Origin of the sequence: Paenibacillus sp. FSL P4-0081 (genome assembly GCF_000758565.1) — a bacterium.
In the GTDB taxonomy this organism is placed as follows: domain Bacteria; phylum Bacillota; class Bacilli; order Paenibacillales; family Paenibacillaceae; genus Paenibacillus_AQ; species Paenibacillus_AQ phytohabitans.
The window spans coordinates 1-461,373 of sequence record NZ_CP009280.1; the positions used below are offsets into that span (position 1 = coordinate 1).

Below are 461,373 nucleotides of genomic sequence, written 5' to 3' on the forward strand. Positions count from 1 at the left end.
GATAAGATTCAGCAACAACCCATTTTCTTCGACATTTCCACTTCATGGCTGATGCCACATTTGGAAGATTTAAAGGAGTGACAGTCTGTGGACAGCCATACTTCCGAATTATGGCAGCAAATTTTATCGATTATTCAAACCAAACTAAGCAAGCCGAGCTTTGATACCTGGTTTAAGGCTACCAAGGCCTTAACGTTTAGCCCCCAGGCTCTTATTATCTCGGCGCCTACAACTTTTGCCGTAGAATGGCTGGAAAGTCGCTACACCAAATTGGTAGGAGCAACGGTTTATGAGGTCACCGGACAACAGGTTGACGTCAAATTTGTAATTGAAGAGAACAAACCCTCTGAGCCAATAGTTCAACAAATGGCGCCCACTCCCGCAGTTTCACGCGAAGAAGCACAGACGCATTTGCTCAATCCCAAATACACTTTTGATACGTTCGTGATCGGTTCGGGCAACCGTTTTGCGCATGCAGCCTCGCTGGCTGTAGCCGAAGCGCCTGCCAAAGCTTACAATCCTTTGTTTTTGTACGGAGGCGTGGGTCTCGGGAAAACCCACTTGATGCATGCCATCGGGCACTACGTGCTGGAGCATAACCCCAACAATAAGGTTATCTACATCTCGTCCGAGAAATTTACGAATGAATTCATCAACTCCATCCGTGACAACCGCGGCGAAAGCTTCCGTAACAAATACCGCAACGTTGACATTTTGCTGATTGACGATATTCAATTCCTGGCCGGCAAAGAGTCTACGCAGGAGGAATTTTTCCATACGTTCAATGCTCTTCATGAAGAACGCAAGCAAATTATCATCTCAAGCGACCGGCCGCCCAAGGAGATTCCCACACTGGAAGAACGGCTGCGTTCCCGGTTTGAATGGGGACTAATCACCGATATTCAGCCTCCGGATCTGGAGACACGTATCGCGATTCTCCGTAAGAAAGCCAAGGCGGAGAACCTGGATATCCCGAATGAAGCGATGATGTACATTGCCAATCAGATCGACACGAATATCCGCGAGCTTGAAGGTGCGCTGATCCGCGTTGTGGCCTATTCATCATTGACTAACCAGGATGTGACAACGCATCTGGCAGCTGAAGCGCTGAAGGATATCATCCCCTCCAGCCGGCCGAAGATGATTACCATCAACGATATTCAGCAAAAAGTCGGCGAATACTACAATTTGCGCATGGAGGATTTCAAAGCACGGAAACGTACGAAGGCTGTTGCTTTTCCAAGGCAGATTGCTATGTATCTCTCCCGCGAATTAACGGATTATTCGCTTCCCAAGATCGGTGAAGCCTTCGGAGGGCGCGATCATACGACAGTTATCCATGCCCATGAGAAGATTACGCAGCAATTAAAGGTAGACCAGGAGTTGTACAAAGTGGTAAATAATCTTGCGGAGAAAATTAAAAATCCTTCCTAAGAGGAACAAAGAGCCTATACACAATCTATACACATGTGGGTAGGCTTAATTTTATGCTGTTTAGCGACTTATCCACATAAACGGAGCCCCTACTACTAATACTATTAAATAACTATAATAATTCATCTTCTAAGAGCAGGTTTCAAAGAGGTCAAACGTACACCCATTTCCCAATTTTTCAGCTAGGAGTGAAATCATGAAAATCAGCATTCTCAAAAATGAACTCAACGAATCTATAGGCCATGTCTCCAAGGCGATCTCGAGCAGAACAACCATCCCTATTTTGACCGGAATAAAGCTTGAGGTTAGCCACCAGGGAGTAACATTGACGGCAAGCGACACGGATATCTCAATCCAATCCTTCATCCCTGCCGAGAATGACAGCCATACGATCGTAAAAGTGGAACAGCCCGGCAGCGTAGTGCTTCCAGCCAAGTTCTTTGTCGAGATCATCAAGAAGCTTCCCTCCAAAGAAATTCACATGGAAGTCAAAGAGGGCTTTCAAACCTATATCTCTTCCGGATCTACGGAGATTCAGATTGTTGGCCTGGACCCTGAAGAATTCCCTGTTCTGCCAAGCATTGAGGAGAATGAAACCATCTCAATGCCAGGCGATTTGCTGAAGAATATGATTAAACAAACCGCGTTCTCCATCTCTACCCAAGAGACAACACCAATTCTGACAGGTATTCTCTGGAATCTTGCCGATAACGAGTTCAAGTTCACGGCTACCGACCGCCACCGTCTGGCAACAAGAGCAGCACATCTGGAAGGTACAGAGAATGTTCAGTTTGCGAATATTGTTATTGCCGGCAAAACGCTGAACGAGCTCAGCAAAATTATCCCGGATCAGAATATGCTGGTGGATATTGTCGTTGCGGATAACCAGGTCCTCTTCAAAATCGACAAAGTGCTGTTCTATTCGCGGATCCTGGACGGAATTTATCCGGATACTTCTAGAATTATTCCAACCACCTACAAAACAGAACTAACTCTTGATACAAAAAAACTCAGCGAATCGATTGACCGCGCTTATTTGCTGTCCCGTGAAGAAAAAACGAACATCGTCCGGATGCAGACTCTTGAGAATGGCGACGTAGAGATTTCTTCCAGCTCATCAGAGCTGGGGAAAGTCCGGGAAGAACTTGAAGTAATTGATTTCAAAGGTGAGCCTTTGCGGATCTCCTTCAACTCCAAATATATGCTCGATGTGCTGAAGGTTGTGGAGAGTGAGCAGCTCGTGATTGCCTTTACCGGCATGATGAGTCCGATTATCCTCAGACCGCTCGACGAGAGTCGCAGCCTGTACGTCATTCTGCCTTACCGCACAACCAATTAATGCCCTGTCCATGGCCTGTGGATAAGTGGTGGAAAGGACAAAAAAAGATGAAAAAAATAGTTATCCACAGTGGATATATCAAGCTGGACCAGTTTTTGAAACTGGCGGATTGTGTATCCACAGGCGGCATGGCCAAAGCGCTGCTGCAGGAAGGGCACGTACAAGTGAATGGGGAGAAAGAAGAACGGCGTGGCAGAAAGCTCTACCCGGGTGATAAGATAGAGGTACAGGATAACGGCGTATTCGAGGTTGAAGGCGGCGGAGTCAAAGAGTAGTACACCCAAGGAGGCACAGGGTCTTGTTTGTCAAAAATATCGGTCTGCAGTATTACCGCAACTATGGGCTGCTGCGTCTGGAGAGTCTGGGTGATGTGAACCTCATTCTCGGTCAGAACGCCCAAGGCAAAACAAATCTCATGGAGGCTTTGTTCGTCCTGGCGATGACCAAAAGCCACCGTACCTCCAAGGACAAGGAACTCATATCCTTCGATGCTCCTGCAGGTTCCGCACAGATTGTGGCCGAAGTGGAGCGCAAATACGGTGATCTTAAGCTGGAGCTTACCCTGTCACCCCAAGGCAAAAAAGCCAGAATTAACGGACTGGAGCAGCGCCGGCTTAGTGAATTCGTAGGTTCACTGAATGTGGTGATGTTTGCTCCGGAGGATCTCGAGATTGTCAAAGGCACCCCGGGCATCAGGCGCCGGTTCCTTGACATGGAGATTGGCCAGGTCCAGCCCAGCTACCTGTTTCACCTGCAGCAATACCAGAAGGTGCTGCTCCAAAGAGGGAATCTGCTGAAGCAGCTATGGGGAAAAGAAGCTGCCGGCAAGGAACTTCTGGAGATATGGGATGCGCAACTTATAGAGCATGGTGTTAAAATCGTCAAAAAAAGGAAACAATTCATAAAGAAGCTGCAGATATGGGCAGAAAGCATCCATCGCGGCATTACAAACGGCGGAGAAGAGCTCAAACTGCTCTATGTCCCCTCTTTCGGTGAGCGCGAAGAGGAAGATGAAGCTGTCTTATTGGACAAATTTATGTTAAAGTTATCACAAACAAGAGATCAGGAAATCAGGCGCGGCATGACGCTGACGGGTCCCCATAGGGATGACCTGTCCTTTTTTATCAACGGAAGAGAAGCTCAGGTCTACGGTTCCCAGGGACAGCAACGTACGGCAGCTTTATCGCTCAAGCTGGCGGAAATTGAACTGATCCATGAGGAGATCGGAGAGTATCCTGTGCTGCTTCTTGATGATGTTTTGTCCGAACTTGATCCCTATCGTCAGACCCAGCTTATCGAAACATTTCAAAGCAAGGTACAGACCTTCATCACCGCCACCGGTGTAGAGGGACTGAATGCCGATAAATTAAAAGGCGCAAGCCTGTATCATGTGCACGGCGGCACAGTGGAGCTATAAAGAGCGGAGGAAGACCATGTATATTCATTTGGGCGGAGAGAAAATTATTCGATCCTCAGAGTTGATTGCTATATTTGATATATCGATTGAGAAGTCCTCCAAGGTGTCGAAGCAATTTATGACTCATTCCCAGCAGGATAAGAAGCTGGAGCGCATTGGTGAAGAGGAAGCGAAGTCTATTGTCGTCACCAAGAATACTGTCTACTACTCCCCTATCTCCTCCTCCACTCTCAAAAAAAGAGCCAAAATCTTGTTAGAAATATAATGTTTCGGTAGTTACAGGAGATAATCTGAAAGAAGTAGGTGAAGGCATGTCAATGAATCAACCGACATATGATGAGAGCCAGATTCAGGTACTGGAAGGGCTGGAAGCGGTTCGGAAACGTCCCGGCATGTACATTGGCTCCACTAGCGCCAAAGGTCTGCATCATTTGGTCTGGGAGGTTGTCGATAATAGTATCGATGAGGCGCTGGCAGGTTTTTGCGACCGGATTCAAGTGAAAATTCATGAAGATAACAGTGTGACTGTTATTGATAACGGCCGGGGAATACCTGTCGGCGAGAACGTAAAGCTGAAGAAATCCACGCTTGAAGTCGTAATGACTGTCCTGCATGCAGGCGGTAAATTTGGCGGCGGGGGTTACAAGGTTTCCGGCGGTCTTCACGGTGTGGGGATCTCGGTAGTTAACGCACTGTCCGAGAAAGTAGTTGTAACGGTCAAACGTGACGGACATGTCTACCAGCAGGAATACAGACGCGGTGCGCCGCAATATGATATCAAGGTAATTGGCGATACCGAGGAGACAGGGACGACAACAACCTTCCATCCGGATCCGGAGATCTTTACCGAGACTACTGTGTTTGAATATTCCACTCTGCTTACCCGCATCCGCGAGCTTGCCTTCCTGAACAAGGGCATTGAGCTGTCTCTGCTGGATGAACGGACCGGAGTGTCCAATACGTTCAAGTATGACGGCGGTATTGTGGAGTATGTGAAGTATCTCAACGAGAAAAAAGAAGCCCTGCATGATGATCCGATCTACGTGGAAGGCTCGCGGGATATGATCGCCGTTGAAGTGGCTCTCCAATATAACGATTCTTATACAGAGAACATCTATTCCTTCGCCAACAATATCAACACCCATGAGGGCGGAACGCATGAATCCGGCTTCAAGAGTGCTTTGACGCGGATTATCAATGATTATGCCCGCAAGGCAGGTGTAATCAAGGATAGCAGCCAGAATCTTACCGGAGATGATGTCCGTGAAGGTCTGACGGCGATTATTTCCGTCAAAATTCCTGAGCCGCAGTTCGAAGGCCAAACCAAGACCAAGCTGGGGAACAGTGAAGTCCGCGGGATCGTCGAATCTCTGTTCGGCGAGAAGCTGCAGGAGTTCCTGGAAGAGAATCCTGCTGTCTCACGCAAGGTGCTGGAGAAGTCGCTGCAGGCTTCCCGTGCCCGTGAAGCGGCCCGCAAGGCCCGTGAGCTGACCCGCCGTAAGAGTGCGCTTGAAGTCAGCGCCCTTCCGGGTAAGCTGGCTGACTGCTCCTCCAAGGATGCGTCGATCAGTGAGCTGTACATCGTCGAAGGTGACTCTGCGGGCGGATCGGCCAAGCAAGGCCGTGACCGTCATTTCCAGGCGATCCTGCCGCTGCGCGGTAAGATCCTGAACGTAGAGAAAGCCCGGCTCGACCGGATCTTGTCCAATGCGGAAATCCGGGCGATTATTACCGCTCTCGGGACTAGCATCAGCGATGATTTTGATCTGTCGAAGGCACGTTACCACAAGGTTGTAATTATGACCGATGCGGACGTCGACGGTGCCCACATCAGAACCTTGCTGCTGACGTTCTTCTACCGATACATGCGGAAGATTGTCGATGCCGGATATATCTATATCGCCCAGCCGCCGCTGTTCAAGATCGAACGCAACAAAGTCATCCGCTATGCGCAGACCGAGAAGGAACGCGATGAGATCATTGCCGGCTTTGGTGAGAACGTCAAAGTAAACGTTCAGCGCTACAAAGGTCTGGGTGAGATGAATGCCGCGCAGCTTTGGGATACTACAATGGATCCTGAGAGCCGCACGATGCTGCAGGTAACGATTGAGGATGCGATGCTGGCCGACAGCATTTTCGATACACTGATGGGTGATAACGTAGAGCCGCGCCGTGAATTCATTCAGGAGCATGCCCAATCCGTCAAAAATCTCGATATTTAAGCGCAAGCTGTATAACGAACCTCCGGTTTCCTCCCTTATAGGGGGGACCGGAGGTTTTTTAATGCAGGCAGAGAGTTTTTTGGCGTGATTTTAATGCTTGACTGTTCGTCTGCGGCGGTAGGTTGGCGACGGGCGGGTGCGCTTCAAACGTCCATAGGCAACAGCATAGCGGTGGATTCTGCGGTAAATGGCTTTGTTCGGAAACATTTTGAAAACAATGATCGAAGGCAGTGTGTTCACTTCAAGCAGCCATAAATCATGATGCTGATCCATCGCCACATCCAGTCCAATTTCTTTGAGACCCGGATAGGCAGTTTCCAGCTGGGACCCGATTCTGACTCCCAGCGATTTCAGCTGCTGGATGGTTGCCGTCCTTTCTTCGGGCGTCATATGTTCTTTGAACAGAGCATCCACCGAAAAAATGCTGCCTCCGTTGTGATAGTTGGTGACCACCTTTTGCGGCGCAGCCACCCGCCCGAGCATGCCTGTAGTCTCCCAGGACCCCTGAAGATTCTTCTGGGTCAGTACCCGCAGGTCAAACGGCCGGTCCTGATGCTGAAGCAAATCAATGCCTTGCTGAACGAGATAGGAACGCCCCTTAATCCGCGGCAATAGGGCAGCATGAAGCTCTTCCGGTGTATTGAAAATTTCTGCATCCTTGGCGTATCTCAGAATATACATCAGCTTGGGTTCTGCCGGAGCTTCTGTTTCACATGTCAAAGGTTCTGTTTCCGGTTGGCTGAAGTCCGGCTGCTGCTCGCTTGGGCTTAAATGTACCACCCGCTGTTCAGCTCTCATGACTCCGCTGCCGTAGGTGCCGCGGTCAGGTTTGATATATACCGTTCCGTACAGACCCAGCAGCTCTTTCAAATCTTCCAGGGCGTATTTACGTGTTTCCGGAATGAAGACCGAGAGCAGGCGGTTCTGAAGAATGACTTTCGTTTTTGCCCACTTGCTGGACACGCGCTGAATCCTCATTTTCTGCCTCCTTGGGTAGTTGTGCGGTTGCCGGTTTTGCCACAGATGAACGTATATCCGTTTGTTCATGTGTGGCGAATTTTCAGGACAATCTAACTAAACAATGTTATAATATAAGGATATGGGGTTATGCTTTTTTGGACGAAATCAGGGTCATAAAGCCATTCTTCTTGTCTTTACAGTCTATGTACTGAAGACACCAGCGGAAAGGGCGTATATCCTTATCCGTACTAAAAGAAAATCAATATAGAAGATAAAAGGCTATCATGTTTAATTGTGCTGCTTTTGTGAAAGTAATATAATAAAGGGTAGCGGTTTTTAACTGAAGGAGGTCCACCAACTCATGGCTGAACAAAATAACCCGCAAATCAGGGATCGGGACATTGGCGTGGAAATGCGCGAATCCTTTATGGATTACGCAATGAGCATCATTGTAAGCCGGGCTTTGCCGGATGTGCGGGACGGACTTAAGCCTGTTCACCGACGCATTTTGTTTGCGATGTCGGAACTTGGAATGTCCTCGGATAAACCTCACAAGAAATCAGCGAGAATCGTCGGTGAGGTTATCGGTAAGTATCACCCTCACGGTGACTCGGCGGTTTATGAAACAATGGTACGTATGGCACAGGATTTCTCCATGCGCTATATGCTCGTAGACGGCCACGGAAACTTCGGCTCTATTGACGGAGATATGGCAGCTGCGATGCGTTATACCGAAGCGAGGCTGTCCAAAATTGCCGGAGAAATGCTCCGCGATCTGAACAAAGAAACGGTTGACTTCGCTCCCAACTATGACGGTGAAGAGAATGAGCCTGTAGTATTGCCGGCGCGTTACCCTAACCTGCTTGTGAACGGGGTTTCGGGGATTGCGGTCGGTATGGCTACCAATATTCCTCCGCACAATCTGGGCGAGGTCATTGATGGTGTACAGGCAATGATCAAGAATCCTGACATTACGCCTATGGAGCTTATGGAATATATTCAGGGCCCGGATTTCCCGACGGCCGGTTATATTTTGGGCCGTGAAGGTATCCGTCAGGCTTACCGCACTGGACGCGGATCGGTTACTATGCGTGCCAAAGCGACGATTGAAGAGAATAACGGTAAAGCGCGGATTATTGTGCATGAGCTTCCTTACCAGGTCAACAAAGCCAGACTGGTTGAGAAGATTGCTGAATTGGTGCGTGAGAAACGTATCGAGGGCATTACGGATCTGCGTGATGAATCTGACCGTAACGGAATGCGTGTAGTCGTTGAAATGAGACGTGATGTGAATCCTAGCGTCGTGCTCAACAACCTCTACAAACATACCTCAATGCAGTCTACTTTCGGGATTAACATGCTGGCTATCGTCAATAATGAACCGAAGATTCTGAACCTGCGTGATGTGCTGTATCATTATTTGCAGCATCAGATCGAAGTTATCCGCCGCCGGACCGTATTTGACCTGAAGAAGGCGGAAGCCCGGGCGCATATTCTGGAAGGCCTGCGTGTTGCCCTCGATCATCTGGATGAGGTTATTGCTCTTATTCGTGCTTCACGGACAACAGATATTGCCCGTGAAGGCTTGATGGAGACCTTCAGTCTAAGCCTGGAGCAGGCTCAGGCGATCCTCGATATGCGGATGCAGCGCCTGACCGGTCTGGAACGTGAGAAGATCGAGAATGAATATAACGAATTGCTCGCCAAAATCACTGAATACAAGGAGATTCTGGCTAACGAGCATCTCGTACTGGAGATTATCAGCAATGAGCTGCAGGAGATTCGTGATAAGTACTCTGATGACCGCCGTACGGAAATTACGGTTGGGGAAGAGAGTATTCTCGATGAGGATCTGATTCCGCGTGAAGAGGTTGTAATCACGATTACACATACCGGTTACATCAAACGTCTTCCGGTCAGCACTTACCGCAGTCAGAAGCGCGGCGGCCGCGGGGTAATCGGGATGGACACCAAGGACCAGGACTTTGTGGAGCATCTCTTCGTGAGTAACTCCCACAACTACCTGATGTTCTTCACCGACAAGGGTAAGGTGTACCGGATTAAGGCTTATGAGATTCCGGAGCTTGGCCGCACCGCCCGGGGAACGCCGATCATCAACCTGATTCAAATTGAGCAGGGCGAGAAGATTAGTGCGGTAATCCAGGTGGAGGAAGCGGACAGCGACAAATACCTGTTCTTCGCTACCCGTGAGGGAATCGTGAAGAAGACACCTCTGGAAGACTACAACAACATCCGCAAGGGCGGTCTGATAGCGATCAATCTTCGCGAGGAAGATTCACTGATCGAAGTGAAGCTGACAGATGGAGAGCAGAATCTGATTATCGGTACGGCACGCGGAATGTCGATTACTTTCTCGGAGAGCGATGTCCGTTCCATGGGCCGCAGTGCTACAGGGGTTAAGGGTATCACGCTTGACGACAATGACCATGTCATTGGTATGGACTGTGTGGACAAGGGGCTTGAAGTGCTGATCGTAACAACCAAGGGTTATGGTAAACGGACGCCTGCCGGCGATTATCGTTCCCAGACCCGTGGCGGTAAAGGCATCAAGACCATTAACCTTACAGATAAGAACGGACCGGTTGTGGGGCTGAAGGTTGTCAAGAATGACGAGGACCTGATGATTATTACAACGAGTGGAACACTGATCCGGACCAGCATGGATGGAATTTCTACCATGGGCCGTTATGCGCAGGGTGTTAAGCTGATTAATATCCGTGAGGATGACGCAGTTGCAACGCTGAGCAGAGTAGATAAAGAGGAAGATGACCAGTCCGAGCAAGAGGATGGCGAAGAAATTCAAGGTACAGTAGTGGAAGGCAATGGCGAAGTCAGCGAGCCTGAAGCGGAAACTGATACCGGGAACGAAGACGATAGCGTCGAATAATCCTTTGCAGCAAAAGCATGAGTTTCTGATTATAGAAGCTCATGCTTTTTTATTTATGGGCGTGCCCAGAGGCACGCATTATCTAATTGGTGAAAGTCCAATCAAAGGAGGGGCCAAGCCACCTTTGTAGCTAGGATGCTTGCGCATGGCGAAATCTGTGTGTAAAAGCGCATCGACAAAAGTACGGGTCAGAGACCGGGCGAGCAACAACCCAGGCCGCAACATCAAGTGAATCCTGCCGCGTCGTCAAAAAGGCCCTGCGAAGGGGAAGAGAGGATGCCGAGTCTCGCTATACTGGACGAAGGCCAAGGAAACTGTACAGAACTTGGATCAGCAGTGAAGAATCCTCCGGCGTATAGGGAACGGCATGGGTTGAAAGATAATGCAGTGAACTGGGGAGACCCTCCCCCACACGGGATTTTTTTTTTAGGAACCCGTAAAGAGGCGCTCTATAAGTCCAGAAGACGAAATGAACCGTCTGTGGGAAGGGAGTCCGAGGGGCTCATAGTACCGAAGAACCTAAGGACAACATAACCTTAGGGAGGGAAGGAGCCCTGCTTTGTTTATGCTTTTGGAGGAGGTACGAGTGAGTGAATGCCAAACGGCTAACGACACCCAAGGAAAAAGTTCAAGAACTCCAAGAAAAGCTAGGTCAGGCGGCCAAGGAGAACAGTAAGCGTAAATTCCATGCGTTGTACGACAAAGTCTATCGGTGGGATGTGCTGTGCGAAGCCTGGAAACGGGTGAAAGCAAATAAGGGAGCGGCCGGAGTAGATGAGGTGACGCTTGCAGATATTGTGGAACAAGGAGAAACAAGGTTCCTCAAGGAATGCGAGCGAGCATTGAAAGAAGGCAATTACCATCCGCAGCCCGTACGACGGCACTATATCCCGAAGAAAGACGGGAAGCCAAGACCGCTGGGCATACCCACCGTGCGCGACCGAGTAGTGCAGATGGCAACGAAACTCGTGATTGAACCCATCTTCGAAGCAGACTTCGAAGATGTATCCTTCGGATTTCGCCCGAAACGAAGTGCAAAAGGAGCGCTAGATCGAATCCGGAAAGCCTGCAACCGCAAAGGGAATTGGGTAGTCGACGTCGATATCCAAGGCTACTTCGACAATATTAATCAGGAGAAGCTTATGAAATTGGTACAAATGCGTATTAATGACAGGCGGATCCTAAAGGTAATACGGAAGTGGTTACAGGCGGGAGTCATGGAAGAAGGAAACGTAAGGCGATCCGATTTAGGTACACCGCAAGGTGGCGTCATTTCACCGCTTCTGGCGAACATCTACTTGAACTATTTTGACCGACTGTGGGAGAAACACGGAAGTGGATTGGGAGAACTGACAAGGTATGCAGACGACTTTGTTGTGGTCTGTAAATCCAAAAAGGACGCCGAGCATGCCTATGAGCTCATAGGCAGAATCATGGAACGTCTGGAACTGACCTTACATCCAACCAAAACCCGTATTGTAGGCCTATGGACAGGAGACGAAGGGTTCGACTTCTTAGGGATGCACCACCGAAAAACGAAAGCAGAGACTTCTCAAGGGAAGGTGTACTACACCACGCAGCAGTGGCTAACAAAGAAGGCAGAGGAACGTATTCGAGGAGTGGTCAAAGAAAGATTAGCACCGCCGAGTATGCGCTCAAGATCATTCGTGGAGCATGTGGAATGGCTCAATCCAAAGATTCAAGGATGGAGAAATTACTATTACACGAACTACAGCCAGAAGAGGTTAGCCAAGCTTGACTGGTATATCTTGCAGAGATTCACACGGTGGTATGCGAAGAAGAGACAACGCGGGAGATGGATGAGTTCAGTTTCTGAAGTTAAGTATAGTGCCAAGCAATATGGACTAAAAACGCTGTTGTAATCTGCATGCCCATGAATGACAAACATCGGAAAGCCGTATGAGGGAAAACCTCACGTACGGTTTGATGAGGAGGGGCTGGTTTAAATCCAGCCCTTTACTCTAGAATGGAAGTCCTCTCTCTAGCCGCTTGCCGGGTTACATACTATAATTAGAGAATTACAGGTGTCACAGAAATAAAGGGGCTGAATTTATGCCAAACATATCCGTTGGAGAGATCAAGGCGGGATCAAAGATTATTAAGGATGTAATTACTCCTTTGGGAGGAGTGTTATTCGGTAAAGGCAAGATCATACTTCCGCGGGATATTGAGATTCTCCAAGCTTTTTTGATAGGACAAGTTGAAATTGAGGGAGTTCAGGGAGAGGACAAAGCCCCAGAGGTGTCCAAACCGCCAGCGAAGCAGCAGACCGCCAAAGCAGGTGCGCTGATCAATGAGTCCGTACTAGCCAAAAGTAATTCTCCGCTTCATGATGAGTATGAGAAAATGCTGGTGCTTATCAAGCAGAGCTATCGTGCAGCAACCGCAGCGGTACTTCCGATTTTTGAATTGCGGAGCCAACTGGAGCTGCTGATCAGCCATTTGAAGGATTATCATGTCCTGAAGTTTGCACCGCGTGTTCTGTTTGACCAGGATTATAATTATCATAACGCTGTATTATCTGCCCTAACTTCATATAAAATTGCCCAGTGGTGCGGATATCCGCAAAAGGATTGGATGCAGGCTGCCTTTGCCGGCTTGCTTCATGATATAGGTAACATTAAGGTAGATGAGACTTTGCTGCACAAACCGACTCCCCTGACGGGCGCGGAGATAGAAGAAGTACGCAGGCACACCACTTATGGATACCAGCTGCTGCGTAATGTTACAGCAATCAACGAAGGCGTCAGACTAGCCGCCCTGCAGCATCATGAGAAGGTCGACGGTTCCGGTTATCCGCTTAAGCTGGAAGGCACCCAGATTCACTTCTACGCCAAGATTGTTGCAGTAGCCGATATCTTTCATGCCATGACGCTTGAAAAAGCCTACAGAAAGGCTCAGTCGCCTTATCTGGTACTGGAGCAGCTTCAGAAGGAGAGCTTCGGGAAGCTTGACCCGGTTATTGTACAAACCTTCATTCAAAAAACAACGGATCTGTATAATGGCACACGGATACGGCTCAGCGACGGGCGTCACGGAGAAATCATCTTCACGGATCGCACTAATCCCACAAGACCAATGGTGCAGGTAGAGGGCAGGATTGTGAATCTGGTCAATGAACGCGAGCTGCATATTCAGGAGATTATTGCTTAAGGGTAAGCGGGTATGATGAACAGAAGCTATGTCATCTGAGGCTGGCCATGTCGGGGCGGTTATTAGGGGCATAGCTTTTATAATTGATTTCAAAATAATGCTTGCAATCAGAATCCATACATGATATATTCTATTTCTGGCCGCGAAACATCAACGCCGAGCTCGAAAAAGAAGTTGAAAAAAGAGCTTGCATTAATCGGCTGGATGTGATATATTATAAGAGTTGCTGGTGACGCGGTAAGCGGCGCTGACAACGAACTTGATCTTTGAAAACTGAACAACGAGTGAGTGGGGATTCACGAAAGTGACTTCCAAAAAAGAGAATGAAAATTCTCGTCAGATGTTTCAAAATGAGCAATCGCTCTTTCTAAATACAATTTGGAGAGTTTGATCCTGGCTCAGGACGAACGCTGGCGGCATGCCTAATACATGCAAGTCGAGCGGAGTTATGAAGGAGCTTGCTCTGGATTAACTTAGCGGCGGACGGGTGAGTAACACGTAGGCAACCTGCCCTCAAGACTGGGATAACTACCGGAAACGGTAGCTAATACCGGATAATTTCTTTCCTCTCCTGAAGAGAGAATGAAAGGCGGAGCAATCTGCCACTTGGGGATGGGCCTGCGGCGCATTAGCTAGTTGGTGGGGTAACGGCCCACCAAGGCGACGATGCGTAGCCGACCTGAGAGGGTGAACGGCCACACTGGGACTGAGACACGGCCCAGACTCCTACGGGAGGCAGCAGTAGGGAATCTTCCGCAATGGGCGAAAGCCTGACGGAGCAATGCCGCGTGAGTGATGAAGGTTTTCGGATCGTAAAGCTCTGTTGCCAGGGAAGAACGTCCGGTAGAGTAACTGCTACCGGAGTGACGGTACCTGAGAAGAAAGCCCCGGCTAACTACGTGCCAGCAGCCGCGGTAATACGTAGGGGGCAAGCGTTGTCCGGAATTATTGGGCGTAAAGCGCGCGCAGGCGGTCATTTAAGTCTGGTGTTTAAACCTTGGGCTCAACCTGGGGTCGCACTGGAAACTGGGTGACTTGAGTACAGAAGAGGAAAGTGGAATTCCACGTGTAGCGGTGAAATGCGTAGATATGTGGAGGAACACCAGTGGCGAAGGCGACTTTCTGGGCTGTAACTGACGCTGAGGCGCGAAAGCGTGGGGAGCAAACAGGATTAGATACCCTGGTAGTCCACGCCGTAAACGATGAGTGCTAGGTGTTAGGGGTTTCGATACCCTTGGTGCCGAAGTTAACACAGTAAGCACTCCGCCTGGGGAGTACGGTCGCAAGACTGAAACTCAAAGGAATTGACGGGGACCCGCACAAGCAGTGGAGTATGTGGTTTAATTCGAAGCAACGCGAAGAACCTTACCAGGTCTTGACATCCCGATGAAAGCATTAGAGATAGTGCCCCTCTTCGGAGCATCGGAGACAGGTGGTGCATGGTTGTCGTCAGCTCGTGTCGTGAGATGTTGGGTTAAGTCCCGCAACGAGCGCAACCCTTGACTTTAGTTGCCAGCAGGTAGTGCTGGGCACTCTAGAGTGACTGCCGGTGACAAACCGGAGGAAGGTGGGGATGACGTCAAATCATCATGCCCCTTATGACCTGGGCTACACACGTACTACAATGGCCGGTACAACGGGAAGCGAAACCGCGAGGTGGAGCCAATCCCAGCAAAGCCGGTCTCAGTTCGGATTGCAGGCTGCAACTCGCCTGCATGAAGTCGGAATTGCTAGTAATCGCGGATCAGCATGCCGCGGTGAATACGTTCCCGGGTCTTGTACACACCGCCCGTCACACCACGAGAGTTTACAACACCCGAAGTCGGTGGGGTAACCCGCAAGGGAGCCAGCCGCCGAAGGTGGGGTAGATGATTGGGGTGAAGTCGTAACAAGGTAGCCGTATCGGAAGGTGCGGCTGGATCACCTCCTTTCTATGGAGAATCGTCACCTGCAACGGTGACATTCAAATCGGAAGTATTACTTCCAAAACTCAGGTCTAGGCCTGTTACTCACTCGTTGGTCAGTTTTGAGAGTTTAAGCTCTCATCTTTACCTTGATCCTTGAAAACTGGATACCGAAACGAATTTGCGTTTTAGAACATCTTTTAGCTGAAACTTGTGTAAGCAAGTTGAAATAGTTATTAGTTGATACGAGATTGTCCGTGAAGGAAATGAAGATCATTTATGGTCCGATATTTCTCCTCCGGAGAAAATCGAGGTTAAGCTAATAAGAGCACACGGAGGATGCCTAGGCGCCAGGAGCCGACGAAGGACGTGGCGAACAACGAAACTGCCTCGGGGAGCTGTAAGCAAGCTTTGATCCGGGGGTGTCCGAATGGGGAAACCCAGCTGTGGTAATTCGCAGTTACTCGTATCTGAATACATAGGATACGCAGAGGCAGACCAGGGGAACTGAAACATCTAAGTACCCTGAGGAAGAGAAAACAATAGTGATTCCGTCAGTAGCGGCGAGCGAACGCGGAACAGCCTAAACCAAGGGGCTTGCCTCTTGGGGTTGTGGGACGTCTCACATGGAGTTACAAAGGAATATGGTAGGCGAAGAGGTCTGGAAAGGCCCGCGATAGAGGTAAAAGCCCTGTAGCCTAAACTGTGTTCTCTCCGAGACGGATCCCGAGTAGTGCGGGGCACGTGAAACCCCGTATGAATCCAGCAGGACCATCTGCTAAGGCTAAATACTACCTGGCGACCGATAGTGAAACAGTACCGTGAGGGAAAGGTGAAAAGCACCCCGGAAGGGGAGTGAAATAGAACCTGAAACCGTGTGCTTACAAAAAGTCAGAGCCCGATCTATGGGTGATGGCGTGCCTTTTGTAGAATGAACCGGCGAGTTACGTTTAACATGCAAGGTTAAGGTGAGAAGCCGGAGCCGCAGCGAAAGCGAGTCTGAATAGGGCGACTAAGTATGTGGACGTAGACCCGAAACCGTGTGATCTACCCCTGTCCAGGGTGAAGGTGCGGTAACACGCACTGGAGGCCCGAACCCACGCATGTTGAAAAATGCGGGGATGAGGTGGGGGTAGCGGAGAAATTCCAATCGAACTCGGAGATAGCTGGTTCTCCCCGAAATAGCTTTAGGGCTAGCCTCGGTGAATGGAGTGGTGGAGGTAGAGCACTGATTGGGTGCGGGGCCCGCAAGGGTTACCAAGCTCAGTCAAACTCCGAATGCCATTAACTTCTTGCCGGGAGTCAGACAGTGAGTGCTAAGATCCATTGTCAAAAGGGAAACAGCCCAGACCATCAGCTAAGGTCCCCAAGTGTGTGTTAAGTGGGAAAGGATGTGGAGTTGCACAGACAACCAGGATGTTGGCTTAGAAGCAGCCACCATTGAAAGAGTGCGTAATAGCTCACTGGTCGAGTGACTCTGCGCCGAAAATGTAACGGGGCTAAACACACCACCGAAGCTATGGCTAGATGCTTTGCATCTGGGGTAGGGGAGCGTTGTATGCAGGTTGAAGGTGTACCGTAAGGAGCGCTGGACAGCATACAAGTGAGAATGCCGGTATGAGTAACGAAAAGATCAGTGAGAATCTGATCCGCCGAAAGCCCAAGGTTTCCTGAGGAAGGCTCGTCCGCTCAGGGTAAGTCGGGACCTAAGGCGAGGCCGAAAGGCGTAGTCGAAGGACAACAGTTTGAAATTACTGTACCACCGTAATCCGCTATGAGCGATGGGGTGACGCAGGAGGGTAGTGACGCGGACTGATGGATATGTCCGTCTAAGCAGTGAGGCTGATGTGTAGGCAAATCCGCACATCACTAAGGCTGGGCTGTGATGGGGAGCGAAAATTATAGTAGCGAAGGTCATGATCTCACACTGCCAAGAAAAGCCTCTAGCCAGGAGAAGGTGCCCGTACCGCAAACCGACACAGGTAGGCGAGAAGAGAATTCTAAGGCGCGCGGAAGAACTCTCGTTAAGGAACTCGGCAAAATGACCTCGTAACTTCGGGAGAAGAGGTGCCTCGGTAGGGTGAATAGCCCGAGGGGGCCGCAGTGAAAAGGCCCAAGCGACTGTTTAGCAAAAACACAGGTCTGTGCGAAGCCGCAAGGCGAAGTATACGGGCTGACGCCTGCCCGGTGCTGGAAGGTTAAGGGGAGTGGTTAGGGGTTAAACCCGAAGCTGTGAACCGAAGCCCCAGTAAACGGCGGCCGTAACTATAACGGTCCTAAGGTAGCGAAATTCCTTGTCAGGTAAATTCTGACCCGCACGAATGGCGTAACGACTTGGGCGCTGTCTCAACGAGAGATCCGGTGAAATTTTAATACCTGTGAAGATGCAGGTTACCCGCGACAAGACGGAAAGACCCCATGGAGCTTTACTGCAGCTTGATATTGAATTTGGGTACGATCTGTACAGGATAGGTGGGAGCCGGTGAGGCAGGAGCGCAAGCTTCTGCGGAGGCGCCGTTGGGATACCACCCTGATCGTATCTAGGTTCTAACCTAGTGCCCTAATCGGGTACGGGGACCGTGTCAGGCGGGCAGTTTGACTGGGGCGGTCGCCTCCTAAAGAGTAACGGAGGCGTTCAAAGGTTCCCTCAGAATGGTTGGAAATCATTCGCAGAGTGCAAAGGCATAAGGGAGCTTGACTGCGAGACCTACAAGTCGAGCAGGGACGAAAGTCGGACTTAGTGATCCGGTGGTACCGCATGGAAGGGCCATCGCTCAACGGATAAAAGCTACCCTGGGGATAACAGGCTTATCTCCCCCAAGAGTCCACATCGACGGGGAGGTTTGGCACCTCGATGTCGGCTCATCGCATCCTGGGGCTGAAGTAGGTCCCAAGGGTTGGGCTGTTCGCCCATTAAAGCGGTACGCGAGCTGGGTTCAGAACGTCGTGAGACAGTTCGGTCCCTATCTGTCGTGGGCGCAGGAAATTTGAGAGGAGCTGTCCTTAGTACGAGAGGACCGGGATGGACGTACCGCTGGTGCATCAGTTGTTCCGCCAGGAGCATGGCTGAGTAGCTACGTACGGACGGGATAAGCGCTGAAAGCATCTAAGCGTGAAGCCCCCCTCAAGATGAGATTTCCCAATTAGTAAGACCCCTTGAAGACGACGAGGTAGATAGGTTGGAGGTGGAAGTGCAGCAATGCATGGAGCTGACCAATACTAATCGGTCGAGGGCTTATCCAAATTTTTAATACGCAGATTCGTTTCGGATTCAGTTTTCAGGTGATCAAGCCTGTACGCCATGAAATTCATTCACACATCCGTGATGAACCGAATTTCAAGCGGCAGCGTCTGTTTCACAGACGCATGTTTGGTGGCGATAGCGGAGGGGTTCCACGCGTACCCATCCCGAACACGACCGTTAAGCCCTCCAGCGCCGATGGTACTTGGACCGAAGGGTCCTGGGAGAGTAGGACGTTGCCAAGCACATGAAGCCATTGTTGAGCAATCGACAATGGCTTTTTTGTTTATATAGTGAGAAATAGAGGGCAAATAAGCAGAAACAATAAATGAAACGCTTACAAACGAGTGACATTTTTGTTACCGACGTGTCGATAGTTCCAAGTATAATAGAAAAGTGCAAATATTAAGCAGAGGCCTTAATACGAATGAACTACAGATAAATTCTAACTTTGAATTTTCTTGCGTCTTTAGATGCATGGTAGAGGTAAGGAGGATTTAAGGTATGAAGCGAACCCAACCTTTATGGATATTAGTTATTCTTTGTATAGTTGGAGTTATGCTGGCCGGCTGCGGAACGAAGGAGCCGGCCTGGGAGACTTTTGACGGTGCGCTCAATGAGAAAAGCTTTCCCGTTCCTAAAGAAGCCAGTTCCCCCGACAGGACCACTACGAACGTGGCCATGGATTATGTAAGGTACTCTTTGCCAGGGCTGAAAGAGAAGAAGGGTGTACCTGAGCCTTATCTGGAGGAGATAAAGGCATGGGGATGGGAAGAGCAGAGTAATGAGGATTCAGGAAGCTCACGCGTTTTTCAGAAGGAAGGACTTATTGTACACTTAACCGTGCATGATGGCTACTTCATTGTAATGATCCCGAAGGAAAAGAAAGTCACCACCAAAGGATTAAAAAGCAAATAAAAAAATCGCCGTCCGTATAGGGATGGCGATTTTTTTGTGTGGGATGCAAGTTGAATATGCGCCCGTATGTATGATTGCTTAAGATTATTGGGCGTAATAGGAGGCATCCGCCGGATTAAATTTCAGCATGCCGTCTTTCCCTTCGCTGCGCAGCCGCAGAAGAGTATACAGGCGGGGCAGCAGCAGCCAAAGATGGCATATTACTAAAGATGCGGTAAATGCAGGCGGTGCCCAGACGATAAAGAGCGCTGTAATACAGAGACCGATCCACAGGTTATGCATCTGTACTTTGCGGAAAATGCCATAGTTAATATATTGATCAGGCATATAACCGGGCCAGGGCAGGTGCAGGGACATTTTCCACCGTTTTACGATAGGGTGACCGGAGATCAGCAGAACTGAACGTGAAATAACATATTGAATCCACAGCATTACGGGTCCGGCAATAATCATGAACAGAATGCTTAGCCAGGACAGGAAAACTGTCTCCAGCACAAGGAACACAAAAGGAAGCGCAATATAGACCCGCAGCAGGGATGCGGAAATATTAATTTTTTTGATAAGCTTGTATTGATAGAATGTAGCAGCGCCTTTGGTGTTTGGTTCCATAAAGAAAATTCAGACCTCCTCACAAGTTCTCATGTTATTAATATCGGCCTAACCGTGTGTTTTATTAAACCCGGGTAAACCCGGGATCCGATACACCGAATGGGCATTAGGCGAATATATATATTTCAGGCTATGAAGGATTAGGAAAAAACTATGAAAAGGTTTAAAATGATAGAAGGTGTACCATACTGATCTTAAAAGAGTCAAGGTGGGATGAATATGGAACAGCAAACCGCACAGGCCTGCATCATCTGCGGGCAAGAAAAGGAAGAGGGCATTGTGATTGTCTCGCATTTCATCTGTGAAGATTGTGAGAGTGAGATGGTGCGCACAGAGGCTGAAGATGCCAAGTACCGTTTTTTTATTGGCCGGATGAAGAAAATCAATCTGCAGAAGAATGCTTAACCCGAGAACAGCAGCAACGATTTACAAGTAAGTATATAAAGAGCGGGCGGTGGATGTGTGTCGCGTTGGCTGCAAATAAAAGAGTTCCTCTAACGGTTTCTCCGCCAGGGTCTGGTGTGGGAAGCCGTTTTGTTGTTTCGGGAAGACTTTGTGCATAATAATAGGCGTTTGGGTATATTTGCGTTAAAATAGAAGGTAACCCCCAGGGAAGGAAGAACAAATGAACAATTTACAGCCTGGCAGGGCACCTGTATACGAAATGCTGGAACAATATAGACTTAAGGGCAATATATCTTATCATGTGCCGGGGCACAAGAATGGCGAAGCTTACCTGAATACCGGCGGTGCAGGGTATCTGGCTGACGTGATGCGCTATGATGCGACCGAGATTACCGGAACGGATGATCTTCATCATCCTGAAGGGGTAATTCAGGAGGCACAGGAGCTGGCGGCGGATTGTTTCGGCGCAGAGGAGAGCTTCTTCCTGGTTGGCGGCAGCACAGCGGGGAACCTTGCACTTATCCTGACCGTTTGCTATGAGCCGGGAATGCTGCTTATTCTGCAGCGTAATGTCCACAAATCTGTAATCCACGGACTAATGCTGGCCGGGGCACATGCCGTGTTCCTGGAGCCGCAGATGGATCCTGGCAGCGGGCTTGCGGTGGCACCGGCGGCAGAAACGGTGCAGGCTGCACTGGCGGCATATCCGCAGGCTGCCGCCGTACTGGTTACCATGCCGAATTACTACGGCATGGGCAGCGATCTTGCGCCCCTCGCGCAGGCCTGTCACGACAGCGGGATTCCGCTGCTGGTGGATGAGGCGCACGGGGCGCATTACGGCCAGCACCCGGCGCTTCCAGCCGGGGCCCTTGCCTGTGGCGCGGACGGCGTGGTGCAGTCCACGCATAAGATGCTGACGGCGCTGACGATGGGCGCCATGCTGCATGTGCAAGGGCCATGGCTCGACCGCGCGCTGCTTCGCCAGCGCCTCGCCATGGTGCAGAGCTCCAGCCCATCATACCCCGTGATGGCTTCGCTCGATCTGGCCCGGCGGCTGATGCACAGCCAGCGCGCCGGTGCCTTCACGGCGGGACTCGCCGCCGTGGACGTCCTGCGGCGCGGCCTGGCTTCGCTGCCGCGCTTCCAGCTGCTGCAGCCCGCCGGGCCGCTGCAGCGCACCTGCGGCGATGCTGACGCCGCAGAGACAGATACGCCGCCGCCGCGCGGGGCGGCGTACGGGACACAGGACCCCTTTAAGGCCGTCATTTATGACGCCGCCGGGGTCCTGGGGGGCTTCGAGCTGCAGCGCAGGCTCGAAGAAAGAGGGATCGTGCCGGAGATGAGCGACGACCGGCACGTAATACTGGCCTTCAGCCTCGGCTCGAAGGCAGAGGATGCAGCGGTGCTGCTGGAGGCGCTGCGGGATATCGCGGCGCAGACAGCCTGCGGGGTGCCGCAGACGGAAGGCACAGAAGCAGCCTATGACTCCGGGGCCAAGTATGCTGCTGGTTCCGGCTCTGCTCTTGATGAGGCAGCAGGCGCTGGCCTTGTCGCTGCCTCTAGCCCTATCGCAGAATCTCAATCGGATCGCAGCTCCATGACCATACTGGCGTCTGCATCATACAATAATGGGGAAGAGGATATGTCAGCCTTTTCCAGATCGAATTCCACGTGGAACAATTTCAGCGCATCGCTGATCTCAGCTCCGGTCCGGTTCTCCACGAAGCCGGTTGCCGCTGGGGAGACAGAGAGTATATCGCTTGAAGCAAGTGCGGGCAGGGTGGCGGCCGAAATGGTTATCCCCTATCCGCCCGGAATACCGCTGCTTTATCCCGGAGAGATCATAACAGAGTCCATATGCGGCAGGCTGGGCAGCCTCCGCGATGGCGGGGCTAAATTCCAGGCCTGTGCCGATCCCGCCTTACAGCATATTAAGGTATACAACATTCAGAAGGGCGGAGAAGTATAAGTGAAGCGAGAAGGTTTCTTCATTACTCTGGAGGGAGGCGACGGCTCCGGTAAAACAACCGTACTCGGCAGAGTAGCGGCTTATCTGCAGAATCATTCCATGCCCTACTTAATCACCCGCGAACCGGGCGGAATTGAAATCGCCGAGAAGATCCGCTCCATTATTCTGGACCCGGCCCATACGGCTATGGATGCCCGGACAGAAGCGCTGTTATACGCGGCAGCAAGAAGCCAGCATCTGGCGGAAGTAGTCGAGCCTGCACTGCAGGAGGGGATTACTGTGCTCTGCGACCGTTTTGTTGACAGCAGCCTGGTCTATCAAGGCTATGCAAGAGGACTTGGTATCGAGGAAGTGTGGGGAATTAACCGGTTCGCGACCGGCGGCAGGATGCCTGACCTTACCTTCTATCTTGATGTTGATCCTGAGGTGGGATTGTCTCGGATAGCAGCCAATCAGAACCGGGAAGTCAATCGTCTGGATCTGGAAAGCCTTGAATTTCACCAGAAGGTTAAGGCCGGTTATCAGCTCGTGGTGGATTCCGATCCGCAGCGGATTGTTGTACTAGATGCCAACCGCCCGATCCATATGGTGGAGCAGGACATTGTACAGACACTGAAAGACCGGATATTAAAGGATTTCTAAGAGGTTTTGTCAAATAAACAATAGAGGTATAATGATTACACACAGACCTGCAGCGGGCTGGCTGCTGCTGCGAGAAATTCTGTGATTACACAACATGCAGGAGGGGAAACGAAGATGAATTTGATCATTGCAATTATCCAGGACAAGGACAGCAACCGGCTATCCAGTGAACTAGTCAAAGCGAATTTCCGTGCAACCAAGCTGGCCAGTACAGGCGGATTTCTGCGGGCGGGCAACACCACTTTTCTGATTGGGGTAGATGATATTCAGGTTGATGCAGTACTGAGTGTAATCCGCAACAGCTGTAAAGTACGTGAACAATTGGTCACACCTGTAACACCGATGAGTGGTACGACAGATTCATATTTGCCTCTTCCCGTGGAAGTTCAGGTAGGTGGAGCTACAGTATTCGTCCTTCCGGTTGATCGTTTCGAGCATTACTAACGCATAATATAGCAATAAACCATAAGGGCGGTAGATACCTTTGAAGATCAACCCGGGCTACAGGCCCTTAAAAAGTGAATTGTCGACCACGGAAGCTGACCGGCGGCCTGTTCAGCAAAAGAACTTTACCGATGTATTTCAACAGCAAAGTGAGCAAAAAACAATAGATGAACTGAACCGCCAGATTAAAGATATCCAGCAGCAAGGCGACCGGCTATCCAAATCCATGACCGTCCGTGAACTGGCTATCTACCGGAACATGATCAAACGGTTCCTGGAGGAGACCGCCCGCCGCGGAGTGATCCTGAAGGAGACCAAGGGCTGGGACCGGCGCGGCCGGGGCAAACGCTACAAGCTGCTGGATGAAATTGATGCCGCTCTGCTGAATATGGCAGATGATCTGCTGGACAGTGAGCAGGGCCGGATTGATCTGCTCGGACGGGTCGGAGAGATCCGCGGGCTGCTGATTAACCTTTCGTTCTGACAAACTTGGAGGAATATATGTCTTTTCATGATCTATTAGGCCAGGAGGATGCCAAGCGGCTGCTTCAAAATGCCTTGCGCAAGGACGCTGTAAGCCATGCTTATCTGTTCACCGGCCCGCCAGGAAGCGGTCAGGTCAGAATGGCTATGACGTTCGCCCAAGCGATATTCTGCACGAAGTGCAAGGATGATGCCTGCGGGGAATGTCTGGAGTGCCGTAAGGTGGAGCATGGCAACCATCCCGATTTATCATTGCTGCGGCCCGACGGGGCGAGTATTAAGATTGACCAGATCCGTGAACTTCAGCGTGTTTTTTCCTACCGCTCGGAAGGAATTAACCCGAAGGTTTATATTATAGAAGGAGCGGACAAAATGACGGTGCAAGCCGCCAACAGTCTGCTGAAATTTCTGGAGGAGCCTCCTGCTCCTGCGGTAGGAATTCTTATCTCCGATAACAGCAGTTCCCTGCTGCCGACGATCCAGTCCAGAACCCAGCGCATTCCCTTTAGCCCGCTGCATCCGGATATTATGCTTCAGGCGCTGTCCAGTGAAGGGGTTCCGGTGCCGCTGGCACGGTGCGCGGTATCACTGACTGCAGGTCTTGACGGCTGCAGGGAACTTTTGGCACAGAATTGGTTTGCAGAAATGAGAAATCTAGTGTTACAATTAGCAAAGGAGTCTTTGGGCAAAGGCAGCTCCGCAGTAGCAACTGCAGGGCAGAAGGTGTTCAAGACCGGGCTTGGTGAACATTTGGATATTCTATTCAGCATGTTTCACTTATGGTTCAAAGATATGCTCTACTTCCTGTACCGAAAGCACGAAAGTATCGTTTTCATAGATCAGTTAGACTTCATTTCCAAGGCTGCCCGTCAGCGGAGTACGGAACAATGGGTGGCTTACATGGAATTTGCGGTGGAGAGCAAGCGCAGGCTCCGCTCCAATACCAATACCCAGTTGTGTTTGGAGCAGTTCTTAATCCGGTTAGAAAGTTAACAGGCCGGGTTATTTATGATAAATCCTCCGGATAAACGCTTCAGCACCTGGAAGTACGGGTTTAACGGATGAGGAAGGACAAGCATGAATCATCTGGGAAGCAGGCTTGCTTAAGGATTCCTTTTACCGGCAAACAAGGGGGTTAATTTTTGTACAGCGTAGTAGGTGTCCGCTTCAAAAAAGCGGGTAAAATATATTATTTTGATCCACTTGATTTCCCGATTGAGCGCGATCAATGCGTTATTGTTGAGACAGCAAGAGGGGTCGAATACGGTAAGGTTGTCGTTGGCAAAAAAGAGGTGCAGGAAGCAGACGTTGTACTGCCGCTCAAGAAGGTCATGCGTATTGCCGGTGAAACCGACGCCCGTGTGGTCGAAGAGAACAAAGGTGCTGCAAAGGACGCTTTTACCACCTGTTTAAATAAAATCCGCGATCATGGCCTCAAAATGAAGCTCGTGGATGTGGAATTTACGTTTGACCGTAATAAGATCATTTTTTATTTCACTGCCGAGGGCCGCGTGGATTTCCGCGAACTGGTTAAGGACCTGGCAAGTATTTTCCGAACCCGCATCGAGCTCCGGCAAATTGGTGTGCGTGATGAAGCCAAGATGCTTGGCGGACTTGGACCTTGCGGACGGGTGCTCTGCTGCTCCTCCTGGCTGGGTGATTTCGAGCCGGTGTCCATCAAGATGGCCAAGGACCAGAATCTCTCGCTGAACCCGACCAAAATCTCGGGATTATGCGGACGGCTGATGTGTTGTCTGAAGTTTGAGCATGATAATTATGAGAGCACGAAGGAAGAAATGCCGGCGGTAGGCAAAATCGTCGTAACCTCACTGGGTGATGGCAAAGTAGTAGGTATCAATGCCGGAAGCCGCACGGTTCATGTGCAGTTGTTTGAAGTGGGCAAAGTTAAAGAACTTCCAATGGATGATGTTGTCGTCAAGTAAACCATTATAAGGTTACTTTCGGGGTGGAAACTTGGAGAAGAAAAATATATTTGCACACATGCAGGAGATGGAAGCGCAGATGGATGAAATGCGCGCCACTCTAGGAGATTGGAAACAGACGGTTAAAGAGCTGATGGAAGCAAATCAGAAGCTTAGTCTGGAGAATGAGCAGCTACGTATCATATTGAAAAGGGAAGCCCCTCTGGATAAGGCTGCGCTTTCTGCTGAGGCGGAGGCTATACTGGCTGCCGAAGGCAAAGAAGAGGTTGTCGGAGAAGGTTACGATAACCTGGCCAGACTGTACCATGAAGGTTTCCACATCTGCAATGTCTATTTCGGGCATTTGCGGACGGAAGGCGATTGTCTGTTCTGCCTTTCTTTTCTTAATAAATGAGGATATCCAGCCGTAGGAGATTTTCGCCTACGGTTTTTTTTGAATTTGGAGGAATGTACAATGACCAATTCGTTTAACGATACCCCGGTGCCCTTGCATAGTGCAGAGCGGATCGATGACTTGCTAACCCATGATCTGCGGATTATCCAGAGTGACGAAGTATTCAGCTTCTCGATGGATGCTGTGCTGCTGGCCCGGTTCGCCAGTATACCGCCGCGCGGAAGAGTACTTGATCTATGCACCGGCAACGGGGTTATCCCTATGCTGCTGACCACGCGTACCAAAGCTTCTATTGAAGGGATAGAAATTCAGCCCCGTCTTGCCGACATGGCCCGGCGCAGTGTAGCCTTGAACAGGCTGGAGGAGCGGGTGCTGATCCATGAAGGTGATTTGCGGGAGCTGCATAATACCGCAGGGTATGGTGTATATGATGCAATAACGGTTAATCCCCCTTATATGCCGCTTAACGGGAGCGACCTGAAGCTGAATTCACATCAGGCCATGGCCCGTCATGAAATTGGCTGTACGCTGGAGGAGGTCATTCAGGCCTGTGTCCGGCTGGTCCGCACTGGAGGCAAAGTCAGTATGGTACATAAGCCGCAGCGTCTGGTGGATATCATCAGTCTAATGCGTAAGCACCGGCTGGAGCCGAAGCTGATCCGCTTTGTACATCCCCGTGCGCATCTGGAGGCGAATATGGTACTGATTGAAGCGGCGCGCGACGGGAAGCCGGAGGTGCGTTTACAACCGCCTTTAATCGTATATAATGAGGACAATCAATACTGCCCTGAGATAATGGATATTTATTATGGGAACAAAGAGGATAACAGCCAATGACGATAACCTGCCAAAGCAGCTTTCAAAATAACAATGACGGAGCAAAGCCCGAAGGATGCGGCTGTCTGTATCTGGTGGCTACTCCGATCGGCAATCTGGAAGATATGACGTACCGCGCGGTGCGCACGCTGAAGGAATGCGATATTATTGCCGCAGAGGATACAAGACAGACGCGTAAATTACTGAGCCATTTTGAAATTACACCCTCCATGCTGTTCAGTTACCATGAGCACAATAAGGCGGCAAGCGGACCTGAATTGATACGCTATATAATAGAAGGTAAAAATTTAGCCCTTGTCAGCGATGCCGGCCTGCCGGCGATTTCAGACCCTGGAGCGGACCTGGTAGCACTGGCTGTAAGTCATCAAATTCCGGTCATTCCGATTCCCGGAGCTAACGCGGCGCTGTCAGCTTTGATTGCTTCCGGATTACCTACCGCCAGCTTCACATTTATCGGTTTTCTGCCCAGAGAGCGCAAGGATATCCGGGCCGTTCTGGCACCTCTCCGTGCTGCTCAAGGCACACTGCTCTTCTATGAGTCACCACATCGTGTCGCTAAGACGCTGGTCCATTTGCAGGAAGCCTTCGGCAACCGCCGGGTTACACTGGCCCGTGAACTGACCAAACGGTATGAGGAGTTTCTGCGCGGTACGATTGAAGAGTGTTGTGCCTGGCTGGAGGAGCATCCTCCGCTTGGTGAGTACGTAATTGTGCTTGAGGGAGAGAGCAAAGAAGAGGCGGAGCTCGCCGAGTCCTCCTGGTGGCGGGAGCTGAGCATCGAAGCTCATGTTGCCCATTATGAAACATCAGGCTTGACGCGCAAAGACGCGATGAAAAAAGCTGCCTCTGACCGTGGCTTGGCCAAGCGCGATATTTATAATGCGCTGCTGGAGCGGGAATAAGGGGATAGCGTAACTGATCACATTATTGCGAGTTAAGCATCTGTTAGATAAACTCGGAAATAGCTCAGATGATTAGAATGCTTGATGAAATAATTGTATTCTGTACACTTATTTGGATATAATTATTCCTTATATTAGATATAAGTGTAGTTTGTACATTTATATTTATGGAAAAAGGATGATTTAGAGGATATGTATGGATATAATTGTATGAAATGCAACTAAATTAATCATCCACTCACTTTGGTATTAAATAACTGTACAGAATGCAGCTATCCATTTTTTCCAAGACCGATTATCCAATATTACACCTATGCTATCTGCCCGAACGAAAGTCATTTGGCCGCGCTGACATAGCGAATCCTCAGGGAGAGCGTGCTGAAGCACGAAGGTAACACGGAGGAAAATAACCATAGTACGCGCCAAAGTCACTAATTGGCTCGGCTGTAAAGCGATTCCCGCAGGGAGAGCGGTTCCACGAGCTAGCGTCACCTAAGAGCGTAACCGCACATCCGACGCTAGAGCGAAGCGTGTGGCGAAACTCTGTGCACTGCGCATGGCAAAGCCCTGAGGACGCACCTTCAGGGAGTCCGAAAAGGGCTGGTCCACCGTCGAACAAGCCTTCCTTCCGCACCCTACACAGAGTTAACCAAGCTTCCGGGTGTCCAGAGGGCTGGGGCCCTTGGGGCCCTCCCTATAGGGAGGGTTTGGGAGGGTAAGAAGAATTTAATGCTCATGATTTAATGGTTATAATTTTAGGGTTATGAATTTAATAGTTAATGTTTAAATAGGGTAAAGGGGTATCCGGGGAAAGTCCCCGAAAAAAGTGCAAAAAAATACCTCCCGCGCTAACGGGAGGCCAAGGAGATATAAAAAGGTTAGAATTAACAATTTGATTAGTTCCTATTATAACCTATTTGGTTTAGTTTGTCACAGGGGTAGGGATAGCAGAAATACATTCATGACAAACAATTTTACCTTTGAAATAGGTTACATTCTCAGCATTACCGCAGAAAATGCAGGCAGGCTCATATTTCTTAAGCATGATCCGCTCACCGTCCACGTAAATTTCGAGCGCATCTTTTTCTCCAATACCCAGTGTGCGGCGCAATTCAATTGGAATAACGACCCGTCCAAGCTCATCTACCTTACGTACAATTCCTGTTGATTTCATCATTACAATCGTTGCTCCTCTCAATTATCAAAAGCGTCAATATTCGACATTGTTCACTGTTTTATGATATTTATAATACCAACCATTCCCAAAACAGTCAACCTTTTTTGAGGCGAATTTTAAGGAAACTTTGAAGGAAACATTCATACCGCCATTGGTTAGGCATATATCCCAAAAAGAACCTCGAAAATATTTGTCGATTTGTAAATTGCTAAATTGTCATAATTCGACAAAGTACGACAATATTTATTATTATAACTGTAATTCCCCCCTATTTCTATGGATATTATTCAAAGGAGTTGATCTCATGAAGCAACCGCTGACAGAAGAGAAGGTATTTAAAGATCCGGTTCATAACTACATTCACGTCCAGGACACCATTATCTGGCGTCTGATTAACACCAAGGAGTTCCAGCGTCTGCGGCGCATCCGCCAGCTCGGTACCTCTTATCTGACTTTCCATGGCGCAGAACACAGCCGGTTTTCCCATTCGCTTGGTGTTTATGAAATTACCCGGCGGATTATATCGCAGTTTGAACGGAGCGGATATAAGGATTGGATGCCTGAGGAGAGTCTGCTTACCCTGTGTGCGGCGCTGCTGCATGATTTGGGACATGGCCCGTTTTCCCATTCTATAGAAGAAGCTTTTGAAATGGATCATGAGGACTGGACCTGCCGGATCATTCTGGAGGATACGGAAATCACCGCTATTCTGCGTGATGTAGCTGAGGATTTCCCCAATAAAGTAGCCTCTGTGATCTCCAAAACGTATGAGCATGAAATTGTTGTCAATTTGGTGTCGGGGCCGCTGGATGCGGACCGGATGGATTATCTTTTGCGTGATGCCTATTATACAGGGGTAAATTACGGAACCATTGATATTGACCGGATTCTGCGGATGCTGCGCCCCTATGACGGCCGGGTAGTTGTTAAAGAATCCGGGATGCATGCGATTGAGGATTACCTGATGTCACGTTATCAGATGTACTGGCAGGTCTATTTCCATCCGGTAACACGCAGCTCGGAAATTATTCTGCGCCAGATTCTCCGCAGAGCCAAGGAGCTGGTACAGGAGGATTATGGTTTCCGGTTCATGATTGAGCCGCTAAGTGATTTGTTCCGCGGGGATGTAACGGTGGAGCAGTACCTGCTGCTGGATGAGGCATTGATGCAGACAGCCTTCATGCAGTGGACGCTGGAGAAAGATGAAATTTTAAGCGACTTGTGCAGCCGGTTTATTCATCGTAAACTGTATAAATATGTGGAGATGGAGCATCTGGATACAGAGACAATTGACGAAATCCGCCGCAGCTTTGCCGGTGCCGGACTGCGTGCTGATTATGATCTGGAAATTGATTTTCCGACAGATCTTCCTTATGATGTATTCCGTCCGGGGGATGCTTTTGACAGCAAGCAGATTCTGCTTCTGGACCGTCATGATAAGCTGCGGGAGATCTCAGAGGTATCGGATATTGTACGCTCAATCAGCGGGATTCACCGAGGCAGATACCATCTCTATTTCCCGCAGGACAGGCTGCAGAAAGCCCTTCCACAGTTGCCGCCCTCCATCGCAGATATTTTTGCAAAATAACCTAAAATACTTGTAATTCATCATAGAAATCAAGGCGGAAAGGATGAAATATAATGCAGTTATTCGACACACATACCCATCTGGATGCTCCGCAATTCGACGAGGACCGCGAGGAGGTAATCGCCCGGGCGCTGGAGTCCGGAGTCAGTAAAATGATCAATATCGGTTTCAACCGGGAAACGATTCCGACAACGATGGAGCTCGCAGAGAAATATGATTATATTTATGCAGCGGTGGGCTGGCATCCACAGGATGCATTCAGTATGAAGGAGGGCGACCTCGAATGGATCGCATCGCTTTGCAGTCATCCCAAGGTAGTGGCCATCGGTGAGATCGGACTTGACTATTATTGGGACACCTCTCCTAAGGATGTGCAGCATGAGGTATTCCGCAAGCAAATTGGCCTGGCTCGTGAACTGAAGATGCCAATCTGTATCCATAACCGCGATGCCCACGAGGATGTAATCCGGATTCTGCGGGAGGAAAAAGCGGGTGAGGTTGGAGGGGTGATGCATTCGTTCTCCGGCAGCTGGGAAAGCGCCAAAATGTGTCTGGATCTCGGCTTCCATTTGTCCTTCGGCGGACCGATTACGTTTAAGAATGCCAGGGTGCCCAAAGAGGTGCTCGCCCAGACTCCTCTGGACCGGCTGCTGATCGAAACGGACTCCCCATATTTGACTCCGCACCCCTTCCGCGGCAAGCGGAATGAGACCGCACATGTAAGACTGGTAGCGGAGGCAGCTGCGGCAATAAAAGGGATTGATTTACAGGAATTGGCGGAAATTACGTATGCGAACGCACTGGAACGATTTGGGATTGTCTGAAAACGGGAGAAAAAGCGGTGAAAAATGAAGTATAGCCGATATATTAAACTTTTATAGTCTAAAAACGGCTGAATATTACAATATTTTAATCATTTTTTTACGTAAACGTGGTTGAATCGTCCTTTACAACATGCATCAAAACAGGATATCATCTTTTCAGTGCAGTGAGCTGTTGTTACTGTGACAGTCACTATTTCATGGATCGTCTCGCTGAGTCTCCGTATGGAGAACGGGGGAACCAATAAATGCCCTGCCGCATGCCCGTACATAGAGTACAACACAGAATTGCCGCAGACTTTATTTGATTTCTTCACGTGGTCTTTGGGGTGAATTTGAGGGCAACCGCCGTGAGCGGGTGACCTGAGATAGGGCGTCTCTCTTATGCCCGAACCCGACAGCTAACCCCGTAAGCGCAAGTAAGAGAGGAAACCTCGTGCATAAACATTCCCGCGTATTCGACACCGGAGAAGCCACGAAAGAGTCCTCTGTGAACTCTTTTTTGGGCTTTTTTTTGTTTTGAATAATGCGGATGTTCCCGGCATACTGTTATATAACAGATATCCGGAGTAGCTATGCCGAGCAGGCGATCCATGAGCAGGAAACGCTGGAGCAATGCGGGCGTATCCTGTTGCAATCTCAAACCTAGTTTCGTCAGAAATGATGCAGTCACCTTGATATAACTTGGACGACGGGGCTATGTAAGGAGGATGGAGAGAGTGGGCGTATTCCAACCAGAGGTATCCCATGATTCGCAATCATCCAGCAGGTCTTTCGCATTACGGTTGAAGCAAGTGAATCCTCGCGTACTTTCACTTGCAGGTGTGATATCGATTGTTATCGCACTGTTAATTCTGCTGTACGTACACGGTCAGAGTAATAAAGAAATTATTTTAGTTATAGACGGACAGGTACAGACACTGGAGACGCGGGAAGCGCTGCTCAGTGATGTGCTGGCAAAGGAACAAATTTCGCTGCAGCCGTATGATGAGCTATCTATTGGCCTTAGTGATGAAATACAAGACGGCGACCGTGTCGTAATCACCCGTGCGCAGAAGCTTGTGCTTACTGCAGACGGTGCAACCAAGACCATATACACCACCGAGGATTCGCTCGGAGATGCCATTACCAAGCTGGGTTACAGCCTGGAGGGCAATGACAAGATTTTCCCTTCGCTTGATACCGCAGTCACACCCGACATGGAAGTCAAGATTGTCCGTATTACCAAGCAGACCGTACAGCGGACAGTAAACTTGCCTTTTAAGGTCATCAAAACCGCAGACCCCTCTCTGTATAAGGGAGACGTAAGAGTTGCACAGGCAGGCAAGCCGGGCGCGATCATCCAGCATATCGAGAAGATATATCAGGATGGGGAGCTAGTCTCCATGAATATGGTCGGCAAGGAAGTTCAGACGGTAACCAAAGATAAGGTTATTGCTGTCGGTACCAAAGCGGTTCCGAAGCCTGTTGTAGCTGCTGCAACTACATCCAAAGCAACAACAACCTCCAAATCATCCAAAGTCAGTGCGAAGAGCAACAACGTCACGAGCAAGGCAGGCGTAGATTTTGAATACAAAAAAATGATCAAAAACGTATCCATGACGGCTTATTCCTCGGAAGAACCGGGAATTGGAACACGCACCGCCTCCGGCACACGCGTAACGGAAGGCCGCACTATTGCAGTGGATCCGAATGTAATACCAATTGGCTGGTGGGTGTACATTGAGGGATTAGGGTTTCGCCGAGCAGAGGATACCGGCGGTGCCATTAAAGGCAACAAGGTGGATGTTTACTACGATTCACTGAGCCATGCCCGTAATTTCGGCCGGAAGTCGCGGACCATCTATGTGATTGGACCTGTGAAGCCGGAGCTTAACTAAGCGGCAAGTCTTTTGCAAATTAGCGGTTTATAAGATATAGTGGGGGTAGCACTTACGGAATTTAGAGAGCTGCCGCTCATCACTTATACATTCTTTAGCCAAAAAGAAGGGGAGCGAATCCTCTTCTTTTTGCGTTTTAGAGTAAGGGAGTAAATTATTTATGATTAAAGAATTAATTGTCGTCGAAGGTAAAAGCGATACCGTGGCCGTTAAGCGGGCCGTAGAAGCGGATACGATTGAAACAGGCGGTTCCGCAGTGGACCGCAAGGTCATTGCGAAGATTACATTAGCCATGGAACGCAGAGGGGTTATCATCCTCACGGATCCCGATCATGCCGGAGAGCGAATTCGCAAAATTGTCTCCTCCAAGGTACCCGGATGCAAGCACGCATTCATTCCGGAGAAGGATGCTACCCGCAAAGGGGATATAGGTGTGGAGAATGCCTCGCCTGAGGCCATCCGCCATGCGCTGGAGCATGTCCACACTTCTTTTGAAGGGGCACCGGCTGTAATCGGGCTGGATGATCTTATGGCCGCAGGTATGATGGTACACGCACAGGCAGCAGAGAGAAGAATGCAGCTTGGCAATCTGCTGGGTATCGGTTATTGCAACGGCAAGCAGCTGTACAAGCGTCTGGCGATGTTCGGTATTACACGCGAAGAGTTCGCGCGCGCTCTCGCCCAAATTGATCAGGGAGGCATTACTTCATGAGCGACACTCTGAATATCTCATCCCCAACTAGAACCAAAGCAATCATACAGCGGTACGGGTTTTCGTTCAAAAAAAGCCTGGGCCAGAACTTTTTGATCGACCAGAATATTCTGGACAAAATTGTCGATGCCGCAGGTCTGGATTCTGCAGCAGGCGCACTGGAGATTGGCCCGGGTATCGGAGCCCTGACGGAAAGGCTGGCGATGACAGCAGGAGCGGTCACAGCGGTGGAGATTGACCGCAGACTGATCCCGATCCTCAGGGATGTCCTGTCACCCTATCCCCATGTAAAGATCCGCAATGATGATGTACTGAAGGTCAACATGCAGGAGCTGTTTGCCGAAGATTTTGCCGGTGTGGACCGGGTCAGCGTAGTGGCCAACCTCCCGTATTATGTGACGACCCCGATTCTCATGAAGCTGCTGGAAGAGAAGCTGCCGCTTGATAACATCGTCGTTATGATCCAGAAGGAAGTTGCCGAACGTATGGCTGCTTCTCCTGGGGGCAAAGAGTACGGAAGTCTTAGTATTGCCGTCCAGTATTACAGTGAGCCCGAGCTGGTCTGCATGGTACCCCGGACAGTGTTCATTCCGCAGCCGAATGTAGAATCAGCCGTCATCCGTCTGAAGGTCAGAGAGCGTCCTCCGGTTGAAGTTGCCGACGAGAAGCATTTCTTCGATGTTGTCCAGGCATCCTTCACCCAGCGGCGCAAGACGATCGCCAATAACCTGAAGGCCCGCTACTTCGCTGAAGAGGGGCGTGAGCGTCTGGAGGCCCTGCTGGCTGAAGCAGGGATAGAGCCGTCCCGCCGCGGAGAGACACTTAGCCTGGAGGAATATGCGCGGCTAAGCGCTGTCCTGCTGGCTGCAGGAATCGTATAATCAGCAGAAAACACTCCGGGTGATGAACCAACCGGGACCTTTGCCCATAACATGGGGTAGAGGTGGTGTTGTAATGAATTTAGGAGACTTGGTCATACGTAAATCTTATGGCGGCGATGTGACTTTCCGGGTAGAGAATATAGTGCAGAATAAAGCCGTCATCAAGGGGACGGAATTCCGGTTGCTGGCGGACTCTCCGCTGGATGATCTGGTGCAGGTGCCTCCTACCCGGATTACAGAGCGGGGGCAGCAGGCGCAGATCAAAGCCATAGAATCCCTGAGCTGGCTGCGTAAAGACCGTCAGGAGCAGAGCCAGCGCAGCGGAGAGAGTGTATCCGGGACCTGGACCCAATCTCCCAAGGAAGCTGCTTACTTTGAAGTGCCGGGTAAGGTGCTGCATTTGGATGGCGATGCGCTTTACCTGAAGAAAAGCCTGAGTCTGTATGAGCAGTTGCGCATACCCGCCGAAGGGCATCATATTCATGAGTCCAAAATGGCGGAGACCTTATACCGGCTGCTGCCCCGTGTGCGTCCGGATATCGTGGTGATTACCGGTCATGACGGAGTACTTAAGCAACAGCAGGGTTATGATCTCTACAGCTTGAGCAGCTACAAAAATTCACAGAATTTTGTTGCGGCTATCCAGGTTGCCCGGGAGTATGAGCGGAATTTCGACGCCCTGACGATTGTTGCAGGGGCCTGCCAGTCGCATTTCGAGGCGCTGCTGGGCACAGGGGCGAATTTCGCCAGCTCACCGGGAAGAATACTCATTCATGCCCTGGACCCCGTCTATATTGCGGCCAAGGCTTCATTCACATCGATCCGCGATACGGTCAATTTGAGCGATGTATTGAACCATACCATCAGCGGCAACCAGGGAATGGGTGGAATTGAGACCCGCGGGAGCTTCCGTATCGGGATGCCCCGGCTGCAGAATCTTGCTACCCTGAAGGTGGCGCCTTCGGTGCTGTAGCGGCGGATATAGAGAAGGAAGGATAAGCGATCCGGCTTATCCTTCCTTTTTTCATGGGCAGATTTGCGTTCAGCATTACCGATAACAAGGCGCTTAAGCCGGGACTACTTGCTTCTAAAAAAATTCCGTTGACAACTATTTTAGCATCATCTATAATTATTTATTTGCTTTGACAATGATTGTGAAAAGTTGTATAATGGACAAGGAAAGAGGTGGTCGTCAGGCAATGGCTAATAACGCGCTGTTGGAAATCAAACGCAGTCTCGAAGCTCACGTCGGTCATAAGATCACGTTGCGGGCTAACGGTGGTCGTCGCAAGACCGTTGAACGTACCGGTGTCCTGGAAGAAACGTACCCTTCTGTATTTATTGTCAAACTGGATCAGGAGCAGCAAACCTTCAAGCGAGTCTCCTATAGCTATGCCGATATCCTTACTGAATCTGTGGAAATCACAGTTACCGAAGACGATGGGCAGATGCGGATTATGTATATTAAAGCTTAGCGTCACGGACAGTCTCCCTGAAGGGGGGCTGTTTTTTGTTTTTCCGCTGCATGACCTGTGCCCCTTGGCCGCATACTACATAAGCAGTAGCTCATCATCCAATAGCATACAGGGAGGAATCCGTAATGAGCCGCAGAAGACGGGGCATGATGTCGGAGGAACTGAAGACAGAGCTGGCCAAGGAGCTTGGATTTTATGAAACGGTAGAGCAGGAAGGCTGGGGCGGAATCCGGGCAGTTGACGCCGGGAACATGGTCAAGAGAGCGATTCAGCTGGCTGAACAGGCTGCACGGAAATCGTAACGCCGTAAAGCTGGGGTCTGCAGTTGTAACCTGGGTATCGCCTGCTGGCGGTACCTTTTTCCAAATACGGGGGTCCGGAGAAGCTTACTCAACTTTTGTTAATGGACTTCACTGCCAGTTTCTCATATAATATGTTAAGTTGTTTTTACGGGAAAAGCTGAGGGTGGGTGAACGCCTTGAAAATGTATGAGAAAGCGCCGGCCAAGATTAATTTGATGCTGGATGTGCTGCATAAGCGCGCTGACGGATTTCATGAAGTGGAAATGATTATGACTATGGTCGATCTGGCCGACCGTCTGGAGCTCTCCGAGCTGAAGCGTGATTCCATTATTATCTCTAGCCAGGCCGGGTATATTCCGCTGGACGAGAAGAATCTGGCCTTCCAGGCCGCAAGACTGATTAAAGACCGCTATAACGTGAGAAGCGGTGTACATATTCACTTGGACAAAAGAATTCCGGTCGCTGCCGGCCTTGCCGGCGGCAGCAGTGACGCCGCGGCTACGCTGCGCGGCCTGAACCGGCTCTGGCGCCTCGGGATCCCGGCGCAGGAGCTGCAGGAACTGGGCGCCGAGCTGGGCTCGGACGTCCCGTTCTGCGTCACAGGAGGCACTGCCCTGGCTACGGGCAGGGGAGAACGGCTGACGCAAATAGCGAGTCCGCCGCAATGCTGGGTCGTCCTGGCCAAGCCGCCGATTAATGTATCGACGGCTGAGGTGTACGGACGCGTACGCGCGAATAACATCGCGGTTCATCCGTCCGCACTCCGGATGCAGCAGGCGATTGAAGCCGGCGATTTCTCGGCGGTCTGCGCGGGCCTGGGCAATGTGCTGGAGGATGTGACCTTGAAGCTGCACCCGGAGGTACAGCAGCTCAAGGAAGCGATGATGAAGCTGGGGGCAGATGGGGTGCTGATGTCCGGCAGCGGACCGACAGTATTCGGCCTGGTATCGAAGCAGTCCAAGGTAGCAAGAATCTATAACGGGCTCCGCGGATTCTGCAAGGAAGTCTATGCCGTGCGTTCGCTGAGCTGAGCCGAAGGCACACAGAAACGGTTAGCGCTGCTCCAGTCAGCTTAACCGTTTCTTCTTGAGCGAAGCACAAGTCAACTCCAAAAGGACGGTATAACCGTTTTCGCTTGTGTAAATCCGTACAAAAATGATATTATTCATAATAATATTCGGTTTTGGCGAGGAGCATTCCGTGAAGAAACTTAAACGAAGCCAGCGATTGGTTGATATGACCCAATTTTTACTTGAGAAGCCGCATGATCTGCTGCCGCTCTCGACCTTCGCAGAGCGGTACGGTGCAGCGAAGTCATCGGTCAGTGAAGATCTGGCTATTATAAAAGAGGTATTTGAAGGTGAGGGCATGGGCGAACTGCAAACCCTGGCGGGTGCTGCAGGCGGAGTCAGGTATATTCCGCGGATGCCGATGGACATGGCCCTTGCTTTCGTGAACCGTCTGTGCGGGCAGCTGGAGCAGAGTGACCGGATTCTGCCCGGCGGGTATTTGTACATGTCCGATCTGCTGGGACTGCCGTCCCTGATGGAGCAGGCCGGTAAGATTATTGCTACGGCTTTTTACGGAGTAGAGATTGATGTTGTGATGACGGTGGAGACCAAGGGGATTCCGCTGGCTTATGCGACGGCTGCGCAGCTTGGGCTGCCTGTAGTACTGGTGCGCCGCGACCATCAGGTGACCGAGGGTTCGGCGGTAAGCATTAACTATGTCTCGGGTTCGCACAAGAGCATACATACGATGTCGCTGTCCAGACGGGCACTGCGTGAGAAATCCCGGGTGCTGATCGTGGATGACTTCATGAAGGCGGGCGGTACCGTACGCGGGATGGTTGATCTGCTGGGTGAGTTCAATGCTGAGGTCGCCGGTGTAGGCGTACTTGTAGAATCTGGAGCGGTGGAGAAGGAAGAACGCCTGCTGCATGATTACGTATCGCTCGTAAAGCTTACTGAGGTAGATTCCAAGGTGCGGCGCATTTCCGCGTATCCCGGCAACTATTTCCCCTCCTGAGGGAGCTGGATTTCCAAGATTAAAAACCCGTGCATAATGTCGAAACCGTGAGGAATCTTAAGATAACAGCACGAAATGTGTCGAAATCAATGGTTCTGCAAAAATAATCTTCTTTATCAGGTATTTTATGGAATGAAAAAGAAGGAATTCGCTTTGCTGTGTGGAATTATACACCAAGTCTCTGATGGAAAAAGGTGGTGAACACACACATGCAAATTACGGATGTCAGACTCCGCCGCGTCAACTCTGAGGGGAGAATGAAAGCAATCGCATCCATTACAATCGATAACGAGTTTGTTGTTCATGACATACGCGTCATCGATGGTAATAACGGGATGTTCGTTGCAATGCCCAGCAAGCGTACACCTGACGGTGAATTCCGCGATATCGCTCACCCGATTTCTTCGGGAACGCGCGAAAAGATTCAATCTGCGGTTCTGGCCGAGTACGAACGCGCCGCTACGGAAGAAGAAGAAGTCATTGAAGAGGGAGCTTAAGCTGTGAAGCGCTGACTCTCAAGGATTGCTGCCCTCCCGGGCGGCGTAAAGCCATGCCGTTTTTTTAAGATAAGACTTTTTATGTTTTGGGGCCCCCGCAAAGTACCTGGGTCAGCCTCGAAGCCAAAGCCCCACTTTGTGGGGGGATTTTATTGGGGTTCGAAGAAAAGGGAACCATGCCTTCATGGTTCTCTTTTCTTTTTGCCCGGAATGAGATATATTCAGTAGTGAGTTCAAGAAGTAGGAGGTTGGCATTCTTGAAAAGAATGGCTGTTGTACTTGCTGCAGGCCAAGGCAAGCGCATGAAATCTAAATTATACAAAGTGCTGCACCCCGTCTGCGGCAAACCGATGGTAGGGCACGTGCTTGATACAGTAAAGGCGACCGGATGCGAGCGTACAGTCGTCGTCGTAGGTCACGGCGCTGAGAAAGTTAAAGCTTATGTAGGCGACAGTGCCGAATATGTGCTGCAGGATATCCAGCTTGGAACCGGGCATGCCGTCAAACAAGCCAAAGATCTGCTTGGCGGCGAAGAAGGAACTACGATCGTAATCTGCGGGGATACTCCGCTGGTAATGACCGAGACGCTGGAAGGGCTGATGGCGCTGCATGAAGCGCAGAAAGCTGCCGCAACCGTCCTCACCGCTGTTATGGAGCAGCCTGCCGGATATGGACGGATTATCCGTGGCGAAGACGGCGGAGTGCAGAGGATTGTAGAACAGAAGGACTGCACAGAGAGCGAAGCCGCTGTCAGCGAAATCAATACAGGAACTTATTGTTTTGATAACGTTAAGCTATTTGCCGCTCTGGAGAAGGTAACCAATACCAATAACCAGCAGGAATATTATTTGACTGATGTTATCGGTATACTCCGGGCACAGGGAGATATCGTTCTTGGATATCAGGCCCATGATGCTGCAGAGTCTATTGGTGTGAATGACCGCCTGGCATTGTCCGAAGCGGAAGGCTATATGCGTGAGCGTATCAACCGCGGGCATATGCTGAACGGCGTAACTTTAATCGATCCTGCCTCTACCTATATTGGAGCGGATGTTGTCATTGGAGCAGACACTGTGCTGTATCCGGGCACTGTGCTCAAAGGCAAGACGGTAATCGGCGAAGATTGTGTGATCGGACCTGCGAGCGAAATTGAAGACTGCGTGATTATGGACGGTGCTGTAGTGAAGCACTCCGTACTGAGTCAGGCTGAGGTCGGCGCACGGGCTTCCGTTGGGCCTTTTGCGTATTTGCGTCCGGGTGCCGTGCTTGGCGAAGAGGTCAAGATCGGCGATTTCGTGGAGATCAAGAATGCTACAATCGGTGACGGCTCCAAAGTGTCCCATTTAAGCTATGTCGGTGATGCCGAGGTCGGTAAGAATGTGAATATCGGCTGTGGTGCCATCACTGTTAACTATGATGGCTACAATAAGTCGAGAACAGAAATCGGGGATGATGCCTTTATCGGCAGCAATGTGAACCTTGTAGCTCCGGTAACTGTGGGCAAAGGCGCATTCGTTGTAGCGGGGTCAACCATCACTCGTTCTGTTCCGGAGAATGATCTGGCTGTTGCCAGAGTAAGGCAGGAGAATAAGCCGGGTTATGCGGATAAGATCCGCTCCCGTGCCAAAGCGAAGAAAGACCAGTCGAGTCCATCGTAAAGCGCCCAAGGCCAAAGCGCCGGACGGACTCTGCAAATCCGCGCCGGTGCTACTTGGAAGTTAAATTCCGTCACGGAGGGTTTATATTTTATGACTTATTGCGATTCCAAACTAAAGATTTTCACCTGCAACTCCAATCCTAAGCTGGCCAGTCAGATTGCCGATTATATCGGTATTCCGATGGGCGAGTCCCACACTACCAGCTTCAGCGACGGAGAGATTCAGGTTAAGCTGTCGGAAAGCGTCCGGGGCTGTCATGTATATATTGTGCAGTCCACCTGTGGACCGGTTAACGACAATCTGATGGAGCTTCTGGTTATGGTAGATGCGCTTAAGCGTGCGTCTGCGAAGAGCATCAATGTCGTCATTCCTTACTACGGTTATGCGCGCCAAGACCGTAAGGCCCGTTCACGCGATCCGATTACGGCCAAGCTGGTAGCGAACCTGATTGAAAAAGCGGGTGCACATCGCGTCATTACCATGGACCTTCATGCGATGCAAATTCAAGGCTTCTTCGATATTCCTGTGGATCATCTGCTGGGTGTTCCGATTCTGGCCCAATACTTCCGTTCCAAGCAAATTCAGAACCCGGTTGTCGTATCTCCGGACCATGGCGGTGTTGTGCGGGCAAGAAAGCTTGCTGATTTCCTCAACGCTCCACTGGCGATCATCGACAAGCGCCGTCCTGAGCCGAATGTTAGTGAGGTTATGAACATTATCGGTAACATTGAAGGTAAAACAGCGATTCTGATCGATGATATCATCGATACGGCAGGAACGATCGTGCTGGGGGCCAATGCTCTGATGGAAGGCGGCGTGAAGGAAGTCTACGCCTGCTGTACACATCCTGTATTGTCCGGGCCTGCGCATGAACGTCTGGAAAACTCTCCAATCAAAGAAATTATCGTGACGGATACCATTCCAATTCGCAGCAGTAATCCGACAAGCAAGCTCAAAGTACTGTCCGTAGCTCCGCTTATGGGCGAAGCTATTATTCGTGTGCATGAAGAGCTGTCGATCAGTAAACTGTTCGAGATCGAATAAGCTGCTTATATTAGAAAAAGGGTTACACCTCCGTGAAGCGGAAGATGTAACCCTTGTCGGCGTGATGCGGGAAACGGAGCGGCTGGTACGTTTCAGTATCCCGGGCGGGAGATGAAGGTGAACAGGCTGCGGTTGTATAGCGTCCCCTGGAGCTCCACAAAGCCTTCATCCACCGCTGTAATCACACCGATGTCTACATGAGCGCTACCCCTAAATACTTCAACAGGCACAGCATATTGAATATGGTACTGGAAATGGCGCGGTAATGTTAAAATATCGCCCTGATGTGGCATTGTTCATCACCTGTCTTCGGAGTATAAACTTATTGTACCAAAAACGGAACTCTTCTGCTGGGAGTACCGGGCGGAAAGGATAGACCTTAGTTATGAAATGGATTGTTGGACTTGGAAATCCCGGAACGCAATACGCGAAGACCAAGCATAATGTTGGCTTCATGGCGCTGGATGAGCTTGCGTCCAGACACGGAATTGCCTTTAACCAGAATAAATGCAAAGCGGTGATCGGCGAAGGTGTCATTGGCGGAGTTAAGACCGTACTGATTAAACCGATGACTTTCATGAACCTGTCCGGTGAGGCGGTCCGCGCTTATATGGATTATTACAAGGTCCAGCTGGAAGATATGATTGTTGTCTATGATGATCTGGATACGGAGCTGGGCAAAATCCGGCTGCGCTATCAAGGCAGTGCCGGCGGACATAACGGAATCAAGTCGATCATCCAGCACACAGGCACCCAGAGCTTCAACCGGGTGCGGATGGGGATCTCACGTCCTGAGCCGGGATTTGCAATTGTCGATTATGTGCTGTCTACGTTCTCCAAGAAAGATGGACCCAAGCTGGAAACGATGATTATGGATACTTGTGATGCAGTGGAATTTGGCCTGCAGCATACATTTGAGCAGACCATGGCCAAGTTCAATGGCTGATTACAAGGTATAGGGTGCAGTAATTTAAGGCTAAAGCTATCCGGGGCGGGGCATACTGGAGGTATATACTACCTTCAGGAGGCATATAGATGGCAATAAACTATGTATGCAGGCACTGCCGGACATTCTTAGGAAGCATCGGCAGAAGTGATATCACAGAGATGCAGCTGGGCCTACATTCCTTGACCCCTGCGGAACGCAGAGATATAATAGCGTATGATTCAGAAGGTGAGATTACGGTGAAGGTTACCTGCGGTTACTGCAAGCAGGCCCTGGATAACAATCCGGAACTCAGCCTGCTGGCCAGTCCGCTTCAGTAGGTGGAAGCGCCTGTCTCTATCGTCATCCGCAAGCCTTGGCCTTATCCGCTGAGGCTTGTTTTCGATTCTAATTATAATAGGTGGCAGCGGCAATGCTGCTGTCAGCCTGTTTAGTAAGAGAGGTGCACCTGTTGTTACAAGGTCTTATAGAAGCTTTTTCGAAGGATCCCGATTTTCAGTCCGTCACCAGCGGTATCGCTGCAGGTATGAAGGAGCAGCTTATCTCCGGCTTATCCGGCTCGGCCAGACAAATTATGCTGGCTGCGCTGCATGAAGAGACGGAGCGTCCGCTGCTGGTAGTCACTCATAATATGTTCTCGGCCCAGAAGATGGCCGAGGATTTGCAGGAAGCGCTTTCTCCGGACCGTGTGCTGCTGTATCCGGCTAATGAGCTGGTAGCTGCTGAAGCTGCAGTCTCGAGCCCCGAGACACTCGCTCAGCGTATTGATGTGCTTACGAAATGTGCCAAGGGCTTCCGTGGAGTTGTAGTTGTTCCGTACTCCGGCGTCCGGCGGCTGCTCCCCGCCCCTCATGTGATGGCCGGAGCCCAGCTGACCGTTTCGCAGGACGGTACCCTTTCGCTGGATGAATTCCTCATGTCCATGATTGAAATGGGCTATGAGCGTGTCGAGCGGGTGGAGAACCGCGGTGAACTCAGCGTGCGCGGCGGTATTATTGATTTCTATCCTATGACTTCTCCACTGGCTTACCGGGTGGAGCTGTTTGATGATGAAGTAGATTCCATTCGTACCTTTGATCCCATAGACCAGCGGTCTATTGATAAGGTCCGCAGTGTGAAGATTACTCCGGCCAAGGAGATTATTGCCGATCAGCTGCGCCAGGATGCGGCCTCTACAGCTGCGTCAGCGCTGCTGGAGCGGCAGCTCGAGAAAATGAGCGACCGTCAGGCCAAGCTGCGTCTGCGTGAGGAAATGGGCCGGGAGCTGGAAATGCTGCGCGAAGGCACTTATTTTCCGGAAATCTATAAATATATCAGTCTCTTATATCCTGAACGCTCTCATCTGTATGATTACATGGCACAGGATACGTTGCTTGTGCTGGATGAACCGGCCCGATTGCTGGAAACTGCGAAGCAGCTGGAGCGCGATGAGTCGGAATGGAACCTGCATCTGCTGCAGAACGGTAAAACGCTGCCTGACCTGCATCTTTCTGTCGAGAGCGATGTGATTATGTATCACCGCCCGTTCCAGAGCTTGTTCATGTCGATTTTCCTGCGTCAGGTTCCGCATATTCAGCCGCAGAATATCCTCGGCTTCATCAGCCGGGGAATGCAGGATTTCCATGGGCAGATGAATGTGCTGAAATCCGAGATGGAACGCTGGCATAAGTCCGGCGTGAAGGTTATTATGCTGGCCAATGGCGAGGAGCGGATGGAGCGTGTCCGCCGGGTGCTGGACGACTACGGGATTGAAGCGCCGACCATCCTTCAGGGCAACCTGGGCTCCGGTTTTGAGCTGCCTTCCATTCATTTGGCTGTCATCACTGAAGGTGAGATGTTCTCGCAGAAGCAACGCAAGGCGCGGAAGGTCTCCAAGGGAATTGACAATGCCGAACGGATCAAGAGTTATACGGAGCTGAAGATTGGTGATTATGTGGTTCACCAGAACCACGGGATCGGCAAGTACATGGGCATCGGCACGCTCGAGGTCAGCGGGATTCACCGCGACTATATGCATATTCTCTATGCGGGCGGCGACAAGCTCTCGGTTCCGATTGAACAGATCGATCTCATTCAGAAGTATGTCGGTTCAGAAGACAAGGAGCCGAAGGTATATAAGCTTGGCGGCAACGAGTGGACGAGGGTTACCAGCAAAGTACGGAGCTCGGTCCAGGATATCGCCGATGATCTGATCAAGCTCTACGCCGAACGCCAGAGCGCGCTCGGTTATGGCTTCGAGAAGGATACGCAGGAACAGCGTGAATTCGAAGAGATGTTCCCGTATGAGGAGACCCGTGACCAGCTTCGCGCGATCGAAGAGATCAAGAAGGATATGGAGCAGAACCGTCCGATGGACCGCCTGCTCTGCGGAGATGTGGGCTACGGCAAGACTGAAGTGGCGATCCGGGCTGCTTTTAAATCAGCGATTGAGGGCAAGCAGGTGGCAGTACTCGTGCCAACGACGATTCTGGCGCAGCAGCACTATGAAACCTTCCGTGAGCGCTTCGCCAACTATCCGCTGAACATTCAGGTGCTGAGCCGTTTCCGCAGCCGCAAGGAGCAGAATGACACCATTAAGGGAGTAAGACAGGGTACCGTGGATGTGGTTATAGGCACACACCGTCTGCTGTCGCAGGATCTGGTGTTCAAAGATCTGGGTCTTCTGATTGTCGATGAAGAGCAGCGTTTCGGCGTGACCCACAAAGAGAAGCTGAAGAAGCTGAAGACCAATGTCGACGTGCTGACCCTGACGGCAACGCCGATTCCCCGCACTCTGCATATGTCGATGCTTGGTGTGCGGGACTTGTCAGTTATTGAGACGCCACCAGAGAACCGCTTTCCCGTACAGACGTATGTTGTTGAGCATAGCCAGACCCTTACCCGTGAAGCGGTAGAGCGGGAGCTTGCCCGTGGCGGCCAGGTCTATTACCTCTATAACCGCGTCCAGGGGATTCAGGAAATGGCTGCACAAATCTCCATGCTGGTGCCGGAGGCAAGAGTAGGCATCGGCCATGGGCAGATGTCGGAGTCGGAGCTGGAGAAGACCATTCTCGACTTCCTCGATGGAGAATACGATGTGCTGGTCAGCACAAGTATTATAGAGACTGGCGTGGATATTCCAAACGTCAATACGCTGATTGTGCATGATGCCGACAAAATGGGACTTTCCCAGCTCTATCAACTGCGCGGCCGTGTGGGCCGTTCTAACCGGATAGCTTATGCTTACTTCACGTACCAGCGGGATAAAGTACTGACAGAAGTGGCTGAGAAACGCCTGCAGTCGATCAAGGAATTCACGGAGCTTGGTTCAGGCTTCAAAATTGCCATGCGCGATCTCTCCATCCGCGGAGCAGGTAATCTGCTCGGTGCGGAGCAGCACGGATTCATCGCTTCTGTTGGTTTCGATCTGTATTCGCAGATGCTGGCGGAGGAAATCCGCAAGCGTAAAGTCAGCGTGCTTGGTGAAGAGGATACTTCGCTGAAACAGGGCAATACCGTGATTGATTTGTCGATTGACGCGTACCTTCCATCCGAGTATATTTACGACAGCATCCAAAAAATTGAAATCTATAAAAAAGTCGCTGCGGTGGCTACTTTTGAGGATGCTTCGGAGCTTGAGGATGAGCTGCTTGACCGGTTCGGCGAATTGCCGGAGGCCGTCATCAATCTGCTCTCTGTGGCCCGGCTGAAGGTATACGGCAAGCTGTACGGTATGGAATCCATGGTCCGGCGGGGCGATGAGGTCTCACTCAATTTCCATGAAGGAAGTATCGGCGCGTTTGATACGGCGAAGCTCGCCAAAGTTGGAAATAGCTTCGAAAGACGTGTACAATTTGATAAGGATGCGAAAGCAACGATCCGCATCAAGTCCAAAGACTTGGGCGACAAAGAGCTGCTTGATCTGCTGGAGCAATTCCTCGCGGCAGCCAAACAGTCTTTAAAATCGAAGGGAGAATTACACAATGTCGTTAAATAAAAAACCATGGAAAGTGCTGCTGGTCTCACTGGTTGCAGCAGTTTCCTTCTCAATGCTTGCTGCCTGCAGCAACGACAGCAGCGATGATACAGCCGTGGCAACTTATAATGGCGGAACGATTACTGCGAAGGAATTTGATCTGGATACCCGCGTAATGAAATTCCTGTCTCCGCAGCAGGCGCAGTATCTGGAGATTGATATGTTCAAGGAGTCTATCCTGAAGCAGGAGGTCGCGTTTGAGTATCTGGCCGGCCAGGCAACGGATGAGGCGAAGAAGGCAGCAGAGAAAGAAGTCGATACACAGATTGAGACGATCAAGAGTAGTCTGGGCGACTCCTATAAAAGCTCTCTGAAGGAGCAGGATCTTAGCGAATCGGACCTGCGTTCTTATATGCAGCGGGTGCTTACCGTTTATCAGGACATGCTGCTCAAAGTAACGGACGAGCAGGTGAAGACAGAGTACGAAGCGATTAAAGCTGACTTCACCGTAGCTACACTGCGTCATGTGCTGGTTGGCTTGACGGATGGTGACGGCAAGGAGCGTACGGATGCAGATGCGCTGAAGCGTGCCAATGAAGCCAAAGCGAAGCTGGACGGCGGTGCAGACTTTGCGGCCGTTGCCAAGGAATATTCGGACGATACCAGTACGAAGGATACCGGGGGCTTATATAAGGATACGCTTCTGTCCAAATACGTAGAAGAGTTCAAAGCCGCAGCCCAGACGCTGCCGCTTAATACAATTAGTGATCCGGTGAAGAGCAGCTACGGATATCACGTCATTAAAGTTGAAGCCCGCAAGGAGACAACCTTCGACAAGCTGACGGCAGAGCAGCTGGAGACCGTTAAGAGCTCAGCAGCTTCCGCCAGCCTGGAGTCGTTCCTCGAAAAGGATCTGGATAGCCTGAAGATTGAGATCAACCTGCCGAAAAGCACCGCCGCAGCCGATGAACCGGGAACAGCAGCTACTCCAGCCCCGGCTGATGCCACAGCAGCTCCGGCCGCTACAGAAGCAGCCAAATAATTTTAAAGGTGGACAAGCCGTCTGATGCGCCAAGCATCAGGCGGCTTTTTTGAACAGACTGGAGCAGGTATAGAATGGTGAATTTAAGAACATAACTGGAATGATGCGCCTGTTGTGTTTGTGATTTTGCATGAACTATTTTAAACAGGCGGCTTGAATGTATAAGGAACTGGGAAGAGATGAATACTATGGTCAGATATTACGATAAATCACTGGGATTAACCATTCCCATAATGGACAGTAGTTGGACCATACTTCTTAAGAAAGCGGGGCAACATGTGAAATGAAAGCTACTGGAATTGTACGCCGTATTGATGACCTCGGACGAGTTGTTATCCCTAAAGAGATTAGACGCACCTTGCGGATTCGGGAAGGAGACCCTCTGGAAATCTTCGTCGACCGTGATGGTGAAGTTATATTGAAAAAATATTCTCCGATTGGCGAGCTGGGTGATTTCGCTAAAGAATACGCGGAGTCACTGTTTGAGGGAACAGGGCATATTACCATGATTACGGACCGGGACACCTTCATCGCACTCGCCGGCGGCTCCAAGAAGGATTATTTGGAGAAGCAGGTTGGCGTGCTGCTGGAGAAGGTAATGGAAAGCCGTAAAACGGTGCTTGAGACTAATGGGGGCAGCTACGACATCAGCAAAGACCACACGGAGTTGCTATCCAGCTATGTGGCAGCACCCATTATCTCCGGCGGAGATCCAATCGGCTGTGTAGTACTGCTGAATAAGGATGACACGGTAAAAATGGCGCAGATGGAAGTGAAGATGGCTGAAACAGCCGCAGCCTTCCTGGGCAAGCAAATGGAGCAGTAAGAGATTGGCCTATAGAACCCCGCTTATCCTCTGGGTATGAATCCACAGGAAATGGCGGGGTTTTGTTGTATCAGTGAAGCCATTTCCACTTACAGGCATACTTAAGCTATAATATAGAAATTCATTCTAATATGATGAACTTAAGAATGGGGACTTTCTTGTAACATGCTTAAGTTCACGTTCAATAATATGGCAGTCACGCTGTAGAAGCAGGTATATCATGAAATCAGACACACAGGGCTCTAAGCTGCTGCAAGGTGCATTTATTCTTAGCGCGGCAGCTATTTTCTCGAAACTGATCGGCACCCTGCAGAAGATTCCGCTGCAGAACCTGGGTGGTGACGCAGCATTCGGTATCTACAATACGGTCTATCCGCTATATACGATTCTGGTCACGGTGGCCATGCTGGGGTTGCCTGCAGCTATCTCACGGTTCGTAGCAGAGACATCTGCTGCGCAGGATGATCAGGAAGGACGGCGGGTGCTGCGCCTGTCAGCGGGCATTACAGCAGTCTCCGGACTGATTCTCGGGGTTCTGGTCTATACCGGAGCTCCGGTTATTGCTATGTGGGTCGGCAACTCCCATATTACCCCTGCTCTGCGCAGCAGCGCCTGGGGACTGGCAGTAGTACCGCTGATGGCTGCTCTGCGCGGTTACTTCCAGGGGCTGCATAATATGATGCCGACTGCGGTGTCACAGGTCGTAGAGCAGTCGGTACGTGTGGCAGTCATGATCGCACTGCTGCTCTATCTGACAGCGGCCGGTGCCGATGCGGCAGGTATTGCCGCCGGTGCATTGCTCGGTCCTGCGGGCGGGGGATTGGCAGGTCTGGCTGTTATGCTCCTCTACTGGCGCAGTTACCGCCGCCGCGGGCTGCAGGACGTCATGCCTCAGGTTCCGGCCAGAGGGAAACCAGCCGCAGCCGCAGTTGAAGTCCGCCCAGAGCATGGCGCGAATGCCCGTAAGCTGCTGGCTTACGGACTGCCGGTGATGCTGGGCGCTCTGGCAGTGCCGCTGATCGGCCTGGTGGATGTGTTCACGGTTCCCCGTCTGCTGACGGGAAGCGGCAGCAGTGAGACGGCTGCTATGGCCCAGTTCGGCATCTATAACCGCGGACTGCCGCTCGTCCAGATCGTAACCATGCTGGCCACCTCGTTGTCGGTAGTATTCATTCCGGCCCTGGCGGAAGCGAAATTCCAGAGGAATGAGGACCTTATCCGTACGCGCGTCACGTTGTCGCTGCGCTGGTTCTGGCTCCTCGGGCTGGCCGCGTCCGTAGGCCTGGCCGTTCTTGCAGAGCCGGTTAACACGGCTCTGTACGGGGACGCTGCCGGCAGCAGTGCGATGACCTGGCTGGCCTTCACCGCCGCCGGCGGTACGGTCAGCATCATCTCCGCCGCGCTGCTGCAGGGCCTTGGCGCCGTGCGTGCGCCGGCGCTGCACCTTCTGGCCGCCGCTGCGCTTAAGGCGGCCCTGAACCTGCTGCTGGTCCCGCAGCAGGGCATTACCGGTGCGGCCATCGCCGGCGTGGCCGCACATCTCTTCGCAGCAGCGCTGAACGTGCTGCTGCTGCACCGCCAGGGCTATCTGCGGCTGCGCTTCGCAGATGCCCTGCTGAAGCCCGCAGCGCTGCTCGCGGGCCTGGGGCTGGTTGCCGCGGCCGTGAGCCTCGCCGCGGGCAGAGCGGCGGACGCGGCCGGCTTCGGCGGCGGGCGGACCGCTGCGCTGGCGCAGAGCCTGCTCGGCGTGCTCGCAGGCTGCGCCGTCTTCGCACTCGGCGCAGTGGCGCTGCGGCTGCTCAGCGAGAACGAACTGCGCCAGCTTCCGGGCTTCGGCCCCCGGCTGGCGGACAAGCTGAAGAAGCTGCGCCTGTTCCCTTAAGGCTTACTAATAATTTACATAGGGCCACCGGCTGCACGAGCAGCAGGCAGATGCCCTCAAAGGAGTAGACAGGCATGAGCGCAATACTAACGGTAGTCGGTCTTGGCTCCGGCAATCCGGACCGGCTGACACTGGGCATTATCAAGAAGCTCAAGGCGGCATCCGCCGTTTACGTGCGGACCGCAGAGCATCCCGCTATGGCTGCACTGGCTGAGCTTGAGATTTCTTCGGAGTCTTTCGACGGGCTGTATGAATCGTTATCCTCCTTCCCTGAGGTCTACGAAGCCATTACGGCCACCCTGATTGAGAAGGCAGCGGCGGCTCCGCAAGGCACAGAAATCGTCTATGCCGTGCCGGGACATCCTATGGTTGCTGAATCCGCTGTATCCCTGCTGCGCCAGCGCTGCCCGGAGGCCGGCATTGAGCTGAATATCCTCGGCGGCGAGAGCTTCCTCGATGAGGCATTCGTCCGTCTGGGCTTTGATCCGATTGAAGGATTTCAGCTGCTGGATGCTTCGGGCATCCGCAGCTCCCAGCTCCACCCGGAGCTGCACACGCTGATCGGACAGGTCTATGACAGCTTCACTGCATCAGAAACCAAGCTCTGCCTGATGGAACTGTATCCGCCGGAGTATGAAGTAATTGTCGGACATGCTCTCGGTGTAGAGGGCGAGGAGCAGATTCTCCGTGTGCCGCTGTATGAGCTGGACCGGCTGGACGGATACGGCAACCTCTCGCTGGTGTACGTTCCGATCAACCGTGCAGAGGATGCGCGAAAGCGTACGTTTGCCCGGCTGCATGAAATTGTCGATATTTTGCGGAGTCCCGAAGGCTGCCCCTGGGACCGTGAGCAGACGCATGAGTCTCTGCGCAAGAACCTGATCGAAGAGACTTATGAGGTGCTGGAAACGATTGACGAGGATGACCCGGACCATATGAAGGAAGAGCTGGGCGACCTGCTGCTCCAGATTATGCTTCATGCTCAGATGGAAGAGGAGCTCGGCACATTTAGCGTCTATGATGTAATAGAGGGGCTGAATGATAAGCTGATCTTCCGCCATCCGCATGTATTCGGTGACCAGGTTGCCGGCAATGCCGAGGAGGCGCTGCAGAACTGGGATGGCATGAAGGCCGAAGAGAAGCGGCGCAAAGGCGTGAAGCCTGAAGCGTTATCCGCGCTCAGCGGGGTTCCCCGTGACCTGCCTGCACTGATGAAGGCTTACAAGCTGCAGAAGAAGGCCTCCAAGGTGGGATTCGATTGGGATAATACCGGGGATGTACTGGCCAAAATCCGTGAAGAGGTCGACGAACTGCAGGAAGCGATTGAAACGGGGCTGTCTGCCGAGGAGCAAATGCTGGAGCTTGGTGATCTGCTGTTCGCGGCAACCAATGTAGCCCGCTTCATCGATGCCGATCCGGAAGAAGCGCTGACCCGCACAAACCGCAAGTTTATCTCCCGGTTCCAGTACATTGAGCAGCGACTGCTTGATAGAGGTACTAGTGTTCAAGACAGTAGTCTCGAAGAGATGGAAGCCCTCTGGCAGGAAGCCAAGACGGAAGAGCGGAGCCAGTAGGGTATACAGTGCCGGAGAAACGGTAATGCTGTGAACAGGACCTTAAATCTCTGATTTGAAATGCAAAGAGAGGTTTATAATGTTATAGTGCTATAAGCCCCGGTTCTCCCGCCAGATGTTACATTTTTAAAAAAAACGGCGGATCATGGCAGGAATTGAGGGTAGAATCAAGAATATCATAAAGACGAAATGACGTTTTGCGGCAACTTCTGCCAGCAAACTGATTTTCATTTATTTTTTGTATCCTAGGAGGAACTTCAAATTATGAACAAGACAGATCTGGTAAACAACATTTCCGAAAAAAGCGGATTGGCCAAAAAAGATGTAGAAGCAGTACTCAACGGGGTTCTGGGCGAAATTACAGAAGCTCTGGCAAGCGGAGATAAAGTGCAGCTGATCGGATTCGGTACTTTTGAAACCCGCAAACGTTCCGGCCGTACGGGCCGTAACCCGCAATCGGGCACACCTATTGAAATCCCTGAATCGACTGTACCGGCCTTCAAGGCAGGTAACAAGCTTAAAGAAGCCGTTAACTAATGCGTCTGGACAAGTTCCTGAAAGTTTCCCGTCTGATCAAGCGCCGCACCGTGGCCAAGGATGTGTCCGAACAGGGCCGGGTACTGATCAATGGACGGGAATCCAAACCGAGCAGCACTGTGAAGATCGGTGACGAGATTACCGTGCAGTTCGGCCAAAAGCTTGTGACGGTCAAAGTCGAAAAGCTGGTGGAGACCACCCGCAAGGACGAGGCCGCCGGAATGTATACCCTGCTCCGTGAAGAGCCTGTGGCCAAAAGCACCGGACTCGACTGGTAAGGCAGATATTCAAAGGCAGTAACCGAAAGCGTAACTTTACTCTATGTGAAGTTGCGCTTTTTTACGATGCATGGCACGCCTTCATGTTCTATACCCTGTCCTTCCGTCATAGATTAGAACCAAGAAGGAGGGGTACATGCTATGATCGAGCCAGCCAAAGTCAATAAACAACATGATCTGCACATGCACAGCCGTAAACAGGTCGAACTTACGGGCGTGCAGAATGTAGAGAGCTTTGACAGCGAGGAGTTTCTGCTGCGTACGGAACTCGGCCATCTCACCATTCGGGGAAGTCATTTACATATCAAAAATTTAAGTCTGGAGAATGGATTGTTGTCACTTGAAGGCAATGTTCATTCCCTGATTTATCTGGATCCCGGTACGCAGGGCAAAAATAAAGGGATTCTCCGTAAGCTGTTCAAATGAATCCCGCGGTCCAATGGATCACCCTGTTCTACATGGTACTGGCCGGCACAGCCATGGGACTGGCCTATGACAGCTACCGGGTGCTGTCGCTGAAGCTGAGCTTTCCCAAATGGCTGAATGCGCTGCTGGATCTGCTGTACTGGATAGCGGCTGCCCTGTTCGTCTTTCGCATGCTTTATGCCGGAAATCAGGGACAATTGAGGTTTTATGTCTTTCTCGGACTCTTTCTAGGTGTATGGATCTATTTTTTGATCTTCAGTGTTACGGTACGGCGTTTTGTGTTAATGTTAATTCAGTCGGTTCAGTATACGTGCAGGATGCTATGGAGATGTATTGAGATCGTGATCGGATGGCCGCTTCTCTGGCTGTGGCGCCTTGTGAAGGGAACGCTGCTGCTGCTCGGCCGGATCCTGCTCTATATTTTGAAGTTGCTGCTGCGTCTAACCAAGCCAATCTGGGTACTTCCTGTAAGGTGGGTCTCTCCGTATCTTGCCCGGTTCTATCACAGTGCCAGGATGGCGAGGATCACTAAATGGATATCGGAATGGCGGAAACGCTGATCTTGAACTGGGGGTACGCTGTATGAACAGATTCTCTGCGGAAGAGAAGAATAATAACAATAAGGCTTCGGCCGCAGGCGCGAAGAGAAGAAAGTTTATATGGATTTTTGTAGTAGCGGTATTCTTCGGCTGGGCCGGGTTTACTTTCTTTGCCCAAAGTTCAGCTATTGCCGACAAGACTGAACAGCTTGCGAAGAAGCAGCAGAGCAATGAAAGTGTCACAGCTTCGCTTAACCAACTGAAATATGAAGTCTCGCGGCTGAATGATGATGAGTATATCGGACAATTAGCGCGTAAATGGTATAATATGTATCCAGAAGGTGAATCACCTATCCGCACAGAGCAATCTGAGTAATAAAAGCAGGCTAAAAGGGGCTTTCGCTCTGTTGCCTTGCTTTGTTCTTTACTGTATAATCAAATCACCGCAGACAGGATGAACTTAATATTCGTCTGTATATTTTTAAGGGAGGATCATTTTATTCTATGGCAATTGAAGTGGGCACCAAGTTAGAGGGCAAGGTGACAGGCATCACGCATTTCGGAGCATTTGTGGATCTGTCAGGAGGTGTCACAGGTCTCGTTCACATCTCGGAGATCGCCGATAACTACGTCAAGGATGTTAACGATCATTTGAAGATTGCGGATGTAGTAACCGTCAAGGTGATCAATGTTGACAAGGACGGCAAGATCGGACTTTCCATTAAGCAGGCCGTTGATAAGCCGGCGTCAGAAGTACGTCCCCCCAGAGCTCCAAGACCAGAACGTCCAAGCGGTGGAGACCGTTTCGGCGGTGGTGGCGGCAGTGGCGGAGGCGGCGGTGGTGGATTCAATCGTGAACGGGGTGGGCGTCCATTCAAGCCTGCAGCCGGTAAACCTTCATTCGAGGATAAAATGTCACGCTTCCTGAAAGACAGCGAAGAACGGATATCTTCGATCAAGAAGAACACAGAAGGAAAGCGCGGCGGCCGTGGAGCCAAGCGCGTATAATCTGAGTCTTGCACATCATAAATAACCGCTGGGGCTTCATGCCCTTCGCGGTTTTTTTGTTTGTCCTGGTAATTGTTCAATTCCTGGCATTTGCCCGCTGGTCGCAGTAAGCTCTGCATTAACTTCAGTGTAGGATTCGCAGCCGGGCTGTTTTTTGTCGGCCACAAACAAATTGCCGACAGCATCCAAGCCATTCTCACATAACTCTAGGGCAATCGCTGACGAATGTATGCGCGGGCACCGGCAACGTCCGCCGTCATGGCCAGCCCCGGCAAGGGCTAACCTTTTGCTCCGTAAGGGTTAGAAAGGTTTTTCCATAAAATGTCGGCAGAGGCTTTTTTGTCGGAATATTTTTACAGCCTGCTCTCTGTTTCTGACAAACTTTCATAAGACCCCCGCTATATAATGAGAACCATAAATTCTTATACGGGTGGTGCAGGGGAATGAGTAAAAGCAATGTGGTGAATTTGCCGGAGTGGACAAGAGCAGGAAGCAAAGACAAGATTCAGAAGGAAGCTTGGAGTACACGTCTGAAGGCGTGGAGTATGAAACAGCCGGTCCTCCAGTTCATCGCGGTCAAGAAGTGGGCAATGCTGCTGAGTCTGATGGGCTTTTTACTGGGCCGTGCCATGATTTTGGACGAGCTGACTCCCTTTGCTGCCGCTTATTTCGCCGTCATTGTATTTATGCGCAGGGACTCTACGCTGCCTGTGGCTGCGGCTATTCTGCTCGGAAGTCTCTTTACCCCGTTTCCCGGTGCTATAGTGGTTGCCGCAGAGCTGATTATCTTTTATCTAATTTATAAAGGAATGGAGAACTTCCAGCGGGTGGATCTGTCCTATGCGCCGCTGATGGTATTCGTGGCTTCTTTTATGGTGGGACTGTTCCGGGTGGTGATCGGGCCGACGCTGGCCTGGTATCCGCTGATGATGGCAACGATTGATGCCTTGCTTGGGTTTGTGCTGACGCTCGTATTCCTGCAGGCGCTTCCGGTGTTCACTTATAAGCAAAAAAGCAGGGCGCTTCGCAATGAAGAGGTCCTCTGCCTGATTATTCTGCTGGCCTCCGTGATGACAGGCCTGGTCGGGTGGACGGTAAACGGCCTTTCTCTGGAGCATATTTTATCGCGCTTCCTCATTCTGCTCTTTGCCCTTGCCGGTGGAGCCCCGCTCGGGGCAGCCGTCGGTGTCGTCACCGGACTGATTCTCAGTCTGGCTGATGTAAGTGCCATTTATCAGATGAGTCTGCTGGCCTTCTCCGGCATGCTGGCGGGAATGATGCAGTCCGGACGCAAAGGGGCCGTCTCAATCGGGATGCTGCTGGGTTCAACCATATTGTCGGTATATTTCATGGGACCGGGCGATGTGATGAATTCCACCTGGGAGACCTGCGCGGCCGTAGTGTTGTTTCTTCTGACACCTAAAGGCATTATTTCTGCCATTGCCAAATATGTACCGGGGACTGCTGATCATAGCCGCTCTCAACATGAATATGCCCGCAGAGTGCGGGATATTACAGCAGACCGGGTTACCCAGTTCTCGCAGGTATTCCGTCAGCTCTCCAGCAGCTTTGGTCAAATTCCCCGGGCCACGGAAGCAGGTAAAAGCGACCGTGAAATGGAGGATTTTATGAAAACGGTAACGGAAGGGGCCTGCGCCGGCTGCATCCGGCGTACCCACTGCTGGGATGCCAAGTTCTATCAGACATACAGATATATGACCGATATGATGACTACTGTGGAGGAATGCCCCGACATTACAGCGGCCCAGCTGCCTCCGGAATGGAACCGGATCTGCGGCAAGACGGGCGAAGTACTGGAAGTAATGAAGGGCCAATATGAACTCTATCAGCATGATATGCGCTGGAAGCGGCAAATATACGACAGCCGCCAATTTGTTGCCGAGCAATTATCCGGGGTCTCTCAGGTTATGGAGGATCTGGCGAAGGAGATCAAGCGGGAGGGCCAGGCGATGTACCGCCAGGAGGGACAGATTCGCGAGGCACTGGAGAAGCTGGGCCTGTCAATTCACACTATAGAAATTCTAAGCCTTGATCCCGGCCGGGTAGAGATTGAAGTAGTGCATGCTTATACCCGGGGCTTTGACGAATGCCGCAAAATGATTGCCCCGCTGCTCTCCGATATCCTGGAGGAGAATATTGCGGTGGTAAGTGAAACAGCTGTGCACCCGCGCGAAGGCTTATCCATGGTGACTTTTGGTTCGGCCAAAGCTTATGAAATCAATACCGGCGTAGCCGGGGCTGCCAAAGGAGGCGACATAATGTCCGGCGACAGCTTCAGTACGGTGGAGCTCGGAAATGGCACCTTTGCTGTGTCGATCAGCGATGGAATGGGCAACGGCGAGCGGGCCCGGATGGAGAGCAGCGCTGCGCTATCCATGCTGGAGAAGCTGCTGCAATCCGGGATGGATGAGAAGCTGGCGGTCAAGTCCGTCAATTCGATTCTTCTGCTGCGTTCCCCGGATGAATTCTATGCGACCGTGGATATGGCGCTGATCGATCAATATTCGGCGCAGACCATCTTCATGAAGATAGCATCAGCACCAAGCTTTATCCGGCGGGGCAGCGAGGTTATTCCGGTGACAGCCAGCAATCTGCCGATTGGAATTATTAAAGATATCGAAGTGGACCTGGTCACCATGCAGCTGCGTCCCGGGGATATTCTCATTATGATGACCGATGGTATTTATGATGCGCCCGGATATGCCGTTAATAAAGAGATATGGATGAAACGCCTGATTCAGGAGCTGGAAGGCGATGATCCTCAGGATATGGCCGACAGCCTGCTGGATAAGGTAATCCGTTACCAGGGCAATGAAATCCATGATGATATGACGATTGTCGTCAGCCGTGTCGATCATTTCCATCCGGAGTGGTCCAGCCTGCATATGCCGGGCGTGGGCCGGATGGAGAGACCGCGTACAGTTAGTTAGGTAACCTATCATTCAGCTGACATTGTTCTTTCATTATTATCTATAGAGGCAGAACTTAAAATTGTGGCCAGCCGATAAAACGCCCCCCTGCAGAGTAGGGTTTCGTTCATGCAGTAAGTGGGATTCTTAAGTTCCCTCTATTTTCTGTCCGTCACGCTGCCATGGGAATAAAAGACACTATGTAGTGTAGTCCTGGCTCCTCACTGCGTAGGCATGAAATGTTGTACTGAGTGCAGCATTGATTTGAAGATACCCGGTTGTTTGGGAGGATTGTTGTATGAATTACAACAATTGCTCCGCTAAATGGCTTGGAAGCTGAGAAATCCTGCATTTCGTACAACAATATCCGCTTAGGGATGATTTTGTGAGGGAAATGTTGTATTTGGTGCAGGATTTTAAGACACAGACTGGAGGAGCGATAGTGGGGCGCTTAATAGTTATCTGCAGGAAACTTATCAATTCAGCTGCAGCAATCACCATATTTCACCACCAGCTAAGTGGTTAGCCAAGTTAAGCACCACCGGAGCTTCCATATATTCCGCTGGCCGAGGCCTGTGGTGTCAATCTTGTGTTAACGGGCGGGTGCATTCCATCCACTCGCCCGTTTCTGCCCCGCCCCGTTTCAACCGCCGCTGACTCAGCGGCGATTGCTTCAGATTGTTGGTCTTATCGTGAGGTTAAGGAACGGAGAGGAATTTTGGAGCCGCAGAAGCGGCAGCATTCGCCTGAAAGCTTTCCGCAGGAAAGCTCGCTTCGGAAGCATATGCAGTCCTCTGATTTCAACCGCAAACTGCGGTACTCAAATCAGGAAATCAGAGGACAACAGCGATCGGAGGCCCAAAACTTTCTCGCATTGACCCTTATTTCATGAAGCTATTCGATTCAAGTTTTTCCCGCTAAGCGGCGTTTGAAATCTCTCTACCTTGGATATGCTAGAACTAGATACAAGGCAAAGGGGAGTGAACGGTCATGAAGCAGATTCTGCTCATTACTGACGGTTGTTCAAATGTGGGGGAAAGTCCGGTACTTGCGGCAGCGCATGCCCGGCAGGAAGGCATTACGGTCAATGTCGTAGGTGTCGTGGACTATGGAACGATCGGTGAACTCGGAAGCCGGGAGATCGCTGATATTGCCAAAGCGGGAGGCGGACTCAGCCGGATTGCCTCAACGTCGCAGCTGGCGCAGACCATTCAGATGATGACCCGCAAGACCGTGGTTCAGACAATCCAGCAGGCGGTTAATAAAGAGGTAAAAAAAATTCTCGGCGAGGGTTCCCTTGAAGAACTGCCTCCACAGCAGCGGTCGCAGGTGGTTACGGTTGTCGATGAGCTGACTGAGACTTCTCCGCTGCGTATTGCCCTATTAATTGATGCAAGTGCGAGCATGAAGCCCAAGCTGGGTGCTGTGGAGGATGCCATCCGTGATTTGGCTCTCAGTCTGGAGGCACGGGAAGGGCGGAGCGAGCTTGCCGTGTTCCATTTCCCCGGACACTCCAGCAGTGAAGATGCCGTGCTGGATATGGACTGGACGCGGAATGTATCGGAAGTCCGCTCACTGTTCTCCAGGCTGAAGATGCGGGGGGCTACTCCGACAGGACCGGCTATTTTCAAGGTGCTCGAACATTACCGTTATGATAAACTGGATGAACCTCGTGACTATCTTGTGAATGGGGATGACGAGGCAAGAGAAGGGATGATTGGTGGGTATGTCGTCTAATCCACCCTTTCCGGCAGGCACTGTAATTACCGGCAAATGGCGGGGGAACCGTTATGTTGTGGAGCGGATGCTGGGGAAAGGGGCAAACGGAACCGTATATCTTGTGCAGCGGGAAGGCCGGCGGGAGCGGTATGCGCTCAAAATCGGATACGATACGCTGGAGCTGCAGTCAGAGATCAATGTACTGACCTCTCTGCAATCCTGCCGTAAACGCAGCGAGCACCGGGCGCGCAAGGAGTCACCGTTGTCCTCTTACCTGCTGGAATCGGATGATTTCAAGGATAGGGACCATACTCCTTTCTACGTGATGCGTTATGTGGAGGGCAGACCGCTGCATCATTTTTTGTCCAGGAACGGGGCGTCCTGGCTGGGGCTTGTCGGCATGAAGCTTCTGGAGAAGCTGCAGACCCTGCATGAGTGCGGCTTTGTGTTCGGAGACCTTAAGCCGGAGAATGTCATGGTATCCAGTTACGGGGAAGCCGAGCTGATTGACTACGGTGGCGCGAGTCCCCTGGGACGCAGCGTGAAGCAGTTTACCGAATGGCATGACCGCGGATTCTGGAACGCCGGCAGCCGGACGGGAGACGAGAACTATGATCTGTTTGCTTTTGCCGTACTGTGCCTGCGCCTGCTTAATGAAGAAGGTCTGAAGTCGGCAGCCCAGCAGCTGCCGCAGACCCGGAGTGTGGATGAACTGCTGAAGCTGGCCAGAAATCTGCCTGACAAGAAGCTGGCCTCATGGCTGTGTCTGGCGCTCAAAGGCGGTTTTCCCGGATCCGCACAAGCTGCGGAGATTTGGAGAAGTCAGATATACAGAGCACGGAAGACGGGAAAGGATACGATGGCAACTCCCCGCTGGCTCAAAAATGCGTTTGCGCTGTCTTTATTTCTGCTGGCCTTTACGATTTACTGGGTATTCCGTTTTTGAAATTATACATAATACCAGGGTACTGGAATTCCGGAGCAAGACAGGCAAGTGATCTGCAAGAAAGGATGCCGCATATGGAACAAATGAAAGAACTGGTGGAATCCGTACTGGAAGCTGCGGCTGAGCATGAACTGTGGCAGCCCCATGACACCATTGTAGTCGCAGTTTCCGGAGGGCCGGACTCTGTGGCTCTTTTGCGTATTTTGCACGAGATAGCCGTAAACCGGATGCCATTAACTCTGGTCTGTGCCCATGTGAATCATGGCTTCAGAGCCGAATCAGCGGAAGAGGCGGAGTTTGTCAGGAATTTGGCTGCTGAGCTGGGAATCCCTTTTGAGCTCGCGGAGTTTGATATTCCATCCATGGTCAAGGAAATAGGACTGGGTCCCGAAGGAGCGGCAAGGGAGAAACGCTATCAATTTCTGATTGAAACCGCGCACCGTTACCATGCACGTTCTGTCGCACTGGCCCATCATGCCGATGATCAGGCCGAGACCGTGCTGATGCGGCTGCTGCGGGGGAGTGGTCCTTCGGGGCTTGCAGGCATGCGCTGGAAACGGACTGAAAAAAAGGTGGAACTCATCCGACCCTTCCTGCGTATTAACAAAACAGCTCTTGTCGGCTTATGCCGGGAAGAGGGGTTTGCTTACGCGGAGGATGCCAGCAATCTGCTTATGAAGTATAAGCGGAACGCGGTCAGGCTGGAAGTATTGCCCCTGCTTGAACAGCATAATCCGAGAGTGAGACAATCACTGCTGCAGCTGTCTGAAATTGCCGGTGCGGAAGATGAATATATGGAGGCGAATGCGGCAAAATGCTTCGAAGAGCTTGTTTTTATCGAGCATGGAAAATACACCTTGAAGAGAGCTTCATTTGCGGCCCTACCCTCCGCTTTACAACGGCGTTTGATTAAACTAATATTAAATTATCTGTCAGCGGATTCATCTGCGATGGATTTCCCCAAGATTGAAGCTGTGCGCCGGGGAACGCTGCAGGAGTACCCCACCGTATGGACTTTGGATTTGGGCGGGGGTTTCGTCTGTATGCGGCAATATGACACCCTTTTGTTCTCGTCCAAGCCCTTGCTTCGGCAGGTGAGCTATACATACCCTCTGTCTTTGCCTCATCCCCGGATCAACCTGAAGGAGATAGGAAAAGTTATGACGATGAAGGTGCTGGAGAGAGAAGATTTTTTTGCACAGGAGGAGGACTCTGGGAAGATGTCGGCTTGGTTTGACGGCGATGAGCTCGTCTTACCACTCACCATCCGTTCCCGATTGCCTGGAGATACCATAAGGGTTATGGGATTAAACGGAAGCAAAAAGGTAAAAGATATTTACATTGATGATAAAATACCTTCTTCCGAACGCTCTGCGATTCCCCTCGTTTGTGATGGTTTGGGCAATATCGTCTGGATTCCGGGCGTAAGACGCTCGATGCATGCCACAGTAGGGCGGCACACGGCCTCGGTGCTTCTCCTGTCCATGGAAGACATGGAACAGGGCGAAGAAACGTAATGGTCGAAGTAAGTCTTTCATAGTATAACTTAGGAGGTTCGCAAGTTGCAGAATGATATTCAAGAAATCTTGATCAGCGAAGAAGAAATCCAACAAAGAATCAGGGAGCTTGGCGCCCAGCTGAGCAAGGAATATGCAGGCCGCACACCTTTAGTCATCTGTGTACTCAAAGGTGCGTTTATCTTTATGGCGGATCTGGTTAAAGTGATTACAGTACCCGTTGAGATGGACTTCATGGCAGTATCCAGCTACGGCGGTACGACCAAATCATCCGGTGTAGTCAAAATCATCAAGGATCTGGACACATCGGTTGAAGGCCGTGATGTTCTGATTGTCGAGGACATTATCGACAGTGGTCTTACCCTCAGCTATCTGATTGAGATGCTGCAGGGCCGGAATGCTGCTTCCGTCAACGTAGTCACCCTGTTCGATAAACCTTCAGGCCGTGCAGTTAATCTTGAAGCCGAATATACCGGCTTTGTGATTCCTGATGCTTTCCTGGTAGGCTATGGACTCGACTATGCCGAACTGTATCGGAACCTCCCATACGTAGGTGTACTGAAGCCTGAAATTTATTCCAAATGAACCAATCGACAGCCTTAGATTCAAGGATCACTTTTCTGGATTTCCTGACAATTTGAGGAGTCTGGTCAGGCTATGGTACAATAACTTGAGCGTTGTGAGAGGAGGTAGGGGATGAATCGGTTCATCCGGAATTCTGGTTTTTATTTGATTTTATTTTTAGTCGTGGTGGGCATTGTCCAGTTTGTAAGCAATGGAAATGAATCCGCCGATTTCCCTAGATATGATGAGTTAAGACAGGAGATCAAGGACAACAATGTGAAGAGCCTGACGGTTCAGTTTGAGGGTAACGCATTTTTGGTTACAGGCGAATACAAAGAATTGCCACCTGAGACTAAATCGAAGAATTTCTCCACTTATGTTCCTCCTACAGATCGGGCCCTTGATGAACTTATAGCTGCCAGCGAAGTTAATGGCGTGGAGCTGACTCAGAAGAAAATGGAAGGCGACAGCATCTGGCTGACATTCCTTTCTTCCATCATTCCATTAGTTATCATGTTCATCCTGTTCTTCTTCCTGTTTAACAATGCACAGGGCGGCGGCGGCAAGGTCATGAATTTCGGCAAGAGCAAAGCCCGGTTATATAATGAAGAGAAGAAGAAAATCAGCTTCGAGGATGTTGCAGGAGCTGATGAAGAGAAGCAAGAGCTTGTGGAGGTCGTGGAATTCCTCAAGGATCCGCGTAAATTCGCAGCTGTAGGTGCACGTATTCCTAAAGGGGTACTCCTTGTGGGACCTCCGGGAACAGGTAAAACCTTGCTGGCCCGTGCGGTAGCAGGTGAAGCCGGTGTTCCATTCTTCAGCATCTCCGGTTCCGACTTTGTGGAAATGTTCGTCGGTGTCGGCGCATCCCGGGTACGTGATTTGTTCGAGAATGCGAAGAAGAATGCTCCTTGTATCATCTTTATCGACGAAATCGATGCTGTGGGACGTCAGCGCGGCGCAGGACTTGGCGGCGGACATGACGAACGCGAACAGACCCTTAACCAATTGCTCGTTGAAATGGACGGCTTTGGCGGCAACGAAGGCATTATCATTGTCGCGGCTACCAACCGCGCCGACATACTGGATCCGGCATTGCTCCGTCCAGGCCGGTTTGACCGTCAGATTACGGTTGACCGTCCAGACGTGAAGGGCCGTGAAGCTGTACTGAAGGTTCACTCCCGCAACAAACCGCTTACCAAGGATGTTCGGCTTGACGTAATTGCCAAGCGTACAACCGGATTTACCGGTGCGGATCTGGAGAACCTGCTTAACGAAGCGGCACTGCTTGCTGCACGCCGCAACCGTAAGGACATTACCATGCGTGAAGTGGATGAAGCGATTGACCGTGTAATTGTCGGCACAGAGAAACGCAGCCGCGTAATCAGCGACCGCGAGAAACGGATTGTAGCTTACCACGAAGCAGGCCATACCATTGCCGGCTACTTCCTCGAGCATGCCGATGTGGTGCATAAGGTTACCATTATCCCGCGCGGCCGCGCAGGCGGATATGTCATTATGCTTCCTAAGGAAGACCGGATGATCGTTACCAAGCAGGAACTCTTGGATAAGGTTACCGGATTGCTTGGCGGACGTGTTGCTGAAGAATTGTTCATTGGTGAAATCGGCACAGGCGCTTATAGTGACTTCCAGCAGGCTACGCGCATTGTGCGTGCGATGATTATGGAATATGGAATGAGCGATAAGCTTGGGCCATTGCAGTTCGGCACATCCCAAGGCCAAGTCTTCCTTGGCCGTGATATCGGACATGAGCAGAACTACAGTGACTCCATTGCTTACGAGATTGACCAGGAAATGCAGAACCTTATCCGCAGCAGCTATGAGCGCTGCAGAGAGCTGCTGACCAAGCATTCCAAAGAAATGCACCTGATTGCGAACACCCTTCTGGAGAAGGAAACGCTGGAACTTGATCAGATCACAGAATTGATTGAGCAAGGCTACCTGACGGAGGATGGCAAACCGGAAGAAACAGAGGCAGTAACGCATGAAGCGGGCGAGCCAGTAATTGATTCTATCGGTGATGTACGTGTACGCATTCAAGGCAAATCCGACGAAGAACCGCCATTCCTTGGCGATCTGTCTAAGGATATTCCGAATAAACCGGATCCTGAAGAAGGAAACGGTTCGGATGATGGCAACAAAGGCGACGGAAGTCTGGTTTAATCGCTGAATAAAACATCGTAATTTTATCCGGAGAACCTTAGGTTCTCCGGATTTTTCTGTCTATAGGTACATCAGGACATAGAGCTACACCCGGCTTGCCTGCATTGACAGGGGGTGGAACGTTGTGTACATTAGTGATTAAATATTAAATAAATTAACTTAATAGAATGTACTGGCTATATGCCATGAAGACATAAGGGGGAGAATGACCGTGGAAGCTCTGGCGCTTGAGCGCAAGCAGGAACAGAATCGTGAACTTCGTGTGCGCCTCGAACAGCTTAAGAAAGAACGGAATGCAATAATTCTGGCTCATTATTATCAGCGTGATGAAATTCAGGAAGTAGCGGATTTCCGTGGAGACTCTTTTTTACTGGCTCAGAAGGCTGCGGAGACAGAGGCAGATGTGATTGTATTCTGCGGGGTTCACTTTATGGGGGAAAGCGCCAAGATTCTTGCGCCGAACAAAACTGTTATAATTCCTGACGAACGCGCCGGCTGTCCTATGGCGGATATGGTCAACGTGGACGGACTCCGGAAGCTGAAGGCGCAGCATCCTAATGCCAAAGTAGTAACCTATATCAACTCCTCCGCTGAGATCAAAGCGGAAACTGATATTTGCTGTACCTCTGCCAATGCGGTGAAGGTGATTGAATCGCTTGATGCGGAAGAAATTATCTGGGTACCCGATAAGAACCTGGGCCAATATGTTCAGGATAAGACCGGCAAGAAGCTGATTATATGGGAAGGCTACTGTAATACTCATGATATGCTTACCGTCAAGGATGTAGTGGAGATGAGAGCCAAATATCCTGAAGCGGAATTTGTGGTACATCCGGAATGCCGTCCTGAAGTGGTGGCCATGGGTGATTATGTGGGCAGCACAACCTCGATTATAGAGTATTGCCGGAAATCGGACCGCCGGCAGTTTATCGTGGGAACTGAGGATGGAACCGGATATCAGCTGCGGTTGGACAGTCCGGATAAAGAATTCCATTTTGCCACCAAATTCCTGGTTTGTCCCAATATGAAGGTTAACAATTTAAAGAAACTGGTAAAATGCCTGGAGACGATGAAGCCGCAGATTTATGTACCGCCCGCTGTCGCCGACAAAGCCAGAACTTCCCTAGAGCGCATGCTACAAGTCCGGTAGCATGCGCTACTCTTTCGTTGAAACAGGTGAAAAGCGGTCATGATTCCACAATATTTGGTTGATTTCGATCTTCAGGGGCTTCCTGTAATTAAGACAGATTGTATTGTGATTGGTTCAGGCATTGCCGGTTTGTTCACAGCGATCAAAGCCAGTGAAGACCGGAAGGTCATTATGATTACGAAGAAGACAGTCATGGAGAGCAATACACGGTATGCCCAAGGGGGGATTGCCGCTGTGTTCTCAGACGACGATTCTCCGGTATATCATCGTCAGGATACCCTGATGGCCGGTGCAGGGCTAAACTCCTCTGCGGCTGTTGATGTACTGGTGAATGAAGGTCCGGAAGGCGTCCGCGAACTCATCCGGCTCGGGACGAAGTTCGACAAGGAGAATGGCGAGCTTGCGTTAACGCAAGAGGCGGCACATAGCCACCGCCGTATTCTGCATGCGAATGGGGATGCTACAGGCTATGAAATTGTCCGCGCCTTGGCTGAGCAGGCAGAGCAGCATAAGAATATCGAGGTATGGGATGACCATTATGTCATTGATCTGATTACCGTAGACGGGGAATGCGTGGGGGCACTGGTACAGCGTCCGGGAGGCGGACGTTTGTTCCTGCAGGCCGATGCAACCATTCTATGCTCAGGCGGAGCAGGGCAATTATACCGGTATACGACCAATCCCGAAGTGGCAACCGGTGACGGTGTAGCCATTGCTTACCGGGCTGGAGCCCATGTACGGGATATGGAATTCATCCAGTTCCACCCGACAGCGCTCAGTTATCCGGGAGCCCCGCGCTTCCTGATCTCGGAAGCAGTGCGCGGTGAAGGCGCTGTGCTGCGCAATATCAACGGAGACCGGTTTATGGAAAGGTACCATGAGCTGCTGGAACTGGCCCCGCGCGATATTGTGGCCCGGGCGATTGTGAGCGAGATGGAGCTGACCAAATCCACCTTTGTCTACCTTGATATTACACATGAATCAGCGGATATGGTCAAACACCGCTTCCCGACGATCTATGAGACCTGTATGAGTTATGGACTGGATATTACAAGTGACTGGATTCCAGTGGCTCCTGCTGCGCATTATATGATGGGGGGCGTCAAGACCGATCTGAACGGGGAGAGCACCGTTTCCCGCCTGTTTGCCTGTGGCGAGGTTTCGTCTACAGGGGTACAGGGAGCCAACCGGCTGGCCAGTAATTCCTTGTCGGAAGCGATTGTCTTTGGCCGCCGGATCGTAGAGCGCATCCGTCAGCTCCCGCCGCTTGGGCGGGATACAGTATCGGCAGGCTGTGACCAAGGCCGGGTGGAGTCGCCTACCCAGGCTATTGTGGAGCGGCGTCTGAAGCTGCAAAAGGTTATGGTACGCTACGCCGGACTGCGGCGGAACCAGGAAATGCTGATTAAAGGACTGGATGAATTAAAGCGTCAGCTGCCGATTTTTAATGCGGCACTTACCAAACGTGAAGAATACGAGTTCGCTAATATGCTTACGTGCTGCCTGCTGATTACCGAATCAGCGCTGGCACGGGAGGAGAGCCGCGGCGCTCATTATCGCGAGGATTATCCGCTGCGGAATGATGCAGAGTGGCAGAAGCATCTGCTCCAGATTCGCGAACTGGGAATAGTGGAGGAATTAAGTGATGATGTTTAATGGCTATAATGAAGAACTGCTCCAGTCTATTAAGGGGTGGCTGCAGGAGGATGTCGGATCAGGGGATATCACAACACGTACCACTATACCCCAGGGACATGAATCCAAGGGGATTATCCATGCCAAAGAGGACGGAGTAATCTGCGGAATTCCCGTGGCTGAACTGGTTTTTGAGGTAGTAGACCCGACACTCGTATTTACGGCATTGGTACAAGAAGGCCAGCCGGTGTCCAAGGGCACGGTCATCGCTGAAGTCGTGGGCAGCACGCATGCCATTCTTACAGGCGAACGGCTCGCCCTTAATCTGATGCAACGGCTCTCCGGTGTGGCCTCGCGGACGGCGTCATTCGTGCAAGAGCTTCAAGGTCTGCCAACCCGGCTGGTGGATACCCGCAAGACAACACCAGGTCACCGGATGCTGGAGAAGTATGCTGTCCGCATAGGCGGAGGAGCCAATCACCGCTTCGGCTTGTATGACGCGGTAATGATTAAGGATAATCATATCAAGGGCGCCGGAGGCATTCGTCAGGCGGTAGGGCGCGCCCGGGCCAATATCCCCCACACCATGACGATCGAAGTGGAAACGGAAAGCCTGGAGCAGGTAGAGGAAGCACTCGCTGCGGGGGCGGACATTATCATGCTTGATAATATGTCACCTGAGCTGATGGCGGAAGCAGTAAGAAGAATCAGAACCAAAGCGCGGCATGTCAAAATCGAGGCTTCAGGCAATGTATCTCTGGAAACGGTACGCGGGATTGCAGAATCGGGTGTAGATGTTATTTCTGTAGGCCGGCTTACCTATTCCTTCGCCAGTCTTGATATCAGTCTGGATCTGAATGGCAAGAAAGGCGGAAATCTCTAATGATACTTGTCGTTGATATCGGGAATACGAACATCGTGCTTGGAGTCTACCGGGGGCCTGAGCTGCTTCATCATTTCCGGCTTAGCACAGCGCGTCAATCGACTGTGGATGAATATGGTGTCCTGATTCATAATCTGTTCCACATGTCGAATATATCGTTTAAAGATGTAGAGGGTGTCATCATCTCCTCGGTTGTTCCGCCGCTGGTTCAGGTTATCGTGGAAATGTGCGTAAAATATATCGGCAAAGACCCGCTGCTCGTAGGCCCCGGAATCAAAACCGGGCTTAATCTGCGTTATGAGAATCCGCGCGAAGTGGGCGCAGACCGGATTGTAAATGCCGTTGCGGCGATTGAGCAGTATAAATGCCCGCTCGTGGTCGTTGACTTTGGTACGGCAACTACGTTTGACTGTATTGATGCCGGAGCGAACTATCTTGGCGGGGCAATCGTGCCGGGTCTGGGGATCTCTACAGAGGCCTTATATCAGCGGGCATCCAAGCTGCCGCGGATTGAGCTGGAGAAGCCCAAGAAGGTTATCGGGCGCAATACTGTCCACGCGATGCAGGCAGGAATTATTTTTGGCTATGCCGGCCAGGTAGAGGGAATTGTAAGACGCATTAAGCTGGAGATGAATGCGCCCGTTCTCAAGGTTATTGCTACAGGGGGGCTTGCTCCGCTGATTGCAGGCGAGACAGATTGCATTGATGAGGTTAACCCGATGCTGACGCTGGAAGGATTACGTATTATTTACAACCGTAACAAATAATCATGAAATGAAACCTTATACAGACAGATAGGAGGAGTATGCACCCAATGGAAAAAAAGAAGGATCGGCTTATCCGGGGAACTGCCATGAACGGGAAGGTCAGAGCGTTCGCAGTCCGGACAACAGAACTTGTCGACGAATTGCGGCGCAGACATGATACCTATCCGACAGCTACAGCTGCGCTTGGCCGTACTGTAACCGCCGCAGCCATCATGGGCGCTATGCTCAAGGGTCAGGAGAAGCTGGCGATTATGGTCAAAGGGAATGGACCGCTCGGACAGATTACGGCCGAATCCAATGCCCTGGGCGAGGTTCGCGGTTATGTGAGTAATCCGCATGTTCATCTGCCGAGCAATAGCCTTGGCAAGCTGGATGTCGCAGGTGCTGTGGGTACGGAAGGATTCATTGATATCAGCAAGGATCTGGGGATGAAAGAGCCGTATCGCGGCAGTGTGCCCATTGTCTCAGGAGAACTGGGCGAGGATTTCACTTATTATTTTGCCATTTCGGAACAAACGCCTGCTGCTGTAGGGCTGGGTGTATTGGTGGAGACAGATAATTCGGTAAGAGTTGCCGGAGGATTCATCATTCAACTGCTGCCCGGACTGACAGATGAAGAGATCACCGAGATTGAGCATGCCGTCGGAGCGATGCCTTCAGTGACGGCGATCCTGGACCAGGGCCTTGAGCCTGAAGAGATGCTTCGCCTGCTGCTGCCGGATGCTGTAGTCCTTGATGAACTCGAGATCTCTTTTGTCTGTCAATGCTCGCGTGAGCGGATAGAAGAGACACTGGTCAGTCTAGGCCAGCACGAACTGGAGCAGCTGATCGAAGAAGATGATCAGGTTGAAGTTATATGTCATTACTGTAATGAAGCTTATGTGTTTAACAAGGATGAACTGCAGGTAATCCTCGATCAAGCGAAATCGTAGGGCTATAAGATGATGACAAGACAGGAGCGCGCGCTGCGCAATACCGTTATATTACTCGCCGTCGCGACCTTAATGCTTGGAGGTCTTTTATTCTGGAGCCTGCGTGCAATGGCCCTGCTTAAGGGAGAGGCTGCAGACGGGGAGGCTTCGGATATTGCTGCCGCCGGAGGCCAGCCGGTCACGGACCGGGAATGGATAGATGAACTCAAAAAAAAGCATGGAGATGAAGTGCTGCTGGGCATGCTTAATCATATCGTTGTTGGCAAGGAAGCCAAAGCTCTCGGTATTACGGTGACCGATGAGGAGATTGAGCAGGAATTGAAGCGCGGCATGTCCGGCTACGGCTCGGAGGAGCAGTATTATGACCAGATGCAGTCTGAGCTTGGTCTTTCCCGCCAGGAGCTGCACGAGGAAACCGCGTACCGGCTGACGCTTCAGGCGGTAGCCACCACCGGTATTACGGTCAGTGAAACTGAAATTGATGATTATTTGGCCCAAAACGCCGAGAGATTCACTCCCAGGAAGCAAATGCAGCTCTCTATGATTAAGCAGGCAACCTATAACGGGGCTAATCAGGTTATGGACCGCCTGGAGCAGGGAGAGGATTTCGCCGGCCTGGCCAGAGAGGTATCCACAGATGAGGAGAGCCGCCAGCATGGCGGTAATATCGGAACAGTGGAGGAGAATGATCCGTTCTGGCCGGAGGAGCTGCTGAAGACAGCAGCGGGCCTTGAGACTGGAGACATCGCAGGGCCGCTTCAGGTCGAAGGCGGTTATGCTGTGATCCGGCTGGAGAAGCTTATTGATCCCGGGAAGCCGGATCAGGATGAGCTCCGAGGGCTGATCCGCCAGGAGCTGGCGCTGGAACAGGCGGCGCCCCTGCAGCAGGTGGAAAGCGATTTGCGTGCCAAATACGCTACAGCAATATATATTGACAACAGCCTGCAAGATTGATAATATGAGATTAAATGTAAAACCTACTGATTTAGTCGGAAATAATAGGCGGCACAACATATGCTGATCATAACTGTCACAGGTTCCGCACCCAATTCATCTATCATCCCAAGGAGGTTTTTGCTCATGGCTAAAGTCGTCAACAGTGTAACAGATTTGATCGGTGGTACACCGCTCGTTCGTCTGGGTCGGATTGTTCCGGAAGGTTCCGCAGAAATTTACTTGAAGCTGGAATATCAAAATCCGGGTTCGAGTGTGAAAGACCGCATCGCTATCAGCATTGTGGAAGAAGCTGAGAAAGACGGTTCCCTGAAACCTGGAGGCACCATTGTAGAAGCGACCAGCGGTAATACAGGGATTGGCCTGGCGCTTGTTGCTGCTGCCAAAGGCTACAAGGCGATTATTGTTATGCCTGAAACGATGAGCCTTGAGCGCCGCAACCTGCTGCGTGCTTATGGTGCTGAGCTGGTATTGACTCCAGGATCTGAAGGGATGAACGGGGCAGTTAAGAAAGCTGAGCAAATCCTCAGTGAGAATCCGGATTACTTCCTTGCAGAGCAGTTTAAGAACAAAGCCAACGTGAAGATTCACCGCGAGACCACTGGACCGGAGATCGTGGAAGCAATCGAATCCATTGGCGGACCCCTGGATGCGTTCATCGCAGGTGTCGGTACAGGCGGAACGATTAGTGGTGCAGGTGAAGTGTTGAAGAGCCAGTATCCTGATGTGAAGATCTATGCTGTAGAACCTGCAGCTTCTCCAATTCTGGCCGGAGGCAAACCGGGTCCCCACAAAATCCAGGGGATCGGTGCCAACTTCGTTCCTGAAATCCTGAACCAGGATATCTATGATGAAATCATTCATGTAGAGAATGACGAAGCTTTCGAAACGGCCCGCCGTGTAGCCAAAGAGGAAGGCGTTCTGTCCGGTATTTCTTCCGGCGCTGCTGTATTCGCTGCCCTCAAAGTAGCTAAGGAACTGGGCGCAGGTAAAAAGATCGTTGTTATTATCCCAAGTAACGGCGAACGTTATCTGAGCACACCGCTGTATAACTTTGAAGTATAATTGCTGAGAACCAGCAATTCAGAAGAGCCTGCGATCCGCTTCCATAGGGATATCGCAGGCTTTTTTTCTGAATAATAAGCATTTATCAGGTTTACGGGCTTTTCAAAGTAACCGGATGTACAGTATACTGACAGGCAATAAACTATCGTAGAAGCCAGCGTATGCTTTCGAGGCTATGCTTCACAAAACTTTAGGGGGATAAATGTGGAGATCTTAACGGCTTGGCAGGAGTGGGAACAATGGGCGGACGAAGCCTGGAGCGTTCTTCCGCTGGTCCTTCATTCACGGCAGGAGAAAGGGGGATTGCCGGGCAGCTGGCAGAGAGCCTGGGAGATGGCTTCACCATATTCCGTGGTCCTGGAGAGCGGTAAGGGCGGACGTTATACATATCTGGGCTTGCGTCCGGTTTCAGTCATAAAGGGCATTGGAGATACCGCAGAGCTCTTCAGTCTGTCTGATGCGGCTGTGGGACAGGCACAAGCTGAACCTGAAGCTACGGAGCTGTTTCAAGGGCAACCGCTGAAAGTGCTGCAGGAGTGGATGAAGGATTATGTCTCACCCCGCGTACCGTTCGACGGGCAGCCGCCCTTCACCGGAGGTTGTATCGGATTTCTCGGCTATGATGTAGTCCGCTCTCTGGAGAAGCTGCCGTCCTGTGCCAAGAGGGATCCCGATTTCCCGGATTATCTGTTCATGAGGCTGGAAGAGCTGTGGATCTATGACCATCACGAGGATATTGTGTATTGTGCAGTACATGTACCTGTTCAGGCTGTGATATCCGCTAACAGGGCTGAGCTGCATGCCATGTATCTTGATGCTGTGAGCCGTGCGGAGCGAATGCTGGAGGAGTGGCAGCGTATCATGGTACCTGCTTCTTCTGAAGCAGCTGCTGCCGCCCAGTATGCTGACATTGCCTGCCTGATTGATACTGAAGCTAGTGTCACCGGAGAATGGCCAGGCATGAGCTCGGATTTCTCGCCGGAGCAATTCCAGCAGGCCGTGCTGAATGTTCAGGAATACATCCGTGCCGGTGATGTCTTCCAGGTGAACCTATCGCTGCGCCAGCAGGCGCAGCTGCAGTCCTCGCCGGAGGATGTCTACGAGTGGCTGCGCAGACTCAACCCGTCCCCGTACATGGGGCTGCTCCGCACGCCCGGCTTCGCCCTCTCCAGCGCTTCGCCGGAGCTGCTCGTGAAGCTGCACGGGGACAAGGTCAGCGCCCGCCCCATAGCCGGTACCCGGCGCCGGGGCCACACTCCCGCGGAGGACGCCGCCATGGAGGCGGAGCTGCGCGGGAGCGAGAAGGAGATCGCCGAGCATATTATGCTTGTCGATCTCGAGCGCAACGACATCGGGCGTGTCGCTGCGTACGGGACGGTCAGCGTGCCGGAGCTGCTGACCGTGGAGCGATACTCACATGTGATGCATCTCGTCTCGCAGGTGGAGGGCATCGCCGCACCCGGCAAGGATGCTTACGATGTCATTGCCGCCTTATTCCCCGGCGGCACGATCACCGGCGCGCCCAAGGTGCGCACCATGGAAATTATTGAAGAGCTGGAGCCGGTCCGCCGGGGTCCATATACTGGATCCATGGGCTGGATTGACTATAATGGCAATATGGAATTAAATATAATTATACGTACACTGGCCGTGAAGGACGGAATCGGCTACATTCAGACAGGAGCGGGTATTGTGATCGATTCGGATCCGTACCGGGAGTACCGGGAATGCCACAACAAAGCCAAAGCGGTAGTGAAGGCGATTCTCTGCAGTGAACGCGAGCAGGAATTGCGGACTACCTCCGGCACCGAAGGAGGAAGCGCAGTATGATCTTGGTCATCGATAATTATGATTCCTTTACGTATAACCTGGTGCAATATCTGGGTGAGCTGGGGGAGGACGTTAAGGTATCCCGTAACGATGAGATCAGTATTCAGGAGATTGAGGCCCTGGCACCCGATCATATTTTGATCTCTCCGGGACCATGTACACCGAATGAGGCAGGCATCAGCCTTGAGCTGCTGCAGCATTTCAAAGGAGTCATCCCGATCTTTGGCGTATGCCTCGGTCATCAGGCCATCGGACAAGCCTTCGGCGGTAATGTGATCCGGGCAGAACGCCTGATGCACGGCAAAACCTCGCCGATTCACCATAATGGCACCTCTGTCTTCGAAGGACTGGAGTCCCCGTTTACGGCAACACGGTATCATTCCTTGATTGTAGAACGTGAGAGTCTGCCGGATTGCCTGGAGATTACAGCAGAAACGGCCGAAGGCGAGATTATGGCCTTGCGCCATAAGGAATACCCGATCGAAGGCGTGCAGTTCCATCCCGAGTCGATCATTACCGATCATGGACATACGATGCTGCGCAACTTCCTGAAACGGAGAGCCGGAGAACCGGCATGAAATATATAGGACTTAACAACAAAGCAGTCGACGCCAAAGACGCCGTGGTCTCCGCCCTGGATCACGGCTTTTTGTACGGAATGGGTCTGTTTGAGACCTTCCGCACCTACTGGGGTGAGCCCTTTCTGCTGCAGAGGCATCTTGACCGGATGGCAGAGGGCTGCAGGCAGCTGGGTATTCCCTTTGCACCAGATGTGCAGCAGCTTCGGGAATGGATTCAGCTTGTAATGGACAAGAATGAGCTTAACGAGGCTTATGTCCGCTATACAGTCACAGCCGGTGAGGATATCCTTGGGCTGCCGGCAGGAGATTACAAGCAGCCTAATCAGCTGCTGTATATCAAAGCGCTGCCGGCACTGCAGGACAGCCTGTATAGCGAAGGCAAAGAACTGCAGCTGCTGTATCACCGGCGGAATACCCCGGAAGGGCCTGTGCGACTGAAGTCGCTGCATTATATGAACAACATTCTGGCTAAGCGTGAGCTGGCCGGACACCCGTCTGCGTCTAGAGGAGCAGAGGGGTTGATGCTGACGGCAGCGGGTGACATATCCGAGGGAATTGTGAGCAACATCTTTTTCGTCGCAGATAACCGGCTCTATACCCCCGATATAGCTACAGGCATTCTCCCGGGAATTACCCGGGAAATGGTGCTGGAGCTGGCAGCATCCGCAGGCCTCTATCCAGAACAAGGCTTTTACCGCTGGGAGCAGCTTGAGGCGGCTGACGAAATTTTCCTCACCAATTCGGTGCAGGAGATTGTGCCGGTAACGGCGCTCTGGAACGGGGACCGGCGGATAACGATAGGCAGCGGGCGCTGCGGAGAACGGACAGATGCAATCCTGAAGCTTTACAGAGAAAGGGCGGGGAGGCTGGAATGAAGCCGGTAATATATAAGCGGAGCTACCGCTGCGGAAGCGGCAGGCTGATTCTAGGCGAACGGACCCTGATCATGGGTATCCTCAATGTGACGCCGGACTCTTTTTCCGATGGGGGATTATGGACAGATCCGGATAGAGCGGTAGAGCATGCACTGCGAATGGCAGCCGAGGGTGCCGATATTATTGATATAGGCGGAGAGTCAACGCGTCCGGGTCATCAGCCGGTAGGAGTAGAGGATGAGTTGGAACGCGTACTGCCCGTTATCGAGAGCATCCACCGTGCCGCGCCTCATCTGCCGCTATCTATAGACACCTACAAAGCGGAAGTAGCGCGCCGTGCGGTTCAGGCCGGTGCCCATATCATCAACGATGTCTGGGGGGCCAAGGCAGATCCGCAGATGGCGGCAGTTGCCGCGCAGGCGGGTTGTCCGATTATCCTGATGCATAACCGCCATAACCGCAATTATCAGGATTTGATCAGCGATATGACAGAGGATTTAACCGCGAGCATTAACCTTGCCCTGACAGCCGGAGTAGAGCCGCAGAATATCATTCTCGATCCCGGGATCGGTTTTGCCAAGGATTATACGGAGAATCTTCAGGCGATGATGGGCTTGGATGTACTGGGGGAGCTTGGGTATCCGCTTCTGCTGGCCACTTCGCGCAAAAAATTCATCCGTACCGCACTCGATCTGCCGGCGGATGATGTTGTGGAAGGGACTGCTGCTACAGTCGCTTTCGGAATTGCCCAGGGCTGCCAGATCGTGCGGGTGCATGATGTCTCTTTAATCAAACGTACAGTAGATATGTGCGATGCCATGTTATATGCTGCAGCACCTGCGGTGCGTGAATAGACTATTTTCAAGAGAAGGCAGGTACCCTTAATGGATAAAATGAAGCTGCACCGCATGGAATACTACGGATATCACGGTGTGTTTGAAGAGGAGCGCAAGCTGGGCCAGCGCTATTATGTGGATTTGGAGCTGGAGCTTGATTTGCAGGGAGCGGGTCTCTCTGATGATCTGGAGCAAACCGTGAACTATGCCGAAGTACATTTCCTGGTCAAAAAAATTGTCGAAACAAAGTCCTTCAAGCTGATCGAGGCTTTGGCAGAATATATTGCATCCGCAGTACTGGACACTTATACTGTTATCAATGCAGTAACCGTCAAGGTGACGAAACCGCATCCGCCATTCGATATTCATTTTCAGGGAGTAACCGTAGAACTGCGCCGGACGAGAAAGTGAGACAGAGTCATGAATATACATTCTACCTCTGAGGCATCAGAGGCTTATATTGCTTTAGGGGCTAATTTGGGCGACCGTGAAGGAACGCTGAGAGAAGCTTTGAACCAGCTGGACCGGCATGAAGAGATTGAAGTTCTACGCACCTCATCGGTATACGAGACCGAGCCGGTGGGTTATCTGGATCAGCCCCAGTTTCTTAATATGGCTGCGGCTCTGCGTACTACGCTTGCTCCGGAGGCTCTGCTTCATGTCATGCTGGAGACAGAAACCCGGTTAGGCCGTGTACGTGATATCCGCTATGGGCCGAGAACGGTGGATTTGGATTTGCTTTGGGTAGAGGGGTTGAGCCTGGATACACCAGACTTAACGCTGCCGCATCCCCGGATGCTGGAGCGTGCGTTTGTGCTCTTACCGCTTAGTGATATCGTTTCGCAGAATGAAGAGTCTTCCGGATTCCGCGGCTTAATTACAACAGCGCTTCAAGACATAGACGGAAAGGAAGGAATTCGCTTGTGGACAACAAACGTATGGGACGGCGGGTTAGAGCGTTCCGAAAGCTGAAGGGTTACACTCAGCAGGAGTTGGCGGATTCTGTCGGAATATCCTTGGCCGTGCTTGGTACGGTCGAGCGGGGTAATAGACGTTTAGAAGATCAAATTTTAAATAAAATTGCGGATGTCCTGGGAGTTACGGTCGATGAATTAGCCAACCCGGCTACATGAGCTCCTCAAGCTGATCCGCAATATAAGGAAGTGATTCGAATGTTGAAGATTGGCGATATTGAGATGAAGAACCAGGTGGTGTTGGCCCCTATGGCCGGCGTGTGTAATCCTGCATTTCGTCTGATTGCCAAGGAATTCGGGACGGGTCTAGTCTGTGCCGAAATGGTGAGCGGCAAAGCTATTGTGCATGGCAATGCGCGTACCCGCGAGATGCTGTTTGTGGATGAGCGTGAGAAACCGCTGAGTCTGCAGATTTTTGGCGGAGACCGCGAGTCGCTGGTTGATGCAGCCAAAATAGTGGATAAAGAAACGAACGCCGATATCATTGACATTAATATGGGCTGTCCGGTGCCGAAGGTGACGAAATGTGATGCCGGAGCGCGCTGGCTGCTGAATCCGGACAAGATTTATGAGATGGTATCTGCCGTTGTGGATGCCGTGGATAAACCTGTGACGGTGAAGATGCGGATCGGCTGGGACAGCGAGCATATCTTTATCGAAGAGAATGCGCGTGCAGTTGAGCGTGCCGGAGGCAAGGCAGTCAGTGTTCATGGCCGTACCCGCGAGCAGCTCTATACAGGGCATGCCGACTGGAAGTATATCCGGATGGCCAAAGAAGCTGTATCCATTCCGGTCATCGGCAATGGTGATGTGAATACACCTGAAGATGCGCGGGCGATGCTGGATCAGACCGGCTGTGACGGCGTAATGATCGGGCGGGGGGCGCTGGGCAACCCTTGGATGCTGTACCGGACCATTCAGTATCTGAGTACCGGAGAGCTGATGCCTGAACCGGACGCTGAAGAGAAGATCAAGGTGGCCATTCTTCACATGGACCGTCTGATCGCCCTTAAGGGTGAAGCGGTGGCGGTCCGCGAAATGCGCAAGCATCTGGCCTGGTATTTGAAGGGGCTTAAGTCAGCCGCCCGGGTGAAGGACGTTATTATGGAAGAAACGAAACGTGACGAGATGGTGCGGATTTTGAGTGATTTTGTCGTTCAGCTTAAGGATGAAGAAGCGCAGGAAGGCGCGGATAGCGCTCTTTCGGCCGTTTAATTCCCTGATTTGCCGCATTGTCAGACCCGTCCCTGCCTGCATCATTGAATATCGCTAAACATTATATGGGGCGTCATTGACATTTTGTAGCGGTTCCAATATAATTTCACAGTATAAAATCGCCGTTACAGCAGGAGCAATGGAGAAGGAGGGTTCTGTTCCCTCCGGATTCGCATATAGTATGGTGTTTTCAATAAATGTATACGACAGGAGAATCGGTTGAGATGAGCGATAAAGAAGTCATCCTTACACCGGACGGACTTAAGCGTCTGGAAGAAGAACTGGAGACCCTCAAATCCGTAAAACGCCGCGAGGTAGCGGAACGTATTAAAGTGGCCATCGGCTACGGAGATATCAGTGAAAACTCGGAATATGAAGACGCAAAGAATGAGCAGGCCTTTATCGAAGGACGTGTTCTGACTTTGGAGAAGATGCTGCGCAACGCGCGTATCATTAATAGTGATGAGATCGTGACAGATGTGGTAAGCATCGGAGTAACAGTGAACGTTGAGGATATGGAGTACGGAGACGTTATGGAGTATACAATCGTCGGAACCGCCGAATCCGATCCGCTGAATAATAAAATCTCCAATGAGAGCCCGGTAGGCAGAGCCATCATCGGTAAGAAGATTGGTACCATTGTGGATGTAAGTGTCCCTGCAGGCGTCATTCAATATAAAATTCTTGATATCAAAATGAAGTAAGATGGATCCGAAAGCTTCCTTAGGGGAGCTTTTTTCAAAAGAAAAGAATTTATAGGCTTCGCGCAACGTATAACAACCGAAAAATATGGGTGAACACATACAGCTTATATTTTGTACTGGAACGGACTGTCCCCTTGGTATGAGGGCGGAGCCGTTTCTTCTTTTGTATACCGTGAGTAAGAGAGGATGAAGAACATGTCGGAAGAAATCAACAACGTGGAAACTACAGAGAGTGAACTAAGTGAGCTGCTGCAGATCCGCCGGGGTAAGCTGGACGAGCTCCGCGCGCTGGGAATCGACCCGTTCGGCAAGAAATATGAGCGTACCGCAGCAGCTGGCGATCTTCTGGCCAAGTATGACGGACTAACCCATGAGGAACTGGACGAGCTGGCGCTTGAGGTTAGTGTGGCAGGACGTATTATGGCTAAGCGGGTAATGGGTAAAGCGAGCTTCTCGCACATCCAGGATCTCAGCGGCAAAATTCAGATTTATGTCCGCCAGGACAGCATTTCTGAATCCCAGTACGCAGCTTTCACCATTCTGGACCTGGGCGATATTATCGGAATCCGCGGTACCCTGTTCAAGACCAAGACCGGCGAAACCTCTATTAAAGTGCATAACCTTGAGGTGCTGTCCAAATCCCTGCTTCCGCTTCCAGAGAAATATCACGGACTGAAGGATGTAGAGCTCCGTTACCGCCAGCGTTATGTTGACCTGATTATTAATCCGGAAGTACAGCAGACATTTATTGCGCGTTCACGGATTATCCAATCGATGCGCCGTTATCTGGACTCGCTGGGCTATCTGGAAGTAGAGACTCCAACACTGCATACCATTGCCGGTGGAGCCGCCGCCCGTCCGTTTATTACACACCACAACACGCTGGACATGCAGCTGTATATGCGTATCGCAATCGAGCTTCACCTGAAACGTCTGATCGTAGGCGGTTTGGAAAAAGTATATGAAATCGGCCGTGTATACCGTAACGAAGGGATCTCCACACGCCATAATCCGGAATTCACGATGATTGAGCTGTACGAAGCATATGCGGACTACAAGGATATCATGCAGCTTACAGAGAATATGATTGCTCATATCGCCCAGGAGGTTCTTGGCAATCAGGTGATTAACTACCAGGGGCAAGAAGTTGACCTGTCTCCAGGCTGGCGCCGTGTGACCATGGTGGACGCTGTCAAAGAAGTAACCGGCGTAGACTTCGGGGTCCATATGACGAATGAAGAAGCACAGGCTCTGGCTAAGGAGCATCGTGTGCCGGTTGAGAAGCATATGACCTTCGGACATATTCTTAACGCATTCTTTGAGCAGTTTGTAGAGGAAACGCTGATTCAGCCGACGTTCGTAATGGGACATCCAGTAGAAATATCACCGCTGGCCAAAAAGAATGATCAGGATCCGCGCTTTACGGACCGCTTCGAGCTGTTTATTGTGGCCCGTGAGCATGCGAATGCGTTCAGTGAGCTGAACGACCCGATTGACCAGCGTCAGCGCTTCGAGGCGCAGATTCACGAGAAAGAGCAGGGGAATGACGAAGCGCATGAGATGGATGATGATTTCATCCGTGCACTGGAATACGGCATGCCGCCTACAGGCGGACTGGGAATCGGCGTAGACCGTCTTATCATGCTGCTTACGAATGCCGCGTCTATCCGCGATGTACTGCTGTTCCCTCATATGCGCAACAAAGACTGAATAATTATCTGATCTGTAACCATAATATCCAAGGGAGCTGCAAAAGCGGTTTCCTTGGAACAATGGTTAGCGGTTAGTTGAAAATAATGCTTGCAATAAGACTTTATACATGATATATTCTATTTCTGGCCGCGAAACATCAACGCCGAGCTCGAAAAGAAGTTAAAAAAAGAGCTTGCATTGAACGGTTGGATGTGATATATTATAAGAGTTGCTGGTGACGCGGTAAGCGGCGCTGACAACGAGCTTGATCTTTGAAAACTGAACAACGAGTGAGTGGGAAATCACGAAAGTGACTTCCAAAATAGAGAATGAAAATTCTCGTCAGATGTTTCAAAATGAGCAATCGCTCTTTCTAAATACAATTTGGAGAGTTTGATCCTGGCTCAGGACGAACGCTGGCGGCATGCCTAATACATGCAAGTCGAGCGGAGTTTGAATGGAAGCTTGCTTCCATTCTTACTTAGCGGCGGACGGGTGAGTAACACGTAGGCAACCTGCCCTCAAGACTGGGATAACTACCGGAAACGGTAGCTAATACCGGATAATTTCTTTCCTCTCCTGAAGAGAGAATGAAAGGCGGAGTAATCTGCCGCTTGGGGATGGGCCTGCGGCGCATTAGCTAGTTGGTGGGGTAATGGCTCACCAAGGCGACGATGCGTAGCCGACCTGAGAGGGTGAACGGCCACACTGGGACTGAGACACGGCCCAGACTCCTACGGGAGGCAGCAGTAGGGAATCTTCCGCAATGGGCGAAAGCCTGACGGAGCAATGCCGCGTGAGTGATGAAGGTTTTCGGATCGTAAAGCTCTGTTGCCAGGGAAGAACGTCCGGTAGAGTAACTGCTACCGGAGTGACGGTACCTGAGAAGAAAGCCCCGGCTAACTACGTGCCAGCAGCCGCGGTAATACGTAGGGGGCAAGCGTTGTCCGGAATTATTGGGCGTAAAGCGCGCGCAGGCGGTCATTTAAGTCTGGTGTTTAAACCTTGGGCTCAACCTGGGGTCGCACTGGAAACTGGGTGACTTGAGTACAGAAGAGGAAAGTGGAATTCCACGTGTAGCGGTGAAATGCGTAGATATGTGGAGGAACACCAGTGGCGAAGGCGACTTTCTGGGCTGTAACTGACGCTGAGGCGCGAAAGCGTGGGGAGCAAACAGGATTAGATACCCTGGTAGTCCACGCCGTAAACGATGAGTGCTAGGTGTTAGGGGTTTCGATACCCTTGGTGCCGAAGTTAACACAGTAAGCACTCCGCCTGGGGAGTACGGTCGCAAGACTGAAACTCAAAGGAATTGACGGGGACCCGCACAAGCAGTGGAGTATGTGGTTTAATTCGAAGCAACGCGAAGAACCTTACCAGGTCTTGACATCCCGATGAAAGCATTAGAGATAGTGCCCCTCTTCGGAGCATCGGAGACAGGTGGTGCATGGTTGTCGTCAGCTCGTGTCGTGAGATGTTGGGTTAAGTCCCGCAACGAGCGCAACCCTTGACTTTAGTTGCCAGCAGGTAAGGCTGGGCACTCTAGAGTGACTGCCGGTGACAAACCGGAGGAAGGTGGGGATGACGTCAAATCATCATGCCCCTTATGACCTGGGCTACACACGTACTACAATGGCCGGTACAACGGGAAGCGAAGCCGCGAGGCGGAGCCAATCCCAGCAAAGCCGGTCTCAGTTCGGATTGCAGGCTGCAACTCGCCTGCATGAAGTCGGAATTGCTAGTAATCGCGGATCAGCATGCCGCGGTGAATACGTTCCCGGGTCTTGTACACACCGCCCGTCACACCACGAGAGTTTACAACACCCGAAGTCGGTGGGGTAACCCGCAAGGGAGCCAGCCGCCGAAGGTGGGGTAGATGATTGGGGTGAAGTCGTAACAAGGTAGCCGTATCGGAAGGTGCGGCTGGATCACCTCCTTTCTATGGAGAATCGTCACCTGCAACGGTGACATTCAAATCGGAAGTATTACTTCCAAAACGAACCTTAGGGTTCAAACACTCACTCGTTGGTCAGTTTTGAGAGTTTAAGCTCTCATCTTTAAACTGTCTGAATTTTCGAACATCACAGTCGTGATTGTCCCGAAATTTCAGCACCTTGATCCTTGAAAACTGGATACCGAAACGAATTTGCGTTTTAGAGCATCTTTTAGCTGAAACTTGTGTAAGCAAGTTGAAATAGTTATTAGTTGCTACAGCGATTTTCCTAACGGAAAACGCATTGGTTAAGCTAATAAGAGCACACGGAGGATGCCTAGGCGCCAGGAGCCGACGAAGGACGTGGCGAACAACGAAACTGCCTCGGGGAGCTGTAAGCAAGCTTTGATCCGGGGGTGTCCGAATGGGGAAACCCAGCTGTGGTAATTCGCAGTTACTCATTTCTGAATACATAGGAAATGTAGAGGCAGACCAGGGGAACTGAAACATCTAAGTACCCTGAGGAAGAGAAAACAATAGTGATTCCGTCAGTAGCGGCGAGCGAACGCGGAACAGCCTAAACCAAGGGGCTTGCCCCTTGGGGTTGTGGGACGTCTCACATGGAGTTACAAAGGAATATGGTAGGCGAAGAGGTCTGGAAAGGCCCGCGATAGAGGTAAAAGCCCTGTAGCCTAAACTGTGTTCTCTCCGAGACGGATCCCGAGTAGTGCGGGGCACGTGAAACCCCGTATGAATCCAGCAGGACCATCTGCTAAGGCTAAATACTACCTGGCGACCGATAGTGAAACAGTACCGTGAGGGAAAGGTGAAAAGCACCCCGGAAGGGGAGTGAAATAGAACCTGAAACCGTGTGCTTACAAAAAGTCAGAGCCCGATCTATGGGTGATGGCGTGCCTTTTGTAGAATGAACCGGCGAGTTACGTTTAACATGCAAGGTTAAGGTGAGAAGCCGGAGCCGCAGCGAAAGCGAGTCTGAATAGGGCGATTTAGTATGTGGACGTAGACCCGAAACCGTGTGATCTACCCCTGTCCAGGGTGAAGGTGCGGTAACACGCACTGGAGGCCCGAACCCACGCATGTTGAAAAATGCGGGGATGAGGTGGGGGTAGCGGAGAAATTCCAATCGAACTCGGAGATAGCTGGTTCTCCCCGAAATAGCTTTAGGGCTAGCCTCGGTGAATGGAGTGGTGGAGGTAGAGCACTGATTGGGTGCGGGGCCCGCAAGGGTTACCAAGCTCAGTCAAACTCCGAATGCCATTAACTTCTTGCCGGGAGTCAGACAGTGAGTGCTAAGATCCATTGTCAAAAGGGAAACAGCCCAGACCATCAGCTAAGGTCCCCAAGTGTGTGTTAAGTGGGAAAGGATGTGGAGTTGCACAGACAACCAGGATGTTGGCTTAGAAGCAGCCACCATTGAAAGAGTGCGTAATAGCTCACTGGTCGAGTGACTCTGCGCCGAAAATGTAACGGGGCTAAACACACCACCGAAGCTATGGCTAGATGCTTTGCATCTGGGGTAGGGGAGCGTTGTATGCAGGTTGAAGGTGTACCGTAAGGAGCGCTGGACAGCATACAAGTGAGAATGCCGGTATGAGTAACGAAAAGATCAGTGAGAATCTGATCCGCCGAAAGCCCAAGGTTTCCTGAGGAAGGCTCGTCCGCTCAGGGTAAGTCGGGACCTAAGGCGAGGCCGAAAGGCGTAGTCGAAGGACAACAGTTTGAAATTACTGTACCACCGTAATCCGCTATGAGCGATGGGGTGACGCAGGAGGGTAGTGACGCGGACTGATGGATGTGTCCGTCTAAGCAGTGAGGCTGATGTGTAGGCAAATCCGCACATCACTAAGGCTGGGCTGTGATGGGGAGCGAAAATTGTAGTAGCGAAGGTCATGATCTCACACTGCCAAGAAAAGCCTCTAGCCAGGAGAAGGTGCCCGTACCGCAAACCGACACAGGTAGGCGAGAAGAGAATTCTAAGGCGCGCGGAAGAACTCTCGTTAAGGAACTCGGCAAAATGACCTCGTAACTTCGGGAGAAGAGGTGCCTCGGTAGGGTGAATAGCCCGAGGGGGCCGCAGTGAAAAGGCCCAAGCGACTGTTTAGCAAAAACACAGGTCTGTGCGAAGCCGCAAGGCGAAGTATACGGGCTGACGCCTGCCCGGTGCTGGAAGGTTAAGGGGAGTGGTTAGGGGTTAAACCCGAAGCTGTGAACCGAAGCCCCAGTAAACGGCGGCCGTAACTATAACGGTCCTAAGGTAGCGAAATTCCTTGTCAGGTAAATTCTGACCCGCACGAATGGCGTAACGACTTGGGCGCTGTCTCAACGAGAGATCCGGTGAAATTTTAATACCTGTGAAGATGCAGGTTACCCGCGACAAGACGGAAAGACCCCATGGAGCTTTACTGCAGCTTGATATTGAATTTGGGTACGATCTGTACAGGATAGGTGGGAGCCGGTGAGGCAGGAGCGCAAGCTTCTGCGGAGGCGCCGTTGGGATACCACCCTGATCGTATCTAGGTTCTAACCTAGTACCCTAATCGGGTACGGGGACCGTGTCAGGCGGGCAGTTTGACTGGGGCGGTCGCCTCCTAAAGAGTAACGGAGGCGTTCAAAGGTTCCCTCAGAATGGTTGGAAATCATTCGCAGAGTGCAAAGGCATAAGGGAGCTTGACTGCGAGACCTACAAGTCGAGCAGGGACGAAAGTCGGACTTAGTGATCCGGTGGTACCGCATGGAAGGGCCATCGCTCAACGGATAAAAGCTACCCTGGGGATAACAGGCTTATCTCCCCCAAGAGTCCACATCGACGGGGAGGTTTGGCACCTCGATGTCGGCTCATCGCATCCTGGGGCTGAAGTAGGTCCCAAGGGTTGGGCTGTTCGCCCATTAAAGCGGTACGCGAGCTGGGTTCAGAACGTCGTGAGACAGTTCGGTCCCTATCTGTCGTGGGCGCAGGAAATTTGAGAGGAGCTGTCCTTAGTACGAGAGGACCGGGATGGACGTACCGCTGGTGCATCAGTTGTTCCGCCAGGAGCATGGCTGAGTAGCTACGTACGGACGGGATAAGCGCTGAAAGCATCTAAGCGTGAAGCCCCCCTCAAGATGAGATTTCCCAATTAGTAAGACCCCTTGAAGACGACGAGGTAGATAGGTTGGAGGTGGAAGTGCAGCAATGCATGGAGCTGACCAATACTAATCGGTCGAGGGCTTATCCAAATTTCGAAGAACGCAGATTCGTTTCGGATTCAGTTTTCAGGAATCAATTCCTGAACGCAACGAAATTCATTCACACATCCGTGATGAACCGAATTTCAAGCGGCAGCGTCTGTTTCACAGACGCATGTTTGGTGGCGATAGCGGAGGGGTTCCACGCGTACCCATCCCGAACACGACCGTTAAGCCCTCCAGCGCCGATGGTACTTGGACCGAAGGGTCCTGGGAGAGTAGGACGTTGCCAAGCACATGAAGCCATTGTTGAGCAATCGACAATGGCTTTTTTGTATACTGTTATACATGGACAATGCATAGACGTTAAAGTGTTAAATTATGGATTATTATATAATCTGTCCACTGCACACGGACTTTAGTCCAAGAATTCGCTTACCCGGAGCAAGATTTCTTAATACCTTATCAGAAGATGTAATATTCTTGACAGGCCAAAAGCCCTTTGCTAAGATAGCTCTAATATATTTTTGGACAAGCATCTCAAACCTTAACTGAAGACACTATTATGTATAACTCCCAAGCCTTTACCGCTGTCTATCAGGTATGGACTTGAAGCAGGAGTTTTTTTATTCATAAGTTGGCAGGCAGGTGGAGAAAAGAATATTTCGAGGAGGAATGACCCAGGTGTGGGAAGATAAGTTTGGTAAAGAAGGATTCACTTTTGATGATGTGCTGCTGGTTCCGCGTAAATCCGAGGTACTGCCTAAGGAAGTGGATTTAACCACTGTACTTAGCAAGAATGTGAAGCTGAACATCCCTTTGATGAGTGCAGGTATGGATACAGTCACGGAAGCAGCTATGGCGATTGCTATTGCCCGCGAGGGCGGGATCGGCATCATTCATAAGAATATGTCCGTGGAGCAGCAGGCGGAAGAGGTGGACCGTGTGAAGCGCTCCGAGAGCGGCGTTATTACCAATCCATTCTCACTTACGCCAGACCACTGGGTATCCGATGCTGAAGTTCTGATGGGTAAATACCGCATTTCAGGTGTACCTATCGTAGATGAAGGCGGTAAGCTTGTTGGTATTCTGACTAACCGTGATTTGCGTTTTATCCACGATTTCAATATTCAGATCAAAGAAGTTATGACTCATGAGAATCTGGTTACCGCTGCTGTAGGTACAACCCTTCAGGAAGCGAAAGGCATCCTTCAACGTCACAAGATCGAGAAGCTGCCGCTGGTGGATGAGCACAATATTCTTAAAGGTCTCATTACTATTAAAGATATAGAGAAAGCTATCCAGTTCCCTAACGGGGCCAAGGATGCTCAAGGCCGTCTGCTTGTTGGAGCTGCAATCGGTATTTCTAAGGATACATTTGAACGTACAGAGGCATTGGTAAAAGCTGGTGTTGACCTTATCACAGTGGATTCGGCACACGGACACCATATTAATATTATCGACGCGGTCCGCCAGCTGCGCGAATTGTATCCTGATCTTACTATTGTGGCCGGTAATGTAGCTACAGGTGAAGCTACCCGTGAATTGATTGAAGCCGGAGCATCCGTGGTCAAGGTCGGTATTGGACCCGGATCGATTTGTACAACCCGCGTAATTGCAGGTATCGGCGTTCCGCAGGTTACAGCAATCTATGATTGTGCAACGGTTGCCCGCGAATACGGGATTCCAGTTATAGCTGACGGGGGAATTAAGTACTCCGGAGAGATCACCAAGGCAATTGCTGCCGGAGCCGCTGCAGTGATGATGGGCAGCTTGTTCGCCGGTACGGAAGAGAGCCCTGGGGAATCGGAAATTTATCAGGGACGTAAATACAAGGTATACCGCGGAATGGGCAGCATGAGCGCCATGAAGCAGGGCAGTAAAGACCGTTACTTCCAGGATGATGATAAGAAGCTCGTTCCTGAAGGGATTGAGGGCCGGGTTGCATTTAAAGGGCCGTTGTCCGATACTGTTCATCAACTGATCGGCGGATTGCGTTCTGGAATGGGTTACTGCGGTACGAAAACATTAGAGGAACTGCGCAACGACACCTCATTTATCCGGATCACAGGTGCGGGACTTCGTGAAAGTCACCCGCATGATGTGCAGATTACCAAAGAAGCGCCGAACTATTCCCTGTAAACCGGGAAGAATCGCATATTTTTGCGGACAGGCAGGACTAAATTCGTCCTGCCTGTCTTTTTTTGCAGATACCCCTGTGTTAGAATAGAACAAGCACTGATCTGAGGATTAAAGGAGAGTTAATCATTGAAGTACAAGCGGAAACTAAGTAGTAAGCAACTTGTGATGAAGACAGCGACAGTAGGTCTGCTTTTAAATATGCTAGCATTCCCGGCAGCGTCTGCGATGGCAGAGGCGGTAGGCACACCGGCTGCAACAGAGGCTGCGGCTCCATCGACAGCGGCAACACCTGCCAAAACGGCAGTAACCAAGATTCCAAGCGTGGAGTCACTGGGACTGAATGTAAAATCTGCAGTATTGATTGAGCCTACTACAGGCGAGGTCCTGATGTCGCTCAATGCCGATCAGCCTATGCCTCCAGCGAGTATGACCAAGATGATGACAGAATATCTGGTTACCGAAGCCGTAAATAGCGGCCAGCTATCCTGGGACGAGAAGGTTATTGTACAGGAGAATGCATCTAAGCAGACCGGATCGCGGATTTATCTGGCTGCAGGTGATGAACATACGGTTAAAGAACTGTACATAGCGATGGCGGTAGGTTCTGCTAATGATGCCACAGTAGCTTTGGCGGAGCTGGTCTCGGGTTCGGAGCAGCAATTCGTAACACTTATGAACGAGACTGCCCAGAAGATGGGCATGAAGACCGCTTTCTTCATTAACTCCACCGGACTTGACCGAGCGGACATGCCGGAGAAATTCCGTCCGCAGGCAGAAGGCGAAACGGTCATGTCTGCAATGGATGCAGCCATTCTTGCCAAAAATATTGTAACGGATCATCCAGACTTCACTGAATTTACAACGATCCAATCCTATAAATTCCGTGAGCGTGACACCAAACCGATGATTAACTATAACTGGATGCTGGAAGCCAACAAGGATATTGCTAACTTCAAAGCCTATGCTTATCCGGGTCTCGACGGATTGAAGACTGGACACACCTCCAAAGCCGGCAACTGCTTCACAGGTACTGCTGTGCGTGACGGCATGCGTCTAATCAGCGTAGTTATGGGAGCGGACTCTGAAGCACACCGTTTCACGGAAACGAAGAAGGTGCTTGATTTCGGCTTCAACAATTTCGAGATTAAGCAGGTGGTAGCGCCTAAGGCTGTCATCGCCGGTACTGAAACGGTGCCTGTACTCAAAGGCAAGAATAAGGATGTACCTGTTGTGACGGATGCGGGAGTTACGTTCATGGTACCAAAGGGTACGGTTTCTCCACAGATCAAAACTACAGTGGTGACGAACGACCCGGCAACCTTGATCGCGCCGATTGCCGGAGCCAGCAAAGTAGGTAAGGTCACATATACCTACCAGATCGAAGGAATGTCTCAGGTTCAGGAGAAGACGGTTAACCTGATTACTGCCGAGGAAGCAGAGAAGGCTGGCTGGTTCAAACTGCTAATGAGAGCAATCGGAGAATTTTTTGGCGACCTGTTTACAGGAATTAAGAACTTGTTCTAACCGCACGGCAGTCTAATGCCAGCATTACGACAAAATCCCAGTAAATAGGTTGTATATATCACCACCTTGCGGTAGAATTACAAGTTAGATTAGGTTAGATCATTCGGGAGGCTTAGACATGGAAACAGGAACATCGCGAGTTAAAAGAGGCATGGCAGAAATGCAAAAGGGTGGCGTCATTATGGACGTCATGAATGCAGAGCAGGCAAAAATTGCCGAGGCAGCGGGCGCAGTAGCCGTTATGGCTCTGGAACGTGTACCTTCCGATATCCGCGCAGCGGGTGGTGTAGCACGTATGGCCGATCCTACTATTGTAGAAGAGGTTATCAAGGTAGTGAGCATTCCTGTTATGGCTAAAGCCCGTATTGGCCATTATGTAGAAGCCAAGGTTCTTGAATCCCTCGGTGTTGACTATCTGGATGAGAGCGAAGTGCTCACGCCGGCAGATGAAGTGTTCCATATCAATAAACGTGAATTCACCGTTCCTTTTGTATGCGGAGCCAAGGACCTTGGGGAAGCCCTGCGCCGGATTAACGAAGGAGCTTCGATGATCCGTACCAAGGGTGAGCCGGGAACCGGCAACATCGTTGAAGCCGTCCGCCACATGCGCTACATAAACAGTCAAATTCGCAAAGTGACTAACCTCTCGCTTGATGAGCTCTATAATGAAGCTAAGATACTTGGCGTTTCTTATGAGCTGCTGCTGGAAGTTCATCAGCTTGGCAAATTACCTGTCGTTAACTTCGCTGCCGGCGGTGTAGCTACGCCTGCGGATGCCGCACTCATGATGCATCTTGGTGCTGACGGCGTGTTCGTTGGCTCGGGGATCTTCAAGTCCGACAACCCTGAGAAATTCGCCCGTGCCATTGTAGAGGCGACCACCCACTTTACAGACTACAAGCTGATTGCTGAAGTGTCGAAGAACCTTGGCGCCCCGATGAAGGGGATTGATATTGCCACTTTGACTCCGGCTGAACGTATGTCGGAACGCGGCCGTTAATAGAGAGAAGGCTTCCGGATGAGAATAGGAGTGTTGGCGCTGCAGGGCGCTGTAACAGAGCATATTGTCAGTATTGAGAAGACAGGTGCGCAGGGTCTGCCTATCAAGCGTGTAGAGCAGCTGGAAGAGATAGAGGGACTGATTATTCCCGGCGGCGAGAGCACGACCATCGGCAAACTGATGCGCAAATATGGCTTTATAGAAGCTATACGTGAGTTTGCGGGTCAAGGCAAGCCGATTTTTGGTACCTGCGCCGGCATGATTGTCCTGGCCAAGCACATTGCCGGAGGCGAACCCGGTCATCTGGAGCTGATGGATATTACCGTTGCCCGGAATGCCTTTGGCCGCCAGCGGGAAAGCTTTGAATGTGATCTGGAGGTTAAAGGGATTGCTGAGCCGGTACGTGCGGTGTTTATCCGTGCTCCGCTCATTAACGAGGTGGGTCCGGATGTCGATGTGCTTACCATCTATAAGGATGAGATTGTAACTGCACGTCAGGGCAACCTGCTGGTATCCTCTTTTCACCCGGAACTGACTGATGATTACAGGCTGCATCAATATTTTGCCGACATGGTAGAGGACAGTAGCGCAGCCAATCAATAGAACTGCATATAAAACATCCTGACTCTTTCAAAGCTGTAAACAAATCAGCATTTTGAAAGAGTTTGGGCTGTTTTCAGGAGGGAAACTTTGTGTTAGATGTTAAAGTGTTGCGTAGTGATTATGCAAGAGTAGAAGAGGCCCTTACCAAAAGAGGAAAGTCGCTCGATTTGATTGCCGGCTTCCCGCAGCTTGATCTGCGCCGCCGTGAGCTGCTTCAGGAAACAGAGGGACTTAAGAACCGCCGGAACACCGTATCCGGAGATGTAGCGAAGAAGAAGAAAAATGGAGAACCGGCCGATGATTTGATCGCAGAAATGCGTACGGTTTCCGACCGGATCAAAGAGCTGGACGATGAAGTACGCGAGCTCGAAGTTAAGATTGATGAATTGACCATGAGCATTCCGAACATTCCGCATGAATCGGTGCCGGTTGGCAAGTCCGAGGAGGACAATGTTGAAGTACGCCGCTGGTCGGAGCCCAGAGAGTTCGGATTCACTCCGAAATCACACTGGGAGCTGGCGCAGCAGCTGGATATCATTGATTTTGAAGCGGCAGCCAAGGTTACGGGTTCCCGGTTCGCCTTCTACAAAGGGCTGGGAGCAAGACTGGAGCGCGCTCTAATCAACTTCATGATGGATCTGCACAGCGGAGAGCATAACTATGAAGAGATGCTGCCGCCGTACATTGTCAACAAGGATAGCCTGTATGGAACAGGACAGCTGCCGAAGTTCGAAGAGGATCTGTTCAAGCTGCGTGATACAGAATATTATCTGATCCCTACAGCAGAAGTGCCTGTAACGAACTACTACCGTGAAGAGATTCTGACAGCTGGTGATCTGCCGAAGTACCATGTAGCCTACAGCTCTTGCTTCCGTTCGGAGGCCGGATCTGCGGGGCGTGATACCCGCGGTCTGATCCGCCAGCATCAGTTCAATAAGGTGGAGCTTGTGAAGCTTGCCAGTCCGGAGACCTCCTATGAGGAGCTGGAGAAGATGACAGCCGATGCTGAACGCGTCCTACAGCTCCTTGGACTGCCTTACCGCGTCCTGCTGCTGTGTACGGCAGATATGGGCTTCACATCGGCGAAGACGTATGACCTGGAGGTGTGGCTGCCGGAGAGCGGAATGTACCGCGAAATTTCCTCCTGTTCCAACACCGAGGATTTCCAGGCCCGCCGGGCCAATATCCGCTTCCGCAAAGAGCCCAAGTCCAAGCCGGAATTCGTGCATACGCTGAATGGTTCTGCGCTGGCCGTAGGCCGTACAGTAGCGGCTATTCTGGAGAATTACCAGCAGGAAGACGGCAGTGTTCTGATTCCGGAATGCCTGCAGCCGTATATGCGTAATGTGAAATCCATAAGCGCACAAACTGCTCAATAATTATAGTTGCATATTATTTGGTGGGTGTGATATAATTCCTAATGCATGTGAAATTTAGATGCATTGGAGAGGTACCGAAGCGGTCATAACGGGGCGGTCTTGAAAACCGTTAGGGTGCAAGCCCACATGGGTTCGAATCCCATCCTCTCCGCCATTCCTTTACACTCAAAGATTTGCAGATAGAAGCCGTTCTCCTTATGGGGGACGGTTTTTTTGTTGTACTCGGAGGATTCTTTTGGATGGAACATGTTCCAAAGAGAATAAAAAGCTCTCTTTCTCGGCAATGTATTAGAGAAGGAGGATGATCATAAAGATGGACCGACAATTACAAGTAGATCAGCAGAGTCTGGTGTCTGCCTGGCAGGAACGCCTGCCTGCACTGATGGAGGATGGGGACAGCTTCAGCGTGCAGGGGGATGCGGCGGACCAGAACAGTCTGCTCATTCATTTCAATGCAGCCGGGCGCCAAGGGTATTCCCTCGACTTCCGCTGTACTTATGTGGATAGCCGTGAGGTTGCTGTGAACCTGCTCGACGCGGAGCAGGACGGGCGCGTTGCGGATGAGCGTAGGGATGCCGTACAGCTTTTGGCGCAGCAGTATACAAGGCAGATTCATGAATGCGCGCAGGCGCTTCAGGGCTTAACCAATCCATAGGAGGCGAACAAGATGAGCAAACCAAAAAGCATGCCGGTACCCGGTGTACAGCAGGATAATCAGGGGCCGCGCAAGGAACATCATTCATCAGGTCCTGAGCCGTTGTCCGGTTCAAAAAAGGTAAAACAGGCTAACCACGTTGACCATAATAATCCTCAGGGCTGACCCTAGCCGGAGATGAAAATGGAGAGAAATGTTTCTCATATTTGCCAAATGGTTTATCATTAGGGAGGGGAAAGAATTTTTCACATGGGAGAGGAGAACAATAATGAATAAAAAATGGGGGTTATCCGCTGCTGCATTGCTGCTCACCGCCGCAGTAATTCTGCCGGGGTGTGCAAAAAAAGAGGCACCGAAAGAGGCACTGTCCGCTGCTGCAAATAAAGTTGCGGCGATGACATCGTATGAAATGAAGACGAAGCTTACCGTTAATGACCTGACGATCGACACAGGTACAAGCGAAGCTGATGCTACAACGGGTCAAATTCTCAGCATGCTAAAGAATGCTGAGCTTACAGTTGATGGAGTCTACCAGGCAGAGCCGATGCAGACAGAGCTTACAATGGTTCTGAATCTGAAGGGGGATATGGCGATGTCCTTCACGGTTCCGATGGTAATGACAGCAGAGAAGCTGTATGTCAAAGTGCCGTCCATTCCGTTCCTGCCGCTTCCCGAGACAATCGTAGGTAAATTTGTTGAAGTGGATCTGAAGGAACTGGCCGAGCAGGAGGGGGCTGAATTCAACCCTTCGGCTATGGACACGCAGAAAGTGCAGAAGCTGTCTAATGAAGTGATGAACACATTACTGGGTGAGTACGACGAAGAGAAGTATTTTAACGAAATCAAACCTAAGGAAGCCGGCCTGCCTGAAGGGGTTGAAGCCAAACAGGTTGTCCAGTTCCAGGTAACGAATGATAATGTCAAAGAGGCGCTCACCATCCTGGTGAACAATGCGCTGCCTAAGATCATCGATATTCTCGGCAAGGATGAATACAAGGAATTGCTGAAGATCGATGCTGCCGACTTGGCTAAAGCGAAGGAAGAGCTGCAGTCCAGTGAAGCACGCGCTGAATTCGATAAGGATCTGGCTGAGCTGAACACGCATCTGACGATTAACCAGTTCCATCTTAACACGGCGATCAATGACGATAACTTCCCGGTGTATCAGGATATGCTTATGGATATCAAAGTGAATGATCCTGAACAAGGTGAGAATGTTGCTCTGTCTATGACCGCTAGCAATCAATACAGCAAGATCAATGAGAAACAAACCTTCCAGATCGGAATTCCGCAAGGCGAAGATGTGATTACCCTGGAAGAGCTGCAGCAGCAGTTCGGAGCCACAGGTACTTATTAATAAATACTGCAGTAACACAGAAATCCCGTATAAGCGAACCTCCGCTCATACGGGATTTTTGTGCTGCTTGCCGGCGGCTCCGGCAGATCAGGCTATTGCTCATGTGGAAGAAAATCTTCAGCCAGAATGGCGTAAGTGCGGTGGTCCTGCCATTCTCCGTTGATTTTGATGAAGCGGCGGGCAAGCCCTTCAGCCTGAAAGCCGTTCTTCTCCAGGACTCTGCGGGAGCCGTCATTATGAGGCAGGATAGCCGCTTGCAGCCTGTGAAGGCTGAGGGAGCGGAAGGCATAGCCCAGGATCAGATGCACCGCTGCGCTGGTATACCCTTTACCCTGCATTTCATAATCAATAAAATATCCGATATCGGCAAATTGTCCGACACCCCGTACCACGTTAGAAATGGTAATCTGGCCAATCAGCTCGCCGCTGAGCAGATAGTTGCCGAACATATAAGCACTATCCTGCCGGGCGTCCAGGATGCGCTGGTTAATCAGCTGCCGCTGGCTCTCCAGAGTGAAGTAGTCATTGTCACGGAGGGGTTCGAACTGCTGATGCTCCTTGCGGTTGCGGTGACGGAGGTTAAGCAGCGCTTCGGCATCCGTGAGCTTCAATAAAGAGATATAGATTCCCTTCGGGGTATTGTACAGCTTAAAAGACATGGATCGTCCTCCTGGTCACAATAGAATGGTATAGCTGATCCGTTTCATTAGAGCTTGGCGGGTCTTTGCCGCAGCCGGCGGAAGAACGAAGTCAGCAGCTCTGCGCATTCTTCCTGCAGCACACCCTGGATGACCTCTGTACGGTGGTTAAAACGCGATTCCTCCAGCAGGTTCATCAGAGTCCCTGCACAGCCGGCTTTGGGATCAGGAGTACCATAGACAGTAAGCGGGACTCTGGCCTGCACCATGGCTCCTGCACACATGGGACAGGGCTCCAGGGTCACGTAGAGCTGGCAGTCGAGCAGACGCCAGGAATTAAGGGCTGTACTCGCTTCACGGATGGCAACCATCTCCGCATGGGCAGTGGAATCGAGCGTGGTCTCACGCAGATTGTAGCCGCGCCCGATAATTGTACCTTCACGGACAACCACTGCCCCGATCGGCACTTCACCCAGTGCTTCTGCTTTGCGGGCTTCGCCTATTGCCTCGTTCATCCAATATTCATGAATTGCCCGCTCGTCTGGCGGCAACTCTTCAAGTTGTGTATTCAAGTTCATCTTCCCTTCTAAAATAGCTCCTTGTACAACGAACAAATATTCGTTCTTAACAAATTGTGGACAACTCTGTGGATAAAGCCCGACTTATGCACAAAATTGTACACATCGCGATTTAGCAAAATGTTTATATGTGCATAACCTGTGGATGGTTTCCTACTTATTGTAGAGAATGTGTCTGAAGAATTCAATATGTTCCCCAGGTTATCCCTGTTTGAAATGTCTTTTCAAATGGAGAGGCAAAAGGTATGATAATTATGAATGCTCCGCTAGGATTTACCAGCGGTAAGAGGTGAACAATACGCTTGTCTATAAAAACGAAATTATCGGCTATTATTTTCGGCTCGGTACTCTTAATCCTGACGCTGAATCTTACACTTAATCTATATGCCGTCCGGAATAATCTGCGTAATGAAAGTCTGAGTAATATGAAGATAACTGCCATGCAGATCGCTGTTTCGGTTGAGCAGAGCAGTTATAGTTCCAACTATGTGCAGCATAAAATTGCCCAGAACCTGAGGATGACCTCTATTCTGGCTTCGCTTGAGCTTGACCCGGATATCAAGAATGTGGACAATAGGGAGCTGCAGGCCTTGGCCATCAAGCTGGGCGTGTCTAATATCTCGCTTCTGGTCAAGACTGATAATGATATTGTTGTAGCCAAGTCATCAGATCCCACAGAGATCGGACTCTCGACCAAAGGCATGGGGTACTGGTATGTGGCTTTTTTGGAGTTGTTTGCAGGCCAGCGGGTATCCGTTGACCAGGGGCAGACAATGGATAATTTCTGGTCCGGCCCTTTCGAATATTCAACCTCAAATCCGGAGTACATTGATAAATGGGGTTACTATTATGATGGTACCAGCAACTATATCATAGATCCATATATCCGCAGTACTGCCGTAAGCGATTACGTCAAGATTATGGGACCTGACGAAATTATTCAGGACTCCAAAGCCGTGAACCCCGGCATCCTGGAGATCACAGGCTTTAATCCCAAAACGTTCGGATCGCCCAGCATGCTGCCCGATGGCAGCGACCCGATTAATGTGAAGCTGCGCAACCGTCCTATTCATTACGGTACGTATACGTACGGCAACGTTGCACAGGATAAAGCTGCAATACGGGAAGCGATCAACGGGGGTGAGCCGGTAACGCTGGATACGGAGGTTCTGGGCAAAAGAGTGCTCAAAAGCTTTATTCCAATCAAACAGCCGGGAGCCGACGATTATGTAATTACTGTGGTTATGGATTACTCGCTGATCTCATCCGTAATTAAAGAGCAGCTGTTCAATAATATCACCACGTCCGTGCTGCTGCTTATTATCTTTTTCCTGGCCAGCTATATTCTGGCCGGCTTCGTCACACGGCCGATTCAGGATATACTGGCTAAGGTGAATGATGTGGCCAAGGGCAAATTCGAGCCTCCATTAAATGTTGAGAGCCGGGACGAGCTCGGACAGCTGGCCCACCGGATCAACGCGATGACCTCCCACCTGCTGCAGCACACGAACCGGCTGGGTCAGACGCTGGAAGAGAACCGGGCGGTTAAAGAGCATCTGGAGTCGGTAATTAACGGCACCTCGGATGCGATCCACACTGTGGATATGGATGGCAGGATTATAAGTACGAACAGAGCCTTTGAAGAGCTCTATGGATGGAGTGCAGCGGAAGCGCTGGTCAAGACGCCTTATCTGGTGCCGGCTACAGTACAGGAGCAGGAAGATATCCGTTTGCGGCAGCTCAAGAACGGAATGTCTCTGCCTCCGGTAGAGACCGTACGACTGAAACGTGACGGCTCTATCGTAGAAGTCAGTGTGAGCACCTCGGTGATCCGGGATGAGGAAGGGCAGCCGCAGTCTTTTGTACATGTATCCCGTGATATGACTGAGCGCAACCGGATTGAAGAGCTGCTCCGACGCTCCGAGAAGCTGACTACGGTCGGCCAGCTGGCAGCCGGAGTTGCCCATGAGATCCGCAATCCCCTGACCACCTTGAGAGGGTTCCTGCAGCTGCAGCAGGAGAAGAAGGTTCTGGTCCCGCTGCATATTGATCTTATGCTCTCGGAGCTGGACCGGATCAATCTGATTGTAAGTGAGTTTCTGATCCTGGCCAAGCCGCAGGCCGTTCATTTTCAGTTGAGGGATCTGCGGCATATTGTCGGCGACGTGATCTCTCTGCTGGATAGCCAAGCCCATCTTTTTGGCATAGAGTTTGTAACGTATTTCTCGGATATGCCGGCTATGGTGCACTGTGAGGAGAACCAGCTGAAGCAGGTATTCATTAATGTAATCAAAAATGCGATTGAGGCTATGCCTGACGGAGGGACGATTACCCTGGAGGAGCAGCAGCAGAATAATTCTGTGGTTATTGTTGTTTCTGATGAGGGCGGAGGGGTTCCGGAGGATATGCTTCCTAAGCTGGGCGAGCCGTTCTTCACGAATAAAGAGTCAGGGACCGGGCTTGGACTCATGGTCAGCCAGCGTATTATACAAGCCCATAAGGGCAGTCTCGAGATCCGCAGTGAGTACGGACGGGGTGCGCAGGTGACCATTAAGCTGCCTGAAGCCGGGGAGAATAACCTTCCGTCAGGCATGTATATAGAACGGAGTGAATGACAGACATGAGAATTAATAAGTTCATCAGTGAGACAGGGTACTGTTCGCGCCGTGAAGCAGACAAGCTGGTGGAAGGGGGAAGAGTCACCATCAACGGTGAGACCGCTCTGCTGGGCAGTCAGGCAGAAGCTGGAGATACGGTGCTGATCGACGGCAAACGCCTGGAGACAGGCAGCAGGATCGTTTACATCGCACTTAATAAGCCGGTAGGCATCACATCTACTACAGAAGGCCATATTCAGGGGAATATAGTTGATTTCATCGGACATGAAGAACGTATTTTCCCTATCGGACGGCTCGACAAGGATTCTGAGGGATTAATTCTGCTGACGAATGACGGGGACATTGTGAACAAAATATTGCGTGCTGAAGGCAGACATGAGAAGGAGTATGTAGTTACCGTGGACAGGCCAGTCACGCAATCTTTCCTTACGGGCATGGCCACCGGGGTGAAGATTCTGGGCAGCAGAACGCTCCCTTGTGAGGTAACACGGATCAGCGAGCGGGTATTCCGGATTATTCTTACCGAGGGCAAGAACCGGCAGATCCGCCGCATGTGCAGCGCATTTGGCTATGAAGTGCGGCGTCTGCAGCGCATCCGGGTAATGAATATCCGGCTGGGCGCCCTGCAGACCGGGGAATGGCGTGATCTGTCACCGCAGGAGAAGCAGGAGCTTGGAGCTATGCTGAACTATGAGCTGCAATAAGCTTTAAATAATAAGCAATCAAACAAAGAGCTGTTCCTGAAGGCCGAATAATGGCCCGGGAACAGCTCTTATTACTTAACAAGCTATAATATATTCGCATTATTTACCGGGAGCGGCAACATCAGTAGTTTCTGTTGTTGCATCTTTGTATTTGCGGAGAACGGAGACTTCTACACGACGGTTCTTGGCGCGTCCGGCGGCAGTCGTATTCTCAGCGATGGGATGATATTCCCCGTATCCGATCGGACTGAACTTGACCGGGTCCAGATTGGGGTTAAGCAGCAGGATTTTCATGAATTGAAGGGCACGGGCCACGCTAAGATCCCAGTTGGAGGAGTAGCTGCTATTGGAGATAGGAATATTATCCGTATGTCCCTGCACTAATATATCATAATCGGGAAACTGCTGCAGCATCGTCGAGATTGACTTGGCCAGCTGGCGGGAGTCATCCTTGACCATAGCCTGTCCCGAAGCAAATAAGGCGTTGTCGCTGATCGTAATCATTAACTGGGACTGATTCAGCTTCGTACTGAGCAGATCAGTCATTCCGTTATTCTTGATGTACTGATCGAATTGCTCCTTAAGCTTCTCCAGATCCTCCTGTTCTTTGGCACGAAGTTTGGAGATCTCGGCGGTTCCTGTATTTTTATCTATAACACTATTCATTTTATCCTTATTGCCTTGGTCAAGTTGAGTACTCGTAGGTGAATCCGAGCGGAATTCCAGTACGCCGCCACCGCCGCTGAGCGCTGAATTGAACGCCTGGGCCATTTGCTCAAACTTCTGGGCGTCCGTAGCACTCATGGCATACATAACCAGGAATAGTGCAACCAGCAGGGTCATCAGATCGGAATAGGGCAGTAGCCAGGATTCATCGGCATGCTCTTCGTGCTCCTCATGCCTAGTCTTTTTGCTCATTCGAGGTGCCCTCCTTCTCACTCAGCTTGGCCCGTTCGGACGGAGTAAGGAAGACGGAAAGCTTCTGATTGATAGCAATGGTGGAGACCCCCGACTGGATAGACAACAGACCTTCTACCATCATCAGGCGGACTTCAATCTCGCGTTTGGAAATTCGTTTTAACTTGTTGGCCATAGGGTGCCACATTACATAACCGGTGAATATCCCCAGCAGAGTAGCGATGAAGGCTCCGGCAATCGCGTGGGCCAGGACATCCATATTGCTCATATCCCCCAAGGCGGCAATCAGCCCGATAACAGCCCCGAGTACCCCCAGTGTAGGTGCGTACATCCCGGCCTGGGAGAAGATTAAGGCGCCGGCTTTATGTCTATCTTCTGTAGCGTGAATATCTTCCATTAATACATCGCGGACAAATTCCTGGTCATTGCCGTCGATAATCATCCGCATACCGTTTCTAAGGAAATTATCTTCGATTTCATCGACATTGGATTCCAATGCAAGCAGTCCTTCACGGCGGGTGATGGATGCCCATTCCATAAACATTGTAATCAGTTCGGGCTTGCCGACCATCTTTTTCTTCACAAATAGGATCTTCAGCAGCTTAGGGAAATTCTTGACTTCCGACATGGGAAAGGCCATGAAGATTGAGGCGGCCGTACCAAGAAAGATAATTACATAGGCGGCGGGATTGTTCAAGCTTTCAAGCGGAGCATGCTTGAGTACCATCCCCCAGACTACTGCGATCAGACCAAAAACCAGTCCTAGTATTGTTGAAATTTCCATTTATGCACCTCGTCCATGAGAATTAAGAAGTGATCCGACTATACCGCGTTTATCATCCTTGAACCGCGGGAGGACACTCTGCACGTAACCAAATCACGTATATTCTTATTTATCGACAGCATTCCCTTTTTTGTGAAGTGATTTTTTCGGCTATAATGGATAAGGTAAGTTATTATTCATCAGCGAAGAAAACGGAGTGATTGACGTGGGAGTTAAGCATGGCAGAGATTACAGTGAAATTCTGGTTGAACTGACAGGCGCAGTCGGACGGATTTCCGACGGGTATATTTTTTTCGAAATGGAGCCTGAGGAGTGGGAGAACCTGCCGGAGGAGTCGAAGCTGGAGGTCTGGGAGGCGCTTGCGGAGGATCTGTTCTACGCACTGGGCAATGAGCCGGTGATTAAGGTCGGAAGCGGGGTTGTAATGTACGATAAAGAAACGCACCGCATCAATATTCTGCTCGGCGACGAGGATTTGGCATCGGTGGTTCTGGTGTAGACCGGAAGCAGCTGCGGAGCCGGAGTTTGTCCCAGGCATCAGCCCATGTTAAAATTGGGATGAGAAGTACTATTCGCCGGGATTTAAGAATACATTAAATCGAAAAAAATCTTTGGCCCGGCACATCCCTTGGACTTTAAGAAGCTGAGGGATGTTTTATTTGAAAGACAGGACTGCTGTGATATAGCTAATTAAGCAAGGGAGGAAACAAATTGCCATTTACAGAGGAAGAACTGCGGGAGCAGATCGGCAAGCTGGAAGGCTGGAAACTGGAAGAGGATATTATGGTGCGCAAATATATGTTCAATGAATATATGAAGGGAATTGCTTTTGTGGATGAGGTTGCTGCGATTTCGGAAGCGTTCGACCATCACCCGCATATCACCATTGACTACAAGACCGTTATCCTGCGTCTGCCTGCAGATGTGGAGAAGCTGGATATACGCCAGGCTAATGAAATTAACGAGGCTTTTGAGAAAAACCGTTAGAGGACAGGATCCTTATGGAAATGACAGTACCGCCTGATCCATAAAAATGCCCGTGCAGGGATACCAGGGTATCCTTTGCAGCGGGCATTTTGCTTTGGGCATGTTATTATTTCTTCTCGGCCAGCCATAACGCGACATTCGCAATTTCCTCAGGGGCTAGTTTGTCTTTGAAGGAAGGCATCTGCCCGCGGCCTTTGGTCACAATGCTGTAAATCTGCGCCGCGTCATGCTGTGCGCCCTCCTGCTGCAGGTTCGGCCCTACACCGCCCTGAAGCTGATCCCCGTGGCAGGTGATGCAGTTGGCTTTCACCAGGGCCTCCGCGCCGGCTGCGTCCAGCACAACCTCAGGCATTGTAGGTTTGTTCTCTTCAGCCACCTCGGCTTTGCCGGGCAGGGTAAACATTAAGACCACGGCAAAGGCACAGGCGGCAAAAAACAAACCGCTCATGATCCATTTCTGCATCTGCATCCGTCCCTCCATGTAAGCTGCTTCCTTCATTATACCGGATGGTGAAGCGTTATCATAGTATTTGTGTCAAAAAAATGAACGAAACTCCTGGGAAAATTGCAAACATACAGAAGTGGAATGCTATTTCTCATAGACCATACAATAAAATGGCTTATCGCCAGTTGGGGTTCTGCGTTCATAAGTATCCGTTATGGTAAATCCGCATTTCTGGTAAGCACGGATGGCCCGCTGATTCCAGGTCAGTACCTCCAAATCGATCTCCCGTTCCGGATAACGCTGCAAAGCCGCCTGAACGATGGCCTTCATGAACAGATGTCCCATGCCATGACCGCACAGATCGGGCCGCATGCCGATTCCAAGCCGGACTACACCCTCCATAGGGAACAGCTGGGCGAAGCCGCACAGGATTCCCTGTCCATTCACAACGGAAACGTATTGCTCGCTGCGCAGCTGCGGATCACCGAATTCAACACCGAGCGCCTGCATCTGCTCCCAGGGCATCCAGCCGTAAATATTATACGGGGGCCTGTAGTTCCACTCACAGATCTCAGCAGCATGCCGCGACTCCATAGGAACAACATAAAAAGTTACCGGGGAACTTATCATAAGCGGAGGCCTCCTTTCAATGGAACATTACTTCATTCTATAAATATTATATACAAAACGAGCCGGATTCGACGCAAAAACCTTGCAGAAAGACCGGAACTTGACAAACGCCAATAAATATTTTATGAAAGAGCGAAATTGGTGTTTTACAAATATAGAGCGGGGTAAGTAATTTTATAGACAAAAAAATAAGCCCTCCTCCAAGATTTCGGCAAAAATCCTGGAAAAGCGCTTATATTTAGGACAAATTATTGCACATCGTCATTCTCTTCGGAATCCGCAGCCACAGTCTTGTAAGCATCTGTACTCATAATCCGTTTGGCGCCAACGTAGCGGTTGACGTAGTAGCTGTCACTCAGCGAACTGATGGTTACACCACGCGAGGAAGAAGCATGTGCGAACTCACCGTCACCAACATAAATACCGACATGAGAAATGCCTTTGCCGCTTGTATTGAAGAATACAAGATCGCCCGGTCTCATTTCATCGCGGGATACAGCAGTGCCCATCTCATATTGGGAGCCGGATTGGTGGGGCAGGTTAATTCCGATCTTATCAAAAACATACATTGTAAATCCGGAGCAATCAAAACCGTTCGTGGATACACCGCCGGATACGTATTTGGTCCCGATGGCTTTGTCGATAACTTTATCCATTTTGGAATCCGCGAAAGCGCTTCCTGCTCCAATGGTGAAGATGATGGAAAAGCTTAGTACTGCGGCTGCTAGCTTCTTCTTCAAAAGTAAATACCCCTTCCAAATGCCTACGAGGTTAGCTTAAGGGTTCGGTTGAAGGTCCCCTATGACCCCTCTTAGAATAGGAGGTCAATTCACCCAAAGTTGGTTCCCCCGTTTCCCTAAATCTTTAGGGAACTCGGCACGACTGTTGATTAGGATTAGCTGTTATTCAATACATGACAAAACCTTTGTTAAAAGCGATTCAATAATTACAAAAATGTTACTAAAAGCTCACTGCGATAATTGTAGCAAAGACTAGGGCGCTTGGCAATCACTTATAACATATTAATGCATTTTTTTTGCGTTTTTTAGAGTTATAGCTGCATAGAAAGACTCATATTTACGCAGCAGGTGAGCTATTGATGGATTTTTCTTTGGATTTGGGATAAAAAGGTGTTTCAGGGCCTGCAGATGAGTGTAAAAGGTAGAATAAGGAAAAGGAAAAACCCGGAAATGATTACGGCAATAATCAAAACCGGGCTCGTATAAGTTACATTTAGTTGTTAGAGGTACGAATATTCGAGGAAATGTTCAAGGGTTCAATCGTAAGCGACAGCTTGGTAGGCTGTTGTGCTCATCACTCTTTTAGCGCCAACGTAGCGGTTGGCCCAGTATGCCTGACTCAGCGAACTGATGGTTACACCACGCGAAGTGGAGGATTGTGCGAATTTGCCATTGCCGACATAAATACCGACATGGGAAACTCCGTTGCCCAGGGTATTGAAGAATACCAAATCACCGGAACGCAAATTACTCTTGGATACGGCTGTTCCAACGCTGTACTGTGCCTTAGAGGTGCGCGGCAGGGTAAGGCCGATACTCTTGAATACGTATTTGGTGAATCCGGAACAATCAAAGCCGCTGGTGCTGGTGCCCCCGGTTTTATATGACGTTCCAATGGTTTTTGAGATCACAGTATCCATTTTGGAATCTGCGAAAGCGCTGCCTGCTCCAAGTGTGAATACCATCACAAGACCCAGCGCTGCTGCGGTGCATTTCTTCTTAAAATTCTGACTTCTCAAAAGATGTACTCCTTCCAAGGCCTGCGAGGTTAGCTTAAGGATTCGGTAGAAGGTTCCCCTATGACCCCTCTAAAGCGAGATCAATTCACCCAAAATATGGTTCCCCCACTCCCCGGTGCAGGGAATTCGGCGTTTTGTGCACCAGAATAGTGACATATCGACATAAGGTTAAAGGCTTCGGTTACATAGCTGCTTCATTCCATTTGAAAGATTACAAATTTGTTACTAGTAGTACAGGCATCATTGTACCAAAGGATTTACAGTTTTGCAAATGCACTTGTCGCAGCTGTAAACAAAAAAGAGTCATGCACCTCACCAGAGGGGCGATGACTCTTTTAGTATGCCGTTTTGGCGGCCGATTATTGTGGGAATGATTTACTGGACCAGAGATGATACTGCGCGGCTATGCCCCACATTTTGAATAGGGTGGACGGCAGTGGAGCTGCCTGGCGCAGGAACAGGGCCGGGAGGCCGGGGCAGAAGAGCGCTGCAGCGCTGCAGAGGATCAGCGTCAGCAGACTTCCTGCGCCTATAATGACGGATATCCCGATGGAGTGGAGAAGCACCTTCAGACAGACCAGCAGCGAAGTGAACATGCCCGTGCCGGCGGTATAACCGAACTGCATATACAGCAGCAGCTTGCGGATAAGGAAGAGGTAGACGAGCCAGCCCAGCACATAAGGCACGAGCGTCAGCAGCAGCGGATAATCGAGAATGCCGTTCAGAAGCAGACGGTACATCTTCGGCAGCAGCCAATAGAGCGGCAGAAGGGCCAGCGCCCATTCAACGAGACTGAACAGCAGTACAGGCAGACCATAACGCTTCATCCCGGGAAAAAAGAACAGTCCGCGCTCCCCGGCACGTTCCTGGTGAAGCTCGTGCAGCAGGCCCGCCCGGATAAAGGGGGAGAGCAGCAGCCGCAACAGAGTCAGTGCCAGGAGCAGCCATAGCCATTGCCGGACGTCCGGGTCCGTGTGCAGCGCAGCCTGCCCCTCAATATAATACAGCAGCCTGCCTATGCTACTGCCGCCGGCATTCGCATCCGGATAGCGCAGCAGTACCGGAACGACGGCGCTTTTAATGAACTTGTACATGAAGTAGCCCCAGAACAGCCGGTAGATAAATAGCAGAATCAGGATATAAAATTGCTCTTTCATGCTGTGCCAACCGCGGGTTATCGAAATTTTCACAATCCTTCACCTCACCAGACAAGAGTTCCGAGCAGGGTTTCAAGCAGTGTCGTCGCACTGAGCGTCCAGCGGGAAAGAGTATTGTGCTCAAGCTCCGCCATTCTGAAATTATTGAGATGCTTGCTCTCCAGCAGTATGGAATGTCCCGGATCAATCTCGGCGGAGACCAGAGGTGCTTTATACGATAATTCAAACGATGTTGTCTTCCCTTCGCCGTTCCAGTATTGCTGAACCGAGTACCCGTCCGAGAAAATAAATTTTACAGGGACATCCCCGTAATGGCTGCCCTTGTTACTTACCTCAACTACAGCATCATATTGAATCCCCGCTCCGTTGCCGCCGTCCCGTTTAGCCGTGAGCCTGATGTCGTCTACTGCAAAATCAGGGGCTCCGCCGCTGTAGACATACTGGTCAAAATAAGTCTGCCAGGATTGCTTGGTTACTTTCTCCACAATCTTCTGGAAGTCAGCGGTTGAGGGATGCTTGAAGCGGTATTTACGGGCATAAGCAGCGAGAATGGCATCCATGTTCTTGGCTCCTGCTAACCGTTCGATGTCACGGAGCACCAGCTTGCCCCGGATATAGACATTGCGTGTGTAGGCATCATCTCCGGTGTATTTCCACGTCTCCAGATTGAGCGGCTGCGAGGAGGAGACCAGACTGGACTGCAGCGGGAGGCTTGAGGCAACGCCATATTCCTGCTCCATCAGCCGGTCTTCGGCATATGAGGTGAAGCTCTCGTCCAGCCACGCCTCCTCGAATTCATTGCTGGCGACCATGCCATAGAAATACTGGTGACCGATCTCATGGATCACGGTCCGTTCAAGCGAAGTGCCGGGCGATGCCTCGGCAGCACCGAAGGCAGTGATCAGCGTCGGATATTCCATCCCCCCGGCCCCATTGCCAGATTCAGGCGGGACTACAATGGATAAGGTGGAGTAAGGATACGGGCCATACCACTTGCTGAAGGCGGTCAGGGCAGCCTCTGCGGCCTGGAAGTAGCGCTCCTGAAGATCCTTATGCAGCGGGTCCAGATAGAGCTTGATCTTTACTCCGGGCACCTGCGGCGCGGAGAAGGCCTTCTCGGCAACCACAAAATCCGGCGATGCCGCCCAGGCGAAGTCATGAACATCATCTGCGTAGAACTGATAGATTTTGCGGTCCTGTACCAGCCGCGCGTTCTTCACCGGAAATCCGGTGGCGGCAACCTTGTAATCGGACGGGACGGAGATGGTTACATTGTAAATACCGAAGTCACTGTAGAACTCAGATGTGCCATGGTACTGATGCAGATTCCAGCCTTCCTCCTGTACTCCCCTTGTGCCAGCAGGCTCGTAGACGCTGAGCTTGGGAAACCACTGGCCGGCCATGACGAAGTTGCCGGCGGTTCCCATACGGGCGAATATTTTCGGCAGCTTGACCTCAAACTGGAGTTTGAGTGTTACGCTCTCACCACCGTTTACCGGCTGGGGCAGGTGGACCTTAAGCAGGGTCTTGTCATTCACATTGCCGTCGTCAGGCTGCACATACTGGGTGCGCTGCATTAGCGAAATCCCCTCGGAGGTCCGCAGATCCGTCAGCGTCAGGCTGCCGTATCCGCCCGCAGGCATGGAGTCGCCCCGGAGCGTTCCTCCGGATTCCTTCATAAAGGTTGTATTGCCGGAAGCGAATGCATTGGGGTAAAGGTGAAAATAGAGCTCTTGGACCGGTTTTTTGCCCGGATGGATCCAGGTCACCGTTTCGGAAGCTGCTAAGGTTCCCGTATCGGCCAGCAGCTGAACATCCATGTGGTATTCCACCACACGCTGGCTTAAAACCTCCGACACCGGAGGCGGAGTAATCTCCGGAAGAGTGGACTGCACAATTTGCTGCTGCGGCAGGACGGCGGGGGACTTGGCCTCTTTTGGGGCAGAGGCAGTCCATACGGCAGGGCTGTGCCCTGAAAGAAACCATATTCCGCCTCCAAGCAAGGTGAGAACAGCCAGAGCTGCGAAGATGAGGGTATACCTTAATGAATGTGGCTTCATACTGTGATTCCTCCCGTGACAAGCATCTACGGGATGTATATGTTTGCAATCGGCGCATTATTAGCTAAAATTAAATAATTAGTGAATGGAAAGGATGTGCACTTGTGGATAACGTACAACCAGAGGGCAAAAAGCAGATTGCCTTGAATATTGTGAATGCCAAGAGTAAGCATAAAGGCTTCGGGGCAGGCTCCATTGATCTGGGTAATGTATCGCCTGTTATTATTGATCAAGGTATCGCCGTTATCGATATCGGTGCCATGCATGCCAAGAGCAAAGTGGAGAAGGGGATTAAGTTCTCCGTGAACCGTGAGGATGTACCGGAAGGAAGACAGGTCTGGGTGGTCTGGGTTGCTGTGGACCGTACACCGGAGGGCCAGTTCTACGGCGGAATTACCGCCTGTGAGATGTGGATTGATTCCGAAGCCCGCCGGGGCTGGAAGATTCTTGCCGATCATGTCAATAAGCTGGATGCAGCCCTGAAACGGAAGATTATTGTGGAGGGACTTGGGTCTACGGAGCGGAATGCGCTGAAATCATTGCTGATCGCCCATAATGAAGAGTGGTGGGCCGCTTCGCCTGACGAGCTGAAAGCGGCATTGTCGGAGTAGTAAGCTGAACGAACATGCATATCAAAAAACAAGGCTTGGCTCTCTGTTAGCAGAGGGCCAAGCCTTATGTATAAGATGATGGGATATGCGCTGCTACGGAGTCACTCTGCCGGCAGTATTTAGCTTGCGCTTCAACTGGCTTACTCTGGCCTGGCTGATTCCGAGCACCTCGGCAAGCTCCTTCTGGTTGGCATAGGGGTGGTCCTCCATCGCTTTCTCCAGACGCTGGCTCATTTCCTCCGTCTTCGTTCTCCGTCCACTGCGGACAGGTTCGGCGTTCTCCTCTGCAGGGCCCGGAGAGATTGTGATCTCTTCAGATCCGCGCCCGGGGTCGCTCAGCTCTTTGAGGCAGGTATTGCAAATGAATTGATCTTTATAGTAGGTTACATGATCAAGGCTTCTGCAAAATGTGCATTCTGTGGAGGTGTACTTTCTGAGGACGATAATTTCCTCATTCAGAATAAAAAACTCGATGGGATCCCCAATGTCAATATTTCGTGTCATGCGGATTTCTACGGGAACCACAATTCTACCAAGACTGTCTAAACTCCGGATCATGCCTGTATCTTTCATCCCATGTCCCTCATTTACATCTTTATATTTTTTGTGGATATCTCTGATTATAGCAGTAATTGTAAGTTTAGAGAACGGGGAAAGCGCATACAAATTATGTTGTTTCTTGTCGCTTATACGGGAAATAGCCCGTTTTACGGCGCAGGAGAGGGTACGGGGCCGAAAAAATATAAAACCTCTCCCTTCGGGTAATCCCAAGGGAGAGGTTTATTAGGGTTCTCTATTTTTTACCCAAATTAGCACAGCCGAAACAGCGGAATGAAACTATCTTCAGGTGAGGATAACCGGCTGCGCATCCGTGCTGCTGACCGAGACATAGGGATTGCCCCGGAGATAGAAACGCCAAGGCTTCAGTGCGTATTCTTCTGCATAGGGAATATTGATGCGCGGAGCCTGGACAATATCCAGAGATTCCGGGGCTTCACCTTGCTCCAGCCATATTGGCCCCCCGCGGAGATCAAGCCTGGCCATGTTGAGGCTTTTGTCTATCCTCAGTGCCCGGCACAGCTTGCCCGGGCCGCCGGACAGATTCGAAGGCTTCCGGACAGCAATTCCCCGGTATGCAGCCATAAGCTCCGCGTCCCTGGCGGTAAGCGGCTCCACTGCACGGATCAGGACCGCATGCGGTTCGTCTTCAGCAGCGGTAACCACATTGAAGCAATAGTGCATCCCGTAGATCAGGTATACATACGTAGCGCCTCCGGCACTGAACATTACTTCTGTACGGGTTGTCCGCCGCCCTCCGTAGGCATGACTCCCTTTGTCTTCAGCGCCGCCGTAGCCTTCAGTCTCAACAATACGGCAGCGGATATCACCGTCTTCGGTGCGCCGGACGAGATGCTGGCCCAGGAGGCGCGGAGCTGCCTCTACTGCCGCAAGCGCATAGAGTTCAGGCGGAAGCAGCCGCTGCGGGGCGCAATGGTCCGGTTCGCCTGAAGAATTCAGCTTCATGAATGGTTGACACCTTCCTGCGGCGGACTAACGCTTAAGAGAGCGCCTTGCCGGGCTCATCCCATCGTAACGCAAGTCTCCGGCGGCAGCAATGCCGGATCAGTTCATCCACCAGCGTTTGATGTCATTCCATAGCGAATGGTCCTCCTTGACAGGCTCGGCAATCTCAGGGTTGCTCCCACCCGGGGGAGCATCGGTGCCGGAGGCGGCATGCTGGTCGCAGTACTCAGTAGGCTCAGTGCCGCTGATGAAGGTCGTAAGCTCCTTCTCCGGACAGGCTGCTGTAGCCAGCTTGCCGGACTGCGGATTGATATATACGCTGACCACGCCATCGGGAATCGGGAAAATCTTCGGCGGTACATTCTCCAGCGCTTTTTCCGTAAACTGCGCAAAGATAGGCGCTGCACGTCTTCCATCAGCGGTGGCAATATCCCGGCCCTTGTCGTAACCTACCCAGACCGCAGTGGAGAGCTCAGGAGTGAAGCCCACCATCCAGCCGTCTGTGTCGGTAGTGCCTGTTTTGCCGGCGACCGGGCGTTTGATCATCGAGGCTACGCGGTTACCCGTCCCTCCGCTCTCAAATACGCCTTCCATCAGCCGGGTCAGCACATAAGCGGCGGCCGGTTCTACCACAGACTGCCCTTGAGGCTGCGGAGCTTCATATAGAAGGTGTCCGCCCGCATCTGTAATTTTCAGAATTGCGGTAACAGGCTGCTTAACTCCGCCATTGCCGATAACTGCGAAGGCGGAAGCCATCTCCAGCGGACTGACAGGGGAAGTGCCGAGCGCCAGAGACGGGACACTTTGCAGCGGACTGTTGATTCCCATAGCAGCAGCCATAGCGGCCACCTTGTCCGCGCCAATCTTCATAATTGTATTTACGGCATAAATATTGTCGGAAGCGGCAATCGCCTGCTTCATGTTGATCTCACCGAGATACTTATCGCCGAAGTTGCGGGGCTGATAGGTTTTGCGGTTGTTGTCATAGTGGAACAGTGTCGGCTGGCTGTTGAAGACAGACAACCCTGTCATCTCCTTGGAAGACAGCGCGGATAAATACATAATCGGTTTAAAAGAAGAACCGGGCTGGCGTGTGGTAGCCAGGGCATGATTATACGCGCTCGAACGGTAATTGGTCCCTCCAATCATGGCCTTCACATAGCCGGTACGGGGGTCAATGGACACCAGGGCGGTTTCCAGCTCGCTGCTATGGTCCATTCCCTGATCCACGGCCTCTTCCGCAGCCCGCTGCATATCCGGATCAAGTGTCGTGTAGACATTCAGCCCGCCCTGATCCAGTTCGTCACTGCTGATATGCAGACTGTCTATAACGAGGCTGCGCACGTAATCGCGGAAATAAGGAGCGGCTACAGTGGTATCCTTCTGCCCCTGCGGCTTGAAGGTCAGCTTCTCCCTGGCGGCGGCCTCCGCCTGCGATTCCGTGATATCCCCTACATCGACCATGGCTGCCAGAATGATACCCTGCCGCTTAACAGCACTATCCAGGTGCGTGTAGGGCGAGTAATAGGTGGGGCCTTTGGGAACTCCGGCCAGCAGTGCGCTCTCCGCCAGATCCAGGTCAGCGGCTGGTTTGCCGAAGTACATTTGGGCAGCGGCTTCAATACCATAGGCGCCGTGACCATAATAGATTTCATTTAGATACATGTTCAGAATCTCGTCTTTGCTGTATTTCATCTCCAGCTGGAGGGTGTAGAGAGCCTCCTTGCTCTTGCGGGTCCAAGTTTTCTCATGGGTCAGGTACAAATTACGCGCAAGCTGCTGGGTTAGTGTACTGGCCCCTTGCGTACGCCCTCCTGCCTGCAGGTTGGCGAGCACCGCTCTGCCCATTCCTTTGAGGTCAAAGCCGGCATGACTATAGAACTTACGGTCCTCTACAGCCAGAGTGGCCTTGATGAGCAGCGGAGAGATTTGTTTAAGTTCCACAGGATCACGGCTGCGTCCGTCAGTAGTGAAGGTAGTCAGTACATTGCCCCTGAAGTCAAGCAGTCTGGAGCGGATATCATCCCCTAGAGGAGGTAGCGGTTTCTGATATAGGAACCCAAGCAGGACTCCGGCGCCCGCCAGGAACAGCAGGACAGAGAAGAGCATCAGCCGGAAGAGCCGGCGGAGGCGGCGTTTCGGGACTTTGGGTGCAGTAGAATCGCGCGGCATAACATCAGGCTCCTTCTATTTCATGCAGAAACGGCCGGGTTACCACTTAATAAGTGGGCGGAGGCGTCTCTGCTGGTATTCTCCATTATGGGGAAGGAATAGAGGAGATATTCATGCGGCGGCACGCAGCATCTCCATCCTGTGTGATTTTGTGATCTGTTATGGTAAAATTTTAGTTACTTTATGAATGCACGCCATATCACGTATAGGAGGATTGCCGCCATGGCTATTCGCGTATCCGCTGTACAATATCATTTGCATACCATTTCCTCCTTCGCGGAGTTTGCCGCCCGGTGCGAGCACTATATAAGGACTGCCGGGGAGTACGGAGCTGAATTCATCCTGTTCCCTGAATTTCTGACGACACAGCTGATGTCCATAGGCAATGAACAGGGAGAAGCGCTCGGTATAGAGGATCTGCCGCAGTTCACAGAACGTTACCGGGAGATGTTCTCCGGCTATGCCAGGAAATATGCTGTACATATTATCGGGGGCACCCATGTGCTGCGCCGGAACGATAAGCTCTATAATGTAGCTCACCTGTTTTACCCGGACGGAAGAATTGCCGAGCAGGCCAAGCTTCATATCACACCGGCTGAAGTTGAGGGCTGGAATATGGGCGCTGGTGAAGGACTGGAGGTATTCCAGACAGACAAAGGGACCATTGCCATGCTAACCTGCTATGATATCGAATTTCCGGAGATTGTACGCATGGCCCGGGCCAAGGGTGCGGATGTGATCTTCTGCCCTTCCTGTACAGATGACCGTCATGGCTTCCACCGGGTGAGGTATACGAGCCATGCCCGTGCCATTGAGAATCAGGTATACGTTGTACTGACAGGCACTGTGGGCTCGCTGCCTACCGTGGATCTGATGCGCGCCAATTTTGGGCAAGCGGCAGTCATTACGCCTAATGATATTCCCTTCCCTCCGCAGGGCCTGCTGGCCGAGGGGGAAATAGGCGGGGATATGATCATCACTGCCGATCTGGATCTGGAGCTGCTGTACCGCGTCCGTGAGCACGGATCTGTAACTACGTGGCGCGACCGCCGGACAGATCTGTACACGGACTGGACCTAAGGGGGAAGAAAGGGAATGTATTACAAGAGCTTCTACGCTTTTGAAGGTAAAACCCCGGTGCCTGCGGTAATCCGCAGCTATACGGAGGCCGATTTCGCGGAACTGGTCACGATTCAGTCCGAAGCCTTTCCGCCGCCCTATCCTGCAGAGCTGTGGTGGAACCGGGAACAGCTGCTGAATCATGTAACGCTTTTCCCGGAAGGGGCACTGTGTGCAGAGGTGGACGGAGAACTGGCCGGCTCGGTAACGGGACTCAAAATCCATTATGATCCGGAGACACCGGACCTTCATCATACCTGGTCGGAAGTTACGGATGACGGGTATCTCACTACACATCAGCAAAATGGGAATACGCTGTATATTGCCGATCTGTGTGTCCGCCCCAAATACCGCAAGCTTGGACTGGGCAAGGAGCTGGTACAGGCGTTGTATCATGCTGTAGTGGAGCAGAAGCTGGAACGGCTGCTGGGAGCCGGGCGGATGCCGGGCTATCATCTAATGGCCGCCCGGATGCCGGCGGAAGCGTATCTGGCCGGAGTAGTGGCCGGTAGCTGGTCTGATCCGGTCATTACTTTTCTGCTGCGCTGCGGGCGTGTACCGGTCGGCGTTGTAGCGGATTATCTGGAAGATGAGGAATCGGGAAATTACGCAGCGCTTATGGAATGGCGGAATCCTTTTCTATAAGTTTCTCTAAAAGTTTCTATAATAGTAACTACAACCGGTATTGGAGGAGAGCCCTTACTATGGAATATAGAAGGATTACAAATGTAGCCGATCCTTTGTTCAGACAAGTACATCAGCTGCTGTCCGAAGTATTTCCACCCGAGGAAGTGCTGGAATACAGCTTATGGAAGGAACCCTTGGAGGATCCCGGCATTCGTGTGTTCACCGCAGTGCATGAAGGTACAGTTGCCGGCACCACGGAATACCGTTACTATGCGGACTGGAATGTGGCGATGACCGATTTCACTATAATTGGCCGGGAGGGGCTGGGCGTAGGCCGCTTTCTGGCACAGCACCGGCTGAAGGATCTGCAGAAGCTGGCGGCTGACAATGGCAGGGAGCTGTTCGGAATGTTCGCCGAGATTTATGATCCTTACCGGGTAGAGCATGACTTCGGGGGGATTAAGCCGATGGACCCGTTTGTGCGCCGCGAAGTGCTGTCGCATCTGGGGTATAAGCGGATCGATTTTCCGTATGTCCATCCTTCCTGGCAGGGTGACGGGGAGGCGGTATCCGGTCTGGATCTATGCTTTATGCCCGGAAATGAAGAGCTGGAGGAGATCGGGGCGCCGCTCGTTGCTGATTTTCTGACCCGTTATTACGCAGTGCTGGAAGATAAGCCGGAGTCGTGGACCTCCATGGTGGAGCAGCTTAGAAGCAGAGAGCACTTGGCGCTGCTGCCGCTGTAATTATTTTTGCCGGAGAAATAGCCATTGAACTACTCTTCCGGATCAGGATATAGTGTACAATGGGAAAGCGAATATGACCTTAATGAATATTAGTATGAATAAGTGAGGAACGTGCAATGACTGAAGGACAGCAAGGCAAATATGCCGTTAGCGTAACGCTGGAAAGCGTGCAGGGCGGTGAGCGGAGTGTGGTGCAAAGCGCAGGGGAAGCCATTATGAAAGGGCAATTCCTGTATATCCGCTATGAAGAAACGCAGCCAGGCCCTCAGGGCGGTGAAGTTTCTGTGCGCAACACCCTGAAGATTTCGGACAGTGGAATCAAGCTAATCCGCCATGGCGGTGTCCAGTCGGAGCAATCCTTTGAGCCGGGCCAGCGTCTGCCGGGGTTCTACCGCTCGCCTTATACACAGTTTAATCTCATCACCGATACCCGGAAGCTCAACATCATACGCGCCGGAAGGAAGCTTGCGGTTACATGGGAGTACGACTTGTACGTTTATGATGAGTTATCAGGACAGTTCGCTATAAGTTTGAATATACAGGAGGAACCACAATCATGACACAAAGTTTAAATCCGCTTCAGCTAGCCAATGAACGGGTGAAAGAGGCTATTGCCGAGGCTATCGTAGCTGCCGGCCTGGTATCCCGGGAAGAGCTTCCGGCTATCGTGCTGGAAGTACCCAAAGACAAGGCGCATGGAGATATGGCTACGAATGCCGCTATGCAGCTTACCAAAATTGCCAAACGCAATCCGCGGCAAATCGCTGAGGCCATTATCGAGCACCTGGATACCGGCAGCGCTTCTATTGAGAAGGCGGAAATTGCCGGTCCGGGGTTTATCAACTTCACGTTATCCAAAAGCTATCTGTATCCTGTTATTGCCCTCGTTGCCGAGCAGGGTGACGATTATGGCCGCGTAGAGATCGGTAAAGGGCAGAAGGTGGAAGTGGAATTCGTCAGCGCGAATCCTACAGGCAGCCTGCACTTGGGCCATGCCCGCGGAGCAGCTGTCGGGGATGCGCTCTGCAACGTGCTGGATTACGCCGGTTACAAGGTAACGCGCGAGTACTATATTAACGACGCCGGTAACCAGGTCGCCAATCTGTGCAAATCGATCGAGACCCGTTACCTGCAGGAGCTGGGCCAGCCGGCTGAGATGCCGGAGGACGGCTATCACGGGGAAGATATCAAAGGCTTCGCCAAAGAGCTTGTCGCTGAGAAGGGTGACTCCCTGCTTGCAATGACCCCGGGCGACCGCGCTGCGTTCTTCCGCACCTATGGTCTTGCCAAGGAACTGGACAAAATCAAACGCGACCTCAGCCGTTTCCGGGTCAACTTCGATATCTGGTTCAGCGAAACCTCCCTGTACGAGAACGGTGAAGTGCTGCGTTCGCTTGACGAGCTCCGGGAACGCGGTGAAGTATATGAAGAAGAAGGCGCCACCTGGCTGCAGACCACCAAATACGGCGACGACAAAGACCGCGTGCTGATCAAGAATGACGGTACATACACGTACCTCACACCGGATATTGCCTACCATAGCGACAAATACGGCCGCGGCTACGACAAAATGATCAACATCTGGGGAGCTGACCACCACGGCTACATTCCGCGGATGAAGGCCGCCATGTCGGCGCTGGGCAATGATCCCGAGAAGCTGGTCGTGCTGATTGCCCAAATGGTCAGCCTGTTCCAGAATGGCGAGAAGGTCAAAATGTCCAAGCGTACCGGCAAGGCCGTTACGATGGAAGACCTGATGGAAGAAGTTGGCCTTGACGCCATCCGTTACTTCTTTACGATGCGCAGTATGGATTCTCATCTGGACTTTGACATGGATCTGGCGATTTCGACATCTAATGAGAACCCCGTATTTTATGTCCAGTACGCTCATGCGCGCATTTGCAGCATTTTCCGCCAGGCGGAAGAGCAGGGCATTGTGCTGCCGGATACTGGCGACATTGACTACAGCAAGCTGACCGCTGTTCATGAATACGACCTGCTCCGCAAAATCGGTGAGCTGCCGGCGGAAATTACGATTGCTGCTGAAGGTTATGCACCGCACCGCCTGATCCGTTACGTGTATGATCTGGCTTCGCTGTTCCACAGCTACTACAAGGCAGAGCGCGTAATCACCGAGGACGCTGCTCAGACCGTAGCCCGTCTTGCCCTGCTGGGCGCAGCGCGGACGACGATTGCCAACGTCCTGCGTCTGGTTGGCGTTACCGCACCGGACCGGATGTAACCATAGCATGATGCAAAGCGCCGCCCCCGGTAACAGGGGCGGCGCTTTGCATCATGGGCTTGCTGGCTGAGGCGGCAGCACCGCCGCATGCTAAGCCTTCGCCGCTGCTGCGGCTTTGGCGGTGCTGCTGCTGCCGCTGCTGCGCCGTGCCCGGGCGCCTGCGCGCAGCAGGCGCAGCGCATCGGCCGCGCCGCCGCCCAGGGAGGCGCGGCGCTGGCCCTTGCGCAGCCGCACCGGCGAGGCTGTGCGGCGCAGGAGCAGCTTCAGCTCGCGGGGCGACAGCCCCGGCCGCAGCGCGAGCAGAAGGGCCGCGGCACCGGTGACATGCGATGTCGCCATAGAGGTGCCGCTCATTTCTTTATACCCCTCCCGCAGCCAGCAGGAGGGGATGCCCTCGCCCGGACCGTATACGTCGATATACGGTCCGCGGTTGCTGAAGGCGGCGACGCGCTGCCTTCTGTCCAGGGCGCCTACGGCAATAGTCTCCGGATAGCGCGCGGGGTAATCCCCGCCGCGCTTGCCGTCGTTGCCGCTGGAGGCGATGATGGCAATCCCGGCCCGGTAGGCCTTGATCACCACATCATGCAGGGCTTTGCTTCTGTTTTTCATCCCGAAGCTCATGTTAATGATATCGATCTTGTTCTGCACGCACCAATCGATGCCCAGGACAATATCAGACACATAGGCAGAGCCGCTGTGGTCAAAAGCCTTGACCGGATAGATCAGCGCCCTGGGGGCTACGCCCATCATGCCGCGCGTCCCTCCGGCTGCAGCCAGGGTGCCGGCAATATGTGTGCCGTGGCCATTGTCATCGAGCGGCATCATACCGCGGTTCAGCAGATTGACCCCGGAAGCGAGGGAATGCTTCAGATCGGGATGGCGGAAGTCCACGCCCGTATCGATGACGCCGATCTTCACATGAACTCCCGTAGATTTGGACCAGGCCTGCGGGGCGTGAATCGACTTGACCCCCCAGGGCATCATGGCAGAACCGCTTTTATCCGGTGCCACGGAGTGAACCTGAATCCGGTGATCTTCTTCTATACATAGGGAATCAGCATAACGGTCCATCAGCTTTCCTGCTCCGGCGGCGGGCACGAAGAAGGCCCGGATCAGCGTAGATACCTGAACCTGCCGCAGCCCCGGCGTTTTGGTCTTAAGTGATTTCCACTGGGATAGCGCTCCGGCATACATGCGGGGATCGTTGAAGGTCACAATACGCCGCTGGGCATTTGTGGGGGCAGCCTTAATCTCTTCAAGCAGCATCTGCCAAAATCCGTAATAATCCATAAGTTACGCCGTCCCCTCCTCGGTGCCGTGCTGCCATATAGTATGAAAAGAGGCAGACGTCCGAATGGGAACTTGCCCTTTTTTAGCGAAATGGGCTGCCCATCGTGTCAAAAGGCGGAGGATTACATAAAATGAACAGAAGGGAACCGCAAGGCCCCTTTGCAACATCCCGTAAGGAGCCGATCCTTGGCGTGGATACAGTCATGTGCGGAGGGTTTCCCTCCGCCTTTTTGAATTTAGGGGAATCATTTGGGTTACATAGAGGTTACGGATAATCAGCCCTCCTGCGTTTTCCCGCAGAAGCGGGTGTATTAGACTTGCAATTTGCACGCAAATAGGTTTTACTTAGGTTTGTTAATGGATATCATGAATTAAGCATGATTTGTAATGTGAACAATGCGTGAGAGGAAGTGTCCTTTAGTGAGTACGCCACTCAATTTAAAGCTGGACCCTGAGAAAGTTAAAGAAATACCGATGGTCGACCTGGCTTTCCTGGTGCTTAAGGCAGCCAATACGCCTTACTACTACCGTGATCTGATGGTCGAGGTAGCCAAGCTGCGCGGGATGACCGATCAAGAGAGCCAAGATACTATTGCACAGTTATATACCGAGATTAACATTGACGGGCGGTTTGCCTGTGTCGGAACCAACCTTTGGGGCCTGAAACGCTGGTACCCGCTGGAACGCTCCGATGATCCTGTCGGCAACACCAAACGCGTACGTATCATCAACGATGAGGACGACGATTTGGAAGATGACGACTTTGCCGAAGAAGAAGAGAATTACGCTGCGGAGGAAGAGGATTTCGATGCGATTGATGAAGATCGCGACGACCTCTATTCTGACGACGACAGCGAAGAGGAAGTTGACGAAGATGTTGTCATTGATGAAGATGACATTGACGAAGACGAAGCGGATGAGGAAGATTCCGAAGACGGCGAAGAAGACGAAGCCGATGATGAGGAAGAGGACGAGAAATTTTAGAATAGTCTTTCCGGCGGTGTAATTCGTCCCTTGACAGGGGCAGGACCGTCAGAGTAAACTATTGCATGGGCTTATAATGAAAGTTAATATGTTTTCTAAAATAAAAAGTGCCCCGGGTCTACGGGTGTCACTTTTTTGTTTTTTTAAAAGATAAGAATTAATATGCTTCGCGCAATCAATGTTCCTTATCTTTCTCGCTGAAACGGTGCCGTCCTTTAAAGGACGGCAAAGCCGTTTCTACTTGAATGCCAAAAAACTGCGGTTTTCCGTAATTCTGGGGACTCTGGTCTTAAGTTTTGGCGGTTCTGAAGCAACTTTTGGGTTCCCCGGTTTGATGATGGAAAAAAGGGTTACGATAAACAACAAGCGTCCCCTGAATTTCTGGACTTTATTTAGGAGGGTTTTACAGTGACAAAGTATATTTTTGTAACGGGTGGCGTTGTGTCGTCCCTTGGCAAAGGCATCACCGCCGCTTCGCTGGGCAGGCTGCTCAAGAACAGAGGTCTGAAAGTAACGATCCAGAAATTCGATCCTTACATCAACGTAGACCCTGGAACTATGAGTCCTTATCAGCACGGGGAAGTGTTTGTAACCGATGATGGTGCGGAGACTGACCTGGACCTTGGGCATTATGAACGGTTTATTGATATCAATTTGTCGAAGAACAGCAACGTAACCACAGGTAAAATTTATTCCTCCGTTATCAGCAAAGAGCGCCGCGGGGAATATTTGGGCGGCACCGTTCAGGTTATCCCGCATATTACGAATGAAATCAAGGAACGGGTATTCCGCGCAGGCCGTGAGACCGGTTCGGATGTGGTCATTACGGAGATTGGCGGTACTGTAGGGGACATCGAGAGCTTGCCGTTCATGGAAGCGATCCGTCAGATCAAGAGTGACATCGGCCGTGAGAATGTCATGTACATTCATGTTACGCTGATTCCTTACATCAAGGCTGCAGGCGAAGTGAAGACGAAGCCGACACAGCACAGTGTAAAAGAGCTGCGCAGCATCGGAATTCAGCCGAATGTGATCGTGTGCCGTACGGAGTATCCTTTGACCGATGATATGAAGGCCAAGCTTGCTTTGTTCTGCGATATTGATAAGAATGCCGTTGTGGAATGCCGCGACGCTTCAACACTGTATGAAGTTCCGCTTAACCTGCGCGACGAAGGCTTGGACGAGATTGTAGTCAACCACCTGAAGCTGACTACTCCTGCGCCGGATATGCGTGAATGGGAGAGCATGCTGGAACGGATTCAGAAGCTGGAACGTACCGTTGAGATCGCTATTGTCGGTAAATATGTAGCGCTTCATGATGCTTATTTAAGCGTTGTAGAGTCACTGTCGCATGCCGGATTTGCCTCCAATGCCGAAGTGAAACTCCGGTGGGTGGATGCAGAGCTGGTTACGGATGAGAATGTGGACGAGCTGCTGGGCGGCATCGGCGGCATTCTGGTTCCGGGCGGCTTCGGCGACCGCGGGATCGAAGGCAAGATTTCGGCTATCCGCTATGCGCGTGAGCAGTCTATTCCGTTCTTCGGGATCTGCCTGGGTATGCAGGTGTCTGTGATTGAGTACGGCCGTTCCGTGCTCGGAATGACCGGTGCGAACAGCTCCGAGATCGATCCGGCTACCGCGTATCCGCTGATTGACCTCTTGCCTGAACAGAAGGATATTGAGGATATGGGCGGCACCATGCGCCTCGGACTGTATCCTTGCAAGCTTTCCCCTGGTTCATTGGCGATGTCCTGCTATGATGATGAACTGGTCTATGAACGCCACCGTCACCGGTATGAGTTCAATAACGCTTACCGCGATGAGATGGAGAAGGCAGGTCTGGTCTTCTCCGGAACCTCCCCTGACGGCCGTCTGGTTGAGATTGTTGAGCTGCCGGGTCACCCTTGGTTCCTGTCCGTGCAATTCCATCCGGAATTCACTTCACGTCCGAACCGCCCTCAGCCGCTGTTCCGTGAATTTGTCAAAGCATCGCTTACCCATTCCGAACAGCTGTAATAAATATCTTCAGGGCCTGCCGGTCCTGCGGGAGCCTCCTTACGGGGGCTTTCTTTTTTGGAGATGAAGGAAATATACATTTTACACTAAACTTTATTCTTCTATTTTCTCTTGTTATAGATCTCATTTATGATATCTCCCGAATTACAAGGGGACTGTACTACCGCTTTTTAACTGGAAATACACCTTTATATGGCATAGATTTACGCATTTTAACCAATTAGCAGGATTTTGGCTACAAAGCACGAATAATAGGTTTCGTATAGACTAAGTTGAAGCGGGGCCGTTAGCTGTGAGAGGGCGCGGTATAGACAATCTGCCTTAAATTCTGGGAGGGTATCGTATGGAAAAAAAGAAAGTATTAATTGTCGATGATCAGAATGGAATCCGGATTCTCCTCATGGAAGTGTTTAATAGTGAAGGTTATGCCACCTTTCAGGCAGCTAACGGAAAATTGGCACTCGAGATCGTCAAGAACGAATCGCCGGATATGGTTCTGCTCGATATGAAAATCCCGGGGATGGACGGACTGGAGATCCTCAAGCATTTGAAGGAGCTGAACCCGGCGATTAAAGTGATTATGATGACGGCTTACGGGGAACTGGACATGATCAAAGAAGCGACCAAGCTGGGAGCCCTGATGCATTTCACCAAGCCGTTTGATATCGATGAGATGCGGGTTGCCGTTAATATGCATCTGCACAATAAGTCGGTTGATCAATGCAGCTAGCTTAGAAATGAACAGTTTGGGTAAGTCCTGTTATGGATACGCTAAAGAGGGAAAGTCCCGCAGGAATATGGGCTGGCTGAATATCGTCCCACCGGGACATTTTTTTGTGTATCCTATTTAGTATTTGACACAGGATGTGCTATAATAGGCCTGTATGTGATGTCGGCTTATATAAGCAACTCAAACATTTTAGGAGGATTGAAACCATGCCATTAGTATCTATGACAGACATGTTAACCAAAGCACTTGAAGGAAAATATGCAGTTGGCCAGTTCAACATCAATAACCTGGAGTGGACTCAAGCGATTCTTGGTGCAGCAGAAGAAGAGAAATCACCAGTAATCCTTGGCGTATCCGAAGGTGCAGCTCGTCACATGGGCGGCTTCTACACTGTAGTTAAGATGGTTGAAGGTCTTATTCATGACATGAAAATTACCGTTCCTGTAGCAATCCACTTGGACCACGGTTCAAGCTTTGACAAATGTAAGGATGCAATCGATGCCGGATTTACTTCCGTAATGATCGACGGCTCCCACCACCCAATCGACGAGAACATTGAAATGACCAAGAAGGTCGTTGAATATGCTCATGCTAAAGGTGTTTCTGTAGAAGCTGAAGTTGGTACTGTAGGCGGACAGGAAGATGACGTTATCGGCGGCATCCAATACGCTGACCTTAACGAATGCGTACGCATCGTTAAAGAAACCGGCATCGACACATTGGCTCCGGCACTGGGTTCCGTACATGGTCCTTACCTGGGCGAACCGAACCTTGGATTCAAGGAAATGGAAGAAATTCGTGATGCAGTTAACCTTCCGCTCGTACTTCACGGCGGTACTGGTATTCCTGTACATGACATTCAGAAGTCCATCTCCCTGGGTACTTCCAAGATCAACGTAAACACAGAGAACCAAATCGCGTTTGCCAAAGTAGTCCGCGAAGTTCTGGCTGCTAAACCGGATGCTTACGATCCGCGTACATTCATCGCACCAGGCCGCGAAGCCATCAAACAAACCGTTATTGGCAAAATCCGTGAATTCGGATCCAGCAACAAAGCGTAATTTTAACTCTGCCGCGTAACGGGACAGGTTATTTCCTGCTGTCCCGCCTGCATATCTTTATCAGAAGAGTGCACCGCATAGCCGGTGTCTTTCCGGTAAAGTCATTTCAGATTTCCTCAGAAACGGGTGCCGTCCTTAAGTTAGGGCGGCGCAGCCGTTTCTTCTTCTAATGACCATGTCACCACAAGCCACAGCTGGTATTGCCAGAACAAGCCGCAATACACGTAGGGGGAACCAGATAAATTTATGGAAAAATTAATGATTGGCGGCGGACGTCCGCTAGAGGGCGTTGTAACCATCAGCGGAGCAAAGAACAGCGCAATTGCGCTTATTCCAGCGGCGATTTTGGCGGAATCTGAAGTTGTGCTGGATAACCTGCCTGCTCTTAGTGATGTGGCCGTTTACTCCGAAATTCTGGAGGAGCTTGGCGCGAGTGTATCGTGGACCGGCAGCCAGATGAGAATTAATCCCTCCCGTATCGTATCCATTCCCATGCCTAACGGACCGGTCAAGAAACTCCGGGCTTCTTATTATATGATGGGTGCGCTTCTCGGCAGATTCAAAGAGGCGACGATTGGTCTTCCCGGCGGCTGTAATTTTGAGCCGCGTCCGATTGACCAGCATATCAAAGGCTTTGAGGCGCTTGGTGCGACTGTAACCAACGATCATGGCTCTATTCACTTGTATGCCAAAGAACTGCGTGGTGCCAAGATTTATCTGGATGTATCCAGCGTTGGAGCCACAATAAATATTATGCTGGCGGCCTCACGTGCCAAAGGCTCTACAATTATTGAAAATGCGGCTAAAGAGCCTGAGATTATAGATGTAGCTACCCTATTAAACTCTATGGGCGCTGTTATTAAAGGCGCCGGTACAGAAACGATCCGGATTGAAGGCGTAACTGAAATGCATGGTTGCCGCCATTCCATCATTCCTGACCGAATTCAAGCGGGAACATATATGATTGCCGCTGCGGCAACGCGTGGCAATGTGCTGATAGATAACGTGATTCCCAAGCATCTGGAGGCGCTGACTGCCAAGCTGCTGGAAATGGGAGTAGATATAGAAGAGCTGGATGAGAGTATCCGGGTCATCGGCAGAGCCAAGTACCAGCATGCTGATGTCAAAGCATTGATATACCCCGGCTTCGCCACCGATTTGCAATCTCCGATGACAAGTATGCTAACTCAAGCGGAAGGCGTTAGCGTCTTGAGCGATTTCGTATACAGCAACCGGTTCAAGCATGTCCCTGAATTAGTCCGTATGGGCGCCAAGATTCGCGTCGAAGGGCGTTCTGCAATTATTGAGGGCGGCAAGCTCAATGCCGCGAAGGTGAAGGCTGCCGATTTACGGGCAGGTGCGGCTCTGGTCATTGCCGGACTCACCGTTGAGGAAGGGATTACCGAAGTGACAGGCGTGGAGTATATAGACCGCGGTTATGATAACCTCGTAAGCAACCTGCGCAATTTAGGTGCCGAAGTCTGGCGCGAGAACGAATAAGTATGTACCCGGAACGATTGGAAGGAGCATAATTTGCCTTTAAACTGCATATCTCCTTCCAATTCGGGTAATCCTATCCTAATAAGCATTTTCATAGACTCATATTTTGCCCGGCAAAGAACGCCGGAAGAACTCATTATAAAAATTGAATAGGTGGTTATCACACATGGATCTTCAAATTTCCGATCTGGAAGAAATGAAGCTGACCGATCTGTATAAGCTGGCTAAGAAATACCAGATCCCTTATTACGGAACGCTCAAGAAGCGGGAGCTGATCTTCGCGATTCTCCGGGCGCAGGCTGAGCAGAGCGGTCTTATGTTTATGGAAGGCGTGCTTGAGATCCTGCCGGAAGGCTACGGTTTCCTTAGACCGATTAACTACTTGCCGAGTGCGGAGGATATTTATATCTCGGCTTCGCAGATCCGCAAGTTTGATCTTAGAAGCGGCGACCTTGTATCCGGGAAATGCCGTACACCCAAAGAGAATGAACGTTATTTCGGATTGCTTCAAGTCAATGCCGTCAATGGTGAGAATCCGGCCAGTGCAGCTGAACGATTACATTTCCCGGCTCTTACACCTCTTTATCCGCAAGACAAGCTGCCGCTTGAAACTTCCTCTGCCCATTTATCTACCCGTATAATGGATTTGCTTGCTCCTGTAGGTTTAGGACAGCGCGGTTTGATTGTAGCACCTCCCAAAGCAGGAAAGACGCTCCTCCTAAAAGAAATTGCCAACAGTATCTCCACTAACAATCCTGAGATCGCATTGTTTGTACTGCTGATTGATGAACGTCCCGAGGAAGTAACGGATATGCAGCGTTCTGTTAAGGGCGAGGTAGTAGCTTCAACGTTCGACGAGCTTCCGGAGAACCATATCAAAGTGGCTGAGCTTGTGCTTCAACGGGCACTGCGTCTGGTCGAGCACAAGAAAGATGTCGTTATTCTGCTGGACAGTATTACCCGGCTGGCCCGTGCTTACAATCTCGTAGTTCCGCCATCCGGCCGGACACTGAGCGGAGGGATTGATCCTGCGGCCTTCCATCGTCCTAAGCGTTTCTTCGGTTCCGCGCGGAACGTAGAAGAAGGCGGAAGCCTGACCATACTTGCAACAGCGCTGATTGATACCGGATCACGCATGGACGATATTATTTACGAAGAATTCAAAGGCACAGGGAACATGGAGCTTCACCTGGACCGCAAGCTGGCAGAACGCCGTATCTTCCCGGCCATCGATATCCGCCGTTCGGGTACACGCCGCGAGGAAGTATTGCTTAGCAAGGAAGAACTGGATACCATCTGGTCAATCCGTAAAAATATGAATGAATCCTACGACTTTGTAGAAGGATTCCTGAAGAAACTGCGTGACACCAAGACGAATGCTGAGTTCCTGGCCTCTTTTGATGTGGCGGGCAACAAGGATTCTTCGTCAGCAAACAGTACCGCCAGCAAAGGCGGAACATCGAACAGCGGCTCATCGGCCCGCCGAACCACGCGGCCCAAGACACCTTCTGTACCTACAACCTGAGAATTGATAACAAGAGGAGACTAACATGTATTTGGTATATGCCGACGGGCAAGGAAACGTATATGATCATCCCGAGCTGTACGGGCTGGCCCGCAGCGGGGATATGATTGTTGAGATACTGGAGGAAGAATTGATCCCGCTGCCTGAAGGCGCTACTCTGGTGGGGCTGCCTAATACGCGGGCAATCGGGATGGATCCCGGGACAGGTGAAATGCTGCCGTTGCCTTTAGGCTCACAGGCTGTTGGAGCGCTGTTGCCGCAGGGCTTTACCCGTCTGTGCCTTCCCGGCTATGTCAAGACAGACAAGACGTATAAGCTTCCGCTCTTCGGTTATTCCGCTGTAGTATGGAAGGATGGCGGATTCTACGTAGCGGCGGATCCTACAGATGATACGGAGCAGTGGAATCCTTTGAATTGTGACCGCGGGGATGTAGAGATTGGCGTCAGTGATTTGACCGCCAAGTACCCGGAGAACCGTCTCTATAATCATCTGTCCAACTGCGCACTGGAATACGAATGCCTGACCTCGTCCAATACCTTCTTGGGCCGCTGGGAAGGTGCTGTTCCGGTCTCCTACTCGTGCAATGCCGGCTGCTTCGGCTGTATCTCGGAACAGCCCGATGACAGCGGGTTTGTGTCGCCGCAGACGCGGATGAACTTCCGTCCTACAGTGAGCGAAGTTTCACAAGTCATGCTGGAGCACCTGAAGACGCCGGAGTCGATTGTAAGCTTTGGACAGGGCTGTGAAGGCGAACCTTCTACCCAGGCGAAGATAATCATTGAGTCCATCCGTGAAGTACGCTCTATTACAGATATGGGTTATATCAATATCAATACGAACGCAGGATTAAGCGATCATATCCGCGGCATTGTGGATGCTGGTCTTGACCTTATGCGGGTCAGTACAATCAGTGCGCTGGATGATCACTATAATGCATACTACAAGCCGCGCGGCTATACTTTGGCTAATGTAGAGAAGTCCCTGAAATATGCAGCTTCACAGGGTGTATATACTTCCATTAACTATTTGATCTTCCCGGGTGTCACGGACCGCGAGGAAGAGATTGAGGCGATGGTTGAGTTCGTCAGACGTACAGATATCAAGCTGATTCAGATGCGGAATCTTAATATTGACCCGGAGAGCTATCTGGAGCTGATTCCTCCCGCTCAAGGTGAGATTCTCGGAATGAAGACGATGCTGGAGATCTTCCGCGAGGAGCTTCCGGATGTTGTGATCGGTTCCTTCACTCATGTTCCGCCTGCAGAACTAGCCCGTGCCAAGCAGCGCAGAGTGCACCAGTAACCGCTGAGTTGAGTCTTGCCAAACCTATTGCAGCCCCCTCAGCTTCCATGCTAAAATGTAGCTTGCGTAATCATATAACTCTAAGCCCGCATGAGGCTTAGGGCGTGAGAGGTGAATATTCAAATGCAAACAGCAATTCAACCCAAGTACAATGTAACTAAGGTGACCTGCGCCTGCGGCAACTCCTTTGAAGCTGGCTCTGCCAAGGAAGAGCTGCGCGTCGAAATTTGCTCCAGCTGCCATCCGTTCTTCACCGGCAAGCAGAAGTTCCTGGATGCCGGCGGCCGAGTTGATAAGTTCAAGAAGAAATACGGCATTTAATTGTTCTTCCATTTTATTGTTAGTTGATTTTTGTCCGGCCGTAGGCTATACTTATCTTCGCCGTGCTAGACGGGGAGGTAGCGGTGCCCTGTAACTCGCAATCCGCTGTAGCGAGGTTGAATTCCTGTTAGAGGTGCTGTCGATGTGAGGCCTTGGTTCCTATGGGCTGTGTTGACGGTTGGGTCCTCCGCAATGAGTGCTTGTGAACCTGGTCAGGTCCGGAAGGAAGCAGCCATAAGTGAGTTTACTCTTGTGCCGGAGGGTGGCCTAGCCCGAGCAGTTTTGTAGGGTTGCCGCTTGGATCGCAGTCATCAATAACGGGTGCACGGTTTAAATACTATTATGATAGCGTCTTTGCCACAAGCGAAGATGCTTTTTGTTTTTGAAAGATAAGAAAGTATATGCTTCATCCTACTTTATCCAAATACTCCCGCTGATACGGATGCCTGAAAGTGATATGAGGTATCGCTGCATCGGAAGCATAGGCCTCGTTAGAGGACGGCGAAAGCGCTTCTGCTTGGTCAAAGACTGGGGAATATAGTATAATAAATTAGCGACAAATGCCGGAAAGCGGCAGCCTGAGAGAGGGTAATGCATAGTGGAACATATCGCGCTGTACCGTGCTTGGCGGCCGCAGTCGTTTCAGGATATGGTAGGGCAGCAGCATATTATCCAGACGCTGCAGAATGCGATCCGTGAACAGCGGGTTTCGCATGCGTATCTGTTCAGCGGCCCGCGGGGGACCGGTAAGACGAGTGCGGCCAAGGTACTGGCCAAAGCGGTCAATTGCGAGCGGGGTCCGGGTCCGGAGCCGTGCAATGAATGTCCGTCTTGTCTGCGGATCACAGCGGGCAACGTAATGGATGTCCAGGAGATTGACGCGGCCTCCAACCGGGGTGTTGAAGAGATTCGCGATCTGCGGGATAAGGTGAAATATGCACCTACCGAAGTACGCCGTAAAGTGTATATTATTGATGAAGTGCATATGCTGACAACAGAAGCATTCAATGCCCTGCTTAAGACGCTGGAAGAACCGCCGCCGCATGTCATGTTTATTCTGGCTACGACAGAGCCGCATAAACTGCCGGCTACGATCATCTCACGCTGCCAGCGGTTTGACTTCCGCCGGGTTTCCCTGGAGGAGCAGACCGGACGGCTGAGAGAGATATGCCAGAAGGAAGGCATTACGGCAGATGCGGACGCACTGCAGTACATCGCCCGTCTGTCCGACGGAGGGATGCGGGATGCGCTGAGCATACTTGATCAGATCTCGTCTTTCACAGACGGGAATGTGACGTATCAGCAGGTGCTGGGCATGACTGGAGGAATTCCATCCGAACAGTTCGCCCGTCTGGCTACAGCCATTTTGGAGAGTGATATGGGGCTGCTGCTGGAGCTTGTCGAGCAGTTGATGCACGAGGGCAAGAGTGCCGACAAATGTCTGGAGAATCTTTTGTATTATTTCCGTGATTTACTTATGATCAAGATGGTACCGGGGGCAGACCAGTTAACCGACCGTGTACTGAATCCGGCGGAATTCCGTGATATGGCAGCAGCCTTTACCCGTGACCGGCTGTTCCTGATTGTGGAGACGCTGAGCCGCTATCTGGGTGAGATGAAATATGCCACTCACCCGCAGACTTTATTTGAAGTAGCGCTGATGAAGCTGTGCAGTACCCAGCAGGATGCGGCTCCTTCAGCGGGCGCTCCGTCTTTGAGTGCTGTAGCACCGGAAGCGGGAAGAAGTTCTTCCCCGGCGGATTCGGGGGAACTGGATGCACTCAAACGGCAGATTGCTGCGCTGGAGAAGAAGCTTGAGCAGGCAATCCAATCCGGAGGTGTGGCCGGCGGGCGAGAGCAGGCTGCGCCGCAGAGAGCGGCCGCCCCGCCAAGCGCTCCAAGAGTATCATCTGCAGGCAAGCTTCCGCCGCAGCTCGATAAGTTCATTGCGGGTAAAGACAGCGCTGACTTTGGCAATGTGTATAAGCAGTGGAGCCAGGTTCTGCAGGGCGTGAAGGAAGAGAAAGTAACTGTGCATGCGTGGTTTGTAGATGGAGAACCGGTTGCAGTCATGGAAGATGCAGTGCTGGTCGCCTTCAAGAATACAATTCACCGGGATACGACTGAGAAGCCGGCCAACCGGCAGGTCATCGAGAACGTGATGTCTGCTAAGCTGGGTAAGCCATACCGGCTGGTGACGATGATGCTGCGTGACTGGAATGAGGCTGCGACCAAGTCAGCTTCCAAGGCCAGCACAGAAGAACTGCATCTGGAGCATGAGCACGAGACTATAGAAGCTAAACCCGAACCATGGATTGACGAGGCGATCCAGCTCTTTGGAGAAGACCTTGTTGTCATAAAGGAATAGAGCCTCAAGCATACTAGCGCAGATAACGCGCATCCCAAAGGAGAGACGATGTATGAATAATATGAACCAAATGATGAAGCAGGTTAAAAAAATGCAGGAGCAGATGCTCAAAGCCCAGGAAGAACTAGGCGGTAAGACCATTGAAGGCTCATCCGGCGGCGGCGTGGTTACCGTTCAGGTGAACGGCCACAAAAAATTGCTCTCCATTCAGATTAAACCGGAGGTTGTTGATCCGGAAGATATCGAAATGCTGCAGGATCTGGTGATCACTGCTGTTAATGATGCTCTTACCCAGGCTGAAGAGTTGGCTAACAACGATATGGGTAAATTCACCGGCGGAATGAAGATCCCTGGCTTATTCTAGGCGTACTCCACTCCCGACCAAAGGAGAACCATTACTTTGTATTATCCAGAACCGCTAGCCAAGCTGATAGAAGCTTTTACACGTTTACCAGGGATTGGTCCGAAGACAGCAGCCCGGCTGGCCTTTCATGTGCTTAACATGAAGGAGGATGAGGTGATTGATTTCGCCAAAGCCCTGGTCAGTGTTAAACGGAATCTTCATTATTGCTCGGTCTGCTGTAATATTACCGATACTGACCCGTGCCGGATCTGTCAGGACAAAACCCGCGATGCTTCGATAATCTGTGTGGTTCAGGACTCCAAGGATCTGGTAGCCATAGAGAGAACCAAAGAGTTTGACGGCTACTATCATGTGCTGCAGGGGGCCATCTCCCCGATGGAGGGCATCGGACCTGATGATATACGGCTGAAGGAGCTGCTGACCAGACTCAGTGATGAGCGGGTCAAGGAGCTGATTATGGCGACCAATCCCAACATTGAGGGCGAGGCCACGGCCATGTATATCTCCCGTCTAGTCCGTCCGTTCGAGATCAAGATCACGAGAATCGCCCATGGCTTGCCTGTAGGCGGCGATCTTGAGTATGCGGATGAGGTAACCCTGTCGAAGGCGCTGGAAGGCCGTCGTGAGCTGTTCTGAGTGTTCTGACAATGAATTGTACTTGAAGAGGCCCTTGGGGCCTCTTTTTTTATTAGATATAGACTCCAGGGGCAGCCAGCATTCAACAAAAGAGCAGACGAGCACTGACTCATGGTTCTAAGTTTGTCCCTATTCCGATATGTATGAGATTAACGGGTGTGCGGCACCGGCTGCGCCAGTAGTCATTCATAGGAGGGGATTGCAATGGGATGGTGGAACACGAAATGGCTGGGCAGAGATGCAGAAGGAGCGAATAATGCCCATACGGAAGAAGAGTGGGGTACAGTGTACCATGAGGTCCGCAAAGCGCAGTCGGAGTGGGAACGGGCATATCTGATGTTTGATGAGGCGATGGGGCAGGACCAGATTGATTATGCCATCTATATACTCGAGGCGGCCGAGCGTAAATACCAGATCCATCTTAAGCATGCCAAGAGACTGGGGCTGAACCGGAGCCGGCTGCCGATGTAACCGGAATAAATATTGAAGGGGGGATCGCAATGCTAAGAACTGTTGCAATGGGTGTACTGATTCTGTCGGGGCTCCTGTTAATTCTAATTGTATTCAGAAAAAAACTGGGGTGGGCATGGATAAGTGTATTTGGAACTCATCTTATTCTGGCTGCAATCGGAATTTATATCGTTAACTTCTCCGGTATTCTAACGGATGTACACATCCCGCTGAATCCCACAACCATAGGCGCAGTAACGATTCTTGGGCTGCCCGGGGTACTAATGCTGCTGGGTTTAAAATTAACTTTGTTTTAATGGTTGACGAGGGTTGTAGATTTATGATACATTAAGTCTCGGCCCTTTGAGCAAGATGTTCTCGGATAACTTGCTGAAAGCTAAAGCGAAAAAAGAAATTAAAAAAAAGCTTGACTGAAACAAAGGTGCTGTGATATATTATAAAGGTCGCTGCTGAAACAAATAACGGCGATAAACGATGAGACTTTGATCTTTGAAAACTGAACAACGAGTGAGTGGGAAATCACGAAAGTGACTTCCAAAAAAGAGAATGAAAATTCTCGTCAGATGTTTCAAAATGAGCAATCGCTCTTTCTAAATACAATTTGGAGAGTTTGATCCTGGCTCAGGACGAACGCTGGCGGCATGCCTAATACATGCAAGTCGAGCGGAGTAAGAATGGAAGCTTGCTTCCATTCTTACTTAGCGGCGGACGGGTGAGTAACACGTAGGCAACCTGCCCTCAAGACTGGGATAACTACCGGAAACGGTAGCTAATACCGGATAATTTCTTTCCTCTCCTGAAGAGAGAATGAAAGGCGGAGCAATCTGCCACTTGGGGATGGGCCTGCGGCGCATTAGCTAGTTGGTGGGGTAACGGCTCACCAAGGCGACGATGCGTAGCCGACCTGAGAGGGTGAACGGCCACACTGGGACTGAGACACGGCCCAGACTCCTACGGGAGGCAGCAGTAGGGAATCTTCCGCAATGGGCGAAAGCCTGACGGAGCAATGCCGCGTGAGTGATGAAGGTTTTCGGATCGTAAAGCTCTGTTGCCAGGGAAGAACGTCCGGTAGAGTAACTGCTACCGGAGTGACGGTACCTGAGAAGAAAGCCCCGGCTAACTACGTGCCAGCAGCCGCGGTAATACGTAGGGGGCAAGCGTTGTCCGGAATTATTGGGCGTAAAGCGCGCGCAGGCGGTCATTTAAGTCTGGTGTTTAAACCTTGGGCTCAACCTGGGGTCGCACTGGAAACTGGGTGACTTGAGTACAGAAGAGGAAAGTGGAATTCCACGTGTAGCGGTGAAATGCGTAGATATGTGGAGGAACACCAGTGGCGAAGGCGACTTTCTGGGCTGTAACTGACGCTGAGGCGCGAAAGCGTGGGGAGCAAACAGGATTAGATACCCTGGTAGTCCACGCCGTAAACGATGAGTGCTAGGTGTTAGGGGTTTCGATACCCTTGGTGCCGAAGTTAACACAGTAAGCACTCCGCCTGGGGAGTACGGTCGCAAGACTGAAACTCAAAGGAATTGACGGGGACCCGCACAAGCAGTGGAGTATGTGGTTTAATTCGAAGCAACGCGAAGAACCTTACCAGGTCTTGACATCCCGATGAAAGCATTAGAGATAGTGCCCCTCTTCGGAGCATCGGAGACAGGTGGTGCATGGTTGTCGTCAGCTCGTGTCGTGAGATGTTGGGTTAAGTCCCGCAACGAGCGCAACCCTTGACTTTAGTTGCCAGCAGGTAAGGCTGGGCACTCTAGAGTGACTGCCGGTGACAAACCGGAGGAAGGTGGGGATGACGTCAAATCATCATGCCCCTTATGACCTGGGCTACACACGTACTACAATGGCCGGTACAACGGGAAGCGAAGCCGCGAGGTGGAGCCAATCCCAGCAAAGCCGGTCTCAGTTCGGATTGCAGGCTGCAACTCGCCTGCATGAAGTCGGAATTGCTAGTAATCGCGGATCAGCATGCCGCGGTGAATACGTTCCCGGGTCTTGTACACACCGCCCGTCACACCACGAGAGTTTACAACACCCGAAGTCGGTGGGGTAACCCGCAAGGGAGCCAGCCGCCGAAGGTGGGGTAGATGATTGGGGTGAAGTCGTAACAAGGTAGCCGTATCGGAAGGTGCGGCTGGATCACCTCCTTTCTATGGAGAATCGTCACCTGCAACGGTGACATTCAAATCGGAAGCTAGGCTTCCACAATAGAACCTCCGGGTTCGGACACTCACTCGTGTTCAGTTTTGAAAGAGCAAGTCTCTTTCGTATGCGTTTGGTGGCGATAGCGGAGGGGTTCCACACGTACCCATCCCGAACACGACCGTTAAGCCCTCCAGCGCCGATGGTACTTGGACCGAAGGGTCCTGGGAGAGTAGGACGCCGCCAAGCGAACAATCAATTTATTGGTTGATTCACAATGTTATCTGTTATATGGGCTTTTAGCTCAGTTGGTTAGAGCGCACCTCTGATAAGGGTGAGGTCGGTGGTTCGAGTCCACCAAGGCCCACCATATAACATTTTAGAATTGAATACCTCTATGGGGCCATAGCTCAGCTGGGAGAGCGCCTGCCTTGCAAGCAGGAGGTCAGCGGTTCGATCCCGCTTGGCTCCACCAATACTTCTTTACAAGATTATATGCAAGAACTTGATCCTTGAAAACTGGATACCGAAACGAATTTGCGTTTTAGAACATCTTTTAGCTGAAACTTGTGTAAGCAAGTTGAAATAGTTATTAGTTGCTACAGCGATTTTCCTAACGGAAAACGCATTGGTTAAGCTAATAAGAGCACACGGAGGATGCCTAGGCGCCAGGAGCCGACGAAGGACGTGGCGAACAACGAAACTGCCTCGGGGAGCTGTAAGCAAGCTTTGATCCGGGGGTGTCCGAATGGGGAAACCCAGCTGTGGTAATTCGCAGTTACTCGTATCTGAATACATAGGATACGCAGAGGCAGACCAGGGGAACTGAAACATCTAAGTACCCTGAGGAAGAGAAAACAATAGTGATTCCGTCAGTAGCGGCGAGCGAACGCGGAACAGCCTAAACCAAGGGGCTTGCCCCTTGGGGTTGTGGGACGTCTCACATGGAGTTACAAAGGAATATGGTAGGCGAAGAGGTCTGGAAAGGCCCGCGATAGAGGTAAAAGCCCTGTAGCCTAAACTGTGTTCTCTCCGAGACGGATCCCGAGTAGTGCGGGGCACGTGAAACCCCGTATGAATCCAGCAGGACCATCTGCTAAGGCTAAATACTACCTGGCGACCGATAGTGAAACAGTACCGTGAGGGAAAGGTGAAAAGCACCCCGGAAGGGGAGTGAAATAGAACCTGAAACCGTGTGCTTACAAAAAGTCAGAGCCCGATCTATGGGTGATGGCGTGCCTTTTGTAGAATGAACCGGCGAGTTACGTTTAACATGCAAGGTTAAGGTGAGAAGCCGGAGCCGCAGCGAAAGCGAGTCTGAATAGGGCGATTTAGTATGTGGACGTAGACCCGAAACCGTGTGATCTACCCCTGTCCAGGGTGAAGGTGCGGTAACACGCACTGGAGGCCCGAACCCACGCATGTTGAAAAATGCGGGGATGAGGTGGGGGTAGCGGAGAAATTCCAATCGAACTCGGAGATAGCTGGTTCTCCCCGAAATAGCTTTAGGGCTAGCCTCGGTGAATGGAGTGGTGGAGGTAGAGCACTGATTGGGTGCGGGGCCCGCAAGGGTTACCAAGCTCAGTCAAACTCCGAATGCCATTAACTTCTTGCCGGGAGTCAGACAGTGAGTGCTAAGATCCATTGTCAAAAGGGAAACAGCCCAGACCATCAGCTAAGGTCCCCAAGTGTGTGTTAAGTGGGAAAGGATGTGGAGTTGCACAGACAACCAGGATGTTGGCTTAGAAGCAGCCACCATTGAAAGAGTGCGTAATAGCTCACTGGTCGAGTGACTCTGCGCCGAAAATGTAACGGGGCTAAACACACCACCGAAGCTATGGCTAGATGCTTTGCATCTGGGGTAGGGGAGCGTTGTATGCAGGTTGAAGGTGTACCGTAAGGAGCGCTGGACAGCATACAAGTGAGAATGCCGGTATGAGTAACGAAAAGATCAGTGAGAATCTGATCCGCCGAAAGCCCAAGGTTTCCTGAGGAAGGCTCGTCCGCTCAGGGTAAGTCGGGACCTAAGGCGAGGCCGAAAGGCGTAGTCGAAGGACAACAGTTTGAAATTACTGTACCACCGTAATCCGCTATGAGCGATGGGGTGACGCAGGAGGGTAGTGACGCGGACTGATGGATGTGTCCGTCTAAGCAGTGAGGCTGATGTGTAGGCAAATCCGCACATCACTAAGGCTGGGCTGTGATGGGGAGCGAAAATTGTAGTAGCGAAGGTCATGATCTCACACTGCCAAGAAAAGCCTCTAGCCAGGAGAAGGTGCCCGTACCGCAAACCGACACAGGTAGGCGAGAAGAGAATTCTAAGGCGCGCGGAAGAACTCTCGTTAAGGAACTCGGCAAAATGACCTCGTAACTTCGGGAGAAGAGGTGCCTCGGTAGGGTGAATAGCCCGAGGGGGCCGCAGTGAAAAGGCCCAAGCGACTGTTTAGCAAAAACACAGGTCTGTGCGAAGCCGCAAGGCGAAGTATACGGGCTGACGCCTGCCCGGTGCTGGAAGGTTAAGGGGAGTGGTTAGGGGTTAAACCCGAAGCTGTGAACCGAAGCCCCAGTAAACGGCGGCCGTAACTATAACGGTCCTAAGGTAGCGAAATTCCTTGTCAGGTAAATTCTGACCCGCACGAATGGCGTAACGACTTGGGCGCTGTCTCAACGAGAGATCCGGTGAAATTTTAATACCTGTGAAGATGCAGGTTACCCGCGACAAGACGGAAAGACCCCATGGAGCTTTACTGCAGCTTGATATTGAATTTGGGTACGATCTGTACAGGATAGGTGGGAGCCGGTGAGGCAGGAGCGCAAGCTTCTGCGGAGGCGCCGTTGGGATACCACCCTGATCGTATCTAGGTTCTAACCTGGTGCCCTAATCGGGTACGGGGACCGTGTCAGGCGGGCAGTTTGACTGGGGCGGTCGCCTCCTAAAGAGTAACGGAGGCGTTCAAAGGTTCCCTCAGAATGGTTGGAAATCATTCGCAGAGTGCAAAGGCATAAGGGAGCTTGACTGCGAGACCTACAAGTCGAGCAGGGACGAAAGTCGGACTTAGTGATCCGGTGGTACCGCATGGAAGGGCCATCGCTCAACGGATAAAAGCTACCCTGGGGATAACAGGCTTATCTCCCCCAAGAGTCCACATCGACGGGGAGGTTTGGCACCTCGATGTCGGCTCATCGCATCCTGGGGCTGAAGTAGGTCCCAAGGGTTGGGCTGTTCGCCCATTAAAGCGGTACGCGAGCTGGGTTCAGAACGTCGTGAGACAGTTCGGTCCCTATCTGTCGTGGGCGCAGGAAATTTGAGAGGAGCTGTCCTTAGTACGAGAGGACCGGGATGGACGTACCGCTGGTGCATCAGTTGTTCCGCCAGGAGCATGGCTGAGTAGCTACGTACGGACGGGATAAGCGCTGAAAGCATCTAAGCGTGAAGCCCCCCTCAAGATGAGATTTCCCAACTAGTAAGACCCCTTGAAGACGACGAGGTAGATAGGTTGGAGGTGGAAGTGCAGCAATGCATGGAGCTGACCAATACTAATCGGTCGAGGGCTTATCCAAATTTCTTAGAGCGCAGATTCGTTTCGGATTCAGTTTTCAGGAATTAATTTCCTGTGCGGATTTACATGGCTACCATTTATTTGGAGAGATACCCAAGTGGCTATAAGGGGACCCTCTGCTAAGGGGTTAGACTGCGTAAGCGGTGCGAGGGTTCGAATCCCTCTCTCTCCGCCATTATAAATCCAATACTTGTAGTGTGGCGGCGTAGCTCAGCTGGCTAGAGCGTACGGTTCATACCCGTGAGGTCGGGGGTTCGATCCCCTCTGCCGCTACCATACATACCCGGAGGCTTAGCTCAGCTGGGAGAGCATCTGCCTTACAAGCAGAGGGTCGGGGGTTCGAACCCCTCAGCCTCCACCATTTTTAAATCTAAGATCCACCTTACACCGTGCCGGTGTAGCTCAACTGGTAGAGCAACTGACTTGTAATCAGTAGGTTGGGGGTTCAAGTCCTCTCGCCGGCACCATTTTTTACATTAAATTGTGGAACCGTGGTGTAGTTGGCCTAACATGCCTGCCTGTCACGCAGGAGATCGCGGGTTCGAATCCCGTCGGTTCCGCCATTTTTTTTGTTTTAAGGCTTGTTTTTATGGCTCGGTAGCTCAGTCGGTAGAGCAAAGGACTGAAAATCCTTGTGTCGGGGGTTCGATTCCCTCCCGCGCCACCATTATGGAGGCTTAGCGAAGTGGCCAAACGCATCAGACTGTAAATCTGCTCACGTACGTGTTCGGTGGTTCGAATCCATCAGCCTCCATCCCTTTTTATGAGCCATTAGCTCAGTTGGTAGAGCACCTGACTTTTAATCAGGGTGTCGAAGGTTCGAGTCCTTCATGGCTCATCCCAATCAAGTCATCACGTTCATGTGATGGCTTTTTTATGTTTTCTGGAGGTCTGAATATTAAAAAGTATATAAATTACCCGGATTTCGTTTAAAATAGTTCCCCTCGTTTAATTATAAGTCTATAATGCTGTAGAAATGAGGGAATGACAATTGATCTATGATGCGATTATAGTGGGCGGCGGTTTTGCGGGGCTTCAGGCGGCTATTCAATTGGGACGTTACTCGGTCCATCAGGTGCTTGTAATTGATGCAGGAGGCGGAAGATCAAGCATATGCCGGAATTATCATAATATATTGGGCTGGCCTGACGGTGTGCCGGGTGAGGAACTGCGGGCCAGGGGGAGACTTCAGGCCGAAAGGGCAGGTGTAGCGTTTCAGAAGGATAGAATAGTTAAGGCTGAGAAGCCGGACGAATTATTCATACTTCACGGAACCGGGGGGCGGCAATATGCAGGCCGGACTCTGCTGCTTGCTACAGGAGTAATGGACCGGTTTCCTGAGCTGTCGGGCTTACGGCCTGCTCTTGGCATGACGATCTATGTTTGCCCGGACTGTGATGGCTTTGAAATTCAGAACAGGCAGACCGTATTGATGGGCTCCGGTGATGTGGGTGCTAATATGGCTTTTGTTTTAAGGGAACGCACAGGTGACTTGACCTACATTAATCATGAATGTACACCCGTCTCGGCGGAAAATCGTAACCGGCTGCGGGATGAGGATATACAGTATATCGAAGAACCGGTTGCCCGCATTGAGGAAGAGAACGGAAGAATTAAGGCGGTAGCCTTGGAGAACGGTGAGGTTCTGCCGGCAGAGCGCGGATTTATTGCTTTTGGCCGGAATCCGGTACATTCTGAGCTAGCTGCACAGCTGGGAGTAACGCTTCATAAGAACAAGCATGTGGAGGCGAATAAACGTTCATTAATGACTAATATTGAGCATGTATGGGTGGCAGGAGATGTTGCAGTGCATGCGGAGCAGGCGACGGTCGCTATGGGCGAAGGAGCCATTGCCGGGATCTGGATGCATAAGACTTTGAAAAAGATGAATCCGGTAAGTCTGCCTCCAGCCAAGAAGCATTATGCAGCAAAATAGACTTTTGATTCACAACTGATCAAATGTCACTCAGGGTTCAGGAGAGCTATTCCGCAATTTGCAGCAAAATATGATAAAATAGGCGAAAAGAGCAAAAGTGGTGGAGAATGGTGACGATGGATAGTGAGGTTTTGCGTCAAAAATTGGAGCAACTCACCGGAAAGAGAACCGGAATCAAGCAGCTCGGGAGGCAGCATTCAGCTTCTCTTTTTGGCATGGGCACGGAGAAGGATCAAGAGCAGGCGGTCTTTCATGAGGGATATTTGTGGATTCCCCTATATGAGAATGACGGGCGTATAACCGCGGTGTGGGTGGAGACAGAAGGGCTGTCGCCTCTGGAACTGCAGCTGGTCAATTATGCGGGCCGTAATTTCGCGGTAGCCCTCAAGGCTACCGGGCTTAAGGAAGAAGGAGAGATGGAGGCCCGTCAGCTTAGCGGCTGGTTGAACTCGCAGCTTGAGCAAGAAAAGGATGATGCAGAGATTCCGGATGATATTACGCTGAAAGGCCGGCTGTTCGGGGATATGATTCCTTTTTTGCTGGTTAGTGAGAATGTCCATAATCCGCAGATGACATACCGTTCGTTAATGAAGCTGCTGCGCAGTTATTTCGAGAACGAAGTTCTGCTAATTCCCCTGTTGGATAAGGAATGGTTAATTTTAGCCCGTAAGGAACTGCTCACCGGCGGAGATGATAAGGAAGATGAGGAAGAAAGTGCTGAGGATCTGCTGTCTCAGACCTCTATGGGACTGCATGAACTGATCGCCAGTGAATGGGTTGGCGTCTTCCATCTGGCGGTTTCTCCGGCCATCATTCCGGTTAAAGGCCTGACAGGCTCCGTTGCTCTGCTGCGCGAGACGATTATTCTGGGCCGGATTTTCCAGGTAGGCGATTATATCCATCTGCCGTGGGAGCTTCATATGGAGCGTCTGGTGAACAGTATCCCCGATGACCGCCGCAGACAGCTGCTGGGTCAGATCGGTGATTATACGGCTGTGCTGGCGGATAAGGAAATGCTGTTGACGCTGGAGACTTTTTTTGAAATGGACTGCAATGTCAGCGAAACCGCGAAGAAGCTGTATATCCACCGGAATACACTCCTGTACAGACTCGACAAGATCAAACAGGAAACGGGAGCCGATGTCCGCAGTTTCGGGGATGCGGCGATTGTGAAGTTAGCCATGTTATTGTATAAAGTGACGAAAAGAAAATAGGATTTTTGTGAACCTTACAAATAGCCAGGAGGCCTGGTCTGGGGTAAGATAAGTGTACAAGAAAGCGTTTGATTTTCTAATCCAATAATTGACTCGAGGGGGAAATACAATGGCAGGCGTACGTTTAGAGCATATTTTCAAAAAATACCCGGGTTCTGATAAAGCAACAGTAATCGATATCAATCTTGATATTAAAGATAAGGAATTTCTCGTACTGGTTGGTCCTTCCGGTTGCGGTAAATCCACAACACTGCGTATGATCGCAGGTCTTGAAGAAATCTCTGAAGGTAAAATGTACATTGGTGACCGTGTAGTGAATGACGTGGCTCCTAAAGACCGCGATATCGCGATGGTATTCCAATCCTACGCCCTGTACCCGCATATGAGCGTGTATCAGAACATGGCTTTCGGTCTGAAACTGCGTAAAGTGAAGAAAGAAGAAATCGACAAGAAAGTGCGCGAAGCAGCAAGAATCCTCGATATCGAGCATTTGCTGGAACGCAAACCTAAGGCACTGTCCGGTGGTCAACGCCAACGTGTCGCTCTGGGCCGCGCTATTGTCCGTGATCCGCAAGTCTTCCTGATGGATGAGCCTCTTTCCAACTTGGATGCTAAACTTCGTGGTCAAATGCGTGCTGAAATCACTAAGCTGGTTAAACGTCTTGAAACCACTTGTATCTATGTAACGCATGACCAGACAGAAGCTATGACAATGGGTGACCGTATCGTAGTTATGTACGATGGTATCATTCAACAAGCAGCTTCCCCTGAAGAATTGTACAATGAGCCTACAAACCTGTTCGTTGCAGGATTCATCGGATCCCCAACAATGAACTTTATCAATGGTACACTCTCCGATGTTGGCGGCGCTGTCCGCTTCCGCGCAGATAACCTTGATGTTGAAGTTCCAGGCGGCAAAGCTACAATCCTGCGCAACAAAGGTTATATCGGCAAAGATGTAATCATGGGCGTTCGTCCAGAAGATATTCATGAAGAGCCAGTGTTCCTGGAAGCTTCCCCTAACACAATCTTCACTTCGCTGGTTGATGTTACTGAAAACCTTGGTCATGAAATGCTCCTCTACTTGAGCGGCCTTGGCGCTAACACTGTAATTGCCCGTGTAGATGGACGTTCCACTACCCGTGAAGGCAGCAAGCCTAGATTGGCAATCGACATGAACAAAATTCACCTCTTCGATAAAGAGTCCGAACTGAACATTCTGCTGGGATAAGACAAAGCACAGCGGGATATAGGTTATAATAGAAGAAAGCCGCCCTCACAGGCGGCTTTTTCTTGTATTGGGCATGTAGAGCCGGAGATAAAACGTAATGGTCCAAGGACCCGGAAAGCAGGGGATTCCGTCAGGACTGGCTTAGCAATACCGTAGGTAATAAGATTGCATTCATAGGCGTTATCAATTAAGATAGCAGGAGAATTACCTGTAGCTGGAATGGGAAAAGTTGTGAACCCGGGTGCAGGAAACGGGCACAACCGCAGGTGACGAAAGGACGGACATACATGGCTAAGAAGGTAAAGGTATCAGAACTGGTACAGCATTTTCAATTAGAGGTTGTTTCCGGACAAGAGGGTCTGAAAAGACCGATTACAGTGGATGATTTGAATCGTCCGGGACTGGAAATGGCCGGTTATTTCGAATATTATCCGGAAGAACGTGTTCAGCTGCTGGGCAAAACAGAGCTGGCCTTTTTCTCAATGCTTCCTGAGGAAGAACGCAAAAGCCGGATTCGCGGGATTTGTAACGATAATACCCCTTGTATTGTAATTACCCGTGCGCTGGACGTTCCGCAGGAGCTTATTGAGATCAGTAATGAAAAGGGATTACCTGTGCTGCGCAGCTCAATGGCGACCACTATTTTCTCGAGCAGACTGACAAGCTTCCTGGAAGGCAGACTGGCACCTACGGCAACAATCCACGGTGTTCTCTGTGATGTATATGGTGTAGGTATGCTGATTACAGGCAGCAGCGGTATCGGTAAAAGTGAAACGGCGCTCGAACTGGTTAAACGCGGGCACCGCCTGATCGCCGATGATGCCGTAGAGATCCGTCAGACCTCGGATAACCAGCTGCATGGTACAGCTCCGGAGCTCATTCGTCATTTGCTCGAAATCCGTGGGGTAGGGATTATTAATGTAATGACTCTCTTCGGTGCCGGGGCCATCCGTAATCATAAGCGGATCACACTGGTCGTTAGACTCGAGGCCTGGCAGCAGGATAAACAATATGACCGGCTCGGACTGGACGAGGAGACTACACGGATCATTGACACTGATGTGCCGCTTGTTACGATCCCCGTACGTCCGGGACGTAACCTTGCGGTAATTATCGAGGTTGCAGCGATGAACTACCGGTTGAAACAAATGGGCTTTAACGCGGCTCTACAATTTACGAATAAACTTACAGCCACCATCTCAGAAGACATGGATGATCTGGACTAGGAGTGTGAGAGCATGTTTTTTTCATTAGCGATTAATCCGATTGTCTTCTCCATCGGTTCGCTGCCTGTTCACTGGTATGGTTTGATACTGGGTCTTGGTGCATTAGCCGGATTATTCCTTGCTATTCAAGAAGGCAAACGCTACAACATTCCGCAGGAGTTCTTCATGGACATGCTGCTGCTCGGAGTTCCTTCAGCGATCATTGGCGCGCGGATTTATTTTGTAGCGTTCAAGTGGGAAGATTATAAGGACAACTTGTTGGATATATTCAAAGTCTGGAATGGCGGTATTGCTATTTATGGCGCGCTGATCGGGGCGATCATCTGCGGAATTATTTATTTCCGTTACAAGGGATATCCGTTCTGGCGTATCGTGGACATATGTGCACCTGGACTGCTCGCCGGTCAGATGATTGGCCGTTGGGGTAATTTCATCAATCAGGAAGCCTACGGCGGCGTTGTAGAGGAATCTTTCCTGCGTGACAAGCTGCATCTGCCGGACTTTATTGTGAATCAAATGTACATAGGGGATGCGTTTCACCATCCGACCTTCCTGTATGAATCGCTCTGGAGCCTGCTGGGCATTCTGCTCCTCATGGTGCTGCGCCGCCAGAAATTTGTCCGTGCCGGCGAAATCTTCATGTCCTATTTCATCTGGTATTCGATCGGCCGCTTCTTTATTGAAGCTTTACGTACGGACAGCCTAGGATTTAACGGCAGCAGCGGTTTGGCATCGTTCATTAACGGTCTATGGAGTCCGATGAAATGGCTGGGATTTGAGCAGGGGTATTTCGATCCGGCATACGGGAATGTCCGTATCTCACAGCTGCTGGCACTACTGATCATTCTCGTTGCAGTTGTATTGATCATTGTACGGCGTGTCAGCGGTCAGCCGAAGGATCATTATTCTGATCCGATTGTCAGCACTAAACCGGCAGCGGCAGATGCTGTAGTTCCCGAGAGTGCAGTGAATACACCGCAGAAGGCTCCTCAGCCTATCCAGCCGGTGAAGGACTCATCTGAAGATAAGGAAACAAAGGAGTAGTAGAACTAATGATAGAATGCGTGTTATTTGACTTGGACGGAACGATTGTGAATACTAATGAGCTGATCATCAGCTCGTTCATGCATGCGCTGAAGGAGAATAACCTCCCGGCTCTAACCCGGGAAGAGATTATTCCCCATATGGGAACTACGCTCCAGCAGCAGATGAGCGTGTTCTCCGGTCTGCAGGACACAAGCGTGCTGGAGCTTTCTTACCGTTCATATAATTATGCGCATCATGATGAGCTAATCCGTTCTTTTCCTCATGTGAATGAGACTATGGAAGGGCTGTTAAGCCGGGGAATAAAGCTCGGGATTGTGACAACGAAGATTCGTCCAACTACACTCAAAGCGCTGGAAATGTTCGATCTGCTGAAGTATATGGAGACGATTGTGACGGTCAATGATGTCAGTCAGGTGAAGCCGCATCCGGAGCCTGTCCTAACTGCGGTTGCTAATCTGGGTGTTGATCCGGCCAGAACCCTGATGGTAGGTGACAGTGCGGTCGATATTCAGTCTGCCAAGGCAGCGGGTGTGCGTGTAGCTGCGGTCGCCTGGTCACTCAAAGGTGAGGAAATGCTGCGGAAGTACAACCCGGATTACATCATCCACGACATGAAAGACTTGTATACTATAGTGGAGCAGGAGACGAAGCAGCCGTGAGAAAGTTAACCCGCTATCCGGTGGAGGGCCATAATTCACTCTGGTATATTTACCGTACGGTGAGCCCGTGGAAGGGCGTACGCAATTTTATTTTTATCCAGATTGCCCGCTACTGTCCGGTCTTGCCGCTCAAGAACTGGATTTACCGCAGGGTACTCGGGATGAAGGTGGGCAAGCATACTGCGTTTGGGCTAATGGCGATGGTGGATGTGTTTTTTCCGGAGAAAATTTCGGTCGGTGAGAACTCGGTCATCGGCTATAACACGACCATTCTTGCCCATGAATACCTCATCAAAGAGTACAGGCTGGGTGAAGTCATTATCGGGGAGAACGTCCTGATTGGAGCCAACACAACGATATTGCCCGGCGTTACGATTGGAGATTGGGCGGTTGTCGCTGCGGGTTCTGTCGTGCACAAGGATGTAGCTGCGGGCTCGTTCGTCGGGGGCAATCCGCTGCGTGAGCTGCGTCCGCCGGGATCAGCGGAGAAGGCTGTAGAAGAATAATCACCAGGTAACCTCTTACCCTGCAGTTTCATATTGCGTGTATCTGCGCAGGAGCTGCAGGGTTTCTTGTGTAAACTTCGCAGCCTGAGGCAATTAAGCAATCTTAAGCAACCTTTAAGTGTTCGGCGAGTATATATTGGCGATATACTTGTAAGTGCAGGAGCGGATCCTTCCGCATACGGACGCGCAGCACATATCAGAATGAAATAATCAGCAGGGGCAGACTTCCTGATAGGTATCACTTCCGCTTGGCGTCTATGAACAGCCATCATAGCAGAGAAGAGGAATCTTAAAGTGAATGCAGCAAAACAGGAACGTCTGCCCCAGCTGGATATTTACCGTGCTCTGGCGATATTGGGCGTATTGCATGTCCACTCATCATCTTTTGCGGCCGGAGAATTGGCACTCCAGTCACCCTATTATTATTGGTTAAACTGGATCAACATCTTCTTTAAATTCGGTACACCGTCGTTTATTTTTCTAAGCAGCTTTGTGCTGTTCTATAATTATTACGGGCGGCCCGTGACGGGGAGCCTGATCGGAAGCTTTTACCGCCGCAGGCTGAAGTACATTCTGCTTCCCTATATGCTGGTATCCATCGGCTATTACGGATTGACCCTGTACGTGAATGGGAAGCTGACACAGCCTCTGGCAGAGAGCATCTCCGGCTTCCTGGGTGCCTTATTTACGGGTTCGGCGTATGCGCATTTGTATTTCGTATTCATCAGCATCCAGTTCTACCTGCTGTTTCCGTTGCTGCTTAAGCTGCTGCAGAGCTCACGGCTGTGGGTGCGCTGGGCTTTTCCGATTGGACTTGCGCTGCAGTGGGTATTCATTATCTGGAACAAGTATCAGCTGCATATTGTGGAAAAAGGAAGCTTGTCGATCTCGTATCTGGCATACTATATGCTGGGCGCCTATATCGCCATTAATTTCGAAGCGATCAAGCTGTGGCTGATGAAGCCTTGGCGTGAACTGGCTGCCAGGTATAAAGTGCTTATCCTGCTGCTTGTTACATTGTGGCTCGGAGCAGCCTTCACGCATGTACAATTATGGTATAGAGCCCGCCACTTCGGGATATGGACGGACTCGCTCTGGTACGAGCTGCTCTGGAATGTACATACGATGCTGTCAGCGCTGGTGCTGCTGTATGCCACCTTTCTTATCTACCGCAGGGCACCGAAGGTGATCGTTGCTATTTTGACCCGGCTGGGTGAGGTTTCATTTGCGGTGTATCTGATCCATCCTCTGCTGCTTGCAGTGTATAGAAGATTCGGAACGGGAATTCCTACAGATTCATTAACCTATGTATTCTATATTTACGGGGGATTGGCTGCGGCGCTGGCAGGAAGCTGGATGCTTGTGCAGTTTGCGTTCCGCCGCATCCGCCTGTCCTGGGTGGCATTCGGGAGTGTACCGCGTTCACTTGCCCCTACGGTGAAGGACAAGCCTGTGCACGGGAGCACCAATAGAGTGCTCGAAGGTAAAGATATCAGTAAATCATGAGAGTTCAACAGACCCCAACCCAGGCATCAGGGATGAGGGTCTAGGCAGGAGGGAAGATAATGGCTCAAAAGGAAAGAATACCGCAGCTTGATGTATTCCGGGCGATAGCGATTATTGCGGTCATAGCAATTCACGCCACTTCGCGGACACTGGCGGAAACACTGGATACCTCTTTGTTTCATCCGTTTCTGTTCATAAACAAGTTCAGCCAGTTCGCTGTACCTTCGTTTGTATTCCTAAGCGGGTTCGTGCTGTTCTACAATTATATTGACCGTCCGCTTGGCGGGAAGACTCTCGCGAAATTCTATAGCCGAAGGCTGATTTATATTATTGTGCCTTATCTTGTTTTCTCGGTGCTGTACTTTATATTGAAAATGACTGCCGGGCATACATGGGGCATGCCTCTTAATGAGCAGGCGGCCAAATTCGGCAAATATCTGTGGACCGGTACGGCGTATACCCATCTGTACTATATTATTATCATAATTCAGTTCTATGTACTGTTCCCGCTCATGCTCTGGTGTCTGCAGAAGGTCCGCCGTCTGGCGGTGTGGGCACCGCTCATCGGACTGGCCTTACAGTGGGGATTCGTGCTGCTGAACAAATATATGGCTAATCACGGATACTGGCAGCTGTCCAAGGGCAGTCTTGCAATTACGTACTTCTCTTATTTCCTGCTCGGTGCAGCGATTGCGGTATATTACAGCTCTTTGAAAAAGTGGCTGATTCCTACACGCGAAGGGTGGCGCTCCGGTAAGGGGGCAAGCTGGATTGTGCTGTGGTTCATATGGGCCACTGCAGGAATCGTTCATGTGGAGCTGTGGTTCAACAATTATACGAAGAAGACGGTCATCAACAGTCTATGGTATGAAGGCTTCTCCAATCTTCATGCGCTGCTCTCTTGTCTTGTGCTGTTCCAGCTGTCCTTCCTGCTGTACGGAGCGGGGCGAAGCCTGCTGGCAAGATTGCTGATCTCTGCCGGCGCCTGTTCCTTCGGGATATATCTGCTGCATCCGGCGCTGCTCTTCTTCTATAGAAAGCTGCCGCTGCACGGCGGATCACTTGCCTACACGGCTGCCATTGCCGGGGGCTGGCTGGTAGCCTTCGCCGGCTCCTGGCTGGTCGTCGCCCTCGTCTTCCGTTATGTGAAGCCGGCATGGGTACTCTTTGGCTCTGGGCCGCAGAAGGTTAAGCGGGCGCCTAAAGCAACAGTGTAGCTGGGTGCCTTGAAATGCAGTAATGAAGGGGACTTCAAATCCAGAATGATAAAAGCGCCGACTGGCCGCAGATGCGGGCCAGTTGGCGCTTTTATTCATATATTGGCAGGATTGCAGACTACTCTCCGGCCTGTTCGCGCTGGAAATCGGCAATCGCCTGATATTGGCCTTCGAGGCTGCGGTATACGGAGATATAGATGGGCAGCAGCTGCTTATAGACTTTGGCATGTGCCTGGTCGGGTTCATGGCGGTGGGTCGAGCCAATCATGCCGAATACGGAATCGAAGGAATCGATCCGGCCGATGGCGTACAGCCCGAGGACAACGGCGCCAAGACAGGAGCTCTCGAAGCTCTCAGGGACTACCACCTCCTGATCAAATATGTCCGCCATCATCTGCCGCCATAGAGCGGAGCGGGCGAAGCCGCCGGTAGCCAGGATTCTGCCCGGCTGGCCGATAATTTCCTCCATAGCGAGCAGGACGGTATACATATTGAAGATGACACCCTCCAGCACAGAGCGGATCATATGCTCTTTGCGGTGATTCATGCTCAGTCCGAAGAAGGAGCCGCGCGCATCGGGGTTCCACAGCGGGGCACGCTCACCGGTCAGATAGGGATGAAAGAGCAGGCCATTGCTGCCTGGCGGTACCTGCTCGGCGATCCGGGTTAGAACCTCATAAGGATCAATACCGAGGCGCTTCGCGGTCTCTACCTCAGAGGCGGCGAACTCATCACGCACCCAGCGGAACAGCATGCCGCCATTATTCACGGGTCCGCCAATAACCCAGTGCTTGTCCGTTAGTGCATAGCAGAAGGTCCGCCCTTTCGGGTCGGTCAGCGGCCGGTCGACCACGGTGCGGATGGCACCGCTGGTTCCTATAGTCGCGGCAATAACCCCCGGCTCTATGGCACCGACCCCCAGATTGGACAGGACACCATCACTGGCGCCTACGACAAACGGTGTGGCGGCCAGAAGTCCAAGCTCTTCCGGAAGTCCCGGAAGCAGCCCCTGCAGGATCTGCGTGGTGGGCACCGGTCTTGATAGACGTTCTGGAGTAATTCCGGCGATACGGAGCGCCTCAGCGTCCCAGTCAAGCTTCTCCAGATTGAACATACCTGTAGAAGAGGCAATGGAGTGATCAATTACATATTTGCCGAACAGCTTGAAGAAGATATATTCTTTAATGGAGATGAATTTATGGGTCTGGCTGAACAGCTCCGGATGCTCCTCACCGAGCCACATCAGCTTGGTAATTGGAGACATCGGATGGACGGGTGTTCCTGTCCGCATATACAGCTCATGCCCGTGCAGTTCATTCTTCAGCCGCCGGGCAGCTGCACTGCTCCGGTTATCGGCCCAGGTGATGCAGGCGGTAAGCGGTTTGCCGGAAGAATCTACAGCAATCACGCTGTGCATGGCCGAGCTGAAGGAGACAAGCAGAACCTGTCCAGGAGGGACGTGGCTGTCCTGCATGACTGAAGAGATAGTGTGCAGGACAGCCTGCAGAATCTGACCAGGGTCCTGTTCTGCTACAGAAGGGGAAGGCTGATGCAGCGGATAGCCCTGGTTGCTCTGTGTGACGATTGTTCCGTTCTCCTCGAAGAGGACAGCCTTGGTGCTGGTGGTTCCAATATCAACGCCGATCATATAGGATGTACTCAAGCCGTCAGTCCTTCTTTCTGCTCTGAAATAGATACCGGGAATACTTAATGCAGGAAATAAAGTACAATTATATTATATATTTCGTATGAAACATTCTGAAGTTCATGTTCTACAGCTTATTATATTCGCAGGTAATCACGGTGGCAAAGAGAGGATGGATAGGCGCTGCTTAACATATATAGTCCAAGCTTCCGAAACCGGCGGGTATAGAAGGAGATTGTTGACGCAAAAGGATAGTCCGTGATACGATATTACCACTGCTTTAGTTTACTACCACTTTACCATATTAAAGCGATTTAAGATGCTTCTTATGATATCTGATGAGGTGAAAAGTGAAGATGTCCAAACCAAAGGGATTCGAAAAGCCTGCCGGCGTACGGGATTATCTCCCGCGTGCGGTAACGAAGCTGCGCAAGATTGAGAACGATGTGCTGCACTGCATGAGCCGCTGGGGCTACCGCCAGATGATTACCCCCACCCTTGAATATTACGATACGGTCGGTGTGGCCAGTTCCACGTCAGACCAGAAGTTGTATAAATTACTGAATAACCGCGGTCAGGCACTCGTGCTGCGTTCAGAAATGACAGCGCCCGTTGCCCGCGTAGTCTCCTCCTTATTGAAGGACGAACCGCTGCCGCTGCGCCTGTCCTATCATGCCAATGTCTTCCGTGCTATCGAAGAGGAGGCCGGCCGGGAAGCAGAATTCTTCCAGACCGGAGTGGAGCTTGTCGGAGATGATTCACCAGAGGCGGATGCTGAGGTCGTTGCACTGGCAATTGCCTCGCTGGAGGCCGCGGGAGTGAAATCTTTTAAAATTGCGATAGGGCATGTAGGCTTCCTCGACGGTCTGTTCCAGGAAGCGGTATCCGGCCTCCCGCAGGCCCAGGAAGAGCTGAAGAGTCATCTGCTGGGCCGTGATTATGTCGCTTTCCGGGAGACGCTGCGCCGCCTGGAACTGCCGGAAGCCCAGAAGAAGGAACTGGACGGACTGCTGCGGCTGCGGGGAGGCAAGGAAATCTGCGGACAGGCGCTGGAGCTCAGCAGCCATCCGCTGGCACGCGCTTCCATTGAGCATTTATGCAAGGTATGGGAGGTGCTTGTCGCATACGGCGTCTCTCAGCATGTGCTGATTGATCTGACGATGATCGGTGATTTCTCCTATTATACGGGCATGACGTTTGAAGGTTATGCTTCGGAGCTGGGCTTCCCGGTGTGCAGCGGCGGAAGGTACGACAATCTGCTTCAGCAGTTTGGACGCCCGATTCCGTCGACAGGCTTCTCACTGAAGACCAACCGCATTCTGGATGGTGTATCCGGAGTGACCGAAGAGGAAGAACTGCCGGTACTGGTCCAGTACGATGCCCTGCGGCGTCAGGAAGGTCTTGCTGAGGCGGCCCGGCTGCGGAATGAGGGCCACGCTGTGGTAACCCGGCTGGCGGCAGGCCCGGAAGAGCTGAAGGTTGTGAAGCGCCTGGATACGGATACCGTAGAGGCAGAGGGTGAACGTTACGGAGAGATTTATACGTTTGTGTCTTTTATCAGCGAGCATGGCTGAGCTCATAAATGTGGAATGAAGCAATAGGTGACAATACGTGAAATGAAGGAACATGTGAACTCAAGTAATCCCTGCAAGTATGTAGCGGAAATTGAAATGGAGGCGGGTATGAATGGCACAGATTCTTAAGGTAGCCATGCCGAAAGGCCGGATTTACAACAAAGCCGCAGAGCTGTTCCGCAAGGCGGGACTGCCGATTCCTCCGGACGGGGAAGAATCACGCAAGCTGGTGATTTCACTGCCGGAAGCCGGAATGGAGTTTATTCTTGCCAAGCCGGTAGATGTGCCTACATATGTAGAGTATGGTGTAGCGGATATCGGTATTGTCGGCAAAGATGTACTGCTGGAAGAAAACCGTGATGTGTACGAACTGCTTGATCTGGGAATCGCCCGCTGCCGGATGTCGATTATCGGACTCCCGAACTGGCAGCCGGGCATCCAGCAGCGGGTAGCGACCAAATATCCGAACGTGGCCTCACGGTACTTCCGTGAGCAGGGCCAGCAGGTCGAGGTTGTGAAGCTGAACGGCTCGATTGAGCTGGCGCCGCTGATTGGACTGGCTGACCGGATCGTGGATATGGTGGAGACCGGCCAGACCCTGAAGGATAACGGGCTGGTGGAAATGACCAGTATCTTCGAAATTACCAGCCGCCTGGTGGCCAACCGGGTAAGCTACCGGATGAAGAATGAGGAAATCCAGCAGCTGTGTGACCGCCTGCAGGCCGTGATTGCAGGCCCGGAGCTGCAGATTAAATAAGCTATACAGATTAAACTTTAAGAGATGAAAAAAGGATAGAAGTGACGAAGGGGAAGTTTGGAACTGTAGGAGCGGAAGTCCAAACATTATCCGTAGTTACGGCTGAGCCTAGCTAGTAAATAGAAAGTTCAGGGGGGAAGCAGCGGTGAAGGTCCAGTCCAGTAAGGAGTTTAAGCTGCAGCGTGAAGTGGAATACGGCACGCCGGAGCAGAACAAGGCGGTACGTGAAATCGTGGCCGGTATCAAACAGGAAGGTGATGCGGCATTGCTCCGGTATACGGAGCGCTTCGACGGCGCAGTGCTGACGCCTGCGCAGCTGCGGGTAACGCAGGAGGAGCTAGAGGCCGCCTATGGCCGGGTAGAGGAGTCCTTCGTGACGGCAATCCGGGCGGCAGCTGTCAATATCCGTGCGTTCCATGCGCGGCAGAAGCGCAATTCCTGGATGGATCTGCAGCCGGACGGCACGATCCTCGGACAGATCATCCGCCCGCTGAAGCGGGTGGGCGTCTATGTTCCCGGGGGCAAGGCAGCGTATCCTTCCTCGGTGCTGATGAACGTTATTCCGGCACAGATCGCTGGCGTGCCGGAGATCGTGATGGTTACACCGCCTTCGACGGGCGGCTTCGAAGGCATCGATCCCTATATTCTCGTTGCCGCCGCTGAGGCAGGCGTAAACGAGATATACCGCGTAGGCGGCGCGCAGGCGATCGCCGCCCTGGCCTTCGGCACGGAATCGATCGTGCCGGTCGATAAGATCTGCGGGCCAGGGAACATCTACGTGGCCCTGGCCAAACGCGAGGTCTACGGCGCTGTCGATATCGACAGCATCGCCGGACCGAGCGAGATCGTCGTGCTTGCCGACGATACCGCCGAGGCCGCCTACGTCGCGGCCGACCTGCTCTCGCAGGCCGAGCACGACGAGATGGCCTCGGCGATCCTTGTGACGCCGTCGCAGCGTCTCGCGGAGGCCGTTGCTGCCGAAGTAGAACGGCAGCTGCAGACGTTGCCGCGCGAAGCTATCGCGCGGGCCTCGGTAGAGAACTACGGCGCGATTATCGTCGTGGAATCGCTCGAGGAGGGCATCTCCATTGTGAACCGGCTGGCGCCGGAGCATCTGGAGATTGTAGTGGCCGACCCGATGGCATTGACCGGCGCGATTGAGAACGCCGGGGCAATCTTCCTGGGTCCGTACAGCTCGGAGCCGGTCGGCGATTACTTCGCCGGACCGAACCATATTATACCGACCAACGGCACAGCAAGGTTCTCCTCGCCTGTGGACGTGGATGATTTCATTAAGAAATCCAGCCTGATCTATTACAGCAAGGAAGCACTGCTGCGGGACGGGGCGGCGATTATGGAGCTCGCCCGGCGTGAGGGCCTGGAAGGCCATGCCCGCGCAATAGAAATCCGGCTGGAGAACGAAGCGAAAGGTGGAGACGGAAATGGAGAACAATAATAATGAAGTGGCGCTGCGCAAGGCCGGACTTAGCCGTACAACCAACGAAACGGACATCGCGTTGACCTTTGCTGTGGACGGCAGCGGAGTTTCCGAGCTGGAGACCGATGTGCCTTTTCTGAATCATATGCTGGATCTATTCACCAAGCATGGACAGTTTGATCTGAGCGTACAGGCGCGGGGCGACATCGATATCGATGACCACCACACGGTTGAGGATATCGGTATCTGTCTGGGACAGGCGCTGCGGGAAGCGCTTGGCGACAAAAAAGGCATCAAGCGTTATGCGAGTGTCTTCATCCCCATGGATGAGGCACTGGCTCAGGTAGTGATTGATATCAGCAACCGGCCGCATTTTGAATACCGGGCAACGTATCCTTCGCAGCAGGTAGGCAGCTTCTCTACGGAGCTGGTTCACGAATTCCTCTGGAAATTTGCGCTGGAAGCGAGAATTACGCTGCATGTCATTGTGCATTACGGCTCCAACACCCATCACATGATTGAAGCGGTCTTCAAGGCACTGGGACGGGCGCTGGATGAAGCGACACAAGTGGACCCCCGGGTGAAGGGTGTGCCTTCAACGAAGGGAGTGCTGTAGCATGACCGTTGCAATCGTCGATTACGGCATGGGCAACCTGCACAGTGTCAGCAAGGCGGTGGAACGCCTGGGGTATACGAGTCTGGTGACGGCAGATGCCGGTGAGATTCTGGCGGCAGACAGCGTGATCCTGCCGGGTGTCGGTGCATTCGGCGATGCGATGGAGCATCTGCGGGCGAGCGGAATGGATGTTGTAGTTAAGGCTGCAGCTGAAGCGGGACAGCCGCTGCTGGGTATATGCCTTGGTATGCAGCTGCTGTTCAGCAGCAGCGAGGAGCATGGCGAGCATAAGGGGCTGGATCTTCTGCCGGGCTCGGTGGTACGCTTCGCACCCCGTGACGGCTACAAGGTGCCGCATATGGGGTGGAACAGGCTGGGCTTCCTCCAGCCGGAGAGTCCGCTTCTGACCGGCCTTGAAGAAGGGCATGTCTACTTCGTCCATTCCTATCATGTGCTTGCAGGTAGCGACAGCGACCTGCTGGCGGTCACGGATTATGGACATCCGGTAACGGCTATAGTCGGGCGGAACCATGTGTACGGCATGCAGTTTCACCCGGAGAAGAGCGGTGAGCTTGGCATCAAGCTGCTGGGGAATTTCCTGCGGCTTCGAAGAGAGCAGGCGTGAATCCTGAATAACTATATTTGCAAATTGTAATGAAAGCGGGGAGCGCTACATGTCTTCTTTTATCGTATATCCGGCGATTGATATCCGTGACGGCAAATGTGTCCGGTTGCAGCAGGGGGATTACAGCCAGGAAACCATTTATAACGACAGTCCGGTTCAGGTGGCCAAGTCTTGGGAAGAGCAGGGCGGACAGTTTATCCATCTGGTCGATCTGGACGGCGCTAAGGCCGGGCATCCCGTTAATGATGCCATCATCGGAGCCATTGCCAGGAATGCCAATGTTCCGGTTCAGGTCGGCGGCGGTCTCCGCACGCTTGCGGATGTGGAGAAGCTGCTGGGTCTTGGCATCAGCCGGGTCATTATTGGAACGGCGGCGATCAATGATTATGCTTTTACAGAGGCGGTTCTCGCGAAGTATGGCGATAAGGTAGCGATCGGTATTGACGCCCGTAACGGCTATGTGGCTACGCATGGGTGGCTGAATACCTCCGAGGTGCGCGCCGAGGATCTGGCCAAGGAGCTGGCAGCCAAAGGTGCAGAGACCTTCATCTACACAGACATCTCCCGTGACGGGATGATGCAGGGACCGAACGTGGAGGGGATTCTGTCCATGGCCGGGGCGAGCGGCAAAACCGTAATTGCCTCCGGCGGTGTTACCAGCCTGGACGATCTGCTGCGTCTGAGCGTACATAGCGGCAGCGGGATCGGTGGAGCGATTGTCGGCAAGGCGCTCTACACCGGCAATATTGATCTGGCTGAAGCCCTGCAGGCGCTGGGTAAGGCGTAGGGGTTACGGGCTTAGTAATTACTTTTGTTAGCCTGTGAAGGAGGGGTCTTGGATGTTAGCCAAACGGATTATCCCCTGTCTGGATGTGAAGGACGGGCGGGTGGTAAAAGGCGTTAATTTCGTAAATCTGCGCGATGCCGGAGATCCGGTGGAGCTGGCGGCTTTATATGATAGCGAAGGTGCAGATGAGCTGGTATTTCTGGATATCTCCGCTTCAGTGGAAGGGCGGGCGACTATGGTTGAGGTCGTGCGGCAGACTGCCGGGGAGATTGCTATTCCATTCACGGTGGGCGGCGGGATTTCTACACCCGAGGACATGAAGCGGATCCTGCGCGCCGGTGCGGACAAGATCGGCATTAATACGGCAGCTGTCAATAATCCGCAGCTGATTCTTGAAGGCGCCCGCCACTTCGGCTCCCAGTGCATTGTGGTGGCGATGGATGCCAAATATAATGAAGCTTGGGGCGAGTGGGAAGTGTACACTCACGGCGGACGTACGCCTACCGGTATCCGGGCGCTTACCTGGGCCAAGGAAGCTGAGCGGCTGGGAGCGGGCGAAATCCTGCTTACGAGCATGGACGCGGACGGCACGAAGGACGGCTTCGATCTGAAGCTGACGGCAGCAGTCTGCGATCTGCTGAGCATTCCCGTAATTGCTTCCGGCGGTGCGGGAAGAATTGATCATTTCTATGATGTATTTACCGCAGGCAAGGCAGATGCCGGGCTTGCGGCAACTATTTTTCACTATAAAGAGATTGCCATTCATGATTTGAAGGCTGATCTGAAGCAAAGAGGGGTAGAGATCCGATGAGCGAGGACAAGAAAGATATAGCGCAGATCCAGCAGGAGGCATTGTCAGGCATCCGCTGGAATGAAGCCGGCCTGCTGCCGGCAGTGGTGCAGGATGCCCGTACCCTGGAAGTATTAATGTTCGCCTATATGAATCCGGAGTCACTACGGCTGTCTCTTGAGAGCGGCCAGACCTGGTTCTGGAGCCGTTCGCGTAGCGAGCTCTGGCATAAGGGCGGAACCTCCGGCAATACCCAGGCCATCACCTCCATCCATTACGATTGTGACAGCGATACGCTACTGGTGAAAGTTGTGCCGGAAGGACCGGCCTGCCATACGGGTGAGAACAGCTGCTTCTTCCGCGAGATTCCCCTCGATTCACCGGCAACAGCTGAAGCAGCTGGAGGTACAGTTAACTCGGCAGCAGCAGGCCATGACCGCTTTGCTGTACTGGGTGAGCTGGAGCGCGTAATTGCCGAGCGGGAAGTGAACCGTCCGGAAGGGGCGTATACTACTTATCTGTTTGATAAGGGCGTCGACAAGATTCTCAAGAAGGTCGGCGAAGAAGCCTCCGAAACTATTATCGCCGCCAAAAATAAAGATAATGCCGAGCTTCGCCTTGAAGTCAGCGATCTGATCTATCATTTACTGGTCCTGCTGCAGGAGCGGAAGCTTCCGCTGGATGAGATTATGGAAGAGCTGAGTGCCCGCCATGAACGGCCTCGCCGGGACTAGGAGGAAGGTTCAGCATGCGTATTGATTACCATACCCACCATGAGCGCTGCGGCCATGCCGTAGGGACGCTTGAAGAGTATGTGCAGCGCGGCATCGCGCTCGGACTGCAGCAGCTTGGACTGTCCGATCATCTGCCGCTTATCCATGTAGATCCGGAGCACTATTATCCCGAGATGGCTATGCCGCTTGCGGAGCTTCCGCGTTATGTGGAGGAATGTCTTACGCTGAAGGAGCGCTACCGCGGAACGATTGAGCTGCGGGTGGGGCTTGAAGCGGATTATATCGAGGGATATGAAGAGCAGATCCGCGAGCTTTTAGCACCCTATCCGTGGGACTATCTGATCGGGTCGGTGCATTTTCTCGGAGAATGGGATATTACGGACCACCGGCAGACCCATGGCTGGGAAGGCCAGGAAGTGATGAGCGTCTACCGCCGATATTATGATGCAGTGCAGAAGTCGGCGTTATCGGGATTATATGATATTATAGGACATATGGATGTCATCAAAAGGTTCGGTTACGGGCCGCAGACTCCGGAAGGAAGAGCCGAGGCCAGAGCACTGGAGCTGGAGACGCTCAAGGTTATATCCGGCAGCGGAATCGCGATGGAGCTGAATGCTTCGGGACTCACTAAGCCTTGCGCCGAGATGTTCCCGGCTGAGCATGTGCTTCAGCAGGCGTATGCCCTGGGCATTCCGCTCACCGTGGGCTCAGACGCCCATGACCCTCTGAAGCTGGGAGACGGCTTACAGGAGGCGCGGGAAATGCTGTGGCGCACGGGCTTCCGTGAACTGGCTGTGTTCGAAGGACGCCGCCGCACATCCGTCCAAATATAAGAATGTATAGGCTTCGCGCTATATATTATCCTTCTATTTCTCGCTGAAACGGTACCGTCCATACAAGGACGGCAAAGCCGTTTCCACTTGCGTTCGAAGTTTAAATTATAATCCCAGGAGGGTACTATGCATCATCAATTACGTATTTTTTCCGGTTCGTCGAATCCGAAGCTGGCCGCTGATATTGCGGAGCGCCTTGGCGCACCGCTGGGCCTGATTAAGCTGACACGTTTCAAGAGCGGCGAGATTTATGTGCATTATGAAGAGAGCATCCGGAACTGCGACGTATTTTTGGTGCAATCCCTGGCTCATCCGATTAACGAGCTGTTTGTAGAATTGCTGGTCATGATCGACGCTGCCAAACGCGCATCGGCAAGAACAGTGAATATTATCGTTCCTTATTACGGGTATGCCCGGCAGGAGCGCAAATCTGCGCCGCGTGAGCCGATCTCGGCCAAAATGGTTGCCGATGTGCTGACCACTGCAGGAGCTACCCGCGTGATAACTATTGACCTGCATGCAGCGGCTATCCAGGGATTCTTCAACATTCCGGTGGATCATCTGACTGCGCTTGATCTGATCAGCGGCTATTTGAAGATCAAAGGCCTCTCCGATCTGGTAGTCGTATCACCCGATGCAGGCCGCGCCTCCATGGCTGAGAAGCTGGCCAGCCGGCTGGACTCTCCGTTTGCCATCATGATCAAGAAACGTCCGGCTCATAACGAATCGGTGATTACCCATGTCATCGGAGACGTTGAGGGAAGAACGCCGATTATTATTGAGGACCTTATTGATACGGGGACCACGATCGTCAATGTGGTAGAAGGGCTGAAGGAGCGCGGGGCCCGGAACAGCATCGTCTGTGCTACGCACGGGCTGTTCTCCGGAGATGCGCTGGAGCGGATGGATCATCCCAATATCGACGAAATTGTCGTCACGGATTCTATTGCGCTGCCGGATGAGCATTCCAGCAGATTCTCGGTGCTCTCTGTTGCACCTATGCTGGCAGAAGCCACACGTATTATCATCGAAGGCGGTTCCATAGACAAGCTATTTAGAGACGCGGGGATATAGTCCCTGCGTTTCTTTTTTACAGTTATGCTGCAGCAGCAACTTTTCAAGCGTTTACCTCCCCTTAACTCTCCTCCCAGGTGAGAATCTCACTACCACATGTGGTATACTGTGTGAAGAAGACAGCCAAGTCCATAAATGGAAACGAAAAGAACACTTAAGACAGGGAGTATGGGTATATATTTGATGCCGCTCTCCTATTTTTCGTTAGGCTAGGGAAGCTTACAAAGGGAGGTGCCTTGCTTCCATGATTGAGAAAACTTCAGAGAATGATACGGACAGCGGTAATGTGATTCCGGTCACTCTGGATGCCAATTTTTTCTTTGAAAGAGCCGTACGGTCGCTTGACCGCTTTCAATATGATAAGGCATTAAAGAATTTTCGCAAAGCTGTTGAATATGAGCCGGATAATCCGGTGAATCATTGCAACATGGCGGGTATATTATCTGAGATGGGTAATTACACAGCATCTAATGAGATTCTGACCCATGTACTGGAGAAGATTGATCCCGCAATGACCGAATGTCATTTCTATATGGCTAATAATTACGCCAATATGGAAAGCTTTGAAGAGGCGGAGCGTTCGCTGGTCACGTATCTGGAAGAGGATGCCAGCGGCGAGTTCATGGCCGAATCCGAAGAGCTGATGGAGCTGCTGCAATATGAGCTGAACCGTCCTGCTCCGCTTGTGCGGATCCGCAGCCGTGAGGGTGTGGTCGAGCATGACCGGGCCCGCAGTCTGCTGGAGGAGGGCAAGTTTCCCCAGGCCGTAGAGCTGCTGGAAGAGATCATTGCGACCTCGCCGGACTTTCTGGCTGCGCATAATAACCTGGCCCTCGCTTATTTCTATATGGGCCGGTTTGCCAAAGCGAAGGAATGCCTGAACGAGGTGCTGAAGCAGGACCCCGGTAATCTGCATGCGCTCTGCAATATGGCGATCTTCCTGCAGTATGCAGGTGACAAGGAGCAGTTGGATTCTCTGCTGGGCATGCTTGAAGCCACTGTGCCTTTTCATCAGGAGCATGTATTCAAAATGGCCACGACGATGGGCATCCTGGGCAGACATACTGCAGCATACAGCCACTTCCGGCGTCTGCTGAAGGATGAAGAGGTCGCCGGAGACGCCGGCCTGTATCATTACTGCGCAGCAGCGGCCAGCAACAGCGGCCTCTACACTGAAGCCCTGCGCTGCTGGAGACAGGCTGCGAAGCTGGACCCTGAGTCGGCCGTGCCGGCATTCTTCCTGTCCCAGCTCCAGCAAGCCCGGGGAGAAGACAGACCTATGCCTGCTGTCAGCTATAATTACCAATTGCCTTTCCAGGAGCAGCTTAAGCAGTGGAAGGGGAATACAGGCAAGTTCACCGAAGAAGTACGGAACAATCCGCTGCTGCGCGCCTCGTTCTTCTGGGCGCTGCGCTACGGCGATTCCTCCACGAAGCTCCAGGTGACCGAAGCCCTGCGCTGGATTGAGGATGAGGAGATGTCCGAGGTACTGCGCGGAGTTCTGGAGCATCAGCCGCTCCAGGAGGACCGGCTGCAGGAGGCGGCGCTGTTCAGCCTGCAGCGGCTGATTGGAGAGAATCTGGAAGAAGCTGCAGCTCCTGAGGAAGAGCCGTTGCAAGCGGCTTCCAGCCCCAAGGGCCCGGCTGAATGGAAGGAAGACTGGCAGCGGATTATCGATCATACGGTGGCCATGATGGACCGGAGATATGATGCTGTGCAGAAGAAGGATGCAGAGTTTATCTGGAAGCAGTTCATCGGCAGCCTGTATCCGGATGTACCGTTATTCCGCAATGACGGCGGCTGGTGTGCGGCACTGGAGTATCTGACTGCCAGGCTGCACGGGCGTCCGGTCACCTTCCGCGAGGCGGCACAGCGTTACGGCGTCTCGGTCTCCATGGTAAGCCGCTATGCACGGCGGATCGACAGTGAATGCGATACCCAGGGCATGCTGCCGGGAACGGACGGCTTGTCGCCGTCCACCAACAATATTTGAACCCTTTTTTCAAATATAAGAATCTATACGTTTCTCACGATAACTTATCCTTATATTTCTCGCTGAAACGGTACCGTCTTAATAAAAGGACGATAAAGCCGTTTCCACTTGTAAATACAAACCTACTTGTAAGGAGGCCAATGTAATGTACAAAACGATTGTAATCGGAACAGGCCCGGCCGGGCTGACTGCCGCGATTTATCTGGCGCGCGCGAACCTGAGCCCGCTCGTAATTGAAGGCTTGCAGCCGGGAGGACAGCTGACAACGACGACAGAAGTGGAGAACTTTCCAGGCTTCCCTGAAGGAATTCTGGGTCCTGATCTGATGGACAACATGCGTAAGCAGGCCGAACGCTTCGGCGCTGAATTCAAGAATGGCTGGGTGGAGTCGGTTGACTTCTCACAGCGTCCGTTCAAGGTGACTGTAGACGGAATGGGTGTACTGGAAGCGGAGTCGGTCATTATTTCGACCGGCGCCTCCGCCAGATACCTGGGTATCCCGGGCGAGCAGGAGAATGTAGGACGCGGGGTCAGCACCTGTGCGACCTGTGACGGATTCTTTTTCCGTAACAAAAAAATTGTCGTGGTCGGCGGCGGCGATTCCGCGATGGAGGAAGCCAGCTTCCTGACCCGCTTTGCTTCCAGCGTAACGCTGGTGCACCGCCGTCCGGAGCTGCGTGCTTCGAAGATCATGCAGGACCGCGCACGCGACAACAGCAAGGTGTCATGGGCACTGAACCGCACGCCGCTTGAGGTAACCGTCGGCGATACCGGAGTTAAGGGCATCACCGTCCTTAACAATGAGACGGGACTTACCGAGCTGGTGGAAGCGGATGGTGTATTTGTCGCTATCGGACATACACCGAATACCGCTTTCTTAGGCGGGCAGATTAACACCGATGCCAATGGCTATATAGTGGTTAACCCGGGCACCACAGAGACGAATATTCCCGGCGTATTCGCTTGCGGCGACGTGCAGGATACGCGTTACCGTCAAGCCATATCGGCAGCCGGAACCGGCTGTATGGCCGCCATGGATGCCGAGAAGTTCCTGGAAGGCACGATGGTGCATGACTGGAGCGAATCGCTCGATAAATAACCGGAGAAGGTTCTTGTTATTTACGGGTTTACAAAAAAATCCTATACCAGTAGAATGTATTTAATTAGATAAGATACCCACTAGGGGAGCCTGAATAGGCTGAGACGGGAAAAGTGAATTTCCGGACCCTTGAACCTGATCTGGATCATACCAGCGTAGGAAAGTGGAGTCGGACCTTTTTTTGAATACAGTCTTATTGGGCTGTTCCTTTGATAAAGCCGCTCCAGGTGGAGCGGCTTTTTGACTTGCAAGAATTCAGATGCCTTGTGCTATACATGATTCTTCGGCTCAGTCTGCTGCGTGAAATCTTATCTGATTGGCTCATAGAGCGAAGAGGAGGAGATTAGAATGCCAGAAATGATGAAGAACGAAGAGGTGGACCTTTCCCGATTTCCTGCAAGCCGCAAAGTGTATGTAGAGGGCTCGCGCCCGGATATTCAGGTTCCGATGCGGGAGATCAGCCTCAGCAGAACCGAGGGCGTTGCCGGGGAAGAGGAGAACGAACCGCTGCGTGTCTATGACACAAGCGGAATTTACACCGATGCTGCGCAAGAGGCTGACATTCGGAGGGGGCTGCCGCCGCACCGTTTATGCTGGATTGCGGAGCGTGGCGATTCGGAGGAATACACCGGAAGAGCTGTGCAGCCGCAGGATAATGGAATCCGCAGGGGCGGGCCGCCCGCAGAGGCTTATCCAGGGCTGCAGCGGAGTCCCCTGCGGGCACATGCGGGCAACAATGTTACCCAGCTGCATTATGCGCGGCAAGGGATCATTACTTCGGAAATGGAGTATATCGCGATCCGCGAGAATACCCGGCCGGAATTCGTAAGGGATGAGGTGGCCGCCGGACGGGCCATTATTCCGGCAAACATCAATCATCCCGAGAGCGAGCCGATGATTATTGGCCGTAACTTCCTGGTTAAGATCAATGCGAACATCGGAAATTCTGCGGTGTCTTCTTCTATTGAAGAGGAAGTGGAGAAGATGCGGTGGGCAACCCGCTGGGGGGCCGACACCATCATGGACCTCTCCACCGGCTCCAAGATTCATACCACCCGTGAATGGATTATACGCAATTCTCCTGTGCCTGTCGGCACGGTGCCCTTATACCAGGCGCTCGAAAAGGTGAACGGCATAGCCGAGGATTTAACCTGGGAGCTCTATCGCGACACGCTGATTGAGCAGGCGGAGCAGGGGGTCGATTACTTTACCATTCATGCCGGGGTGCTACAGCGCTATATTCCGCTGACTGCCGGAAGAATGACGGGAATCGTATCACGGGGCGGCTCGATTATGGCCGCTTGGTGCCTTGCCCATCAGCAGGAGAACTTTCTGTACACACACTTCGAAGCTATATGTGAGATTATGAAGACGTATGATGTGGCCTTCTCTCTGGGGGACGGACTTCGTCCGGGTTCTATTGCAGATGCCAATGACGAAGCTCAATTCGCTGAGCTGGAGACACTGGGAGAGCTGACAGCGCTGGCCTGGAAGCACGATGTTCAGGTAATGGTTGAGGGCCCGGGGCATGTGCCGATGCACAAGATTAAGGAGAATATGGACAAGCAGCTCGAGATTTGCCGGGAAGCCCCTTTTTACACCCTGGGTCCGCTCACTACCGATATTGCACCCGGTTATGATCATATCACTTCAGCCATCGGGGCGGCGATGATCGGCTGGCTCGGGACGGCTATGCTGTGTTACGTTACACCCAAGGAGCATTTAGGTCTGCCTAACAAGAATGACGTGCGCGAGGGAGTCATTACCTACAAGATCGCTGCACATGCCGCAGACCTCGCCAAGGGGCATCCGGGTGCACAGGACAGGGATAATGCGCTGTCCAAGGCACGGTTCGAGTTTCGCTGGCGAGACCAGTTCCATCTCTCTCTGGACCCGGAAAGGGCGCTGGAGTATCATGATGAGACGCTTCCTGCGGAGGGGGCGAAGCAAGCTCATTTCTGCTCTATGTGCGGTCCTAAATTCTGCAGCATGCGGATTTCGCATGATATCCGTAATTCCTACAGATTGAGCAGGTCGCTGTAAAAAGGCAAGTCTCCTATAGCTATTTCCCTGCTGTCCCATGCTGTAAAAGGCGTGAGGGCAGCTTTTCTTATGCGCGAATAGCACAAGATTCTTCTCCCTATTATGTGAAACCATGCACAACCGTTGGCGTAAATAGCATTATCCAAGTATAGGGAGTGAATCGAATGAGGAACAAAGACTGGCTCAAGGAAAGCGAACGTTTCAATGAAGCGGCTGAATACTATGATAGGTATAGACCCAGTTATCCATTCGCCCTGATTGAGCAGATTGTACAAGAAGCCTCTCTGACTAAGGAGTCCAGAATTCTTGAGATCGGTGCCGGGAGCGGTAAAGCCTCCGAATTATTCCTGGACCGCGGGTATGAGCTGCTATGTATTGAACCGGGCCCACAACTGGCGGAATTGGGAAGACAGAAGCATAGGGATAAAAACGTGCGATTTGTAACCTCCAGGTTTGAGCACTGGTCTGGGCCGGAGACGGATTTCGACCTGATCTTCTCCGCTCAAGCCTTTCATTGGGTGCCGCAGCCGGAAGGTTACAAGAAATGTGGGCGGCTGCTGAAGCCGGGAGGGCGGCTCGCGCTCTTTTGGAATTTTTATCTGCAGGGAGACAGTGAGATGGAGCAAGAGATTGCCGAGGTCTGTGCGGAGTATGAGGTATTCTGGTTTAATAAGCGGGATGTAATTGAACAGAGAGTGGAGCGAACTGTAGCAGAGCTGTCCGGCAGCGGAAATTTCAGAGCCCCGGAGGTCTACCGGTATCCTTGGGACAGCAGGGATGACGCGGATAGCTTCATTAACTTCCTGCGGACCTGCAACGGGTTCATCGGGCTGAAGGAAGCGGAGCAGATTGAATTAAGCGCCAGGTTACATAAGCTGATCGGCCGGAATGGCGGCACCCTGCAAAGGAATTTTATATGTACGCTTTTCATAGCCGAAGCCTTGAATTCTGTGAATTCTTAACATACATAGCTGTCCCTATGCTGTAACAGGCGTACGGGCAGCTTTTTCCTTAAAAGCTAATATGTTGTGGGGTAATTTTATACTTAGTGACTGCAATCACAATTTACCCCCCTGCCCTATGCTAAGCTGTTGCTGAGAAGAATTCTCAATTGTGAGGTGTGCAGATCTTGAGCAAAGTGTTGAAGCTAGATGAGTCTATATTGGAGCTGGTAACCAGGCACCCGGAAGCCGTAGATATTATGGCCGATCTGGGTTTCCATGATATAACGAAGCCTGGAATGCTGCAGACGGCAGGCAGGTTCATGACATTATCCAAGGGCATGAAATTAAAGAGAATAGAGCTGGAAACCGTTCGGCTGGCCTTTGAGCAGCACGGCTTCGAGATTATTGAATAGAAGGAGAGAATATAATGAGCGAACTGATTAATAACCGTGAAGTGGATGTACCGGAGCAGACACGCCGCCAGGCTATGCTGAAGGAGATCATCAAGGAGCTGCATGCGGGTAAAAGTGTAGAGGAAGTTAAGGCGCGTTTTGCCGAAGCGGTAGGCGATGTGACTGTAGCTGAGATATCTGCCATGGAGCATTCCCTGATGACGGAGGAGGGCATTCCGGTAGAGGAAGTACAGCGCCTTTGCTCCGTTCATACGGCCATCTTCAAAGGCTCAATTGAGCAAATTCACCGTTCCTCGAAGGCCGAAGAGCAGCCGGGGCATCCTGTGCATACCTTCAAGCTGGAGAACCGTGAGATTGAACGGCTGGTTAACTTCCGGCTGGAGCTGCACACAGACAAGTTCAAGAAGAACGCCAGCGAAGAGATCATCTTCAAGCTGCTGGAGGATCTGAGCCTACTGCTCGACCTCGACAAGCATTACAGCCGCAAGGAGAATCTGCTGTTTCCTTACTTAGAGAAGTACGGCATTTATGGTCCAACCAAGGTAATGTGGGGCGTGGATGACGGGATCCGCAATATGATTAAGGAAGCCAAGAAAGCACTCAGCGCGTATAGCGGGGAGTCTGAGCAGATTGCAGTTTCACTGGAGGAGATCATTAAAGAAGTCAACGAGATGATCTTCAAAGAAGAGAATATTCTGCTGCCGATGGCACTCGATAAGCTGACTGAAGATGAATGGGTCAAAATCGCCCGCGAAAGTGACGAAATCGGCTTCTGCCTGACCGCGCCGGAGCAGGAATGGATTCCGGAGCGTGCCGCTGAACCGGAGGGTGCCCAGAGCCAGCAAGAAGGAGAAGCTGCATCACCGCAGGGCTTCATCCGTTTTGAGACCGGGCTGCTGTCGCTTCATCAGCTCGAGACGATGATGAATCATCTGCCGGTGGATTTGACCTTTATCGATGAGAACGATGTGGTCCGCTACTTCTCGCATGGCAAGGAACGGATCTTCGCCCGGACCAAGGCGGTTATCGGCCGTACGGTGCAGAACTGTCATCCTCCGCAAAGCGTGCATGTGGTGGAGAAGCTGCTGGCAGATTTCAAGGCAGGCGTTAAGGATGCTGAGGATTTCTGGATTGCCATCAAAGATAAATTCATCTATATCCGCTACTTCGCAGTACGTGATGAGACCGGCCGCTATATGGGGACGCTGGAGTTCACACAGAATATTGCTCCGATCCGTGCCTTAGAGGGGCAAAAGCGTATTTTGTCGGAATAATGGCAGATTTACAGGGACCAGGGCAATAGAAGATTACTTTCAGACTTTCTTGCCTGCCGGGTGAGAAGGTCTTTTTGTTAGGCGGGTTGTCCGCAGACGGAGCATGTCAAAACATCCCATACCGCTTCCTGAAGAACATTGCCCCGGGTGTATCGCCTTTCCTTGACCGCAGGGGAGGCTTCTATTATAGTGGGTACGTAGGATTAACTATTTTAGCATAGAAAAAGGTGGCTTGTAACATGTCTGAAAATATCTACGTTGGCGTGGATTTAGGTGGAACCACGATTAAGGTTGGAATCTGCAATGCCGAGGGAAGCCTGCTGCACACTTACGAAGGTCCAACGGGGACCGCAGACGGCGTCGATGCCGTTATCGATAATATCGAGAAGTATGTGCGCCTGATTGTGGAGGACTCTCCGTATTCCTGGGAACAGCTTGCCGGTGTGGGAGCCGGGCTTGCCGGGTTTACGAATATTCGTGAAGGAATCATCATCCTTGCGCCTAACATAGGATTTAGAGATGTGCCGATCCGTTCCATTCTGGAAGGTCGTTTGAACAAGCCTGTCAAAATAGACAATGACGCCAATGTGGCTGCGCTGGGCGAGGCTTGGAGCGGTGCAGGACGCGGCATTGAGAATTGCGTCTGCTATACGCTGGGTACAGGGGTAGGCGGCGGAATTATTATCAATGGCAAGGTGTATCAGGGCTTTGCCGGTCTGGCCGGAGAGCTTGGCCATATCACAGTAGTTCCCGATCTGGAAGCTATCCAGTGCGGCTGCGGGAACATGGGTTGTTTGGAAACCGTTTCCTCTGCGACTGGCATTATCCGCATGGCGAATGATGCAGTGGCCCGCGGGGACCGCACCACTCTGTCCACGGTGGAGAAGATTGCGGCCAAGGAAGTCTTTGACGCTGCCAAGGCAGGCGATGAAGTCGCTCTGCGTATTGTGAACCGTGCAGCATTCTACCTGGGCAAATCGATGGCTGCGGTGGCTGCGGTACTGAATCCGGAAGTGTTTATCGTAGGCGGCGGCGTATCCAAAGCCGGCGATATCCTGTTTGATGAAGTCCGCCGTGTATTCGCCAAGCTAACACCTGCACCTCTGCAGACTGGTGTTACCATCGTGCCTGCGGAGCTTGGCAATGATGCCGGTATTATTGGTGCGGCAGGTCTTTTGCTGCGTTCTTAAGGAGCAGGAATTATTCATATACTAACCTTAGGGAGGGGACGCTCTAATGACCGAATTCGAGCAAATATCGCCCGGTCGTGCCACCCTGATCATCATTACCGGCATGTCGGGAGCAGGCAAGACGATTGCAGTGCAGAGCCTGGAGGATCTCGGCTTCTTCTGCGTCGATAATCTTCCGCCAGTGCTGATCCCGAAGTTCGCCGAATTGATTGAGCAGTCCAAAGGCAAAATCGCCAAAGTGGCGCTCGTGATCGACCTCAGGGGACGGGAATTCTTCACCGCTCTGTCGGAGTCTCTGGCCTATATCAAGGACGAGTCGACCATAGGCTTTGAGATTCTTTTCCTGGATGCAACAGATTCAGTGCTTGTGCAACGCTACAAAGAGAGCCGGCGTCACCACCCGCTTGCTCCCAAGGGCATGCCGCTTGACGGTATCCGGATGGAGCGCCAAATGCTGGAGGAGCTCAAGAATTCAGCTACCCTGTGTCTGGATACCAGCAGCATGAAGCCGGCACAGCTAAAAGAAAAAATTGTGTCACGGTTCTCCCATCTCGGGAAAAGCACCCTCTCCGTTAACATTACTTCGTTTGGGTTCAAGTATGGTATTCCGATTGATGCTGACCTGGTGTTCGATGTCCGCTTCCTGCCTAATCCGCATTATGTGGATCAGCTGCGGCCCAAGACAGGCCAAGACAACGATGTGTATGACTATGTGATGAAATGGCCTGAAACGCAGACGTTCCTGACCAAGCTGCTTGACATGCTTCAATTTCTTATTCCGCAATACCGCAAGGAAGGCAAATCCCAGATTATTATCGGCATCGGCTGTACAGGCGGCAAACACCGTTCCGTAGCCATTGCAGAGTATCTGGGCAAAATGCTGGGGGTAAGCGAGACGGAATCGGTAGCAATCAGCCATCGGGATTCCGAACGTGATCGGCATTGACGAGAGAAGGGATGAGTAGTGACTGAAGAACAAGGGCAGCGTCCGAAGATCGTCGTCATGGGCGGCGGTACCGGGCTGTCTGTTATGCTTCGGGGATTGAAGGAGAAGCCGCTGGATATTACGGCTATCGTAACCGTGGCAGATGACGGGGGGAGCTCCGGGATTCTGCGCAGTGAGCTGCAAATGCCGCCTCCGGGGGATATCCGTAACGTACTGACGGCTATGGCCGATGTGGAGCCTCTGATGGCGCAGATCATGCGCTACCGTTTCAGTACCGGAGAGGGCCTCGCCGGACACAGCCTGGGCAATCTCATTCTGGCAGCGCTGACAGACATCTCCGGGGATTTCGTTACGGCAGTCAGAGAGCTTAGCCGCCTTTTCGCCGTCCGCGGCCGGGTGCTGCCCGCTGCAGGCGAAGCGGTGGTCCTGCACGCCGAGATGTCGGATGGTACCCTGATTACCGGCGAATCCAAAATACCGGAGGCCGGCGGTATAATCAAACGTGTGTTCCTGGAGCCTGCCGATGTGGAGCCTCTGCCGGAGGCGCTGGAAGCGATCCGGAATGCGGATGCCATTCTGCTCGGTCCGGGCAGTCTGTATACAAGCATTCTGCCGAATCTGCTGGTGCCGAAGCTGGCTGAAGCTGTCGTGGCCTCGGATGCGATCAAAATATTTGTATGCAATGTAATGACCCAGCCCGGTGAAACGGATAATTATACAGTCAGTGATCATCTTCAGGCGGTATACGACCATATCGGACTGCATCTGTTCGATTATGTAATTGTGAACGACGGAGAGATCCCGGAGCAGGTACAGATCAAATATGCCGAGAAAGGCGCACGTCCGGTGCAGCTTGACCGCGATGTCGTTGACGGCAACGGATATAAGGTGATTGCCGACAAACTGGTATTATTTAAAACCTATTTGCGGCATGATACAGATAAGCTTAGCCACCATATTTTCCAGCTGGTTCAGGATTGGATTGACAGAAAGAGTTAACATGAAAGAGGTGAGCCCCTTGTCTTTTGCGGCCCTTACCAAAAAAGAGCTGACGATGGTCGAGAGCCAGCCCTGCTGTGAGAAAGCGGAAATGTCAGCGCTGATCCGGATGAATGGTTCGGTGCAGCTTTCGAGCAAAAAGGTTGTTCTCGACATTTCGACGGAGAACGCCGCGATTGCAAGGCGGGTATATTCTTTACTTAAGAAATATTACCAGGTCCATATCGAGCTGCTCGTGCGTAAAAAAATGCGTTTGAAGAAGAATAACGTCTATATCGTAAGAATCCCAAACCGGGTTCAGGAGATCCTGAAGGATCTGCGGATTGTCTCGGAAGGCTTCATCTTCACCGATGGGATCGATGATGAAATCGTCGGCAAGAACTGCTGCAAGCGTGCTTACCTGCGCGGGGCCTTCATGGCTGGCGGCTCAGTGAATAATCCGGAGGGTTCCTCGTATCACCTGGAAATCGCTTCGATGTATGAGGAGCACTGCAAGGCGCTCGTGGAGCTGGCTGGTGAATTTCACCTGAATGCCCGCTGCATAGAACGCAAGAAAGGCTTCATCCTATACATCAAGGAAGGCGAGAAGATTATTGAATTCTTAAGTTTGATCGGAGCCCATCAGGCACTGTTCAAATTCGAGGACGTACGGATCATGCGCGATATGCGTAACTCCGTTAACCGGATCGTCAACTGCGAAACGGCCAATCTTAACAAAACGATCAGCGCCGCGGTACGCCAGATTGAGAATATCAAGCTGCTGCAGCGTGAGGTGGGACTGGAAAGCTTGCCGGATAAGCTGCGTGAGGTTGCGGAAATCAGACTTGCACACCCGGATATCAACCTGAAGGAAGTTGGCGATATGCTGGGCGGCACCGTCAGTAAATCAGGCGTAAACCACCGTTTGCGCAAAATTGATGAGCTGGCTGACAAGGTGCGGGGCAGTTGATTATTTTTTTTCTAGTGCGGTAGAGGTTATAATGATATAATATTATAAAATTAATGTGAAATTTTTGGGCAGATCTCAAATAGGGGGTAAGCGTTTCATGACAAAGCACCCGGTAGTTGTTCGGTTGAAGACGGGGCTCCATGCTCGGCCGGCAGCATTGTTTGTGCAAGAAGCTAATAAGTTTTCGTCGGAGATTTTCGTGGAAAAAGACGATAAAAAAGTTAACGCCAAAAGTATCATGGGCATTATGAGCCTTGCGATCAGTTCCGGTACGGAGATTTATATCAGCGCAGATGGCGCAGATGCGGAACAAGCTGTAACCGCTTTGACAAGTCTTGTAAGTAAGGAAGAACTCGAGAATCAATAAATGGTACACGTCTTACCGAAAGCCCTTAGGGGCTTTTTTTCATATTATTTATGTATAAGGGGAGATACACAGATGCAGATCCAAGGCAGTGAGGTAACATTAGTGGAGCCTACAGAAGCTCTCAGAGAGCCCTATCTGGCATTTTATGAAGAGTGGAAGACCAGCGGAGAATCATTCGTTCCCTGGGTAGTCGAGATCGATCCTGCTGACTTTGCCGGGATGCTTCAGTCTCTGCGTGAGCATGCCGGCGGTGTGAATATCAAAGACGGATGGGTGAGCAGTTCAACCTTCTGGCTGGTGACAACGGATCAGCGGGTGGTGGCTGCCGTGAACATCAGACACCGGTTGACGGAAGCGTTACTCCGTACAGGCGGGCATATCGGCTATGGCGTGGTCCCTTCGGAGCGCAAACAGGGGTATGCCAGTGAACTTCTGAAGCAGGCCCTCGTGAAAGCTGCTGAACTGGGTATAGAGAAGGCACTCGTGGTCTGCGACGCCGTCAATACAGCATCGGAACGGACGATCCGCAAGAATGGCGGAGTAGAGGATAGCGAATATATTGAGGAGGACGGAAATGTCATCCGGCGTTTCTGGATAGAGACGGAATAAATTATTAAATAACGTACATAGGATATGCAACTTTTGCCATGCTGGTCCGTCTAGAGGGTACCAACAACTTAAAGAAACGAAAGGGGATGGCAAGCATGATGAAATTTGGCAAATCAATCGGAGCAGTGCTGCTGGCAGGAAGCTTGATTATAGGAGGAATGGGGCTGAGCGGGGTGCTAAAAGGTCCTGAAAAGGCTTACGCTGCCGATGAGGTGCAGAAGAATATTGTGAACGTAGTCGGTAAAGGTGAACTTGCGATCAAACCGGATATCGTCTATCTCTCCATCGGGGTAACTACCACGGCTGATACTGCACAAGAGGCGCAGAAGGGTACCGCGGCAAAGATTGCGAAGCTGACTGCATTATTCAAAACAACCTGGGGAATTGCGGACAAGGATATTCAGAGCACGCAGTTCTATGTACAGCCTAATTACGTCTATAGCGAAAAGGAAGGCCAGCAGGTTAAAGGCTATAATGCCCAGCATACGCTGAAGATTTCCTACCGTGATCTGACTAAGGTCGGACAATTGCTGGATGCAGCATCGACGGCAGGCGCGAACAATATCGGCAATGCAAGCTTTGCGATCGAAGATCCATCAGCCTTTGAAGCACAGGTTATCGAAAAAGCAATGCAGAATGCAGATGTAAAAGCGGCAGCGATTGCTAAAGCGGCGAAACGCGGACTCGGGCAGGTGGTAACGGTCATTCAGAACGACGACGGGAATAACCCGGTTGTCTTCGTTGAACAGGCCGCCATGTCCAAAGCAGCGAATGATTCAGCTGCCGGAAGCTCCGTTGAACCCGGAGAAGTTAAAGTAACCACTCAGCTGAGCGTAACCTATGAATTGAAATAAAGTGACCGCGAAGAGGCGCTTGCTCTGCTGTTTATGGCAGGGCGGCGCCTTTTTTAGGAGAAATTTTCGTTGAAATCTCTCAAATTGTTTAAATAAATGTAATAAGGTTGATAGAAAGACTCTTCAATCCTTAAGAAACTGTAAAGCGCATTGTAACATCCGCCGACCTTCTTATCCCTATAATAGGAAGAGTGAAGCTGAGGGAACACATCACGTCATAATACATCGCACCAGCGGAAGGGGAAGAACAACAATGAAAATGAATGATACTTCGAAGAAATACGCCCGTAAATGGGGCGCAGGAATGATTGCAGCGGGAATGCTGCTCGGTGGAGCCGCAATACCGGCAGGTATAACTCAGGCAGCTCCAGCAGCTGCTCAGGTGAAGGCTGCATCCTCCCCGGTAGTACTGAAGGTAAACGGCAAGATTGCAGCGCAGAAGGGGCTTTTCCAGGACGGAAAGGTATGGATTCCGGTAACGTTTATGCGCGATGCGCTGGGGATGCCGCTATCTTATGATAAAGCAGAGAAGACGTATACCATCGGTACAGGTACTACACAAACTAAACTGACGGTTACTGAATACTATACTACGATTAAAGTGAACAATTATTTTATCGGCGAATATGAAGTGAAGAATATGGATAACCGCTTCTATGTTTCGTTTGACCTGCTCAGCGATTACTTAGGCTACAAGGGTGACTGGAGTGCCGCTACGGGACGGCTCAATGTGATGAAGAGAACGCAAAATGCGGTAACTATAAAGACTGAGAGCTATGTTAAGGACCATAAAGATGCACCAATCAAGCTGGATTATCCACAGGTCAGCGGTCTTGCAAGTAGCGAGGCTGAGAAGGCAATCAATGATACAATCAAACAGACGATTCAGAAATACGCGGCTTACGCCGAAGATCAAATCTCCCTTAAATCCGAGGACGACCGTCCGTATGAATTCGAAGGCGGTTATGTGGTCACTTATAATCAGGACGGCGTGCTCAGTCTGATCACGAATCAATACGGATATACCGGCGGTGCACATGGATCGACTATCCGCAATGCCTTTACCTTCTCACTTAAAGACGGTAAACGCCTGCTGCTGGGGGATTTGTTCAAGGCTAATCCTAACTACAAGAAACAGCTGAATGCCAAGGTATCTACTGAAATCAAAGCAAACGGAGGTTATCTGGGAGGATTCACAGGCCTGAATACAGAGAAATACTTCTATCTGAAAGAGGGCAAAGCCGTGCTCTTCTTCCAGCAATATGAGTATACTGCATACGCTACAGGCTTCCCGGAGGTAATCTTCAGCTTCAAAGAGCTGCTGCCGGACGGAAGCAGTCCGTTCGCTGCACTGAAATAATATAGTAGTTTCATATATCCTGCCCATGCGTTTCCTCCGGAGACATGAGGGCAGGATTTTTTTGCGGGCCTATTAAGGCCGCCCTGCCGTTACCACATCCCCCGGGCAGTCATAAGCTAAAGAAAGCAAGCAGCTTATAGCGGGGAGGGAAGGCTATGGTCTATCAGTATACGGCCATTGGAGATTCATTAACGACCGGGTTCGGGGCGCTGCCCGGGAACGGATTTGTCCCCGTCTACCGCCGGATGGCGGAAGGGCGGCTGCAGACTCCGGTTGCTTCAGCGAATCTTGGAGTGAACGGTCTGACAACAGCAGGGCTGGAGCAGCGTCTCAAGACAGATGGCGGCTTTCGTTCTGCGGTTAAGGATGCGGAGATCATCACCGTCTCTATTGGCGGCAATGATCTGATTAAGGCCGCCAAAGCCGCAGCGGGGAGGCCAGGTGAGCTGAATGGATATCTGCAAAAAGCGCTCCGGGAATGCAAACGGAATTTCAGTGATATTATGAATACTCTGGCACAGCTGAAGGCGGGTACGCGAAGTCCTTACATTATCCGGATTGTAGGTCTCTATAATCCGTATCCTCAGGTGGATGCGGCTACAGATTGGGTGCGGCAGTTCAACCGCTATGCTGCCGGCTACAGCAGTTATGTTGTGGGGTTTGCTTCCATTTATCATGAATTTGCCGGCAATGAGCGGGGGCTGCTGTTCCTGGATCATATCCATCCGAACGGCAGGGGCTACCGGGTGATTGCCGGAAAGCTGGATGCCCTGGGATATGGAACCTTGAGGTGAAACATCAGTATATATGCCAAATAAAGAGGCTGCCGCAGACCTGTAGGTCCGTGGCAGCCTCTTTATGTGTTGATGAAGTATAGAAATTAAACGCCAGTCGGCAAGGTCTTCTCAATGACTTTATCGACAATGCCATATTCAGCTGCATCGGCAGCACTCATGAAGTAGTCGCGGTCGGTATCCTTCTCGATCTTCTCGATCGGCTGGCCCGTACGTTCGGACAGGATACGGTTCAGCTTCTCGCGCAGCTTGATGATGCGGCGGGCGCGGATTTCGATATCCGAAGCCTGACCCTGGGCACCGCCGAGCGGCTGGTGAATCATAATTTCGCTGTTCGGCAAGGCAAAGCGCTTGCCCTTGGCGCCGGCGTTCAGCAGGAAGGCACCCATGGAAGCGGCCATCCCTACACAGATGGTGGATACATCCGGTTTAATGTACTGCATTGTATCAAATATAGCCATACCCGCTGTAATGGAACCGCCAGGGCTGTTTACATACAGGTGAATATCCTTATCCGGATCCTCGGCAGCCAGGAAGAGCATTTGTGCGATGATGGAATTGGCTACCACGTCATTAACCTCCGTTCCAAGGAAAATGATGCGGTCCTTCAGCAGGCGGGAATAGATGTCATAAGCGCGCTCACCGCGGTTGCTCTGTTCTACTACCATAGGAATATAACTCACGTGGAAAACCTCCTTGAAATTGGTGCTTCGAATGTGTTCATTTTTTACTGTTACCGTATTAACCACATGATAAACAAATTCAAACAAAAAGTCAAAGAAAGTCAAACTTAGATTCAAAAAAAAGAGCCATCAAGCGGCTCTTTGGTTAAATATAATATAAGCATTGCTAAATTATGTACAAAAGTGAAAATAATGGCGCGCCCGCCAAGAATCGAACTTGGATCTCAGGCTTCGGAGGCCTACGTCATATCCATTGGACCACGGGCGCAACAGAAGTTATTATAATACACTTATTGCATAAAAGCAACGTGTAAAACCCGTCGTGCAAAAAAATAGTTTTTCCGGCTCCCAGGCAGATGATAGCTTCCCACTTGACAGTCAGGTGATGGAGGTTTTCAGTCATGTGCTTAAGGGCGTGGTTACCTCTCACAGACCGGCAGATGTATAAGATGAAACGGGTCTGAGAATTATAGTCTCGGAACACTTGCACTCGGCGTCAGTTTTGGGTAGAATATGGGTGGGACTTAAAAAGTTAACCCGGGACATTTTGAGACCACGAACAAGGGAAAAGAGAAAGACGAAGTTGCAGGAGTGAAAGCATGCGTAATTTATTGGAAATCCAAAAGCAGCTTCTGCCTGATCTCATGGAAACCCTTAAGAGACGGTATACGATTCTACATCAGATCATGCTGTCCGATATTATTGGGCGCAGAACGCTTGCCGCCTCGCTTGATATGACCGAGCGGGTGCTGCGCGCCGAGACGGATCTTCTGAAATCGCAAGGGCTCATTGAGATCGAGAGCGTCGGCATGCGCATTAGCGAAGCCGGTCGCAGACTGCTTGACCTGCTGGAGCCGATCGCCAAGAGCCTCTTCGGCCTGGATGATCTGGAAGAGAAAATTCGTACTACGTACGGTCTCAGTAAAGTAGTTGTTGTACCTGGCGACTGCGAGACCTCGCTGTTCACCAAACGTGAACTGGGGCGTGCAGGTTCGAAGGCACTGCTCAGTGTACTGCGCAGTGACGATACGATTGCCGTCACAGGCGGATCGACCCTGGCCGAAATGGCCGATCAGTTGACCCCGCCGCTATCCCTTTCCTATAAGAACGCCTGGGTAGTTCCGGCGCGCGGAGGACTGGGAGAGAGCATGGAGATCCAAGCCAACACCATTGCTTCGACCATGGCCAAACGGATTGGTGCCAATTACCGTCTGCTGCATGTGCCTGATCTGCTCAGCGGCGATGCCTATCAGTCGCTCGCACTGGACTCCAATATTGGAGAGATTGTGCAGATTATCCGCAGATCGCGTATTATTGTGCATGGAATTGGCGATGCCATTGAAATGACTCACCGCCGCAAGCTGGACCCCGGTACCATCTCAGAGATTCAGGACGAGGGTGCGGTAGCCGAATCGTTCGGATATTATTTCAATGAGAATGGCGAGGTGGTTCATACCATGCTGACCATGGGGCTGCGCCTGGAAGACATTATCCGTACAGAAGTCGTCATCGGTATTGCCGGCGGCAAACGCAAGGCTAAGGCCATTCATGCGATGCTGCGGTTCGGCCAAGAGGATATTCTCGTGACAGACGAGGCGGCTGCTATCGAAATCGGCAAAGAAATCGACAAACAATTGCAAGAGGTCCTATAGATTCCATTTTATGGGACGCGCGCAAAGGTATTATGCATTATACTTAACCTTGTTGTCTTGACGAGCCTCACGGCTTGTCTTGAATAAATAAAACGAAATCTAGGAGGAACTATTCAATGAGTGTAAAAGTTGGTATTAACGGTTTTGGACGTATTGGACGCCTTGCATTCCGCCGTATTCAAAATGTAGAAGGTATCGAAGTGGTAGCAATCAATGACTTGACTGACGCTAAGATGCTTGCTCATTTGCTTAAATATGATACAACTCAAGGTAAATTCCAAGGCGATGTTGAAGTTCACGACGGCTTCTTCAAAGTTAACGGTAAAGATGTTAAGGTTCTGGCGAACCGCAACCCTGAAGAACTTCCTTGGGGAGAGCTTGGCGTTGATATCGTTCTGGAATGCACAGGTTTCTTCACAACTAAAGAAGCAGCTGAAAAGCACCTTAAAGGCGGAGCTAAGAAAGTAGTTATTTCCGCTCCAGCTACAGGCGACATGAAGACTGTTGTTTACAACGTTAACGATGACATCCTTGACGGTAGCGAAACAGTAATCTCCGGCGCATCTTGCACAACGAACTGTCTGGCTCCTATGGCCAAAGTTCTGAACGACAAATTCGGTATCATCGAAGGCTTGATGACTACTATCCACGCTTACACAGGTGACCAGAATACACTTGATGCTCCACACGCTAAAGGCGACTTCAGACGTGCCCGCGCTGCTGCTGAGAACATCATCCCTAACACTACCGGTGCTGCAAAAGCAATCGGCCTGGTAATTCCAGAACTTAAAGGCAAACTTGACGGTGCAGCACAACGTGTGCCTGTAGCTACTGGTTCCCTGACTGAGCTGGTTACTGTTCTGGATAAGAGCGTAACTGTTGAAGAAATCAACGCAGCCATGAAAGAAGCTTCCGATCCGGAAACTTACGGCTACACTGAAGATGAAATCGTATCTTCCGACATCAAGGGTATGACTTTCGGTTCCCTGTTCGATGCTACACAAACTAAAGTTCTGACTGTTGGCGACAAACAACTGGTTAAGACCGTTGCTTGGTATGACAATGAAATGTCCTACACTGCACAGCTCGTTCGTACTTTGGAGAAATTCGCTAAACTTGCTCAATAATACCGATTTTATATAGGCAGTACAATAGAGCGGAAACAATGAAAGTCTGTTTCCGCTCTTTCTAAATGAAATGGATTCGTGAATGAACCAATTTTGGGTGTGGAGGAAATGTTAATCATGAACAAAAAAAGTGTCCGTGATGTAGAAGTAAAAGGCAAACGCGTATTCGTGCGTGTGGATTTCAACGTGCCAGTGGAAGACGGTAAGATCACTGATGATACCCGTATCCGCGAAACCCTTCCAACAATTAAATACCTGATTGAGAACGGTGCAAAGGTCATTCTGGCCAGCCATATGGGCCGTCCTAAAGGTGAATTCGTCGATTCCATGCGGTTGACTTCCGCAGCTGTACGTCTGTCCGAATTGCTCGGCAAACCGGTAGCCAAAGCTGATGAAGCGATTGGCGAAGCGGTAAAAGCACAAATCGCTGAACTGAACGAAGGCGACGTGCTTGTGCTTGAGAATGTCCGTTTCTATAAAGGTGAAGAAAAGAACGATCCTGAACTGGCTAAGCAGTTCGCTGAACTGGCTGACCTGTTCGTCAATGACGCATTCGGTGCGGCTCACCGTGCCCATGCTTCGACAGAAGGTATCGCTCACTTCCTGCCTGCAGTATCCGGCCTTCTGATGGAGAAGGAATTGTCCGTTCTGGGCAAAGCCCTGTCCAATCCTGAACGTCCTTTCACTGCGATCATCGGCGGATCCAAAGTTAAAGACAAAATTGACGTGATCGACAACCTGCTGACTCTGGCTGACAACGTATTGATTGGCGGCGGCCTTTCTTACACCTTCACCAAAGCACAAGGTTACGAAATCGGAAATTCTTTGGTAGACAACGACAAGATCGATGCTGCGCTTGGATTTATCGAAAAAGCCAAAGCACTCGGCAAAAACTTTGTGCTTCCGGTTGACGTAGTTATCGCTGACAAGTTCGGCGCAGATGCCAACACCAAAATTGTAGATGTGACTGAAATTCCTGCTGGCTGGGAAGGTCTGGACATCGGTCCTAAAACCCGTGAAATTTATGCCGATATCATCAAAAACTCCAAGCTGGTTGTTTGGAACGGACCTATGGGCGTATTCGAAATTGATATCTTCGCTGAAGGTACAATTGCTGTAGCCCAGGCTTGCGCAACTACCGAAGGCTACACAGTTATCGGCGGTGGTGATTCCGCGGCAGCTGCTGAGAAATTCCACCTCGCAGACCAAATGGATCATATCTCCACTGGCGGCGGCGCATCACTCGAGTTCATGGAAGGTAAGGCACTTCCAGGCGTAGAAGCACTGAACGACAAGTAAGACGTAGAAGGTAGAAGGAGGCATTCCATTACTATGAGTAGAACACCTATCATTGCCGGCAACTGGAAAATGTTCAAAACCGTTCCGGAAGCCGAAGGCTTCATCGCTGAAATCAAAGGCCAGGCGGAAGTTGAAGGCGTAGAGACTGTAATCTGCGCACCATTCACTAACCTGCCTGCACTTGTTGCAGCGGTACAAGGCACCAGCATCAAAATTGGTGCTCAGAACCTTCACTTCGAAGATAACGGTGCTTACACAGGCGAGATCAGCGGTGTAATGCTGAAAGATCTCGGCGTGGAATACGTTATTATCGGCCACTCCGAACGCCGTGCATACTTCGGCGAGACGGACGAAATCGTTAACAAAAAAATGCATGCGGCATTCCGCCATGGTATTACTCCAATTGTCTGTGTAGGCGAAAAGCTCGAAGAGCGCGAAGCGGACCAGACTAAAGATGTATGCAAAGTGCAGACTGAAGCGGCATTTGCCGGACTTAGCGCGGAACAGGCAGCAAGCGTAGTTATCGCTTATGAGCCTATCTGGGCTATTGGTACAGGTAAGTCCTCTACTTCCCAGGATGCTAATGAAGTTATTGCTTACATCCGTACCCTTGTAAAAGGCCTGTACGATGAAGCAACTGCTGAAGCTGTCCGTATCCAATACGGCGGCAGCGTGAAGCCTGAGAATGTAACGGAGTACATGAGTCAAAGCGACATCGACGGCGCTCTAGTCGGCGGTGCCAGCCTGCAGCCTGCTTCCTTCGTTTCACTCGTTGAGGGGGCGAAATAAGAATGTCAGCACCAAAACCTGTAGCTCTAATCATCATGGACGGTTTCGGTTTGCGTAATACGGATGAAGGCAACGCAGTTGCCCAAGCCAACAAACCGAACTACGACCGTTACCTGAAACAATATCCGAACACTACACTTACCGCTTGCGGTGAAGCTGTAGGTCTGCCGGAAGGACAAATGGGTAACTCTGAAGTAGGGCACCTTAACATCGGCGCAGGCCGGATCGTATACCAGGATCTGACCCGCATCGATAAGTCTATCCGTGATGGGGAATTCTTCGAGAACGAAACGCTGGTTGCTGCGGTGAGAAGCGCCAAAACAACCGGCAAAAAGCTTCACCTCTATGCACTTGTATCCGATGGCGGCGTGCACAGTCACATTAACCACCTGTTCGCGATGCTCGATCTGGCCAAAAAAGAAGATTTGCATGAAGTTTATATTCATGCCTTCATGGATGGCCGCGACGTACCACCCGACAGTGGACAGAAGTTCATTCAGGAACTGGTAGCCAAGATCGAAGAGGTTGGCGTAGGTACGATTGCTACGGTATCCGGACGTTATTATGCCATGGACCGTGACAAACGCTGGGAACGTGTAGAGAAGGCTTATCGTGCAATGGTGTATGGCGAAGGTCCTAAATATACCGATGCACTTCAGGCAATCACTGGATCTTACCAGAATTCTGTGTATGATGAATTTGTAGAGCCAAGTGTGATTGTAGATAGCCTGGGCAACCCGGTTGCGACAGTGGAAAGCGGCGATTCTGTCATTTTCCTTAACTTCCGTCCTGACCGTGCCATTCAGCTGTCGCAAGTATTCACGAACTCTGACTTCCGCGGTTTCGACCGTGGCCCTAAGTTCCCTGAAGGTCTGCACTTCGTATGTCTGACAACCTTCAGCGAGACGGTTCAAGGCTTCGTGGCTTACTCCCCGAAGAACCTGGACAACACGCTCGGTGAAGTGCTGGTTCAGCAGAACAAGAAGCAGCTGCGTATCGCGGAAACTGAGAAGTATCCGCATGTTACCTTCTTCTTCAGCGGCGGACGTGATGAGGAGCTTCCCGGCGAAACACGCATCCTGATTAACTCACCGAAAGTGGCAACCTATGATCTGCAGCCTGAGATGAGCGCATACGAAGTGGCGGCGGCCTGCGTAGCGGAGATCGAAGCAGACAGACAAGATGCCATTATCCTGAACTTTGCTAACCCTGATATGGTTGGACACTCCGGCATGCTGGAGCCTACTATTAAGGCAGTTGAAGTGACGGACGAATGCGTAGGTAAAGTTGTGGATGCAGTGGTTGCCAAAGGCGGCGTTGCAATCATCATTGCCGATCACGGCAATGCGGATATGGTATTCGATGAGAACGGCCGTCCGTTCACAGCCCATACTACCAACCCTGTTCCTTTCATTGTTACGACTGAAGATGTAGTACTGCGCGAATCCGGTATTCTCGCAGACGTAGCACCGACAATCTTAGATCTGATGGGACTTCCGCAGCCTGCGGAAATGACCGGACAATCCATGATTGCCAGCCGCAAATAGGTAATACCCTAAGTTACATTGTTACACTAAAACCAAAGTTAAAAGGAGATTAAACTTACATGACTATTATTTCTGATGTGTATGCTCGCGAAGTCCTTGACTCCCGCGGTAACCCGACAGTAGAGGTTGACGTTTATCTTGAATCCGGTGCTAAAGGCCGCGCTATCGTTCCTTCCGGCGCTTCCACTGGTGCTCATGAAGCTGTAGAGCTTCGTGACGGCGACAAATCCCGTTACATGGGCAAAGGCGTTCTGAAAGCTGTTGAGAACGTAAATGAAATTATCGCTCCAGAAGTAATCGGTATGGACGCTCTTGACCAAGTGGGCATCGACAAATTGATGATCACTTTGGACGGAACTCCTAACAAAGGCAAGCTGGGCGCTAACGCAATCCTGGCAGTATCCATGGCCGTAGCTCGTGCAGCTGCAGCAGCTCTGGATATTCCTTTGTACGTATACCTGGGAGGATTCAACGCTAAAACTCTTCCAGTACCAATGATGAACATCATCAACGGTGGTGAGCATGCCGATAACAACATCGACGTTCAAGAGTTCATGGTTCTTCCTGTAGGCGCTACAAGCTTCAAAGAAGCTCTTCGTACAGGTGCAGAAATCTTCCACAACCTGAAATCCGTACTGCAATCCAAAGGCCTGAACACAGCTGTAGGTGACGAAGGCGGTTTCGCTCCGAACCTTGGTTCGAATGAAGAAGCAATCACTACCATCATCGAAGCGATCGAAAAAGCCGGTTACAAACCAGGCGTTGACGTATTCCTCGGTATGGACGTTGCTTCCACTGAGTTCTACAAAGACGGTAAATACACACTTGCAGGCGAAGGTAAATCTTACACTTCCGCTGAGTATGTTGACCTTCTTGCTTCATGGGTTGAGAAGTATCCAATCATCACCATCGAAGACGGTATGTCCGAAGACGACTGGGATGGCTGGAAATTGCTTACTGAAAAATTGGGCGACAAAGTCCAATTGGTTGGTGACGACTTGTTCGTTACTAACACTGAGCGCCTTGCTACAGGTATTGAAAAAGGTATCGGTAACTCCATCCTGGTTAAGGTTAACCAGATTGGTACACTGACAGAAACTTTCGATGCTATCGAAATGGCTAAACGTGCTGGTTACACAGCAGTTATCTCCCACCGTTCCGGTGAATCCGAAGACAGCACAATCGCAGACATCGCTGTTGCGACTAACGCTGGCCAGATCAAAACGGGTGCTCCTTCCCGTACAGACCGCGTTGCTAAATACAACCAGTTGCTTCGCATCGAAGATGAACTGGGCGAATTGGCTCAATACAACGGCCTGAAATCCTTCTACAACCTCAAAAGATAATTTCTTTTGACCCTATATTTAAAGGGCCTGCCGAACTTCGGCAGGTCTTTTTTTTGGATTCTAGATCCGAAAGTGCAATGCGATCAGCGAGGTTGCCTCGGATGCTTCTAGTGGGTTATTCTATAATTGTAGATAACTGGAAGGAGAGTGGGCATGAACGCTATTGTTGCAGGTATAGGTGTGGGGATATTTCTAATCATTCTCAGCTGGGTGCTGTCGCGGACCGGGCGCATGCGGAGCAGAACTGTTTTTTATCCGGGGATCACTGGTTTACTGGGCAGTATGATATTGCTGGTTCTAAGTTTCACTGTAATTGGAGGCTGGGAGGGGATCGGGTATGCCTTCTTCTCTGTGCCTATATTATTAATCTCTGGTCTGTTGCTGCTCGTTCTTGTCTCCTATAGAAAACAAACCTGAGAACATTAATAGTAGCATATTGATAGAATGCGGTTTGTAAGGTTGTATTCAATCTATGGCTATGATAAAATAAGAATGCTGTTTATGAAACGGAAATTCCAATTTAGCATAGATAGTGATGCTTGGACGTAGGAGGTGGAAGTGAATGGATATCTTTTTGAAAGTGGTGCTTCTGATTTTTGCCGTAGGTCTGATTGCGGTCGTTCTTCTGCAAAAAGGGAAAAGCGCGGGTCTTTCCGGTGCCATCTCCGGCGGTGCTGAGCATCTCTTCGGTAAAACAAAAGCACGCGGTATGGAGCTTGTGTTGCAGCGTGTAACAGTTGGATTGGCTGCAGGATTCTTCATCATGTCAATCGTTGTGGCCATTGTTATTGATTAGTTTGCCTACAGTAAGCCTTCGCTCTGTTCTGAATGGAATAGGCGGGGGCTTTTTTGTATGCAGATTTGAGTGTTTGCACATCATAACAGGGATGCCCGGGATTGATTTCGTGTATACTAGGGTATGAAGTATATAAAGGTAAATTTTACTTGGATTTATTAGATGTGAGATAGGACAAGACATACATATATGCCAGCGGCATGTGAATGCTGCGGAGGGCCGAGGTGACGAAGATGATAACACAAGAAATTCTACTTGATTTCATGCGGGAGACCGCTTATAAACCGCTGACTTATGAAGAACTGGTGAGCCATTTCGCAATAGAGGACAGCGAGGCGTTCAAAGCCTTTGAGAGCCTGCTGATTGAGCTGGAGAAGGACGGCCGGATTATTCTTACCCGGAATAGCCGTTATGGCGTGCCGGAACGGATGGATTTGCTGCGCGGACGGCTGCAAGCCCATGCGAAGGGTTTTGCTTTTTTGATACCCGATGACCGTGATCATCCGGATGTGTACATCCATGCCAATGATCTGAAGGGCGCCATGAACGGTGATATCGTATTGATACGGATTACCTCGAAAAGCCCGTCCGGCGGGCGTATGGAAGGCGAAGTCGAGCGGATTCTGATCAGAGGCGTGTCGCAGACGGTTGGCGTATTCCAGAGCCTGGAGACGTATGGCTTCGTGCTGCCTGATGATAAGCGGATTAACCGGGATATCTTCATTCCGAAGCAGTCCTTCAAGGGAGCGGTTGACGGGGAAAAGGTCGTTGTCCGCATTGTGAACTATCCGGAAGGCCGTGCTGCGGCTGAAGGTGAAATTATCGAGATCCTCGGTCATAAGGATGATCCGGGCGTGGATATTCTGTCGGTTATCCGCAAGCATCAGCTGCCGGAGGCTTTTCCGGCTGAGGTGATGACGGAAGCGGAGCAGGCACCGGATTCCATTACCGACGAGGAGATTATCCAGCAGGGCCGCCGCGATCTGCGCGGACTGAACATTGTGACCATTGACGGCGCGGATGCCAAGGACCTGGATGATGCGGTGAACGTTGAACGTCTGGAGAACGGGCATTATAAGCTGGGCGTTCATATCGCCGATGTAGGTTATTATGTGCGCGAAGGCTCCGAGCTGGATAAAGAAGCTTATGACCGCGGCTGCAGCGTGTATCTGGTTGACCGGGTCATTCCCATGCTGCCGCATCGGCTGTCGAACGGGATCTGTAGCTTGAACCCGCAGGTAGACCGGCTGACGATGTCCTGTGAAATGGAATTCGATGAGCAAATGAAGGTTGTGAAGCATGATGTGTTCACGAGTGTGATCCGTACCAAGGAGAGAATGACATACTCCGATGTACGCAAAATTGTTGAAGATGAAGATCCTGAGCTGCTGGAGCGCTACGCTCCGCTGATCGGTGATTTCCGCCTGATGAAGGAAATTGCGATGAAGCTGCGCGATGCCCGGATGCGTCGCGGAGCTGTTGACTTCGACTTTGAAGAAAGCAAAATCATCGTGGATGAAGCAGGTAAGGCTATCGATATTGTGAAGCGTGAGCGCTCCGTGGCGGAGCAGATTATTGAGGAATTCATGCTCGCGGCTAATGAGACTGTAGCGGAGCACTTCCACTGGCTGAAGGTGCCATTCCTGTACCGGATTCATGAAGATCCGGACCCGGAGAAGCTGCAGAATTTCATGGCCTTCGCCGCTAACTTCGGCTACCACGTCAAGGGTCGCGGCAATTCCGTCCATCCGCGTGCGCTGCAGGATCTGCTGGAGCAGATTCAAGGCACCAAAGAGCAGACGGTGATCAGCACGATGATGCTGCGCTCCATGAAGCAGGCGAAATATGATGCCGAGAGTACAGGCCACTTCGGACTGGCGGCAGAATTCTATTCCCACTTCACCTCACCGATCCGCCGTTATCCCGACCTTGTCATTCACCGCGTCATGCGTGAGGTGCTTGAGAATGGCGGAGCTCTGACCGAGAAACGTCATGAGTATCTGGCTTCGCGGATGCCGGATATCGCCCAGCAGTCCTCCGAACGCGAGCGTGTAGCGGTAGAGGCTGAACGTGACACTGAGCAGCTTAAGAAAGCGGAGTTCATGCAGGATAAGGTAGGCGAAGAATTCGATGCAATGATCAGCAGCGTGACCAGCTTCGGAATGTTCATCGAGCTGGATAACACCGTAGAAGGTCTGATCCGCCTCAGCGCGCTGAGCGATGATTATTACCACTTCGATGAAGCGCACATGGCCCTTATCGGTGAGCGTACCTCCAAAGTGTTCCGCATCGGTGACGAGGTGAAGATCCGTGTGGCCAAGGTCAACATGGACGATCATACGATCGACTTCGAACTGGTTGATATGAAGCCACGCGCGGCTGGCGACCACCGGAACTACGGCGGACGCGGCGGCAAGGGCGGACGCCCTGGAGCCGGCGGCGCCAGCAAGCCGTTCGCAGGTAAGGCCGGCGGTGCGGGCAAGGGCCGTAAAGGCAAGCCAGGCAGCGCAGCTACCGGTGCGGGTAAAGGCGGCGCTGGGAAGGGCAAGAACGGCGGTGCAGCTGCCGGTGCGGCTGGATTCGGCGCCAAAGGTAAAGGCAAGAGCGGCAGCGCTGGCGCCGGTGTCTTTGGCGGGGCAGTTAAAGGCGGCGCCGCTGAGGCTGGCGCTGGTGAAGAGCCGCGCGCAGGCGTAGCGCCGGCTGAAGATGGCGGCGCAGCAGGCGGCGGCCGTAAGCGCGGCCGCGGGCCGGAAGCGGCAGCGCGGCGTGCACTTGCCGCCGCCTCCGCAGCGGGCGGAGCTGCGAAGGCGGAGCGCCGGGGCGAAGCCGGCAGTTCGGGTGCTCCGCGCGAGCGTGAGCGCGGCAGAGGCCGCGGCGGAGACGGCGGAGGCAGTGCCGCGGGACGCGGCATTGCCTTCGGCTTCGGCTCCGGCAAGGGCGGCTACGGCGGCGCGCCAAGCGGGGGCGGAGCCGAGCAGGCGGGCGGTGAGCTGCGCGGCGTGGACGCGAGCACACGGTTCCGCAGCCGCGAGGACCTCGGCAGCGGCTTCGGAAGCGAAGGCAACGGCGCGGCGCCGGAGGGCAAGAGCCGCCGCAAGAAGAAGAAAGGCGGCGTCTTCATCGGCACTTCTGTGACTCCAGGCAACGTGGAGACCACCAATCCGGCACCGGCAGGCGCTGGCGACAAGAGCGGCAATCCGGAAGGCGGCGGCCGAAGAAAGCGGAAGAAGAAACCTCAGGCCTAGGCTGAATTAATAGAGGGCACTGTTCCTTTAGGGGGACAGTGCTTTTTTAGAATATAAGTGCTTCTATTCAACTGAAACGTAGCACTTCCTGACACCCGTATGTCAAAATGATTGCTGCGGAACAGGGTGATCCTTCCTTGCGCAGCCTGCTTGGCTTTTGATACAATATAGACCTGGTGTCCGTTCATAGGAGGCCGGGAATTCGATTCAAGGAGTGACTTTCATGGGTAAAAAAGCAGACGGGAAAGTGCTTGCCCAGAACAAAAAAGCTTCCCATGATTATTTTATTGAGGATACGTATGAAGCGGGTTTGGTTCTGACGGGTACAGAGATCAAATCGCTGCGTAACGGCCGTGCTAACATCGGGGACGCTTTTGCTACCATCCGTAATGGTGAGATTCATATTCACAATATGCATATTAGCCCTTTTGAACAAGGGAACCGTGCCAATCCTACCGATCCGACGCGTACACGTAAGCTGCTCATGCATAAGGAACAGATTCACAAGCTGCTTGGTTCCTCGAAGCGGGATGGCTTCACGATTGTGCCGCTGAAGATTTATGTGCGCAATGGCTATGCCAAGCTGCTGATCGGTCTTGGTAAAGGTAAGAAGGAATACGACAAGCGCGATTCCGCCGCGAAGCGTGATGCTCAGCGTGATATCCAGCGTGTGCTGCGCGACAAGCAGAAGATCGCCCGCTAGACTGGTAACCACCTGGCGCCCAATTGTTCCAGATTCGACCTTCAATTCCTTTAACCTACGTGTTAAAGTGTTGATAAATGTGCTATACTGTGTAAGTAAACTTATTGCTTCTGAACAGCCATCTTGATCAAGATAGCTGTGAACCGGATCAGCATTTATGCTTATCATTGATCCGTTAATCCGAAGCGCCCTTTCTAATGAGGGGCCGTTCTTGGATTCGACGGGGATAGTTCGAGCATGAGTAGCGAGTAGTGGGGACGCGTCCGCTTCATCAACGCTAAAGCCTATTAAACGGCAAACAACAAAACAACTACGCTTTCGCAGCCTAAGAAACTGTGCGCGTGCTTCTACCCTGCATCGCCCATGTGACAGGGATAGGGGCTAACAAGTAGTGGGATACGCTGTCTCATCTCCGCCTGCGGTGAGCTGAAGAAGACAATCAGGCTGACCCAACGTATAGCCGGTTACGGGGCGATACTCGGGTGACATCAAAACTGTAACTACACTCGTAGAAGCTTATGTGCCGTTATCTTCGGACAGGGGTTCGACTCCCCTCGGCTCCATTTAAGTACTGAAAAAAATAAGTGAGGAATCAGACGGTGAGCATATCGACGATGTGCCAACCGTCTGATTTTTTTATGGTGATTTTGCGGAAGAGGGATTGAATGACTTGTTTTTGTGTCGCGGAATCAACTAAGTGCCAATTTGCTTTTAAATTATTAAACGTCTCACGAACTTCAGACAATGGAATTGTCTGATCAGGCGCTGGAGGGACTTCCGTTTGAAGTTTTTTAACACGAGCGTCTTCCTCATCAATTAACGCTGCGTAATCATCCCCCGAAAGCTTTCCGTCTCCTAAAGCCATCATCCAGTTTCGACGGCGTTTCTGACTAATCTCCAGTTCCTTTTGCAGGTTAACTTTGCTGCGTGTATTCGCTTTTGGTTTTGGTTTTTGGAACCCATCCTCAAGGACTTCAATGTGACTCCAAATTAGCTTGCTTAATTGAATCTCCGAAATACCAGGTGCATTGCATGTCCCTTTGGCATATTGATTCAGACAACGGTAGCTCAAATATTTTTTGTTTCCATGCACAGAAGCGTTACCAGCATACGTTGCACCGCACAGTCCACATTTGATAATTCCGCTGTAGGGATAATCGAAGGATCTCCTGGACATGTGGCCTTCCTTACGGCGCTGCCGGAATCCGTTGGCTTTATCGAATTGATCTTTAGTTATGATCGCTGCATGATCACCTGGAGTGATGATGCGCTGATCTTCGGTCCAGTCGTCTGCCTTGAAGTGATTGTATCCCGCATAAGTTGGATTTTTCAGTACATTCCGGACGGTCTTATTATCCCATTTCCCACCTTCCTTCGTCGTTGATTTCTCATTCATGTGTTTAGCGATTTTCGTTACGCCCCAGCCTTCCTCCGTGAACAAATCGAATACTTCCTTAACGAGCAGAGCTTCTTCCTCCACAACAACAAGCTTCAGCATTAATAATCCTGCCCTTCAAATGCATAACCCAGTGGAGGCCGCGACATGTGTCTGCCGCCATTTTTAGCCTTCGCAACAAGTCCCTTCAGTGTCTCTTCTCGGAGATTATTAATATATAATTCTGCCCAAATTCCGTTTAACTGAAGAAAAGCCTTGCCCATCGGAGAACGGGTATCAATCTCATCCTGACCTTGTGCTGCTATGATAAGTCTGATATCTAATTTGTTGACCATCTCGATAAACGCGATAATATCCCCCATGTTCCGACTCAACCGATCAAGCTTATGAATCAGCAGCGCCTCAAATCGTCTGGCTTTCATGTCCGCAATCATTGCCTGTACCCCGGGCCGTTTAAAGGTTTTTCCACTCACACCGGGATCAGAATAAACTCGATACAGTTGCAATCCTTTGCGCTCAATCGCCTGCTGTAGTACTTCTTCTTGCGCCTCCAGACTGAAGCCTTCTTCAGCCTGCATAGCTGTGCTAACTCTCGTATAAATGGCAGCTCTCATCCTTTTTCCTCCTAAAAGAGAATGTATGTTCGGTTTACTGCTATATTTAAACAGCCCTGCGGCTGGAAATCGCAAGATGTCAGTTTTCGAGGAAAAATTCAAGTACTCCGAGTGGATCAAATCTGATCGTAAAACGTTCGTCGACCTTTAAGAGTAGCCCATACTTACTTGTATAGCGATCAATGGCATCTTGAAGGAATTCTTCAGTCACTTCCAAAAACTCTGCTAAATCATGTTTGCCTGAAACACGCGATTTGTGAGCCTGTACTATCTTATCCATTGGAATCATACAATGATATGCCCATTGCCTGGCACGGAGTTCTTGTTTTCGATTTCCTAAATTAGATTGATCAAGGATATTACCTACGGTGATCGAATAGTGAGCAATTTCTTCGGCAAGTGTGCAGGCCTTTTCAATTGTCGCCATTCCTTTACGTATACCGATTTTATTTCCCTTGATCAATCCTTTTGCTTCTGATTTAAAATCCTTTTCAATGACTTGTAAACCGTATGTAGCTGCCTCTTCTATTAGTAGGTCGTATTTTCCCATCGAGTCATCCCCGTTATAGTTCTTCTAGGTCTTGTTTCATTAGTTTGATTTGATCTTCCGAGTAATCATCGGTATGAGCAGCGACAACTTCCAAATGTGATTTCCGCAAACGGTTATACTCCATGTTCAGTACAGTATTCACCGTATGCTTTCCTTTCTCATCTAGTTCTCTGTATTTTTCTATGAGTTTAATTTCGAAATCATTAAATTCAACTATATTGGAGGTTTCAGTTTCTTCTACACCCATTATAAACAATGGTGTTGTCTGCAGCGCCTTAGCTAAAAGCGCAATTTTGTCTCTCTTCATATTTTCAATTGATCCTGTTTCCCATTTTCTAACCGTACTCTTTCCCACGCCGACTATGTTGCCGACTTCCTCTAAAGTTAGGCCCAGTTCAATTCTTCTTTTCTTTAAATTGGAACCACGCATTCAGCACACCTCTTTCTATTCCCAATAATACTACAAAAGTATCGTATAAGCAACAATTTTACAAAAATAATAGGTATAAGTGTCTTTTAGGGGTTGACCAGTGATTAATTCGTGGTATTATAAAAGTATCCTAAATGACACTTTACATGAGAGGAGGAGCGAACAATGAATTCTAATGCGCTAAAAGCTAAGCTCGTACTCAACGGAATGTCCGTTAGTGATCTTTTGGAAAAGCTTAACGATTTGTACAAAGTAAAGATGAGTAAGAGCGCATTTTACAGAAAGTTAAATGGCAGTAGTGAGTTTGACAGGAAGGAAATTGTCGCTATATCTACTTGTTTAGAAATCGATGCGTCAAACTTACTGAGTATTTTTTTTGGCGAAAAAGTGTCCTAAAAGATACACGTGTCAAGGAAGGAGTGGCGCTATGAAAGCGATACTGAGATCCAGTCAACTTAGCTATGAATTGCTGGAGAAGATTGCCTTACAGGTTCGGGAAGGTAGAAAAAAACAGATAGAAAAAGAGAGGAGCGCATAGTTTGAAACTGACAATCAATGCATATCGCTGCATATGTGCTCATTTCCTCGCTGTCCGTGATGCTGCTAAGGCAAACGGACAGGAAGTGGCTGCGTCTGAAGCATACCAAGCTTATAAGAATTACCGTGAGCTGCTAAATGATGTTTACGACAAACGGCTGTCCGGGATAATCACCGGACAGCCGTCACAACTCAAAATTGTTATTCGGTCGCAATTATCAATTCATGAAATGAGGGAATTGAATGGATAGAAACAGCTTAGTAGCTGAGGCAAAAGCGGCGGGAACAGCGGCAAAGCATAATATTGGCGTGATTCGGAAGAATCCTGAAGCAATGCTTCCAGGTGAACAAGATTTCGCTGAGGCCCACCTGAATAACATGATCCGCATTGCGGAACTGGAAATGAAAAACGACCGCCTGGCAGGGCGATCGCAGTTGAGATTCCGTCTAAAGAGCCTCGTTGTGTCCATTTTAACCGTAGATCGTGCCGAGCGCAAGGGGGACAAGGGATATGTCGGATTATGAACGTTATTATAACTCTTATTTTGAAATTTTTACGAGGGAAAAGGAGAGTCGTGAAGATTTATGGTATGCGTCTTGTTACTGCGGCAAGCTTTTGGCTTCTTTTCTCCGCAATATTTTAATTAAAAATTATGATTCTGAATCTGAAAAGTTCGAACAGATCAAGGCTTTGAATGATGCATATCAAAAAACATTCCCGCCTGATGAGGCCTGAGGGATACAGGCCGAAACCCCGCAAGGGGTCGCGGATATCCGCCGCAGCTGCATCGTGCAGCGTCGAACCTTAGAAGTAACCTTCCTCCGGTTTGGCGTTGCACGATGCAGCTGACGCAATAATCTTATGAAAGGGGAATGGCATTATGATACCTGAACATTTATTTCAGGATCGTTACTGGCGGGGGCTGCTTCATATTTTCACGAATCATAACAAGCTTAAGCAATTCTTATCCAATCCGGATTTTTTTGATTTTGAAGAACTGTCTTTGCATGTAGAAGCTTTGTTGAAAGCATCGAAGGGTTGGAGTCCATGCGAAAAATTCATGTTGGAAGTTGCGCTACACCTTTTTAACGGCATCAACAAAATAGATCTTTCACAGGCTGACCGCTTAGACAACAAGAGCACTGAAATCCTGCGTGAAGCCTTGCTGCTTCGCCTTGATAGGTAAAGGGGCGCAATATGCTTGTATTCAAAGGTGACATGGTGCGGACAAGCTGCGGCCTGTATGGTGAGGTACTGGATACATGGGGCATCGCCCGCCCATGGGCAAAGCTCCGAAAGGAAGACGGAGAATTAGCATTCTTTCTCCGCACGGATGTAACGGAGATTGTAAAACGCCCGCCTGTAAAGAAGGGCAAACGATGATGATACAGCAGAGGTGAGCTTATGCCAGCAGATAGCTTTCCTTTTCCGATCTTCTCCGGGCTGTTTTCGCCGCAGCATTACAACAACATAGGCAGCGCGATATGGCTATTTGCTTGGTGCATCAGCTCCACGACTAAGGAAGTCGAAGAGGACGGAACTGTCTGGGGGCTTGTCCTTGGTGGCAAGCCGATGAAGCTTTCTGAAATCGGCGGAAACTTTGGGGTTACCGACAAGAGCATCAGCAGATGGATAAGTGACCTGCAGGAGCACGGTTACCTCCATATCACCAGAGCGCCCCGGGGTTTGATCATAAGGGTTAGGAAATCCAAGAAAGACCTTCTGAAGCGATCAGATAAACGTGTTCCTACATTAAAAAGTGATCAGACAATTGTGTCCGATCAGAACGAAAGTGATCAGACAGGAATGTCCGATCAGGACGACAGAGATCAGACATATTTGTCCGTTCACACGGATGGTGATCAGACATTTCTGTCCGTTCAGAACGATAGTGATCAGACATATATGTCCGATCAAAGGCCGGGTTTAGGTAGTGATCAGACAAAAATGTCCGATGCAAAAGATATTACTATTACTACTACTATTACTAACTTAGAAAAAGAGTGGTGGGAAGAAGAACCAAACCAAATCCCGCCAGAAAATGACATGTTCGTCCTGATGAAAGCTTACTGCGTTTTACACGGCCGATCAGATATACATGTTTCCCCGAAAGAACGTGAAGCCATGGGTAATATGGTCACCGGAGGGATTCCTATCCCTTTTACCATCCGAACTATGGAAACCATGTACAGGGAAAAACAGGCGCGTGAGGGCGAAGACTTTGAACAGGCTAATAGCTTCGCTTACTACACAGGCGGCATCAAGAAAGCCTGGAAGAATACCCAAACTGTCAGCAAGACGGACGGCAAGCCTGGTAGTAAGCCAAGAGCTAAGGCAGCTCCATCAGATCCGCCGCGCAAAACGAAGCAGCAGCAGGAAATGGAAGACCTGCAACGTCGCATGAAGGAGGCCGAAGACCTTGAAAAGAGCGCAAGTGATACAACTCCTGATAGAACTCAAACGGGAGTATACGCACCAGATAGACACCAGCGACCAGGAAGTTACCCGGCTTTACGAAGCGCTGAAAGACTTCCCGTTTGATAAAGCCATCGAAAACGTCCGGCATCATATTTTAACAAATTCATGGGCACCCAAAATCGCCCAGATACGTGCTGGGCACGGTGATATGACTGAGGATATTCGAAGCAAAATAGAGGCCGCGCATGTACTGGCTGAGAGACAAAATAATCGCGCAGAAGTGGCGCTGCCGCCTGCGGGCTGGAAGGAGGCACTATATGCAAAGCTTGGAAGAGATTCGAGAATTACCGAATAGCCCGGCTGCGGAAGCTGCGGTTCTGGGGGCGGTCCTCATGGACAAAACGGGGGATGCGGTAGAGTTGGCGTCCGCTCTTCAGCCTGAATCATTCTTAAACCCTGTGCATCAGGAGATATTCCGGTCCATCGTCACTTTACATCGGGGCGGTGATCCTATTGAATTTCCGGCGATGGCGAATGAGTTGCAGAGCCGAAAGCAATTGGACAAGATTGGCGGGACAAGCTATTTACTCAAACTGGCTCATTCGGTGCCGTCGGCGGCAGAGATTGGGTATTACATCGGTATCCTGGAGGACAAGCACACGCTGCGCAAGGCGATCTATGCCGCCGAACGCCAGATGCGGCAGGCGTATGAAAGCGACGACGCCGGACTTGTGGTTAGTACCATGCTCAACGAAGCGTCGGCCTTATCAGATCAGGCTTCATCCGACGATGATTTCCAGCCCATCAATAAGGTGATGATGCAGGTCATTGATACGACGGAGGAACGTTGTACAAACGTCAAAAATGGCATTACAACGGGACTTTATTCCGGGTACACCGATTTAGACGCTATGCTTGCAGGCTTCCAAAACGGCGATTTCATTGTTGTTGCAGCCCGTCCTTCTGTTGGGAAAACAGCATTCGCCCTGAACATCGCGCAGAATGTCGCAGTCCGAACGAAGAAGACGGTTGCTATCTTCAGCTTGGAAATGTCCGCGCCTCAACTAGTGCAGCGCATGATAAGCGCTGAGGGTAATCTGGATTCCAATGCCATGCGGACCGGGGAAATGAAAGGGCATGACTGGGACAAAATGGCCGGGGCTGTTTCCATTCTAGGTGGGGCAAACATCTTCATCGCTGATCCGGCTGTAATCACTGTTCAGGAGATACGCGCGCGCTGCCGTCGCCTAAAGAAGAGTCATGGCCTGGGTATGATAGTGATTGATTATCTGCAATTGATTCAAGGCCGGGGCAAGTCGGGGGAGAACCGTCAACAAGAGGTTTCCGAAATATCCCGTACCCTGAAGCAGATTGCTCGGGAACTTGACGTTCCTGTCATTGCCTTGTCCCAGCTCAGCCGGGGCGTTGAGCAGCGCCAGGACAAACGACCGATGATGAGCGATCTTCGGGAATCGGGAGCCATAGAACAGGATGCGGATGTTGTGGCGTTCCTTTACCGGGATGATTACTACAACCAGGATACAGAGAAAAAGAACATTATCGAAATTATCATTTCTAAGCAGCGCAATGGCCCGGTGGGTACGGTGGAACTGGTATTCCTGAAGCAATTCAATAAATTTGTTAATTATGAGAGGGCGCACAGCGCATGATGCTGCGTCGTGACGATAGAGTCAGGTCTTAATGAACAATTAACTTTTAAGGGGATGAAATGTATGGATTCCGCAATTAGAAAAATTCAAAAAGCTCTTAAGTTGGCAGACGATAATTCAAATGCAGAGGAAGCACAGAATGCAATCTTACTTGCTCAGCGCTTAATGGCTAAACATGGTTTGACGGCTTCGGATATTGGGTCTCCTGAACAAAAACAACCGGAAGCGCTAGAAGGTAAAATTCGCAAAAGCAGAATTGAGTGGTGGCATCGCAAACTTCTGGGAGTTGTGGCTGATAATTTTCGATGCTACTCATTTTTTGCAAAGGGTTCATACATTGGGTTTCTTGGGCTACCCGAAGATGTTGAAATTGCCAAAGAAGTATATGTCTTTGCTGAAGATGCTATCCGGCATCATTCAAGTGAATACCTGAAGACGCGCAACTATTACTTTGGTTCACGGCGACAGACCAATATGTTGAAGAATGATTATATCACCGGATTTATTCAGGGATTGCGTGAAAAGTTCAAGGAACAGGTAGAGGTGGAATGCTTATCTTTGGTGCTGGTGAAGCATGATGCAGTAGTTGAGTACTACGACAAAGCGAAATGGAAAACTGGTAAACCAACTAACATGTCCACATTGGGTGACAGTGCTGCTCGGGCGCAAGGGTACAAGGATGGGAAAAATTTTAATAATCCTGTTGGGAAGATGATCGGATAGCAGTGGACGCATACGGCGTATCAGAAAGGATGAAGTGAAATGGCAAAAGAAAAAGATGATAGGACAGTTGGTTTTATTCAAGGAGTAGCGTATGCCGCTGGGCTTTGCAGGCGCTTTGGCAGTGATTCGGAGCAAATTCTTGCGGAATCAGGTATTACCGAAGAAGAGTTGCGGAAATATTGTGATGATTACGACTTAGAGAATCTCGGTCTGATTAATGGTGATGAAGAAGATAACTAATGCGCAGTCCGAAGAAACAGTTCAACGGAAAGGGGCTATGTGATATGGAAGGACTGGTCATTAAACCGAAATGGGCGGAGTTAATTCTCTCCGGTTCCAAGACCTGGGAGATAAGAGGGAGCCGGACGAATAAGCGCGGAACAATCGGGATTATCAAGAGTGGCAGTGGGCTTATATATGGAACCGTGAATCTCGTGGGGTATCTGCCGCTAACTATGCATGCTTGGGATTCAAATAAGGACAAGCATCTTGTGCCATACGCAGATATTAATTACAAGACCCCGTATGCGTGGGTATTGCAAAATCCAATTGTATACCCTGAACCGATTCCCTACAACCACCCACAGGGAGCAGTGATTTGGGTAAAGTTGCCGGAGGGAGGTAGCTATGAGCACCTTATCCCCAATTCATCCACAGGCCATGAACATGATTAACAAGGCTCTTGGTCAGGTAGTCCGAAGAGGCAGGAAAGCCGAACGCATGCAGCTTTATGTATGCCCTCGATCCGAACTGGCTCAGCATCAATTAATCAACACGGCATTTGGAAATTTGCGGATCTGTACAAGTGAGTACCTGTCAAAAGGCTATTCTTATATAAGAGAAGATTTGATCGCCGAGGAGATAGGTTTTGCCTGGGTCTCCTATCCAAAAACAGCGAATATTACAGAGAATCGAAGAAAGGAGGCATAAGGGTGATCATCAAGACAGTCAAAAACGTCAATTCACCGGCCGGGTGCATCGTATCCGGAGTTTCATTCCGGGCGCAGCGCGACCACAACGGCTTTGAAATCACTTTCGGTGAATTCAAAGGTCAATATATTACGAATGACGCAGCAATCATTATTAGCGATTTGGTGTTAGACCAAGACGGAAAGATTCCGAGGGGCCAAAAATATGCCTAATGAACATGAAAAGACTCCCTAATCCTTGGCGGGGGCTGGGAGTCAATAAACGGTAAATTCTACCTCAACCCATTATAACATAAAGGGGATCGAGGGGAATGGCAATGGTATGGGTGCAGGGAGAATTGTTTCCTCGTGCTGATAAGATGGACAAGTTGGCAGCTAAATCTCTTCTAAGTGAGTATCCCAAAATGCGTAAGGCGATCCTGAACTTTGAACGAAAAGAGACATTAACCATACAAGAAGAAACTCTATTCAATAATCTTAAATACAAGGTTCAGGAGATTGACGCAGCATTGGAGCTGATTTTGGATGATGATGTTAAGGCCATTCTGAAACATAGATATTTCACCGCACGTAAACATCACCTAACGTTGGAGACATTTGGAGCAACAAACAGCACAGCTACAATTAACCGGCGCATAGATGTAGGAGTGCGAACTATAGCAGAATGCCTTAAGCTGTCCGGCATGATCTGAATTATGAGACTAAATTGAGACAAAATTGATAGTAGGTTGAGACCGATGTGAGACAGAAACGGATTTACAGTAGGGACATAGGGAAGAAGTCATTCCCGGGTGTCCCTACTAACCCTTATCATGGTAGGACTCGGCCACGTTGAATCAGTGATGAAGCCCGTTGCGGAACAGAACGCAAGGGTGGAGCTGTAGCACAAGTAGCAAGTAGATGTTGCGGCGGCATGGTGCGGGGGAAGAGAGATTAAGACGCTCTCAATGCGCTCCGCCCGGGCGCGGTATGAGCATAAGGGGTGTTTGTCGGTATGACCGTCCGCCACCGTGCAAATACGGGCTAATATTATCCAAATTACAGTCGCTCATTTCGGGCGGCTTTTTTGCTGTTAATGAATGCGGGTGGTGGTATGAAGAAAGTACAGCCCATTCGGGACGAGCGAATCATAGACGGAATGAAACACTACTTTCGGATTCGCAGCCTACGGAATTACCTGTTCTTCTGTATCGGAATTTACTCCGGCTTGCGTGTTTCTGATTTGTGTATGCTGCGGGTTGAAGAGGTTCGCGGGACGCATGTCAGCCTGGTTGAGCAGAAGAACAAGCATGCCAAGAAGTTCATACTTCATCCGAGCATCCGGGAGGACTTGGATCGGTACATTGCCGGGATGGCTGATGGGGATTATTTGTTCGCCAGCCGCCAGCGGAAGAAGATCAGCCGGATCAAGTATCAGCCGATTGATCGAACGACAGCTTACAGGTTCTTGAATAAAGCAGCTCAGGAATTTGGGCTGAAGGAAATAGGCTGTCATACGCTGCGGAAAACATGGGCTTATCGTTTATATATGCAAGACCCTAAGAACCTAGCGTTACTAATGGACATGTTCGGCCATAGCGATCCAAGGGAAACATTGGACTATATCGGGCTGACACAGGACATGATGGACAAGGCAATCATGGCTTTGCGTTAAATGCAGTGCAACATAATTCCTTCTTTATTGAAGTCAGAATAAAGCGAGGGGATGCATATATGAAGGAACGCGATTTTTTTTGTGGAAAACGAGTGAAACAGTATTACCATTGTGTTTCACTCAAAACCCAGTATTTAGCAGTTTAGCAGCAGCAGCCTTTAGGTCACTAAAGTAACGTTTGGGAATAACTGTTAAAAGTGTACTGTCCAAACTCGAATGCTGTTCGGAGGTGGTGAGATGAGGTGAGCAGGGGCCGGAGTGAAAAGCGTGATAAAGCATTCCGAATGTGGGAAAAAAGTGGCCGGGCAATGCCGCTGGTGGACATCGCGAAAAAGTTGGAGGTCGCGGCTTCGCTTATTCGGAAGTGGAAGCATGAGGATGCCTGGGATGCGCGGCCAAGTCGAAAGCGCGGCGGCCAGCCGGGGAACAAGAATGCTGAGGGCAATAAAGGCGGCGGTGCTCCACCGGGGAATAAGAACGGCTGGAAGCACGGCATGTATGAATCCATGTGGATGAGTGAGATTGCCGCCGATCATAAGATGAAGCTCATGACGATGGAAACAGATCCTCGTCAGATCCTCGTCAATGAAATATCGCTGCTTGAATACCGGGAGTATCGCCTCATGCGGTACAGCCGGGAGATTGAGCAGGGATGGGATTCGACGATTACGCAGTCCAAGAAAGAGCGCTTCAAGAAGGTAGTCGAGGATTTTGGCGACACGCCATCGTTTGACGCGAATGGGTTTCTTGAAGTGGAGCTGAAGCTTGAGCATGAAATGATTGAAGTGGAGACCGTTACAAAGACTCCGCAAATGCTGGAGCGCCTGCTTGCGATAGAGGGCCAGCTTTCAAATGTGCAGGGTCGCAAGCTGAAGTGTATTGCGTTGTTGGATCAGTTTGACCGCAATGAGCTGACTACTGCTGAACTGCAGCTCAAGGTGGAGCGCATGCAACTTGAAGTGAATAAGCTCAGAACGGAGGCATGGTAATGGCACGACATGTGATACTGAAGACATTCTATTCATCAGATAAGTGGCGTACATTCCGCATGAATCTAATCTTAGAGCGTGGCAACAAGTGCGAACGCTGCGGAAGCAACATAGCCCGATCCATTGATATCATAGGCCACCATAAGATAGAGCTTACACCGGAGAATGTTCAGGATCACAGCATCAGCCTTAACCCTGACCAGGTAGAGCTTATCTGTTCTGACTGCCACAACATGGAGCATAAGCGCTTCGGCTATCAGTACATCAAGGAAGTATATCTCGTATACGGTCCGCCGCTGTCAGGAAAGACCACGCTGGTTAATGAGCAGCTACAGCGCGGGGATCTTGTTGTCGATATGGACCGGCTATACACTGCGGTGTCTGGCCTGCCGAGCTATGACAAGCCGGACGCTTTGTTCTCCAATGTCATAGGCATTCACAATCAACTGCTTGACAACATCAAGACACGGCTGGGCAAGTGGGGTACAGCGTGGGTCATCGGCGGATATGCGGACAGGCACAAGCGCCTGCGGCTTGCCGATGAGTTAGGAGCAGAGCTTATCTATTGCGGCGCTACCCGTGATGAATGTTTGCTCCGGCTGGATGGCGATGAGGAGAAGCGATTCCGTAAGGATGAGTGGCGAGGATACATCGACAAATGGTTCGAGCAGTATCAGGAATAGAAAAATTTAAAATATTTTTTCTGGAATTTATTTTATTTTTTTATTTTTTCCCAGCCCCCCGGTCAAAAAAATAATTTTTTTCTCAGCAGGACCGTCGGGGTGAGTCAAATTTTGCACGAACCGAAAATTTTGAAAATGGGAGGAGCTGATCCGTTCTATGGAAAAATCCGAAGTTTATCGGCAAGAACTGTCGAAGTTGCGTGAGATCTTCAAGGAGGTTGAACCGGCTAAGATGAAACTGGTCGAGGGCTTGATAGAGGATGCGGCCTTCCTGAAAGCGGAAAATTCAGTGCTGAAGGAGTCGATTGAACGGACCGGGATGGTGAAGATGCATCCCACCAATCCTGACCTTCAAAAGCCGCTGGAGGCAGGCAAGCAGTATCTGAAGAACATCAATTCCTATGCGGTTGTTATCAAAACACTGAACGGAGTGCTGAGCAAAGACGGATTTGAAGGCGATGATGAGTTTGATAAATTCATGCAGCAATCCCGAGATGACTCCTAGCTACCTTCTTCAGTATCATCAGGCCATTCAGAACGGCGAAATCATTGCCGGGATGGAGCTTATTCAGCAGCTGGACAACCTAATCGCTGACTTGAATAACCCTGCTTTTGTTTATGACACTGCGGATGCACACTTTCGGATCTCCTTCATCGAGCGTTTTTGCAAGCATACCAAAAGCCCGTTCTATGGACAGCCGTTCCTCTTGGAGCTATGGGAGAAGGCGTTCATTGAAGCCTTCTATTCCTTCAAGTGGAGCGAAGACGGCTACCTCAACTACTACGGCGAGAAGCCGCCGAAGAAACTACTTCGCCGGTTCAAAAAAGCGATCCTGCTGATTGCCCGGAAGAATGGGAAATCCACGTTGTGCGCTGCGCTTGGTCTGACGGAGCTGCTGTGCGGCACCGGCGGGAATGATATTGTCTGCTCATCGAATGACGATGCACAGGCCAATATCATTTTCGAGGAGATTAATAGCATGCGTGAGCAGTTTGACCCGAAGGATAAGCGAACGCATAAGAACCTGAAGGGCATATTCAATCTGAGGAACAAGAGCAAGGTGTTTAAAATTTCGGACCGGACGCGAAACAAGGAAGGCCGGAACATCGACGGCGCGATCCTGGATGAATCCAATGAGATGAAGGACAATGTCATTGCGAAATCCATTGACCAATCGCAGTCCACGAAGGATGAGCCATGGTTCATCAACATTACGACAGAGGGATTCGTGAATGACGGATACTTGGACCAGGAGCTGAAGTACGGACGCGCTGTGCTGGCGAAGGAGTATGAGGACGAAACCATTCTGAGCTGGCTTTACACGCAGGACAATGAAGCTGAGGTTTGGCAGAATGAGAAATCATGGTCCAAGTCGAATCCCAGCCTGGGTACAATCAAGAAAGCCAAATATATTAAAGACCAGATCCGCAAGGCCCAGCACGACAAGGCCGAGCGGATTTTTATGTTGGCGAAAGACTTTAACATCAAGCAGAATAATGCAGCTGCTTGGCTCTTTCGTGAAGACATTCTCAATGAGAACACCTTTGACCTGGAAGAATTCCGGGGCGCTTTTGCTATCGGGGCTGTCGATCTTTCGAAGTCAGGCGACCTTGCTTGTGCGCGGGCGATGATGATGAAGGGAAATCAGAAGTTCACGGTCTCCCATTACTTTATTCCGGAATCGAAGCTTGACGCTCTTTCTGAAAAAGAACGCAAGCAGTATGAGGAGTGGCTGAGCAAGGAGCTGATCACGTTATCGGATGGCAACGAGAACGACTTCCGGCATGTGACGGCCTGGTTCGTCAAGCTCTTCAAAAGCTACGGGATCAAGTTTTACAAAATCGGCTATGACAAATGGTCCGCCGTGTATTGGGTGAAGGAGATGGAGGACCTTGGCTTCGATATGCAGCGAGTAGATCAGATTTGGGGTGTCATGAGTGAGCCGATGAAGCTGGTTGAAGCTGATTTAAAAAGTAAGTTGATCAATTACAACAATCACGAAATAGACCGGTACTGTCTGGAGAACACAGCCCTTACCATCAATTCCAAGATGGAGATTATGCCGGTGAAAGTGCAAGGCCAGGAGAGCAAGAAGATCGACGGCGCGGTAACCATCATCATTGCTTACCGCATTTACATCGACAACCGTACCGAATTCCTGGAACTTGTAAAGAGAGCGGGGTGAAACAGTGGCATTAATTGATAGCTTTAAGGGGCTGCTTGCCAAACCCAAGGAATTTTTCCGGGCCAAGATGCTGAACGGATATGCGCCCGTCTTCAGCCAATTCGGGAATAACATTTACGCTTCAGATGTGGTCCAGAACTGCATTGACATCATTGCAACGGAGATCAGCAAGCTGCAGCCCCGGCACATTCGTACCGACAGCAACGGCATGCAGATTGTGCAGCGCGGCAATTTGAACCGGCTCTTTAAGTTCGGCCCGAATGACCTGATGACGACACGGGACTTTCTCGAAAAAATCATCTGGCTGCTCTATTTGAATTTCAATGTGTTCATTTACCCGATATACACCAGCACCGTCGGAGAGAACGGAATTGAGAGCCGGACCTATACGGGGATGTATCCGCTAAATCCATACCAGGTTGATTTTCTGCAAGACCCAACCGGCACATTATATGTGAAATTGTTCTTCCAGTCCGGCGAAAGCTTCACGCTTCCGTATTCGGAGGTCATTCACATTCGGAAGAAGTTCTCCATGAACGATATCATGGGCGGCGGTATGAATGGGCAGCCGGATAATGAAGCGCTGCTGAAGGTGCTGAGGATTAACGACACCGTGCTGCAGGGTTTGGAGAAGGGCATCAAGACCAGCATGTCGATCCGAGGAATCATGAAGATTGCAACCATGCTGGATGATGATGCTCAGCGCAAGGAGCGGGAACGATTTGAAAAGCTTGTCTCTTCTGGCGACTCCGGGATTCTTCCCATCGACCTGAAGGGCGACTTCACACCAATTGCCATAGATCCCCGCATGGTGGACAAGGATACCATGACCTTTCTGAAGACAAGCGTCCAGGAGTGGTATGGTGTATCGCTGGCGATGCTGTCCCGTGATTACAAGGACGAGCAGTATCAGGCGTTTTATGAGAGCACGCTTGAACCGATTCTCATCGGTCTAAGTCAAGCCTTTTCCAAAACGCTGTTTTCTCCCCGGGAGCTGGATGTGGGGAATGAGATTGTGTTTTATCAGCGGGACATGATGTACCTCAGCACAACGGCCAAGCTGAGTTTAATCAAGACGGCCGGAGAGCAGGGGCTGCTTTCGGATGATCAGAAATTAGCGCTGCTGGGTTATCCTCCGATCCCTGGAGGGAACCGGATCACGCAGAGCCTGAACTATGTGGACCGTTCCATCATCAACATTTATCAACTCAATAATGCAAAAACCGGGAAGGCGGTGAAAGAGGATGGCGAAGAATAAACTGCCGGCCCTGCACGAGCCGGAACGCCGGGCCTTTGTCATGAATGATCTGCAGGCAGATCCTGCGGGGAATGTGATTCAGGGGCATGCTGCTGTATTTGAGCAGGAAACCATTATTGGCGGCTGGTTCAAGGAAGTGATTGAGCGTGGGGCATTCGACGGTACCGATTTCAAGGATGTAATCATGAGCGTCAATCACGACCTGAAGCGGATTCCTTTGGCCCGTAGCCGGAACAACAATGCGAATTCAACTCTGCAACTCCAAGTGGATCAGCAGGGATTGTATACCCGCGCTGAACTGGATGTAGATAACAACATGGAAGCGAAGGCGCTGTATAGCGCGGTGAACCGGAACGACATTTCCGGGATGTCCTTCATCTTCTCTGTGCGGGATGAGTCCTGGGAAGGGCTTGATACAGATCTTCCCACCCGCCGCATCAAGGACATTGCCAAAGTGTTTGAAATCTCCGCAGTATCCTTTCCGGCTTATGCCGGGACTGATATAAATGCTCGTGACCAGCAGGCACTGGATAGCGCCCGCGCCGCACTGGAGAGTGCGCGGTCTGGACTGGATAGTCAAAGCAGCGAGCTTGAATTGTTGAAACTACGAAATCAAATTTTAGCGAAGGGTTAAGGTGAACTGAATGAATAAGAAAAAACTGATGGCGCTGCTGGCGAAGAAAGAAGCGAGAAAGGCTGAACTGGTGACCCGTTCGGCAACCGTAGAGGTTGTAGCTGAATTGCGGAGTATCAATTCTGAGATGGATGCACTGAACAGCGAAATTGCTGAGCTTCGAGGCATTGTCGACGGCATGCCCGATGATCAAGAGGAAACGCCTGCCGGTGGAAACACGCCACCTGAACAACGTGGAGCGGGACAACCTCCTGCTGGAAACCCTGGGCTGGCACATGTGCTGGCATCCTTTGGCCTTGCCCCGGTTCCACAGCAGCGCTCCAATGAACCGCAAGACCCGTTCTCCACGATTGAATACCGGAACGCCTTCATGGTCTTTGCAAAGACTGGAGAAGTGAAGCCGGAGCTTCGGGCCAATGCCATGACTACGACAACGGATGTATCGGCAGTGATTCCGACCACCATCCTGAATGAAGTCATTAAGAAAATGTCGGTTTACGGTCAAGTCTACAAACGGATTCGTAAGCTGAATATTAAGGGCGGCGTAAGTGTTCCGATTCTTTCGCTGAAGCCAGTGGCGACATGGATCGGACAAGCTGCGGTATCTGACAAACAGAAGGTTACCGCGAACACAAGCGTATCCTTCAATTACTATGGATTGGAATGCAAGGTATCCATTTCCCTGTTGGCCGACACCGTAACGCTTGAGGGCTTTGAATCTACAATTACTGATTTGATTGTGGAAGCCATGATCAAAGCCATTGATCTATCCGTGATTAAAGGCACGGGTGTTGGTGGTCCGCTTGGAATTACGGTGGACACTCGTGTACCGGCAGCTAACAAGGTTGCCATGACTCCGACTGAGTTCGCAAGCTGGGAGCAATGGGCTAAGAAGGTATTGGCTAAGATGCCTTTGGCTCATAAGGCGGGGGCGACATTCATTATGGCTTCTGGCACATTCGAAGGCTACATCAATGGTATGGTCGATGACAACGGCCAGCCAATTGGCCGGATCAACTATGGCATTACCGAAGGCCCACAGGAGCGCTTTGGCGGAAAGGAGGTCATCCTGGTTGAGGATGATGTCATTACCCCTTATGCTGATGCGGCAACGGGCGACGTGGTGGGCCTGTACTGCAATCTGAGCAACTACGCTTTCAACAGCAATCTGCAAATGACCATGTTCCGGTACTTCGATCACGACACGAATGAATGGGTGGACAAGGCGATTCTGATTGCGGACGGCAAACTGCTGAATGCAGACTGCTGCGTAATCATCACGAAGGCAGCAGCATCCTAATAAACGGGGCCGTATGGCCCCCATGAAGGTGGTGAAAACGATGGCTAAGAAAACACAGGCTGCAAAGATTGAAGGCGTTGATCTTTCCAACCAGGCGAGTGAGACCGTATTGCTTTGGAAGGCTACGCGCGAATTGTCTGCAGAAGAGCATGAGCAGCTTTCTATTAAGCTGCGGCAGGAGCAGGAGCATGCCGGTATTAAAATTGTGCTTGTGCCGTTGTCCGTTGACGCAGAAGTGACCGAGCAGACTGCCGATGAGCTGGCGGCAGAGGCAACTACAGAACCGGCAGCGGAGCCGGAGCTGCCAACCGAACCGGATCAAGGCGGGGATGAGCAATGACGGACGAGGAGCTGCTGATTGAATGCAAAGTCGGCCTTGGTTACTCCAGTGCTGCAAATGAGGCAATTGATAGACCGCTGAAGCAGAAGCTTGTGGCTGTGAAGTCCTATTTGCGCGGTGCCGGAGTCACACCGGAAATGCTCGAAGATCCTCTCGCAATCAGCGTCATCGTTATGGGCGTGAGCGATCTATGGGAAGTGAAGTCGGGGGAAGTCAAATTCTCCCCGGCGTTTTTTACATTGTCGAATCAACTGGCGATGAGGTGAACACATGCGGCTGGATAAAGAAATTACTTTGCTGGGCGGGATGACCGACGGCAAGAACGCGATGGGTGATGCTATTAAAGTGCTGAGCCGGAGAACAATATTTGCTGAAAAGAATTCCATCCGGCAATCCGAGTTTTATCAGGCGGCTTCGTCTGGATTGAAGCCGGAGCTGTCCTTCACGGTCTGGACTCTTGAATATCAAGGAGAGAAAAGCTTGGAATTCGAGGGCGTAGCTTACACCATCATCCGCACATTCGACAAAAATGACAAAGAGATGGAGCTGATCTGCTCCGGTCTTACAAATGGGGTGACGTAACATGGCTCGAATGCAACGAGGGGTACGCTCAAGCCGTAATGGCGTGGAGTTTATCAGCAATATTGACCGCACTCAGTACACCATGAAGCGGCTGCAGGCGGCGGCACTGACCGAAATCGGCAGCTATATCCGCAAGAAGATGATCGCGAAGGCGAAGCTTCAGCGGAATATGAAGCGGTCCAAGCGGATTGCGGCTTCCTTCCAATATTGGCGGCGGAAGCGGGAGAATGATTTGCAAATCGGCATCAAGCATAACACCTGGTACGGAGTGAACCAGGAGCTGGGGACGCGAAACCATCCCAAAAAGGCCATTCTGATGAATACCGTCTTTGAGAACGTCGATGATATTCGCCGGATCGCCGGGATCTACATCGCCGCCATTGAAGATGAGAACAAGGCTGCCGGTCTGATTAATGAGGACGGGAGCTGGTAGGCGTGAGCAAGGTTATTTTGATCCGTATGGCTATCAATGCGCTGCTTGAGCCTATTCATCCGGGCATTTACTACGAAATTGCGCCTTCAGATGCGGAGTATCCATTGGGTGTATTCAACCTTCCCAATTCGTATGATGACGGAAGCATGGAGAACTTTGTGCTGGAGGTCGATGGCTGGGATGCTCCGGCTGATGGGGATACGACGGCGCTTGAAATGCTCATGCACCAAATGGATACAGCCATTCATAAACAAGTCATCCGCACCAATGGGATGGCTTTTATTTTTTACCGCGAGAACCGGCTGCCGCTGGACGATCCAGACAAGCGGCTCCGCGGCCGCAGGATCATTTATCAATTACGGACTTTTGGAGGAGGTTAACCGATGGCAGTATATTCGGGTTTTACAAGTACCACCGCTGATCACCTGGTGCTTGATTCCGGGGCATTTTATAAAAACTATGATTTGGCTACCGGAATCGGCACGCTGCTAGGGGCGACAAGAGGCGGCGGGGAATTTTCCGCGAAGCCTACCGTCCGCGCCATTGAAGTAGACGGCGTAAAGGGTAGGGCAAAGGGGTTGAATGCCATTGATGCCTGGGAAGTGTACATCAAGGCCAGTCTGCTGGAGATTACGCCGGAGAGCTTGGCCGTGGCCTTGAGCACTGGCAGCGTCGATTCCGCCAGTAATGAGCAGTATCATGTCATCACCGCAGGGAACACGCTGCAGCTGACAGATTACATCGACAATATCACCTGGGTTGGGCGGCTGTCCGGCAGTAACAATCCGGTAGTCATCCAAATTTACAATGCACTGAGCACGGACGGTGTGACGCTGACCACGGCGGACAAGTCGGAAAGTGTTCTGCCGGTGAACTTTGCGGCTCATTATGATGCGGCGGATCTGGATAAGGTTCCGTTCGCTGTTTACTATCCGAAACTGACCGTGGATACAACGGCTCCTACCGTCACGGTAGCGCCTGCCGATGAGGCCACGGCTGTTCCGGTATCCGCCAATATTGTGTGGACCTTCAGCGAGGCGATAAACCCTTCATCCGTCAATCCGGCTAACTTCCTGCTGTTCAAAGCTTCGGACGGAACACTGGTTCCGGGAGCGCTGTCCCTCAATGTGGCTAAGACTGTTGTTACACTGGACCCGACAGCAAACCTGTCGGCGGCTACGGCCTATGTGGCGATGGTCACGGCAAACGTGAAGGACCTGAAAGGCAATGCGCTGGCAGCCAATACGGCGACCAATTTCATAACGGCGTAAAGAGCGAGGGGGCAGTGATGCCCTCTTTCTTTATGACCACAAATCACAGGAGGAATGAACCATGCAAGTGCGTGCGCTGAAAACAAAGGACATTTTCCCTATGTCGCGGATTTTGAAGAAGATCGGCTTGAAAGATGTGATCCGCGAGGCGGCGGCAAATATGGCCGCGAATGCAAAGTTGGCAAACAAACCGGAGGATAAGAAGAGTGCAGCGGCTTCCGCCCAAATGAAGCTTGGCGCGGATATTGTGGCCACTTTATTTGAGAACCTGTACTTGGCTGAAGAGGAAACCAATGCATTCCTTGCGGATCTGGTGGGCTTGAAGCCGGAGGAGTTCGCGGAGCTGGAGCTGACCGAGACGCTGGGGATCATTGACCAGCTGAAGGGATCAAAAGTGTTCGCAAGTTTTTTGAAACAAGCAAGTCAATAGACGAGGTTGAGGTCATTGACTTGCTGCTGCACCGCTACGGCTCCATAGATTACATCTTGGAGATGGGCTATGAGAGCGGCGTGGAGCAGATCCTGAAGGCTTATGAGAAGGAGACAGAGCAGAAGCAGTGGGATCTTTACCTCATGCGCTATCAGCACATGACGAAGAATGATTTCGTGCCGTTTTCTGATTTTATGCAGAAGCCTGCTCAAAAGGCTGCCGCAAGCACGAAGACCAAAGAAGAAATCTTAGAGGATGCAGAAATGATCTTGGCATCCTTCCGGAAGGTGGGGTGAAGCCGTGGAAATCTTTCGTCTATTCGGCTCCATTTTCATCGACTCCGGCGGCGCAGATGACACGCTGGACCATATTGACGAGCGTGGGAAGTCTGCCGGAGCCAGGTTAAGCGATATTGCGAAGCTGGCCGGAGCTGCGGGGCTGGCGCTTGGCGCGATGGGAGTCGGTGTCGGTGTTGCGGCTGTAAGCTTTACGGATGACTTCCGCAAATCTATGAATGGTCTGGCTGCCGAGACCGGAGCGACCACAGAGGAAATGAAAGGCTTCGAGGAATCCGCCAAGCGGATTTATAACAACGGTATGGGCGAGGATTTTCAGGATATTGCCAAGTCCATGGCGCTGGTGAAGCAGACCACGGGAGAAACAGGCGACGAGCTGGAGAAGCTGACCAACAATGCGCTGCTGCTTCGTGATACCTACGAATATGAAGTGAATGAGTCGGTGCGTTCCAGCGATAAGCTCATGAAGCAGTTTGGACTTAGTGGGGAACAGGCTATGGGCTTGATCGCGGAGGCTTCCCAGAAAGGTCTGAACTATGCGGATGATCTGCTGCCTACCATCGACGAATATTCTGTGTATTTTGCTCAGGCCGGTTTCTCAGCTTCCGAAATGTTTGGGGTGTTTGAGAATGCCAAGCAAGCCGGGGTATTCAACCTGGACTATGCAGCCGATGCCGTGAAAGAATTCGGTATTCGGATGACGGAAAGCGGCGACGCAACCACACAGGTTCTGAATCAAATGGGCCTAGATGGAGCGGGGCTGCAGGCTCAATTCGCCAAAGGCGGCGACGGAGCGCGGGAAGCCTTCAGCAAAGTGGCTGAAACACTCAGCCAGGTAGATGACAAGCAGCAGCAAATCGCATTAGGTGTGTCACTCTTTGGCACCAAGTTTGAGGATGTCGGGGCGGCTGGCGTACTGGCGATGACGGAGCTGAACAGTTCCATTACCGGAACGAACGGAGCGCTGGAGAGTATCAATGCTGTGAAGTATAACACCTTTGGCGAGGCGATGAGCGGGATCAAGCGCCAACTGGAGACCGGGATATTGCTGCCTTTAGGCGAGAAGATCCTGCCGAAGCTGAACGAATTCGCTTCCTGGATCAGCGGCCATATGCCTGAGATCCAGGCGGGAATCAATGCTGCCATTGAAGGAGCCGGTAAAGCATTTGATGGCCTGAGTGCAGCAATAGGCTGGGTAATAGACAACGGAAATATCCTCCTGCCGATTGTGATAGGACTTACGGCAGCCATTGCGGCGCAGTCCATTATTAATACCGTGACGATGGCCTACAAGGCGTGGAAAGCCGCGACGACGGCGCAAACGACGGTTCAATGGCTGCTGAACGCCGCCTTGAATGCAAATCCTCTTGGATTGGTGGCAATCGCTATCGGAGCAGTGGCAGCAGGCGCTTATCTGCTGATTAAGAACTGGGAGCCAGTCTCTGAGTTCTTCGTCAATCTATGGGGTTCCGTTACAGAGATCACTTCTGCAGCCTGGGAAGGCATTAAATCATTCTTCACAGGATTGTGGGACTGGATGGTGTCCTTCCTAACAGAATGGGGTCCGGCTATCCTATTGGTCATTGCTCCGTTCTTAGGCATTCCGCTGATGATCATTCAGCATTGGGATACGATTAAAGCGTTCCTGTTGGAGCTGTGGGACGGCATCAAGGCCGCAGCCATTACGACATGGACCGCAATTAAGGACTCCACGGAGAAGATCTGGAACGGCCTTAAGGCGTTTCTAGCGGGATTGTGGGATGGCATCAAGTCATCTGCCTCAACCGCCTGGGAGAGTATCAAGTCCGCCATATCGACGGTTATCAATGCTACGGTGTCCTGGATTAAGGATACCTGGAACGGCGTGCTGACCTGGTTCCGGGAGCTGCCGGGGAAACTGTACGAGATCGGCACAAATATGTTTAATCGGATGAGAGATGCGGTATCCACGACGATCCTGACGGTGAAGACGGCCATTGTCACGGGGATGACGGCGGCGATAGATTATCTGAAGAAACTTCCGGCAGAGATGCTGCAGATGGGCAAGGATATCATTCAAGGGCTGATCGACGGCATCAAGAATATGATTGGCGGTGTTGGCAATGCCATTTCCAGCATTGCCAGTAAAATCACCGGCGGTATTCGGGATGCCCTGGACATGCATTCTCCATCCCGTGTTATGCGTTCATTGGGGAATGACACGGGTGAAGGTTATGTAATCGGCTTGGAGGACAAGATATCGGCCATTCAGGAGCAATCTGACGCAATGGCAGCAGCTGCATTGCCTTCTGCGGGGGATATGGATGCCGGAGGCTATACGGCAGGCGTGGCAGGTGGTGGCGGCTACGGTAGCGCCAGATTAGCTCAAGAGCCTTACATTGTAGTTGAATTCAATGTAGATGGGAACAGAATTTCGACGGCAATCGCGAAGCCGATGAGCGCCGCGCTTGGGGCATTGACGCGATCCACCGGACGAAGCGGAGGGGTGGCAACGATTTGATAAATCTCATTACGTTAGATGGCAAAGGGTTGATTGATTTCGGGCTAACCCCTCAGCCGGGACATGAACATGCCATGCTGCCGGATACAGTAAGCCGGACAAAGGCCGTTGCTGGCCGTCACGGATTGTACGACTTCGGCAGCACGTTGACATCCCGGCGCTTCGTCTTTCCGTTGATCTTTGCTCAGGAGCCGAGCAGGCACGAGCTTCAACAGCGGATCAGGGCATTTTCCGCATTTCTCCTGGATGCTTACGCCCGGCCAAGGAACATGAAGATGATTTTCAATTATGAGCCGAATGTATATTACATGGTCAAATATGATGGGTCGCTTACTCCAGACCGATTGTTCGAGCGCGGATCGTTCAAGCTGCCACTGGTAGCACATGATCCCTTTGCTCGTTTCATTGTCAATCCGGGGGATATTACCTTGGATTCGGACATCATTTTGGATTCAGACATTCGTTTGAATGATGAATACAGTTATACGGTAGCCGGTACCGGCAGCGTAGAGGTCAATAATTTTGGGACCCTGGCCGCTGAGCCGGAGATTGTTGTCCAAGGGAGCTTCACAACCTTGTCTATCACCGCAAACGGGAAGACCTTCGGTTTTGGATCTTCCATATCCGGCCAGACGCTGGTTATAGACGGGGAACAAATGAAGGTGAAGCTTGGCGGGGCAAATGCCCTATGGAGCATGTCCGGCCATTTTGTAGACCTACTGCCAGGAGTGAATCAAATCACCATAGGAGGGACCGGACTTAATTGCACGGTCTCTTTTAATTTTAAACCGAAATATGCTTAGGAGGCGTGGGTCATGGCAAACTTACAAGATTTACAGGGGACGCAGACTTTACGCGAAGCCTGGCCGAAAATAGAACAGAATGAGCAAGCGATTAACAGCGAAGTTATCAACCATAAGACATCAAGCGCCGCCCATGCCGCCGAAAGCATAACCTATTCGGGGCCGGTTGCGGGTGCGGCCAATATCAAACAAGCGGTGGATTCACATGTAGAATCCGAAGCAGCTCACGCAGCGGAGCACATCACCTATAATGGCACTGTTCAGGGTGCTGCTAACATAAAACAAGCGATTGATTCAGAGTCTGCCCGGATTACTAACCTCGTTGTTAACGCTGGAGATAGCGGTCCTGAAGCACGGGACGCGAGAGTAAGCGGTCCATCGGGTATTACCTATTCTACGTTGAAAATGCGTCTTGATGCTGAAATGACAAATCTCATAAATTTTTTAAATTACATGCCCATCAATGGTGGGGATTTTGACGGTAGTGATCCCTCTGGACCAGTCATAGACGGCGGCACATATTAATTAAGGAGGACAAGCGAATGCCAGTAATAAAAATAAAACGTGGACTTGCTTCAAATGTACCGGCGTTGACTCTGGAAGCCGGGGAACTCGCTCTCGCTACAGATACCGGTAAGCTTTACGCTGGTGATGGAACGAATAAGATCCCTATTAATCCTGATTTGACAGCGGCAGACATTCCTTCGCTTACCCTTGCAAAGATTACAGATGCAGGGACAGCGGCATCAAAAGCAGTAGGGACGGCAGTAGGGAATGTTGTTGTTGTTGAGTCTGGCGGGAAAATTAATCCGGTTTTATTGCCTGCACTGGCAATTACAGATACCTTTCCGGTAGCCTCTCAGGCTGCCATGTTGGCACTGACTGCTGAGGTAGGGGATATAGCGGTGCGGACAGACCTGAGTAAAACCTACATCCTGCGGGTATCCGGCGCGTCAACACTCGCAAACTGGCAGGAAATACTTTCACCGACGGCCGCAGTGTCTAGCGTAGCGGGAAAAACCGGAGCAGTAACGCTAGCTGCTTCAGATGTAGGGCTGGGTAATGTTACAAATGAGAGTAAGGCAACAATGTTCACCAGCCCTAACTTCACTGGTAATCCAACAGTGACTACACAGGCTACGGCGGACAGCAGCACCCGGGCGGCTTCTACAGCGTTCGTTAAAGCTCAGGGTTATCTATCTGCTTCTGATACTATTGACGGCGGCACATTTTAAGGAGGTGCATTATGGCTAACAAAATACAGTTTAAGCGTGGCCTTAAAGCACAACTGCCTACACTTGCTGTCGGAGAACCCGGACTTACTACAGATACCTTAGAATTCTTTGTCGGTTCTGCATCTGGAAATATTCAAATGGCGACGAATAAGGATTTGCGTAATGTAGCCATTGCCAGCGCCTACGGAGTCAATGCTAGCATAGGAACAGTGGATGCTACGGCGCTATTAAACGGGTTGTTCACACTGGCTAAAGCAGCAGGTAAGCGGATCATCTACTTTGATATCCCTCATACCTATGTTGTCACCGGGGACCTGACCAATGCGCGGGATCTAATCCTAGTGGGCGACGGGGCCAAAATCAAAAGTTCAAATCTTAACAATTATTTCATTCAAATTGCAGATGATAACAATACCTATAATGAACGATATAATTCGTTTCCTGAAACAGGAGCCCTCTTCAAAACGGCATCTATCGCTTTAACAAACAAAGCGGTTAACGTAACCATTTGGGGGGATTCGATCAGCACTGGCGGATCGGATGTGCTTGGTATCAAGTATGGAATGAACCATAAAGGTCCAACTGAACAATCACCACAAGGCCTGACTCCGAGCGATTCTTATTATTTGAGATTAATTGACATGCTGACCGCAAAATTCCCGGATGTTTCATTCAACTTCTACAATCGCGCGGTGGGTGGAGCGTTAATTCAAAACTCAGAGGACAATCAGACGTTTAACGGTGTCACAAAGGCATGGTCCGCCCATATCAAGGATACCAACCCAGATATCTTACTGATGGCGTTCGGAATGAATACAAGCCTTGAGTACAGTAAAACCTTTAGGTTTTGCATGGACCGTATCCTGAGTTACATCGATGCGAATTATACTAAGAAACCGTCTATTTGTTGGCTGACTACACCGCGCAGCACGATGGCATTAGGAACGGGGTGGGGAGACTACGGAGCACAATTAAGTAGACACCTTGCGGCTTACGCTGCACGATACTCTGGATTGCTTAAAGGCGGTTATATTATTGACGCTGGGCGGGTATCTGATATTAAGCGGACTGGATTTGACTTCACCATTCCCACAATGCGCGAAATGACGGTATCTGAAATTGTAAGTGGGACGTATTCGGAAAGCGGAGGCGTGTATACATTTGATGCCGATGGAGAAACGATGAATCTGGCTGCCCAGGCTTCTGATTTTGTTATTGAATTTGATTTGAGTGTTACGGGAGCTGCTTCGGGTACAGGCAGTTTATGGTTTGGATATAACTCTGCTGGATCTGAGAGTGTTTGTCTCTTTTTCCCTAACCTTGCCGCATTGGGGCAGATCCAGAACTATACCAATTTTATTGATAGTGAGCATTACTCATATACCGCTGATTATGTGGACTCGGTAAGTTGGAATGGCGGGACTTGGAAGACCATTCGGATCGAGAAGAGAGCTGAGGTCGTGAATATCTATGTGAACGGTGTACGGGTAATTCGTGACACCGCAGCCGTTAACAACCTTCCCGGCAGTATCAGGTTCTTGATGAATGGTACCGGATCGGCCATATACAAAATCCGCAATCTTAAACTCTACAAAGGAAATTACAAGCAATACGTGCCAACTCTTACTGAACGTGATATGTGGGGAGCATTTGTTGACGGGGATTATAATACGAAAGCAGGCACTGGCGGAAACGGTGTAAATCACCCAAGCACTACGGGGCTTGACGCTACGTATCTGCCGGTGCTCCGGGAATTTGTAGACGATCTGGCTTTGATCAGTCAAAAGACAATGTTGTCGCTTGGATTAATCCCCATTCCGCGAATTGTATCCACATGGCAGACAGCGCCAGCGGCAACTTCTACCAGCGGTGCTAATCTAAGATATCAAAACGTTCCACTCACAGATTTTCCGGGAGTGGTATCTTTAACCAAGCCAGATGGCACACGCCTGACACTACGCAAGGATATTCAAAAGTATGATGATGCCATTAAGCTTCTGGCCGGAGAATTTGCAGTGTATGCCTCAGCTGGGTTGCTACAAGTGTTTATTGCCTTCACAGGCACGATAGAGGCGAGTTATACGATCACGGCTTATTACTACGCCTAAGGAAGATATTGCACATTTGAGAGGTGATGCAGCAATGATCAAAGTATATAACCAGAGCATGCAACTGATGGCCTATCTGCAAAATGCATTCGGAATTGGATACGAGGAGCGCCTGAATGAAGTATGGGGCGCTTCTTTTTCTTTGCCTGCCAATGACGAGAAGATTGTAGAATGTCTGCCGCTGCGGTATGTGGAGATTTTTGACGGCGAGGAGCGGGTGGATCTCTTTCGAATCAGCCCGACGAAGACGCAGCGGAGCTATGATGGGCAAACCGTCACTTACAGCTGTGAGCACGTTTTAGCCACACTGATGGATGATATCATGTTTCAATATCACCAGGTCGGCGGCTCCGGCGTTCCAATTGGAAATGTGATTCAATACATCCTTTCCAAACAGGCAACACCGCGCTGGCAGCTGGGATCTTGTGAGTTCTCCACGGAATATGAGTACAATTACGAAAATGACAATCTCATATCAGCCCTATTCGCAATTACAGAACCTTTGGAGTCTGACCACATGTGGACATGGGACACAACCGTAATGCCTTGGAAGCTCAATCTGGTACAGCCTGAGACGCAACCCAGCGCATGGATACGATACGGCAAGAACCTGGAAGGCATCACCGTGGACGAAGATCCTACGCAGTTGATTACCCGGATTTATCCTCTTGGATATGGTGAAGGCGTGAATCAGCTAAACATTACAGAGGTGAATCCAACGGGCCTGCCCTTCATTGATGCGGACACCATCGGAGAATATGGGGTTATCGCTTACCCTTATGTGGACTTGTCTATCGACAATGCGACTACCCTTTATGCCGCGGCAAAATCTGTTCTTGAACAGATGAAGCGCCCAAAGCGGACGTATAGTGTGGAGGGGTTGGAGCTGTACCGGCTAACCGATGATCCTATAGATAAATTCCGAACGGGCGCAATGGTGCGGATCATCGACGAGGAATTAGGGATCGACATCATAGACCGTGTACAGGTCCGGGGGCGGCCTGATATTGAAGGCGCTCCTGGTGACGTTAAACTGGAGATTGCCAATAAGGCTGACAGCCAGGCTACCGATACCAACAAGCTGGCAAATCGGCAGCGAATCAGTGAAACTTATGCTCAAGGCGCAACGAACATCGACACTCAGAATTTTGCGGATAACTGCGATCCCGATCATCCGGCGGTCCTACAGGTGTATGTGCCGGAAGGTACAGCGAGGATTAATAAGCTGCAGCTGTCGTTTCAATCTGAACCGTTCAGGGCGTACAGCAGGGCAATTGCCGCTGCTCCGGCCACAACATCAGGATCAAGCAGCCGGGAAACCACAGCGGACGGTGGAGGGATTGTGGATACTAGAACTGGAGCATATAAATTAGAATCAGGTTTTGCACCAGATCCGACCACATATGAAGGTTCTCACAATCACGGCATTACAAACGGCACTGCTTTGGCAACGGCAAGTGGAGGTTCAGTAGTCTGGGTAGCACATTCAGGACATATCCATAATCCAGCAAACCACGGACATAGAATAGATTTGCCTGATCATACTCATGAAATGGAACATACTCATGAGATTCCAGAACATACACACGAAATAGAGTATGGTATTTTCGAGGGGCCTAGTCCCGGAAGTATTACCTTAACTGTTGATGGAAATTCCGTTCCGGTTAGCTCTACTAGCGGTTCGGACGTAGACATCATTCCATTCCTTTCAAAGGATAGCAACGGACGGGTTCAACGTGGAATATGGCATGAAATACAAATAGCGCCCGATTCACTCGGACGCATAGTAGCAAGTATCAATATGCAACTATTTGTAAATTCAAGAGGCGGTGGTGATTATTGAATATCTATTCTCAAAAACTTTGCAGCAGATTTCGAAAGATATAGTGCGCCGTTCTTAATCATCACTTCATGCTGGCCATCTATACTTTTATATGTTCCTTCTATATTGCTTCCAGGCACTGAAAAAGAGATTGATAATCCATTTATTTCAAACTTGAGGTCTCTGATTTTTCCAGAAGAAATCTCTACATCAACGCCGTAATCATCAACCAGGTTTCTAGCGGATATCCATTCATCCATATTGATTTCAGATGATGTTGGATTTGGCTCTGCAATAGTCGATGCGAATGAGTCATTTGTTTCAGTCACTTTGTTTTCCCCTTTCGAAAGATCAATAGTTTTTTTGGTGTTGTCATATGCCAGATCGTATCCAAGTATTTCACTTATTTCGCGGACTGGTAAGTATGTAGTGCCTTTGTAGACAAGGGGATCGCTTTTCAATTTCTGTTTTTGTCCGTCTATGCTTATCGTGAATTTAGCCAGGGTGGCTTGCACGGTTTGAGTGGTGGCAGCTGCGGCCATCCCGGCCGTACCAATTAGCATGCCAGCCACAAGGCCGACAATAAGTTTTTTCAAGATTCTCAGCTCCTTTAGTCCATATTACCATATATTTCGGCAAATGATGGGAGGGAGATTATATTAAATATGGGAGGTGGATTATGATGGGCCTTAAATAAATAGTACACAGATGACACGCCCTTGTAGGCGTGTTTTTGCGTTTCAGGGAGTCCATTTTGGAGAGGGGGGAAAACGATGCCAGGAGGAGGAGGAACGGTGGCTACAGAGGATAAGCTTGTTGAGATTCAAATTCAGTTAGCGCGAATGGAAAAAACATTGGAGGCTGTCCCAACGCTGACCATTACCATTGAAACAACTCGTGATTTGGCGCGGGAGGCCATGCAATCCACAAAGTCGGCACATCACCGGCTGGATCGGATCGAGGACGGCCAGCGGTGGCTTTGGCGCACTATCGGGGGATCAATCATTACGGTTGTTGCAGCTGCAATTGTAGTGGCTATCAGATTAGGAGGAAATTAACGTGATCAAAGATAAATACCCAATCGAACGGCGCTACATCAATAAGCGTTCTAATGTTCGGCCCGGCACCCGGCTTGTATCGGGTACGCCGGGCTTTTTAGTTGCCCATGATACAGGTAATCCCGGCGCGACTGCAGATAACCATTTCAACTATTTCCAAACTCTTGTGAATCGGTCAGCTTCAGCTCAAACCTTCATTGATGACAAAAAGATTCTGGAAATCATTCCAACCGGCACCGGGACTGACCCAGCCGAAAAGGCTTGGCATGTGCTTTACAACGTGACTACGGACAACAAGCTTTATGGAGATGATGCGAATGATATCGCATTGGGTGTGGAACTGTGCTACGGCGGAAAGATCGACTTTAAAGCAGCCTATGGCCGGTTCGTTTGGTATCTGGCCTATTGCTGTGATAAATGGGGCCTTAACCCGCTGACCCACATCCCATCACATAAGCAGTTGGACCCCACGCGAAAGGGTGACGTTGACCAGGCGTTGGCAACTATGGGAAAGACGCTGAAGGACCTTTTGTATGATGTAGCCAAGGAAATGCAGGAGCAGCCGACTGTGATTGTGGCCCCTATTGCTGCTCAGCTGCCGTCCAATGTAGCGCAGACACTCATTGATGATTATGTATCTCCGGCATGGTTCTCAGCTCGGCAGGCCGGTGATTCGGTGGCTACTCTGCATCTGCACAACCTGGCGAATAACTTGCGGTTAGCATCCTGCATACCGTTGCAGCCTGGATCTATCATGCCATTTACACAATTACCAAAGAGCAATGTGCAGGAATTGGTGTTCCGATGGCTTTCCCCGGGCTGGATGGCGGCCAAGGTTAAGGGCGATAAGACGGCCATGTCATATTACAACAATACGGCAAATCATCTGCGGCGTGCTGCAGGGATGCCAACGGAATAGGAGAGGTTCACATGCAAACACTTATTGATCAAGCTCAGCCTTACATCACGGCCATTGTCTTGGCGCTTATTGGTGTACTTACTACCGTAATACTAAGATCCGTGTCCCTATTGCAGCTTAAAGCGGATGCGTGGTTTGATGCAAAACTTAACGTCCAGCAGCGGGAAATGCTTCATAAAATAGCAACAGAGGGCTTTGCTTACGCACAGACAGTTTATAAGGAATTGGGTGGAGAGGACAAGCTGCAGCAGGCATTGGCTTATGCTGCTGATCAATTGGCAACCAAGGGAATTAAGGCGTCGAGCGAAGAGATTCGGGCAGCAGTTGAAGATGCATACTTGAAGTACAAGGCTACGGTACTGACAAAACAGTAAATTCCCAAACGCTTGTGAATATGTCCGCTGACTTTGGGTAGCGGACATATTTTTTTTATAAAATAATAGGAATATATTATTACTAGACGTAATATACTATTGAGTAGAGTTCATATCTATCATTTCGTAGTTGCATAGTACTAGAATAGGAGGTAATATTTTCATTATACATATACTGGATGGTGATTGAATGTTTTATATAGATGAGTCTGGAAGCATGCCTAAATTCCGCGATGCTAGAAATAAAAATAGATATTTTGTAATTAGCTTTGTTCAAACCGATGACCCGAGACATTTAAAGAGCACTTATAAGAGGGCTATGCGAGTTCTCAGAAGACAGTTTCCGGAATTCTTCGCAAGGATAAATGATCCTAGAGAATGTAAAGCTTCCGAAATGCCACCTTTTATGAAATATTATCTTCTTAAACAACTGATCACAGTGACAGATATAAAAATTGGTCACATGGTAGTGAATAACATGGAAATTGACCAGGTATTTAGAGAGAAACCAGGTAGATCTTTTAATTACTTAATAAAAATTATAATGGAAAATTTCAGCCTCTCTCAAAATGATATCGCAAGTCTTCAGTTGAATGTAGATAACAGAAATACTGCACTGACTGGTCTGAGCGAATTAGAGGGTTATCTATATTATGCATTAGTATTAGACAAAGGCATTATTAGTGATGTGAAAGTAACATATCTTGAATCTTGTGATAATTATAACATTCAAGTAGCTGATCTATTTGCAAATGTCATTTATCAGCGCTTCAGATACAAGCAGATGCCATTCCCACTATATAATGAAATAACTAAAGAGAGCAATTTATCATGTGCATATTCTTATGAATGTTTATATCAACTTATACGACCAAAAATCACTGTACCATTTGTTTTCCCTGTAAGATCTGATATGATTTCTGAAGCTAGTTCAACTTTTGAATTGTGAAAAATGCGAACAAATTGCGAACGTAATGGAAAATAATTGATATTTGGTATTGACTTAGACTAGATCAAATGTTATTCTTACTATACAATATTCAAGTCAGTCCTCAACAAGCGCGAACAATCACGTAAGCTGCCTGTGTGGTAGCCGCCTTGAGGCAAGGATATTGTAAAATTATAAAACTCCGGAAGCACCGGTAACCCCCTACAAATGTTAGGGGGTTCTTTTATTGTTAAGAGAACGTTTATTCGCATAAAGCATGCCCATAGAGGCGATGAGATGTGTATGATAGATTCAGTACTTAATAGGAGCCGACTCCCCTCGGCTCCATATGGAGTAAATTGAAAGACACCTGGAAAGGTGTCTTTTTCGTTATAATGATTGTTTTACGCTGATAATAGTTAGTTTAATCTGAGGGGCTTATACCTCCTTAAAAGGTTCAAAACCATTGATAAATGCTATAATAATAATGAATGGAGCTGATGCCGATGGATTTCTGATGAATCCTTATACGGATAAAGACGATCCGCTCGACAAACAATCCATCTTTGATGTTTACGCCAAGACCTCTGAAGGTAAACTGATTGATATAGAGATGCAGCTGTTTAATAAGTACGACATAGAGAAAAGAACGCTTTTTTATTGGAGCAAACGGTATGCAAGTCAACTCAGTGAGGGTGAGAAGTATCCAGAGCTTAAGAAATGCGTAACGATTAACATTCTAAACTATGCGTTCTTGAAGAATGAGCAATATCATAACGTATTTCATCTGCGGGAAGACCGGACAGGGATATCCTTGATTGACGACATCGAGGTTCATTTCTTGGAATTGCCGAAGCTGGATGAACGTAGTATTCCGTCTGAAGGCGGACTGATCAATTGGTTACTGTTTCTGAAAGGTGCCGATACATCACAATGGGAGGTGCTGAAGATGAATGAGCCAGGGTTGGAGAAGGCAATGGATACCTTGCAATATTTGAGTCAGGATTCGGATGCTAGACGATTGTATGAGGCTAGACAGAAGTATTTGCATGATGAAGCGTCCATGGTTGAAGGGGCAAAGTCTGCTGGGATTATCGAGGGTAAGCTTCAAGTGGCTCGCAACTTGCTGGCAATGGGGATGGATTATGCAGCTGTAGCGAAGGCGACAGGGCTTAGAGAAGATGAAATCAAGTCTATCAAGCTTTAATATGTTGCCTGTTTAGTGATAGAAGTTTCATCAACGCTAAAGCCTATTAAACGGCAAACAACAAACAAACTACGCTTTCGCAGCCTAAGAAACTGTGCGCGTGCTTCTACTCTGCATTGCCCATGTGACAGGGATAGGGGCTAACAAGTAGTGGGATACGCTGTCTCATCTCCGCCTGGGGTGAGCTGAAGAAGACAATCAGGCTGACCCAACGTATAGCCGGTTACGGGGCGATACTCGGGTGACATCAAAACTGTAACTACACTCGTAGAATCTTATGTGCCGTTATCTTCGGACAGGGGGGCGGACTCCCCTCGGCTCCATATGGAGTATCAGTGAAAGACACCCCCTAAGGTGTCTTTTTTCATTTATAATGATTGTTTTATGCTGATAATAGAAGGCTGCTAGGTTAACGGAGCAGGGGATCAATGCTTTGAGAAAGAAAAAACGCAGGAGCATCCTATGAGCGGATGCTCCCGTTTGATCTTTTGTAGATGTCTTGTGATTCGGTTATTAATTTTCCTATTGGCAGGAGCTTAAACTGACGTTCTTTGTTGGGATATAAACAACTAGTTAAGCATGCCCACTCTATTTTGAAGCACTTTCCTACAACTCCGCCCCCCGGTACCCCATCTTACGATATCCCTTCACTCGTTTCTTGAACATCGCCATTAACATTGGAACCTGAAGATCGATGTAATCATATATTTTCACTTCTTCTTTATTCGCATGACTCCGGTGCAGGCGGCCAGCATATTGCTGTAAGGTGCCTGTCCAGGAGATGGGATGGACCAGGAACAAGGTGTCCAGTCTGGCGTCATCGAAGCCTTCACCGATTAGCTTACCCGTAGCGATGACTACACGCTCCTGATCGTCTGGAATAGAAGCAATTTGGGCGCGTAGAGCTTCTCTCTGCTTTTTCCCCATTCCGCCTCTCAGCACAATTATGTTTTTGGCAAAGGCGTGTAATCTCTCTGCAAAATATTCAGCATGAGCGGTCCGTTCAACCAGAAGCAGTGGAGAGCGTCCTTCATCTAAGCAGGTTAACAAATCGTCAAAAATAAGTGTGTTACGCTCCTCATTGTCTACAAGCTGCTGATAGATGTCCTGAATTCCGGCAACCTGTTCCCCTGACTTGATCTGAAAGTGAGTATAACGGGGGACCACCCTTAATGAAAATCCTCTAGAGCTGCTTAGGCTTTTGGCATCCACCTTTAATAGCACAGGTCCAAGCTGGAACCGTACAATGGCTTCCTGTCCGTCCTGACGTTTAGGGGTGGCTGTTAAGCCAAATACATACTTTGCTTTGACTTCCCGCAGAACCTGTTCGAAGCTGTAGGCTGATACGTGGTGACATTCATCCACAATCACCTGGCCGTATTCACTTACGAAGGGCTTAACATTCCCTTTATAGTTGAGGCTCTGAATGACAGCAATGTCGATGATGCCGGTTCGTTTATTTTTACCGCCGCCAATCGTACCGATTGCTTGTTTAGGAACTTCAAGAAAGGTTTGCAAACGTTCCCGCCATTGCTCCATAAGCTCCCGTCGGTGAACCAGAATGAGGGTATTTGTCTTTCTTGAAGCGATAATGCTGGCTGCTACGACAGTTTTGCCGAATGCGGTTGCCGCCGAGAGAACGCCTATATCCCGGTTTAGAATCGCTCTGGCTGCTGTATCTTGGAGAGTGGTCAGCGTACCGGTGAACTCTGCCTCTATTGAGGTTCCAGGCGAACGTTGATCGCTCGAAAAAGGATAACAAATCCGGCAAGCATCCCTAGGCAGAACTACATAATTCTCCAGATCCTCTGCGCATGAGATGACCCGGGGTTTGCCGTAAGTGGAGAGCCGCATCGCTTGTGCTTTATAAAAATCAGGATTGGAGAAGGAAGCTATTTTGATCAGAGCATGAATTGCATTTGAGGGAAGTCCAGACTTGAGGATATAAAGGCGATCCGATTGCAAAATCTGTATTTCAGCAGGTAAAGAGTCCATTAAAACCTCTTCAATCTGAGTCGGATTCCCTTGTAATAAGATTAATCCATCTGAGTCGTGGTCTGATCCCGTAGTAATTCTGTCATTGCTAAAAAGTCCACGCTCCCCGTGCGTGTATATAAATTGCTTTACTTGGTCTTCGCCCATCTTGCCAAGTTCGGATAATATCCCCCATTGATCAGCGTAGGGCTCAAAGCGCTCGTCAACAAAAACACTGTTTCCCTGCTTACGCGGCCCGCCTTGAAGAGGAAGGGCAATGAGGTTGCCGAATCCGCCTTTGGGCAGTGTATCCTGATTGGGAAACAGGCGGTCATAGGATTCCATGCCGATCTGATATCTGTTGTTCATGGTAAGACTCAGCAGGGTCATTCCAAATCTTCTGGCTGTAGCCGCCTCGATATTTCGACTGAAGAAAATCCAGATATGCGCCCCATTGCCGGAACGCGAACGCTCTAAGAGTGCGGGGATTTCAAGGCTTTTACATAGCTCCATCACGGCAGTAACATCCTGCTTCCAATCGTGTTTGTCAAAATCCATAGCCAAAAACCAGCAGGTCTCGTCCTGCAGCATGGGATAGATACCAATCGTCCGGTCTTGCCTTGCATCTAAATGGGCTGACAGCACCTCGCTTGTAAGGGGCATGAAGTTCTGGTGTTTGCAAACGGAGCATTTCACTCTAGGTTTCTTGCAAACGGAAGTCCATTCATTGGCGCAAGCCGGAGAATACCCGGACTTTCCTTGTTATTGCTCCAGCGAATCGGATAAACATCGTCTCTGCCGCGAAAATAACTTTTATACAGGGCGAGCTTATAGTAGACCTCTCAACCGGGTGACTTCCAGCTTAAGTTCCTCAATATGAGCCAGAGCTGCATTGTATTTGTCCTCGATATTGTCCATTGATTGGTCCTCGCGTTTTATTTATATTATACCTTGTAAGTTGCTGAGTAATAATATTGGGGATTATAACCGGATTAAGGAGATCATAGTAATGCTGAAACTAAGTAACTGAACCATTAAAAAGCATTTAAAGAATCTAACGAGGGAAGAGCTTGAGGCTGAAATCTTGAATATGACCAAGATATATCCGATCATTCAGGAGCACTATTTTTCAATACTATTTCCTGATAGTGAGGAAGTCTTAGACAAGTACAAGAAAATTATTGAGAAGGAATTGGTCCACAAGGGAGAGATTCTGCGATACCAGATTATGAAGCAAGCAATAAAAGACTTTAGTAATGTCTCAACAAATAAAGGGCAAATTGCAGAGCTAATGATTTTTACAGTGGAATGTGGAGTAGACTTTACTCTTTCATATGGAGACATAGATGATGAAAAATCTGGGGGGTTCGGAGATGGGATGATGGAGTTGTATAGCGATTATTTAGGATACCTGGAAGAAGAAGACCCTAAGTAGCGTATACGGACGCATTATTTAACCAGTTAGGATTGTGTGATTGCCATGGAGTATGGCTTTGGACATAGGGAGTGCTTTTAGCATTCCTATTCTTTCAATCGATCATATAAAAAACAAGGACTTTGGAGGGCTCATCCATGTCCTTGTTCTCGTTTATAGCAGCTTTTCGAAGGCGGTGGGCTTGAGGACTGTTGCAGATTATATTACTGCTTAATACGCAATATTACAGATTGGGCCGCCTGATTTCCGCTCAAGGGAGCAGGGTTTGTGACTGACTTTTATATGAAGGATTAAAGGTGGGTTATTTCGGACTGTTTTTGTTTAGGTCAGGTTTGGACCAATATATTCTAGCCCGACAAGATCAGAACGATGTATTTTTCTGAAGCCTAAAAATTTCACCGGGGTAGCTGTGGTATCAAAAATATTCATTGAAACCATGCCATTACGCGAAATTCCTAAAAATTGAAATGTGAATTCTCCCATCGTAGAGGTCCCGGATTTATAAAAATGACCCACTCTACCTAGATCAAATTCTTCCGTTAAAGTTTCTTGTGGTAAATAGTATTGCGAATCTCCAGGCTGATCCGGTCTTGAGGGATAGTGAAAATGATAGTGGTTATGATATTGATTCATTAACGTAGCTCCTTTTCGTTCTTTTGTAATTTTATTCACAAGATAGGTATATGCCAAATTTAATAAATGGTTCTTTCACTAAGTCTTGTTTTGGATATATTTTACAATTTATGTTTAGAATACGGGAATAGAAAAGAATGAACCTGAAGTCCGCATTGAGATTTTAGATAATAATGGGCTAGGCGGCTTTGGAATTGTATTTGTAATAAGCTGCTCCTGATTAGGCCAGAAGTTGGGTCGCCTACAGCAAAATAAAAATAAGACCATACGTTCGCAAAAACCGTATATTTTCTTCAAATTTGGTGTATAATAAGGCTGACTGTTAAGCTTATTCCAAAGGGGATGAAGAATGATGTCAATCCGTTTGAACCCGTATTTTGTATTTAACGGAAACACAAGAGAAGCGCTTTATTTCTATGAAAAAGCGCTGCATGGCAGCGTAGTCGCAATCACGACGTTCGGAGACCTGCCGGAAGATCCGGAGCATCCGCTGACCGATGAGATGAAAACGCTTGTGATGCATGCGCATCTGAAGGTCGGTAATGCAGATCTCATGTTCTCCGATACTTTTCCGGGCACGTCACATCAGGCGGACGGGGATACGGTTCAGATTGCCATTCATCCTGCAGAAGAGGCAGACGCACGGGAGATTTTTGCTGCACTGGAAGACGGCGGTCAAGTGATCATGCCTCTGCAGAAGACGGATTGGAGCCCTTTGTATGGAATTGTGAAGGACAAGTTCGGCGTTACTTTTCAAGTGAATGTCCCCGGGGAGGAATAACTTGTGGCAAACATCAATCAGAGAATCGTTCCGCATATATGGTATGACAAGGAGGCGGTAGAAGCTGCCCATTTTTACGCTTCTGTGTTCCCGGACTCCAAAGTTACGAGTGGTACAACACTTCATGACACTCCGTCAGGCGACTGCGATCAGGTTTCTTTTGAAATTTGGGGGCAGAAGTTTATGGCGATCAGTGCAGGGCCGTATTTTAAGCTGAATCCGTCCGTGTCTTTTTTCGTTAATTTTGATCCCTCACGCGATAAGAACGCAGCAGAGAAATTAGATGAGGTGTGGAACAAATTATCCGATGGCGGCATGGCTTTGATGCCGCTCGATAAATATCCGTTCAGTGAGCGGTATGGCTGGATTCAGGACAAGTATGGCGTCTCATGGCAGTTGATTCTTACCAATCCGGAAGGTGAAGAGCGGCCTGCTATAATACCGTCATTTATGTTCATCGGTAATAACTGCGGCAAGGCAGAAGAGGCGATGTCCTTCTATTTGTCCATATTCAAAGATTCTCGGCAAGGACTTATAGCCCGTTACCCGACTGGAATGCAACCTGATCAAGAGGGAACGATTATGTTCGCTGACTTCATGCTGGAGAATCAGTGGTTCACCGCAATGGATAGTGCACATGATCATAAATTCAGCTTCAACGAAGCCATTTCCTTCATGGTGAAATGCGACTCGCAAGAGGAGATTGATTCCTATTGGGAGCAGCTTTCTGCGGTTTCTGAAGCCGAGCAATGCGGCTGGCTGACAGATAAGTATGGCGTGTCCTGGCAGATTGTTCCGGCCGCAATGGACGAGATGATGGAGAAGGGTACGCCGGAGCAGCTTGCACGTGTTACGGAGGCGTTTCTTAAGATGAAGAAATTTGAGCTTGCGGAATTGCATGAGGCATATAAGGGCGAATGACTGCATAACCCTTATTCTGTGCTGGGGATTTGCTGTAAACGTGTTGCTTCAGTAATGTGAAAAAAGCGATGAGGGTTGTTACCCCCATCGCTTTTTTGTCGCAGCTGCATTCTTATTTCTCGATGCTATTGCCACCTCTATACTTCTTCCGGTATTGGGCCGGTGTCATTGCGTACACCTTTTTGAAGCTGGAATAAAACGTGTTGAGCGACGAAAATCCGAAATTTTGGACGATGGGCTCAATGGGCGAGTCGGAGGCAATGAGCTCCTGACAGATGAAGCTTAGGCGCTTCTCCGAGATTTTGTCCGTAATGGACTGGTTTGTCTCCGCTTTATATAAACTGCGGAAATAATTAACGGATAACCCCAAATGATCAGCGAGCATTTTTGCGGACAAGTTCGGATCGGTTAATTGTTCTTCAATGAACCGGTCCGCCTGCTCGATCAGGGTCACATTCTTGGACAGCCCGCGGGCAGCTACAATGTCTTCGAGTGTCTTGGTGACCAAGGCTTCCATCCATGGCACCACCTTGTCCATCGTCTCCTGCTGAATAATCTGTTTCTCAATAGAAGTCAGCCCCCATGAACTGGGCAGAGGCTGAGCGGAATGTTCCTGCATGAGCCTGCGTATATCCATAAACAGGGTAATCAATGACATTTTACATTCAAAATAGGACATTTCCCGCAGCTTGACTACGGCTGAGCGTATGACTTCCAGAACCGTATCTGCATTCCCCTTGGGAAGAGCCTGAGCGATCTGCCGCTCTTTGTTCACAGGCAGGTGGTACAGCTCTCCGGGCGCATCGGGCAGCCATGCTTTTACGATGAGCGCTCTGTGTCCGAAGCGGAACCGTTCCTGCGTCAGTTCATACGTCTCCATATATATCTCATGCATATCGGTCAGGCTGGGCAGCGTCCTGCCCCAAGCGACAGTCGTTCCAACTGACAAATACTGCTCTATTAACTGTTGGGAACCTTGCAGCTTCTTCACATATTCTTCGGACAAGGGGGCGGATAGGACAACGGCCACGTGATCGTCACCCATATCCACCGTTTGCAGCTTGTGCTTGGAGGATTGCAGCGACTCTTGAATAATATTGGACATTGCGAACCGGAGCAGACGCCGGTCCTTCTCCGGGTAGGTCTCCGAGAATTCCGAGAAGTGGTCAATCCGGAAGATGGCCACCGACAGCTGATCTACCGGCAGGTCAATGCCCCACTCCAGAAATTGAGAACCTATCTCCTCTGCTGAATGGTAAGTCTCCCCCAGAAAATCCCGTAAAAACCTCTCTCTGCCCAAAAATTTATTAAGCCGCCATTGCTCGGTCAGTTCGTTAATCTGATTATGCTGGGCTATAAACACATTGGATAAGTAGTCAAGTTCATATGTGCTGTATCCCAGACCGGGCTTTTCCGCTTGATGCTGCCGCATTACTCTGGTAATCAGTTCTTGAATGGGCGAGTATACCCGTTTGGAGATCAGCACGATAACGGTCCAGGAGGCTGCGAACAGGGCAATGAACAAGATCAGGCTAGTGTTGCGAAGAACCGTAATTTTATCCAAAATGACAGACTTCGGTATCGTTTCGATAAAGGTCCAATCCTGGATTCCTTTGATGGAGACGCCTGCGTAAACCATTAGCTGCTCTCCCTGAGCCCGGGGATGAAAGAGCTTCCATCCGCTTTCGCCCTTAATCACATGGTTTCTGAGCTCCGCAGTTTGTTCCTGATTCAAAGAAGTGCTGCTAAAAACCGTCTCCTCCCGGTCATTCAGAACCGCAACTGATCTGTCGGCATCATTCGAATTGTCCTGAAGCAGGGTCATGAGATTATCTGTATCTACATTCATAACGAAAGCGGAAATAGAACTACCTCTTTCGTAAAATCTTATGATGGTCATCACCTCTTTGGGCGTATTCCCGGTAAGAGGCAGGGACAAGGTTCTGGGAATGAGCACGCTATGGTTCGCCGTAACCGGATCCTGTAAACGCTTAATAATATCCTGATCGTAGAAAGTTTCCGCATCATTCAATCCAAGTCTGGAATCAACAACTGTATTCGTGTAATCGTTAATGAGGTATACCGAATCGATAGACGGATTGGCGTTCTTGATGTCCATAAGCCGGCTCCATACCTCAAAAGTCTCAAAATCGCTGTAATGATCTGAAAGGGCATATACCTTGAGGGCGCTATCATCACTGGAGGAGAAGCTAAATTCCAGCGCCCATTCCATCAGCCGCGCGGTGTTCTGGGCGCTGTTCACCAGCAAGGATTCGGAATGATCGCCGATCTCTTCCAGAAGCGTCTTGGATGACTGCCAATAGAGCAGCGCAAATGATATACCCAGCACCAGAACGTTTGCACTGACGAAATAAAAAATAAGCTTCATATAAGTAGGATGCTGCTTCAGCGATGCGAGGAGTGGACGTCTGAATTTCATTGCTGGAACCTCCGTAATCATAACTGCCGAGCTCATAAATTGTAGATTTATTATAGCATACCGATTATTTTCGTCTTCAGAATCGTTTGTTTTCGCAATAGTGTTGTTTTTGGGAAGTTTGTAAATCTGCGCTTGCAGGAAGGATTAGAGCTTTTCGGAATTGCCGTAGCAGTGAGGGCTTGATAAGGTGACGGCATAGATAACGGCGTGCTAATGCAATTGCCGGTCTTGATGAAAGGGGGGATATAAAAAGATGCAATACCCAATTAACACCAGTAAAAAGTCTAAACTGAACCATATTGTCCAAAATCCATTTCTTTATGTTATGGCCGTGCCGGGGTTGTTGTTTTTTCTAGTGTTCAGTTATTTTCCCATATACGGGATTATGATTGCCTTCAAAGACTATAATTTTGCCAAGGGAATCACAGGAAGTGATTGGGTCGGTTTTAAAAATTTCGATTACTTTTTTACTTCAGGTGATTTCTGGACCATTCTGCGCAATACGCTGGTGTTGAACATACTGTTCATTTTCTTTACTACAGCCGCAGCCGTTTTAATTGCGCTTATGTTCAACGAAATCCACAATAAGTATTTCAAACGAATATCGCAGTCATTCATTTTTCTTCCTTATTTTATGTCTTGGATTGTGATAGGAATGATTGTCCAATCCTTATTCGGCGGGGAAGAGCCGATGATCAATAACTGGCTGCAAAATATCGGTATGGAGCCGGTCAACTGGATGTTTGAGTCGAAGCTTTGGCCTTATATTCTGACCGTTATCCGCGTGTGGCAAGGGGCGGGTTATCTTTCGATTATTTTTCTGGCCGCGATTACCGGCATATCAGAGGATTTGTACGAGGCTGCCCGGATTGACGGGGCATCCAAGCTGCAGATTGTAATGCGTATTACGCTGCCGCTGCTAGTTCCTACCATCATGATCATGACCTTATTGGCCGTAGGCAAGATTTTCAATGGCGATTTCGCTATGATCTATGCCATCATTGGAGACAACTCATCGCTCTATCCGACTACCGATGTCATTGACACCTTCGTCTTCCGCTCCATGAGACAGCTGCATGACTTCGGCATGTCTTCGGCAGTCGGCCTGTTCCAATCGGTGATGGGTCTGATATTCGTCATTGCTGCCAACTGGGTAACCCGAAGGGTATCTAAAGAATCTGCTTTATTCTAGGAGAAGAACTATGAGACAGAAACAGAGCGCTGCGGATCGAACGTTTACGATATTTGCCCATACGTTCATTTTGTTGTTCACCTTATTTTGTGTGTTTCCTTTTCTGCTGATGATTATCGGCTCTATTACGGATGAACAGGAACTGATTGCGCACGGCTATACTTTGATTCCGCAAAAATTATCGCTGAACGCTTATAAGGCGGTTTTGCAATCGGATGTGCTGTTCAACGGCTATGCGGTCACGATTTTTATCACCGTCGTAGGTGCATTAAGCGCGTTGTGCATTTCCGCAATGCTTGGCTATTCGCTGGCTAACAAACGGAATGTTCTGCAAACACCTTTTCTGTTCTTTTGCTACCTGCCTATGCTTTTTTCCGGGGGTATCATTCCATTTTATATTGTGGTCAGTCAGTGGCTGCATTTGCAGAATACCATCTGGGTACTCATTTTAACTATGTTATGCCAGCCGTTCCTCGTCTTTTTACTCGTGAGCTTCTTCCGCACCATTCCTGAGGAACTGGAGGAAGCCGCAAGAATAGACGGAGCCAATGAAATGAGAATTTTCTATCAAATTATGATCCCGATCTCCAAGCCGATTCTGGCTTCCGTTGGTCTCTTCTATGCTCTGAGCTACTGGAATGACTGGTTTATGGGATTGATGTTCGTGGATAATGAGAAGTTATACCCGCTGCAGTTAATTCTTCGCCGGATGGTATCCAATATGGAAGCTGCCAAGAATCTCATTCCCTCCGGAGCGGCAATTGCAGTGACTCCACCGACCTATGGTGTGCGGATGGCGACAACTGTGCTGACGATCGGCCCGATTGTCCTGCTGTATCCCATGCTTCAGAAGTATTTCGTCAAAGGTCTAACGGTAGGAGCCGTAAAAGGATAAATGGGGGTGTCCGGGATTAACCGGACTAACCCAGTTAATTTCAGAATTTTGTTCATAGATATGGGAGGGTTACGGAATGAGATTAAAAAAATGGGTTGGCACGACAACGGCAACGGTATTGGTATCTTCACTGATCCTGGCAGGCTGCGGAGGCAATACGAAGACTGGCGGCAATGAAGGGAGTTCTCCAAAGAATACGGAAAGTGCTGCACCCGCATCTAAGGAAACGGTGACATTGAAAGCTTATTTTCCGGGGGATAAACCGGTGGGCTTTGACGATGTGCTACAGGCGGTCAACGATAAATTGAAAGCGGATAACGTCGGAGCGGCCTTGAACATCAATTTCTTGCCGTGGACCGATTACGGGAATGCGGTATCCGTGAAGATGTCTGCCGGGGAAGATTTCGATATGTATTTGGATGCCCCATGGATATCCATGAATCAGATGATCGAGGGCAATTCTTTAATGGAACTGGATGCCGCGGTGGCCGAACGTCCGGAGCTCAAAGCATCCATTCCCGAGGAAATGTGGGAGTATAACAAATTCGGCGGAAAAATTATGGGGATTCCGCTCGGTACCACCCAGGGCCAGCTATATGGCCTTCTGATCCGCAAAGATTTGCGCGAGAAGTATGGACTTCCCGAGTTGAAAACCTTGGGTGATTTGGAGAAATTCTTGTATATGGTCAAGGAACAAGAGAAGGATGTCAAGCCCTTCGTCATTAACGGCATCAAAGCTGATAAACTTCCGTTTATCCTGAGCGAATCCGCTAATCAGGCGCTGGATGAAGTGCTGGAAATCGGTGTCAACATGTTCGCCTATTCCATCAAGGACAAGAAAGTAATCGGCCAATGGACCAGCCCGGTGATTGCTGATGGTTATGACCGCGTCACCCAATACTACAAGGACGGCATCATTTCCAAAAATATCGCACAGGAGCAGAATGCAGAGACACTGTTCAAGCAGGGGAAATATGCGGCCACTTATTATGCGGCGGATGGTGTGGAGGGATTGAAATATTCGGAAATGCTGCAAGACGGCAGCGACAAGCTTGAGATTTTCATTCCGAACGGGGATAAAGCCAAGCCGTATACCGCTTTCCAGCAATGGAATTTCCTGTGTATCCCGGCGGCCTCCAAGCACGCTGATTTAGCTATGGACGTAGCCAATTGGTTGTCCATTAAGGAAAATCACGATCTGATGGAATACGGCATTCAAGGGAAGGACTGGGAACCGGTCGGGGATTCGAGCTATAAGGTGCTGTCCAGCTATTCATTCCCGGGGTTCGTGCTAACCTGGCGGCCAACGCTGAACCGCACGCCGGACACGATGATGAAGGATGACAAGAAGTGGTTCGACTTCTCTACCAACCCGGCCAATTTCACACTTAGTCCAACAGCGGGCTTCAACTTTAACGCTGAAAAGGTGAAGACGGAATATGCCAAAATCACTCCACTTCACGATTCGACCTTCCTGCCGTTTAGCCAGGGCCTGGTGCCTGCTGCTGAAGGCAAGGAGATGATGGAGAAAAAAATGGCGAGCCTCGGCGGACAAAAAGTGATCGAGGAAATTCAGGCGCAAATCGATGCGGTCACTGCCGGTAAATAAAAGCACTTAAAATACTGAAAGAGGTACTTCATATGAACATACAGCGCAGTGCGCAAAATCCTGTTATACGGGCCCGGGATGTCGCCCCCTCCCGTCCCGACTTTCGGGTGCTGGGTGCGTTTAATGCAGGTGTTGCGCAGTTAAAGGATGAAACGATCCTTTTACTGCGTATTGCAGAAGCGCCGTTATCGGACCGGGCGGACGAAGTGCTCGTCCCCAGGTTGAATGAAGAGGGTACGGAGGTACTTGTAGAACGTTACGACAAGACCGATCCGGGCTATGATTTCTCCGACTCGCGCTTCGTTGCAAAGGATGGACGAACGGTTATGCTCACCTCCTTATCTCATCTGCGGGTGGCGCGAAGCAAGGATGGCATTCATTTCGATGTGGAGCCGCATCCGGCCTTATTTCCGGAAAATGCCCTGGAAGCGTGGGGAATTGAAGATCCGCGTGTGACCCAAATTGGGGATATCTATTATATTACTTACAGCTCTGCTTCTGCCCGCGGCGTTGGCGCCGGCCTGGCAGAGACCCGGGATTTCCGGACATTCAAACGCCGCGGACTTATGCTGGCTCCCGAGAATAAGGATGTCATGATCTTCCCGGATAAAATTAACGGCAAATATTACGCTTTGCACCGTCCGGTGCCCAAGTCATTCGGCTCTCCCGAGATGTGGATCGCCGAATCGCCCGATCTCGACCATTGGGGGAATCACCGCTTCCTGATGGGGCTAAGCGAACAAGGCTGGGATTCGGCCCGTATGGGCGGCGGGGCGGTTCCGATTCGAACCGAACGCGGCTGGCTGGCGCTGTACCACGGAGCGGACAGCAAGCACCGCTATTGTATGGGCGCGGTGCTGCTTGATCTGGAGAACCCTGCCAAGGTAATTGCGAGATCACGTGTACCTGTATTGGAGCCGGAAGCTGCCTATGAGGTGAATGGATTCTTCGGTAAGGTCGTGTTTTCGTGCGGAGCCCTGCTGCTGGATCAGACGGTCCGTATGTATTACGGTGCTGCAGACGAAGTGATGGCAGTGGCGGATATACCGCTGGAGGATATATTTAATACGCTAGTGTAGAAGGCTGAAGGCAGTGCGAGCTGCCTTCTTCAATCCATAAAAAGGAAAGCGCTATCATAAACGATTGAATTTAGATAGACAAAGGAGCGCATGTACATGACTGACAAAAGGCAAAGGTTTGTAAAGAGATGGACATGTCTTGGTATTGTTTGTTTGTTGATATCCTCCATAGGGTTATATTCACCCGCATCGGCGAGCACGCCCGGGGCGGCCAACGTTTCTCCAGAGATCGCTGAAATAAAATTGATGAAAAACCGGACGGCGGCATTTTATGTCTCCAAGGATATTATCAACGACGGAACGAACGGCCGGGTCGAATGGACCTACAAATCTCAGGCCGGCACGTACTTAACCAATCAAAATTCCAATGGAAGCTGGGGGGATGTAGATTATGCGAGTACGGCCTCCAGTGCCAATGGGAGGGCCTGGTCGCCTTATCTCGCATTAGACCGGCTGCAGTCGATGGCTCAGGCGTTTGCTGACCCGAAGGGTCCATACTATCATAATGAAACCCTGTTAGGAGGCATTCAAAAGGGGCTGGACTATTGGTTTACGGTGAAGCCCACTTCCACCAACTGGTGGGAGACCGGAATCGGCAAGCAATTAAGGCTGGGGAAAATCGCGCTTTTATGTGAAGGCTATTTAACTGAAACGCAAGCTTCCAATATAATCGGCACGCTGGATAGCAGCCCGCACACTGTCGATGGTGCCAACTCGTCCTGGTACAATCAGAATTATATGATCCGCGGCTTATTGCTGGAGGATGCCCAGATTGTCCGGAACGCTGTGGAAGCGTTTAACGTGCTGTCGAATGTGACGGCGACTGTGACGGGAATCCAGTCGGACATGTCATTCTTCATGCATGGCAAAACGAATTATACGACGGGCTATGGAAGAAGCTTTGCCAGAGATATGTCATTCTGGGCGTATGTAACTTCGGATACCTCATTCTCGTACAGCAAGGCGGCGATTGATTCGTTATCGTCCTACCTGCTGGACGGCACCAGGTACCTCGTGAGAGGCGATGTTGCCGATCTAGGGATGGGGATGAATGGACCAGAGTGGCCGGATTATGCGAGTGCAGCCTTGACCTTCTATGAAGATCCGCTGCAGTGGATGCAGGCGGCCAATCCGAAGCGCGCTGCCGAGTTTGCGGGTTTTCTTGAGAACATCCGCAGTATTGGTACGAGCACGAGCAACGGACTGGATGCTAGCAATATGACGCAATGGCAGACGCTAGTCTCCTCGCATATGCGGGATGATTATGGAATTACGGTCAAGATGTCTTCCAGCACGGTCAAAGGCGGCGAGTGGAGAACCATTAATCCTAGCGGATATAACCTGCTCTACTGGACGCCGCAAGGAGCCACTGCCATTCAGAGAACCGGGGATGAATACAGGACTGTTTATCCGCTGATGGACTGGGCTCATGTTCCAGGTACGACGGCACCGTATGTACTCACGAAGGATGCGAATTTCAACAATCCCAAAACATTTGTAGGCGGCGTGACCAACGAGCGTTATGGAGCCACAGCGTTTGATTTCAACAAGCTGAGTACAAGCGGCAAAAAAGGCTACTTCTTTTTCGATGATGAAATGGTGGCGCTAGGCACAGGTATCGCTTCAACTAACGCTGCGCCGGTCCATACAACATTGAACCAAAGTCTGGCGGCAGGGGATGTGCTCGTAGACGGAAAAGTAATAGCGGACGGAACGGTGCAGGCTAACGGGCGCTGGGCATATAACGATAAGACCGGCTATGTTTTCCCGAATCCTACCGGCTTTCAAGTGAAGCGGGAGACGAAGACGGGAAAATGGGGCGATGTCATCACGGGAAGCTCGGCGGAGCCGATCACCAAGCCGGTTTTTTCAATATGGCTCGATCATGGCGTGAAACCGACTAACGCTTCCTATGAATATATCGTATTGCCGAATAAAACCCCTGAAGAGGTCAGCAGCTACGCAAGCGTGAGCCCGAGCCCGGTCAGTATTCTTGCGAATACACCGTCGGTTCAGGCAGTCCGGCACAATTCCCTTGGCATTGCGGAATTGCTGTTCTATCAACCCGGGACGGTGACGCTAAGAGACGGCTTGACGGTCACAGCTGACCAACCGTCCATGGTGATCATTGACGAATCCGTGACACCTGTCCGCATCTCGGTTGCTAATCCCGAAACCCCGGGGATTACAGTGAACGTAACGCTGAACCGTAACGGAGAAAAAACCACAACAACCTATAGACTCGGCAAGGATACGTTTACCGGCCGGAGTATGACCCTAAACGAGGGAACCTCTCTCGACGACAGAGGGTTCGATCTCGCTTACAGTAAAGGGGCGACCGCTTCCTCCAGCCAAGGCAAGCAATTTGCCTCGAATGCAACCGATCTATACAGAAGTTCCTATTGGAGTTCAAGTGCTTCGGACAACGAGTGGATTTATGTCGATCTGCAAGATCAATATATGATCCATAAAGTTAGGCTAAATTGGGAAAAGGCGTATGGAAAAAGCTATAAAATTCAAGTGTCGGAGGATGCTGTCACCTGGAAGGACGTTTATACAACTTCTATGGGGGATGGCGGAATCGACGAGCTTTCCTTTGGTAAGGTCAATGCCAGGTTCGTCCGGATGCTGGGCGTTCAGCAGGGCACCGGGGACGGCTATTCGCTTGCAGAATTTAATGTGTTTGAGGCGGTGGCACCCAATCTCGCCGAAGGCATGAAGGTAACGGCAAGCTCGGCCAGAGCCGCCGACGTGTCTCCCGGTAATGCGGTTGACGGGTCATTGACGACCCGCTGGGGATCTAACTATGCTGATCCGCAGTGGATTTACGCCGATCTTGGCTCCAGCCAGCCCATTGCGAAGGTCATACTGCATTGGGAAAGTGCGTATGGGAAGGAGTACCAAATCCAGGTTTCTGACAACACGAAGGACTGGAATACAGTATACAGTACCGCCACCGGAGACGGAGAAACCGATGAGATCTCCTTCGAACCGGTGAATGCAAGATACGTCCGGATGTATGGTACGAAAAGAGCGACCACGTACGGCTACTCGCTCTGGGAATTTAAAGTGTATGGTCCAGAGAACGTACAAAAGGTTCCGGCCCGGGTTGAACTAGAAGCGACGCCATCTTCCGTGGCGGCTGGAGGCAAAGTGTCCGTTACAGGTGTCGTCTACGATGGCGCCGATCTTCTGGTCCCCGGCGTGGAGGTCGAAATCGCGTCTGCATCGGGCAGCATCGAAACGGCTAAAGCAGTAACGGACGTTAACGGCCGGTTCAACACGGTTTATACCGCGCCTTCCGCAGCCGGAGAAGTGACGATCGCGGTTGTCCTGCCTGCAAGTCCGACCGTGACGGATACGGTTACCGTATCCGTGAACCAGGACGTACAAGTGCCCGCCCGAATCGAACTTCAGGCAGCGCCGTCTTCCGTGACATCCGGAGGCATCGTGTCCGTTACGGGAGCCGTCTACGACAGTGACGATCTTCCGGTATCCGGCGTAGAGGTCGAGATCGCGGCTGCATCGGGCAGTGTCAATGACGCCAGTGTGGTAACGGATGCGAACGGCCGGTTCAGCACAGTCTTTACAGCGTCGTCTGCTGCCGGAGAAGTGACGATTACAGCAGCCTTGACCGCGAATCCGTCTGTGAGCGGGACGACTACCGTTTACGTAGAAGGGGTCGTACAAGTGCCCGCCCGGATCGAACTCCAGGAGGCACCGTCTTCCGTGATGGTTGGAGGCAAGGTGTCCGTTACGGGAGTCGTCTACGACGGCGGCGATCTTCCGGTCCCGGGCGTAGAGGTCGAAATTGCGGCCTCGTCAGGGAGCATTGAGAGTGCCAAAGCAGTAACAGACGCGAACGGCCGGTTCAGCACGGTCTTTACGGCGCCTTCCGCAGCCGGAGAAGTGACGATTACAGCCGTCTTGACGGCGAGTCCGGCCGTGACGGATAAGATTACCGTCTCCGTAATTAAGGCTGCACAAGTACCCGTTCTAATCGAACTCCAGGCGACGCCGTCTGCCGTGACGGTGGGAGACGATGTATCCGTTGCGGGAATCGTCTACGACAGTGACAATCTTCCGGTCTCTGGCGTGGAGGCCGAAGTCGCGGCTTCGTCGGGCAGCTTCCAAAGCTCAAAGACAATCACGGATGCGAACGGCCGGTTCAGCATGGTCTTTACGGCGCCTTCCGTAGCAGGAGAAGTGACAATTACAGCCGTCTTGACCGCAAATCCGTCCGTTACGGGGAAAATAAACGTTTCCGTAAACGAGCGTTCAAACGGCGAAACCGGAGGCCATTCGGGAGGAGGAGCTCCCGTGAGTCCGCCGGTAACTCCCAATAATCCGAACGTTAATCCAAGCGATGATCCAAACGGCGGTTCGGACACGCCGGACGTTCCGGTACCCGGTCATGCCTTCGCGGATGTTGGCGGTCATTGGGCCGAAGCCAATATCCTGGAAGCAGAGAAGAGGGGAATGATCACAGGTTATCCGGACGGCTCGTTCCGGCCCGATCGCACGGTAACGCGCGCTGAATTCGCGGTGATGCTGGCGAATTCGCTGAAGCTTCAGAACGAGGAAGCAATCCTGTCCTTCAAGGACACTGACCGGATCGGGCAATGGGCCAAGGCAGCCGTTGCGCGAGCCGTAAGCTTGGGTCTTATTCAGGGCGATAAGAACAGTAACTTCCGTCCAGATGCGCCCTTGACGAGATCGGAAATGGCCGTGATGCTGGCGAGAGCCTTAAACCTGGCACCCGAAGCTCGTTCCGCCGGATTCGCAGATGACCGCGACATACCGGTCTGGGCGGTTGGAGCGGCAGCCGAGATGAAGAATCTGGGGATTATGCAGGGTAAGGGTAATAACTGCTTCTTCCCGAAAGATGCCGCGACGAGGGCGGAAACGGTCACGGTTCTGCTCAGAATGCTCGCAGCGAAGGATCAGGAATAGAAAGTAGAACAAATTCGGCCAGGAAAACCTGCTTGAGGGCAATTGAAGGAATGAACCCAACAAGTTGGACATACAGTGGAACTACAGGAGGTGTTGCATGGTTATCCAACTTAGTATTGCTTTGGCTGCAGTTGCTTTTATCTGTCTGGTTGGTTTCTTGATTCTTACGCTGCGCAAAGGAATGACTACACTCTCAGAGACCAATAAGACGCTGGTTGACGTAAGAAATGCGATTCATGGCTTAACAGGAGAGGCTACCCAACTCATTCATACGGCTAATCAGGTTACCAGGGATGTGAAAGGTAAAATTAAAACGATAGATCCGATCTTTGAATCTGCGCACAATGTGGGTGAAGTGATTCAGACTGTGACAGAGACATTCAAAAAAAACGCTTCGGAAATAGGGCAAAATTTAAATCAAGAACCCGAAAAACCTCCAGTCAAGCAACAAAGCATCCCCATTCGCGTCAATACAAAATTTCAATAAATTTCAGAAAAAGACACCTTAAGGGGTGTCTTTTTTGTTTATGCGAATCTGGCTCTAACGGCCCCTTGTAAGCTCAACAAAGCTTATGCCGGGTATCATCTCACTGCGAAATAATCATTAACTCATAATACCGCAGAATCACTGCCAATATGAGCAAATGATTGTTTAAGCACCCTTTTCACATTTGATATGCTCGGGTTGTCCGAGAGGGTTCATCTCATCCTGCTTCAACGGTTCGGATTAGCCGGTACAAGAGGAGGTGCAAGAGGAGCATCACAGATTATTGCAAGCGGTTACAGAAGGATCTGCAACAAATTATAATTAGGAGGCAATGAAATGAAAAGGACAGTTGCAAAGGTAACCAGTATAGTTTTGTTATTTTCTCTTGCACTATCTCTGATCGCCGGCGGATGGGGAACTACGGTAGCACACGCTGCGGGTCTTACGATAACGGGCAGTGGAGGCGGAAATGAAGCTGCTTATGTGGAGTGGTCACCAGTAAGCAATGCATCGGGATATAATGTATATGTTAAAGCAGCGGGCGCAGCGGACTCCCAGTATCAGCAGATTAATAACGAGTTGATCCGCAAGTATTCTTCCTATTGGAGAGCTGATGCGGTAGGGCTTGCAGCCGGAAGTTATGTAATGAAGGTTGAGGCCGTATCGTCAGGCGCAGTGACGGCAAATGCCGTCTCAGGAACGCTGGCGGTAGCGCCGTATGACCGGTCCGGATTTGCTTTTTCAGCCAATTCGCAATTTGGTACAGGCTCAGGTGCTTATAATGATAATGGGACGCTCAAAAGCGGGGCACAGGTGCTGTATATCACCTCCCAGAATGCGCAAACCGTAACGCTCGGTGTGAAGACCAGCAGCTCGGGTACCGTACAGACCGGGGTTGGTCTTGGCGGAATTCTGACACTGAGACAAAAAGGCTATGATACAACACCGCTGGCCATCCGGATTATCGGAAAAGTTACAGCGGCTGACCTAAGCGGACAGCTCAACAGCAGCGGTTATCTTGAAGTCAAAGGTAAAAACAATTATACGGAAATGAATATTACCATCGAGGGTATCGGGAAAGATGCGTATGCCTACGGCTGGGGAATGCTGCTTAGATATACGGGGAATGTCGAAGTCAGAAATCTGGGCGTGATGTTATTCCCTGACGACGGTATCTCCATGGATACAGGCAATGCGAATGTATGGGTGCATAATAACGATATTTTCTACGGCTCTGCAGGAGGTGACGCGGACCAGGCTAAGGGTGACGGTTCTACGGACCTCAAGAAAGGCTCAACGTATATCACTATCTCGTACAACCACTATTTTGATTCCGGAAAAGCGGCTCTGGTCGGACTTAGTGAATCTGCAGAATTCTTTGTTACCTTCCACCATAACTGGTTCGATCATTCGGATTCCCGTCATCCGCGGATTAGAGTGGCTTCTGTTCATGTCTATAACAACTTCTATGATGGGGTCTCCAAATATGGTGTCGGCGTTACAACCGGAGCTTCGGCTTTTGTAGAATCGAATGTGTTCAGAAATACTAAAGATCCAATGCTTAGTTCCTTGCAAGGTACGGATGCTATAGGGGAAGAAGGAACGTTCTCCGGCGAAAACGGGGGTGTGATTAAAGCCTACAACAACAGTATTACTGGTGCGGCAAGTCTGATCTATGCCAACTCCAGTACCGGAACGGCTCCGGCGAATGCTACCTCGTTTGATGCCTACTTAGCTTCTTCGAGAAATGAGACCGTCCCAAGCTCATACAAAGCTCTAGTGGGTGGGACAGCGTATAACAACTTCGATACGAGCGTTGATACGGGAGTTAGTGCCTCAGATGTTGATAGCGTAAGCACTGTGGAACAGGTCGTTACGGCCGAAGCCGGACGCCAGGGCGGTGGAGACTTCACATGGGCTTTCAATGACGCTGTGGATGACGCATCGTATGCGCTGAATGCCGCACTGATGTCCGCAATCAGAAGTTATATTACGGGTCTTGTATCAGTAGGAGGTAATTCCAGTCCGGTAGGACCGACTCCAACTCCAACAGCAACACCTGCCCCAACAGCAACGCCTGCACCAACGGCAACACCTGGGCCAACGGCGACTCCTGTGCCGACTGCAACGCCTGGGCCAACGGCAACTCCAGTGCCGACTGCAACGCCTGGGCCAACGGCAACTCCGGTGCCGACTGCAACACCAACGCCAACGCCCACTACTGGGGCAATTGTTCATAACTTCACTACATCCGGAACAACGAGCAGCTTCTTCTTTATTTCGGGGAATCTCTCCACGAGCAAAGGAACTGTAGTATATGGCGGCCTGACCTTAACCCAATGTTTGAAAATCGAGAGCGCAACCAGCATTGGGTTCACAGCTGCCAAAGCCTCGACTTTAACATTAGTATTCAACTCGGAAGGAACCAAGGTCAAAGTGGATGGAACCAGCTATCCGATCACGAATGGTATTGCTACAGTCTCTATTGCAGCGGGTGCGCATACGATTACGAAGGATAGTACTGCGAATTTGTATTATATGAAGGTGGAGTAGATAGTTTTAAAATCATAAATAAAAGACACCCTTAGAGGTGTCTTTTTAAATTTATCCTAAGAATCACGAAGATTGATCCTTGTTTATTTTTGTGATATTACGCCTAAGCGTACCACGTACACTCTGCAAATATGCTACGCTGATTTTATCGAATATAATTATGTAGCCGATAAAGGAGGCTCTTATGCCAAACATACTCGAATCACTATATCATGGCAGTCTATTCCCTAACGAGGATATTATCTCTAAGTTCCAATTACCGCCCGCTCAACAGGCAAATTACCGAATCTCTAGAGTCTTGGTAGCAGAAGCTGTCCGCAGGCGAGTTTGAGGAGCTGGAGTCTTTATTAGAACTGTATTCGCAAATACAGGGGCTGGAGATGACAGCTGCATTTGTGTCCGGGTTTAAGGCCGGGACGGCGATGATGATCGAAGTCCTTGTAGATGCTTAGCAATGCGTGACTAGTCAACATTCACTTCACATCCTCCCCATACCGCTCAATCGCCATATCAGCCGTCTTCAGCATACGCCGCTTAAGCTGCTCGCCCTGGGTAATTTTCACACGTAACCCAAGGAACCGGATTCGGGATAACAGGAACTCGCTGTCGTCTCTCATGTAGTTGACATGGATCCGGTAGATGCCGGAGGCTTCATCAAAAGACACGGACTTATCGAAACAGGAGAAGGCAGACAGGATACGTGACAGCTCCGCATTATAGGCAGGAATGACTTGAATGCAGGCGGATTCCTTCAGGCCGTCTAATAAGCGCGCTATCCGTGCCTTCAGGTCGTCAATCCGTTTGGCAGGGATGGGGAATACTTCGACCGACACCATGTTGCGCAGTTTGGTGGACATGAGCGAACGCTGCCGGGTGCTGTACCATTGCAGATACCACTCCCGCTTATACATATTGTACTCCAGCTTGTGAGGGAAACCGGCCTGATCCGCTCGTTCGCCTCCATGCTTAATCTGATATGCAATCAGGAAGCCTTGATTCTGCATAATCATGCGGCGGAGCGTGCGAAGCAATGGATGATAGACCTGGCGCTCTTTACTGCGGGCCTTCTCCATAATAATCTCCCGCACTTCCGTGGATGCTTCAGCCTCCAGTAGAGAGTTTAATTTATTTAAGGTTTCCGGTGTAAAAGCCGCCTCTGAAGCAGGGTGTATTAACATCGTTTTCAGCCAGGAACGTTCCTGGGAGGTCAGCGCAAGCGACCCCGCTTCATCAAGGCGTGAGATGATCTGGAAATTGAATATTTTCTCAAATGGATTCATAGTAGCTCCGGAGCTCCTTCCATTCTGCAATAAATTGCTTACGAAGCCAGCGGGGTTCTAAGATCTCACAGCTCGAACCGAAGCTCCGTAACCAGGGCTTGATTTCATAAATTTCGTTCACTTCGATCTCGTACAGGAACGTTGAATCGGACTCCTCTGTAATCACGCCCCATTGCCCCTGCGCCTCAACCCGCTCCCGGATGAAATTAGCGCCGGACCCGCTGGGGTTATAGAATCTGACAGCTACCTTAACCGCACGGTTGGTATCTGTAACCCAGCTGTTCTTCATCTGCGCTTCCAGAGCTTTAAGCTTCTCCGTATATTCGTCTTCTTCCACGGGTTCGCCCTCTTCAATCTGCGTAAGGCCTTCCATCCGGAATTTCTTGATCCCCATCCGGGCATGATGTCCGATTAAATACCACCGCCCATACTGATGGTCGTAGACGACGCGTAGCGGAAGGATACTATCTGTAATACCCGCAGACTCCCGCTCAAAGAGAGGGTTCGTGTTCTGGGAGGTGTAGTTCATTCCTTTTTTCGGGGACAGATAGAGAAACTGGATTCTCCGGCGCTGCTGAATAGCACCGAATATCGTGTAGAGATGAGCCTCATCAAGAATACGTGAATGGTAATTGTATTTATATCTATGGGTCTCTGTAGCTTCGGGGTTAAAGCCCCGCTTCCGCAGAACCTTCTTCAGGGTGTCGCGCAGCAGGTAGCCTTGTACAGACGGAATCTGCGTATTGGCGATGACATCCACGTAGTCATAGAGGTCCAAAAGCTGGTCATCTGTTAGCTGGTCAATCAGGTCGTTGGCAGCCTTGTACCGGTAAGGACGCCGCTCATTGACACGGAGAATGACGCCGACTTCCTCCAGATATTTCAGATCGCCCCGGATGGTTTTCTCATCAGGCAGCGGCGAATCGGCGGGCATTTGCTCACTGCACAGATCCTGCAGATCCTTGGCAGTCCGCTCCTGGGTCTGGAGTGCTGTTAAGAGTAGAGTAAGCCGGATGCTCTCCGTTTCCTTAAGCGACTTCGCCCGGAACAGGAAGAGCAGCAGCGGATCGGCAGATTCATAGTAGTTGTAACGGAGCCACTCGGAGAGCTCGGTTCCCTGTTCAGCAGGCAGATCCTGCTGCAGGACAGTAACCATTTCCTTCAGGTTGCGCAGCGTTTTGTCGTAGGTATGTACGGAAATGCCGAGCCGGTCGGCGAATTGTTGTCTGCTGTAGGCTCCCCCGGCTAAAGACAGCATGCGAAGAAACTGAATTTCTTTATCGAAACTTTCCTTGGCCATTTGTATTCCTCCAGCCTGTAGCGCATCCATTAGAAGTGATAGTACCTACTTATATTAAGCACCAGAGTTGAATAAAATGGAAGGTTTTTTGCCTGCCGCCATACTTCCGCCCTGTTCGTGAATGGGAAAATGAGGGAAGATAGGTTCATGAAGCCGAGTTGAACTGGAGTGATAACAATGACCCCTATAAACAAACTTATCCGCGGCCAGCTGGAACAGATTGAACAGGAGGAGCAGGTTGCCATATTGTATGCCTGTGAATCAGGCAGCCGGGCGTGGGGTTTCCCCTCGCAGGATAGTGATTATGATGTGCGGTTCATATACCTGCATAAGCCGGAATGGTATTTATCTATCTACGATAAACGGGATGTCATAGAGCGTCCGATTAACAATATGCTGGATATCAACGGCTGGGATTTACGTAAGGCGCTTAATTTATTCCGTAAGTCCAATCCGCCGCTGCTGGAGTGGCTGCAATCGCCGATTCAGTATGCAGAGAAATTCAGTGTAGCCGGACAGCTTAGAGGGATATCGCCGTATACCTTTTCACCGAAATCCTGTATGTACCATTACTTGAATATGGCTAAAGGCAATTACCGCGATTACTTGCAGGGCGGGCAGGTCAAGATCAAGAAATACTTTTATGTGCTGCGCCCGGTTCTGGCCTGTGAATGGATTAACCGTTATGAAGAGATGCCGCCGATGGAGTTCGATGTGCTGGTAGACCGGCTGATTCCGCAGGATGGAGAGCTATGGCAGGTAGTGCAGCAATTGCTGGCACGGAAGAAATCCGGTGAAGAACTGGATGTTGAGCCGCGGTTAAGCGCGATTAACGATTATTTGGAAGAGCAGCTTCAAGTGCTGGAGAAGGTGGCAGCGGCGGCCTTGAGTATTAAAGAGGATGACCGGGACCAGCAGCTGGATGCCCTTTTCCGGGAGGCGCTGCAGGAAGTATGGGGAAAGTGACTGAGACAGAACGACTGACAGGAGGAAGATCGTAGTGGCTATTGTACAACTGAAATCAACAAACCCGCAGTTCACCTTTTTGATCAAAAAAAATCCGCAGAGCGGCATGCAGCTTCGCCCGGTCCGCAAAGGAATAGCCTACGGCTGGTATTCGGATGATGCGACCTATAACGTTTTTTTCAAGGATGCAGATAATGAACTCTCCTATAAGCAGAACGACAGTGACAGCTTTGAGTATCTCAATGTCTCCCGGTATAATACCCCGCTGTTTCCGCTGAATGCGGTTAATGAGTTCTTCTCCACGCCTGTTAAGGCGCAGGATGAGCGGGACATTGAAGGCTATGAGCATACCTTTTATATCCATATGGTTCAGGTGGAGCGGCTGCATTATATAGAATTTTTCAACAAGCATCTGAAGGATTATACCTTCTCCCTGCAGCATCAGGCGCATAAGAGCTATTCACTGACCATTACCACGCATAAAAGCCTGTATCACCTCCTGCATGTGACTCAGGTGTTGTCCCTGTTCTTATCCATATTTGGAGATGAGTATATCGATATTTCAGACCGTATTCTGGATAAATATATCCGCAGCCTGAATGTGATTGACGCCCCTTTTTATATCCGGAGTCTGTTTGCACGGAGCTTCCTTACTACCCGGGAGCTGTTCAAGCGCTACAAAGCCTCCATTGAACAAACGGAGCAGGCTTCCATCGGGCTGGAGTATGGCGGTACGGCGATGCAGCGGCGGACGTTTATCTCAGGTGTGCTTCCATTCAATAAGCCGGTTCTGGATATCGGTTGCGGGGAGGGCTTCTATGCCATTCCGTTTGCCGGGAAGATCGAGAGTACCTACTACGCCGTGGATATCAATGCAGAGCTGCTGGAGGTTGTGAACCGGAAGGCAAAGGCCAAGCAAATCGATAACATCGCTACCTTCGGCTCGCTGGATCATTTTCTGGAGTCGTATAACGGGGAGCAGGTCGATGTGATTCTGACCGAAGTGGTAGAGCATATGAGCGAGGATGAAGCGGCTGCGCTGATCCGGCAAATTATCGGAAGTGTGGATTTCGAACAGCTGATTGTGACCACGCCGAATGCCGACTTCAACCGCTATTATGAGCTGGAGGGATTCCGTCATGAGGATCATAAGTGGGAAATGGGTATTGATGCGTTCCGTGATTGGTTTACAGATACAATTCAAGGCCTGGCCGTTGAGGCGGAGTACGGGATGGTCGGTGACCGGGTAGATGAGATCCGGACGACGCAAAGCGCGATTGTGCGCAGAAAGGAGGAATAGACAGTGGACATTCAAACCAGGGTACACACGATATTCATGCTGGTGGGGGCAACGGAATGCGGAAAAACGACATTTGCCAAGGAAGTCCTGATCCCGCAGCTGAAGCTTGCGGATAACTCCAAAGGGCTGCGCACGAATGTGCAGTACCTGTCCTCGGATAGCATCCGGCAGGACATCTTAGGTTACGATTACGACAAATATGATCAGGTGATGCTGGAGGCGAGCTCGCATACGTTTCAATTGCTGTTTGAGCGGCTGAAGCTGGTGACCTCCTGGCCGATTAATGCGGAGTTTGTGATTATGGATACGATAGGACTGGCTGAAGATTACCGCAGTAAAGTCCGCGCCATTGCCCAGGAGAATAATTACAATCTCGAGGTTATTCTGTTCGATTACCGCAAGCGGGAGGATTATTATGCCTCGGAGCGGTCGAAGAAGCTGATCTCAGGTCATCTGAACCGGCTGAGAAAAGAAGTGCTGCCCGTATTGTCCCGCGAAGGCTACAACAAGATCCATAAGGTGCGCGCCAAAGATTTCCTCCTGGAAGGGGAGGCTGAAGGTCAAGGGCTGCCAAACCCGGATTACCGGGTGAATATTGAGGATTGGGAGACTTACGCAGCCTCGGTACTTCCGCAGGATCAAGAGTATATTGTGGCCGGCGATGTCCATGAGTGTGTTCAAGAGCTTCAGGGGCTGCTGCGCAGCTATGGATATAAGCTAGAAGAAGGTAAGTTAAGCGCTACAGATAAGCTGGGTAACACAAAGATTATTCTTGTAGGGGACTGGATAGATAAGGGCAAGCAGACCCGGGAGACGATAGAGTTCCTGTACGGGAATCGTGAGCATTTCCTGTTGGTGATGGGCAACCATGAGAATTTCGTCTATAAATACCTGCGGGGTGAGATTCAGGGGACCGATCCGGAGCTGCTAAGAACGTATTTCGATTCGACCTGGGCTTTAAAAGAGGACGCTGAGCTCTTCCGTAAATTCTCGGTACTGGTGGAGGATTCCAAGCCCTTTTACCGCTATATCGGTATGCAGGGTCCTTCCTTCTATGTTACGCACGCGCCTTGCCGCAATAAGTACATCGGGAAGCTGGATACGAATTCGCTGCGCCATCAGCGTAACTTCCGGCTGGACCGTGAGGCTGCGTATGAGCAGCAGCTTGACTTCCTGAAGCAGGAGGCGGTGAGTAATCACCCGTTCCATCTCTTTGGTCACATTGCCGCCAAGCAGACGTTCCGGATCAAGAACAAGCTCCACCTCGACACTGGAGCCGTACAGGGAAATGGGCTGACGTCTGTCCGCATGTCGTTCAAGCCTTTCTACAAAAGCCATAAATCCCATCAGATTGTTCTGCAGGAAGAGCTGCCGACGTTGTTCCATGAAGAGCAGCCCGTATCGCTGCAGGAGCTGGATTACGAAGCTGTGCGCAGACTGCAATATTCCTCGAGGAACCGGGTGAACTTTATCTCCGGGACGATGTCACCTGCGGACAAGGATGTGGCTGCCGGTGAACTGGAGTCGCTGCGTAAGGGTCTGGATTATTTCGCTGACCGGCGCGCTTCTGAAGTTGTCCTGCAGCCCAAGTACATGGGATCACGCTGTAGTGTGTACCTCTACCGGGATATAGAGCAGTGTTATGCGGTCAGCCGTAACGGCTATAAGGTCAAGGCGGTTGACTTGGCTCCAATCTACGAAGGTCTGCTGCAGAAATTCGGACCGTATATGGCTGAGCAAGGCATTCGTGTGCTTCTGCTGGACGGGGAGCTGCTGCCGTGGAAGGCGCTTGGCGACGGGCTGATTGAACGCCAGTTCAAGCCGATCGGCAAGGCGCTGGAGACAGAGCTGGAATTCTTAAGACAACACGGGTTCGAAGAGTCGCTGGGTAAGCTGATTCAGGATTATGAGGCGAGCGGATTTGAGCAGGATCAGCATCATCTGACCAAAGAGGCGCTTAATAGCAGCTATGGAGCTCATGTGTACCAGACGTATAAGCATATCCGTGACATACGAGATTCCTACGTGGACCTGGACCAGCGGGACGAAGCTTACCGGGTATACCAGCAGCAGCTGGAGCTGTATGCGGGTGACGCGGAGCTGGAGTATAAACCTTTTGCCATCCTGAAGGAAGTGCTGGAAAGTGGAGATGAACGGATACCTGACGGCCTGACTTCGGAACAATACCGTTTCCTAAATGACGACGAAATTCTGGTGCTCGACTTGAATGAGCCGGATGCCTACAGTAAGGCAGAGGAGTATTTTGCAAAAGTAACGGTGGAAAAGGGTATGGAGGGTATTGTGATTAAGCCTGAGCAGGAGCAGCAAGGGGTAGTCCCTTACCTGAAGGTCCGTAATCCCGGCTACCTGTCGATCATCTACGGGTATGACTACAAGTTCCCGCATAAATATGCCAAGCTGATGAAGCAGAAGAATATCGTTCCCAAGCTGCGCACGTCCTTAGCCGAGCACCGGCTGGGCAGACAACTGCTGGAAGTGAAGCTGGATGAGATTTCGGCTGAGAACGAGGTCTACAAGCAGATTGCGGCCAACCTGTTGTTTGAGGTAACGAAGGAGAAGGAGATGGACCCGCGGTTGTAGCGGGAGGTGAGACAGACTGCCGGGAAGATCCCGGCGGAATGCATTGAAGTACACTATGCAGAAAAAATAGGAGGGCAGACCATAACGGTCCGCCCTCTTCTCTATTCCGTATATTTACCTTCTTATCCCATAACAACCAGCACATCGTTCTCTGCTGCCAATTGGGTAACAGGAATCAGGTCGCCTTGAATTTCTTCGCCGTTAATGACGATATGCGATACTCCTTTTTGCACGCCGTTCTTGTTCTCAACCTGGATATTCAGCTTCTTGCCGCGGAATTCCCGTACCATAGAGAATTCTGTCCAGTCGGAAGGTACGCACGGATTCAGGCGGAGGCCATCCTTCTGCGGCTGAACCCCCATAATGCCCTCTACCAGAGAGACCATAACGGTCGAGGCGGTGCCGGTGAGCCAGTGGACATGTGCCCGGCCTTGGTACGGGCTGTCCTTGGATTCAACAAACTGGCCATGTACGTATGGCTCCAGCTTGCGGACCTCGGCTTGATCGTTCATGCTGGCCGGACTGCAGTTCAGGAAATACTCGAACGCGCGGTCGCCGTTGCCGATCATCGTCTCGGCCAGAATCAGCCAACCCTGCGGCTGGCTGAAGATCCCGCCGTTCTCCTTGGTGGAGGCGTTGAAGAGGGCCATTAGCGCTACAGGCAGACCGTATTTACGGAACGGCGGATAGAAAATCATGGAGCCGTAATCGGTCCGCAGATTCTCGTACACTTTATCCATAGAGAGCTTGGCCTGTTCCGGACGGGCAGCGCCGCTGAGTACCGCCCAGCTTTGCGGATTCAGCCAGATTTTGCCCTCATCGTTCTCCCAGGAGCCGATGGTATAGTTGTCCTCGGTGAACCCGCGGACGAACTGGTCATTCTCCCAGGCATGCTTTTGGATATTACCGTCCAGCTCTTCGAGCAGCGCCTGTGCCCACTCTACATCTTCCGGCTTGTTTTTATTCCGGGCAATTTCCATGAATACTTTGAAGCCCATGTACAGCTGGAAGGCAACGAACAGAGACTCTCCCTTGGCTCCAAGCCGCAGACAGTCGTTCCAGTCGGCATGCAGCCCAACCGGCATCCCGTGTGCACCCATGCGGTCCAGGCTGAACTGCAGGGCCTGGCGCAGATGTCCATATACGGTATCCTCGCCTTTATCCGAATAAGGAACTACTTCATCCGTAAAGCCCCAGTTACCGCTTTCATTTAAGTATTTGATAACCGTCGGGAACAGCCACAGGGCGTCATCCGCACGATAATGGGGATGTCCGGTTTCCCGCACGTATTCCGGGTCGTCCGGTGTGCCTTCATGGCCCGGATTATGATCAAATTTGACGAGTGGCAGTCCGCCGCCATTGGATACCTGGGCCGAAATCATCAGTCGTAGGCGCTCAAGGGCCATCTCATGATCCAGATGGATAATGCCTTGAATATCCTGCACGGTATCCCGGTAGCCGAGCCCGTTACGCAGACCGGAGTACTGGAAGGAGGCAGCACGCGACCAGATGAAGGTAATGAAGCACTGGTAAGCATTCCAGGTGTTGATCATATTGTTCAGATTGTCGCTCGGGGTCTGAACCTGGAAGCGGTTAAGCTTGCTGTGCCAGAACGCCTTCAGTTCTTCGAGCTCCTTCTCTACCACAGACAAATCTTTGTAGTGACTCAGAATCTCAGACGCACCTTGCTCATCATACTGTCCCAGCAGGAAGGCGACTTCTTTCTCTTCTCCCGGCTGCAGCTCCACATTGATCTGCAGGGCGCCGCAGGCATTGGTATTGTAGTTGAGTGAATTGGAACATTCGCCGTTCGCAACGGAAGCCGGGTTCCCGTAGCTGCGGTAATCGCCCAGGAAGGTATCGCGGTCGCCGTCGTAACCGGTAACTTCCGCGCCGGCTGCGCCGAAGAATCTCCAGCTCTGCTCTTCGGGGATATTTTCGTTGATGACCTGAAGGATCATATTATTCTTATAGTAGGTGCGTGAGATAAACAGGGTGTACTGCAGGTTGACGGTATCCTGCTCGTAGTTGTTATTGTTGGTCAGTTCGGCAAATCCGAAGAGAGCCAGCTTCCGGGGTTTGGTGCCGTCATTACGCACCTTCATCCGCCATACCTCATAGGTTTTGTTCAGCGGCACATAGTATAACGATTCCGTATGGATGTTATCGTAATCCGAGACGATGTTCGTGTATCCGGTTCCATGATGGCATACCGATTGGTATTGTTCCAGATCTTTACCCACTGGCTGCCAGGAGCCGGACCAATAATCCCCGTTCTCCAGGTCTCTTACATAAATGTAGCGTCCCGGCTCGTCCTTAGAGTTGAAGTGGTAGCGGAGATGCCGTCCGTTGGCCCCGGACTTCACGAAGCTGTAGCCTCCGGCATTTCCTGAGATAATCGCGCCGTATTCCGGCGAGCCAAGATAGTTGGCCCAAGGGGCAGGTGTATTAGGCTTCGTGATGAGATACTCTTTGTTCTTTTCGTCAAAATGACCGTATTGCATAACCATTCCTCCTACAAAGTGGATGACAGGCAGGAGTGTAAACACGCGTTCACAAACGGTTGGAATTTCCCGCCCAATCTCATTATAAGACAGTTTCGGCCTACTAAGAAACCCTAATTTTTAGTGTAAAAAGCAAACAATATAATATTTTTATAGGTGTTTGTTATATTGGAACCGGGTAATCTCATGGATATGATTATGGGGAGCATTGATCAATAAGCATCTATAGATAAATGCAGTCCTTTCCCCCCAAGGAGATGGACTGCATTTTTAATTAGCAATTATTTGATTGCGGCGTCTACTTCCTTCTCAAAGGCCTCCAAATACTGATTGAAGATTCCGGTATCAAAATTCGCGGTGGTATCGTTGGCTTTGGGCGGATTCTGTTGAACCAGGCTGTATAGACGATCAGTTTCGGAGGAAAGCTTCGTCCAGACCTGTTTAAGAGAATCATACTTGGAATCAAGACCGGTGATATAGCTGTCGTATTCCTTTTTCTTATCCATGGTCTTGGCCAGCTGCTCAACGGTGAAATTGATATCCAGACTCTGTCCTGTACTGCCGGTCCCGCTATTAATATACGAATGGATGTCAACAAATCCCTCGTTCCACACGTCGGAGATTACGAAATTCCGGATCTCTCTTAACATTTCGCTAGGAGCAGGTACGGTTGATAACGAAGCTTCCGGGACTGGCTCTTTGAAGACCTTTCTTGCTTCGCCGAATGTTTCCTGGTCTGATGAATCTGTTGCCCAGATAATTTTCAGGTCACTGATAAGAACGATCAATTCGCTTTTGAGGTTAGAGGCTTTTTGGCCTTGGATTAACACGGCCTCAACTTTCATACCGCCTTCATCAGAATAATGTGTAGACTCGAGAACCTGGGGATTCTTAAGTTTCTGGTCATCAGGTGTTTCTACGGATTGAATCATTTGAAACAGCGGCTGGGCATCCGGATAGACGTTGTCTGTAATGAAGGTTTTTTTTTCTTCACTATCCGATCCGTTTAAGAAAATGTTAACGTAGTCAAGCGCCACAGCTTCTGTATCAGACAATTTTTTTGGTGCAGGTGTTGGTGCGATAGTAGGCTCAGGCGCGGGTGTCTCTGAAGGACTCACTGAAGAAGCCTGTGTTTCTGCCGAAGCAGCAGCTGTAGACGCCGGAGACTCTGCCGTGTTTTTATCCGAACTGCACCCCGTCAGCGCCATAAAAGCAATGATCAAACTGATAACAAATTTTCTCTCCATTTTGTATTTCCCCCTGGTAATATATTTATTTCCAGTTCTATGTACGCGGTTTGACAGGCGGGGTTTCAGGTTTGAAATTTGAAATTGGAGCATTATCATTCATCCTAATATGATATATTTAATATTGAAGTTTAGGCTCGACCCGACGAAGGAGTACTACATGACACAATTTGTCTACAAGCAAATTATTGATGACCTCAAAATGAAGATTTTTGCGGGACGGTTTGCTGATATGAGATTGCCGGATGAGCGTAGTCTCAGTGAAACGTATCAGGTTAGCCGCAGTACAATTAAGCGTGCGCTGACCAAGATGGAGAGCTACGGCATTATTTTCAAGAAACGCGGATCGGGAACCTTTATTAACCCGCTGTACATAAAAAACGATTCGATTTTTAATTACGAAGGCTCTAATCTGGGGGTCTCCGACAACTTCCAGATGCATGGCAAGAAGCCGGAGATCAAAGTACTGAATTTCGAGGTTATCCGGCCAACAGAAGAGCTTCAGCGTGATTTGTTCTTGCAGCCCCATGATTTTGTATATAAAATTGTCCGCCTGCGCCTGTTTGATGAGGAGCCCTTTATGATTGAGACCGGATATATTCCGATTAAAATCGTACAGGATCTCGATATGGCGATTATCGAAGGATCGATCTTTCATTATCTGGAGGAGTCGCGCAATCTGGCGGTTACCAAATCTTTTTTATCTATTTTTGCCGAGCCTTCCCTGCCTAGTGATCAGGAATTGCTCCACTTGAAGGAGAATGAGCCTGTTGGAATCATGGAAGGGATCTTCTTCCTGGATAACGGGACGCCGTTTGAATTCTCGCATATGCGCTTTCATTACCAGTATCTGAAATTCAACACGTTCGTGTCTGTTCATTAACGAAAAAAAGGCCGGGGAATTTCCCGGTCTTTTTGGGGTCTGCATATAATTTAGCCTCGGTTTAGCGAGGGTTTACGGTTTGTTGGGAATGCTTGAACAGCTCTTTCAGGGCAGCCAGGCTGCTGACTTTACTTATCTCTTCTTTCTTGAGGGTTACTGACTCTGTCTCCGTGTTGGTTTCGTACTTCAGGTGAAGAGCGGTCATGTTAAGAGGCATCTTAGGGATAAACATAATCACCCTGGTGTAGGCCTCATAAATTTCAGCAAGAGCATCTTCCCTTTTCTCTGCTGTTATTGTGTGGGCGGACACATAGGCTTCAAAGCTGTTCAGGTCATTCCCTGTAAACTTTATTGCGAAATTCCCGCTGAAGTCCGGATATTCTGTATCAAAAGTATAGGCCACCCGATCGGCAATCCCCCGTCCAGCCTGACTTACGATTTTCTGTTTAAGCTCCTCTTCACTCAAAAGCCGGAATCCTTTTTTCCAGTGCTCTCCTACTTTAAAATCAAAGCCCGGCAATTCAAGCCGCTGAATAGCTATGCCTGCATCTTCGGAGGAAACGCCCAAGTCATCTTCAAAGCGGAGAAAAAGTTGTTTTAGACGGTGGCTTTCTGCTTCACTGAAGAATGCTTTGGCTTTGGAGGCGATCTCGTCCAGATTCGCCCGGTTCACGGCTACGTAATTTTCATCAGATATCTCCCGGGACGAACGGGTTCCCCGATAAATAGACATAGGAATATCCTGCAGCTCAATGCCAAAATATTTCTTAACCAGAAGAGGATAATACTTCTTTTGAGCGGTTTCCTCATAATTGTTGCTGAGCTGTCTCCTAAGCGGAAGACCGCCATCCACATTGCCGTTGGTGCGGCTTACCGTAAATACCAAGCTGCGGTCATTCGCCGGCGATGCCTTAAACACCTGATACCCGTCCTCATTTAATCCTTCTTTAGACACGATAACAAATTCAGATTGATAGGTTGCATTTAAGGCCCGGACGATTCCTTTTTGATAAAGGTACCCGCTTTTGGCCAAGAATAAACCGAACCCTGTCCAAAGGCACAGGCCGATTGCGGCAAGAAGGATAAGTCCTGTAAGGGTCACTTTTACCGTAATACGGGATCGGGAGGGGGTGGATGAAGTTCTCACGAATATTCTGTTCTCCTTCCTGATAGCAGCTGGGTGATATGCTTATGATTTAAACTTGTAAGTAATTCCCACAAAATGATACCGTATTTGGAATGGTGATGTCCAGAAGGGAGAAGCTTTAGAAGTTTTTCATCGAAAATTTGATTAGAATTTATTTACATAAATCATAAAATAAAGGTTATATATAAATTTATTGCTCCCGATTTCATACTATGTTCAAAATTTCACAATATTGGACCGTATCAATTGCTAAAAAGATTGAATTTAATAAATGCAGGAGTATGATGTAACTGTAGAAGTGATACATTCAAAATACAAAGATAAAAATTAGGGAGTGGAAGACATGGGATTATCAATCGCACAGGTGGATTATTCTTCTAAAACTTATTTGGCAAAGCTTGACGCCTACTGGCGTGCAACGAACTACATCTCCGTGGGTCAGCTCTATTTGAAGGATAACCCGTTGTTAAGAGAACCTTTGAAGGACGCAGACGTAAAAGTGAAGCCGATCGGACACTGGGGCACCATCCCTGGGCAGAACTTTATCTATGCGCATCTGAACCGCGTAATTACTAAATATGATTTGGATATGTTCTATATTGAAGGTCCGGGCCATGGCGGCCAGGTTATGGTATCGAACTCCTATCTGGACGGAAGCTACACCGAAATCTACCCGCAGATCACTCAGGATATCCCTGGACTGAAGAAATTGTTCAAACAGTTCTCCTTCCCGGGCGGAGTGGCTTCCCATGCTGCCCCAGAAACACCAGGATCGATTCATGAAGGCGGCGAGCTGGGTTACTCCTTGTCTCACAGTGTGGGCGCAGTTCTGGATAATCCGAACCTGATCTCGGCAGTTGTTGTAGGTGACGGCGAAGCAGAGACCGGACCTCTGGCGGCTTCCTGGTTCTCCAACCGGTTCATTAACCCGATTACAGATGGTGCGGTGCTGCCGATTCTGCATTTGAACGGCTTCAAGATCAGCAACCCGACCATTCTGTCCCGGATGTCCAGAGAAGAGTTAACGGCTTATTTTGCAGGAAGCGGCTGGGAACCGTTCTTCGTGGAAGGCGAGAATCCTGATCTGATGCATCCGGAAATGGCTAAGGTTCTGGACACCATTATTGAGAAGATCGAAGCGATTCAGAAGAATGCCCGTGAAAATAACGATACCACACGCCCTGCTTGGCCGATGCTGGTCTTCCGTACACCTAAAGGCTGGACCGGTCCGAAAGCGTGGGACGGTGTGCCGAATGAAGGCTCCTTCCGGGCCCATCAGGTGCCGATTCCGGTAGATCAGAAGAACATGAAGCATGCGCCTGCATTGCTCGAATGGCTGAACAGCTACAGACCTGAAGAACTATTTGATGAGAATGGCCGTTTGAACGCTGATCTGGCTGAGATTCTGCCTACTGGTAACAGACGTATGGGGATGAACCCTGTAACGAACGCCGGTAACCTGATTAAAGATCTGCACAAGCCGAATTTCCGCAACTATGCACTGGATAATTCCGTACCGGGTCAAGTGATCGCGCAGGATATGGCTGTACTGGGCAAATACCTGAAGGAGGTTGTAACGCTCAACGAAGAGAACCGCAACTTCAGAATTTTCGGACCGGATGAAACGATGTCGAACCGTCTGGGACCTGTGTTTGAAGTAACCAAACGCCAGTGGATGGATTCCATCCAGGAACCGCAGGATGAATTCCTGGCTCCTTACGGCCGTGTTATTGATTCCCAATTATCCGAGCATCAGGCGGAAGGCTTCCTCGAAGGTTATGTATTGACCGGACGTCACGGATTCTTCGCCAGCTATGAAGCGTTCCTGCGCGTTGTTGATTCGATGATTACCCAGCACTTCAAATGGCTGCGCAAGGCTACAGATCAAACTTGGCGCGCAGATATCCCGTCCTTGAACGTCATTGCCACATCAACTGTGTTCCAGCAGGATCATAACGGTTATACTCACCAGGATCCGGGTCTGCTGGGTCATCTGGCTGACAAGAAGCCGGAATTTATCCGTGAGTATCTGCCGGCGGATGCCAACTCCTTGCTGGCTGTCTTCGACACCATTCTGAATGACCGTCAGAAGATCAACCTGATTGTATCGTCCAAGCACCCGCGTCCGCAGTGGTTCTCGGCAGATGAAGCTCAGGAACTGGTGGACAAAGGCCTCAAAATCATTGACTGGGCAAGCACCGACAAGGGCGGAGAGCCGGATGTGGTTATTGCTTCGTCGGGTACAGAACCTACTATGGAGAGCTTGGCTGCGATCTCGATTCTCCATGAGAAGCTGCCTGAGCTGAAAATCCGCTACATTAACGTGGTAGATCTGCTGAAACTGAGAAGCCGGAAGCTCGATCCGCGCGGCTTATCTGACGAGGAGTTTGATCAATTTTTCACAAAGGATAAACCGGTCATCTTCGCCTTCCACGGCTATGAAGGCCTGATCAAAGACCTGTTCTTCGACCGCCACAACCATGACCTGCATGTACATGGCTACCGCGAGAATGGCGACATCACTACACCGTTCGATATGCGCGTACTCAACCAGATGGACCGCTTCGACCTCACGAAGGAAGCTGTGCTGAGTTTGCCGGATGCCGGCAAATATCAGGCGATTGCTGATGAAATGGATGCCATGGTGAAGAAACATAACCAATACATCCGTGAAGAAGGCATCGATCTTCCAGAGGTTGAGAACTGGGTATGGAAGGCTTTGAACTAATTAACGTTCACACGTGTAAATTGAATTAAATAGTAAGTTCTCAAGAAGGGAGTGCTCTGGGTGGTCATGATAATGACTGCGGGGCACTCTTTTTGTGCTGGATAATATTATAACCAATGCATTTTGAGAGAAAATGATAGTGTTGATTATCCGACTTGAACAATATCGCCTTTATTCACGGGAATTCAGGATATCAGCTTTGTCCCTATTTCGATCATGGATTAAGTCTATTATCAGACACGGCAGATTATCCTTTAAGTATGCCAATAGATGTTGCTTTGCGAAGCGTCAAAGCCAAACCGTTCAGCAAAGATTTCTCCAAACAGGCCCGTGCACTTGATACAACCCTCCGGTTTAATGCTACTCTGTACTGCAATTCATAGAGCAAAATGATAAGGAACTGGGCAGAGTGTCCAAGGTGCTCAGGTCACAAATACTTAAGTATGAGTATTTGTTTGTCTGAGTGAAGCAGGGAGCGGGCCGATGGTCTTCGGCGGCTCCGGCTGTAGCGCCTTCTTCCGCTGCGCAGCAGCGAGTGCAGGGACGCCATTGCTGCCGTTCATCTCAACCATATGCTTCCAGTACCGCTTGGGCATCAGTGAGGTGCGCAGGCGGTCGTTTCGGCGTTCTTTAATCCCGATCGCATGATAGAAGCCTGTCCATAAGCGGCGGTAGGCTTCTTCTGCTTCATCCGGCTCGGGTGCTATCCATCCGCTTAGCGGAATGATGGCCTCCCGTCCGGGTTCATGAATCAGCGCTACTTCATGAGTCTGATCGTAGATCATGAAGCTCTCATTCTGAAACCGGTCGCAGAAATGCTCCTGAATGACCGGAAGGATATATCCCTGCGGTTCAATAACCGCAGCCATGACCGGACCGTATACGGAGAAACGGACAAAACCCAGATACAGATGACCTTCCCGCCGAAGCTGCTGAACCGCCTTCTGTAAGGCGTGCACCGTATCATCGGCCAGCATATTCATCACCTTGCGGCCATGCTTGAAGCCGAGATACAGAAAATTCAGCAGCAGCAGTTCCTTCCCCGGTGTGTTTGACCAGAACCCCAGACGGACCAGTTCCTCCGCTTCCTGGCTGATCCGGATCGGGATAGACTTCAGGACTCTCTCTGCTTTGGCGTGGTCAGTTTCGATCCACTTCGATTCCAGCAGCAGGCCTTGCTCCGCACCTTCTGAATGAACAGCAAGCGGAATTTCCTTCCAGGTATAGCTCTCAAATACACAGCACAGCAACCCTTCAAAGCTGCCATCATAGGTATAAGCCAGAGCGGACGGCTTGAACATCAGGCTTCCGCTCCTTTCTTGAATTCCGCCCATCCTCCTGCAGCCGGCAAGGCCGCTGCGTAGTGGTCGTCGAACAAGGTCAGCTGCTCAACTTGGTGCGGCTGATAGGGGGCCAGCTGTTGGCCGGACATTAGTGAACGAAGCAGGGTATGTTCACTGACTTTCAGCCCTTCCAGCGGTTTGCCCTTGCAGGTGATGAAGAATTGGGCCCGCTTGAGCACGACGCCAAGCTTCTTCAGCGCTTGGAAATCCAGCGTTCCCGCCCGTCTTGCCTTCACTATCCGCTGTGCGCTCCTTACGCCGATACCGGGTACACGCAGCAGCATTTCATACGGAGCGCGGTTGATCTCAACCGGGAACTGCTCCCGGTGGTTAACGGCCCAGCTGCATTTCGGATCAAGCAGCGGATTGAAGTTGGGTACGGCTTCGTCCAATAATTCGCTTGCCTGAAAGCCGTAGAAGCGCAGCAGCCAATCAGCCTGATAGAGCCGGTGCTCCCGCAGCAGCGGAGGTTCGGTGTCCAAAGAGGGCAGCAGCGAATCCTCGATCACCGGGGTATAGGCAGAGAAAAACACGCGCTTCAATGCGTACTTCTTGTACAGGCCCTCCGTTAGATTCAGAATTTGATAATCCGTATCGGGCGAGGCGCCCACAATCATCTGTGTGCTCTGGCCGGCGGGAGCGAAGCGGGGAGCGTGATTATATTTAACGATATCGGAGCTGTTCTCCGTAATCCGGTCTTTAATCAGCCCCATCGGCTTCAGAATGGATACTTTGCTCTTGTCGGGAGCGAGAACCCCGAGACTCTCCTGCGAGGGCAGCTCGATATTGACGCTCATGCGGTCAGCAAGCAGTCCGAGTCTGGACAGCAGGGCGTCGTCAGATCCGGGAATCGCTTTTACATGAATATAGCCGTTGAAATGGTACACATTCCGCAGCAGCTCCAGTGCTGCTATCAGTTGCTCGGTTGTATAATCCGGATTGCGCATAATCCCTGAGCTGAGGAACAGCCCTTCTATGTAATTGCGGCGGTAGAACTGCATGGTAAGATCCGCGATCTCTTCGGGGGTAAAAGCCGCCCGGCGGACGGGATTGGATTTGCGGTTAATGCAATAGGCACAATCATATACACAGGCGTTGGTCATAAGCACCTTCAGCAGCGAAATACAGCGGCCGTCCGCCGCAAAGCTGTGGCAGATGCCCATTGCAGCAGTACTGCCCAAGCTTCCGGCCTGGCCTTTGCGGTCTGAACCGCTTGAAGTGCAGGCTACATCATATTTGGCCGAAGCGGTCAGAATCTCAAGTTTCTCCATAACATCCACGATCACAAGCCCCCTCATAGAGGAAAGTATATAACGAACGTATGTTCTTGTCAAAGGCATCTCTATGTGCCGGTTACCCGTGCAGAATGTATGCGCATTCCTTATTATGCTATAATAGTTTCTAATGGTTCATAGCATTTAGAACTGTACTGTTTCTGAAAATTGGGTTAGGAGTGTTGCTGGGAATGAGAGGATACAACATTTGGCGGCCAATCATGCTGATTGCGGTTGCGTTGCTTACGAGAACCTTGGTTTCAAGTATTTGTCTGATGTTTGGGATGTCGCAGGAATCGGCAAGCAGCGTCGCCATGCTTGGTATGGTTGTTGCCGCTCTTGTAATGTATAACCGTATGATGAAGAGCCGCCGCCGCAAATAAATAGAAGTCCGTAAGTTCCCCGGGTGAAACGAATTGTATGCGAGAACATTTGAAGACACCCGCACAGGTGTCTTTTTTCATGGATTGGGGAATTACACCATTCCCCAAACCTTAGATGGAAACAGCATTGGAGGGGAGGGCTGCAGTGGCGGCCAGAAATAGATGGATTTTCTCCACTTGCTAATGAACATAGGAGCCTTTGCCAAGCAACAGTTGGAAAAACAGCACTTAATAGGCTACAAATAGATCAGAGTCGAGATAATGCTACAGAATAAATGACGTTTATCCATTTAATTACGTCTACCTCTCGAATAAACCTAAATTAGGATACGTTTTTCCAATTAATTATGCGGAATGCATGATACCCCTATGACCACCATTGTATGTCACTACTAATTTTAATGGGAATTTAGCCGGCAACGGTGATCAAGGAACTAATCTAATGTAGTAAGGTGCTGATTCGCCCTCCGGGCGATTTTGTTCTTAAGAGGGGTTCCGGGCGAAGAGAATGCGGTTGCCCGGTTTTGCTTTTTAAGCTGCAGAGCTTGTATATTAGGGCTGTAGCTTTTATTCTTAGAAGGATATGCTATATAAATAACAACAAAGGTTCAAGATATCGTGAATCCCGTAAGGGAGGGTGTTATCTATAGAATCAATACACGTTGGGAAACGAACAAACAGGAGGAAACCAATTGAGTACACAGAATATCGGAGTGCCGTTAGAGGGTTTTGCAGAATTTAGCCGGGTAGTAGCCGCAGAGGGCACGGTGTTGCTTAAGAATGAGGGGCAGGTGCTTCCGCTTGGAAACGGCGAGAGCGTTGCCATTTTTGGCAGAATACAAGTGAATTACTACCGCAGCGGTACAGGATCAGGCGGAAGTGTTCATGTTGCATATACGACTAACCTGCTCGACGGTCTGCGCAGCAAGAAGAACATCAGTGTTAATGAAGAACTGGCAGCAGCTTACGAGGATTGGATCGGACTTAACCCGTTTGACGACGGCGGAAAAGTATGGGCGGCTGAGCCGTGGAACCAGAAGGAAATGCCGCTTACGGATGAGCTGGTGAAGAAAGCAAGAAGCCAGTCGGCCAAGGCTGTTGTAGTGATTGGACGTACCGCCGGTGAGGATCAGGACAATGCCGATGCACCGGGAAGCTACCGGTTGACGGAAGATGAGAAGGCTATGCTTACGCAGGTTACGGCTCATTTTGAACAGATTGTTGTTGTGCTCAATGTCTCGAATATTATGGATATGAGCTGGGTTAACGATGCCGGATATGTACATCCCATCTCTGCTGTGATCTATTCCTGGCATGGCGGTATGGAAGGCGGCAATGCGATTGCCGATGTACTGGCCGGAGAGGTGACGCCAAGCGGCAAGCTGACGGATACGATCGCGTATTCCATTGAGGATTACCCGTCCACAAGCAACTACGGCAATGAGTTCAAGAACCTGTATGAGGAAGATATCTATGTAGGATACCGTTATTTCGAGACCTTCTGTCCGGATAAGGTTCAGTATGAATTCGGCTATGGCATCTCCTACACCGCCTTTGAGCTTGCGCCGGAGGAAGCGAAGCTGGTGGACCAGGCGGGTGAACCACAGATTCAGATCGGTGTAACTGTAACCAATACAGGAGATACCTACTCCGGTAAAGAAGTGGTGCAGGTATATTATGAAGCGCCGCAGGGACAACTGGGCAAACCAGCCAAAGCGCTGGCGGCATTCGGGAAGACCAAGCTGCTTGAGCCGGGAGAGTCCCAGCACCTTACGGTAAGCTTCCCGCTCCATTCTCTGGCTTCGTATGATGACGCCGGAGTGACAGGGCACCCTTCCGCTTATGTACTGGAAGCTGGAACCTACCGCTTCTACGTGGGAACCAGTGTTAAAGCCGTGACGGAAGTTAACGTAGATGGACAAGCAGGTTATGTTCTGGATGAGCTTAAGGTTGTAGAGCAGCTGCAAGAGGCGATGGCACCGACTGAGAGCTTCAAGAGAATGAAACCGGGGGCCCGGAAGGAAGACGGTTCTTATGAACTGATCTCTGCTGAGGTGCCGGTACGCAAGGTAGATATGGCAGCGCGGATTGAAAGCAATCTTCCGGAGACATTGGTACAGACCGGCAATCAGGGCCATACCTTGCGAGATGTTCATGAAGGCAAAGTCAGCATGAATACGTTCATTGCCCAGCTCAGCGACCATGATCTGGCGGCCATTGTCAGAGGCGAAGGAATGAGCAGTCCGCTGGTTACGCCGGGGACGGCTTCGGCTTTCGGCGGAGTCAGCGACAGCCTGTTCAGTTACGGTATTCCGGTTGCCGCTACAGCAGACGGCCCGTCCGGTATCCGGATGGACAGCGGACAGAAGGCAACCCAGGTATCGATTGGCACCCTGCTTGCTGCTACATGGAATGCAGAACTGGTTGAAGAGCTGTATGTTATGGAAGGCCAGGAATTGTTACGCAACCAGGTGGATGCTTTGCTGGGACCGGGTCTTAATATCCGCCGCAGTCCGCTGAACGGGCGTAACTTCGAATATTTCTCTGAAGACCCGCTGATCTCCGGGATCTTCGCTGCCGCGTGCACACGCGGTATTATGAAGGGCGGCTCCAATGCCACGCTGAAGCATTTCGCCTGCAACAATCAGGAGAAGCACCGCAGCAAAGTGGATGCTGTCGTATCCGAACGCGCGCTGCGCGAGATTTACCTGAAGGGCTTCGAAATTGCTGTGAAGCAGGGCGGTGCGAATTCGATCATGACCTCCTATAATCCGGTCAACGGACACTGGGCAGCTTCCAACTATGATCTGAATACCACGCTGCTGCGCGGTGAATGGGGCTTCCGGGGGATTGTAATGACCGACTGGTGGGCAATCATGAATGATGTCGTGAATGGAGGCGCTGCGGACCGCAAGAACACGAACTGGATGGTCCGGGCACAGAACGATCTATACATGGTAGTATCCAATTATGGTGCGGAAGTCAACGCCTATGATGACAATACGCTCGAATCATTGGAGAATGGAACACTTACCCGCGGCGAGCTTCAGCGCTCGGCCATCAACATTTGCGAATTCATCATGCAGGCACCGGTCTTCTCCAGAAAGCATGAGATTGTAGAAGCTGTCGAGACCTTTAAGGCAGACTCTTCCCTGGTGGCTGAGCAGGTTCAGGTGTTGAGCCAGAACGCACAGATTGCACCAAGTGTGTCTGGACCAACCTATATCCAGGCGGATGAAGCTGGTGAGTACCGGATCTTCGTCAGCATCATGTCTCCGGAACCCGAGCTTGCCCAAAGCGCCTGCAACGTGACCCTGAACGGACAGCCAGTGACCACCATTCAGACGAACGGGACAGAAGGCAAATGGATCAGACAGAAGCTGGTCAAGATCGGACTTGAAGCCGGTCTGTATGAAATGAAGCTGGACTTCGTCAAACCGGGTCTGGAAATTGAGTGGATTGAATTCAAACAGGTGTAACAGCTTTTAATTTCAGGACACCCTCCGGGGTGTCTTTTTGCGTCCGCATACCTGCAGCACTCCCGAATAAAATAGGGGTATAACTGCTACTATTAAGGGGTGAGCATGGAAAGATGCAAATACATGTTGTGCAGCCGGGACAGACGCTGTATGGGATCGCTGATGCTTATGGCGTGAACATGGATACGATAACTGAGGCGAATCAGTTGTCTGCGCCAGAGAGACTGGTCATTGGACAAACGCTGGTGATTCCTATCGTAGGCCAGTATTATTGGGTTCAACAGGGGGATAGCTTCTATAGTATCGCGAAGAGATTCGGCCTGAAGGCCAGCGATCTGGCAGAAGTGAACGGGCTGACGCTGAACCAGCCGCTGCAGGCCGGGTTCCGCCTGTACATACCTCCTGTGCCAAGGCGGCAGGCAGAAGTGAATGCCTATATTGAGCCGAGAGGGGAAGCGGTCTCCCAGGCGCTGCAGAATGCTGCCGCAAAAGCTGCCCCTGAGCTTACGTATCTGGCTCCGTTTAGTTTCCGGATTAAGCGGGATGGCTCGCTGCAGGCGCCGCCGCTGGATAATCTGGCTTCAATCGCGGCGCAGAACCGGGTCACGCTGATGCTGGTCGTCACGAATCTGGAGGATGCCCAGTTCAGCTCGGAGCTGGGACGGATTATACTGAATGATGTAGCGGTGCAGGACCGGCTGCTGGAGAACATTGTGACAGAGGCGAAGCGGCTGAATTTCAGAGATATCCACTTTGACCTGGAATTCCTCCGGCCGGAGGACCGCGAAGCGTATAATGCCTTTTTGCGCAAGGCAGCGGACATCATTCACAAGGAGGGCTTCCTGCTGTCGACTGCACTTGCTCCCAAAACCAGTGCCTCCCAAACCGGGGCCTGGTATACGGCGCATGACTATAAAGTGCATGGTAAGGTTGCTGATTTTGTCATTATTATGACCTACGAATGGGGATACAGCGGAGGCCCGCCGATGGCCGTTTCGCCTATAGGACCGGTGCGTCAGGTGCTGACGTATGCGGCCAGTGAAATTCCCCCCGGCAAAATTATGATGGGCCAGAATCTGTACGGCTACGATTGGACTTTGCCTTATGTGGCTGGCGGAGAGTATGCCAAAGCACTTAGCCCGCAGGCGGCAATTGATCTGGCGAGGAACAGGAATGCCGCCATTCAGTACGACTATAAAGCCCAGGCTCCGCATTTCGATTACACCGATGACGCAGGCCGGCAGCATAAGGTATGGTTCGAAGATGCCCGCTCGATTCAGGCCAAGTTCGATTTGATCAAGGAGCTGGGTCTCCGGGGCATCAGCTATTGGAAGCTTGGTCTGCCTTTTCCGCAGAATTGGCTGTTAATAGAAGATAACTTCAATGTGGTCAAAAAATAACCGGCAACGTCCCCTTTTTTGGCAGAAAAGCAGCTGAAAAAGAAACGGCTGGCACCCTCAATAGGAGTGCACAGCCGTTTCTGCTTATGCCGCTGCTTATACCGTTACAGTGTTAGCCCATCAAGCCCTTGAGACCGCCCAGGAAGGGCCGGATCGACTTAATCATATTGTAGCCCATCTTCATGACAGGCATCGCCTTCTGCACCATTCCGAACATCCCCATGAATTTCCCCAGACCTCCGATACCGGCAGCTCCGCCTGCCCCGCCCATGAACGATCCGAGTAAAGGCATGAAGCCGGAGACATCTGCTTTCCGGGCACCTGAAGACGATTTCCGTTTAGACTTATGATGTGTGCTTGTTCTGGAGAGGATTACTGCTTCTTTATTAAGGTCTGTTATCCATCCTACATATGAACGTCCATCATGCAAAGTAATGCAGACCGGCCGGCCCTTCAACTGCTGCGCCCGCTTGCGGATTTTTGTTGAATTTGCCATTCGTCACTCACCTCATTGTTCTATTTACTATATTTTACTCAGAACCTGGAAGGCGGCTTGTGCGGGTATGGAGTTTCCCGGAAATAAATTGAACAACCATGTGCTGTATTTTCCATGAAAATATCGTAGTATCAATATGTAGTGGTATAATCTGCCATTTCTATATTCTAATCCAAGGAGGAGAGCCGTTTGACAAACATCCGGAATCTGGCGGCATTTATCTGTGCCCGTAATTCGGAAAGCCAGCAATGCGGGTACGTGGGCAGCACACTTGATGATATTCTTCATGACCTGAGTGACGGTATGGCAGAATCAAGCCTCGTGTTATATGAGGGAGAAGAAATCACGGGCGCAATTATATTGGACACCTATGACGTAGGCGGTGGACAAGAGGATATAGAAGTGTGGGGACCCTATTATTCCGCCCGCCCTGAGGATGAACTCCAGCTGTTATTCAGGTATCTGAGCGAAGCCGCCGACTCAGCGGCGATCCGGTATATCCACTTGTTCACCCGTGAGGATAATGTTCCCCTGATTAAATATGCCGCCCGCTATCGTACCGAAAAGGTAAGAACCCATTATCATTATTCGATGGATACTGATTTACCACTTAATAGCAGCAGTTACGGGGACCTGTCCATTGTGCCCGTCACAGAGCCTGAGTCGGAGTGGCTGGATCAGATTATTGAACTGCATAATCAAGGCTTCCAGGGAGCTACTTTGACACAAGAGGATATCACAGCGGAAATAGAGGATAGCGGCAACAGTGATTATGATATCTACGCCGTTCTTAACGAGGGTTCTTTCATAGGATACATAATTGTTAGAAGAAATGCTCTGACCGGTATCCTCCATCTGGAGTACATCTGTATCCGCCCTGATGAGAGAAGCCGGGGAACGGGCAGGAAGTTGATTGCCTATCTGGCGGAGACCTATAGAGGTCTGGGTTATACGCGCATCGGGCTGGATGTCAACGAGGAGAATGAAGCAGCGGTCCGCTTCTATGACAAGAACGGGTTCAGCAGGGATAGTGTAATGAAGCATATCATTATCGGCGGGAGGATGGAGCCGGCGGTGCTGGCGTAAGGACAGTGCAATTCAGATCAAATATGGAGAAATGCTCTTTGTTATGATTCTTGATGAAAGGAGGGGAACATCATTGTACGAATGGAACGAGATGGTTCAGCTCATGATTGACTGGATCGAAGAAGACCTTGCGGCTTCGCCCACGCTGCTGAAGATGTCTGAACAGCTGGGATATTCGCCGTATTATTGCACCAAGCAGTTTCATGCTCTGACCGGGATGACGCTGCGGGATTACATCTGGCAGCGCAGAATCGGCCGGGCGGCCCTGGAGCTGAGGGATACGGATACGCGGATACTCGATATTGCCGTGAAGTTCGGCTTTTCTCCGCAGGCTGGTTCTATCAGGATGGGCGCAAGGGTTACCTGTACGGCATTCCTGTTGCAGCAGACTATGATGGTGAAATACCGGAGGGCATGGAGTGCCGTGATGTGCCGGAATCGGAGTATCTGGTCTTTTTTCACCCGCCGTTTGATTATTTGCAGGACAATGGGCAGGTGATGCGCATCGTAGAGGAAGTGGCCTGGAATTATGATCCGGCGGCCATGGGCTATGCATGGGACGAAGAGGTCAAGCAGGACTATCAGCGCCATTTCCCCGAAGGGTACGGGTATGCGGTGCTGCGGCCGGTCCGTAAATTGGCTTAATCCGCGGGCTACCGCCCAAACAAGGAGAAGCGCTAAGCGCTTCTCCTTGAGCCATTTCAGGTCAATCCTCTGTTATGCCAAGCACTGTCTCTGCAAGTGTATCTCCCCGGCGCTCCAATGACGCTACCAGCGTCAGTAGCTCTGCCTGCTTTTCCCGTTGCCGGGCCGTCCAGCTAAGCCGGGGTGAGGCTCCTGTCTTCCGGACTACAGCAGGATCGGCAAGATTCTTATAAAAGTCTTCGAGCAGAGCAGCCATTTCAGCATATACCCCGGCCATTTCCGACAAGGCTGTCAGCTCACGCGGATCCTGCACCAGAGGCAGAGATTCCTGCAAATAGGCGGCGGCACTTCTTCTGGCATCGGCCAGCGCCATCATGCAGAAGTGGTTGACTGAGAGCCTGCGGCTGTACGCTTCATCCTCCGCTGCAGCATACCACTGATGGTCCAGCAGTCCCTCGCTCCATACTTCCAGAGCCTTGTAGCCGGCTGTATAACAGCTATTGCCTTCGGACTCCATATGCATAGAATCGAGCTTAATCCGAAGGGAAGCATACAGATTATCCAATGCAGAAGGGAGCATGGTCTGTTCGCCAAGACGGATAATCTTATAGGGCCAATGATCGACATGAAGGTAACCCTTGCTTACCTCCATATACATCTGGAATTCGGAGTCTGCTTCAAGCGCTTCAAAGGTCTCATCGTCAAAATAACTCCGGCACAGCAGGGTTAGGCCATCCTCCAAATATCCGGTAATCACTCCCCATTCAGGTGCCACCCTGAGATTAATGGCTATAGGCAGCCTGCCTGCACGAATATCCTCGAGAATTGCCAGCTTCTCGGCTGCGCGCTGCTGCGGTTCCAGCCGGTTGGCCTGGATGGCGTGTATTCCATAAGCTGTGCAGGCTGGCACGGAGTAGTCATAGACGACTAGCGCATCCGCAGAGCTGTAATCCCACACTGGTTCAAAGGCGACCCTCCAGCATGCTCCTGAATAGCCCATAACCCGCTCATAGGTTGTCTCTATCCCTCTGGCGGCAAGTGAGAGCGTCATTGCTCCTGCCCAGGAGCAGTCCATACCCCGGCCGAATCCCAGCCGGCTGACTCCCTCTACAATGCACTGCTGATCGGCAGGATCACTTTGGCAGAGAGAGGCCCGGTCCGGACTGTAATGAATCTGTTCGCCTTCTGCACAGCTAATAGCATGAATGCCATGACCATTCAGGTACACCAGCAGCAGGTAGTCATTGCCTTCATTGTCAATCAGACTCGGAAACAGCTCATGTGAGGCGGTGAATGAATTCCACCGGAAATGCTCATAATGCTTCATTTTCTGTAAGACGCTGCGGTTCGCCTGTTCATTACCGTATTTGGCTTCAAGAATCTGCAGCTCATTGCCGCCGGAGACATAGCCGGTAGAATGAACATCTATCACCAAAAGCTGGTCCTTCAGCACATAAGTTGAATAGATTCCCGCTGGGGTCTCATAGGTAACGAGCAGCAGCTTTAGACGGTCACCCTCTAAAGATTGGGGAAAAATCTGATCCCCGGCAATTAAGCTTAGTCGGTTCGAGGTAACAAATTGATTCGCGAAATGAGTAACATCCAGCTCCTGCCGGCCATCCGTGTAGATGGCTGAGAGCACCACAAGCTCTTGAGGCAGCAGAATGCTGTCGATCGAGTGGCTTAATGCAGAGGATAGCAGGGGTAGGGTCGCGGTCTCCGGCAGGGATTTACCGGTTTCCCATTTGGACACCGCCTGGGCGCTGACATGCAGCAGTTCCGCTAATTGTTCCTGTGACAAGCCTTTTGTTCTCCGGAGCGTGGCAATCCTTTGTCCAACCTTTTCGCTACTAACCATACAAAGTACAACTCCTATAATGGATTTCGACGTCGTAACTCTATTATAATCTGAACTCCTGATATGACCATTTATTGGAGTATAGGCCCGGAGATGAAAAAATCAACTGCAGGTTGATGCACAGGATTTTTCCGGACGCCTGCCGGATGCTGCTGTTAAAGTACTCTGTCCTGATTTCCGCTTTATTCAGCGAATCTTCCTATGATAATTATCTTGAACAAAAAAATAAAAAAACTCTTGTTCTTCCGGCAAAATCATGATATATTAATTCTTGCATTGCATTGAATCTTTTCTTTGCGGTCATGGCGGAATTGGCAGACGCGCTGGCTTCAGGTGCCAGTGATAGCAATATCGTGGAGGTTCGAGTCCTCTTGACCGCATACAGCTTTATACGTAGTGCAAGCGAAAGCTCTTCTTCCTGAAGAGCCTTTTTTTATTTTTGCGGAAGTTTGCCGCAACAAGTCTAAACATAAGAGAAGTGAATTTGTAATGGAGCCCAGCAGCAGTATGAAGCCCAGCCAGCGATTCCTTGAGAAGCATTTCTCCGGAGAATCCATTGACTATCGCCAGATCATAGCATTATTCCTCCCTGTACTGGTGGACCAGGCCTTCGTGGTCGGGCTGAATCTCGTCAATACAGCGATGATCAGTTCCTCCGGGGTAGCAGCAATCAGTGCGGTGAATATGATAGATTCGCTGAATATTTTTCTGATCAGTGTGTTCATCGCCGTATCTACAGGGGGTACTGTCGTTGTAGCCCAGTACAAAGGGAGCGGCAACGAGCTTATGGTCTCCAAGGCGACCGCCGGAGCGGTGTCTTCCGTTTCTTTGATGGCTTTTTGCATCGGCTTATTCGGAATTGTGTTCCATGGTCCGTTGCTGCATTTATTGTTCGGTGCGGCTTCGCCTGAGGTGATGGCCAATGCCCGGACGTATCTGATCGGCAGCAGCTTATCCTATCTGGGGATTGCTGTGATGGAGGCGGTATGCGGCGCGCTGCGCGGCATCGGGCGGACGAGGGCATCGCTCGTACTGTCACTGATCATGAATTTCTCCTATGTGCTGCTGAACTTTGTCTTCATTAACGGGCTGCATATGGGTGTGTTCGGAATGACCATTGCCATTAATATATCGCGGTATCTTGCGGCCGCCTGCTCGCTGATCTATCTCTTCCGGCTGGACAGCAGTCTGCATGTAAAGATCCGTGACCTGCTGGTGCTGAACTGGACGATGCTCCGGAGAATCATGTCGATCGGCCTGCCGTTTGCGGCGGAGCAGATGTTCTTCAACGGCGGGAAAATTCTCACGCAGATCTTCATCGTCAGCCTGGGTACCTATGCGATTGCTACCAATGCGATCAGTTCTACGCTGGCGGGAGTAATGCAGATTCCGGCGAATGCACTGTCCCTGACGCTGATTACGGTGGTCGGTCAATGCATAGGAAGCCGCAATGTCAAAGATGCACGCAAATTTGTGAAGTCCTTCCTGTGGCTGTCTTCGGCCTCTTTTATACTGATGGGACTGCTGATCTTCCCGTTATTTAATCCGCTGGTATCGATGTTCCATCCGCCGCAGGAGATTGTCCGGGATATCTTCATCGTCTTCCTGATCAACTCGCTGGCCCAGATTCCGTTATGGTCGATCAGCTTCATTACCCCTTCGGCGCTCAGAGCAGCGGGTGATTCCAAGTTCACCTCGATTGTTTCCATGCTCTCAATGTGGCTGTTCCGTGTAGTACTCGGATATATTCTGGGGATTGTGCTGAACATGGGCATTATCGGGGTATGGCTGGCAATGAACTGTGAATGGGGGATACGCGGCTTCATCTTCATACGGCGTTTCCTCGGCGAGAAGTGGCTGCAGCACAAGGTCATTTAAGCCAAACCTGTCCCGAGCATCCGCTGAAAATAAACAAGAACCCATTCTCCGCGTTCAGGCGGAGGATGGGTTCTTTGGTCTGCTGCATAATTTAACGGATGCCGGCCGGTGAACTAAGCCTTCCAGATATCGTCAACCTTCACCGGCTGGCCGGTCTTGATAGAGCGGTTGGCGGCAATGCCGGTCATGATCGACATTGCGCCGTCCTTGTGCGAGGCTGCACGGTTGAAGCGGTCTTCCTGCTTCTTGTCAAAAATATCGCGCAACAGCACCGGATCGCCGCCGCCGTGTCCGCCTGCGCTGCTCTCGAACTCCACGCGGTAAGGCTCTTTGAAGTGCGGATAGATCATGATATTCACGCCTTCCAGGGCGCCTTCGTTCTCTTTTTTGCCGCCAGAATTGACGTAGGACTGCTCGGTAATGCGGACCTCCATCCGTCCCTGCGTGCCGTTGAAGACGATGATGAAGCCTTCCCACGGCATATACGCGTTAAGCGAATAGTTCATGACTGTCTTGTTCTTGTATTTGACCATAACATTCATTGTATCCTCGATGCTGATATTGTCTCCGAAGACGCTCTGGTCGCGCTGGTAGCCGTCTTCATGCTCGGCATCCAGATACATGCTCTTCAGGTGCTCGTTGCGGTCCAGATGAAGCGCGAACGGGTCGTTCTCGGCAGCTTTGCTGCCGTAGGCGCGCTGGTAGAACTCGGTGATGCCGCGTTTCTCGGCATTCTCCTTGCCGTAGAAGCGCAGATCGCCCATGGCGAACACTGTATCCGGCTGTGAAGCGAGCCAGAAGTTCATCAGGTCGAAGTGATGCGTCGATTTGTGCACCAAGAGGCCGCCGCTGTTCCGCTTATCGCGGTGCCATCTGCGGAAATAGTCCGCTCCATGCTGGGTGTTCAGCAGCCATTCGAAATTGACGGACAGAATCTCGCCCAGCACGCCGTCCATAATGACCTCGCGGATCTTCGTGTTATGCGGCGCATAGCGGTAGTTGAAGGTGACACGCAGATTCTTGCCGGTGCGCCGGATGGCATCGAAGATCTCCTGGCATTTCTCTTCGTCAATCGTCATCGGCTTCTCGGAAATGACGTCACAGCCAAGCTCCATTGCGCGGATAATATACTTGTGATGCGTGCGGTCAATGGTGGTTACCAGTACATAGTCAGGCTTGGTTTCGGCAATCATCCGGTCGAAATCTTCGGCTTTGTAGGTAGGCACCTCATGGTAGCCGTATTTATCAGTCAGCATATGGTTAGCGAAATTCATCCGCGTCTGATTGACATCACAGATGGCGACCAGCTCGGACGTCTCGTTGTAAACGGTAACAAGAGCGCCGTAGAAAAATTCGGCCCGGCCACCGGTACCGACGATTACATATTTCTTTTTGGACAAGGGGATCACTCCATTTACTTGGATTTGATTCTATTTTATAGTATAGGAAATGCAGAAAGTGAACGGTATTTAGTCTATTTAACCGGAAAGTATGCATATCTTATCCTCACAGGAGGCCTGGTGCAGAGTGGAGCCCATCTTTCAGATCGAGCAGCTCAAGCGGAGCGGATACTTCAATATGGACATTGACCATTTCCATGATTTCTATGAGATTTACTATCTGCTGTCCGGGGAACGGCATTACTATATCCGCAACCGTATTTACGCGCTGGAGGCCGGAGACCTGGTGTTTATTAACAAAAATCATCTGCACCGCACAACGGGCGGAAACCACCAGCCGCATGAACGGGTCCTGGTCAGCTTCGATGATTCGTATCTGGAACCGGCCGCTCCCGGGCCGAACTGGATGAGTATTTTTGAGGGGGAGAGCTTCCTGCTGCGGCCTACTGCGCATGAACAGGGAGTGATTGCTGATTTGCTCTACGCCATGCTGGGTGAACAGAAGGAGGCTAAGCTGTGGGGCAGTGAATATACCAGGACGCTGCTGCTGCAGCTGCTGATCCAGCTGGAGCGGATACGCAAGGCGAAGCCCGCCCTGGTCTCTCCCGAACAAAGCGAGGGGCAGCGCCGGGTGTACGGTATTATTGAATATCTGGATGCCCACTACGGCGAGAAGCTTACCCTTGGCGGGATTGCCGAGCAGTTCTTCGTTAGCTCCACGTATTTGTGCCGGACGTTCAAGCGGACGACAGGGTTCACGGTTATCGAGTACCTGAATTATGTCCGCATCCGCGAGACGAAGGCGCTGCTGACGGATACAGATTGGCCGATCACCCGGGTCGCAGAAGCGACGGGCTTCGACAGCATCGCTCATTTCGGGCGGGTGTTCAAGGGAATTACGGGGCGCTCTCCGCTGCAGTACCGCAAGCAGCACCGGGCGTAACCAGGAGCATCGGAATTTGATAGAGTGTAACCGTTTTAATAGTCGGCAGCAGATTTGTGGAGCAGTATAGAGCGTGTACTAAGATATCGCAGTGTAATCCAGAGGGGAAAGGATCTGAAGATATGGAAAAGAATCAGGAGTGTATGTATTGTATGGAGGATGAACGGCGGGACAACCTGATGATTGAAATCTGCGAGCTGGGGGTTTCGACAGTCTTTCTGTTCAAAGAGCAGACGTATAAGGGCAGATGCAATGTGGTCTACCGCGATCATGTAAAAGAGCTGTTCCAGCTTACCGCAGGCGAGTTGTCCGCGTTCATGAATGATGTTGCGCAGGTAGCCGCAGCGGTGGACCAGGCCTTCGGGCCGGATAAAATAAACTATGGCGCTTACGGCGACAAGCTGCATCATCTACATATGCACATCGTTCCGAAGTACGACGGGCAGGCGGATTATGGTTCCACCTTCCAGATGAATCCGGGCCAAACCTATTTGACGGATGAAGAGGTTCAGGAGATGATCGGGAAGATTAGAGCTTATTTGCAATGATAATAACCCTGGGCCTATAACTGTGGCCATCGAATAAGAAATACATGAACCAAAGGCGAATTCTTACCCGGGAGGGAGTGGGAATTCGCCTTTATCCATTTAGGTGCGATTCTTCGTTTAAAACAGGATTTCCCGCTTGTTCACCTTAACACCCGACAAGGATTTATCAAACATATCGAGTATAAAAAGGAAACGTTCAGCTTCACGAAATACATGGTCTGCCAGTAACGGATGAATGATGCTTTTAATTCGGCATTCCTCAATTAAATCACGTGCAGTTTTTTTGAAATCACGGAGTGATTTCACAGATACCCTGTTTTCATCAACAAATTGGCTTAATAAAGGGACGGTTTGAGATTGTGGCCGCATATGACTTAAATCCATGGCTTGAAACAAAAGCGTATCAAATTCATTACTGAATTCTCGTGCCTGGTCAACCAATTTTCTTTCAGAGGGGTCCAGCAAATGGCCGATAAATTTCGCGTGGTCAGCCATAATCTTAAGAAAGAAGACATTCTCGTCAATAATCGCATCAGGCAAGGGCTCTAGTTGCCCTGAATTGAGTTCATTCAAGCGGTTTCGGAAATAATTAGCTTCTCTGCTTACATGATCAACCAATAAGGGGAAGTTATTTCCGCCCGGCAGCTTGCATTGCAGTATTAATCCAAGCACCTTTCTTTTAAATGCCCAGATATGGGACACAGCAGTATGAACCTCAGAATTAAACCGCTGAATGTTCTGGGGATCTGTCCCAACGTCAAAAGTATTCGCTTTGTTTTCTATGGCTTCAAATGTGGCATAAAATTGCTCTGCTTCCCTAATTAACTGAGTATCTTCACATCTGAAACCAAGTTTTAAAAACAACGAATGCTCCTTCATGATTCTGGACCAGAAACGTATTTCATCTAAAGAGCGGGCAACGAATGCATTCAAACCTATTCCCCCCTTTTATCAAACTCATGCTTTAGATATATGAAATCGTCCGGTCCCGTATAACAACTTTTTCCAATTTGTACACCTGATGATTTGACGTCACCTAAGACCGGGGGAAGTACAAGGCAGGTACAGACGCGGGCTCTTGCCCGAAGAATGCCGGCAGATACTCCTTATTCGCTTCCAGCATCTCATCCAGCATAGCGATAGCCACTTCGACAGAAGGGACAAGCGGATGGTGTGCCAAAGCTTGAATAGCCAGGCTCCGGTCTCCGGTAACGGCAGCGTCGATGGCGAGCTGCTCGTAGGTCTTGACCGCATGGATCAGCCCTTTGGCCATCGGCGGAATCTTGGTCAGCGGCAGCGGCAGTGGGCCAGTCTTGGTGACAACGCAGTTGACCTCGATGCTGGCATCATCCGGCAGGAAGTCCAGGATGCCGCGGTTCGCAACATTCAGCGTCTGAATGTCATTGGTGCCGTTATACAGCGAGCGCATCAGGTTGACGGCAGCCTCCGAATAGAAAGCCCCGCCGCGCTGCTCCAGCTGCTTCGGCTTCTCGCTAAGCTCCAGGTTTCCGTAGATTTCAAACAGCTCTTCCTCCACGCGCTTGACGACTTCTGCACGGTTCTCGCCTTTTGAGGCCGAGGCCTGCTGTTCTTCAAGCATCGCATCCGTCATATAGAAATATTTCAAATAATAAGAGGGGAGGGCATGCAGCGATTGCAGGAACTCGGGATTCCACTCGCGCGCCGGAACATTCTTCGCGCTGTAGCCGGCGGTATCGGCCAGCATGTCATCCAGCTTGTCTTCACCTTCGACATCAATGCGGGTGATCCAGTGCAGGTGATTGAGACCGACGAACTCGGCATAGATCCGGTCTGGGGCCGCATTATATTTGGCGGATACCTGCTTAATCAGACCAATCGGGGCATTGCAGAGGCCGATGCTCTTTACCTTCGAATACCTCAGTACCGCTTCGGTCACCATACCTGCCGGATTGGTGAAGTTGAGCAGCCAGGCGTCCGGAGCCAGCTCCTCGATATCACGGCAGATGCCGAGGATGACGGGGATCGTGCGCAGCGCTTTCAACATTCCGCCGGGGCCGGTCGTTTCCTGGCCGATCACGCCGTATTTCAGCGGAATGGACTCATCGCGGGCGCGGGCATCCAGCATCCCGACGCGGATCTGGGTGCTGACGAAGTCGGCACCTGCAATGGCTTCGCGGCGGTCGGTGGTGAGGTAGACCTCTATAGGAAGGCCGGATTTCTCGACCATCCGCTTGGCCAGAGCGCCTACGATGTTCAGTTTATGCAAGCCGGCTTCAATATCCACAAGCCATAGCTCCCGCACCGGAAGCTCCTTGTAATGCAGAATGAAGCCTTCTACCAGTTCCGGGGTATAGGAAGAACCCCCGCCGATAACGGCGATCTTAAGACCTTGGTTAACTGCCAAGATGAATCACTCCTGTCTTGTTGTTGTGGGGATATGTTCAAATTCCTGAAAGGGACGCATTTGCTCATACATTTCATGGCTTATCGTGATGCCGTCACTCTCCAGCGCCGACCATAGGGCGCCGACGACTGGCTCCGTAGTTAAAGTCACTATAGACGCACCCGGGGCCGCTTCACGCACGGCCTGTTCAATCGGATCGCGGATCCAGCCGCGGTCGCCCCGGGTCAGCAGGCTTCCGGCCAGCACTACATCAAAACCATCGTTCTCCATGCCTAATCTATGGATAACGGCGGCTGCCGCCTTGCCCAGTTCCACGCCCTGACGGTGCAGGATGGCGAGCGCCGCAGCATCGCCTTCGGCAGCCGCCGGGAAGAGCAGGCGGGCGGCATCCAGCGGCACCTGCTTGCTGTGATCGAGGAAATCATTGTACATATCCTCCACCCGTTCATAGCCGAGCAGCTTCAGTAGCGGCTCCGTGAGCAGGGTGGCAGACTCCCGGCCGTCCCAGGCGCGGATGACCGTGCGGAATACCTCGATATTCAGTGCGCCGCCGCCGCCGAAATCGCCGTACATATAATCGAAGCCGCCGCACTGGAAGTGCTGGCCCTGCGGGTTGCGGCCGGCTGCGTTAGTGCCGGTGCCGCAGATCAGGGCAACCCCGTAGGGGCGGTCTGTGCCCGCCCTCAGGCCGATCATCGGGTCGCCGCTGATCGTATATGCAGTAAATCCGATGCCGCGGATCATCGGATGAAGGATCTCATAATCGGTCTTGCGGTCGGCCCCGGCAAGGCCCAGGTACGTATGCCTGATATCCTCCAGCCGGAGTCCGGCTTCAGCCAGAGCGGCCAAGGCTGCTTCGCGGATACTTGCCGCCGCCTGCTGCGCTCCGGTCTGGTGATTACCGTTGCCGCTCCTGCCTTTGCCGAGGATATGGCCGTGTTCATCGCTTAGGAGGGCGTAGGTTTTGCTGCCTCCCCCATCGATCCCCAAGTAGTAAGCCAATGGTCGTCACTCCTAAAGTTTTGATAGCCTAACCTTCTTTGATGTCCACTTCGCAAAACTCGCTTCGGAAGCATATGCTTAGTTTTGATAGCATCTCATCATCAGGATTTCAGCGTAGATTCCCGGACGATCAGCTCCGGATCGATCCGGATGTTCGAGCCGCGCTTCATCTCGCCGCTTAGTCTGCGCAGCAGCATATCGGCTGCCGCCACTCCGATCTTGTCCGCCGGCTGGCGCAGGGTGGTCAGATGCGGCCGGAGCTGGGAAGCAATATAGTGGTCGTCATAGCCGACCACTGCGACTTCGTCAGGCACCCGCACCCCCGCTTCCATCAGGGCGTTGATGACGCCGAGAGCGATATTGTCATCTCCGGCGAATACAGCCGTGGGGAGTGTGCCTGCTTGCAGCCAGCGTCTCGCCGTGCTGTAACCCATCTCGATCTCGAATTCGCCGGAGACGATTTCGAACGGGGTAATCCCCCGGTCCTGCAGTGCCTGCTGGAAGCCGGAGCGCCGTTCCCGCGTGCTGCGGAACATTTCCTGCCCGCAGATATGGGCGATGGAGGTATGCCCCAGCTCCAGCAGGTGGCTGGCCGCGGCATATCCTCCCTTGAAGTTATCGATGGTAATCGAGTAGGTATCGTTCTCCGGCAGCTGATTGTCAATCAGCACATAAGGGATACCCCGCCGTTTCAGCTCCATGATATAATTGTCTTCTTTCATCGGTGAGAGCAGGATGAGCCCGTCTACGCGGTCTTCCTGAATCAGATAGTGGTTCTCGTCCGAGCCGATGCCCGTAGAGATGGAGATGGCCAGGAAATAACCATGCAGGGCCAGCGTCTCATTCAGCTCTTTGACCACCGCATCGAAGAAGGAATCCTGAAGTGTCGTTACAATCAGGCCGATGATGCCGGTCTTGCCGCTGGCCAGACTGCGTGCAGCTGCATTAGGGCGGTAATCCAGCTCTTTGATTGCATCGAGCACCTTCTGGCGGTTGTTCTCCCGAACAGACCCGGCGCCGTTCAATACCCGCGATACGGTGACCACGGACAGCCCTGATTTTTTGGCTACATCAAAAATACTTACTTTCATCTCAAACGCTCCTTGCGGCGGATTTTCCGGTGCTAGTAACTATCTTCAGTATACAGGGAGCGCCGGTGTTCCGCTAAACGTATAATTACCTATGCGGCTGCTGCCGCTTTATCTTTTGATAATCTCCGTTACTTTCTTCTGAATCACCGGCATCACCTCTTCCAGCGTCTTGTGTCCGGTCTCGACAGGCTGCAGCTCATTAATGAACATGTCGTTGATCTGCGAGTAGTTGGTAATCAGATGGTTGTAGGATTCATAACCATATTTGACTGCGCCCTCGTAGACCTTCTTCACATCCTCCGGATCAATCCCGTCGAAATGCTTGTAATAGACTTCAGCGGCTTCGGTGTTGACCGGCGGATTGCCGCCGCTCAGCTCAATGGACTTCTCCTGGACCTCGGTGGTCATCAGGTATTTGATCCATTCAAAAGCTTCCTTCGGATGCTTCGAATCCTTCAGAATCAGCAGCGGATCGACGAACAGTGTGCTGCGCACCTGCTCATTGCCGCCCCACGGCACTGCGGCTACGCCGATTTTGAACGGAAAATCGTTAGCCCCTGCGAGGTTCCAGGAACCGCCGATCGACATCCCGATCTTGCCTGCAACGAACGGATCGCCGTTCTGTCCGGCTACGCTTTTACTCCACTCGGAAGTGGGGGACACCTTATCCTTGAAGACAAGGTCGAACAGCTTCTGGTAAGCGGCAATGACCTCAGGGGAGTCGAAGTGTGTCTCGGAAGGAACACCGCCGTTGGTCCAGGTATCCTCGGAGTAAGGCTCTGCCCCGAAGTACAGCGGCCGCATATCCCGTTCCGCCCAGGTGAAGTCTACGCCGTATTGCGTTTTGGCGATATCGTCAGAGACGATCGTCATCTTCTTGGCATCCTCAACCATCCGCTCAAAAGTCCAGCTCTTATCTTCATAGTCGCTTGGCGGATAGGAGACACCTGCCGTATCGAACATATCCTTGTTGTAGAGCATCAGGGTGACATACATATTGACCGGTATGCCGTAGGTATGGCCGTTCACCGTGTAGATCTTCATCAGATTCTCCGGGATGTTATAGTCCTCGGCCTTGAACCCGTCTTCCTTAATGAGGTCGGTCAGGTCGAGCAGCATGTCTTTGTTATAATACTCGGCGAAGCCGCCGTATCCGTAGTGGCTCGTAACATCCGGGGAATTGCCGCCGGCAATCAGCGTCTGCAGCTTGCTGTCAAACTGCTCGTAAGGTGCTTTCTCCACCTTAACCTTGATATTCGGATGCTCTTTCTCGAAGTCAGGAATCAGCTTCTCAATGAATGTGCGGTCCTCCGAGTCAATCGTATAGTGGGATATTGTCACCTGTTCACCGGACCCGCCGGAATTCCCTGCTCCGCTGTCCCCTGCTGCGACATTCCCTGCTGATTTGCCGCCGCCGCAGCCCGATATTGCTACCATTGCTGTCAGAACTGTTGTAAGCAGGACGGCCGGCCTCTTGCTCTTCATGATCTTGTTCATTGTCCAATCCCTCCATGATTTCAAGTATTGTGGACCCGGATTACTTAATGCCTGTCAGCACAATGCCCTCCACAAACTGCTTCTGGGCGATAGCGAACAGAGTGACGATCGGAACCATAGCCAGGACCGAGGCGACCATCAGCAGATGCCACGGCGGAATGCGGAAACGTGATGAGGTGAGCGAGGCCATGCCGACCGGAAGCGTGAATTTGTCCGACGAGCTTAAGTAGAGCACAGGGGTCAGCAGATCATTCCAGCTGTAGATAAAAGCAAAGATCGCAACGGTCGCCAGCGCCGGTGCAGACAGCGGAAGCGCGATGGTCCGCCACATCCGCAGCTCGCCGCAGCCGTCAATCCGTCCGGCGTCGAACAATTCCTCGGGCAGTGTAGAGAAGAACTGCCGCAGTAGGAAGATGTTATACGCCGAGCCGAAGAAGGCGGGCACGATCAGCGGCAGGAAGGTATCGATCCACTGCATTTTGGAGAACAGCACGAACTGCGGAATCATAATCGCCGGATAAGGCAGCATCATCGTGCTCAGCAGCAGGATGAACCAGAAGTTGTTGCCGCGCCCCCGGTATCTGGCGAACCCGTAAGCGACCAGCGCCGAAGAGAGCAGGGTACCGAAGACGGAGAGGCCGGCGATAATCAGGCTGTTCTTGTACAGTGTGCCGAACTGGAGAGTCTCAAAAATATCGGTATAATTGCTCCAGGCCCAGCTCTCCGGCAGAAAGGTCGGCGGAAACTTCAGCATTTCCCGTTTCGACTTCAGCGAGGTGGAGACCATGAAGAACAGCGGCAGCAGCATGAGGAATGTAGTGATTATCAGTGTGATGAAGCTGGCGATTTTAACAGGATCAGCTCTCCGGCGCAGCCGGGAAGGCGGGCTAAGCGGGCTCGCGGCCTTAACGGTACTCATCGGCGGCTGCCTCCTTCATAGTGGACGTAGCGATTAGACAGCTTCATAATGACGGCCGTGAACAGCATGACGACAATCAGCAGTATCCAGGCAAGGGCTGAAGAGTAGCCAGCACGGTATTCCTTGAAGGCACTGGTATACAGATTGTAGACGTAGAACCAGGTGGAGTAGTTAGGTCCCCCTTGGGTCATGACGAAGGCTTGCGTGAACACCTGGAAGGAGTCGATCAGACCCATAATCAGCTGGAACAGCAGGACTGGTGAGATCATCGGCAGTGTAATATTCATGAAAATGCGGAAGCGTCCTGCCCCGTCCAGGTTAGCGGCTTCAATCAGGCTGGCCGGGACCCCCTGCAAACCGGCGAGGAAAAGGATCATGCCGGAGCCGGCTGTCCAGAAGGACATGATGATCAGGGCGTACAGCGCCGTATCGGGATTCATCAGCCAGGCCGGGCCGTGGATGCCGAACCAGGAGAGCATGTAGTTGAAGAGACCGATCTGCGGGTTGAAAATCCAGTACCAGAGGAGCGACATCGCAACGCCGGAGACCATGCTCGGGAAATACATCGCTGTCCGGAAGAAACCGCGCCACGGAATGGTCTGATGCAGCAGCAGGGCGAACCCGAGACCGAGCAGTAATTGCACCGGCACGCTGATGAAGGTATATCTTAGCGTGACTTTTACGGACCGCCAGAACAGCTCGTTATGGAACATCTCCGTGTAGTTGGCGAGACCGATGAACTTCGGCGGATGAATAATGTCATAATCGGTGAAGCTGTAGTACAGCGACGACAAGATAGGATAGAGGGCGAAGATAAGGAAGCCAACCAGCCATGGGGAAATGAACAGATACATGTAGAACGTCTGCCGCCGGCTCTCACTCTTAATCACGAACACACCAGCCTTTCTTTCTTTAAAGTATAAGCGCTTTAACTTTTAGGATAAATAAAAGTCGAAAATTGCCTTTTTAATAGAAATAAAAAATTAATAAGTATAACCGCTTTAACTTTAAGGTCGCCCTCTTGCACTAATCATAGTGGATGGAACGGGAATAATCAACAGTTATTTCTTTAATAAAGCGCTACCAGTCAATAAATATAACAAGTTAAAGAGATTTGTTGCTGAAAATGCAGAAAATTTCATTGCGATCATGGATATTGTGTTAGATAAAGTTACACATATAAGGGTTTGAAGATTAAAACCGAGACTGTTAGCTCTATATTTCATAAGTCTGCCGGAAGTGATGTGATGTATTCTTCACATGGAAGAATCGATGGTGATTCCGGGAAAGTAAGTGCGCCGGCCGCCCGGCTACAGCAAAAAGCCGCCCGGCATGGCCGGGCGGCTCTCATTCAACTAAGGTATGGGCAGGCGGCTGCTCTGCTTAAGTCCACTGATGATCGCCGGACAGATATTTCTCGGTCAATACGGACAGCAGCTGAATCCCTACTTCATTCTGTCCGCCTTCCGGAATAATCAGGTCAGCATATTTCTTGGACGGCTCGATAAAAGCTTCATGCATCGGCTTAACCGTGGTCAGGTATTGGGTGTGGATCGAACGGATCGTCCGGCCGCGTTCCTCGATATCGCGCAGTACCCGGCGAAGGATACGTACATCGGGGTCGGTATCCACGAATACCTTAATGTTCAGCTGCTCGCGCAGCTTCTCGTCGGAGAGGACATGAAGCCCTTCAAGAATGACGATATTGTTCGGAGCAAGCCGAACGGTCTTCTCGGTAGAGCGGGCATGCACGGTGAAATCATACACTGGGGCAAATGCGGCTTGTCCGGCTTTCAGACAATCTAAATGCTCTATCAGCAGTTCCGTATCAAAGGCCAGCGGGTGATCGTAATTGATCGCACCGCGTTCAGCCATGCTGAGGTAAGAATGGTCTTTATAGTAGTTATCCTGAGATATGAACGTCACTTTGTCAGATCCAAGACGGTCAATAACGGAGCGCGCTACCGTCGTTTTGCCGGAACCGGTCCCGCCGGCGATACCAATAATAAGCATGGTGTTTTTATAAACCTCCCTAAGCGATTGCCTTTGCAATTCCAATATTGTAGCACAGCGGTCAACTTATTTCACCTTGGATCAGGGGAATATCATGTGAACTTTCAAATAAATCGGGTATTTTAGCGAAAAATGATATAATTTCAAGTATTCGTACAGATCGAGCATATTTAAAGGGAGCGGATTAGCGGAATGAATGAGCAGAATGCTTTACTGGAAGCTTTTAACGGGACAGAAGTGCAGCTGGCAGGCCATGGAAAAAGGGGGATATCCGTGCTGAAAGAAGCACTGGCCGGAGTGGAGGATCATCTCGCTGCCGACTTGTATGGGTCAGGCGCAGTAATAGAGGATTTCCAGGCGGAGATGGCCGGGGTGCTCGGCAAGGAAAGCAGCGTATTCTTCCCCAGCGGCACGATGGCCCAGCAGATCGCCCTGCGGATCTGGAGTGACCGCAAAGGCAGCAGAAGAGTGGCCTATCACCCGCTATGCCACCTGGAGATTCATGAGCAGGACGGGCTGAAGGAGCTGCATCATCTGGAGCCGCTGCTGCTGGCAGATAAAGACCGCCTGATCACACTGGATGATGTGAAGAATATGGGGGCGGGTATTGCTTGTCTGCTGCTTGAGCTTCCCCAGCGGGAAATCGGCGGGCAGCTGCCGGAGTATGCCGAGCTGGAAGCTATTTCGGCCTATTGCCGGGAGCAGGGAATCATTCTTCATCTGGACGGGGCACGGCTGTTCGAAGTGCTGCCATACTACGGCAAGACAGCTGCCGAGGTCTGCGGGTTGTTCGACAGCGTATATATTTCCTTCTACAAAGGCATCGGCGGAATTGCCGGAGCGGTTCTGGCCGGAAGCCGGGAATTCACGGAGGAGTCGAAGATCTGGAAACGGCGCCATGGCGGTGACCTGATCAGTCTCTATCCGTATATTCTGACCGCTAAATATTATTACGGGCAGCGGATCGGCCGGATGGCCGGGTATTATGAGCAGGCCAAGGAGCTGGCTGCCTTATTCAACAGCTGCCATAAGGTGTCTACGCTGCCGGAGGTGCCGGTCTCGAACATGTTCCATGTACATTTCGCGTTATCCAGGGAGCAGCTTGCTCCGGTATTGATTCAGGTGTACAAGGAATCGGGAATCGGGCTGACACCGCGGTTGAAAGAAACAGGAGAAGCTTCATGCTCGTATGAGCTGAACATCGGGGATCTTTACAGCGGAGTGTCCAAGCCTGCGCTGGAAGAAGCCCTCCGGCTACTGGATAAGCTGCTGCAGGAAATCTAAGGCGGGCAAGAAGAAAAAGCAGCTTCCCCTAATAAGGAAGCTGCTTTTTATGTGGAGAGTTATACCTTCCATCTAGCCGGTCTGTCCCGTTACCGGTTCATCAGCGCCCGTACGAAGGAAACGCGGAGCAGCTGTTTTTTCATCAGCTTGGTGCGGAACTGGCGCTTCAGTTGATTGTAGGCCTGAGGAGAGTGGTTGCTCGCCCAGCTGTACATGAACTTGAAGTCGCTGTGGCTTTTGGCGGAGTTCATCAGGTAGTAAGAGATCGTATCATAGACGTTATGGTTGAACCACTCATTCATTTCCGCCTTGCTGTAGCCGAAGCGCTCGATGGCCATATTGCGGATGTTGCGCTTCTCCTCCAGATTCTCGATCAGGAACGACTGGCTGAGATTGAAGGTGATATTGTTGCCGTGAATCCGGTACACGCCCGCCAGCGTATCAATAAACCCGGCATCGCCGATCAGCAGCGCACGCAGGTATATGGAAGCATCGTTGACCATACTCATATTCAGAATATCCATGCTCATCAGTGCCTCGCGCTTGAATATGGCGGTTAAGGTTGATGCCGGCTTGGGATAGTTCTTCCGCTCGAAGTTCATGAAATAGTCGTGTTTGTCTGTGACGGGACTCAGCCCCAGACTGGAGATGGTGAGTTTCTGCGACTGGGAATACTCCAGGAATACGTTTGCGGCGACAAAAGACAGCTCCGGATGCAGCCGGTGAACCTTCACGGCTTTGGTGAAATAGCTGCGGTCAATGAGATAGTCATCATCGTCCAGGAACAGGATGAATTCCCCGTCGCCATGTGCGGCCAGCGCTCTGCGGCGGTTGTTGCCGGGGCCGCTGTTGGTCTCATTCTGCATGAAGATGACGCGCGGCTCTGCTCCGAAGGTGGCATTCATCATCTCCTGCGTACCGTCACTGGAGCAATCGTCAATGACGATAATTTCGGTATGCGGATAATCCTGCCGCAGAATGCTGTTCACTGCCTGCTGCAGGAAATCTTTTCTATTATAAGTGGTAATAATTACACTGACCTTCGGATGGCTTACGGAACCGGCGCCAAGGTTGAGTGTAGACTCCTGCGTATCAGGCCCGCTGCTGCTGAGTGCGGCAAGCCCCTGCATGAACCCGTTAATTTCATCGATCTGAATATTAAATTGAGTGCTGACATAATACTGGAGCGCGTCATCCGAAGCCCGGCCTGCCAGAAAGGCATCCAGGACACCGATGAGCGTCTCCAGATGTTCTTTGATTCCGGCATCACTCTCGCTGCTGCTGATATTCCTGGCCTGGCGGATAAGCTCCTCACGGGTCAGACCCCCGGCGGGCGGATGATGAATATCGTCACTCAGCTGATGCAGCAGATGCAGTCCTGCTTCATGTAAGTCCCCGCGGTGATCCATAATCAGTCCTCCTAAAAGTTTTATGGAGCAATACTTCCAGGCTCACTTCGCAATAAAACTCGCTTCGGAAGCATGGGCTAAGTTTTGTGAGCGTTGCTTCACTGAATATCCTACGAACAAAACAACATCGGAAGCATAGGCTTAGTTTTATGGAGCAATGCATCCTGGTTTACTTCGTAATAAAACTCGCTTCGGAAGCATGGGCTAAGTTTGGTGAAAATCACCAGCTTAATTTAAATAGCAGTTGGATTTTCTCCATTTATGTTCCCGATTGTGAAGATCATTCTAAAATTAGTTGGAAAAACTCCACTTAAAAATGCACATTTCGCGGGAAGCGGGCTGGAGGGCAGCAAGTAAATGCCTTTTTTCCAACTATTCACGTACAGAGTGCGAACAACGGTAAATTAAGCTACGTTTATCCACTTAAAAACTGGGGAGGTGTGCCGGCAGGTTGTATGCGGCTGGAATGGGAATCTGCGCTACCCCATTTCCAGCATTACAGCGTCTGCCCGGCCGCAACCTTCCGCTTAAGCTTAAGCTTCGTTCTGAATTTCTTGGCGTAGCTCCAGGTATAGAGGAAGACCTCGCGTTCCATCAGAGAACCCACCAGGAAATAGATCGGCAGGATAATCACACCCAGCAGCGCGCCCCAGAGGATTACGCCGGTGTAGGAGGTGATGCTCAGATTCAGCTTGGTCGTAATGAACACGATTGCCGCGAAGACGGCGACGTTCGTAAGCCATCTGCGGAAGGTGATCCATGGGCTGCGCTCCAGCAGCACCCGGCTGGCGTAGACCACAATATCGATCGAACGGTAGAGCAGAGCAACAATAGTTCCCATTAGCACACCGTAGATTCCGAAGAAGATTACGAACACAATCGAAGCTCCGAGGTTGATCGCCGACTCCAGAATCGAACGGAATTGTGTGTTGCGGAAATGTCCGGCAATGGTAATCAGGTTGTTCGACGACGTGCGGGCATTGGTCAGCAGCTTGATCACCACGAACAGAATCGGCAGCCAGAAGTTGATATAATTCACATCGTTGACCCCGGCGGTGTACAGCCGCATGAACGGTAGAATCAGAATATAGACCACGGTCAGAATGGAGAAGATCAGGCCCATGAAATAGACCTCATACGCATCATAGAATTTGACAAAAGCCTCTTTGCCCTCATGATAGCTCTGCCCCAGCGCCGATTTGACGCTGCCGTTGACGGTCTGGACGATGTTGTCGACGATGGTGAAGATCATATTGTACATCACGTAGATACTGACAATCTTCAGGTTGGTGAAGATCGTCAGGATCAGCACATCCGTGTTACGGAAGATGAGATAGGAGATCTCATGCACCATGACGGAATTCTTTTGTCCAATGGCGGCAAAATCAGGCGTCATACTGAGATCCATCCATTTGTAATGCCGCTTCGCATAGATATAGAACGCGACAATCTGCAGCAGAGTCAGCACGAAGAACGAGGCCTGGACGGCGATGATGTTCACGCCCTGCAGCAGCAGGATGATACGAACCACGTTGTTCAGAATGTTCGCTACAGTGACGATAGAGGTCTCAATATAGCTTTTACCCTCGGCAATCAGGAGGACCCTGAACTTGCCCTGAAAGTAATAATTGATCGCTCCGCCGAGGCCGGAGAACAGGATAATGGCCACTACGCTGATACTGCTGATCTCTGAATGAATGACCAGCGGATAGATAACCGCCAGCAGCACGACTGAGATGAAATAGTAGATCCCGGTTTTTTTGTAGTAGCTGGAGGTAGCGGCCAGAATGGAGTTGATGTGGCTCCGGTCGTTGCCGGCCACCGGCTTATAGAGTGCCTGCAGCGATGCCGCGCCAACCCCTGCCTCAAGCAGGGCGAAATAACTGATAATCTGCACAATCGAGGCAATCAGTCCGTTCGCTTCCGAGCCGTAGTTAACCATGATCAGGCGGGGGATGAAGAAACCGAGGATAATGGTAATCACCTGGCTGGTAAGCCCGAAGCCCAGGTTCAGCATGCTCCGTTTAGCTTTCATAGCTTCTTCTCCCTTCCAGCAGCGGTTCGGGTGTCAGATAAGCATCCAATTGCTCAAAATGCTTCTCCGCCTGGTTCGCCTGCAGCGTTACATCGAGCGTACCCGCAGCCATGCTCTCATAGACCTGCTCGGGCGTCAGCTCAGCCAAATGGGCGAAGTCCGTATACGCCCCCCCGAAATAAGCATCCTGCATCACGTTGATCATCTTGTTGCTGTAAGCCACGGGAAACACCGGTTTGCCGAACACCCAGCCGAGGATCATCGCATGGAATCTGGAGGCGACAATGCAGCTTGCACCGGACAGCACGGCGAGAATCTCATCCATATCTGTTTTGTAGAGATGGGCGTGGGTGTGGGCCTGAAGCTCCGCAGGAATCAGATTCAGGATCAGACTGATCGCTTCCTGGTCCCCTTCATGCTGACAGAAGGACATGAAATGCACGTCATACCCCTGCTGAATGAAATAGATTGCAACATCTTTCATTTTTTCATAATAGAGGTTGTCAAAACCGTCTAAAGCTTTGGACGAGGGCTTGATCACGGAAATGGCAAGGGTCTTACCCTCCACAGCCGGAGTTCTACCGCCGCTGTATTTCAGCTGAAAAATAATATCCGGCGCAAGCCGCACATTGTCCAGATCCTTAAACAGGTCATAGGAATATTGCTCCCGGAAAGAGACATCGGCATAATTCTGGAAGATTTCCCTATATTGCTGGTAGTAGGCCTCATCCTTGTACGGGCCGAAGTTCGCACCCATCAGGTAATAGGGCTTGCTTTTATTGCGAAGGGCTTCAGCACCAGCCACATATTCTTCCCACTGTTCACCTTGCATAAAAATAGACCCGCCGATATGCACGGTTCCGTCGCCCTGATCCGTCAGCAGCTTCTGCACGAAGTTCGGATGAAGCTTTAATTTGCGGAAAATATAGTTGATCCCCCGCAGCAGCACGGAGTCCGAGGCATACACCTTGAGATTACGGAGGTCTTTGAAGACGAGCTTATATTGCTGCGGGGCAATCAGCATAAACCGGGTACCGGGGTATCGCTCACATAACACTTTAATGAACAAATCATCGCCCAAATTGAACTCTGTATATGCATTGATCATCATCGTCTTCTTCATATCTTGATTTCCTTTCTGCCCATCACGGTCTTGAGCTTCTGTTTGAATTGGACCCAGTTTCTATCGATAACAATCAGCGCTCTGTATAAGGACGGGGAGATTAAGAAGGCTCTGATCTGCAGCGCGAGCTGGCGGTCGTCCCCCTGGTATTGACGTATGATCGGCCGCATCTCCTGGGGAAGTCCGGGATAACGGGCATCCATATCCTGAAGCAGGCGCCTGACATCCATTCCCGCAGTGCCGTTCAGACAGGTCTTCAGGTTGTAAAAGTAGTTCTCGGTCAGCTCCCGGTTCAGCAGCAATTCGGATATCTCAGGTGTCCCGTCAAAGGGATGGGCTCTGAAATAATCAGCTACCCGCTTGAATGCATCGACCATATCGAATTTGTTCACGTTATACGTATTGGAGATAGAGGAGGTTCTCTGCAGATAGAAGGACAGCACATCCGGGATGGATATGGCCCGCGAGGCCCGCGACAGGGCTTTGTAGATGAATTCCTGATCTTCCCCGTTCACGCAGCGCTCGGTGTAGCGGATGCCGTTGTCCAGCAGAAAGGTCCGTTTGAAGGCGATGCTGCCGGTCCAGATTCTGAGGCTTTTATGCACGAAAATATTCTTCAGCGCTTCGCTCCCCGTAGTGTCGCTTGCTGCTGAAGTGAAGTTTACAATCGTGGACTTGTCTTCGCGGACCAGACTGTAACCCCAGCAGAGAATATCCGGAGCAGCGCTCCAGGTATGTGCTTCAATGCTCTGCACCAGTCCGCTGGCAATATAATCATCCCCGTCCAGGAACAGCACATAGTCGCCGCTGGCTGCTGCAAGCCCGGTGTTTCTGGCGGCGCTCACTCCGGCATTGGCCGTGCGGATCAGCTTGGCTCTCAGGATGGGATGCCGCGCCAGAATCGCTTCGGCCACCTCGTACGTACGGTCCGTAGAGCCGTCGTCGACCATAATCACTTCGAACCGCTTCTCGCTCTGGTCCAGGAGTGAATCCAGCAATGGAGCCACATAACGCTCTAAATTGTACATGGGAACTACAATGCTTACACTCATAACTCCACTCCCTTCCTGAGTTTTGACGGATTACCCGGCGGTCTGGCTGTTGAAGATCTCCTTCAGCCCCTTCTTATAGCCCTTGATAGCGGCGACATTCTTCTTGGGCTGCTCGCGGAGAATGAGGTAGAGCGTGGTCCACATCAGGGCGAGATAGCCGATGGGGCCCGACCGTTTATCCTTGAGCAAATGCACATGATTCAGCACCCGGGTATAGGCGACATCTTCGAGATTGTCCCGGGAGGCCGGAGATTCATGATGCAGTAGCTTGAGCTCAGGATTGATATACAAAGGGCCGGAGCTCCGGGCGATGCGGGACATGAGAATATCTTCACCGACGCTGTAGCTGGTAAGCCAGGGAACGGGCTTCAGGTCCTGAATTGCCGCTTTTTTGAAGGACATGTTGCAGCCATGCTGGAATTCAGTCTTGAAGATCTTCCGGGCTTTATGCCAGTTGTACATGGACCCGGCTTGACCGCTTAAGGAGAGCTTGCCGCTCGACAGGGATTGCTGGAAGGACAGCAGGCAGCGGATGGTTCCGAGGAAGCTGTTCCGCATCCCGATGGCGATACCGCCGACTCCTGCGCAGTTAGGATAATCATCGTAGGTTTGAATCAAGGTAGACAGGTAGTGAGCGGGGATTTCGACGTCATCATCCAGGAAGAGGATTTTGTCCATGGTGGACAGTTCGACTGCCTTGATCCGGGATAACCATAATCCCCGGTCCGTCTTGCTGAAATAAGTCAAAGGATAACCGCATCCGGTAAGTAAAGCTTCAAATTCAGTAAGTACACGGGCTGGTATTTCGCCGTCATCTATAAGTATGACCTCAATGGGGTATGTCCTGCCTATGTCTTGTTTAGTTATAGAATGAATGCACCGTGTCAGGTCCTGTACCCGGTTCCTCGTGCAGATAGCCACTGACAATCCTTGCATATACTCCACTCCCTTATCCATTTCTCCCATTCTATGTGTAGTGAATTAACTACCTTAAGCTTACTATTGGCAGTAAAAGGTTGTATATACTACTTTAGTTTACTTATTGGACGGCCTGCCGCCGCAAGCGTAGGATATGGATTATAATTTGACACAAAAAGCCGCATCCACCGTTAGGTGGCTGCGGCCGATATGTTTTGGGGTCCCCGGAAAGTACCTGAATCATCATCGAAGATAAGGCCCCACTTTGTGGGGTTATTTTGTTCTTCGAGAAACGGTGGAGCAACAACCGGTTAGTTGAACGTAATCGTAAGCGAGCTTGTAGACTGGCCGCCCGGCGGCAGGGAGATGGCTCCCGCTTTATCACGGATGTCCCCGGTGAAGTCTTCACTGTCTGCTACACCATGCCAGGGCTCAATGCACAGGAACGGTGCGTTCTTCGGCTGCCAGATCCCGAGATCAGGGAAGTTATGGTAAGCTACGCTTACGCTTTTGGCAGACAGCTTGCTCTTCAGCGCTACAGACTGCGAGCTTACATTCTTGAAGACGAGTGCGTCATGCTCAAACATCTCATGGTTTAGCGGCAGAATGTTCTCTTCTTGCAAGAGCGGATCGGTCTGGCCGTTAATCAACTGGCCGGTAAAATTCAGGAACAGGCGGTCTAACGTTTCCTTTTGCTCAAATTCAAGATAATAATCCGCGAAGCTGCCCTCTCCGGCAATCGGGCAATTGAATGCAGGGTGGGTGCCGATCTGGAAGAAAATTTCCTGTTCATCTGAATTCTCCACACGGTAGCTGATCTCAAGGGTGCTTCCGCTCAGGATATAGGTGAGGAACAGGTTGAATTTGTACGGGTAGACCGCCAACGTGCTCTCACTATGCGAGAGCCGGAAGATCGCCTGGGTATCACTTGCCTCCTGCAGCGTGAATTCACTGCGTCTGGCGAAGCCGTGATTGGCAATCTTATAAGCTTGCCCGTCCGCTTTGATCTCGCCTTGGATGGCTGCGCCGATAATCGGGAACAGCACTGGTGAACGGCCTGTCCAATAGGCGGCATCCCCGCTCCACATATATTCAGTCTCCGTATCTGTTCTTCTGAAGCTGATCAGCTCGGCTCCGAGTGAACTGATCACAGCTTCGGCTGTGCCGCTGCGCAAAAGGGTATTCATATGCTTAGCTCCTCTCAAATTATGCTTCCTACCAGCTCATATTCTATCAGACTTCCCCAATCGCGTTATAACATAACGTGAACAAAACCAAAAAATATTATTACAGTCTGTAAAATGAAAATAATACGGAATGGTATAACATATATAGAAAGCAATAATTCCAAGAGCGTTCGAAACGGAGGAATAGGGCCATGCAGCTGCAGCGGATATTCGTGAACGGTGAGAGATTGAAGAATACGATCGAGTCATTCGCCGATTTCGGGCGGACGGACAACAACGGGGTCACCCGGTTATCGCTGTCGGAGCAGGATGTGCGGGTGCGAGGCTATTTCACTTCCTGCGCAGAAGAGCTGGGAATGGCCGTGAAAGTCGATGATATGGGAAATATGTACGCTACGCTTGCGGGCAGTGAAGAAGGTCCGCCCATAGTGATCGGATCGCATCTGGATACTGTCAAGAAAGGCGGCAGATTCGATGGGGTGCTCGGTGTAATCGCGGGTTTGGAAGTGGTAAGAACCCTGGTTGACCATGGTATTAAGCCGCGCTTGCCAATAACAGTGATGAATTTCACCAACGAGGAAGGTGCCCGCTTCGAGCCGTCGATGATGGCTTCGGGTGTCTTGGCGGGCAAGTTCGACAAGGCGGAGATGCTGAAGAAGAAGGACCCGGAGGGTACGACCTTCGGTGAAGCGCTGCAGGCCAGCGGCTATGCGGGCGATGCGGAGAACCGGATCAAGGAAGCGACGGCTTATCTGGAGCTGCATATCGAGCAGGGACCTGTGCTGGAGAAAGAAAATCTTAAGATCGGCCTGGTCGACTGTGTTGTCGGGATGGCCTGTTATGAGATTGAAGTGACAGGCGAATCGGACCATGCGGGCACCACGCCGATGGATATGCGTAGGGATGCGCTTTTTGCCGCTACAGATATAATTACGGAGCTGCGGCGGAAGCTGGCTGTACTGGACTCCGAGCTGGTCTATACCATGGGGAGAATGAACGTGCTGCCTAATATTCATACCGTTATTCCGAACAAGGTGATCTTCACCGTGGAAGCCCGACATAAGGATATGGATATTGTCCGTGAAGTAGAGGCGATTATTAACGGTCTGCCTGAGGAACTGCTGGAGTGTAGTGTGTCGAAGACGAAGCTGTGGGGACGCGATACCGTATGGTTCGATACGGAGGTCTGTGCCCTGGTTGAGCAAGCTACCCGGAAACTGGGCTATAGCAGCCGGAAGATGGCCAGCGGAGCAGGGCATGATGCCCAGTTCGTGGCCGGATTCCTGCCGTCGGCGATGATTTTTGTACCCAGTGTGAAGGGGAAAAGCCACTGCGAGGAAGAGCTCACTTCTTATGATGAGTGCGAGATGGGCGTGAATGTGGTGCTGGAAACGGTGCTGGCGGTGTTGGCGAGTTCCTGACGGATGGCTTGCAGGCTGGGCGAATTGCATAGATTGATGTCAAAGACTTTAAGACACTTAACCGGTATCTTTTTTCTTTATATAGGAAATTATTGGTACCCGCTGAAACCCTCTAATTCCGCTGAAAGTGGGCGGTACGGGGATGAGCCGAATGTACACGAAAAACCGAGTACATTGTGCCAACGATAGGGTAGATGGGCCGAATGTATGCGAAAAACCGAGTACAATGTGCCAATGATAGGGTAGACGAGCCTGATGTATGCGAAAAACCGAGTACAATGTGCCAACGATAGGCTAGACGAACCAAATGTACATGAAAAACCGAGTACATTTGCCACTCCGGTGCAGGGAGAGAGTATGTGCAATGCCGCGACAACGCTGCAGTTTGATATAATATGAAAGCGTAATCATCACTCGCAATAACCCGGATTGGAATATCAGGCGAAATCAATCCCGATTTCTTAGCATCCGTATGCAATTCCTGTGATGGACTGGCAGTAATCAATATATCGATATCGCAGCAAGAATGGGAGATAGTCAAGGCTGGCGTACGGCGTTAAGTTGGAGGAGCAGGAGGCAGCTTCGGTAGGGCCGCAGGACCGCAAAACCGCAAGACTGCAGGACCGGTGCTCCGGCGATGGCCTTTCTATTAAGAACACATGGGGGAGATGTGAAGGGATGAAGAGATCTTGGAGACAACGGATGATGCTCGGCACCAGCTTGCTGCTGGCTATAGGCGGACTGGCAGGCTGCTCGGGCGGGAACGGGAACGGGAATGCCGGAGGAGCGGCAGCGGATGAGCCTACCCCAATTTCGATCTGGGCGTCACTGAATACGAATGTGTCAATTACGCTGAAGAACATGAGTGAGATTACGGCGATTCAGGAGTGGGAGAAGAAGACCAACATTAAGACGGAATTCCAGCATCCCGCCGTCGGTGCGGAGACGGAGCAGTTCAATGTCATGCTGGCTTCTAATGAGCTGCCGGATGTGATGTTCGTCTACGGGGATTATTCCAAGCTGTACACGGACGGCACGATCATTAAGCTGAACGACCTGATTGACCGGTACGCGCCCAACCTGAAGAAGATTCTGGACGAGAATCCCGAGGTCGCGAAACAATTGAAAGCGGATAACGGAGACATCTACGCGATTCCCCATCTGCGGCTGGGCAAATATAAGACGTTCGGAGGCACATTCATCCGCCAGGACTGGCTGGACGAATTGAATCTCCAGCAGCCGGAGACGCTCGCTGAATGGGAGACGGTATTGAAGGCGTTCAAGGAAAAGAAAGGGGTCACCGCTCCGCTCCTGTTCGGTGCACCGCCTAAGCTGACTACGATGGGCCCGGCGGCCCCTACCTTCCTCGAAGCCTACGGGATCACGAATACAATCTTCCTGAAGGACGGTAAGGTAGCCTACGGGCCGACAGAGCCGGAATTCAAAGAATTCCTGACCACGTTCCACCGCTGGTATCAGGAGGGCCTGATTGATCCTGACTTCGCCACGAATGATCAGAAAACCTATGATGCCAAGATTCTGGGCGGTCAGGCCGGCGCCTTCTTTGCCTTCATTGGCGGCGGCATTGGACGTTATCTGCCTGCACTGCAGGAGAAGGAGCCGGAGGCCAACCTTACCGCGGTGCAGTACCCTGTAGTGAACAAGGGGGATGAGCCGATGTTCACCGGCCGGTCCTGGGAGTGGAGCGGTGCCGGCGCGACGATTACCAAGAGCAACAAGAACCCGGAGGAAACCGTGAAGGCGCTGGACTACTTCTTCAGTGAAGAAGGCCATATGCTGAAGAACTTCGGCGTAGAGGGTGTAACGTACACGATGAAGGACGGATATCCGACCTACACGGATGAGATTCTGAAGAATCCGGACGGGTTGTCGGTGGTTCAGGCGATGGCGAAGCATTTCATTGCCAATTATCCGTTTGTCGGTGAGGATGATGACCGGTACAACGAGCAGTATTACCAGTATCAGCAGCAGAAGGACGCGGTTGCGCTCTTTTCCAAATACAGCGATAACACACTCAAGGTAGGTCTTCCCCCGGTCAGCCTGACTACAGAGGAGTCCACAGAGTACAGCAAAATTATGAGCGATATTACTACTTACCGTGATGAGATGTTCATCAAATTCGTCATCGGTGCGGAACCGATAGAGAACTTCGGCAAGTTTACCGCCCAGATTGACAAGTTCAATGTGAAGCGGGCGATTGAAATTCAGCAGGCAGCCTTAGACCGCTATAACGCCAGATAAGACAGAGGAGCTGTCCGCGGGGCGGTGAATGAGAATTTTACCCCCGCGGACCTGCAATGAAGAAGAGGAAAGGAGGGAGACTATGCCGCAGAAGTTATCTCTGGTATGGATGAATTATAAAAAGAACAAAGCGATCTACTGGATGGCACTCCCGGTTGTATTGTATTTTCTGGTATTTAAGTATTTGCCGATGTATGGTGCGGTGATCGCTTTTAAGGAATATACCGTCGGCAAAGGAATTTGGGGCAGTGATTGGGTGGGGCTGCAGCATTTCCGCGATTTTTTCCAGAGTTATTATTTCTGGCGGATTCTCAAAAACACGCTGGTCTTAAGCTTCTATCAGCTGCTGTTCGGATTCCCGGCTCCGATCCTGCTTGCGCTGCTGCTCAATGAGCTCAGGCATGAAATGTTCAAGCGCACGGTGCAGACCGTCTCTTATATTCCCCACTTTATCTCGATTGTGGTCATTTGCGGAATGGTGGTCGATTTCTCGTCCCGCGACGGGCTGTTTAATTCCATAATTGTTTTCTTTGGCGGGCAGAGCAGCGCACTGCTGAGTGATCCGGGTAATTTCCGTACGATCTATACTGCATCTTCGGTCTGGCAGGAGCTGGGGTTCTCGACGATTATCTATCTGGCTGCGCTAAGCGGTATTAATCCTGAACTCTATGACGCCTCTAAGGTAGACGGGGCCAGCCGGATGCGCCAGGTATGGCATATCACCCTGCCGGGTATTATTCCGATGATTGTTATTCTCCTGATTCTGCGTGTGGGCGGACTGATGGAGATCGGCTTCGAGAAGGTCATTCTGCTCTATAATCCGAATATCTACGATACGGCAGATGTCATATCTACCTTTGTCTACCGCAAAGGGATCAGTGAGAGTGCCGAGTTCAGCTATACTACTGCCGTCGGACTGTTTCAGTCGGTGGTCAACTTCATTCTGCTCATTGGCGCCAACCGGCTGTCCAAAGCGGTATCTGACAACAAGCTGTTCTAGTGCCGCTTCACCAGGAAGACAAAGTGAGGGATTCCCATGAAAATCAAAAGAACCATAGGAGAACGGCTGTTTGACAGTGCCAATACGCTGATCATGCTCCTTCTCATCATTATCACCCTGTATCCGCTGTGGCATGTGCTGAATGCATCGTTAAGCGACTCTAACCGGCTGATGGCCCATAGCGGGCTGCTGCTTCTTCCGGACGGGTTCAATCTGGACAGCTACAAGCTGGTGCTGAGCAATCCGAGCATTCTCTCCGGCTACAGGAATACGGTTGTGATCGTGGTGCTGGGTACGGCGCTCAATCTGCTGTTCACCATTCTGGGTGCATATACCCTGTCCCGCAAAAGCTTCATGCTCCGCAATCCGATCATGCTGGCCATTGTGTTCACCATGTTCTTCAACGGCGGGATTATTCCCACCTATCTGCTGATTAACAATACGCTGCACATGGGGAACAACCTGATGGCGCTGATTGTACCGGGACTGGTCAGCAGCTATAATCTGATCATTATGCGTACGGCCTTCCAGGAGATTTCCGAGAGTCTGCTGGAATCAGCGAGAATTGATGGTGCGGGAGAGGTACGAATTCTCTGGCGGATTGTGGTACCCTTATCCATGCCGGTAATTGCAGTTATGATTCTATTCTACGGAGTGTCCCACTGGAACTCCTGGTTCAGCGCTATTCTGTATATCCGCGACCGTAATCTGTACCCACTTCAGCTGATATTGCGGGAAATTCTAATCCAGAACAGCACGGATTCAATGACTACCGCAGCGGCGATGGGGGATAAGGAAGCGATCGGAGAAAGTGTGAAATACGCAACGGTAATGGTGGCTACGCTGCCGATTCTCTTTATCTATCCATTTTTACAGAAGTATTTTGTGAAAGGCGTCATGATTGGCGCGATCAAGGAATAACCCGGGGCCCTATCCGGATTACACCATCATCATGAACAAGAGGAGGAGAGCCATGAAGAAGAAAAGCATCCTGCTGTCCTGGAGCCTCTCTTATCTGGTCATCCTGCTCATTCCGGTCACCATCGGTGCGGCCGTATTTGCGGAGTCCCGCAGTCTGCTGGAGGAGGAGGTCAGCCGCTCCAACAGGGTCCTGCTGTCCCAGGTACAGGAGACGATCGACAGCCAGATTGGAGATATCAGCAGCATCAGCAGCCAGCTGATGGCCGATTCCCAGCTGAGCAGCTTCATTAATCACGCGTCCGAACAGGATGCCAGGTGGCGGCTGATGGGACTGGAGCTGATTAAGAACCTCAAATCGATCCGGATCGGGAATGGATTGATTCGTGAATTGTACATCTATGTGAAATCTGCAGATGTGGCACTGTCCTCCTCATCGCTTGTCTCCAAGAACCTGTTGTATGAGATTTATTATGAGGGAACCGGGGTGAGCGAGCAGGAGTGGACCCGGCTGATGCAGGATTCGGACGAGAGCCTATTCCGCAAAATGAAGGTCTTCAGCGAGGACCGCCGCATTGAGGAGACGCTGGTCTACCTGCAGCCTTTTCCGATCCAGCTGTCAGGTAACAGTCCGGCCACCTTTGTGGTTACCCTGGACCCGGAACGGTTTCAGCAGGCGATCAACAATGTGCGTCTGGAACAAGAGAGCATCGTGTTCATACTCGACCGGGACGGGCGTACGTTATTCTCTACCGGGACAGTTGAAACCCCTTACACGATACACAGCTATTTGCTGCAGAATAAGAATAGCGGAAGACGGACGGGAACGGCAGACTGGAACGGGGAATCGGTGACGGTCTCCCAGATCTCCTCTAACGTGCAGGACTGGCAATATGTCTCCATCGTTCCCACGCGCATTTATGCCAAGAAGCTGATGGTGATCCGAAACATCACATTCACCGGCGTGGCGGCTGTCCTGCTGCTGGGCGGTGTGGCTGCCTGGTGGTTCACCCGGCGCAATTACCGCCCGCTAGGCCGGATTATGAGTATTATTTCCGATAAAGTCAAAGGGAAGCTGGAGCAGCCGGATGATGAATTCGGTATTCTGCAAACGGTGTTGACCCGGGCCTGGGAAGAGCAGGATCAGTTCGCCAGCAGGCTGAAGGAGCAGCAAATGACGGTGCGCAGCAGCTTCCTGGCAAGGCTGCTGAAAGGGCGGGTGCAGCCGGGAGCAGGGTTTGCTGCGGAGCTGGACCGCCTTGGCATCTGTTTTGAAAGCGACTCCTTTGCCGTATTGCTGGTGCACATCGAGAATTATGAAGGGCTTTTCCGTACCCGGGCACCTGAGGACAAAGAGGAGAAGCGCCAGTTCGTCCACCTGATTCTGTCCAATGTGCTGGAGGAGCTGATGGGCGCGGCCGGTCCCGTCTATTCCGCTGAAATGGACGGGCGAATCGCCTTCCTGGTCAATATCCGGGGGGATGCAGGTGAGGCCGTTCCGCAGCTGATCCATGCCGCCGGGGAGGCGCAGCATTTCATCCATTCACGCTTCCTCATCTATTTCTCGGTTGGAGTCAGCAGCGTCCACAAGTCCATTGCTGAGATTTCGGCCTGCTTCCAGGAGTCAGAGGAGGCGCTGGAGTACCGGCTGATTCTTGGCATCGGCCAGATTATTGACCAGCACAGGATCCGGCAGCCCAAGGAGGAGCTCTATTATCCGCTTGATCTGGAGCGTCAGCTTGTCAATTATATCGCTACAGGTAATTATGCCCGCTCTACTGAGGTCATGAACGAAATTCTGATGACCAATTTTGCCGGGGAGCCCTTGTCTGTAGAGCTGGCCCGCTGCCTGATGTTCGAACTGATCGGCACCATGCTGAAGGCAACGGAGCAGCTCAAAACCGATGACCTGAAGGAGCCGGCCGGGCGCAATGAACTGGTCCGCCAGCTGTTTGCCTGTGAGACCTTTGAGGAGATTGAGGCCGGACTGCTGCATATTCTGGAGACGGTCTGCCAAATGGTGCATGAACGCAAGCGTTCCCATAATACCGAGCTGAAGGATCAGCTCCTGGAATTCATTCATGAGAATTACGCTGATGTTAATTTGGGGCTGACCCATATATCCGAACGGTTCCGGTTCCATCCTACGTATGTCTCCAAGTATTTCAAGGAGCAGACCGGCACCAATGTTATAGACTATATCAACCAGTACCGGATAGAAGAAGCCAAGAAAATCCTGCAGCAGGATGAATTGACCGTGCAGGAGGTATCCGAGCTGGTCGGCTTCCTGAACAGCAATTCCTTCATCCGTGTATTCAAGAAATACGAAGGGATCACTCCCGGCCAGTACAAGCAGAACAGCCGGCTGATCCAGCAGGGCAATCTATGAAGAGGAGCAATGTCTGATATGTGGCAAAAAGCGATTGAAGACGCACTTGGCGTAACCAAACGGAATATCCTGAGATTCGGGGACCGGTTCCCCCATGTGAGTACCGATGGAGAGCATTACACGCTGAATGACAATACGGAGTGGACAGCGGGCTTCTGGTCCGGCATTCTCTGGCTGTGCTCTGAATACAGTGAGGACCCGGTCTACCGCGAACAGGCGCTAAGAACCGTCCGTAGCTTCCGGCACCGCATGGACCATAAGATCATTTTTGATCATCATGATATAGGCTTCCTCTATTCCCTGTCCTCCAAAGCCCAGTGGATCATTGAGCAGGATACCGGGGCGGCGCAGCTGACGCTGGAGGCGGCGGATATGCTGATGAAGCGCTGGCGCGAAGCGGCCGGCTTAATTCAGGCCTGGGGGCCGGAGGGCGATTCCGTTAATGGCGGCCGGATTATTATCGATTGTCTGCTCAATCTGCCGCTGCTGCTCTGGGCGCATGAGCATACAGGCGTGGCCTCTTACCGGCGGGTGGCTGAGCTGCATGCCCGCAAAGCCCGCCGCTTCCTGGTGCGCGGCGATGGCTCAAGCTATCACACCTTCTACTTCGACCCGGCTACCGGAGACGCGATCCGCGGTGGAACGCATCAGGGCTATGGTGACGGCTCGACCTGGACGCGCGGGCAGGCGTGGGGCATCTACGGCTTCGCCTTAATCAGCCGTTATCTGCAGAGCGCGGAAATGCTGGAAACGGCGAAGCAGCTGGGCCGTTATTTCGTGTCACAGCTGCCGGAGGATGGGGTGGCGTATTGGGATTTCGATGCTCCTGTGGGACCGGACACGAAGCGGGACAGCTCGGCATCGGCGATTGCCGCCTGCGGACTGCTGGAGATTGCCGCTCAGCTGGGCGAAGCAGACCCGGAATACCGCTTCTTCCGGGAAGCGGCGGAGGCAGCAGTGAGAGCACTGGCGGAGCACTATTCCACCCATGGCAGCGGGGAAGCGGAAGGCCTGCTGAAGCATGGCTCGTATTCAGTCAGGGCCGGAGATTCGCCGGATGATTACACGATCTGGGGCGATTATTATTATCTGGAGGCGCTAATGCGGCTGGAGCGGGACATTCCGGGGTACTGGTATGAGCGGTCCTGACAAATCCCGTCTATGCGGGATGGCGGTTCCGGTCATAGAGCCGATTACCACACCGGAGGGATGTAATGAGAGACCGCATAGGATTGACGGCTGGGTGGCTGTGAAGGCACCGTACAGTCCGTGACATGAACAACACTTCCGGAAACCCGTTACCCGCCCTAACTCCCGGCATACTGCAGCTTGTCCGGATTGCGGACAATATATAAATTCCGGATCAGATTGTCCCGGGTATGCAGAAGTCCTATCGTATGAACACCTTCGTCCGAGCGGAGGATCAGGCCGGGCTGTCCGTTAATCCGGCCTGTTTCAATAGTCACCTCGCCGTTAATTGTAGCTGCCCCGCGCAAGGGTCCCAGCAGGAAGCGGGCTACAAGCTCGCGGGTGACTACCGGTTCGGCAGCAGCGCGTACTTTGCCTCCGCCGTCGGAGATCAGTTCGACTGCCGGATCAAGCATCGTCAGAATCCGGTTCATGTTGCCCTGCTTCAGGGCGGCCAGGAACCCGTGCACCCATTCCTCTGTAGCCGCCTCCGGCTGGACAGGCTCCCCGGGGATAAGGCCCATCTTGGCACTGGCCCGGCTGAAGAGCTTGCGGCAGTTCGGTTCACTTTTGTCGACCAGTCCGGCAATCTCCTGATATTCAAAGCCCAGCGCTTCACGAAGTACAAATACGGCCCGCTCGGCAGGGGTCAGCCGCTCCAGCAGGACAAGCATGGCATAGGATAAGAGATCATCCTGAACTACGGAGTCCATGGAATCCCCGTCTGTACCGGCAAGAGGCTCGGGCAGCCATTCGCCGAAATATTCCTCCCGCTGTCTGCGCGCAGATTTGTGCAGATCCCGGCAGCGGTTCGTGACCATTTTACACAGATAGGCTTTCGGTTCGGCCAGCCGCTCCGGCGGCACATCATACACCTTCAGGAATACGTCCTGAACCGCATCCTCGGCATCGGCGGCTGATCCGGTTAACTGGTAGGCAAGTTTAAACAATAGGTTCTTATACTGGGCATACAGCTCCTGCATAACGCCACTTCCAATCCTTATATATAGTCAATCTAACTCCGCTATAATGTAGACAAAATAAAGAGGAGATGTGTGACAGGAGAGAGCGGGGATGCGTGAAGGTGCCTATTATTCATGGCAGGTACGTCTGAAAACTGGACCGGACAAAAAATCTGCTGCTGCATTGTCACAGAACGAATAGCTGTCTCGTTATATGTCCGAAGGGCGGAACAAGGCCGGAAAACGCCAGGCGGAAGACAATGTCTGGACCGGACCTTAACTACAACAACCAGCCCAATAGGAGGAGTATAGTTATGGCACAACGTGTGAATTATATGCAGCAGTCCCCGGAGCTTTTCAAGAAGTTTCTCGATTTCAGCATGGCCTTGAAGAACAGCTCTATTGAGGAGAAAATTGAAGATCTGGTGTCCATCCGGGCTTCACAGATGAACGGCTGCGGCTTCTGCCTGGACATGCATGTGAAGCAGGCCAAGATTAACGGCGAGAGTGAACTGCGTCTCTATCACATCTCTATCTGGCGGGAATCAACACTGTTCTCTCCGCGTGAACGGGCTGCACTCGCCTGGACGGAGGTACTGACCAAGCTGCCGGAGCACGGCGTGCCTGATGAGCTGTATGACCGTGTCCGTGGACAGCTGTCCGAGCAGGAAATCTCCGATCTGTCCTTCTCCATCATGGCGATCAACGCCTGGAACCGGGTGAACGTAGGCTTTACCACCGTACCGGGTTCATCTGATGCGGCATATGGCTTGACCAAAGCAGGGTTGTCGTAACTGAAGAAAAACTTAAAAGGAGCTAGGCCACCGTACGATCTGTGGCATAGCTCCTTTATTTATAGGCGGGGTCAGCCCTTGACCGCTGAGCTGGCCACACCTTCAATAATGTATTTCTGGCCGAGCAGGAAGACGAGGATCATGGGAATGATTCCGGCTGTTGCAGCGGCCATCATGCCGTTGTAGTCGACATTGTTCTCCAGGATGAAATTCTGCAGCCCGAGCGGGACGGTGAACAGATCATGGTCAATCAGGAAGACGAGCGCATTCTCATAGTCATTCCAGTGCCAGGAGAAGTCGATGATGGCCAGCGTGGCCAGCGACGGCTTAGCCATCGGCAGGATAATGCGCGAGAAGATACGGAAGTGGCCTGCGCCGTCGATGAAGGCGGCCTCTGAAATTTCATGAGGCACGGAGAGGAAGAACTGCCGCATCATGAATACGCCGAAGATGGTGAACATTCCGGGCAGGATCAGCGCCCAGTGGGTGTTGTAGATGCCGGCCCAGTCGAACATGATGAATTTGGGCACGAACAGCACCTGCGGGGGAACCATCATCATGGACAGATAAACCATGAACATGGTGTTCCGCCCTTTGAACTCAATTCTGGCAAACCCATAAGCGGCTAAGGCGGACAGGGATACGGCACCTATAGTGCTCAGAATAGCCACCTTAAGGGAATTCAGATAGTAAGGCACGAAGCTGCCCTGACCGGTCCAGACCTTAACATGATGGCTCCAGTTGAAATGGCTGGGAATCCACTGGACCGGATATTGAAAGACCTCGGCAGGTGTCTTGAATGAAGTGCTGATCATCCAGATGAAGGGTACAATCATGACGATGCTGAAGAACAGCATGATGAGTGTGGCAATGCTTTTGGTAACTACGGCTTTATTCATGTTCTCAGCTCCTTAGTAGTGAACCCAGCGTTTCTGGCCCAGCCATTGAATCACGGTGAAAATCAGAATGATCAGGAACAGGGCCCAGGAGACCGCTGAAGCATAGCCCATTTCGTAATAGCGGAAGGCATTCTGATAGATGAACAAAGATAACACGGTGGTGCTGTTCCCCGGTCCGCCCTGCGTGATCGCCTGAATGATCCCGAACTGCTTGATCGACATAATCAGTCCGGTAATCAGCAGCAGGAAGGTGGTCGGACTAACCAGCGGCCACAGGATACTGCGGACCGTCTGCCAGGTGCGGGCGCCGTCGATTTTGGCGGCTTCCAGCAGCTCCCCTGACACTTCCTGCAGGGCGGCCAGATAGATAATCATGTTATAGCCGAGCATGAACCAGATCCAGATGATGTCGATCGCATACATGGAGGTCTCCATGGTGGACAGCCAGCCGGGCGGATTCGCGATGCCGACCGAGCGGAGAATACCGTTAATCGGCCCGTTGTTCGGATGGAACAGCAGCATCCAGACAAAGGCTACAGCGACGCCGCTTGTAATATAAGGCATGAAGTACAGGGCGCGGAGCAGCTTTTTCAAATACACGGACCGGTTCAGCACAACGGCAACGATGAACGCCAGCCCGATCGAGACCGGGACAGAGACCAGGAACAGCAGTGTGTTCTTGATAGCGATATAGAATACCTCATCCCCAAGCATCCGCCGGATGTTGGCCAGCCCAATAAACTTGGTATGGGGACTCATAAACTTATAGTCTGTAAACATGAGATAGAAAGAATAGACGGCAGGTATGATGAAAAATAAAATCACGCCAATCATATTTGGCCCGATAAACAGATAGCCCAGGTACTGCTGCCGCTTCATCCAGGATGCCTTCACATAGCCCCACTCCTTTAGGTCTTTTGATTACTTTGATTACACTACAAGCATAACAAGCGATCTAAGAGGGGTTAAGGAACAAAACCAACGACTTCATGCTACAGAAATATACATTTGCCCCGTATCGGCGGGCGGCCCGATCGTAGTTTTGTTCTATCCCGGTTCACAGCAAACAGCGGCATTCCCGGAAGGAAGGCCGCTGTTTAGTAGAGCTAAGCGTTTATTGAAGCCAGGCTATATGCTTACAGATTCTGTATTATGCCGCTGAGTATGCCGGTACTGGCTCGGCGTCTGCGCAGTGAGGCGTTTGAAAATTTTGATGAAATAGTTATCGTTGACGAAGCCGACCCGGTTGCCAATCTCGTATACCGGCAGATCGGAGTGGATCAGGAGCCGGATGGCCTGGTCCACCCTTATCTGATGCAGATAATGGATCAGGGTCTGGCCGGTTTTCTTTTTGAACAGGGTGCTGACATAATTCTCGGCCATCATGACATACTGGGACATCGACTTGACGGTAATATCCTCATCATAATGGGCGTGCAGATACTGGAGGATCTTCTGGATCTCGGGATGGCTGGTGATCTCCTCATGAGGCAGCGGCAGGGGAACAGCAGAACCGGGCGGGCCCGCGTTTGCCTTGCGGTTCTCCTGGCTCTTCACCAGTTCATTATTGATCTTGCGCAGTGTGTCGCGCAGTGAATTCACACTCATGGACAGCTTCAGGATATAGTTGGAGGCCCCGTATTCCATCGCCTGACGTACATTCTCGAAATCGCTCATACAGGTAAGCATGACGAAGCGGGAATCGTAGCCCTCTTCACGGGTTCTGCGCAGCAGCTCGACGCCATCCATCTCCGGCATGACAATATCCGAAATCACCAGATCGGGAGCATCCTGCCGGATCATCTCCAGCGCTTCTGCACCATTGCCCGCTTCTCCGCTGACAGTGAACCCGAGCTCTTCCCAGGCAATAATCTCGCGGACGCTCTCCCGTACAAAAACCTCATCCTCGACCAGCAGTACTTTCCACATATGTGATTCCCTCCCGTATAAATGCGCTTAAGCCGGATGTTCGTTGCCGTAAGGTGCAGACAATAGAAGCGGTATAGTGAAGCGGACGGTGACACCTTCACCGGTGGAGAGAACCTCCAAAGTCCCCTCTTCGCGATAGAGCAGCCGCAGGCGCTCCTGAATATTGCTCAGCCCGATACCCGGACGCTTGCGCGGGACCTTGTTCAAACCTGCCTGCTCCATGCCTACGCCGTTGTCCCTGATCTCTACAATCAGCCGGTTCTCTTCGCGGTGCACGATCAGCTCAATCAGGCCGTTGCCGGGCAGTCTGCTGATCCCGTGAATAATGGCGTTCTCGACCAGCGGCTGGAGGCTGAGCTTGGGAACCAGCGCATACAGAACATCCTCGTCGTAGCGGCAGGTTAATTCGAATTTGTGGGCGTAGCGGACCTGCTGGATATGGACATAGGCCTCTACAAGCTCTATCTCATCCTTCAGGTGGATCAGGTCCTTATCGGTATTTAGACTGGCCTCCAGCAGCTTGCCGAGCGACAGGGTCATGTTTGTAATATCCTCATTGTGCTCACGGATGGCAATCCATTTAATTGTATTCAGCGTGTTCAGCAGGAAGTGGGGATTCGTCTGGGCCAGCAGCATTTGAAAATGTACAGCCTCTTTCTGGCGCTCCTCGGCCTTCAGCTTCTGGATCAGCAGGTGAGTATCGTCAAGCATGGTATTGAAGGTCCGGGTCAGATCCAGGATCTCCCCGCTGAATTTATGCTCCGGCAGGCGGATCTTGAGGCTCTTCTGCACGGCCGCCTTCATCTTGTTCTGCAAATGGGACAACGGGCGTGTGATGGTCGTAGCAATCACGAAGGTCATCATCAGGAAGATGCTCGTCAGGACAAAGAACGTAATAAAGTACTGCTGCTTCAGCCCTTCGATCTCCACGAACAGCACAGACAGCGGAATCCGGTTGACGATATACCAGTCCAGCGATTCCACATAAATGTAATTAATCAGCGAATTCGAATCCTTGTCGATAAAATACTGCTGTCCGGGCTGCCCGGCGAACCCTGCCTTCACCTTCGCAGATAAAAGACTGCCCGGAACGGACTGGGAGATATCTTCTCCCGAGCGGGTAATCAGGAAATACTGCTGCTCCAGATCCGACTGCTTATGAATGGAGCGCAGCCAGTACGTATAATCGATGCTGATCCGGGCCATTCCGTAAGGCTTGTTCCGGGCATCCTCCAGGTATGCGTACAAGGATAGAAGGTAGGCGCTGGTGGAGACATCGCGCAGCACGTAGTTGGTATCATTGGGCACCCAGTGATAAGAGCCGGTATTCATCTGGCCCCGGTCAAACCCGGGATTGGCCTTTAGATCCGAGTAGATCAGCGAATCCTTGGGCGGATAAGAGGTGTATGCGCTTTCAGTTAAGTCCAGAATCATGAAATAGACCGAAGGATTGTACAGGAAGAAGCTGTTGTTCAGGTTCTTGAAAATATTCTCCATCAGCCGTTTATTCTCCAGCTCATTACGCTGTCCGGGATGGAGCAGCACGGACTTGACGGTGTCATCCTGCTTCAGGAACAGCAGCGTCTTGAAGGCAATGCTGATCTGGTCCTCCAGCGTGCGGTACATCTGCTCCAGCTGGTAGTGGCTTTGCTGGCTGATTTTCTTCTGGACCAGTGTCTCAATGCGCTGGTAATTATACATATTCAATGCGCCGAAGGGCAGCAGAATCAGACATACAAAGGCGGTAAACAGGCGGTATTTCAATTTCTGGGGAATCAGAATTCGCATGAGCTTTGACACACGGCTGCACCTCCAAACACGATTGCACCTGCCCGGTCCGGGAGGATAAGGGTCTCTATGGTTTAGATTATAGCATAATAAAAAAGCAGCACAGCCAATACCTTAAATTGCATGGTTTTGTTCCAGCGGGCACGGATTGCCTGCTATAAATACATAGTTTTGTTCTATTACTGTTGCTTGACAAAAAGAAAAGGAGGCGCCATTGATCCTCTGGCAATCCTCCCTGGTTGTACATGTGCTTTCACAATTGTAATTTCTGCCGCTACTTGTTCTGCTTCAAATATTCGTTATGCCGGGTTACCATGGCCTGCACCGTCTGATCCAGTGACTGCGAATCGAGGAAGTATTTCTCGTATTCCTGTGAGCGCAGATCCATAACCTCCTGAGGCAGACTGCGTACATAGGTCGGAGTCTGATTGTCAAACATGACATACATCAGGGAATCCAGATCGTAGGAATCGCTTTTGTCGCCAATGAGACTTTTCACCGCATCATCCTGATTGGCATCCTTCGAAGCCGGCAATCTTCCGCCTGCTGCCATCGGTGACATGCCGCCATCGGAATACCATTTCAGGAATTCCCAGGCCGCTTCCTGCTTCTTGGACTTGGCATTAATGGAGATATAATCACCTAATCCCCCGCGGGACACATAATCATCCGCAGCTTCGGCAAGCCGGGGTACCGGCGCGAAGGCAATGGTGAAATCACGCGGGAAATCCGTGAAGTTATTCGAGCTGCGCAGCAGCCACGCCCCGATATTGAGCATCGGTACCTCTCCGCTGAGGAACACCTGCTCGACCGGCATTTTGGACGTCAACTGCTCGCCAAGCGGCGGTGTGGTCTTATCGTCCTTCATCATTCCGTTCAGGGTTTCCAGCCATTGCTTGACGAGCGGATGATCCAGATTGGAGGTGCCGTCGGCCTTAGTGTAGCCCTCCTGGGAGAGCACGGAGTCGATAGGGTCTACGAACGGCTCCATATTCTGAATGAATCCGTACTGGTCGCCGGTCTTCAGCTTCTTCGCATATTCACGCAGCTCATTCCAGGTCCATTCCTTCGGAACCGGCAGGTTCGCCGCGTCAAGAGCCTCTTTGTTCAAAGCGATGAAGAACGGGCTTTTGGTAGTGGGAACGCCGTAATACTTGCCGTCAATCTTCCAGCTCTCGGCGTCAAGGCCCATTTTCTCGTCGATATTGTAATCGGTAAAGGTACTTAGATCCAGCGCCAGACCCGATTCTACCCGCTTGGAGGCATGGGAGATCGTATAGTTCACGAATAAATCCACATCCTGCCCGGTGATCATGGCCGTATCCAGCTTGAGGTTCCCGTCGTCGTCATTAATAAAGCGTACATATTCCACCTGAATTTCGGGATGCTCCTTGTTCCAGTTATCAATGACCTCCTGCGGTCCGGATTCCGGCGGAACGCCGCCCCACATTTTGAGCGTTACCGGGCTTGCAGATGTTGCCCCATTGCCTTTGGTAGGGCTTTCATTATTGGCTGCTGATGAATTGCTGCTGTTACCGCAGCCTGTAGCCAGGCCCATTATAAGAACGAGTGATGTAATTCCGGCGATCCAGCGTGTTTTTTTCAAAAGCGACAACCTCCCTGTATAACTGTATAGGCTTGCAAATCAAGAATAGCAGATCGCAAAAAGCCTCAGAAGTAACAAAAAACCTGAGAATATGGAACATAACTTTACATTTCACCGGCTGGATGCTGCTCTTGTGCAAGGAAACGTTCTATCTCACGGTTATATCATCCCATTGTGTAAAAACACAATCATGGCAGATAATGTTTTTCTTTTTACCCAAAATGCCGCAGGAAATCGTATGTTATGATTCTTTACATAAGAGATCCACACAAGACGGGAGCGAATAACAATGATTATTGGTGTACCTAAAGAAATTAAGAATAATGAAAACCGTGTAGCGATTACCCCTGCTGGAGTGGTAAGTCTGGTAGCCGATGGACATAAAGTACTGGTTGAAGCCGGAGCCGGCGCGGGCAGCGGATTCCTGAATGAGGAATATGCCACAGCCGGAGCAGAACTGATTGCAGAAGCCGCAGCGGTCTGGGCTGCCGCTGAAATGGTTATGAAAGTTAAAGAGCCGCTCGAAAGCGAATATGGTTACTTCCGTCCGGGTCTCATTCTCTTCACTTACCTGCACCTTGCTCCAGAGCCTGCCCTTGCAGCTGCCCTGAAAGACAAAGGCGTATTCGCCATCGGCTATGAAACTGTAGTGGATAGACGTACACTGCCGCTGCTCACACCGATGAGCGAAGTAGCCGGACGCATGTCCGTGCAGCTCGGCGCACAGTTCCTGCAGAAGAACTACGGCGGACAAGGCATTCTGCTCTCCGGTGTTCCCGGCGTAAGCCGCGGTAAGGTTAGCATAATCGGCGGCGGCGTGGTAGGTACTAATGCAGCTAAAATGGCGATCGGCCTTGGCGCAGAGGTTACCATTGTCGACCTTAGCGCGGACAGACTGCGTCAGCTGGATGATATCTTCGGTTCTCAGATCAGCACCCTGATCTCTAACCCATATAACATTGCCAAAGCTGTTGCTGAAGCAGACCTGCTGGTAGGCGCAGTGCTGATTCCGGGGGCTAAAGCTCCTAAGCTGGTTACTGAAGAAATGGTCAAAACCATGAAGCCTGGCTCCGTCATTGTAGACGTGGCCATTGACCAGGGCGGTATCGTTGAAACGATTGACCGTGTCACCACACATGATCATCCTGTATTCGAGAAACACGGCGTTCTGCACTACTCGGTAGCAAATATGCCGGGTGCCGTGGCCAAAACCTCGACCATTGCTTTAACCAACGTAACGGTTCCATATGCGCTGCAAATTGCAAATAAAGGCGTGTTCCAGGCGATCGAAGACAATGCCGGCCTGAAGAGCGGTGTCAACGTAGCCAACGGAAAGATCACCTGCCAAGCCGTGGCAGAAGCTCTTGGGGAAGAGTACTTCACGGTAGAGAAAGCAGTAGAACAAGAGTTCACTCTGATCTAGCATATAGAGCTTACAGATCACACAAGAGTAGAGGGGTACCACCTTACAGTCCGGCGGGCAATCGCCGGGCTATTTTTATGCAGACTGAATGTCCATGTTAGGTTTCCTCCGTGTTTCTTGGATGTTCCTATAGGCAACTGCCAAGCGGTGTAATATAATGTAATCAATTCTACAGAGAAATTGATTAAAGCTTCTGTTATTCTTCAGGTTGGGGTGGGCACATTGACAGAATCAGAGCATACATTTGACCGTTTTTTTGACAGCATGGAATCCCTCGCGGATACCATCAGCGAATCGCTTCAGTCGCAGGTGACGATTGAGGACAGCAACCATCATGTGATCGGGTACAGCTCCCATCAGTTTGAGAGCGATCCGGCCCGTATCTCGACCATTATCGGCAAAAGAGTTCCGAATACGGTGATTATAGGCCTCCGCAAAAAAGGGGTCATGCATGATCTGGAGAATACCAGCCACCCCATCCGCATTCCTGCAGTCATGGAGGTAGGTCTGGGCCCCCGCTTGGCTATGTGCATCAAACACCAGCAGGAGATTCTCGGCTACATCTGGGTGGTGGACCGCGGGAATCTCGCCGAAGGCCATGCCGAACGGATTGTCGAAAAAGCCGCAGGCATTGCCGGGCGTTATCTGCTGAAGCAGCGGGGCTGGAAGACGAAGCAGGAGAAGACATTCGAGGATTTCTTCTGGAAGCTGCTGACCTCGCATTATGAGAGCGAGCTGCGCATCCGCCAGGAGGCGGAGGCCGGGTCCATTCTGCTGCCGGAGAGCTATTATATCGGGGTACTGGAGAGCGATAAGCCGGTGGATGAGCATTTCCTGCAGAATTTCCGCCGGATTATGGATGCCTATGCCGGACAGCGGCTGCTGTTCCAGACTGCCGAGCAGAACCGGCTGATTATTCTGTTCTCGTTTGTGTTCCCGGTGGAAGGGACGGAGCGGCTGTCCTCGTTCGTGCAGAAGCTGATCCGGGATATGGGCGCAAGCGAAGGCTGCAGGCTTAAGGCCGGCTGCAGTCCGGGCTACCGCGAATATACTTCTGCGGCCGCCGCTTACCGCGAAGCGCTGCAGATTCTGGAGATTAAGAAGCTGCTGCCTTATCACGCCCGTGAGCTGCTGCTCTATGAAGAGATTGGCTTCTGGGCCTACCTTCCGGCCATTCTGGAGCAGAAGCGCAGCCGCACACGGCGCAGCGCTCTGCTCTACCCGCTGAAGGAGCATGACCGCGAGCATAAGAGTGATTTCCTCAAGACCATTGCCGTCTACCTGACGATGAACGGGAATCTGAAGGAATCGGCCGCCTTTCTGCATATCCATACCAATACATTAATGTACCGGCTGAACCGGATCGCCGAGATTACAGGCAGGAGCCTGAAGGAAACGGATTACCGTACATCCATTTATCTCGATATTCTGACCGAGGAGACCGCGCAGGTGAATGGCTGGTTCCAGGAGACGCCCGGGTTCAAGGAGTAACTGCCTCTGCTTCCCATTTTCACAAATATAGATTGAACAATAGAACATATTATCTATGAAAATATAAAAAAACCAATCCATTCCGCCTGTTTTCTGTCAGTTGCTTCTGTGATGTCAAGGTTCTCGAATGCACGAATGGTATGAGCGGCTGGGCTGCCTTCGCAGTCAGAGCTTATTTCATCGCTGCTCAAGTAGCCGGTGCCTGCTCATAATAGCTCCATATAACTAGAGAAGCAAGGACCAGGATGTCTTATCATCCTATCCTTGCTTCTTTGTGTTACAGTCAGGGGCCGAGCAATAGAGTACCGATAAACATGAAGGCGAAATAGATAAACAGGGCAGATATGTTGGCAAATATAAGTAAACCGTCAATTCTTGATTCAGTTTTCCGGTAAGCTAGCACACCAGACAATATCCCCACAGGAGGTAGTACAAAAGTGGATATTATACCAGTTCCGTTGAACCAGGAATCATCAAAAACAAAAACCGTATCGATGATAAACAGGAGAACGGCCACACAAAATGTAATTACCGCTATATTTCGGAATAATCTGGCGTTCATCAAGCTTCAACCCTCTCTTTAAATGCCTAATTATGTAAAATAATAACATTAATCACTCCAACGGTCTATTCTGAGTAGGGATTCAAGCAATACAAAGCAGCCTGATCATTGAAGTCCGATATCGAACATCATGGAACAGGCTGGCTCTTTATTGAATGACGACTATGCTTAATCCTTAATCTTCTTGATTGTTTCATTAAGTTCACTGACAGATCTAGCTTATCAAGCTTTTCACCTAGGGTCTGCAGAATATATCATTGAGGGCAATGGTCTGCTGAATTTATCCAAAAGCTTTGGATAATGCTTTAAGTGTTCCCAAGCATATATGCACAAAAAGATCCTATAACTCGAAAACGTCTTTACTCATGCGGCATTCCTCATATCCACCAAACAGCGCATGATCAGCCCGCTCCCTCAGCTTAATGGTAAAAGTCTTGACCAAAGCTCTGCATATCCATACCAACACATTAATGTACCGGCTGAACCGGATTACCGTACATCCATTTATCTCGATATTCTGACCGAGGAGACTGCGCAGGTGAATGGCTGGTTCCAGGAGGCGCCCGGGTTCAAGGAGTAGTCTCTTCATGTGCAGATATAAATTCAAGAAACTCCACGATAATTTCTGAGGCGGCCTCTTCATCGGGTAACCGGGCATACTGGCTCAACTTCTGTATATCTGGCTGGAATAATTCAAGGAGCTGCAGCATCGCTGCGGCTTCTTTATTTTTGGCCGCTTGGATCAGTCTTGTAATTTCGTTGTCTGAGATAGCTGGTGGATGATCTTCTTTTTCCATTTGCTCACCGCCTGTTGGCTCATATTGAATTGCTTGGCGACCTCCGCTTCGCTGTACCCTTCCAGATAGAGGTTATATAAGATGGATTTTTCAAAAGCAGGCAGGCCTTCCGTGAGCTGCTCAATCATTATTTTGTTCTCGGAAGCTTGAGTAAAGGTTGTTCCAGCCTGTATATTGTCAAAAAGCGGAGATTCCAGCCGTCCGGCCTTTTTAGCCCTATACTGTACTCTCCAACCTATCCGGCAGAGTTCATTCCGGTAGCGTTCATATACCGTTTGTGCTCTATCCAAAGCGGATTACCCCTTTCTGGAAATAAAAATAATAATATGTATATATGGGCGTGTATGATGATTATCGATGAATAAATAGGAACATATGTTCTGTTTTATTGTATCATAGTTGAATAGATGGATGCCAATATTGGGAAATTTAATATTTTTTTATTTTCAGGTTGTATTTTAGCTGCCTAATTTACCTTATAAGTGAAGGCATCCGGGCCTATCTGCTACTCAGAGGGAGCTTGATACAAATGAAGAAGGTGCTATACGTACCATTGGATGACAGACCCGTCAATCTGGACGATGTTATGACTCAAGGGAAATCGGCAGGAATCCATGTAATCACCCCGCATGTAAATGATCTTAGAAACCGTCTGGATTCGCACAAGACATCATCGGGGACCACCTTACTAACGACATCTTCACCGGCATATGGAGACACCGCCCGCATCCGGAAATTTATTCTTCATCATGCAGCGTCTGCAGACGGCTTTATAATCTCTACGGATATGCTCGCCTACGGGGGCCTGATCGGAAGCCGCCGTCTCCGGGCGGACGCGGGGGGAGCTTATCCGGCCTATGATCCTGAGATCACGAACCTGCTGGATGTGATCCGTTTAGTGAAGCAGTCTTATCCGGACAAGCCGGTGTATGTGCTGGATACGATTATGAGGCTGGCTACAACGTCTTTTGCAGAAGGTCTGGACTTGGCGGCCTATACAGAATCACGCAATTTCATGCTTCAGCCGCGAAGAAGCTTTACGCAGTTTGCCGATATTCTCAGAGGATATAATCTGTCTCCAACCGGTTCCTATGGCAGCACGGCTACTTTCGATAAAGAACAGTATTACAATACGAGACAGCATAAGTTCAAAACGAACCATTACATTCTGGAGAAGCTGGCGCAGGAGGGATATATTGATTTTCTTGCGGTAGGTGTGGATGATGCCAATACTCAAGGGGTGCAGATTAACGAGATTCACTTTGTAGAAGAGTGCATTAATGGCTGGCTCGGCGGCATGAATGGTCAAAATCCGGAGCGTGCAATCATTCTGCCGGATGCAGACGGACTGGGACAGGCGTTATTGGCGCGTATGGCGAATCAGCTCTATCGTAACGGGGCGAAGACGGAGTGTGCCGTTCAATACTTCGGACCCCATGGCTCTACCATTACGAGTCCGTATGAATATATGGATGTACATCAGAACATTCTGCGTCATGTGGACATTGTGGGTGCAGCGTCTGAGTCTGTGGGCGGTTCAGCTGCCTTGGAGATTATCGCGGTTACCGCTGCGGATCAGACGCCGGCTGCGGTTGACCGCCTTGCGGCTAACCACGCCAATGGTGTTCTGTCTGTAGTGATTGATTTTGTCGGCAGCGGTGCAGCGGATGCTGCGGTAACTGAAAGTCTGCTGGGCAGCCGGCATACCGGAAGTATATTAGGATATAGCGGCTGGAATACGCCGGGTAACAAAATCGGGATAGCGCTGGGCATGGGCCAGGCCCGGTATGCATTGTTGGTTACCGAGACAGATGCGGCGGCGCTTAGCTCTGCTGTTAACGCTCACGGGTCGCTTTTATTCAAACGCTTCTTGAAAGATTACTATTACAAAAGGCTGGCTATTGGTGAAATCCGGGAATATTCAAGAGCCCATTCGTTATATGTGAATGTCGCTGCGATTGCAGATCAAAATATGCTTTTGTTTAATAGTCCGGAAGACTATTCTCATTTACAAGCTCTGCTGAGAGAGCGGATGCAGACACATACGGCCACCCTTGGCGGGACAAATGCATTCCTTATCGGGAGTCCTGAACCAGCCTGCAGTATCCGTCAGATTAGCGGAGCTGCCTGGTCATTTGCGGAATATTCCAGTGCGGCACTTCATTACCATGATCCCGGTTATATTTGGGGCCGTGCTTTTGAAATTACTTTGAAGCCTAGCCTAACCTTACACAAGAAGCGCAAGAATTAATATAATTATTGAAGATAAGACCCCACTCTGTGGGGTTATTTTGTGCTGGGCGCAAAGTCCCACGCACCAATATGAGGCCCGACACGTACAATAACCTATATTTCATGACAAGAAGATGAAGGGGGGAAGCAGGATGGGGTATGGATACACGGCTCCTGCGAATCCGGCATTCGAGATTAAAATGCGGGGGGAGATTATCGCTGCAGCCAGAGCGATGAACGCCGGGGGGACGGACTTCTCGACATTCAAGAACTCCCGCTGCAATCCAAGATATTGGAATCGTACGGCGGGCGGCGGTTTTGAATTGAAGGCAGGGGTTAGCCCTTCTGCAGCAATCAATGATATTTTTGTAAATGGACAGCTGTATGCCTTCGAATGCGCAATGGCGATGGTAATGATTCTATATAGAGCGACCATCAGTATGATCGGTGAGAATGCCTTCGACCGCTACTTCACCGATCTGTACCTGTGGGACTGGAACTATGACAGCAATCTGAAGATGATCACCACCTTCAATCCGTCGGAATTACAGCCGGGGGATGTAGTCTACTTCAAGAATCCCGATCATGATCCGGATAAGCCGGAGTGGCAGGGGGAGAATGCGATTATGCTGTCGAATGACCGCTTCTACGGGCACGGGCTGGGTATTAAGAGCGCCTCCGAGATGATCACTTCACTCAACAGGGAAAGAGTACCGGGCAGCCGAACTTCGGCTTACCTGGCGGATGAGGGGCTTCACCCTGACTTTGCCTATATAGCTACATTAACTACGCGCTCTAACCTGCCGGTATCCGGGAATCGCAGAGCCAGCACGGCCATCTACTCCAGAATAGGCGTCAGATCCTATATCATCAGATAGAGATCAGCATCACTGATTTTGTTCAGAGCGGTATTTAAGCGGATGCAGGCCAACGATTTTTTTGAAAACCGTACTGAAGTAATGGGGATTCTCATAGCCCACGAGTTCGGAAATCTCCATTACTTTAAGGTCTGTGCTTGTCAGCAGCTCCTTCGCTTTGCCTATACGGATCCGGGTGATATAGTCGGTAATCGTCTCACCGGTCTCCTTCTTGAAGATCAGACTGATATAGTTAGGCGTCAGGAATACCTCCTCGGCAATTCTGGAAATGGAGAGCTCAGAGGCGTAGCCTTCCTGGATAATAGAATGGATTTTGCTGATGATCCGGCTGTTCTTGGAGGTGTTCTTGCCTGCTACATACGCACTTAAGTCATGAAAAAGCGACAGCATATACGCCTTCAGGCCGGTAATATTCTTCTGAAGGTACAGCTTATCCATAATTGTAATCCGGTCACTCAGTACCAGCCGGGTATCCTCATCAATCTCATACAGGGCCCTGGCGGAGGTGAAAATCATCTCGGCACAAATACTCTGCACATATCCGATCTGCAGCTTGGGTCCGGCCAGTCTGGTGAACAGCTGCTCCATCAGCTCCATGACGGTGCCCGTATGGCCTGCCTTCAGTTCATTCATGAGCCGGGCCTGGAATTTATAGAAGAAAGTGCTCTCCAGTGTCTCCGTTTCCGGCTGGATATCCTTAATGTAGAGGACAGAGCCGTGCCCGGTATAGAATGTGTACACCAGCGCGGCCAGCGCATCCTTATAGGAGTCCTCCAGCTGGCCGGCCAGGGGACAAGCTCTGCCAATGCCGGCCGAGGCATCCAGCCGCAGATACTTGCGGATATTACTGATAATCTGCCCGCATACTTCTGAGATGGAAGAGGGCGAGGGATCGTCTGCCGGGCAGAAAAGCATAATGAACTCGTTCTCGCTGGCGACGAAGCTGATGGAGCACGGGTGGCTGACCAGACACTCATTGATAATATTTTGAATGGAAAAATAGAGCAGCTGCTTGTATTCCTCCGAGAATTTGTCCACTGCGCTCTGGTATTCATCCAGCTGCAGTACACAGGCTGTCAAAGCTGTCCCCCGCTTGAAGGGGAGGGCGAAATAATCGATTTTCTGCCAAATTTCATCCTCGTTCCGGTATAGGCCGGCAATCAGATTCTGCAGGAACTTGTCGCGGATCACCGGCATGCTGTCCTGCAGCTGCTTCCTCAGCTGCTCTACATCCATCTGATGCTCACGTTCTCCCTTAAGCTTAGCGACAACCTGATGGAAGACCTCCCGGACCTCGGGTAATTTCACCGGCTTCAGAATATATCCCTCGGCATTCACCTTCAGCGCGTCCCGGGCATAGGAGAAGTCCTGGGCGCCGCTGATGATAATGATTTTGGTAGGACTGCCTGCTTCCCGCAGCTTCTCGGCCACCTGCAGACCGCCCATCAGCGGCATCATAATATCGGTGAACAGAATATCCGGTGCAAGCTTCAGGCATAATTCATAGGCCTCCAGCCCGTCAGACGCCTCCCCTATAATCTCAATTCCGAATTCCTCCTGCCATTTGAACACGTGGATCAGACTGCTGCGGATAAACGGCTCATCATCCGCTACGATCATCGTTAACATCTTCACTCACCTCATCCCATATAGTCACCACCGGAAACCGGATCACCGCAAGCAGGCCGCAGCCATCCTCGGTATTAGCGTAATAACGGATTCCGTAAGACTCTCCAAAAAACTGCTGAATTCTCATATGCACATTACGGATACCATAGGACTGGTTGCCCGGCTGCGGATGGGTTAGCAGCAGGTTCAGCCGCTCCGGGTCTGCCCCCACGCCGTCGTCAAATACCGAAACGCTGAGAATCCCCTGTGAAGTGTCGACTCTGATGCGGATTCTGCCTTGACCCCGGCGCTGCTGAATGCCATGAATCAGGGCATTCTCAACCAGCGGCTGCAGGCTGAGCTTGACCACCAGGCATTCCTCCAGCAGCTTGGGGTCCGTCTCCTCGAGTTCATATTCCAGCCTATCCCGGAAACGGAACTGCTGAATCTCCAGATAGCTCTCCACCTGCCGCAGCTCATCGCGGAGCGGGATGATATTCCGTCCCTTGCTCAGGCTGTACCTGAAGAAATCCGAGAGGGAGGTAACCATGTTGCTGATCTCGGGAATATCGTGATTAATGGCGATCCAGTTGATCGAATCCAGGGTGTTGTAGAGAAAATGCGGGTTGATCTGGGCCTGCAGGGTCTGGAGCTCGGCTTCTTTCTTGCGCAGCTCGGTCACATAGAGCTTGTCAATCAGCGCCTTAATCTGCTGGAGCAGCTTGTTATAGCGGTTGAACAAGTAGGCGAATTCATCCTTGCGCCTGTAGCGGATGGTAATGTTGAAATTTCCGCTTTCGGCATGCGACATCGACTGGATGAACTTACGGATCGGCGCTGAGATATTCTCTGACAGCAGCAGGGCCATCATGAGCGAGACCAGCATACAGATGCCGATCACGATATACATCACCCGGCGGAAGGCGGCTAATTCTCCGTTAAGCTCACGGACAGGCGAGAACGAGAGAATGGTCCAGCCGGTGTTGTCGATGGCCCGGTAGGAGACAAGCATATTCTCACCGCCGATCATCTGGTGAAAAGAATGCAGACCCGCAGAACCGTCAGCCGGAGCGTTCATCTTGCTGTAGTAGTCCTGTGTGTTGATGTTCTGCCCGATCAGGGCCGGCTCCGGACTGATGGCGATCGTACCGGTTCCGTCTGCGATATAGACCTTGCTGCCGGGCGTAGGCTTGTAATGCTCCAGCAGTGTGCTGAATTCAGCTACAGGAATGTCGATGGTGAGCAGTCCGACAAAGGGCAGCTGTGCATGCCGGATGCCGAACAGGCGCCTTGCGAATTTAAGAGTGTACTTGGAATCCAGAGAGCTGAGTCCGACGACAGTGAAATCGGATTGGGCCGGAATGCCGAGATACCAGGGCTTCAGAGAGATGAGATCGATATTGAATACACGTCTGGAGAAGTTATATTGGGTATATTCCGGGCGGTTCAGCATATAGAGCATAGGGACAAAGCTGCTTCCAGACGTACCGTTCGCGGGGAAATTCTCGAGAATTTTGCTCAGGGCAGCCAGCTCATTAATGATTCCGCTGCTGTCCGTGGGCCGGTTAGAGGAGATGAGGTCAGCAAATTCTGAATTAAGATAGAGCGATACCATGGATTTATTGGCGGCCTCGAACCGCTGGGCCAGATTGTCCTGAACGAGATTGAAGTTGTTCTCAATGGATGTATTAACATTGCGGGTGATAATATCGGCTGATTTGTTATATACCGTCACCGATATAATGGTTGTCGGAAGCAGGACGAGGAACAGGAAGTAGAGAATCAGCCGGCTGCGGATGCTGAAATTATACAAGAAGAGGGTCCGCGACAACGTATCAAACAGCTTCCTCATTGGAGCCCTCCCCCGGCATCCCGATATTTGCGGCTTGCCATTTATCAGGTATTGTTGGAAAATACCAATCAATAGCTGGTATACATTGTAAAACGCAACGAGTCTTGATGTCAACGCAGGAGGTGCAAGATGAAACGGTTCCTGTTCTATATCCTTGCCTTACTATTATGCGGGACTGCAGCGTATGCCATTGCTTATGACCGCCCGCTGCTGGTGGACTTCAGTCCGGGTCCTGCGGAGGTGCCGGTGCAGCCCATCCGGGTAAAGATCGCCCTGTATGACTGGACGGAGAACCTGGAAGTGAAGAATGCCATCAGTCAATATAACAAAACCAACCCGGATCATATCGAGATTAACGTTATGGATATCGCTGCAGATGTCTACGATGACACCTTAAATATGCTGATGACCTCGGGACAGGGTCCGGATGTGTTCAGTGTCGACAATACCTGGCTGGCTACCTATGTCAACAAAGGGTATTTGGCTAATATGTCTGCTGAATTGAACACTGCTGACTTAAGCAGATTCCCGGCATGGGCCAGGAATTATGCACACAGTTCTTTGTTCAGAGGGGGGATCTACTTCATGCCCTCCAGTGTTGATACCGTGCGTCTCCTCTACAACAAGCAGCTGTTCCGCGATGCCGGACTTGACCCGGAGCGCCCGCCGCTTACCTTCGGAGCGGTGAAAGAGGCTGCTGCCCGGATCAGCCAGGCAGGAGAGGGCGTGAATAAATACGGCTTCGCGCTTCCTGCCGGAGACAGCCAGGATAGCCTGCAGACCGGTCTTGAAATCTCCAATACCTCCAGCGGTTACTATCTTTATAATTACCAGACCGGGCGTTATGAGCTGAGTGTATACAGATTGTGGCTGCAAATGGTGCTGGACATGAAGCGTGAGGGGAGTCTGTATCCGGGTGAGGCACTGCTTAAGCGTGACAGTGCCCTGCGGCAGTTCGCGGACGGCAATATCGGCATGATGTACGCCACCAGCAAAGATTATGTAAAGCTGCAGGAATATATGCCGAAGGACGATTGGGGAGTTGCAATGCCTCCCGTGGCAGACTCCTCCAAGCAGGGCGGCGGAGCGCTCATGATGATCCCGCACTCTCCGCTGGTTGTGAATAGTTCAGCTCCAAGCCGGGAGGCGGCGGTTAAAGTGTGGAAATTCCTGCAGTCCGGGGAATTCCTGACCATTCTGTTCCAGCAGGCGCTGGCCCTGCCGGTGGTGGACGGTATTCTCGATGTTCCGGGTCTTGCACCGGGGCTGGGGCACTTCAAGGAATTTGTTCCGAATGCCGCTGAGTCTATATATCCGCTCTCGCCGCAGATTATGGATCAATATGATCCAAGCTCGGTATCCATGGAACCGCGTGACTCGGGGGACCGTCCGAGGATGCAGCTGTATCTGCAGATTCTCTCGGGAGAGAGGCCGCTTGACGAGGGGCTCCGCAGCGAAACGGAGCGGCTGAATCAGATGCTCGACATTGCGGATACGGGGTACTCTTTTCAGCGCGAGGAGTATATCTATCCTGACTTTGATCCGCATAATCCCCTAAATGCAGAGAGTCTGGAGAGCCAGCTGAGTAAGGGACAGGAATAGAATAGCCATTGTGAATCAGGGACTTAACCGGGCCGTGGCGGCTTCGGGAAAGTCCCTTTTTGTCTGCTTATTCATTTGTGCTGGATGTGTACCGGATTGGAGCGTTAACGTCCACACCGTAAGGGGAGTGCCGGAATAATACTATATAAATCAATCTTTGTACTGCTAGTTTCAGTACTATATAGCTTGAGCCAAGGAGGACAACAACATCCCCATTGGAATCATTTCAAGTTCAATCTATATAGCTTCTATGAGGGAAAAGATAGATTCAGCAGGAGTAGGAAGTAGAGTATGGGACAATTAAATCTGCAATTAAAGGAGACTGGGAAATGAGCTTCTTATCAACGGGACCGCTGGAAAATAATATGGTTGGAGGTGTTAGACCGACCACGCAGGTTACGGTCAGAATCGATAACCGCAGCAGTACTTCAGCTTCTACGGTATTGGTACAGGGTTATTACATGCTCGGGGGAATAAGAAACGTGTATGTCAGCGAGTCGCTGAATGTGGCTGCAAACGAAGTGATAACAAACACTTATTATGCGGATCTGGATGCTTTTGAATTTCTGTTTGTCACCCAGGATATGACGGACGACCCTATCCAGATTTCACTGTGGGGCAAGAGCAGCACCGGACAGCTGGTAACAGCCCACCGGCTGGTATCTGCTGAGTTGTTAGGTGAAACCACGGGGATTACCGGGGCGACAGGCGAAGCTGGCGTGGCTGGAGCAACCGGGGTTACGGGTGCAACGGGAGCTGGAGTGACTGGAGCGACTGGGGTTACGGGAGCAACAGGTAACGCAGGAGTGACCGGAGCCACTGGTGTGACTGGGGCGACGGGCGAAGCTGGCGTGACTGGTGCGACGGGCGAAGCGGGCGTGACTGGTGCGACGGGCGAAGCTGGCGTGACTGGAGCGACGGGCGAAGCGGGCGTGACTGGAGCGACGGGCGAAGCGGGCGTGACTGGAGCGACGGGCGAAGCGGGCGTGACTGGTGCGACGGGCGAAGCGGGCGTGACTGGTGCGACGGGCGAAGCGGGCGTGACTGGAGCGACGGGCGAAGCGGGCGTAACTGGAACGACGGGCGAAGCGGGCGTGACTGGTGCGACGGGCGAAGCGGGCGTGACTGGGGCAACGGGCGAAGCTGGAGTGACTGGTGCGACGGGCGAAGCGGGAGTGACCGGGGCGACGGGCGAAGCTGGAGTGACTGGTGCAACGGGCGAAGCGGGCGTGACTGGTGCGACGGGCGAAGCTGGAGTGACCGGGGCAACGGGCGAAGCTGGAGTGACCGGAGCGACGGGCGAAGCGGGCGTGACTGGTGCGACGGGCGAAGCTGGAGTGACCGGGGCGACGGGAGCAACGGGCGAAGCTGGGGTGACTGGTGCAACGGGCGAAGCGGGAGTGACTGGGGCGACGGGCGAAGCAGGCGTGACTGGGGCGACGGGCGAAGCGGGCGTGACCGGAGCGACGGGCGAAGCTGGAGTGACTGGTGCAACGGGCGAAGCGGGCGTGACCGGAGCGACGGGCGAATCTGGAGTGACTGGTGCAACGGGCGAAGCGGGCGTGACTGGTGCGACGGGCGAATCTGGAGTGACTGGTGCAACGGGCGAAGCGGGCGTGACTGGTGCGACGGGCGAAGCGGGCGTGACTGGGGCAACGGGCGAAGCTGGAGTGACTGGTGCGACGGGCGAAGCAGGCGTGACTGGAGCGACGGGCGAAGCAGGCGTGACTGGGGCGACGGGCGAAGCTGGAGTGACTGGAGCGACGGGCGAAGCTGGCGTGACTGGAGCGACGGGCGAAGCAGGCGTGACTGGAGCGACGGGCGAAGCGGGCGTGACCGGAGCGACGGGCGAATCTGGAGTGACTGGTGCAACGGGCGAAGCGGGCGTGACTGGTGCGACGGGCGAAGCTGGAGTGACCGGGGCAACGGGCGAAGCGGGCGTGACCGGAGCGACGGGCGAAGCGGGCGTGACTGGTGCGACGGGCGAAGCTGGGGTGACTGGTGCAACGGGCGAAGCGGGAGTGACTGGGGCGACGGGCGAAGCAGGCGTGACTGGGGCGACGGGCGAAGCGGGCGTGACCGGAGCGACGGGCGAAGCTGGAGTGACTGGTGCAACGGGCGAAGCAGGCGTGACTGGAGCGACGGGCGAAGCGGGCGTGACTGGAGCGACGGGCGAAGCTGGCGTGACTGGAGCGACGGGCGAAGCTGGCGTGACTGGAGCGACGGGCGAAGCGGGCGTGACTGGAGCGACAGGGGAAGCTGGAGTGACTGGTGCAACGGGCGAAGCGGGCGTGACTGGTGCGACGGGCGAAGCTGGAGTGACCGGGGCGACGGGCGAAGCTGGAGTGACTGGTGCAACGGGCGAAGCGGGCGTGACTGGGGCGACGGGCGAAGCGGGCGTGACTGGTGCAACGGGCGAAGCGGGCGTGACCGGAGCGACGGGCGAAGCGGGCGTGACTGGTGCGACGGGCGAAGCTGGAGTGACCGGGGCGACCGGGGTTACAGGAGCTACGGGAGCTGGCGTGACTGGAGCGACTGGAGTAACGGGAGCAACAGGAGACGCAGGCGTGACGGGTGCAACCGGGGTTACCGGAGCGACAGGAGTAGGTGTGACTGGAGCGACTGGGGTAACGGGAGCAACAGGCGTAACAGGTGCAACCGGTGTGACCGGCGTGACTGGAGTCACCGGAACCACGGGCTTAACCGGAACCACCGGTGCGACAGGCCCCAATATCTCAACGGAAGGCTTCTCGGCATTCCTGCCTTCGTTCTCGGCGGCAGCCAGCACACAGCTTACAGGGTGGACGGTGACGACGCCTTATTACGACAGCGCGACTTTTAACGAAACAACGGGTAACTACACGATCCCGGCCACAGGCAGATATTCGTTTGAGGCGACTATTAACTACAGTACTACGGCTGCGATTTCAGTTGCGTTGGGTGCGGGAGTGAACCCGGCTTTTGTAGTGCGGAGAACATCCCCTACGGTAACAGATTTGGTAACCGGACTCTTCCCTCTGCTGAATGTTAACATCGCACTGCTGTTGTCACTCCGGACGATATTAGGGAACGGTACAGTGACATTAACGGGTGAGTTTGAACTGACGGCAGGCGACGTAATCGGACTGTTCTACGCAGCAGATGGATTAACAATTCCGCTGGACCTTGGCGGTTCCTCCTCGGGCGTTGTGTGGTCTGTGCATAGACTGACGTAAGCAATGAGACGATACTGAACTACGAGTCAGCTTAACTAAAAAGGGGCGCCCCACAGCTATCATTGTGGAGCGCCTTTTTTGTATGACTACAAATCCACAATTCTAAACTCCGTAGGATTTTGAACTTTTATTATAGATGGCCTTATTTAGCATCAGCCGTTCTCCGGCTACACTTAAGTCATGGGAGAGAGAGAGACTGCTGAAGGAATCAGGAGGCGGAAGGAATGATTACTCAAGAGAAGAAAAGCGTAGCCGAAGCAGGAGCCAGCCTGCCGGTACACAGGAGCACGAAGCGTGGAGCCATGCTGAGACATCTGCTGAAGCACAAAGTTCTGCTGCTGATGCTGCTGCCGGGTGTGCTTTTTTTGCTGGTCAATAATTATCTGCCGATGTTCGGGATCATTATTGCCTTCAAGAATATTAACTATGTCGACGGTATTCTCGGCAGTCCGTGGGTGGGGCTGGATAACTTCAGATTCCTGTTCGCAACCTCGGATGCCTGGATTATTACCCGCAATACGGTGCTCTACAACTTTGTGTTTATTATTCTCAACCTGGTGATTGCCGTATCGATCGCGATTGCCCTGAATGAGCTGAAGAATAAGCTGGCCGCCAAATTTTATCAGAGCATCATGTTCTTCCCGTACTTCCTGTCGATGGTTGTGGTGAGTTATCTGGTGTTCGCCTTTCTGAATGTTGAATACGGTTTCATCAATAAAGGGATCTTCGCCCTGTTCGGGCTGGATGAGCTGAACTGGTATTCCGAGCCGAAATATTGGCCGTTCATTCTTCCGCTGATCAACCTCTGGAAAGGAGTGGGCTATGGCTGTGTCATCTATCTGGCGGCCATCATCGGCATTGACAATGAGTATTATGAAGCTGCCCTGATCGACGGTGCCAGCAAGTGGAAGCAGATCCTGCATATCACGATTCCGCTGATCCGTCCGGTCATTATTATCACAACGATTCTGGCCATCGGCGGGATCTTCCGCTCCGACTTCGGGCTGTTCTACCAGACCACACTGAATTCCGGAGCACTGTACCCGACAACGCTGGTCATCGACACCTACGTCTATAACGCACTGATTAATATGGGGAACCTGGGCATGTCCGCAGCAGCGGGATTGTATCAATCGGTGGTCGGCTTCTTCCTGGTCCTCGGCTCGAACTGGATCGTGCGCAAGGTCGACAAGGACCAGGCGGTATTCTAAAAAGGAGTGGAAATCCGTGGCTAATAACGAAATATCCAGATTTACCAACATCATTCTCCATGTTATTTTTATCATCCTGTCCATTACCTGCCTGCTGCCGATTGTACTCGTCTTCATGATTTCCATTACCGACTATGATTACATCGTGCTGAACGGCTATCAATTTATCCCGGAGAAGCTCAGCCTGGAAGCCTATGCGTATATCTTCAAGGATTACAGCGTTGTGTTAAAAGCGTACGGCGTGTCGTTCTTCGTCACCATCACCGGAACGCTGGTCAGTGTATTCATCTCTTCACTGTATGCGTATCCGATCTCACGGACCGATTTCAGATACCGGGGATTCTTCGCCTTCCTGATCTTCTTCACCATGCTGTTCGGCGGCGGGCTGGTGCCCTGGTATATGGTCTATACGCAGGTGCTTGATCTCAAGAACTCCATCTGGGCGCTCATCGTGCCGATGCTGCTGTCGCCGTTCAATGTGCTGATCATGAAAACGTATTTCCAGATGAGTGTACCGCCTGCGCTGATCGAAGCCTCTACAATCGACGGGGCCGGGGAGCTGCGGACGTTTTTCCAGATTGTTTTTCCACTGTCCCTGCCGGTATTCGCCACGATTGGGCTGTTCAACACGCTGCATTACTGGAATGACTGGTTCAACAGCATGATCTTCATCACCGATACCGACCTCTATTCCCTGCAATATCTGATGTACAAAATGATCTCCCAGGCGGATTACCTGAGCCGCAACGGGGCGCTCATTCAGGGCTCGGCCACCGAGCTGGCCAAATTACCGGGGGAAACGATCCGCATGGCGATGGCGCTGATTGGCATTGGACCGATCGTGCTGGCCTACCCGTTCTTTCAGCGGTATTTCATCAAAGGCTTGACGCTTGGCTCGATTAAAGGCTAACCTCGGAATCAACCGATTAGCATATATTGTTCAATCAAGGGGAGGAAACAAAGTATGGCAGGTAAAAAAGTCACGGGTCTACTGCTGTCGCTTGTACTTATGGTTGGGTTTACCCTAGCCGGATGCTCCGGAAATAACAACAATACCGCTGCTCCTACGGAGAAGGCAGGGGAGAGCACCACGGCTCCGGCAGCCACTAAGGAAGCTGCTGCAACGGAGGCGGCCGGGACGGAAGCGCCGGATGCGCTGGAACCGGTGGAGCTGTCGCTCTATCTGCCCGGCGGGCCGGATAAGGATGTGGCTTCTGTAGAGCAGGAGATCAATGCGTATCTGAAGGATAAAATAAATGCCACGATCAAGATTAACCAGCTGAGCTGGGATAAACCGGCCGATAAGGTCAACCTGATGATCCAGTCCGGCGAAGTGTTCGACATGGTCTACACCTGGAACTTCATGACCAATGCCGCCAAGGGGGCGTATCTGCCGCTGGAAGAGCTGATCGAGACCTATGCCAAGGAAACGAAGGCACAGATCAATCCTGCTTACCTGCAGGCGGCTACTGTTAACGGACATTTGTATGCGATTCCCACTGAGAAGGAGCTGGGCCAGTCCGTCGGGTTTGCTTTTGACAAAGCGATTGTCGATAAATACGGCTTCGATGTGAACAGCATCAAGAAGCTGGAGGATATTGAACCGATGCTGAAGACGATTAAGGAGAAAGAACCCGCCCTTTCCCCGCTGTTCATGAACCATACGGACAGTCTGAACTGGTTCACCGCATATCCGGAAAGTGAGGACCTCGACGGCAGTAATGAAATCCCGACGCTGCTCGATTACAAAACGATGAAGGTATTCAACGAATATGATACGCCGGAAATTGTGGAACGGCTGAAGCTGATCCGCAGCTGGTATGAAGCGGGCTATATTAACAAGAACGGTGCCACAGACAAGACTGAGCTGAAGGATGCGGTCAAAAGCGGCAAAGCCTGGTTCGTCTACGGCAATATGAATCCGACCTCCACCAATGACTGGACCCGGCTCGCCGAGAAGCCGATGATCATCAAGACGCTGCTGCCGGTTGGCGTCAGCACCAAGAGCCTGCAGGGCTCCATGCTCGCCATCTCCAGAACCTCCAAAAACCCTGAACGAGCCATGATGTTCATGAACCTGATCCATACCGATCCGGTGCTCTACAACCTGCTGACCTTCGGCATTGAGGGCAAGCATTACAAGAAGCTGGAGAACAGCACGGTGGAGTTTATCCCGGACAGCGGCTACAACTCGGTATCTTCCTGGATGATCGGCAATGTGCTGCTGAACTACCTGAACAAGGACGAAGATCCGAACCGCGTTCAGCTGTACACTGACTGGAACAAGAACTCTGCCGTTTCGCCGGTCATCGGCTTTGTCTTCGATTCGACCAAGGTGCAGTCGCAGATCGGCGCACTGATCAATATTACGAAGCAATATAAGAACACCCTGTACTCCGGGGAAAAGCACCCTGAACCGGTCCTGAAGGAAATGAACAGCAAGCTGAAGGCCGCAGGCCTGGATGCTGTGATTACAGAAATTCAAACGCAACTGGATGCTTTCCTGGCCGCCAAATAAGCAGCTAAGGCCATAGCACGCCCGGTATTCATAGCAGGCAGTCCCAGCGGCCGCTTGCCGGATACCGGGTATTCTCATTCGCTGAACCAGCATTTGGGGAGCCCTTATCTTATTCTCAAGAAGAGGGTGTTAATGTGCGAAAACAGAAGATTACAGGCAAGTTGCTCATTACTGTTCTGGTGCTGATGTCCGTTCTGGCGCCTGGCGGGCGAATTCTATCCGCCGGATCGCCAGCGGCACTGACTGCTGTGCAAGAAATAATGAAGTCACCTGCGGTGCTGCCGCTAACTGCCGCTGATTCTTCCTATGGCAGGACAGTCACAGAGGATATCTATCAGCCGCCCACGCTGCTCTGGCAGGTAGGGGAGCAGGATAACAGCTCGGCAGAATTTACGGTATTTCAAGATGTGTACAGTGAGAATATTACCCTCCCCGCAAATCCCATGAGCTGGAATACCCTCTCCAAGGGCATGAAAGCAGACCACAACGGTACCATGAATCTCACCTTTAATTTAACCGGAGTCCCTCTCTACGGCGTGGAGTTCAGCTTCAAAGTTATAGATGCAAGCACCGCAATTCCGCAGCTGGCCGTCTTCGCAAACGGCAGCTTCAGCGGGCTTATTCAGATTACCGGCCTGAATGATGGAGAGACCCCGCTTACGCGTACATGGAAGCAGACCTATAAGCTCTACATTCCCAAAGAACAGCTGAAGATAGGACAGAATGAGCTTAAGCTCACCGTTGACCGGGGTTTATACGCAGATCCGCAGTCTCCCGGTTATGACGGGGACAGGTATCTGTGGTTTGAGTGGGATTATTTCAGGCTGGATGCGCTGGAGGAGCAGGCCGCCGAGCCCATACACGGGCGGTATATTCATCTTGGAAGCACAATTGCCGCATCCACCTTCAGGTATGACGAGAATGCAATCCGTCATCTGGCGCCAATGACCAAGTGGCTGGGCATTGCTTACAGCGGCAACTGGATGCGCACCTCCTTCTGGTCCGATACCAGCGCAGGCTGGGACCCGCTGGGGCGGACTTATCTGGAGACGCTGCGCGACCTTAATCTGGAGCCGATGGTCAATATCATCGGCGGGAACTGGAAGAGCAATAGTGAGCTGGCCGCCGGAACCATCAGCTCAGCGCTGCGGAGCTATTATGCCGGGTTCGTCAGCAAATTCGGTGATCTGTACCAGTATGCGGAAACGGGCAATGAGCCGGGATTATTCGGCTGGGCACAGAAGGCGGTGCTTGCGCTTCATGAGCTGATGGATGAGGAGCGGCAGACCAATAGCCAGCCGTACCTGAAGATTGTTGCCCCCGGCTGGGCGTACTGGCCGTATAACGGAACGCCTGACGGCTGGGAGCGGGATGCCAGCCAGCGGGAGGCGATTGAAGCGCTGTCGGATGTGACCAACGGACACAGCTATGGCGGCACCGGGGTTCAGCCATTGCCGGGCGGAAGCCTGTATGAGAATTTGCGTGTCTATAGCGAAGCGGATGAGGGCTTCGGCAAAGAAATGGCGATGAGCGAGACCGGCAGCAACGACAATCATTCCGACAATACGAAATATGGCACGTATGCGTACAGGTTCGCCTCTGCTTTTGACCGGGAGCTGCGGGGGGATATCGGCTATGTAGATCATATTATGCAGCATGCCGCCTTCTTTAATGACGGGACGGAGTTTGGGCTGTTCGATTCCGCGATTAACTGGAATACGCACCGCTATGAGGATACGGCAGCAGTGCCGGCCAATATCAACGAGTCCGGGGAGACCCGGCTGAAGACGTTCCGCAGACTGGCCGCCGCCTATGCGACCCATGGAAGCCCGCTCAGCTACGAAGTTCTCAATGCGTCTGCATTAACCGGGCAAAAGGCATATTTCCGCGCAGTGGATACCTCGGCGCTGGGGGTTACGGCCATCGGCGCTTCGTCCGATAAAATTCTGCTGAATTTCGTCAACTTTGAGAAATCGCCGGTAACGATGCAGGTGCGGGTTGCGATGCCGTCCAGCGGAACGTATACGGGGGAACGCTTCGGTGCAGGAGATACCTATGCTGCGGCCTACTCCCGGGTTCAGCTGACAGCAACACCGTATATTACCCTTACGGTTTCGCTGGGTGCCGGGGAGACTGTCCAGTATATTCTGGATGAGCAGGAGAGTACTCTGCCATCCGCTCCGGCCAGTCCGGCAGCACTGGCCGTAAGCCATGAGCAAATCAGGCTGACCTGGAATGCCTCCACAGATAATGATGCGGTCGTCAGCTACAACGTGTACCGTGACAACGGGACGGCTCCGGTAATTAATGTTCCTGGACGCCTTACCTTCTGGAGTGACTATACCGTAGCGCCACAGACTACCTACAGCTACAAGGTGCAGGCTGTGGATGACTCCGGCAATGTATCACCTTTGACTGCAGCCGTATCCGCAACCACACCGGTCATGCCGGTTACGCCGCATGTGACGGGAGATCCGGCTAAATTCGAGGCGGAGGCCACCTCGTTTGCCCTGCCGCTGAAGGTGAGTAATAACAGCAGCGCCTCGGGAGGGAAGGTGGTCGAGCAGACACATGGCGGGGGTCTGGCCATTCAGGGCTTCTATTCCACGAACGGCGGCAGCTACACCTTAACTATTGCATACGCTTCCAATCAGGAATCGAAGAAAAATATCCTCGTTAACGGAGTGAAACAGTCCACGGTTACGCTGCCCTCTACGGGAAGCTGGACTGCCAATATAACCGCGCGGCAGTATGGGATCACGCTCCAGGCGGGCTATAACACAATCAGCTTCACCTCGGCAGGAAACGGGGCGAATATCGATTATTTCAGGCTGGAAGAGGGGCTATATGTTCCGGTCTCCGCGTGGTACCCGGTTGCGCATAACCATGCTTACATCGACTATACCGGGTTCGAGACCGCGCCGAATGGGGTCTCCCATGTGACCTATGGACCGGATGCTTTGGCAGGGTTTAGCTTTAACGGCACTGGCGTCCGCTGGAGATCGGATATCAAAAGCGATATGGGCAGTGCTGACATCTACGTCGACGGCGAATATATGGAGACGATAGTGATTCCGCAGGCCGGACTTGAGGGGGATCATAAAATCGTCTACGGGCTGACGGGCCTGGAGTACGGGCTGCACCGGATTGAAATTACAGGCACCGAGGGAAAAGTCATGGTGAGCGGACTGGAGTTCCAGAGCTATGAATCGGTATTGCCGGCGCCGGGGCCGGATCTGACCGTGACGGATATCGGCTGGAATATCGTGAACAGCGACGGCAGCCCTTCGGCGCACAGCACTCCGCAGCTGGGGGATTCGCTGATTTTCTGGGCCAAAGTGAAGAACATCGGCGTCCGCCCTACACCGCTGAACACATCTACCGGACTCGGACAGATCACCGGCGGCGCCTTTTCGGTAAATGGCGGGGTTGTATCCTGGTCGGACACAAACACCAGCGTGATCCAGCCGGGTGAAGAGATCACATTAACAGCAAATAGCAGCGCCCAGGGAACGCCCCGCTGGACAGTGCCAACCATTGGCAGCTTCACCATCAGCTTCTTTGTGAATGATATCTGGCGGTATGCCGAGATGAACAAGGAGAATAACAAATTAAGTGAGACCCTGCTCATCAGTCTGCCTTGACGGGCGGAATACACAGGCTTGGGCTCACGAATGAAGACTTATGCTCCCCGCGTGCTTTGAAGTGTGAAGCCGCGGGGAGTTTCTATTTCTGGGGAATGACTATATTTCGTCTACAGAGGATAGGCTTCTTTGGAATTGGAGCAGATTCGTCTGAAGGACGAATGTGTCCTGTGTCAGGGGTCTCTCTGAATCCGCCTGAAGTGGGCGACAGGAGGGGAATGGGGAACAAAAGTGCCTCTAATTCCGCCAAAAGTGGGCGACATGAGGAAATTAAAGGGATAAATCCCTCTGAATCCGCTGAAAGTGGGCTGGAAGGGGAAATTAAAGGGATAAATCCCTCTGGTTCCGCCGAAAGTTAGCGGCATGGGAAAATTAAAGGGATAAATCCCTATGAACCCGCCAAAAGTGGGCGGTACGAGGAAATTAAAGGGATAAATCCCTCTGAACCCGCCCAAGGTGGGCGGCATGAGGAAGTTAAAGGGAAAAATCCCTATGAACCCGCCAAAAGTGGGCGGTACGGGGAAATTAAAGGGATAAATCCCTCTAATTCCGCCAAAAGTGGGCGACATGGGAAAATTAAAGGGATAAATCCCTCTAATTCCGCCAAAAGTGGGCGACATGGGGAAATTAAAGGGAAAAATCCCTCTAATTCCGCCAAAAGTGGGCGACATGGGAAAATTAAAGGGATAAATCCCTCTGAATCCGCCGAAAGTGGGCGACATGAGGAAATTAAAGGGATAAATCCCTATGAACCCGCCAAAAGTGGGCGGTACGAGGAAATTAAAGGGATAAATCCCTCTGAACCCGCCCAAGGTGGGCGGCATGAGGAAGTTAAAGGGAAAAATCCCTATGAACCCACCCAAGGTGGGCGGCATGGGGAAATTAAAGGGATAAATCCCTCTGAATCCGCGGAAGTGGGCAGTAGGAGTAAATGAGTGGCACTAGTGCCCCTGAATCCGCTAAAAGTGGGCAGCAGGCGTGAATGAGGGGTATTAGTACCCCTGAATCCGCTAGAAGTGGGCAGCAGGAGGGAATAAGGAGCATTAGTACTATTGATTACAACGGAGGCTGCTTCGGAAATAGTGTGAGTGGAGCATTGTGTGGTGGCCCTAATATCTACATTAGCTGTACAGGTCACATACCCCGCATACCCCGCATACCCCGCATACCCCGCATACCCCGCATACCCCGCATACCCCGCATACCCCGCATACCCTCCGGCTTGATTCACCGTTAGGGTGATTTTATTTTTGCATAAGAATTTATTTAAGAGTCCCGGCCAAATGTCTGAGTAATCACCGAAGCTAAGACCCCGCTTTGTGGGAGGATTATAGAATTTTGAACTTATATTATAGTTGACTTTATTTAGAGCGGTCCGGCTTTTCGTTACACTTGGAATAGAAATTACCGGGAGGAATCGGGACTATGCAGAGGCCGCTAAGCAAGGAAGAGCAGGACTGGGTAGAGGGCACGCTGGAGGCTATGAGCTTGCGGGAGCTTATCGGGCAGACGATGCAGGATCATGCAGGCAGACTGCCGTTCAGGGGGGACGACGAGGACGCTCTTCGCGGGTATCTGGCACAATATCCGGTGGGCAGCTTCTTTATCGGCGGAGAGGTCATTCAGAAGGCTGCGGGCAGAGCGGAGGATTACCGGGACTGGACCGTGATGCTGCAGAGAATCAGCAAGTTCCCGCTGCTGTTCTCCGGTGATCTGGAATTCGGGGCCGGCTCTGCAGTCAAAAGCCTCACAGCCTTCCCGCCCCTTCTCGCCCTTGCTGCAGCCGATGATGAAGCGCTGGCTTATGAATACGGTAAATATACAGCGATGGAAGGCCGGGCAGCCGGATTCACCTGGGCGCTGGCACCGGGGGTTGATCTTCTGCTGAACTGGATGAATCCCGTCATTACCACTCGCTGTCTCGGGGATGATGCCGGGCGGGCGGCACGCCTGTCTACGGCCGTCATGCGCGGGATGCAGGATTATGGCATCGCGGCTTGCGCCAAGCATTTTCCCGGCGACGGGGTGGATTACAGGGATCAGCATATCATTACTACGATTAACAGCTTATCTGAAGAGGAATGGTTCTCCACATATGGACATGTGGCTCAGAGAATCATCGATCAGGGCGTGATGTCCTATATGACCGGCCATATTGCCCTTCCCTGGATCGAAGACGGGGATACTGCCGTGAAGCCGGTGCCTGCAACCGTATCGGAGCGCATCACTACGGAGCTGCTGCGGGAACGAATGGGCTTCGATGGGGTGGTGCTGTCGGATGCGCTGGATATGGGCGGGTTTCTGGCCTGGGGAGATTATGAGAAGCGCATGATCGATTGTTTCAATTGCGGCACGGATGTGCTGCTCTGGCCGGGTGTGAGATACTTCGCGGTGATGGAGCAGGCGGTGGCGGACGGGCGGGTAAGCAGGGAACGGCTGAAGGCCAGCGTCCGGCGGATTCTGGAGATGAAAGCCCGGCTTGGAATGCAGTTTACCGGCGCTGCGGGAGAAGACGGGCTGGCATTACCGCTGCTGGAGGATAAGCTGCCGCCCGAGCTGGACTGGCAGGTTAGACAATTAAGCCGGGCGCTTGCCGGGCGCTGCATTACGCTGGTCCGCAACCGGACCGGCCAGCTGCCCCTGAGTCCGCAGACGGTCCGCCGGGTGCTGGTGATCATGCTGAACAAGGTGACGGAGGGACGCAAATACGAGCGGATGAATCTCTTCGTTGAGCAGCTTAAGGGCAGAGGGCTGCAGGTCGATATCCTCGATGAATTCGAACCGCTGACTACACTGCAGCAATGGGAGCAGACAGGGATATCTTGGGATGCTGCTTTTGCACCGTATTTCCTACCGCTGCATGGCATGATGAATACGGCCCGTCCGGTAGGCGAAGCGGCCAAGGCCATCTGGGCTATGCAGCATGCGGAGACGATCAAGCCGGTCGGCATTTCTTTTGCATCGCCGTATTTGCTGCAGGATATTCCATTCCTCGATACGCTGGTGAATGCTTATTCGCTGCATGAGGATACGGTAGAGCTTACGGTCAAAGCGCTGTTTGGCGAAATTCCGTTTCAGGGCAACTCTCCGGTCAAAGCAGATTTCGAGGGGGATTATCACGGTTCAAGGAGGCTTCGGACGTTTTGAGTACAAAACAGGAGTTAGAAGAGAAGCTGGATCTTATCTTCGAATATATGATTTCCGTCGGGCATCAGGGCAATTGGGGGATGGATATTCATCACTGGGACTGGGTGCCCGGTGTCGGTGTAATCTCCTTGATGGAATACGGAACTGCCACCGGCGCAGACAAGGTAATTGATTATCTGCTGCTCTGGGTGAACCGGAATAAGCGTAAGGCAGAGGGGGTTCGGGTCATCAACTCCCTGGCTCCATATGCGCTGTTTCCTGGACTGTACCGGCTGACCGGGGACACCTGGTTTCTGAGCAGGTCTCAGGAAATTGCCGCTTGGATGCTGGAGACTGCGCCGCGAACCCGGGAAGGGGCGCTGGAGCATACCGTGACGGAGGCTGTAGACTTCCCGGAGCAGGTGTGGGCGGATACGGTGTATATGGCCGTGCTGTTCCTGGCACGGCTTGCCGGGCTGACCGGCGACCGAGGGCTTGCAGAGGCCGCCCTGCAGCAGACCCTGCTGCATCTGCGACTGCTGCAGGACCAGGCGACGGGGCTGCTGTTCCACGGCTGGAACTGCCGGGACGGCAGCCATATGTCGGCTGCCCGCTGGGCCCGGGCCAACGCCTGGATTACGCTGGCCGTTCCCGAGATTGTGGCAGAGACCGGGCGCGTAGTTGCCGTCCCGGAAGAGCTCAGTAGCCGCTACCGTACGCTCGCTTCCGCCCTGCGGCAGGTTCAGGGAGATAATGGACTTTGGCATACTGTGCTCGACCGGCCGGATTATTACCAGGAGACGTCAGCCAGCGCCGGCATCGCCTGCGGTTTCCTCAAGGCGGTTAAGGGCGGCCTGCTGGATGACTCTTTTCTGGAGAGTGCCGGAAAGGCGCTTGAAGGAATCCTGCCGCTTATCCGTGAAGACGGTGAGGTGCAGGGAGTCTCGGGAGGCACCCCGGTAATGACTTCAATAGAAGCTTACAACGCCATTGAGAGGTATCCGGCGCTGTACGGTCAGGGACTGGTGATGCAGCTGTTGACAGAGGCGCTGGATCACCAGCACCCGCAGCACCCGCAGCAGACGGTTCCGCTGAACTCTGAAGGAAAGTGAGGAAGATGACCGTGAAGGAAACCGCAGAGCCTGTAAATAAAGAGATGAACCATCTGCAGCTGCTGATTCAAAGAATGGCCGGACTGGAGTCCCGTTATGATCCGGGCATCTGCATGCTGCGTTCCCCGTTCAGCAGCCCGGGTTATCATACGACCCTGAAGCAGGCGGAGTTCATCCATTCCACCAGAGATTCACTCTCCTATGCACTCGGACTGCTTGATACGGAGCTGGCCCGTTATGAACAGCGGGCATTCGATATCATCCGGCAGGTGATCTCCCTGCAGGATACCGACCGGAGCCATGCTACCTTCGGGATCTGGTCCTGGTTCTATGAGGAGCCGCTGCACCAGATGGCGCCTCCGGACTGGAACTGGGCCGATTTCTGCGGCAGCCGGCTGGTTCAGGCGATCGCACGCCACGGCCACCGCTTTCCGGAAGGCCTGCGGGAAGATATGATTCATTCCATTGATTATGCCTGCGAGGCGATTATCAGGCGGAATGTGGGTCCGGACTATACCAATATTGCGATTATCGGAGCTTTTGTTACGAGAATTGCCGGGGAGCAATTAGGACGCGAGGATTATGCGGCATACGGTCTGGAGCGGCTTCGGAAGCTGCATGCCCATACCATGGAGCATGGGGCTTTTCAGGAATACAACAGTCCGGTCTATACCTACATTGCCATTCTGGAGCTGTCGAAGCTTCAGTCCGAGACCACGGACAGCACGGTCAAAGCACTGACCGGAGAACTGCTTGAACTGACCTGGAAGACCGTCGCGGGCTATTATCACCCGGCCACGGCCCAGTGGTCCGGGCCGCATTCCCGCAGTTACGGGGCGCTGCTGAATGAGCAGAGCAAGGCTTTTCTGCAAATGGCGACGGGAGGAGCGGTGAAGTTCTTCCCCTGGAAGGAGCTGCCCTACGAGGAAGAATGGTATAGGAGCGGCATCCACTGCCCGCCTGCTTATCTGGCTGGCTTCACGTCTCCTGAGACGAAGGAAGTAAGGCAGCTCTTGGAAGGCGAAGGGGAGGGGCAAATGGACGGCGGCAAATGGGCGGTCACCTATATGACCCCGCAGTTTAGTATCGGTTCCTTCACACATAGTGATCTGTGGAATCAAAGACGGCCGCTGGTGGTCTATGCGGACAATCATGGCCAGCCGGCCTATATCCGGCTCCGCTGCCTGCATGACGGCTATGACTACTGCTCTGCACGCTTCAAATCACTGCAGGAAGCAGAACATTTGCTGTTCGGTGTAGATTTCATTACGGACGGCGGCGATACTCATCCGAATCTCGACCGGACCGGCGGCATCATTGAGGCCGCAGATCTGCGGCTGCGGCTGGAGATTGGCGGGTGCCTGGATGGGATCATCGCCGGGCCTACGGAAGAAGGGGCGAGCATCATCATTGGGGGAACCGCGTTTAACCTGACGACCTGGTTCGCGGCATTCAGCGGGCATGCAGGTGCGGTGCGCAGCTGGGCGTGGGAAATTCATAACGCGGAAGACAGCATAAATATCGATATGATTCTCTATACAGGCCCGCGCAGAAGCATTGATTTCATCTCTTTACAGCAGGCAGCGCTGGTATTCTCACTGGAGGTACAGCCGGAGCATGAAGAGGCGGTTTACGCTGAACCGCTTCTGGAGATGACAGATGACGGCGGGTTACGTGTGAACCGCAGCAGCGGAAGGGACGGAGGGTTCTTGCTTCAATTAAATCCCGGTCCGGCAAAATAAGGCGGACAGATCGGCTGTCCGCGGGTCTTTAAGGAGTTTACTGCCGGAAGTATTCACTGCTTCCGGTGCTTCCATATACAACAGCAGGAGCAGGCCCCGGTAAGAGTTACCGGGGCCTGCTCCTGTTACATAGAGAGGATTCTATTGCGAAAGCTCTACAAAATCACCCCGGAACCGCTCATAATCGGCGGCCCGGCACTCCAGCTTAAGACGTGTGCCCTGCTCTTCATAGCTGACGGACTGCACATCGGCATGCTCATTGAAGTAAGAAACAATGCTGCCCCGGTCGAACGGGACCAGAATCTCACACTGAATATAATCGGTAAAGATCCGGCTGCGGATCAGCGCCGTAAGCTCGGTAATTCCGCGGTTCTTCAGCGCAGAGAGCGTTACAGAATTCTCCTGGACCTGCGGATAAGGCTGGTCCGTCAGATCAGCTTTGTTGTAGGCATACAGGGTGGGAATGCCGTCAGCGCCCAACGCCTTCAGGGTCTCATCCGTTACAGCCATATGCTGCTCATGCTGCGGATCGGAAATGTCGACCACATGGATCAGCAGATCCGCTTCCGTGACCTCTTCCAGTGTCGAGCGGAAGGCCTTGACCAGATGATGGGGCAGCTGGCTGACGAACCCGACGGTATCTGTGAGCAGGAAGGTTTTGTGATCGGGCAGATCGATACTGCGCACTGATGTTTCGAGAGTGGCGAACAGCATATCCTTGGCGAAGACCCCTTTGCCCGAGCCGGGATGATAGGTCTCCACCAGCGTATTCATTAAGCTCGACTTGCCGGTATTGGTGTAGCCTACGAGACAAACGACAGGCACCTCATTCTTGTGGCGCTGCTTACGCTGAATCTGGCGCCTTGAGACCTGTGCTTGCAGCTCTGTCTGGAGGACGGAGATACGCTCCTCGATTCTTCTGCGGTCCAGCTCCAGCTTCGTCTCCCCGGCCCCTCTGTTCTTCAGGCCGGTTCCGCCTCCGCCGCCTTGTCTGCCCAGAGATTCGCGCAAGCCCGTCAGGCGGGGAAGCATGTACTGCAGCTGCGCTACTTCCACCTGCAGCTGGGCTTCCTTGGTTTTGGCACGCTGCGCGAAGATGTTCAGAATCAGAATCGTCCGGTCAATGACCTGATGGTCAAGCGTTGATTCCAGATTACGGATCTGGGACGGCGACAGCTCATCATTAAAGATAACGATGGGCGCATCATGCTGCTCCATCAGCAGCGCCAGCTCCTGGATTTTGCCGGTTCCGATATAATGCGAGGGGTTCACCCGGCTGGACTTCTGGCTGAGCTCAGCCACGACCTCAATCTCGCAGGCGGCTGCCAGATTGCGCAGCTCCTCCATGGCGTAATCGAAGTTATTGTCATTCTGCAGCTGTACACCGACGATGACTGCTTTTTGTTGTACGGATTCCATATATAGTTCAACCTCCATTGTTAAATTTGGACATAAAAAAGCACAGGCAGTCTGCCTGTGCTAAAAGGATTGTGAGGATCAACAGAATAGGGTCCTGTAGAGCCGTTACACCAATAACAGTTCTACAGCTATGGCACTCCCGTAGATAATATGAAGCCAAGAACCGGCAGCGTCAGGGAGGAATAGTTCTCTATTCCAGCCAGGCATGGGCTGCGGTTCAGTATATTCACTATGGGGATGCAATTCCTAAAGGCATACGCCGGGCCGGGCGGAGCAACCTCGGTTCTCCGTTCAGATACAAGGGAAATTATAGACTTCACGCTATAAATTATCCTGTTGTCCCGCGTATAAGTTCAAGCTATGGGCTGCCTCTAAAAATGGATAGACCTATCCTGAGTCCTCTGCACAAGGCAGAGCTTTCGCGCTATGAAGCTGTAATTAGCCGCGTAAGTTACGAATCCGGATATAATCTATCACACTGAGCCCTCCGTTCTAAAAAAGTTAAGTTGATTTTAGCACAGCGGATATAAAATGGCAACTGCGCCCAGTTACGGAAGCGTCTGAGGGCTGTGGAGTGTCTCCCGCTGTCAATTAACCAGAAACTTCTAATCTGCTCGGCATATGATATATGAAATAGCTTTAATAGGAGGGTGATGAGCTGTGCCTGTATTGACAACCAACATGTTAACAAAGAACCCTACCTTGGGAGCAGGGCCTATCAGTCAAGCTGTCGTGAAGGTAGTGAACAATGGAACCCCCAGAGGAGTGGTCTATTTAACCGGGCTGAATAATGATGTAAGTCCGGCGACGCTGTTCGCCCAGGAGCTGTTCGAGTTGAATTACAGGGAAGTCGTAACCAAAACCTATAATGTGACACAGACGTTTTTCCAATTCAATGTAGTGTACTCACAGGAGCAGGTCCGTGTCCGTGTGTTCCTGATTGACAGCAGCGGGGTCTGGATTCCCGTTCCCATGCTGCCGATTGCCGTAGGCCGGATCACTTCGGAATTCCGTGACAATATCACCGTTACTGATAGCGATTTCGCGGCCATCAGCTTCCGGAGAAGTGCCTTAGTGACCATTCCTGAAGCGGTGACTGCCGAGATCAAAACGGATGGACTGGAGATTCTGGCCTCTACCCCCATCCGCTATAAAGTGATCGCCGGCGGAAGCGTAAACGGAGCCTTTGTGAACTATCCTACGCCGACTACAGCTATTCCCGTAACTGAAACGGCGCTGCAAGTGAACTATACATGTACTGCAGTTACTGGCGGAAGGGTCATCACTCAAGGAATCGGCTCCGGCATATCGGGTGCGTACCAGAATGTTGCCGTGAATCTGGTAAATCAGCAGCTGCTCTACGACATGCAGCAGGAGCCAATCACGCTGGTGGTCAGCTCACTGGCCGGGGAGGACAATCTGGCTGCAACCTTTAGAATGTCAGAGCAGTGGTGAACTCCGTTAACCGACCCATTCCCTCCGCAGCGTGAACAGATCCTTCAGCGCGTCCGTAGACAGCTCGGTGATCCAGCCCTCGGAGCCGGAGATCACATCGTCGCTGAGCTGCTGCTTGCTCTCCAGCATCTCGTCAATCTTCTCCTCCAGCGTGCCGAGCGAGATGAACTTATGCACCTGCACGTCCCGGGTCTGGCCCATGCGGTAGGCACGGTCAGTGGCCTGGTTCTCCACCGCCGGATTCCACCAGCGGTCGAAGTGGAAGACATGATTGGCGGCGGTCAGATTGAGGCCGACACCGCCCGCTTTGAGCGAGAGGATAAATACATTCGGCTGATCGGACGGCTGGTACCCGGAGGCGGCATCGGCTTCACCGGCAGGCAGTGCGGGGGCCTGGAACCGTTCAATCATGCGGTCACGGGTGCTCTTCGGGGTGCTGCCATTCAGATACAGCACCGGTTCCTGCAGCTCCTGCTGAAGCACAGCCTGCAGCATCTTGCCCATGCCGACATACTGGGTGAAGATCAGGCAGCGCTCATTCTCTTCGCGCAGCTCGCGGACCATCGCCAGCAGCCGTTCCAGCTTCGCAGACCGTTCAATCAAGGCGCTGGTGTTCAGAACGCCTCCGGCCTCCGGCTCGGGCAGCGCCTCTTTGGTCAGCAGCATTGGATGGTCGCACAGCTGCTTAAGGCTGGTTAAGGCGGCCAGAATGGCACCCTTGCGTTCAATGCCCTCCAGCTTCTGCATCCGTTCGAGCAGGCTGTTCACGTTCTGGTCGTAGAGCGCCGCTTGCTCTGCTGTCAGATTAATGTAGGTTTTCATTTCATTCTTATCCGGTAGATCGAGCTGAATGGCCGGGTCCTTCTTCTTGCGGCGCAGCATGAACGGCTTGACCAGCCGCTGCAAGTCTGCGGTTTTTTCGGCATTCCGCTCTTTCTCAATGGCGTTAGCGAACCGGTCCTGGAATCCTTTCGGAGTGCCGAGATAACCCGGTGTGATGAAATCGTAGATCGACCACAGCTCGGACAGCCTGTTCTCAATCGGTGTCCCCGTCAGGGCGATCCGGTGCAGGGCCGGGAAGCTGCGCACTGCGGCCGATTGCTTCGTTCCGGCGTTCTTGATATTTTGCGCTTCATCGAGGCATACAGCCGCCCAGGTGAACTGCTTCAGCAACTCCTGGTCCAGCGCGGCGGTAGCATAGGAAGTGAGGACCACATCGGCCTGCGAAGCAGCGCCGTAGAAATATCCGGCATCCAGCCGTCTGCTTCCATAATGAAGCATCACGTTCAGGGAAGGGGCGAAACGCTGCAGCTCCTTCTGCCAGTTGCCGAGCACGGAGGTCGGGCAGATGATCAGCGAGGGCCAGCCGGCCGGCTCTGTCTGCCGCCGGGCCACCGGTGCGCCGGAAGCTTCCGCTTCCGCCTCCTGCTCCTTCATGTGGAGCAGGTAGGAGATCAGTTGCACCGTCTTGCCGAGCCCCATATCATCGGCCAGACAAGCGCCGAGGCCGAAGCGGCGCAGGAATACCAGCCAGGCATAGCCTTCATGCTGGTAGCTGCGAAGCTCGGCATGGAGGCCGGCCGGAACCTCCGGCTTCGGCCACTGGCTGCGCTGTCCGAGCTGGCCGATGATTCCGACCAGATGCTCGTTCAGCTCGACCTCCAGCCGGACGCGGGCTGCTTCCTCCTCGGCGCGCTGTGCTTCGGCCTCCTCCGCGTCCGCGTCTGCACCGCTATTTAGCAGGTGCAGCTGCAGTACATCCTGGAAGGACAAGCCCTGCGACTTGTCCATCCCGGCCATGGCCCGCTGAATCTGCGCCAGCAGCGCAGGGTCCAGCGGAATCCACTTGCCGCGGAACTGGACGAGGCGTTCCCCGCGCGCAACGAGGTCGGCGAACTCCGCCTCGGAGAGATCGGCGTCGCCGATGGAGATGCGCCAGTCGAAGTCGACGAGCGCATCGAGGCCGAACAGCGACTGCCCGCGGCCCTCGGCGGTGCCGGAGCTGATCTTCGCGCGCAGGCGCGGCTTCCTGCGGCTGGCGGCTTCCCACCACGCCGGCAGCAGCACCTGCCAGCCGGCCTCCAGCAGGAGCCGGCTGTCGGCCGTGAGGAACCGCCAAGCGACCGCGTCGCTAAGCGGTTCAGCCAGCACATCGGCGCCGCGCCCGATGTGCTCGGGAAGGCTGTCACGCAGCCGTGACAGCCACCCGGCCGCGCGCTCGTGGACATGCTCTGTCCACGATGCGGGCCACAGGCCATGCGGCTCGCCGTCCCCGGTGAGCCGCAGCGGCACAAGCGCGGACTCGTCGCGCTTGTCCTGCAGGAGCAGCTGGAGCCGCCAGTGCGGCAGCTCTTCGTCCGGTTCAAGCAGCTGCAGCGCCGGCCGGAACGGCGCGGTGTCTGCCTTCCAGCCGATGGACATCAGCCAGCTGTCTTCGTCCATCCCGGCCGCACTGCCCGGGCTCGCGCTGAACAGCAGCGGGAACTCACTGCGCAGGTCACCGGCTTCCGCATCGGTGCCGTAATAGCGCTGGAAGACCGCCGCAGAGAAGGCGGCCCGCAGACCTTCGGCGAACCCGCTGCGTCCCTCAAGACTATGCAGCGCCGCCGCATCGTCCCAGTTGCCTTCGGCGGCTTCCGCCAGCGCCTTCTCCTCCCAGGCCCAGCGGAGCTGGCCTTCCCGGAAGGCGGAGAAGCTGGGTGCATACTGCTTGTTATCCAGCATTCCTGCCAGCAGCGGGGCCAGCCGCTTCAAGAGCTGGGCATCGCCCTGCCAGCTCCAGCCGACATGCCGGAGCAGCCGCAGGCTGGCGAAGAACGGAATCACCTGCTCGGCAGGAAGCACCACGAGCTCGACCTCATCCGCCTTCGAAGTAGTAAGCTCCGTTCCATAGAAGGATTCTTCATGCCAGGCGAACAGCATCTGCTTCAACTGGACGCCGGGTACATAATCATCCCGGTCATCAACACCGTAGATCAGCGCGTCGCCATACTGGCTTAAGGCGAGCTGGACCGTAATATTGCGCATCATTGTGTTCATGGAATCAGTTTTCCTTTCCGCAGTTCCTCCTGAAGAGCGCGCAGCCGGCTGTGCCGGTCCGTGAAGGCTTCGAGGAATTCCTCCCAGCGTGCTTCGCGTTTCAGCTTCTTGTACAGCTTGGACAGACGTTTCAGCAGCTTCACCGCTGCTTTGTAGCTGTGCCGGTTTTTGTCCAGCACGAATCGTTCCACAGCCTGATGATAGAACGGCAGGAGCAGCTCCGGTGCATTCTTCTCCACCGGCTGCAGGTCGCTGACCCGGAAGTCGGCAGGCTGCCGCCCGGCCGATAACTGCATATCCATCCATTCCTGCCATTTGCCGTAGGTCAGCAGCTGCTCTTCATAGATCTCGCGCGACAGCGGCAGCATACCGGCCAGCGTATCCCACATCCGGGGCTCGGCTTCGGGCAGATGACGGACCGCTTCATCCCAGTACCCGGCGTACTCCTGCAGATTGTACAGCCGGCTGCTGAGCAGCGGGCCAATCTCTGCCAGCCATGCCGTGAGGCGTGTCCACTGCCGGGCTTCGGCCAGCGGGGCCAGGAAGCTTATCAGCTCCTCCGGGTGCAGTCCGGGCCGCTCGGCTGCTGCGCGCAGCTGTTCCATAGCGGCGGCATCATCATGCAGAGAATAATACATCCGGCTCTCAGCCAGCAGCAGGGCATGGCGTGAGGCTGAAGCCCCCAGAGCTTGTCCGGCCGTCCGCAGATGCTCCAGCTCTTCGGCATACAGCTCCGGTCCGCTTAGATTCGGCGTAATCCAATTGGTCCACAGCAGGGTATAGCAGTAAGAGAAGTAGGGCTGATCCCGCGAACGGTCGCGGGCTTCCGTCAGCATCTCGCCCCGCAGATAGGCGATTGTATCGTATACTCTGGGCCATTCTTCAGGGGCCTCCGCCAGCGGCAGGCCTTTCTTCATCATGTCCGTGATATGCTTTTGCAGCTCGGAAATCGCAATTGAAGTATAGTAGCCGACAGAATAACCAAGTGAGGAGAGGTTCGCCGCCAGCGGCTGTCCTCCAGGCTTAACTAAGCTTTCCAGCACACAGAGATGAGTATGAAGCTTGAACAGCTGGGCGGCAGCGGGAGACAGCTTGGGGCGGACCCCGGAGATGGCGGCCAGCGCCCGGTCGGCATACTGCGGATTTCGCACGGTATGGGCCAGGGGCTCTATGAGGAGTGCCATATATTCACGCCACTGCTGCACAGTGGCCTCTGGAATAAGCGCCTCCAGCTTCTTCAGCTGTTCCCCGCGCCGTCCCGGAACTCCTTGAGCAGGGGCAGAAGGGATCTTGGGAATGTCCACAAGTGCCTTGGCATTGGCAATCGAATGTACAGGTTTGCCCTGAAGCTCCGCGTAGTACATCAGCACAGCGGCCATATGCTTGCACGGGCCGGATACCGGACAGTCGCAGCGGCTCTCCAGCAGATGCTCCAGCTCAACGGCAACCATATAATCTTCCCGGCCTTCAACGATTGACATGATTTTCCTGTCCGTCCTCATCTGGAAGGCATGCACGCGTTTTTGTTTATAATATTGAAACCCCCGTTTAAGGGTCAGATCATCAAAAATCCGGGCCACATCCGAGATAAGGTTGTCCCATCCGGCATCATCCATGGCATAATTTGGCTGCATCGCTATCGTTCTCCTGTAGCAGATTGGTGTTGAAACAGTACTGCCCCTGCAAACAGGACGGCAGCGCCGTTTCGGATTGAATCATTCCTTTCATTATATCATTTCTGTGTATTTTATCCGTAAATGCTTAAAATCTTAAAGGGTATGACATGCTCCATATTGAAGTATAGGTGAACATGCTACTCTAAGGTCTGGACCAAGAGAGAACGCCGGAAGGATGAAGCTAAGGCAATGCTGCGATTTAAATTGAAATATCTGCTGAACAACAAACAAAACCGGCTCATTCTGATGCTGACGGCAGGAGTATCACTTCTGATCACTTTGATCGGGTTATTCTCCTATAGAGAGTACCGCAACGCACTGGATACCGAGCTTAATACACCGAATGTCGAATTGCTGCAGATTAACGTAGATGTGACGAACCGGGCCTTCCGCGAATCCGATAACAAAGCGGTCGATTTATCCTTTCACCCGGCTGTACTGAAATATATAGAAGCCGCTACCGGGGACAATGCCGGCATTGCCGCAGAGCCGCAGGAATATCTCAAGACGCTGGCGACAGAGCCGGATGTGCATGCCATCAGCGTGATCAAGTTCAAGGATCATTCCGTCCTCTCGAGCGGCTACGGCTACGTATCCTCCTGGGAGCATGCGCCGGAGCATGCCTGGGAGTCCTGGATCGGGGAGATTAAGGAGAAGCCGCTTCTGATCAAAAGAAGGCTGTACACCGGCACCGACTCCCGTCTCCGAGAAACAGAGCTGCTGTCTTTGGCCCGGCCGGTTGTAGAGAACGGGGAAGTGACCGGCGCGGTGCTGATCGATCTCGATTACGATATGCTTTTCTCCAAAATGTATACCCATCTCTCGAACTATCAGCTGGTGTACAACCTGGAGGGGGAGCTGATCTATCCCAAGCTGAACCTTCCGTTCCCGCTGGCGGACATGCAGAATGTACTGGAGGATATTGATGTCAGCCCGTTTGCCCATGTCCGGATCGGCGGACAGGCCTATATGGCCAACCAGACCTTCTCGAATGTGACCGGCTGGCGGCTGATTTCGCTGGTACCGATGGAGCAGCTGCTGAAGAATGTGAAGATCGCGCGCAATATGATGCTGATGCTGTCCCTGATCTCGATCGCCGTAGGTCTATCCGCTATTTATTATTATAATTTTGCGGCCTTCCGGCCGCTCAAGCGGATTAACAAGCTGCTGCTTCCCGAACAGAAGGCGGCCGGGCAAGGCGGTCTGTATGATCTGGAGCCGGTTATCGGCAAGCTGGTCGGTGACTTCCAGAGCAAATCGCTGGTTGCGGACTGGAGCCTGCCGGAGCTGCGTTCCAAGTTCGTGCAGGATCTGATTACGCGAAGTATCGGCACCCAGGAGACGCAGACGAAATTTGAACATTATTTTGGCGGCTGGACGGAAGGTCCGTTCGAGACGCTCGCCTTGTCTATTGACCGTCATACCCAATGGGCGGCGGGGTTCATAGAAGAAGATCAGCTGCTGCTCAAGTACGCAATGATCAACATTGTGCACGAATACTTCGAAGCTTCGTGGCGGTCCGTCATCGCGGCACCGCAGAAGGACAGTCTGGTCATCCTGCTGCAGGCCAAAGGCGGCGAAGAGAAGCCGTTATATACAGAGGCGCGTAAGCTGGCCGACCTTATTCTTGAAGTGCTGAATATATCAGTGTCCATTGGCATCGGCGAGCAGGCCGGGGCGATTGCCCAGGTGCCGCGTTCCTATTCAGAGGCGCAGCTGGCTCTATCCTACCGGTTATATGAAGGTTATGCCCATGTCCGTGTGTATTCACATGCGGAGAACAAATATGAAGAGAGCAGCGGGGCGGCTGATGATGCCTGGAAGCAGGAGATGCTGAGTGCCCTGAAGTCTTCCGACGCCCAGGCTGCGCAGGAGTGGATCCGCAGATGGTCGGCTGAGACCCGCAAGAAAGGAATTCAGCCGCAAAAAGTATTCCGCACCGTCGATGACCTGCTGGAGGAAATTCTGCATATAACGGCGGCCGGGGGATACCCGCTGCCTGCCGAGCTGGCTGACTACACCTGGCATCAGGTGTCGACGATGGAGCTTCATGAGATTGAGGACATGCTATGCAGCATTGCTATTCATATGGCCGGTGCGTTCGGAGCACACCGGCAATCGAAGGAATTCCTGCTTGTACAGAATCTCATCAAGTATATGGAAGAGAATCTGCAGTTCAATATCGGACTTCAGGATATCGCCTCCCATGTGAATATGGGGGTGTCCTCGGTGAGTACGATCTTCAAGGAAGAGACCGGAACAACCGTGTATGACTATCTGACCAACCTCAGAATTGATAAAGCCTGTGAATTGCTGCAGGACAGCACCCTGCGGATCGCCGATATTGCGCTGCAGGTCGGTTACCAGAATGAGAACAGCTTCATCCGTGTATTCCGTAAGATTAAATCAACGACTCCGGGCAAGTTCCGGGAGAACAGCAAATCTTCCAAAGAGTATGCAGATCGGCCAAAACCGCGCCATTCCGGCGTTTCTGAGGATTCAGAATAAGATTATGCGATTGAAGGAACACCCCCGAATGCGATAAAGTTCTATTTGAGAAAACTTTCACAGCTCCCCGGAAGGGCGGCTGATGCTCAGAGAATTCGGGGGTGAAGCAGCGGGCGCAGGGCCAGCATAAGATTCAGCAGGCTGCCCGATTACTGTTAATAGAGAAGAGGGATGGTTTTGAAGCGGACAACCAAACTAGGAATCTGGGCAGCATCAGTACTCGCAGTTCTGCTAATCCTTAGAACCTTCATTCAACTGACGGGCGATGCGGAGCAGAAGAATGCCAGCACCGGTTTTCCCGGGCGGCCGATTACACTGATCGTGCCCTATGCGGCAGGCGGAGGAACTGATACCACGGCAAGAGCACTCGCCAAAGCGACAGAGAAGGTGCTGGGCCAGCCGATTATTGTGGTCAACCGGACGGGCGGCGGAGGCTCAGTAGGACTTATGGAAGGCGCGGGCGCCAAGGGCGATGGCTATACCGTCACTTTTTTGCCGGCCGAGCTGACGATTCTTCCCCATCTGGGACTATTGCCGATTACCTATGAGAAGTTCAAACCCATCGCACAGACGAATTTTGATCCTTCCGCCATTACCGTAAGACAGGACGCGCCATGGCAAGACGTAAATGAATTTCTCGACTTTGCGAAAGCGCATCCAGAGGAACTCAAAATGGGAAACGCAGGAACGGGGAGCATTTGGCATTTGGCCGCCGTAACCTTGGAACGGGAGACAGGTGTGAAGTTTGCACATATTCCTTTTGAAGGCGCAGGGCCAGCCGTTTCCGCTTTGATGGACGGATTCGTGGACGCGGTGCCGGTCAGTCCCGCCGAGGTGAAGAAGTATGTAGATGAAGGCAAGCTGCGGACACTGGCGGTTAACGCCGATAAACGCTCAGAGGCGCTGCCGGATGTGCCGACTCTGGAAGAGCAGACCGGAATACATGTGAACTTCACCAGTACATGGAGAGGACTTGCTGTGCCGAAGGATACGCCGGATGCCATTGCGGAAGTGTTGGCCGGGGCATTTATCAAAGGGACCGAGGACAGGGCTTTCCGCGAATATATGAAGTCGAACGGACTTGGACTGCTGGTGAAGGACGGCAAAGCCTTCTCGAAACAGCTTAAGGAAAGCGATGATTTATTCGCCAAAATGATTCCGGAGCTCGGACTAAGCCGCAGGTAACCTGTACGAAATGTGAAAGCGCCATCAGGCAAAGTGATCTCAGGAAACCCGCTTGCTGACTAGCAGGATTGTAGTGAACGGGGATTTGCTGGGGCTGGTTTGCTGCGCCTTCATAAGGAACAATAAGCATGATATTCAATATTATATAAACTCATTATGAGTAAGAGAGGTATGGTAATCATATGAAAATCAAAAAGACATTAGATCGGATTCCCGGCGGAATGATGCTGGTTCCACTGTTCCTGGGAGCGATCATTCACACCGCTTTTCCTGATGCAGGCGAATATTTCGGAGGCTTCACCAAAGGCCTGATGACAGGAACTGTGCCGATTCTGGCCGTATGGTTCTTCTGTATGGGCGCAGCGATTGATGTAAGAGCAACCGGAACGGTACTCCGCAAATCGGGTACGCTTGTATTAACCAAGATTGCTGTAGCATGGGTTGTAGCTATGATCGCGATCCAGTTCCTGCCTGAGGGCGGTGTGCAAACCGGCTTCTTCGCCGGATTATCAGTCCTCGCCATCATCTCCGCCATGGATATGACCAACGGCGGCCTGTACGCTTCCATCATGCAGCAGTATGGTACCAAAGAAGAATCAGGAGCATTCGTGCTGATGTCACTTGAATCCGGCCCGCTTGTAACGATGCTTATTCTGGGCAGCACCGGTGTTGCCGTATTCGAACCGCATCTCTTCATCGGCGCTGTGCTTCCGTTCCTGATCGGCTTCATCCTGGGTAACCTGGATCATGACCTGCGTGCTTATTTCGGCAAAGCCACCCAGACCCTTATTCCGTTCTTCGGTTTCGCACTGGGGAGCTCGATTGACCTCGGCGTTATCGTTGACACTGGGCTGCTTGGTATTCTGCTTGGCGTAGTGGTTATCATTATTACAGGCGTTCCGCTGATCCTGGCCGACAAATTCATCGGCCGCGGTAACGGCACCGCCGGACTTGCTGCCTCCAGTACTGCCGGAGCTGCTGTCGCCAACCCTATGCTGGTGGCGAATATGAAGCCGGAGTTCCTGCCCGCAGCCCAGACAGCCACGGCGCTGGTAGCCGCCTCGGTTATCGTAACGTCCATTCTGGTTCCAATCATAACCGCCTACTATTCCGACTATATGAAGAAAAAGAACCCGCCGGCAGCAGAGGGTCCTATAGATGCTAAGATTCAGGAAGCAGTGGTATAATAACATCGGATAACAACGATAATTAGATATATTGGAGTTTCTGCATGCGTAAGCCGCAGCAATCACATTGGCAAGACCCTCCGAAAACCGCCGCTATGGCTGTTTCCGGAGGGTCTTTTTAAAGTATAGACGGGAACGGGCGAACATTGAATCGTCCGGAAACATAGCAGTTGGATTTTCTCCACTTGCTGATTATCGAAGAGCGCCTATTAAAACAACAGTTGGAAAAACAGCACTTAAATTTCTTCATATAAGCCAAAGCCGAGGAAAGCTCGAAATTAAATGCCGTTTATCCATTTATTTGCCGCGGACCCGCTAAAACAACTAAATTAAGATACGTTTTTCCACTTAATCACAACTCAGTGAACAGGCTTCTGCCAAGCTATAATTTGATATCGCAGCCACCGAACGATTGGCCACTCTGAATAAGATGAACGGCATGGGCAATTGCAGCTTGCTGAGCTTCAGACAGCCGAATCTCATCCCCGTCCCAGCTGCTCAGCCACCAGAAATAAGAGCATATATTCCGGTAGTCCATGAACATGGGGATCTGCTGAATCCAGTAACTGGCGAGAACATTATACCTGGAGTATCCCGACAGGAATTCAATTAAGAATCGTTCAGCAAACTCATGCTTGGAATGCCGGTCATCCGCCGGGGAGCCCCACCATACGGCATGAGTTGCTGCAATGGCAATATCAAGCGCATACCAGCCATAGATGCTGTCATCGAAATCAAATACCGTAATCTCACCATTATCGATGTGGAAATTATATGGATGGAAATCATTGTGGATCAATCCATACGATGCAGCATCTTTGGGCAAATTGGAGATTGAATCCTCCAGGGCTTTCAACTTATCCAGCAGGATCAGGTAACGACCCTGGTTCAGATTGGGATTATTAATATGCCACTTTCCCCAGTCAGCTCTTCTTTCGGCAACGTCTGCAGCAGGATAGGACTTGGTAAGCAGATGCATTTGCCCCATGGCTTCTCCCCATTTTCTGAATATCGGGGGGCCCCACAGCTGCGGATTGCTTTTATCAAAAAAACGTCCGGGTGCCATATGAAAGGCTGTAGCAATAAAACGCTGTTCCTGATGTCTGCAAACAGCAGTGAGCTGCCCATCCGAGGTGTGAACAGGAAGGGAGGCGCGCACACCGTTCTGTGCCAGATAACAGACCCAGTCTACTTCAGCTTTTATTTGTGCATTATATGCATGGGGTTTCGCAGATAATCGTAAGATGTAAGGCTGATTGTGTAGGGTAAACCGGTATACCTCATTGCAAGAGTCGCTGATGAAGACCAAAGTCTTCACATCAAAACCAAAGGAGTCTGCAGCTTGGACCAGCAGTTCTTGACTGACCATACGTAACCTAACCTCATCTCGTGCTTTAGCGTCTCCCGGCCGGGTGCACCCTCAGGTTAACAGCATTTCCCGCTGAAATATAGACTTATAGTTTTCTGTCAAATATATATAATCAGGTCCAAAGCATTTTATTTCTTAGCCACCGGAATCCAAACCTCGCAGATCGATTCTTCATGGCTGTCATCGGTCCAGTAGTATCTCTCCATGCACGGTCCTTCCACTTGCTCAAAGCCTGCCGAAGGGAACCATTCGGAATAAATTCTCCGCCACACATTCAGAATCTCCAGTCCTATCTCCGCGTCATCCGGAAAAGTATCACGGCTATCGAATACGGCATAAGTCTGATCAGGTACAGTCAGGGTGTCAAGCTCCTGTGGGACCTCTTGTCCTTCCGGCAGTTCGATTCCCATCAGATAACGTTTGGTTCCGTCCTCGCTGAAGTCGTAATAATAGCCGAACAGCAGCGAACCTGCGGGTCTTCCGGCTAATTCGTTAATCCGGTCATGCGTCCCGTCCTTCCAGATTTTCTCCGTGAATGCAGGTATTTCTGTGTAAGCATCCTTATGAACGATCACCTCTTTTCCAATGACGCGGCAACCCTTCTCTTCCACCATCCGGTAATTCATTTCGGTTTCTCCTTTGATCTGAATTTGAAAGGAGATTCGGGGGAACGACTTGAGCTTCACGTTCTTTTTTCTCGCCATTTGCGGGGTTACCCCATGCATTCTCTGGAACGCTTTGGCGAAGGACTCCGGTGTCTCATAACCATATTTAAGCGCGATATCGATCACCTTGCTGTCCGTTCCGGCCAGCTCTTCCGCCGCTAAGGTAAGCCGCCTGTTGCGTACATATTCAGTAACGGTGAAGCCCGTCAAGGCATGGAACATGCGCTGAAAATGGTATTTCGAAGTCATCGCTGCTCCGGCGATATCCTCAACTCCTATGGCGGAGCTCAAGTTCTGCTCCACATAATCAATCGCCTGCTGAAGCAATCGGATCGTTTCCAAATCCTCACCTCTCCTTTCAATTTCATTGTAGAGAAACCGGCAGAGCTTTTCCTGACCGGGAATGCTTTGATTTGTCCATCCGTAGCCTCAGCTTATACCAGCTCCTGAGCAACCTCCCAAATATGTCCTGCCGGGTCTGCGAAGCTGGCTGTGCGGATGCCCCAAGGCCGGTTCATGGGTCCGTTCAGCAGGCTTACGCCGCGTGCAGTTAATTCTGTGCATACCGCATCTACATCCTCCACGCGGATTGTGAACTGAAACCGTGATCCGGAGGCGGGGCCGGCAACGGCAGCGGGCTCAATCAGCCCGGGAGCTTCAGAGATGTGCAGCAGATTGATGCTCATATTGCCGAAATCGTAGACGGCCGAATTCTCGTCCGCGTACACCTCTTCAAGACCAAAAACCTCCTGATAGAATCCCATGGTGCCAGGCAGATCCTCAACGAACAACGTTACCACACTGATATTCCGTGATCCCAGGTTACTCATACTGTTTACCGCTCCGTTCTCTATTGGATTGTGGATTACAACTTGTGGTCATTCATTTAGCCAAGCGACCAGACCTCCAGAGGGTTTAGTCCGCAACTGGTCTCTAGAACTTCGTTGCAGAACGCTTTTGTAGACTCTTAATTGGTGCAGACCTTTTACACGCTTCCCAGCGGTTTTCTCATATACTCCGTAATATGCGTCTCCTGAAACCCGAGGCTGTCATAGAGCTGCCGGGCTTCATTCCCAACGACACAGCACAGAACGACGGTTGCATGGCCGCGCTGATAGATCTCATTGCATAGGTACTTCACAAACTCTCGTCCGATCCCGCGTCCCTGAAGGTCTGAACGTACGCTGACACTGCTGATTTCATTCCCGTGAAGGTGGCTGTAAGCGGCGATTTCCCCATTGAACTCATAGACAAACCGGTCTTCCGCGTCCGCTCTCCAGGCGTTTCGTCTGCCCTCATTAGGCTGGGCAACTACAGAATCCGGGAAGCAGCCGACACGGACGCGCATTTCATGAAATGCAGTGGCATAGAGCGAGTGGGCTGGAAGAAAGTCCTCATCTGTATACAGCCTTACGGGAGCCTCCTCCTGAGCAAAGAAACCGCCGGTCCGCTGCATATAAACAAGTGAGTAATATGGAGCGTAACCGAGCTTACGGGCAAACCCGGGAGATGCTGGAGCCACGGAACGAAAAGAGGTGCTGACCGCGCGGGTTCCGCCTGCCTGCAACTGTGTCTCGGCAGCCTGCACCATCGCCGTGCCGATTCTTTGTCTGCGATACCGGGGAGCGACGAACACTTGTAAATGTGACTGATGTGCAGGCGCTTCCATTTGAGCCAGTGCAACAAGTGTATCCTTAATAAAAGCGCAAATAAACGTTTCCGGTTCTTCATCAAGCAACCGGAGGAGGTCTGCGCCAGTCTCCGCATCCTGGGTTAATAATTCTCTGGCGGTAGAGTAGTCCTTGTTACTGAAGCGTTCGTAGCGGATATCTGACAGGTGCATTAGCCTCTGAGTCCTCCTATTAAATTGAGACGTAGCTTATACATTTCAATGGAATTTAATTCTATTTACCGCCAGTGATTATTGCATAGAATAAGGGGTATTTCAACCGAATTGTACATTGAGGGCTGCAGATTGGACACGCCGCGAACAAAAGCCCGGGTAGTTCTCCGCTTGCGGACTACAGTTCCGTTATTTTACTGAAATCATCAGTCTGGCAGCTGTCGCGGACTACAGATCCTTTATTTTCCGTATTCCCCCTCAAATTACCCTTACAGCAGGGAATAAGGTCTTTACAGTCCGCGTGGCGCGGAAAAAGCCCGGATTGTGAGAATTAGCGGAATCTCAGTCCGCAGGGAGAGATACGCTAATCACTATCTAATCGAAGTGTTTAACACTGTAACTTCAGCAGGCCAGCAAACGTGCATCTACAGGCACATCTGCATCTGCAGCTGCCCCTGCACGCTGTCGTAATCTTGCTCTCCTATTCCAATATGCTGCATAAGCCAAAACGAATCGTTTATACTGGCGGTAAGAGGTGATTCAGGATGGAGCCGCAATTATTTGAGCGTATTTACGATTCGGTGGTGCGGCGTGAGCCGACCTATGACGGTGTTTACTATACGGCAGTGCTGACGACACGTATTGTCTGCAGGCCTTCCTGCCGGGCAAGAACGCCGAAGGCAGCCAATGTGGTATTCTACGGCTCCCTGCAGGAGGCTGTCCGCGAGGGATTCCGGCCCTGCAAAAGATGCCGCCCCGAAGAAGGCGGCACCCTCCGGCCGGATGCCGTGCTGGCGTCGCAGGCGGATGCCATTATGGACGGGCAGTTCGGGAGCAAGCTGACACTGCAGTCGATGGCGGAGCAGCTGAAGGTCAGCCCGTTCCATCTGCAGCGGACCTACAAGCGGGTAACCGGCCAGTCGCCTGCTGCCAGACTGGATGAACTGCGCACGGGCGAAGCCCGCAGGCTGCTGGCGGAGACGGATACAGGCATTGCCGATGTAGGCAAGGCAGTTGGATTCCGCAGCGCGTCCCACTTCGCAGCCTGGTTCGTCAAGAAATCCGGTCTGTCCCCTACGGAATATCGCAGTAAGCATAATGAGGGAGGAAATTAGGATGAGTATGAATATGAACCAGAGTCCGAACCGGCACACGATATATCACCATACCCTGAATCTCGGGAATCGGGAGTGGACCCTATGGGCCAGCAGCAAGGGACTTATCCGCGTGTCCTATCCGCAGGATGGAGGGCAGCTGCCGGCCGCCTGGCTGAAGATGTATGCTCCGGACTATGAATTCCTGGAGGGTGCCGGGCGGTTTGAGCAGCTTGGGGTTATAGAACTGCTGCGCCGTTATTTTGATGGAGAAACGGTCGATTTCAATAGTCTTGCGCTTGATTTATGGGGCACTCCGTTTCAGCAGGAGGTATGGCGGGGGCTGCTTACGATCCCGCATGGTGAGGTTGCAACCTACAAGGAGTTGGCTGCACGGATTGGCAGACCGCTGGCAGTCCGTGCTGTCGGTACGGCTAACGGACAGAATCCGCTGCCGGTCATTGTGCCCTGCCACCGGGTGATCGGTGCGAACGGCACCTTAACCGGTTACCGGGGCGGATTGCAGCTCAAGCAGGAGCTGCTTCAGCTGGAGGGGATTCTAAATGTGAAGGCGGCGGGCCATGAACGATTTGCTTTTTGAGCTGCCGCTGCCGGAGGATTTCAACCTGGACGCCTGTCTGGAGTACATGAACCGTTCGCCGCTGGAATGCCTGTTCCAGACGGATGACTCGGGAGTGACCCGGATGTTCAAGCTGGAGGATGGCCCGGTCCTAATCCGGTTAAGTGTGCCTGAAGGGAACAGGCTGAGCGTAACCCGGCTGCACGGCGCTGTCCCCGGCGTCCTGGAGCAGGAATGGCTGGCCCGTTATATTGTAGAGTGGTTCGATCTGGACCGCGATCTTACCCCGTTCTACCGGGTTGCAGAAGCGGACCCGCTGCTCCGGCCGCTGGCAATTCAGCACCGGGGGCTGCGGATTATCGGCATCCCGGATCTGTTCGAGGCGTTATGCTGGGCGATTCTGGGCCAGCAGGTGAACCTGGCTTTTGCCTACAGGCTGAAGCAGCGCCTGACCGAAGTGTATGGAGAATCTCTGGAGTGGGGAGGCCGGACCTACTACCGGTTCCCCGGACCGGAGGTCTTCTCGGAGGTGCAGATCGAAGAACTATGCGCCCTGCAGCTGACCCGCAGCAAAGCACAGACAATCCTCACAGTAGCCTCGCTGATTGCAAGCGGAGAGCTGAGCCGTGAAGAGCTGCTGGCGCTTCCGTCTCCGGCCGCCGCCGAGCAGCGGCTGCTGCAGATCCGCGGGATCGGGCCGTGGACCTCCCAGTATGTACGCATGCGCTGCTTGCGGGATAGCTCCTCATATCCCGTCGGCGATGTCGGCCTGCAGAACGTGATCAAGTTCCTCACCGGTATGGACCGCAAGCCGACGCCGGCGGAGCTGCTCGTCCTGGCCCAGCCCTGGCAGGGCTGGGAGGCATACGCCACATTTTATCTGTGGCGGGCATTATATTAGCGCGCGGCTGGTGCGGAGCCGTGACGGCCAAAAGCACTGTCTCACCGGAGATTCCGGGAGACAGTGCTTTTTGTATCCTGCGCCTGAGGGGTTCACCCCAGCCCGCTTGAGCTTTAATGCGCCCGCTTCGTGAAGATCTGGAAGCATACACCGTACTTATCGGTAACCATGCCAAAGGCGGGGCTGAAATAAGCCGGAGCCAGCTCAATATCAACCGTTCCGCCTGCCTTGAGCGAGTCATACAGCTGCTGCGCTTCCTCCGCAGTATCCGCTGTGATACAGATGGTGATGCCATTGCCATGGCTCAGCGGCTGGCCAATTTCCTGATCTGCGACGAAAAACTTGGTTTCACCCACCAGCAGGACGGAATGGGCTATACGCGCTTTTTCCAGTTCGGTCATCGGGGAGTCAGGGTTCTGCGGGCCTTCGCCCACAGTTTGCTTGAAGAGCAGCGTTGCACCCAGCGCCTCCTGATAAAAGGCAATCGCCTCACTTGCTGTACCGTCCACCAGAATAAAAGGATTTACTTGCAGGGTCATGTCTAAATCGCTCCTTAGAATTTGATTTGCCTGTACTAACCGGCTTTGATTATAGTGTAGTCTATAATAGTGACAGGTATTGTCATGAATATAATAATAAATGGAGTGAAGCTGATGTCTAAATCCAAAAGGCTGCTGGACCTGATGATGACCGTCAACCGCAAGCGGAAATTCACCGTCAAAGAGCTGGCCGACGAATTCAATGTATCCTCCCGGACCATCCTCAGGGATTTGCAGGAGCTGGGGGAGTTAGGCGTTCCGCTCTATTCCGAAGTGGGGCCGCATGGAGGCTATCAGGTGCTGAACGAAAGAATTCTGCCGCCGATCGCGTTCACGGAGGAGGAGGCGGTGGCGATTTTTTTCGCCAGCCATGCCCTGCGCCACTACAAGTATCTCCCCTTCAAGGAGGAATCATTAGCTGCCCTGCATAAATTCTATAACTATATGTCCGGCGATGTCCGTGACCGGATTGACGAGATGAAGAACCGGATTGATTTCCTCACCCCGGCGAGACAGGCGGAGTTCCCCTATCTGTCTCTGTTGCTGGAAGCGGCCACCGGTCAAAAGGTGCTGCTGATCGATTATGAAACGAAGGGGCAGCGTAAGGAGAGATGGATTCAGCCAGTGGGCATCTACGCCCATAATGGCTTGTGGTATTGCCCGGCCTATTGCTTCCTGCGCGGCGATATCCGTGTATTCCGCTGCGACCGGATTCAGTTTGCCGGATACGGCGAATCGGGGCCGGAAGCGCTTGATCTGAAGTATGTCCATTTGGGAAATAAGGATGATTACAGCAGTCAAACTCAGCAGGGTGATAAAAGCATTGTCCGGCTGTTCGTTGAACTGGGGAATGGAGGCGTACAAGCCTGCGAAGCCGAGGTATGGTCCTCACCCCTGCTGCATATCCGCGGGGATGGCACGGGCTGGCTGGAAGGGGATATCCCGCAGAGCGATCTGGGCTTCTTCGCGCGTTTCGTAATCGGCCTCTGCAATGAGGCCACAGTACAGGAGCCGCCGGAGCTGGTGGCGGAGGTGAAGCGGACGCTGGCGGGAATGCTGGCGCAATATAAGTAGAGGGACAGGCTGATGATTAAGTATTTATGTATCCGGATGGACCCCGGGCGGACAAGATAGATAGAGTCTACACTTTATTTGGTAATAGTTATAAGCTGTTTATCTACAAATTCTATAGACTCTGTCAGCGGATCGAAGGATGGCAGATGAAGAGCCCGGTCAAGCAATGCATTGCGTTCCATCCACGTCTCACTATCCCAGCAGGAGTATATCTCTATACTTTCTCCTTCAGACAGATGTTCGTCCATGAGGGAGAGCAGCAGGTTTAGGCACTTTAAGTTTTGTTGGTAGAGTTCAGGATAACCCGCGCGGATTTCCTCAGTGATATTGCAAGCCTCGCCATTGAAGCCGTAGACATAGGGCTTAGTGATGATCTTGTTCTCTCTGAAGGGCGGGTAGAGGAACTCTCCAATCTCTAGCCCTACAGCATCCAGTTCGGTTTCATACACCTGTACCTTGGTGTCATTCAGATGAGATAAGTCTATAATATTATGAAGTGCGTTCTTGTCATCCGTCAGGTGAATTTCTGAGTACTTTTGGTACGAATAATGATAGCCGAAATATCCGGTCGGCAGCGGCCAATCCGCTCCTAGGAAATGTGCCAGTGTCATTGTAATTCCACCTCATCATAGGTAATTATGCATCGTTAAAATGCTATCCCAGCCACACTTCCGCCAGCCTGCAGATTCCCTCATCAATCAGATCCTCGGCAATCCCGCCGAAGCCCAGAATGAATTCCGGTTCATCGCAGTCCGGCTTATCACACCACGTATACGACATAGGCGTAACACGGATACCTTCGGCTTCCGCTGCTGCAGCAAGCTCCCGTGCACTGCCCGCTGCGGGCGGTTTCAGGGTCAGGAGAAAATGAAATCCGGCATCCCGTCCGCTGACGGCTGCTGCATCGCCGAAATAGCGCTGGACCGAGCGCAGAAGCAGGTCATGCTTGCGCTGATAGAGCAGCCGCATCCTGCGCAGATGTTTCTCGAAGTGCCCTCTTTCCATAAAATAATGCAGCGCAATCTGATGCAGCCGCGAAGCCGAGTGCTCCAGATACAGCTCGCTTCTCAGGCTGTGATAGAGCGGCAGCAGCTCCTCCGGCAGAACCATATAGTGAATGCACAGGGCAGGAGTTACCGATTGCGCGAAGCTGCACATATAGATTACCGGACTGTCCGCTACAAGTCCCTGAAGCGCAGGAATGGGCCGTCCATGATAGCGGAACTCCCCGTCATAATCATCTTCAATGATATAGCCGCCCGCTGACCGGGCCCAATCCAGCAAGGCGAAGCGTTTGGCTACCGGCATCGCCATCCCTCTGGGAAACTGATGGGAAGGGGAGATGTATACGGCGTCAGCCCCGCTTCGGTACAGCTTCTCTATCACCAGCCCGTCTTCCTCCAGCGGAATGGGCATAATCTCATAACCACCGCGTTTGAATGCCGCGGGCAGCAGGTGATACCCCGGGTCTTCTATTCCGAGCCGCGTCACCCGTTCTTTAAGCATTAGGCATAACAAAGAGCACAGCGTATACTGGTCGCCGCCGACCACAATTTGCTTCTCTGTACAGCGCAGCCCACGGAACTGCCGCAAATGGGCGGCAATGCTCCCGCGGAGCGCCGGCTCCCCCTGCGGATCACCATACTGGAGCAGGTGCGGATTCGCGAGCTGTTCCTGGTAGAGGCTGCGCCATATTTTATGCGGAAATAAAGAGAAATCATTCCGTGACATGTGGAAATCATATGCGTATTGCCGCGAATCGCGCGGAGTAATGGGACGGACAGCCGGACGTGGCCGCTCTTCGGCTTCTGCAGGGCTGCCATTCCTATGGACTGGCAGGATAGTGTAACCGCTGCGCGGTTTGCTGGCGATGAAGCCCTCGGCAAGCAGCTGCTGGTAGGCAAGCTCGACAGGAGTGGCGCTGATACCGCATGATGCCGCCAGGCGGCGGATGGAAGGCAGGCGTGTACCACTGGGGAGAGCGCCGCCGATAATCTCTTTTGCAAAATAATCATAGAGCTGTATATAGTAAGGAATTTCGCTGTGCTCATTCAGAGTAGGGACAAGCAGCATCATACACCTTCGAATCTGTCCTTTGAAATTAGACGTTTTTGTATATTTTATAGTATGCAGATCTGCATTACCATAAGAGCTATAACAACAGTCGGGAGATGACGGGAATGACCAGACATTCAGCGCTTGTAACAGGCAAAAAGGTATATCTGCGCCCGCTTAACGGGGAAGACGCCGAATTGTATTACCATATGTTCTACGGCACGGAAGTCCGCAGACTTACAGGTACGAAAAAGCATATCACCAAAGAGCAGATAGAGAATTATATCGCGCGCAAATCAGGGGACGACAGTACGGTGCTGCTGCTTATCGCCCTTAGGGAGACTGATGAGGTGATCGGCGATATCGCCATTCAGGATATAGACCCTGACAACCGCAGTGCAAATCTGCGGATCGCCATCGGTGAGGAGCGGCATCAGGGACAAGGGTATGGACGGGAAGCACTGCTGCTGATGCTGGACTACGGCTTCGGCATTCTGAATCTGCACCGGATTGAGCTGGAGGTCTATAGCTATAATGCCCGCGCTGCGCATGTGTATGAATCAACCGGTTTTGTCCGTGAGGGTGTACGGCGCCAGACGCTCTATTATAACCATGAGTACCATGATGTGATTATGATGGGCATGCTGGATAGCGAATACCGTGAGCGGTATGTGAAATAGGGAGGGAAAAGCGGACCTGCGAAAGCTGATTCAACAATAACGCAGGTCCGGAAGAATTGAAGAGACTATGTACAAAAATGTTAATAAATAAACGTATTCTTGACTCTCTTTGACCGCAGGAAATAGGGGATCCAGATCACAGCATAAATGAAGGACCGGAAGATATCCGTATAAGAGGTATCATCCGGTATGATACCGGAAAGAGTAGTCTGTACATGGCTGAACATGAAGGTATCTATGGTATTAAGTAAGATGTTATATACAATGAAAGATATAGATATGTATTTGAATAATTTTTTATGTTTGAGACCCAGGTACAGAATGAACAGGATCATTACGACCTGAATACAAACTAATACCGTTTCTATCACAAGACTAGGAAGCATTGAAGCGACGTAGTAGCTACTGTCAGGGTCGGTAAGAAGCTTAAGGCCTTCAGAGCCGAATAATGAGAAATTACCATAAAGCATTCGCACACCCGCGAAGAGTGAGAGAACAATACCTATTGCGAAAAGTCCTAACCAGCCTCCGGAGCCGGAAGGCTCTGATTCATCTGCGGGCTGGTCTGAGGATTCCAGGACCCCTTCGGAAGCAGCGGCGGCCTCATCATCAGCTGGTCTAGCTTTCTTGACGCGCAATGGCCTAATTAATCCGCCGGTCGCCCACCCGATAATTCCTCCAAGCCCTCCAATCACAATAGAAATAATAACGTTAGGATCTGCTGCATAAGTTCTATGTAGAATAAAACCTATGACGAAGAAGATAATGCCCAGTCCTGCTTTTGCCACTTCATCACCTCATCATATCCGCATTGGCTGCGGGATTTTTACTATGACGTTTATATCGACAATTCCCACTAGTTCCTTTAATTTACTTGTTATATTTTAGGCGCTAGTTCTTTATTTTTACTGTGGCGGTGAGGGTGTGGATAGTAATCATGTGAAATAAAGTATCAAGGTCAAATAAGGTCAAATTATTAATAATGTTAAAATTTATACTAAAAAACGAGCCGAAACGCCGGATTTTACCGGATTTTCGGCTTATATGAGTTTTGTCATCCGTGTAGCCGGCGACTATAATAAAGCCATAGGTCAAATAAAGTCAAAGTCAAACTAACAACAAATTCAAAGTCAAATGAGAGGAGAATGGATAATGTTTGATTTGGTTCCTTTTGGTAAACGCAGAGATGATGCTTTTGGTGTGCTGGCTAAGTCGCTTAACGAAGTGTTTAATGATGATTTCTTTGCACCGCTGACAAGCTCCACGCTGTCCTTCCGGACAGACATCCGCGAGAGTGAAGGGGCGTATCTGATTGAGGCCGAGCTTCCGGGCTTCAAAAAAGAAGAAATCGACATCGATTATACCAGCCCTTACTTGACGATCAAGGCAGTACGCAAAGAAGAGAACAGCGAGGAGAACAAGGAACATCAGACTGTGCGCCGGGAACGGCGGTATGGTGAGTATGTGCGCCGCTTCTACGTTCAGGATATTGCGGAGGAAGGTATCCGCGCTTCACTGAAAGACGGGGTCCTGAGCCTGGAGGTGCCGAAACGGCAGAAGTCGCAGGGCAAACGGATTGAAATTCAAGATGGCGGGCATTATTCAGACGCGCAGCTTCAGTAAGCGGCAGGTGCCGCTTCCGGGGTGAACGGTCTCCGGGGGAAGCGGAGAGCCGGAGCGCCGGGGAAGGGTGTAGGAAGGCGAAGGAAGCAGGACTTCCAAGTCTGGCTGAAGCAGCCGGGTTCAGCGGGGTTCCCGGGCTAAGCGGCTTTTGCCGCCGGCCTATCCGGTCCCCTGCGGCAGAGTGGTTTCGCCGGGCTTTTCATATAGCATGATCATACAGGGCGCATTGTAGTGGGGATACCGGCTATGATGCGTCTTTTCCCGGAGAAACGGACTTGGTGAATAATCATCGGCACCGGGAATAGGCTTGTTACAGGGCGGAATGCTATAACCTATAGAATAAGGTTCCCAATATACGAAAGGAGGAGGTACCAGTGGCGGCAAATTATTACGAGACTCTGGGCGTCGGCAGGCAGGCCTCGAAGCAGGAGATCAAAAAAGCTTATCAGAAGCTGGCTAAGAAGTGGCATCCCGATGTCAACAAAGCCCCGGAGGCAGAAGCCAGATTCAAGGAAGCAGCCGAAGCGTACGAAGTGCTGGGTGATGAAGAGAAGCGGAAAATCTATGATGAGGAGCTGCGCTACGGGGCCGGCTACGCTGGGGCAAGGGGTCCGCGGAGCAGCGGGGCAGCCTCCTCCGCGTCCTGGGAATCGCCTTTTGGCGCGGGCTGGAGCAGCGGCGCTGCTTCCGGCAGCAGTATTCCCGAAGAGGATCTGTTCGGGATGTTCTTCGGCAGCCGGGGGGCAGCGGACCGCGCCGGCTTCGATTTCTTCTCCGGCAGCGGCGGTGTCCGCCAAGGGGGAAGCCCTTGGGCGGATGAGTTCAGTACGATGCAGGCCCAGCTTGAGATTACGCTGGAGCAGGCATACAAAGGCGGAAATATCAGCGTTCAGGCTGCAGGCAAAGACCTGAGTGTGCAGATTCCGGCACGCTCGTCCGAAGGGACGGTGATCCGGGTTCCCGGCGGCGGAAGCGGGGCGGGACAGGGAGGCGACCTGCTGGTCTCGCTGCATCTCCTGCCCCATGACATCTATGAACCGGACGGCGGCGGGGATTTACTCGGCACGGTAGAGATTGCCCCCTGGCAGGCTGTGCTTGGCGGAGAAGCCAAGGTGGCCCTGCCGGACGGCAGCCAGGTGAAATTGAAGATCCCCGCAGGTATGGCAGGCGGCCGAACGCTGCGCCTCTCCGGCAAGGGGCTTAAGCGTCCTAATGGAACGAATGGTGACATCCTGTTCCGGATCGAGATCGTTATTCCGGCGGATACCTCGGAAGCGGAGAAGAAGCTGTACCGCCAGCTGGCCGATTCCGGCAGCTTCCAGGCCGGAGCCAAACGGCAGCCTCCCGGCGGGGCACAGCGGCGCAGAGCGACAACGGGGTAATGATGAATATATAACGTCGGTTATCCGGCTGACTGACATATGGAATGCTGCAGCTGGGGCTGCAGCGGCATAATTTTACGGAAAGGCGATGATCTTATGGATTTCAACAAGCTTACACAGAAGCTGCAGGAAGCCGTCGCAGAGGCCCAGTCCCTGGCTGCGGCCAGCGGACATCAGGAGATTGATAATCTTCATCTGCTGAAGGCACTGCTTCAGCAGCATGAGGGCCTGCTGCCGCGGCTGCTGCAGAAGATGAATATTCCTGCAGCCGAGCTGCTGCAGGGTACGGAGGTGCTGCTTCAGCGGAAGCCCAGCGTAAGCGGAAGCGGAGCGGGCACGATGCGGCGGTATGCCTCGCCTGCGCTGATCGCCATGCTGGAGCAGGCCGAGAAGGAAGCGGCCAAGATGCAGGACGAATTCGTGGCCGTAGAGCATGCTGTGCTGGCGATGGTCTCGGACTCCGGCAGCGGGAACCGCGAGCTGCGCGGGCTGTTCACGGGCCGGGGCGTTACCCGGGAGAAGCTGCTTGGGGTGCTGGCCGAGATCCGCGGACACCAGCGGGTGACGAGCCGGGAGCCGGAGGCCACCTATGAGGTGCTGGAGAAATACGGCCGTGATCTGGTGGCCGAGGTGCGGGCGGGCAAGGTTGATCCCGTGATCGGACGGGATGCGGAGATCCGCCGGGTCATCCGTATCCTCTCCCGCAAAACCAAAAACAACCCCGTACTGATCGGCGAACCCGGTGTAGGGAAAACAGCGATTGTGGAAGGGCTGGCCCACCGGATTGTCCGCCGGGATGTGCCGGAGGGGCTGAAGGACAAGACGATTTTCTCGCTGGATATGAGCGCACTGATTGCCGGAGCCAAATACCGCGGGGAATTCGAGGAGCGGCTGCAGGCCGTACTGAAGGAAATCCGCGAAAGTGACGGCCGGATCATCCTGTTCATTGATGAGCTGCATACGATTGTCGGTGCCGGTAAGACCGAAGGGGCCATGGACGCGGGCAACATGCTGAAGCCGATGCTGGCCCGGGGTGAGCTGCATTGTATCGGGGCGACGACGCTGGATGAGTACCGCAAATATATCGAGAAGGACCCGGCGCTGGAACGCCGCTTCCAGCAGGTGCTGGTCAGCGAGCCGGATGTCGAGGATACCATCTCCATTCTGCGCGGTCTCAAGGAACGCTTCGAGGTGCATCACGGAGTCAAGATCCATGACAGCGCCCTCGTCGCGGCCGGTGTCCTGTCGAACCGCTATATTACGGACCGGTTCCTGCCGGATAAGGCGATTGACCTGGTGGATGAAGCCTGCGCGATGATCCGCACGGAGATTGATTCCATGCCCGGTGAGATGGATGAGGTGACCCGCCGCCTGATGCAGATGGAGATTGAAGAAGCCGCGCTCAAAAAGGAAACCGACGATGCCAGCGCGCGCCGTCTGGAAATCCTGCAGCGGGAGCTGGCCGACCTCAAGGAGAAGCATCTGGGCATGACCGTCCGCTGGGAGAAGGAAAAGTCGGCGATCCAGGGCATCCGCGAGCTGAAGAAGCGGTTAGAGCAGGCACGCAAGGATCTGGTCGATGCACAGGAGATCTATGATCTGAACAAGTCCGCCGAGCTGAGCTACGGCATAATTCCTGATCTGGAGCGGCAGCTGAAGGCCGCAGAGGAAGCCGCGCAGCAGGATCAGGAGACCCGGCTGCTGCGTGAGGCCGTGACGGAAGAGGAGATCGCCGACATCGTCTCGCGCTGGACCGGCGTCCCGGTCAGCCGCCTCGTGGAAGGCGAGCGGGATAAGCTGCTGCGGCTCGAGGATACGCTGCATGAACGGGTAGTCGGCCAGGATGAGGCCGTCCGGCTGGTGGCGGATGCTGTGCTCCGGGCAAGAGCAGGCATCAAGGACCCAAACCGCCCCATTGGTTCGTTCCTGTTCCTGGGGCCGACCGGTGTCGGTAAGACCGAGCTGGCCAAAGCGCTGGCCGTATCGCTGTTTGACCGCGAGGACGGCATGATCCGTATTGACATGTCGGAGTACATGGAGAAGCACAGTGTCTCCCGCCTTGTGGGTGCTCCCCCGGGATATGTCGGCTATGAAGAAGGCGGCCAGCTGACCGAAGCGGTGCGCCGCCAGCCATACACTGTTGTGCTGCTGGACGAGGTGGAGAAGGCCCATCCGGATGTGTTCAACATTCTCCTGCAGCTGCTGGATGACGGGCGGCTGACCGACTCGCAGGGCCGGGTGGTCGATTTCAAGAACACCATCATCATTATGACCTCCAATATCGGCTCGCCGCATCTGATTCAGGGCACCGATGACAACGGTGAGCTGACCGAAGCGGTTAAGGACCGGGTGATGAAGGAGCTGAGCGGCCATTTCCGCCCAGAGTTTCTTAACCGGGTGGACGATATCGTGATGTTCAAACCGCTGACGTTGGTCGAAACCCAGCAGATCGTGGTTAAGCTGGTGAACGGTCTCCGCCTGCGCCTGGCAGAGCGGGGCATCGGCCTTACGCTGAGCGACAAGGCCGTCCGCTTCATTGCCGAGGAAGGCTTTGATTCCGTGTACGGCGCAAGACCGCTCAAGCGGTTCATCCAGCGCAGCCTGGAGACCCGGGTGGCGCGTGCGCTGATCGCCGGAGAAGCAGAGGAAGGCTCAGTGATGACGGTTGACGAAGCCGAGGGTGAGCTGACTGTTACTATAGTGAAACCGGAATCTGCGAAGACGGTTGGCTCGCTGTAAAATGTAAACTGACCCGGCCGATGCCTCCGTAAGGCACCAACTGCAATCCGCAAAGAAAAAAGCGTTCCGCCTTAAGGCTGGACGCTTTTCTTGTGACGTTCGACTTAAATCCTGCAGAAAATACAACATTTTCTTCAATAAATCAGCCGAAATCGAGAATTGTTGCAGGAAATGCAGCATTTCATCTTCTGCAAGCGGCTAACTGAAAGGATTATTGTATTTCATACCACAATCTTCCCGCATAAACAGTTATTTATGAATCCGGGTTGTAATATTTACAACATTTATACCTGTTACCTGTATACCCGCCCCATACAGAATGAACTTCAAAGTCCAATTAGCCGCAAGGCAGGAGCACTGCCTCAGCAGCGGTTAAGCGATTATTGGTTACTTGTTTGTCCGAAATCCTAAGTGTGGTTTATATAGAAGCTCTAAGCTCTACTATCCCCGCCGCCTACTCGCTCCAGGGCATCAGATGGGGATGCTGGTCGAGGATAGACAGGTATTGTTCCTTCCAGCCGTATTGGCCGTCCGGGTCCAGCAGCATATAGCGCAGATATTTCTCCAGCCGGTATTCCGGTTTCGACCAGCCGAGATGCTTCAGCCGCAGATTGCTTAACTGATGGGACAGCTCGAAAATATTCTCCGGCAGCCGCCCGCAATGCTGCGGCAGATCGTTCCAGAGATAAGTGAAGTCCTCCCGGTAGCGGAGCAGGAACGGCCGGTAGCTCTGATGGGACCGCCAGTACATATCCTCTCGGTAATGAGTATCGTCCCAGAAATCGTAGAGCCGGAAGCAGAACAAGTCGCAATTGTCCGTACGCAGCAAGGCATCCACCTCTTCCGGGAATCCGGCCTCAAAAATCTCATCCGCATCCAGACTCAGAATCCACTCCGGATTCGTCTGAAGGACCGCCTCCCACTGCTGCTGGCGCAGCTCGGATTCATTGCTGAATCTAGAGACGTTGTTGCGTATCAGATGCAGCGGAATGCCCTGAAGCACCTCCCGGCAGATATCCGCTGTGTTATCCGTGCTGCCGTCGTCGATAACGACAGCTTCATCGATATATTTGCGGTGCTCCTGCAGAACCTGCCGCAGAAACCGCGAGCCCTCATTCTTGACGATCATCGTAAGCGTCAGCTTGGGCCGCCGGGCAGTTGCTGAATCAGCAGCCGCTCCGGAGAAGCCGGTCGCCGCTCCATGCTCAGCGCCCCGCCTTGCTGCAACTGCACCGTCTGCCGCGTCAGCGTCTCCGGCCGCAGCCGCATCAGCGCCCGCCGCCAGTCCGGCGCCCGGCAGCGGGATCTCGCCGCCGCCCTCTGGCAGCGGCTCCTTGGACAAGCGCCGCCGGGCCTCCGCCTCGGTCCACAGCGCATCCCACTCCGCGCTCGCATCCAGCGCTCTTTTATCCACGGGCGCTGCATCGGCAGCGCTCTGCATGTCTGAACCGTCCGCCGCGCCGCCGCTGTCCGAAGGCGCAACCTCGCGCGCAGCGGTTTCCTCGCCGCCGGCCTGAGCCCCCGCCGCGAGCTGTCGATCCCGCTCAAGCTCCGCGTCACTCCGCCATTCCCGCGCAGTCTTCGCATCGCCCCGTCCCGCCCCCGGCGCATTCCGCGCCTCGGGCCCTAGCTCTGCCTCATTTAACTCGGCATCGCTCCGCTTCGCCTCGTGCCACCCATCCGGCCTTGTGTTCGCTTCGCCCTTCCCTTCCCGCTCAAGCTCCGCCCTATACCGCGCATCCCGCTCCGATTCCCCGTCACATCGCCCCGTCTCCGGCGACTCCAGCCCAGCTCCAGCCTCCGCGCCCGAAGTCTGCCGGATGAACTCCGGCACCTTGAGCAGGTCGCTGTCCCTGTAGAGATGCAGCGCCGGGTAGTGGGTGTCGACATACAGCGGAATGCCAAGCGCCGCTGCACGGATGCAGAAATGGCGGTCTTCTCCCCAGTAGGAGATGTTGTGAATCCGGTCGTAGCTGGCACCGGAAGCGATGGCCCGGCTGCTGATCAGGGTGCAGGCGCCGAGCCCGCCGACTTCATAGATTCCCGGCTGCTGCATCTTCATCAGGAAGGCGTGGAAGCGGCGGTTGATCTCTTCAGGCGGGAGCTGCTCTCCCGGGAGCACCTCCCACTGGTTGTATTCGTCATGCATCCAGACCTGCGGCTGCAGCAGAGTACCCGGCTGCCACTGGGTCCAGAACACCTCGGAGATAATGTCCTTGCCCGTATGGATCAGATGCAGCAGCGTATCCGGATGAAGGATTAGATCGGAGTCGATCAGGAACAGATAATCATAGCCGAAGGCTTCAGCCCGCCGGATCATCAGGTTCTTGAACCCTGCCACCTTCCAGACCAGATTGGAATTCCAGAAATGGGTCGTATCATCGCGGATATAAGCATCATGAAACCCTGAGGATTGCAGGAAGACCGTTCTGCCGCTCTGGGTGAACTGCTGCAGCAGCTGACTCGAAGCTTCGTCCGGGTTGTCATCAATCAGATAGAAATGCAGCTCAATATTGGTTAGGTTCAGACGCAGCAGAGAGTTCAGAAACTGCTCGAGAATAGCCGGTTTTTGATGGATCGGGCTGCCCAGCAGAACCCGGGTTCGGGTCTCATTCATAGCAGGCCACTCCAGGATAAGATCAACATTAATAGAACATCCCCTTGGATTCGCAAATAGATGATATGAATTATATGTATTCAATATATTTAGAGAAGTACGGGACTAATCCCGGTTTTTCAAAAAATAGAGACCTGAGAGGAAATATATGGATTGGTGTCTACCTGAGAGCTGTTGTACAATACCGCATAGACAGGTATAGACATTCTGCAGACTGCAGGACAGGAGTGAGAGGATGGACAAGTCACCGTTAAAAGTACAGCAATTAATCAACCTGCTCCTGGCGATGAATCCGCGCGCCGGGGTTTTTCTGCATACTGCGGATGGAGAACTCCGGCCGCTGCTGGACGAGGATGTACAGGAGATCTATGCGCCTGAGCAAGCGGCCAAGACCGTGGCTCATATCGGCGTTCCCGCAGGCACTGCAGCCGGAGAGGCGGAGGAGACCTTATGAAGCTGGCTCTAATAAGACTGGAGCAAGGACAAGAGATCCGGCTCGAATTATTTGACCAGGAGGCCCCCGGAACCGTAGCCAATTTTGAAAAGCTCGCGAACAGCGGCTTCTACAACGGTCTGACTTTTCAGCGCGTTGTCCGCGGCTTTGTCGCCCAGGGAGGCTGTCCGGAGGGTACCGGCCGGGGCGGCACGGACAAAATCGCCTGTGAGACGCAAGGCAATCCGCATAAACATGTGCGCGGGGCGTTATCCATGGCCCATTTCGGGCCGGGCACGGGCTCCTGCCAGTTTTTTATCTGCTACGATGCGTTCGATTATCTTGACGGCTGGCATACGGTGTTCGGCAGAGTAATAGAGGGGATGGAGCATGCGGATGCCTTGCGGCGCGGGGATATCATACAGGAGATCAGCGTATGGGATGCCGGTATTCCTCAGCTGTAACAGCAGGCGGTTGTTCAATCTTTCACAGGTGGTAAATTAATACATTGTAATCCCGACTATTCCGATATATAATAACTTTCACAACGAGTGAGATTGCTCATAGACATGGAGGAGAGAGATAATGCGTAAAGGGATATCAGGGGTTGTCATTCTAGTTCTACTAACACTAATGATTAGTGCATGCTCTAATGGAAATAACGCGGCATCGACAAATGCGGGTGCAAGCCAGACACCGGCGGAAACGCAGCAGCCTGCTGCCAGCGAACCGAAGGATGGCGGAAGCTTGATTATAGGGGTCGCTTCTGATCCGGTTGTACTTAATCCGAACTATGCGGGTGACCGTGTCAGTCTGACGATTGACCAGGCACTGTATGCTCCGCTGTTCCAGGTGAATAACGGGGAGAAGACCTTCTACCTGGCAGAGAGCCTGACACCTTCGGAGGATAATCTTACTTACACACTGAAGCTTAAGGATGGACTTACCTGGCATGACGGAGAGAAGCTTACGGCGGATGATATCGTGTTCACCATTGACAGCATTCTCGACGAGAAGCAGAACAGCTTCCTGAGAGCCAACTTCCTGATCGGCGACCAAGCCATCAAAGCGGTTAAAGTGGATGATCTGACTGTTGACTTCCAGCTTCCGCAGGTCAGCCCGGCTTTTGAAGCGACACTGGTACAGGTATTCCCGATTCCAAAGCATATTTTTGAGAATGAAACCGACATTGAGAAGAGCACCAAGAACGCTTCTCCAGTAGGTTCCGGTCCCTTCAAATTCAAAGAATACAAAGCCGGTGAGTACCTGACACTGGAACGCTTCGATAACTACTTCGGCGGCAAACCGCATCTGGATTCTGTAACTTACCGGATTGCCAAGGATACCAATGCTGCGAACCTTGCCCTGCAGAACGGCGAGATCAACGTGCAGTATCTTGATCCTAAGGATGTAGCTACCATTCAGGCAACGAACAATTTCGAAATTCTGCCTTATAGCGAAGGCCGTCTGGCTTATCTGATGTTCAATGCGAACAGTGATACCGGCGCCCTCGCCAAAAAAGAAGTCCGTCAAGCCCTGTCCCTGGCCCTCAGCCGCGATGAGCTGATCCAGACAGCGTACACTTCCAGTGAATATGCTGACCCGGCGAAGTCATTCCTGACTCCGGACGCGCTGTATTTCACGAATGAAGTAACTAGTTTTGACAATGATGCCGCTAAGGCTAAGGAACTTCTGGCGTCTGCCGGAGAGAGCAACCTGAAGCTTCGTTACATTGTACAGAGCGGTAACAAGGCACAGGAAGCAATCTCGCTGTATGTGCAGCAGAAGCTGAAGGCTGTCGGCGTGGAAGTGGAACTGCAGAACATGGACTCCTCGGCCTGGGTGCAGAAGTTCATTGATCTGAAATCTACCGACTACGAACTGGCATTGACCGGTTATATCATGGGATATGATCCCGATGCTTACCGTATTCTGTTCACAACAGACAGCTCTTCCAACTACTCGCATTACTCGAACAGTGAAGTTGATAAGCTGATGAATGACGGTGCAGGCGAAGCTGATCCGGCAAAACGCGCAGAGATCTACAAGAAAGCGCAGGAGCTTGTCGCTGAAGATGCACCGATCTACCCGATCGCGTATACTAAAACAGTTGTAGCTGTATCGAAGAACTACGGCGGCATTGATGAAGCTGTATTGAAGCCGGTCGTTATCTTCGAAGACCTGTCCAAGATCTACCAGAAATAATCTGCCCCAAAAAATAAGCAAGGCAAAAAAATAAGCTGGGTTCTTCCAGCTTATTTTTTGCCTGTCAAGAGCTGGGAGAAGCTGCGTATGAGACAACTCATCGTCCGAAGGTTGCTGCAAACACTGCCGATGCTGTTTTTTGTATCCGTAGTGTGTTTTACAATGATTAAGCTGGCTCCGGGAGATCCGGTGCTGTCTTTCGTTACGCCCAATATGCATGCCGATGATATTGAGCGTATCCGCCATAATCTGGGGCTTGATAAGCCTGCCTATATTCAATATTTCATCTGGATCAAGGAAATGGTGCAGGGCAACTTCGGATATTCCCTGATCAATCACCAGCCGGTGCTGGGACAGATTCTGGAACGTCTGCCGGCAACAGCCGGGCTGATGGGCAGCGCCATTGCGCTGGCGGTGATTCTGGCGATTCCGCTAGGCCTCGTGGCCGGTGCGAACCGCAACCGCTGGGTAGACAAGCTGATTAACTTTATTTCCTATGTAGGGATCTCCATTCCGTTATTCTGGCTGGCGATCCTGCTGATGTATCTGTTCGCCATTAAGCTGCATCTGCTGCCGAGTATGGGGATGCGCACGATTGGCGTGGAATCGCCGCTGGATGTACTGAAGCACGGGATCTTGCCTTGCTCGGTGCTGGCCTTCGGCTTCCTGGCCGGATATGTGCGTTATATCCGCTCCAGCACCATTGGTCAGCTGAAAGAGGAATATGTGCAGATCCAGTACGCTTTTGGCTCGAAGAAATCGACAATCCTGTTCCGTCATGTCCTGAAGCATGTGCTGCTGCCGGTCATTACCCTGCTGGGGATGTCGATGGGGGATCTGGTGGCCGGGGCCATCGTCACCGAAACGGTATTCTCCTGGCCGGGCATCGGGTCGCTGGGGATGACGGCGGTTAAGGGAATGGATTATCCCGTCATTATGGGGATCACCTTATTTTCTTCCTTAATGCTGATCCTCGGTAATATGGTGGCAGATATTCTCTACAGCTTTGTCGATCCGCGAATTAAATTAAAGGGGTGACCTCATGAATCGCAGTAAATGGAAAAATCTACAATCAGAGCTGTTTACGAACGGTCTGGGTGTCGCTGCTCTTGCTGTATTGGCTATCTTTACGCTGGGGGCCATCTTTGCCTTCCTGTCCGGATATGATCCGAATGCCATGGATGCCATGGCCCGCCTCACCAAGCCCGGCGCCGGACATCTGTTCGGAACGGATGACTATGGACGCGATTATCTGTCCAGAGCGCTATATGGCGGCCGTGTCTCGCTGCTGGTCGGGTTTGCTTCCATGATCGTGGCTACCTTCGTGGGTGTGATGGTTGGTGTGATCAGCGGATACTTCGGCGGCTGGCTGGATAATCTGCTGATGCGGATGCTGGATATCATCATGTCCATTCCGTCCTTCCTGATCCTGCTGCTGCTCAGCGTCTACCTGAAGCCGAGCATCGGCAACCTGATTATTATTATTGCCTTATTAATGTGGATGAACGTAGCCCGTGTCGTCCGCGCGGAGACCCTTACGATCAAGGAACGCGAATATGTGCTGTACGCCAAGGCTTCCGGCCAAAGCTCCTTCGGTATGATCTGGCGGCATATCCTTCCGGGACTGGTGCCGGTGATTATCGTCGGCGCGACGAATAATATTGCGTCGGCCATTATGATGGAATCGTCGCTGAGCTTCCTCGGTTTCGGGGTACAGCCGCCGAACGCCACCTGGGGCAGCATGCTGAACAGCGCGCAGGGGTATATTGCAGAGGCGCCTTATCTGGCACTGTTCCCGGGGCTGATGATCCTGCTGACCGTTCTGAGCTTCAATGTGCTGGGTGATATTTTGCGGGTCGGCTTTGAACCAAAGCTGATCCGGAGATAGGAGAGTGGAACATCATGACTGAACGGCTGCTGACTGTTGAGAATTTGCAGGTTTCATTTGCTACCCGGGACGGCGAGAATCAGGCCGTCCGCGGCGTTAGCTTCCATATAGATGCCGGTGAAACGGTGGGGATTGTCGGAGAATCCGGCAGCGGCAAAAGCGTTACCGCCAAGGCGGTCATGTCCCTGATCACGCCGCCGGGCCGCATGACTGCCGGGAAACTGGAGTTTCGCGGCGAGAGTCTGAAGGGACTCACGGAGAAGCAGTGGCGGACCCTGCGCGGGAACCGGATCGCGATGGTCTTTCAGGACCCGATGACCTCGCTGAATCCGGTCAAAAGAATAGGCCAGCAATTAACCGAAGTTATCCGCAGACACCGCGGACTCAATAAAGCGGAGGCGTATGCCGAGGCGGCGGAAATCCTCCGCCAGGTTGGCATACGTGATCCGGAGCAGCGCCTGAAGCAGTATCCGCATGAATTCAGCGGAGGCATGCGCCAGCGGGTCATGATCGCGATGGCGCTCTCCTGCCAGCCGGAGCTGCTGATTGCCGATGAGCCGACCACAGCGCTGGATGCAACCATCCAGGCGCAGATTCTGGATCTGTTCAAGGAGCTGAAAGAACGGTCGGATACAGCGGTAGCGCTGATTACCCATGACCTCGGTGTCGTGGCCCAGGTCTGCACGCGGGTCATTGTGATGTATGGCGGACTTGTGATGGAGGAGGGCACGGTGGAGGATATCTTCTATCGTCCCCAGCATCCTTATACACAAGGGCTGCTGCGTTCGATTCCGAAGCGCGGCGGCGGATCGCGGGAGCGGCTGATTCCGATTGAAGGCACACCGCCCGATCTGCTGAATCCGCCGCCCGGCTGTCCGTTTATGGACCGCTGCCCGCATGCTTTTGCCCGCTGCAGTGAACGTCCGCCGGTAGTAGAGCTTGCACCTGGCCACCGCTCGATGTGCTGGCTGGCTGAAGGTGCAGAGCAGCAGGCGGCAGTTACAGTGGGGAGGGATTCCGGTGAGTGAGAGCAAGGTGCTCGTAGATGTGAACAATCTCAAGAAGCATTTCTCCAAAGGCAAGGATATGCGGGGACGTGATACGGCTGTGCTTAAGGCCGTGGACGGCGTCAGCTTCCAGATCCGCCAGGGCGAGACCTTCGGACTGGTGGGTGAATCCGGGAGCGGCAAGTCAACGGTTGGCCGCTGTCTGCTCCGCCTGTACGATTATACGGACGGCGAGGTATTCTATGACGGGCAGCCGCTGGGCAAGCTGGGCGAGAAAGGGCTGAAGCCGTTCCGCAGACGGATTCAGTCGATTTTTCAGGACCCGTACTCTTCACTGAACCCCAGCCTGAATGTGCTGGAATTGATCAGTGAGCCGATGCGGATTCATGGACTCTACCCAGGCGGAGAGCGCAAGGAAGCCGTGGCGGAGCTGCTGGAGAAGGTGGGACTCAAAAGAGAGCATCTCTACCGCTTCCCGCATGAGTTCAGCGGCGGGCAACGCCAGCGGATCTCCATCGCCCGGGCGCTGTCGGTCCGGCCCGAGTTCGTCGTCTGCGACGAGCCGATCTCGGCGCTGGATGTCTCCGTGCAGGCCCAGGTCGTCAATATGCTGGAGGATCTGCAGTCCGAATTCGGACTGACCTATCTGTTCATTGCCCATGACCTGTCGATGGTCCGGCATATCTCTGACCGGATTGGCGTCATGTACGGCGGCCGCCTCGTTGAGGTTGCGGAGAGCGATGAGCTGTATGACAATCCGCAGCATCCGTATACCAAGGCGCTGCTGTCTTCCATTCTGGAGACGGACCCGCTGAAGGCCAGCCAGCGAATCCGGCTGGATGCCTACTCGGTAACGCGCGGGGATGAGGAAGCCGCTGTGCTGCGGGAAGTCAGCCCGGGGCATTACGTGGCTGGAGATTTTACGGACTGAATTCAGGTAATGTCTGAGCAATGATCAAATGATCAGGATATGAGCACTTATGTGGATAAGGAGGATCTATAATGACAGAAACGAAGAACAAGGTAAAGTTATCGCAATGGGACGCCCTGCTGGTGGAATCGCTGCGTTCTCTGGGCTGGTCCGATGAAGAACTGCTGCGGCGGGTTGCCGAAGGGGATCTGCCTGCCGACGAGAGTGAATACGAGTTCGATTACGGGCAGCTGTCTACGCTGGCTGGTGAACAGCCGAAGCTGTTCCGTCAGGCCGTGACCGAAGGCTACCAGATCAAATACAACACGATCCGCGGCATCCGCAGCTGGATTGCCGTTGCACTCCGCACCCAGCCGAAGCTGGAGCTGGAGGAAGGCCGCGAAGCAGTCGAAGCGGTGTTATCGGAATCACAGAAGCAACGGCTGGAGGATGTATTATCCTTCGGCTGGCAGATTACCGGCGGCGGATCAGCCGCAGATGGCGGCAACGCTACTTACCGGATCGAGCCGATCCAGCGGTAACAGCGGAGCTGAGCAGCAGAGACAAGCTGCATAATTATGTGTATGTTAAGAATTAGCCCTTCGGCTTTGTGCCGGAGGGCTTTTTGCATGATGAATACAGAAACTGTGGGGCATTTCATAAAAGATACTGGTCTGTCGCTGTTGATCGGGAAACCGGGAAATTTGATTTCAAAGAATATAAACAGAAGTTTTGATAAAACCGTTTGTGATGGATGGTTGACGCAAACTGTGAAGGAAGAGGAAAGCAGTTAAAGCCGGCTGATTTCAGGGACTTTCATTTTTTGAGCAGAGGCCAGAATAAGCAAAGCTCGACGGACCTGAACCGGATCGGCTCCTTTGCGGGCAATCCGCAGAAGGCGGTTGCCTTCTTCCTGAGTTAAATCACGAACAAAAATAGTCATGCCGCTCACCTCGAGAGAGTTGGATTTACGTATAATTACCCGTTTTCCCAACTATGATCACGGAAGGGGCACTAGTTAAATTTTTGAAAAGCTCAAGTCGTTTACGGTGAAATTTCACCCTAACGACTTGAGCAACAATAAAGTGTTTTTTTTGTTCTAATTTTTGTTTATCTTGAGATTTATTAAGAAAAATGAAAAATTTAAAAATATAAACAGGAGCAAAAGATTCATATTTACGTCTTCAAGTTTTACTACCCATGGAATCATTGGAGTGAAAAAATTCAATAAAAAAAGCATAAACGAGTTTATATCTTTCTTTTTGGTAAATCTATATTTAATCCAATTATAAATAACATAAATCAAACCAACAGAATTAACACATAAAATAGTCACATAGTAAACCGTTTGTTCCACCGAAAATTCCCTTCTGCTTTGTAATTATACTAGCTAGTTTATCACCAAGCTTGTATAGTTCCGGCGCGTACCATTCAGGAACTGTTAGAGCAATTGGAGAATCCAATGAAGGTGGAACCTAATTTGGCGAACCCCCTTCATTGTCACTTCGCTGGTTCTAGGTCAATTACATAGCCGATAATGTTTGATAAGCATTATTTATAGCGGAGTCACAATCCTTGTTTGAATTATAAACCCCCCAAATTGTAGCAGCAAAAGCTGGAGCCGATGCAATAAGTCCTGGAATTGCAGCTAAAGAAATAACTACAGCAATTCCAGCCGCTTTAGCTGCATACTGAAAAGCTTTCAACGAGCTTAGAGATCCAGAAAAAGAATTAACATACATTTTATAGTCCGATGCTTGTGAATTAGATTGCGAAAAGTACTTACTTACGTTACTTCCAGTTGGACCATAGTCATAATGTTGGTAAGTTGCTGCATAAAAAGTACCACCAGCGGTAGAAGAATAGTTATCGTAATAACAAGACCCCTTATCGCCCCCTGCTTCAAGTATTTGAATTCCGCCTGAACTTGGACTTGTTTTAATTTGCGTGTCTTCAATTTTAACATTATTTAGATATACAGTTCCATCGGTTTTCGTTGTGATGACATCGGTTTTTGTATTATCTGTGTATATTTTACCATAGGATTCCATCCCTGGCTGCAGTACATAAGTTTTGGTGTCCGTCACCTGACCCGATACGCCGTCTTTAACTCAGTGGTGGTTGTGGATACATATGGAGCATTTTTCGCTGCGACACTTCCTTCTGAATTGTTACCAGGTGCGGCCATTGAAGCCGTAGCGCTAGTTAGGAAAAACACTCCACACAGTAATGGTAAAAAAATCGATTTCACTTTAAATTAATTGACTCCTAAAAAATGGTATTTTAAGTACAGGTGTATACTACTCCAGTTTCTGGAAAATGTAAATAAATATATTGTAAAGAAATATAAGGATTTCATAATATTGATATGCGAAGCGTACTAAAGAAGGTGGATACATCTACTTTTCTTTCGTTTGTGGAGTAACAACGCCCTTTTTCAACCGAAACACTAGATGTAGAATAGTCATAGGATAAGAATCGTAAACTATAAAGCGGGTGTAATGTCCCTTGGGAGGTATTTAATGTTTAGATGGAAGCGTGGTCCTGTAACTCTGTTCCAAAGTGATCTGTACATGACGAATTCACTTGTAATGGAGACGGACGATTGTGTGCTGGTAACCGATCCCTGCTGGCTGCCCCGTGAGGTGGAGGAAATCCGGCGGTATGTAGACAACATTCTTGGCGCGAGGAAGCTGCTCCTGTTATTCACTCATTCTGATTTCGATCATATTATCGGATATGGGGCCTTCAGGGATGCTGAAGTCATCGCAAGCAGGGCATTCGCGGACAAAAGCGCCGGGGAACGCGAAGATATTCTTGAACAGATCCGGGTATTCGAAGATAGTTATTATCTCAGGAGAGACTATGAAATCACGTATCCGCTGGTGGATCATGTGATGGAGCAGGATGGGCAGACGCTGGTATTCGGGGATTTGAAGCTGACGGGATATGCTGCGCCGGGCCATACGGATGATGGGCTATTTACTATAGTGGAGTCTGCCGGGCTGTTCATTGCCGGAGACTACTTGTCTGACGTGGAGTTCCCCTATATCTACGACAGCAGTCTGGCTTACGAAGCAACGCTCGGCAAGCTGGAGCAGATATTGGCCCGGCACCCGTTCACGCTGCTGGTCCCCGGACACGGGGAGGCAACGGACAGCAGCGTAGAACTGGAGCGGCGCAGGGAAGAGAGCCTGAAGTATATCCACAACATGCGTACGGCTGTAGCTTCAGGCATCCAGGAAACGGTTGATGCTCTGATCGAAGGCTGTGCGTTCCCGCCCAATATGTCCAACTTCCACCGCAGCAATCAGGAGCTGATCGCGAAGGAGCTGGCCGGAGAAGCGGAAGACTGACGCTGCAGTTACATATCCAGCTGGATTTTTCGAATATGAAGTACACCGTCAAGTCCGGTAGGGTCTGTACTGACCTTGCGGGAGACGAATTCTTCGGCCCGTTCGGAGGTGCGCAGGCGCAGCGGCTTGGTCTCCAGCTGGACCAGATCCCACATAACGTCTGCTACGGACTCTGCAGTCTGCGGTTCTACATTCCTTTTCAGGAAGGTCCCTGTGTAGGCATCAAGAATCGGCTTGTATTCATCTTCGAGGATGCCGCCGGTGTCTGCTACATGCCCAAGGACGGTCTTATTGAATTCTGTAGCGATGGCGCCAGGCTCAAGCAGGGTAATGTCGATATTGAATTGCGGCTTGTAATAGGTAGCCAGACTCTCCAGCAGTCCCTCCACCGCGAATTTACTGGCGCAGTAGATCTCGTTCATCGGTTGTCCAATGAGCCCGCCGACACTGGACGTAGCAACAATATGGCCGTAGCCGGTCTTGCGCAGCAGGGGCAGTGCAGCCCGGATCGTATGCATAACCCCGTACACATTAGTATCGAATATGCGCTCGATATCAGTGAATGGAGCTTGTCCAAGCGCCCGGAGATAGCCGAACCCGGCATTGCAGAACAGTACAGCCAGCGTACCGTGCTCCTGGTCAATCTGGTCGATAACCCGCTGAATGCTGTCCGGCTGCGTAACCTCCAGTTCTACGAACTGCAGATTGTCCACATTGCGGTACAATTCCTGATCGCGCTCCAGATGGCGGGTGCCGGCGTAGACCGTCCAGCCTTCCTGTGCAAACTTCAGCGCGGACGCCAGGCCGATGCCGGATGATGCTCCGGTGATGCAGATGATTTTGCCCATAAGGGATACAGCCTCCATTGATTTGGAATTAAATTGCTTCTACCTTCATGATTTCGCACACATTATAGCATAAAGCAGCCGATGTTCTGGCAAGATGACATAAAGTTTGTTTTTTCGCGTATTTTTGACTCTGCCGAAGTTGCTATAATTGTTTTCGTTACGGTACACTATAACTAAAGGTCCTAATCGCCTGCGAATGGAGAGGAACAAGGAAACAATGGATGTATTCAAGCGTTACTTTGCAAATTTAACAGTCCGCCGCTTTTTAATTCTGGCACTGATTGGACTGCTGCTGTACAGTATTAGAGACATGCTGAATCTGGTGCTGCTTACGTTCCTGATTGCTTATGTAATGAACAGCTTTCAGGTGCTTTTGAGCAAAAGAATCGGCAAATATGTCAAGGTGAACAGCAAGGTAATCATTATTATTTTATACTTAGCGCTCATCACTATGATCGTACTGGCCCTTGTCAAATATCTGCCCAAGGTCTTCTCGCAGATTAAGCAATTAACCGCGTTTCTCGGAACACTAACCTCTGACGACATCCCACAGAACGAGATTATGCAGTATTTATTCAGCATGGTTAAGGAATTGAACTACCAGAGCTATTTGAATCAAGGCATTGAATACGTGTTCAAAATCAGTGACTGGGGAACTACGTTCGTCCTGTCAACGATTCTGAGCCTTGTCTTCATCCTGGAGAAGAACAGAATTGTCAGCTTCACCTCCCGCCTGAGAGACAGCAAGATCTCCTGGTTCTATGTAGAGCTTGAGTATTTCGGCAGGAAATTCATAGCCTCCTTCGGTAAAGTCATTGAAGCCCAGATCCTGATTGCGCTGTTCAATACTTTGTTCACGGTTGTCGGGTTATGGATCATGGGTTTCTTTTTCGAACCCTTCCCGTATCTCTTTGCGCTCGCCATTATGATCTTCATGCTCAGCCTGATTCCAGTGGTCGGCTTTGTCATTTCGCTTATTCCGCTATGCATCATCGGCTACAATACCGGCGGACTGGTGATGACGATCTACATACTGGCTATGATTGCCGTGCTGCATGTCATGGAAGGCTACTTCCTCAACCCTAAGCTGATGTCCTCCAAAATGAACCTTCCAATGTTCTACACCTTCATCGTGCTGCTGTTCTCCGAGCATTATATCGGCGTATGGGGACTGATTCTCGGCATTCCGATCTTCGTCTTTTTCCTGGATATTCTGGAGATTAGCCGTGATAAGCCGGGAACCTGAGGGATAAGGATATAAGGTGGAACAACGATAAATACACGATCCAATAGATAAATGACATACACAAACATATAAGAGATATTCATAATAGGTGATATTCAAACTGCTTATGGTTTGGGTATCACTTTTTATTAGGATTAAGGAGGATACGCAAAAATGATCAGATATCCGTCATTAGAAGCAGAAGCAGTTATAGGTGTGACAGCTCCTTCATCGGGAGTAGGGGAGGAACTGCGTGAACTGCTCGAGCTAGCCTGCAGCCGGCTGCAGGAGCAGGGTTATGGCGTGGTATGCGGAGCAACGGCGTGGACGCAGGATAAGGCCAAGTCTGCACCGGCAAGCGTGCGTGCGGCTGAATTCAATGCCATGATGGCCGATGACAGCATCGGGCTCATCATCCCGCCTTGGGGCGGGGAGCTGCTGATCGAGATTCTGGAGCAGGTAGATTTCGATCACATGAAGGTCAAATGGATTCTCGGTTACTCTGATATCAGTGTGCTGCTGCTGGCCGTTACTCTCCGGACAGGCATTGCCACTGCTCACGGCACCAATTTTATTGATTTACGTGGAAAAGAGACAGACCCGGTGACAGCTATGTGGGAATCCGTGCTGTCTACAGCAAGCGGGGAACCGGTACTTCAGCATTCCTCACAGCAGTACCAGCTGGAATGGGGAGGCGGTGAGCCTTCACCCCATGTGTTCAATCTTACCGAAATCACCAACTGGAAGACTGTAGGTAATCAGAACGTAACTATGCAGGGCCGGCTGCTCGGCGGCTGTATTGATGTAATCCGGCATCTCATCGGCACGCCGTATGGGGATGTGCGGCATTTCCGGCAGCATTACATCCAGAATGAGCCCATCCTGTGGTACCTGGAGAACTGTGAGCTGTCGGTAACGGATCTGCGCAGATCCCTGCTGCAGATGAAGCTGGCCGGCTGGTTCGACCATTGCAGCGGCCTGATGTTCGGCCGGAGCGCAGCTAACCGTCCTATGGAGAATTACACCGTGGAAGATGTCTATGAGGAGCTGGCCGGGGAGCTGGAGCTGCCGGTCATTTACGATATCGACTGCGGCCATCTGCCGCCGCAACTTACGCTGGTGAACGGGGCTTTTGCGGAGGTGTTGGCTGGAGCAGGTAAAGGGACTGTGAAGCAGTATTTCCGGGCGTAATTGTAGAGGAGTTCCTTTTTGGCAAATCGTAATGAAATACATTATCGCCAAGGAGAGAATGAACCTGTCCAATACTTCAAATTAAAGAATAATTATAGCTAGCGTTAAGTACTTTTACACAGCTACCGCGGTGAACCGTACCATAAGTAGGGGCAAGTTTTTTGGAGAAAAACTCGCAGGAGCCTGTGTTTACAGCATGAGGGCCATAGGAGCAGGGGAGGTCACGTTCCGGTTGAAACGGTGCATAAACGCTCTTTTGCGAGTTTATTTGTACTACAGAGTATGTGATAAGATATTATTTCCTCATAACTATGGAATTTAGTATTTTATCTTTATTTTTATGCGGCAGATATAATAGAATGAAAAAGGAATAGAAATACGTTGAACATATGGGATATATAGGATAAAATAAAGCGGGGCGGTGAAAACTGTTCCCTACTACGGGCATTGTACTCGTAGCTTAGCAGTTCGGAGGAATTTTAAATTGCCGCGTTATGTGCGGAGGAGAAGATCGCCCCATTGGACCGATCTAAAAAGAAGAGTTAAAAAGGCGATAATTCGCAAGAGAAAGTAGAACCTGTTAAAGCAGGGAATACAAAAACGTGTTCTGCCTAGTTTCGGTACGTGCCTTCATTATCTGGAGGTAGCGGATGAAAAAAGGTAAGAAGAACAAAAACAAAAAGAATAGCTTATTGGAGCAACTAATAACGGGCGTAGTGATCAGCGTAACTGCTGAATTAATCATTGCTCTCATTCATAAGCTGTTTCAATAAGGTTGAAGGGAAGAGGGAGCTGTAACCCCTCTTCTTTTCTTTATATTCTCAAAAAAATGTTGATTTTTAACTAATAGTGCTCTGAAACTATAGAACACTGTCTGGACCTCTGTCAAGATAGTAGACACAGATCATTAAGCAGCCTGGTATAGATGAAGCTGTTCATACTCCGTGGGAGTATGGTAATCAATGGAGAAATGAATACGCCGAGTATTGTAGAAAAACTCAATGTACTCGAAAATACTCTGCTTCGCCTGTTCCCTAGTTTCATAGCGATTTAGGTAGATCAATTCCTTTTTGAATACACTATGCAGGGTCTGGACGTCCTCGGCCATAGGCCTGCTGTAGAGCGCTTATTACGAGCTCTTTCGTCATCCGCTCACCCATTTGCCATCCCACAATCTTACGGGAGTACAGATCCATGACGCTAGCCAGATACAACCAGCCTTCTCTCGTCCAGATGTAGGTAATGTCAGTTACCCATTTCTCTTCTGGCTTCGTAGCTTGAAACTCGCGGTTAAGAACGTTGTCCTGAGCAGGTAACGTATGTTTGGAATAGGTTGTTGCCTTATGCCTTTTCATATGACACAATCTCCTTTTCTAAGGCCGCTCCTTTCAATATATTCTGTGTCTACTACTCAGTCTAATTTCAGTATACGTAATGATACGCAAATGAAAATTATGTAAGGGGGATCAAAATGAATGAAAGTTTTTTAGTATCTGCGATAAAGGCATTCTTTCAAAACTCGCCGTTAGCAATGTTTTATATTGTACTATCCCTTGTGGCCATTTGGATGTACAAACAGTTCCGGGCATATTTAATTGAGAATCAAAAAAGTACAATAGGAAAAACAGAGAAAGCAATAGAAGTATATTCTGAGCTTGAAGTAACGATTCGGAAAATATTACAGGGAAATATAATATCGACATCACTTGATGAATGTATTACCAAATCAAGTTCATATTTACCTTATGAATTATTAAAAAAATACTACAATAGGGTGGAGACTGAAGAGAAGGTAGAAGGGGATAGAAATAGAAAGCTAAAAGAATTGCATCAGAAAGTAAAATACATCATTCCAGGTTGCTGCACCGCCATTGAATATTGGCATAACAAACCCGTAGCTGGCTTGTCCTACACCTTATTTGGAGATGACCGGCCCGTCTGCCGCCGAGAAATAAGCCATGGACGATACAGTAGTCGCTGCTGCCTGAACCTAACCCTATGCCCGATAACATTACGAGCGCGAGAAACAGACTCCAAACCTACGCGAGAACCGGAGCTCAGCCTTATACAATCGTTTCATACTTGCCCTCCTTTAAATTTCAAATTGTGGGCAGCCTGTTACGGCCGTCGGAACTGTTAAAATATAAAATGCAGATCGAGCACCGGGATGGTATCAGCTATCCGTTTTATGAGGATTTTGCGGGTTATGAGACTTGCGAGGCTGAGTCAATTAAGGATGTAGTGAACAAGGAAATTGAGCACGGTCTGTCGGTAATAACGGACGGTGAGTATTCGAAATCGATGTGGCATCTGGATTTTGTATGGGGCTTTGAAGGAGCTGAGCGGGAAGAACCATCATTTTATCAAAAAATTCAAGGAGTTCCACGAGCATGCCGGTGACCGTGAAACGAAGCTGTGTGTTCCATCACCGTCGCATATTTTTGGAGAGCTCTCCTGGTCTGACAACATTGGCGGCAAGGATGCCATTTACAAGAACAGACAGGAGCTGAAAGCCGGCCTCGTTAAGGCCTATAAGGAATTTGTGGGGGAATTCGCTGATCTTGGCGGCAAAATCATTCAGTTCGACGACTGCCTATGGGGGCTTTTGCAGACGATAACCCGAACTCCCCCGGGAATTATGATTCCCGTAACATGGGCGGGGGCTCGTACGTTAAGATTGCCAACCTGTTTCTGAGGCAGCTGAAGTATGACCGCTTTTTCCTGGAGTGGGATGATGAGCGTGCGGGTTCGCTTGAGCCTCTCGCTGTCTTCAAGGATCGCCGGATACCGAGATTGTACTCAGCCTGCTGTCCTCCAAGACCAATACGCTGGATGATGAAGAGCGCGTAGTCAGACTGCTGAATGAAGCAGCGACGATTATTGATAAAGGCCTGCTGTTTCTCTCTCATCAATGCGGATTTGCCTCCTGCGACGGTGGTAATGAGCTGGCAGAAGATGAGCAATGGGCGAAAATCAATCAAGGACAGCGGATTGCCAAGCAATATTGGCAGACCCAGTCTGTATAGGTAATGAAAAGGCCTATTCCATCCATAAGGAGGAATAGGCTTTTTTATTTTGGAAAAAGGGTATTTATAAAAAAAAAGTAAAGGACTCTTTACATTTGAATAAAATGGAACTATGATATTAAAAAGAATATATAACAAGGAATGGTAAATATGGGAGTTGGTGATTCTTATCTAAAAAATCATATTATTGAGTTGCGTAATGAGAGGAGCTGGACGCAGCAGCAATTGGCAGATGCCCTGCAGGTTAGCCGGCAGACGGTAATTTCTATTGAGAAAAACAAATATATGCCATCCCTAAAGCTGGCTTTCCGCATTGCTGAAGTTTTTCAGAAAAGCATCTATGATGTGTTTGATTATGAAGGGGGGGATTAAAATGAGCTCTCTTTCTCTTATGAACTCCATCCTTGCAGTAGCAGGGTTTATGGCATTTATAGGAATCGTAATTTGTGTTTCCAAGATCCGAGATGAGCGGGGAATCTACATTTTAAACAAATTTTTTAAAGTTATGTTTCTTGTCTTATGCAGCAGCTTTTCACTGATCATATTCATTAGTTCTTGGGTAGACCTGAGTTATGATCAGTATAGAAATATGGTCACAATACTGTTTTCATTGTCCATCATAACTGGTTTTTTTATCTGGATTGGTTTATGGAAACAGAATTAAATGACGGATACAGCATCCGTCTTGGGAGGATTACAAATTGGACTTTTTAATTATTGATCAAATCTCTAAAAAAATGGGGAGCAAGGATATACTAAAGAATGTTAGTTTGTCAGTTCCGAAAGGGAAAATATTCGGACTGCTTGGACCGAACGGAGCCGGAAAGACAACCTTAATCAAGATCATGGTGGGTATGATGAAGATGAGTTCGGGTGATGTCCGCATCGGGGGCAGTTCCATTCAATCTGATTATAAAAATGCTATAGAAAGAACGGGTGCTGTGATAGAGAACCCGTCATTTTACGAAGAAATGACAGGATTCCAGAACTTGCGCTATATATCAGCCTTTCGTAAAAAGCTGGGCAAGGAAGACATCGTACGCCAGCTTAAGGCATTTGGATTGAATGAGAGTGCGAACAAACGGGTCAAGAAGTATTCGTTAGGTATGAAACAGCGCCTGGGTCTGGCGGTTTCGCTGCTGCATAATCCTGATCTGGTCATTTTGGATGAGCCGACTAACGGATTGGACCCTCAAGGTATTATTGATCTACGTAAAATACTCAGAGAGCTTGCTGAGAAGCGAGGGAAAACAGTCTTTCTCTCCAGTCATTTATTATCCGAGGTGGAGATGTTGTGTGACTACTATGGTGTTATGAATAACGGAGAAATAGTGGAAATTAAAGAGAATCTCAGAATGATTAATGAGTTCCGCTATACTCTTTCATTCGAGCGGTTACATGTAGAACAAGCTAAACAGCTGTTAATAAAAGCCGGCCATAAAGTGGAGAATAACAACGGAGCGAATGATCTGGCATTTTTGTTACCTGAAGAACAAATTATGAGTGTAATCCACATGTTGAGGCAGCATGATATTGACGTGCTGAATATGAAACAGGGCAGAAAGACACTGGAAGAAGATTTTATTGAATTATTGAAAAGTGATAAGGGGGTAAGCTGATGCGGTTACTTAGAAATGAACTATATCGATTTTATAATAACCGTAACACATGGTTGATCACCATAATGCTATTCATCATTACTGTAGGATATGCAGTTTTAATTGGTTTCAGCAGCTCAGACATTACAAATGGGAATACAAACTGGAGATCCGGGATCGAGAATCAAATCAAGGAAGATCAGAAACAGATCGCTATTCTTCAGCCAAGCATGCCTATGCACCGTTTCCTCTCCGAACAAATCATAGTGAATCAATACAGGCTTGATCAGGATCTTGCCCCTTCGACCAAATATGACGTATTGACACTGATCAACGAACTAAGACCATTGACCACACTGATTACCTTGGTGGCTATTGTCTTTGCTGCTAATGCCATTTCCGCTGAATATTCAAAAGGAACTATTAAATTTGTAATAACCTCACCGATTCGCAGAGGAAGTTTCCTTCTGCTGAAATATATATCTACAGTAATAAATATTATCCTGTTGTTTGTGACATTCCTGATATTTGCATCATTATTGGGGTATGTGGGGCTGGGAACAGGTGGAAACAATTATTATCTTGCTTATCAGAATGGCGAGGTCATAAAGATGTCGATGACAGTCTATCTGTGTCTAAAGTATTTGGCAACGCTTTTGACTATTATAATGATGGCAACCTTAGCCTTTGCTATATCCGTGTTGTTCAGAAATGCGTTACTTTCAGTGAGTGTCTCCTTGCTGCTATATTTCACTGGAACTACGCTGACGCAATTTTTTGCAACGAAATATGATTGGACCAAATATTTGATTTTTACCAATTACGACTTATCTACATATTTAGATGGCACGCCAGTGATAGAGGGAATGAACCTTTCTTTTTCAGTGATTATCATGATAGTCTACTTTGTTGCGTTTATGGGAATCTCCTATCTCACTTTTACCAAAAGGGATATCACCGTTTAATAGTATTCCTTATCAGCCGTTGCCGGTATGCAGAAAAAAGCGCGTGAGGTTATCAGAGAAGTGATTCTGAGTACCTCGACGCGCTTAGATTGACTGATCAGAACTAGTTAAAATCATTGGGTGGGGCTAGATGAAGAATCTGCGGCAGTTTACCAGGAAAAGCTTCTTTGAGCAGTCCAAAGCCTACCCCGCTCCATCCAAGCATTAGGCCGACAGCCTCCACTCCGCGTGACACACCTCCATTCATTCTATACTTACTGTAATACTCCAGGAGCCTTCCGGAAAGGTCAGATACTGCTGTCTTTACAGCAGGATATTGGTCTGAGAAATTTCTTAGGATCTCAAGCTGCCCAAAATCTCCGTGGCAGAAGGATCTATTATTATCCAGACCTAATCTGAGCGTAGTCTCAATCCCGGCTTCAATTTCTGATTCCAGCATAGCATCGTGATAACCGCTTTCGCGTAAAATGTGACGGGAGAGCAGGATGCCGGGGGCTCCGTGGCACCAGGCAACGGAAAGCTGATCTCTTCCAATAGATCTCCAATTCTTTTCATCAGTTACGTACATACTTCTCTCAAATAACAAGCCTTCCTCAATCGTACGCCGGACCGTAGGATCTTCCATCAGTTTATTGTATTTTGCGAGTGCGGCCAAAATTCCTGAGGAGCCATGTGCAAAGCCGGTATAGAACTTCTGGTGATAAGGATCGCGCCAGGCGATGCCAACGGGCATTGCTGTTGCACTAGACTGTAAATGACGCACACATCGCTTCGCAAGCACAAGGATTTCCTGTTCTTTTTGCTGCTCATAAAGGGATAGAAGCACCATTAAGGCACCCGCAGCTCCTCCGGTAATATCAAATTGAGTATCCTTCTCAATCGATTCTCCAATCAGCGGTAGAAATTGCAGTGCAGCCTGGAACCATTCGGGACGCCGTTGGTTAACCGATGCGTGCTGCAGGAAGTATAGATAGCTTGTAATTCCAGTGAATCCGCCCAATTCTACATAAGGTGTCCAATCTATATCTTGTTTCTGCAGCTCGTGCAGTGAATCAATAACAGTATTTACGCATCGCACTGTAGCATCCTCAAACTGTCTATCCTCAGGAATTAGCTTGCCGAGATAGCTAAGGTAGAAGCCAATACCGGCTACACCGTTATATAAATCCAGGTTGACAGGAGATATCGTCCAGGAAATTTCATCAATACCTTTAATCATTGTGCTAATCCAGCTAATATCCTCACTGCCTTCGGCAGTAATGGATTGTTCCACAACATATCGACCAACTCTCTTTGAGCTATCTAGAATGTTGATTCCGTTCGCTTCTTCAACTGCAATGTGCCCGGTTTCTTTGCTTAAAGCCAGTGAATCTTTATGATGCTTTGCATTGAAGGAGGCCAGGATGGACATACGTATAACATGAATTTGCTCACTAAGGTCAGTTTCTGACAGGGAATGAATTTTATCTCTTACTCGGTCTAACGCCGACTTCTCAAAATAATCCATGACCAGTGTTTGATTCGTCAATTCCAAGTGTGTGCTGGAAGGAGAGGATAAGAAATAGGGAATATCCCCGTCCAAAAGATCAAGCAGTTCACTTTTTACGACATCGGCATTCGTGTTTTCATTCACAGGCTTCTCTAGTCTACTCATGAATACTTCCCGGTCAACCGCATCCCGCAGGAAGTCAGGATGGTAGCTTCGTTTAAGTAACAGGGCATAGACGGCTGTCGGCCGGATAATGGTTCTCACAGGACAAGCCTCAAATATTGTTAAAAGTGCAATGTAGGAGGATCTGTCTTGATAAATAAGTCGGTACACCTGCCGGAAGCCGTCCATAATGGAAGCTAGATAATCAACAATTTCAACAGGCTTACCCTCCAGCTTTGGCACATTCAGCGCCTCTTGAATTTCAAAAGAATCCTTGGCCAAATGCATGTCATCACGAAAAGACTGCTTAAGCTGATATGCCTCAAACGGTGCTTTTTGGGCTTCTTTCCCGCTAAGTCCGCTTAAGTCGAGCACCTTATTGCTATCTTTCTTCTCATAATAGGCGTTAAAAGGAAGAATTCCGGTTGAATTAACCGAACGGGTCAGTATGTATCGTGCTTTGGCAATAGCAGTATCCATAGAGATTTCAATGTATTTGCTCTGATGAAACAGAGATTCCAAGTCAATTAGCACCGGGTGATCCCCGCAGGCAATAATATTCTCATGATGAAAGTCAACAGCATCAATACTATACAGAATGGCCAGCAGTTGACCCAGCCGAATATAGTAGTCATTCAACTGCTCCAATGAGTCACATTCCCGGTACATAACAAAATTAGACCAACCATAGGTCCCACAATTAAGTATAGCGTTAGTGGCTAATTGCTTTAGCGGCTGTCTATGATTTATCCAACTTAGGATTTGCTGGAACTTGAGATCAACTTCATGGCTTCGGGGTTTGTATACAACCTTTTTGTTTCCAAAAGTAAGGATTGCCACCATTTTCCCTTTGTCATGGGAGTCTCCAAGACCAAGATCCAAATCGGTAAGTTCTCCGCTTACGCCAAAATAGTCTTTGATTTGTTCGGCGTCTGTTCCGAGGCGCTGTAACAATTCCGCGACGTTGTTTATCCAATAAGCCGTTTTAGTACATAGGATTCGGAGCAGCACCGGATATTCTTCAAAAAAGGATAGGATATAAGAGCGATCATTAAGGAAAGAGTCATTGAAGTTTAAATACCTTTCTTCAGACGTTTCGCCAGCCAGTTGCTCATGCACCCGTAATACGTTCAGTTCAAGAATTAGGGTTTGATAGGATATTTCCAACAGGGTTTCTTTTAAATGATACAGAGTCTTTTCTTTAACGGAGGCAGGAAGCAACACATTATAAGAAGCAAACTGGGAATCGGCTACATAAGCGAAGCGTGTTAGCAGAGCATCAAAAATAAGTGAGCTGTGATGCATTACATTCGTGGATTGAGGCTGGTTATAAGTGGCGAAAAAAAGGTCTTTTACATTCATCCAGTGATCATAGTGATATGCTTTGCCGGTATTCCATTCAATAAAGGGGGTTAAAGAGGACTTAGCGAGTAATTCCACACTGTCGCCGGTGAAGATTGAAATGGATTTGTTAAGCCAGTCCTGATCGTCATTAAACAATGTCCGCCAATAAGCAGACTTTTCCTGAATCTCCGCATTACTGATAGTTTCTGCAACAGGCTTTCTTTCATTATAGACAAAATATTTATTAGTCATGAGTTGGCACACACCTATTAAGTATTTGTTATAAAGAATAGCAAATGAGTTGTTTAAAAGTGTAAGAAAAGAAAGCGGATGGGCAATTAGGCGCCCATCCGCAGCTTCAGACGATCTGATTAATTACAGCTTGGCATACACTCTTTGCTCCATGTGCATACCCAGCCATCGTTGCCGAGTCCACGGCTGATAAAGATACTTGTACTTGTGGTCAAGGTGTTTGTATCCCACCCGCCGGCGAAGTTCTGAAGGTCTTCATCTTTCAGTTCTGCCATTACATCACCGGAAGGGTGAGGTACATCACCGAGGTTTCTTCTTGCCACCGGGTTTTTCCATGCGGATACCATCTCTTTGCTAAAAAACATAATAAATCTCTCCTTTTTGAATAATGGTAAAATAATGGTAGACTTGGAATTCCAAATATAGTATATTATTTTTTGGAAAGGATAGTCAACCCCAATTCTTACATATTGTTAAATAATTGGAAAGAGGAGATTATATTATGAAAAATTCCCAAATCCGCAATGAGTTTTTGAGAACCAGCAATGCAGTTGGTGTAGTTAGTGAGGAAGAACTGAGAATGCTCACCGGGGGAGCAGGTGACGTGAATCCAGAAACGACTCCGCTTACAACATCATCATGGCCTTGCGTCATTGGGGCAGTAGATATTTCTGCTAATCTTTGCCCAACTACTAAATGTACCAGCAAGTGCTAATAGTAATTATCAATACAAATTAAATTAAAAAGCTAAGATAAATGGCTACCCTTTCATGTAAGAATCTAGGGGATTACAACATGGTAAGAAACTGCAGGTGAGAGTTGGAGTAATCGTCAATCTGTCAACTTGTGGACATAATGAACTCAATTGAATGTGCAACGCGGCTGCTGTAAAGCTAGTCTTTATGGCAGCCTTCTTATTAATTCATGAGTAAGGGGTAATTATGATGATTGAGCTTCAAACCGCGTTTAAGCAAAGTGCATACCTGCATGAACTAACTCCATTTCATAAAGGACAACTTGACAATGGGGGAGAAGAAATTGATTACACCATCTCTGACAAGGCCTTGAACAATAAATTATGTGCTCTCCAAATGACCAAACAAGACTATGAATATGGAATTTATCATTATGAGGAACTGCTGGAGAACCATTCACCGGATTGGGTCCGGATTATTCAAGAAGTTACAGCCTTTGATCCAAAAGCTGTCTCGGATATAAAATATGAGCTTCCCCATAAATCCTTTATTACGTATTTCACTCCATTTATTTTGTACGTTCAGCATGAGTTTGAAGTGTTTTTTGAAGCCTTATCCCAATTAACTCCTCTAATGGAGAATAAGATCGATACCCATCAATACATGAGCAGTGTTATTGCCATCATCCATGGCGAGATTGATAAGCTGTCAACTAAGATGTTGATTGCGGAGCTGAATATAGCAAGACTTGAAGGAAGGTTGGAGGGTAACACCGGAGAGGACAGGTATATTTATTTTGTAGAACAGTATTTCGGCGATCCTAGAAACTTTGCTGAAATTTTTGAGGTCTATCCGGTACTGGGCAGAATTCTTTGTGAGCGTATCGTTCAATTAATAGATATACATAAATTGCTTGTAAACCGTTTTATACAAGACTATGCAATCATTGAAGCTATATTTGGTTTTCATACGCCTTGCCTGATTGGAGTCGAAGGGGATCTGGGGGATTCTCACAAGAAAGGAAGCAGTGTTGAGATCATTGAGACATCTGCGGGTAAATTGGTCTATAAGCCGCGTTCACTCATGGTTGATGCTCATTTCACTGAGGTTGTGAACTGGCTGAATAACAGCGGTGTGAAATACCCTTTACGTACAGCCAAGGTGCTGGATCGCAAGAAATATGGATGGCAGGAGTTTATTCCCTACAACGATTGTACTGACGAAGCACAGGTTCAGCGGTTTTTTTACAGACAAGGGATGAATGTAGCATTGCTTTATGCTTTTCGTTCGGTCGACTTTCATAATGAGAATTTAATCGCTTCTGGCGAGTATCCCATTCTAATTGATTTGGAAACGTTGTTTGACAATCACCTTGATTTATTTAAAAGCCAGAATGAACTTCATGTTACCGTGCTGGAGCTGAAGAATTCTGTGCTGTCCTCATTGATGCTGCCTATCAAATTTAAGCATGATCAGATGCTCGACTATGATTTAAGTGGCATTGCAGGGAGGGGAGGGCAGAAATCCAAGAAGAATAAGGGCTATGGTATAACTAACTTTGGCACAGATGCGATGTTTTTTGCTGAAAAGGAATTGTTAACACAGAATAAGCTTAATGTTCCAGCCATTAATGGCCATGAAATTGATATTTTTAGCTATAAACAATATTTGCTTGAAGGGTTCCGTGATACCTATCATTCTATTGAAATGCACAAGAATGAATTTGAGTCTTTGATGGATATCTTTAGTAATGATGAAATACGGCATGTCTTCAGACCGACCAATGTGTACGGTAAATTTCTGGATGCCAGCATACATCCCAAATATTTGCAAAGAGGGATTGACCGAGAGGGTTTATTTGACTACATGTGGTCTCTTACTGAATGGTCCGATCGTGCTCATTTATTTGTAAGTTCTGAGATTAATGATTTAGTGAATCATGATGTTCCTTATTTTACTTTCCGCGCAGGCAACAGGAACCTTTATAATGCAGCAGGTGAAGAGTTTGAAAATTTCTACAATGAAAGCAGTATAGCCTTAGTCAAGGCCCGTATCCGTTCCTTCTCTAAAGCCGATTGTCTAAAGCAAGAGAGGTACATCTCTCTTTCAATGGCAACGCTGATCGACAATGTATGGAAGGGGAATCTGGAGCAGCCGGCCCAAAAGCTCATGTCTGTTTCGCTGGAAGAAGAGGTCCAAGCTATAGCCGACGGAATATTGTCTACTGCATTGTATGATGAAAAAGGCAGAGGGCCGGTTTGGATTAGCACCAATGTTGGTGATGAAGATGCTATCTATCTGTCACCGCTTCCGCCGGGTGTGTATGACGGATTAGGAGGCTTGGCAATTTTTTACGCGCAGTTGGGGGTTACCTTGGGCTCGGCGGAGTATGAGAAAGCAGCAAGATCTATTTTGAACGAGTTGATAAATGACGAACCATACTGGCTTGCCAATATGGATTCAACTTCTGCCTTTTTTGGTATTGGCACTTTTGTATATCTGTATTCATACCTAGGCTGTTTGTGGGGGGATGCCACACTGCTTGAGCGGGCTGTCAATACATTACCCGCCATCGAAAAGCTTCTTCCGTTAGAAAAAGATATTGATATTATCAGAGGACATGCCGGCTTGCTTAAGGTGTTAACTAACCTTTATCAAGCCTATCCAAATGATGAAGTTAAGAGAGTGCTTCAGAGTCTGACAGATCAGTTCCTGTCGGAACTGGGAAATACAGTCCTTCAAGAGGATAGCATGCGTTCTGCCGGGTTTGCCCATGGTCTTAGCGGGATTGTCTTTTCCTTGGCGCATGTCCAGAGTGTGCTTTCGTCACATGCAATTGAGCAGACAGTTATAGAATTACTACGCATAGAGAACGAATTTTATGTAGAAGCCAGCCGGAAATGGTTGGATTTGCGGGAGAATAAGCACGCATTAGCATCCAATTACTGGTGTCATGGTTCTTATGGCATCTTGTTGGCTCGGGCTCATATTGGATCTTTGCTGCCCGATGTACCGACTGAGCTTCTGCTTATTGATCGTTTAATGGAAGATGTACTAGAAGAACAAAGCGGACCTATCGGACACTCTATGTGTCATGGTGAAGTAGGTAACCGCAACATAATTATGGATGTTCGAAGTCTGGTTTCAGGGCGGGAACCTGTCGATACAGAGAACGTGGCACAGTTCAACCGGATACCCGGACAGCTTTGGCAAACGGGAATGCACCCTGATATTGAGTCGCTTGGTTTATTTACCGGGCTCAGCGGAATTGGCTTAGGCTTGCTCAGATTTCTTGATCCCAAGATCCCATCGATTCTCTCATTAGATATTCCGAAATATGAGGAAGTTATATGTTCATGATGAAGACACCGTTTGTGGAGCAAATGCTACAGACGGAGTGTGGCGTATGCTGTATTTCTATGGTGGCCGGAAAATACAAGGTACACAAGACTCTGAGGGAATTGCGTAACATGGCAGGTATAGGCCGCGATGGTGTCACAATGTATACAATGCGAAGTATGGCCACGCGGTTAGGCTTTGAAGCCAAGGTATTCCGGGCTGAATTGCACCAGCTCGTTGGGCTGCAATTACCAGTAATTGTCCACTGGGAAGAAAATCATTATGTAGTTGTCGATAAAATAGGCAAGAACAGTGTGAAAATTATTGACCCGGCCGTGGGCAGATGTACGATGTCCTTTGAACAATTTCAGAAGAGCTATAACTCCGTCGTATTGGAAATGATACCAACAGAGCAGGTAGTTCCGCAGAAAAAAGCATCGGTATGGGGTAAGTTTCTTAATTATTTAATGGAGATACCCAAAAATGTGGCTCTTGTCCTCGTGATGGCTATTATCTATCAGCTAGGAACTCTGGGCATGCCCATCTTGGTCCAGTATCTGATTGACAATATTATTACGGCTAATAAAGTTCAATTGTTGTCCGTATTTATGCTGAGCGTCATTCTATTGACAATTGTACAGGGGAGTGTTCAATTTTTCCGGGGGAAATTCATTATAGTCCTCAATAATATGCTCGATAAAAGGATGATGCAGCACTTCTTTTCCCACATCCTGCAGCTTCCGTATCAGTTCTTTCAGTTAAGATCGTTCGGTGATTTATTATTTCGCTCCAGTAGTCTCCGAGTTATCAGAGAAATGCTTTCTTCGCGGCTCGTACTTGGTCTCCTTGATATCAGTGCAATTACGTTTATTACAATTTATATGCTCAACAAGTCTCTAATTCTTACATTAACAGTGATAGGCCTATCACTGTTAAATTTACTGGTATTGATTCTTACAAAGCGCCGGCTGAAAGAGGTCAATCAGAACGAAATTCAAAAGACATCCCAGCTCCAGAGCTATCAGACAGAGTTTTTATACGGCATTTTTGGAATCAAAACAGCGGGCATCGAGAAGGAAACGTATAGCCGTTGGTCCTCGTTCCTTGATCAACTGATTCATGCCTACAGGAATAAGGAAGGATTCATGAATTTGATTGCTTCTATTTCAGGGACTCTTCAAATGATCTCGCCGCTGCTGGTGTTATGGATTGGAGCTACACAGGTTTTCAACAAGCAGCTTTCGTTAGGTGAATTAATCGCGTTTTACTCGCTTTCAAATAATTTCTTCGGGATGAGCAGCTCTATTGTGCAAACGATCAATGCATTTTTACTTACTGGAGCGTATCTTGAGCGTGTGCAGGATGTATTGGATGAGCCGCTCGAGCATACAGACGATGATAAAGAGATTATTGAAGATTTTCAGGGGAATATTCTCTTGCAGAATGTATCATTCCGCTACAGTGAGCACAGTGAGCTGGTGGTAAAAGATATCAATCTGGATATTTCTTCGGGACAGAAAATAGCAATTGTCGGGCAATCCGGGGCTGGTAAGAGTACACTAGCTAAACTGATTCTTGGCTTGTATATGCCTTCGGAGGGATCTATTCTCTTTGATAGAAAAGATATCCGTGAACTGAATTTAAGCGCTCTACGCAAGCAGATTGGTGTTGTACCGCAGGATGCTTCGCTGTTTAATAGGAGCATTAAAGATAATATTGCCGTATACAATGAGAATGTCAGCATGGAAAATATTGAAGATGTTACCAAAATGTCGGAAATATATGAGGATATTGTCCGGATGCCCATGGGTTTTAATACAATGATTTCAGAACTCGGAATGAATATTTCTGGAGGACAACGGCAGCGGATTGCCTTGGCAAGGGCGTTGCTTAATAAACCGTCTCTCATGTTGTTGGATGAAGCCACTAGTTCATTGGATCATCAGAATGAAAAACGTATTGATCTTTTTCTCAGGAAGCTACAATGTACCCGGATCGTCATCGCACACAAGCTCACCACTATAATGGACTCAGACCTTATTATAGTGATGGAGGACGGGGGAATTGTGGCCCGTGGTACGCATCAGGAACTGCTTAAAACAAGTGAATTTTACAAAGAATTTTATGATAAATTTCAAGAAAGTGCATATCTTCCATTTGAAGAAAGGGGAAGTGTAATTTGAGAACATGTAAGAACCAAGCAGCCCTTATATTATGCTTACTGCTTATATGCTCTTTGCTAAATCCTATAAAATTGGCATACGCCGCCGATGAGCAAGAGGGCCTGACAGAGACTGTATATGTACTACTGGATAAACCAAAGCAAATAAAGAAGATTGACTCTATACTTATTAAAAACCAGATAAATGTCAAAAAAATTCAGGAGATTGGTTTCTTGCAATTAAAGGGAAATATCGGCCAACTGAATAGCTGTTTACAGGATATCTCGGCTGCTGTAGATGCTTCCTGGTATAAAGAGCCTATAGAATCATCAGAAGCCAAGCTGTTCCATAACAAAATTTCCTGGGATTTACACGGGATAGAAGAACTGAATGAATATCTGTGGTATGCGGAATCGCAGACTAACAATTATGAAACATATAAAATCCAGGAGGGTAACCCCGAGGTTAAGATAGCTCTTCTGGATAGCGGTGTGGATCTGTCAAATGAGAATTTTGGACAAACAATTGTTACAGCAAATAGCTGGAATTATGTAGACGGCAACAATAACGTTCAGGATCAAAACGGGCATGGTACTCAAGTTGCAGGGATAATGAATCTGCTGGCTCCGGAGATCAGTATTGTTCCATATAAAATTATGAATAACAATGGAGGAAACAGCTTTGATCTTCTCAGTGCTGTAGTACAGGCAACCAATGACAAAAATCAAGTAATTAATATCAGTGCCGGAAGTTACATTCAGTTGGACGAAGCAGGATATATCCTGCAAGAAGCTTATCAACGTGCGATTGATTATGCAGATAAAAATCAGGTGATTGTTGTTGCATCGGCCGGAAACCGCGGTTCCAATGCAGATTATGACAATGCTTCTAATGAGATACATGTTCCCAGTATGCTTGAGAATGTGATTAGTGTGGGGGCGGTAACAAAGAGCAACAGATTGGCTCCCTATTCTAATTATGGACCGTATATTGATTATGTTGCATATGGCGGTTATTTTGGGGATAACTTCGATACGGCCGGAGAGATTAATGTAACGGATCTGATGTTAACCGCATTTCCCGGCCAATTGCCGAATACACCACTGGACAGCATATTAAATATTCCACAAGGTTACTCTCTTTCATATGGAACAAGTTTGGCCGCTCCGCAGGTATCAGCTACAGCAGCATTGCTAATTTCTAACTATTATGACAAGCATCATAAATTTCCAAAATCAGATAAAATTCTTAATCTTCTGGAGAAAAGTGTTGTCGACCTTGGTGATCCGGGCCGGGATGATCAATATGGTTATGGACAGATTCTTGTAAACAAGGCTCTTGTAAAGAAAAATACTAAGACGGAGGGGGAATAAAGGATGGACAAGTACGAATATAATTATGTGTCAATTTCTGTAGGAATAATGAGCGGTAAAGTAAAGGAGGACTTCAAGGTAGTGATTGACCGTTATGCAGCGGATGGGTGGAAACTGCATAGTATTGTTCCTATGCCTTTACTGGCTGGTGGACAAGCATCTACGCTGGAGCTCATATTTGAACGCATAAAAGAATAATCTGTTATTGATCCCTATCATGATGTCAAGGTGAGGGCTCTTCAATACTTCCTGCTATTCCGGCACCATGAAAAGAACGGTCTTAACCCAGCGTTTCGTTGGAGTAAGGCCGTCTTTTTTATATGCCCCGGTAAAAACATCCGCTAACCCTGCTTGCGCCGCAACATCTGCCGGAATTCTGGTAAGCGTCGAACCTAGCCCACCTGTGAAACCTATGCCAGTCATGAGATCATAGGCATATCTTAAATCAAGGAGATCTGCCAGATGACCAATGCCGAACAACGCCAGTATGAGTGGACAGCACGCATCAGGGACTATCGAGCCAGTGGCCTCACCATGTCTGCCTGGTGCGAAGCACAGGGCTTGACCCTACATCAATTGAAATATTGGCTTCGCAAAATCGATTCCAGCCAGCCTCGCTCTTCCTCCCCTTCCTTTATTCCGGTGACCGTTTCTCCGCGATCCTCGCCTTCCGCCTTGACTCTTCATATCGGTCCGGCCTCTCTTGACGTGCAGGCAGGTTTTTCTCCTGAACTGCTTCGTCAAGTGGTTCAGGCTTTGAGCACTTATGTTGACGCTACCCGAAAGGGTTTATTTAGCCGGCGGCAGCACGGATCTACGCAAATCCATCGACGGCCTGGCCGCCCTGGCTCAGGAGCGATTTCAGCTCGATCCGTTCGCGCCCTGTCTGTTTGTATTTTGTAACCATCAGCGCGACAAACTCAAAATGCTCTATTGGGAACATAATGGCTTCTGGCTGCTGTACCGCCGCCTGGAACGCGGAAGCTTCCAGTGGCCGGGCCCTGACGACTCGCCGGTTGCACTTTCCTTTCGCGAACTTCGCTGGCTCTTGGATGGGCTTTCCCTTCACCGGCGGCAGGATCACAAGCAGGTTAAGGCTCAGATCGTCGTTTAACGTTTTTTTGTTTTATTAGAATTGGGGAGAAGGGAAATCATCATCGCAGATTGATGGCCGCAGGCACTGCGCTATTCAACCTGTCTATTGTTGGTATTACAATTCAGATGAATCCAAGCACATTACTGCTCTTCGGAATTATGGATGCAGTTAGCAGGCCGGTTTTTGATACACCTTTTAATACGCTGACTTACAATTATGTCAGCCAATTCAATCAAGGCGGCAGAATTAGCACAGAGCTTGTAGTATGGCGGGAATGCGCACTCAGTGTGGGGCGGATATCCAGTGTGGGAATCCTGGTTATGCTGTACAAATGGACGGACCCTGCTTCGACGTTAGGCTGGTTCATGTTAGGTATATTTCTTTAGGATGCCTGCCGCTGCTGCTTGCTGGACAGCTCGCGCTGCCTGGCAAACCTGCGGTAGAGGGCCCCGCTATCGGTCAGCCTTAATACAATCATCCGTCTAGTAATGAAAGGCCTCGGGACCGGAAGGTTCCGTGCTATGCTATATTAACCATCATTTATCGCAGAAACGGTACCGCCCTGAGGGCGGTACCGTTTCTGTTATGCTAAGTATTAGAGGACAGTTCCCGTCAGCCAGGTGATTCTTACTCAGCCAAACGAAGTCAGCACACTCTGCGTCACGATCTCTCTCAGTTCAGCCTTCTGTGCGGTGTATTGCTGCTGATTGATGCTTCCGCCCGCCAGTCTTGCTTCCAGCTGCTGGGTCAGCTGTTTGACCTGCAGGTTGATAACATTATTGATATTCCCGCCGTTCTCTTCTGCAATGGTGCGCAGGGATTTGCCGTCATATAGGGCGTCGTACAGCTCTTCATCGGAGGACTGGCTCAGGTTCAGGGCGTCCAGCAGCTCATCGGTATCGGCCACATCAGATGTGGACCATTTGGCAACGGGAAGGGTATGTAATGCTGGCTTGCCCCAGGCAGTTCCTCCGAAGGACATGGCTACAATCATCGTTCCGACAATCATTACCCGCTTAATATTCATTCGTTTTATGTTCATATCTGTTATCCTCTTTTCATAATTGGTTATATCGTTCAGGGTTAGTGGTTTGCGGCGGCTAGTGAACTTCAGCTAAGTACAGTTTACCCGTCAATACTGAAATGAAGCTTAAGTCTTCTTAAAGATAACCTAAATGTTAGGAAGCCCTGGTTCGTTCTAAAAGCATTTGCCTAACCGGTGTTTGCCAGCAGGCCCGGACGGTGATTCTAGTAGTAAATACCGGCGAAGCCTGCATTTCCTTGATCCGGCTTCTCCATTTGCGTTATTCTTGTAGGCACACAGCAATATATTTACCCTTAACCAAGCAAGTGCAAACGGAAGGATGAACCTCCTATGAAAAAAATACTGGTCGTCGATGATGAACCGGCCATTGTGAGTGCGATTGCCTATGCGCTGCGGCGTGAAGGCTATGAGGTAGATACCGCCGGTGACGGGGAGGAAGCGCTGAGCAAGACGAACACCTTCCACCCGAACGTGCTGGTGCTGGACGTAATGATGCCGAAGCTGAGCGGGTATGATGTGTGCCGCAAGCTTGAGAACCGTGATGATATCGGAATTATTCTGCTGACCGTCAAAAATGATATTGTCGATAAAATTGTCGGCCTGGAGCTTGGTGCAGACGATTATATGACCAAGCCGTTCGAGATCCGTGAGCTGCTGGCCCGGGTCAAGGCACTGCTGCGCAGGCTGGAGAAGAATACGGCCGAGGTTAAAAGCGAGCTGATCGAATACGGCATTCTGCGGGTGCATCCCGACCGGCGCAGCGCCGAGCTTGGGGAGGAGAGCCTTGAGCTGACTCCGAAGGAATTCGATCTGCTGCTGCTGCTGCTCTCCCACCCGCAGCGGGTGTATATGCGCGAAGAGCTGCTGGAGCAGGTGTGGGATATGGACTACGCCGGGGGAACGCGTACGGTGGATATCCATATTCAGCGGCTGCGCAAAAAGCTGGGCGAGCCCTACCAGAACATCCTGCAGACCGTCTATGGCGTAGGCTATAAGGCTGTGCCTGCGGGGAGCTACCCATGAGAGTCAGCATCAAGCTGAAGTTCAGCCTGTTCCTGGCTCTGCTGCTTATTCTTGCGCTCAGCGTGCTGAGCTATTTCGTGCTGCGCGGTGTGGAGCGCAATCAGCAGGGGCAGACGGAGAGCTATCTGGCCCAGCATGTTACAACCGTTAATCTGCGCGTGAAGCAGACTTACTATACCGGCGTGCGCCTCACGCCGCAGGCCTTCATGCAGCAGCGGGGCCGGGCGCTGGCCGCCGAGCTGGCCGGGTACACCGGCCTGGAGGTGACCCTGTACGACAGCCAGGGTCAGCAGGTGGGAACCTCGGCGCAGGGTGAGCCGGGGCCGGGCAGGCCGGATGTCAGCACGGCACTGGACTACGCGCTGAATAATAAAGTCGCCTATCAGAGTGAAGGCGACAAGCTGCTGTATCTGGCTCCGCTGCAGGGGCCGGAGGAGCAGATGGGTGTGGTGCAGCTGCAGTACTCGCTGCAGGACGCCCGGAGCTTCCAGCAGACGCTGCTGAATCTGTTCCTGACGACAGGAGGCGCGGTGCTGGTGCTCAGCTTCATCATCGGGTACCTGTACTTCAACCGCGCTGCGGCAGCGATCGGCCGCTTGAAGAAATCGGCGGAGGACATCCGCCGTGCCGATTACATCTCGGCTCCGCCTGTGAAGCGCAAGGATGAGCTTGGCGAGCTGGCGGAAGGCATCTACTTCATGAGCCGGGAGATCGAGAGCAGCATTGCCGCGAAGGACGAGGAGCGGCGCAAGCTGCAGCTCGCTGTGGAGAAGCTGCAGGCGCTGGAGCAGCAGCAGAAGCAGTACATCGGGAATATCAGCCATGAGTTCAAGACACCGCTGACTTCAATCAAGGCGTATGTTGATCTGCTGAACATGTATGACGATGACCCCGAGCTGCTGCATGATGCCAAGCTCAGCATTGCCAAGGAGACAGACCGGCTGTATGAGATGGTGGAGAAGGTGCTGCAGCTGACCGCGCTGGAGAAATATGATTTCGAATCCCAGGCAGAGCTGCTGGAGGTCGAGGGCATGCTGCGGGATATATGCGGCCGGATGAAAGGCAAAGCCGAGCGTTATGGCCTTACGGTATCGCTTGACGTCAAGCCGGCGCATATCTGGATCGATAAAGAGAGCTTCATGCATATCTTCATCAATCTGCTCGACAATGCGATCAAATATAATGTTCCGCAGGGAAGCATTCATATACGGAGCGAGGTCAGGGACGGGCGGGTATGGATTACAATCCGCGATTCCGGTATCGGCATTCCTGAAGAGTCGCGGGACAAGATCTTCGAGCCGTTCTATACGGTTAACCGTGACCGCTCGAGAGCCTCGGGAGGCACGGGGCTTGGACTCTCGTTGGTCCGTAACCTGGTGGAGAAGCAGAACGGAACCATTGTGCTGCTGGAAAGCTCAGGCGAGGGGGCAGCGTTTGAGCTGTCTTTTCCCTTAGTGTCCTGAGGGGACTTAGTTTACAACTTGGAAACATTCTATATGCGGTTTGGAAATAAGCATCCGGTATGCTTGGAGTAACACAAGCTGGAGGGAAGCCTAATGAATGCTGAGAACAATAGAAGACGGGGCAAGGTGCGGGCAATTCTGCTAAGTGGTGCGCTTCTGCTGTCCGTGACAGGCTGCGCTGCGGAGAATACTGAAACAAGGCAGGTGGTGGAGAAATCCGGCCACAAAATTACGGTCCTCGATAACATTAGCGAATCCGTCTATACCCAGTTGAAGCTGGAAGGGATCGATAAGGTGGAGGGTGTGCGGGGCACGGATTTCGTCAGCGAGGACGTCATGATTGTGACCAAAGAAAACCGTAATCTCCCTGCGCAGGTGATCGAAGGCCAGGAAAGATATCCGCTGAATCTCTATCTGCGTACACTCTCTACGGGTGATGAAACTCCGCTGCAGGAGGGGGAGCTGAATTATGGTTCACCGCAAATGTCTCCGGACAAGACGCATGTATTCTACAAAGAGCTGTATGAAGCTACTGGACTTGGCTATATTATGGAACTGGCCACGGGCGTTTCGGTGAAAATGAGTGATGCGGAGTTCAGAAGCGAAGAAGGAAGATGGGCGGATAACGATCATGTGATTTATCCGGATATGGAAGGCAATATCCTGAGCGCGGATGTGACCGGCAAGCAGGAGACAGTGCTGAAGACCGGCATCCCTTATGTACATGAGGTCATGCAGAGCGGCAGCCGGATTCTATTTGTCACGGGTGAAGACAGCCAGCTTAGCGCTTATGATACCAACACGAAGCAGACCAAGGTGCTGGGGAAAAATGTAATGTGGGTGATTCCGTCACCGGACGGGAGCACGCTCGCAATTGTTGAACGGAAGGGTCCGGGCGAGATGGTGCTGAAGCTCTGTGACAGTGAAGGCAATGAACAGTCCCAGCTTGCTGCAGGCCAGCAGATCTTCGGTACCAGCTGGTCGCCGGACGGCAGCAAGCTGGCCTATGCAGTCACTGCAGCAGGTTCTGCTGATGACCAGGAAGACCTGTTCATTACCGAGGTGGAGACCGGAGAACAGACGCCGGTGCTGAATGATATCCGCGTGTCTGACCAGCTGCACTGGAGCCCCTCGGGCAAGAAGCTTCTGGCCACAGCAACTGTGCTGAAGGACAACGTCTATCAGTTCCTCACCTATGTGGTCAGTTTGTCTTAATGCTCCGGATCAGCAGCTTGGCGCCAGCACTTGGAATCTTCGCACAAGAAGGTCAGCCGGAGGTTTTCCGGCTGACAACACCGATCATTTTCGCTTTTTGCCGGGTAAGCTAAGCCACTTAAAATCCTGCATCAAATACAACATTCCCCTCCTAAAATCGGCCAAAATCCAAAATTGTTGCAGGAAATGCAACTTCTCCTTCGCTTCCAAGCAGATGATCAAGATAATTCTTGTATTTCATACAACAATCCTCCCGAACAGGCAGCTATCCATGAACCAAAGTTGCAAATAATGCAACAATAATACGCCTACAGTACTATGAGCTCTCCACTGCCGTAAGAGCACCCCGCAGTCCTTTTAACATTTATCGAATATATTCATACTTGACAGGTGGGTTTAAGGGGTATATGATTACAGCAATCCTTCACTACTAATTAAATGAACAGTGAAATAATAAATACGACCATCATATTTGAGCTGATTGGACCACCAAAGGCTCCCGCAAATATTCCCGTACAGGGGATTTTCCGGGGGCCTTTTTGGGTTCCTTTGGATGGACAGCAGAGGAGAGATAGCATGGAAGATAACCCGTGGGAGCGGCTGGAGGAGGCAGACCACCTGTTCCGCAAAATGGTACGCAGATTCGTCAAGGAACGTGACCGCGTAAGCGTGGAGGGGATTTCCTTGCCCGGCATGCTGATTCTGCAAAAGATTATCCGTGATGGTGAGCAGCGGCTGGGCGATCTGGCAGAGCAGCTCGATTTCACTTCGGGCGCTATAACGGCGCTGAGTGACAAGCTGGAGGCAGGCGGATATACGGTGCGCAGACGCAAGGAAGATGACCGCAGAACCGTCCTGCTTGATATTACGGCCAAGGGCCGGGAGATGGTGGAGCGCAACGGCAACATCGGTGCCCGATGTATTACGCTTCTGTTCGAGGGCTTTACGGATGAGGAGCTTGAGCAGCAGAGCCGCTTCTATGAACGGATCATCGGCAATCTGGAAGGGTTCTCGGATACGCTGCTGAAGCTGGCACAGCAAAATGCTGAAATTCCCGTACCTCAAGAGCCTGAACAGAAGCCGCGTGCAGAGGTGAAGAAGAACTATCTCAGCTATTGAAAATGAAGTTTCCGCTAACACAATTTAAGCGTGTGCTTCCGAAGTGAGTTTTGCGAAGTGAGTCAACAAAGTCTACGCTAACACAACTTTAAGGAGAGATGATCATGGGACATTCAACAATTTATCCGACAGGGGCGACGGTATATAACCCGTCCAAGGCATGGAGCGGCTACACTGTATTTCAGGCGGGCGATGAGGGAGTCGTGCTGATCGATATGAGCGGCAAGGAAGTGCATCTGTGGCAAGGGCTGATCGGCTTCCCTGCCAAAATCCTCCCGGGCGGCTACGTCCTGGGCAGCACGGGCAGAAGAGATCCCAAATTCGGCATTCAGGATAATGTCGATCTGGTTCAGGTAGATTGGGACGGCAATGTGGTCTGGAGATACAACAGCTACGAGCATATCGAGGACCCTGGGTATGAGCCGCTGTGGTACGCCCGCCAGCATCACGACTATCAGCGGGAGGGAAATCCGGTCGGATACTACGCTCCCGGGCTTGAACCTTCAGCTAACAGCGGGACAACGCTGATCTTAGCGCATAAGAATCTGCACAATCCTGAGATTTCCGATAAGCAGCTGCTGGATGACACGATCATTGAGGTGGACTGGGAAGGCAATGTGATCTGGGAGTGGGCGGCCAGCGATCATTTCGCGGAGCTTGGATTTGATCAGGCGGCGCGAAATGTTCTCTTCCGCGATCCCAACACCCGCTCCTTCGGAGATCTGGGCTGCGGCGTAGGCGACTGGCTGCATATCAACTCCGCTTCCTACGTAGGGCCGAACAAATTCTATGATAACGGAGATGAGCGTTTCCACCCGGACAATATTATCTGGGATGCGCGCGAGGCGAATATTATCGCCATCACCGACAAGCGTAGCGGGGCCATCGTCTGGCGGCTGGGACCGGACTATTCGCTGCCTGAACTGAAGCATATCGACTGGATTATCGGCCAGCATCACGCCCACATCATTCCGAAGGGACTGCCGGGCGAAGGCAATCTGCTCGTATTCGATAACGGCGGCTGGGGTGGATATGGGCTGCCGAATCCCTCTTCACCTTTTGGACAGAAGAATGCGCTGCGCGACCATTCCCGTGTGCTGGAGATTAATCCGGTGACACTGGATATCGAGTGGCAGTATACCTCGGCGGAGGCCGGCTTCTCCGTTCCGACCGATTCCTATAAATTCTACAGTCCGTATATCAGCTCGGCGCAGCGGCTCCCGAACGGCAACACGCTGATTACCGAGGGTTCGAACGGGCGCTTGTTCGAGGTGACAGCGGAGCATGAGCTGGTCTGGGAGTATATCTCCCCGTACACCGACCGCCGCAATACGAATATGGTCTACCGTTCCTACCGTGTACCCTATGCCTGGGTGCCGCAGCTGGCGAAGCCGCAGGAGATTGCCATCGAGGCCATCGATGTGACCAGCTTCAGAGTGCCGGGAGCTGCGCCGAAGGGCTCGGCTTCGGTAGTGAGTGTAGCGACCACACTTCCGTTTACAGAGGGGGCCGCTTGTGTGGCTACTGCGGAAGAAGGCAGCGTCCGGAGAACCAGTTAGGTAATTAGATAAGCTATAGAAATTTATAGACGAAGAGGTGTGTAGTTTTGAAAAAATCATGGTACGGCTCAGCCTTCCTGCTCTTATCCTTATCTCTGGTACTGGTTCTGTCCGGCTGCAGCTCCAAGGGAGACGCGGCGGCTTCCACAGGAACGGCCGGCGGCCAGCAGAAGACCCTGAAGATTAGAATTGCCGACATCAATACGAATCCTACCTTCCGGGTAGCAGTCGATAAAGGCATCTTCGCCAACCACGGCATCGATGCAGAAATCATCAACTTCGGTACTCCGGCTGAGGGAGTGAATGCGCTATTCATCAAGCAGGTAGACGTGGCCTTCGGTGCTGATTTCCCGGTGCTCAATGCCGTCTCCAAGGGCGACTATTCCATTATTGCTTCCGCCGGCCAGGCCACGGATCAGGCAGCGGCAGTATGGAAGCTTTACGTAAGGGACGAGATCAAGTCTGCTGCGGATCTGAAAGGCAAGAACCTAAGCTTCATGCGCGGTACGTTTCTGCCGTATCTGTGGGATGAATACCTGAAGGAGCAGGGCATTGCGCTAAGCGACGTGAAGCTGACAGGACAGGGTGCGTTCGACGAAGCCTTCATTGCACTGAAGCAGGGCGATGTGGATGCTGGCTGGTTCAGCGGTTCAGCGCTGACGGATAAGCTGGCTGCGCTTGAGGGTGTACATGAGCTGACGGATATGTCGAAGACCCCAGTGCGCCTGGGGATGGGGATTGTCGCAGGGAATGCTTTTGTGCAGGCGAATCCTGAGGGGATTGGCGAATTCCTGGCGGCGGTGGACGAGGCTGCGGCTTATGCCCAGGAGCATCCCGAGGAGGTGGCCGATCTGATGTTCAAGGAACTGAAGCAGCCGAAGGAAGCAACGCTGAAGGACTTGCCGACGAATCCGTGGAAGGTGGGCTTTACCCAGGCTGCCTATGACAGTCTTGCCGGACAGAAAAAGTATATGGTCGGTACAGGAATCATTGAACAGGATTTTGATCTGGACAGCAAGCTCAGTCTGGTCCCGCTGAAGCAGGCTTTGCCGGATAAAGTGACTTTTGCCAAGTAGCTTAGCTTACACGAAATAACTTAACTTTCTGGAGGTGCCTCATGTCTTTACCTGCCAAACAGCATGCCATCCATATCGAGCAGCTGCGCAAGAGCTACAGCGAGCCTGCGGCCGGGGACGTTCATTACATTATCAAGGATGTGAACCTGGTGATCAAAGGCGGTGAGTTCTTCGTATTGCTCGGTCCGAGCGGCTGCGGCAAATCAACGCTGCTCAACATGATCGCCGGGTTTGTCTCCAAATCGGGCGGCAATCTGCGGGTGGACAACGTCGAGGTGGATAAGCCGGGCCGGGACCGGGCGGTTGTATTTCAGCAGGCAGACTCTTCCCTGTTCCCCTGGCTCACGGTGCGGGAGAATGTAGAGTTCGGACTGCGGATGAAGAAGACGGCCAAGGCAGAGCGCCGGACGATATCAGACCGGTATATCACGCTAGTCGGGCTGAACGGGCATGAGGATAAATTCCCGAAGGAATTGTCGGGAGGGATGAAGCAGCGGGTACAGCTGGCCAGGGTACTGGCGAATGATCCGGCGATTCTGCTGATGGATGAGCCCTTTGGTGCGCTGGATGCCATGACCCGGCGGACGATGCAGAAGGAACTGGTGCAAATATGGCGTGAGACGCATAAGACAGTTATATTCGTAACGCACGATATTCAGGAAGCACTGCTGCTGGGTGAGCGCATCGGCATCATGTCCGTGGGGCCTTCCTCCAATATCACCGATATATACGACAATGCGCTGCCGTTTCCGCGGGATGTGGCCTCGCCGGAGTTCTACTCGCTGTACAATCAAATTCAGAGCCATTTTGAAGAATAGGATCGGGGGGTAGTACATGTTGAAATGGGTGGAGAAAAAATGGGTCTCGGTCTCCCTGCTATGGATTGCCGCACTCTGCATCTGGCAGCTGGGCGCATGGGTGTATGGTCCGGATGTCATCCCCGGGCCATGGGCCACGCTTAAGGGAGGGCGGGAACTGGTCCAAGACGGCACCTTGATGCAGTATATCGGTATCAGCTTTTACCGCGTGCTTGTCGGCTGGGTACTCGGCAGTCTGCTGGCTATTCCGGCAGGGCTGATCATCGGAAAAGTAAACGTCATCCGCATATTTGCCGAGCCGTTCCTGAATTTCATCCGCTTTATCCCGCCGATTGCCTTCATCACACTTTTTCTGGTCTGGTTCGGCATCGGGGAGCAGTCGAAGATTGCCCTGATTATGTACGCTACCTTCTTCATTGTTGTGCTGAACACCTTGACCGGTGTAATGTCGGTAGAGGAGGATAAGGTCCGCTCGGCCCGCAGCATGGGGGCAAATGAATGGCAGATTCTGCTGCACGTGATTGTGCCGGCTACGATTCCATATATCTTCACCGGTGTACGGCTGGCAATGGGAACCTCCTACATGGCTATTATCGGGGCAGAAATGATTGCTTCCAACGAAGGTGTCGGTTATCTGATTTGGAATTCGCGGCTGTTCTTCCGTACGGACTGGATATTCGTCGGGCTGTTCTGCCTCGGCTTCATGGGCTTCTTCACCGACAGGCTGTTCGGCTGGTTCGGGAAGAAGGTACTCTACCGCTATGGTGTGGTCAATGTGGCTGCGCGGAGAAGGTAGAGGCTGGACTTACCCGGCTTGGCAATAACACTAAGGCGACTTACAGTACACAAACCACTGCCCATCAATCATGGACAGTGGTCTGGTCTGGTTCTACTCAGTTATTCAGGGATAGGCTGGATGATCTCACCGTAGTTCCGGGTAAAATAAGGAAAGGACTGATAGGAGCCATCCGCTGCTGTCTGGTAGGAAGCCCGGTAGCCTCCGCCAAAATAGCGGAAATGATCATGAGACATCTCAGCCATATATCCGGGCTGCTGTCCTCCCAGTGTAGTGTACAGATCATAGCCGGGAATACCATTCGTGCCGTATTGCCAGACGGCATGGGCGGCTCCGTCCTTAATCTCAACGACGGTTGAGACAAGCGCGTTCTCATAGACATAGCGCGTAGCGTCATTTGCGGCAAATCTGTACGTATAATTCCGTGATTGCCCGCTCTCCGCTGCGGGAACAGGCGTGAAGTTGTACTGGATAGGCAGGGAGATGGCTGCGAGACGGGCTGCTGCCAAGTCACTGGAGAGCAGGGCAGCGGTATCCGGGACATAATCCTTGCTGGTAATGAAGAGTATGCTGCGCGTTCGCTCATAGTACACACTATATCCGAAGGCTTCACTGACGAAGCGGGCCGGAACCATCATCCGGCCGTTATAATTACCTGCCTCACTATCCAACTGGACAGGCTGGCCGTTTTTGTAGGCTGTCAGCTGTCCCTGGATCAAACGGAATGTATCCTTGGCCGGATTAGTGATTGTAGCGGTGCGGGTTGCTGTATCCCAGGAATAAGTCAGTCCGAGTGAGGCGAGCGTCCGGACAGATATTTTGATTCTGCCAGACTCAATAAAGGGGCTGCTGTCTGTGACAATAAAAGTTCCGTTGATATTGACGTTAATCGGACGGGCTGGCGCAGCTGCCGGGGCAAGGGAAGCGGCTGAGGCGGCTGAGGTGAAGCTTTGCAGCAGTAGAAGGAGCAGCAGACAAGCGGGCAGTATTCTTTTATACAGATTCATCATTAATCTCCTTTCTGTTTTGTTGGAATTAAATAGAATAAGTTTCCATATATAGACGCTGCTCTCTCTATTATGTTTCTAATAAACTCCGGATTGTTTCAGGAACTGATTCATTGGAAGCCGTTGTATTCATGCTATAATGGGGAAATCTACAAGCAGGATAAGCAGGAAGGAGCACTACCCCATGGAAGTAACCGCACAGGAAGTGGCGGAATGGATGGTCAAGGAAATCAAATTTACAGGAACCCTGCACCAGACCGCAGCGATTGAATATGTGAAGGCGAATTTCGGCGAACAATTTGTCTTTGTGAATGAGAATGGAAATGCATCGCTGTCCAAAGAAGTGAAGAAGGCGTTCCGCAAGCTGCACGGCGGCCGGATTGCCTGGGACCGCGACGGGTTCCTGTGGGCCTGGACCTGAGGACTGACTCAGCATAGGAGAACCATAAGAACACAAGCAGAAACGGCTACGCCGTCCTTGATAGGACGGCATTCGTTTCAGCGAGAAATAGAAGGATAAATTATCATGTGAAACATAGAAATTCTTATATTTTAACAAAGGGAGCATTGCTGTAATAGCAGTGCTCCCTTTGTTATTACATAATCGTCATAGCCTATACATATTCCAGCATGCCTTTCTCCTTGAGCAAATCGACAATGTCTTTGACTGACTGGGCTTTATCCTTGGGGCAGATCATGACCGCATCCCCGGTGTCAGCGATGATGAAGCCGTCTACGCCGATGGTGGTAATCAGCCGCCCGTTGCCATAGATAATGGAGTTGCGGGTATCGATGCCGACATGATTGGCCTTGATAATGTTGCCTTCATCATCAGGCGGGAAGATGGCACCGAGCGCATCCCAGCTGCCGATGTCATTCCAGCCGAACTGGCCGGACAGTACCACTACCTCATCAGAACGTTCGAGGATGCCGTAGTCAATCGAGATATTCTGCAGCAGCGGATAGATCCGGTTAATCGTCTCCTGCTCCTGATCTGTACCGAGCGCTTCACTGATCGGCAGCATCGTATTATATAGCCGCGGCAGATACCGCTTGAAGTTATCGATAATGACCGAGGTCTTCCAGATGAAAATCCCGCTGTTCCAGAGATAATTGCCTGAGGCCAGATATCCCTGTGCCTTTTTGAAATCCGGCTTCTCCACGAATTCAGCTACATCGTATACGGCAACAGGATTGACTGCGATCGGCTCTTTGTCATAAGCGATGTAGCCGTAGCCGGTGGAAGGGAAGGTAGGTTTGATTCCGATCGTGACAATGGCATCACTCTCCATCGCCACGGTGCAGGCTTCGTCCAGCGTAAGCCGGAACTGCGGCTCATCGGTAATATAGTGATCGGAAGGCAGGACAACCATTAAGGAATCCCCTTCACTCATCTGCTGGATGGAGAAGGCGGCGAACAGGATGCTTGCTGAGGTATTCCGGGCCACAGGCTCGATCAGAATATTGCTCTTCTGCACACTGCTGTGCATAATACTCTCCAGCAGTACCGCCTGGGTACGGTTCGTTACAATGACGGTATTCTCCTGCGGGATGATGCCCTTGAAGCGTTCAATCGTATCGTTCAGCATAATATCGTTGCCGCTGATGTTCAGCAGCTGCTTGGGGATTTCCTGTCTGGACAGCGGCCAGAAGCGGGTGCCGCCTCCGCCTGCGAGTATGGTTGCGAATTTATCCATGATGAGTCACCAGATGGGCAATCGAGAAGGAGATGATGCTCTCCGATCCCTGATTGAGGTTCAGCCCCGAGCTGTGAATCCCGTCGTAGCAAGCCCCGGTCTGGGGATCGATCAGGGAGAGCTGCAAGGAGTTGTTCCCTGTATACCAGGCATAGCACAGTTCAGCCCGCTGGAGATAAGACGGGTCCTGCAGCACTACGGCAGCCTCCCGGCAGGCGAGCAGCATTTCACAGGCTTCAATCGGCTGTTCGTCATAGAGTGCAGGCGTACCGCCGCGCAGCAGCCAGCCGTGGCTGCCGACAGGTCTGTAATAGCCTTCCGGTGCGAAGGTCCGGGAGATCAGGAAATCGAGACTTTCTTTGGCTGTTACACGAAGCGCCGGATTGCCGGTAATCGTGAAAGCCTTAAGCAGTGCCCAAGGCAGCATGGAGTTCCCGTACGTCAGGCTGTCTTCATACCAGTACCAGTCTTCCCCTTTGGTAAGGTTATACTGGTCATGCAGCCGGATAGTGACGGATTCGATAAGCTCTTTAATGAAGGCTTCCGGCAGGAAGGCCAGCTCCTCTTCTGTACTTGGTATATGCGGATAAGGGAAGGAGTAGGTGAGCGCTCCGGGAGTCTCAAGTAAATAGCTGAGGCCGATGACGGCATAGCCCAAGGCCCGGGGAGAGCGCAGGCCTCCGATATGCGGCAGCGCCTGGTTGATCAGATACCGGCAGGTATTCAGCAGATTATCCGGCAGAATGGAAGAGTAGGAGAGCACGAAGCCCAGCGCCCAGAGTGTTCGTCCCTGGCAATCCTCGGAGCCGCGCTCCTCCAGGAAGGAACGGTTGTAGTCCATGAAATTCCGGAAGTTCCCCTCTTCATTCTGTGCATGGTGGACGAACGAGAGGTACGTATGGATCAGATCGAGTGCAGCTGTATCCCTGCTGTTGTTATACATTAACACGGCTGCGATCAAAGCCCGCGCATTATCATCAGTGGTGTAGCCTTTGGCACGATCGGGCACGCCGAACTTCGTATGCTGGAAAATCCCCGTATCATCAGTGATCTGGCGCATATAACCGGTTTTGAACTGCAATACCGCAGATGTCTGCATCAAATCACACTCCGGCCAGCCGGTTTGGAGAGGGCTATTTTGTCCTGAAAGATGGCGGCATAGGTTTTTGCAACCTCACTCCACATCATCGTACTGCCAAGCGCCTGTGTCCGCTGCTCCATGTCCTCAACTTTGGCCGGATCATCCAGCAGCTCCAGGATGCAGGCTTCCAGCGAAGCCGAGTCACGGAATTCCGCCAGCAGGCCACGGCCATCGGCCAGCATCTCTTGAGCGTAGCGGTAAGGCGTAGAGATGATTACTCTGCCATAGCCTACTCCATAAGCGAGTGTGCCGCTGACTGCCTGATCCTTGCCCAGATAAGGGGTCATATAGATATCCGACATCACCAGGGACTCAATGACCTCTTCCTGGGTCAGGAGCTTGTCGACGAACAGCACATTATTGACCAGGCCTAATTCATGCACAAGACTGGTCAGCTTTTGACGGTATACTTCACCTGTCTCCTGTTTGACGACCGGATGGGTCTTGCCCCAAATGATGTAGAGCGCATCCGGATGCTGCTTCACTACTCCGCTCATAGCTTCAATAGCATACTCAATACCTTTGCCGGGACTCAGGAAGCCGAAGGTGGAGAGGATTTTGCGTTCTCCGAACTTATACTGGGTCTTCAGCTCCGCGCGGGTAGAAGTTTTGACAAAAGGCACACCGTGGTGAATAAAAGCAATTTTGGCGGCGTTAATATGATAGACAGAGATGAGATCATCTACTGTGGATTGGGCCATCGTGACAACCTTTACGCTTCCTGCAGCTATGCGGGTGATAATCTCATGCTGTTTCGGCGAGGGGTTGGTTAATACAGTATGGAAAATCGCCACATAAGGCACATGAAGCCGCTCAGTGAACTGCAGCAGATATTCGCCGCTTTCTCCGCCGTAGATACCGAATTCATGCTGAATGACGAGCAGATCGGTGTTTGACTGGTTGATTTCTTCGGCGGCATCTATATAATCAGATAGCTGATGCTGGTTAATTTCCCGCATGACCTGGTCTGTGTACCGGTAATTTCCGTTGTTGTTCATAGCGATGATCCGCGGTTTGTTGAAGCCCTGGAGCTTGGTGAACTCATCCAGCAGATCCTGGGTGAAGGTAGCAATTCCGCATTCTCTAGGCAGGCTGGTGGACAGGAAAACAATGTTTTTATTGCGGTTGCTGTGGTTCATAATAAGAGCCTCCTATTGATTATCGTACTTTTGGGGACAAAAAAAGAAAATAAAGAGGACTTTATTTTCCGGGGATAAGTGGTATAAAATTTGTGATCTGCAAATTATTTCCTGCTCCGACTATAACATGACCATTTAATCTTGTCAATTTATTGACTCCCCTGAAATCTCCAGATATAGTGATGTAGGAGGTGTATGGATGCCAGTCATACGCAGCAAATTGAGTGAGGTTATGGAGAAGCATGACCCGAAATTATCGATCCGCAAGCTAGCGAAAGACATTAATTACCATTTCGATTCCGTCCGGCGGATGTACAAAGACGAGATGGTGCAGTACCCCCGGGATCTGCTGCTGAAGCTGTGTACTTACTTCAATATTCAGCCCGGAGAATTGATCCGGATGGAATCAGATGAGAACGATTGGGCAATAGATAAGGCACATGAATATGAGGAGGAAGGCAATGACAAGGAGCCCGGCCAAGATTGCAACCTGTAACGAACTGCTGGATACCTTTTATGCCAATCTCCGTACCGTACACGTGGAGAAGCTGGTCTTCTCCGGTGTGGGCGGACGTGATGTATACAATATAACGGCTCCGTTTCAGCATGACGGGGAGGAAGTCATCTTGGGAAGAGTTGAGGAACGGGATAGTGAGTTCTCTCAAGTCTTCTTTTTTACATTCCGGGAGGATGGCGTCTGGATTCCCCGGGAGCACACCCATACCTATAATCTGCAGGACCCTTGCGTGACCCGCATTAAGGGTGAGCTGATTGTCGGCGGAGTTGAAGTGATCACGGCCGGGGATAACCCGCAGAGAATCGTTTCGTGGGTCACTCAGTTCTACCGGGGGTACCGGATTGATTCCATGCGCCATTTCTCCTCGGGGCCGGGCACGATGAAGGATATCCGGCTGATCGAGCTTCAGGACGGAAGAATCGGCGTATTGACCAGACCGCAGGGAGACCGGGGCGGCAGAGGACAGATTGGCTTCACCATTATTGATTCACTGGATGAGCTGAATGAACAGACCTTCCTGGAAGCGGAGATTCTGCATAACCAGTTCGTGCAGGAGGAGTGGGGTGGAGCCAATGAGGCCACTCTGCTGAGCAACGGCCATATCGGTGTGCTCGGGCATATCGCCTGCTTCGACCGTATGGGGCAGAAGCATTATTACGCTATGGTCTTCTCGCTTAATCCGGGCACCTTCGAAACTACCCCGATCAAGATCATCGCTGCCAGAAGCGATTTCCCCATCGGCCCGGGCAAACGCCCCGAGCTGCAGGATGTCATCTTCAGCGGCGGGCTGGTGCGCGGTAAGGACGGCCGGGCGGTACTGTCTGTAGGCGTCAGCGATGCGGAAGCCTACAGAATTGAGATCCCCGATCCTTTTATTGAATATGAAGTCTGATATCTGCAGGTTTGACTAGATTCTATGGTCATGTTAAACTTAAGGTGACAAGAATTTATGGTCGAAGAGAGCGGGAATTAAGCAATGAGTAAATTTATTCAACTAAGCAATCGTACGTCTGACACAAAGTCCAACCTGAATGTGGCAAGAAAGCAAGGCCGCATCCCGGCAGTACTGTACGGAATTGGTAAAGATACTCTTAGTCTTGAAGTGAGTGAGAAGGAACTGCTGGAAATGCTGAGAACCAATCCGCGTGCAATCCTGCAAGCGAAATTGTCTGATGGTACAACCGTTCCGGTGGTAGTTCAGAGCATTCAGAAGCAGTCTATGTCCGGTAAAGTGCTGCATATTGATTTTCAGCATGTGAACATGAGCATCAGCATGGACAGTAAAGTTACGATTCATTTTGCAGGCGAAGCTGCAGGGGTCAAAGAAGGCGGCGTTCTGCAGGTAGAAATCTATGAAGTAGAAGTCCGCTGTATGCCGGGCGATCTGCCGACGTCCATGGAAGTGGATATCAGCGGCCTTGCTATCGGTGACCAATTACTTGTATCTGATCTGATTTTCCAGGATGGTATTGAAGTGCTGACCGATCCAAGTACAGTAATGATTCAGATTAAGACTGTGCATGAAGAAGCTGAAGAACCGGCAGTAGCAGCTACTCCGGCTTAAATAGAGGATTGACGAATATAGCCCCTTCGGGCAGAGCGTACTTGGAAACTCATGATGATGTCATGATTCCGGCTACGTCTGCTGGAAGGGGCTATTTGCTGTTCTAACAGGCATATTGCCGGGAAGCAGCTACTTCAGTGCTCCCTCTGTCAGGCCGGCAACGATATAGCGGTGGAAGAAGAGGTATACGACAATCATCGGGAGCGTAATAATCGCCAGTGCGGAGAAAAGCAGCTTATAGTCGGTCATATATCGGCTGGAGAAGGCCAGCAGGCCGACCGGGATGGTCTTCAGTGCATCATTCTGGATGTACAGCATGGCCAGCAGCAGCTCATTCCATGCATTCAGCGCCGAGAAGATCCCCACGGTAGCCATGTTTGGAACAAGCAGCGGAAGGATAATTCTGCTGTACATCACCCAGTCATTACAGCCGTCCATGCGGGCAGCTTCCAGCAGTTCTTTTGGTACGGAGTCCAAGTACGCCTTGAGCAGAAAGATAGCCAGCGGAAGTCCTGTTCCTATATAAGGAAGAATTAACCCCATATAGGAATCCTTCAAATTCAGCTGCTCGAAAATATAGCTCTGGGCAATGAAAAAGGATTGCAGCGGCATGAACAGTCCGAATACGAACATCAGCATCAGGAAGCCGCTGCCGCGGAAGCGCAGCTTACTGAAGGCAAAGGCTGCAAGGCTGGCGAAGAGCAGAATGCCTGCTACGGTAGCCGAGGTGACGATTACGCTGTTGCCGGCATAAGTGCTCATATTGCCGACAGTCCAAGCTTTGGACCAGTTCTGCAGATTAACCTGTTCCGGCAGCGCGAACGGGGCGGAGAATATTTCCCGGTTCTCACGGAATGAGGAGAGAATAAGCCAGAGGATCGGATAGAAATAGAAGCAGGAAATGAAGATCATGAACAGATAATACAGAATATGTGAGAACGGTCTGCGGTTTGCCGCCTCCCCTCCGCTGTAAGCGTCTTTCTTGATATCTAGGACTGTGGTCGTCAAGGAGAACACCTCGCTTTCTCATACTATCAGAGTTTACATGTTTCGGGGTCCCCGCAAAGTACCTGAGTCATCTATCTACGCCAAAGCCCCACTTTGTGGGGTTATTTTAATACTCCAGCACACCGGAGTCTTTCTTATTCAGTCTGCCGGCAACAAGCCCGATGACCGCGATCACGATTGTCATGATGACGGCAAGCGCAGACCCGTAGCCGATGCTCATGTGGGTAAAGACTACTTTTACAAGATAGGTCGTAACGATTTCAGTCGAATTATACGGCCCGCCGTTGGTCATTACATAGAACAGATCGAAGGACTGGAAGCCGGTAAGCACACACAGCATGACACCGGTCTCTACCAGATTGCGGATCATCGGCACTTTGATCTTGAAGAATATTTGTCCTTCTCCGGCGCCGTCCAGATAGGCGGATTCATAGACTTCTTTGGAAATGCGCTGGATTCCGGAATAAAAGATGGTCATATAGAACCCTGCGTAGACCCAGCCGGATACGATACAGATGGCATAAAGTGCGGTATCAGGGTTGCCTAGCCAGACGCGGGTCCAGCTCTCCAGGCCGATCTTCTCCAGCAGGATATTGATGAGACCAAAATCAGAATTGTAGACGAATTTCCATAAGTAGGATACGACAATCATCGGCAGCATAACGGGCACGAAGAATGCCAGCCGGAATATTCCGCTGCCCTTGCGGCCCATCGTGATTAAGCCTGCGAGTCCCAGTCCGACAAGGACTTCAACAACGACCGTGGCTACAATATAAATCAGTGTGTGTCCATAGGAATTAATATAGATGCGGTCTTGAAAAGCCCGGATGTAATTGTCAAAGCCGGTGAATTTCATCTGGCCGATCCCGTTCCAGTCGTAGAAGCTGAATACGAATGTCATGAGGACCGGAATAAGCACAACAAAGGCAAACAGCAGAAGGGCTGGCGAGATGAACAGGTAGGGAGAGAGTTTATTGCTTTTGCCGGACAATGGGTCCACCTCCACTTCAGGATATCAATCTAAGCACAGGGTCCGCAGATAGCTTCAACTTATGAAAGGGCTGCTGTGCGCGTGATCTCTTCGTTACTTCAGAGGGGCGATGGTGGTTTCCAGTTCGGCCAGAGCGTCTTCAGGTGATTTGGCGCCTCCGATGACCTCGGAGGTGGCCATGTTAAGCGCATTGGCTACCTCGATGGAATAGCCCGTATCAGGCGGGGACACCAGCACTGGCGCATTCTCCATCAGATCATTCAAATCAAGTGAGAGCGGAAGCATAGTCTCCTTATCGATTCCGTCCTTGGTAATCGGCACGGCGCCGGCGTCAGTGAGCTTCTTGGAGGATTCGGCAGAGCTGTAGAGCTTCATGAATTCAATGGCCTCATCGATTAGCCTGGAATTTTTATTGACGACCATTCCATTCAGCACGCCGACCACACTGTCCTGATTGCCCTTCCCGTCCGGTATGGCAGGAGTATTGAAGTAGCCAAGCTCAAGATCCGGTGTTTCTTCCACTGCGGTCGGGGCCAGCCAGCTGCCGATCGGATGCATGGCACCGCTGCCGTTCAGGAACAGCATATCCGCTTCACTGTCACTGGAGGCAGTTACATTCTCGTTAATATATCCTTTGTCCCATAGCTCCTGTACATAACCGTAGGCTTTGACAAAATCCGGGGTATTGAACGGCTGCTTCAGCTGCATAGCCTCGCTGTAGGCGTCCTCCCCCACGACACGGGAAATGATATGGGCCACCCAGTTGCCTGCCGTCCACAGATCGGAGTTGCCGATCACGAGTGGAGTGATGCCTGCCTGCTTAATCGTATCGCATACCTGAAGGAACTCCTCCCAGGTGGTTGGAGGCTGCAGCCCCAGATCATTGAACACCGCTTTATTGTAAAAGATAACGTTCGTCACATCGCCCGCAGTGGGAATCATATAGGTCTTTCCGTCAATTACCATGCCATTGAAGGTGCCTTCGGCGAACATATCCTTCAGCCCCGAGCTTTGAAGCTGCTCTGTAATATCCGCGGCATAACCGTCTGTTACTCTGGTCTGCAGGCGCTGCCCGGCCCATTCGAAGTATAGATCGGGAGCGTTTTTACCGTTAAGCAGATTCGGCAGTCCGATCGTTTGATAGGTGTCATCGTCCTGATAGCTGAATTCAACTTTGATGCCCTGATGCTGTTCCTCGAACTCTTTGCCGATGGTTTCCCAGACCTTAATCAGCCCTTCTCCCGGTGAACCCATGGCAATTCGGAGTGTTTCCGGTTTGGCATCAGAGCTGTCGTTATTTGCTGAGCTGTTATTTGGATCTGCAGAAGAGCAGCCCGTTATGGCAGTAACCAGCATCGTTGAGATCAGTGCAATCATCCACTTTTTCATTAGTTAATCGCTCCCTTAATATGGAATGGGGTTATATTGGTTGACCGTAGGGATTGCCCGCAGGCAGAGTGGTTAGCGGCAGTTCCTCCCTTTCAAATTGGAATGGTAAATAATGTGACGTTAAAAGAATCTTTTTAACCTTGGCTTTTGCCTTTTCCTCGAACTTTCGTCTCGTTATGTAACTTTACATGACGTGTTTGAGTGAGATAATGCTGGACGGCAAATGAAATTGATACGTTAAAGGGAATTTGTAGTAACAATATAGTTTTCATTATTAATTATACCAAGGCCCCTGTCAATTGTTTTTCATGCAAAAAAACTTATAAAATTCATTTTGTTCCGGAAAGGACGAATAATTATTTTCAGTCACCGATTTTATGTAAGCGCAAACAACGTTGAATTTATATGGAATTTTACGATGTTATGGGAGTATGTGGAAAAGAAAGGAGAAATATATACCTGTTAAAGAAATGTGTTGACAATTTGTTATGATTAAAAATAGAATGTGGGTAAATGTTACTACAATAACATTAATGATATGACATGGAGGTGACATAACAGAAACGGATTAATCAATAAGATAACCTGAAAAGGATGTAACCCCTGAAGATTTGTTTCGGGTAAGAGGGTTCGAAAGTCAGGAGCGCCATTAGAAGTAAGATCCAAACCGGGGTGTGTAAGAGGGTTTTCGGGTGAAGCAGACGCAATCTAAACTTTAGGAGGAACGCATATGAAGTTCAAATGGAAGCAGACGCTTGGAGTATTCGCCGTGGTGTCATCCGTGGCGTTTACCGGCGTGTCCGCAGCATCTGCAGAAACAACAGAGAAGATTCCTGTATGGGCCGCAGAGGAAATTGCCTCGTGGAAGGAAATGGGATTGCTCAAAGGCAACGAGGATGGCCTTGTTCTGCCGAATGACGGAATCAGAAAAACAGAATTCGCAGCCCTGATTAACCGGATCTTTAATTTCAGTGAAGAAAGTGCCCAGAGCTTTACCGATGTCCCCCGGACGGCATGGTATGCCACTGAAATCAGCAAAGCAGTTGCAGCTGGTGCCCTTATTGGCAGCGGAGAAGGCGAGATCGGCCCGCTTGAGGTTCTGACCCGTGAGCAGGCGGCCCTTATTCTCAGCAGAGTATTCAATGTTGCAGCTTCCGGGAATGCCATCTCCCCATTTACAGATGATGCTGTGATTGCCGGCTGGTCCAAGGAAGCCGTATATGCTATGAAGGAAGCCGGTTATGTGGAGGGCACACCGCAAGGCTTGTTCCAGCCCAAAAAAGCACTGACGCGGGCCGAGGCTGTGAAGATGATTAATAACGCCATGGGCCTCCTGATTGCCGACGGCGGGGATCATTCAGGAATATCCGGCAGAAATCTGATTGTTAATACGGCTGGAGGCACCCTGTCCGATCTGAACTTCTCGGGGAATTTATATATTACGCCTGGTGTTGGCGAAGGTAATCTGAGTCTGGTCAACACGACTATTGGAGGCGTCGTTTACATAAACGGCGGCGGTATACACAGCATCACCCTAACGGACAGTAAAGTGAACCGGATTGTAGTCAGCAAGCCCGCCGCTCCTGTAAGGGTTCTGCTGAAGGGAAAGACAACAGCTACGGAGATTGATGTGACCTCCGGTGCCCGGATTGTTAATGAATCGGGGCAGGCAGTAAATATCGTTAATGTGTTTACGGGAGCTTCAGATGCTGTTTCCCTGGCAGGGGATGTAAATGAGCTGAATGTGGTTGCAAAGACAGGGTTCACGCTGGAAAGCGGCCAGGTTGGCAGCTTTAATGTCTCATCCAAAGCAGGCGGCTCAGCTATTAAATTGAACAAGGGCGGAACCGTCAGGAAAATGACTTTAGGCAGTGCAGCTGCCGTAACTGGCGAAGGGGCAATCATAGAAGCGGTAGTTAATGTAGAAGGCGTGTCGTTCTCTGTCAAGCCGGACAAGCTGACGATTAATGCTTCAAAGGTAAGCATAGGCGGACAAGATTATGATGCTTCAGGCAATCTGATCGCTTCAACAACCGGCAACTTGGGAGGAACGGGTTCAAGCGGCGGCACGGGAAGCTCAACATCCACTCCTGCTCCAAGCCCTAGCCCGGATACGGGAAGTCCGACACCAACCCCGACTTCAACACCAACACCAACACCGACACCGACACCAACACCAACACCAACACCAACGCCGACACCAACGCCAACACCAACACCGACACCAACGCCAACACCAACACCAACGCCAAAGCCGACACCAACGCCGACACCAACGCCAACACCAACACCAACGACCAAAACTCCCGAGCGGTATTCCTATGCCGAAGCCTTAAGCTCGTTCAGCTCGACGGGAGCAGAAGGCTTGGCAAAGCAATACCTGACCTTCCTCCAGGACCCTTCATACACTCCTTCGATAGCCAATCCGGATGTGACCATGCCGAACCTTGTGAATGCAATAACCTTTGTTAACTATGAATTTAATGTCAAACCATCTCTATTCGCTTCCCTGCGGGGGGTTAACACATCCATTCTGGACAAAACCCGTACTTATTTGTGGATCGGAACAAACAGCGGAGTAACAAAAATCAATCTCAAAACGAATGAAATGACCAGTTATTCTGCACAAGGCAAGGAATTGTACGATGATAAAGTACTTCTGCTGCTATCGGATGGAAGTACGGGCGTACTGGTTATAACACAAACCGGCGTATCGCATATCTACCAATAAGGAAAGGGGAGTTTACCATGTACATGATGAAGAAGAATGGCCTGAAGATTACGGGTGCCCTGCTTGCCTTGACGTTGTCTGTCCTGCCGGCGGCACCTGTATTCGCAGACAAGCTGCCTGGTGCGAGCTACTCTCCTGTTCAGCTGGAAGCCGTGCAGACCAAAGAAATGACCTATTACAAAACCGGATCGGTGTCCATCCCGGGTGGCATCGAATGGGTTACCGATACTGCTGCACTCAAATTTCTGCCGCTGTCGGTGATCGGCGATGTAACCAGTGTTGTTCTGGACGGGGGCGTCTACTGGATTGGAACGGAGACCGGCCTGCAGCGGGTTGACTTCACCGCAAGCGACACTAAGGATATCGTTCAGTATATGGCTGGACCAAGGTATCTGTATGGCGGCGACGATCATGTGACAGGTCTTGCCAGTGACGGGGAGAGCGGCATCTGGGTCCGGACGGCAAGCGGTGTCACTCACATCGCGATGCCGGAGAAGACGCTGCATGACAAATCATTTATCTATGAGGATCTCGTGGAATCAATTCTTGACCGGCGCGGCATGGTTCATGGCGCAGGATTTAACTTTACGGAGACAGACGGCACGTTGGACGCGGTCAATTACAACTCTGCGACCGGACTGTTCACATCAACGCCTACCACCAGCGATAATGATGGCTTATGGACCGCGATGTATGCAATGGGTGAGGTATTCCGCTATAAAACGCTACAGGAGCAGTACGGGACCAGTCCGGCCTCTGGAGAGCAGGCAGAAATCGCCGATGCCAGAGCGGCAGCGCTTAGAGCAACCAAGGCTGTGCTGCTGCTTGATTATGTATCCGGACGCGGAAACGGGTTCCCGGCACGTTCCTATATGCTGACCAGCGAAGCCACTGCGGCTACAGTGGGCAACTCAGTGTATGGCTACCAGTCTACGAACGGGTTCTGGTTCCAGAACTTCGTCGGGCCGGACATGATTAACCCCAATGGGATTATTCCAAGCATGCAGCGTAACGACGGGACAGAGCCGATTGGCTATTCCATGGTTAGGGTAACCAAGGACGCAGAGAACAAAAAAGGCTCCACGCTGTTCCCAAGCGGAGGCACGGATGTGCTCAACTACAACGGACTTGGGCTTAGTCAAGCTGCGATTGATGAGCTCAACCTGACACGTCCAGAAGGACAGAAGCTGGGAATTGATATTAAGACACGGGTAGGAACTACCGCAACAGGTGCGGTATATCAGGTGCTGCCTGTCATTACGGCCGCCACTAACAATAATGATGCGAAGGAAGACAAAACAACGGGTGAAAATAATAAGCCGCTGTTTCAGCTGACGGCTCCCGTCTATGAGCAGATTCCGGATTTCTTCAATGATTTGTTCCCGGATAGCGCCATTGTGGACGGCCATATCGACATGAATCAGATTGTGTATAAGGCAGATACCTCCGCAGATGAAGTGGATGGGCACTACGCCATGTTCTACACAGCTTATAAATATCTGGTCGGTGACAGCACCGATCCTGAACTTCTTGAGCTGAAATCCCTCATTGAAGAAACAACGCACCGCATGACAGAGCTGATCTTGAAGGATGACCATTATTACATTGAGGATGCTACCGGCAAATCAACACAGTGGTCCAGATGGTTCGCCAAATATTTCAACGACAGCCTTGGCGTTATGGAACAGCAAGTACAGTGGCAGTCCAAGATTGGGGTTGACGAGAACGGAGACGATGCGCTGTCCTACGGCTACGAAGACGGTCCGCTCAACGCACTGCAGGTCATGGCTGCGCTGAAGTCGGCGAGCTATATTGTCGCAGAGAGCTATCCGGCCGATTCGGCGAAATATGAGCTGGCCTATGAGCAGGCTTTTGCCGGCAGCTACAGCAAGGAGGAACCGTATATCAACGGTCAGGGCTATATGGATATGGCACTTGATTATATTGAGCGGAGACTTGTGCGTCAGGCTACCAACGCTTACAGCGAGAACGATAACCAGGCCGTAACCATGGAGAATGCAGGGGATGGCACGAATACCAATGCGACGATTCATAATGACTGGACCCAGTATATCAATTACTCGGATGAAGAGCTGGGCTGGTTCCCGGTATTCGTGCTTGTCACCCTTGAGCAGGATGCAGGCAGACATGCACAGATTGTAGCAGCCTATGATCAGTGGTATTCCAATGAGGTACGGGAGGAGAATCCGTTCTACACCTTCCTCTACCAGCTTGCGCATCCGGATAAAACCGATGTCGATCTGCAATCTGCTGTCCGGTTCCTGTACCGTTTCCCTGAATTCCAGATTGAATTCCCGGTGCAATGGGACCGTCAGGATGTGCTCTATATTGAACCGGGTGACCGCGACGATTACAAGCAGACGAACTACGCACTTGCACCGGATGAGCGGCGCATCATTAAGCATAATTCGAATCCGTTTGAGAATGACAGCCAGACAACAGGCGCCAATCCCGGGTATAACTACCGTTCAGGCAGCATTGAAGCGGGGTCGGTTTTTACATTGCCATACTGGCTGGGGCGTTATTTTGAAATCATCAAAGAGTAGCGGAGCTTAATGAATTAAAAGCAATGGAGCACCCATGAGGGGTGCTCCGCATGCTCTCTGCTCTAATTTTGTTCTAACCTTCTGTTATCCAAACTGCCTCTCGATAGTATAGCTGGGGAAATCACCCCGGAATACGCCGAAGCTGTATTCCAGCGGGGAGCCGTCGGCCAGATACGTAAAAGTTCTTACTTGCAGACAAGGGGAGCCTTCTTTGACGCCAAGCAATCTGCTGGCCAGCTTGTCCGCCAGTACAGGCTTCAACTGCTCCACAGAGCGGTAAGCCTTCAGGCTGTACTCTGACTCCAGGAAGGAGAAGAGTGATCCGTCTTTATACTCATTGATGAGCCCCGGGGCAAGATCCCAGGCAATATAAGTAGTTTCATATAGAAGGGGTTCATTATCCGCGTAGCGGATCCGCAAAAGCTGGTTCACGGGAGCTTTCACCGAGATATTAAGGAATTCATTAAGCGGTATTTCCGCAGGCATCACTTTGGCTTCGATGATTTTACTGGTCGGCTCTTTGCCGCTCATCAGCACATCTTCTGTGAAGCTGCGTTTCTGGTTAAGCTGGAGCTCCTTGCGTTTGACGAAGGTGCCCTTGCCCTGATGCCGCTCAAGAATATCCTGAACCTCAAGCTCGCTGAGCGCGAGGCGGATTGTAGTCCGGCTGGCGGAGAACATCTCGCATAATGCGGCTTCGGTGGGGAGTTTCTCTCCGACGGCATAGAACCCGGATTGAATCTGTTTGAGCAGTTGTTCTTTAATATTGAAATATAATGTGTTATTTGTTCTCTTTGTCATTACAAGTTTCCTCCGATGCCAATTTGTTATATTATATCACGGAAAAAGGGCAGGAGAAACCTAATAGAAAAGAGAAGAATTCGGGGTTTCCGGGAATATGTAATTCCTAAAAGTGGAATTCGATCTTTGTTCACCCTATGCCAGGTAAAGAGATTTATCTATTGTTTTTTTCTGTAAGGGAATTCTCTGATTATACGGACGCATGAAAAAGGAAATATATTTGTAGGAACAATATATAAAAATGTTACTATAAATAATCTCAATATACCAATCAGGAGTGAAAGCTATGTACTTCGCGGGTGTAGACGGCGGCGGGAGCAAAACCATTGCCATTATAGCTGATCATTACGGCAAAGTGCTGGGATCCGCAGTGACAGGCTGCGGCAACCATCAAATCATTGGAGTCCAGGCGGCTGTGCTCAATATTCGCGGAGCGCTGTTTGGCGCGCTTGCGCAGGCAGGAATTGCCATGGATCAGCTGGATTTTGTACAGTTCGGTCTTGCGGGTGCTGATCGCAGTATTGATATGGACAGGCTTTCTCCGGAAATCAGCAGGCAATTGGACTTGCGGAGCTGGAATATGGTCTGCGATACGCTGGAGGGACTCCGTGTCGGGAGCCGGGATAACACGGGAGTGGTGCTTGTCTGTGGAAGCAATACGAACGCGGCGGGCCGCAACCGGCTCGGGCAAACGGTGCAGGTAGGCGGATTTGACACTTTGTTCGGTGACCGGGCCGGCGGCTTTTATCTCGCTGCACAGGCACTCGGCAGGGCGGTGCGCTGCTGGGAAGGCAGGGAACCCTACAGTGATCTGGTCGAGCGGATACCTCTGAGGCTTGGGTTTACAAGCTTCGGGGAGATGCTGAACCGGTATCTCGATGATGAGATCACTGCGGCGCCGCTGGAGCTGTCGCTGATTGTTCACGAATCGGCAGACTCAGGCGACTGGCTCTCCCGCCAGCTGCTTGCAGATATGGGCAGAGAGCTGGGGATTTCTGCATCGGCTGTGATCCGCAAACTGGGCGGCTTTGAAGAGGAAGCGGTACCGGTCATCCTTACCGGGAGTATCCTTCAATCCGGCAGAAACCCGTTGCTGCTGGATGCGCTGCTTCAAGAGGCGAAGGCGGAGCATCCCCTTTGCACACTTGTAATCCCGGAGCTGCCGCCTGTATTCGGTGCGGTGATGCTTGCAATGGACCGGCTTGGCCTGCCCGTAACCCCGGCAATAATAGAGAATTTCAAGAGAGACGGAGGGAATCGCAAATGAAGAAGAACCACTTGAAAATCGCAGTAATCGGAGGAGGTTCCTCCTATACACCGGAGCTTGTAGAGGGCCTGATCCGGTATTATGATGAATTCCCGGTTGCTGAGCTGTATCTGGCAGATATCGAGGCCGGAGCGGACAAGCTGAGAATCATAGGCGAACTGGCACAGCGTATGATTGATGCAAGCGGCAAACCTATCAAGCTTCATACGACGCTGGACCGGCGCGAAGCGATTCGCGGTGCGGATTTTGTCGCTACGCAGATCCGTGTGGGCATGCTTGATGCCCGCTCAAGAGATGAGAAGATACCGCTGGCCCATCATTTAATCGGCCAGGAGACAACAGGAGCGGGCGGATTCGCCAAAGCGCTTCGCACCATTCCGGTAATTCTGGACATTTGCCGGGATATTGAGGAACTGGCCCCGGGTGCGTTCATGATCAACTTCACCAACCCGGCCGGTATTATTACGGAAGCTGTCTCGAAGCATTCCACTGTCAAATCTGTCGGGCTGTGCAATCTCCCGATAAGCACGAAGATGCAGATCGCTGAGCTCTACGGGGTTCCGCAATCGGATATGTTCATTGAGATTGTCGGGATCAATCACCTCAACTGGACGACCCGGGTGCTGATTGAAGGAGAGGACGTGACGGAGGATTTCCTGAACAAGCTGTCCGGAGCCAAAGGGCCTTCGATGGCCAATATACCCGATCTGGAGTGGGATTCCGAATTCATTCAGTCCGTGGGAGCACTTCCTTGCCCCTACCACCGTTATTATTATATGAAGGAAGAGATGTACCGGGAGATCTCCGGGCATTATCAAGAGACCGGAAAGACCCGTGCCGATGAGGTAAAAGAAGTAGAAGCCGAGCTGTTCGAGATTTATAAGCAGCCAGAAGTGAACAGTAAGCCGGCTCAATTGGAGAAACGCGGCGGTGCCTACTATTCGGAAGCGGCTGTTCAATTGATGAAGTCCATCTATAATGATACCGGCGACATTCAGACGGTCAATGTGCGTAATCAGGGGATAATCCCTGATCTTCCGGGCGATGTCTCCATTGAGATCAACTGTGTTATCAAATCGGACGGGCCGCATGCGCTTGCCCCGAGCAAGCCGCTTCCTCCCCAGATCAGAGGTCTGCTGCAGGTGGTGAAGGCTTATGAAGAGCTGACGATTGAAGCAGCGGTTAAAGGGGATTATGCCTCTGCGCTGCAGGCGCTGACGATCCACCCGCTGGTAGGAGACGAGCGGATCGCCAAGGAGGTTCTGGCCGATATTCTTGAGCAGAATGCCGATTATCTGCCCCAATTCCAGGTGCGGGCAAGATAAACCCGGGAATAACACCATCAGCCCCATTCAGCGCCGGTTAGCTGCTGAATGGGGCTGATGGTTGTGTACAGGAGGCCGTGCGTCCCGTTATACAGGGACTTCCCGGGTGCTCTTTTGCATGGCGGATTTGCAGAGCGGACAGGGCTTCGAGACAAGGTGATCCTCGGCTCCGCCCGCCTTCATCCGGGTCCAGCCCGGGCAGGACTTGCCGGAACAGCTCCAGACGGGAACTGTATGCATTCTGGCTGCGGAGGACCCGGACGAATAGCTGCTGCGCACTATAGTGCTTCTGTTTCCGGCGGCCGGTGCAGTTGCCTGAGGCGGTGCCGCAGTGCGGAAGGCGGAGAGCATGAAGCGCGAGACCTCTGCCTTCTTGCCCCGGTGCCTTGCGGGCGAGCTGATGAACAGCTCCTCGCGGGCCCGGGTAACGGCTACATAGGCGAGTCTGCGTTCCTCTTCGAGTGCAGCTATTCCTGCCTCGGCTGCGGCTCTGGCGGCAGCACTGCCGACCACAGTAACGCTTGCCTTCGCCGGCTTGCGGTCCTTCAGCCGGCCCTCCTCCAGTGCGGAGCTATGCGGCAGAATGCCCTCGGAAGCCCCGATAAGGAAGACAACGGGGAACTCCAGTCCTTTGGATTTATGGATAGTCATCAGGGCAATCCGGTTGCCTTGCTCTTTAAGCCCCGGCTGGCGGCTCTGCTCGTTGCGCTCGGTTACATTATCTATGAATTCGAGGAACAGCGGAATCGTGCCGAACCGCTCTGCGGATGCCTCCAGCTCATCGAGCATTTCCTTAAGCGTCTCCCGGTGCAGGGTAGCCTGATGCCGCTCATTGGCTTCTATGAAATAGTCATAGAAAACAGTGCGGATCTGGCGGATGGCCTGCACCGGTGTCAGCCCGCTCAGCCCGCGGATCAGATCCAACCGCTCGCGCAGCTTGGTACCTTTGAAATCCTCCATGCCCGGCATGGACAGGAGGTGAATCAGCGGGCCCTGCTTCGCCTGCACGGCCTCCATGCGGCGGATATGCTCCATCCCTTTTTCCCGGCTCATGTAGAGGGTCGGCAGAATATTCTCCATCGCGGCGAAGTTCCGGCGGTTAACAGACAGGCGCAGATGATCCAGCACAGGGGAGATCAGCCAATGCTCGTAGAGCAGCTGGCCTTCGCCGTAGTCGACATAAGGGATATCGCGCATCAGCAGCAGCTCCAGGATTGCCCGGTTACTGCTGGTGGCGCGGTATAACAGGGCGTAATCGCGGTATTCTCTTGCTCCGCTGCCGATCTCACGCTCGATATGCTCTACAATCTGCTCGGCTTCTTCATCCGCCGTTTGCGGACGCAGATAGCGGGGCGGATTGCCGCTGCTTTTGGCAGCTTGCAGCGTCTTGGCCCGGCGCCGCGAATTATGGCGGATAATCCCGTTCCCGAGCCCGATAATGGCCGGTCCGGAGCGGTAATTGATATCAAGGGTGATCACCTTGGCATTGGGATACAGCTTCTCGAACTCCAGGATGAACTCGCTGCGCGCCCCGTTGAAGGAATAGATGGTCTGATCATCGTCTCCGACCACCATCAGGTTGTCCTGCGGATGGGCGATCATTTTGACCAGCTCATATTGCAGCGCATTTGTATCCTGGAATTCGTCGACCATTACATATTGGTATTTCTGCTGCAGCTCCAGCAGAAGTGCCGGCTGCTCCCGGAGCATCCGGTAAGCGATCAGCAGCACGTCGTCGAAATCAATTTTGAAATTATCGGTCTTCCACTGCTCGTACAAGGCGAGAATGGCCTTCATTTCCTTCTCCGCTTCCGTCGTTTCCGGCATATCCTCGGGCAAGCCCATATTCATCTTGCAGGAGGAGAGCAGGGTGAGCAGATTCTCTGGAGGATAGGCATCCTTCGGCAGCCCGAGCTGACGCATGATCTGCTTCAGCAGAATGTGCTGGCGCCGGGTTTCATGGAATATATCCTGCCGCAGTCCCTGCCGGCGCAGGAAATAAAGGAAGAACGAGTGGAACGTGCGGGCCTGCAGGCGGGCGGCATCGCCCGCATCCACACCCGGCAGCAGTGCAATCCGCTCGCGCATCTCTGCCGCTGCCTTGCTGGAGAACGTGAGCAGCAGCAGCCGGCCCGGGGCGATGCCGCGCACAGACAGCAAATACCCGGTTCTGCAGATCAGCACCGAGGTTTTGCCGGAGCCCGCTCCCGCCAGCGTCAGCAGCGGACCGAGATGATGCCGCACCGCTGAGATTTGCGGAGGATTGAGCAGAATGCCGCCTTCCTCCAGCCTGCGGAAGTAAGCCGCGTCGCTGTCTCCGGGCTTCACGGTCTCCCTGCTCGTCCGGGCGGAGGCAACCTTCGCCTGGGGGATTTTCTCGCCGGTAGCGCCCAGCGGTATATTATGAAATAAAAGCTTGTTCATTAGATTCACCTTCGTTTGTTCTATATAAGCTTATGTGCAAGTTATGCTGCGGGTTTACCGTTGGGGAACTTTCAGGCGTAAACTATCACTGCACCAGCTCTAAATCCTGCACGAAATACAACATTTCCCTCTTTAAATCCCGCCTAATCCCAAAATTATTGTATAAAATGCAGCGTTCCACCTCATTTAAGCGGATAATCCAGACAATTGCTGTATTTCATGCAACAATTCTTTGAATTTCCTGGTATCTATGAATCCAAGTTGCAATATGTACAACATTTTGACCAGTATACAATATACCATTTTGCCCGTTCCCCTGCATGGAAGTCTAGTGAATAAGAGGAGCGGGATAATAGGCAGAACCAGCCCATCAAGGGTTTAAGGGACTGGAACCAAGACATGTGATTCTGGATATTCTTCAGGAGGGTCCGGCAATACCTTTGGGCATTCTGCTAGCGGGGCTGCGAAGTATGGATAGATTAGTTACTTCAGTTTAGCGAGAATGTAATTAGCCTTGCGCTCGAACAGCCGGGGATTGTCTTCCTTAATTTCCTCCAGCAGAAAAGCCAGGCATCTCTTGACCTTCACCGGCATGAGAGCGGCGATCTCTGCGTAATCTTTGCGGTAATTATCGTCATTCAGGATTCTTGTATTCAGCACAATGGCCCAGTTGCGTGCATGCTCCATCATGTCCGGCAGTGACTCGAGCAGCTGGGTCAGGTACATCTCCATTTGAACGCTCTCCACGAAATGGACGAGGCTGAACATGACCTCCTCCTGTTCCGTATCATCATCGAATACCTTGAAGATCTGATGAATCACGGCATCCTCCGTATCACCAGCCAGGCCTTCCAGCGCAAGATCAAATTGCTCACATTCCAGCTCGGTACGCAGCAGCCGGTTCTCATATAGCCGGGCAATCCCCGGGTACAGGTTCATCTGAGATTCCTCCTAATTCACCTTGCAGCTGAAGCTGCCAGGTGTTTATGCCGGGCAGAGTACAGCTTGCGGCGGGTTATGTAAGAATAGTTCACGCCATTTATCTTAAGGTCCAATTTTTGACAGCTGAGATTAATATATTGAACAAAGGAGGAAGTGTCATGCAGACCAATGATCGTACATTTTTGCTGCAGGTAGAGAAAGCCAGACAGAAGTTGTACCAGACGCAGCAGAGATACGGTATTTTGACACATCCCAAAGTAGTTGAACAATCGGTTGCCCTGGATCATTTGCTTAATCAGTATAGCTATCCGCAAAGGATTAGCTGATTGGATAGATTCACAAATAAAAGGTGAGATTTGGAGGGATGTCGTGTTTATTCCCGTTCTGTTGGCTTTGACTACCGCCCAGCGGTTAACTGTCATCATATTTCTCGCATTAAACCTGGGTGCAATATCTGTCTGCTTTCTTCACCGCTCTGGAGCCGGCCGCCGCTGAAGAAGAGCAGCCTTCCTGTGAGGGCTGTTTTTTCTTTGAAATATAAGAATTTATATGTTTCACACGATAATTTATCCTTCTATTTCTCGCTGAAACAGTACCGTCCTTACAAAAGGACGGCAAAGCCGTTTCCACTTGTGCTATGAAGCCAGAGTTACTGCTTATCCAAAAGATGCCGCAGACCCGCAGCAACACCATGCTCCGAGTTGCTTAGCGTAATGAAATCGGCGGTTTCCTTGAGGATGGGTGCGGCATTCTCCATTGCAATCCGGTAGCCGGCGATCTCGAACATCGGCAGATCATTATAGCTGTCACCCATAACTGCGATTTGCGCTGCCGGGATGCCGTAATGCTCCGCCATCAGCTTCACGCCGTTGCCTTTATTAGCATCTTTATGATTAATTTCAATATTGTTGACATGCGATGCCGTAATAATCAGCCCGGGAATCGCAGCGAACCGTGTAGAGGCTTCCTTCAGCAGTTCACGGTTCAGCGAGAAGGCGAGTGTCTTGTAGATCAGATTCTCCTCTTTGCTCCAGATGTCCTCCATGCTCTCCACATAGGTTACAGCCGCCTGCTGAAACTGCTGGTCGATCATCGCCTTAAGCAGCCAGCCTACCTCTTCGGGAACCTCATCTTCCTTCAGTGCCGACAGCTTCTCCAGCCGTACCCGCTTATCAAGCTCTACATATACGTTATCCTCTGTGTATACCTCATAGTACAATTCAGGAATCTCGTTCATCCAGCGCAGCGCGGGGATGATATCCTCCTTGTTCAGCGGTGTACTCGCGGCCAGCGTTCCGTCAGGCAGTGTGACAACAGCGCCGTTCAGACTCACTACAGGACACTCCAGATCTGCCAGCCGCAGCTGACGCTCCGCATCCATGTAAGAACGTCCGGTGGCTATGATCACGGTATGCCCCAGGCGCTGTGCGTGCAGTATGGCTTCCTTGTTCTCCCTGCTTATCTCACCATCCTCGTTCAGCAGTGTTCCGTCCATATCCAGTGCAATTAGCATGTTGCAGTTCTCCTATTCCATCTATAGTTGTAGGTGCCCCTTCAAGGGCTCTGAATTTCACGCGATAACTTATCTTTCTGTATCTTATCATTATTTCCCTGAAATTTAAAAATCACATTTTCATCCATATATAGTCCGGGGTACGTATATTTAAGCTGCGTTTCTTGCCGGATTTTCAGAAAAGAGTCTTCTCGTGGTACAATTGAATGTAGACCTGCAATCTTGTAACGGGAATGTCTGCTGTTGTCTGCAAAGCAATTTTTTCGGGCAAAAGATGGCTTGGGGTCGTTATGTAAGGGGGATAATAAACACATGAAATCCAGAAATTTAGCTACCATATCTCTTGCCATCATGGCATGCGGTTTCCTGTTCACCTTATTTCTGCCGGAGAACCTGGCTGTTATTCTGCTGAGAGGGGGCTTCGAGGCCGGTCTTGTCGGAGGGATTGCCGACTGGTTTGCAGTGACCGCGTTGTTCCGCCATCCTCTGGGGCTTAGAATTCCGCATACTTCGCTGCTGCTGAAGAACCGGGATAAGCTTATACAGTCTCTAATCTCCGCGATGGAGAATGAACTGCTGAACAAGGAGAGCATTGAGAACAAGCTGCGCAAAATCAACATCATCTCTCTGGGCGCCGGCATGCTGACACGGTTCTTCTCCAGAAAGAAAGCAAGAACGGAAATGCTGGAGCAGATTAAAGAATTCGTACTGCGGCTTCCGGTAGAGCAGGCGGTTCCGTATCTTCAATCTGCAGCAGCAGGCTATCTGCGTGAAGCTGAGCTTGGCGTTGCCGCCGATAAAATCGCTACCAGCCTGATGAATGACGGCAAGGATATTGCCGCTCTTGATTATGCGCTGGAAGGGATCTCCTCCTGGAGCGGGCGTCCGGAAACCCGTGCGATGCTGGGCAAGATCGCCAGCGAGAAGCTGGCTGAGGTGAAGCTTGGCGGGCTGAAGGGGATGGCTTTTCAGGCTTTTGTCGGATTCGTTGATGCCGATATGCTGGGTGAAATGCTGCAGGGCATGGTGCAGTCCACTATCCGTGATTTCAAGGAAGAGGACAGCCCGTACCGTGAGGAGGTCATCCGGGAGATCCGTGTCGCTCTGTTCCAGCTGTTGAGCAATGAGGAGCGGATCTCCTCGCTGAAGGATTGGGCGCTGAATGAGCTGCAAGGGGAGGCTGCTACGGCTTTCGTGCAGCAGCAGCTGGAAGGACTGCGCGTTAAGGCGGTTGCGCTGCTTGAGGAAGACCGGGTACGCGGCGGCCGCAAGCTGTTCTGGCTGTATGCTATGCTGGTCCGGCGGATCGGCAAGGAGCAGGAATGGATTCAGGCTTCCGAGGAGCGGATCCGCGGCACGCTGATCGCCTTCGTGGAATCGAATCATTACCGGATCGGCCAGCTGGTCAAGGAGAACCTTGATCAAATGGATGACGCCTCGCTCGTGAACATGCTGGAGGAGAAGGTGGGCAAGGATCTGCAGTGGATTCGCGTTAATGGAGCTGTGTGCGGTTTTGTTGTAGGGCTGGTGCTTACAGTTATCCAGATGATCTGACAGTAGCATGAGCAAGAACAGGCAGAGGCAGCAAGGCGTTCCCGGACCGTCCGTGAAGACGGAGACTGGCGGAACGTTTGGCTGCCTCTTTCATATGCGCTACAGGAAAGCGGGTCATAAGGAAGACCGGGAAGTTTAGAGCTGGTTTTTACCGTTGCTGATGGTGAAGACCTCCTGTACGGGCAGGACAAAAATTTTGCCGTCGCCGAATGAGCCATGCTCACCGGTTCTTGCTGTGCGCATAATAATGCTGATGACGTCATCCTTCTCATCATCCTGAATTACGATCATCAGAAGCTTCTTGGAAATTTGATTGTAATGGTTGGTTCCGACCTGGATTCCCTTTTGCTTACCGCGTCCGAGCAGGTCCATTTTGCTGATGGAGGGGAAGCCGGCAAGCAGTAATTCAGCCATGACCTCATCCGCTTTCTCCGGCCGTACTATAGCTTTGATCATTAACATAACGATGCACCCTTTCTACAGCGAATATTGTGTTGTAGGGGGTTGCCAATGTCTTGTTGGCTTACTGTGCAGTGCATTTGCTTAATGGCAACGCTTACAATATGAGTATAATATTAACTGCAGCCGTATCCTGCGAGAAGGATCACAAAATTCGTATGACACAATGTCGCATTGCCGGGGAGCGTCAAAGGGGCTGCTGTATCGCATCCCGGAGGAGGTGCACGGACCCGTCTCCTCCGGTTATTGCGGTACCAGCTTCAGGTAGAGATTCTCCAGCAGCTCTACAGTATGCTGCCATTCGAACATCTGCAGCGCATCGCTCCGCCCCTGCATTCCGATCCTTGCCGCGAGCACAGGATTGCGGCCGATCATCAGCATTCGCTTGGCGAAAGGAGCAGGGTCCCGGTATCTCCCCACTAGATATCCGTTATGGCCGGAATCAATAATCTCCCGGATTCCGCCGTTTCGCGAGGCGATCACCGGAAGTCCCGTGGCCATGGCCTCTACATTCACGAGGCCGAAGGATTCATGCCGCTGGGAAGGACAGATGAAGCAGTCTGCGGCCTGATACAGGCTGTGAATATCCTCATGCGGGATATTCCCCAGGAAAGACACGCGCACACCCAGCCGGCGCGCGAGTACCTTAAGCTGCCGGAGATAAGCCGGCTTGCCGTCTCCGGCGATCACTAGCCGGGCGGGCATATTCCTGTTCAGCCGGTGCATGGCCCGGATCAGCACAGGCACTCCCTTGCGCGGGATTACCCGGCCCACGAACAAGACGGTGAAGCCGGGGGCCAGGCCGTACAGCGCGCGCAGTCGTGCCTTCTCCTGCGCCGGCACGGGGACGAAGCGGGACAGGTCCGCTCCCAGCGGAACAACGCGGAGCTTGCCCGGGATACCGGGGAACCGCCGCACGAGCCGCTGCTGCAGGGAGCGGCTGTTAGCCGCGACAGCGTCCGCCAGGGCGAGGCTGCGGGCGATTCTGGATTCCAGCGGCACGAAGGTCAGGGAATGCAGGAACAGCAGCACCGGAGTGCCGGGGTGCCGCCGTTTGACAGCGGCCAGCAGCAGCGGCCGGTTATCGATCTGAATCAGTTCAAAGGCTTCTGCCGCCTCCAGATATCCGAGAACCGAACTGCGGTACCGGGCAGGGGTGCCGGAAGGAAGGCGGATGAACCTGACCTGCTCTATTTCGTCAATGTCCGGGAGTCCAGGCGATCTCCGGCTCACTATAGTTACCTTGTGCCTTCGGGCAAGCCGCCGGGCAATATTCCAGATGCAGATCTCTACAGAGCCATCCCCTGGAACCGGGAACTGTTCGGGTGCAATGATGCAGATACGCATAGTGAATGCCTCCTCCCGCCGCATGATGATGGTCTTCTTTAACTACCATATGCGCCCTTACGGTTGGAAGATACAGGACAGATAGAGGTTCAAGTGCCGATTTGCTTATGGGTAGCGGTAATAATGGCTGCGATCTTCTGCTCCAGCTCAATAATCTTCAGCTTGCTGGCTGCAATTTGCCGGTAGCCGGAGACCATTGAGGATAAGGATTGGCCGGCCAGGACGGAGTTCTGCTTGCGGACCGCAGCTTTGAAATCGCTCCAGTCTGCGGTAAGCCGTTTGTTCAATGCGGAGGCTGCACTCTTCTGGGATTTCATTGAAATTTGCGCGTTATCCATTCCGGCCAGAATCTTGCGGGCAGCGGCAACCCGCTTGGTGCGTGTATCCTTGGCAGCCTTGAGCAGGGCTTCCTTGTCGCGTATCTCCTGTCGGGCCAACTGTACAAGGAGCTTCATAGCCTCGGACTGGGCCTTCAGTACGGAATTCAGCGTCTTGTCCTTCAGCCCTTTGAGCAGGGAAATCCGTTTGTTGAGCGCACTGTATTGATCGAACAGCGGCTGGTAGCGTTCCTTGGCGCTGCTGACAGCTGCGGTAAGCCGGGCTACGGAAGCCTGGTCTATATTCTTGATAGCCTCGCGGACAACAATCAGCGACTCTGCATTCTGATCATGAAGCGCTCTAATCTGTATCTCCCGGCTGTCATATTGGGCTGACAGGAGGGTTAATTCACTGTACTGGCTCTTCAGCCGGACGCGGATAGTACTATCTGCCGCTGCCGCAGTAAGATCAAAAGACGCCTGAATCGATGCGGTTATTACCGTCGGAGATGCAGAAGCAGACCCGGCCAGGGTGGCCAGGGCAATCAGCAGGGAGAGCAGCGTTATGGCAGCGTTCCTGCACAAATTCCTCATTAATATTCCTCCTCTTGTTTCCGTGTCCCGATAATACACGCAAAAAAGCACCCGCAGTAAAGGCCAATAGGCCTCTATTACGGGTGCTTCCAGCGTAATGAGTCACGGTTATATAATTACCTTTTAATATAGGGCGCATTTCTGGAATAGTCAATATTTACAATTTAAATTTTCCTGATCCAATGGGGGCTGTACGTTTCATTCCCTGCTGCTCTTATCGTATACTGTGAGATATAGAAGGACAAGCGAAGACAACAGAGAGTCTGCAGAAGCGCCGGCTCGAGATGAAGGAGGCCTTGTTTAATGGATAACTTGGCAGAGAATAGAACCATTCTGGATCAAGCATTCCTGATGTCTCCAGTGGGGATGGCTGTGCTGTCTTCTGAAGGGGACCGCTGGGTCATGGTTAACCCTGCTTTTTGCACGATGCTTGGCTGCAGTGAACCGGAATTTCTCGCGGGCGCTTTATCCGGGACAGGCCGGGTCCGGCTGGAAGAGCAGGGGGGATTCTCTTTACCCGAAATCATGAAGGAGCTGTCGCAGACCAACGGGCAGCCCCTTGTGAAAGAGCTGCGTTTCCCTGGCAGCGGCGGGAGGAAGCTCTGGCTCTCCCTTACGTTTGTTCCGGCAGAAGCAGGCCGGATGGACCAGAATATTATTGTATATGCACAGGATGTTACGGACCGCAAGATTGCTGACCAGCTGACAGTAGACAGCCGCGATCTGTACAACTTATTTATAAAAGATGATCAGAGCATGATTTCCTTCTCGCTGCCGGACGGGACGTTAAGCTTTATTTCCCCCTCCTCCTTCCCGCAAATTGGATATCTGCCGGAGGAGATGGTTGGAAGAAACCGGGCAGAATTCTATCATCCGGATGATTTTGACGGGATCAGCAGCTCCAACGGCCTGTTGAAGAATGATACTTACAGCCGCCGGCTGCGTCACAAGGAAGGGCATTATTTATGGTTTGAGATGTCTTTTCATGAAATCCGGGACGAGAACGGCGAAATTACGCGAATTATGGGAATCGGGCGTAATGTGACCCGGCGTAAGCAGAGCGAGGAAGCGCTCGCCATCGCCCAGAGGGTAGCCAGAATTGGCTCGTGGGGCTGGGATTTGACCAAGGGAAAGCTGTCATTCTCGGAAGAGGTGCGGCGTATTCTGCAGAATGCTGTCGGGAATGACAATGTGGATTACGAAGCTTTCATGGCTCTGGTTCATCCGGAGGATTTCTCTCTCCTGCAGGCTGCTGTAGAGCGTGCTGTAATCAAGGGCGAGTCCGGGGACACGTCTTACCGGCTGATTCTGCCGAATGGAGATATCCTGGCTGTACACATCCAGTGGGATGTAACCTTCGGACCGGGCGGCCAGCCGGTTCAGCTGATCGGCATGATGCAGGATATTACCGAGCGGATGCAGATGGAGCGGCTGCTGCGGGAGAGCGAACGCAATTACCGCCTGATGTCGGAGAATTCACTCGATCTGATTTCCCGCCACGCCATCAAGGACAGCATCTTCCTGTACTGCTCACCGGCCAGCCAATCACTGCTGGGTTATGAGCCTGAAGAGATGATCGGTACCAGCGCTTATCATTATTTGCATCCGGATGATCTGGAGATGATGAGAGCGATTATGGCTGAAAGCGAAATCTCCGGGTTTATCCGGCCGGTTTCCTACCGCTATCGTCATAAGAACGGCAGCTACATCTGGTTTGAGACGAACAGCCGTTATATTTTTGATGAGCAGGGTCAAGCGGTGGAGATTATTGCCGTCGGCCGGAATATTACAGAACGCAAAGAGTTCGACTCGAAGCTGCAGGAGAGCGAGCAGCGCTACAAATCGTTGTTCGAGTATAATCCTTCCGCGGTATATTCCATGAATCTGCAGGGTGAATATCTCACGGCTAATCCCTATTTGGAGGAGCTTAGCGGGTACTCGCTGGATGAATTGCTGGGTAATTATTTCGGACCGCTCGTGGCGGACAAGGATATCGGGAAGACGATGCATCATTTCACTCTGGCTACCCAAGGCATTCCCCAGAGCTATGACCTTACGCTGATTCATAAGGATGGCCGTCTGGTGGAGATTAACACGATCAATATTCCTATTATTGTGGACAAGCAGGTTGTGGGTGTATATGGAATATCGCGCGACATTACGGACCGTATCCGTTACACCGAGCAGATTGAGAAGCTGGGCAATGACTACACTCTGATCCTGAATGCGGTCTCCGAAGGAATATTCGGTCTGGATACCGAGGGGAAAGTAACCTTTATTAATCCCGCCGGGGCACAGATGCTGGGCTTTGAATATGGAGAGATCACGGGCCATCCTTACCTGGATCACCTTCAACAGACGGCGCTGTACGGCATTCATTACCGGCCGGAGGAATCTCCGCTGATGCGGGCGGTGCGGGCAGGGGAATCTCATCAGAGCAAAGATGCGGTGCTGTGGCGCAAGGACGGCTCCAGCTTTCTGGCCGAATATCAGGTTACCCCTCTGTTTGACAAGGGCGAGCGCAAGGGAGCGGTCGTTGTCTTCCGTGACATTACCGATGAGAAGGAGATTATTAGAGCGAAGGAGCTGGCAGAGAAAGCAGACCAGGCCAAATCGGAATTCCTCGCCATCATGAGCCATGAACTGCGTACGCCGATGAACGGAATTATGGGGATGACAGATCTGCTCATGGAGACGGAGCTTAATGAGGAGCAGCGCGGATATGCTGAGATCATTAGCGACAGCAGCGCGTCCCTGTTATATATTCTTAATGAAATTCTGGATTTCAGCAAAATAGAAGCCGGTAAAATGACGCTTACTCATGAGCCGGTCAGCCTGGAAGGACTGCTTGAAAACGTAACGGAGCTGTTCGCGCCCAAAGCCCGGGAGAAGGGCATTGAACTCTCCTGTCATAAGGCTCCTGATGTGCCAGAGCTGATTATGGGCGATGCCGCCCGCCTGCGCCAGGTGCTGGTGAACCTCGTCAGCAATGCAGTCAAATTCACGGAGGAGGGCCAAGTCTCTATCCGTCTTGGTACGGAATACTGCCGGGACCGCAGGAAGCTGATATTGAAATTCAGTGTGCTGGATACAGGAATCGGAATCCCGCCGGAGAAACAGCCGCTGCTGTTCCAGTCCTTCTCCCAGCTTCATCCGTCAATTAACCGCAAATACGGGGGGACCGGACTGGGCCTCGCGATCTGCAAACGGCTGGTTGAGCTGATGGGCGGAGCGATCACCGTGGAGAGCGTTGAAGGAGAAGGCTCGGATTTCTATTTCACATTGCCTATAGATATTGACATCGATCCTGATGAAGGGTGGGCGGAATCAGCCGATTCTGCTGAATCCAATCAGCATGTATCTGTACCGGTTACCCCGGCAGATCAAGGGGGATCAGCCGGAAGCAGCCTTGCGCCTGAGGCTGACGGCAAGGAACTGCTGCTTCCTGCGCAAGGGGGCCTGCCTGCTGCCAACTTCGGACCTATGAGCATTCTGATCGCGGAGGATCATCCGGTCAATCAGAAGCTGCTGCTGACCATGCTCCGCACAAGAGGATATACTGCTGACCTCGTAGACAACGGCAGCGGGGCACTGCAGGCTGTGCTCCGCAAGCCGTATGATCTTGTATTTATGGATGTGCAAATGCCGGTGATGAGCGGCCTGACGGCAACGGCCAGAATCCGTCAGCAGGCTCCTCCGGATCATCAGCCTTATATCACGGCAGTGACAGCCTATGCCAGGGATGAGGACAGGGAACGCTGCTTCTCGGTCGGTATGGATGACTTTGTCAGCAAGCCGTACCTGACCACAGATATTGAACGCGTATTGCAGCATTGCCGGAATAGGGTATCCCTATGAGCGGACAGCCGTCCAGCCGGCAGTTGAAGGCGGAACCGTATACGCAGTGGGAAACGGGAGTAGCCTCTCCTGCCTCAGCCTGCGGTCCGGCAACTATGGCCGCGCTTATGGAATATTGGCACACGCGTATGGGCAGGCTGTTTATTCCGGGGGCCGGTCATTTTGATTCCAAGGCAGCACATATCAATTACATATACACTCATCATGGCGGAACACCTTGGGGAATGAGTGTGCGCAGCTTCGCCAAAGGTCTCCGGGCCTACATCAGCCATGCTGCTCCGCGCGGGAAGGATAGCTCCAGACTGCTTACGGTTTCCGTATTTAATGATATCGCAAGATACAAAGCCGAGATCGATGCCTCGCGGCCTGTAGCCCTTAAATTTGATAAATGGTTCAGCCTCCGCTGGCGGGGAAGTTATGTCTATGATTATCATTGGGTGCTTGGAATCGGTTATGAGGATAATGCTGATGGCACATGTACGCTGGTTGTCCATGATAATGGGGTGCGGCATCCGGGCCGCGGGTATATTCCCGGCCGCGAGCGGCGCATTTCATATCCAGCGAATCAGGCAATTCTTACAATGGTGGCACTTAACATAGCAGAATCCTCAGAGGCGCCTTAACCGCATAAGGAAGGGCTAACCTGCCGGCTGGATTGCATGACGGGACAGCAGAGAGGTCCGGCCTTCCGGTACTGCATAATACAAACGTTTGCACAAAACGTAAGACTAGGATAAAATTCCATTTATGAAGAATGGATTTAGTGTAACTCCCAGTATAAGCAGACGTATATTTTTATAAAGGGTAAAGGAGGCGGGGGCCTTGTCCGTGCAAAAGGAAATGAAGGAGCCGATCTATTATGGTGATCCGGCGGCTACCAGCGGTATATCCGTGTTTGACCGGGAATTTGATGAACTGTTCAGCTACGACGGAAGCGATCTTGGCTTGAGCTATTCAGTGACCGGCTCGGCGTTCTGTTTATGGGCGCCTACCGCCCAGGAGGCAGAGCTTGTGCTCTATGAATCATGGCAGGAGGCAGCCGGACAGCATATTCCTATGATCCGGGATGTCCGGGGAACCTGGAGAATTACCATTCCCGGTGATCTGAACGGGAAATTCTACACCTACCGTGTGCGGCTGGGCGATTTGTGGAATGAAGCAGCAGATCCCTACGCCCGTGCTGTCGGTGTGAATGGTGACAGAGGTGCAATTCTTGATATGCGTAAGACAGATCCTGAGCATTGGACGCAGGAGCAGCCGCCGCTGGAGGATCCGGTTGATGCGGTGATCTATGAGCTTCATCTGCGCGACCTGTCAATGCATCCCGCCAGCGGGATTACGCATAAAGGACAATATTTAGGCCTGGCAGAAGCCGGTACTCGCGGCCCTGAAGGGATTCCGACCGGCCTTGACCATATTGCCGCCCTTGGGGTGACTCATGTGCAGCTGCTCCCTGTCTACGATTATGCTACGGAGAGCGTGGATGAGACCCGGCTGGATCAGCCGCATTATAACTGGGGATATGATCCCAAGAACTATAATGTGCCTGAAGGCTCCTATGCTACAGACCCGTATGTGCCGGGCCTGCGCATCAAGGAGCTGAAGACTATGATACAGGCGCTGCATGACCGCGGCCTGCGTGTCATTATGGATGTTGTCTACAATCATGTCTATGACGGGTTCCGCGTGAATTTTACCAAGCTGGTTCCCGGCTATTATCTGCGCTATAAAGAGGACGGCCGGCTGTCCAACGGCTCCGGCTGCGGTAACGACACCGCTTCAGAGCGGAAGATGATGTCACGTTTCATCGTGGAGTCGGTAGTCTACTGGGCGGAGGAATATCATATCGACGGCTTCCGCTTCGATCTGATGGGCTTGCTTGATATTGGCACCATGACAGAAATCCGCCGCCGGCTCGATGAGCTTGATCCTTCCCTGATGACTATAGGGGAGGGCTGGGTGATGGATACGGAGCTGGCAGAGGATCTCCGCGCCAACCAGCGCCATGCCAATGAGCTGCCGGGCATCGGACATTTCAACGACGGTTACCGCGATGCGGTCAAAGGCAATATTTTTCTGCATGACCAGAAAGGCTTCATTAGCGGCGGTAGCGGCTTTGAACGGAATGTGAAGGCCGGGATTGCCGGAGGGATCTACTACGGGCCGGGCCTCGGGCAATACGCCCAGGAGCCGCAGCAAAGTGTTAACTATGTGGAGTGCCATGACAACCACACGTTATGGGATAAGCTTCTGCTGTCCACCGGAGGGATAACGGATGAACAGCGCCGCGCCATGCACCACTTGGCCTCAGCGATGATCCTGACCAGCCAGGGGATTCCCTTCATCCATGCCGGACAGGAGTTCATGCGGACCAAGGACGGGATCGAGAACAGCTATAAATCGCCAGTGGAATACAACTGGCTGGACTGGGAACGCTGCGCCGCCCATGCGGAATCTGTAGATTACATGAAGCGGCTGATTGCGCTGCGCGCGGCACGTCCCGCCTTCCGGCTGCGGACCGCCGATGAAATCCGTGACCATCTGGTCTTCGAGGAGTCTCCGGCGCATTCGGTTGCCTTCTCGCTAAGAGATCATGCCGGGGGAGATTCCGCACAGCATCTCTACGTCCTGTACAATGCCAATCCGGATGGAGCCGTTCTTGAGCTGCCTATGCTGGGGGAATGGACGGTTCTGTTCGGCGGGGAGCATGCGGGACAGCTGGACAACGGAATTTTAGCGGCCAGAGGCATTGGAATGGTTGTACTGGCTGTGCTGTAATATACCTGAAAGACAGAACAGGCTGCCCGGGCAGCCTGTTTTTTTGCCTGTTATAAATAAACCTTTTCCCGGGATAAAAACTACTTCATCTGTCGTAGTAATTATGCTACAATGAACCTAATTACTACGACAGATGAAGTATAGGAGGCAGGCAATTGATCAGCAGTGACGTTATCCGGGGATACAACGATACGATGATCCTCTACATGCTTCTGGACGGGGAGTCTTATGGCTATGAGATTTCCAAGAATATACGGAAGCTTTCGGAAGAGAAATACATTATGAAGGAAACTACGCTCTATTCCGCATTCACCCGGCTGGAGAAGAACGGATATATCGATTCATTTTATCTGGATGAGACTTTTGGGAAAAGACGTACTTATTACCGTATCACCCCGCAGGGCCTGGCCTATTACCGCGCCAAATGCGAGGAATGGCAAGTCACGCAAGAAGTCATCAACAAATTCATAAAGGAGCTGTGATGAACTTGGATACAATCGTAGGTTATCTGAACAATATGTTCGCTTCTCTGCCCAGAACGGAACAGATGTATAAGCTGAAGCAGGAGCTGCTTGGCAACATGGAGGAGAAGTATCACGAACTGAAGGATGACGGGAAGTCGGAGAACGAGGCGGTAGGTATCGTCATTTCCGAATTCGGCAATATTGATGAGCTGATCAGCGAGCTGGGCATCGGGGAGGTCCGTAAGGAAGAGCTGGTTCCGATGCTTACTGAAATGGAGACGGAGGAATTCATTGCTGCCAAAAGGAGATCAGGGCTGCTTATAGGTCTGGGCACAGGGCTGATTATGGTGGGCGCCGGTCTGCTCATTCTGATTGCGGGTCTTGGGGAGAACGGGTTCATGAGCTCTGTCTTTTCGGAGGATGCGATGAGCATGATCGGGGTAGGCTTTCTGTTAGTTCTGCTGGTTCCGGCCATTGCGATGTTTATTTACAGCGGCATGCGAATGGAAAAGTATAAATATTTGGAGTCCGGGTTTCATCTGCCTTACCATCTGGAAGCGGATATTCAGCAGAGGCAGTCCGGTTTTGCCGCAACGTATATGCTGTCGCTCATCATGGGAGTCAGCTTGTGCGTATTATCGCCAATTGCTATTTTTGTAGCTTCAGCCTTTGGGGATGATGCCTCCTCGTATGGGGTTGTGGTGCTGCTGGCCGTTGTGGCTGTAGCTGTATTCCTCTTTGTCTATTACGGAAATATCCGGGGAGCGTATCAGATGCTGCTGAAGACCGGGGATTTCAGTAAAGAAAAGAAGGAAGAGGACCGGGTCATCGGTGCAGTAGCCTCCATCGTCTGGCCGCTGGTTACCTGCGTCTTTCTGGTCAGCGGGTTTGTGTACGATCAGTGGCACATCAACTGGATCGTGTTTCCTGTAACAGGGATTCTGTTCGGGGTATTCAGCTCCGCCTACAATATTCTTAAGAGGAAAGACGCAGCCTGAGTTCCGGTGCCGAACCGTTTGCTGTAAAAGGTGACATTGCTCATGTTCGCGCTTAGCGGATAGATGTTAATATGAAGGCATTTATTCCCCTTATTACAACCGTGCAAGAGCCTGTACCGGGGTGATTCCATACCCCTGTGCAGCCTCTTGCTTCGCTGCTTTACAGTGACAGAATGACGGCTGGCGACAGAAGAGTAGGTTTCTTTTTGGAGCCAAATGTGGGCATGAATGCCGCTTTTTATAGTTTCGGCGGCCAATCAGAGAGACTCGGAGGAGACAGGAATGGGTAAAGCAACCGGATTTTTAGAATATCAGCGGCGTACGCCTGCGGAGTGCGAGCCTTTGGAACGGATTAAGAATTGGAATGAGTTTTCGGTGCCGCTGGAGGAAGACCAGCTGCGGGAGCAAGGTGCCCGCTGCATGGATTGCGGAACACCGTTCTGTCATGTAGGACGTCTGCTGAGCGGAATGGCCAGCGGCTGCCCGCTGCACAACCTCATTCCGGAATGGAATGACATGGTATACCGCGGTAACTGGGAGGTAGCGCTGAAACGGCTGCATAAGACGAATAACTTCCCTGAATTTACAGGACGCGTCTGTCCTGCGCCTTGTGAAGGCGCTTGTACCGTTGGTAAGAATGGCGATCCGGTAACGATTAAATCCATTGAGAAGTCGATTGTAGATAAAGGTTTTGCCGAAGGCTGGATTGTACCTGAGCCGCCGCTTACCCGTACGGGTAAAAAGGTTGCGGTCGTCGGTTCCGGACCTGCGGGGCTTGCCTGTGCAGCGCAGCTTAACAAGGCGGGACACACGGTGACGGTATATGAGCGGGCGGACCGGATTGGCGGTCTGTTGACCTACGGCATTCCGAACATGAAGCTGGATAAGAAGAAGGTTCAGCGCCGGGTGGATCTGCTGACAGCGGAAGGGATTACCTTCGTAACCCGGACCGAGATCGGCCGGGATATCCCTGCAGCCCAGCTGCTGGAGGAGCATGATGCCGTAGTTCTCTGCGGCGGATCTACCAAGGCGCGGGAGCTTCCGCTGGAAGGCCGGGAGCTGCAGGGCATCCATCAGGCGATGGAGTTCCTGACCCTGAATACGAAGAGCCTGCTGGATTCCGGGCTGGCTGACGGTGAATATCTGTCGGCGGCGGGCAAGGATGTTGTTGTTATCGGCGGAGGCGATACAGGTACAGACTGTGTAGCTACCTCTATCCGCCATGGTTGTCGAAGCGTTATCCAGCTCGAAATTATGCCGCAGTCACCGCTAACCCGCCAGCCGGGCAATCCTTGGCCGGAGTGGCCGAAGGTGCTGAAGGTGGACTACGGGCAGCAGGAGGCCGCTTCCCTATATGAAGAAGATCCGCGCCGCTATCTTGTGAACACTAAGCGCTTCGCCGGCGATGAGAACGGACATGTGCAGGAGCTGCACACCGTGCGCATTGAATGGAAGCGTACGGAGGACGGCCGGATGGTACCGGTTGAAGTTCCGGGCAGTGAAGAGGTTATCCAGGCGCAGCTGGTGCTGCTGGCGCTGGGCTTCACCGGACCGGAGGAAACGGTACTTGGACAGCTTGGTGTAGAACGCGATGAGCGTTCCAATGTTAAGGCTGAATTTGGCGCGCAGGCCACGAGTGTGGCGGGTGTCTTCGCGGCCGGCGACATGCGGCGCGGCCAGAGTCTTGTGGTCTGGGCAATTAACGAGGGCCGTCAGGCCGCCCGTGAAGTGGACCGCTTCCTGATGGGCTCGTCCAACCTGCCATGAGGAGCTTTTAGATATACGAGTAAGCGGAGTTAACAGCAGGGCGCCCCGCCGGGGCGTCTTGCTTTGCGTTGACCGGGCGGGGGCGTTTACAATGGATGCATGGAATTACCCCATTCCTCCTGTTTGATTCGTTGCTGGCAGACCCAGAACCGGAGATTCTTAAGTTCATATTGCACAGGCATAATTGTTGTACGTATTGCAACTTTAATTGGGCGATACCGGGGTGTTTGGGAGGATTGTTGTATGAAATACAGCAATTGTCCCGCAAAGCCGCCTGGTGGAGAGCAATTGCTGCCTTTTGTACAACAATTTCCGATTACGCCCGATATTATGAGGAGAATATTGTATTTCGTGCAGGATTCCACCACTAACAGTGGGGAGTCCAAAATTCCTGTGGCAGCAGAGGCTGGGATTTCAAAAAAATACCCGGACATCATTAAGCTAAAGCTATATAACGGAGAGGAAGAACAAAGATGAAACTAATGTTTATTTCCGATATTCACGGGTCGCTGCACTGGCTGGAGCAGGCATTGGCCAAGGCGGAGGAGGAGCAGCCGCACACGCTGGTTATTCTGGGAGACTTCCTGTATCACGGGCCGAGAAATCCGCTGCCGGAGGGATATAATCCCCAGGGCGTTGCTGACAGGCTGAATGCTTATGGTAAATCGCTGGTTGCCGTAAGAGGTAACTGTGATGCTGAAGTAGACCAGATGCTGCTGCAGTTCCCGATGATGGGCGACTACGTAATGATTCTCCATGAGGGCCGGAAGATTTACGCTACGCACGGGCATGGATTCAGCATCGATAACTTGCCGGCGCTGTCCCCGCAGGATGTGTTCATCCAGGGACATACGCATCTGCCGGTGGCGGATGTGAAGGAGGGTATTGTTGTGCTTAACCCCGGATCGATCTCCCTGCCCAAAGAGAACAATCCCAATTCTTACGGAATCCTGGACAATGGTGAATTCAGCATCAAGGATTTTGCGGGCAATGTCATTAAGCATATTACACTGTAAAATAGCAGCATAACGCTAATCCCTCTGGATATTTCCAGGGGGATTATTGCGGTCAGGCAATTGAGCACACAGGCATATTATTGTATGATGGGTGAGGAGCTTGCGGCTAACAGGGCAGCTTCAAATATAAACGGCAGAGGTAACTAAATGACGTATCCCAAAGATTTAAACTATACAATGCCGGCGGAATGGGCCGAGCATGAACGGACCTTCATCTCCTGGCCGGTGCAGGACTCTATGGTATATCCGGACAACCATGCGGCGGTAAGTGCGGGTTATGCCGAGATTATCAGAGCCATTGCCGAGTTCGAGCCGGTAACGGTGATTGTGAACCCTGATGATATGGAGACAGTAGAACAGCTCGGACTTGGGGCTAATGTGACGCTGCTGCCTATCAAGCACAATGATGCCTGGCTGCGCGATAACGGGCCGACCTTTGTAGTGAATGCTGAAGGCAAGCTTGCCGGTGTGAACTGGAAGTTCAATGCCTGGGGCGGCAAATATTCGCCATGGGATCTTGACGATAAGGTAGCTCCGCAAATTCTGGAGCAGCTTGAGATCAGCAGCTTCGATGCACCGCTTGTCATGGAGGGCGGATCGATTCATACCGACGGCGAAGGCACACTGCTGACTACCGAAGAATGCCTGCTGAACACGAACCGCAATCCTGAGCTGAACCGGGAAGAGATTGCCGGCTTAGTGAAGCAATATACGGGAACTGAGTCGATCATCTGGCTGAAGCGCGGCCTCAGCGGGGACGAGACGGACGGTCATGTCGATAACATCGCCTGCTTTGCCGCGCCGGGCAAGGTGATCATCCAGGTCTGCGGGGACCCGCAGGATGAGAACTATGCCATTTCGGAGGAGAACCTGCGTATTCTGGAGCAGGCTACCGATGCCAAGGGACGGAAGCTGGAGATTATCCGCATTCAGCAGCCGCCCCGTGTAGATTATGAAGGCAGCCGGTTGACCCTGAGCTATCTGAATTTCTATTTTGTAAACGGCGGGATTATACTGCCGGTATTCGGCGGTACGGCGGCAGAGACAGACAGGCTTGCCGAAGAGACGCTTGCCGGACTGTTCCCGGAACGCAGAATTCGCACAGTGAACGGAATGGCCGTAATTGGTGAAGGCGGGAACGTGCACTGCACCACCCAACAGATGCCTGCTGTGAACTAAGCTGTAACTTGAAGTTGAACTTACTAACAACATAAAGGGCAAAAGTAACGGAGGGGAATTTTGGAACCGGAAGGAGCGAAAGCGGCCGGAAGTCCAAACATTCAACGCAGTTACACTTCGCCCAGATGGGAATTTAAAGTTCATAATGGGAGGAACAACTGTGAGAAAAGTAAAAGTAGCCGCAACACAAATGAGCTGTTCCGGCGACATTGATGAGAATATCCGCAAGGCCGAGACGCTGGTCAGAAAAGCGGCAGCCCAGGGCGCGCAGATTATTCTGCTGCAGGAGCTGTTTGAGACACCGTATTTCTGCCAGAAGGAGAAATCCGATTATTACGCCTATGCCACCGAGCTAGAGCACAACAAGGCTGTGAACCATTTCAAGGCGATAGCCAAAGAACTCGAAGTGGTGCTGCCGATCAGCTTTTATGAGAAAAAGAACTACGCGCGTTATAACTCGCTGGCCGTGATTGATGCCGACGGAACGGTGATGGGCAAATACCGCAAGAGCCATATTCCTGACGGCCCCGGCTATGAAGAGAAGTTCTACTTCAACCCGGGCGATACCGGCTTCAAGGTGTGGAATACCCGTTATGCCAAAATCGGCGTCGGCGTCTGCTGGGATCAATGGTATCCGGAAGCAGCGCGGGTAATGAGTCTGATGGGGGCGGAGATTCTGTTCTACCCTACAGCTATCGGCTCGGAGCCGCAGGACGGCTCGATCGATTCCAAGGATCACTGGCAGACCTGCATGCTGGGTCATGCAGCTGCTAACCTGATTCCTGTCGTCGCCTCCAACCGGATCGGTGAGGAGATTGACGAGGATTCCAGCATTAACTTCTACGGCTCTTCGTTCATTGCCGGCCCGCAGGGCAATAAGATTGCCGAAGCCGGGCGCGATGAGCAGGGTGTACTGGTCAGTGAATTCGACCTTGATGCGCTTGAGGTTGGCCGGATCGAATGGGGAATCTTCCGCGACCGCCGTCCGGAGCTGTACCGGCTGATTGCTTCATATGACGGGGACCTGACGTTCTGATTGGAAATGAATGAAGTGAATAACAGTTATGATAGCAAGCAGCCAGGACGCTGCCGGGGATATCACTCTCCGGACAGCCTCCTGGCTGCTTTTTATATGAAGATAGACCTGAATTCTAAGATTAGGCAGCTGTAAATGTTACAATACATCGATATTATGTCATGTTATATAACATACACAGGAAAAGTTAATTGTCACCATCGCTTTAATCTGATAAAATCTCTTTAAGTTATTTTATAAATAAGTAGGGGGATTGGAGCATGGGAATCAGAAAAAAATGGGCAATGTCAGGTATGGTGGCATTCCTGGTCCTGGCAATGGTCGGCTGTGGTTCGGATAATAACGCAGGCAGCGGCAATGCGGCCGGAGAGAGCATCAAGTTCGCCAGCGATGCCAGTTATGCACCTATGGAGTATATGGATACAGACACTATCAAGGGTTTTGACATTGATTTCATTAAAGCGGTTATGGAGGAAGCGGGTATCGATTACACCGTGACCAACACAGGCTGGGATACGATGCTGACCAGTGTTCAGCAAGGCACTGAATATCAGGCGGGGCTATCTTCGGTATCCATTACAGATGAGCGCAAGGAAACCTATGACTACTCCATTCCTTATTTCGAATCCACGAACATGATCATGGTTAAGGAAGGCAGCGATATCAAGTCTGCTCTTGATTTGAAGGATAAGAAGGTTGCCGTTCAGGCAGCAACAACTGCGGATGATCTCATGAGCGGCATTATGGGGATCGACAACGGCAATCTGAAGCGTTATGACAGCAATGCCGTAGCCCTGATGGAGCTGAACGGCGGCGGAGCGGATGCGGTGGTTGCGGATATCGCCATCGTGAACGAATACATCAAGAACAATCCGAATGAGAAGCTGACCGGTATCATCGACAAGGAGAACTTCGGTTCCGAATATTACGGTATCCTCTATCCTAAGGGCAGTGAATGGAAAGCCAAGCTGGACCCGGCGATCAAGAAGATCATCGAGAACGGCAAATATGCGGAAATCTACAAAGAATGGTTCGGCGATGAGCCGGATACGGCCACACTTTTGAGCGCAGAGTAAGCGGAGTAACAATTAAGCATGCGTAATGATTGCTATTGCGCATGCTTCTTTTTTTGAAACACAAGAGAAACATAGAGAAAGCTATAAGCAGAAGAGAAGGGAAGAGTTCTATGGATTTCAGATTCGACATCATCGTTCATTATTTACCGGTTTTACTTAAGGGGACCCTGTTCACCATAGGCGTATCGCTGGTTTCGATCCTGTGCGGGTCCATCCTGGGACTGGTTATCGGGTTCGGCAAAATGGCACCCAGATGGTATTTCCGCTGGCCGTTTCATGCGTATATCAACATCTTCCGCGGAACACCGCTGTACGTCCAGATTCTGATCGTCCATTTCGGGCTGATTCCCTTGTTCTATGGTAAAACCTATGCGCTGATGAGCGCATTTGTAGCGCTCTCGCTCAATTCCGCGGCGTATTCCGCTGAAATTTTCCGTGCCGGCATCCAGTCAATTGACCCCGGACAACGGGAAGCCGCCCTGTCACTCGGGATGACCAAACTCCAGGCGATGCGCTTCATTATTCTGCCTCAGGCCATCAAACGGATGGTTCCGGCGTTCGGGAATGAATTCATCGTCCTCGTTAAGGATTCCTCGCTGCTGGCGCTGATTGCTGCACCGGAGATTATGTACTGGAGCAACACTATGAAGGGCCAATATCTGCGGATCTGGGAGCCTTATCTGACCGCTGCACTGATCTATTTCATTCTGACCTACTCCCTCAGCAAGCTGCTTAATTATATCGAACGGAAGGTGTAACCCTATATGGAGCCTATTATCTCAGTCAAGCATCTGCATAAATCCTTCGGTGCCCATAAGGTACTGACCGATATCAGCGTCGACATTCACAGCCGGGAGGTTGTGGTGGTGATCGGACCTTCGGGTTCGGGCAAATCGACCTTTCTGCGCTGCCTCAATCTGCTGGAGCAGCCGCAGGAAGGCGATATTATAATTGAAGGCACTTCCTTGATGGCCAAAAGCACAAGGATTAACGATATCCGTACCGAAGTAGGCATGGTCTTTCAGCAGTTCAATCTGTTCCCGCACAAAAAAGTGATCGAGAATATTATGCTGGCCCCGATGCAGGTCCGCAAATGGCCGGCTGACAAAGCCCGTCAAAAAGCGCTGGAGCTGCTGCAAAAGGTGGGACTGAGCGAGAAGGCGGAGATGTATCCATCCTCGCTCTCGGGCGGTCAAGCCCAGCGTGTGGCGATTGCGCGCGCGCTGGCGATGGAGCCGAAGATCATGCTGTTTGATGAACCGACTTCTGCACTGGACCCCGAGATGGTGGGCGAGGTGCTCGCGGTCATGAAGGATTTGGCCAGTGAAGGAATGACTATGGTTGTAGTAACGCATGAGATGGGCTTTGCCCGTGAAGTGGGAGACCGTGTCCTCTTTATGGAACAGGGAATTGTAGTGGAGCAGGGGGTACCCGAGCAGTTGTTCGGAAATCCGTCACATGAGCGCACCCGGGAATTCCTGTCCAAGGTACTGTGAGAATCTGTCAAAGTAGAATATTGTTATTTAATCGGTTATATTAGAAGAGTAAGAATTAGGCAATGGGACCATCGGTTGAATATCTGCCCGGAATGGCGGGGAGGAGGCTCGGGGATATCTTTTTTTAAAGTATAAGGATTTATGGGCTACGCATAATAATTTATCCTTATATTTCCGGCAGAAGCGGATATGGTGCTTATAGTACGGCACAGCCCGTTCTACTGGTCATAATTCAGAATGATAGAAGGAGAATACGATGAGCACATTTAAAAATTGGCTAAATACGACAAAAACCGGACTGACAGAACAAGTTAAGAAGTTTAAAAATAAAGACTTTATGAACGCGGTAGTTGCAGGCTGCGCACTGGTTGCTGCGGCTGACGGCAAGATTGAGGAATCCGAGAAGAACAAAATGGCCGGATATATGAACCTCAGCAATGAATTGAAGGTATTTGACATGAGAGATGTCATCAACCAGTTCAACTTCTATGTAAGCAACTTCGAGTTCTCGCCGGAAATCGGCAAGCAGGAAGCGCTCAAATCGATCGCGAAATTCAGCGGCAAACCGGAGATCGGACGTGTCATTGTGGGCGTATGCTCCGCGATCGGTGCGGCTGACGGCGACTTCGATGAGCATGAGAAAGCGGTTGTCCGGAATATCTGCAGTGTGCTGGGACTGAGCCCAAGCGAATTCAGCCTGTAATACAGGCCGGGGGGCATCCGCAATTGGATGAAACTTAGGCGTTTCTTCATCGTATCACTGATATAACACCCGCAAGAAGGACTTACAGGCAGTGATTACTACTGGAAACGGAGGTACGTAAAGTTGGCTGGAATCAATCTGGTAAAAGGTCAGAAGATCGATTTAACTAAAGGGAATGCCGGACTGTCTAACGTAATCGTAGGACTGGGCTGGGACCCTGCCGAACCGGCAAGAGGCTTCTTTGGTGTCAAGAAACAGGCGAATGTGGACTGCGATGCTTCCGCTCTGCTGCTGAATGAGAATGGCAAGCTGACCAATAAGCTGAACCTCGTCTGCTTTCACAACAAACAGAATACGAACAACTCTGTAGTTCACTCGGGAGATAACCTGACGGGTGAAGGAGACGGCGACGACGAGCAGATCATGGTGAATCTGAAGTCGATTCCTGCCGATGTCCATAAGGTTCTGGTTGTGGTTAACATCTACGATGCGGTGAACCGCAAGCAGGATTTCGGGATGATCAAATCGGCATATATCCGGATTATCAACGCGGCCGGGAACGGCGAGCTGATCAAGTTTAATCTGACGGACAATTACACAGGCTTCACGGCACTGATCTGCGGCGAGCTGTACCGCCATGGCGAAGAGTGGAAATTCGCAGCTATCGGTGAAGGCGCGCACGCAGCACATATCAATCAACTGGCTGAACGTTATATCTAATTCCAATTTGAGAAAAGAGGGTTCTATTCATGGCTATTAACTTATCCAAGGGACAAAAAATCGATTTGACCAAAACTAATCCGGGCTTGTCCAAAATTACAGTCGGCCTCGGATGGGATACGAATAAATACGATGGCGGTAAGGACTTCGACCTGGACGTGTCTGTGTTCCTGACCAATGCTAACGGCAAAGTGGATAAAGAAACAAACTTCATCTTCTTCAACAACAAGCAGAACGAGAACGCTTCCGTTGTTCACACCGGCGACAACCGCACAGGTGAAGGCGACGGAGACGATGAGCAGGTTCAGGTTGATTTGCTCAATGTTCCTGCGGATGTTGATAAAATTGCGTTCACCATTACAATCTACGAAGCGGAAGCCAGAAGCCAGAACTTTGGACAAGTCTCCCGTTCTTATGTGCGTATCGTGAATGATGCGAACAGTGAAGAATTGATCCGTTTTGACCTGGGCGAAGATTTCTCCGTTGAAACGGGCGTTGTTGTCGGCGAATTGTACCGCAATGGTGCAGAGTGGAAATTCAATGCCATCGGCAGCGGCTACAAAGACGGCCTCTCCGGACTGACCCGTGATTACGGTCTGCAATAAGACCCTGATGACTCCGGGAATTAAATCTTTGAGGAAAGAAGGTTTTTGCCAGTGACGATCAGTCTTTCCAAAGGACAGCGGATTGATCTTACCAAGACCAATCCGGGCCTGACGAAGGTAGTTGTAGGACTTGGCTGGGATACAAACAAGTATAGCGGCGGCAAGGATTTCGACCTGGATGCTTCAGCATTTCTGCTGCATGAGGACGGCAAAGCCAAAGGCGAAGACGACTTTGTATTCTATAACAACCCAAGCGGCGGGACAGGCTCTGTAACCCATACAGGCGATAACCGTACAGGTGAAGGCGACGGGGACGATGAGCAGATTCTTGTAGATTTCAGCCTGGTGCCGGCGAATATTCAGCGCATTGGGATTACAGTGACGATCTATGATTATGAGACGCGGGTGCAGAACTTCGGACAGGTATCGAACGCATTTGTTCGTGTTGTAGATGCTTCCAGCGACCGCGAGATTCTGCGGTTTGACCTGGGTGAGGATTTCTCCACCGAGACAGCTGTTGTCTTCTGTGAATTCTACCGCCATGGGGCGGACTGGAAGTTCCAGGCGATCGGCAGCGGGTTTGCCGGCGGGCTCAGCGCTCTATGCAAGAATTATGGACTGGATGCACAATAATGCTTCAAAGGCGGGATCATCATCGATCCTGCCCTTTTTATAGACAAAAGTGTATAAGTTGCACTCTTATCCATTTATAAAGGTGGCGTAAGAATGAGTACTGAAGTAGTTAAAGGGCAGAAAGCAGACCTGACCAAAGGAAACCCGGGAATCCGCAATATCATTGTAGAGATCGGGTGGAAAGCTCCATCTTCCATGGATATTGACGCCTCTGCGTTCCTGCTCGGGGCGCAAGGCAAAGTAAATAGTGACGATGATCTGATCTTTTATAATAACCCGTCTACGCCTTATATCAGATATAAGGATGTGCCGGGTGCAACTTCGGGGGGACTTAAGCAGTTCGAGGTGGGACTGGACAAGATTCCTGCAGGTATCGCGAAGATAGCCTTTACCCTTACCCTGTATGATGGCGAGAACCGCAAGCAAATGTTCGGACAGATGAGCGAGGCCCAGTGCCGGATCCTGGATCAGGCGACAGGGGCGGAAATTCTGCGGTGTAACCTGGGAAATCATTTCTCTGTGGAAACAGCTGTTGTGGTAGGAGAATTATATAGATACGGCGAAGAATGGAAATTCAGTGCGATCGTTGCAGGCTTCTCCGGCGGACTCAAAGCGCTGTGCGGCAACTATGGCATAGAAGTGGAGGATGAGCCTGCTCCGGCGGCTGCACCGCAGCCTGAGAAGAAGACGGCACCGCCGGAACGCACGCCGCTTCAGGTGCCGCCACCGAAGGTGGAGCAAGCCAGACCTGCTATAGTAATTCCTCCTCCGCCTGCGCCGAAGCAGACGGAAGCTCCCGCACCGCCGCTGAATCTCAATCTGAAGAAGATTGAGCTGAAGAAGAAGGGCGATTCCATCAACCTGAAGAAATCAGCCTCCGGTCTCGGTGAGCTCGTCATCAACCTGAACTGGAACCAGAAGCAGGGCGGTGGACTGTTCAGCCGTAACAAGGGCGGCGTGGATCTCGATCTTGCCTGCCTGTATGAACTCAAGAATGGCAGCAAAGGAGTTGTGCAGGCACTGGGTAATGCGTTCGGCAACCTGCAGCAGCCGCCGTACATCATGCTGGATGGGGATGACCGGACAGGCTCCGTAACATCCGGCGAGAATCTGCGTATAAACGGAAGTAAGGTTGCACAAATCGAAAGAATTTTAGTGTTTTCTTTTATTTACAAGGGAGTTACCAATTGGTCTGAGGCGGATGGGGTGGTTACCCTGAAGCAGGATGGAGGACCGGATATTGTCGTTAATCTGGACGAGCATAACAACCGTAAGGGCATGTGCGCCATCGCGCTGATCCGGAATGTAGGCAACGAGACCTTCAGTATTGAACGGCTTGTGCAATATTTCAGCGGTCATAAGGAGATGGATGAGGCCTATGGCTGGGGGCTTCGCTGGGTAGCAGGCAGCAAATAATTTTATTTTACCGGAGGCGCAAGTGGAATGGACTGGTTCAGTGATTTTTTTAGGAGTATCAGTGAGAATTATGGGCATTTCTTCTCCTGGAGTGATGTTGTAGCGACGCTCTCCGATCCTGTCAGCTGGGGGATTATAGGGAGTCTGGTTCTGCTGGAGGGCCTGCTCTCCGCAGATAACGCGCTCGTGCTGGCGGTAATGGTTAAGCATTTACCGAAAGAGCAGCAGCGTAAGGCACTGTTTTACGGGATACTCGGCGCTTATTTATTCAGATTCCTGGCGATTGGTCTGGGTACCTTCCTGATTGGATTCTGGGAGGTTAAGGCTCTAGGTGCTCTGTATCTCTTCTACATTGCCTATAAAGGTCTGTTTAAGAGTGGCGGAGAAGAAGGGGAGACGAAGAACAAAGGCACCTCTTTCTGGAGGACGGTGCTCCTGGTTGAATTAATGGATATTGCCTTCAGTATTGACAGTGTAGTTGCTGCATTCGGTCTTAGTAATCAAGTCTGGGTGCTATTCCTGGGGGGTATCCTCGGCGTGCTGATGATGCGCGGCGTGGCACAGGTATTCCTCAAGCTGATTGCTAAATACCCTGAACTGGAACAGTCAGCCTTCCTGCTCATTGCACTTATTGCCGGTAAAATGCTTGCTGGTGCGTTCGGGTATGAGATGCCGCATGTGATCTTCTTCACGGTTCTGATTGCAGTGTTTGTGGGTACCATTGTGTACAGCGCCAGTAAACGCAAAAAAGAGGCGAACCGCAAAGCCTGATTCCCCTGATGGATAGCTTTAGATTCATAGCTGTACAGGAAGCCGGGGAGTTCACGGGAAGGGTGGACTCCGGCGTGCTTCCGGGTAATCGTTATATGTTATAGCATGGCCTTTGCTTGTATTTGAGAAAGCCGGATGCCGTCCCCGAGAGGACGGCATAGCCGGTTCTGCTTGTCTCTATATGGAGAGGCTATTCGTTTTGTGCTTGGCACAACATTAAGGGGGAAAGGCCTTGAGATATTTCGATTACCTTACGCAAGAAC

The 461,373-nt window shown here is 51.2% G+C and carries 397 protein-coding genes, 13 tRNA genes, 9 rRNA genes, 3 other RNA genes, 6 pseudogenes and 4 riboswitches (1 of these 432 only partly in view); of the genes and pseudogenes, 331 read left to right on the forward strand and 97 right to left on the reverse strand.

Annotated features, from left to right (window positions below; all coding sequences use genetic code 11):
• Positions 1-87: 87 nt before the first annotated feature.
• The 6 genes from dnaA to gyrB all read left to right on the forward strand — a co-directional run bounded on the left by dnaA (position 88) and on the right by gyrB (position 6,412).
• The gene (gene dnaA, locus P40081_RS00005; protein WP_042132666.1) at positions 88-1,434 is read left to right on the forward strand and encodes a chromosomal replication initiator protein DnaA; all 1,347 of its coding nucleotides are present in this window, start codon (positions 88-90) and stop codon (positions 1,432-1,434) included.
• Positions 1,435-1,630: 196 nt separating this feature from the next.
• Positions 1,631-2,773 (forward strand): DNA polymerase III subunit beta, encoded by a 1,143-nt coding sequence (dnaN, locus tag P40081_RS00010; protein WP_039295747.1) that lies wholly within the window; start codon positions 1,631-1,633, stop codon positions 2,771-2,773.
• A gap of 47 nt (positions 2,774-2,820) precedes the next feature.
• Positions 2,821-3,048: a S4 domain-containing protein YaaA gene (gene yaaA, locus P40081_RS00015; protein ID WP_039295744.1), complete on the forward strand. Its 228-nt coding sequence runs from the start codon at positions 2,821-2,823 to the stop codon at positions 3,046-3,048.
• Positions 3,049-3,071: 23 nt separating this feature from the next.
• Entirely contained in the window at positions 3,072-4,190 is a 1,119-nt protein-coding gene (gene recF / locus P40081_RS00020; protein WP_039295741.1) for a DNA replication/repair protein RecF, read from the forward strand.
• A 16-nt stretch (positions 4,191-4,206) separates the two neighbouring features.
• Positions 4,207-4,455 (forward strand): extracellular matrix regulator RemB, encoded by a 249-nt coding sequence (gene remB, locus P40081_RS00025; protein WP_039295738.1) that lies wholly within the window; start codon positions 4,207-4,209, stop codon positions 4,453-4,455.
• A gap of 46 nt (positions 4,456-4,501) precedes the next feature.
• A complete protein-coding gene (gene gyrB / locus P40081_RS00030; protein ID WP_042132667.1) occupies positions 4,502-6,412 on the forward strand; it encodes a DNA topoisomerase (ATP-hydrolyzing) subunit B in 1,911 nt (636 codons plus the stop codon).
• A 90-nt stretch (positions 6,413-6,502) separates the two neighbouring features.
• On the opposite strand, the gene P40081_RS00035 is transcribed toward gyrB, so the two are convergent.
• Positions 6,503-7,390: a YheC/YheD family protein gene (locus tag P40081_RS00035; protein WP_042132668.1), complete on the reverse strand. Its 888-nt coding sequence runs from the start codon at positions 7,388-7,390 to the stop codon at positions 6,503-6,505.
• A gap of 343 nt (positions 7,391-7,733) precedes the next feature.
• Here P40081_RS00035 and gyrA point away from each other — a divergent pair, with 343 nt between their 5' ends.
• The 7 genes from gyrA to P40081_RS00075 all read left to right on the forward strand — a co-directional run bounded on the left by gyrA (position 7,734) and on the right by P40081_RS00075 (position 19,517).
• The gene (gyrA, locus tag P40081_RS00040; RefSeq protein WP_042132669.1) at positions 7,734-10,280 is read left to right on the forward strand and encodes a DNA gyrase subunit A; all 2,547 of its coding nucleotides are present in this window, start codon (positions 7,734-7,736) and stop codon (positions 10,278-10,280) included.
• A gap of 590 nt (positions 10,281-10,870) precedes the next feature.
• Positions 10,871-12,163: a group II intron reverse transcriptase/maturase gene (ltrA, locus tag P40081_RS00050; RefSeq protein ID WP_042132671.1), complete on the forward strand. Its 1,293-nt coding sequence runs from the start codon at positions 10,871-10,873 to the stop codon at positions 12,161-12,163.
• 190 nt (positions 12,164-12,353) lie between these two features.
• On the forward strand, positions 12,354-13,454 hold the full coding sequence (locus tag P40081_RS00055; RefSeq protein WP_042132672.1) for an HD-GYP domain-containing protein: 1,101 nt from the start codon (positions 12,354-12,356) through the stop codon (positions 13,452-13,454).
• A 375-nt stretch (positions 13,455-13,829) separates the two neighbouring features.
• Positions 13,830-15,385 (forward strand): 16S ribosomal RNA (locus P40081_RS00060).
• A gap of 285 nt (positions 15,386-15,670) precedes the next feature.
• Positions 15,671-18,601 (forward strand): 23S ribosomal RNA (locus P40081_RS00065).
• A 126-nt stretch (positions 18,602-18,727) separates the two neighbouring features.
• Positions 18,728-18,844 (forward strand): 5S ribosomal RNA (gene rrf / locus P40081_RS00070).
• The 16S, 23S and 5S rRNA genes sit together here, the layout of an rRNA operon.
• 259 nt (positions 18,845-19,103) lie before the next feature.
• Positions 19,104-19,517 (forward strand): hypothetical protein, encoded by a 414-nt coding sequence (locus tag P40081_RS00075; protein WP_039305704.1) that lies wholly within the window; start codon positions 19,104-19,106, stop codon positions 19,515-19,517.
• An 84-nt stretch (positions 19,518-19,601) separates the two neighbouring features.
• Here P40081_RS00075 and P40081_RS00080 read toward each other — a convergent pair whose 3' ends face one another.
• Entirely contained in the window at positions 19,602-20,126 is a 525-nt protein-coding gene (locus P40081_RS00080; protein ID WP_042132673.1) for a hypothetical protein, read from the reverse strand.
• Positions 20,127-20,345: 219 nt separating this feature from the next.
• Here P40081_RS00080 and P40081_RS00085 point away from each other — a divergent pair, with 219 nt between their 5' ends.
• The 10 genes from P40081_RS00085 (at position 20,346) to rsmI (ending at position 28,145) form a co-directional block, all read left to right on the forward strand.
• Positions 20,346-20,531, forward strand: a complete 186-nt coding sequence (locus P40081_RS00085) for a sigma factor G inhibitor Gin (protein WP_039305710.1) — start codon at positions 20,346-20,348, stop codon at positions 20,529-20,531.
• Positions 20,532-20,751: 220 nt separating this feature from the next.
• Entirely contained in the window at positions 20,752-22,500 is a 1,749-nt protein-coding gene (locus P40081_RS00090) for an aminotransferase class I/II-fold pyridoxal phosphate-dependent enzyme (protein ID WP_042132674.1), read from the forward strand.
• Positions 22,501-23,142 carry a dTMP kinase gene (gene tmk, locus P40081_RS00095; protein ID WP_039305713.1) on the forward strand — a complete coding sequence of 214 codons (642 nt, stop codon included), beginning with the start codon at positions 22,501-22,503 and terminating at the stop codon, positions 23,140-23,142.
• Between the two features lie 114 nt (positions 23,143-23,256).
• Positions 23,257-23,586, forward strand: a complete 330-nt coding sequence (locus P40081_RS00100; RefSeq protein WP_036723983.1) for a cyclic di-AMP receptor DarA — start codon at positions 23,257-23,259, stop codon at positions 23,584-23,586.
• A 40-nt stretch (positions 23,587-23,626) separates the two neighbouring features.
• Positions 23,627-24,070, forward strand: a complete 444-nt coding sequence (locus P40081_RS00105) for a YaaR family protein (RefSeq protein ID WP_039305718.1) — start codon at positions 23,627-23,629, stop codon at positions 24,068-24,070.
• Positions 24,071-24,087: 17 nt separating this feature from the next.
• The gene (holB, locus tag P40081_RS00110) at positions 24,088-25,062 is read left to right on the forward strand and encodes a DNA polymerase III subunit delta' (RefSeq protein ID WP_042132675.1); all 975 of its coding nucleotides are present in this window, start codon (positions 24,088-24,090) and stop codon (positions 25,060-25,062) included.
• A 149-nt stretch (positions 25,063-25,211) separates the two neighbouring features.
• The gene (locus tag P40081_RS00115; protein WP_039305726.1) at positions 25,212-26,012 is read left to right on the forward strand and encodes a PSP1 domain-containing protein; all 801 of its coding nucleotides are present in this window, start codon (positions 25,212-25,214) and stop codon (positions 26,010-26,012) included.
• A 31-nt stretch (positions 26,013-26,043) separates the two neighbouring features.
• Positions 26,044-26,406, forward strand: a complete 363-nt coding sequence (yabA, locus tag P40081_RS00120) for a DNA replication initiation control protein YabA (RefSeq protein WP_039305729.1) — start codon at positions 26,044-26,046, stop codon at positions 26,404-26,406.
• 60 nt (positions 26,407-26,466) lie between these two features.
• Complete coding sequence (locus P40081_RS00125; RefSeq protein WP_042132676.1) at positions 26,467-27,243, forward strand: tRNA1(Val) (adenine(37)-N6)-methyltransferase; 777 nt, start codon at positions 26,467-26,469, stop codon at positions 27,241-27,243.
• Complete coding sequence (gene rsmI / locus P40081_RS00130; RefSeq protein WP_042132677.1) at positions 27,240-28,145, forward strand: 16S rRNA (cytidine(1402)-2'-O)-methyltransferase; 906 nt, start codon at positions 27,240-27,242, stop codon at positions 28,143-28,145. The genes P40081_RS00125 and rsmI overlap by 4 nt, the downstream gene beginning before the upstream one ends.
• A 922-nt stretch (positions 28,146-29,067) precedes the next feature.
• Here rsmI and P40081_RS00135 read toward each other — a convergent pair.
• The gene (locus P40081_RS00135) at positions 29,068-29,322 is read right to left on the reverse strand and encodes an AbrB/MazE/SpoVT family DNA-binding domain-containing protein (RefSeq protein WP_019914502.1); all 255 of its coding nucleotides are present in this window, start codon (positions 29,320-29,322) and stop codon (positions 29,068-29,070) included.
• Between the two features lie 304 nt (positions 29,323-29,626).
• Here P40081_RS00135 and P40081_RS00140 point away from each other — a divergent pair, with 304 nt between their 5' ends.
• The 13 genes from P40081_RS00140 (at position 29,627) to P40081_RS00200 (ending at position 42,208) form a co-directional block, all read left to right on the forward strand.
• Entirely contained in the window at positions 29,627-30,910 is a 1,284-nt protein-coding gene (locus P40081_RS00140) for an HD domain-containing protein (RefSeq protein ID WP_042132678.1), read from the forward strand.
• Between the two features lie 53 nt (positions 30,911-30,963).
• A complete protein-coding gene (locus P40081_RS00145; protein WP_039305744.1) occupies positions 30,964-31,734 on the forward strand; it encodes a TatD family hydrolase in 771 nt (256 codons plus the stop codon).
• A 198-nt stretch (positions 31,735-31,932) separates the two neighbouring features.
• Positions 31,933-32,162, forward strand: a riboswitch (cyclic di-AMP (ydaO/yuaA leader).
• 288 nt (positions 32,163-32,450) lie between these two features.
• Complete coding sequence (locus P40081_RS00150) at positions 32,451-33,611, forward strand: resuscitation-promoting factor (RefSeq protein ID WP_042132679.1); 1,161 nt, start codon at positions 32,451-32,453, stop codon at positions 33,609-33,611.
• Positions 33,612-33,771: 160 nt separating this feature from the next.
• Positions 33,772-34,323: a ribonuclease M5 gene (gene rnmV / locus P40081_RS00155; protein ID WP_039305750.1), complete on the forward strand. Its 552-nt coding sequence runs from the start codon at positions 33,772-33,774 to the stop codon at positions 34,321-34,323.
• Complete coding sequence (gene rsmA / locus P40081_RS00160; protein WP_042132680.1) at positions 34,320-35,204, forward strand: 16S rRNA (adenine(1518)-N(6)/adenine(1519)-N(6))-dimethyltransferase RsmA; 885 nt, start codon at positions 34,320-34,322, stop codon at positions 35,202-35,204. Before rnmV ends, rsmA begins: the two co-directional genes overlap by 4 nt.
• Before the next feature lie 73 nt (positions 35,205-35,277).
• The gene (gene yabG, locus P40081_RS00165; protein WP_042132681.1) at positions 35,278-36,177 is read left to right on the forward strand and encodes a sporulation peptidase YabG; all 900 of its coding nucleotides are present in this window, start codon (positions 35,278-35,280) and stop codon (positions 36,175-36,177) included.
• A 226-nt stretch (positions 36,178-36,403) separates the two neighbouring features.
• On the forward strand, positions 36,404-36,679 hold the full coding sequence (gene veg / locus P40081_RS00170) for a biofilm formation stimulator Veg (protein ID WP_036696386.1): 276 nt from the start codon (positions 36,404-36,406) through the stop codon (positions 36,677-36,679).
• A gap of 125 nt (positions 36,680-36,804) precedes the next feature.
• Positions 36,805-36,981, forward strand: a complete 177-nt coding sequence (locus P40081_RS00175; protein ID WP_039305760.1) for a small, acid-soluble spore protein, alpha/beta type — start codon at positions 36,805-36,807, stop codon at positions 36,979-36,981.
• Between the two features lie 176 nt (positions 36,982-37,157).
• On the forward strand, positions 37,158-38,012 hold the full coding sequence (ispE, locus tag P40081_RS00180) for a 4-(cytidine 5'-diphospho)-2-C-methyl-D-erythritol kinase (protein ID WP_042132682.1): 855 nt from the start codon (positions 37,158-37,160) through the stop codon (positions 38,010-38,012).
• A 169-nt stretch (positions 38,013-38,181) separates the two neighbouring features.
• Positions 38,182-39,009, forward strand: a complete 828-nt coding sequence (purR, locus tag P40081_RS00185) for a pur operon repressor (protein WP_042132683.1) — start codon at positions 38,182-38,184, stop codon at positions 39,007-39,009.
• A gap of 209 nt (positions 39,010-39,218) precedes the next feature.
• On the forward strand, positions 39,219-39,506 hold the full coding sequence (gene spoVG / locus P40081_RS00190) for a septation regulator SpoVG (RefSeq protein WP_036696395.1): 288 nt from the start codon (positions 39,219-39,221) through the stop codon (positions 39,504-39,506).
• Positions 39,507-39,763: 257 nt separating this feature from the next.
• Positions 39,764-41,164 (forward strand): bifunctional UDP-N-acetylglucosamine diphosphorylase/glucosamine-1-phosphate N-acetyltransferase GlmU, encoded by a 1,401-nt coding sequence (glmU, locus tag P40081_RS00195; RefSeq protein WP_042132684.1) that lies wholly within the window; start codon positions 39,764-39,766, stop codon positions 41,162-41,164.
• Positions 41,165-41,254: 90 nt separating this feature from the next.
• The gene (locus tag P40081_RS00200; protein ID WP_019914487.1) at positions 41,255-42,208 is read left to right on the forward strand and encodes a ribose-phosphate diphosphokinase; all 954 of its coding nucleotides are present in this window, start codon (positions 41,255-41,257) and stop codon (positions 42,206-42,208) included.
• 92 nt (positions 42,209-42,300) lie between these two features.
• On the opposite strand, the gene P40081_RS00205 is transcribed toward P40081_RS00200, so the two are convergent.
• Positions 42,301-42,501: a hypothetical protein gene (locus P40081_RS00205; protein ID WP_039305774.1), complete on the reverse strand. Its 201-nt coding sequence runs from the start codon at positions 42,499-42,501 to the stop codon at positions 42,301-42,303.
• Positions 42,502-42,593: 92 nt separating this feature from the next.
• Here P40081_RS00205 and pth point away from each other — a divergent pair, with 92 nt between their 5' ends.
• The 48 genes from pth to P40081_RS00440 all read left to right on the forward strand — a co-directional run bounded on the left by pth (position 42,594) and on the right by P40081_RS00440 (position 94,953).
• Complete coding sequence (gene pth / locus P40081_RS00210; RefSeq protein WP_042132685.1) at positions 42,594-43,154, forward strand: aminoacyl-tRNA hydrolase; 561 nt, start codon at positions 42,594-42,596, stop codon at positions 43,152-43,154.
• A gap of 89 nt (positions 43,155-43,243) precedes the next feature.
• Positions 43,244-43,474: an anti-sigma-F factor Fin family protein gene (locus P40081_RS00215; protein WP_039305780.1), complete on the forward strand. Its 231-nt coding sequence runs from the start codon at positions 43,244-43,246 to the stop codon at positions 43,472-43,474.
• A gap of 131 nt (positions 43,475-43,605) precedes the next feature.
• Positions 43,606-47,130, forward strand: a complete 3,525-nt coding sequence (mfd, locus tag P40081_RS00220; protein WP_042140608.1) for a transcription-repair coupling factor — start codon at positions 43,606-43,608, stop codon at positions 47,128-47,130.
• Positions 47,117-48,151 (forward strand): peptidylprolyl isomerase, encoded by a 1,035-nt coding sequence (locus P40081_RS00225; protein WP_042132686.1) that lies wholly within the window; start codon positions 47,117-47,119, stop codon positions 48,149-48,151. The genes mfd and P40081_RS00225 overlap by 14 nt, the downstream gene beginning before the upstream one ends.
• Positions 48,152-48,434: 283 nt before the next feature.
• Complete coding sequence (gene spoVT / locus P40081_RS00230) at positions 48,435-48,977, forward strand: stage V sporulation protein T (protein WP_039305786.1); 543 nt, start codon at positions 48,435-48,437, stop codon at positions 48,975-48,977.
• A gap of 220 nt (positions 48,978-49,197) precedes the next feature.
• Positions 49,198-50,859, forward strand: a complete 1,662-nt coding sequence (locus P40081_RS00235) for a putative polysaccharide biosynthesis protein (RefSeq protein WP_042132687.1) — start codon at positions 49,198-49,200, stop codon at positions 50,857-50,859.
• 74 nt (positions 50,860-50,933) lie between these two features.
• Positions 50,934-52,433 (forward strand): bifunctional methyltransferase/pyrophosphohydrolase YabN, encoded by a 1,500-nt coding sequence (gene mazG, locus P40081_RS00240; RefSeq protein ID WP_042132688.1) that lies wholly within the window; start codon positions 50,934-50,936, stop codon positions 52,431-52,433.
• 264 nt (positions 52,434-52,697) lie between these two features.
• On the forward strand, positions 52,698-52,970 hold the full coding sequence (locus tag P40081_RS00245) for an HU family DNA-binding protein (RefSeq protein ID WP_039309509.1): 273 nt from the start codon (positions 52,698-52,700) through the stop codon (positions 52,968-52,970).
• Positions 52,970-53,248, forward strand: a complete 279-nt coding sequence (locus tag P40081_RS00250; protein ID WP_036723951.1) for an RNA-binding S4 domain-containing protein — start codon at positions 52,970-52,972, stop codon at positions 53,246-53,248. Before P40081_RS00245 ends, P40081_RS00250 begins: the two co-directional genes overlap by 1 nt.
• Before the next feature lie 141 nt (positions 53,249-53,389).
• On the forward strand, positions 53,390-53,674 hold the full coding sequence (yabP, locus tag P40081_RS00255; protein ID WP_039309510.1) for a sporulation protein YabP: 285 nt from the start codon (positions 53,390-53,392) through the stop codon (positions 53,672-53,674).
• Positions 53,671-54,234, forward strand: coding sequence for a spore cortex biosynthesis protein YabQ (gene yabQ, locus P40081_RS00260; RefSeq protein WP_042132689.1), 564 nt, complete (start codon positions 53,671-53,673; stop codon positions 54,232-54,234). Before yabP ends, yabQ begins: the two co-directional genes overlap by 4 nt.
• Before the next feature lie 22 nt (positions 54,235-54,256).
• Positions 54,257-54,589 (forward strand): FtsB family cell division protein, encoded by a 333-nt coding sequence (locus P40081_RS00265; RefSeq protein ID WP_039309513.1) that lies wholly within the window; start codon positions 54,257-54,259, stop codon positions 54,587-54,589.
• Positions 54,590-54,717: 128 nt separating this feature from the next.
• Positions 54,718-55,221: a S1 domain-containing RNA-binding protein gene (locus P40081_RS00270; protein ID WP_042132690.1), complete on the forward strand. Its 504-nt coding sequence runs from the start codon at positions 54,718-54,720 to the stop codon at positions 55,219-55,221.
• Positions 55,222-55,664: 443 nt separating this feature from the next.
• Positions 55,665-58,172, forward strand: a complete 2,508-nt coding sequence (gene spoIIE, locus P40081_RS00275; protein WP_042132691.1) for a stage II sporulation protein E — start codon at positions 55,665-55,667, stop codon at positions 58,170-58,172.
• 969 nt (positions 58,173-59,141) lie between these two features.
• Positions 59,142-59,888: a vWA domain-containing protein gene (locus P40081_RS00280; protein WP_042132692.1), complete on the forward strand. Its 747-nt coding sequence runs from the start codon at positions 59,142-59,144 to the stop codon at positions 59,886-59,888.
• A complete protein-coding gene (locus P40081_RS00285) occupies positions 59,878-60,816 on the forward strand; it encodes a serine/threonine protein kinase (RefSeq protein WP_042132693.1) in 939 nt (312 codons plus the stop codon). The genes P40081_RS00280 and P40081_RS00285 overlap by 11 nt, the downstream gene beginning before the upstream one ends.
• Before the next feature lie 74 nt (positions 60,817-60,890).
• A complete protein-coding gene (gene tilS / locus P40081_RS00290) occupies positions 60,891-62,333 on the forward strand; it encodes a tRNA lysidine(34) synthetase TilS (protein ID WP_042132694.1) in 1,443 nt (480 codons plus the stop codon).
• Positions 62,334-62,378: 45 nt separating this feature from the next.
• A complete protein-coding gene (hpt, locus tag P40081_RS00295; protein ID WP_039309523.1) occupies positions 62,379-62,918 on the forward strand; it encodes a hypoxanthine phosphoribosyltransferase in 540 nt (179 codons plus the stop codon).
• A gap of 111 nt (positions 62,919-63,029) precedes the next feature.
• Positions 63,030-65,081 (forward strand): ATP-dependent zinc metalloprotease FtsH, encoded by a 2,052-nt coding sequence (ftsH, locus tag P40081_RS00300; protein WP_042132695.1) that lies wholly within the window; start codon positions 63,030-63,032, stop codon positions 65,079-65,081.
• Between the two features lie 211 nt (positions 65,082-65,292).
• Positions 65,293-66,231 (forward strand): quinolinate synthase NadA, encoded by a 939-nt coding sequence (nadA, locus tag P40081_RS00305; RefSeq protein ID WP_039309543.1) that lies wholly within the window; start codon positions 65,293-65,295, stop codon positions 66,229-66,231.
• Positions 66,232-66,270: 39 nt separating this feature from the next.
• Positions 66,271-67,887: an L-aspartate oxidase gene (gene nadB, locus P40081_RS00310; protein WP_039309525.1), complete on the forward strand. Its 1,617-nt coding sequence runs from the start codon at positions 66,271-66,273 to the stop codon at positions 67,885-67,887.
• Positions 67,877-68,749 (forward strand): carboxylating nicotinate-nucleotide diphosphorylase, encoded by an 873-nt coding sequence (nadC, locus tag P40081_RS00315; protein WP_042132696.1) that lies wholly within the window; start codon positions 67,877-67,879, stop codon positions 68,747-68,749. Before nadB ends, nadC begins: the two co-directional genes overlap by 11 nt.
• On the forward strand, positions 68,749-69,516 hold the full coding sequence (locus P40081_RS00320) for a type III pantothenate kinase (RefSeq protein ID WP_039309527.1): 768 nt from the start codon (positions 68,749-68,751) through the stop codon (positions 69,514-69,516). The genes nadC and P40081_RS00320 overlap by 1 nt, the downstream gene beginning before the upstream one ends.
• A 47-nt stretch (positions 69,517-69,563) precedes the next feature.
• Positions 69,564-70,448, forward strand: coding sequence for an Hsp33 family molecular chaperone HslO (hslO, locus tag P40081_RS00325; RefSeq protein ID WP_042132697.1), 885 nt, complete (start codon positions 69,564-69,566; stop codon positions 70,446-70,448).
• Positions 70,449-70,457: 9 nt separating this feature from the next.
• Positions 70,458-71,402, forward strand: coding sequence for a peptidylprolyl isomerase (locus tag P40081_RS00330; RefSeq protein ID WP_081969781.1), 945 nt, complete (start codon positions 70,458-70,460; stop codon positions 71,400-71,402).
• Positions 71,403-71,528: 126 nt separating this feature from the next.
• Positions 71,529-72,467, forward strand: coding sequence for a cysteine synthase A (gene cysK, locus P40081_RS00335; protein WP_042132698.1), 939 nt, complete (start codon positions 71,529-71,531; stop codon positions 72,465-72,467).
• A 204-nt stretch (positions 72,468-72,671) separates the two neighbouring features.
• Positions 72,672-74,297: an anthranilate synthase component I family protein gene (locus tag P40081_RS00340; protein ID WP_042132699.1), complete on the forward strand. Its 1,626-nt coding sequence runs from the start codon at positions 72,672-72,674 to the stop codon at positions 74,295-74,297.
• Positions 74,294-74,875, forward strand: coding sequence for an aminodeoxychorismate/anthranilate synthase component II (gene pabA, locus P40081_RS00345; RefSeq protein WP_039309532.1), 582 nt, complete (start codon positions 74,294-74,296; stop codon positions 74,873-74,875). Before P40081_RS00340 ends, pabA begins: the two co-directional genes overlap by 4 nt.
• Positions 74,872-75,753: an aminotransferase class IV gene (locus tag P40081_RS00350; protein ID WP_042132700.1), complete on the forward strand. Its 882-nt coding sequence runs from the start codon at positions 74,872-74,874 to the stop codon at positions 75,751-75,753. The genes pabA and P40081_RS00350 overlap by 4 nt, the downstream gene beginning before the upstream one ends.
• Positions 75,750-76,607 carry a dihydropteroate synthase gene (folP, locus tag P40081_RS00355; RefSeq protein ID WP_042132701.1) on the forward strand — a complete coding sequence of 286 codons (858 nt, stop codon included), beginning with the start codon at positions 75,750-75,752 and terminating at the stop codon, positions 76,605-76,607. The genes P40081_RS00350 and folP overlap by 4 nt, the downstream gene beginning before the upstream one ends.
• Positions 76,608-76,637: 30 nt before the next feature.
• Entirely contained in the window at positions 76,638-77,000 is a 363-nt protein-coding gene (gene folB / locus P40081_RS00360) for a dihydroneopterin aldolase (RefSeq protein WP_039309536.1), read from the forward strand.
• Between the two features lie 9 nt (positions 77,001-77,009).
• A complete protein-coding gene (folK, locus tag P40081_RS00365) occupies positions 77,010-77,561 on the forward strand; it encodes a 2-amino-4-hydroxy-6-hydroxymethyldihydropteridine diphosphokinase (RefSeq protein WP_039309538.1) in 552 nt (183 codons plus the stop codon).
• Positions 77,528-77,722: a helix-turn-helix domain-containing protein gene (locus tag P40081_RS37140; protein ID WP_331281725.1), complete on the forward strand. Its 195-nt coding sequence runs from the start codon at positions 77,528-77,530 to the stop codon at positions 77,720-77,722. Before folK ends, P40081_RS37140 begins: the two co-directional genes overlap by 34 nt.
• 39 nt (positions 77,723-77,761) lie before the next feature.
• A complete protein-coding gene (dusB, locus tag P40081_RS00370) occupies positions 77,762-78,778 on the forward strand; it encodes a tRNA dihydrouridine synthase DusB (RefSeq protein WP_042132702.1) in 1,017 nt (338 codons plus the stop codon).
• A gap of 224 nt (positions 78,779-79,002) precedes the next feature.
• Positions 79,003-79,482 carry a transcription elongation factor GreA gene (gene greA / locus P40081_RS00375; protein ID WP_039309541.1) on the forward strand — a complete coding sequence of 160 codons (480 nt, stop codon included), beginning with the start codon at positions 79,003-79,005 and terminating at the stop codon, positions 79,480-79,482.
• A gap of 195 nt (positions 79,483-79,677) precedes the next feature.
• A complete protein-coding gene (gene lysS, locus P40081_RS00380) occupies positions 79,678-81,192 on the forward strand; it encodes a lysine--tRNA ligase (protein WP_042132703.1) in 1,515 nt (504 codons plus the stop codon).
• A 363-nt stretch (positions 81,193-81,555) separates the two neighbouring features.
• Positions 81,556-83,113, forward strand: a 16S ribosomal RNA gene (locus P40081_RS00385).
• A gap of 300 nt (positions 83,114-83,413) precedes the next feature.
• A 23S ribosomal RNA gene (locus P40081_RS00390) occupies positions 83,414-86,344 on the forward strand.
• 127 nt (positions 86,345-86,471) lie between these two features.
• A 5S ribosomal RNA gene (gene rrf, locus P40081_RS00395) occupies positions 86,472-86,588 on the forward strand.
• A gap of 389 nt (positions 86,589-86,977) precedes the next feature.
• Positions 86,978-88,435, forward strand: coding sequence for an IMP dehydrogenase (guaB, locus tag P40081_RS00400; protein ID WP_039303893.1), 1,458 nt, complete (start codon positions 86,978-86,980; stop codon positions 88,433-88,435).
• Between the two features lie 165 nt (positions 88,436-88,600).
• On the forward strand, positions 88,601-89,959 hold the full coding sequence (locus P40081_RS00405) for a D-alanyl-D-alanine carboxypeptidase family protein (protein ID WP_042140610.1): 1,359 nt from the start codon (positions 88,601-88,603) through the stop codon (positions 89,957-89,959).
• Between the two features lie 118 nt (positions 89,960-90,077).
• A complete protein-coding gene (pdxS, locus tag P40081_RS00410) occupies positions 90,078-90,959 on the forward strand; it encodes a pyridoxal 5'-phosphate synthase lyase subunit PdxS (protein WP_042132704.1) in 882 nt (293 codons plus the stop codon).
• Positions 90,960-90,977: 18 nt separating this feature from the next.
• Positions 90,978-91,562 (forward strand): pyridoxal 5'-phosphate synthase glutaminase subunit PdxT, encoded by a 585-nt coding sequence (pdxT, locus tag P40081_RS00415; RefSeq protein ID WP_042132705.1) that lies wholly within the window; start codon positions 90,978-90,980, stop codon positions 91,560-91,562.
• Between the two features lie 89 nt (positions 91,563-91,651).
• Positions 91,652-92,941 carry a serine--tRNA ligase gene (gene serS / locus P40081_RS00420; protein ID WP_042132706.1) on the forward strand — a complete coding sequence of 430 codons (1,290 nt, stop codon included), beginning with the start codon at positions 91,652-91,654 and terminating at the stop codon, positions 92,939-92,941.
• 65 nt (positions 92,942-93,006) lie between these two features.
• Positions 93,007-93,095, forward strand: a tRNA-Ser gene (locus tag P40081_RS00425).
• Positions 93,096-93,254: 159 nt separating this feature from the next.
• The gene (locus P40081_RS00430; protein ID WP_042132707.1) at positions 93,255-93,596 is read left to right on the forward strand and encodes a hypothetical protein; all 342 of its coding nucleotides are present in this window, start codon (positions 93,255-93,257) and stop codon (positions 93,594-93,596) included.
• A gap of 12 nt (positions 93,597-93,608) precedes the next feature.
• Positions 93,609-93,761: a small acid-soluble spore protein P gene (locus P40081_RS00435; RefSeq protein ID WP_042132708.1), complete on the forward strand. Its 153-nt coding sequence runs from the start codon at positions 93,609-93,611 to the stop codon at positions 93,759-93,761.
• A 103-nt stretch (positions 93,762-93,864) separates the two neighbouring features.
• Complete coding sequence (locus P40081_RS00440) at positions 93,865-94,953, forward strand: DUF6612 family protein (protein ID WP_042132709.1); 1,089 nt, start codon at positions 93,865-93,867, stop codon at positions 94,951-94,953.
• Between the two features lie 92 nt (positions 94,954-95,045).
• Here the strand turns inward: P40081_RS00440 and P40081_RS00445 are convergent, their stop codons facing one another.
• Positions 95,046-95,612, reverse strand: coding sequence for a GNAT family N-acetyltransferase (locus P40081_RS00445; RefSeq protein ID WP_042132710.1), 567 nt, complete (start codon positions 95,610-95,612; stop codon positions 95,046-95,048).
• 47 nt (positions 95,613-95,659) lie between these two features.
• Complete coding sequence (tadA, locus tag P40081_RS00450) at positions 95,660-96,163, reverse strand: tRNA adenosine(34) deaminase TadA (protein WP_256704065.1); 504 nt, start codon at positions 96,161-96,163, stop codon at positions 95,660-95,662.
• Positions 96,164-96,471: 308 nt separating this feature from the next.
• On the opposite strand from tadA, the gene P40081_RS00455 reads away from it, so the two are divergent.
• Positions 96,472-98,784: an ATP-binding protein gene (locus P40081_RS00455; RefSeq protein ID WP_042132712.1), complete on the forward strand. Its 2,313-nt coding sequence runs from the start codon at positions 96,472-96,474 to the stop codon at positions 98,782-98,784.
• A 5-nt stretch (positions 98,785-98,789) separates the two neighbouring features.
• Positions 98,790-99,491: a 23S rRNA pseudouridine(2604) synthase RluF gene (rluF, locus tag P40081_RS00460; protein WP_042132713.1), complete on the forward strand. Its 702-nt coding sequence runs from the start codon at positions 98,790-98,792 to the stop codon at positions 99,489-99,491.
• A 99-nt stretch (positions 99,492-99,590) separates the two neighbouring features.
• Here the strand turns inward: rluF and motB are convergent, their stop codons facing one another.
• Together motB and motA are read right to left on the reverse strand one after the other, a co-directional pair.
• Complete coding sequence (gene motB, locus P40081_RS00465; RefSeq protein WP_042132714.1) at positions 99,591-100,409, reverse strand: flagellar motor protein MotB; 819 nt, start codon at positions 100,407-100,409, stop codon at positions 99,591-99,593.
• Positions 100,393-101,193 carry a flagellar motor stator protein MotA gene (gene motA, locus P40081_RS00470; protein WP_042132715.1) on the reverse strand — a complete coding sequence of 267 codons (801 nt, stop codon included), beginning with the start codon at positions 101,191-101,193 and terminating at the stop codon, positions 100,393-100,395. Before motA ends, motB begins: the two co-directional genes overlap by 17 nt.
• 205 nt (positions 101,194-101,398) lie before the next feature.
• Here motA and P40081_RS00475 point away from each other — a divergent pair, with 205 nt between their 5' ends.
• Both P40081_RS00475 and P40081_RS00480 read left to right on the forward strand, forming a co-directional pair.
• Positions 101,399-101,692: a hypothetical protein gene (locus tag P40081_RS00475; RefSeq protein WP_039303858.1), complete on the forward strand. Its 294-nt coding sequence runs from the start codon at positions 101,399-101,401 to the stop codon at positions 101,690-101,692.
• Positions 101,693-101,904: 212 nt separating this feature from the next.
• Positions 101,905-102,180 carry a 4a-hydroxytetrahydrobiopterin dehydratase gene (locus P40081_RS00480; protein ID WP_042132716.1) on the forward strand — a complete coding sequence of 92 codons (276 nt, stop codon included), beginning with the start codon at positions 101,905-101,907 and terminating at the stop codon, positions 102,178-102,180.
• 106 nt (positions 102,181-102,286) lie between these two features.
• On the opposite strand, the gene P40081_RS00485 is transcribed toward P40081_RS00480, so the two are convergent.
• The 6 genes from P40081_RS00485 to P40081_RS00510 all read right to left on the reverse strand — a co-directional run bounded on the left by P40081_RS00485 (position 102,287) and on the right by P40081_RS00510 (position 108,231).
• Positions 102,287-102,643 carry a c-type cytochrome gene (locus P40081_RS00485; RefSeq protein ID WP_042140611.1) on the reverse strand — a complete coding sequence of 119 codons (357 nt, stop codon included), beginning with the start codon at positions 102,641-102,643 and terminating at the stop codon, positions 102,287-102,289.
• Positions 102,644-102,769: 126 nt separating this feature from the next.
• Positions 102,770-103,255, reverse strand: coding sequence for a GNAT family N-acetyltransferase (locus tag P40081_RS00490; protein WP_042132717.1), 486 nt, complete (start codon positions 103,253-103,255; stop codon positions 102,770-102,772).
• A 248-nt stretch (positions 103,256-103,503) separates the two neighbouring features.
• Entirely contained in the window at positions 103,504-103,995 is a 492-nt protein-coding gene (locus P40081_RS00495) for a C40 family peptidase (RefSeq protein ID WP_042132718.1), read from the reverse strand.
• A 5-nt stretch (positions 103,996-104,000) separates the two neighbouring features.
• Positions 104,001-104,144: riboswitch (cyclic di-AMP (ydaO/yuaA leader) on the reverse strand.
• Positions 104,145-104,531: 387 nt separating this feature from the next.
• Complete coding sequence (locus P40081_RS00500; protein ID WP_042140612.1) at positions 104,532-104,960, reverse strand: C40 family peptidase; 429 nt, start codon at positions 104,958-104,960, stop codon at positions 104,532-104,534.
• A gap of 57 nt (positions 104,961-105,017) precedes the next feature.
• Positions 105,018-105,156, reverse strand: a riboswitch (cyclic di-AMP (ydaO/yuaA leader).
• 217 nt (positions 105,157-105,373) lie between these two features.
• Complete coding sequence (locus P40081_RS00505) at positions 105,374-106,171, reverse strand: hypothetical protein (protein WP_042140613.1); 798 nt, start codon at positions 106,169-106,171, stop codon at positions 105,374-105,376.
• A 44-nt stretch (positions 106,172-106,215) separates the two neighbouring features.
• Positions 106,216-108,231 carry a M1 family metallopeptidase gene (locus P40081_RS00510; RefSeq protein ID WP_042132719.1) on the reverse strand — a complete coding sequence of 672 codons (2,016 nt, stop codon included), beginning with the start codon at positions 108,229-108,231 and terminating at the stop codon, positions 106,216-106,218.
• A 104-nt stretch (positions 108,232-108,335) separates the two neighbouring features.
• Between P40081_RS00510 and P40081_RS00515 the strand changes: the two genes are divergently transcribed.
• Positions 108,336-108,842 carry a YwhD family protein gene (locus P40081_RS00515; RefSeq protein WP_042132720.1) on the forward strand — a complete coding sequence of 169 codons (507 nt, stop codon included), beginning with the start codon at positions 108,336-108,338 and terminating at the stop codon, positions 108,840-108,842.
• Positions 108,843-108,935: 93 nt separating this feature from the next.
• Here P40081_RS00515 and P40081_RS00520 read toward each other — a convergent pair whose 3' ends face one another.
• The 3 genes from P40081_RS00520 to P40081_RS00530 all read right to left on the reverse strand — a co-directional run bounded on the left by P40081_RS00520 (position 108,936) and on the right by P40081_RS00530 (position 112,538).
• Positions 108,936-109,415 carry an AbrB/MazE/SpoVT family DNA-binding domain-containing protein gene (locus tag P40081_RS00520; protein WP_039303876.1) on the reverse strand — a complete coding sequence of 160 codons (480 nt, stop codon included), beginning with the start codon at positions 109,413-109,415 and terminating at the stop codon, positions 108,936-108,938.
• A 270-nt stretch (positions 109,416-109,685) separates the two neighbouring features.
• Positions 109,686-110,366, reverse strand: a complete 681-nt coding sequence (locus tag P40081_RS00525; protein WP_042132721.1) for a DNA-3-methyladenine glycosylase — start codon at positions 110,364-110,366, stop codon at positions 109,686-109,688.
• A 99-nt stretch (positions 110,367-110,465) separates the two neighbouring features.
• A complete protein-coding gene (locus P40081_RS00530; RefSeq protein ID WP_042132722.1) occupies positions 110,466-112,538 on the reverse strand; it encodes a transglycosylase domain-containing protein in 2,073 nt (690 codons plus the stop codon).
• Positions 112,539-112,760: 222 nt separating this feature from the next.
• Here P40081_RS00530 and P40081_RS00535 point away from each other — a divergent pair, with 222 nt between their 5' ends.
• The 5 genes from P40081_RS00535 (at position 112,761) to argS (ending at position 117,272) form a co-directional block, all read left to right on the forward strand.
• Entirely contained in the window at positions 112,761-113,618 is an 858-nt protein-coding gene (locus P40081_RS00535) for a carbon-nitrogen hydrolase family protein (RefSeq protein ID WP_042132723.1), read from the forward strand.
• A 15-nt stretch (positions 113,619-113,633) separates the two neighbouring features.
• Positions 113,634-114,302 (forward strand): GNAT family N-acetyltransferase, encoded by a 669-nt coding sequence (locus P40081_RS00540; protein WP_042132724.1) that lies wholly within the window; start codon positions 113,634-113,636, stop codon positions 114,300-114,302.
• Positions 114,303-114,361: 59 nt separating this feature from the next.
• On the forward strand, positions 114,362-115,030 hold the full coding sequence (locus P40081_RS00545; protein WP_042132725.1) for a hypothetical protein: 669 nt from the start codon (positions 114,362-114,364) through the stop codon (positions 115,028-115,030).
• Positions 115,031-115,146: 116 nt separating this feature from the next.
• Complete coding sequence (locus tag P40081_RS00550; RefSeq protein WP_042132726.1) at positions 115,147-115,590, forward strand: YwiB family protein; 444 nt, start codon at positions 115,147-115,149, stop codon at positions 115,588-115,590.
• Positions 115,587-117,272: an arginine--tRNA ligase gene (gene argS, locus P40081_RS00555; RefSeq protein WP_042132727.1), complete on the forward strand. Its 1,686-nt coding sequence runs from the start codon at positions 115,587-115,589 to the stop codon at positions 117,270-117,272. Before P40081_RS00550 ends, argS begins: the two co-directional genes overlap by 4 nt.
• Positions 117,273-117,362: 90 nt before the next feature.
• Here argS and P40081_RS00560 read toward each other — a convergent pair whose 3' ends face one another.
• Complete coding sequence (locus P40081_RS00560; RefSeq protein WP_042132728.1) at positions 117,363-118,562, reverse strand: S8 family peptidase; 1,200 nt, start codon at positions 118,560-118,562, stop codon at positions 117,363-117,365.
• A 420-nt stretch (positions 118,563-118,982) separates the two neighbouring features.
• On the opposite strand from P40081_RS00560, the gene rpoE reads away from it, so the two are divergent.
• From rpoE to P40081_RS00735, 36 genes are all read left to right on the forward strand, one after another.
• The gene (gene rpoE, locus P40081_RS00565) at positions 118,983-119,546 is read left to right on the forward strand and encodes a DNA-directed RNA polymerase subunit delta (RefSeq protein WP_039309628.1); all 564 of its coding nucleotides are present in this window, start codon (positions 118,983-118,985) and stop codon (positions 119,544-119,546) included.
• Between the two features lie 408 nt (positions 119,547-119,954).
• On the forward strand, positions 119,955-121,562 hold the full coding sequence (locus tag P40081_RS00570; RefSeq protein WP_039309630.1) for a CTP synthase: 1,608 nt from the start codon (positions 119,955-119,957) through the stop codon (positions 121,560-121,562).
• A gap of 343 nt (positions 121,563-121,905) precedes the next feature.
• On the forward strand, positions 121,906-122,292 hold the full coding sequence (locus P40081_RS00575; RefSeq protein WP_042132729.1) for a response regulator: 387 nt from the start codon (positions 121,906-121,908) through the stop codon (positions 122,290-122,292).
• 206 nt (positions 122,293-122,498) lie between these two features.
• Positions 122,499-123,353, forward strand: coding sequence for a class II fructose-1,6-bisphosphate aldolase (gene fba, locus P40081_RS00580; RefSeq protein WP_039309634.1), 855 nt, complete (start codon positions 122,499-122,501; stop codon positions 123,351-123,353).
• A gap of 246 nt (positions 123,354-123,599) precedes the next feature.
• Complete coding sequence (locus P40081_RS00585) at positions 123,600-124,853, forward strand: UDP-N-acetylglucosamine 1-carboxyvinyltransferase (protein ID WP_039309636.1); 1,254 nt, start codon at positions 123,600-123,602, stop codon at positions 124,851-124,853.
• 166 nt (positions 124,854-125,019) lie between these two features.
• Positions 125,020-126,378: a transcription termination factor Rho gene (gene rho / locus P40081_RS00590; protein WP_042132730.1), complete on the forward strand. Its 1,359-nt coding sequence runs from the start codon at positions 125,020-125,022 to the stop codon at positions 126,376-126,378.
• Positions 126,379-126,403: 25 nt separating this feature from the next.
• The gene (locus P40081_RS00595; protein WP_042132731.1) at positions 126,404-127,681 is read left to right on the forward strand and encodes a radical SAM family protein; all 1,278 of its coding nucleotides are present in this window, start codon (positions 126,404-126,406) and stop codon (positions 127,679-127,681) included.
• 123 nt (positions 127,682-127,804) lie between these two features.
• Complete coding sequence (rpmE, locus tag P40081_RS00600) at positions 127,805-128,002, forward strand: 50S ribosomal protein L31 (RefSeq protein ID WP_039309646.1); 198 nt, start codon at positions 127,805-127,807, stop codon at positions 128,000-128,002.
• 60 nt (positions 128,003-128,062) lie between these two features.
• Positions 128,063-128,331: signal recognition particle sRNA large type (gene ffs / locus P40081_RS36920), an RNA gene on the forward strand.
• A 269-nt stretch (positions 128,332-128,600) separates the two neighbouring features.
• Positions 128,601-130,370, forward strand: coding sequence for a DNA polymerase III subunit gamma/tau (gene dnaX, locus P40081_RS00605; RefSeq protein ID WP_042132732.1), 1,770 nt, complete (start codon positions 128,601-128,603; stop codon positions 130,368-130,370).
• Between the two features lie 52 nt (positions 130,371-130,422).
• On the forward strand, positions 130,423-130,734 hold the full coding sequence (locus P40081_RS00610; protein ID WP_039309650.1) for a YbaB/EbfC family nucleoid-associated protein: 312 nt from the start codon (positions 130,423-130,425) through the stop codon (positions 130,732-130,734).
• Positions 130,735-130,770: 36 nt separating this feature from the next.
• Positions 130,771-131,370: a recombination mediator RecR gene (recR, locus tag P40081_RS00615; RefSeq protein WP_039309653.1), complete on the forward strand. Its 600-nt coding sequence runs from the start codon at positions 130,771-130,773 to the stop codon at positions 131,368-131,370.
• Positions 131,371-131,574: 204 nt separating this feature from the next.
• A complete protein-coding gene (locus P40081_RS00620; RefSeq protein ID WP_052421604.1) occupies positions 131,575-131,841 on the forward strand; it encodes a DUF2508 family protein in 267 nt (88 codons plus the stop codon).
• A 29-nt stretch (positions 131,842-131,870) separates the two neighbouring features.
• The gene (locus tag P40081_RS00625; RefSeq protein WP_042132733.1) at positions 131,871-132,137 is read left to right on the forward strand and encodes a pro-sigmaK processing inhibitor BofA family protein; all 267 of its coding nucleotides are present in this window, start codon (positions 131,871-131,873) and stop codon (positions 132,135-132,137) included.
• 302 nt (positions 132,138-132,439) lie between these two features.
• Positions 132,440-133,997: ribosomal RNA gene (locus P40081_RS00630) — 16S ribosomal RNA — on the forward strand.
• 124 nt (positions 133,998-134,121) lie between these two features.
• Positions 134,122-134,238 (forward strand): 5S ribosomal RNA (gene rrf, locus P40081_RS00635).
• A 44-nt stretch (positions 134,239-134,282) separates the two neighbouring features.
• Positions 134,283-134,359: transfer RNA gene (locus tag P40081_RS00640), tRNA-Ile, on the forward strand.
• Between the two features lie 29 nt (positions 134,360-134,388).
• Positions 134,389-134,464 (forward strand) — tRNA-Ala (locus P40081_RS00645).
• A 155-nt stretch (positions 134,465-134,619) separates the two neighbouring features.
• Positions 134,620-137,550: ribosomal RNA gene (locus P40081_RS00650) — 23S ribosomal RNA — on the forward strand.
• Positions 137,551-137,632: 82 nt separating this feature from the next.
• A tRNA-Ser gene (locus P40081_RS00655) sits at positions 137,633-137,724 on the forward strand.
• Between the two features lie 24 nt (positions 137,725-137,748).
• Positions 137,749-137,825 (forward strand) — tRNA-Met (locus P40081_RS00660).
• A 9-nt stretch (positions 137,826-137,834) separates the two neighbouring features.
• Positions 137,835-137,910, forward strand: a tRNA-Val gene (locus tag P40081_RS00665).
• 30 nt (positions 137,911-137,940) lie between these two features.
• A tRNA-Thr gene (locus P40081_RS00670) sits at positions 137,941-138,016 on the forward strand.
• Between the two features lie 18 nt (positions 138,017-138,034).
• A tRNA-Asp gene (locus P40081_RS00675) sits at positions 138,035-138,112 on the forward strand.
• A gap of 28 nt (positions 138,113-138,140) precedes the next feature.
• Positions 138,141-138,216: transfer RNA gene (locus P40081_RS00680), tRNA-Phe, on the forward strand.
• Positions 138,217-138,220: 4 nt separating this feature from the next.
• Positions 138,221-138,303 (forward strand) — tRNA-Tyr (locus tag P40081_RS00685).
• An 11-nt stretch (positions 138,304-138,314) separates the two neighbouring features.
• Positions 138,315-138,387, forward strand: a tRNA-Lys gene (locus tag P40081_RS00690).
• 153 nt (positions 138,388-138,540) lie between these two features.
• Entirely contained in the window at positions 138,541-139,485 is a 945-nt protein-coding gene (locus P40081_RS00695) for an NAD(P)/FAD-dependent oxidoreductase (protein ID WP_042132734.1), read from the forward strand.
• A 116-nt stretch (positions 139,486-139,601) separates the two neighbouring features.
• On the forward strand, positions 139,602-140,699 hold the full coding sequence (locus tag P40081_RS00700; RefSeq protein ID WP_052421605.1) for a PucR family transcriptional regulator: 1,098 nt from the start codon (positions 139,602-139,604) through the stop codon (positions 140,697-140,699).
• A gap of 109 nt (positions 140,700-140,808) precedes the next feature.
• A complete protein-coding gene (locus tag P40081_RS00705) occupies positions 140,809-141,930 on the forward strand; it encodes an ABC transporter ATP-binding protein (protein ID WP_042132735.1) in 1,122 nt (373 codons plus the stop codon).
• 287 nt (positions 141,931-142,217) lie between these two features.
• Entirely contained in the window at positions 142,218-143,156 is a 939-nt protein-coding gene (gene hprK / locus P40081_RS00710) for an HPr(Ser) kinase/phosphatase (protein ID WP_042132736.1), read from the forward strand.
• A 12-nt stretch (positions 143,157-143,168) separates the two neighbouring features.
• Positions 143,169-144,200, forward strand: a complete 1,032-nt coding sequence (gene lgt, locus P40081_RS00715) for a prolipoprotein diacylglyceryl transferase (protein WP_039302342.1) — start codon at positions 143,169-143,171, stop codon at positions 144,198-144,200.
• Positions 144,201-144,208: 8 nt separating this feature from the next.
• The gene (ppaX, locus tag P40081_RS00720; protein WP_042132737.1) at positions 144,209-144,862 is read left to right on the forward strand and encodes a pyrophosphatase PpaX; all 654 of its coding nucleotides are present in this window, start codon (positions 144,209-144,211) and stop codon (positions 144,860-144,862) included.
• The gene (locus tag P40081_RS00725; RefSeq protein ID WP_039302348.1) at positions 144,859-145,368 is read left to right on the forward strand and encodes an acyltransferase; all 510 of its coding nucleotides are present in this window, start codon (positions 144,859-144,861) and stop codon (positions 145,366-145,368) included. Before ppaX ends, P40081_RS00725 begins: the two co-directional genes overlap by 4 nt.
• A 294-nt stretch (positions 145,369-145,662) precedes the next feature.
• Complete coding sequence (locus P40081_RS00730) at positions 145,663-146,874, forward strand: acyltransferase (RefSeq protein WP_042132738.1); 1,212 nt, start codon at positions 145,663-145,665, stop codon at positions 146,872-146,874.
• 59 nt (positions 146,875-146,933) lie between these two features.
• Positions 146,934-148,091: an acyltransferase gene (locus P40081_RS00735; protein ID WP_042132739.1), complete on the forward strand. Its 1,158-nt coding sequence runs from the start codon at positions 146,934-146,936 to the stop codon at positions 148,089-148,091.
• Between the two features lie 118 nt (positions 148,092-148,209).
• Here the strand turns inward: P40081_RS00735 and gntK are convergent, their stop codons facing one another.
• On the reverse strand, positions 148,210-149,739 hold the full coding sequence (gntK, locus tag P40081_RS00740) for a gluconokinase (protein ID WP_042140615.1): 1,530 nt from the start codon (positions 149,737-149,739) through the stop codon (positions 148,210-148,212).
• A gap of 353 nt (positions 149,740-150,092) precedes the next feature.
• On the opposite strand from gntK, the gene P40081_RS00745 reads away from it, so the two are divergent.
• The 25 genes from P40081_RS00745 to P40081_RS00865 all read left to right on the forward strand — a co-directional run bounded on the left by P40081_RS00745 (position 150,093) and on the right by P40081_RS00865 (position 174,801).
• Positions 150,093-151,310: an ATP phosphoribosyltransferase regulatory subunit gene (locus P40081_RS00745; protein ID WP_042132740.1), complete on the forward strand. Its 1,218-nt coding sequence runs from the start codon at positions 150,093-150,095 to the stop codon at positions 151,308-151,310.
• A gap of 112 nt (positions 151,311-151,422) precedes the next feature.
• Positions 151,423-152,067, forward strand: a complete 645-nt coding sequence (gene hisG / locus P40081_RS00750) for an ATP phosphoribosyltransferase (RefSeq protein WP_039302355.1) — start codon at positions 151,423-151,425, stop codon at positions 152,065-152,067.
• Positions 152,068-152,212: 145 nt separating this feature from the next.
• Positions 152,213-153,523, forward strand: a complete 1,311-nt coding sequence (gene hisD, locus P40081_RS00755; protein WP_042132741.1) for a histidinol dehydrogenase — start codon at positions 152,213-152,215, stop codon at positions 153,521-153,523.
• Positions 153,510-154,121, forward strand: coding sequence for an imidazoleglycerol-phosphate dehydratase HisB (gene hisB / locus P40081_RS00760; protein ID WP_042132742.1), 612 nt, complete (start codon positions 153,510-153,512; stop codon positions 154,119-154,121). Before hisD ends, hisB begins: the two co-directional genes overlap by 14 nt.
• A gap of 1 nt (position 154,122) precedes the next feature.
• Complete coding sequence (gene hisH, locus P40081_RS00765; RefSeq protein ID WP_042132743.1) at positions 154,123-154,746, forward strand: imidazole glycerol phosphate synthase subunit HisH; 624 nt, start codon at positions 154,123-154,125, stop codon at positions 154,744-154,746.
• A 49-nt stretch (positions 154,747-154,795) separates the two neighbouring features.
• Positions 154,796-155,533 (forward strand): 1-(5-phosphoribosyl)-5-[(5-phosphoribosylamino)methylideneamino]imidazole-4-carboxamide isomerase, encoded by a 738-nt coding sequence (hisA, locus tag P40081_RS00770; RefSeq protein ID WP_042132744.1) that lies wholly within the window; start codon positions 154,796-154,798, stop codon positions 155,531-155,533.
• 52 nt (positions 155,534-155,585) lie between these two features.
• Positions 155,586-156,344 (forward strand): imidazole glycerol phosphate synthase subunit HisF, encoded by a 759-nt coding sequence (gene hisF / locus P40081_RS00775; RefSeq protein WP_039302370.1) that lies wholly within the window; start codon positions 155,586-155,588, stop codon positions 156,342-156,344.
• The gene (gene hisIE, locus P40081_RS00780) at positions 156,341-157,057 is read left to right on the forward strand and encodes a bifunctional phosphoribosyl-AMP cyclohydrolase/phosphoribosyl-ATP diphosphatase HisIE (RefSeq protein ID WP_042132745.1); all 717 of its coding nucleotides are present in this window, start codon (positions 156,341-156,343) and stop codon (positions 157,055-157,057) included. Before hisF ends, hisIE begins: the two co-directional genes overlap by 4 nt.
• 14 nt (positions 157,058-157,071) lie before the next feature.
• On the forward strand, positions 157,072-157,893 hold the full coding sequence (gene hisJ, locus P40081_RS00785; protein ID WP_042132746.1) for a histidinol-phosphatase HisJ: 822 nt from the start codon (positions 157,072-157,074) through the stop codon (positions 157,891-157,893).
• Between the two features lie 126 nt (positions 157,894-158,019).
• A complete protein-coding gene (locus P40081_RS00790; RefSeq protein WP_039302378.1) occupies positions 158,020-158,967 on the forward strand; it encodes a ribose-phosphate diphosphokinase in 948 nt (315 codons plus the stop codon).
• Between the two features lie 244 nt (positions 158,968-159,211).
• Positions 159,212-160,960, forward strand: a complete 1,749-nt coding sequence (locus tag P40081_RS00795; protein WP_042132747.1) for a tetratricopeptide repeat protein — start codon at positions 159,212-159,214, stop codon at positions 160,958-160,960.
• Between the two features lie 145 nt (positions 160,961-161,105).
• A complete protein-coding gene (trxB, locus tag P40081_RS00800; RefSeq protein ID WP_039302384.1) occupies positions 161,106-162,059 on the forward strand; it encodes a thioredoxin-disulfide reductase in 954 nt (317 codons plus the stop codon).
• Positions 162,060-162,131: 72 nt separating this feature from the next.
• Positions 162,132-162,238, forward strand: a riboswitch (TPP riboswitch).
• Between the two features lie 169 nt (positions 162,239-162,407).
• Positions 162,408-164,102 (forward strand): phosphomethylpyrimidine synthase ThiC, encoded by a 1,695-nt coding sequence (gene thiC / locus P40081_RS00805; protein WP_144026042.1) that lies wholly within the window; start codon positions 162,408-162,410, stop codon positions 164,100-164,102.
• A gap of 164 nt (positions 164,103-164,266) precedes the next feature.
• Positions 164,267-165,064 (forward strand): class I SAM-dependent methyltransferase, encoded by a 798-nt coding sequence (locus P40081_RS36070; RefSeq protein ID WP_052421606.1) that lies wholly within the window; start codon positions 164,267-164,269, stop codon positions 165,062-165,064.
• 167 nt (positions 165,065-165,231) lie between these two features.
• Positions 165,232-165,459, forward strand: coding sequence for a DUF1858 domain-containing protein (locus tag P40081_RS00815; protein WP_042132748.1), 228 nt, complete (start codon positions 165,232-165,234; stop codon positions 165,457-165,459).
• A 14-nt stretch (positions 165,460-165,473) separates the two neighbouring features.
• A complete protein-coding gene (locus P40081_RS00820) occupies positions 165,474-166,733 on the forward strand; it encodes a DUF438 domain-containing protein (RefSeq protein WP_042132749.1) in 1,260 nt (419 codons plus the stop codon).
• A 239-nt stretch (positions 166,734-166,972) separates the two neighbouring features.
• A complete protein-coding gene (locus P40081_RS00825; protein ID WP_039302392.1) occupies positions 166,973-167,923 on the forward strand; it encodes an ROK family glucokinase in 951 nt (316 codons plus the stop codon).
• Between the two features lie 46 nt (positions 167,924-167,969).
• Positions 167,970-168,869 (forward strand): RNase adapter RapZ, encoded by a 900-nt coding sequence (gene rapZ / locus P40081_RS00830; protein WP_039302396.1) that lies wholly within the window; start codon positions 167,970-167,972, stop codon positions 168,867-168,869.
• A gap of 57 nt (positions 168,870-168,926) precedes the next feature.
• Complete coding sequence (locus P40081_RS00835) at positions 168,927-169,868, forward strand: gluconeogenesis factor YvcK family protein (RefSeq protein WP_042140618.1); 942 nt, start codon at positions 168,927-168,929, stop codon at positions 169,866-169,868.
• Between the two features lie 19 nt (positions 169,869-169,887).
• Positions 169,888-170,817, forward strand: a complete 930-nt coding sequence (gene whiA / locus P40081_RS00840) for a DNA-binding protein WhiA (protein WP_039302402.1) — start codon at positions 169,888-169,890, stop codon at positions 170,815-170,817.
• A 97-nt stretch (positions 170,818-170,914) separates the two neighbouring features.
• Positions 170,915-171,184, forward strand: a complete 270-nt coding sequence (locus P40081_RS00845; RefSeq protein WP_036651317.1) for an HPr family phosphocarrier protein — start codon at positions 170,915-170,917, stop codon at positions 171,182-171,184.
• Between the two features lie 72 nt (positions 171,185-171,256).
• The gene (locus P40081_RS00850; RefSeq protein ID WP_042132750.1) at positions 171,257-171,793 is read left to right on the forward strand and encodes a GNAT family N-acetyltransferase; all 537 of its coding nucleotides are present in this window, start codon (positions 171,257-171,259) and stop codon (positions 171,791-171,793) included.
• 95 nt (positions 171,794-171,888) lie between these two features.
• Entirely contained in the window at positions 171,889-172,647 is a 759-nt protein-coding gene (locus tag P40081_RS00855; protein ID WP_042132751.1) for an SIMPL domain-containing protein, read from the forward strand.
• A 253-nt stretch (positions 172,648-172,900) separates the two neighbouring features.
• Positions 172,901-174,007: a PdaC/SigV domain-containing protein gene (locus tag P40081_RS00860; RefSeq protein ID WP_052421607.1), complete on the forward strand. Its 1,107-nt coding sequence runs from the start codon at positions 172,901-172,903 to the stop codon at positions 174,005-174,007.
• Between the two features lie 155 nt (positions 174,008-174,162).
• A complete protein-coding gene (locus P40081_RS00865) occupies positions 174,163-174,801 on the forward strand; it encodes a GDSL-type esterase/lipase family protein (protein WP_042132752.1) in 639 nt (212 codons plus the stop codon).
• An 86-nt stretch (positions 174,802-174,887) separates the two neighbouring features.
• On the opposite strand, the gene clpP is transcribed toward P40081_RS00865, so the two are convergent.
• Together clpP and P40081_RS00875 are read right to left on the reverse strand one after the other, a co-directional pair.
• Positions 174,888-175,484: an ATP-dependent Clp endopeptidase proteolytic subunit ClpP gene (gene clpP, locus P40081_RS00870; RefSeq protein WP_042132753.1), complete on the reverse strand. Its 597-nt coding sequence runs from the start codon at positions 175,482-175,484 to the stop codon at positions 174,888-174,890.
• A gap of 193 nt (positions 175,485-175,677) precedes the next feature.
• Positions 175,678-175,752, reverse strand: a tRNA-Arg gene (locus P40081_RS00875).
• 331 nt (positions 175,753-176,083) lie between these two features.
• On the opposite strand from P40081_RS00875, the gene P40081_RS00880 reads away from it, so the two are divergent.
• From P40081_RS00880 to ssrA (P40081_RS36925), 11 genes are all read left to right on the forward strand, one after another.
• Positions 176,084-177,136: a sugar-binding transcriptional regulator gene (locus P40081_RS00880; RefSeq protein WP_042132754.1), complete on the forward strand. Its 1,053-nt coding sequence runs from the start codon at positions 176,084-176,086 to the stop codon at positions 177,134-177,136.
• Between the two features lie 116 nt (positions 177,137-177,252).
• The gene (gap, locus tag P40081_RS00885; RefSeq protein ID WP_039302421.1) at positions 177,253-178,263 is read left to right on the forward strand and encodes a type I glyceraldehyde-3-phosphate dehydrogenase; all 1,011 of its coding nucleotides are present in this window, start codon (positions 177,253-177,255) and stop codon (positions 178,261-178,263) included.
• Positions 178,264-178,380: 117 nt separating this feature from the next.
• Positions 178,381-179,562 (forward strand): phosphoglycerate kinase, encoded by a 1,182-nt coding sequence (locus P40081_RS00890; protein WP_042132755.1) that lies wholly within the window; start codon positions 178,381-178,383, stop codon positions 179,560-179,562.
• Between the two features lie 33 nt (positions 179,563-179,595).
• On the forward strand, positions 179,596-180,351 hold the full coding sequence (tpiA, locus tag P40081_RS00895; RefSeq protein ID WP_039302428.1) for a triose-phosphate isomerase: 756 nt from the start codon (positions 179,596-179,598) through the stop codon (positions 180,349-180,351).
• 2 nt (positions 180,352-180,353) lie between these two features.
• Positions 180,354-181,898: a 2,3-bisphosphoglycerate-independent phosphoglycerate mutase gene (gpmI, locus tag P40081_RS00900; RefSeq protein WP_042132756.1), complete on the forward strand. Its 1,545-nt coding sequence runs from the start codon at positions 180,354-180,356 to the stop codon at positions 181,896-181,898.
• Positions 181,899-181,957: 59 nt separating this feature from the next.
• Positions 181,958-183,244 (forward strand): phosphopyruvate hydratase, encoded by a 1,287-nt coding sequence (gene eno, locus P40081_RS00905; RefSeq protein ID WP_039302434.1) that lies wholly within the window; start codon positions 181,958-181,960, stop codon positions 183,242-183,244.
• A 153-nt stretch (positions 183,245-183,397) separates the two neighbouring features.
• Positions 183,398-183,661: a YesK family protein gene (locus P40081_RS00910; protein ID WP_042132757.1), complete on the forward strand. Its 264-nt coding sequence runs from the start codon at positions 183,398-183,400 to the stop codon at positions 183,659-183,661.
• Positions 183,662-183,806: 145 nt separating this feature from the next.
• Entirely contained in the window at positions 183,807-184,040 is a 234-nt protein-coding gene (secG, locus tag P40081_RS00915; protein WP_042132758.1) for a preprotein translocase subunit SecG, read from the forward strand.
• A 233-nt stretch (positions 184,041-184,273) separates the two neighbouring features.
• Positions 184,274-187,285, forward strand: a complete 3,012-nt coding sequence (rnr, locus tag P40081_RS00920; protein ID WP_063779817.1) for a ribonuclease R — start codon at positions 184,274-184,276, stop codon at positions 187,283-187,285.
• A 223-nt stretch (positions 187,286-187,508) separates the two neighbouring features.
• Positions 187,509-187,988 carry an SsrA-binding protein SmpB gene (gene smpB, locus P40081_RS00925; RefSeq protein WP_039296783.1) on the forward strand — a complete coding sequence of 160 codons (480 nt, stop codon included), beginning with the start codon at positions 187,509-187,511 and terminating at the stop codon, positions 187,986-187,988.
• Positions 187,989-188,189: 201 nt separating this feature from the next.
• Positions 188,190-188,554, forward strand: a transfer-messenger RNA (tmRNA) gene (gene ssrA / locus P40081_RS36925).
• A gap of 26 nt (positions 188,555-188,580) precedes the next feature.
• On the opposite strand, the gene P40081_RS00930 is transcribed toward ssrA (P40081_RS36925), so the two are convergent.
• The 4 genes from P40081_RS00930 to P40081_RS36930 all read right to left on the reverse strand — a co-directional run bounded on the left by P40081_RS00930 (position 188,581) and on the right by P40081_RS36930 (position 190,978).
• Positions 188,581-189,486 (reverse strand): recombinase family protein, encoded by a 906-nt coding sequence (locus P40081_RS00930; protein ID WP_042132759.1) that lies wholly within the window; start codon positions 189,484-189,486, stop codon positions 188,581-188,583.
• On the reverse strand, positions 189,486-189,998 hold the full coding sequence (locus P40081_RS00935) for a recombinase family protein (protein ID WP_042132760.1): 513 nt from the start codon (positions 189,996-189,998) through the stop codon (positions 189,486-189,488). Before P40081_RS00935 ends, P40081_RS00930 begins: the two co-directional genes overlap by 1 nt.
• Positions 189,999-190,077: 79 nt before the next feature.
• Positions 190,078-190,548 (reverse strand): ImmA/IrrE family metallo-endopeptidase, encoded by a 471-nt coding sequence (locus tag P40081_RS00940; protein ID WP_042132761.1) that lies wholly within the window; start codon positions 190,546-190,548, stop codon positions 190,078-190,080.
• A 13-nt stretch (positions 190,549-190,561) separates the two neighbouring features.
• Positions 190,562-190,978, reverse strand: coding sequence for a helix-turn-helix domain-containing protein (locus tag P40081_RS36930; RefSeq protein ID WP_063779771.1), 417 nt, complete (start codon positions 190,976-190,978; stop codon positions 190,562-190,564).
• 165 nt (positions 190,979-191,143) lie between these two features.
• Here P40081_RS36930 and P40081_RS00950 point away from each other — a divergent pair, with 165 nt between their 5' ends.
• The 36 genes from P40081_RS00950 (at position 191,144) to P40081_RS01125 (ending at position 217,801) form a co-directional block, all read left to right on the forward strand.
• On the forward strand, positions 191,144-191,374 hold the full coding sequence (locus tag P40081_RS00950; RefSeq protein ID WP_042132762.1) for a hypothetical protein: 231 nt from the start codon (positions 191,144-191,146) through the stop codon (positions 191,372-191,374).
• Between the two features lie 143 nt (positions 191,375-191,517).
• A complete protein-coding gene (locus P40081_RS00955; protein WP_042132763.1) occupies positions 191,518-191,766 on the forward strand; it encodes a hypothetical protein in 249 nt (82 codons plus the stop codon).
• Positions 191,759-192,040 (forward strand): hypothetical protein, encoded by a 282-nt coding sequence (locus tag P40081_RS00960; protein WP_042132764.1) that lies wholly within the window; start codon positions 191,759-191,761, stop codon positions 192,038-192,040. Before P40081_RS00955 ends, P40081_RS00960 begins: the two co-directional genes overlap by 8 nt.
• Positions 192,027-192,251 carry a hypothetical protein gene (locus P40081_RS00965; RefSeq protein ID WP_042132765.1) on the forward strand — a complete coding sequence of 75 codons (225 nt, stop codon included), beginning with the start codon at positions 192,027-192,029 and terminating at the stop codon, positions 192,249-192,251. Before P40081_RS00960 ends, P40081_RS00965 begins: the two co-directional genes overlap by 14 nt.
• Positions 192,252-192,396: 145 nt before the next feature.
• Positions 192,397-192,702 (forward strand): hypothetical protein, encoded by a 306-nt coding sequence (locus P40081_RS00970; protein WP_042132766.1) that lies wholly within the window; start codon positions 192,397-192,399, stop codon positions 192,700-192,702.
• Between the two features lie 11 nt (positions 192,703-192,713).
• Positions 192,714-192,899 (forward strand): hypothetical protein, encoded by a 186-nt coding sequence (locus P40081_RS00975; RefSeq protein WP_042132767.1) that lies wholly within the window; start codon positions 192,714-192,716, stop codon positions 192,897-192,899.
• 21 nt (positions 192,900-192,920) lie between these two features.
• Positions 192,921-194,057, forward strand: a complete 1,137-nt coding sequence (locus P40081_RS36075; protein WP_052421608.1) for a hypothetical protein — start codon at positions 192,921-192,923, stop codon at positions 194,055-194,057.
• A gap of 194 nt (positions 194,058-194,251) precedes the next feature.
• The gene (gene dnaB / locus P40081_RS00985) at positions 194,252-195,604 is read left to right on the forward strand and encodes a replicative DNA helicase (RefSeq protein ID WP_042132768.1); all 1,353 of its coding nucleotides are present in this window, start codon (positions 194,252-194,254) and stop codon (positions 195,602-195,604) included.
• Positions 195,605-195,667: 63 nt separating this feature from the next.
• Complete coding sequence (locus tag P40081_RS00990; protein WP_052421609.1) at positions 195,668-196,327, forward strand: DUF2786 domain-containing protein; 660 nt, start codon at positions 195,668-195,670, stop codon at positions 196,325-196,327.
• 39 nt (positions 196,328-196,366) lie between these two features.
• Positions 196,367-196,567, forward strand: coding sequence for a hypothetical protein (locus P40081_RS00995; protein WP_042132769.1), 201 nt, complete (start codon positions 196,367-196,369; stop codon positions 196,565-196,567).
• Positions 196,568-196,611: 44 nt separating this feature from the next.
• Positions 196,612-197,001 (forward strand): ASCH domain-containing protein, encoded by a 390-nt coding sequence (locus P40081_RS01000; protein ID WP_042140624.1) that lies wholly within the window; start codon positions 196,612-196,614, stop codon positions 196,999-197,001.
• Complete coding sequence (locus P40081_RS38880) at positions 196,955-197,257, forward strand: hypothetical protein (RefSeq protein ID WP_144026079.1); 303 nt, start codon at positions 196,955-196,957, stop codon at positions 197,255-197,257. Before P40081_RS01000 ends, P40081_RS38880 begins: the two co-directional genes overlap by 47 nt.
• A gap of 2 nt (positions 197,258-197,259) precedes the next feature.
• Positions 197,260-197,469 (forward strand): hypothetical protein, encoded by a 210-nt coding sequence (locus P40081_RS01010; protein WP_042132771.1) that lies wholly within the window; start codon positions 197,260-197,262, stop codon positions 197,467-197,469.
• Positions 197,470-197,567: 98 nt separating this feature from the next.
• The gene (locus tag P40081_RS01015) at positions 197,568-197,948 is read left to right on the forward strand and encodes a hypothetical protein (protein ID WP_042132772.1); all 381 of its coding nucleotides are present in this window, start codon (positions 197,568-197,570) and stop codon (positions 197,946-197,948) included.
• 401 nt (positions 197,949-198,349) lie between these two features.
• On the forward strand, positions 198,350-198,910 hold the full coding sequence (locus P40081_RS01020) for a tyrosine-type recombinase/integrase (RefSeq protein ID WP_042140625.1): 561 nt from the start codon (positions 198,350-198,352) through the stop codon (positions 198,908-198,910).
• A 242-nt stretch (positions 198,911-199,152) separates the two neighbouring features.
• Positions 199,153-199,899 (forward strand): phage terminase small subunit, encoded by a 747-nt coding sequence (terS, locus tag P40081_RS01025; protein WP_042132773.1) that lies wholly within the window; start codon positions 199,153-199,155, stop codon positions 199,897-199,899.
• Positions 199,899-200,582, forward strand: coding sequence for an HNH endonuclease (locus P40081_RS01030; protein ID WP_042132774.1), 684 nt, complete (start codon positions 199,899-199,901; stop codon positions 200,580-200,582). Before terS ends, P40081_RS01030 begins: the two co-directional genes overlap by 1 nt.
• A gap of 157 nt (positions 200,583-200,739) precedes the next feature.
• On the forward strand, positions 200,740-201,087 hold the full coding sequence (locus P40081_RS01035; RefSeq protein ID WP_042132775.1) for a hypothetical protein: 348 nt from the start codon (positions 200,740-200,742) through the stop codon (positions 201,085-201,087).
• On the forward strand, positions 201,077-202,768 hold the full coding sequence (locus P40081_RS01040; protein WP_197074316.1) for a terminase large subunit: 1,692 nt from the start codon (positions 201,077-201,079) through the stop codon (positions 202,766-202,768). The genes P40081_RS01035 and P40081_RS01040 overlap by 11 nt, the downstream gene beginning before the upstream one ends.
• Before the next feature lie 4 nt (positions 202,769-202,772).
• Positions 202,773-204,026 (forward strand): phage portal protein, encoded by a 1,254-nt coding sequence (locus P40081_RS01045; RefSeq protein WP_042132777.1) that lies wholly within the window; start codon positions 202,773-202,775, stop codon positions 204,024-204,026.
• Entirely contained in the window at positions 204,013-204,660 is a 648-nt protein-coding gene (locus P40081_RS01050; RefSeq protein ID WP_052421611.1) for an HK97 family phage prohead protease, read from the forward strand. Before P40081_RS01045 ends, P40081_RS01050 begins: the two co-directional genes overlap by 14 nt.
• Before the next feature lie 10 nt (positions 204,661-204,670).
• Positions 204,671-205,960, forward strand: a complete 1,290-nt coding sequence (locus tag P40081_RS01055; protein WP_052421612.1) for a phage major capsid protein — start codon at positions 204,671-204,673, stop codon at positions 205,958-205,960.
• Between the two features lie 40 nt (positions 205,961-206,000).
• Positions 206,001-206,300, forward strand: a complete 300-nt coding sequence (locus P40081_RS38885; RefSeq protein ID WP_042132778.1) for a hypothetical protein — start codon at positions 206,001-206,003, stop codon at positions 206,298-206,300.
• Positions 206,297-206,566, forward strand: coding sequence for a hypothetical protein (locus P40081_RS01065; RefSeq protein ID WP_042132779.1), 270 nt, complete (start codon positions 206,297-206,299; stop codon positions 206,564-206,566). Before P40081_RS38885 ends, P40081_RS01065 begins: the two co-directional genes overlap by 4 nt.
• Before the next feature lie 4 nt (positions 206,567-206,570).
• Complete coding sequence (locus P40081_RS01070; RefSeq protein ID WP_042132780.1) at positions 206,571-206,882, forward strand: phage head closure protein; 312 nt, start codon at positions 206,571-206,573, stop codon at positions 206,880-206,882.
• 1 nt (position 206,883) lies between these two features.
• On the forward strand, positions 206,884-207,315 hold the full coding sequence (locus tag P40081_RS01075) for an HK97-gp10 family putative phage morphogenesis protein (protein ID WP_156118501.1): 432 nt from the start codon (positions 206,884-206,886) through the stop codon (positions 207,313-207,315).
• Between the two features lie 2 nt (positions 207,316-207,317).
• Complete coding sequence (locus tag P40081_RS01080) at positions 207,318-207,695, forward strand: hypothetical protein (RefSeq protein WP_042132782.1); 378 nt, start codon at positions 207,318-207,320, stop codon at positions 207,693-207,695.
• A gap of 3 nt (positions 207,696-207,698) precedes the next feature.
• Complete coding sequence (locus tag P40081_RS38890) at positions 207,699-208,586, forward strand: Ig-like domain-containing domain (protein WP_052421613.1); 888 nt, start codon at positions 207,699-207,701, stop codon at positions 208,584-208,586.
• 61 nt (positions 208,587-208,647) lie between these two features.
• Positions 208,648-209,016 (forward strand): hypothetical protein, encoded by a 369-nt coding sequence (locus tag P40081_RS01090; protein WP_042132783.1) that lies wholly within the window; start codon positions 208,648-208,650, stop codon positions 209,014-209,016.
• A 20-nt stretch (positions 209,017-209,036) separates the two neighbouring features.
• Positions 209,037-209,312: a hypothetical protein gene (locus P40081_RS01095; RefSeq protein WP_081969784.1), complete on the forward strand. Its 276-nt coding sequence runs from the start codon at positions 209,037-209,039 to the stop codon at positions 209,310-209,312.
• Between the two features lie 4 nt (positions 209,313-209,316).
• Positions 209,317-211,812, forward strand: a complete 2,496-nt coding sequence (locus P40081_RS01100; RefSeq protein ID WP_042132785.1) for a phage tail tape measure protein — start codon at positions 209,317-209,319, stop codon at positions 211,810-211,812.
• The gene (locus P40081_RS01105; RefSeq protein ID WP_042132786.1) at positions 211,809-212,615 is read left to right on the forward strand and encodes a phage tail domain-containing protein; all 807 of its coding nucleotides are present in this window, start codon (positions 211,809-211,811) and stop codon (positions 212,613-212,615) included. Before P40081_RS01100 ends, P40081_RS01105 begins: the two co-directional genes overlap by 4 nt.
• A 12-nt stretch (positions 212,616-212,627) precedes the next feature.
• A complete protein-coding gene (locus P40081_RS01110) occupies positions 212,628-213,140 on the forward strand; it encodes a hypothetical protein (RefSeq protein ID WP_042132787.1) in 513 nt (170 codons plus the stop codon).
• A 17-nt stretch (positions 213,141-213,157) separates the two neighbouring features.
• Positions 213,158-213,850: a hyaluronate lyase N-terminal domain-containing protein gene (locus tag P40081_RS01115; RefSeq protein WP_042132788.1), complete on the forward strand. Its 693-nt coding sequence runs from the start codon at positions 213,158-213,160 to the stop codon at positions 213,848-213,850.
• An 11-nt stretch (positions 213,851-213,861) separates the two neighbouring features.
• Positions 213,862-215,958 carry a hyaluronate lyase N-terminal domain-containing protein gene (locus P40081_RS01120; protein WP_042132789.1) on the forward strand — a complete coding sequence of 699 codons (2,097 nt, stop codon included), beginning with the start codon at positions 213,862-213,864 and terminating at the stop codon, positions 215,956-215,958.
• A 34-nt stretch (positions 215,959-215,992) separates the two neighbouring features.
• A complete protein-coding gene (locus P40081_RS01125; RefSeq protein ID WP_042132790.1) occupies positions 215,993-217,801 on the forward strand; it encodes a phage tail spike protein in 1,809 nt (602 codons plus the stop codon).
• Here the strand turns inward: P40081_RS01125 and P40081_RS01130 are convergent.
• Positions 217,795-218,376 carry a stalk domain-containing protein gene (locus P40081_RS01130; protein ID WP_042132791.1) on the reverse strand — a complete coding sequence of 194 codons (582 nt, stop codon included), beginning with the start codon at positions 218,374-218,376 and terminating at the stop codon, positions 217,795-217,797. The genes P40081_RS01125 and P40081_RS01130 overlap by 7 nt on opposite strands.
• Positions 218,377-218,574: 198 nt before the next feature.
• Here P40081_RS01130 and P40081_RS01135 point away from each other — a divergent pair, with 198 nt between their 5' ends.
• The 6 genes and pseudogenes from P40081_RS01135 (at position 218,575) to ssrA (P40081_RS39960) (ending at position 222,592) form a co-directional block, all read left to right on the forward strand.
• Complete coding sequence (locus tag P40081_RS01135) at positions 218,575-218,838, forward strand: hemolysin XhlA family protein (protein ID WP_052421614.1); 264 nt, start codon at positions 218,575-218,577, stop codon at positions 218,836-218,838.
• Between the two features lies 1 nt (position 218,839).
• Positions 218,840-219,757, forward strand: coding sequence for a peptidoglycan recognition protein family protein (locus P40081_RS01140; RefSeq protein ID WP_042132792.1), 918 nt, complete (start codon positions 218,840-218,842; stop codon positions 219,755-219,757).
• Positions 219,758-219,768: 11 nt separating this feature from the next.
• Positions 219,769-220,131 carry a phage holin, LLH family gene (locus P40081_RS01145; RefSeq protein WP_052421615.1) on the forward strand — a complete coding sequence of 121 codons (363 nt, stop codon included), beginning with the start codon at positions 219,769-219,771 and terminating at the stop codon, positions 220,129-220,131.
• A gap of 190 nt (positions 220,132-220,321) precedes the next feature.
• Positions 220,322-221,080 (forward strand): DUF3800 domain-containing protein, encoded by a 759-nt coding sequence (locus P40081_RS01150; RefSeq protein WP_042132793.1) that lies wholly within the window; start codon positions 220,322-220,324, stop codon positions 221,078-221,080.
• 496 nt (positions 221,081-221,576) lie between these two features.
• Positions 221,577-222,197, forward strand: a pseudogene (locus tag P40081_RS01155) (Rpn family recombination-promoting nuclease/putative transposase); the annotation flags it as partial.
• A gap of 9 nt (positions 222,198-222,206) precedes the next feature.
• Positions 222,207-222,592: a transfer-messenger RNA gene (gene ssrA / locus P40081_RS39960) on the forward strand.
• Positions 222,593-222,872: 280 nt separating this feature from the next.
• Here the strand turns inward: ssrA (P40081_RS39960) and P40081_RS01160 are convergent.
• Together P40081_RS01160 and P40081_RS39965 are read right to left on the reverse strand one after the other, a co-directional pair.
• Positions 222,873-224,408, reverse strand: coding sequence for a DEAD/DEAH box helicase family protein (locus P40081_RS01160; RefSeq protein ID WP_442950223.1), 1,536 nt, complete (start codon positions 224,406-224,408; stop codon positions 222,873-222,875).
• A gap of 36 nt (positions 224,409-224,444) precedes the next feature.
• Positions 224,445-225,061, reverse strand: a pseudogene (locus P40081_RS39965) (TOTE conflict system archaeo-eukaryotic primase domain-containing protein); the annotation flags it as partial.
• 263 nt (positions 225,062-225,324) lie between these two features.
• Here P40081_RS39965 and P40081_RS01165 point away from each other — a divergent pair.
• On the forward strand, positions 225,325-225,675 hold the full coding sequence (locus P40081_RS01165; RefSeq protein ID WP_042132794.1) for a hypothetical protein: 351 nt from the start codon (positions 225,325-225,327) through the stop codon (positions 225,673-225,675).
• 321 nt (positions 225,676-225,996) lie between these two features.
• On the opposite strand, the gene P40081_RS01170 is transcribed toward P40081_RS01165, so the two are convergent.
• A complete protein-coding gene (locus tag P40081_RS01170; protein WP_042132795.1) occupies positions 225,997-226,308 on the reverse strand; it encodes a hypothetical protein in 312 nt (103 codons plus the stop codon).
• A 352-nt stretch (positions 226,309-226,660) separates the two neighbouring features.
• Between P40081_RS01170 and P40081_RS01175 the strand changes: the two genes are divergently transcribed.
• Both P40081_RS01175 and P40081_RS01180 read left to right on the forward strand, forming a co-directional pair.
• Entirely contained in the window at positions 226,661-227,089 is a 429-nt protein-coding gene (locus P40081_RS01175; protein WP_042132796.1) for a VOC family protein, read from the forward strand.
• Between the two features lie 3 nt (positions 227,090-227,092).
• Entirely contained in the window at positions 227,093-228,010 is a 918-nt protein-coding gene (locus P40081_RS01180) for a VOC family protein (protein WP_042132797.1), read from the forward strand.
• A 112-nt stretch (positions 228,011-228,122) separates the two neighbouring features.
• Here P40081_RS01180 and P40081_RS01185 read toward each other — a convergent pair whose 3' ends face one another.
• On the reverse strand, positions 228,123-230,450 hold the full coding sequence (locus P40081_RS01185; RefSeq protein ID WP_042132798.1) for a helix-turn-helix transcriptional regulator: 2,328 nt from the start codon (positions 230,448-230,450) through the stop codon (positions 228,123-228,125).
• 253 nt (positions 230,451-230,703) lie between these two features.
• Here P40081_RS01185 and P40081_RS01190 point away from each other — a divergent pair, with 253 nt between their 5' ends.
• The 8 genes from P40081_RS01190 to P40081_RS39970 all read left to right on the forward strand — a co-directional run bounded on the left by P40081_RS01190 (position 230,704) and on the right by P40081_RS39970 (position 243,670).
• Positions 230,704-231,642: an ABC transporter permease gene (locus P40081_RS01190; protein ID WP_042132799.1), complete on the forward strand. Its 939-nt coding sequence runs from the start codon at positions 230,704-230,706 to the stop codon at positions 231,640-231,642.
• 10 nt (positions 231,643-231,652) lie between these two features.
• Positions 231,653-232,537 carry a carbohydrate ABC transporter permease gene (locus P40081_RS01195; RefSeq protein WP_039296857.1) on the forward strand — a complete coding sequence of 295 codons (885 nt, stop codon included), beginning with the start codon at positions 231,653-231,655 and terminating at the stop codon, positions 232,535-232,537.
• A gap of 76 nt (positions 232,538-232,613) precedes the next feature.
• Positions 232,614-234,146 carry an extracellular solute-binding protein gene (locus P40081_RS01200; protein ID WP_042132800.1) on the forward strand — a complete coding sequence of 511 codons (1,533 nt, stop codon included), beginning with the start codon at positions 232,614-232,616 and terminating at the stop codon, positions 234,144-234,146.
• 32 nt (positions 234,147-234,178) lie between these two features.
• Positions 234,179-235,225 carry a glycoside hydrolase family 130 protein gene (locus P40081_RS01205; RefSeq protein ID WP_042132801.1) on the forward strand — a complete coding sequence of 349 codons (1,047 nt, stop codon included), beginning with the start codon at positions 234,179-234,181 and terminating at the stop codon, positions 235,223-235,225.
• Positions 235,226-235,471: 246 nt separating this feature from the next.
• Positions 235,472-240,178 carry a polysaccharide lyase family 8 super-sandwich domain-containing protein gene (locus tag P40081_RS36080; RefSeq protein WP_052421617.1) on the forward strand — a complete coding sequence of 1,569 codons (4,707 nt, stop codon included), beginning with the start codon at positions 235,472-235,474 and terminating at the stop codon, positions 240,176-240,178.
• A gap of 97 nt (positions 240,179-240,275) precedes the next feature.
• Positions 240,276-240,665 carry a DUF948 domain-containing protein gene (locus P40081_RS01215; RefSeq protein WP_052421618.1) on the forward strand — a complete coding sequence of 130 codons (390 nt, stop codon included), beginning with the start codon at positions 240,276-240,278 and terminating at the stop codon, positions 240,663-240,665.
• A gap of 336 nt (positions 240,666-241,001) precedes the next feature.
• The gene (locus P40081_RS01220; RefSeq protein ID WP_052421619.1) at positions 241,002-243,218 is read left to right on the forward strand and encodes a pectate lyase family protein; all 2,217 of its coding nucleotides are present in this window, start codon (positions 241,002-241,004) and stop codon (positions 243,216-243,218) included.
• A 311-nt stretch (positions 243,219-243,529) separates the two neighbouring features.
• Positions 243,530-243,670 carry a DUF6809 family protein gene (locus P40081_RS39970; RefSeq protein ID WP_442950224.1) on the forward strand — a complete coding sequence of 47 codons (141 nt, stop codon included), beginning with the start codon at positions 243,530-243,532 and terminating at the stop codon, positions 243,668-243,670.
• A 21-nt stretch (positions 243,671-243,691) separates the two neighbouring features.
• On the opposite strand, the gene P40081_RS01230 is transcribed toward P40081_RS39970, so the two are convergent.
• Positions 243,692-244,498 carry a WYL domain-containing protein gene (locus P40081_RS01230; RefSeq protein ID WP_042132802.1) on the reverse strand — a complete coding sequence of 269 codons (807 nt, stop codon included), beginning with the start codon at positions 244,496-244,498 and terminating at the stop codon, positions 243,692-243,694.
• Positions 244,485-245,798, reverse strand: coding sequence for a helix-turn-helix transcriptional regulator (locus P40081_RS01235; RefSeq protein ID WP_042132803.1), 1,314 nt, complete (start codon positions 245,796-245,798; stop codon positions 244,485-244,487). Before P40081_RS01235 ends, P40081_RS01230 begins: the two co-directional genes overlap by 14 nt.
• Positions 245,799-245,975: 177 nt before the next feature.
• Here P40081_RS01235 and P40081_RS01240 point away from each other — a divergent pair, with 177 nt between their 5' ends.
• From P40081_RS01240 to P40081_RS01250, 3 genes are read left to right on the forward strand one after another with little or no spacing between them, the layout of a single operon-like run.
• The gene (locus P40081_RS01240) at positions 245,976-246,764 is read left to right on the forward strand and encodes a nucleotidyltransferase domain-containing protein (protein ID WP_042132804.1); all 789 of its coding nucleotides are present in this window, start codon (positions 245,976-245,978) and stop codon (positions 246,762-246,764) included.
• A gap of 34 nt (positions 246,765-246,798) precedes the next feature.
• Positions 246,799-248,064, forward strand: coding sequence for a class I SAM-dependent methyltransferase (locus P40081_RS01245; protein WP_042132805.1), 1,266 nt, complete (start codon positions 246,799-246,801; stop codon positions 248,062-248,064).
• 3 nt (positions 248,065-248,067) lie between these two features.
• Positions 248,068-250,665, forward strand: coding sequence for a metallophosphoesterase (locus P40081_RS01250; protein WP_042132806.1), 2,598 nt, complete (start codon positions 248,068-248,070; stop codon positions 250,663-250,665).
• Positions 250,666-250,787: 122 nt separating this feature from the next.
• Here the strand turns inward: P40081_RS01250 and P40081_RS01255 are convergent, their stop codons facing one another.
• Together P40081_RS01255 and P40081_RS36085 are read right to left on the reverse strand one after the other, a co-directional pair.
• Positions 250,788-253,169 carry a glycoside hydrolase family 94 protein gene (locus tag P40081_RS01255; RefSeq protein WP_042132807.1) on the reverse strand — a complete coding sequence of 794 codons (2,382 nt, stop codon included), beginning with the start codon at positions 253,167-253,169 and terminating at the stop codon, positions 250,788-250,790.
• A gap of 281 nt (positions 253,170-253,450) precedes the next feature.
• Complete coding sequence (locus P40081_RS36085) at positions 253,451-254,416, reverse strand: hypothetical protein (RefSeq protein ID WP_052421620.1); 966 nt, start codon at positions 254,414-254,416, stop codon at positions 253,451-253,453.
• A 160-nt stretch (positions 254,417-254,576) separates the two neighbouring features.
• Between P40081_RS36085 and P40081_RS01265 the strand changes: the two genes are divergently transcribed.
• Complete coding sequence (locus P40081_RS01265; RefSeq protein WP_042132808.1) at positions 254,577-255,299, forward strand: GntR family transcriptional regulator; 723 nt, start codon at positions 254,577-254,579, stop codon at positions 255,297-255,299.
• Between the two features lie 61 nt (positions 255,300-255,360).
• On the opposite strand, the gene P40081_RS01270 is transcribed toward P40081_RS01265, so the two are convergent.
• Positions 255,361-256,152, reverse strand: coding sequence for a hypothetical protein (locus tag P40081_RS01270; RefSeq protein ID WP_156118502.1), 792 nt, complete (start codon positions 256,150-256,152; stop codon positions 255,361-255,363).
• Between the two features lie 637 nt (positions 256,153-256,789).
• Here P40081_RS01270 and P40081_RS01275 point away from each other — a divergent pair.
• Positions 256,790-259,174 (forward strand): phosphoketolase family protein, encoded by a 2,385-nt coding sequence (locus tag P40081_RS01275; RefSeq protein WP_042132810.1) that lies wholly within the window; start codon positions 256,790-256,792, stop codon positions 259,172-259,174.
• 437 nt (positions 259,175-259,611) lie between these two features.
• On the opposite strand, the gene P40081_RS01280 is transcribed toward P40081_RS01275, so the two are convergent.
• Together P40081_RS01280 and P40081_RS01285 are read right to left on the reverse strand one after the other, a co-directional pair.
• Positions 259,612-260,475, reverse strand: coding sequence for a TIGR03915 family putative DNA repair protein (locus tag P40081_RS01280; protein ID WP_042132811.1), 864 nt, complete (start codon positions 260,473-260,475; stop codon positions 259,612-259,614).
• On the reverse strand, positions 260,475-261,788 hold the full coding sequence (locus P40081_RS01285) for a putative DNA modification/repair radical SAM protein (protein ID WP_231575387.1): 1,314 nt from the start codon (positions 261,786-261,788) through the stop codon (positions 260,475-260,477). The genes P40081_RS01280 and P40081_RS01285 overlap by 1 nt, the downstream gene beginning before the upstream one ends.
• 194 nt (positions 261,789-261,982) lie before the next feature.
• Here P40081_RS01285 and P40081_RS01290 point away from each other — a divergent pair, with 194 nt between their 5' ends.
• The 3 genes from P40081_RS01290 (at position 261,983) to P40081_RS01300 (ending at position 267,053) form a co-directional block, all read left to right on the forward strand.
• On the forward strand, positions 261,983-262,174 hold the full coding sequence (locus tag P40081_RS01290) for a hypothetical protein (protein WP_039296893.1): 192 nt from the start codon (positions 261,983-261,985) through the stop codon (positions 262,172-262,174).
• A 692-nt stretch (positions 262,175-262,866) separates the two neighbouring features.
• Complete coding sequence (locus P40081_RS01295; protein ID WP_042132813.1) at positions 262,867-265,653, forward strand: glycoside hydrolase family 3 C-terminal domain-containing protein; 2,787 nt, start codon at positions 262,867-262,869, stop codon at positions 265,651-265,653.
• 113 nt (positions 265,654-265,766) lie between these two features.
• Positions 265,767-267,053, forward strand: coding sequence for a glycoside hydrolase family 18 protein (locus P40081_RS01300; protein WP_042132814.1), 1,287 nt, complete (start codon positions 265,767-265,769; stop codon positions 267,051-267,053).
• Positions 267,054-267,165: 112 nt separating this feature from the next.
• On the opposite strand, the gene P40081_RS01305 is transcribed toward P40081_RS01300, so the two are convergent.
• Positions 267,166-267,549, reverse strand: a complete 384-nt coding sequence (locus tag P40081_RS01305; protein ID WP_042132815.1) for a hypothetical protein — start codon at positions 267,547-267,549, stop codon at positions 267,166-267,168.
• Positions 267,550-267,738: 189 nt separating this feature from the next.
• Between P40081_RS01305 and P40081_RS36090 the strand changes: the two genes are divergently transcribed.
• Positions 267,739-268,635 carry a GNAT family N-acetyltransferase gene (locus P40081_RS36090; protein ID WP_052421621.1) on the forward strand — a complete coding sequence of 299 codons (897 nt, stop codon included), beginning with the start codon at positions 267,739-267,741 and terminating at the stop codon, positions 268,633-268,635.
• 73 nt (positions 268,636-268,708) lie between these two features.
• Positions 268,709-269,280 (forward strand): annotated as a pseudogene (locus tag P40081_RS36935) (helix-turn-helix domain-containing protein).
• 61 nt (positions 269,281-269,341) lie between these two features.
• Here P40081_RS36935 and P40081_RS36105 read toward each other — a convergent pair.
• Positions 269,342-271,138, reverse strand: coding sequence for a helix-turn-helix domain-containing protein (locus P40081_RS36105; protein WP_081969787.1), 1,797 nt, complete (start codon positions 271,136-271,138; stop codon positions 269,342-269,344).
• 296 nt (positions 271,139-271,434) lie between these two features.
• On the opposite strand from P40081_RS36105, the gene P40081_RS01325 reads away from it, so the two are divergent.
• Positions 271,435-271,518, forward strand: a tRNA-Leu gene (locus P40081_RS01325).
• A 127-nt stretch (positions 271,519-271,645) separates the two neighbouring features.
• Positions 271,646-273,016 (forward strand): MATE family efflux transporter, encoded by a 1,371-nt coding sequence (locus tag P40081_RS01330; protein WP_042140638.1) that lies wholly within the window; start codon positions 271,646-271,648, stop codon positions 273,014-273,016.
• Between the two features lie 113 nt (positions 273,017-273,129).
• Here P40081_RS01330 and P40081_RS01335 read toward each other — a convergent pair whose 3' ends face one another.
• Positions 273,130-274,416, reverse strand: coding sequence for a Gfo/Idh/MocA family oxidoreductase (locus P40081_RS01335; protein WP_039296914.1), 1,287 nt, complete (start codon positions 274,414-274,416; stop codon positions 273,130-273,132).
• A 127-nt stretch (positions 274,417-274,543) separates the two neighbouring features.
• Here P40081_RS01335 and P40081_RS01340 point away from each other — a divergent pair, with 127 nt between their 5' ends.
• Together P40081_RS01340 and P40081_RS01345 are read left to right on the forward strand one after the other, a co-directional pair.
• The gene (locus tag P40081_RS01340; protein WP_231575261.1) at positions 274,544-275,359 is read left to right on the forward strand and encodes an AraC family transcriptional regulator; all 816 of its coding nucleotides are present in this window, start codon (positions 274,544-274,546) and stop codon (positions 275,357-275,359) included.
• 152 nt (positions 275,360-275,511) lie between these two features.
• Positions 275,512-275,907: an HIT family protein gene (locus P40081_RS01345; protein ID WP_231575262.1), complete on the forward strand. Its 396-nt coding sequence runs from the start codon at positions 275,512-275,514 to the stop codon at positions 275,905-275,907.
• Between the two features lie 117 nt (positions 275,908-276,024).
• Here P40081_RS01345 and P40081_RS01350 read toward each other — a convergent pair whose 3' ends face one another.
• From P40081_RS01350 to udk, 8 genes are all read right to left on the reverse strand, one after another.
• Positions 276,025-276,840, reverse strand: coding sequence for a DUF2935 domain-containing protein (locus P40081_RS01350; RefSeq protein WP_042132818.1), 816 nt, complete (start codon positions 276,838-276,840; stop codon positions 276,025-276,027).
• Positions 276,841-276,943: 103 nt separating this feature from the next.
• A complete protein-coding gene (locus tag P40081_RS01355) occupies positions 276,944-278,293 on the reverse strand; it encodes a 6-phospho-beta-glucosidase (protein ID WP_042132819.1) in 1,350 nt (449 codons plus the stop codon).
• A gap of 6 nt (positions 278,294-278,299) precedes the next feature.
• Positions 278,300-279,295, reverse strand: coding sequence for an N-acetylglucosamine kinase (locus P40081_RS01360; protein ID WP_042132820.1), 996 nt, complete (start codon positions 279,293-279,295; stop codon positions 278,300-278,302).
• A gap of 101 nt (positions 279,296-279,396) precedes the next feature.
• Positions 279,397-280,386 carry a LacI family DNA-binding transcriptional regulator gene (locus tag P40081_RS01365; RefSeq protein ID WP_042132821.1) on the reverse strand — a complete coding sequence of 330 codons (990 nt, stop codon included), beginning with the start codon at positions 280,384-280,386 and terminating at the stop codon, positions 279,397-279,399.
• 108 nt (positions 280,387-280,494) lie between these two features.
• Positions 280,495-281,883 (reverse strand): ABC transporter substrate-binding protein, encoded by a 1,389-nt coding sequence (locus P40081_RS01370; protein ID WP_081969789.1) that lies wholly within the window; start codon positions 281,881-281,883, stop codon positions 280,495-280,497.
• A 40-nt stretch (positions 281,884-281,923) separates the two neighbouring features.
• Positions 281,924-282,802, reverse strand: a complete 879-nt coding sequence (locus tag P40081_RS01375) for a carbohydrate ABC transporter permease (RefSeq protein WP_052421623.1) — start codon at positions 282,800-282,802, stop codon at positions 281,924-281,926.
• Positions 282,799-283,656, reverse strand: coding sequence for a carbohydrate ABC transporter permease (locus P40081_RS01380; RefSeq protein WP_042140641.1), 858 nt, complete (start codon positions 283,654-283,656; stop codon positions 282,799-282,801). Before P40081_RS01380 ends, P40081_RS01375 begins: the two co-directional genes overlap by 4 nt.
• 529 nt (positions 283,657-284,185) lie before the next feature.
• The gene (udk, locus tag P40081_RS01385; RefSeq protein ID WP_039296931.1) at positions 284,186-284,815 is read right to left on the reverse strand and encodes a uridine kinase; all 630 of its coding nucleotides are present in this window, start codon (positions 284,813-284,815) and stop codon (positions 284,186-284,188) included.
• Positions 284,816-285,007: 192 nt separating this feature from the next.
• Here udk and P40081_RS01390 point away from each other — a divergent pair, with 192 nt between their 5' ends.
• Positions 285,008-286,099: a threonine aldolase family protein gene (locus tag P40081_RS01390; protein WP_042132822.1), complete on the forward strand. Its 1,092-nt coding sequence runs from the start codon at positions 285,008-285,010 to the stop codon at positions 286,097-286,099.
• A gap of 89 nt (positions 286,100-286,188) precedes the next feature.
• On the opposite strand, the gene P40081_RS36110 is transcribed toward P40081_RS01390, so the two are convergent.
• The 6 genes from P40081_RS36110 to P40081_RS01420 all read right to left on the reverse strand — a co-directional run bounded on the left by P40081_RS36110 (position 286,189) and on the right by P40081_RS01420 (position 293,823).
• Complete coding sequence (locus tag P40081_RS36110; RefSeq protein WP_052421624.1) at positions 286,189-287,508, reverse strand: glycosyltransferase family 2 protein; 1,320 nt, start codon at positions 287,506-287,508, stop codon at positions 286,189-286,191.
• A 496-nt stretch (positions 287,509-288,004) separates the two neighbouring features.
• Entirely contained in the window at positions 288,005-289,543 is a 1,539-nt protein-coding gene (locus tag P40081_RS01400) for a lipopolysaccharide biosynthesis protein (RefSeq protein ID WP_042132823.1), read from the reverse strand.
• Positions 289,533-290,666, reverse strand: a complete 1,134-nt coding sequence (locus tag P40081_RS01405; RefSeq protein WP_042132824.1) for a polysaccharide pyruvyl transferase family protein — start codon at positions 290,664-290,666, stop codon at positions 289,533-289,535. Before P40081_RS01405 ends, P40081_RS01400 begins: the two co-directional genes overlap by 11 nt.
• Positions 290,663-291,718: a glycosyltransferase family 2 protein gene (locus P40081_RS01410; protein WP_042132825.1), complete on the reverse strand. Its 1,056-nt coding sequence runs from the start codon at positions 291,716-291,718 to the stop codon at positions 290,663-290,665. The genes P40081_RS01405 and P40081_RS01410 overlap by 4 nt, the downstream gene beginning before the upstream one ends.
• A 30-nt stretch (positions 291,719-291,748) precedes the next feature.
• The gene (locus P40081_RS01415; RefSeq protein WP_305954195.1) at positions 291,749-292,684 is read right to left on the reverse strand and encodes a glycosyltransferase family A protein; all 936 of its coding nucleotides are present in this window, start codon (positions 292,682-292,684) and stop codon (positions 291,749-291,751) included.
• A 263-nt stretch (positions 292,685-292,947) separates the two neighbouring features.
• Positions 292,948-293,823 carry an aldose 1-epimerase family protein gene (locus P40081_RS01420; protein WP_042132826.1) on the reverse strand — a complete coding sequence of 292 codons (876 nt, stop codon included), beginning with the start codon at positions 293,821-293,823 and terminating at the stop codon, positions 292,948-292,950.
• Between the two features lie 191 nt (positions 293,824-294,014).
• Between P40081_RS01420 and P40081_RS01425 the strand changes: the two genes are divergently transcribed.
• From P40081_RS01425 to P40081_RS01450, 6 genes are all read left to right on the forward strand, one after another.
• Positions 294,015-295,244, forward strand: a complete 1,230-nt coding sequence (locus P40081_RS01425) for a Zn-dependent hydrolase (protein ID WP_042132827.1) — start codon at positions 294,015-294,017, stop codon at positions 295,242-295,244.
• A 678-nt stretch (positions 295,245-295,922) separates the two neighbouring features.
• Positions 295,923-297,506 (forward strand): extracellular solute-binding protein, encoded by a 1,584-nt coding sequence (locus P40081_RS01430; RefSeq protein WP_042140644.1) that lies wholly within the window; start codon positions 295,923-295,925, stop codon positions 297,504-297,506.
• An 82-nt stretch (positions 297,507-297,588) separates the two neighbouring features.
• Positions 297,589-298,506: an ABC transporter permease gene (locus P40081_RS01435; RefSeq protein ID WP_042132828.1), complete on the forward strand. Its 918-nt coding sequence runs from the start codon at positions 297,589-297,591 to the stop codon at positions 298,504-298,506.
• Between the two features lie 36 nt (positions 298,507-298,542).
• Positions 298,543-299,427 carry a carbohydrate ABC transporter permease gene (locus P40081_RS01440; RefSeq protein ID WP_042132829.1) on the forward strand — a complete coding sequence of 295 codons (885 nt, stop codon included), beginning with the start codon at positions 298,543-298,545 and terminating at the stop codon, positions 299,425-299,427.
• 52 nt (positions 299,428-299,479) lie between these two features.
• Entirely contained in the window at positions 299,480-301,813 is a 2,334-nt protein-coding gene (locus P40081_RS01445) for a helix-turn-helix domain-containing protein (protein WP_042132830.1), read from the forward strand.
• A gap of 18 nt (positions 301,814-301,831) precedes the next feature.
• Positions 301,832-302,962: a glycoside hydrolase family 88 protein gene (locus tag P40081_RS01450; protein WP_042132831.1), complete on the forward strand. Its 1,131-nt coding sequence runs from the start codon at positions 301,832-301,834 to the stop codon at positions 302,960-302,962.
• A gap of 158 nt (positions 302,963-303,120) precedes the next feature.
• Here the strand turns inward: P40081_RS01450 and sigJ are convergent, their stop codons facing one another.
• Positions 303,121-303,984, reverse strand: a complete 864-nt coding sequence (sigJ, locus tag P40081_RS01455) for an RNA polymerase sigma factor SigJ (protein WP_042132832.1) — start codon at positions 303,982-303,984, stop codon at positions 303,121-303,123.
• Positions 303,985-304,277: 293 nt separating this feature from the next.
• Between sigJ and P40081_RS01460 the strand changes: the two genes are divergently transcribed.
• On the forward strand, positions 304,278-304,757 hold the full coding sequence (locus tag P40081_RS01460; protein ID WP_042132833.1) for a carboxymuconolactone decarboxylase family protein: 480 nt from the start codon (positions 304,278-304,280) through the stop codon (positions 304,755-304,757).
• A gap of 71 nt (positions 304,758-304,828) precedes the next feature.
• On the opposite strand, the gene P40081_RS01465 is transcribed toward P40081_RS01460, so the two are convergent.
• The 5 genes from P40081_RS01465 to P40081_RS01485 all read right to left on the reverse strand — a co-directional run bounded on the left by P40081_RS01465 (position 304,829) and on the right by P40081_RS01485 (position 310,979).
• Positions 304,829-305,656 (reverse strand): carbohydrate ABC transporter permease, encoded by an 828-nt coding sequence (locus P40081_RS01465; protein WP_042132834.1) that lies wholly within the window; start codon positions 305,654-305,656, stop codon positions 304,829-304,831.
• A 12-nt stretch (positions 305,657-305,668) separates the two neighbouring features.
• Positions 305,669-306,550 (reverse strand): carbohydrate ABC transporter permease, encoded by an 882-nt coding sequence (locus P40081_RS01470; RefSeq protein ID WP_042132835.1) that lies wholly within the window; start codon positions 306,548-306,550, stop codon positions 305,669-305,671.
• 234 nt (positions 306,551-306,784) lie between these two features.
• The gene (locus P40081_RS01475) at positions 306,785-307,585 is read right to left on the reverse strand and encodes a response regulator (RefSeq protein WP_042132836.1); all 801 of its coding nucleotides are present in this window, start codon (positions 307,583-307,585) and stop codon (positions 306,785-306,787) included.
• Between the two features lie 27 nt (positions 307,586-307,612).
• Entirely contained in the window at positions 307,613-309,385 is a 1,773-nt protein-coding gene (locus P40081_RS01480; RefSeq protein ID WP_156118504.1) for a sensor histidine kinase, read from the reverse strand.
• Positions 309,386-309,647: 262 nt separating this feature from the next.
• The gene (locus P40081_RS01485; protein WP_231575264.1) at positions 309,648-310,979 is read right to left on the reverse strand and encodes an ABC transporter substrate-binding protein; all 1,332 of its coding nucleotides are present in this window, start codon (positions 310,977-310,979) and stop codon (positions 309,648-309,650) included.
• A 289-nt stretch (positions 310,980-311,268) separates the two neighbouring features.
• Here P40081_RS01485 and ald point away from each other — a divergent pair, with 289 nt between their 5' ends.
• The 3 genes from ald (at position 311,269) to P40081_RS39975 (ending at position 314,976) form a co-directional block, all read left to right on the forward strand.
• Positions 311,269-312,402, forward strand: a complete 1,134-nt coding sequence (gene ald, locus P40081_RS01490; RefSeq protein ID WP_042132837.1) for an alanine dehydrogenase — start codon at positions 311,269-311,271, stop codon at positions 312,400-312,402.
• A gap of 222 nt (positions 312,403-312,624) precedes the next feature.
• Positions 312,625-313,893, forward strand: coding sequence for a PucR family transcriptional regulator (locus tag P40081_RS01495; protein ID WP_052421626.1), 1,269 nt, complete (start codon positions 312,625-312,627; stop codon positions 313,891-313,893).
• Positions 313,894-314,877: 984 nt separating this feature from the next.
• Positions 314,878-314,976, forward strand: coding sequence for a helix-turn-helix domain-containing protein (locus tag P40081_RS39975; protein ID WP_076243468.1), 99 nt, complete (start codon positions 314,878-314,880; stop codon positions 314,974-314,976).
• Between the two features lie 48 nt (positions 314,977-315,024).
• Here the strand turns inward: P40081_RS39975 and P40081_RS38125 are convergent, their stop codons facing one another.
• Entirely contained in the window at positions 315,025-315,252 is a 228-nt protein-coding gene (locus P40081_RS38125) for a helix-turn-helix domain-containing protein (protein ID WP_144026044.1), read from the reverse strand.
• Positions 315,198-315,542 (reverse strand): sigma-70 family RNA polymerase sigma factor, encoded by a 345-nt coding sequence (locus P40081_RS01510; protein WP_042132839.1) that lies wholly within the window; start codon positions 315,540-315,542, stop codon positions 315,198-315,200. Before P40081_RS01510 ends, P40081_RS38125 begins: the two co-directional genes overlap by 55 nt.
• A 239-nt stretch (positions 315,543-315,781) precedes the next feature.
• Between P40081_RS01510 and P40081_RS01515 the strand changes: the two genes are divergently transcribed.
• Positions 315,782-317,503 (forward strand): DUF4127 family protein, encoded by a 1,722-nt coding sequence (locus tag P40081_RS01515; RefSeq protein WP_042132840.1) that lies wholly within the window; start codon positions 315,782-315,784, stop codon positions 317,501-317,503.
• 133 nt (positions 317,504-317,636) lie between these two features.
• Positions 317,637-318,362: a hypothetical protein gene (locus tag P40081_RS01520; RefSeq protein ID WP_052421627.1), complete on the forward strand. Its 726-nt coding sequence runs from the start codon at positions 317,637-317,639 to the stop codon at positions 318,360-318,362.
• Between the two features lie 9 nt (positions 318,363-318,371).
• Here the strand turns inward: P40081_RS01520 and P40081_RS01525 are convergent, their stop codons facing one another.
• Both P40081_RS01525 and P40081_RS01530 read right to left on the reverse strand, forming a co-directional pair.
• Positions 318,372-319,991: a response regulator gene (locus P40081_RS01525; RefSeq protein WP_042132842.1), complete on the reverse strand. Its 1,620-nt coding sequence runs from the start codon at positions 319,989-319,991 to the stop codon at positions 318,372-318,374.
• Positions 319,966-321,822: a cache domain-containing sensor histidine kinase gene (locus P40081_RS01530; protein ID WP_042132843.1), complete on the reverse strand. Its 1,857-nt coding sequence runs from the start codon at positions 321,820-321,822 to the stop codon at positions 319,966-319,968. Before P40081_RS01530 ends, P40081_RS01525 begins: the two co-directional genes overlap by 26 nt.
• A 129-nt stretch (positions 321,823-321,951) precedes the next feature.
• Between P40081_RS01530 and P40081_RS01535 the strand changes: the two genes are divergently transcribed.
• The 9 genes from P40081_RS01535 to P40081_RS01580 all read left to right on the forward strand — a co-directional run bounded on the left by P40081_RS01535 (position 321,952) and on the right by P40081_RS01580 (position 339,992).
• The gene (locus tag P40081_RS01535) at positions 321,952-323,424 is read left to right on the forward strand and encodes an ABC transporter substrate-binding protein (RefSeq protein WP_042132844.1); all 1,473 of its coding nucleotides are present in this window, start codon (positions 321,952-321,954) and stop codon (positions 323,422-323,424) included.
• Positions 323,425-323,753: 329 nt separating this feature from the next.
• Positions 323,754-326,639 (forward strand): beta strand repeat-containing protein, encoded by a 2,886-nt coding sequence (locus tag P40081_RS38895; protein ID WP_197074420.1) that lies wholly within the window; start codon positions 323,754-323,756, stop codon positions 326,637-326,639.
• Between the two features lie 224 nt (positions 326,640-326,863).
• Entirely contained in the window at positions 326,864-327,850 is a 987-nt protein-coding gene (locus tag P40081_RS01545) for an ABC transporter permease (RefSeq protein WP_042132845.1), read from the forward strand.
• 16 nt (positions 327,851-327,866) lie between these two features.
• Positions 327,867-328,760, forward strand: coding sequence for a carbohydrate ABC transporter permease (locus tag P40081_RS01550; RefSeq protein ID WP_042132846.1), 894 nt, complete (start codon positions 327,867-327,869; stop codon positions 328,758-328,760).
• Positions 328,761-328,814: 54 nt separating this feature from the next.
• Entirely contained in the window at positions 328,815-330,368 is a 1,554-nt protein-coding gene (locus P40081_RS01555; RefSeq protein WP_042132847.1) for an ABC transporter substrate-binding protein, read from the forward strand.
• A 134-nt stretch (positions 330,369-330,502) separates the two neighbouring features.
• Positions 330,503-334,012 carry a carbohydrate-binding domain-containing protein gene (locus P40081_RS36115; protein ID WP_052421628.1) on the forward strand — a complete coding sequence of 1,170 codons (3,510 nt, stop codon included), beginning with the start codon at positions 330,503-330,505 and terminating at the stop codon, positions 334,010-334,012.
• Positions 334,013-335,437: 1,425 nt separating this feature from the next.
• On the forward strand, positions 335,438-337,159 hold the full coding sequence (locus P40081_RS01570; RefSeq protein WP_042132849.1) for a glycoside hydrolase family 3 protein: 1,722 nt from the start codon (positions 335,438-335,440) through the stop codon (positions 337,157-337,159).
• The gene (locus P40081_RS01575) at positions 337,156-338,250 is read left to right on the forward strand and encodes a glycoside hydrolase family 88 protein (protein ID WP_231575265.1); all 1,095 of its coding nucleotides are present in this window, start codon (positions 337,156-337,158) and stop codon (positions 338,248-338,250) included. The genes P40081_RS01570 and P40081_RS01575 overlap by 4 nt, the downstream gene beginning before the upstream one ends.
• A 5-nt stretch (positions 338,251-338,255) precedes the next feature.
• Positions 338,256-339,992, forward strand: a complete 1,737-nt coding sequence (locus P40081_RS01580) for a DUF8769 domain-containing protein (protein WP_042132850.1) — start codon at positions 338,256-338,258, stop codon at positions 339,990-339,992.
• A gap of 141 nt (positions 339,993-340,133) precedes the next feature.
• Here P40081_RS01580 and hflX read toward each other — a convergent pair whose 3' ends face one another.
• Positions 340,134-341,411, reverse strand: coding sequence for a GTPase HflX (hflX, locus tag P40081_RS01585; protein ID WP_042132851.1), 1,278 nt, complete (start codon positions 341,409-341,411; stop codon positions 340,134-340,136).
• Positions 341,412-342,071: 660 nt separating this feature from the next.
• Here hflX and P40081_RS01590 point away from each other — a divergent pair.
• The gene (locus tag P40081_RS01590; RefSeq protein ID WP_042132852.1) at positions 342,072-342,866 is read left to right on the forward strand and encodes a hypothetical protein; all 795 of its coding nucleotides are present in this window, start codon (positions 342,072-342,074) and stop codon (positions 342,864-342,866) included.
• Between the two features lie 6 nt (positions 342,867-342,872).
• Here P40081_RS01590 and P40081_RS01595 read toward each other — a convergent pair whose 3' ends face one another.
• On the reverse strand, positions 342,873-345,905 hold the full coding sequence (locus P40081_RS01595) for a DEAD/DEAH box helicase (protein ID WP_042132853.1): 3,033 nt from the start codon (positions 345,903-345,905) through the stop codon (positions 342,873-342,875).
• Positions 345,902-347,539, reverse strand: coding sequence for an SWIM zinc finger family protein (locus tag P40081_RS01600; protein WP_042132854.1), 1,638 nt, complete (start codon positions 347,537-347,539; stop codon positions 345,902-345,904). Before P40081_RS01600 ends, P40081_RS01595 begins: the two co-directional genes overlap by 4 nt.
• Before the next feature lie 231 nt (positions 347,540-347,770).
• On the opposite strand from P40081_RS01600, the gene P40081_RS01605 reads away from it, so the two are divergent.
• The 3 genes from P40081_RS01605 to kdgT all read left to right on the forward strand — a co-directional run bounded on the left by P40081_RS01605 (position 347,771) and on the right by kdgT (position 352,461).
• Positions 347,771-350,089: a helix-turn-helix domain-containing protein gene (locus tag P40081_RS01605; RefSeq protein WP_042132855.1), complete on the forward strand. Its 2,319-nt coding sequence runs from the start codon at positions 347,771-347,773 to the stop codon at positions 350,087-350,089.
• A 171-nt stretch (positions 350,090-350,260) separates the two neighbouring features.
• A complete protein-coding gene (locus P40081_RS01610; protein WP_042132856.1) occupies positions 350,261-351,274 on the forward strand; it encodes a tripartite tricarboxylate transporter substrate binding protein in 1,014 nt (337 codons plus the stop codon).
• Positions 351,275-351,456: 182 nt separating this feature from the next.
• Positions 351,457-352,461: a 2-keto-3-deoxygluconate transporter gene (kdgT, locus tag P40081_RS01615; RefSeq protein ID WP_042132857.1), complete on the forward strand. Its 1,005-nt coding sequence runs from the start codon at positions 351,457-351,459 to the stop codon at positions 352,459-352,461.
• Positions 352,462-352,843: 382 nt separating this feature from the next.
• On the opposite strand, the gene P40081_RS01620 is transcribed toward kdgT, so the two are convergent.
• The 4 genes from P40081_RS01620 to P40081_RS01635 form a co-directional block, all read right to left on the reverse strand.
• Positions 352,844-353,830: a phosphotransferase enzyme family protein gene (locus tag P40081_RS01620; RefSeq protein ID WP_042132858.1), complete on the reverse strand. Its 987-nt coding sequence runs from the start codon at positions 353,828-353,830 to the stop codon at positions 352,844-352,846.
• A 128-nt stretch (positions 353,831-353,958) separates the two neighbouring features.
• On the reverse strand, positions 353,959-354,837 hold the full coding sequence (locus tag P40081_RS01625) for an AraC family transcriptional regulator (protein ID WP_042132859.1): 879 nt from the start codon (positions 354,835-354,837) through the stop codon (positions 353,959-353,961).
• A gap of 92 nt (positions 354,838-354,929) precedes the next feature.
• Positions 354,930-355,325 (reverse strand): VOC family protein, encoded by a 396-nt coding sequence (locus P40081_RS01630; RefSeq protein WP_042132861.1) that lies wholly within the window; start codon positions 355,323-355,325, stop codon positions 354,930-354,932.
• Positions 355,326-355,480: 155 nt separating this feature from the next.
• A complete protein-coding gene (locus tag P40081_RS01635) occupies positions 355,481-356,338 on the reverse strand; it encodes a GNAT family N-acetyltransferase (protein WP_042132863.1) in 858 nt (285 codons plus the stop codon).
• 545 nt (positions 356,339-356,883) lie between these two features.
• On the opposite strand from P40081_RS01635, the gene P40081_RS01640 reads away from it, so the two are divergent.
• The 3 genes from P40081_RS01640 to P40081_RS01650 are packed head-to-tail and all read left to right on the forward strand — an operon-like array spanning position 356,884 to position 358,913.
• Positions 356,884-357,453 carry a bifunctional transcriptional activator/DNA repair enzyme AdaA gene (locus P40081_RS01640; RefSeq protein WP_042132865.1) on the forward strand — a complete coding sequence of 190 codons (570 nt, stop codon included), beginning with the start codon at positions 356,884-356,886 and terminating at the stop codon, positions 357,451-357,453.
• A gap of 1 nt (position 357,454) precedes the next feature.
• Positions 357,455-358,033 carry a methylated-DNA--[protein]-cysteine S-methyltransferase gene (locus P40081_RS01645; protein ID WP_231575266.1) on the forward strand — a complete coding sequence of 193 codons (579 nt, stop codon included), beginning with the start codon at positions 357,455-357,457 and terminating at the stop codon, positions 358,031-358,033.
• Complete coding sequence (locus P40081_RS01650; RefSeq protein WP_042132866.1) at positions 358,014-358,913, forward strand: DNA-3-methyladenine glycosylase family protein; 900 nt, start codon at positions 358,014-358,016, stop codon at positions 358,911-358,913. The genes P40081_RS01645 and P40081_RS01650 overlap by 20 nt, the downstream gene beginning before the upstream one ends.
• Before the next feature lie 113 nt (positions 358,914-359,026).
• On the opposite strand, the gene P40081_RS01655 is transcribed toward P40081_RS01650, so the two are convergent.
• Positions 359,027-359,452, reverse strand: coding sequence for a VOC family protein (locus tag P40081_RS01655; RefSeq protein ID WP_042132868.1), 426 nt, complete (start codon positions 359,450-359,452; stop codon positions 359,027-359,029).
• 114 nt (positions 359,453-359,566) lie between these two features.
• Here P40081_RS01655 and P40081_RS01660 point away from each other — a divergent pair, with 114 nt between their 5' ends.
• Positions 359,567-360,526 carry a helix-turn-helix transcriptional regulator gene (locus tag P40081_RS01660; RefSeq protein WP_042132870.1) on the forward strand — a complete coding sequence of 320 codons (960 nt, stop codon included), beginning with the start codon at positions 359,567-359,569 and terminating at the stop codon, positions 360,524-360,526.
• A gap of 74 nt (positions 360,527-360,600) precedes the next feature.
• Here P40081_RS01660 and P40081_RS01665 read toward each other — a convergent pair whose 3' ends face one another.
• Positions 360,601-361,137, reverse strand: a complete 537-nt coding sequence (locus tag P40081_RS01665; RefSeq protein ID WP_042132872.1) for a hypothetical protein — start codon at positions 361,135-361,137, stop codon at positions 360,601-360,603.
• Positions 361,138-361,180: 43 nt separating this feature from the next.
• Complete coding sequence (gene pdxR, locus P40081_RS01670) at positions 361,181-362,602, reverse strand: MocR-like pyridoxine biosynthesis transcription factor PdxR (protein ID WP_331281697.1); 1,422 nt, start codon at positions 362,600-362,602, stop codon at positions 361,181-361,183.
• A gap of 104 nt (positions 362,603-362,706) precedes the next feature.
• On the opposite strand from pdxR, the gene P40081_RS01675 reads away from it, so the two are divergent.
• Complete coding sequence (locus tag P40081_RS01675; RefSeq protein WP_042132874.1) at positions 362,707-363,261, forward strand: GNAT family N-acetyltransferase; 555 nt, start codon at positions 362,707-362,709, stop codon at positions 363,259-363,261.
• A gap of 80 nt (positions 363,262-363,341) precedes the next feature.
• Here P40081_RS01675 and P40081_RS01680 read toward each other — a convergent pair whose 3' ends face one another.
• Complete coding sequence (locus tag P40081_RS01680; protein ID WP_042132875.1) at positions 363,342-364,049, reverse strand: DUF2569 domain-containing protein; 708 nt, start codon at positions 364,047-364,049, stop codon at positions 363,342-363,344.
• A gap of 364 nt (positions 364,050-364,413) precedes the next feature.
• Here P40081_RS01680 and P40081_RS01685 point away from each other — a divergent pair, with 364 nt between their 5' ends.
• The 3 genes from P40081_RS01685 to clpB all read left to right on the forward strand — a co-directional run bounded on the left by P40081_RS01685 (position 364,414) and on the right by clpB (position 369,005).
• Positions 364,414-364,884 carry an Hsp20/alpha crystallin family protein gene (locus P40081_RS01685; protein ID WP_042132877.1) on the forward strand — a complete coding sequence of 157 codons (471 nt, stop codon included), beginning with the start codon at positions 364,414-364,416 and terminating at the stop codon, positions 364,882-364,884.
• A 374-nt stretch (positions 364,885-365,258) separates the two neighbouring features.
• Positions 365,259-366,266, forward strand: coding sequence for a DnaJ C-terminal domain-containing protein (locus tag P40081_RS01690; protein WP_052421629.1), 1,008 nt, complete (start codon positions 365,259-365,261; stop codon positions 366,264-366,266).
• Positions 366,267-366,362: 96 nt separating this feature from the next.
• On the forward strand, positions 366,363-369,005 hold the full coding sequence (clpB, locus tag P40081_RS01695) for an ATP-dependent chaperone ClpB (protein ID WP_042132879.1): 2,643 nt from the start codon (positions 366,363-366,365) through the stop codon (positions 369,003-369,005).
• A gap of 454 nt (positions 369,006-369,459) precedes the next feature.
• Here the strand turns inward: clpB and P40081_RS39160 are convergent, their stop codons facing one another.
• Positions 369,460-371,622: a glycosyltransferase family 2 protein gene (locus tag P40081_RS39160; RefSeq protein WP_063779773.1), complete on the reverse strand. Its 2,163-nt coding sequence runs from the start codon at positions 371,620-371,622 to the stop codon at positions 369,460-369,462.
• A gap of 235 nt (positions 371,623-371,857) precedes the next feature.
• Between P40081_RS39160 and P40081_RS01715 the strand changes: the two genes are divergently transcribed.
• The 9 genes from P40081_RS01715 (at position 371,858) to P40081_RS38135 (ending at position 378,859) form a co-directional block, all read left to right on the forward strand.
• Entirely contained in the window at positions 371,858-372,076 is a 219-nt protein-coding gene (locus P40081_RS01715; RefSeq protein WP_042132881.1) for a hypothetical protein, read from the forward strand.
• Positions 372,073-372,519 (forward strand): peptidylprolyl isomerase, encoded by a 447-nt coding sequence (locus tag P40081_RS01720; RefSeq protein ID WP_042132882.1) that lies wholly within the window; start codon positions 372,073-372,075, stop codon positions 372,517-372,519. Before P40081_RS01715 ends, P40081_RS01720 begins: the two co-directional genes overlap by 4 nt.
• A gap of 121 nt (positions 372,520-372,640) precedes the next feature.
• Complete coding sequence (locus P40081_RS01725; protein ID WP_042132884.1) at positions 372,641-374,260, forward strand: ABC transporter substrate-binding protein; 1,620 nt, start codon at positions 372,641-372,643, stop codon at positions 374,258-374,260.
• A gap of 87 nt (positions 374,261-374,347) precedes the next feature.
• Positions 374,348-375,298 carry an ABC transporter permease gene (locus tag P40081_RS01730; protein ID WP_039300002.1) on the forward strand — a complete coding sequence of 317 codons (951 nt, stop codon included), beginning with the start codon at positions 374,348-374,350 and terminating at the stop codon, positions 375,296-375,298.
• A gap of 4 nt (positions 375,299-375,302) precedes the next feature.
• Entirely contained in the window at positions 375,303-376,148 is an 846-nt protein-coding gene (locus tag P40081_RS01735) for an ABC transporter permease (protein ID WP_039300005.1), read from the forward strand.
• Positions 376,149-376,162: 14 nt separating this feature from the next.
• Complete coding sequence (locus tag P40081_RS01740; RefSeq protein ID WP_042132887.1) at positions 376,163-377,176, forward strand: ABC transporter ATP-binding protein; 1,014 nt, start codon at positions 376,163-376,165, stop codon at positions 377,174-377,176.
• Positions 377,169-378,086 (forward strand): ABC transporter ATP-binding protein, encoded by a 918-nt coding sequence (locus P40081_RS01745; protein WP_042132889.1) that lies wholly within the window; start codon positions 377,169-377,171, stop codon positions 378,084-378,086. The genes P40081_RS01740 and P40081_RS01745 overlap by 8 nt, the downstream gene beginning before the upstream one ends.
• A gap of 71 nt (positions 378,087-378,157) precedes the next feature.
• Positions 378,158-378,607 carry a hypothetical protein gene (locus P40081_RS01750; RefSeq protein ID WP_042132890.1) on the forward strand — a complete coding sequence of 150 codons (450 nt, stop codon included), beginning with the start codon at positions 378,158-378,160 and terminating at the stop codon, positions 378,605-378,607.
• Positions 378,608-378,694: 87 nt separating this feature from the next.
• A complete protein-coding gene (locus tag P40081_RS38135; protein WP_156118508.1) occupies positions 378,695-378,859 on the forward strand; it encodes a hypothetical protein in 165 nt (54 codons plus the stop codon).
• Here P40081_RS38135 and P40081_RS38140 read toward each other — a convergent pair.
• Positions 378,856-379,008, reverse strand: coding sequence for a hypothetical protein (locus P40081_RS38140; RefSeq protein WP_156118509.1), 153 nt, complete (start codon positions 379,006-379,008; stop codon positions 378,856-378,858). The two genes, P40081_RS38135 and P40081_RS38140, sit on opposite strands and share 4 nt — an antisense overlap.
• A 580-nt stretch (positions 379,009-379,588) precedes the next feature.
• Positions 379,589-380,152 carry a hypothetical protein gene (locus P40081_RS38145; RefSeq protein ID WP_197074318.1) on the reverse strand — a complete coding sequence of 188 codons (564 nt, stop codon included), beginning with the start codon at positions 380,150-380,152 and terminating at the stop codon, positions 379,589-379,591.
• A 435-nt stretch (positions 380,153-380,587) separates the two neighbouring features.
• Here P40081_RS38145 and P40081_RS01765 point away from each other — a divergent pair, with 435 nt between their 5' ends.
• Positions 380,588-381,421 carry an MBL fold metallo-hydrolase gene (locus P40081_RS01765; RefSeq protein WP_042132894.1) on the forward strand — a complete coding sequence of 278 codons (834 nt, stop codon included), beginning with the start codon at positions 380,588-380,590 and terminating at the stop codon, positions 381,419-381,421.
• Between the two features lie 8 nt (positions 381,422-381,429).
• Here the strand turns inward: P40081_RS01765 and P40081_RS01770 are convergent, their stop codons facing one another.
• Positions 381,430-382,269, reverse strand: coding sequence for an SDR family oxidoreductase (locus tag P40081_RS01770; RefSeq protein WP_042132896.1), 840 nt, complete (start codon positions 382,267-382,269; stop codon positions 381,430-381,432).
• Positions 382,270-382,486: 217 nt separating this feature from the next.
• Between P40081_RS01770 and P40081_RS01775 the strand changes: the two genes are divergently transcribed.
• The 3 genes from P40081_RS01775 to P40081_RS39665 all read left to right on the forward strand — a co-directional run bounded on the left by P40081_RS01775 (position 382,487) and on the right by P40081_RS39665 (position 385,458).
• A complete protein-coding gene (locus tag P40081_RS01775; protein ID WP_042132898.1) occupies positions 382,487-383,515 on the forward strand; it encodes an AI-2E family transporter in 1,029 nt (342 codons plus the stop codon).
• Between the two features lie 153 nt (positions 383,516-383,668).
• Positions 383,669-384,685: a S66 family peptidase gene (locus P40081_RS01780; RefSeq protein ID WP_042132899.1), complete on the forward strand. Its 1,017-nt coding sequence runs from the start codon at positions 383,669-383,671 to the stop codon at positions 384,683-384,685.
• Positions 384,686-385,335: 650 nt separating this feature from the next.
• Positions 385,336-385,458: a hypothetical protein gene (locus P40081_RS39665; protein WP_256703813.1), complete on the forward strand. Its 123-nt coding sequence runs from the start codon at positions 385,336-385,338 to the stop codon at positions 385,456-385,458.
• 134 nt (positions 385,459-385,592) lie between these two features.
• Here the strand turns inward: P40081_RS39665 and P40081_RS39980 are convergent.
• Positions 385,593-386,040 (reverse strand): annotated as a pseudogene (locus P40081_RS39980) (DDE-type integrase/transposase/recombinase); the annotation flags it as partial.
• Positions 386,041-386,156: 116 nt separating this feature from the next.
• Between P40081_RS39980 and P40081_RS38150 the strand changes: the two are divergent.
• The 5 genes and pseudogenes from P40081_RS38150 (at position 386,157) to P40081_RS01810 (ending at position 390,274) form a co-directional block, all read left to right on the forward strand.
• Positions 386,157-386,825 (forward strand): hypothetical protein, encoded by a 669-nt coding sequence (locus tag P40081_RS38150; RefSeq protein WP_156118511.1) that lies wholly within the window; start codon positions 386,157-386,159, stop codon positions 386,823-386,825.
• Positions 386,768-387,711, forward strand: a pseudogene (locus P40081_RS01790) (5-methyltetrahydropteroyltriglutamate--homocysteine methyltransferase). Before P40081_RS38150 ends, P40081_RS01790 begins: the two are co-directional and overlap by 58 nt.
• Positions 387,712-387,861: 150 nt before the next feature.
• Positions 387,862-388,083 (forward strand): helix-turn-helix transcriptional regulator, encoded by a 222-nt coding sequence (locus tag P40081_RS01795; protein WP_052421632.1) that lies wholly within the window; start codon positions 387,862-387,864, stop codon positions 388,081-388,083.
• 329 nt (positions 388,084-388,412) lie between these two features.
• Positions 388,413-389,330: an ABC transporter ATP-binding protein gene (locus P40081_RS01805; RefSeq protein ID WP_231575267.1), complete on the forward strand. Its 918-nt coding sequence runs from the start codon at positions 388,413-388,415 to the stop codon at positions 389,328-389,330.
• Positions 389,330-390,274, forward strand: coding sequence for a DUF2705 family protein (locus P40081_RS01810; protein ID WP_042132904.1), 945 nt, complete (start codon positions 389,330-389,332; stop codon positions 390,272-390,274). The genes P40081_RS01805 and P40081_RS01810 overlap by 1 nt, the downstream gene beginning before the upstream one ends.
• Positions 390,275-390,377: 103 nt before the next feature.
• Here the strand turns inward: P40081_RS01810 and P40081_RS01815 are convergent, their stop codons facing one another.
• Both P40081_RS01815 and P40081_RS01820 read right to left on the reverse strand, forming a co-directional pair.
• Positions 390,378-393,521, reverse strand: coding sequence for a type 2 lanthipeptide synthetase LanM family protein (locus P40081_RS01815; RefSeq protein ID WP_042132906.1), 3,144 nt, complete (start codon positions 393,519-393,521; stop codon positions 390,378-390,380).
• Positions 393,522-393,640: 119 nt separating this feature from the next.
• Positions 393,641-393,886, reverse strand: a complete 246-nt coding sequence (locus tag P40081_RS01820; RefSeq protein WP_042132907.1) for a plantaricin C family lantibiotic — start codon at positions 393,884-393,886, stop codon at positions 393,641-393,643.
• Positions 393,887-394,023: 137 nt separating this feature from the next.
• Between P40081_RS01820 and P40081_RS37160 the strand changes: the two genes are divergently transcribed.
• The 8 genes and pseudogenes from P40081_RS37160 (at position 394,024) to P40081_RS01850 (ending at position 402,572) form a co-directional block, all read left to right on the forward strand.
• Positions 394,024-394,236: a class II lanthipeptide, LchA2/BrtA2 family gene (locus P40081_RS37160; RefSeq protein WP_076243499.1), complete on the forward strand. Its 213-nt coding sequence runs from the start codon at positions 394,024-394,026 to the stop codon at positions 394,234-394,236.
• A 226-nt stretch (positions 394,237-394,462) separates the two neighbouring features.
• Positions 394,463-397,576 carry a type 2 lanthipeptide synthetase LanM family protein gene (locus P40081_RS01825; protein WP_081969793.1) on the forward strand — a complete coding sequence of 1,038 codons (3,114 nt, stop codon included), beginning with the start codon at positions 394,463-394,465 and terminating at the stop codon, positions 397,574-397,576.
• On the forward strand, positions 397,573-399,738 hold the full coding sequence (locus P40081_RS01830; RefSeq protein ID WP_231575268.1) for a peptidase domain-containing ABC transporter: 2,166 nt from the start codon (positions 397,573-397,575) through the stop codon (positions 399,736-399,738). Before P40081_RS01825 ends, P40081_RS01830 begins: the two co-directional genes overlap by 4 nt.
• Entirely contained in the window at positions 399,735-401,090 is a 1,356-nt protein-coding gene (locus P40081_RS01835; RefSeq protein WP_081969794.1) for a S8 family peptidase, read from the forward strand. Before P40081_RS01830 ends, P40081_RS01835 begins: the two co-directional genes overlap by 4 nt.
• A 3-nt stretch (positions 401,091-401,093) precedes the next feature.
• The gene (locus P40081_RS01840; RefSeq protein ID WP_042132911.1) at positions 401,094-401,288 is read left to right on the forward strand and encodes a DUF4177 domain-containing protein; all 195 of its coding nucleotides are present in this window, start codon (positions 401,094-401,096) and stop codon (positions 401,286-401,288) included.
• A gap of 264 nt (positions 401,289-401,552) precedes the next feature.
• Positions 401,553-401,774 (forward strand): annotated as a pseudogene (gene tnpA / locus P40081_RS39985) (IS66 family insertion sequence element accessory protein TnpA); the annotation flags it as partial.
• Positions 401,775-401,856: 82 nt separating this feature from the next.
• Positions 401,857-402,204 (forward strand): IS66 family insertion sequence element accessory protein TnpB, encoded by a 348-nt coding sequence (gene tnpB, locus P40081_RS37170; protein WP_076243501.1) that lies wholly within the window; start codon positions 401,857-401,859, stop codon positions 402,202-402,204.
• Positions 402,205-402,311: 107 nt separating this feature from the next.
• Positions 402,312-402,572 carry a hypothetical protein gene (locus P40081_RS01850; RefSeq protein ID WP_197074319.1) on the forward strand — a complete coding sequence of 87 codons (261 nt, stop codon included), beginning with the start codon at positions 402,312-402,314 and terminating at the stop codon, positions 402,570-402,572.
• A 245-nt stretch (positions 402,573-402,817) separates the two neighbouring features.
• Here P40081_RS01850 and P40081_RS01855 read toward each other — a convergent pair whose 3' ends face one another.
• Positions 402,818-403,228: a hypothetical protein gene (locus tag P40081_RS01855; protein ID WP_231575269.1), complete on the reverse strand. Its 411-nt coding sequence runs from the start codon at positions 403,226-403,228 to the stop codon at positions 402,818-402,820.
• Between the two features lie 333 nt (positions 403,229-403,561).
• Between P40081_RS01855 and P40081_RS01860 the strand changes: the two genes are divergently transcribed.
• The 8 genes from P40081_RS01860 (at position 403,562) to P40081_RS01895 (ending at position 412,300) form a co-directional block, all read left to right on the forward strand.
• Positions 403,562-404,254 carry a response regulator transcription factor gene (locus P40081_RS01860; RefSeq protein ID WP_042132918.1) on the forward strand — a complete coding sequence of 231 codons (693 nt, stop codon included), beginning with the start codon at positions 403,562-403,564 and terminating at the stop codon, positions 404,252-404,254.
• Positions 404,251-405,717, forward strand: a complete 1,467-nt coding sequence (locus P40081_RS01865) for a sensor histidine kinase (protein WP_042132920.1) — start codon at positions 404,251-404,253, stop codon at positions 405,715-405,717. The genes P40081_RS01860 and P40081_RS01865 overlap by 4 nt, the downstream gene beginning before the upstream one ends.
• 93 nt (positions 405,718-405,810) lie before the next feature.
• The gene (locus tag P40081_RS01870; protein WP_042132922.1) at positions 405,811-406,932 is read left to right on the forward strand and encodes a TolB family protein; all 1,122 of its coding nucleotides are present in this window, start codon (positions 405,811-405,813) and stop codon (positions 406,930-406,932) included.
• 576 nt (positions 406,933-407,508) lie between these two features.
• Positions 407,509-408,051 carry a MarR family winged helix-turn-helix transcriptional regulator gene (locus P40081_RS01875; RefSeq protein ID WP_039300070.1) on the forward strand — a complete coding sequence of 181 codons (543 nt, stop codon included), beginning with the start codon at positions 407,509-407,511 and terminating at the stop codon, positions 408,049-408,051.
• Between the two features lie 104 nt (positions 408,052-408,155).
• A complete protein-coding gene (locus P40081_RS01880; protein WP_042132924.1) occupies positions 408,156-409,610 on the forward strand; it encodes an aryl-sulfate sulfotransferase in 1,455 nt (484 codons plus the stop codon).
• 47 nt (positions 409,611-409,657) lie between these two features.
• On the forward strand, positions 409,658-410,686 hold the full coding sequence (locus tag P40081_RS01885) for an ABC transporter substrate-binding protein (protein ID WP_042132926.1): 1,029 nt from the start codon (positions 409,658-409,660) through the stop codon (positions 410,684-410,686).
• A 41-nt stretch (positions 410,687-410,727) separates the two neighbouring features.
• Positions 410,728-411,504 (forward strand): ABC transporter ATP-binding protein, encoded by a 777-nt coding sequence (locus tag P40081_RS01890; protein ID WP_042132928.1) that lies wholly within the window; start codon positions 410,728-410,730, stop codon positions 411,502-411,504.
• Positions 411,505-411,520: 16 nt separating this feature from the next.
• The gene (locus tag P40081_RS01895; protein WP_039300079.1) at positions 411,521-412,300 is read left to right on the forward strand and encodes an ABC transporter permease; all 780 of its coding nucleotides are present in this window, start codon (positions 411,521-411,523) and stop codon (positions 412,298-412,300) included.
• 101 nt (positions 412,301-412,401) lie between these two features.
• On the opposite strand, the gene P40081_RS01900 is transcribed toward P40081_RS01895, so the two are convergent.
• Positions 412,402-413,310 carry a copper amine oxidase N-terminal domain-containing protein gene (locus tag P40081_RS01900; protein WP_081969795.1) on the reverse strand — a complete coding sequence of 303 codons (909 nt, stop codon included), beginning with the start codon at positions 413,308-413,310 and terminating at the stop codon, positions 412,402-412,404.
• Positions 413,311-413,491: 181 nt separating this feature from the next.
• On the opposite strand from P40081_RS01900, the gene P40081_RS01905 reads away from it, so the two are divergent.
• The gene (locus tag P40081_RS01905; protein WP_039300082.1) at positions 413,492-413,728 is read left to right on the forward strand and encodes a DUF6953 family protein; all 237 of its coding nucleotides are present in this window, start codon (positions 413,492-413,494) and stop codon (positions 413,726-413,728) included.
• A 193-nt stretch (positions 413,729-413,921) separates the two neighbouring features.
• Here the strand turns inward: P40081_RS01905 and P40081_RS01910 are convergent, their stop codons facing one another.
• The 3 genes from P40081_RS01910 to P40081_RS01920 are packed head-to-tail and all read right to left on the reverse strand — an operon-like array spanning position 413,922 to position 417,284.
• The gene (locus P40081_RS01910; protein ID WP_042132931.1) at positions 413,922-415,004 is read right to left on the reverse strand and encodes a mannose-1-phosphate guanylyltransferase; all 1,083 of its coding nucleotides are present in this window, start codon (positions 415,002-415,004) and stop codon (positions 413,922-413,924) included.
• Positions 414,997-416,103, reverse strand: coding sequence for a glycoside hydrolase family protein (locus P40081_RS01915; protein ID WP_042132933.1), 1,107 nt, complete (start codon positions 416,101-416,103; stop codon positions 414,997-414,999). Before P40081_RS01915 ends, P40081_RS01910 begins: the two co-directional genes overlap by 8 nt.
• Positions 416,103-417,284, reverse strand: coding sequence for a glycosyltransferase family 4 protein (locus tag P40081_RS01920; protein ID WP_042132935.1), 1,182 nt, complete (start codon positions 417,282-417,284; stop codon positions 416,103-416,105). Before P40081_RS01920 ends, P40081_RS01915 begins: the two co-directional genes overlap by 1 nt.
• Positions 417,285-417,483: 199 nt before the next feature.
• Here P40081_RS01920 and P40081_RS01925 point away from each other — a divergent pair, with 199 nt between their 5' ends.
• From P40081_RS01925 to P40081_RS01935, 3 genes are all read left to right on the forward strand, one after another.
• The gene (locus P40081_RS01925; RefSeq protein WP_042132936.1) at positions 417,484-417,780 is read left to right on the forward strand and encodes a helix-turn-helix domain-containing protein; all 297 of its coding nucleotides are present in this window, start codon (positions 417,484-417,486) and stop codon (positions 417,778-417,780) included.
• Entirely contained in the window at positions 417,746-418,693 is a 948-nt protein-coding gene (locus P40081_RS01930) for a DUF1861 family protein (protein WP_042132938.1), read from the forward strand. The genes P40081_RS01925 and P40081_RS01930 overlap by 35 nt, the downstream gene beginning before the upstream one ends.
• A gap of 84 nt (positions 418,694-418,777) precedes the next feature.
• Positions 418,778-419,365, forward strand: a complete 588-nt coding sequence (locus P40081_RS01935) for a 50S ribosomal protein L25 (RefSeq protein WP_042132942.1) — start codon at positions 418,778-418,780, stop codon at positions 419,363-419,365.
• Positions 419,366-419,494: 129 nt separating this feature from the next.
• On the opposite strand, the gene P40081_RS01940 is transcribed toward P40081_RS01935, so the two are convergent.
• From P40081_RS01940 to P40081_RS01950, 3 genes are all read right to left on the reverse strand, one after another.
• On the reverse strand, positions 419,495-420,373 hold the full coding sequence (locus P40081_RS01940) for a carbohydrate ABC transporter permease (protein WP_197074320.1): 879 nt from the start codon (positions 420,371-420,373) through the stop codon (positions 419,495-419,497).
• A gap of 106 nt (positions 420,374-420,479) precedes the next feature.
• Positions 420,480-421,364, reverse strand: a complete 885-nt coding sequence (locus P40081_RS01945; protein WP_042132944.1) for a carbohydrate ABC transporter permease — start codon at positions 421,362-421,364, stop codon at positions 420,480-420,482.
• Between the two features lie 93 nt (positions 421,365-421,457).
• Positions 421,458-422,753, reverse strand: coding sequence for an ABC transporter substrate-binding protein (locus P40081_RS01950; protein WP_042132945.1), 1,296 nt, complete (start codon positions 422,751-422,753; stop codon positions 421,458-421,460).
• A gap of 730 nt (positions 422,754-423,483) precedes the next feature.
• Between P40081_RS01950 and P40081_RS01955 the strand changes: the two genes are divergently transcribed.
• Both P40081_RS01955 and P40081_RS01960 read left to right on the forward strand, forming a co-directional pair.
• Positions 423,484-425,484, forward strand: coding sequence for an S-layer homology domain-containing protein (locus P40081_RS01955; protein ID WP_042132947.1), 2,001 nt, complete (start codon positions 423,484-423,486; stop codon positions 425,482-425,484).
• A gap of 23 nt (positions 425,485-425,507) precedes the next feature.
• Complete coding sequence (locus P40081_RS01960; protein ID WP_156118513.1) at positions 425,508-428,051, forward strand: hypothetical protein; 2,544 nt, start codon at positions 425,508-425,510, stop codon at positions 428,049-428,051.
• Between the two features lie 84 nt (positions 428,052-428,135).
• Here P40081_RS01960 and P40081_RS01965 read toward each other — a convergent pair whose 3' ends face one another.
• Complete coding sequence (locus P40081_RS01965; RefSeq protein ID WP_042132950.1) at positions 428,136-428,852, reverse strand: GntR family transcriptional regulator; 717 nt, start codon at positions 428,850-428,852, stop codon at positions 428,136-428,138.
• 286 nt (positions 428,853-429,138) lie between these two features.
• On the opposite strand from P40081_RS01965, the gene P40081_RS01970 reads away from it, so the two are divergent.
• Both P40081_RS01970 and P40081_RS01975 read left to right on the forward strand, forming a co-directional pair.
• Positions 429,139-430,119: a BadF/BadG/BcrA/BcrD ATPase family protein gene (locus tag P40081_RS01970; RefSeq protein ID WP_042132951.1), complete on the forward strand. Its 981-nt coding sequence runs from the start codon at positions 429,139-429,141 to the stop codon at positions 430,117-430,119.
• Positions 430,116-431,444, forward strand: coding sequence for a 6-phospho-beta-glucosidase (locus P40081_RS01975; protein ID WP_042132952.1), 1,329 nt, complete (start codon positions 430,116-430,118; stop codon positions 431,442-431,444). Before P40081_RS01970 ends, P40081_RS01975 begins: the two co-directional genes overlap by 4 nt.
• Before the next feature lie 87 nt (positions 431,445-431,531).
• Here the strand turns inward: P40081_RS01975 and P40081_RS01980 are convergent, their stop codons facing one another.
• Together P40081_RS01980 and P40081_RS01985 are read right to left on the reverse strand one after the other, a co-directional pair.
• Positions 431,532-433,868, reverse strand: a complete 2,337-nt coding sequence (locus tag P40081_RS01980) for a UvrD-helicase domain-containing protein (RefSeq protein WP_042132954.1) — start codon at positions 433,866-433,868, stop codon at positions 431,532-431,534.
• 483 nt (positions 433,869-434,351) lie between these two features.
• Positions 434,352-434,807, reverse strand: coding sequence for an Imm30 family immunity protein (locus tag P40081_RS01985; RefSeq protein ID WP_042132955.1), 456 nt, complete (start codon positions 434,805-434,807; stop codon positions 434,352-434,354).
• A gap of 161 nt (positions 434,808-434,968) precedes the next feature.
• Between P40081_RS01985 and P40081_RS37175 the strand changes: the two genes are divergently transcribed.
• The gene (locus tag P40081_RS37175) at positions 434,969-435,136 is read left to right on the forward strand and encodes an aspartyl-phosphate phosphatase Spo0E family protein (RefSeq protein WP_076243512.1); all 168 of its coding nucleotides are present in this window, start codon (positions 434,969-434,971) and stop codon (positions 435,134-435,136) included.
• 323 nt (positions 435,137-435,459) lie between these two features.
• Here the strand turns inward: P40081_RS37175 and P40081_RS01990 are convergent, their stop codons facing one another.
• On the reverse strand, positions 435,460-436,323 hold the full coding sequence (locus tag P40081_RS01990; protein WP_042132957.1) for a Cof-type HAD-IIB family hydrolase: 864 nt from the start codon (positions 436,321-436,323) through the stop codon (positions 435,460-435,462).
• A 312-nt stretch (positions 436,324-436,635) separates the two neighbouring features.
• Here P40081_RS01990 and P40081_RS01995 point away from each other — a divergent pair, with 312 nt between their 5' ends.
• A complete protein-coding gene (locus tag P40081_RS01995) occupies positions 436,636-437,877 on the forward strand; it encodes a DUF445 domain-containing protein (RefSeq protein ID WP_042132959.1) in 1,242 nt (413 codons plus the stop codon).
• Positions 437,878-438,012: 135 nt separating this feature from the next.
• On the opposite strand, the gene P40081_RS02000 is transcribed toward P40081_RS01995, so the two are convergent.
• From P40081_RS02000 to P40081_RS02010, 3 genes are all read right to left on the reverse strand, one after another.
• Entirely contained in the window at positions 438,013-438,339 is a 327-nt protein-coding gene (locus P40081_RS02000; protein WP_039300108.1) for a P-II family nitrogen regulator, read from the reverse strand.
• Positions 438,340-438,579: 240 nt separating this feature from the next.
• Positions 438,580-439,683, reverse strand: coding sequence for a glycosyltransferase family 4 protein (locus tag P40081_RS02005; protein ID WP_042132961.1), 1,104 nt, complete (start codon positions 439,681-439,683; stop codon positions 438,580-438,582).
• Between the two features lie 89 nt (positions 439,684-439,772).
• The gene (locus tag P40081_RS02010) at positions 439,773-440,594 is read right to left on the reverse strand and encodes a hypothetical protein (protein ID WP_052421636.1); all 822 of its coding nucleotides are present in this window, start codon (positions 440,592-440,594) and stop codon (positions 439,773-439,775) included.
• Between the two features lie 303 nt (positions 440,595-440,897).
• Here P40081_RS02010 and P40081_RS02015 point away from each other — a divergent pair, with 303 nt between their 5' ends.
• The 20 genes from P40081_RS02015 to P40081_RS02110 all read left to right on the forward strand — a co-directional run.
• The gene (locus tag P40081_RS02015; protein WP_042132963.1) at positions 440,898-444,452 is read left to right on the forward strand and encodes a PAS domain-containing hybrid sensor histidine kinase/response regulator; all 3,555 of its coding nucleotides are present in this window, start codon (positions 440,898-440,900) and stop codon (positions 444,450-444,452) included.
• Positions 444,449-445,075 (forward strand): C39 family peptidase, encoded by a 627-nt coding sequence (locus P40081_RS02020; RefSeq protein WP_042132965.1) that lies wholly within the window; start codon positions 444,449-444,451, stop codon positions 445,073-445,075. Before P40081_RS02015 ends, P40081_RS02020 begins: the two co-directional genes overlap by 4 nt.
• A 199-nt stretch (positions 445,076-445,274) precedes the next feature.
• Complete coding sequence (gene pulA / locus P40081_RS02025; protein WP_042132967.1) at positions 445,275-447,230, forward strand: type I pullulanase; 1,956 nt, start codon at positions 445,275-445,277, stop codon at positions 447,228-447,230.
• Positions 447,231-447,385: 155 nt separating this feature from the next.
• Positions 447,386-447,712, forward strand: coding sequence for a PadR family transcriptional regulator (locus tag P40081_RS02030; protein ID WP_042132969.1), 327 nt, complete (start codon positions 447,386-447,388; stop codon positions 447,710-447,712).
• A 5-nt stretch (positions 447,713-447,717) separates the two neighbouring features.
• Positions 447,718-448,692, forward strand: coding sequence for a permease prefix domain 1-containing protein (locus P40081_RS02035; RefSeq protein WP_042140672.1), 975 nt, complete (start codon positions 447,718-447,720; stop codon positions 448,690-448,692).
• A gap of 282 nt (positions 448,693-448,974) precedes the next feature.
• The gene (locus P40081_RS02040) at positions 448,975-450,459 is read left to right on the forward strand and encodes a glutamate synthase subunit beta (RefSeq protein WP_042132970.1); all 1,485 of its coding nucleotides are present in this window, start codon (positions 448,975-448,977) and stop codon (positions 450,457-450,459) included.
• Positions 450,460-450,702: 243 nt separating this feature from the next.
• Positions 450,703-450,936: a hypothetical protein gene (locus P40081_RS02045; protein WP_042132972.1), complete on the forward strand. Its 234-nt coding sequence runs from the start codon at positions 450,703-450,705 to the stop codon at positions 450,934-450,936.
• Entirely contained in the window at positions 450,933-451,475 is a 543-nt protein-coding gene (gene yfcE / locus P40081_RS02050; RefSeq protein WP_042132974.1) for a phosphodiesterase, read from the forward strand. The genes P40081_RS02045 and yfcE overlap by 4 nt, the downstream gene beginning before the upstream one ends.
• Positions 451,476-451,622: 147 nt before the next feature.
• Complete coding sequence (locus tag P40081_RS02055) at positions 451,623-452,654, forward strand: agmatine deiminase family protein (RefSeq protein ID WP_042132976.1); 1,032 nt, start codon at positions 451,623-451,625, stop codon at positions 452,652-452,654.
• Between the two features lie 160 nt (positions 452,655-452,814).
• On the forward strand, positions 452,815-453,690 hold the full coding sequence (aguB, locus tag P40081_RS02060; protein WP_042132978.1) for an N-carbamoylputrescine amidase: 876 nt from the start codon (positions 452,815-452,817) through the stop codon (positions 453,688-453,690).
• Between the two features lie 260 nt (positions 453,691-453,950).
• Positions 453,951-454,766: a transporter substrate-binding domain-containing protein gene (locus P40081_RS02065; protein ID WP_081969796.1), complete on the forward strand. Its 816-nt coding sequence runs from the start codon at positions 453,951-453,953 to the stop codon at positions 454,764-454,766.
• A gap of 110 nt (positions 454,767-454,876) precedes the next feature.
• A complete protein-coding gene (locus P40081_RS02070; protein WP_039299378.1) occupies positions 454,877-455,524 on the forward strand; it encodes an amino acid ABC transporter permease in 648 nt (215 codons plus the stop codon).
• 15 nt (positions 455,525-455,539) lie between these two features.
• Positions 455,540-456,262: an amino acid ABC transporter ATP-binding protein gene (locus P40081_RS02075; protein WP_042140674.1), complete on the forward strand. Its 723-nt coding sequence runs from the start codon at positions 455,540-455,542 to the stop codon at positions 456,260-456,262.
• Positions 456,263-456,518: 256 nt separating this feature from the next.
• Positions 456,519-456,965: a tellurite resistance TerB family protein gene (locus tag P40081_RS02080; RefSeq protein ID WP_042132981.1), complete on the forward strand. Its 447-nt coding sequence runs from the start codon at positions 456,519-456,521 to the stop codon at positions 456,963-456,965.
• A gap of 123 nt (positions 456,966-457,088) precedes the next feature.
• Positions 457,089-457,685 (forward strand): TerD family protein, encoded by a 597-nt coding sequence (locus tag P40081_RS02085; protein WP_042132983.1) that lies wholly within the window; start codon positions 457,089-457,091, stop codon positions 457,683-457,685.
• A 29-nt stretch (positions 457,686-457,714) separates the two neighbouring features.
• A complete protein-coding gene (locus tag P40081_RS02090; RefSeq protein ID WP_042132985.1) occupies positions 457,715-458,290 on the forward strand; it encodes a TerD family protein in 576 nt (191 codons plus the stop codon).
• A 51-nt stretch (positions 458,291-458,341) separates the two neighbouring features.
• Positions 458,342-458,923 carry a TerD family protein gene (locus P40081_RS02095; RefSeq protein ID WP_042132987.1) on the forward strand — a complete coding sequence of 194 codons (582 nt, stop codon included), beginning with the start codon at positions 458,342-458,344 and terminating at the stop codon, positions 458,921-458,923.
• A gap of 93 nt (positions 458,924-459,016) precedes the next feature.
• A complete protein-coding gene (locus P40081_RS02100) occupies positions 459,017-460,339 on the forward strand; it encodes a TerD family protein (protein WP_042132989.1) in 1,323 nt (440 codons plus the stop codon).
• Between the two features lie 27 nt (positions 460,340-460,366).
• Positions 460,367-461,110, forward strand: coding sequence for a TerC family protein (locus P40081_RS02105; protein ID WP_042132991.1), 744 nt, complete (start codon positions 460,367-460,369; stop codon positions 461,108-461,110).
• A gap of 232 nt (positions 461,111-461,342) precedes the next feature.
• Positions 461,343-461,373: the start of an HpcH/HpaI aldolase/citrate lyase family protein gene (locus P40081_RS02110; RefSeq protein ID WP_042132993.1), read on the forward strand. 1,178 nt of this gene lie beyond the right edge of the window; the window shows 31 of its 1,209 coding nt (coding positions 1-31); the start codon lies at positions 461,343-461,345; the stop codon falls past the right edge of the window.

Bases quoted from the DNA above. Each gene is read 5' to 3' on its own strand.
- dnaN (WP_039295747.1), top strand. From the start codon at position 1,631: ATGAAAATCAGCATTCTCAAAAATGAACTCAACGAATCTATAGGCCAT.
- yaaA (WP_039295744.1), top strand. From the start codon at position 2,821: ATGAAAAAAATAGTTATCCACAGTGGATATATCAAGCTGGACCAGTTT.
- remB (WP_039295738.1), top strand. From the start codon at position 4,207: ATGTATATTCATTTGGGCGGAGAGAAAATTATTCGATCCTCAGAGTTG.
- gyrB (WP_042132667.1), top strand. From the start codon at position 4,502: ATGTCAATGAATCAACCGACATATGATGAGAGCCAGATTCAGGTACTG.
- P40081_RS00035 (WP_042132668.1), bottom strand. From the start codon at position 7,390: ATGAGGATTCAGCGCGTGTCCAGCAAGTGGGCAAAAACGAAAGTCATT.
- gyrA (WP_042132669.1), top strand. From the start codon at position 7,734: ATGGCTGAACAAAATAACCCGCAAATCAGGGATCGGGACATTGGCGTG.
- P40081_RS00055 (WP_042132672.1), top strand. From the start codon at position 12,354: ATGCCAAACATATCCGTTGGAGAGATCAAGGCGGGATCAAAGATTATT.
- P40081_RS00075 (WP_039305704.1), top strand. From the start codon at position 19,104: ATGAAGCGAACCCAACCTTTATGGATATTAGTTATTCTTTGTATAGTT.
- P40081_RS00080 (WP_042132673.1), bottom strand. From the start codon at position 20,126: ATGGAACCAAACACCAAAGGCGCTGCTACATTCTATCAATACAAGCTT.
- P40081_RS00085 (WP_039305710.1), top strand. From the start codon at position 20,346: ATGGAACAGCAAACCGCACAGGCCTGCATCATCTGCGGGCAAGAAAAG.
- P40081_RS00090 (WP_042132674.1), top strand. From the start codon at position 20,752: ATGAACAATTTACAGCCTGGCAGGGCACCTGTATACGAAATGCTGGAA.
- P40081_RS00100 (WP_036723983.1), top strand. From the start codon at position 23,257: ATGAATTTGATCATTGCAATTATCCAGGACAAGGACAGCAACCGGCTA.
- holB (WP_042132675.1), top strand. From the start codon at position 24,088: ATGTCTTTTCATGATCTATTAGGCCAGGAGGATGCCAAGCGGCTGCTT.
- P40081_RS00125 (WP_042132676.1), top strand. From the start codon at position 26,467: ATGACCAATTCGTTTAACGATACCCCGGTGCCCTTGCATAGTGCAGAG.
- rsmI (WP_042132677.1), top strand. From the start codon at position 27,240: ATGACGATAACCTGCCAAAGCAGCTTTCAAAATAACAATGACGGAGCA.
- P40081_RS00135 (WP_019914502.1), bottom strand. From the start codon at position 29,322: ATGATGAAATCAACAGGAATTGTACGTAAGGTAGATGAGCTTGGACGG.
- P40081_RS00140 (WP_042132678.1), top strand. From the start codon at position 29,627: ATGAAGCAACCGCTGACAGAAGAGAAGGTATTTAAAGATCCGGTTCAT.
- P40081_RS00145 (WP_039305744.1), top strand. From the start codon at position 30,964: ATGCAGTTATTCGACACACATACCCATCTGGATGCTCCGCAATTCGAC.
- rnmV (WP_039305750.1), top strand. From the start codon at position 33,772: ATGATTAAAGAATTAATTGTCGTCGAAGGTAAAAGCGATACCGTGGCC.
- rsmA (WP_042132680.1), top strand. From the start codon at position 34,320: ATGAGCGACACTCTGAATATCTCATCCCCAACTAGAACCAAAGCAATC.
- yabG (WP_042132681.1), top strand. From the start codon at position 35,278: ATGAATTTAGGAGACTTGGTCATACGTAAATCTTATGGCGGCGATGTG.
- veg (WP_036696386.1), top strand. From the start codon at position 36,404: ATGGCTAATAACGCGCTGTTGGAAATCAAACGCAGTCTCGAAGCTCAC.
- P40081_RS00175 (WP_039305760.1), top strand. From the start codon at position 36,805: ATGAGCCGCAGAAGACGGGGCATGATGTCGGAGGAACTGAAGACAGAG.
- spoVG (WP_036696395.1), top strand. From the start codon at position 39,219: ATGCAAATTACGGATGTCAGACTCCGCCGCGTCAACTCTGAGGGGAGA.
- P40081_RS00200 (WP_019914487.1), top strand. From the start codon at position 41,255: ATGACTTATTGCGATTCCAAACTAAAGATTTTCACCTGCAACTCCAAT.
- P40081_RS00205 (WP_039305774.1), bottom strand. From the start codon at position 42,501: ATGCCACATCAGGGCGATATTTTAACATTACCGCGCCATTTCCAGTAC.
- pth (WP_042132685.1), top strand. From the start codon at position 42,594: ATGAAATGGATTGTTGGACTTGGAAATCCCGGAACGCAATACGCGAAG.
- P40081_RS00215 (WP_039305780.1), top strand. From the start codon at position 43,244: ATGGCAATAAACTATGTATGCAGGCACTGCCGGACATTCTTAGGAAGC.
- P40081_RS00225 (WP_042132686.1), top strand. From the start codon at position 47,117: ATGTCGTTAAATAAAAAACCATGGAAAGTGCTGCTGGTCTCACTGGTT.
- spoVT (WP_039305786.1), top strand. From the start codon at position 48,435: ATGAAAGCTACTGGAATTGTACGCCGTATTGATGACCTCGGACGAGTT.
- P40081_RS00235 (WP_042132687.1), top strand. From the start codon at position 49,198: ATGAAATCAGACACACAGGGCTCTAAGCTGCTGCAAGGTGCATTTATT.
- mazG (WP_042132688.1), top strand. From the start codon at position 50,934: ATGAGCGCAATACTAACGGTAGTCGGTCTTGGCTCCGGCAATCCGGAC.
- P40081_RS00245 (WP_039309509.1), top strand. From the start codon at position 52,698: ATGAACAAGACAGATCTGGTAAACAACATTTCCGAAAAAAGCGGATTG.
- P40081_RS00250 (WP_036723951.1), top strand. From the start codon at position 52,970: ATGCGTCTGGACAAGTTCCTGAAAGTTTCCCGTCTGATCAAGCGCCGC.
- yabP (WP_039309510.1), top strand. From the start codon at position 53,390: ATGATCGAGCCAGCCAAAGTCAATAAACAACATGATCTGCACATGCAC.
- yabQ (WP_042132689.1), top strand. From the start codon at position 53,671: ATGAATCCCGCGGTCCAATGGATCACCCTGTTCTACATGGTACTGGCC.
- P40081_RS00265 (WP_039309513.1), top strand. From the start codon at position 54,257: ATGAACAGATTCTCTGCGGAAGAGAAGAATAATAACAATAAGGCTTCG.
- P40081_RS00270 (WP_042132690.1), top strand. From the start codon at position 54,718: ATGGCAATTGAAGTGGGCACCAAGTTAGAGGGCAAGGTGACAGGCATC.
- spoIIE (WP_042132691.1), top strand. From the start codon at position 55,665: ATGAGTAAAAGCAATGTGGTGAATTTGCCGGAGTGGACAAGAGCAGGA.
- P40081_RS00280 (WP_042132692.1), top strand. From the start codon at position 59,142: ATGAAGCAGATTCTGCTCATTACTGACGGTTGTTCAAATGTGGGGGAA.
- P40081_RS00285 (WP_042132693.1), top strand. From the start codon at position 59,878: ATGTCGTCTAATCCACCCTTTCCGGCAGGCACTGTAATTACCGGCAAA.
- tilS (WP_042132694.1), top strand. From the start codon at position 60,891: ATGGAACAAATGAAAGAACTGGTGGAATCCGTACTGGAAGCTGCGGCT.
- ftsH (WP_042132695.1), top strand. From the start codon at position 63,030: ATGAATCGGTTCATCCGGAATTCTGGTTTTTATTTGATTTTATTTTTA.
- nadB (WP_039309525.1), top strand. From the start codon at position 66,271: ATGATTCCACAATATTTGGTTGATTTCGATCTTCAGGGGCTTCCTGTA.
- nadC (WP_042132696.1), top strand. From the start codon at position 67,877: ATGATGTTTAATGGCTATAATGAAGAACTGCTCCAGTCTATTAAGGGG.
- P40081_RS00320 (WP_039309527.1), top strand. From the start codon at position 68,749: ATGATACTTGTCGTTGATATCGGGAATACGAACATCGTGCTTGGAGTC.
- hslO (WP_042132697.1), top strand. From the start codon at position 69,564: ATGGAAAAAAAGAAGGATCGGCTTATCCGGGGAACTGCCATGAACGGG.
- P40081_RS00330 (WP_081969781.1), top strand. From the start codon at position 70,458: ATGATGACAAGACAGGAGCGCGCGCTGCGCAATACCGTTATATTACTC.
- cysK (WP_042132698.1), top strand. From the start codon at position 71,529: ATGGCTAAAGTCGTCAACAGTGTAACAGATTTGATCGGTGGTACACCG.
- pabA (WP_039309532.1), top strand. From the start codon at position 74,294: ATGATCTTGGTCATCGATAATTATGATTCCTTTACGTATAACCTGGTG.
- P40081_RS00350 (WP_042132700.1), top strand. From the start codon at position 74,872: ATGAAATATATAGGACTTAACAACAAAGCAGTCGACGCCAAAGACGCC.
- folP (WP_042132701.1), top strand. From the start codon at position 75,750: ATGAAGCCGGTAATATATAAGCGGAGCTACCGCTGCGGAAGCGGCAGG.
- folB (WP_039309536.1), top strand. From the start codon at position 76,638: ATGGATAAAATGAAGCTGCACCGCATGGAATACTACGGATATCACGGT.
- folK (WP_039309538.1), top strand. From the start codon at position 77,010: ATGAATATACATTCTACCTCTGAGGCATCAGAGGCTTATATTGCTTTA.
- P40081_RS37140 (WP_331281725.1), top strand. From the start codon at position 77,528: ATGGGACGGCGGGTTAGAGCGTTCCGAAAGCTGAAGGGTTACACTCAG.
- dusB (WP_042132702.1), top strand. From the start codon at position 77,762: ATGTTGAAGATTGGCGATATTGAGATGAAGAACCAGGTGGTGTTGGCC.
- greA (WP_039309541.1), top strand. From the start codon at position 79,003: ATGAGCGATAAAGAAGTCATCCTTACACCGGACGGACTTAAGCGTCTG.
- lysS (WP_042132703.1), top strand. From the start codon at position 79,678: ATGTCGGAAGAAATCAACAACGTGGAAACTACAGAGAGTGAACTAAGT.
- P40081_RS00405 (WP_042140610.1), top strand. From the start codon at position 88,601: ATGAAGACAGCGACAGTAGGTCTGCTTTTAAATATGCTAGCATTCCCG.
- pdxS (WP_042132704.1), top strand. From the start codon at position 90,078: ATGGAAACAGGAACATCGCGAGTTAAAAGAGGCATGGCAGAAATGCAA.
- pdxT (WP_042132705.1), top strand. From the start codon at position 90,978: ATGAGAATAGGAGTGTTGGCGCTGCAGGGCGCTGTAACAGAGCATATT.
- P40081_RS00430 (WP_042132707.1), top strand. From the start codon at position 93,255: ATGGACCGACAATTACAAGTAGATCAGCAGAGTCTGGTGTCTGCCTGG.
- P40081_RS00435 (WP_042132708.1), top strand. From the start codon at position 93,609: ATGAGCAAACCAAAAAGCATGCCGGTACCCGGTGTACAGCAGGATAAT.
- P40081_RS00440 (WP_042132709.1), top strand. From the start codon at position 93,865: ATGAATAAAAAATGGGGGTTATCCGCTGCTGCATTGCTGCTCACCGCC.
- P40081_RS00445 (WP_042132710.1), bottom strand. From the start codon at position 95,612: ATGTCTTTTAAGCTGTACAATACCCCGAAGGGAATCTATATCTCTTTA.
- rluF (WP_042132713.1), top strand. From the start codon at position 98,790: ATGAGAATTAATAAGTTCATCAGTGAGACAGGGTACTGTTCGCGCCGT.
- motB (WP_042132714.1), bottom strand. From the start codon at position 100,409: ATGAGCAAAAAGACTAGGCATGAGGAGCACGAAGAGCATGCCGATGAA.
- motA (WP_042132715.1), bottom strand. From the start codon at position 101,193: ATGGAAATTTCAACAATACTAGGACTGGTTTTTGGTCTGATCGCAGTA.
- P40081_RS00485 (WP_042140611.1), bottom strand. From the start codon at position 102,643: ATGCAGAAATGGATCATGAGCGGTTTGTTTTTTGCCGCCTGTGCCTTT.
- P40081_RS00490 (WP_042132717.1), bottom strand. From the start codon at position 103,255: ATGATAAGTTCCCCGGTAACTTTTTATGTTGTTCCTATGGAGTCGCGG.
- P40081_RS00500 (WP_042140612.1), bottom strand. From the start codon at position 104,960: ATGGTATTCACACTTGGAGCAGGCAGCGCTTTCGCAGATTCCAAAATG.
- P40081_RS00505 (WP_042140613.1), bottom strand. From the start codon at position 106,171: ATGAAAGAGCAATTTTATATCCTGATTCTGCTATTTATCTACCGGCTG.
- P40081_RS00510 (WP_042132719.1), bottom strand. From the start codon at position 108,231: ATGAAGCCACATTCATTAAGGTATACCCTCATCTTCGCAGCTCTGGCT.
- P40081_RS00520 (WP_039303876.1), bottom strand. From the start codon at position 109,415: ATGAAAGATACAGGCATGATCCGGAGTTTAGACAGTCTTGGTAGAATT.
- P40081_RS00525 (WP_042132721.1), bottom strand. From the start codon at position 110,366: ATGAAGCTGAATTCTTCAGGCGAACCGGACCATTGCGCCCCGCAGCGG.
- P40081_RS00530 (WP_042132722.1), bottom strand. From the start codon at position 112,538: ATGCCGCGCGATTCTACTGCACCCAAAGTCCCGAAACGCCGCCTCCGC.
- P40081_RS00535 (WP_042132723.1), top strand. From the start codon at position 112,761: ATGGCTATTCGCGTATCCGCTGTACAATATCATTTGCATACCATTTCC.
- P40081_RS00540 (WP_042132724.1), top strand. From the start codon at position 113,634: ATGTATTACAAGAGCTTCTACGCTTTTGAAGGTAAAACCCCGGTGCCT.
- P40081_RS00545 (WP_042132725.1), top strand. From the start codon at position 114,362: ATGGAATATAGAAGGATTACAAATGTAGCCGATCCTTTGTTCAGACAA.
- P40081_RS00550 (WP_042132726.1), top strand. From the start codon at position 115,147: ATGACTGAAGGACAGCAAGGCAAATATGCCGTTAGCGTAACGCTGGAA.
- argS (WP_042132727.1), top strand. From the start codon at position 115,587: ATGACACAAAGTTTAAATCCGCTTCAGCTAGCCAATGAACGGGTGAAA.
- P40081_RS00560 (WP_042132728.1), bottom strand. From the start codon at position 118,562: ATGGATTATTACGGATTTTGGCAGATGCTGCTTGAAGAGATTAAGGCT.
- P40081_RS00575 (WP_042132729.1), top strand. From the start codon at position 121,906: ATGGAAAAAAAGAAAGTATTAATTGTCGATGATCAGAATGGAATCCGG.
- fba (WP_039309634.1), top strand. From the start codon at position 122,499: ATGCCATTAGTATCTATGACAGACATGTTAACCAAAGCACTTGAAGGA.
- P40081_RS00585 (WP_039309636.1), top strand. From the start codon at position 123,600: ATGGAAAAATTAATGATTGGCGGCGGACGTCCGCTAGAGGGCGTTGTA.
- rho (WP_042132730.1), top strand. From the start codon at position 125,020: ATGGATCTTCAAATTTCCGATCTGGAAGAAATGAAGCTGACCGATCTG.
- P40081_RS00595 (WP_042132731.1), top strand. From the start codon at position 126,404: ATGTATTTGGTATATGCCGACGGGCAAGGAAACGTATATGATCATCCC.
- rpmE (WP_039309646.1), top strand. From the start codon at position 127,805: ATGCAAACAGCAATTCAACCCAAGTACAATGTAACTAAGGTGACCTGC.
- P40081_RS00610 (WP_039309650.1), top strand. From the start codon at position 130,423: ATGAATAATATGAACCAAATGATGAAGCAGGTTAAAAAAATGCAGGAG.
- P40081_RS00620 (WP_052421604.1), top strand. From the start codon at position 131,575: ATGGGATGGTGGAACACGAAATGGCTGGGCAGAGATGCAGAAGGAGCG.
- P40081_RS00625 (WP_042132733.1), top strand. From the start codon at position 131,871: ATGCTAAGAACTGTTGCAATGGGTGTACTGATTCTGTCGGGGCTCCTG.
- P40081_RS00700 (WP_052421605.1), top strand. From the start codon at position 139,602: ATGGATAGTGAGGTTTTGCGTCAAAAATTGGAGCAACTCACCGGAAAG.
- P40081_RS00705 (WP_042132735.1), top strand. From the start codon at position 140,809: ATGGCAGGCGTACGTTTAGAGCATATTTTCAAAAAATACCCGGGTTCT.
- hprK (WP_042132736.1), top strand. From the start codon at position 142,218: ATGGCTAAGAAGGTAAAGGTATCAGAACTGGTACAGCATTTTCAATTA.
- lgt (WP_039302342.1), top strand. From the start codon at position 143,169: ATGTTTTTTTCATTAGCGATTAATCCGATTGTCTTCTCCATCGGTTCG.
- ppaX (WP_042132737.1), top strand. From the start codon at position 144,209: ATGATAGAATGCGTGTTATTTGACTTGGACGGAACGATTGTGAATACT.
- P40081_RS00735 (WP_042132739.1), top strand. From the start codon at position 146,934: ATGGCTCAAAAGGAAAGAATACCGCAGCTTGATGTATTCCGGGCGATA.
- gntK (WP_042140615.1), bottom strand. From the start codon at position 149,739: ATGATCGGCGTTGATATTGGAACCACCAGCACCAAGGCTGTCCTCTTC.
- P40081_RS00745 (WP_042132740.1), top strand. From the start codon at position 150,093: ATGTCCAAACCAAAGGGATTCGAAAAGCCTGCCGGCGTACGGGATTAT.
- hisG (WP_039302355.1), top strand. From the start codon at position 151,423: ATGGCACAGATTCTTAAGGTAGCCATGCCGAAAGGCCGGATTTACAAC.
- hisB (WP_042132742.1), top strand. From the start codon at position 153,510: ATGGAGAACAATAATAATGAAGTGGCGCTGCGCAAGGCCGGACTTAGC.
- hisH (WP_042132743.1), top strand. From the start codon at position 154,123: ATGACCGTTGCAATCGTCGATTACGGCATGGGCAACCTGCACAGTGTC.
- hisA (WP_042132744.1), top strand. From the start codon at position 154,796: ATGTCTTCTTTTATCGTATATCCGGCGATTGATATCCGTGACGGCAAA.
- hisF (WP_039302370.1), top strand. From the start codon at position 155,586: ATGTTAGCCAAACGGATTATCCCCTGTCTGGATGTGAAGGACGGGCGG.
- hisIE (WP_042132745.1), top strand. From the start codon at position 156,341: ATGAGCGAGGACAAGAAAGATATAGCGCAGATCCAGCAGGAGGCATTG.
- hisJ (WP_042132746.1), top strand. From the start codon at position 157,072: ATGCGTATTGATTACCATACCCACCATGAGCGCTGCGGCCATGCCGTA.
- P40081_RS00790 (WP_039302378.1), top strand. From the start codon at position 158,020: ATGCATCATCAATTACGTATTTTTTCCGGTTCGTCGAATCCGAAGCTG.
- P40081_RS00795 (WP_042132747.1), top strand. From the start codon at position 159,212: ATGATTGAGAAAACTTCAGAGAATGATACGGACAGCGGTAATGTGATT.
- trxB (WP_039302384.1), top strand. From the start codon at position 161,106: ATGTACAAAACGATTGTAATCGGAACAGGCCCGGCCGGGCTGACTGCC.
- thiC (WP_144026042.1), top strand. From the start codon at position 162,408: ATGCCAGAAATGATGAAGAACGAAGAGGTGGACCTTTCCCGATTTCCT.
- P40081_RS36070 (WP_052421606.1), top strand. From the start codon at position 164,267: ATGAGGAACAAAGACTGGCTCAAGGAAAGCGAACGTTTCAATGAAGCG.
- P40081_RS00820 (WP_042132749.1), top strand. From the start codon at position 165,474: ATGAGCGAACTGATTAATAACCGTGAAGTGGATGTACCGGAGCAGACA.
- P40081_RS00825 (WP_039302392.1), top strand. From the start codon at position 166,973: ATGTCTGAAAATATCTACGTTGGCGTGGATTTAGGTGGAACCACGATT.
- rapZ (WP_039302396.1), top strand. From the start codon at position 167,970: ATGACCGAATTCGAGCAAATATCGCCCGGTCGTGCCACCCTGATCATC.
- P40081_RS00835 (WP_042140618.1), top strand. From the start codon at position 168,927: ATGGGCGGCGGTACCGGGCTGTCTGTTATGCTTCGGGGATTGAAGGAG.
- P40081_RS00845 (WP_036651317.1), top strand. From the start codon at position 170,915: ATGACAAAGCACCCGGTAGTTGTTCGGTTGAAGACGGGGCTCCATGCT.
- P40081_RS00850 (WP_042132750.1), top strand. From the start codon at position 171,257: ATGCAGATCCAAGGCAGTGAGGTAACATTAGTGGAGCCTACAGAAGCT.
- P40081_RS00855 (WP_042132751.1), top strand. From the start codon at position 171,889: ATGATGAAATTTGGCAAATCAATCGGAGCAGTGCTGCTGGCAGGAAGC.
- P40081_RS00860 (WP_052421607.1), top strand. From the start codon at position 172,901: ATGAAAATGAATGATACTTCGAAGAAATACGCCCGTAAATGGGGCGCA.
- P40081_RS00865 (WP_042132752.1), top strand. From the start codon at position 174,163: ATGGTCTATCAGTATACGGCCATTGGAGATTCATTAACGACCGGGTTC.
- P40081_RS00880 (WP_042132754.1), top strand. From the start codon at position 176,084: ATGCGTAATTTATTGGAAATCCAAAAGCAGCTTCTGCCTGATCTCATG.
- gap (WP_039302421.1), top strand. From the start codon at position 177,253: ATGAGTGTAAAAGTTGGTATTAACGGTTTTGGACGTATTGGACGCCTT.
- P40081_RS00890 (WP_042132755.1), top strand. From the start codon at position 178,381: ATGAACAAAAAAAGTGTCCGTGATGTAGAAGTAAAAGGCAAACGCGTA.
- tpiA (WP_039302428.1), top strand. From the start codon at position 179,596: ATGAGTAGAACACCTATCATTGCCGGCAACTGGAAAATGTTCAAAACC.
- gpmI (WP_042132756.1), top strand. From the start codon at position 180,354: ATGTCAGCACCAAAACCTGTAGCTCTAATCATCATGGACGGTTTCGGT.
- eno (WP_039302434.1), top strand. From the start codon at position 181,958: ATGACTATTATTTCTGATGTGTATGCTCGCGAAGTCCTTGACTCCCGC.
- P40081_RS00910 (WP_042132757.1), top strand. From the start codon at position 183,398: ATGAACGCTATTGTTGCAGGTATAGGTGTGGGGATATTTCTAATCATT.
- secG (WP_042132758.1), top strand. From the start codon at position 183,807: ATGGATATCTTTTTGAAAGTGGTGCTTCTGATTTTTGCCGTAGGTCTG.
- rnr (WP_063779817.1), top strand. From the start codon at position 184,274: ATGATAACACAAGAAATTCTACTTGATTTCATGCGGGAGACCGCTTAT.
- smpB (WP_039296783.1), top strand. From the start codon at position 187,509: ATGGGTAAAAAAGCAGACGGGAAAGTGCTTGCCCAGAACAAAAAAGCT.
- P40081_RS00930 (WP_042132759.1), bottom strand. From the start codon at position 189,486: ATGCTGAAGCTTGTTGTTGTGGAGGAAGAAGCTCTGCTCGTTAAGGAA.
- P40081_RS00935 (WP_042132760.1), bottom strand. From the start codon at position 189,998: ATGAGAGCTGCCATTTATACGAGAGTTAGCACAGCTATGCAGGCTGAA.
- P40081_RS00940 (WP_042132761.1), bottom strand. From the start codon at position 190,548: ATGGGAAAATACGACCTACTAATAGAAGAGGCAGCTACATACGGTTTA.
- P40081_RS36930 (WP_063779771.1), bottom strand. From the start codon at position 190,978: ATGCGTGGTTCCAATTTAAAGAAAAGAAGAATTGAACTGGGCCTAACT.
- P40081_RS00950 (WP_042132762.1), top strand. From the start codon at position 191,144: ATGAATTCTAATGCGCTAAAAGCTAAGCTCGTACTCAACGGAATGTCC.
- P40081_RS00960 (WP_042132764.1), top strand. From the start codon at position 191,759: ATGGATAGAAACAGCTTAGTAGCTGAGGCAAAAGCGGCGGGAACAGCG.
- P40081_RS00965 (WP_042132765.1), top strand. From the start codon at position 192,027: ATGTCGGATTATGAACGTTATTATAACTCTTATTTTGAAATTTTTACG.
- P40081_RS00970 (WP_042132766.1), top strand. From the start codon at position 192,397: ATGATACCTGAACATTTATTTCAGGATCGTTACTGGCGGGGGCTGCTT.
- P40081_RS00975 (WP_042132767.1), top strand. From the start codon at position 192,714: ATGCTTGTATTCAAAGGTGACATGGTGCGGACAAGCTGCGGCCTGTAT.
- P40081_RS36075 (WP_052421608.1), top strand. From the start codon at position 192,921: ATGCCAGCAGATAGCTTTCCTTTTCCGATCTTCTCCGGGCTGTTTTCG.
- dnaB (WP_042132768.1), top strand. From the start codon at position 194,252: ATGCAAAGCTTGGAAGAGATTCGAGAATTACCGAATAGCCCGGCTGCG.
- P40081_RS00990 (WP_052421609.1), top strand. From the start codon at position 195,668: ATGGATTCCGCAATTAGAAAAATTCAAAAAGCTCTTAAGTTGGCAGAC.
- P40081_RS00995 (WP_042132769.1), top strand. From the start codon at position 196,367: ATGGCAAAAGAAAAAGATGATAGGACAGTTGGTTTTATTCAAGGAGTA.
- P40081_RS01000 (WP_042140624.1), top strand. From the start codon at position 196,612: ATGGAAGGACTGGTCATTAAACCGAAATGGGCGGAGTTAATTCTCTCC.
- P40081_RS38880 (WP_144026079.1), top strand. From the start codon at position 196,955: ATGAGCACCTTATCCCCAATTCATCCACAGGCCATGAACATGATTAAC.
- P40081_RS01015 (WP_042132772.1), top strand. From the start codon at position 197,568: ATGGCAATGGTATGGGTGCAGGGAGAATTGTTTCCTCGTGCTGATAAG.
- P40081_RS01020 (WP_042140625.1), top strand. From the start codon at position 198,350: ATGAAGAAAGTACAGCCCATTCGGGACGAGCGAATCATAGACGGAATG.
- P40081_RS01030 (WP_042132774.1), top strand. From the start codon at position 199,899: ATGGCACGACATGTGATACTGAAGACATTCTATTCATCAGATAAGTGG.
- P40081_RS01035 (WP_042132775.1), top strand. From the start codon at position 200,740: ATGGAAAAATCCGAAGTTTATCGGCAAGAACTGTCGAAGTTGCGTGAG.
- P40081_RS01040 (WP_197074316.1), top strand. From the start codon at position 201,077: ATGACTCCTAGCTACCTTCTTCAGTATCATCAGGCCATTCAGAACGGC.
- P40081_RS01050 (WP_052421611.1), top strand. From the start codon at position 204,013: ATGGCGAAGAATAAACTGCCGGCCCTGCACGAGCCGGAACGCCGGGCC.
- P40081_RS01055 (WP_052421612.1), top strand. From the start codon at position 204,671: ATGAATAAGAAAAAACTGATGGCGCTGCTGGCGAAGAAAGAAGCGAGA.
- P40081_RS38885 (WP_042132778.1), top strand. From the start codon at position 206,001: ATGGCTAAGAAAACACAGGCTGCAAAGATTGAAGGCGTTGATCTTTCC.
- P40081_RS01065 (WP_042132779.1), top strand. From the start codon at position 206,297: ATGACGGACGAGGAGCTGCTGATTGAATGCAAAGTCGGCCTTGGTTAC.
- P40081_RS01070 (WP_042132780.1), top strand. From the start codon at position 206,571: ATGCGGCTGGATAAAGAAATTACTTTGCTGGGCGGGATGACCGACGGC.
- P40081_RS01075 (WP_156118501.1), top strand. From the start codon at position 206,884: ATGGCTCGAATGCAACGAGGGGTACGCTCAAGCCGTAATGGCGTGGAG.
- P40081_RS38890 (WP_052421613.1), top strand. From the start codon at position 207,699: ATGGCAGTATATTCGGGTTTTACAAGTACCACCGCTGATCACCTGGTG.
- P40081_RS01090 (WP_042132783.1), top strand. From the start codon at position 208,648: ATGCAAGTGCGTGCGCTGAAAACAAAGGACATTTTCCCTATGTCGCGG.
- P40081_RS01110 (WP_042132787.1), top strand. From the start codon at position 212,628: ATGGCAAACTTACAAGATTTACAGGGGACGCAGACTTTACGCGAAGCC.
- P40081_RS01115 (WP_042132788.1), top strand. From the start codon at position 213,158: ATGCCAGTAATAAAAATAAAACGTGGACTTGCTTCAAATGTACCGGCG.
- P40081_RS01120 (WP_042132789.1), top strand. From the start codon at position 213,862: ATGGCTAACAAAATACAGTTTAAGCGTGGCCTTAAAGCACAACTGCCT.
- P40081_RS01125 (WP_042132790.1), top strand. From the start codon at position 215,993: ATGATCAAAGTATATAACCAGAGCATGCAACTGATGGCCTATCTGCAA.
- P40081_RS01145 (WP_052421615.1), top strand. From the start codon at position 219,769: ATGCAAACACTTATTGATCAAGCTCAGCCTTACATCACGGCCATTGTC.
- P40081_RS01150 (WP_042132793.1), top strand. From the start codon at position 220,322: ATGTTTTATATAGATGAGTCTGGAAGCATGCCTAAATTCCGCGATGCT.
- P40081_RS01160 (WP_442950223.1), bottom strand. From the start codon at position 224,408: ATGGGCGAAGACCAAGTAAAGCAATTTATATACACGCACGGGGAGCGT.
- P40081_RS01170 (WP_042132795.1), bottom strand. From the start codon at position 226,308: ATGAATCAATATCATAACCACTATCATTTTCACTATCCCTCAAGACCG.
- P40081_RS01175 (WP_042132796.1), top strand. From the start codon at position 226,661: ATGTCAATCCGTTTGAACCCGTATTTTGTATTTAACGGAAACACAAGA.
- P40081_RS01185 (WP_042132798.1), bottom strand. From the start codon at position 230,450: ATGAAATTCAGACGTCCACTCCTCGCATCGCTGAAGCAGCATCCTACT.
- P40081_RS01190 (WP_042132799.1), top strand. From the start codon at position 230,704: ATGCAATACCCAATTAACACCAGTAAAAAGTCTAAACTGAACCATATT.
- P40081_RS01195 (WP_039296857.1), top strand. From the start codon at position 231,653: ATGAGACAGAAACAGAGCGCTGCGGATCGAACGTTTACGATATTTGCC.
- P40081_RS01200 (WP_042132800.1), top strand. From the start codon at position 232,614: ATGAGATTAAAAAAATGGGTTGGCACGACAACGGCAACGGTATTGGTA.
- P40081_RS01205 (WP_042132801.1), top strand. From the start codon at position 234,179: ATGAACATACAGCGCAGTGCGCAAAATCCTGTTATACGGGCCCGGGAT.
- P40081_RS36080 (WP_052421617.1), top strand. From the start codon at position 235,472: ATGAAAAACCGGACGGCGGCATTTTATGTCTCCAAGGATATTATCAAC.
- P40081_RS01215 (WP_052421618.1), top strand. From the start codon at position 240,276: ATGGTTATCCAACTTAGTATTGCTTTGGCTGCAGTTGCTTTTATCTGT.
- P40081_RS01220 (WP_052421619.1), top strand. From the start codon at position 241,002: ATGAAAAGGACAGTTGCAAAGGTAACCAGTATAGTTTTGTTATTTTCT.
- P40081_RS01230 (WP_042132802.1), bottom strand. From the start codon at position 244,498: ATGAATCCATTTGAGAAAATATTCAATTTCCAGATCATCTCACGCCTT.
- P40081_RS01235 (WP_042132803.1), bottom strand. From the start codon at position 245,798: ATGGCCAAGGAAAGTTTCGATAAAGAAATTCAGTTTCTTCGCATGCTG.
- P40081_RS01240 (WP_042132804.1), top strand. From the start codon at position 245,976: ATGACCCCTATAAACAAACTTATCCGCGGCCAGCTGGAACAGATTGAA.
- P40081_RS01255 (WP_042132807.1), bottom strand. From the start codon at position 253,169: ATGCAATACGGTCATTTTGACGAAAAGAACAAAGAGTATCTCATCACG.
- P40081_RS36085 (WP_052421620.1), bottom strand. From the start codon at position 254,416: ATGGAGAGAAAATTTGTTATCAGTTTGATCATTGCTTTTATGGCGCTG.
- P40081_RS01265 (WP_042132808.1), top strand. From the start codon at position 254,577: ATGACACAATTTGTCTACAAGCAAATTATTGATGACCTCAAAATGAAG.
- P40081_RS01275 (WP_042132810.1), top strand. From the start codon at position 256,790: ATGGGATTATCAATCGCACAGGTGGATTATTCTTCTAAAACTTATTTG.
- P40081_RS01280 (WP_042132811.1), bottom strand. From the start codon at position 260,475: ATGTTCAAGCCGTCCGCTCTGGCTTATACCTATGATGGCAGCTTTGAA.
- P40081_RS01285 (WP_231575387.1), bottom strand. From the start codon at position 261,788: ATGGAGAAACTTGAGATTCTGACCGCTTCGGCCAAATATGATGTAGCC.
- P40081_RS01290 (WP_039296893.1), top strand. From the start codon at position 261,983: ATGAGAGGATACAACATTTGGCGGCCAATCATGCTGATTGCGGTTGCG.
- P40081_RS01300 (WP_042132814.1), top strand. From the start codon at position 265,767: ATGCAAATACATGTTGTGCAGCCGGGACAGACGCTGTATGGGATCGCT.
- P40081_RS01305 (WP_042132815.1), bottom strand. From the start codon at position 267,549: ATGGCAAATTCAACAAAAATCCGCAAGCGGGCGCAGCAGTTGAAGGGC.
- P40081_RS36105 (WP_081969787.1), bottom strand. From the start codon at position 271,138: ATGGTTAGTAGCGAAAAGGTTGGACAAAGGATTGCCACGCTCCGGAGA.
- P40081_RS01330 (WP_042140638.1), top strand. From the start codon at position 271,646: ATGAAGCCCAGCCAGCGATTCCTTGAGAAGCATTTCTCCGGAGAATCC.
- P40081_RS01345 (WP_231575262.1), top strand. From the start codon at position 275,512: ATGGAGGATGAACGGCGGGACAACCTGATGATTGAAATCTGCGAGCTG.
- P40081_RS01365 (WP_042132821.1), bottom strand. From the start codon at position 280,386: ATGAAAGTAAGTATTTTTGATGTAGCCAAAAAATCAGGGCTGTCCGTG.
- P40081_RS01370 (WP_081969789.1), bottom strand. From the start codon at position 281,883: ATGAACAAGATCATGAAGAGCAAGAGGCCGGCCGTCCTGCTTACAACA.
- P40081_RS01375 (WP_052421623.1), bottom strand. From the start codon at position 282,802: ATGAGTACCGTTAAGGCCGCGAGCCCGCTTAGCCCGCCTTCCCGGCTG.
- P40081_RS01380 (WP_042140641.1), bottom strand. From the start codon at position 283,656: ATGTATCTGTTCATTTCCCCATGGCTGGTTGGCTTCCTTATCTTCGCC.
- udk (WP_039296931.1), bottom strand. From the start codon at position 284,815: ATGCTTATTATTGGTATCGCCGGCGGGACCGGTTCCGGCAAAACGACG.
- P40081_RS01390 (WP_042132822.1), top strand. From the start codon at position 285,008: ATGAATGAGCAGAATGCTTTACTGGAAGCTTTTAACGGGACAGAAGTG.
- P40081_RS36110 (WP_052421624.1), bottom strand. From the start codon at position 287,508: ATGGATCACCGCGGGGACTTACATGAAGCAGGACTGCATCTGCTGCAT.
- P40081_RS01400 (WP_042132823.1), bottom strand. From the start codon at position 289,543: ATGAAAGCTAAACGGAGCATGCTGAACCTGGGCTTCGGGCTTACCAGC.
- P40081_RS01405 (WP_042132824.1), bottom strand. From the start codon at position 290,666: ATGAAGAAGACGATGATGATCAATGCATATACAGAGTTCAATTTGGGC.
- P40081_RS01410 (WP_042132825.1), bottom strand. From the start codon at position 291,718: ATGAGTGTAAGCATTGTAGTTCCCATGTACAATTTAGAGCGTTATGTG.
- P40081_RS01415 (WP_305954195.1), bottom strand. From the start codon at position 292,684: ATGGGAGAAATGGATAAGGGAGTGGAGTATATGCAAGGATTGTCAGTG.
- P40081_RS01420 (WP_042132826.1), bottom strand. From the start codon at position 293,823: ATGAATACCCTTTTGCGCAGCGGCACAGCCGAAGCTGTGATCAGTTCA.
- P40081_RS01425 (WP_042132827.1), top strand. From the start codon at position 294,015: ATGCAGCTGCAGCGGATATTCGTGAACGGTGAGAGATTGAAGAATACG.
- P40081_RS01430 (WP_042140644.1), top strand. From the start codon at position 295,923: ATGAAGAGATCTTGGAGACAACGGATGATGCTCGGCACCAGCTTGCTG.
- P40081_RS01435 (WP_042132828.1), top strand. From the start codon at position 297,589: ATGCCGCAGAAGTTATCTCTGGTATGGATGAATTATAAAAAGAACAAA.
- P40081_RS01440 (WP_042132829.1), top strand. From the start codon at position 298,543: ATGAAAATCAAAAGAACCATAGGAGAACGGCTGTTTGACAGTGCCAAT.
- P40081_RS01445 (WP_042132830.1), top strand. From the start codon at position 299,480: ATGAAGAAGAAAAGCATCCTGCTGTCCTGGAGCCTCTCTTATCTGGTC.
- P40081_RS01450 (WP_042132831.1), top strand. From the start codon at position 301,832: ATGTGGCAAAAAGCGATTGAAGACGCACTTGGCGTAACCAAACGGAAT.
- sigJ (WP_042132832.1), bottom strand. From the start codon at position 303,984: ATGCAGGAGCTGTATGCCCAGTATAAGAACCTATTGTTTAAACTTGCC.
- P40081_RS01460 (WP_042132833.1), top strand. From the start codon at position 304,278: ATGGCACAACGTGTGAATTATATGCAGCAGTCCCCGGAGCTTTTCAAG.
- P40081_RS01465 (WP_042132834.1), bottom strand. From the start codon at position 305,656: ATGAATAAAGCCGTAGTTACCAAAAGCATTGCCACACTCATCATGCTG.
- P40081_RS01475 (WP_042132836.1), bottom strand. From the start codon at position 307,585: ATGTGGAAAGTACTGCTGGTCGAGGATGAGGTTTTTGTACGGGAGAGC.
- ald (WP_042132837.1), top strand. From the start codon at position 311,269: ATGATTATTGGTGTACCTAAAGAAATTAAGAATAATGAAAACCGTGTA.
- P40081_RS39975 (WP_076243468.1), top strand. From the start codon at position 314,878: ATGGTAAAAGTCTTGACCAAAGCTCTGCATATCCATACCAACACATTA.
- P40081_RS38125 (WP_144026044.1), bottom strand. From the start codon at position 315,252: ATGGAAAAAGAAGATCATCCACCAGCTATCTCAGACAACGAAATTACA.
- P40081_RS01515 (WP_042132840.1), top strand. From the start codon at position 315,782: ATGAAGAAGGTGCTATACGTACCATTGGATGACAGACCCGTCAATCTG.
- P40081_RS01520 (WP_052421627.1), top strand. From the start codon at position 317,637: ATGGGGTATGGATACACGGCTCCTGCGAATCCGGCATTCGAGATTAAA.
- P40081_RS01525 (WP_042132842.1), bottom strand. From the start codon at position 319,991: ATGTTAACGATGATCGTAGCGGATGATGAGCCGTTTATCCGCAGCAGT.
- P40081_RS01530 (WP_042132843.1), bottom strand. From the start codon at position 321,822: ATGAGGAAGCTGTTTGATACGTTGTCGCGGACCCTCTTCTTGTATAAT.
- P40081_RS01535 (WP_042132844.1), top strand. From the start codon at position 321,952: ATGAAACGGTTCCTGTTCTATATCCTTGCCTTACTATTATGCGGGACT.
- P40081_RS38895 (WP_197074420.1), top strand. From the start codon at position 323,754: ATGAGCTTCTTATCAACGGGACCGCTGGAAAATAATATGGTTGGAGGT.
- P40081_RS01545 (WP_042132845.1), top strand. From the start codon at position 326,864: ATGATTACTCAAGAGAAGAAAAGCGTAGCCGAAGCAGGAGCCAGCCTG.
- P40081_RS01555 (WP_042132847.1), top strand. From the start codon at position 328,815: ATGGCAGGTAAAAAAGTCACGGGTCTACTGCTGTCGCTTGTACTTATG.
- P40081_RS01570 (WP_042132849.1), top strand. From the start codon at position 335,438: ATGCAGAGGCCGCTAAGCAAGGAAGAGCAGGACTGGGTAGAGGGCACG.
- P40081_RS01580 (WP_042132850.1), top strand. From the start codon at position 338,256: ATGACCGTGAAGGAAACCGCAGAGCCTGTAAATAAAGAGATGAACCAT.
- hflX (WP_042132851.1), bottom strand. From the start codon at position 341,411: ATGGAATCCGTACAACAAAAAGCAGTCATCGTCGGTGTACAGCTGCAG.
- P40081_RS01595 (WP_042132853.1), bottom strand. From the start codon at position 345,905: ATGAACACAATGATGCGCAATATTACGGTCCAGCTCGCCTTAAGCCAG.
- P40081_RS01600 (WP_042132854.1), bottom strand. From the start codon at position 347,539: ATGCAGCCAAATTATGCCATGGATGATGCCGGATGGGACAACCTTATC.
- P40081_RS01605 (WP_042132855.1), top strand. From the start codon at position 347,771: ATGCTGCGATTTAAATTGAAATATCTGCTGAACAACAAACAAAACCGG.
- P40081_RS01610 (WP_042132856.1), top strand. From the start codon at position 350,261: ATGGTTTTGAAGCGGACAACCAAACTAGGAATCTGGGCAGCATCAGTA.
- kdgT (WP_042132857.1), top strand. From the start codon at position 351,457: ATGAAAATCAAAAAGACATTAGATCGGATTCCCGGCGGAATGATGCTG.
- P40081_RS01620 (WP_042132858.1), bottom strand. From the start codon at position 353,830: ATGGTCAGTCAAGAACTGCTGGTCCAAGCTGCAGACTCCTTTGGTTTT.
- P40081_RS01630 (WP_042132861.1), bottom strand. From the start codon at position 355,325: ATGAGTAACCTGGGATCACGGAATATCAGTGTGGTAACGTTGTTCGTT.
- P40081_RS01635 (WP_042132863.1), bottom strand. From the start codon at position 356,338: ATGCACCTGTCAGATATCCGCTACGAACGCTTCAGTAACAAGGACTAC.
- P40081_RS01640 (WP_042132865.1), top strand. From the start codon at position 356,884: ATGGAGCCGCAATTATTTGAGCGTATTTACGATTCGGTGGTGCGGCGT.
- P40081_RS01645 (WP_231575266.1), top strand. From the start codon at position 357,455: ATGAGTATGAATATGAACCAGAGTCCGAACCGGCACACGATATATCAC.
- P40081_RS01650 (WP_042132866.1), top strand. From the start codon at position 358,014: ATGAACGATTTGCTTTTTGAGCTGCCGCTGCCGGAGGATTTCAACCTG.
- P40081_RS01655 (WP_042132868.1), bottom strand. From the start codon at position 359,452: ATGACCCTGCAAGTAAATCCTTTTATTCTGGTGGACGGTACAGCAAGT.
- P40081_RS01660 (WP_042132870.1), top strand. From the start codon at position 359,567: ATGTCTAAATCCAAAAGGCTGCTGGACCTGATGATGACCGTCAACCGC.
- P40081_RS01665 (WP_042132872.1), bottom strand. From the start codon at position 361,137: ATGACACTGGCACATTTCCTAGGAGCGGATTGGCCGCTGCCGACCGGA.
- pdxR (WP_331281697.1), bottom strand. From the start codon at position 362,602: ATGATGCTGCTTGTCCCTACTCTGAATGAGCACAGCGAAATTCCTTAC.
- P40081_RS01675 (WP_042132874.1), top strand. From the start codon at position 362,707: ATGACCAGACATTCAGCGCTTGTAACAGGCAAAAAGGTATATCTGCGC.
- P40081_RS01685 (WP_042132877.1), top strand. From the start codon at position 364,414: ATGTTTGATTTGGTTCCTTTTGGTAAACGCAGAGATGATGCTTTTGGT.
- clpB (WP_042132879.1), top strand. From the start codon at position 366,363: ATGGATTTCAACAAGCTTACACAGAAGCTGCAGGAAGCCGTCGCAGAG.
- P40081_RS39160 (WP_063779773.1), bottom strand. From the start codon at position 371,622: ATGAATGAGACCCGAACCCGGGTTCTGCTGGGCAGCCCGATCCATCAA.
- P40081_RS01715 (WP_042132881.1), top strand. From the start codon at position 371,858: ATGGACAAGTCACCGTTAAAAGTACAGCAATTAATCAACCTGCTCCTG.
- P40081_RS01720 (WP_042132882.1), top strand. From the start codon at position 372,073: ATGAAGCTGGCTCTAATAAGACTGGAGCAAGGACAAGAGATCCGGCTC.
- P40081_RS01725 (WP_042132884.1), top strand. From the start codon at position 372,641: ATGCGTAAAGGGATATCAGGGGTTGTCATTCTAGTTCTACTAACACTA.
- P40081_RS01730 (WP_039300002.1), top strand. From the start codon at position 374,348: ATGAGACAACTCATCGTCCGAAGGTTGCTGCAAACACTGCCGATGCTG.
- P40081_RS01735 (WP_039300005.1), top strand. From the start codon at position 375,303: ATGAATCGCAGTAAATGGAAAAATCTACAATCAGAGCTGTTTACGAAC.
- P40081_RS01740 (WP_042132887.1), top strand. From the start codon at position 376,163: ATGACTGAACGGCTGCTGACTGTTGAGAATTTGCAGGTTTCATTTGCT.
- P40081_RS01750 (WP_042132890.1), top strand. From the start codon at position 378,158: ATGACAGAAACGAAGAACAAGGTAAAGTTATCGCAATGGGACGCCCTG.
- P40081_RS38135 (WP_156118508.1), top strand. From the start codon at position 378,695: ATGATGAATACAGAAACTGTGGGGCATTTCATAAAAGATACTGGTCTG.
- P40081_RS38140 (WP_156118509.1), bottom strand. From the start codon at position 379,008: ATGACTATTTTTGTTCGTGATTTAACTCAGGAAGAAGGCAACCGCCTT.
- P40081_RS01765 (WP_042132894.1), top strand. From the start codon at position 380,588: ATGTTTAGATGGAAGCGTGGTCCTGTAACTCTGTTCCAAAGTGATCTG.
- P40081_RS01770 (WP_042132896.1), bottom strand. From the start codon at position 382,269: ATGGGCAAAATCATCTGCATCACCGGAGCATCATCCGGCATCGGCCTG.
- P40081_RS01775 (WP_042132898.1), top strand. From the start codon at position 382,487: ATGGATGTATTCAAGCGTTACTTTGCAAATTTAACAGTCCGCCGCTTT.
- P40081_RS01780 (WP_042132899.1), top strand. From the start codon at position 383,669: ATGATCAGATATCCGTCATTAGAAGCAGAAGCAGTTATAGGTGTGACA.
- P40081_RS39665 (WP_256703813.1), top strand. From the start codon at position 385,336: ATGAAAAAAGGTAAGAAGAACAAAAACAAAAAGAATAGCTTATTGGAG.
- P40081_RS38150 (WP_156118511.1), top strand. From the start codon at position 386,157: ATGAATGAAAGTTTTTTAGTATCTGCGATAAAGGCATTCTTTCAAAAC.
- P40081_RS01795 (WP_052421632.1), top strand. From the start codon at position 387,862: ATGGGAGTTGGTGATTCTTATCTAAAAAATCATATTATTGAGTTGCGT.
- P40081_RS01810 (WP_042132904.1), top strand. From the start codon at position 389,330: ATGCGGTTACTTAGAAATGAACTATATCGATTTTATAATAACCGTAAC.
- P40081_RS01815 (WP_042132906.1), bottom strand. From the start codon at position 393,521: ATGACTAATAAATATTTTGTCTATAATGAAAGAAAGCCTGTTGCAGAA.
- P40081_RS01820 (WP_042132907.1), bottom strand. From the start codon at position 393,886: ATGTTTTTTAGCAAAGAGATGGTATCCGCATGGAAAAACCCGGTGGCA.
- P40081_RS37160 (WP_076243499.1), top strand. From the start codon at position 394,024: ATGAAAAATTCCCAAATCCGCAATGAGTTTTTGAGAACCAGCAATGCA.
- P40081_RS01825 (WP_081969793.1), top strand. From the start codon at position 394,463: ATGATGATTGAGCTTCAAACCGCGTTTAAGCAAAGTGCATACCTGCAT.
- P40081_RS01830 (WP_231575268.1), top strand. From the start codon at position 397,573: ATGATGAAGACACCGTTTGTGGAGCAAATGCTACAGACGGAGTGTGGC.
- P40081_RS01840 (WP_042132911.1), top strand. From the start codon at position 401,094: ATGGACAAGTACGAATATAATTATGTGTCAATTTCTGTAGGAATAATG.
- tnpB (WP_076243501.1), top strand. From the start codon at position 401,857: ATGTTGACGCTACCCGAAAGGGTTTATTTAGCCGGCGGCAGCACGGAT.
- P40081_RS01850 (WP_197074319.1), top strand. From the start codon at position 402,312: ATGAATCCAAGCACATTACTGCTCTTCGGAATTATGGATGCAGTTAGC.
- P40081_RS01855 (WP_231575269.1), bottom strand. From the start codon at position 403,228: ATGAACATAAAACGAATGAATATTAAGCGGGTAATGATTGTCGGAACG.
- P40081_RS01860 (WP_042132918.1), top strand. From the start codon at position 403,562: ATGAAAAAAATACTGGTCGTCGATGATGAACCGGCCATTGTGAGTGCG.
- P40081_RS01865 (WP_042132920.1), top strand. From the start codon at position 404,251: ATGAGAGTCAGCATCAAGCTGAAGTTCAGCCTGTTCCTGGCTCTGCTG.
- P40081_RS01870 (WP_042132922.1), top strand. From the start codon at position 405,811: ATGAATGCTGAGAACAATAGAAGACGGGGCAAGGTGCGGGCAATTCTG.
- P40081_RS01875 (WP_039300070.1), top strand. From the start codon at position 407,509: ATGGAAGATAACCCGTGGGAGCGGCTGGAGGAGGCAGACCACCTGTTC.
- P40081_RS01880 (WP_042132924.1), top strand. From the start codon at position 408,156: ATGGGACATTCAACAATTTATCCGACAGGGGCGACGGTATATAACCCG.
- P40081_RS01890 (WP_042132928.1), top strand. From the start codon at position 410,728: ATGTCTTTACCTGCCAAACAGCATGCCATCCATATCGAGCAGCTGCGC.
- P40081_RS01895 (WP_039300079.1), top strand. From the start codon at position 411,521: ATGTTGAAATGGGTGGAGAAAAAATGGGTCTCGGTCTCCCTGCTATGG.
- P40081_RS01900 (WP_081969795.1), bottom strand. From the start codon at position 413,310: ATGATGAATCTGTATAAAAGAATACTGCCCGCTTGTCTGCTGCTCCTT.
- P40081_RS01905 (WP_039300082.1), top strand. From the start codon at position 413,492: ATGGAAGTAACCGCACAGGAAGTGGCGGAATGGATGGTCAAGGAAATC.
- P40081_RS01910 (WP_042132931.1), bottom strand. From the start codon at position 415,004: ATGGATAAATTCGCAACCATACTCGCAGGCGGAGGCGGCACCCGCTTC.
- P40081_RS01915 (WP_042132933.1), bottom strand. From the start codon at position 416,103: ATGCAGACATCTGCGGTATTGCAGTTCAAAACCGGTTATATGCGCCAG.
- P40081_RS01920 (WP_042132935.1), bottom strand. From the start codon at position 417,284: ATGAACCACAGCAACCGCAATAAAAACATTGTTTTCCTGTCCACCAGC.
- P40081_RS01925 (WP_042132936.1), top strand. From the start codon at position 417,484: ATGCCAGTCATACGCAGCAAATTGAGTGAGGTTATGGAGAAGCATGAC.
- P40081_RS01930 (WP_042132938.1), top strand. From the start codon at position 417,746: ATGACAAGGAGCCCGGCCAAGATTGCAACCTGTAACGAACTGCTGGAT.
- P40081_RS01935 (WP_042132942.1), top strand. From the start codon at position 418,778: ATGAGTAAATTTATTCAACTAAGCAATCGTACGTCTGACACAAAGTCC.
- P40081_RS01950 (WP_042132945.1), bottom strand. From the start codon at position 422,753: ATGAAAAAGTGGATGATTGCACTGATCTCAACGATGCTGGTTACTGCC.
- P40081_RS01955 (WP_042132947.1), top strand. From the start codon at position 423,484: ATGAAGTTCAAATGGAAGCAGACGCTTGGAGTATTCGCCGTGGTGTCA.
- P40081_RS01960 (WP_156118513.1), top strand. From the start codon at position 425,508: ATGATGAAGAAGAATGGCCTGAAGATTACGGGTGCCCTGCTTGCCTTG.
- P40081_RS01965 (WP_042132950.1), bottom strand. From the start codon at position 428,852: ATGACAAAGAGAACAAATAACACATTATATTTCAATATTAAAGAACAA.
- P40081_RS01970 (WP_042132951.1), top strand. From the start codon at position 429,139: ATGTACTTCGCGGGTGTAGACGGCGGCGGGAGCAAAACCATTGCCATT.
- P40081_RS01975 (WP_042132952.1), top strand. From the start codon at position 430,116: ATGAAGAAGAACCACTTGAAAATCGCAGTAATCGGAGGAGGTTCCTCC.
- P40081_RS01980 (WP_042132954.1), bottom strand. From the start codon at position 433,868: ATGAACAAGCTTTTATTTCATAATATACCGCTGGGCGCTACCGGCGAG.
- P40081_RS01985 (WP_042132955.1), bottom strand. From the start codon at position 434,807: ATGAACCTGTACCCGGGGATTGCCCGGCTATATGAGAACCGGCTGCTG.
- P40081_RS37175 (WP_076243512.1), top strand. From the start codon at position 434,969: ATGCAGACCAATGATCGTACATTTTTGCTGCAGGTAGAGAAAGCCAGA.
- P40081_RS01990 (WP_042132957.1), bottom strand. From the start codon at position 436,323: ATGCTAATTGCACTGGATATGGACGGAACACTGCTGAACGAGGATGGT.
- P40081_RS01995 (WP_042132959.1), top strand. From the start codon at position 436,636: ATGAAATCCAGAAATTTAGCTACCATATCTCTTGCCATCATGGCATGC.
- P40081_RS02000 (WP_039300108.1), bottom strand. From the start codon at position 438,339: ATGTTAATGATCAAAGCTATAGTACGGCCGGAGAAAGCGGATGAGGTC.
- P40081_RS02005 (WP_042132961.1), bottom strand. From the start codon at position 439,683: ATGCGTATCTGCATCATTGCACCCGAACAGTTCCCGGTTCCAGGGGAT.
- P40081_RS02010 (WP_052421636.1), bottom strand. From the start codon at position 440,594: ATGAGGAATTTGTGCAGGAACGCTGCCATAACGCTGCTCTCCCTGCTG.
- P40081_RS02015 (WP_042132963.1), top strand. From the start codon at position 440,898: ATGGATAACTTGGCAGAGAATAGAACCATTCTGGATCAAGCATTCCTG.
- P40081_RS02020 (WP_042132965.1), top strand. From the start codon at position 444,449: ATGAGCGGACAGCCGTCCAGCCGGCAGTTGAAGGCGGAACCGTATACG.
- P40081_RS02040 (WP_042132970.1), top strand. From the start codon at position 448,975: ATGGGTAAAGCAACCGGATTTTTAGAATATCAGCGGCGTACGCCTGCG.
- P40081_RS02045 (WP_042132972.1), top strand. From the start codon at position 450,703: ATGAAATACAGCAATTGTCCCGCAAAGCCGCCTGGTGGAGAGCAATTG.
- yfcE (WP_042132974.1), top strand. From the start codon at position 450,933: ATGAAACTAATGTTTATTTCCGATATTCACGGGTCGCTGCACTGGCTG.
- P40081_RS02055 (WP_042132976.1), top strand. From the start codon at position 451,623: ATGACGTATCCCAAAGATTTAAACTATACAATGCCGGCGGAATGGGCC.
- P40081_RS02065 (WP_081969796.1), top strand. From the start codon at position 453,951: ATGGGAATCAGAAAAAAATGGGCAATGTCAGGTATGGTGGCATTCCTG.
- P40081_RS02070 (WP_039299378.1), top strand. From the start codon at position 454,877: ATGGATTTCAGATTCGACATCATCGTTCATTATTTACCGGTTTTACTT.
- P40081_RS02080 (WP_042132981.1), top strand. From the start codon at position 456,519: ATGAGCACATTTAAAAATTGGCTAAATACGACAAAAACCGGACTGACA.
- P40081_RS02090 (WP_042132985.1), top strand. From the start codon at position 457,715: ATGGCTATTAACTTATCCAAGGGACAAAAAATCGATTTGACCAAAACT.
- P40081_RS02100 (WP_042132989.1), top strand. From the start codon at position 459,017: ATGAGTACTGAAGTAGTTAAAGGGCAGAAAGCAGACCTGACCAAAGGA.
- P40081_RS02105 (WP_042132991.1), top strand. From the start codon at position 460,367: ATGGACTGGTTCAGTGATTTTTTTAGGAGTATCAGTGAGAATTATGGG.